The 450,317-nt window shown below is 71.1% G+C and carries 416 protein-coding genes, 2 tRNA genes and 2 pseudogenes (1 of these 420 cut by a window edge); 191 read left to right on the forward strand and 229 right to left on the reverse strand.

Going from position 1 to position 450,317, the window contains the following annotated elements; translation table 11 throughout:
* Nucleotides 1-27: 27 nt before the first annotated feature.
* Together otnC and FF100_RS07630 are read right to left on the reverse strand one after the other, a co-directional pair.
* Entirely contained in the window at nt 28-690 is a 663-nt protein-coding gene (otnC, locus tag FF100_RS07625; protein WP_139035609.1) for a 3-oxo-tetronate 4-phosphate decarboxylase, read from the reverse strand.
* Nucleotides 691-704: 14 nt separating this feature from the next.
* Nucleotides 705-1,736, reverse strand: coding sequence for a LacI family DNA-binding transcriptional regulator (locus FF100_RS07630; protein WP_139035610.1), 1,032 nt, complete (start codon nt 1,734-1,736; stop codon nt 705-707).
* A gap of 141 nt (nt 1,737-1,877) precedes the next feature.
* Here FF100_RS07630 and ltnD point away from each other — a divergent pair, with 141 nt between their 5' ends.
* From ltnD to otnK, 3 genes are all read left to right on the forward strand, one after another.
* A complete protein-coding gene (gene ltnD, locus FF100_RS07635; RefSeq protein WP_342778986.1) occupies nt 1,878-2,906 on the forward strand; it encodes an L-threonate dehydrogenase in 1,029 nt (342 codons plus the stop codon).
* Between the two features lie 427 nt (nt 2,907-3,333).
* Nucleotides 3,334-4,116 (forward strand): 2-oxo-tetronate isomerase, encoded by a 783-nt coding sequence (otnI, locus tag FF100_RS07640; RefSeq protein ID WP_139034970.1) that lies wholly within the window; start codon nt 3,334-3,336, stop codon nt 4,114-4,116.
* Nucleotides 4,113-5,381, forward strand: coding sequence for a 3-oxo-tetronate kinase (otnK, locus tag FF100_RS07645; protein ID WP_139034971.1), 1,269 nt, complete (start codon nt 4,113-4,115; stop codon nt 5,379-5,381). The genes otnI and otnK overlap by 4 nt, the downstream gene beginning before the upstream one ends.
* A gap of 307 nt (nt 5,382-5,688) precedes the next feature.
* Here otnK and FF100_RS37730 read toward each other — a convergent pair whose 3' ends face one another.
* Together FF100_RS37730 and FF100_RS07655 are read right to left on the reverse strand one after the other, a co-directional pair.
* The gene (locus FF100_RS37730; protein ID WP_246101962.1) at nt 5,689-7,539 is read right to left on the reverse strand and encodes a hypothetical protein; all 1,851 of its coding nucleotides are present in this window, start codon (nt 7,537-7,539) and stop codon (nt 5,689-5,691) included.
* 51 nt (nt 7,540-7,590) lie between these two features.
* Complete coding sequence (locus FF100_RS07655; protein ID WP_139034972.1) at nt 7,591-9,864, reverse strand: ComEC/Rec2 family competence protein; 2,274 nt, start codon at nt 9,862-9,864, stop codon at nt 7,591-7,593.
* A 204-nt stretch (nt 9,865-10,068) separates the two neighbouring features.
* Between FF100_RS07655 and gltX the strand changes: the two genes are divergently transcribed.
* Nucleotides 10,069-11,487 (forward strand): glutamate--tRNA ligase, encoded by a 1,419-nt coding sequence (gltX, locus tag FF100_RS07660; protein ID WP_139034973.1) that lies wholly within the window; start codon nt 10,069-10,071, stop codon nt 11,485-11,487.
* A gap of 279 nt (nt 11,488-11,766) precedes the next feature.
* Entirely contained in the window at nt 11,767-13,059 is a 1,293-nt protein-coding gene (gltA, locus tag FF100_RS07665) for a citrate synthase (RefSeq protein ID WP_139034974.1), read from the forward strand.
* A 314-nt stretch (nt 13,060-13,373) separates the two neighbouring features.
* Here the strand turns inward: gltA and denD are convergent, their stop codons facing one another.
* From denD to FF100_RS07690, 5 genes are all read right to left on the reverse strand, one after another.
* Nucleotides 13,374-14,357, reverse strand: coding sequence for a D-erythronate dehydrogenase (gene denD, locus FF100_RS07670; RefSeq protein ID WP_139034975.1), 984 nt, complete (start codon nt 14,355-14,357; stop codon nt 13,374-13,376).
* Nucleotides 14,358-14,373: 16 nt separating this feature from the next.
* On the reverse strand, nt 14,374-15,120 hold the full coding sequence (locus tag FF100_RS07675; protein ID WP_139034976.1) for an SDR family oxidoreductase: 747 nt from the start codon (nt 15,118-15,120) through the stop codon (nt 14,374-14,376).
* A gap of 60 nt (nt 15,121-15,180) precedes the next feature.
* The gene (locus tag FF100_RS07680; RefSeq protein ID WP_139034977.1) at nt 15,181-16,341 is read right to left on the reverse strand and encodes a GNAT family N-acetyltransferase; all 1,161 of its coding nucleotides are present in this window, start codon (nt 16,339-16,341) and stop codon (nt 15,181-15,183) included.
* A complete protein-coding gene (locus FF100_RS07685; RefSeq protein WP_139034978.1) occupies nt 16,338-17,189 on the reverse strand; it encodes an isocitrate lyase/PEP mutase family protein in 852 nt (283 codons plus the stop codon). The genes FF100_RS07680 and FF100_RS07685 overlap by 4 nt, the downstream gene beginning before the upstream one ends.
* A 113-nt stretch (nt 17,190-17,302) precedes the next feature.
* Nucleotides 17,303-19,114 carry an IlvD/Edd family dehydratase gene (locus FF100_RS07690; RefSeq protein ID WP_139034979.1) on the reverse strand — a complete coding sequence of 604 codons (1,812 nt, stop codon included), beginning with the start codon at nt 19,112-19,114 and terminating at the stop codon, nt 17,303-17,305.
* 224 nt (nt 19,115-19,338) lie between these two features.
* Between FF100_RS07690 and FF100_RS07695 the strand changes: the two genes are divergently transcribed.
* Complete coding sequence (locus FF100_RS07695; RefSeq protein WP_139034980.1) at nt 19,339-19,551, forward strand: hypothetical protein; 213 nt, start codon at nt 19,339-19,341, stop codon at nt 19,549-19,551.
* Between the two features lie 99 nt (nt 19,552-19,650).
* Nucleotides 19,651-20,829 (forward strand): pyridoxal phosphate-dependent aminotransferase, encoded by a 1,179-nt coding sequence (locus FF100_RS07700; protein WP_139034981.1) that lies wholly within the window; start codon nt 19,651-19,653, stop codon nt 20,827-20,829.
* Nucleotides 20,830-21,039: 210 nt separating this feature from the next.
* Here FF100_RS07700 and FF100_RS38320 read toward each other — a convergent pair whose 3' ends face one another.
* Nucleotides 21,040-21,174, reverse strand: coding sequence for a DUF3237 family protein (locus FF100_RS38320; RefSeq protein ID WP_281287267.1), 135 nt, complete (start codon nt 21,172-21,174; stop codon nt 21,040-21,042).
* A 33-nt stretch (nt 21,175-21,207) separates the two neighbouring features.
* Here FF100_RS38320 and FF100_RS07710 point away from each other — a divergent pair, with 33 nt between their 5' ends.
* Nucleotides 21,208-21,510 carry a type II toxin-antitoxin system ParD family antitoxin gene (locus FF100_RS07710; protein ID WP_246101963.1) on the forward strand — a complete coding sequence of 101 codons (303 nt, stop codon included), beginning with the start codon at nt 21,208-21,210 and terminating at the stop codon, nt 21,508-21,510.
* Between the two features lie 20 nt (nt 21,511-21,530).
* The gene (locus tag FF100_RS07715; protein ID WP_246101964.1) at nt 21,531-21,800 is read left to right on the forward strand and encodes a type II toxin-antitoxin system RelE/ParE family toxin; all 270 of its coding nucleotides are present in this window, start codon (nt 21,531-21,533) and stop codon (nt 21,798-21,800) included.
* 37 nt (nt 21,801-21,837) lie between these two features.
* On the opposite strand, the gene FF100_RS07720 is transcribed toward FF100_RS07715, so the two are convergent.
* The 3 genes from FF100_RS07720 to FF100_RS07730 are packed head-to-tail and all read right to left on the reverse strand — an operon-like array spanning nt 21,838 to nt 23,736.
* The gene (locus FF100_RS07720) at nt 21,838-22,308 is read right to left on the reverse strand and encodes a DUF3237 domain-containing protein (RefSeq protein WP_139034983.1); all 471 of its coding nucleotides are present in this window, start codon (nt 22,306-22,308) and stop codon (nt 21,838-21,840) included.
* A gap of 20 nt (nt 22,309-22,328) precedes the next feature.
* Nucleotides 22,329-23,171, reverse strand: coding sequence for a DUF1206 domain-containing protein (locus tag FF100_RS07725; RefSeq protein WP_139034984.1), 843 nt, complete (start codon nt 23,169-23,171; stop codon nt 22,329-22,331).
* A 13-nt stretch (nt 23,172-23,184) separates the two neighbouring features.
* The gene (locus FF100_RS07730) at nt 23,185-23,736 is read right to left on the reverse strand and encodes a tellurite resistance TerB family protein (RefSeq protein ID WP_139034985.1); all 552 of its coding nucleotides are present in this window, start codon (nt 23,734-23,736) and stop codon (nt 23,185-23,187) included.
* Between the two features lie 141 nt (nt 23,737-23,877).
* Here FF100_RS07730 and FF100_RS07735 point away from each other — a divergent pair, with 141 nt between their 5' ends.
* Nucleotides 23,878-24,675: a DUF3750 domain-containing protein gene (locus tag FF100_RS07735; RefSeq protein ID WP_139034986.1), complete on the forward strand. Its 798-nt coding sequence runs from the start codon at nt 23,878-23,880 to the stop codon at nt 24,673-24,675.
* A 101-nt stretch (nt 24,676-24,776) separates the two neighbouring features.
* Nucleotides 24,777-24,992, forward strand: coding sequence for a hypothetical protein (locus tag FF100_RS07740; RefSeq protein ID WP_139034987.1), 216 nt, complete (start codon nt 24,777-24,779; stop codon nt 24,990-24,992).
* A 4-nt stretch (nt 24,993-24,996) separates the two neighbouring features.
* Here the strand turns inward: FF100_RS07740 and FF100_RS07745 are convergent, their stop codons facing one another.
* Nucleotides 24,997-25,995 (reverse strand): LacI family DNA-binding transcriptional regulator, encoded by a 999-nt coding sequence (locus tag FF100_RS07745; RefSeq protein WP_139035613.1) that lies wholly within the window; start codon nt 25,993-25,995, stop codon nt 24,997-24,999.
* A 48-nt stretch (nt 25,996-26,043) separates the two neighbouring features.
* Entirely contained in the window at nt 26,044-27,084 is a 1,041-nt protein-coding gene (locus FF100_RS07750) for an L-idonate 5-dehydrogenase (protein ID WP_139034988.1), read from the reverse strand.
* 163 nt (nt 27,085-27,247) lie between these two features.
* On the opposite strand from FF100_RS07750, the gene FF100_RS07755 reads away from it, so the two are divergent.
* Nucleotides 27,248-28,015, forward strand: coding sequence for an SDR family oxidoreductase (locus FF100_RS07755; protein ID WP_171070087.1), 768 nt, complete (start codon nt 27,248-27,250; stop codon nt 28,013-28,015).
* 241 nt (nt 28,016-28,256) lie between these two features.
* On the opposite strand, the gene FF100_RS07760 is transcribed toward FF100_RS07755, so the two are convergent.
* Nucleotides 28,257-28,964, reverse strand: a complete 708-nt coding sequence (locus tag FF100_RS07760; RefSeq protein WP_139034990.1) for a DNA-binding protein — start codon at nt 28,962-28,964, stop codon at nt 28,257-28,259.
* 150 nt (nt 28,965-29,114) lie between these two features.
* On the opposite strand from FF100_RS07760, the gene FF100_RS07765 reads away from it, so the two are divergent.
* The gene (locus FF100_RS07765) at nt 29,115-29,783 is read left to right on the forward strand and encodes a response regulator transcription factor (protein WP_139034991.1); all 669 of its coding nucleotides are present in this window, start codon (nt 29,115-29,117) and stop codon (nt 29,781-29,783) included.
* Nucleotides 29,780-31,099, forward strand: a complete 1,320-nt coding sequence (locus tag FF100_RS07770; protein ID WP_139034992.1) for a sensor histidine kinase — start codon at nt 29,780-29,782, stop codon at nt 31,097-31,099. The genes FF100_RS07765 and FF100_RS07770 overlap by 4 nt, the downstream gene beginning before the upstream one ends.
* A 183-nt stretch (nt 31,100-31,282) precedes the next feature.
* Here the strand turns inward: FF100_RS07770 and FF100_RS07775 are convergent, their stop codons facing one another.
* The 12 genes from FF100_RS07775 to argE all read right to left on the reverse strand — a co-directional run bounded on the left by FF100_RS07775 (nt 31,283) and on the right by argE (nt 43,398).
* On the reverse strand, nt 31,283-32,029 hold the full coding sequence (locus FF100_RS07775) for a YebC/PmpR family DNA-binding transcriptional regulator (protein ID WP_139034993.1): 747 nt from the start codon (nt 32,027-32,029) through the stop codon (nt 31,283-31,285).
* 192 nt (nt 32,030-32,221) lie between these two features.
* Entirely contained in the window at nt 32,222-33,091 is an 870-nt protein-coding gene (phnE, locus tag FF100_RS37555; RefSeq protein ID WP_246101965.1) for a phosphonate ABC transporter, permease protein PhnE, read from the reverse strand.
* Nucleotides 33,088-33,972 carry a phosphonate ABC transporter, permease protein PhnE gene (gene phnE, locus FF100_RS37560; protein ID WP_205824787.1) on the reverse strand — a complete coding sequence of 295 codons (885 nt, stop codon included), beginning with the start codon at nt 33,970-33,972 and terminating at the stop codon, nt 33,088-33,090. The genes phnE (FF100_RS37555) and phnE (FF100_RS37560) overlap by 4 nt, the downstream gene beginning before the upstream one ends.
* Before the next feature lie 119 nt (nt 33,973-34,091).
* Nucleotides 34,092-35,033 carry a phosphonate ABC transporter substrate-binding protein gene (gene phnD / locus FF100_RS07785; protein ID WP_139034994.1) on the reverse strand — a complete coding sequence of 314 codons (942 nt, stop codon included), beginning with the start codon at nt 35,031-35,033 and terminating at the stop codon, nt 34,092-34,094.
* Between the two features lie 29 nt (nt 35,034-35,062).
* Entirely contained in the window at nt 35,063-35,884 is an 822-nt protein-coding gene (phnC, locus tag FF100_RS07790; protein WP_139034995.1) for a phosphonate ABC transporter ATP-binding protein, read from the reverse strand.
* A 75-nt stretch (nt 35,885-35,959) separates the two neighbouring features.
* Nucleotides 35,960-36,577 carry a DapH/DapD/GlmU-related protein gene (locus tag FF100_RS07795; RefSeq protein WP_139034996.1) on the reverse strand — a complete coding sequence of 206 codons (618 nt, stop codon included), beginning with the start codon at nt 36,575-36,577 and terminating at the stop codon, nt 35,960-35,962.
* Nucleotides 36,578-36,582: 5 nt separating this feature from the next.
* Nucleotides 36,583-37,260, reverse strand: a complete 678-nt coding sequence (locus FF100_RS07800; RefSeq protein WP_139034997.1) for a DUF1045 domain-containing protein — start codon at nt 37,258-37,260, stop codon at nt 36,583-36,585.
* A 125-nt stretch (nt 37,261-37,385) separates the two neighbouring features.
* Nucleotides 37,386-38,897 (reverse strand): fumarate hydratase, encoded by a 1,512-nt coding sequence (locus tag FF100_RS07805; protein WP_139034998.1) that lies wholly within the window; start codon nt 38,895-38,897, stop codon nt 37,386-37,388.
* A 232-nt stretch (nt 38,898-39,129) separates the two neighbouring features.
* Nucleotides 39,130-40,284, reverse strand: a complete 1,155-nt coding sequence (locus FF100_RS07810) for a CaiB/BaiF CoA transferase family protein (protein WP_139034999.1) — start codon at nt 40,282-40,284, stop codon at nt 39,130-39,132.
* A 5-nt stretch (nt 40,285-40,289) separates the two neighbouring features.
* Nucleotides 40,290-41,726, reverse strand: a complete 1,437-nt coding sequence (locus FF100_RS07815; protein WP_139035000.1) for an aldehyde dehydrogenase family protein — start codon at nt 41,724-41,726, stop codon at nt 40,290-40,292.
* A gap of 149 nt (nt 41,727-41,875) precedes the next feature.
* Nucleotides 41,876-42,160 carry a hypothetical protein gene (locus FF100_RS07820; RefSeq protein ID WP_139035001.1) on the reverse strand — a complete coding sequence of 95 codons (285 nt, stop codon included), beginning with the start codon at nt 42,158-42,160 and terminating at the stop codon, nt 41,876-41,878.
* Between the two features lie 95 nt (nt 42,161-42,255).
* The gene (gene argE / locus FF100_RS07825; RefSeq protein WP_139035002.1) at nt 42,256-43,398 is read right to left on the reverse strand and encodes an acetylornithine deacetylase; all 1,143 of its coding nucleotides are present in this window, start codon (nt 43,396-43,398) and stop codon (nt 42,256-42,258) included.
* 347 nt (nt 43,399-43,745) lie between these two features.
* On the opposite strand from argE, the gene FF100_RS07830 reads away from it, so the two are divergent.
* The 6 genes from FF100_RS07830 to FF100_RS07855 all read left to right on the forward strand — a co-directional run bounded on the left by FF100_RS07830 (nt 43,746) and on the right by FF100_RS07855 (nt 51,956).
* Entirely contained in the window at nt 43,746-45,335 is a 1,590-nt protein-coding gene (locus FF100_RS07830) for an ABC transporter substrate-binding protein (RefSeq protein WP_205824797.1), read from the forward strand.
* A gap of 225 nt (nt 45,336-45,560) precedes the next feature.
* Nucleotides 45,561-46,517, forward strand: a complete 957-nt coding sequence (locus tag FF100_RS07835) for an ABC transporter permease (RefSeq protein ID WP_139035004.1) — start codon at nt 45,561-45,563, stop codon at nt 46,515-46,517.
* Nucleotides 46,514-47,368, forward strand: a complete 855-nt coding sequence (locus tag FF100_RS07840) for an ABC transporter permease (protein WP_139035005.1) — start codon at nt 46,514-46,516, stop codon at nt 47,366-47,368. The genes FF100_RS07835 and FF100_RS07840 overlap by 4 nt, the downstream gene beginning before the upstream one ends.
* A 2-nt stretch (nt 47,369-47,370) precedes the next feature.
* Nucleotides 47,371-49,032 carry an ABC transporter ATP-binding protein gene (locus FF100_RS07845; protein ID WP_139035006.1) on the forward strand — a complete coding sequence of 554 codons (1,662 nt, stop codon included), beginning with the start codon at nt 47,371-47,373 and terminating at the stop codon, nt 49,030-49,032.
* 445 nt (nt 49,033-49,477) lie between these two features.
* Complete coding sequence (locus FF100_RS07850; RefSeq protein ID WP_139035007.1) at nt 49,478-50,857, forward strand: aspartate aminotransferase family protein; 1,380 nt, start codon at nt 49,478-49,480, stop codon at nt 50,855-50,857.
* A 13-nt stretch (nt 50,858-50,870) separates the two neighbouring features.
* Nucleotides 50,871-51,956 carry a tartrate dehydrogenase gene (locus FF100_RS07855; protein ID WP_139035008.1) on the forward strand — a complete coding sequence of 362 codons (1,086 nt, stop codon included), beginning with the start codon at nt 50,871-50,873 and terminating at the stop codon, nt 51,954-51,956.
* A gap of 44 nt (nt 51,957-52,000) precedes the next feature.
* Here FF100_RS07855 and FF100_RS07860 read toward each other — a convergent pair whose 3' ends face one another.
* The gene (locus FF100_RS07860) at nt 52,001-52,399 is read right to left on the reverse strand and encodes a rhodanese-like domain-containing protein (protein WP_139035009.1); all 399 of its coding nucleotides are present in this window, start codon (nt 52,397-52,399) and stop codon (nt 52,001-52,003) included.
* Nucleotides 52,400-52,466: 67 nt separating this feature from the next.
* On the opposite strand from FF100_RS07860, the gene ftrA reads away from it, so the two are divergent.
* Complete coding sequence (gene ftrA, locus FF100_RS07865; RefSeq protein ID WP_139035615.1) at nt 52,467-53,480, forward strand: transcriptional regulator FtrA; 1,014 nt, start codon at nt 52,467-52,469, stop codon at nt 53,478-53,480.
* 3 nt (nt 53,481-53,483) lie between these two features.
* Here ftrA and FF100_RS07870 read toward each other — a convergent pair whose 3' ends face one another.
* On the reverse strand, nt 53,484-55,964 hold the full coding sequence (locus FF100_RS07870) for a PAS domain S-box protein (RefSeq protein WP_139035010.1): 2,481 nt from the start codon (nt 55,962-55,964) through the stop codon (nt 53,484-53,486).
* Nucleotides 55,965-56,163: 199 nt separating this feature from the next.
* On the opposite strand from FF100_RS07870, the gene FF100_RS07875 reads away from it, so the two are divergent.
* Nucleotides 56,164-56,700: a MarR family winged helix-turn-helix transcriptional regulator gene (locus tag FF100_RS07875; protein ID WP_246101966.1), complete on the forward strand. Its 537-nt coding sequence runs from the start codon at nt 56,164-56,166 to the stop codon at nt 56,698-56,700.
* 172 nt (nt 56,701-56,872) lie between these two features.
* Here the strand turns inward: FF100_RS07875 and FF100_RS07880 are convergent, their stop codons facing one another.
* Nucleotides 56,873-57,811 carry a LysR family transcriptional regulator gene (locus FF100_RS07880; RefSeq protein ID WP_139035012.1) on the reverse strand — a complete coding sequence of 313 codons (939 nt, stop codon included), beginning with the start codon at nt 57,809-57,811 and terminating at the stop codon, nt 56,873-56,875.
* Nucleotides 57,812-57,944: 133 nt separating this feature from the next.
* On the opposite strand from FF100_RS07880, the gene FF100_RS07885 reads away from it, so the two are divergent.
* Genes FF100_RS07885 through FF100_RS07895 form a run of 3 tightly spaced genes read left to right on the forward strand, consistent with a single transcriptional unit; the run spans nt 57,945 to nt 61,809 of the window.
* Complete coding sequence (locus FF100_RS07885) at nt 57,945-58,844, forward strand: NAD(P)-dependent oxidoreductase (protein WP_281287271.1); 900 nt, start codon at nt 57,945-57,947, stop codon at nt 58,842-58,844.
* A 16-nt stretch (nt 58,845-58,860) separates the two neighbouring features.
* Nucleotides 58,861-60,390 (forward strand): aldehyde dehydrogenase family protein, encoded by a 1,530-nt coding sequence (locus FF100_RS07890; RefSeq protein ID WP_139035014.1) that lies wholly within the window; start codon nt 58,861-58,863, stop codon nt 60,388-60,390.
* Nucleotides 60,391-60,447: 57 nt separating this feature from the next.
* Nucleotides 60,448-61,809: a DUF3100 domain-containing protein gene (locus tag FF100_RS07895; RefSeq protein WP_139035015.1), complete on the forward strand. Its 1,362-nt coding sequence runs from the start codon at nt 60,448-60,450 to the stop codon at nt 61,807-61,809.
* A 70-nt stretch (nt 61,810-61,879) separates the two neighbouring features.
* Here the strand turns inward: FF100_RS07895 and FF100_RS07900 are convergent, their stop codons facing one another.
* Nucleotides 61,880-62,524 (reverse strand): L,D-transpeptidase, encoded by a 645-nt coding sequence (locus FF100_RS07900; RefSeq protein ID WP_139035016.1) that lies wholly within the window; start codon nt 62,522-62,524, stop codon nt 61,880-61,882.
* Nucleotides 62,525-62,621: 97 nt separating this feature from the next.
* A complete protein-coding gene (locus FF100_RS07905; protein WP_139035017.1) occupies nt 62,622-64,172 on the reverse strand; it encodes an acetolactate synthase large subunit in 1,551 nt (516 codons plus the stop codon).
* Between the two features lie 582 nt (nt 64,173-64,754).
* Here FF100_RS07905 and FF100_RS38600 point away from each other — a divergent pair.
* From FF100_RS38600 to FF100_RS07935, 6 genes are all read left to right on the forward strand, one after another.
* On the forward strand, nt 64,755-65,441 hold the full coding sequence (locus FF100_RS38600) for a C39 family peptidase (protein WP_425463293.1): 687 nt from the start codon (nt 64,755-64,757) through the stop codon (nt 65,439-65,441).
* Nucleotides 65,398-66,030, forward strand: coding sequence for a hypothetical protein (locus FF100_RS07915; protein ID WP_171070085.1), 633 nt, complete (start codon nt 65,398-65,400; stop codon nt 66,028-66,030). Before FF100_RS38600 ends, FF100_RS07915 begins: the two co-directional genes overlap by 44 nt.
* Nucleotides 66,027-66,482, forward strand: a complete 456-nt coding sequence (locus tag FF100_RS07920) for a hypothetical protein (protein ID WP_139035020.1) — start codon at nt 66,027-66,029, stop codon at nt 66,480-66,482. Before FF100_RS07915 ends, FF100_RS07920 begins: the two co-directional genes overlap by 4 nt.
* A 408-nt stretch (nt 66,483-66,890) precedes the next feature.
* On the forward strand, nt 66,891-67,952 hold the full coding sequence (locus FF100_RS07925; protein ID WP_139035021.1) for a zinc-binding metallopeptidase family protein: 1,062 nt from the start codon (nt 66,891-66,893) through the stop codon (nt 67,950-67,952).
* Nucleotides 67,953-68,111: 159 nt separating this feature from the next.
* Nucleotides 68,112-69,110 (forward strand): fumarylacetoacetate hydrolase family protein, encoded by a 999-nt coding sequence (locus FF100_RS07930; RefSeq protein ID WP_139035022.1) that lies wholly within the window; start codon nt 68,112-68,114, stop codon nt 69,108-69,110.
* A 249-nt stretch (nt 69,111-69,359) separates the two neighbouring features.
* Entirely contained in the window at nt 69,360-70,637 is a 1,278-nt protein-coding gene (locus FF100_RS07935; protein ID WP_171070089.1) for a pilus assembly protein TadG-related protein, read from the forward strand.
* A gap of 18 nt (nt 70,638-70,655) precedes the next feature.
* Here FF100_RS07935 and FF100_RS07940 read toward each other — a convergent pair whose 3' ends face one another.
* Entirely contained in the window at nt 70,656-72,020 is a 1,365-nt protein-coding gene (locus FF100_RS07940; RefSeq protein ID WP_139035024.1) for an aminotransferase-like domain-containing protein, read from the reverse strand.
* 104 nt (nt 72,021-72,124) lie between these two features.
* On the opposite strand from FF100_RS07940, the gene FF100_RS07945 reads away from it, so the two are divergent.
* Both FF100_RS07945 and FF100_RS07950 read left to right on the forward strand, forming a co-directional pair.
* Nucleotides 72,125-72,322, forward strand: a complete 198-nt coding sequence (locus FF100_RS07945) for a DUF1127 domain-containing protein (RefSeq protein WP_139035025.1) — start codon at nt 72,125-72,127, stop codon at nt 72,320-72,322.
* A gap of 81 nt (nt 72,323-72,403) precedes the next feature.
* Nucleotides 72,404-72,847, forward strand: coding sequence for a VOC family protein (locus tag FF100_RS07950; RefSeq protein WP_139035026.1), 444 nt, complete (start codon nt 72,404-72,406; stop codon nt 72,845-72,847).
* Nucleotides 72,848-73,212: 365 nt separating this feature from the next.
* On the opposite strand, the gene FF100_RS07955 is transcribed toward FF100_RS07950, so the two are convergent.
* The 5 genes from FF100_RS07955 to FF100_RS07975 form a co-directional block, all read right to left on the reverse strand.
* On the reverse strand, nt 73,213-73,821 hold the full coding sequence (locus tag FF100_RS07955; RefSeq protein ID WP_139035027.1) for a nucleotidyltransferase domain-containing protein: 609 nt from the start codon (nt 73,819-73,821) through the stop codon (nt 73,213-73,215).
* A gap of 253 nt (nt 73,822-74,074) precedes the next feature.
* Complete coding sequence (locus tag FF100_RS07960; protein ID WP_139035028.1) at nt 74,075-74,836, reverse strand: SDR family NAD(P)-dependent oxidoreductase; 762 nt, start codon at nt 74,834-74,836, stop codon at nt 74,075-74,077.
* A gap of 65 nt (nt 74,837-74,901) precedes the next feature.
* Nucleotides 74,902-75,348 carry a Crp/Fnr family transcriptional regulator gene (locus FF100_RS07965; RefSeq protein WP_139035029.1) on the reverse strand — a complete coding sequence of 149 codons (447 nt, stop codon included), beginning with the start codon at nt 75,346-75,348 and terminating at the stop codon, nt 74,902-74,904.
* On the reverse strand, nt 75,345-78,296 hold the full coding sequence (locus FF100_RS07970; RefSeq protein WP_246101968.1) for an ABC transporter transmembrane domain-containing protein: 2,952 nt from the start codon (nt 78,294-78,296) through the stop codon (nt 75,345-75,347). The genes FF100_RS07965 and FF100_RS07970 overlap by 4 nt, the downstream gene beginning before the upstream one ends.
* A 231-nt stretch (nt 78,297-78,527) precedes the next feature.
* A complete protein-coding gene (locus FF100_RS07975) occupies nt 78,528-78,746 on the reverse strand; it encodes a hypothetical protein (protein ID WP_139035031.1) in 219 nt (72 codons plus the stop codon).
* A 324-nt stretch (nt 78,747-79,070) separates the two neighbouring features.
* Here FF100_RS07975 and FF100_RS07980 point away from each other — a divergent pair, with 324 nt between their 5' ends.
* Nucleotides 79,071-79,265: a con-10 family general stress protein gene (locus FF100_RS07980; protein ID WP_048467100.1), complete on the forward strand. Its 195-nt coding sequence runs from the start codon at nt 79,071-79,073 to the stop codon at nt 79,263-79,265.
* 206 nt (nt 79,266-79,471) lie between these two features.
* Here the strand turns inward: FF100_RS07980 and FF100_RS07985 are convergent, their stop codons facing one another.
* From FF100_RS07985 to FF100_RS07995, 3 genes are all read right to left on the reverse strand, one after another.
* On the reverse strand, nt 79,472-79,678 hold the full coding sequence (locus FF100_RS07985; RefSeq protein WP_139035032.1) for a hypothetical protein: 207 nt from the start codon (nt 79,676-79,678) through the stop codon (nt 79,472-79,474).
* 37 nt (nt 79,679-79,715) lie between these two features.
* Entirely contained in the window at nt 79,716-80,222 is a 507-nt protein-coding gene (locus tag FF100_RS07990) for a hypothetical protein (RefSeq protein ID WP_139035033.1), read from the reverse strand.
* A 791-nt stretch (nt 80,223-81,013) separates the two neighbouring features.
* Nucleotides 81,014-81,817, reverse strand: coding sequence for a response regulator (locus FF100_RS07995; protein WP_139035034.1), 804 nt, complete (start codon nt 81,815-81,817; stop codon nt 81,014-81,016).
* Between the two features lie 192 nt (nt 81,818-82,009).
* Here FF100_RS07995 and FF100_RS08000 point away from each other — a divergent pair, with 192 nt between their 5' ends.
* Nucleotides 82,010-82,270, forward strand: a complete 261-nt coding sequence (locus FF100_RS08000) for a NepR family anti-sigma factor (RefSeq protein ID WP_139035035.1) — start codon at nt 82,010-82,012, stop codon at nt 82,268-82,270.
* 91 nt (nt 82,271-82,361) lie between these two features.
* On the opposite strand, the gene FF100_RS08005 is transcribed toward FF100_RS08000, so the two are convergent.
* Nucleotides 82,362-82,538 carry a DUF1328 domain-containing protein gene (locus tag FF100_RS08005; protein ID WP_048429091.1) on the reverse strand — a complete coding sequence of 59 codons (177 nt, stop codon included), beginning with the start codon at nt 82,536-82,538 and terminating at the stop codon, nt 82,362-82,364.
* Nucleotides 82,539-82,740: 202 nt separating this feature from the next.
* Here FF100_RS08005 and FF100_RS08010 point away from each other — a divergent pair, with 202 nt between their 5' ends.
* Nucleotides 82,741-82,935 (forward strand): hypothetical protein, encoded by a 195-nt coding sequence (locus tag FF100_RS08010; RefSeq protein WP_139035036.1) that lies wholly within the window; start codon nt 82,741-82,743, stop codon nt 82,933-82,935.
* 187 nt (nt 82,936-83,122) lie between these two features.
* Here FF100_RS08010 and FF100_RS08015 read toward each other — a convergent pair whose 3' ends face one another.
* From FF100_RS08015 to FF100_RS08080, 14 genes are all read right to left on the reverse strand, one after another.
* Complete coding sequence (locus FF100_RS08015; RefSeq protein WP_246101969.1) at nt 83,123-83,278, reverse strand: hypothetical protein; 156 nt, start codon at nt 83,276-83,278, stop codon at nt 83,123-83,125.
* A 254-nt stretch (nt 83,279-83,532) separates the two neighbouring features.
* Complete coding sequence (gene recN, locus FF100_RS08020; RefSeq protein ID WP_139035038.1) at nt 83,533-85,206, reverse strand: DNA repair protein RecN; 1,674 nt, start codon at nt 85,204-85,206, stop codon at nt 83,533-83,535.
* Between the two features lie 110 nt (nt 85,207-85,316).
* Complete coding sequence (locus FF100_RS08025) at nt 85,317-86,219, reverse strand: outer membrane protein assembly factor BamD (RefSeq protein ID WP_139035039.1); 903 nt, start codon at nt 86,217-86,219, stop codon at nt 85,317-85,319.
* Nucleotides 86,220-86,468: 249 nt separating this feature from the next.
* Nucleotides 86,469-87,416, reverse strand: a complete 948-nt coding sequence (gene lpxC / locus FF100_RS08030; RefSeq protein ID WP_139035040.1) for a UDP-3-O-acyl-N-acetylglucosamine deacetylase — start codon at nt 87,414-87,416, stop codon at nt 86,469-86,471.
* A 402-nt stretch (nt 87,417-87,818) separates the two neighbouring features.
* Complete coding sequence (gene ftsZ / locus FF100_RS08035; RefSeq protein ID WP_139035041.1) at nt 87,819-89,684, reverse strand: cell division protein FtsZ; 1,866 nt, start codon at nt 89,682-89,684, stop codon at nt 87,819-87,821.
* A 114-nt stretch (nt 89,685-89,798) separates the two neighbouring features.
* A complete protein-coding gene (ftsA, locus tag FF100_RS08040; protein WP_139035042.1) occupies nt 89,799-91,124 on the reverse strand; it encodes a cell division protein FtsA in 1,326 nt (441 codons plus the stop codon).
* An 85-nt stretch (nt 91,125-91,209) separates the two neighbouring features.
* Nucleotides 91,210-92,214 carry a cell division protein FtsQ/DivIB gene (locus FF100_RS08045; protein ID WP_139035043.1) on the reverse strand — a complete coding sequence of 335 codons (1,005 nt, stop codon included), beginning with the start codon at nt 92,212-92,214 and terminating at the stop codon, nt 91,210-91,212.
* A 561-nt stretch (nt 92,215-92,775) separates the two neighbouring features.
* Nucleotides 92,776-93,693, reverse strand: a complete 918-nt coding sequence (murB, locus tag FF100_RS08050) for a UDP-N-acetylmuramate dehydrogenase (RefSeq protein WP_139035044.1) — start codon at nt 93,691-93,693, stop codon at nt 92,776-92,778.
* Nucleotides 93,690-94,205, reverse strand: a complete 516-nt coding sequence (locus tag FF100_RS08055; RefSeq protein ID WP_139035045.1) for an endonuclease domain-containing protein — start codon at nt 94,203-94,205, stop codon at nt 93,690-93,692. Before FF100_RS08055 ends, murB begins: the two co-directional genes overlap by 4 nt.
* A gap of 15 nt (nt 94,206-94,220) precedes the next feature.
* The gene (gene murC, locus FF100_RS08060) at nt 94,221-95,636 is read right to left on the reverse strand and encodes a UDP-N-acetylmuramate--L-alanine ligase (RefSeq protein ID WP_139035046.1); all 1,416 of its coding nucleotides are present in this window, start codon (nt 95,634-95,636) and stop codon (nt 94,221-94,223) included.
* A 168-nt stretch (nt 95,637-95,804) separates the two neighbouring features.
* Nucleotides 95,805-96,920, reverse strand: a complete 1,116-nt coding sequence (locus FF100_RS08065; RefSeq protein WP_139035047.1) for a UDP-N-acetylglucosamine--N-acetylmuramyl-(pentapeptide) pyrophosphoryl-undecaprenol N-acetylglucosamine transferase — start codon at nt 96,918-96,920, stop codon at nt 95,805-95,807.
* A gap of 127 nt (nt 96,921-97,047) precedes the next feature.
* A complete protein-coding gene (locus FF100_RS08070) occupies nt 97,048-98,187 on the reverse strand; it encodes an FtsW/RodA/SpoVE family cell cycle protein (protein ID WP_139035048.1) in 1,140 nt (379 codons plus the stop codon).
* Between the two features lie 126 nt (nt 98,188-98,313).
* On the reverse strand, nt 98,314-98,556 hold the full coding sequence (locus FF100_RS08075) for a hypothetical protein (RefSeq protein ID WP_139035049.1): 243 nt from the start codon (nt 98,554-98,556) through the stop codon (nt 98,314-98,316).
* Between the two features lie 233 nt (nt 98,557-98,789).
* Nucleotides 98,790-99,410: a ParB-like protein gene (locus tag FF100_RS08080; RefSeq protein ID WP_139035050.1), complete on the reverse strand. Its 621-nt coding sequence runs from the start codon at nt 99,408-99,410 to the stop codon at nt 98,790-98,792.
* Between the two features lie 536 nt (nt 99,411-99,946).
* Here FF100_RS08080 and FF100_RS08085 point away from each other — a divergent pair.
* The 3 genes from FF100_RS08085 to FF100_RS08095 are packed head-to-tail and all read left to right on the forward strand — an operon-like array spanning nt 99,947 to nt 106,168.
* Nucleotides 99,947-101,272 carry an efflux RND transporter periplasmic adaptor subunit gene (locus FF100_RS08085; RefSeq protein WP_139035051.1) on the forward strand — a complete coding sequence of 442 codons (1,326 nt, stop codon included), beginning with the start codon at nt 99,947-99,949 and terminating at the stop codon, nt 101,270-101,272.
* A gap of 28 nt (nt 101,273-101,300) precedes the next feature.
* Complete coding sequence (locus tag FF100_RS08090) at nt 101,301-104,438, forward strand: efflux RND transporter permease subunit (RefSeq protein WP_139035052.1); 3,138 nt, start codon at nt 101,301-101,303, stop codon at nt 104,436-104,438.
* Entirely contained in the window at nt 104,435-106,168 is a 1,734-nt protein-coding gene (locus FF100_RS08095; protein WP_246101970.1) for an efflux transporter outer membrane subunit, read from the forward strand. Before FF100_RS08090 ends, FF100_RS08095 begins: the two co-directional genes overlap by 4 nt.
* Nucleotides 106,169-106,376: 208 nt before the next feature.
* On the opposite strand, the gene FF100_RS08100 is transcribed toward FF100_RS08095, so the two are convergent.
* Nucleotides 106,377-107,045: a haloacid dehalogenase type II gene (locus FF100_RS08100; RefSeq protein ID WP_139035053.1), complete on the reverse strand. Its 669-nt coding sequence runs from the start codon at nt 107,043-107,045 to the stop codon at nt 106,377-106,379.
* A gap of 259 nt (nt 107,046-107,304) precedes the next feature.
* On the opposite strand from FF100_RS08100, the gene pbpC reads away from it, so the two are divergent.
* From pbpC to FF100_RS08120, 4 genes are all read left to right on the forward strand, one after another.
* A complete protein-coding gene (gene pbpC, locus FF100_RS08105; protein WP_171070090.1) occupies nt 107,305-109,374 on the forward strand; it encodes a penicillin-binding protein 1C in 2,070 nt (689 codons plus the stop codon).
* 124 nt (nt 109,375-109,498) lie between these two features.
* Nucleotides 109,499-111,556, forward strand: coding sequence for an AI-2E family transporter (locus FF100_RS08110; RefSeq protein WP_139035055.1), 2,058 nt, complete (start codon nt 109,499-109,501; stop codon nt 111,554-111,556).
* An 87-nt stretch (nt 111,557-111,643) separates the two neighbouring features.
* A complete protein-coding gene (gene hisN / locus FF100_RS08115; RefSeq protein ID WP_139035056.1) occupies nt 111,644-112,438 on the forward strand; it encodes a histidinol-phosphatase in 795 nt (264 codons plus the stop codon).
* Nucleotides 112,439-112,859: 421 nt separating this feature from the next.
* Nucleotides 112,860-113,822 carry a helix-turn-helix domain-containing protein gene (locus tag FF100_RS08120; protein WP_139035057.1) on the forward strand — a complete coding sequence of 321 codons (963 nt, stop codon included), beginning with the start codon at nt 112,860-112,862 and terminating at the stop codon, nt 113,820-113,822.
* A 224-nt stretch (nt 113,823-114,046) separates the two neighbouring features.
* Here the strand turns inward: FF100_RS08120 and FF100_RS08125 are convergent, their stop codons facing one another.
* The 3 genes from FF100_RS08125 to FF100_RS08135 all read right to left on the reverse strand — a co-directional run bounded on the left by FF100_RS08125 (nt 114,047) and on the right by FF100_RS08135 (nt 117,208).
* Complete coding sequence (locus tag FF100_RS08125) at nt 114,047-114,817, reverse strand: HD-GYP domain-containing protein (RefSeq protein WP_171070091.1); 771 nt, start codon at nt 114,815-114,817, stop codon at nt 114,047-114,049.
* Nucleotides 114,818-115,217: 400 nt separating this feature from the next.
* Nucleotides 115,218-115,610 (reverse strand): Ros/MucR family transcriptional regulator, encoded by a 393-nt coding sequence (locus tag FF100_RS08130; protein ID WP_139035059.1) that lies wholly within the window; start codon nt 115,608-115,610, stop codon nt 115,218-115,220.
* Between the two features lie 581 nt (nt 115,611-116,191).
* Nucleotides 116,192-117,208: an alpha/beta fold hydrolase gene (locus FF100_RS08135; protein ID WP_425463294.1), complete on the reverse strand. Its 1,017-nt coding sequence runs from the start codon at nt 117,206-117,208 to the stop codon at nt 116,192-116,194.
* A 227-nt stretch (nt 117,209-117,435) separates the two neighbouring features.
* Between FF100_RS08135 and FF100_RS08140 the strand changes: the two genes are divergently transcribed.
* Entirely contained in the window at nt 117,436-117,900 is a 465-nt protein-coding gene (locus tag FF100_RS08140; protein WP_139035061.1) for an Hsp20 family protein, read from the forward strand.
* Nucleotides 117,901-117,967: 67 nt separating this feature from the next.
* On the opposite strand, the gene FF100_RS08145 is transcribed toward FF100_RS08140, so the two are convergent.
* Together FF100_RS08145 and FF100_RS08150 are read right to left on the reverse strand one after the other, a co-directional pair.
* A complete protein-coding gene (locus FF100_RS08145) occupies nt 117,968-118,270 on the reverse strand; it encodes a carboxymuconolactone decarboxylase family protein (protein ID WP_139035617.1) in 303 nt (100 codons plus the stop codon).
* Between the two features lie 238 nt (nt 118,271-118,508).
* Entirely contained in the window at nt 118,509-118,979 is a 471-nt protein-coding gene (locus tag FF100_RS08150) for an RNA polymerase sigma factor sigma-70 region 4 domain-containing protein (protein WP_139035062.1), read from the reverse strand.
* 275 nt (nt 118,980-119,254) lie between these two features.
* Here FF100_RS08150 and FF100_RS08155 point away from each other — a divergent pair, with 275 nt between their 5' ends.
* From FF100_RS08155 to hemC, 3 genes are all read left to right on the forward strand, one after another.
* On the forward strand, nt 119,255-119,554 hold the full coding sequence (locus FF100_RS08155; protein WP_139035063.1) for an antibiotic biosynthesis monooxygenase family protein: 300 nt from the start codon (nt 119,255-119,257) through the stop codon (nt 119,552-119,554).
* 48 nt (nt 119,555-119,602) lie between these two features.
* On the forward strand, nt 119,603-119,791 hold the full coding sequence (locus FF100_RS08160; protein ID WP_139035064.1) for a hypothetical protein: 189 nt from the start codon (nt 119,603-119,605) through the stop codon (nt 119,789-119,791).
* Nucleotides 119,792-119,860: 69 nt separating this feature from the next.
* Nucleotides 119,861-120,808 carry a hydroxymethylbilane synthase gene (gene hemC, locus FF100_RS08165; RefSeq protein WP_171070094.1) on the forward strand — a complete coding sequence of 316 codons (948 nt, stop codon included), beginning with the start codon at nt 119,861-119,863 and terminating at the stop codon, nt 120,806-120,808.
* A 158-nt stretch (nt 120,809-120,966) separates the two neighbouring features.
* On the opposite strand, the gene FF100_RS08170 is transcribed toward hemC, so the two are convergent.
* The 3 genes from FF100_RS08170 to FF100_RS08180 form a co-directional block, all read right to left on the reverse strand.
* Nucleotides 120,967-122,100, reverse strand: a complete 1,134-nt coding sequence (locus FF100_RS08170) for a GGDEF domain-containing protein (RefSeq protein ID WP_139035065.1) — start codon at nt 122,098-122,100, stop codon at nt 120,967-120,969.
* A 157-nt stretch (nt 122,101-122,257) separates the two neighbouring features.
* Nucleotides 122,258-123,550: a nicotinate phosphoribosyltransferase gene (gene pncB, locus FF100_RS08175; RefSeq protein WP_139035066.1), complete on the reverse strand. Its 1,293-nt coding sequence runs from the start codon at nt 123,548-123,550 to the stop codon at nt 122,258-122,260.
* Nucleotides 123,551-123,719: 169 nt separating this feature from the next.
* Complete coding sequence (locus FF100_RS08180; protein WP_139035067.1) at nt 123,720-124,229, reverse strand: pyridoxamine 5'-phosphate oxidase family protein; 510 nt, start codon at nt 124,227-124,229, stop codon at nt 123,720-123,722.
* A 218-nt stretch (nt 124,230-124,447) separates the two neighbouring features.
* Here FF100_RS08180 and FF100_RS08185 point away from each other — a divergent pair, with 218 nt between their 5' ends.
* From FF100_RS08185 to FF100_RS08205, 5 genes are read left to right on the forward strand one after another with little or no spacing between them, the layout of a single operon-like run.
* Nucleotides 124,448-124,657 (forward strand): TOBE domain-containing protein, encoded by a 210-nt coding sequence (locus FF100_RS08185; RefSeq protein WP_139035068.1) that lies wholly within the window; start codon nt 124,448-124,450, stop codon nt 124,655-124,657.
* Between the two features lie 12 nt (nt 124,658-124,669).
* A complete protein-coding gene (locus FF100_RS08190; RefSeq protein WP_139035069.1) occupies nt 124,670-125,701 on the forward strand; it encodes an ABC transporter substrate-binding protein in 1,032 nt (343 codons plus the stop codon).
* Between the two features lie 5 nt (nt 125,702-125,706).
* A complete protein-coding gene (locus FF100_RS08195; protein WP_425463298.1) occupies nt 125,707-126,747 on the forward strand; it encodes a FecCD family ABC transporter permease in 1,041 nt (346 codons plus the stop codon).
* Entirely contained in the window at nt 126,744-127,526 is a 783-nt protein-coding gene (locus FF100_RS08200; protein ID WP_139035071.1) for an ABC transporter ATP-binding protein, read from the forward strand. Before FF100_RS08195 ends, FF100_RS08200 begins: the two co-directional genes overlap by 4 nt.
* 33 nt (nt 127,527-127,559) lie before the next feature.
* Entirely contained in the window at nt 127,560-128,252 is a 693-nt protein-coding gene (locus FF100_RS08205; protein ID WP_139035072.1) for an HAD-IA family hydrolase, read from the forward strand.
* Between the two features lie 7 nt (nt 128,253-128,259).
* Here FF100_RS08205 and FF100_RS08210 read toward each other — a convergent pair whose 3' ends face one another.
* Both FF100_RS08210 and FF100_RS08215 read right to left on the reverse strand, forming a co-directional pair.
* Complete coding sequence (locus FF100_RS08210; protein WP_171070095.1) at nt 128,260-130,263, reverse strand: vWA domain-containing protein; 2,004 nt, start codon at nt 130,261-130,263, stop codon at nt 128,260-128,262.
* Nucleotides 130,253-130,867, reverse strand: a complete 615-nt coding sequence (locus FF100_RS08215; RefSeq protein WP_139035073.1) for an RNA polymerase sigma factor — start codon at nt 130,865-130,867, stop codon at nt 130,253-130,255. The genes FF100_RS08210 and FF100_RS08215 overlap by 11 nt, the downstream gene beginning before the upstream one ends.
* A gap of 256 nt (nt 130,868-131,123) precedes the next feature.
* On the opposite strand from FF100_RS08215, the gene FF100_RS08220 reads away from it, so the two are divergent.
* Nucleotides 131,124-132,266 (forward strand): Mrp/NBP35 family ATP-binding protein, encoded by a 1,143-nt coding sequence (locus tag FF100_RS08220; RefSeq protein WP_139035074.1) that lies wholly within the window; start codon nt 131,124-131,126, stop codon nt 132,264-132,266.
* A complete protein-coding gene (gene mobA, locus FF100_RS08225) occupies nt 132,263-132,901 on the forward strand; it encodes a molybdenum cofactor guanylyltransferase MobA (protein ID WP_139035075.1) in 639 nt (212 codons plus the stop codon). The genes FF100_RS08220 and mobA overlap by 4 nt, the downstream gene beginning before the upstream one ends.
* 27 nt (nt 132,902-132,928) lie before the next feature.
* On the opposite strand, the gene tyrS is transcribed toward mobA, so the two are convergent.
* From tyrS to FF100_RS08255, 6 genes are all read right to left on the reverse strand, one after another.
* Nucleotides 132,929-134,182, reverse strand: a complete 1,254-nt coding sequence (gene tyrS, locus FF100_RS08230) for a tyrosine--tRNA ligase (RefSeq protein WP_139035076.1) — start codon at nt 134,180-134,182, stop codon at nt 132,929-132,931.
* Between the two features lie 369 nt (nt 134,183-134,551).
* Nucleotides 134,552-135,007 (reverse strand): peptidylprolyl isomerase, encoded by a 456-nt coding sequence (locus FF100_RS08235; RefSeq protein WP_139035077.1) that lies wholly within the window; start codon nt 135,005-135,007, stop codon nt 134,552-134,554.
* On the reverse strand, nt 135,004-135,450 hold the full coding sequence (locus FF100_RS08240) for a hypothetical protein (RefSeq protein WP_425463299.1): 447 nt from the start codon (nt 135,448-135,450) through the stop codon (nt 135,004-135,006). Before FF100_RS08240 ends, FF100_RS08235 begins: the two co-directional genes overlap by 4 nt.
* Before the next feature lie 45 nt (nt 135,451-135,495).
* The gene (locus FF100_RS08245; RefSeq protein ID WP_139035078.1) at nt 135,496-136,044 is read right to left on the reverse strand and encodes a peptidylprolyl isomerase; all 549 of its coding nucleotides are present in this window, start codon (nt 136,042-136,044) and stop codon (nt 135,496-135,498) included.
* Between the two features lie 32 nt (nt 136,045-136,076).
* Complete coding sequence (gene coaD / locus FF100_RS08250) at nt 136,077-136,580, reverse strand: pantetheine-phosphate adenylyltransferase (RefSeq protein ID WP_139035079.1); 504 nt, start codon at nt 136,578-136,580, stop codon at nt 136,077-136,079.
* Nucleotides 136,581-136,647: 67 nt separating this feature from the next.
* Nucleotides 136,648-137,424, reverse strand: coding sequence for a phosphodiester glycosidase family protein (locus tag FF100_RS08255; protein ID WP_139035080.1), 777 nt, complete (start codon nt 137,422-137,424; stop codon nt 136,648-136,650).
* Nucleotides 137,425-137,629: 205 nt separating this feature from the next.
* On the opposite strand from FF100_RS08255, the gene FF100_RS08260 reads away from it, so the two are divergent.
* A complete protein-coding gene (locus FF100_RS08260; protein ID WP_139035081.1) occupies nt 137,630-138,175 on the forward strand; it encodes a hypothetical protein in 546 nt (181 codons plus the stop codon).
* Nucleotides 138,176-138,241: 66 nt separating this feature from the next.
* Here FF100_RS08260 and FF100_RS08265 read toward each other — a convergent pair whose 3' ends face one another.
* A complete protein-coding gene (locus FF100_RS08265; RefSeq protein ID WP_139035082.1) occupies nt 138,242-138,664 on the reverse strand; it encodes a DUF4174 domain-containing protein in 423 nt (140 codons plus the stop codon).
* Between the two features lie 177 nt (nt 138,665-138,841).
* Here FF100_RS08265 and FF100_RS08270 point away from each other — a divergent pair, with 177 nt between their 5' ends.
* Nucleotides 138,842-139,855: an NADP-dependent oxidoreductase gene (locus tag FF100_RS08270; protein ID WP_139035083.1), complete on the forward strand. Its 1,014-nt coding sequence runs from the start codon at nt 138,842-138,844 to the stop codon at nt 139,853-139,855.
* Between the two features lie 188 nt (nt 139,856-140,043).
* Here the strand turns inward: FF100_RS08270 and FF100_RS08275 are convergent, their stop codons facing one another.
* Nucleotides 140,044-140,787, reverse strand: a complete 744-nt coding sequence (locus FF100_RS08275; protein WP_139035084.1) for an RNA methyltransferase — start codon at nt 140,785-140,787, stop codon at nt 140,044-140,046.
* A gap of 293 nt (nt 140,788-141,080) precedes the next feature.
* On the opposite strand from FF100_RS08275, the gene FF100_RS08280 reads away from it, so the two are divergent.
* Nucleotides 141,081-142,295 (forward strand): NADP-dependent isocitrate dehydrogenase, encoded by a 1,215-nt coding sequence (locus FF100_RS08280; protein WP_139035085.1) that lies wholly within the window; start codon nt 141,081-141,083, stop codon nt 142,293-142,295.
* Nucleotides 142,296-142,391: 96 nt separating this feature from the next.
* On the opposite strand, the gene FF100_RS08285 is transcribed toward FF100_RS08280, so the two are convergent.
* The 5 genes from FF100_RS08285 to glgX all read right to left on the reverse strand — a co-directional run bounded on the left by FF100_RS08285 (nt 142,392) and on the right by glgX (nt 150,122).
* Nucleotides 142,392-143,048 carry an intradiol ring-cleavage dioxygenase gene (locus FF100_RS08285; protein WP_139035086.1) on the reverse strand — a complete coding sequence of 219 codons (657 nt, stop codon included), beginning with the start codon at nt 143,046-143,048 and terminating at the stop codon, nt 142,392-142,394.
* Nucleotides 143,049-143,093: 45 nt separating this feature from the next.
* Complete coding sequence (locus tag FF100_RS08290; RefSeq protein ID WP_139035087.1) at nt 143,094-144,710, reverse strand: hybrid sensor histidine kinase/response regulator; 1,617 nt, start codon at nt 144,708-144,710, stop codon at nt 143,094-143,096.
* Between the two features lie 531 nt (nt 144,711-145,241).
* Nucleotides 145,242-147,161 carry an AI-2E family transporter gene (locus FF100_RS08295; RefSeq protein WP_139035088.1) on the reverse strand — a complete coding sequence of 640 codons (1,920 nt, stop codon included), beginning with the start codon at nt 147,159-147,161 and terminating at the stop codon, nt 145,242-145,244.
* A gap of 139 nt (nt 147,162-147,300) precedes the next feature.
* Nucleotides 147,301-147,678 (reverse strand): response regulator, encoded by a 378-nt coding sequence (locus FF100_RS08300; RefSeq protein WP_048447205.1) that lies wholly within the window; start codon nt 147,676-147,678, stop codon nt 147,301-147,303.
* 164 nt (nt 147,679-147,842) lie between these two features.
* Complete coding sequence (glgX, locus tag FF100_RS08305; RefSeq protein WP_139035621.1) at nt 147,843-150,122, reverse strand: glycogen debranching protein GlgX; 2,280 nt, start codon at nt 150,120-150,122, stop codon at nt 147,843-147,845.
* A 201-nt stretch (nt 150,123-150,323) separates the two neighbouring features.
* Between glgX and FF100_RS08310 the strand changes: the two genes are divergently transcribed.
* On the forward strand, nt 150,324-150,752 hold the full coding sequence (locus tag FF100_RS08310; RefSeq protein WP_205824806.1) for a CBS domain-containing protein: 429 nt from the start codon (nt 150,324-150,326) through the stop codon (nt 150,750-150,752).
* Between the two features lie 18 nt (nt 150,753-150,770).
* Here the strand turns inward: FF100_RS08310 and FF100_RS08315 are convergent, their stop codons facing one another.
* The 3 genes from FF100_RS08315 to cobD all read right to left on the reverse strand — a co-directional run bounded on the left by FF100_RS08315 (nt 150,771) and on the right by cobD (nt 153,687).
* Nucleotides 150,771-151,055 carry a hypothetical protein gene (locus FF100_RS08315; RefSeq protein ID WP_139035089.1) on the reverse strand — a complete coding sequence of 95 codons (285 nt, stop codon included), beginning with the start codon at nt 151,053-151,055 and terminating at the stop codon, nt 150,771-150,773.
* Nucleotides 151,056-151,281: 226 nt separating this feature from the next.
* Nucleotides 151,282-152,577, reverse strand: coding sequence for a KpsE/RkpR family capsule polysaccharide export protein (locus FF100_RS08320; protein WP_139035090.1), 1,296 nt, complete (start codon nt 152,575-152,577; stop codon nt 151,282-151,284).
* Between the two features lie 111 nt (nt 152,578-152,688).
* Nucleotides 152,689-153,687 carry a threonine-phosphate decarboxylase CobD gene (gene cobD, locus FF100_RS08325; protein ID WP_139035091.1) on the reverse strand — a complete coding sequence of 333 codons (999 nt, stop codon included), beginning with the start codon at nt 153,685-153,687 and terminating at the stop codon, nt 152,689-152,691.
* A 14-nt stretch (nt 153,688-153,701) separates the two neighbouring features.
* On the opposite strand from cobD, the gene cbiB reads away from it, so the two are divergent.
* Together cbiB and FF100_RS08335 are read left to right on the forward strand one after the other, a co-directional pair.
* Nucleotides 153,702-154,694 carry an adenosylcobinamide-phosphate synthase CbiB gene (gene cbiB, locus FF100_RS08330; RefSeq protein WP_139035092.1) on the forward strand — a complete coding sequence of 331 codons (993 nt, stop codon included), beginning with the start codon at nt 153,702-153,704 and terminating at the stop codon, nt 154,692-154,694.
* Between the two features lie 1,157 nt (nt 154,695-155,851).
* Nucleotides 155,852-157,009, forward strand: coding sequence for a radical SAM protein (locus tag FF100_RS08335; RefSeq protein WP_171070096.1), 1,158 nt, complete (start codon nt 155,852-155,854; stop codon nt 157,007-157,009).
* A gap of 313 nt (nt 157,010-157,322) precedes the next feature.
* Here the strand turns inward: FF100_RS08335 and FF100_RS08340 are convergent, their stop codons facing one another.
* The 6 genes from FF100_RS08340 to FF100_RS08365 all read right to left on the reverse strand — a co-directional run bounded on the left by FF100_RS08340 (nt 157,323) and on the right by FF100_RS08365 (nt 161,891).
* A complete protein-coding gene (locus FF100_RS08340; protein ID WP_139035094.1) occupies nt 157,323-158,291 on the reverse strand; it encodes an efflux RND transporter periplasmic adaptor subunit in 969 nt (322 codons plus the stop codon).
* A gap of 27 nt (nt 158,292-158,318) precedes the next feature.
* Entirely contained in the window at nt 158,319-158,522 is a 204-nt protein-coding gene (locus FF100_RS08345) for a DUF1656 domain-containing protein (protein WP_139035095.1), read from the reverse strand.
* On the reverse strand, nt 158,522-160,546 hold the full coding sequence (locus FF100_RS08350) for an FUSC family protein (protein ID WP_139035096.1): 2,025 nt from the start codon (nt 160,544-160,546) through the stop codon (nt 158,522-158,524). Before FF100_RS08350 ends, FF100_RS08345 begins: the two co-directional genes overlap by 1 nt.
* Nucleotides 160,546-161,043 carry a MarR family winged helix-turn-helix transcriptional regulator gene (locus FF100_RS08355; protein ID WP_139035097.1) on the reverse strand — a complete coding sequence of 166 codons (498 nt, stop codon included), beginning with the start codon at nt 161,041-161,043 and terminating at the stop codon, nt 160,546-160,548. The genes FF100_RS08350 and FF100_RS08355 overlap by 1 nt, the downstream gene beginning before the upstream one ends.
* A gap of 194 nt (nt 161,044-161,237) precedes the next feature.
* Complete coding sequence (locus FF100_RS08360) at nt 161,238-161,576, reverse strand: hypothetical protein (protein WP_139035098.1); 339 nt, start codon at nt 161,574-161,576, stop codon at nt 161,238-161,240.
* Nucleotides 161,577-161,654: 78 nt separating this feature from the next.
* Entirely contained in the window at nt 161,655-161,891 is a 237-nt protein-coding gene (locus FF100_RS08365; protein ID WP_139035099.1) for a hypothetical protein, read from the reverse strand.
* 431 nt (nt 161,892-162,322) lie between these two features.
* Here FF100_RS08365 and FF100_RS08370 point away from each other — a divergent pair, with 431 nt between their 5' ends.
* The 5 genes from FF100_RS08370 to FF100_RS08390 all read left to right on the forward strand — a co-directional run bounded on the left by FF100_RS08370 (nt 162,323) and on the right by FF100_RS08390 (nt 167,543).
* Nucleotides 162,323-163,258 carry a sugar kinase gene (locus FF100_RS08370; RefSeq protein WP_139035100.1) on the forward strand — a complete coding sequence of 312 codons (936 nt, stop codon included), beginning with the start codon at nt 162,323-162,325 and terminating at the stop codon, nt 163,256-163,258.
* Nucleotides 163,255-163,899, forward strand: coding sequence for a bifunctional 4-hydroxy-2-oxoglutarate aldolase/2-dehydro-3-deoxy-phosphogluconate aldolase (gene eda / locus FF100_RS08375; RefSeq protein ID WP_139035101.1), 645 nt, complete (start codon nt 163,255-163,257; stop codon nt 163,897-163,899). The genes FF100_RS08370 and eda overlap by 4 nt, the downstream gene beginning before the upstream one ends.
* Before the next feature lie 204 nt (nt 163,900-164,103).
* A complete protein-coding gene (locus FF100_RS08380; protein WP_139035102.1) occupies nt 164,104-164,742 on the forward strand; it encodes a L,D-transpeptidase in 639 nt (212 codons plus the stop codon).
* Nucleotides 164,743-165,010: 268 nt separating this feature from the next.
* The gene (locus tag FF100_RS08385; RefSeq protein WP_139035103.1) at nt 165,011-166,330 is read left to right on the forward strand and encodes a tetratricopeptide repeat protein; all 1,320 of its coding nucleotides are present in this window, start codon (nt 165,011-165,013) and stop codon (nt 166,328-166,330) included.
* Nucleotides 166,331-166,340: 10 nt separating this feature from the next.
* Nucleotides 166,341-167,543, forward strand: coding sequence for an MFS transporter (locus FF100_RS08390; protein WP_139035104.1), 1,203 nt, complete (start codon nt 166,341-166,343; stop codon nt 167,541-167,543).
* A gap of 4 nt (nt 167,544-167,547) precedes the next feature.
* Here FF100_RS08390 and FF100_RS08395 read toward each other — a convergent pair whose 3' ends face one another.
* A complete protein-coding gene (locus FF100_RS08395) occupies nt 167,548-167,940 on the reverse strand; it encodes a gamma-butyrobetaine hydroxylase family protein (RefSeq protein ID WP_425463295.1) in 393 nt (130 codons plus the stop codon).
* 108 nt (nt 167,941-168,048) lie between these two features.
* On the opposite strand from FF100_RS08395, the gene moaA reads away from it, so the two are divergent.
* Nucleotides 168,049-169,098, forward strand: a complete 1,050-nt coding sequence (gene moaA, locus FF100_RS08400; RefSeq protein WP_139035105.1) for a GTP 3',8-cyclase MoaA — start codon at nt 168,049-168,051, stop codon at nt 169,096-169,098.
* Between the two features lie 94 nt (nt 169,099-169,192).
* Here moaA and FF100_RS08405 read toward each other — a convergent pair whose 3' ends face one another.
* Entirely contained in the window at nt 169,193-170,920 is a 1,728-nt protein-coding gene (locus FF100_RS08405) for a methyl-accepting chemotaxis domain-containing protein (protein ID WP_139035106.1), read from the reverse strand.
* A 175-nt stretch (nt 170,921-171,095) separates the two neighbouring features.
* On the opposite strand from FF100_RS08405, the gene FF100_RS08410 reads away from it, so the two are divergent.
* The gene (locus FF100_RS08410) at nt 171,096-171,881 is read left to right on the forward strand and encodes an ABC transporter substrate-binding protein (RefSeq protein ID WP_139035107.1); all 786 of its coding nucleotides are present in this window, start codon (nt 171,096-171,098) and stop codon (nt 171,879-171,881) included.
* A gap of 123 nt (nt 171,882-172,004) precedes the next feature.
* Nucleotides 172,005-172,871, forward strand: a complete 867-nt coding sequence (locus FF100_RS08415; protein WP_139035108.1) for an NAD(P)-dependent oxidoreductase — start codon at nt 172,005-172,007, stop codon at nt 172,869-172,871.
* A gap of 130 nt (nt 172,872-173,001) precedes the next feature.
* On the opposite strand, the gene glpK is transcribed toward FF100_RS08415, so the two are convergent.
* The 9 genes from glpK to FF100_RS08460 form a co-directional block, all read right to left on the reverse strand.
* On the reverse strand, nt 173,002-174,495 hold the full coding sequence (glpK, locus tag FF100_RS08420) for a glycerol kinase GlpK (protein WP_139035109.1): 1,494 nt from the start codon (nt 174,493-174,495) through the stop codon (nt 173,002-173,004).
* Between the two features lie 147 nt (nt 174,496-174,642).
* Nucleotides 174,643-176,388, reverse strand: coding sequence for an ABC transporter substrate-binding protein (locus tag FF100_RS08425; RefSeq protein ID WP_139035110.1), 1,746 nt, complete (start codon nt 176,386-176,388; stop codon nt 174,643-174,645).
* A gap of 74 nt (nt 176,389-176,462) precedes the next feature.
* Nucleotides 176,463-176,759, reverse strand: coding sequence for a DUF2160 domain-containing protein (locus FF100_RS08430; RefSeq protein ID WP_139035111.1), 297 nt, complete (start codon nt 176,757-176,759; stop codon nt 176,463-176,465).
* Between the two features lie 14 nt (nt 176,760-176,773).
* Entirely contained in the window at nt 176,774-177,571 is a 798-nt protein-coding gene (locus tag FF100_RS08435; RefSeq protein ID WP_048433526.1) for a carbohydrate ABC transporter permease, read from the reverse strand.
* Nucleotides 177,571-178,542 (reverse strand): carbohydrate ABC transporter permease, encoded by a 972-nt coding sequence (locus FF100_RS08440; protein ID WP_139035112.1) that lies wholly within the window; start codon nt 178,540-178,542, stop codon nt 177,571-177,573. The genes FF100_RS08435 and FF100_RS08440 overlap by 1 nt, the downstream gene beginning before the upstream one ends.
* Nucleotides 178,539-179,624 (reverse strand): ABC transporter ATP-binding protein, encoded by a 1,086-nt coding sequence (locus FF100_RS08445; protein ID WP_139035113.1) that lies wholly within the window; start codon nt 179,622-179,624, stop codon nt 178,539-178,541. Before FF100_RS08445 ends, FF100_RS08440 begins: the two co-directional genes overlap by 4 nt.
* Before the next feature lie 16 nt (nt 179,625-179,640).
* Nucleotides 179,641-180,726, reverse strand: a complete 1,086-nt coding sequence (locus FF100_RS08450) for an ABC transporter ATP-binding protein (protein WP_139035114.1) — start codon at nt 180,724-180,726, stop codon at nt 179,641-179,643.
* A 23-nt stretch (nt 180,727-180,749) separates the two neighbouring features.
* Nucleotides 180,750-182,297, reverse strand: a complete 1,548-nt coding sequence (glpD, locus tag FF100_RS08455) for a glycerol-3-phosphate dehydrogenase (RefSeq protein ID WP_139035115.1) — start codon at nt 182,295-182,297, stop codon at nt 180,750-180,752.
* Between the two features lie 133 nt (nt 182,298-182,430).
* Complete coding sequence (locus FF100_RS08460; protein ID WP_205824808.1) at nt 182,431-183,240, reverse strand: DeoR/GlpR family DNA-binding transcription regulator; 810 nt, start codon at nt 183,238-183,240, stop codon at nt 182,431-182,433.
* 159 nt (nt 183,241-183,399) lie between these two features.
* On the opposite strand from FF100_RS08460, the gene FF100_RS08465 reads away from it, so the two are divergent.
* Entirely contained in the window at nt 183,400-183,645 is a 246-nt protein-coding gene (locus FF100_RS08465) for a type II toxin-antitoxin system ParD family antitoxin (protein ID WP_139035116.1), read from the forward strand.
* Between the two features lie 66 nt (nt 183,646-183,711).
* A pseudogene (locus FF100_RS08470) lies at nt 183,712-183,936 on the forward strand (type II toxin-antitoxin system RelE/ParE family toxin); the annotation flags it as partial.
* A 28-nt stretch (nt 183,937-183,964) separates the two neighbouring features.
* Here FF100_RS08470 and FF100_RS08475 read toward each other — a convergent pair.
* Nucleotides 183,965-185,044, reverse strand: coding sequence for an RHE_PE00001 family protein (locus FF100_RS08475; protein ID WP_139035117.1), 1,080 nt, complete (start codon nt 185,042-185,044; stop codon nt 183,965-183,967).
* Nucleotides 185,045-185,276: 232 nt separating this feature from the next.
* Here FF100_RS08475 and FF100_RS08480 point away from each other — a divergent pair, with 232 nt between their 5' ends.
* The 6 genes from FF100_RS08480 (at nt 185,277) to FF100_RS08505 (ending at nt 192,051) form a co-directional block, all read left to right on the forward strand.
* The gene (locus FF100_RS08480) at nt 185,277-186,254 is read left to right on the forward strand and encodes a glycosyltransferase family protein (protein WP_342778987.1); all 978 of its coding nucleotides are present in this window, start codon (nt 185,277-185,279) and stop codon (nt 186,252-186,254) included.
* Nucleotides 186,251-187,210: a glycosyltransferase family 2 protein gene (locus FF100_RS08485; RefSeq protein WP_139035118.1), complete on the forward strand. Its 960-nt coding sequence runs from the start codon at nt 186,251-186,253 to the stop codon at nt 187,208-187,210. Before FF100_RS08480 ends, FF100_RS08485 begins: the two co-directional genes overlap by 4 nt.
* Nucleotides 187,211-187,327: 117 nt before the next feature.
* Nucleotides 187,328-188,098, forward strand: coding sequence for a glycosyltransferase family 2 protein (locus tag FF100_RS08490; RefSeq protein WP_139035119.1), 771 nt, complete (start codon nt 187,328-187,330; stop codon nt 188,096-188,098).
* The gene (locus tag FF100_RS08495) at nt 188,095-188,805 is read left to right on the forward strand and encodes a TVP38/TMEM64 family protein (RefSeq protein ID WP_139035120.1); all 711 of its coding nucleotides are present in this window, start codon (nt 188,095-188,097) and stop codon (nt 188,803-188,805) included. Before FF100_RS08490 ends, FF100_RS08495 begins: the two co-directional genes overlap by 4 nt.
* Complete coding sequence (locus tag FF100_RS08500) at nt 188,802-190,190, forward strand: DUF2142 domain-containing protein (RefSeq protein ID WP_139035121.1); 1,389 nt, start codon at nt 188,802-188,804, stop codon at nt 190,188-190,190. Before FF100_RS08495 ends, FF100_RS08500 begins: the two co-directional genes overlap by 4 nt.
* Before the next feature lie 94 nt (nt 190,191-190,284).
* Complete coding sequence (locus FF100_RS08505) at nt 190,285-192,051, forward strand: ABC transporter ATP-binding protein (RefSeq protein ID WP_139035122.1); 1,767 nt, start codon at nt 190,285-190,287, stop codon at nt 192,049-192,051.
* A gap of 404 nt (nt 192,052-192,455) precedes the next feature.
* On the opposite strand, the gene FF100_RS08515 is transcribed toward FF100_RS08505, so the two are convergent.
* Nucleotides 192,456-193,424 (reverse strand): C45 family autoproteolytic acyltransferase/hydrolase, encoded by a 969-nt coding sequence (locus FF100_RS08515; protein ID WP_139035123.1) that lies wholly within the window; start codon nt 193,422-193,424, stop codon nt 192,456-192,458.
* Between the two features lie 200 nt (nt 193,425-193,624).
* Nucleotides 193,625-194,518: a transcriptional regulator GcvA gene (gcvA, locus tag FF100_RS08520; protein ID WP_139035124.1), complete on the reverse strand. Its 894-nt coding sequence runs from the start codon at nt 194,516-194,518 to the stop codon at nt 193,625-193,627.
* A 147-nt stretch (nt 194,519-194,665) separates the two neighbouring features.
* On the opposite strand from gcvA, the gene FF100_RS08525 reads away from it, so the two are divergent.
* A complete protein-coding gene (locus tag FF100_RS08525; RefSeq protein ID WP_205824811.1) occupies nt 194,666-195,493 on the forward strand; it encodes an EamA family transporter in 828 nt (275 codons plus the stop codon).
* Nucleotides 195,494-195,497: 4 nt separating this feature from the next.
* On the opposite strand, the gene FF100_RS08530 is transcribed toward FF100_RS08525, so the two are convergent.
* A complete protein-coding gene (locus FF100_RS08530) occupies nt 195,498-196,118 on the reverse strand; it encodes a pyridoxamine 5'-phosphate oxidase family protein (protein WP_139035125.1) in 621 nt (206 codons plus the stop codon).
* A 280-nt stretch (nt 196,119-196,398) separates the two neighbouring features.
* Here FF100_RS08530 and repA point away from each other — a divergent pair, with 280 nt between their 5' ends.
* The 6 genes from repA to FF100_RS08560 all read left to right on the forward strand — a co-directional run bounded on the left by repA (nt 196,399) and on the right by FF100_RS08560 (nt 207,868).
* Nucleotides 196,399-197,619, forward strand: a complete 1,221-nt coding sequence (gene repA, locus FF100_RS08535) for a plasmid partitioning protein RepA (RefSeq protein ID WP_139035126.1) — start codon at nt 196,399-196,401, stop codon at nt 197,617-197,619.
* A complete protein-coding gene (repB, locus tag FF100_RS08540; protein ID WP_139035127.1) occupies nt 197,616-198,647 on the forward strand; it encodes a plasmid partitioning protein RepB in 1,032 nt (343 codons plus the stop codon). Before repA ends, repB begins: the two co-directional genes overlap by 4 nt.
* A 302-nt stretch (nt 198,648-198,949) precedes the next feature.
* A complete protein-coding gene (locus FF100_RS08545; RefSeq protein WP_246101972.1) occupies nt 198,950-200,041 on the forward strand; it encodes a replication protein RepA in 1,092 nt (363 codons plus the stop codon).
* 2,141 nt (nt 200,042-202,182) lie between these two features.
* The gene (locus FF100_RS08550; RefSeq protein WP_139035128.1) at nt 202,183-202,923 is read left to right on the forward strand and encodes an ImuA family protein; all 741 of its coding nucleotides are present in this window, start codon (nt 202,183-202,185) and stop codon (nt 202,921-202,923) included.
* The gene (locus FF100_RS08555) at nt 202,841-204,343 is read left to right on the forward strand and encodes a DUF6504 family protein (protein ID WP_139035129.1); all 1,503 of its coding nucleotides are present in this window, start codon (nt 202,841-202,843) and stop codon (nt 204,341-204,343) included. Before FF100_RS08550 ends, FF100_RS08555 begins: the two co-directional genes overlap by 83 nt.
* 306 nt (nt 204,344-204,649) lie before the next feature.
* Entirely contained in the window at nt 204,650-207,868 is a 3,219-nt protein-coding gene (locus FF100_RS08560; RefSeq protein WP_139035130.1) for an error-prone DNA polymerase, read from the forward strand.
* Nucleotides 207,869-208,313: 445 nt separating this feature from the next.
* Here FF100_RS08560 and ssuD read toward each other — a convergent pair whose 3' ends face one another.
* The 5 genes from ssuD to msuE are packed head-to-tail and all read right to left on the reverse strand — an operon-like array spanning nt 208,314 to nt 212,702.
* Nucleotides 208,314-209,477: an FMNH2-dependent alkanesulfonate monooxygenase gene (ssuD, locus tag FF100_RS08565; RefSeq protein ID WP_139035131.1), complete on the reverse strand. Its 1,164-nt coding sequence runs from the start codon at nt 209,475-209,477 to the stop codon at nt 208,314-208,316.
* A 26-nt stretch (nt 209,478-209,503) separates the two neighbouring features.
* A complete protein-coding gene (locus tag FF100_RS08570) occupies nt 209,504-210,343 on the reverse strand; it encodes an ATP-binding cassette domain-containing protein (protein WP_139035132.1) in 840 nt (279 codons plus the stop codon).
* A gap of 32 nt (nt 210,344-210,375) precedes the next feature.
* Complete coding sequence (gene ssuC, locus FF100_RS08575) at nt 210,376-211,167, reverse strand: aliphatic sulfonate ABC transporter permease SsuC (protein ID WP_139035133.1); 792 nt, start codon at nt 211,165-211,167, stop codon at nt 210,376-210,378.
* 6 nt (nt 211,168-211,173) lie between these two features.
* Nucleotides 211,174-212,121, reverse strand: coding sequence for an aliphatic sulfonate ABC transporter substrate-binding protein (locus FF100_RS08580; protein ID WP_139035134.1), 948 nt, complete (start codon nt 212,119-212,121; stop codon nt 211,174-211,176).
* On the reverse strand, nt 212,118-212,702 hold the full coding sequence (gene msuE, locus FF100_RS08585) for an FMN reductase (protein WP_139035135.1): 585 nt from the start codon (nt 212,700-212,702) through the stop codon (nt 212,118-212,120). The genes FF100_RS08580 and msuE overlap by 4 nt, the downstream gene beginning before the upstream one ends.
* 596 nt (nt 212,703-213,298) lie before the next feature.
* On the opposite strand from msuE, the gene FF100_RS08590 reads away from it, so the two are divergent.
* Nucleotides 213,299-213,709 (forward strand): tellurite resistance TerB family protein, encoded by a 411-nt coding sequence (locus tag FF100_RS08590; RefSeq protein WP_246101973.1) that lies wholly within the window; start codon nt 213,299-213,301, stop codon nt 213,707-213,709.
* A 358-nt stretch (nt 213,710-214,067) separates the two neighbouring features.
* Here FF100_RS08590 and FF100_RS08595 read toward each other — a convergent pair whose 3' ends face one another.
* Both FF100_RS08595 and FF100_RS08600 read right to left on the reverse strand, forming a co-directional pair.
* Nucleotides 214,068-215,033 (reverse strand): D-2-hydroxyacid dehydrogenase, encoded by a 966-nt coding sequence (locus tag FF100_RS08595; protein WP_139035137.1) that lies wholly within the window; start codon nt 215,031-215,033, stop codon nt 214,068-214,070.
* Between the two features lie 185 nt (nt 215,034-215,218).
* Entirely contained in the window at nt 215,219-215,488 is a 270-nt protein-coding gene (locus tag FF100_RS08600) for a hypothetical protein (RefSeq protein ID WP_139035138.1), read from the reverse strand.
* A gap of 173 nt (nt 215,489-215,661) precedes the next feature.
* Here FF100_RS08600 and FF100_RS08605 point away from each other — a divergent pair, with 173 nt between their 5' ends.
* From FF100_RS08605 to FF100_RS08615, 3 genes are read left to right on the forward strand one after another with little or no spacing between them, the layout of a single operon-like run.
* On the forward strand, nt 215,662-216,180 hold the full coding sequence (locus FF100_RS08605) for a (2Fe-2S)-binding protein (protein ID WP_139035139.1): 519 nt from the start codon (nt 215,662-215,664) through the stop codon (nt 216,178-216,180).
* Nucleotides 216,177-217,232, forward strand: a complete 1,056-nt coding sequence (locus FF100_RS08610) for an FAD binding domain-containing protein (protein WP_139035140.1) — start codon at nt 216,177-216,179, stop codon at nt 217,230-217,232. The genes FF100_RS08605 and FF100_RS08610 overlap by 4 nt, the downstream gene beginning before the upstream one ends.
* Nucleotides 217,225-219,477, forward strand: a complete 2,253-nt coding sequence (locus tag FF100_RS08615; RefSeq protein WP_246101974.1) for a xanthine dehydrogenase family protein molybdopterin-binding subunit — start codon at nt 217,225-217,227, stop codon at nt 219,475-219,477. Before FF100_RS08610 ends, FF100_RS08615 begins: the two co-directional genes overlap by 8 nt.
* A gap of 239 nt (nt 219,478-219,716) precedes the next feature.
* On the opposite strand, the gene FF100_RS08620 is transcribed toward FF100_RS08615, so the two are convergent.
* The 3 genes from FF100_RS08620 to FF100_RS08630 form a co-directional block, all read right to left on the reverse strand.
* Nucleotides 219,717-221,690, reverse strand: coding sequence for a PhoX family protein (locus FF100_RS08620; RefSeq protein ID WP_139035141.1), 1,974 nt, complete (start codon nt 221,688-221,690; stop codon nt 219,717-219,719).
* Nucleotides 221,691-221,764: 74 nt separating this feature from the next.
* Nucleotides 221,765-222,013, reverse strand: coding sequence for a hypothetical protein (locus tag FF100_RS08625; protein WP_139035142.1), 249 nt, complete (start codon nt 222,011-222,013; stop codon nt 221,765-221,767).
* 155 nt (nt 222,014-222,168) lie between these two features.
* Nucleotides 222,169-222,492: a hypothetical protein gene (locus tag FF100_RS08630; RefSeq protein WP_139035143.1), complete on the reverse strand. Its 324-nt coding sequence runs from the start codon at nt 222,490-222,492 to the stop codon at nt 222,169-222,171.
* A gap of 379 nt (nt 222,493-222,871) precedes the next feature.
* Here FF100_RS08630 and FF100_RS08635 point away from each other — a divergent pair, with 379 nt between their 5' ends.
* The gene (locus FF100_RS08635; RefSeq protein ID WP_139035144.1) at nt 222,872-224,308 is read left to right on the forward strand and encodes a pyridoxal phosphate-dependent decarboxylase family protein; all 1,437 of its coding nucleotides are present in this window, start codon (nt 222,872-222,874) and stop codon (nt 224,306-224,308) included.
* Nucleotides 224,309-224,632: 324 nt separating this feature from the next.
* On the forward strand, nt 224,633-226,321 hold the full coding sequence (locus tag FF100_RS08640) for a methyl-accepting chemotaxis protein (protein WP_171070098.1): 1,689 nt from the start codon (nt 224,633-224,635) through the stop codon (nt 226,319-226,321).
* A 94-nt stretch (nt 226,322-226,415) separates the two neighbouring features.
* Here the strand turns inward: FF100_RS08640 and FF100_RS08645 are convergent, their stop codons facing one another.
* From FF100_RS08645 to larC, 5 genes are all read right to left on the reverse strand, one after another.
* Nucleotides 226,416-226,625 (reverse strand): hypothetical protein, encoded by a 210-nt coding sequence (locus FF100_RS08645; RefSeq protein WP_139035146.1) that lies wholly within the window; start codon nt 226,623-226,625, stop codon nt 226,416-226,418.
* Nucleotides 226,626-226,704: 79 nt separating this feature from the next.
* A complete protein-coding gene (locus tag FF100_RS08650) occupies nt 226,705-227,820 on the reverse strand; it encodes an aldo/keto reductase (RefSeq protein ID WP_139035147.1) in 1,116 nt (371 codons plus the stop codon).
* A 22-nt stretch (nt 227,821-227,842) separates the two neighbouring features.
* Nucleotides 227,843-228,520, reverse strand: coding sequence for a nickel pincer cofactor biosynthesis protein LarB (larB, locus tag FF100_RS08655; protein WP_139035148.1), 678 nt, complete (start codon nt 228,518-228,520; stop codon nt 227,843-227,845).
* On the reverse strand, nt 228,517-229,341 hold the full coding sequence (gene larE / locus FF100_RS08660) for an ATP-dependent sacrificial sulfur transferase LarE (protein ID WP_139035149.1): 825 nt from the start codon (nt 229,339-229,341) through the stop codon (nt 228,517-228,519). The genes larB and larE overlap by 4 nt, the downstream gene beginning before the upstream one ends.
* Complete coding sequence (gene larC, locus FF100_RS08665) at nt 229,338-230,633, reverse strand: nickel pincer cofactor biosynthesis protein LarC (protein ID WP_139035150.1); 1,296 nt, start codon at nt 230,631-230,633, stop codon at nt 229,338-229,340. Before larC ends, larE begins: the two co-directional genes overlap by 4 nt.
* 205 nt (nt 230,634-230,838) lie before the next feature.
* On the opposite strand from larC, the gene FF100_RS08670 reads away from it, so the two are divergent.
* The 11 genes from FF100_RS08670 (at nt 230,839) to atpC (ending at nt 243,698) form a co-directional block, all read left to right on the forward strand.
* Nucleotides 230,839-232,422 (forward strand): aldehyde dehydrogenase (NADP(+)), encoded by a 1,584-nt coding sequence (locus FF100_RS08670; protein WP_139035151.1) that lies wholly within the window; start codon nt 230,839-230,841, stop codon nt 232,420-232,422.
* Between the two features lie 95 nt (nt 232,423-232,517).
* Nucleotides 232,518-232,751 carry a DUF2171 domain-containing protein gene (locus tag FF100_RS08675; protein WP_139035152.1) on the forward strand — a complete coding sequence of 78 codons (234 nt, stop codon included), beginning with the start codon at nt 232,518-232,520 and terminating at the stop codon, nt 232,749-232,751.
* Nucleotides 232,752-233,376: 625 nt separating this feature from the next.
* Nucleotides 233,377-234,576, forward strand: coding sequence for a Zn-dependent hydrolase (locus FF100_RS08680; RefSeq protein WP_139035153.1), 1,200 nt, complete (start codon nt 233,377-233,379; stop codon nt 234,574-234,576).
* 282 nt (nt 234,577-234,858) lie between these two features.
* Complete coding sequence (locus FF100_RS08685) at nt 234,859-236,922, forward strand: TonB-dependent siderophore receptor (RefSeq protein ID WP_246101975.1); 2,064 nt, start codon at nt 234,859-234,861, stop codon at nt 236,920-236,922.
* Between the two features lie 77 nt (nt 236,923-236,999).
* Complete coding sequence (locus FF100_RS08690) at nt 237,000-237,491, forward strand: glutathione peroxidase (protein WP_139035154.1); 492 nt, start codon at nt 237,000-237,002, stop codon at nt 237,489-237,491.
* Nucleotides 237,492-237,564: 73 nt separating this feature from the next.
* Nucleotides 237,565-238,266 (forward strand): DsbA family protein, encoded by a 702-nt coding sequence (locus tag FF100_RS08695; protein WP_139035155.1) that lies wholly within the window; start codon nt 237,565-237,567, stop codon nt 238,264-238,266.
* Between the two features lie 384 nt (nt 238,267-238,650).
* Nucleotides 238,651-239,223: a F0F1 ATP synthase subunit delta gene (locus FF100_RS08700; RefSeq protein WP_139035156.1), complete on the forward strand. Its 573-nt coding sequence runs from the start codon at nt 238,651-238,653 to the stop codon at nt 239,221-239,223.
* A gap of 64 nt (nt 239,224-239,287) precedes the next feature.
* Entirely contained in the window at nt 239,288-240,817 is a 1,530-nt protein-coding gene (atpA, locus tag FF100_RS08705) for a F0F1 ATP synthase subunit alpha (protein WP_139035161.1), read from the forward strand.
* A gap of 31 nt (nt 240,818-240,848) precedes the next feature.
* The gene (locus FF100_RS08710) at nt 240,849-241,733 is read left to right on the forward strand and encodes a F0F1 ATP synthase subunit gamma (RefSeq protein ID WP_139035163.1); all 885 of its coding nucleotides are present in this window, start codon (nt 240,849-240,851) and stop codon (nt 241,731-241,733) included.
* Nucleotides 241,734-241,758: 25 nt separating this feature from the next.
* Nucleotides 241,759-243,216, forward strand: coding sequence for a F0F1 ATP synthase subunit beta (gene atpD, locus FF100_RS08715; RefSeq protein ID WP_139035165.1), 1,458 nt, complete (start codon nt 241,759-241,761; stop codon nt 243,214-243,216).
* Between the two features lie 80 nt (nt 243,217-243,296).
* On the forward strand, nt 243,297-243,698 hold the full coding sequence (gene atpC / locus FF100_RS08720) for an ATP synthase F1 subunit epsilon (RefSeq protein ID WP_109957752.1): 402 nt from the start codon (nt 243,297-243,299) through the stop codon (nt 243,696-243,698).
* Between the two features lie 521 nt (nt 243,699-244,219).
* On the opposite strand, the gene FF100_RS08725 is transcribed toward atpC, so the two are convergent.
* Nucleotides 244,220-245,848, reverse strand: coding sequence for an AMP-binding protein (locus FF100_RS08725; RefSeq protein ID WP_139035168.1), 1,629 nt, complete (start codon nt 245,846-245,848; stop codon nt 244,220-244,222).
* Nucleotides 245,845-246,447, reverse strand: coding sequence for a nitroreductase family protein (locus FF100_RS08730; protein WP_139035170.1), 603 nt, complete (start codon nt 246,445-246,447; stop codon nt 245,845-245,847). Before FF100_RS08730 ends, FF100_RS08725 begins: the two co-directional genes overlap by 4 nt.
* Before the next feature lie 161 nt (nt 246,448-246,608).
* On the opposite strand from FF100_RS08730, the gene FF100_RS08735 reads away from it, so the two are divergent.
* The 5 genes from FF100_RS08735 (at nt 246,609) to FF100_RS08755 (ending at nt 248,330) form a co-directional block, all read left to right on the forward strand.
* Nucleotides 246,609-246,953: a hypothetical protein gene (locus FF100_RS08735; protein WP_139035173.1), complete on the forward strand. Its 345-nt coding sequence runs from the start codon at nt 246,609-246,611 to the stop codon at nt 246,951-246,953.
* Nucleotides 246,954-246,957: 4 nt separating this feature from the next.
* Nucleotides 246,958-247,251: a hypothetical protein gene (locus FF100_RS08740; RefSeq protein ID WP_139035175.1), complete on the forward strand. Its 294-nt coding sequence runs from the start codon at nt 246,958-246,960 to the stop codon at nt 247,249-247,251.
* Nucleotides 247,252-247,261: 10 nt separating this feature from the next.
* Complete coding sequence (locus FF100_RS08745) at nt 247,262-247,447, forward strand: hypothetical protein (RefSeq protein WP_139035176.1); 186 nt, start codon at nt 247,262-247,264, stop codon at nt 247,445-247,447.
* Between the two features lie 73 nt (nt 247,448-247,520).
* Complete coding sequence (locus tag FF100_RS08750; RefSeq protein ID WP_171070099.1) at nt 247,521-247,922, forward strand: SpoIIAA family protein; 402 nt, start codon at nt 247,521-247,523, stop codon at nt 247,920-247,922.
* A 57-nt stretch (nt 247,923-247,979) separates the two neighbouring features.
* On the forward strand, nt 247,980-248,330 hold the full coding sequence (locus tag FF100_RS08755) for a hypothetical protein (protein WP_139035180.1): 351 nt from the start codon (nt 247,980-247,982) through the stop codon (nt 248,328-248,330).
* Between the two features lie 126 nt (nt 248,331-248,456).
* Here the strand turns inward: FF100_RS08755 and FF100_RS38485 are convergent, their stop codons facing one another.
* Nucleotides 248,457-249,101, reverse strand: coding sequence for a type II toxin-antitoxin system VapB family antitoxin (locus FF100_RS38485; protein WP_139035182.1), 645 nt, complete (start codon nt 249,099-249,101; stop codon nt 248,457-248,459).
* 177 nt (nt 249,102-249,278) lie between these two features.
* Here FF100_RS38485 and FF100_RS08765 point away from each other — a divergent pair, with 177 nt between their 5' ends.
* The 5 genes from FF100_RS08765 (at nt 249,279) to FF100_RS08785 (ending at nt 253,227) form a co-directional block, all read left to right on the forward strand.
* A complete protein-coding gene (locus FF100_RS08765) occupies nt 249,279-249,521 on the forward strand; it encodes a hypothetical protein (protein ID WP_139035630.1) in 243 nt (80 codons plus the stop codon).
* Nucleotides 249,522-249,578: 57 nt separating this feature from the next.
* Nucleotides 249,579-251,000 carry a DEAD/DEAH box helicase family protein gene (locus FF100_RS08770; protein ID WP_139035183.1) on the forward strand — a complete coding sequence of 474 codons (1,422 nt, stop codon included), beginning with the start codon at nt 249,579-249,581 and terminating at the stop codon, nt 250,998-251,000.
* A gap of 110 nt (nt 251,001-251,110) precedes the next feature.
* The gene (locus FF100_RS08775; RefSeq protein ID WP_139035185.1) at nt 251,111-251,716 is read left to right on the forward strand and encodes a sulfite oxidase-like oxidoreductase; all 606 of its coding nucleotides are present in this window, start codon (nt 251,111-251,113) and stop codon (nt 251,714-251,716) included.
* A gap of 3 nt (nt 251,717-251,719) precedes the next feature.
* Complete coding sequence (locus tag FF100_RS08780) at nt 251,720-252,424, forward strand: FAD-binding oxidoreductase (protein ID WP_139035187.1); 705 nt, start codon at nt 251,720-251,722, stop codon at nt 252,422-252,424.
* A 5-nt stretch (nt 252,425-252,429) separates the two neighbouring features.
* A complete protein-coding gene (locus tag FF100_RS08785; RefSeq protein WP_139035189.1) occupies nt 252,430-253,227 on the forward strand; it encodes a shikimate dehydrogenase family protein in 798 nt (265 codons plus the stop codon).
* Between the two features lie 9 nt (nt 253,228-253,236).
* On the opposite strand, the gene FF100_RS08790 is transcribed toward FF100_RS08785, so the two are convergent.
* Nucleotides 253,237-254,691 (reverse strand): S8/S53 family peptidase, encoded by a 1,455-nt coding sequence (locus FF100_RS08790; protein WP_139035191.1) that lies wholly within the window; start codon nt 254,689-254,691, stop codon nt 253,237-253,239.
* Nucleotides 254,692-254,985: 294 nt separating this feature from the next.
* On the opposite strand from FF100_RS08790, the gene FF100_RS08795 reads away from it, so the two are divergent.
* From FF100_RS08795 to FF100_RS37760, 4 genes are all read left to right on the forward strand, one after another.
* Complete coding sequence (locus FF100_RS08795) at nt 254,986-256,395, forward strand: FAD-binding oxidoreductase (RefSeq protein ID WP_139035193.1); 1,410 nt, start codon at nt 254,986-254,988, stop codon at nt 256,393-256,395.
* Between the two features lie 92 nt (nt 256,396-256,487).
* Nucleotides 256,488-258,083: a GMC family oxidoreductase gene (locus FF100_RS08800; RefSeq protein WP_139035194.1), complete on the forward strand. Its 1,596-nt coding sequence runs from the start codon at nt 256,488-256,490 to the stop codon at nt 258,081-258,083.
* Nucleotides 258,084-258,106: 23 nt separating this feature from the next.
* Nucleotides 258,107-258,253 (forward strand): ureidoglycolate lyase, encoded by a 147-nt coding sequence (locus FF100_RS37755; RefSeq protein WP_246101976.1) that lies wholly within the window; start codon nt 258,107-258,109, stop codon nt 258,251-258,253.
* 8 nt (nt 258,254-258,261) lie between these two features.
* The gene (locus FF100_RS37760; RefSeq protein ID WP_342778993.1) at nt 258,262-258,585 is read left to right on the forward strand and encodes an ureidoglycolate lyase; all 324 of its coding nucleotides are present in this window, start codon (nt 258,262-258,264) and stop codon (nt 258,583-258,585) included.
* Between the two features lie 6 nt (nt 258,586-258,591).
* On the opposite strand, the gene FF100_RS08810 is transcribed toward FF100_RS37760, so the two are convergent.
* The 5 genes from FF100_RS08810 to FF100_RS08830 form a co-directional block, all read right to left on the reverse strand.
* Entirely contained in the window at nt 258,592-259,365 is a 774-nt protein-coding gene (locus tag FF100_RS08810) for a DUF4198 domain-containing protein (RefSeq protein WP_139035198.1), read from the reverse strand.
* A 161-nt stretch (nt 259,366-259,526) separates the two neighbouring features.
* On the reverse strand, nt 259,527-260,819 hold the full coding sequence (locus tag FF100_RS08815; RefSeq protein ID WP_139035200.1) for a CCA tRNA nucleotidyltransferase: 1,293 nt from the start codon (nt 260,817-260,819) through the stop codon (nt 259,527-259,529).
* Entirely contained in the window at nt 260,816-261,073 is a 258-nt protein-coding gene (locus tag FF100_RS08820) for a DUF6111 family protein (RefSeq protein ID WP_139035202.1), read from the reverse strand. The genes FF100_RS08815 and FF100_RS08820 overlap by 4 nt, the downstream gene beginning before the upstream one ends.
* A gap of 126 nt (nt 261,074-261,199) precedes the next feature.
* Entirely contained in the window at nt 261,200-261,874 is a 675-nt protein-coding gene (locus FF100_RS08825; RefSeq protein WP_171070100.1) for a CoA pyrophosphatase, read from the reverse strand.
* Nucleotides 261,871-262,470 carry a DUF1285 domain-containing protein gene (locus tag FF100_RS08830; protein WP_139035204.1) on the reverse strand — a complete coding sequence of 200 codons (600 nt, stop codon included), beginning with the start codon at nt 262,468-262,470 and terminating at the stop codon, nt 261,871-261,873. The genes FF100_RS08825 and FF100_RS08830 overlap by 4 nt, the downstream gene beginning before the upstream one ends.
* A gap of 507 nt (nt 262,471-262,977) precedes the next feature.
* Here FF100_RS08830 and FF100_RS08835 point away from each other — a divergent pair.
* Nucleotides 262,978-264,450 carry a pilus assembly protein TadG-related protein gene (locus tag FF100_RS08835; protein WP_171070101.1) on the forward strand — a complete coding sequence of 491 codons (1,473 nt, stop codon included), beginning with the start codon at nt 262,978-262,980 and terminating at the stop codon, nt 264,448-264,450.
* 13 nt (nt 264,451-264,463) lie between these two features.
* On the opposite strand, the gene FF100_RS08840 is transcribed toward FF100_RS08835, so the two are convergent.
* Nucleotides 264,464-264,895: a PaaI family thioesterase gene (locus tag FF100_RS08840; protein ID WP_139035208.1), complete on the reverse strand. Its 432-nt coding sequence runs from the start codon at nt 264,893-264,895 to the stop codon at nt 264,464-264,466.
* A 93-nt stretch (nt 264,896-264,988) separates the two neighbouring features.
* Between FF100_RS08840 and FF100_RS08845 the strand changes: the two genes are divergently transcribed.
* Complete coding sequence (locus tag FF100_RS08845; protein ID WP_342778991.1) at nt 264,989-265,462, forward strand: PaaI family thioesterase; 474 nt, start codon at nt 264,989-264,991, stop codon at nt 265,460-265,462.
* A gap of 38 nt (nt 265,463-265,500) precedes the next feature.
* Here FF100_RS08845 and FF100_RS08850 read toward each other — a convergent pair whose 3' ends face one another.
* Nucleotides 265,501-265,857 carry a c-type cytochrome gene (locus FF100_RS08850; protein WP_139035210.1) on the reverse strand — a complete coding sequence of 119 codons (357 nt, stop codon included), beginning with the start codon at nt 265,855-265,857 and terminating at the stop codon, nt 265,501-265,503.
* 255 nt (nt 265,858-266,112) lie between these two features.
* On the opposite strand from FF100_RS08850, the gene FF100_RS08855 reads away from it, so the two are divergent.
* Nucleotides 266,113-267,546, forward strand: coding sequence for an FAD-linked oxidase C-terminal domain-containing protein (locus FF100_RS08855; protein WP_139035212.1), 1,434 nt, complete (start codon nt 266,113-266,115; stop codon nt 267,544-267,546).
* Nucleotides 267,547-267,672: 126 nt separating this feature from the next.
* Here the strand turns inward: FF100_RS08855 and FF100_RS36970 are convergent, their stop codons facing one another.
* Nucleotides 267,673-267,882 carry a LytTR family transcriptional regulator DNA-binding domain-containing protein gene (locus tag FF100_RS36970; RefSeq protein WP_246102007.1) on the reverse strand — a complete coding sequence of 70 codons (210 nt, stop codon included), beginning with the start codon at nt 267,880-267,882 and terminating at the stop codon, nt 267,673-267,675.
* Nucleotides 267,882-268,220, reverse strand: coding sequence for a hypothetical protein (locus FF100_RS36975; protein ID WP_171070103.1), 339 nt, complete (start codon nt 268,218-268,220; stop codon nt 267,882-267,884). The genes FF100_RS36970 and FF100_RS36975 overlap by 1 nt, the downstream gene beginning before the upstream one ends.
* Before the next feature lie 93 nt (nt 268,221-268,313).
* Here FF100_RS36975 and FF100_RS08865 point away from each other — a divergent pair, with 93 nt between their 5' ends.
* Nucleotides 268,314-268,628: an alpha/beta hydrolase gene (locus tag FF100_RS08865; RefSeq protein WP_139035216.1), complete on the forward strand. Its 315-nt coding sequence runs from the start codon at nt 268,314-268,316 to the stop codon at nt 268,626-268,628.
* On the opposite strand, the gene FF100_RS08870 is transcribed toward FF100_RS08865, so the two are convergent.
* Nucleotides 268,586-269,431 (reverse strand): 23S rRNA (adenine(2030)-N(6))-methyltransferase RlmJ, encoded by an 846-nt coding sequence (locus tag FF100_RS08870; protein ID WP_139035218.1) that lies wholly within the window; start codon nt 269,429-269,431, stop codon nt 268,586-268,588. The genes FF100_RS08865 and FF100_RS08870 overlap by 43 nt on opposite strands.
* Before the next feature lie 65 nt (nt 269,432-269,496).
* Here FF100_RS08870 and FF100_RS08875 point away from each other — a divergent pair, with 65 nt between their 5' ends.
* Together FF100_RS08875 and FF100_RS38605 are read left to right on the forward strand one after the other, a co-directional pair.
* Nucleotides 269,497-269,793, forward strand: coding sequence for a nucleotidyltransferase family protein (locus FF100_RS08875; protein ID WP_139035220.1), 297 nt, complete (start codon nt 269,497-269,499; stop codon nt 269,791-269,793).
* 129 nt (nt 269,794-269,922) lie between these two features.
* On the forward strand, nt 269,923-270,216 hold the full coding sequence (locus FF100_RS38605; protein WP_139035222.1) for a HepT-like ribonuclease domain-containing protein: 294 nt from the start codon (nt 269,923-269,925) through the stop codon (nt 270,214-270,216).
* Here FF100_RS38605 and FF100_RS08885 read toward each other — a convergent pair.
* A complete protein-coding gene (locus tag FF100_RS08885; RefSeq protein ID WP_139035224.1) occupies nt 270,146-270,814 on the reverse strand; it encodes a ribonuclease T2 family protein in 669 nt (222 codons plus the stop codon). The genes FF100_RS38605 and FF100_RS08885 overlap by 71 nt on opposite strands.
* Entirely contained in the window at nt 270,814-271,284 is a 471-nt protein-coding gene (locus tag FF100_RS08890; protein ID WP_139035226.1) for a hypothetical protein, read from the reverse strand. The genes FF100_RS08885 and FF100_RS08890 overlap by 1 nt, the downstream gene beginning before the upstream one ends.
* A 277-nt stretch (nt 271,285-271,561) precedes the next feature.
* Here FF100_RS08890 and polA point away from each other — a divergent pair, with 277 nt between their 5' ends.
* Complete coding sequence (polA, locus tag FF100_RS08895; protein WP_139035228.1) at nt 271,562-274,624, forward strand: DNA polymerase I; 3,063 nt, start codon at nt 271,562-271,564, stop codon at nt 274,622-274,624.
* Nucleotides 274,625-274,649: 25 nt separating this feature from the next.
* On the opposite strand, the gene FF100_RS37570 is transcribed toward polA, so the two are convergent.
* From FF100_RS37570 to FF100_RS08935, 8 genes are all read right to left on the reverse strand, one after another.
* Nucleotides 274,650-276,731, reverse strand: a complete 2,082-nt coding sequence (locus FF100_RS37570) for a methyl-accepting chemotaxis protein (protein ID WP_246101977.1) — start codon at nt 276,729-276,731, stop codon at nt 274,650-274,652.
* A 329-nt stretch (nt 276,732-277,060) separates the two neighbouring features.
* Nucleotides 277,061-277,924, reverse strand: coding sequence for a carboxylating nicotinate-nucleotide diphosphorylase (nadC, locus tag FF100_RS08905; RefSeq protein ID WP_139035230.1), 864 nt, complete (start codon nt 277,922-277,924; stop codon nt 277,061-277,063).
* Entirely contained in the window at nt 277,921-279,441 is a 1,521-nt protein-coding gene (locus FF100_RS08910; protein ID WP_139035231.1) for an L-aspartate oxidase, read from the reverse strand. The genes nadC and FF100_RS08910 overlap by 4 nt, the downstream gene beginning before the upstream one ends.
* Nucleotides 279,438-280,439 (reverse strand): quinolinate synthase NadA, encoded by a 1,002-nt coding sequence (gene nadA / locus FF100_RS08915; RefSeq protein ID WP_139035233.1) that lies wholly within the window; start codon nt 280,437-280,439, stop codon nt 279,438-279,440. Before nadA ends, FF100_RS08910 begins: the two co-directional genes overlap by 4 nt.
* 134 nt (nt 280,440-280,573) lie before the next feature.
* The gene (locus FF100_RS08920; RefSeq protein ID WP_139035235.1) at nt 280,574-281,521 is read right to left on the reverse strand and encodes an NUDIX hydrolase; all 948 of its coding nucleotides are present in this window, start codon (nt 281,519-281,521) and stop codon (nt 280,574-280,576) included.
* A 98-nt stretch (nt 281,522-281,619) separates the two neighbouring features.
* Nucleotides 281,620-282,990: an ATP-binding protein gene (locus tag FF100_RS08925; RefSeq protein ID WP_139035237.1), complete on the reverse strand. Its 1,371-nt coding sequence runs from the start codon at nt 282,988-282,990 to the stop codon at nt 281,620-281,622.
* 4 nt (nt 282,991-282,994) lie between these two features.
* Entirely contained in the window at nt 282,995-283,726 is a 732-nt protein-coding gene (locus tag FF100_RS08930; RefSeq protein WP_139035239.1) for a response regulator, read from the reverse strand.
* Nucleotides 283,723-284,220, reverse strand: coding sequence for a MarR family winged helix-turn-helix transcriptional regulator (locus FF100_RS08935; RefSeq protein ID WP_171070117.1), 498 nt, complete (start codon nt 284,218-284,220; stop codon nt 283,723-283,725). Before FF100_RS08935 ends, FF100_RS08930 begins: the two co-directional genes overlap by 4 nt.
* 280 nt (nt 284,221-284,500) lie before the next feature.
* Here FF100_RS08935 and FF100_RS08940 point away from each other — a divergent pair, with 280 nt between their 5' ends.
* The 3 genes from FF100_RS08940 (at nt 284,501) to FF100_RS08950 (ending at nt 286,234) form a co-directional block, all read left to right on the forward strand.
* The gene (locus tag FF100_RS08940) at nt 284,501-285,388 is read left to right on the forward strand and encodes a branched-chain amino acid aminotransferase (RefSeq protein WP_139035243.1); all 888 of its coding nucleotides are present in this window, start codon (nt 284,501-284,503) and stop codon (nt 285,386-285,388) included.
* A 194-nt stretch (nt 285,389-285,582) separates the two neighbouring features.
* Nucleotides 285,583-285,855, forward strand: a complete 273-nt coding sequence (locus tag FF100_RS08945) for a DUF3072 domain-containing protein (RefSeq protein WP_139035245.1) — start codon at nt 285,583-285,585, stop codon at nt 285,853-285,855.
* A 184-nt stretch (nt 285,856-286,039) separates the two neighbouring features.
* A complete protein-coding gene (locus FF100_RS08950) occupies nt 286,040-286,234 on the forward strand; it encodes a Flp family type IVb pilin (RefSeq protein WP_246101978.1) in 195 nt (64 codons plus the stop codon).
* A gap of 12 nt (nt 286,235-286,246) precedes the next feature.
* Here the strand turns inward: FF100_RS08950 and FF100_RS08955 are convergent, their stop codons facing one another.
* Complete coding sequence (locus FF100_RS08955; protein WP_139035249.1) at nt 286,247-287,119, reverse strand: LysR substrate-binding domain-containing protein; 873 nt, start codon at nt 287,117-287,119, stop codon at nt 286,247-286,249.
* Between the two features lie 145 nt (nt 287,120-287,264).
* Between FF100_RS08955 and FF100_RS08960 the strand changes: the two genes are divergently transcribed.
* Nucleotides 287,265-287,591, forward strand: a complete 327-nt coding sequence (locus FF100_RS08960) for a DUF1127 domain-containing protein (RefSeq protein ID WP_139035251.1) — start codon at nt 287,265-287,267, stop codon at nt 287,589-287,591.
* 85 nt (nt 287,592-287,676) lie between these two features.
* Here FF100_RS08960 and FF100_RS08965 read toward each other — a convergent pair whose 3' ends face one another.
* Nucleotides 287,677-288,210 carry a TetR/AcrR family transcriptional regulator gene (locus FF100_RS08965; protein ID WP_246101979.1) on the reverse strand — a complete coding sequence of 178 codons (534 nt, stop codon included), beginning with the start codon at nt 288,208-288,210 and terminating at the stop codon, nt 287,677-287,679.
* A 137-nt stretch (nt 288,211-288,347) separates the two neighbouring features.
* Between FF100_RS08965 and FF100_RS08970 the strand changes: the two genes are divergently transcribed.
* Nucleotides 288,348-289,046 (forward strand): glutathione S-transferase family protein, encoded by a 699-nt coding sequence (locus tag FF100_RS08970; protein WP_139035255.1) that lies wholly within the window; start codon nt 288,348-288,350, stop codon nt 289,044-289,046.
* Between the two features lie 47 nt (nt 289,047-289,093).
* Here FF100_RS08970 and FF100_RS08975 read toward each other — a convergent pair whose 3' ends face one another.
* The 3 genes from FF100_RS08975 to FF100_RS08985 form a co-directional block, all read right to left on the reverse strand.
* Nucleotides 289,094-290,383, reverse strand: a complete 1,290-nt coding sequence (locus FF100_RS08975) for a cytochrome P450 (protein ID WP_139035257.1) — start codon at nt 290,381-290,383, stop codon at nt 289,094-289,096.
* A gap of 253 nt (nt 290,384-290,636) precedes the next feature.
* Nucleotides 290,637-292,097, reverse strand: a complete 1,461-nt coding sequence (locus FF100_RS08980) for an MATE family efflux transporter (protein ID WP_139035259.1) — start codon at nt 292,095-292,097, stop codon at nt 290,637-290,639.
* Nucleotides 292,090-293,949, reverse strand: coding sequence for a monovalent cation:proton antiporter-2 (CPA2) family protein (locus tag FF100_RS08985; protein WP_139035261.1), 1,860 nt, complete (start codon nt 293,947-293,949; stop codon nt 292,090-292,092). The genes FF100_RS08980 and FF100_RS08985 overlap by 8 nt, the downstream gene beginning before the upstream one ends.
* Nucleotides 293,950-294,156: 207 nt before the next feature.
* Between FF100_RS08985 and ispH the strand changes: the two genes are divergently transcribed.
* Nucleotides 294,157-295,158: a 4-hydroxy-3-methylbut-2-enyl diphosphate reductase gene (gene ispH / locus FF100_RS08990; RefSeq protein WP_139035263.1), complete on the forward strand. Its 1,002-nt coding sequence runs from the start codon at nt 294,157-294,159 to the stop codon at nt 295,156-295,158.
* Between the two features lie 138 nt (nt 295,159-295,296).
* Entirely contained in the window at nt 295,297-296,271 is a 975-nt protein-coding gene (locus FF100_RS08995; RefSeq protein ID WP_139035265.1) for a homoserine kinase, read from the forward strand.
* Between the two features lie 297 nt (nt 296,272-296,568).
* Here the strand turns inward: FF100_RS08995 and FF100_RS09000 are convergent, their stop codons facing one another.
* From FF100_RS09000 to FF100_RS09020, 5 genes are all read right to left on the reverse strand, one after another.
* On the reverse strand, nt 296,569-297,351 hold the full coding sequence (locus tag FF100_RS09000) for an SHOCT domain-containing protein (protein WP_139035267.1): 783 nt from the start codon (nt 297,349-297,351) through the stop codon (nt 296,569-296,571).
* A 64-nt stretch (nt 297,352-297,415) separates the two neighbouring features.
* The gene (locus FF100_RS09005) at nt 297,416-298,582 is read right to left on the reverse strand and encodes a glycosyltransferase family 61 protein (protein WP_139035268.1); all 1,167 of its coding nucleotides are present in this window, start codon (nt 298,580-298,582) and stop codon (nt 297,416-297,418) included.
* Nucleotides 298,583-298,618: 36 nt separating this feature from the next.
* A complete protein-coding gene (locus FF100_RS09010) occupies nt 298,619-300,121 on the reverse strand; it encodes a sensor histidine kinase (protein WP_246101980.1) in 1,503 nt (500 codons plus the stop codon).
* A complete protein-coding gene (locus FF100_RS09015; RefSeq protein WP_109970532.1) occupies nt 300,118-300,795 on the reverse strand; it encodes a response regulator transcription factor in 678 nt (225 codons plus the stop codon). Before FF100_RS09015 ends, FF100_RS09010 begins: the two co-directional genes overlap by 4 nt.
* 85 nt (nt 300,796-300,880) lie before the next feature.
* A complete protein-coding gene (locus FF100_RS09020; RefSeq protein ID WP_139035270.1) occupies nt 300,881-301,258 on the reverse strand; it encodes a PepSY domain-containing protein in 378 nt (125 codons plus the stop codon).
* A gap of 221 nt (nt 301,259-301,479) precedes the next feature.
* On the opposite strand from FF100_RS09020, the gene FF100_RS09025 reads away from it, so the two are divergent.
* The 9 genes from FF100_RS09025 to FF100_RS09065 all read left to right on the forward strand — a co-directional run bounded on the left by FF100_RS09025 (nt 301,480) and on the right by FF100_RS09065 (nt 310,172).
* The gene (locus FF100_RS09025; RefSeq protein WP_139035272.1) at nt 301,480-301,881 is read left to right on the forward strand and encodes a hypothetical protein; all 402 of its coding nucleotides are present in this window, start codon (nt 301,480-301,482) and stop codon (nt 301,879-301,881) included.
* Between the two features lie 103 nt (nt 301,882-301,984).
* Nucleotides 301,985-302,602 (forward strand): HAD family hydrolase, encoded by a 618-nt coding sequence (locus FF100_RS09030; RefSeq protein ID WP_139035274.1) that lies wholly within the window; start codon nt 301,985-301,987, stop codon nt 302,600-302,602.
* Between the two features lie 214 nt (nt 302,603-302,816).
* Nucleotides 302,817-303,821 carry a DUF2332 domain-containing protein gene (locus FF100_RS09035; RefSeq protein WP_139035276.1) on the forward strand — a complete coding sequence of 335 codons (1,005 nt, stop codon included), beginning with the start codon at nt 302,817-302,819 and terminating at the stop codon, nt 303,819-303,821.
* Between the two features lie 170 nt (nt 303,822-303,991).
* The gene (locus FF100_RS09040) at nt 303,992-304,750 is read left to right on the forward strand and encodes a S1 family peptidase (RefSeq protein WP_139035278.1); all 759 of its coding nucleotides are present in this window, start codon (nt 303,992-303,994) and stop codon (nt 304,748-304,750) included.
* 122 nt (nt 304,751-304,872) lie between these two features.
* Nucleotides 304,873-305,742 (forward strand): S1 family peptidase, encoded by an 870-nt coding sequence (locus tag FF100_RS09045; protein ID WP_139035280.1) that lies wholly within the window; start codon nt 304,873-304,875, stop codon nt 305,740-305,742.
* A gap of 93 nt (nt 305,743-305,835) precedes the next feature.
* Entirely contained in the window at nt 305,836-306,225 is a 390-nt protein-coding gene (locus FF100_RS09050) for a DoxX family protein (protein WP_139035282.1), read from the forward strand.
* A 103-nt stretch (nt 306,226-306,328) separates the two neighbouring features.
* Nucleotides 306,329-307,327 (forward strand): sensor histidine kinase, encoded by a 999-nt coding sequence (locus tag FF100_RS09055; protein ID WP_139035284.1) that lies wholly within the window; start codon nt 306,329-306,331, stop codon nt 307,325-307,327.
* Nucleotides 307,328-307,486: 159 nt separating this feature from the next.
* Nucleotides 307,487-307,915, forward strand: coding sequence for a SufE family protein (locus FF100_RS09060; protein WP_139035286.1), 429 nt, complete (start codon nt 307,487-307,489; stop codon nt 307,913-307,915).
* A gap of 112 nt (nt 307,916-308,027) precedes the next feature.
* Nucleotides 308,028-310,172 (forward strand): S9 family peptidase, encoded by a 2,145-nt coding sequence (locus tag FF100_RS09065; protein ID WP_139035287.1) that lies wholly within the window; start codon nt 308,028-308,030, stop codon nt 310,170-310,172.
* A gap of 212 nt (nt 310,173-310,384) precedes the next feature.
* On the opposite strand, the gene FF100_RS09070 is transcribed toward FF100_RS09065, so the two are convergent.
* Complete coding sequence (locus FF100_RS09070) at nt 310,385-311,047, reverse strand: HdeD family acid-resistance protein (RefSeq protein ID WP_139035289.1); 663 nt, start codon at nt 311,045-311,047, stop codon at nt 310,385-310,387.
* 237 nt (nt 311,048-311,284) lie between these two features.
* Between FF100_RS09070 and FF100_RS09075 the strand changes: the two genes are divergently transcribed.
* The 3 genes from FF100_RS09075 to FF100_RS09085 all read left to right on the forward strand — a co-directional run bounded on the left by FF100_RS09075 (nt 311,285) and on the right by FF100_RS09085 (nt 315,320).
* A complete protein-coding gene (locus tag FF100_RS09075) occupies nt 311,285-312,535 on the forward strand; it encodes an HlyD family secretion protein (protein WP_139035291.1) in 1,251 nt (416 codons plus the stop codon).
* A gap of 10 nt (nt 312,536-312,545) precedes the next feature.
* Complete coding sequence (locus FF100_RS09080) at nt 312,546-314,141, forward strand: DHA2 family efflux MFS transporter permease subunit (protein WP_425463296.1); 1,596 nt, start codon at nt 312,546-312,548, stop codon at nt 314,139-314,141.
* A 231-nt stretch (nt 314,142-314,372) separates the two neighbouring features.
* Complete coding sequence (locus FF100_RS09085) at nt 314,373-315,320, forward strand: cation diffusion facilitator family transporter (protein ID WP_139035293.1); 948 nt, start codon at nt 314,373-314,375, stop codon at nt 315,318-315,320.
* Between the two features lie 118 nt (nt 315,321-315,438).
* Here FF100_RS09085 and FF100_RS37765 read toward each other — a convergent pair whose 3' ends face one another.
* A complete protein-coding gene (locus FF100_RS37765; RefSeq protein WP_246101981.1) occupies nt 315,439-316,674 on the reverse strand; it encodes a transglycosylase SLT domain-containing protein in 1,236 nt (411 codons plus the stop codon).
* A 363-nt stretch (nt 316,675-317,037) separates the two neighbouring features.
* Here FF100_RS37765 and FF100_RS09095 point away from each other — a divergent pair, with 363 nt between their 5' ends.
* The 11 genes from FF100_RS09095 to FF100_RS09145 all read left to right on the forward strand — a co-directional run bounded on the left by FF100_RS09095 (nt 317,038) and on the right by FF100_RS09145 (nt 329,345).
* Entirely contained in the window at nt 317,038-318,228 is a 1,191-nt protein-coding gene (locus FF100_RS09095; protein ID WP_139035295.1) for an inositol-3-phosphate synthase, read from the forward strand.
* Between the two features lie 2 nt (nt 318,229-318,230).
* Nucleotides 318,231-319,172 carry an HD domain-containing protein gene (locus FF100_RS09100; protein WP_139035297.1) on the forward strand — a complete coding sequence of 314 codons (942 nt, stop codon included), beginning with the start codon at nt 318,231-318,233 and terminating at the stop codon, nt 319,170-319,172.
* A 127-nt stretch (nt 319,173-319,299) separates the two neighbouring features.
* Nucleotides 319,300-320,472: a class I SAM-dependent methyltransferase gene (locus FF100_RS09105; RefSeq protein WP_139035299.1), complete on the forward strand. Its 1,173-nt coding sequence runs from the start codon at nt 319,300-319,302 to the stop codon at nt 320,470-320,472.
* Complete coding sequence (locus tag FF100_RS09110) at nt 320,472-321,527, forward strand: Gfo/Idh/MocA family protein (protein WP_139035301.1); 1,056 nt, start codon at nt 320,472-320,474, stop codon at nt 321,525-321,527. Before FF100_RS09105 ends, FF100_RS09110 begins: the two co-directional genes overlap by 1 nt.
* A 24-nt stretch (nt 321,528-321,551) precedes the next feature.
* Complete coding sequence (locus tag FF100_RS09115) at nt 321,552-323,108, forward strand: YcaO-like family protein (RefSeq protein WP_246101982.1); 1,557 nt, start codon at nt 321,552-321,554, stop codon at nt 323,106-323,108.
* Nucleotides 323,105-323,929 (forward strand): sugar phosphate isomerase/epimerase family protein, encoded by an 825-nt coding sequence (locus FF100_RS09120; RefSeq protein ID WP_139035305.1) that lies wholly within the window; start codon nt 323,105-323,107, stop codon nt 323,927-323,929. Before FF100_RS09115 ends, FF100_RS09120 begins: the two co-directional genes overlap by 4 nt.
* Nucleotides 323,926-325,161: a glycosyltransferase family 4 protein gene (locus tag FF100_RS09125; protein WP_139035307.1), complete on the forward strand. Its 1,236-nt coding sequence runs from the start codon at nt 323,926-323,928 to the stop codon at nt 325,159-325,161. Before FF100_RS09120 ends, FF100_RS09125 begins: the two co-directional genes overlap by 4 nt.
* A gap of 67 nt (nt 325,162-325,228) precedes the next feature.
* The gene (locus FF100_RS09130) at nt 325,229-325,978 is read left to right on the forward strand and encodes a PIG-L deacetylase family protein (RefSeq protein WP_139035309.1); all 750 of its coding nucleotides are present in this window, start codon (nt 325,229-325,231) and stop codon (nt 325,976-325,978) included.
* Nucleotides 325,975-326,619, forward strand: coding sequence for a uracil-DNA glycosylase (locus tag FF100_RS09135; RefSeq protein ID WP_139035311.1), 645 nt, complete (start codon nt 325,975-325,977; stop codon nt 326,617-326,619). The genes FF100_RS09130 and FF100_RS09135 overlap by 4 nt, the downstream gene beginning before the upstream one ends.
* Nucleotides 326,620-326,788: 169 nt before the next feature.
* Entirely contained in the window at nt 326,789-327,946 is a 1,158-nt protein-coding gene (locus FF100_RS09140) for a lysylphosphatidylglycerol synthase domain-containing protein (RefSeq protein WP_139035313.1), read from the forward strand.
* The gene (locus FF100_RS09145; protein WP_246101983.1) at nt 327,915-329,345 is read left to right on the forward strand and encodes an ATP-binding protein; all 1,431 of its coding nucleotides are present in this window, start codon (nt 327,915-327,917) and stop codon (nt 329,343-329,345) included. The genes FF100_RS09140 and FF100_RS09145 overlap by 32 nt, the downstream gene beginning before the upstream one ends.
* Here the strand turns inward: FF100_RS09145 and FF100_RS09150 are convergent.
* Nucleotides 329,312-329,950 (reverse strand): DUF1007 family protein, encoded by a 639-nt coding sequence (locus FF100_RS09150; RefSeq protein WP_246101984.1) that lies wholly within the window; start codon nt 329,948-329,950, stop codon nt 329,312-329,314. The genes FF100_RS09145 and FF100_RS09150 overlap by 34 nt on opposite strands.
* A 135-nt stretch (nt 329,951-330,085) precedes the next feature.
* Here FF100_RS09150 and FF100_RS09155 point away from each other — a divergent pair, with 135 nt between their 5' ends.
* On the forward strand, nt 330,086-332,527 hold the full coding sequence (locus FF100_RS09155; RefSeq protein WP_139035316.1) for a heavy metal translocating P-type ATPase: 2,442 nt from the start codon (nt 330,086-330,088) through the stop codon (nt 332,525-332,527).
* Nucleotides 332,528-332,539: 12 nt separating this feature from the next.
* Here FF100_RS09155 and FF100_RS09160 read toward each other — a convergent pair whose 3' ends face one another.
* Nucleotides 332,540-333,751 carry an ABC transporter substrate-binding protein gene (locus tag FF100_RS09160; protein ID WP_139035318.1) on the reverse strand — a complete coding sequence of 404 codons (1,212 nt, stop codon included), beginning with the start codon at nt 333,749-333,751 and terminating at the stop codon, nt 332,540-332,542.
* A 92-nt stretch (nt 333,752-333,843) separates the two neighbouring features.
* Complete coding sequence (locus FF100_RS09165) at nt 333,844-334,932, reverse strand: mandelate racemase/muconate lactonizing enzyme family protein (protein ID WP_139035320.1); 1,089 nt, start codon at nt 334,930-334,932, stop codon at nt 333,844-333,846.
* Between the two features lie 315 nt (nt 334,933-335,247).
* Here FF100_RS09165 and FF100_RS09170 point away from each other — a divergent pair, with 315 nt between their 5' ends.
* From FF100_RS09170 to FF100_RS09185, 4 genes are all read left to right on the forward strand, one after another.
* Nucleotides 335,248-336,627 carry an ABC transporter substrate-binding protein gene (locus tag FF100_RS09170; protein WP_139035322.1) on the forward strand — a complete coding sequence of 460 codons (1,380 nt, stop codon included), beginning with the start codon at nt 335,248-335,250 and terminating at the stop codon, nt 336,625-336,627.
* A 382-nt stretch (nt 336,628-337,009) separates the two neighbouring features.
* Nucleotides 337,010-337,879 carry a carbohydrate ABC transporter permease gene (locus tag FF100_RS09175; RefSeq protein WP_139035324.1) on the forward strand — a complete coding sequence of 290 codons (870 nt, stop codon included), beginning with the start codon at nt 337,010-337,012 and terminating at the stop codon, nt 337,877-337,879.
* Nucleotides 337,876-338,790 carry a carbohydrate ABC transporter permease gene (locus FF100_RS09180; RefSeq protein ID WP_246101985.1) on the forward strand — a complete coding sequence of 305 codons (915 nt, stop codon included), beginning with the start codon at nt 337,876-337,878 and terminating at the stop codon, nt 338,788-338,790. Before FF100_RS09175 ends, FF100_RS09180 begins: the two co-directional genes overlap by 4 nt.
* An 890-nt stretch (nt 338,791-339,680) precedes the next feature.
* Nucleotides 339,681-340,868, forward strand: a complete 1,188-nt coding sequence (locus FF100_RS09185) for a reverse transcriptase domain-containing protein (RefSeq protein WP_139035326.1) — start codon at nt 339,681-339,683, stop codon at nt 340,866-340,868.
* 326 nt (nt 340,869-341,194) lie between these two features.
* Here FF100_RS09185 and FF100_RS09190 read toward each other — a convergent pair whose 3' ends face one another.
* The 5 genes from FF100_RS09190 to FF100_RS09210 all read right to left on the reverse strand — a co-directional run bounded on the left by FF100_RS09190 (nt 341,195) and on the right by FF100_RS09210 (nt 347,029).
* Nucleotides 341,195-342,241: an ABC transporter ATP-binding protein gene (locus FF100_RS09190; RefSeq protein ID WP_139035328.1), complete on the reverse strand. Its 1,047-nt coding sequence runs from the start codon at nt 342,239-342,241 to the stop codon at nt 341,195-341,197.
* On the reverse strand, nt 342,238-343,221 hold the full coding sequence (locus tag FF100_RS09195) for an ABC transporter ATP-binding protein (RefSeq protein ID WP_139035330.1): 984 nt from the start codon (nt 343,219-343,221) through the stop codon (nt 342,238-342,240). The genes FF100_RS09190 and FF100_RS09195 overlap by 4 nt, the downstream gene beginning before the upstream one ends.
* 5 nt (nt 343,222-343,226) lie before the next feature.
* Nucleotides 343,227-344,183: an ABC transporter permease gene (locus tag FF100_RS09200; RefSeq protein ID WP_139035332.1), complete on the reverse strand. Its 957-nt coding sequence runs from the start codon at nt 344,181-344,183 to the stop codon at nt 343,227-343,229.
* A 15-nt stretch (nt 344,184-344,198) separates the two neighbouring features.
* A complete protein-coding gene (locus FF100_RS09205; RefSeq protein ID WP_139035334.1) occupies nt 344,199-345,179 on the reverse strand; it encodes an ABC transporter permease in 981 nt (326 codons plus the stop codon).
* A 239-nt stretch (nt 345,180-345,418) separates the two neighbouring features.
* The gene (locus FF100_RS09210) at nt 345,419-347,029 is read right to left on the reverse strand and encodes an ABC transporter substrate-binding protein (RefSeq protein WP_139035335.1); all 1,611 of its coding nucleotides are present in this window, start codon (nt 347,027-347,029) and stop codon (nt 345,419-345,421) included.
* 289 nt (nt 347,030-347,318) lie between these two features.
* Here FF100_RS09210 and FF100_RS09215 point away from each other — a divergent pair, with 289 nt between their 5' ends.
* Both FF100_RS09215 and FF100_RS09220 read left to right on the forward strand, forming a co-directional pair.
* On the forward strand, nt 347,319-348,488 hold the full coding sequence (locus FF100_RS09215) for a M20 aminoacylase family protein (protein WP_139035337.1): 1,170 nt from the start codon (nt 347,319-347,321) through the stop codon (nt 348,486-348,488).
* A 135-nt stretch (nt 348,489-348,623) separates the two neighbouring features.
* The gene (locus FF100_RS09220) at nt 348,624-349,994 is read left to right on the forward strand and encodes a hypothetical protein (protein WP_246101986.1); all 1,371 of its coding nucleotides are present in this window, start codon (nt 348,624-348,626) and stop codon (nt 349,992-349,994) included.
* A gap of 19 nt (nt 349,995-350,013) precedes the next feature.
* Here FF100_RS09220 and amaB read toward each other — a convergent pair whose 3' ends face one another.
* On the reverse strand, nt 350,014-351,543 hold the full coding sequence (amaB, locus tag FF100_RS09225; protein WP_139035339.1) for an L-piperidine-6-carboxylate dehydrogenase: 1,530 nt from the start codon (nt 351,541-351,543) through the stop codon (nt 350,014-350,016).
* A gap of 104 nt (nt 351,544-351,647) precedes the next feature.
* On the reverse strand, nt 351,648-352,682 hold the full coding sequence (locus FF100_RS09230; RefSeq protein WP_139035341.1) for an aspartate-semialdehyde dehydrogenase: 1,035 nt from the start codon (nt 352,680-352,682) through the stop codon (nt 351,648-351,650).
* 426 nt (nt 352,683-353,108) lie between these two features.
* Between FF100_RS09230 and FF100_RS09235 the strand changes: the two genes are divergently transcribed.
* Together FF100_RS09235 and FF100_RS09240 are read left to right on the forward strand one after the other, a co-directional pair.
* The gene (locus tag FF100_RS09235; protein WP_139035343.1) at nt 353,109-353,969 is read left to right on the forward strand and encodes a hypothetical protein; all 861 of its coding nucleotides are present in this window, start codon (nt 353,109-353,111) and stop codon (nt 353,967-353,969) included.
* Nucleotides 353,970-354,084: 115 nt separating this feature from the next.
* Nucleotides 354,085-354,498 carry a hypothetical protein gene (locus FF100_RS09240; RefSeq protein WP_139035345.1) on the forward strand — a complete coding sequence of 138 codons (414 nt, stop codon included), beginning with the start codon at nt 354,085-354,087 and terminating at the stop codon, nt 354,496-354,498.
* A 140-nt stretch (nt 354,499-354,638) separates the two neighbouring features.
* On the opposite strand, the gene FF100_RS09245 is transcribed toward FF100_RS09240, so the two are convergent.
* The 3 genes from FF100_RS09245 to FF100_RS09255 all read right to left on the reverse strand — a co-directional run bounded on the left by FF100_RS09245 (nt 354,639) and on the right by FF100_RS09255 (nt 357,594).
* Nucleotides 354,639-355,217, reverse strand: coding sequence for an LOG family protein (locus FF100_RS09245; protein WP_139035347.1), 579 nt, complete (start codon nt 355,215-355,217; stop codon nt 354,639-354,641).
* Nucleotides 355,218-355,475: 258 nt separating this feature from the next.
* The gene (leuB, locus tag FF100_RS09250; protein WP_139035349.1) at nt 355,476-356,582 is read right to left on the reverse strand and encodes a 3-isopropylmalate dehydrogenase; all 1,107 of its coding nucleotides are present in this window, start codon (nt 356,580-356,582) and stop codon (nt 355,476-355,478) included.
* 70 nt (nt 356,583-356,652) lie between these two features.
* Nucleotides 356,653-357,594 (reverse strand): polyprenyl synthetase family protein, encoded by a 942-nt coding sequence (locus tag FF100_RS09255; protein WP_139035351.1) that lies wholly within the window; start codon nt 357,592-357,594, stop codon nt 356,653-356,655.
* 134 nt (nt 357,595-357,728) lie between these two features.
* On the opposite strand from FF100_RS09255, the gene mtgA reads away from it, so the two are divergent.
* Both mtgA and FF100_RS09265 read left to right on the forward strand, forming a co-directional pair.
* Nucleotides 357,729-358,448, forward strand: a complete 720-nt coding sequence (gene mtgA, locus FF100_RS09260) for a monofunctional biosynthetic peptidoglycan transglycosylase (RefSeq protein ID WP_425463297.1) — start codon at nt 357,729-357,731, stop codon at nt 358,446-358,448.
* Nucleotides 358,449-358,579: 131 nt separating this feature from the next.
* The gene (locus FF100_RS09265; RefSeq protein ID WP_139035353.1) at nt 358,580-358,921 is read left to right on the forward strand and encodes a hypothetical protein; all 342 of its coding nucleotides are present in this window, start codon (nt 358,580-358,582) and stop codon (nt 358,919-358,921) included.
* Between the two features lie 86 nt (nt 358,922-359,007).
* On the opposite strand, the gene FF100_RS09270 is transcribed toward FF100_RS09265, so the two are convergent.
* Nucleotides 359,008-360,249, reverse strand: a complete 1,242-nt coding sequence (locus FF100_RS09270; RefSeq protein WP_139035355.1) for an argininosuccinate synthase — start codon at nt 360,247-360,249, stop codon at nt 359,008-359,010.
* Nucleotides 360,250-360,435: 186 nt separating this feature from the next.
* Here FF100_RS09270 and FF100_RS09275 point away from each other — a divergent pair, with 186 nt between their 5' ends.
* Nucleotides 360,436-361,062 (forward strand): 2-hydroxychromene-2-carboxylate isomerase, encoded by a 627-nt coding sequence (locus tag FF100_RS09275; RefSeq protein WP_139035356.1) that lies wholly within the window; start codon nt 360,436-360,438, stop codon nt 361,060-361,062.
* A gap of 4 nt (nt 361,063-361,066) precedes the next feature.
* Here FF100_RS09275 and FF100_RS09280 read toward each other — a convergent pair whose 3' ends face one another.
* Together FF100_RS09280 and FF100_RS09285 are read right to left on the reverse strand one after the other, a co-directional pair.
* Nucleotides 361,067-361,507 carry a DUF421 domain-containing protein gene (locus FF100_RS09280; RefSeq protein ID WP_139035358.1) on the reverse strand — a complete coding sequence of 147 codons (441 nt, stop codon included), beginning with the start codon at nt 361,505-361,507 and terminating at the stop codon, nt 361,067-361,069.
* Nucleotides 361,508-362,029: a hypothetical protein gene (locus FF100_RS09285; protein WP_139035360.1), complete on the reverse strand. Its 522-nt coding sequence runs from the start codon at nt 362,027-362,029 to the stop codon at nt 361,508-361,510.
* A gap of 145 nt (nt 362,030-362,174) precedes the next feature.
* Between FF100_RS09285 and FF100_RS09290 the strand changes: the two genes are divergently transcribed.
* Together FF100_RS09290 and FF100_RS09295 are read left to right on the forward strand one after the other, a co-directional pair.
* Nucleotides 362,175-363,353: an acyltransferase family protein gene (locus FF100_RS09290; protein ID WP_139035362.1), complete on the forward strand. Its 1,179-nt coding sequence runs from the start codon at nt 362,175-362,177 to the stop codon at nt 363,351-363,353.
* A 200-nt stretch (nt 363,354-363,553) separates the two neighbouring features.
* On the forward strand, nt 363,554-364,099 hold the full coding sequence (locus FF100_RS09295; RefSeq protein WP_139035364.1) for a DUF2087 domain-containing protein: 546 nt from the start codon (nt 363,554-363,556) through the stop codon (nt 364,097-364,099).
* Nucleotides 364,100-364,158: 59 nt separating this feature from the next.
* On the opposite strand, the gene FF100_RS09300 is transcribed toward FF100_RS09295, so the two are convergent.
* The 3 genes from FF100_RS09300 to FF100_RS09310 form a co-directional block, all read right to left on the reverse strand.
* A complete protein-coding gene (locus FF100_RS09300) occupies nt 364,159-365,526 on the reverse strand; it encodes an MFS transporter (protein ID WP_205824815.1) in 1,368 nt (455 codons plus the stop codon).
* Nucleotides 365,527-365,681: 155 nt separating this feature from the next.
* Nucleotides 365,682-366,653, reverse strand: coding sequence for a PDR/VanB family oxidoreductase (locus tag FF100_RS09305; RefSeq protein WP_139035366.1), 972 nt, complete (start codon nt 366,651-366,653; stop codon nt 365,682-365,684).
* 5 nt (nt 366,654-366,658) lie between these two features.
* Nucleotides 366,659-367,777: an aromatic ring-hydroxylating dioxygenase subunit alpha gene (locus FF100_RS09310; RefSeq protein WP_139035368.1), complete on the reverse strand. Its 1,119-nt coding sequence runs from the start codon at nt 367,775-367,777 to the stop codon at nt 366,659-366,661.
* A gap of 295 nt (nt 367,778-368,072) precedes the next feature.
* Here FF100_RS09310 and FF100_RS09315 point away from each other — a divergent pair, with 295 nt between their 5' ends.
* Nucleotides 368,073-368,975 (forward strand): helix-turn-helix domain-containing protein, encoded by a 903-nt coding sequence (locus tag FF100_RS09315; protein WP_139035369.1) that lies wholly within the window; start codon nt 368,073-368,075, stop codon nt 368,973-368,975.
* A gap of 68 nt (nt 368,976-369,043) precedes the next feature.
* On the opposite strand, the gene FF100_RS09320 is transcribed toward FF100_RS09315, so the two are convergent.
* A tRNA-Asn gene (locus FF100_RS09320) sits at nt 369,044-369,119 on the reverse strand.
* A gap of 104 nt (nt 369,120-369,223) precedes the next feature.
* Entirely contained in the window at nt 369,224-369,661 is a 438-nt protein-coding gene (locus tag FF100_RS09325) for a hypothetical protein (RefSeq protein WP_139035371.1), read from the reverse strand.
* A 297-nt stretch (nt 369,662-369,958) separates the two neighbouring features.
* Between FF100_RS09325 and FF100_RS09330 the strand changes: the two genes are divergently transcribed.
* Nucleotides 369,959-370,318, forward strand: a complete 360-nt coding sequence (locus FF100_RS09330; RefSeq protein WP_139035373.1) for a hypothetical protein — start codon at nt 369,959-369,961, stop codon at nt 370,316-370,318.
* Between the two features lie 3 nt (nt 370,319-370,321).
* The gene (locus FF100_RS09335; protein WP_139035376.1) at nt 370,322-372,865 is read left to right on the forward strand and encodes a PBP1A family penicillin-binding protein; all 2,544 of its coding nucleotides are present in this window, start codon (nt 370,322-370,324) and stop codon (nt 372,863-372,865) included.
* Nucleotides 372,866-373,444: 579 nt separating this feature from the next.
* Here the strand turns inward: FF100_RS09335 and FF100_RS38325 are convergent.
* Both FF100_RS38325 and FF100_RS09340 read right to left on the reverse strand, forming a co-directional pair.
* Nucleotides 373,445-373,579 (reverse strand): hypothetical protein, encoded by a 135-nt coding sequence (locus tag FF100_RS38325; protein WP_281287269.1) that lies wholly within the window; start codon nt 373,577-373,579, stop codon nt 373,445-373,447.
* Nucleotides 373,580-373,688: 109 nt separating this feature from the next.
* On the reverse strand, nt 373,689-373,919 hold the full coding sequence (locus tag FF100_RS09340) for a hypothetical protein (protein ID WP_139035378.1): 231 nt from the start codon (nt 373,917-373,919) through the stop codon (nt 373,689-373,691).
* Nucleotides 373,920-374,166: 247 nt separating this feature from the next.
* Here FF100_RS09340 and FF100_RS09345 point away from each other — a divergent pair, with 247 nt between their 5' ends.
* Nucleotides 374,167-374,385, forward strand: a complete 219-nt coding sequence (locus FF100_RS09345) for a DUF6894 family protein (protein WP_139035380.1) — start codon at nt 374,167-374,169, stop codon at nt 374,383-374,385.
* Nucleotides 374,386-374,814: 429 nt separating this feature from the next.
* On the opposite strand, the gene glyS is transcribed toward FF100_RS09345, so the two are convergent.
* Together glyS and FF100_RS09355 are read right to left on the reverse strand one after the other, a co-directional pair.
* Nucleotides 374,815-376,929 (reverse strand): glycine--tRNA ligase subunit beta, encoded by a 2,115-nt coding sequence (gene glyS, locus FF100_RS09350; RefSeq protein ID WP_139035382.1) that lies wholly within the window; start codon nt 376,927-376,929, stop codon nt 374,815-374,817.
* An 87-nt stretch (nt 376,930-377,016) separates the two neighbouring features.
* Entirely contained in the window at nt 377,017-377,973 is a 957-nt protein-coding gene (locus FF100_RS09355) for a glycine--tRNA ligase subunit alpha (RefSeq protein WP_139035384.1), read from the reverse strand.
* A 207-nt stretch (nt 377,974-378,180) separates the two neighbouring features.
* On the opposite strand from FF100_RS09355, the gene FF100_RS09360 reads away from it, so the two are divergent.
* Complete coding sequence (locus FF100_RS09360) at nt 378,181-378,390, forward strand: hypothetical protein (protein WP_139035386.1); 210 nt, start codon at nt 378,181-378,183, stop codon at nt 378,388-378,390.
* Between the two features lie 120 nt (nt 378,391-378,510).
* On the opposite strand, the gene FF100_RS09365 is transcribed toward FF100_RS09360, so the two are convergent.
* The 3 genes from FF100_RS09365 to FF100_RS09375 form a co-directional block, all read right to left on the reverse strand.
* Nucleotides 378,511-379,395: an SDR family oxidoreductase gene (locus FF100_RS09365; RefSeq protein ID WP_139035387.1), complete on the reverse strand. Its 885-nt coding sequence runs from the start codon at nt 379,393-379,395 to the stop codon at nt 378,511-378,513.
* 101 nt (nt 379,396-379,496) lie between these two features.
* Entirely contained in the window at nt 379,497-379,694 is a 198-nt protein-coding gene (yacG, locus tag FF100_RS09370) for a DNA gyrase inhibitor YacG (RefSeq protein WP_139035389.1), read from the reverse strand.
* An 18-nt stretch (nt 379,695-379,712) separates the two neighbouring features.
* Entirely contained in the window at nt 379,713-380,360 is a 648-nt protein-coding gene (locus FF100_RS09375) for a Maf-like protein (RefSeq protein ID WP_139035391.1), read from the reverse strand.
* Nucleotides 380,361-380,680: 320 nt separating this feature from the next.
* Between FF100_RS09375 and FF100_RS09380 the strand changes: the two genes are divergently transcribed.
* A complete protein-coding gene (locus FF100_RS09380; protein WP_139035393.1) occupies nt 380,681-381,580 on the forward strand; it encodes a GGDEF domain-containing protein in 900 nt (299 codons plus the stop codon).
* 170 nt (nt 381,581-381,750) lie between these two features.
* Here the strand turns inward: FF100_RS09380 and FF100_RS09385 are convergent, their stop codons facing one another.
* The 3 genes from FF100_RS09385 to FF100_RS09395 form a co-directional block, all read right to left on the reverse strand.
* On the reverse strand, nt 381,751-383,133 hold the full coding sequence (locus FF100_RS09385) for an MFS transporter (RefSeq protein WP_139035395.1): 1,383 nt from the start codon (nt 383,131-383,133) through the stop codon (nt 381,751-381,753).
* A 211-nt stretch (nt 383,134-383,344) separates the two neighbouring features.
* Nucleotides 383,345-384,202, reverse strand: coding sequence for a shikimate dehydrogenase (locus tag FF100_RS09390; protein ID WP_139035397.1), 858 nt, complete (start codon nt 384,200-384,202; stop codon nt 383,345-383,347).
* A 117-nt stretch (nt 384,203-384,319) separates the two neighbouring features.
* Nucleotides 384,320-385,240 (reverse strand): LysR family transcriptional regulator, encoded by a 921-nt coding sequence (locus FF100_RS09395; protein WP_139035399.1) that lies wholly within the window; start codon nt 385,238-385,240, stop codon nt 384,320-384,322.
* Between the two features lie 223 nt (nt 385,241-385,463).
* Here FF100_RS09395 and FF100_RS09400 point away from each other — a divergent pair, with 223 nt between their 5' ends.
* Nucleotides 385,464-386,693, forward strand: a complete 1,230-nt coding sequence (locus tag FF100_RS09400) for a glycosyltransferase family 4 protein (protein ID WP_139035401.1) — start codon at nt 385,464-385,466, stop codon at nt 386,691-386,693.
* Nucleotides 386,694-386,832: 139 nt separating this feature from the next.
* The gene (locus tag FF100_RS09405) at nt 386,833-388,221 is read left to right on the forward strand and encodes an HD-GYP domain-containing protein (RefSeq protein ID WP_139035403.1); all 1,389 of its coding nucleotides are present in this window, start codon (nt 386,833-386,835) and stop codon (nt 388,219-388,221) included.
* Between the two features lie 122 nt (nt 388,222-388,343).
* Here FF100_RS09405 and FF100_RS09410 read toward each other — a convergent pair whose 3' ends face one another.
* On the reverse strand, nt 388,344-388,706 hold the full coding sequence (locus FF100_RS09410; protein ID WP_139035405.1) for a hypothetical protein: 363 nt from the start codon (nt 388,704-388,706) through the stop codon (nt 388,344-388,346).
* Between the two features lie 94 nt (nt 388,707-388,800).
* Here FF100_RS09410 and FF100_RS09415 point away from each other — a divergent pair, with 94 nt between their 5' ends.
* Together FF100_RS09415 and FF100_RS09420 are read left to right on the forward strand one after the other, a co-directional pair.
* The gene (locus tag FF100_RS09415; RefSeq protein WP_139035407.1) at nt 388,801-389,727 is read left to right on the forward strand and encodes a LysR family transcriptional regulator; all 927 of its coding nucleotides are present in this window, start codon (nt 388,801-388,803) and stop codon (nt 389,725-389,727) included.
* Between the two features lie 103 nt (nt 389,728-389,830).
* Nucleotides 389,831-390,994 carry a dimethylmenaquinone methyltransferase gene (locus FF100_RS09420; protein WP_139035409.1) on the forward strand — a complete coding sequence of 388 codons (1,164 nt, stop codon included), beginning with the start codon at nt 389,831-389,833 and terminating at the stop codon, nt 390,992-390,994.
* A gap of 131 nt (nt 390,995-391,125) precedes the next feature.
* Here FF100_RS09420 and FF100_RS09425 read toward each other — a convergent pair whose 3' ends face one another.
* The 3 genes from FF100_RS09425 to FF100_RS09435 all read right to left on the reverse strand — a co-directional run bounded on the left by FF100_RS09425 (nt 391,126) and on the right by FF100_RS09435 (nt 392,831).
* Complete coding sequence (locus tag FF100_RS09425; protein WP_139035411.1) at nt 391,126-391,962, reverse strand: alpha/beta fold hydrolase; 837 nt, start codon at nt 391,960-391,962, stop codon at nt 391,126-391,128.
* Between the two features lie 96 nt (nt 391,963-392,058).
* Nucleotides 392,059-392,304 carry a hypothetical protein gene (locus tag FF100_RS09430; protein ID WP_139035413.1) on the reverse strand — a complete coding sequence of 82 codons (246 nt, stop codon included), beginning with the start codon at nt 392,302-392,304 and terminating at the stop codon, nt 392,059-392,061.
* 323 nt (nt 392,305-392,627) lie between these two features.
* Nucleotides 392,628-392,831, reverse strand: a complete 204-nt coding sequence (locus tag FF100_RS09435) for a hypothetical protein (protein ID WP_048432688.1) — start codon at nt 392,829-392,831, stop codon at nt 392,628-392,630.
* Nucleotides 392,832-393,130: 299 nt separating this feature from the next.
* On the opposite strand from FF100_RS09435, the gene FF100_RS09440 reads away from it, so the two are divergent.
* The 3 genes from FF100_RS09440 (at nt 393,131) to FF100_RS09450 (ending at nt 395,409) form a co-directional block, all read left to right on the forward strand.
* The gene (locus FF100_RS09440; RefSeq protein WP_139035415.1) at nt 393,131-393,850 is read left to right on the forward strand and encodes a spermidine synthase; all 720 of its coding nucleotides are present in this window, start codon (nt 393,131-393,133) and stop codon (nt 393,848-393,850) included.
* Between the two features lie 136 nt (nt 393,851-393,986).
* Nucleotides 393,987-395,030, forward strand: coding sequence for a helix-turn-helix domain-containing protein (locus FF100_RS09445; protein WP_139035417.1), 1,044 nt, complete (start codon nt 393,987-393,989; stop codon nt 395,028-395,030).
* 97 nt (nt 395,031-395,127) lie between these two features.
* A complete protein-coding gene (locus FF100_RS09450; RefSeq protein WP_139035419.1) occupies nt 395,128-395,409 on the forward strand; it encodes a hypothetical protein in 282 nt (93 codons plus the stop codon).
* Nucleotides 395,410-395,430: 21 nt separating this feature from the next.
* On the opposite strand, the gene FF100_RS09455 is transcribed toward FF100_RS09450, so the two are convergent.
* Nucleotides 395,431-400,737: an alpha-2-macroglobulin family protein gene (locus tag FF100_RS09455; RefSeq protein ID WP_139035421.1), complete on the reverse strand. Its 5,307-nt coding sequence runs from the start codon at nt 400,735-400,737 to the stop codon at nt 395,431-395,433.
* Between the two features lie 224 nt (nt 400,738-400,961).
* On the opposite strand from FF100_RS09455, the gene FF100_RS09460 reads away from it, so the two are divergent.
* Nucleotides 400,962-402,392: a peptidoglycan-binding protein gene (locus FF100_RS09460; RefSeq protein WP_139035423.1), complete on the forward strand. Its 1,431-nt coding sequence runs from the start codon at nt 400,962-400,964 to the stop codon at nt 402,390-402,392.
* 182 nt (nt 402,393-402,574) lie between these two features.
* Here the strand turns inward: FF100_RS09460 and FF100_RS09465 are convergent, their stop codons facing one another.
* The 3 genes from FF100_RS09465 to FF100_RS09475 form a co-directional block, all read right to left on the reverse strand.
* A complete protein-coding gene (locus tag FF100_RS09465) occupies nt 402,575-403,210 on the reverse strand; it encodes a hypothetical protein (protein ID WP_205824816.1) in 636 nt (211 codons plus the stop codon).
* A gap of 91 nt (nt 403,211-403,301) precedes the next feature.
* Complete coding sequence (locus FF100_RS09470; protein WP_139035426.1) at nt 403,302-403,544, reverse strand: hypothetical protein; 243 nt, start codon at nt 403,542-403,544, stop codon at nt 403,302-403,304.
* 219 nt (nt 403,545-403,763) lie between these two features.
* A tRNA-Arg gene (locus FF100_RS09475) sits at nt 403,764-403,840 on the reverse strand.
* Between the two features lie 287 nt (nt 403,841-404,127).
* Between FF100_RS09475 and FF100_RS09480 the strand changes: the two genes are divergently transcribed.
* Nucleotides 404,128-406,401: a CRISPR-associated endonuclease Cas3'' gene (locus FF100_RS09480; protein ID WP_139035428.1), complete on the forward strand. Its 2,274-nt coding sequence runs from the start codon at nt 404,128-404,130 to the stop codon at nt 406,399-406,401.
* Nucleotides 406,402-406,781: 380 nt separating this feature from the next.
* Here FF100_RS09480 and cas2 read toward each other — a convergent pair whose 3' ends face one another.
* From cas2 to FF100_RS09525, 9 genes are all read right to left on the reverse strand, one after another.
* A complete protein-coding gene (gene cas2 / locus FF100_RS09485; protein ID WP_139035430.1) occupies nt 406,782-407,072 on the reverse strand; it encodes a CRISPR-associated endonuclease Cas2 in 291 nt (96 codons plus the stop codon).
* A 9-nt stretch (nt 407,073-407,081) separates the two neighbouring features.
* Entirely contained in the window at nt 407,082-408,122 is a 1,041-nt protein-coding gene (cas1c, locus tag FF100_RS09490) for a type I-C CRISPR-associated endonuclease Cas1c (protein WP_139035432.1), read from the reverse strand.
* 11 nt (nt 408,123-408,133) lie between these two features.
* Complete coding sequence (gene cas4 / locus FF100_RS09495) at nt 408,134-408,775, reverse strand: CRISPR-associated protein Cas4 (RefSeq protein WP_139035434.1); 642 nt, start codon at nt 408,773-408,775, stop codon at nt 408,134-408,136.
* Nucleotides 408,776-408,789: 14 nt separating this feature from the next.
* On the reverse strand, nt 408,790-409,725 hold the full coding sequence (gene cas7c / locus FF100_RS09500) for a type I-C CRISPR-associated protein Cas7/Csd2 (protein WP_139035436.1): 936 nt from the start codon (nt 409,723-409,725) through the stop codon (nt 408,790-408,792).
* Nucleotides 409,715-411,532 carry a type I-C CRISPR-associated protein Cas8c/Csd1 gene (gene cas8c / locus FF100_RS09505; RefSeq protein WP_139035438.1) on the reverse strand — a complete coding sequence of 606 codons (1,818 nt, stop codon included), beginning with the start codon at nt 411,530-411,532 and terminating at the stop codon, nt 409,715-409,717. Before cas8c ends, cas7c begins: the two co-directional genes overlap by 11 nt.
* Nucleotides 411,529-412,203, reverse strand: a complete 675-nt coding sequence (gene cas5c / locus FF100_RS09510; protein ID WP_139035440.1) for a type I-C CRISPR-associated protein Cas5c — start codon at nt 412,201-412,203, stop codon at nt 411,529-411,531. The genes cas8c and cas5c overlap by 4 nt, the downstream gene beginning before the upstream one ends.
* Nucleotides 412,204-412,485: 282 nt before the next feature.
* Nucleotides 412,486-413,217: a DsbA family oxidoreductase gene (locus FF100_RS09515; protein WP_246101987.1), complete on the reverse strand. Its 732-nt coding sequence runs from the start codon at nt 413,215-413,217 to the stop codon at nt 412,486-412,488.
* 284 nt (nt 413,218-413,501) lie between these two features.
* Nucleotides 413,502-413,951, reverse strand: a complete 450-nt coding sequence (locus tag FF100_RS09520) for a nuclear transport factor 2 family protein (protein ID WP_246101988.1) — start codon at nt 413,949-413,951, stop codon at nt 413,502-413,504.
* A gap of 183 nt (nt 413,952-414,134) precedes the next feature.
* On the reverse strand, nt 414,135-414,890 hold the full coding sequence (locus tag FF100_RS09525) for an SDR family NAD(P)-dependent oxidoreductase (protein WP_139035443.1): 756 nt from the start codon (nt 414,888-414,890) through the stop codon (nt 414,135-414,137).
* A gap of 111 nt (nt 414,891-415,001) precedes the next feature.
* Here FF100_RS09525 and FF100_RS09530 point away from each other — a divergent pair, with 111 nt between their 5' ends.
* Entirely contained in the window at nt 415,002-415,895 is an 894-nt protein-coding gene (locus FF100_RS09530; protein WP_139035445.1) for a LysR substrate-binding domain-containing protein, read from the forward strand.
* Nucleotides 415,896-416,124: 229 nt separating this feature from the next.
* Here the strand turns inward: FF100_RS09530 and FF100_RS09535 are convergent, their stop codons facing one another.
* Nucleotides 416,125-417,129 (reverse strand): LysR family transcriptional regulator, encoded by a 1,005-nt coding sequence (locus FF100_RS09535; protein ID WP_205824827.1) that lies wholly within the window; start codon nt 417,127-417,129, stop codon nt 416,125-416,127.
* Between the two features lie 103 nt (nt 417,130-417,232).
* Here FF100_RS09535 and FF100_RS09540 point away from each other — a divergent pair, with 103 nt between their 5' ends.
* The 3 genes from FF100_RS09540 to FF100_RS09550 all read left to right on the forward strand — a co-directional run bounded on the left by FF100_RS09540 (nt 417,233) and on the right by FF100_RS09550 (nt 419,212).
* Nucleotides 417,233-417,955, forward strand: coding sequence for an SDR family oxidoreductase (locus FF100_RS09540; protein ID WP_139035447.1), 723 nt, complete (start codon nt 417,233-417,235; stop codon nt 417,953-417,955).
* A gap of 54 nt (nt 417,956-418,009) precedes the next feature.
* Nucleotides 418,010-418,744, forward strand: a complete 735-nt coding sequence (locus tag FF100_RS09545) for a 3-oxoacyl-ACP reductase family protein (protein WP_139035449.1) — start codon at nt 418,010-418,012, stop codon at nt 418,742-418,744.
* 66 nt (nt 418,745-418,810) lie between these two features.
* Nucleotides 418,811-419,212, forward strand: a complete 402-nt coding sequence (locus FF100_RS09550; RefSeq protein ID WP_139035451.1) for a nuclear transport factor 2 family protein — start codon at nt 418,811-418,813, stop codon at nt 419,210-419,212.
* 101 nt (nt 419,213-419,313) lie between these two features.
* Here the strand turns inward: FF100_RS09550 and FF100_RS09555 are convergent, their stop codons facing one another.
* The 5 genes from FF100_RS09555 to FF100_RS09575 form a co-directional block, all read right to left on the reverse strand.
* Nucleotides 419,314-419,646: a DHCW motif cupin fold protein gene (locus FF100_RS09555; protein ID WP_139035452.1), complete on the reverse strand. Its 333-nt coding sequence runs from the start codon at nt 419,644-419,646 to the stop codon at nt 419,314-419,316.
* Nucleotides 419,647-419,754: 108 nt separating this feature from the next.
* Complete coding sequence (locus FF100_RS09560; protein WP_139035454.1) at nt 419,755-420,903, reverse strand: FAD-dependent oxidoreductase; 1,149 nt, start codon at nt 420,901-420,903, stop codon at nt 419,755-419,757.
* Nucleotides 420,904-421,189: 286 nt separating this feature from the next.
* Nucleotides 421,190-421,897, reverse strand: a complete 708-nt coding sequence (locus FF100_RS09565; protein WP_139035456.1) for a helix-turn-helix transcriptional regulator — start codon at nt 421,895-421,897, stop codon at nt 421,190-421,192.
* A 25-nt stretch (nt 421,898-421,922) separates the two neighbouring features.
* Complete coding sequence (locus tag FF100_RS09570; protein ID WP_139035458.1) at nt 421,923-422,339, reverse strand: DUF1761 domain-containing protein; 417 nt, start codon at nt 422,337-422,339, stop codon at nt 421,923-421,925.
* Nucleotides 422,340-423,246: 907 nt separating this feature from the next.
* Nucleotides 423,247-423,492: a hypothetical protein gene (locus tag FF100_RS09575; protein WP_171070106.1), complete on the reverse strand. Its 246-nt coding sequence runs from the start codon at nt 423,490-423,492 to the stop codon at nt 423,247-423,249.
* Between the two features lie 271 nt (nt 423,493-423,763).
* On the opposite strand from FF100_RS09575, the gene FF100_RS09580 reads away from it, so the two are divergent.
* Nucleotides 423,764-425,089, forward strand: coding sequence for an MFS transporter (locus FF100_RS09580; protein ID WP_139035459.1), 1,326 nt, complete (start codon nt 423,764-423,766; stop codon nt 425,087-425,089).
* 169 nt (nt 425,090-425,258) lie between these two features.
* On the opposite strand, the gene FF100_RS09585 is transcribed toward FF100_RS09580, so the two are convergent.
* The gene (locus FF100_RS09585) at nt 425,259-426,212 is read right to left on the reverse strand and encodes a LysR family transcriptional regulator (protein WP_139035461.1); all 954 of its coding nucleotides are present in this window, start codon (nt 426,210-426,212) and stop codon (nt 425,259-425,261) included.
* A gap of 124 nt (nt 426,213-426,336) precedes the next feature.
* Here FF100_RS09585 and FF100_RS09590 point away from each other — a divergent pair, with 124 nt between their 5' ends.
* The 4 genes from FF100_RS09590 to FF100_RS09605 all read left to right on the forward strand — a co-directional run bounded on the left by FF100_RS09590 (nt 426,337) and on the right by FF100_RS09605 (nt 429,434).
* Complete coding sequence (locus tag FF100_RS09590) at nt 426,337-426,954, forward strand: YceI family protein (protein WP_246101990.1); 618 nt, start codon at nt 426,337-426,339, stop codon at nt 426,952-426,954.
* Nucleotides 426,955-426,979: 25 nt separating this feature from the next.
* Complete coding sequence (locus tag FF100_RS09595) at nt 426,980-427,585, forward strand: cytochrome b (protein ID WP_139035464.1); 606 nt, start codon at nt 426,980-426,982, stop codon at nt 427,583-427,585.
* A complete protein-coding gene (locus FF100_RS09600; protein WP_139035466.1) occupies nt 427,582-428,151 on the forward strand; it encodes a YceI family protein in 570 nt (189 codons plus the stop codon). The genes FF100_RS09595 and FF100_RS09600 overlap by 4 nt, the downstream gene beginning before the upstream one ends.
* A gap of 365 nt (nt 428,152-428,516) precedes the next feature.
* On the forward strand, nt 428,517-429,434 hold the full coding sequence (locus FF100_RS09605; protein ID WP_139035468.1) for a bestrophin family protein: 918 nt from the start codon (nt 428,517-428,519) through the stop codon (nt 429,432-429,434).
* A 9-nt stretch (nt 429,435-429,443) separates the two neighbouring features.
* Here the strand turns inward: FF100_RS09605 and map are convergent, their stop codons facing one another.
* The 15 genes and pseudogenes from map to FF100_RS09675 form a co-directional block, all read right to left on the reverse strand.
* Nucleotides 429,444-430,199, reverse strand: coding sequence for a type I methionyl aminopeptidase (gene map, locus FF100_RS09610; protein ID WP_139035470.1), 756 nt, complete (start codon nt 430,197-430,199; stop codon nt 429,444-429,446).
* Between the two features lie 365 nt (nt 430,200-430,564).
* Nucleotides 430,565-431,422: an alpha/beta hydrolase gene (locus tag FF100_RS09615; protein ID WP_246101991.1), complete on the reverse strand. Its 858-nt coding sequence runs from the start codon at nt 431,420-431,422 to the stop codon at nt 430,565-430,567.
* Nucleotides 431,422-431,859: a RidA family protein gene (locus FF100_RS09620; protein WP_139035472.1), complete on the reverse strand. Its 438-nt coding sequence runs from the start codon at nt 431,857-431,859 to the stop codon at nt 431,422-431,424. Before FF100_RS09620 ends, FF100_RS09615 begins: the two co-directional genes overlap by 1 nt.
* Complete coding sequence (locus FF100_RS09625; RefSeq protein WP_246102011.1) at nt 431,856-433,442, reverse strand: AMP-binding protein; 1,587 nt, start codon at nt 433,440-433,442, stop codon at nt 431,856-431,858. The genes FF100_RS09620 and FF100_RS09625 overlap by 4 nt, the downstream gene beginning before the upstream one ends.
* Nucleotides 433,443-433,620: 178 nt before the next feature.
* The gene (locus tag FF100_RS09630; RefSeq protein ID WP_139035475.1) at nt 433,621-434,766 is read right to left on the reverse strand and encodes an acyl-CoA dehydrogenase family protein; all 1,146 of its coding nucleotides are present in this window, start codon (nt 434,764-434,766) and stop codon (nt 433,621-433,623) included.
* A 1-nt stretch (nt 434,767) separates the two neighbouring features.
* Nucleotides 434,768-435,601, reverse strand: a complete 834-nt coding sequence (locus FF100_RS36980; RefSeq protein ID WP_171070118.1) for an enoyl-CoA hydratase family protein — start codon at nt 435,599-435,601, stop codon at nt 434,768-434,770.
* Between the two features lie 207 nt (nt 435,602-435,808).
* Nucleotides 435,809-436,162, reverse strand: a pseudogene (locus tag FF100_RS36985) (MarR family transcriptional regulator); the annotation flags it as partial.
* Nucleotides 436,093-436,854 carry an SDR family NAD(P)-dependent oxidoreductase gene (locus FF100_RS09640; protein WP_139035478.1) on the reverse strand — a complete coding sequence of 254 codons (762 nt, stop codon included), beginning with the start codon at nt 436,852-436,854 and terminating at the stop codon, nt 436,093-436,095. The pseudogene FF100_RS36985 and the gene FF100_RS09640, both read right to left, overlap by 70 nt.
* A 308-nt stretch (nt 436,855-437,162) precedes the next feature.
* Nucleotides 437,163-438,419: a flavin-dependent oxidoreductase gene (locus FF100_RS09645; protein WP_139035480.1), complete on the reverse strand. Its 1,257-nt coding sequence runs from the start codon at nt 438,417-438,419 to the stop codon at nt 437,163-437,165.
* A 4-nt stretch (nt 438,420-438,423) separates the two neighbouring features.
* A complete protein-coding gene (locus tag FF100_RS09650) occupies nt 438,424-438,882 on the reverse strand; it encodes a cupin domain-containing protein (RefSeq protein WP_139035482.1) in 459 nt (152 codons plus the stop codon).
* Nucleotides 438,883-438,908: 26 nt separating this feature from the next.
* Nucleotides 438,909-439,604 carry an ABC transporter ATP-binding protein gene (locus tag FF100_RS09655; RefSeq protein WP_139035484.1) on the reverse strand — a complete coding sequence of 232 codons (696 nt, stop codon included), beginning with the start codon at nt 439,602-439,604 and terminating at the stop codon, nt 438,909-438,911.
* A complete protein-coding gene (locus FF100_RS09660; protein WP_139035486.1) occupies nt 439,604-440,359 on the reverse strand; it encodes an ABC transporter ATP-binding protein in 756 nt (251 codons plus the stop codon). The genes FF100_RS09655 and FF100_RS09660 overlap by 1 nt, the downstream gene beginning before the upstream one ends.
* Nucleotides 440,356-441,345 (reverse strand): branched-chain amino acid ABC transporter permease, encoded by a 990-nt coding sequence (locus FF100_RS09665; protein ID WP_139035488.1) that lies wholly within the window; start codon nt 441,343-441,345, stop codon nt 440,356-440,358. Before FF100_RS09665 ends, FF100_RS09660 begins: the two co-directional genes overlap by 4 nt.
* Nucleotides 441,342-442,265, reverse strand: coding sequence for a branched-chain amino acid ABC transporter permease (locus FF100_RS09670; RefSeq protein WP_139035490.1), 924 nt, complete (start codon nt 442,263-442,265; stop codon nt 441,342-441,344). Before FF100_RS09670 ends, FF100_RS09665 begins: the two co-directional genes overlap by 4 nt.
* A gap of 25 nt (nt 442,266-442,290) precedes the next feature.
* On the reverse strand, nt 442,291-443,487 hold the full coding sequence (locus FF100_RS09675; protein ID WP_139035491.1) for an ABC transporter substrate-binding protein: 1,197 nt from the start codon (nt 443,485-443,487) through the stop codon (nt 442,291-442,293).
* Between the two features lie 398 nt (nt 443,488-443,885).
* Between FF100_RS09675 and FF100_RS09680 the strand changes: the two genes are divergently transcribed.
* Complete coding sequence (locus FF100_RS09680; RefSeq protein ID WP_139035493.1) at nt 443,886-446,261, forward strand: oxidoreductase; 2,376 nt, start codon at nt 443,886-443,888, stop codon at nt 446,259-446,261.
* Between the two features lie 166 nt (nt 446,262-446,427).
* On the forward strand, nt 446,428-448,113 hold the full coding sequence (locus FF100_RS09685; protein ID WP_139035495.1) for a methyl-accepting chemotaxis protein: 1,686 nt from the start codon (nt 446,428-446,430) through the stop codon (nt 448,111-448,113).
* Between the two features lie 261 nt (nt 448,114-448,374).
* Here FF100_RS09685 and argC read toward each other — a convergent pair whose 3' ends face one another.
* The 3 genes from argC to FF100_RS09700 all read right to left on the reverse strand — a co-directional run.
* Nucleotides 448,375-449,352 carry an N-acetyl-gamma-glutamyl-phosphate reductase gene (gene argC / locus FF100_RS09690; protein ID WP_139035497.1) on the reverse strand — a complete coding sequence of 326 codons (978 nt, stop codon included), beginning with the start codon at nt 449,350-449,352 and terminating at the stop codon, nt 448,375-448,377.
* Between the two features lie 312 nt (nt 449,353-449,664).
* Complete coding sequence (locus FF100_RS09695; RefSeq protein WP_139035499.1) at nt 449,665-449,850, reverse strand: hypothetical protein; 186 nt, start codon at nt 449,848-449,850, stop codon at nt 449,665-449,667.
* A gap of 18 nt (nt 449,851-449,868) precedes the next feature.
* Nucleotides 449,869-450,317, reverse strand: the 3' portion of a protein-coding gene (locus tag FF100_RS09700) for an alpha/beta fold hydrolase (protein WP_139035501.1). Its footprint extends 181 nt past the window's final position; only the last 449 of its 630 coding nucleotides appear in the window; the start codon falls outside the window, past its right edge; it ends in the stop codon at nt 449,869-449,871.

Genomic DNA, 450,317 nt, shown 5'->3' on the forward strand with positions numbered 1-450,317 from the left:
CGGCGTGGTGCCGCGCCGTGCCGGCCCTCAATGCTCGTGCCCGTGCTCCGGCAGCGTCAGCCCGAAATGGCTCACCAGGTCCTGCACCTGCGCCGGGGTCAGGTGGCGCGGGTTGAGGTTGCGCAGCAGCAGGTACAGCTTGGCCGTCTCCTCCAGCTCCTCGGTGGCGAACACTGCCGCCTCGAGAGTGTCGCCGGCCACCACCGGGCCGTGATTGGCAAGCAGCACCGAGGAATACTGGCCGGCGAGCCCCCGGATCGCGTCGGCCACCGCCGGGTCGCCGGGGCGGTAATACGGCACCAGGGCCACCGCGCCGGCCCGCATCAGGCTGTAGGGGGTGAGCGGCGGCAGCACCGCGCGGGGATCGATCTCCGGCAGCATCGAGACCGCGACGGCATGGGTCGAGTGGAGGTGGACGATCGCACGGGCCGAGGCCCGGCTGTCGTAGAGGGCGCCGTGGAGCGGGATCTCCTTCGTGGGCTTGTCGCCCGACACGAGCCGCCCGTCCCGGTCGAGGCGGGAGATCCGGGCCGGATCGAGGAAGCCGAGCGAGGCGTTGGTCGGCGTCACCAGCCAGCCGCCGTCGTCGAGGCGCAGCGAGATGTTGCCCGACGAGCCGGGGGTCAGGCCACGCTCGAACAGCGAGCGGCCGAAGCGGCAGATCGCCTCGCGCAGGGCATTCTCGCTCAGGGTCGATACATCCGTCACGCGGTCGCTCCCTCGATCAGCTCGAAGCCGAGATCCACCACCGTCGCCGGGCCGCCGGCACAGAGGAGCCGGGCCGCCGTGGCGCCGGCCTCGACCCGCGGGGTGCGGATGGTGGCGAGCGGCTGCGGCATCAGCCGGCCGACATCGAGGCCGTTATAGCCGAACAACGCGAGCCGTCCCGGCACCGGGTGCCCGTGGGCGAGGCAGTGGAAATAGCCGCCGAGCGCCATGTCGTCGTTCGAGAAATAGGCCGCGTCGAGATCCGGGACACGGGCGAGCAGCGCCTCCAGCCCGTGCCGGCCGGCCTCGACCGAGGACGGGCTCGCCACCCTTTCCTCGCCGGCGAGGGCCAGCCCGGCTTGGCCCAGGCCCTCGCGAAAGCCGGCGTAGCGCTTGGCGGCGCGCCGGTCCTTGGAGAGGTCGTGGCCGATATAGCCGATGCGGCGATAGCCGCGGCCGGCGAGGTGCCGGGCGCTCGCCGCGCCGGCGGCGCGGTTGGAATAGCCGACCACGATGTCGAGCCCCGGCCCGTCGGTATCGAGGAGCTCGGCCACCCGCACGCCGCTCGCCACCAGCCGGCGCTGCGTGCCCGGATTGTGCTCGAGCCCGGTGACGATCAGCCCGGCCGGGCGCCAGCTGAGGAGCGAGCCGACCACCGCCTCCTCGCGGTCCTGGTCGTAATCGGTGACGGCGATCACCGACTGGAAGCCTTCCTGCTCCAGGGCGGCGGTAGCGCCGCGCAGGAGATCCGGGAAAACGATGTTGGTGAGCGACGGGATGACGATGCCGATCAGCCGCGAGCCGGTCGAGGCGAGCGTCCCGGCGATGCGGTTCGGCACGTAGCCGAGGCGCGCCACCGCCGCCTCGACCCGGGCCCGGGTCTTCTCCGAGAACGATCCGTGGCTGCGCAGCACCCGCGACACCGTGCTCTCGCCGACCCGCGCCTCGCGGGCGACATCCGCGAGCGTGATCGGGCGCCGGACGGCACCGTCGCGAAACGCCTCGTCCTGGACGGTCTCGTCGCGCATGCTCGCCTCTCGGGCCGCGAAGGCCTCGTTGCCCTCCTCGTCCATGCGTCCTCCCGGTCCCTCCCGGCACCTTGTCACGGACGCTCGGGACCGCCACGATGTCATGGTTCCCCGGCCGGCTCAACGGACCCATGGTCCGGATTGGCAGCGCTGCCAATTGTTGCTAGAGCCTGGGACGACGGCGCGGCGTCAGATCGCGCGAGACGCGGACCGCGCACGGTCCGCACGGGTCGTGACGACCCGCAAGGAGGAAACGGCATGAGCGACACACCCGCCCGCGTCGCGGTGATCGGTCTCGGCTCGATGGGCTACGGCATGGCGCAGGCCCTGCGCCGGGGCGGCCTCGACGTCGCCGGCAGCGACGTCTCCGCCGACAGCGTCGCGCGCTTCTCCGCCGAGGGTGGACGCGGCGCAGGCAGCCCGGCCGAGGCCGCGGCGGATGCGGCGATCGTGGTCTGCGTCGTCGTCAACGCCGCCCAGACCGAGGCGGTCCTGTTCGGTCCGGACGGCGTCGCCGCGGCGATGCCGGAAGGCGCGGTGTTCGTCTCCTGCGCCACCATGGACCCGGAGATCGCCCGTCGCCTCGCCGCCCGGCTCGAGGCCACCGGCCGGCACTACCTCGACGCGCCGATCAGCGGCGGCGCCCAGCGCGCGGCGCAAGGCGAGCTGACGATCCTGGCCTCGGGCAGCGCGGCGGCCTTCGCGGCGGCCAAGCCCGCCCTCGATGCCATGGCGGCCAAGCTCTACGAGCTCGGCGACGCCGCCGGCCAGGGCGCGGCGTTCAAGATGATCAACCAGCTGCTCGCCGGCGTGCACATCGCCGCGGCGAGCGAGGCGATGACCTTCGCGGCCCGCCAGGGCCTCGACCTGCGCAAGGTCTACGAGGTGATCACGGCCTCCGCCGGCAATTCCTGGATGTTCGAGAACCGGATGCCGCACGTGCTCGACGGCGATTACGCGCCGCGCAGCGCGGTCGACATCTTCGTCAAGGATCTCGGCATCGTGCAGGACATGGCGCGCAGCCAGAAATTCCCGGTGCCGGTGGCGGCGGCGGCGTTGCAGATGTTCCTGATGGCGGCCGGCGCCGGCATGGGCCGCGACGACGATGCGTCGGTGGCGCGGATCTACGCCCAGGTGACGGGCACCGCCCTGCCGGGCGGGACGGGCTGAGACGATCGGAAAACGATCGGCCGAACCGACACCCGCTCGGTCATTCCGGGGGCTGCCCGGGAATGGAGTGGCGCCGGTTTCCCCTCTTCCCGCGGGCGGGGAGAGGGCTGTGCGTCCGTTCAGGAGGCGCAGCAAGCCCGCAGGGCGAGGGTGAGGGGGCGTTCCCGAAGGAGCCTCCCTCGTCGAGACCCCCTCGCCCTCGCTCCGGCGCCGCCTGCGCTTGCCGTTTGCACGACAAGGTGCAAACGGCCCTCTCCCCGCCCGCGGGAGGAGGAGAAAATCCGCGCCCCTCATGTCCCTGACCAGCCCTGCGGGATGACGTGGAGAGGCGGCAACGTTGAGTGCCTGGTCGACCGGCTCCGGCAGTCCGACAGGTTCAAGCCCGCCCGGGCACGGGCGCTACCCACGCCCTCAAGGGAGGACATTTATGCCGCGCTTCGCCGCGAACCTGACCCTGATGTTCACCGAAGTCCCGTTCCTCGATCGCTTCGCGCAGGCCGCGGAAGCCGGGTTCGAGGCGGTCGAGTTCCTGTTTCCCTACGAGCACCCGCCCGAGGCGGTCGGCGAGAGGCTGAAGGCCCACGGCCTGACCCAGGCCCTGTTCAACCTGCCGCCCGGCGATTGGGTGGCGGGCGAGCGCGGCCTCGCCGCGCTCCCCGACCGGTTCGAGGAGCTGAAAGGCGGCGTCGAGACGGCTCTCGCCTACGCCCGCGCCACCGGCGTGAGCCGCCTGCACCTGATGGCCGGCATGGCCGACCGGAGCGACGCGCGGGCTCAGGACTCGTATCGCCGCGCCGTCGCCTGGACGGCGGAGCGCTTGGGACGGGAAGGGCTCGACCTCGTCCTCGAGCCGATCAACGCCCGCAACATGCCGGGCTACTTCCTCAACGATTTCGGATACGCCGCCGACCTGATCCGCGAGCTGGCGCTGCCGAACCTCAAGCTGCAATTCGACCTCTACCATTGCCAGATCCTGCACGGCGACGTGACCATGCGGCTGCGCGCCCTGATGCCGATCATCGGCCACGTCCAGACCGCGAGCGTGCCGGAGCGGCACGAGCCCGGCAGCGGCGAGATGAACGACGCCGTCCTGTTCGCCGAGCTCGACCGCCTCGGCTATGACGGCTTCATCGGCTGCGAGTACAATCCGCGGGCCGGCACGCGCGAGGGGCTCGGCTGGTTCACCCCCTACAAGGGAGCACGGGCATGACCCTGGCGCTGGGCTGCATCGCCGACGACTATACCGGCGCCTCCGACCTCGCCAACACCCTGACCAAGGCGGGCCTGCGCACGGTCCAGACCATCGGGGTGCCGGCGGACGACCTCGCGCTCCCCGAGGTCGATGCCGTCGTCGTCTCGTTGAAGAGCCGGTCGATCCCGGCCGAGGAGGCGGTGGCGCGCTCGCGCGAGGCCGCGGCTTGGCTGAACGCACGGGGCGCCGGCCACCTGCTGTTCAAGGTCTGCTCGACCTTCGATTCGACCGATGCCGGCAATATCGGCCCGGTCACCGACGCGTTGCGCGAGGATGCCGGCGTGGGAATCGCGCTCGTCACCCCGGCCTTCCCGGAGACGGCGCGCACGGTCTATCTCGGCCATCTCTTCGTCGGCGCGGTGCCGCTCGCCGAGAGCCCGCTGAAGGACCATCCCCTCAACCCGATGCGGGACTCGAACCTGGTGCGGGTGCTGGCGCGCCAGAGCCGGGCGGAGGTCGGGCTGATCGACCTCGCCACGGTCGCGCAGGGCGCCGAGGCCGTGAGCGCGCGGCTCGACGCGCTGGCGAAGGACGGCAAGGGCGCCGCCATCGCCGACGCGGTGCTCGACCGCGACCTCGCGGTGCTCGGTGCCGCAGCCCTCACCCGAAAAGTCTCGACCGGCGCCTCGGGCCTCGGCCTCGGCCTCGCCCGCGCCCTGGTGGCGGCGGGCCGCGTCGCCCCCGCGGCGGCGCAGGCCGATCTCGGCCCCGCCATCGGCGGCCCGGCGGCCTGCCTCGCCGGCAGCTGCTCGCAGGCGACCCTCGGGCAGATCGCGAGGGCAGAAGCCGTCATGCCGGTACGCCGCCTCGATCCGGCGCGGCTGCTCGCCGGCGAGGACGAGGCCGGCGCGGCGCTCGCCTGGGCGATGGAGCGGATCGGGCACGGTCCGGTGCTGATCGCCAGCAGCGCCGGCCCGGAGGATGTGGCGGCGGTCCAGGCCAAGTACGGCCGCGACGCCGCCGGCCACGCGATCGAGGCGGCGATGGCGCGGATCGCCGAGGGGCTGGTGAATGGGGGCGTGCGCCGTCTGGTGGTGGCCGGCGGCGAGACCTCCGGCGCCGTGGTCGACCGCCTCGGCCTGCCGGCCTTCCGCGTCGGCCCCGAGATCGCCGCCGGCGTGCCGGTCCTGCGCACCACCGACCGGGACATGTGGCTGGCGCTCAAGTCGGGCAATTTCGGCGGGCCGGACTTCTTCGCCGATGCGCTGCGGCTGATGCCCTGAGCGGCTTCGCCCGGGGCTGCCTTGAACGTCTGGCCAGCTTGAAATCCTCCATCGTCACCCCGGGGCCGCGTCGCCGAACCCGGGATCCATAATCACTGACTTCGCAAGACGAGGCGGACAGCGATCCGCTTCGTCTTGCATCGTCGGCCGCGATCGACCCCGGGCTCTCGCCGTCGGCGAGACTCAGGATGACGGCAGGAGACGCCGGCACCTGCCGCCAGGCGACCGGCGTGATACGTCAGACGGGCTTCCGGACGCCGCACGATCGTGCGATGGCCCGTCCGGACGAAATCCTCCGGACAGGCACTCAGCGCGACGTCCGCAGCCAGACCTCGTAGCACGGCGTCGCGTCGGCCCGCGTGAACTCGCGATCGAGCACGGCGGAGAACGAGGTGGCGATCAGGTCCCGGAGCGGCTCCTTGTCCGGGCAACGCTGCACGAAGACGGCGTCGGCCTTCTCCAGATAGGCGCGGGCCTCCTCGACCGTCGGCCGGCCGACCGTGCGCAGCGGATCGAGCCAGAGGCGGGTGCCGGGCGTGGGAAGGGCTCCGAGCAGGCGGCCGAAGGGTTCGACGAAGCCGAGCGTGGTCACGTGCATCGTCGACTGGACGAGGTGGCGCCGCCGGACGAGGTTGGCCATCGCGGCGACCTCGCGGGCCCAGGCGAGGCTCATCGCGGGCTCGGTCGGGTTCAGGCCGCCTGAGAACGCGGCTTCGCCGTCCCGGACGATGGTCCGGATCGGCTCGGGGCCGTGCCAGAAAGCCGTGTAGAGATCAGCCGTCCGACTCATCTGGCCCGCCACGAGCGCCCGCCCGACGACCCCGTCGACCGCCGTTTCGCGCCTCATGGAGGCGACATGATGGACCGCCATCGTGGTCGCGCGGCGCAAAACCGACTCGGCGTAGGGGTAGGCCGCCGTCACCACCAGAGCGCCGGCGAGCGCGACCGCCACGGGATCGCCGCCGGATGATCCCCGCGCCTTGTCTTGGACCTTGGCGACGAGGTCGCCGAGCGGCCCGAACATCAGGACGATGACCGGAAACAGCCCCAGATTGCCCGTCCCCTGGCTCTCGGTCGCCAGGACGGCCAGGACGGTCGCGGCGATCCAGAGCGGGCGGCGATAGCCACGCAGCAGGGCGAGCGGGCGCGTCAGGATTATCCGTCGCGGGGGGGTCGCGGCCCGTCCGCGCTGGGAGACGAGCCAGAACACGGCGAGCGCGGCGCAGATCAGCGCCGGCAGGTTCCGGATCGCCAGGGCGCTGAGGAAGTAGACACTGCCGCCGCGGTTGATCCGCGCCATTTCGGCGATGTCGCGGCCGTAGGCCCGCACGATTCCGGACGTGGCCAGATCGAGCAAGACCAGGAATGCGGCCAGCCGGACGAAAGCCGCCATGGCGATGCGGCGCGCGACCGGGGAGACGAGGCCCGCCAGGCCGAGCAGCCCCAGCATGACGACGGCGTGCGAGATCTTCCAGCTGACGGCCAGCAGCAGCAGCCACGTCACCAAAGCTGCGTCATGCCGGGCCTTCCTGGACGTGAAGATCCAGGCGAGAAGCAGGAACAGGGCGGCCGACGCGGTGCGATTGTAGACGGCATTGTAGTTGAAGTCGGAGATTGGCTCCCACTCGACGACGTAAGGGACGAGCGCCATCAGCCCAACGATGGCCAGGAGCGCGACGGCGCGCCGGACCGAATGCTGCCGGATCGCCAGCGGCAGGGCCGCGGGCAGGAGCAGGAACCAGGACGAGACTTGGAGGAGCGCGAAAGGCGGCGCGAAAGCATTGAGCTTCAGGGCGATCCACGCCTGCACGAGGACCAGCCCTCCGAAGGGCACCATGAAGTCGCGATGCGGCCACTGGCCGTGGTCGATCCGGTAGGCGCCATCGAGCAGCGCCGTGAAATCCTGCGCATAGCGACCGCTCGGAAAGCCGGGCAGCAGCGCGACGGCAAGGACGAGTGCCAGGGACCATCCACCTATCAGGGCCGAGATCGCATATCCCGCCCGATACCCCTCTCTTACCCTAGCGTTAGTTCTTACAAAAGTCTTACACATAAGCAATTCCTTAGATATCGCTGAATGATTCAATAATAAATATATTCCGTTAAAATACCTTTTCCGCAGAATGTCCTGCAACCTTCGACTCAGGATCAGCGCCACTGAAAGTCGTGTATTGACGCATACTTGCACAAAAATCTGCGACGGCGGCCGTCACGGCTCACCCTGGCTCTCCGACTCGTCCCCCTCCCGTTGAGGCGCCGGCCCCGGTGCCGGTCCCAGCCCCGGCGCGACCGGTGTCGCCGGGGCCGGCACCGTCACGACCGGCGCAGGCCGCCACGGCCGCGCCTCGCCCGGCCGCTTCGCCGTCTCGACCACGACGCCGTCCGCCGTGAACCGCAGGGTCGTCGACCCGTGCGCCGCCAGGAACGTCCTGTCGAGCACATGCTTCGCCGTGCAACCCGGCGGCGCCTCCAGCCGGGTGACCACCACGGTCGCCCGCGCGCAATCCTCCGGGAAGGCGCGCTTGTCGCGCACCAGCGCCACGCTGACGCCGTGCGGCCCGTGACCGACGCAGCCGAGCCTGTCGCAGCGGGCACCCGTGGTCAGCCCGGGATCGTCGCGGGAACGGCCGTCGCCGTCGGCCTTCAGCCATTGCTCCAGCACGAAGGCGGGGGGCTTCCCCAGCACCACGAGGCGGCCGTCGGCCCCGCGCAGGGCCGCCCCGCCGCCTTCGCGATCCACGTAGAGGTCGGGCCGCTGGGGCGACGCCGCGAGGGCGAGGCCGACGAGGCCGGGGGCGAGGCCGAGCCAGCGCAGGCCCGAGACCGGCAGCACCAGCAGCAGCAGGGCCACGGTCATCAGCCCCAGCGCGCCGGCGCCGAAGGCCGGCACCACCAGGGTCGCCCGGTCGAAGCTCTCGATCCAGGCCGAGATGTCGAGCATGCCGCGCACGGCGAGCCCCATCGTCCACCAGACCGGCCGGTCGAGGGCGAAGGGATGGGCCAGGATGCCGAGCACGGCCGCCGGCATCACCACCAGAGAGACCAGCGGCAGGGTCAGCGCGTTGCCGACGACGCCGAAGGGCTGCACGGTCTGGAAATGGTAGGTGGCGAAGGGCGCGGTGGCGACCTGCGCCACCAAGGTGGTGGCGAGGGTGCCGATGATGGTGGCCAGCAGCCAGGCGAGCCCGCGGGTGACCGGCCCAGCCCCTTCCGGGTTCCACAGCCGCCCCTCGATCAGCCGCGCGCAGGCGACGAGCCCCGCCACCGCGCCGAACGACATCTGGAAGCTCGGGCCGAGCAGCCCTTCCGGCTCGCGGGCGAGCGCGATCAGGGCGGCAAGCGCCAGGTTGCGCAGGCTGAGCGCCGGCCGGTCGACCAGGATCGCCCCGAGCATCACCAGGGTCATCACCAGCGAGCGCTCGGCGGCGAGGTCCCAGCCCGAGAAGGCGCAGTATCCCGTGACCGCGAACATCGCCAGGACCGCGGCGATCTTCTTGATCAGCCAGCCGAGCGCCAGTCCCGGGACCAGGGCGAGGACAGCCCGCACGAGCCAGAACACGACGCCTGCGGCCAGCACCATGTGGAGGCCGGAGATGGACACGACGTGATAGATTCCCGCCGCCCGGAGCGTGTCGTTGGTGTCCTGGTCGATGAGGCCGCGCTTGCCGGTGACGAGGGCCGCCGCCACCGCGCCGGCCTGGGTGATGCCGCCCGCGCCGCCATTCGATTCGGCGATGCGGCGGGTCAGCGCGTTGCGGGCCTCGTCGAGGCCGGCGGCGAGGCGCAGGGACAAGGGCGCCGGTTCGGGCGGGGGCGTGATCGCGGCGGAGCCGAGGAGCGAGCCGACGGCGCCGATGCCGCGGAAGTAGGCGTCGCGGGAGAAGTCGTAGCCGCCCGGGCGCGCCGGTTCCGGCGGCGGCAGCAGGCGGGCCTTGGCCTCGATGTAGGCGCCGGGCCTGAGGCCGTCGGCGCGGCGATACGAGACCCGCACCCGGGCCGGGCGCTCCGACACCGGCATCTCGCCGAGCGCCAGGACCCGCACCACCAGACGCGCGCCCTCCTCGCGCTCCTCCAACGCCTCGACGAAGCCGCGGAGCGGCGCGATCACCGTGCGGGCGAGGACCGGCGCGGCGACGCTGGCGGTGCGGTACGCGGCGGCGGCAAAGCCCAGGAATCCGAACGAGGCCGCCAGCAGCAGGGCCGGTGCCACCGCCCGGGCCCGGAGCGCGACCGCCCCGCCCGCGAGCGCGAGGCCGGTGCCGACCGGCGCGGCGAGGAGGACGGTCCCATCCGCCAGCGTGAGGAACACGAGCGCGCCGGCCCCGAAGGCGACGGCGAGCCAGGGGAACAGCCGGCGCTGCGCGGCCTCCGCGGCGAGGCTGCCGGAGACCCAGCCCCCGAGGGCCGGCAGCAGCAGCACGGGCGCCGGCAGCGCGCGCCAGCCGCGCGCCACGACACCCGTTCCTGCCCGCGGCCCCGCCATCCCCCGCGCCCTGATGCCAAGATCCCGGCGACAAACCCGCGCGCATCCCGGGCCCGCGGCGAACGACCGGCCCCGGAGACGGTTTCTTAACGGCTCGTCTCGCGCATGCTACAGGACCGGGCGCCGGCGGGTCGACTCAGCCGACCCTGCCCTAACGGCCCCGGCCACACCGTTTTTTCCGCTCTCACCCGGTTCTCGTCGCGCATGTCCTCCGTCGTCACCCGCTTTGCCCCGTCGCCCACGGGCTTCCTCCACATCGGCGGGGGTCGCACGGCGTTGTTCAATTGGCTCTATGCGCGCCGGCACGGCGGGCGGATGCTGCTGCGCATCGAGGACACCGACCGCGAGCGCTCGACGCAAGGCGCCATCGACGCGATCCTCGACGGGCTGAACTGGCTCGGCCTCGATTGGGACGGCGACGTGGTCTACCAGTTCGCCCGCGCAAGCAGGCACCGCGAGGTGGCGGAGGGCCTGCTCGCCGCCGGCCGGGCCTATCACTGCTACGCCACGCCCGAGGAGCTGACCGAGATGCGCGAGGCCGCCCGGCGCGAGGGCCGGCCGATCCGCTACGACGGCCGCTGGCGCGACCGCGACCCGTCCGAGGCTCCGGCCGGCGTCAAGCCGGTCATCCGCCTGCGCGCGCCGACCGACGGCGAGACCGTGGTCGAGGACGCGGTGCAGGGCCGCGTCGTGTGGCAGAACAAGGACCTCGACGACCTCGTCCTGCTGCGCTCGGACGGCACCCCGACCTACATGCTGGCGGTGGTGGTCGACGACCACGACATGGGCGTGACCCACATCATCCGCGGCGACGACCACCTGACCAACGGCGCGCGCCAGACCCAGATCTACCAGGCGCTGGGCTGGGACGTGCCGAACATGTCGCACATCCCGCTGATCCACGGGCCGGACGGGGCCAAGCTGTCGAAGCGCCACGGCGCGCTCGGGGTCGATGCCTATCGCGACCTCGGCTACCTGCCGGCGGCGCTCCGCAACTACCTCGTGCGCCTCGGCTGGAGCCACGGCGACCAGGAGATCTTCTCCACCGACGAGATGATCGCCGCCTTCGACCTCGCCCAGGTCGGCCGCTCGCCGGCCCGGTTCGATTTCGCCAAGCTCGAGAACCTGAACGGCCACTACATCCGCTCGTCCTCGAACGAGGATCTGCTCGCGGCGATCGAGGCGATCCTGCCGACGCAAGGGCAGCGCTGGGGCCTCTCGGCGCCGCTCGCTCCGGCGCTGCGCGACACGTTCATCGCCGCGATGCCGGGCCTGAAGGAGCGGGCCAAGACCCTGATTGAGCTCGTCGACAGCGCCTATTATCTCTACGCCAGCCCGGTCGTCCTCGACGAGAAGGCGACCGGCCTCCTCGGCAATGGCGGCCGCGAGCGGCTGGCCGGCGCCCTGCCCCATCTCGAGGCGCTGACCGAATGGTCCGCCGCCTCGACCGAGGGCGCGGTGCGGCATTTTGCCGAGAGCGCCGGCGTCAAGCTCGGGCAGGTGGCCCAGCCCCTGCGTGCGGCGCTCACCGGCCGGACGACCTCGCCGCCGCTCTTCGACGTGATGGCGGTGCTCGGCCGCGACGAGAGCCTGACGCGGCTGCGGGCGCAGGCGACCGCCTGAGGCGGGAGCACGCTTCTGCCCAAAGCAGAGGCAGGCCTCGGCGGCAGGCACAACCCTTCCGCGCACCCCCGCGAATCCGCTTCGCGGGGGTGATCCGACCACCCCTGAACAGAATCTGAATTCTGTCACCCGGGCCGGGGCCCGTAGTTGATGCCGGTGCGTCGATCCGCTAACCCGGACGGCGAGTGAGCACCCGCAGCAAAGTTCGCCGCCCTGCCCCGGGGGCCGCGGTCGAGGCGACGACGCTCAGTCTCGTTGATGGAAAGGGTCCGCAACCCCATGAGCCTCCCCACCAGCACCCTCACGGTGAACGGCCGCGCGATCGAGATGCCTACCAAGACCGGCACGATCGGTCCGAGCGTCATCGACATCAGCAAGCTCTACGCGCAGACCGGCCAGTTCACCTACGATCCGGGCTTCACCTCGACGGCGTCCTGCGAATCGAAGATCACCTATATCGACGGTGACGAGGGCGTGCTGCTGTATCGCGGCTACCCGATCGAGCAGCTGGCCGAGCACGGCGACTTCCTCGAGACCTGCTACCTGCTGCTGTACGGCGAGCTGCCGACCGCGGCCCAGAAGGCCGATTTCGACTACCGCGTCACGCGCCACACCATGGTGCATGACCAGATGAACCGGTTCTTCCAGGGCTTCCGCCGCGACGCCCACCCGATGGCCGTCATGGTCGCCTCGGTCGGCGCGCTCTCGGCCTTCTATCACGACTCGACCGACATTACGGACGAGAAGCAGCGCATGGTCGCCTCCATGCGCATGATCGCCAAGATGCCGACGCTCGCGGCCATGGCGTACAAGTACACGATCGGCCAACCCTTCGTGTACCCGAAGAACGACCTCGACTACACCTCGAACTTCCTGCGGATGTGCTTCGCGGTGCCGTGCGAGGAGTACCAGCCGAACCCCGTCCTGTCGCGGGCGCTCGACCGGATCTTCATCCTGCACGCCGACCACGAGCAGAACGCCTCGACCTCGACGGTGCGTCTGGCCGGCTCCTCGGGCGCCAACCCCTTCGCCTGCATCGCCGCCGGCATCGCCTGCCTGTGGGGGCCCGCGCATGGCGGCGCCAACGAGGCGGCGCTGAAGATGCTGGCCGAGATCGGCACCCCCGAGCGCGTCGGCGAGTACGTCGCCAAGGCCAAGGACAAGAACGATCCGTTCCGCCTGATGGGCTTCGGTCACCGGGTCTACAAGAACTACGACCCGCGCGCCCGCATCATGCAGAAGACCACCCACGAGGTGCTGAGCGAGCTCGGCATCAAGGACGATCCGCTGCTCGACGTCGCGATGGAGCTGGAGCAGATCGCCCTCAAGGACGAGTACTTCATCGAGAAGAAGCTGTACCCGAACATCGATTTCTACTCGGGCATCACCCTGAAGGCGATGGGCTTCCCGACCTCGATGTTCACGGTGCTGTTCGCCCTCGCCCGCACCGTCGGCTGGATCAGCCAGTGGGCCGAGATGATCGAGGACCCGTCCCAGAAGATCGGCCGTCCGCGCCAGCTCTATACCGGCGCCCCGAAGCGGGATTACGTGACGGTGGCTCAGCGCGGCTGAGGCTATCTGGTGGTGAAATGAGAACGGGCGGCACTGGCGTGCCGCCCGTTTCTTTTTGTGCGACGGCATCCGAAACAAAACCGCTCCCTTTCCCGGACGACTGAAGCGTCAGTGGAAGGAGATCCTGGATCCAGCACGAAAAGTCGCGAAGCGTCTGCCCGTCTGCAACGGTGCAACAAGCAGAATCGCGTCGCGGCGAATCTTACGGCTGGATCCCGGATCTCCTTCCACTTCGTTGCAGTCGTCCGGGAAAGGGAGCGGCGAGATCAAAATCCCGGCGGGTATTACACGCTCGCCGGGACTGGCTTCAATCCTTACGCCGGCACCTTGCCGCCCAGCTCGTCCTCGATATGCGCCCGCACGATCGCATCGAAGTCCGGCTCGGCCTGGAAGCCCAGTTCCAGCGCCCGCCGGGCGTCGAAGGTGCGCGGCCAGCCGGCGACGATGCGCTCGATCGTCGGATCGGGCTCGCGGCGGATGCGGGCGACGGCCGCATCGCCGGCAGCGCGGCGCAGGGCCTCGATCTGCTCGGCCACCGTGGCGCCGACGCCCGGCATGGTCAAATTGCGGCGGTCGCCGAGGCGCTGGGTGTCGATCGTCGCGGCGTGGATCAGGAAGCCGACCGCCGAGCGCGGCGAGGCGTGCCAGTGGCGGACCTGGTCGGAGACCGGCAGCACGGCGTCCTGGCCGGCCAGGGGCTCGCGGATGATGCCGGAGAAGAAGCCCGACGCCGCCTTGTTGGGCTTGCCGGGCCGCACGCAGATCGTCGGCAGGCGGATGCCGACGCCGTCGAAGATGCCGCGGCGCGAATAGTCGGAGAGCAGGAGCTCGCCGATCGCCTTCTGGGTGCCGTAGCTGGTGAGCGGCGCCGTCAGGTACTCGTCCGGGATCGGATCGGGCATCGGCGCGCCAAAGACGGCCACCGACGAGGTGAAGACGAAGCGGGGCTTGTAGCCCTCGCCGATCGCCCGCACCGCGTCGTAGAGGCGGCGCGTGCCGTCGAGGTTGATCCGGTAGCCCTTGTCGAAATCGGCCTCGGCCTCGCCCGACACGATGGCGGCGAGGTGGAAGATCACGTCGGGGCGATCCGCCACCAGGCGCTCGGCCTCGCCGGGCTCGGAGAAGTCTGAGGCGGACGCGGAGACCGGGATCGTCGTGCCGGCCGGTGCCTCGGGCGGCACGACGTCGTGCAGGGTCAGGCGCGAGATGGTCTCGCCGCCTAAGCGACCGTCCTTGACCAGCCGGTCGAGGAGCTTGCGGCCGACCATGCCGGCGGCGCCGAGGATGAGGATATGCATCGTCGTGTCTCCGTCCTCAGAGCGTGAAGCCGCCATCGGCGACGTGGGTCTGGCCGGTGGTGAAGCGCGATTCGTCCGAGGCGAGGTAGACGGCGAGCGCGGCCATCTCCTCCGGGGTGCCGAGCCGGCCCATCGGCTGACGGTCGATGAAGGCCTGGCGGGCGGCCTCGACCGAGGTCTTGTTCATCTCAGCCAGGGCCGCGATGCGATCGTCGAGCGACGGCGACTGGATCGTGCCGGGGCAGATCGCGTTCGCCCGCACGCCGCTGCGGATGAAGTCCCGCGCCACCGCCTTGGTGAGGCCGACCACCGCCGCCTTCGAGGCGCCGTAGACGTAGCGGTTCGGTGCGGTGGCGTCGGCGCCGACTGCCGAGGCGATGTTGACGATCGAGCCGTTGCCGCGCTCCAGCATGCCGGGCAGGAAGGCCCGGATGGTGCGGTGCATCGAGCGCACGTTGAGATCGAAGGCGAGATCCCACTCGGCGTCGGTGCAGTCGAGGATGGTGCCGTGATGGACGAAGCCGGCGGCATTCACCAGCACGTCGACCGGCCCGGCCTGCCTGGCGAAGGCCGCGATGGCCTCCTCCGAGCGCACGTCGAGGGAGAAGGCCTTCGCGCCCTTCAGGCCCTCGAGCTTGCCGGCATCGAGGTCGGTCGCCAGCACCTCGGCGCCCTCAGCCAGGAACGCCGCCGCGATGGCGCGGCCGATCCCCTGCCCCGCCGCCGTCACGACCGCGCGCTTGCCCGTCAGCCGTCCCGCCATGTCCATTCCTCCCGTGATGTCCCGCCCTGCTCGCTGGCGGGCTTGTCGTGTGTCGCCGCGTCAGGCGAGGCGCTTGTGCATATGCACTAGGCGCCGGTCCGGCAGATCCTCGACCCGCGCGGTGGCGTAGCCCCGCCGCGCGTACCAGTCGATGTTCCGCACGAGCTTGTCCCCGGTGTAGAGGCGAAGCTCCGACAGGTCGAGGTCCCGCGCCCGGTCCTCGGCCGCCGCCAGCAGGGCATTGCCGAGGCCGGTCCCCTGGTGCGCCGGATCGACCGCGACGCTCCAGATCATCAGATGGTCGGGCGCCGGATCGAGCGCCAGGGCGCCGGCGAGCGCCCCGTCGGCCTCCGCCAGCCAGACCTCGTAGCGCGCCAGCACCTCGGCGGCAGGCGTGAGGAGCGGCACCGGCTCGACGCCGAGGATCGGGCGATTCCGCGCGTAGGCGGCCTCCTGCAACGCCGCGAGGGCGGCGTCGTCCGCGGTGGTCGCCCGCCGCATGGTGCTCCCCGAGATCGTCGGCCGGTTGAGCGCGCCGAGACGCAAGGACTGGCCGCCGTCGAGATTGGCCGGGTCGAGCCAGCGGTCGAAACCCTGCCGGATCTGCGGCCACTCGCCGTCGAGCATCGAGAACCAGGTCGTGTCGCGGTTGCGGCCCTTCACGATCACGGCCTGGCGGAACAGCCCCTCGTAGGAGAAGCCGAGGCGCTGCGCCGCGCTGCGCGAGGGCGCGTTGAGGGCGTTGCACTTCCACTCGTAGCGGCGATAGCCGAGGTCGAAGACGTAACCGGCGAGGAGCCGCATCGCCTCGGTGGCGCCGGGTTTGCGCTGGAGCGCCGGCGTGTAGAGGATGTTGCCGACCTCGATCACCCGGTTGGCGCGGTCGATCCGCATCAGCGCGGCGTGGCCGACCGCCTTGCCGGTCCGCGCATCCAGGATGGCGTAGAACAGCGGATCGGCGGACGCCGCGCAGGCTTCGAGATGGGCCTGGAAGCTCTCGCGATCAGGGAAGGGCCCGGCCGGCATGTATTGCCACAAGGCCTCCTTGCCCGGCCCGACCGCCCCCTCGGCGAGGTCGGCCCCGTGCGCCGCGGCATCGAGCGGGACGATCGAGACGTGGCGCCCGTCGAGGCGGATCCGCTCCGGACCGTGGGCAGGGCCGGCGAGCGTGACGGGATGGCCGATCGGCAGGCCGGTGATGGGGTCGCGGTCGGGGCTCATGCGGGATCCCGGTCCTTGAGGTCCTTGCGGAAGAAGCCGTTCAGCTCCGAGAAGCTGACCGAGCCGTCGAAGCCGCCGAAGCTGCCCTCGTCGTGGATGCGCCGCGCCGCCCGGATGAACCCGGTCCAGGCTGCCCGCGCCAGCGACGAGCCGACGCTGATCCGGCGCACGCCGAGGTCTTCGAGGTCGGCGACCTTGAGGCCCGGATTGGTGCTCATCAGGATGTTGACCGGCACCGGCGCCAGCGCCGCGACCAGGGTGCGGATCTCCTCGCGCCGCTTCGGGCCCGGGGCGTAGACCACGTCGGCGCCGGCCTCGGCATAGGCCTGGAGCCGGCGGATCGCCTCGGGCAGCGGATCGGCGTGTCCTGTGAGATAGCATTCGGCCCGGCCGGTCAGCACCACGTCGGCGCCGGAGGCATCGATCGCGGCCTTCGCGGCGCGGATGCGCTCGGCGCCGTCCCGGATGTCGTAGAGCGGCCGGGCGGGATCGCCGGTGGCGTCCTCGATCGACAATCCGGCGACGCCGGTGGCGACGCAGGCCGCAACGTTGCGGGCGACGCCCTCGGGGTCATGGGCATAGCCCGATTCGAAGTCGGCGTTCACCGGCAGGTCGGTGGCGGCGGCGATCTCGGCGATGTGGGCGAGCATCGCATCGAGCGGCACCGCCCAGTCGGTGTCCGGCAGGGCGCGGGCGAAGGCGAAGCCGGAACTGGTGGTGGCGAGCGCCGGGAATCCCATCGCGGCGAGGTAGCGGCTGGTGCCGATATCCCAGGGATTCGGCATCACGAAGCAGCCGGCTTCGTGCAGCCGCCGGAAGGCGGCGCGGCGTGCGGCGAGATCGGTCATCGGGATTCCCCTCCGGGTTCCGGATCCTTCCTCACACGCCGCGAGCGCGGCTGTAAACCGGGCTCCGCGCGGAGCCCGGCCGAAGAATTACCGCACGCGGTGACCCAGGGGGATCAATGGTTGTCCCGCGGTACGCCGTGAACTTGCGCGATGCGCTGGAAGGCCTCGGAGCCCTTGAGGATCATGCCCTCGGAGAGCTGGTCGACCATCGCGCGCTGGATCGCCTGCCAGGGGGTCTGGCTCGCCGGGTAGGGGTAGCCGCCCCGGGCGGTCAGGTCGTCGCGGCGGCGCCGGATCTCCTCCTCGGGGAGCAGGATGTCGGCGGTGCGCTTGTTGAGGTCGATCCGGACCCGGTCGCCGTTCTGGAGCAGGGCCAGGCCGCCGCCGGCCGCGGCTTCCGGCGAGGCGTTGAGGATCGAGGGCGTGCCCGAGGTGCCGGACTGGCGCCCGTCGCCGATGCAGGGCAGCGACAGCACGCCCTTGCGGATCAGCTCGCCCGGGGGCTGCATGTTCACGACCTCGGCCGCGCCCGGATAGCCGATCGGTCCGGCGCCGCGCATGATCAGGATCGTGTGCGCGTCGATCTCCAGCGCCGGATCGTCGATGCGGTGGTGGTAATCCTCCGGCCCGTCGAACACCACGACCCTGCCCTCGAAGGCGTAGGGGTCTTCCGGGTTGGCGAGGTAGCGGTCGTAGAACTCGCGGCTGATCACGCTGGTCTTCATGATCGCGGAATCGAACAGCGAGCCCTTGAGGTTGAGGAACCCGGCGCGCTCGCGCATCGGCTCGCCGTAGGGCTTGATGACGTCGCGGTCCCAGGTCTGGGCGTTCGCGCAGTTCTCCGCGATGGTCTTGCCGTTGCAGGTCAGCGCCTCGCCATGGAGCTTGCCGGCCTCGAGCAGCTCCGACATCACCGCCGGCAGGCCGCCGGCCCGGTAGTATTCCTCGCCGAGATACTGGCCGGCGGGCTGCATGTTGACGAGGAGCGGGATGTCGTAGCCGACGCGCTCCCAGTCGTCGCAGGAGAGCGGCACGCCGATCAGCTTGGCGATGGCGTTGATGTGGATCGGCGCGTTGGTCGATCCGCCGATCGCCGTGTTGGCGACGATGGCGTTCTCGAATGCCTCGCGGGTGAGGATGTCGGAGGGCTTCAGGTCCTCCCACACCATGTCGACGATGCGCTGGCCGGTGGCGTAGGCCGCCTGGCCGCGCTCGCGATAGGGCGCGGGGATCGCCGCCGAGCCCGGCAGCGACATGCCCAGCGCCTCGGCGAGCGCGTTCATGGTCGAGGCGGTGCCCATCGTGTTGCAGTGCCCGTCCGAGGGCGCCGAGGAGGCCACGATGTCGAGGAACTGCTGGTAGTCGATGTCGCCGGCGGCGTGGCGCTCGCGGGCCTTCCACACGATGGTGCCGGAGCCCGTGCGCTCGCCGCGGCTCCAGCCGTTCAGCATCGGGCCGACATTGAGCGAGATCGTCGGGATGTTGACGGTGGCCGCCGCCATCAGGCAGGCCGGCATGGTCTTGTCGCAGCCGGTGAGCAGCACGACGCCGTCGAGGGGGTAGCCGTACAGCACCTCGACCAGCGACAGGTAGGCGAGGTTGCGGTCGAGCGAGGCGGTCGGCCGCTTGCCGGTCTCCTGGATCGGGTGGCACGGGAACTCGAACGCCACGCCGCCGGCCGCCGTGATGCCCTCGCGCACGCGCTTCGCCAGCTCGAGGTGGTGGCGGTTGCACGGCGACAGGTCGGAGCCGGTCTGGGCGATGCCGATGAGCGGCTTGCCGCCACGCAATTCGCCGACGGTGAGGCCGAAATTCAGGTAGCGCTCGAGGTAGAGCGCGGTCATGCCCGGGTTATCCGGATTGTCGAACCAGAGGCGCGAACGCAGGCGGCTGGCGTCGATGCGGGGGCGCGGCGTCTGGGCCATGGCGGAGTCGTCCTTCCCGAGATCGTTCTTGTCGAGAATCGTTCGCAGGAACCTATGGACCCGGCCGGTGCAGGAAGGCAACACCGCGTGGCGCATGCCCGACACCCCGCCGGATGCGACTCCGACGGGCCATAAGTTTATCATGCGGGCGCTGTCGCTCCACCGGGGAGCGGTGCTATGAGGCCGGCTGAACCATATCGCTCGACAAATCCGGGGAGCCGCCGATGAGCCAAGACAAGCCGTCCAACCCGCTGGTGCCGATCGCCGCCGTGGTGTCGATCCCGGTCCTCGTCTGCCTGATCATCATGCTGACCGACCAGGGCATCGAGCGCTCGCTGCTCTGGGCCGCGATCAAGACCGGCATCATCCTGATCGTCATCGGCGGCGCGATCTCGTTCGGCGTCAGCCGGCTCGCCGAGCGCAACACCCCGCGCTGAGCGATCCGTCCCGGCGGCACCGGAGGGCCGCGGGGCGAACAGCGACGGCGGGGCTCATCGACGCCCTGCCTCGATCCTACGAGGAAACGAGAGACCGCCATGCCCGTCGTCGTCCCCGCCTTCTCGCGCATCGGGGAGGAGAACGCCTTCGCGGTCCTCGCCCGCGCCACGGCTCTGGCCCAGGCCGGCCGTGACGTGATCAATCTCGGCATCGGCCAGCCCGACATGCCGACCCCGCCCCACGTGGTCGAGGCGGCGGTGAAGGCGCTGCAGGACGGCCATCACGGCTACACCCCGGCGACCGGCATCCTGCCGTTGCGCGAGGCGGTGGCCCGCGACCTCGACCGGCGCCTCGGCGTCCAGGTCTCGCCCGACAGCGTGATGATCGTGCCGGGCGGCAAGGTCACCATGTTCATGGCGATCCTGATGTTCGGCGAGCCGGGCGCGGAGATCCTGTATCCGGATCCGGGCTTCCCGATCTACCGCTCGATGATCGAGTTCACCGGCGCGACGCCGGTGCCGGTGCCGATCCGCGAGGAGAACGGCTTCGCCTTCTCGGCCGAGGAGACGCTGGCGCTGATCACCCCGCGCACCCGCCTGCTGATCCTCAACTCCCCCGCCAACCCGACCGGCGGCGTGACCCCGAAGGCCGAGATCGACAAGCTGGTCGCCGGCCTCGCGGCCCATCCCGACGTGACCATCATGTCGGACGAGATCTACGGCACGATGACCTATGACGGCGAGCGCCACCACACGCTGCTCGCCTATCCGGAGATCCGCGACCGGCTGATCTACCTCGACGGCGCCTCGAAGACCTACGCGATGACCGGCTGGCGCCTCGGCTGGTCGGTCTGGCCGGCGCCGCTCTACGATGCCGCCCGCAAGCTCGCGGTGAACTCGTTCTCCTGCGTCAACGCCGCGACGCAATGGGCCGGCATCGCCGCCCTCGACGGGCCGCAGGATTGCGTCGCCGCGATGATGGCCGAGTTCGATCGCCGCCGCCTGCTGGTGGTCGAGGGGCTGAACAAGCTGCCGGGCGTCTCCTGCATCACCCCGAAGGGCGCCTTCTACGCCTTCCCGAACATCTCGGAGACCGGCTGGAAGGCCAAGGCGCTCGCCTCGGCGCTGCTGGAGGAAGCCGGCGTCGCGACGATCGGCGGGCCGGATTTCGGCATCCACGGCGAGGGCTACCTGCGCCTGTCCTACGCCAACTCGGCGGAGAACATCGCCCGGGCGCTGGAGCGGATCGGGAGCTTCCTGGAGGGGAACCGGCGCTGACGCGCGGGTGAGGCGAGCTTTGCCAGCCACGGATGCCTCGATCGCCATCGTCATCCCGGGGCCGCGAAAGCGGATCCCGGGATCCTTGACCGCCGACGCGTTCGAACGAAGCGGACCGCGCTTCGCCCCCTCCTGGATTGTCGGCGGTCATGGATCCCGGGCTCTCGACTTCGTCGAGCCCGAGATGACACTGCGCGTGCCAGGACCGCCTCACATCACCCCATACACATCGTAGACCGGCCCCTCCGGCAGCCTTTGCCCCACCCCCACGGCGAGGACCCTGGTGAGCCAGGCGAGGTCCGGCGCCCCTCCCTCGGACGCGCATCGTTCGACAGTGATTTTCACTGCGTGCTACGATCGCGGTAGGAGGGCCAGACCATGGCGACACCCAGCGGTCAGATGACCGTGACGCTGACGCGCGAACTCGAGCAGTATGTGCGCGACAAGGTGCGCGAGGGCGCGTTTGCCACGCCCAGCGAGTATATCCGCAATCTGGTGCGGGATCGCTATCTGGCCGAGCGCGATCAAGCAGCGAAGCTGAAGGCGTTGGACGCCGCTCTGGCCCGCGGGATCGCTGATGCCGACGCCGGCCGCGTTGTCCCGGTTGCAGAAGCCTTCGCCCGCATCCGCGCTCAGCTCGCGGACGATGACACCGGGCCGCAGGAACGAGAGTCGTCCTGACCGAGCAGGCGATCGGAAATTTGCTGCATATCGCCCGCTATATCCGTCAGGACAATCCTGCTCGGGCCGAGACGTTCGTTGCCGAACTCGAGGAACGGTGCGCTCGACTGGCAACGACCCCTTATGCCTACCCGCTCATTCCCGGCCGGGAACATAGTGGAATAAGGCGCCGCCTGCATAGAGACTACCTTATATTCTATCGCGTCCGTCCGGAGACCGACTTGATTGAAGTGCTCTATATCATCAATGGGGCACAGGATTACGAGGAAATCCTTTTTCCGGAGGATTGAGCCCCTTTGCGCGACCGAGGCGGTAAACGGCCTTGCCTCACATCACCCCATACACATCGTAGACCGGCCCCTCCGGCAGCCTTTGCCCCACCCCCACGGCGAGGACCCTGGTGAGCCAGGCGAGGTCCGGCGCCCCGGTCTCGAAGCGCAACGCCGTGCGGAAGTAATACTCCTCCGGCGACACCGCCTCGCCGCGGCCGAGGCGGGCCAGCACCTCCGGCGGGCCGGCGCGCAGGCCGGCATACTGGCAATAGACGAGACCGCCTCCGGACGCCCGGATCGTCAGGCGCACGTCGAGATGGGTGGTGCCGTCGGGCTCGATCCGGAGCCAGTCGCCGGCAGGACCGGCCAGAACCTCGCCGGCGAGGCGCGGGCCGGCGACAGTGCCGCCGGTGACCGGCACGACCCGCAACTCGGTGCCGCGGGACGAACCGACGGCCTGCGGCGCCCCGACCGTGAGGCTCATGCGGAACAGGAACTCGGTGCCGAGCGGCAGCGGCGCATCCATGGTGTCTCCTCCCCTAATCGTCATCGCGCCAAATCCTTCACCGCCCGGCGCGCGGCATCGAGGTCCGGCGGGTCGATGCGGCGGTAGCGGGCCTGAACGAGGCCGAACACCCCGAAGGCGGCGAGGCCCGCGGCGGTGAGGCCGAGCAGGATCCAGCCATACGGCTCGCTGCGCAAGGCTTGCAGGGCGCCGCCGAGGCCCTTGACCTCGCTCGACCGGCTGGCGATCGCCGCCGCGATCAGGAAGCCGCCGATCAGCCCGAAGGTCAGCGCCCGGGCCGCGTAGCCGAAGCGGCCGACATGGCGGACCCAGTCGCGGGCATCGTGCGGCACCGACAGGCGCTTGCACACGTCGCCCTTCCAGGCCTTCCACGCGAAGGCGAGGCCGGCGCCGATGACGATCAGCCCGACGGCGCCGACGAGCCACTGGCCGAAGGGCTGCTGCAACAGCCAGGCGGTCCAGTCGCGGGCGCCCTGGTCCTCGGCGGTGCGGGCGGTTCCGCGCCCGAGCGCCGCCGTCAGCATCGAGAGGCCGAGGCCGCCATAGGTCACGCCGCTGACGAGGTGGCCGGCCCGGGTCGCCAGACCCTTGGCCGAGCGGCCGTAGCCGTCGGCGTCGGTGACCGCCTCGACCACCCGCCACAGCGCGAAGGCGGCGAGGCCGAACGCCACCAGGCCGAGCAGGATCCAGCCGAAGGGCCGCTCCAGCAGGATCAGGAGAGCGCTGCGGCTGCCGCCGGTCTGGCCGCCGACGCCGATCGCCGCCAGCACGGCGAGGCCGCCGACGAGGCAGTAGGTGACGCCGCGGGCGCCGTAGCCGAGGCGGGCGAGCAGTTCGAGGGGATGCCGGCCGGCGGCTTGCATCGGATGTCCCCGGTCAGGCCGCGAGGCCGGTCTCGACCCGGGCGACCGCGTCCTCGTCGAGGTCGAGGGCCTCGGCGAGCATCCGCAGGAAGGTGCGCTCCTGCATCGTGTCGGGATCGATGGCGAGGCGGGCCGCGGCGTAGACCCGGGCGCCGGTCTCGGGGGTCTGCACCCGGTCGGCGATCTCGTCGATCGTCGCCGGGTCCTCGAGCTCGCGGGCGAGCCATTGCCGGCCGGCGAGATCGAGGCCCGATTCCGCCACCGCCGCATCGAGGCGCTCGCGCTCGCGGGAATCGATCACCCCGTCCGCGGCCGAGGCCGAGACCATGATGCGCAGGCAGAGCGTCGCGTCGTCGTCGCTGAGGGCGCCGGCCTCGAACGGGGTGGCGCCCGGCTTCGCGGCGGATGCGCCGCCCGCCGGGGCCTCGCCGGACGGCGCCCCTTCCTGCGTCGCCCGCAGGGCCAGCCCGGTGAGCAGCGCCAGGCCGCCGAGGGCGGCGGAAGCCGCGAGCCCGCCACGACGGCTCCGCACCAGGGCATCCAGCACCCGTTTCACCTCGGCCATCGCGCTCTCCCTACCCATCCGCTGTATCGATCTTTGCCGACAACGGTCTCGTGCGGCTCCGGTTCGCGGGGGACGGCGGCAAGATCGCGGCGGATTGGCCCGTCCGTTGCACGGCCGCGCTCCGTCAACCATCTTATGATCATGCTTCTCGCCCTGGCCTGGCTCGCGCGGACCGTCGTGCTCGCGCTCGTCCTCCTGTTCCTGCTGCCCCTCGCCACCCATGCCCTGTGGTGGTGGAGCCGCGACGACCTCGCCCCCGACTGGTCGACCGCCGACTGGTCGAGCGCCCGGCTGCTGCCCGCCGCCGCGGCCGCGCCGGAGGCGACGGTCCGGATCTATGCCGCCCGGGTCGGGCGCTGGCGGGGCATCTTCGCCCATCACACCTGGATCGTCGTCAAGGAGGCGGGCGCGCCGCGCTACACCCGCTACGACGTGGTCGGATGGGGCCTGCCGGTGCGCACCGACGCCTACGCGGCGGATGCGCGCTGGTTCGGCAACCCGCCGCAGGTGGTGCTCGCCCTCGACGGGGAGGCGGCGGCCCGCGCCGTGCCGCGGATCTGCGAGGCGGTGGCGGCCTACCCCTACCGGAAGGCCGGCACGTACAACGCCTGGCCGGGGCCGAACTCCAACACCTTCGTCGCCCACGTCCTGCGCGCGGTGCCGGAGCTCGCCGTGGCGTTGCCGCCGACGGCGCTGGGCAAGGACTTCTCGGAGCGCCCGGTCGACTGGACGCCGAGCCGCACCGGGGTGCAGCTCTCGGGCCGCGGCTATGTCGGCCTTACCCTCGGCTGGGTCGAGGGGATCGAGGTCAACGTACTTGGCGCGGTGGCGGGGCTCGACCTGCGCCGCCCGGCCCTGAAGCTGCCGGGCTGGGGCCGCATCGGCATGGACCCGGCCGGGGCGACCGAGACGCTGATCGCGCCGACGGCGCGCAGCTGACGATCGCCCCCGCACGCCGATTCGTAAGATCGATCCGGGCGGATCGTGAACCAAATCATGATGCAGTGCGTTGACGATCGCCCCGAGGTTCGCACCACTCCATGTCCAGCTCCCGATTCGTCAAGGCCGACACCACTCCCTCCCCGCTCGCCGGGCCCTACGCTGCCGTACTGACCGGCGTGTCGCGCGGGTTGCAGGACCTCTTCCCGCCGGTCGAGGCGCCCTGTGCGGCGCACAAACCCCCGCATGACGACGAGCGGGACGCCATCGCCCCGGTGCTGCGGACCCGCCTGCCGTCGGAGCCGCGGCCGAGCTGACCTTTCAGGCGCGCGTCGTCTCCCGCAGGAGCAGCCGGATCCCGAGGTCGATAATGGCCGCCCCCCCCTCCTCGCCGTCGAGGAGCCGGATCAGCAGGTCTCCCGTGCGCCGGCCGATCTCCACCGGATCGACCGCGATGGTCGAGATCCGCGGCACGCATTGGCGGCCGATCTCGAAATCGCCGAAGCCGAGGAGCTGGACGTCCTGCGGCACCCGGATAGAGCGGCGCCGGCATTCCATCAGCGCGCCGAAGACCGAGATGTCGGAGACGAGGAACACCGCCTCCGCCCCGCCGCGCTCGATCAGCGCGGTCATCGCCTCGGCCCCGTGCGCGAAGGCGCCCGCCACCCGCCCGTGATGCAGGATCAGGTCGTCGGCGAGCCCTGCCTCACGCAGGCCGTCGCGCAGCCCCCGCAGGCGCTCCTCGCCGCGGAAGTCCCGGGCCTCGCCGGTGCGCTCCGGCCCGAGCCCGGCGATCCGGGTCGCGCCCCGCGCCACCAGGGTCCGGGCGGCGAGACGGCCGACCGCGTAGTTCGAGAACCCGACCGCCCGGTCGATCGGCGTCTCCGGCCGGTCCCAGATCTCCACCACCGGCACCCCGGCACGGGCGAGGAGGTCGCGGGCGGCCTGGGAGCGGTGCATCCCCGAGACCACGATCGCGTCCGGGCGGCGCGACAGCATCGCGCGCAGGACCACCTCCTCCTCGGCGACGGAATAGCCGGTGACGCCGATGAGGGGCTGGTAGCCGCGCGGCCGCATCGCCGCGGTGAGGCCGGTTGCGGTATCGGCGAAGTTCGGGTTGATCAGACTGGGGACGATCAGGGCGACGAAGCCGGTGCGCCGCGACGACAGGCCCCCCGCCCCGCGATCCGGCACGTAGCCGAGCTGCTCGACCGCCGCCAGCACCCGGGCCCGCGTCTCCTGCGAGACGAGGCCGGGATCGGCCAGCGTGCGCGACACCGTCATCGGCGAGACCCCGGCGAGGCGCGACACGTCGCGCATCGTCGGCGCCCGGCGGGCCGGGGGCCGCGGGTCGGACACGGGCGGCGCCTAGAAGGTGAGGTGGACCTTGATCGCGCGGGCGCGGTCGCCGGCGAGCGCGAAGGCCTCGTCGGCCCGGGACATCGGCAGCTCGGCCGACAGGATCGGCGCGACGTCGATGCGGCCGGCGGCGAGAAGCGCCACCGCCGTGCGGTACTCCTCGTGGAAGCGGAAGGCGCCGACGAAGTCGATCTCGCGGGCCATCAGGAGGTTGGCCGGCACCGGCACGTCGCCGGGCGGCATCATGCCGAGCTGCACCACCCGGCCGCCGGGCCGCACCACCCGGAACAGCGAGGCCAAAGCCGCCGGCGCGCCGGTCGCCTCGAGCGCCACGTCGAACGTGCCCTTGTCGGCCTCGTAGGCGGCCAGCCGCTCCGGCTCGGCGGCGACGTTGATGGTCTCGGTCGCGCCGATCTCGCGGGCGATGGCGAGGGGCGCGTCCGACAGGTCGGTGCAGACGATCCGGCGGGCACCGGCGAGCCTCGCCGCCATCAGGCAGAGCAGGCCGATCGGCCCGGCCCCGGCGATGAGGACGTGGCGGCCCAGAAGCTCGCCGGCCCGGCGGATGCCGTGGAGCGCCACCGCCAGCGGCTCGCCGCAGGCCGCGACCCGCATCGACATGGTGTCGGGGATCGGCACGCACTGGTCGGCGCGGGCGAGGAACTGCTCGCTGAAACCGCCCTGGACGTGCGGGAAGATCGCCGCCGAGCCGAAGAAGCGCATGTTGCGGCACAGGTTCGAGCGGCCGGCGCGGCAATAGTCGCAGGACAGGCACAGCCGGCTCGGATCGACCGCGACCCGGTCGCCGGGCTTGACGCTGGTGACGGCGCGTCCGACCCGGGCCACCGTGCCGGCGACCTCGTGGCCGAGCACCATCGGCTCGCGGAGCGAGAAGTCGCCGACCCGGCCCTTGCCGTAATAGGACAGGTCCGAGCCGCAGATGCCGCCGGCGCCGAGCGCCACCACGACCTCGTCCGGCTCCGGCTCGCGCAAGGCGATCGCCTCGATCCGCAGGTCCTTGGCGGCGTGGATGCGCGCGGCGAGCGTCATGGGCGTCGTCTCCCTCCCGGTCCGGCTCCTCGGGCCCAGGCGGTTGCGCCGGCGCCGGGATGCCGCTTGCTTTGGTATCGGTACCATGCTTCCTTCGGGGCAGAAGCGCAACCGCGGGAGCGGCCCTCGCGGCCCCCGTAGCGCCGAGGGAGAGGAAGCGCCTGTGTCGACCGCCTTGTTCGATCTGTCGGGCCGTCGCGCCCTGGTGACCGGCTCCAGCCAGGGCATCGGCCTGTCGCTGGCGCTCGGCCTCGGCCGTGCCGGAGCGGCGATCGTGCTCAACGGCCGCGATCCGGTCAAGCTCGACGCGGCGGTGGCGGAGCTGAAGGCCGAGGGCCTGACGGTCGAGGCCGCCGCCTTCGACGTGTCGGATGCGGCCGCCGTGAAGGCGGGCGTCGACCGGATCGAGGCCGAGATCGGCCCCGTCGACATCCTGGTCAACAATGCCGGCATCCAGCGCCGGGCGCCGCTCGAGGAGTATCCGGTCGAGACCTGGCACGAGCTGATGCGGGTCAACCTCGACAGCGTGTTCTATGTCGGCCAGGCGGTGGCCCGGCACATGATCGGCCGCAAGCGCGGCAAGATCATCAACATCGCCAGCCTGCAGAGCGAGGCGGCGCGCTACTCGATCGCCCCCTACACCGCCTCGAAGGGCGCGGTGAAGAACCTGACCAAGGGCATGTGCACCGACTGGGCCCGCCACGGCCTCCAGGTGAACGGCATCGGCCCGGGCTACTTCGCGACGCCGTTGAACCAGGCGCTGATCGAGAACCCGGACTTCGACGCCTGGCTCAAGAACCGGACGCCTGCGGGGCGCTGGGGCCGCGTCGAGGAATTGCAGGGCGCGGCGATCTTCCTCGCCTCGGCGGCGTCGGACTTCGTCAACGGGCAGATCCTGTACGTGGATGGGGGCGTGCTCGCGACGTTGTGAGGGGGTTTGCCCTTGCACCTCGATCGGCGCAGCAAGTCCTCCCGACCCTGAAGCCAGACGATCTCCCCGTCATACCGGGGCCGCGCAGCGGAGCCCGGGATTCAGATCGTTCAGGTGGAAGCGAGGAGCGTTCCGCTTGATCCTGAATCATCAGCTGTTCTGGATCCCGGGCTCCGCTGGCGCGGCCCCGGGATGACCAGGAGGATGTCAGGACACACTGCGCCTGCACCCTCGCGATGCCTCAGAACACCCGCTTCTCCCGGATCTGCCCGTCGAAACCGACATGCAGCATCCGCTCCTTGCCGTCCTGACCCTTCGCCGCGACCTCGAGGTGGCGCGGCCCGCGCCCGGCGACGCGCACGTCGGTGTAGCCGGCGGCCGTCACCGCGCTGGTGAGGGCCTGGACATCGACGTTCGGCCCGAGCCCGACCTTGTCCTTGGCCCAGTCGAGGCCGCCGGGGGGCGGGCCGGCCGGGCGCAGCGCCTCGATCCTGCCGTCGGCCCGGGTCAGCGCGCTGGCATGCAGGAAGCCGTTCTCGAACCGCCCCTGCACCGTCACGCTCTCGCCCTTGGCGACCAGGGTGCCGCCCTCCCCGGCCTTGCCGGTCTCGACCAGCGCCCGGCCGGTGCCGTCCTGGAGGATGAACTTGTTGCCGAAGATCTCGGCGACCTCGCCCTTGGCGGCGGTGGCGCCGGAGGCCTGGAGCGCGTTGACGGCGACCGGGGCGACGGGGGTCAGCGCGGTCTGGGCCGGCTGGGCCAGGGAGAACCCGACGGCGCCGAGCGCCAGCGGCAGCGCGACGGCGCCGACGAGGAGGCCGCGGCGGGGCCGGGGGCGCGGGGCGGCGGCGGCCGGGGTCTCGATGGCTTGGGTCTCGATGGCTTGGGTCTCGGCGGCGTTGGTCCCGATCGCGGTGGCCTCGCCCTCGATGGTGGTACGGTCGGTCATCGGTGGTGTTCCTCTGTGTGCTGGGCCCTTCCGGGTTGGCGCTCTTCTACGTCAGGCCCCGGGAACCGGGCCTGAACCCGCCCGTTCAGGTTCGGTTAAACCGCCGGGACTACGGCGGAATCCGCTTTTGACACTCGGGCCCGGCCACTCATGAAGCTCCTGCTCGTCGAGGACGACGCGGCCCTCGCGGCCGAGATCCTGCGGGTCTTGCGCGCCGAGAACTGCGCCGTCGATCATGCCCGCAACGGCGAGGACGGCGCGCATCTCGGCGATACCGAGACCTACGACGCCGCGGTGCTCGATCTCGGCCTGCCGAAGCGCGACGGGATCGCGGTGCTGCAGGGCTGGCGCGCCGCGGGCCGCACCCTGCCGGTGCTGATCCTCACCGCGCGGGACGCCTGGAGCGACAAGGTGGCGGGCTTCAAGGCCGGCGCCGACGACTATCTGGTGAAGCCGTTCCGGGTCGAGGAGCTGGTGATCCGCCTGCGGGCGCTGGTGCGCCGCGCCGCCGCCCACGGGGCGACCACCGTCGCGTGCGGGCCGGTCAGCTTCGATCCCGGCCTCGGCGCCTTCACCCGCGACGGGCTGCCCCTGAAGCTCACGGCGCTCGAATGGCGGGTCCTGTCCTGCCTGATCCTGCGCCGCGACGGCGTGGTGCCGCGGGGCGAATTGCTGGAGCGGGTCTACGAGGGCGACGCCGAGGTCGATTCGAACTCGGTCGAGGTCATCATCACGCGGTTGCGCCGCAAGATCGCGCCTGCCCGGATCGAGACCGTGCGCGGCCACGGCTACCGGCTGACCGCCGGGGCGGCGGCGTGATCGGCCAGATCGGCTCCCTGCGCCGGCGCCTGCTCCTCGCGGCCCTGGCGCTGATCGCGACCGCGCTCGTGGTGGCGGGCCTCGCCATCGGGCTGATCCTCGCCCGCTTCGTGCGCGGGCAGATCGAGTCCCGGCTCGACGCGCAGATCGTGTCCCTGGTCTCGGGGCTGGAGCCGGGCGAGCCCTTGCGCCTCTCCCGCGACCTCGACCCACCGCCCTTCGACCGGCCGGGCTCGGGCTGGACCTGGCAGATCCGGCGGGGCGAGGCGGTCCTGCGCTCGACGTCTCTCGGAGAGCGCGACCTCGCCGTACCGTCGCGGCCCGCTGAAACCGAGGACCACCCCCATCCGGCGGACGGCACCGGCCCGCGCGGCGAAGCGCTGATCCTCCGCGTGCTGTCCATGCCCGACGGCACCGTGGTGGTGGCGAGCGCGCCGCGGGCCGCCCTCTACGGCCCGCTGCGCGAGGCGGGTGTGGCGCTGGCCGCGAGCCTCGGGATCCTGGGCCTGTGTCTCGCCGCCGGCGCTGTGGCGCAGGTGCGCTTAGGCTTGAGGCCCCTCGACCGGCTGCGCCAGGAGCTGGAAGCCGTGCGGGCGGGCCGGCGCGAGCGGGTGCCCGAGCCCCAGCCCACCGAGATCCGCCCGCTCGCCGGCGAGATCAACGCTCTCCTCGACCAGAACGCGGCACAACTCGCCCAGGCCCGCACCCACGTGGCGAACCTCGCCCATGGCCTGAAGACGCCGCTCGCGACCCTGAGCCTCGCCCTGTCGGAGCCCGGGCGCGACCCGGACGGGCGCTTGGGCCATCTCGTCGGCAGCCTCGACCGCGGGGTCCGCCACCACCTGCGCCGGGCCCGCAGCGCGGCGCTGACCGGCGCGACGCGACTGCGCACGGAGCTGGCCGGGCCGGTCTCCGACCTCGCGGGCGCCCTCGAACGGCTCCACGCCGAGAAGGGCGTGCGGGTGACCTGCACCGTTCCCGCCGGTCTCGCCGCGGCCTGCGACCCGCAGGATCTCGACGAGATGCTGGGCAACCTGATCGACAATGCCTGCACGTGGTGCGCGGGCGCGGTGCGGGTCTCGGCGGAAGCCGCGGGAAGCGACGTGGTGGTGACGATCGAGGATGACGGCCCGGGCCTCGGCCCGGAGGCGCTGGCGGCGGTGGCCCAGCGCGGCCGGCGCCTCGACGAGACCGTGCCGGGCCACGGCTTCGGCCTCGCCATCACCACGGAGCTGGCGGAGCTCTACGGCGGCGGGCTGGCGCTCGACCGGTCGGGGATGGGGGGCTTGCGGGCGCGGCTGCGGATCCCGGCGTGAGCGGGGGCAAGGTCGCGCGGTGCAAGGAGCGACGGCCGCCGCGCGAGACCCCTCCCCCCTCTGCGGGGGAGGGGTCAGGCGAGGTGGCTGTCGCTCCTGCAGCCTTTCGTGTCGTGCACCGTGGACGGGGTGGATCCTCGGGAATCAGGATCCGCACGTGTGCAGGCGCACGCGTACCGGACCTTACCCCTGCATCTTCGCCATCATCGCGTCCGACACCGCGAAGTTGACGAACACGTTCTGCACGTCGTCCTGGTCCTCGATCGTCTCGACGAGGCGGATGAGCTTCTCGGCGGTCTCGTCGTCGACGTCGACGGTGTTCTGGGCGCGCCAGATCAGGGCGGTGCGGCGCGGCTCGCCGAAGCGGGCCTCGAGGGTCTTCGAGACCTCGCCCATCGCCCCCTGCTCGCAGATGACCTCGTGGCCGGTCTCGTCGGACTTCACGTCGTCGGCGCCGGCCTCGATGGCGGCTTCCAGCATCGTGTCGGCGTCGGCCACCTTGGCGTCGAAGGCGACGAGGCCGACATGGTCGAACATGAACGACACCGCGCCGGTCTCGGCGAGGCTGCCGCCGGACTTGGTGAAGGCCGAGCGCACGTCGGAGGCGGTGCGGTTGCGGTTGTCGGTCTGCGCCTCGACGATCAGGGCGGCGCCGCCGGGGCCGTAGCCCTCGTAGCGGACCTCCTCGTAGTTCTCCGCGTCGCCGCCGGCCGCCTTCTTGATGGCGCGCTCGATGTTGTCCTTGGGCATGTTCTCGGCCCGGGCCGCCAGGATGGCGGCGCGCAGGCGCGGGTTCATCGACGGGTCCGGCGTGCCGAGCTTGGCCGCGACCGTGATCTCTCGGGCAAGCTTGGAGAACACCTTCGAGCGGACCGCGTCGACGCGGCCCTTGCGGTGCATGATGTTCTTGAACTGTGAATGCCCGGCCATGCTGCTCCCCGGCGGAATGATCGTCCTTGCGCGCGGAGAGCGCCCGGCGGGGCTCTCGACGCCGCGAGGGACGCGTGAGACAGCCGGCTTATAGGCGCCCGCCCCGGGGGAAGACAATCGCGCCGCGCGAGGTTTTCGCTGGCCTTCGCAGGCGCGAAAGCGTGGTGGAATCAGGGGCCTAACCGCGCGGGGTCAGGGCGCCGCGCCCCCGATGATCGCCCGGCGCAGGCGGCCCGAGACGAGGTCGATCAGCGCCACGGTGACGAGGATCATCAGCACCAGGACGGCGACCTGCTGCATCTCCAGCACCCGGATCAGCTCGGTCAGGTACTGGCCGATGCCGCCGGCCCCGACGATGCCGATGATGGTGGCCGAGCGGGTGTTCGATTCGAAGAAGTACAGCACCTGGCTCGCCAGCACCGGCAGCACCGCCGGCACCAGGCCGAACCGGACCCGGTGCAGCCGCCCGCCGCCCGACGCGGTCACGCCCTCCTGCGCCTTGCGGTCGGCGGTCTCGATCGCCTCGGAGAACAGCTTGCCGAAGGCGCCGAAATCCGAGCACGCGATGGCGAGCGCACCGGCGAACGGCCCGAGGCCGACGACGTTGATCCAGATCAGGGCCCAGATCAGCACGTCGACCGAGCGGATCACGTCGAAGCCGCGGCGCACCCCGAAGCGCAGGAACGGGTTCGGCACCACGTTGCGGGCGGCGAGGAACGCCACCGGGAAGGCGAGGCAGGCCGCCGTCAGCGTGCCCAGGAAGGCGATCGCCAGGGTCTCCCCGAGGGCGGTCAGGAACAGGAAGAAGCGCCCGTCGGCCGAGGGCGGCAGCATCATGCCGGCGAACTCGCCCAACCGATGCAGGCCGTGGAGGATGCGCAGCAGCGAGAAATCGAGCCGCAGCATCGCGACCACCGCGAGGCCGATGACGAGAGCGAGGGTGCCGAGCATCGCGGCGCGGCGCGACCACGACGGCCGGAAGACCTTCGGGTGGCGGCTTCGCAGGCCGTCGAGGTCGGCGAGGGCGGCCTGCCGGAGGGCGGACGGCGGACGGGGTCTCACGCGTGGGCCTCCCGGCCGAGGAGGTGGTGGCGCAGCCGCTCGGTGGCGAGGTCGATCGTCACCACGGTGAGGATGATGAGGAGCAGGATCGCGCTCACGTCCGAATAGTAGAAGTTGCGGATCGCGACCAGGAATTCCTGGCCGATGCCGCCGGCCCCGACGAAGCCCATCACGCCCGCGCCGCGCACGTTGATCTCGAAGCGCAGCAGCGCGTAGGAGGCGAAGTTGGAGAGCACCTGCGGCACCACCGCGAAGCGCACGGTCTGGACGAAGCCGGCGCCGGTGCCGGTCAGGCCCTCGACCGGCTTCATGTCGATGTTCTCGACGACTTCCGAGAACAGCTTGCCGAGCGCGCCGGTGGTGTGGATCGCGATGGCGAGCACGCCGACCATCGGCCCGAGCCCGAAGGCGATCACGAAGATCAGCGCGAACACCACCTCGGGCACCGTGCGGCACAGTTCCAGGAAGCGCCGGGTGGCGAAGCGCAAGGGTGCGGAGCGCACCAGGTTCGCCGAGGCGAGGAAGCACAGGCCGAACGCCGCGATGCCGCCGAGCAGCGTGCCGAGATAGGCCATCAGCAGCGTCTCGGCGAGGAGCCCGAGCCATTTCGGCAGGCCCCAGTACCAGGACGCCACGTCCGCCGGCAGGTTCGCCAGGGTCAGCGGCGGCAGGATCTGGGCGATATAGGCGGTGAAGTTCTGGATGTTGTCGAGAAAGGTGAGCGGCCGCACCTCCGCCATCCAGCCGGCGAGCCAGTACAACGCCACGATCGCGACGAACACCGCCAGGGTGCGCCGGCGCGAGGCGGCGACGGCGCCGGCGTAAGTCGCGAGCAGTGTTCGCTCGCGGTCGGGGGGGAGTTTGTCGATGCGGACGGTCACGGGGTGTCGGATCTCCGGTGCCGAACAAGCGCCCTGGCGTTCGGGATGCCATTCCAGGGAGACGGTCGAGCGCAGGTTTCTCCTCTCCCCGCGGGCGGGGAGAGGAGATGACCCGCGCGTCACGACCGCTTGCGCTGCTCGTCGTTGTGGCGGAGCATCTCGATGATCGGCTGATAGTCCTTCAGCGTCACCGGGGTGAGATCGAGATCCTTGCCGTCGGAGAGCTTGTCGAAGGCAGCCTTGTCCTTTTTCGGCAGGTCGACGAAGGCCTGGCGGATCGTCTGCTTGAGATCGTCCGGCAGGTTGGCGAGGACGGCGAACGGGCCCTCGGGCAGGAACTCGGACTTGAAGACGATGCGGAAATCCGACTGCGTCATCGGCGAGCCGTCGGCCTTCTTCAGCATGCCCTTGGTCAGCATCCGGGACAGGTTGCTGTCGGTGTCGGAGTTCCAGAAGTTGGCGGCGGCATCCGCGGTGCCCTGGGCGAGCGCCAGCACGGCGTTCTCGTGGCTGCCGGCGTAGAAGGTCTTGCCGAAGAACTTGTCGACGTCGTGGCCGGCCTTGTGCAGGAAGAAGCGCGGCGCCTGGTTGCCGGACGTCGAGTTCGGATCGACGAGGGCGAGGCTCTTGCCCTTCAGGTCCTCGATCGTCTTGTACGGGCTGTCGGCACGCACGTAGATCACCGAGTAGTAGCCCGAGACGCCGGTCTCGTGCTTCTGGTTGACCAGTGGCTCGATCTTCACGCCGGTGATGACCGCGCGGGCGAAGGAGGCCGGGCCGTAGAATCCGATCTGGATGTTGCCGGCGCGCTGGCCCTCGATCACCGCCGCGTAGTCGTTGGCGACCCGCAGCTTCACCGGGACGCCGAGTTCCTTGGTGAGATAGGCGGTCAGCGGCGTCCAGCGGTCGACGGTGCCGGAGGCGTTCTCGGCCGGGATCACGCCCAGCGTCAGCTCCGGGTACTTCGCCTTCCAGTCCTGGCCCGAGGAATTTTGCGCGACGGCGGGGCCGGCGGCGAGCAGCAGGGCGGCGGCGCCCACGAGGGTACGACGGTTCAGCATCGATCGAATCCTTCTGGAAACGGGAAAATCTAGGCGCTCAGCGCCTCGGCGTGGCGGAGCGGGGCCCGCACCGGCCGCGGCGGCGTCTCGGGCTCGCCCCGGTCCATCACCTCGCCGGCCTCGAGGCCGTAGAGGGTGCGGGCGACGTCCTCGGTGAGGTCGAAGCCGCGGCCGTCGAACACCACCCGGCCCTCCGAGAGGCCGATCAGCCGGTCGCAATAGGCGCGGGCGAGGTCGAGGGAGTGCAGGTTGCAGAGCACCGTGATACCGTAGCGCCGGTTGGCGTCGGCGAGCGCATCCATCACCAGGCGGGTGTTGCGCGGGTCGAGGGAGGCCACCGGCTCGTCGGCCAGGATGATCTCCGGCTCCTGCACCAGGGCGCGGGCGATGGCGACCCGCTGCTGCTGGCCGCCCGACAGCTGGTCGGCCCGGTTGGCGGCGAACCCGCCCATGTCGAAATTCTCGAGCGCGGCGAGGGCCAGCGCCCGGTCCTCCTCGCTCCACAATTTGAGCAGCGAGCGGTGGGTCGGCACCTGGTTGAGCCGGCCCATCAGCACGTTCGTCATCACGTCGAGCCGGCCGACGAGGTTGAACTGCTGGAAGATCATCGCGCAGCGGGCGCGCCAGGCCCGCAACTCGCGGCCGCGTAACCGCGTCACGTCGGTGCCGTCGTAGAGGATGCGACCGCCGGTCGGATCGGCGAGGCGGTTGAGCATCCGCAGCAGGGTCGACTTGCCGGCGCCCGAGCGCCCGATCACGCCGACGAAGCTGCCGCGCGCGATGGAGAGGCTGACGCCGTCCACGGCACGGCGCGCCCCGTATTGGCGCGTGAGGTTCTCGACAACCAGCATCCGCTCGCCCGTCTCCACTGTTCGAGCGGACGTAAACGCCGGTTCAACGACAGGAGGATGACAACTCGTTCGTGTTTAGCCGGCGTATTTATTCAGGAAGGCGTCGATCGGCAGGGCGCGGAAGTCGGGAAGCGCGTGACGCAGGCGGTCGTGGTCCCAGTCCCACCAGCCCAAGGCCAGCAGGCGCGCGGCTTCGGCCTCGTCGAAGCGGCGGCGCACCGGCCGCGCCGGGTTGCCGACCACGATGGTGTAGGGTTCGACATCCCGGGTGACGATGGCACCCGCCCCGACGACCGCGCCGGTGCCGATGCTGCGCCCGGGCAGCACCACGACCCCGTGGCCGATCCAGACGTCGTGGCCGATCGTCACCGGGCTCGCCCTCCGGCGATCGAAGAAGTCCGCCTCGTTCGATTCGTCGGGCCAGTACGAGGCGGCGCGGTAGGTGAAGTGGCTCTGCGAGGCCCGCTCCATCGGGTGGTTGCCCGGGTTGATCCGCACCATCGCGGCAATCGAGCAGAACTTGCCGATCGTGGTGTAGATCACCTCGCCGTCGTTGCCGATGTAGGAATAGTCGTCGAGCACCGTCTCGGTGAGCCGGGTGCGGGGGCCGATCTCGGTGTAGCGGCCGAGCCGGCACTCCCGCACCGAGGCGGTCGGATCGATGGCGGGTTCGAGGCCCAGTTGTCCGGCCATGGCGGTCAGCCTCCGAATGCGACGCGATGCAGCACCCGGAACGGTCCGGCGCCGTCCTGGCGCAGCACCGACAGGGCGTCGAGGGTCAGCGGTGTGCCCGCGCCGTAGGCCTTCTCCAGACGCTCGCGCCAGGACGCCCGCGCCTCCTCCGGCAGGGCGTCGGTCAGGGTCATGTGGAAGCGGAAGTCCTCGAAGACGTGGGGGTAGCCCCAGCGCGCCAGGAGCGCCCGGCCGCGGGGGCTCAGGCGCTCGGGCTTGCGGCGCGCGGTCTCGGCCTCGGTCAGGGGGGCGCGGAACGGCTCGAAGGCGGCGACGCATTCGGCCGCGAACAGACCGAGCTCCGGCGGCGCGGCCTGCGGGATCAGCGCCGTGAACGCGCCGAGCGTCGCGACCCGCAACGGGCCGACCGGCACGGGCGGGTGATCCGCCGCCACCATCTCGGCTGCGGCGAGAAGGTCGGCCTCGGTCGCCTCGGGCCTCAGGCGCATCGGCGCCTTCAGGGTGGCATGGAAGCCGTAGAGCCGGGGGGAATCGGTCACGCCCGCGAGGTCGGCCATCCCGTCGGGACGGGGGACCTCGGCGCCGGTATGGTTGTCAGTGCCGAGGACGGCGTTGCCGAACCGGGCGAGGTCCGAGCCGGGCGGCGGCGTGAAGTAGAGGGCGTAGCGCGTCGTGCCGGTCACGCGTGTCTCCTTGGGCCGCCCGATTCAGCACGCGCGCGTGACTGAACGGTGACAGTGGAGGACAGACGCGAGGATGCCGGGGATTAACCCTCCCCCGCAGAGGGGGGAGGGAGAAACCCGCGCCCTTATGCCGGCGCCATCTCCCGCACCGGCCGGCGCCAGCGGGCCGGGCCGTCGCGGTGGACCGAGGTGCCGGCGGCGTCGACCGCGACCGTCACCGGCATGTCCTCGACGACGAATTCGTGGATCGCCTCCATGCCGAGATCGGCGAAGGCGAGCACCCGGGCCGACTTGATCGCCTTCGAGACGAGGTAGGCCGCGCCCCCGACCGCGATCAGGTAGGCGGCGCCGTGGCGGGCGATGGTCTCGACGGCGGCCGGCCCCCGCTCGGCCTTGCCGACCATGACAAGGAGGCCGGTCCGCGACAGGATCGGCTCCAGGAACTTGTCCATTCTCGTCGCGGTGGTGGGGCCGGCGGGACCGACCGCCTCGTCGCCGACCGCATCCACCGGGCCGACATAGTAGATCGCCCGGTCGCGCAGATCGACCGGCAGCGGCTCGCCGGCCTCCAGCATCCGGGTCAGGCGCAGATGCGCCGCGTCGCGCCCGGTGAGCAGGCGGCCCGACAGCAGCAGGGTCTCGCCGGCGCGCCAGGTCGCCACCTCCTCGCGGGTCAGCCGGTCGAGATCGACCCGCCGCCCGGCCGCCGCGGCGACGCTGATGTCCTGCGGCCAGAGGTCGAGGGAAGGCGGGGTGAACACGGCCGGGCCGCTGCCGTCGAGGGTGAAATGGGCGTGCCGGTCGGCGGCGCATTGCGGGATCAGGCCGACCGGAAGCGAGGCGGCATGGACCGGGAAGGTCTTGAGCTTCACATCCAACACGGTGGTGAGGCCGCCGAGCCCCTGCGCGCCGATGCCGAGCGCGTTGACCCGCTCGAAGATCTCGAGCCGCAGTTCCTCCTCCTTGGACGCGGGGCCGCGGGTGCGGATCTGCGGCAGGTCGATCGGATCGAGGAGTGAGAGCTTGGCCAGCGTCATCGCCTTCTCGGGCGAGCCGCCGACGCCGATGCCGAGCATGCCGGGCGGGCACCAGCCGGCGCCGAGCGTCTCGACGGTGCGCACGACCCAGTCGGCGACGGAATCGCTCGGGTTGAGGGCGGCGAATTTCGCCTTGTTCTCCGAGCCGCCGCCCTTGGCCGCGACGTGGACCTCGACGGTATCGCCGGCCACCATCTCGACGTGGAGCATGGCGGGAGCGTTGTCGCCGGTGTTGCGGCGACCGAACAACGGCTCGGAGACGACCGAGGCGCGCAACGGGTTGCGCTCCTCGCGCCAGGCGCGGCGCACGCCCTCGTCGACGATGGCCTGGAGCGAGCGGTTCGAGACGATGCGGGCGCCGAGCCCGACCTTCATGAAGACCTGCGCCGTGCCGGTATCCTGGCAGATCGGCCGCCGGCCGAAGGCGGCCATGCGCGAATTGACCAGGATCTGCGCCATCGCATCCCGGGCCGCCGGGCTGTCTTCGCGCCGCCAGGCCTCGGCGAGGTTCTCGATGTAATCCGCCGGGTGGTAGTACGAGATGAATTGCAGGGCGTCGGCGATGGAGGCGACCAGGTCTTCTTCGCGGATGGTGGCCATGGTTGTCCTCCCGGGGGTTCGTTATGAAGTTCGTCTGATCTGTACCGCTTCAACATGCACTGCGTCATCCCGGGGCCGCGCAGCGGAGCCCGGGATCCAGAAGCTCAGGCCGTTCAGAAAGAAGCGGAGGGCATTCCGCCTGATCCTGTACCATCCGCGGCTCTGGATCCCGGGCTCCGCTGCGCGGCCCCGGGATGACCCTGAGAGGTTGAGAGGGCTCAGCCCTGACCGTCTACGCCGCAAACTCCCGCCGGATCGCCTCGCTGTGCTCGCCGATTCCCGGCACCCGGCCCATGAGCGGCGCCTGCCCGTTGCGGAGCGCCGGCGGCGCGACGATCGAGGCCGGGCCGGCGTCGGTCTCGACGGTCACCCGCCGGAGCGCCGGGTGCGAGACGAGGTCGGCCAGGCCGTTGACGAAGCCGTAGGCCGTGCCTGCGGCTCTGAGCCGGTCGGCCGCCTCGTCGCGGCCGAGCTCCGCGAAGACCCGCGCCACCACCGCATCGACCTCGGGCCGGTTCGCCACCCGGGCGTTGTTGCTCTCGAAGCCGATGCGCGAGGGCAGGTCGGGCTGGCGCAGGAACGCGGTGCAGAACCGGGCCCATTCGCGCTCGTTCTGGATCGAGATCAGCACCAGGGCCCCGTCCCGGGTCGGGAAGGCGCCGTAGGGGCAGATCGACGGGTGGGCGAGCCCCACCCGCTGCGGCGCCCGGCCGGTGCCCTCGAAGTAGAGCAGCGGCACGTTCATCCAGTCGGCCATGCCGTCGAACAGGCTGACCTCGAGCTTCGCACCCTCGCCGGTGATGCCGCGGGCGATCAGCGCCTCCAGCACCGCCGCATGGGCCGCCATGCCGCAGGCGATGTCGCAGACCGACACCCCGACCCGGCCGGGGCCGGCAGGATGACCGGTGATCTCGGCCAAGCCGCTCTCCGCCTGGACCAGCAGGTCGTAGGCCTTCATGTCCGAATACGCGTGCCCGGAACCGTAGCCGGTGACGTCGACGGTGATGAGCCGCGGATAGCGGGCCCGCAGCGCGTCCGAGCCGAACCCGGCCCGGGCCGCGGCGCCGGGCGCGAGGTTCTGGATGAACACGTCGGCCTGGGCGAGGACGGCGTGGAGGAGCCGGGCATCGCCCGGATCCTTGATGTCGGCGACCAGGCTTTCCTTGCCGCGGTTGAGCCAGACGAAGTAGCTCGCCAGGCCGTTGACCGCAGCATCGTAGCCGCGGGCGAAATCGCCCTCCGGCCGCTCGATCTTGATGACGCGGGCGCCCGCATCGGCGAGGCGCGAGGAGCAGTAGGGGGCTGCCACCGCCTGCTCGAGCGCCACCACGGTCAGGCCGCTGAGCGGCCGGACCCCGTTCCCCGCTGCCAAAGTCCCCGCTGCCATGATCGTCAGACCCCGTGCTTGATCGCGATCATCTTCATGGCGCCGAAGCCGTAGAGCGCCTCGAAGCCCTTCTCCCGGCCGTGGCCCGAGCCCTTCACGCCGCCGAAGGGCAGCTCGACGCCGCCGCCCGCGCCGTAATTGTTGACGAAGACCTGGCCCGACTTGATGCCCTTCGACAGGCGCAAGGCCTTGCCGAGATCCTGGGTCCAGATGCCGGCGGCGAGCCCGTACTCGGTGCCGTTCGCCACCTTCAGCGCCTCGGCCTCGTCGCGCACCCGGATCGCCACCAGGACCGGCCCGAAGATCTCTTCCTGCGCCAGGCGGTGGTCCGGCGGCACGTCGCCGATCAGGGTCGGGCGGACGTAGTAGCCGTCGCCCGGAACGTTGGTGCCGAGTTCGCCCTCGGCCAGGATGGTCAGGCCGTCGCGGCGGGCGAGATCGATGTAGCTCTGCACCCGCTCGCACTGCTTGGCGTTGACCACGGGGCCGAGGTCGAGGTCCTGCTCGCCCGAGCCGACCCGCAGGTCCTTGAAGCGCTTCGCGAGGTCGGCGGTGAAGCTGTCGTAGATCTTATCCTCGATCACCACCCGCGAGCCCGCCGAGCAGGTCTGGCCGGCATTCTGGGTGATCGCCTTCACGATGACGGTGCCGGCCTCCGACAGGTCGGCGTCGGCGAAGACCACCTGGGGCGACTTGCCGCCGAGTTCGAGCGTCACCGGAATGGTGTTCTTGGCCGCCGCAGACTGGATCAGCACCCCGACCTCGCGCGAGCCGGTGAAGCTGATGTGGTGGATGCCCGTGTGCGAGGCGAGCGCCGCGCCCGCCTCCTCGCCGAGGCCCGTCACCACGTTGAGGCTGCCGGCCGGGAAGCCGGCCTCGGCCGCGAGCGTGGCCAGGTGCAAAGCCGAGAGCGAGGTGTCCTCGGCGGGCTTGAGCACCACGGCGTTGCCCATGGCGAGCGCCGGGGCGACCGAGCGGCCGGTCATCTGGAGGGGGTAGTTCCACGGCACGATCACGCCGACGACGCCGTGCGGCTCGTAGACGGTCATGACGGTGAAGCCGTTCTGGAACGGGATCGTGTCGCCGTGGACCTTGTCGGCGGCGCCGCCGTAATACTCGAAGTAGCGGGCGCAGACCTGGGCGTCGTTGCGGGCGAGGGTCATCGGCTTGCCGACATCCTCGCTCTCCATCTTGGCCAGGATCTCGGCGTCGCGGCGGATCAGCTCGGCGAGCTTCAGCATCAGCCGGCCGCGGGAGGCGGCGTCGAGCCGGCCCCACTCGCCGTCCATGGCGGCGTGGCCGGCCTTGACGGCGTCGTCGATCTCCTTGGCGCCGCCGCGGGCGATGCGGGCCATCTCCTGGCCGTGCGACGGGTTGAGGACCGGCAGGGTCGCCTCGCCGCCGACCCAGGTGCCGCCGATGAAGTGCTGATGGGCGTTCATGCGTGTCCCTCCCGTGGCGGCCGGCCGCCGGTGTCGCGGCAGCCGGCCTGCTGTTGAGCGCGGTGTTACCGCGCCCGGAGGAGGGATTCCAATATCATCGACGGACGGGCGCGATAGAATCCGGATATGGCGCCGGTCCGTCGGCGCCGTTACCGGCTGCCGCTGCCGCTGCTGCCCTGCGGCACCGCGCGGGAGGGCTGGCCGGCATTGCCGCCCGCCGCCGAGCTGCCGGTGACCGTCGAGGCCCCGGTGGGCCCGGGCGCCACCACGCCGCCGGCGCCGCCGCCGGTGTTGTTCGGCGTCGGCGCGACGGTGCCGGTGGCGGCGGGGCCGGTGCGCATGGTGCCGGGAGCCGTGGACGGGGCGGCTGTCTGGGCCGAGGCCGCACCGGCGACGAGAAGGCCGGCGGCGAGTCCTGTGAGAATCGAACGCATGTTGCTCTCCTGTCGGATCCCAGGTTGGTTAGATCCTGACCTCGACAACGCGCGCCCGCTGGTCCGGTTCGTCTGTGTTTGACTGGGTTTTGTGCTCAAGCCTGATCGGCGATCACCCGGCGCAGCATGGCGCAGCAGGCCTCCAGATCGGCGAGACCGATCGATTCGTCGGGCCGATGCGCCTCGGCGATGCGACCCGGGCCGCAGATGATCGACGGGATGCCGGCCGCCTGGAACAGGCCGGCCTCGGTGCCGTAGCTCACCGCCCCGAGGGCGGCGTGGCCGGACCAGGCCTCGGCCAGGCCGCGCAAGGGGGCGTCGTCGGCCAGATCGAGGGCGGGGTAGAGCGACAGGATCTCGCTCTCGACGGCGACCGCCCGCCCGGCGGCCTGGAGCGGCGCCACGAGGTCCGCGATGCCGGCCTGGAGCGCGTCGTGGACCGTCATCGGGTCGGTGCCCGGCACCGCGCGGGCCTCCCACTCGACCCGGCAGGTATCCGGCACGACGTTGACCCCGGTGCCCCCGGCGATCACCCCCACCTGGAGGGTCGAGGAGGCCGGCTCGAACAGCGGGTGGAACGGCCCCTCGCGCAGGAAGCGCTCGTGCGTCGCCCGCACCAGCCCGACGATGTCGGCGGCCAGATGCACGGCGTTGTCGGCGAGGTCGGGCCGCGAGGAATGGCCGGCCCGGCCGCGCACGGTCAGGCGCCCGGCGACCTTGCCCTTGTGGCGCAGGACCGGCCGCATCTCCGAAGGCTCGCCGACGATGCAGCCGAGCGGGGTCGCGCAGAGCTCGGGCAGCCGGGCGATCATGTGGCGGACGCCGACGCAGCCGACCTCCTCGTCGTAGGAGAGAGCCAGATGGATCGGCCGGCGCAACGGGGCCGCCACCATCTCGGGCACCAGGGCGAGCATGCAGGCGACGAAGCCCTTCATGTCGACGGCACCGCGGCCGACCAGACGGTCGCCCATCCGCCGCAGGGCGAAGGGGTCGCCGGTCCAGCCCTCGCCGGCCGGCACCACGTCGAGATGGCCCGACAGCACGATTCCCGGCACGTCGCGCGGGCCGATCGTGGCGAACAGGTTGGCGCGGTCGCCCTCCGGCCCCGGCAGCACGGCCGCCTCGACGCCATGGCGGGCGAGGTGGTCGCGCACCAGCGCGACGATCCCGCCATTCGGGGTGCGGCAGACCGAGGGGATCGCGACGAGGTCGGACAGGAGGGCGGCGGCGTCGGTCATCGGGGGCTCTCGCGGTGGCTCGGATCCGCAGACTCATAGCCCGGACCGGCGGCCGCGCCGTCACGATGCCGGGCGTCCGGATGGCAGAACCTGCCGCAGGAGCCGCCCGGCACGGCAGGAAGACGCGGCCGCCGGCGCGGCGGATGCCAAGATCCGTCCAAGTTGGCGGAGGTGTATTCTGATTGTTGACAATCCTACGAAGATGGTGCTGATTGTTTGTGCCGGACGGAACATGCCCAAAAATTCGGCGGTGCAGCATCGGACGATCGCACCGCACCAGGGACGGCACCACCAGGCTCGCCGAGGGGAAGACGATGTCGCAACGGGATGCAGACGCCTTTGAGACCATGAGCCCGGCCGATCGCGGCCGCGTCCTCGACGGCCTGCGCCGGGGCGCGTCGCGGCGCGACATCCTGGGCCTGCTCGGGACCGCCGGCATGGGCCTGATGGCCGGCGGCGCGGTGTTCGGCAGCGCCACGCAGGCGCTGGCCCAGACCCCGAAGCGCGGCGGCAGCATCCGCGTCTGCACCTATACCAGCTCGACGGCCGACACCCTCGACCCGGCCAAGCAGACGAACGCGAGCGACTACGTCCGCTGCAACTTCTTCTACAACAAGCTTGTCCACATCGACGCGACCGGCGCCCCGACCCCGGAGCTGGCCGAGAGCTTCGACAGCCGGGACGCCCAGACCTGGACCTTCAAGATCCGCAAGGGCGTGACCTTCCACGACGGCAAGTCGCTGACGGCCGAGGACGTGGTCTACTCGCTCAAGCGCCACCTCGACCCGGCGGTCGGCTCCAAGGCCAACACGCTGGCCAAGCAAATGACCTCGATCGAGGCCCCGAGCCCGAACGAGGTCACCATCGTGCTCTCGGGCGCCAATGCCGACTGGCCGGTCATCCTCGGCACCGCGCATTTCCACATCGTCCAGTCCGGGACGACGGACTTCTCGAAGGGCATCGGCACCGGCCCGTTCACCTGCAAGGAGTTCATCCCGGGCGTCCGCACCATCGCGCTGCGCAACGCGAATTACTGGCGCCAGCCCGGCCCGTTCCTCGACAGCATCGAGTTCTTCGGCCTGCCCGACGAGCAGGCGCGGCTGAACGCCCTCCTGTCCGGCGACGTGCAGATCGCCGCGGTGATCAACCCGCGCTCGCTGCGGGTGATCGAGGGCGCCGGCGGCTTCGGCGTGCTCGAGACCAAGGCCGGGCTCTACACCGACCTGATCGCCCGCCTCGACGAGGGCCCGGGCGCCAACCCGGACTTCGTGCTCGGCATGAAGTACCTGCTCAACCGCGCCCAGATGAAGACCGCGATCTTCCGCGGCTACGCCGAGGTCGCCAACGACCACCCGATCCCGTCCTCGAACCGCTACTACGCCGCCGACATCCCGCAGCGGCCCTTCGACCCCGAGAAGGCGAAGTTCCACTTCAACAAGGCCGGGGTGCTCGGCTCGACCATCCCGCTCGTCGCCTCGCCGGCGGCCGACGCCTCGGTCGAGATGGCGGTGCTGCTGCAGCAGGAAGCCAAGAAGCTCGGCCTCAATATCGACGTCCAGCGGGTGCCGTCCGACGGCTACTGGTCGAACTACTGGATGAAGAGCCCGTTCTGCTTCGGTAACATCAACCCGCGGCCGACCGCCGACCTGCTGTTCAGCCTGTTCTTCAAGTCCGACGCGAACTGGAACGAGTCGCGCTGGAAGAACCCGACCTTCGACCAGCTGATCGTCGCCGCCCGGGCCGAGCGCGACGAGGCCAAGCGCAAGCAGATGTACCACGACGCGCAGGTGCTGGTGCATGACGGCGCCGGCATCGGCATCCCGGCCTTCATCAGCAACCTCGACTGCTATTCCAGCAAGATCAAGGGCCTACGCCCGATGCCGACCGGCGGCCTGATGGGCTACACCTTCGGCGAGTATGTCTGGCTCGACGCGTAAACCCGTCGACCAAGGATCGGAGGGAGCGTCGCGTCTCCCTCCCCTTGCGTCGTCCCGGGACGAGCCGTGGCGAGAACCCGGGACGACACGGCGGGCCGTCCATCCGCCGCATTCATATCGAGCGGATCACCCGGCCTCGCCCAGAGGCACCCCACTTGCACCCTTGGACTTAGCACCACCACGCCCGCCCGTGAGGGCCGGCCACCTCAGGATCAGGGAGGGCGCATGAGCCGCCGCATGGTGAAGCTGATCGCGGGCCGCGTGCTCGTCGCCCTCGCGACGCTGCTCTTCGTCTCGGCGGTCGTGTTCGGGGCGACCCAGCTCCTGCCGGGCGACGTCGCCCAGGCGATCCTCGGCCAGAGCGCGACGCCGGAGGCGGTGGCGGGCCTGCGCCACGCGCTGGGCCTCGACGTGCCGGCGCTGCAGCGCTTCGTGTCCTGGCTCGGCGGGCTCCTCACCGGGGATGCCGGCCTCTCCCTCGTCAACCGCCAGCCGGTCGGCGACCTGATCTGGGCCCGGCTGTCGAACTCGCTCATCCTGGCGGGCATCGTGGCGGCGATCTCGGTGCCGCTCGCCCTGACGCTGGGCATCACCGCGGCGGTCTGGCGCGGCTCGCTCTACGACCGGGCGGTCGGCGTGGTGACGATCTCGGCGGTGTCGATCCCCGAATTCCTGGTCGCCACCCTGGCGGTGCTGATCTTCGCCGTGCACCTGCAATGGCTGCCGGCCCTGTCCTTCATGCCGCGCTCGGCGACGCCGCTGCAATTCCTGCGCGCCGTGGCGATGCCGGTGATGACCCTGTCCTTCGTCGTCATCACCCAGATGGTGCGGATGACCCGCGCGGCGGTGATCGAGGCGCTGAAGTCGCCTTACGTCGAGATGGCGGCCCTCAAGGGCGCGAGCCCGGCGCGGGTGGTCCTGCGCCACGTCCTGCCGAACACCGTCGGGGCCATCGCCAACGCGGTCGCGCTGAGCCTGTCGTACCTGCTCGGCGGCGTCATCATCGTCGAGACGATCTTCAACTATCCGGGCATCGCCAAGCTGATGGTCGACAGCGTGTCGATGCGCGACATGCCGGTCGTGCAGGCCTGCGCCATCGTGTTCTGCGCCGTCTACCTGCTGCTGGTGACCACCGCCGACATCGTCGCGATCCTGTCCAACCCGAGGCTGCGCCACTCATGAGCGAGACCGTGACCGACACCGCCCCGGCCGCGGCCCGGCCGCGCCTGCGTCTCAACCCCGTCGCCGGCCTCGGCGCCGCCATCGTCCTCACCGGCATCGTCCTGGCGGTGTTCGGCCAGGCGCTCAGCCCCTACGATGCCGGCGCGATCGTCGATGTCGACGTGTTCGGGCCGATCAGCCGGGCCTATCCGCTGGGCACCGACTATCTCGGCCGCGACATGCTGAGCCGCATCCTGCTCGGCGCCCGCTACACGGTCGGCATCGCGGCGCTCGCGACGGCTCTGGCCTGCACGATGGGCATCGGGCTCGGGCTGTTCGCGGCCGTCGTCGGCGGCTGGACCGACAGCGCCCTGAGCCGCCTCCTCGACGCCCTGACCTCGATCCCCTCGAAGATGATGGCGCTCGTGCTGATCGCCGGCCTCGGCTCGTCGCTGCCGATCCTGGTGCTGACCATGGCGTTCATCTACGTGCCGGGCTGCTACCGCATCACCCGGGCGCTCGCGGTCAACATCGCGGCGGAGGACTTCGTGCTCGCCGCGCGTGCCCGCGGCGAGGGCCGCCTCCACATCATGCTGCGCGAGGTGATGCCCAACATGGTCGGGCCGCTCGCCACCGATTTCGGCCTGCGCTTCGTCTTCGTGGTGCTGCTCCTGTCGAGCCTGTCGTTCCTCGGCCTCGGCGTGCAGCCGCCTTACGCCGATTGGGGCTCGCTGGTGCGCGAGAACATCGCGGGCTTGAGCTACGGCGCCCCGGCGGTGGTGATGCCGGCGGTCGCCATCGCGATCCTGACCATCGGGGTGAACCTCCTGGTCGACAACCTGCCCGGCCGGGCGCGAGCGGGAGGGCACTGATCATGGCGCACGCGCACAAGAGCGGCACCGTCCGCGTCGACGCCCTCAAGGTCACGGCCAAGGCCGAGGACGGAACCGAGACGACGATCGTCCACGAGGTCGGCTTCGAGATCGCCCGCGGCGAGGTCCTGGCGCTGATCGGCGAATCCGGCTCCGGCAAGACCACCATCGCGCTCGCCATGATGGGCTATGCCCGCCGGGGCTGCGCCATCCGCGGCGGCTCGGTCGACGTGTTCGGCACACAGGTGCTGGCCTGCTCGGCCTCCGAGCTGCGGGGGTTGCGCGGCAACCGCATCGCCTACATCGCGCAAAGTGCCGCGGCCTCGTTCAACCCCGCCCGCACCATCATGGCGCAGGTGATCGAGAGCGCGCTGATCCACGGCTCGCTCTCGGCGCAAGCGGCCACCGCCAAGGCGAAGACGCTGTTTCGCGAGCTCGCCCTGCCGAACCCCGACACGATCGGCGATCGCTATCCCCATCAGGTCTCGGGCGGGCAGCTCCAGCGGCTCCTCGCCGCCATGGCGCTCCTCAACGATCCCGACCTCGTGATCTTCGACGAGCCGACCACGGCCCTCGACGTGACGACGCAGATCGAGGTGCTGGTCTCGTTCAAGGCGGCGATCCGCGAGCGCGGCATCACCGGCATCTATGTCAGCCACGACCTCGCGGTGGTGGCCCAGATCGCCGACCGGATCGCGGTGCTCCGCCACGGGCGCCTCGCCGAGATCGGCGCCGTCGAGCAGATGGTGAGCGCCCCCGCCCACCCCTATACCCGCCAGCTCATCGCGGCGGCCGCCCCGGTCAAACGCAAGGGTCCGGAGCCCCTCTCGGAGTCCGACGAGGCCCCGGTCCTCGCCGCGACCGGCATCACCGCCGGCTACGGCCCGGCCGGCCCCGACGGCCTGCCGCGGATCAAGATCCTGCACGATGTCGGCTTCAGCTTGCGGCGGGGCGAGACCCTCGGGATCATCGGCGAATCGGGCTCGGGCAAGAGCACGCTCGCCCGCGTCGTCGCCGGCATCGTGCCCGCCGCCCGCGGTGCGGTGCGGCTCGACGGGACGGTCCTGCCCCCGTCGCTGGACCGGCGCGACCGCGAGACCCTGCGGCGGATCCAGATCGTGTTCCAGAATGCCGACACGGTGCTGAACCCGGCCCAGAGCATCGCCCAGATCCTGGAGCGGCCGCTCGCCTTCTACCACCGCCTCGGCGCAGGAGCGCGGCGCCAGCGGCTGATGCAGCTCCTCGACCAGGTCCGCCTGCCCCGCAGCGTCGCCGAGCGCAGGCCGAGCGAATTGTCCGGCGGCCAGAAGCAGCGCATCAACCTCGCCCGGGCGCTGGCCGCCGAGCCCGACGTGATCCTGTGCGACGAGGTCACCTCCGCCCTCGACACGGTGGTGGGCGAGGCAGTGCTCGACCTGCTCGTCGAGATCCAGCGCGAGCTGAACGTGGCCTACGTCTTCATCAGCCACGACCTCGGGGTGATCCGCTCGATCAGCGACGCCGTGATGGTGCTCCAGCACGGCCGCGTGGTCGAGGCCGGCCCGACCGAGGCGCTGCTGGCGGATCCCAAGGAGCCGTATACGCGGCTGCTCTTGTCCTCGGTGCCGGAATTGCGGACGGGGTGGCTTGATGAGGTGTGCAAGGGGCGCGGGGTGGCGGCGTAGCGCTCCCAGGTTCCTCCGTTGCACACCTTTGCAGCCTATCGTCTTACGGATCAACGTTTCGTCGTAAGCCCCACCCTTTCCCGGACGACTGCAGCGTCAGCGGAAGGAGATCCGGGATCCAGCACAACAAGTCGCGAAGCGTCTGCCTGTCTGCAACGGTGAAGCATACAGAGCCGCTTCGCGGCACTCCTTGTGCTGGATCCCGGATCTCCTTCCACTTCGTTTCAGTCGTCCGGGAAAGGGGGAGTGGCCTATGAAAGGCCGTCAGATTGTGATGCGCGATTGACCCGCGCCGTCGTGGGCCGGGCCTGCCCCGGGCGTCCCAACGAATCTGCCGCCCCGCCCCCTCCAAACCGCACCCCACGCGGCCTCGCCCGCCCATCTCGGCAAAAAATCCCGCCCATCCCCCGGCATCCTGCAATCCCGCTGCCCGGAGCCCTGACCCATGCGCCCCAATTCCCTGATCGAGCTCGACCGCGACCACCTCATCCACCCGGTGATCTCGTGGAAGGGCCACGAGGCGCGCGGCGCCACGGTGCTGCAATCGGCGAAGGGCGCCACCCTCACGGACGCCGAAGGCCACACCCTGCTCGACGGGTTCTCGGGCCTGTGGTGCGTCAATGTCGGCTACGGCCACGAATCGATCGTCGAGGTGGCGGCCGAGCAGATGCGGCGGCTGCCCTACGCCACCGGCTACTTCCACTTCTCCAGCGAGCCGGCGATCCGGCTCGCCGCCCGCCTGGCCGAGCTGGCGCCGGGCGACCTCAACCACGTCTACTTCACGCTCGGCGGCTCGGACGCGGTCGATTCGGCGGTGCGGTTCATCCGCTACTACTACAACGTCACCGGCCGGCCGACGAAGAAGCACATGATCGCCCTGGAGCGGGGCTATCACGGCTCCTCGACCATCGGCGCCGGCCTCACGGCGATCCAGTCGTTCCATGACGGCTTCGACGCGCCGACCCAGCTCCAGCACCACATCCCGTCGCCCTATCCCTACCGCAACCCGGCCGGCGACAGCGCCGAGGCGGTGATCGCCGCCTCGGTGGCGGCGCTGAAGGCCAAGGTCGAGGAACTGGGCGCGGACAACGTCGCGGCGTTCTTCGCCGAGCCGATCCAGGGCTCGGGCGGCGTGATCGTGCCGCCGGACGGCTGGCTGAAGGCGATGCGCGACACGGCCCGCGAGCTCGACATCCTGTTCGTCGCCGACGAGGTCATCACCGGCTTCGGCCGCACCGGCCCGCTCTTCGGCGTCGAGCATGACGGCGTGGTGCCGGACCTGATGACCACCGCCAAGGGCCTGACCTCGGGCTACAGCCCGATGGGCGCGGTGCTGATGTCGGACCGGATCTACCGCGCCATCGCGGACGGCGCGCCCGCGGGCAAGCCGATCGGCCACGGCTTCACCTACTCGGCCCACCCGGTCAGCGCCGCGGTCGGCCTGGAAGTGCTGCGGCTCTACACCGAGGGCGGCATCCTGGAGAATGGCCGCCGGGCCGGGGCGCGCTTCGCCGCGGGCCTCGCGCGCCTCGCCGATCACCCCCTCGTCGGCGACGTGCGGGTGCGCGGCCTGCTCGCCGGCGTCGAGCTGGTCACGAACAAGGCGAAGCGCACCAAGCCGTCGCCGGATCTCGGCCTCTCCGGCCATCTCGCCCGGTTCGGCTACAAGAACGGCGTGATCTTCCGCGCCTTCGCGGACGACATCGTCGGCTTCGCGCCGCCGCTCTGCTGCACCGACGAGGACATCGATACCCTGCTCGCGCGCTTCGAGCAGACGCTGAACGACGTCCTCGACGTCGCCGACGTGCGCGCCGCGCTGGCGTGAGAAGGCTCTCCCCATGACGACCCAGACCCGCCATTACCGCATCGCGGTCATCCCCGGCGACGGCATCGGCAAGGAGGTGGTGCCGGAGGGTGTCCGCATCCTCGAGGCCGCCGCGGAGAAGTTCGGCTTCCGCCTCGACCTGCAGCACCACGCCTTCGGCTCCTGCGACTACTACGCCGAGCACGGCACGATGCTGCCGGCGAACTGGAAGGCGCTGCTGACGCCCACCGACGCGATCTTCTTCGGTGCCGTCGGCTGGCCGGCCACCGTGCCGGACCACATCTCGCTCTGGGGTTCGCTCCTCCAGTTCCGGCGCGAGTTCGACCAGTACGTCAACCTGCGCCCCGTCCGGCTGATGCCGGGCGTGCCCTGCCCGCTCGCCGGCCGCGAGCCCGGCGACATCGACTTCTACGTCGTGCGCGAGAACACCGAAGGTGAGTACTCGTCCGTCGGCGGCACGATGTATCCGGGCACCGAGCGGGAGATCGTGATCCAGGAGACGGTGATGAGCCGTCACGGCGTCGACCGGATCCTGAAATTCGCCTTCGACCTGGCGCAGTCGCGGCCAAAGAAGCACCTGACCTCGGCCACCAAGTCGAACGGCATCGCCATCACGATGCCGTACTGGGACCAGCGGGTCGAGGCGATGGGCGAGCGCTACCCCGAGGTGCGCCGCGACAAGTACCATATCGACATCCTGACCGCCCATTTCGTGCTGAATCCCGACCGGTTCGACGTGGTGGTCGGCTCGAACCTGTTCGGCGACATCCTGTCGGATCTCGGGCCCGCCTGCACCGGCACGATCGGCATCGCGCCGTCCGCCAACATCAACCCGGAGGGACGCTTCCCCTCGCTGTTCGAGCCCGTCCACGGCTCGGCGCCGGACATCGCGGGTCAAGGCATCGCCAACCCGATCGGCCAGATCTGGACCGCCGCGATGATGCTGGAACACCTCGGCGAGGGGGACGCCGCCAACGCCATCGTGGCGGCGATCGAGACCGCGCTCCGCGATCCGGCGTCGCGCACCCGCGACCTCAAGGGGAGTGCCACGACCCGCGAGGCGGCGGAGGCGGTGCTGCGGGCCTTCGCGGCGGCATAAACCAGCGGGCCGGCCGGATGCCGATGGGCATCCGGCCGGCCCGATCAGGCACCCTCAGTCAGAGAAAACCCCTCATCCACCCACCCGGTGATCCCCCCGATCATCACCTTCACCGGCAGGCCGAGCCCGGCCAGATTCAGGGCGGCCTTGTCGGTGCCGTTGCAATGGGGACCGGCGCAATAGACCACGAACAGCGTGCCGTCCGGCCACTCGGCCATGCACCGGGGCGTCATCTTGCCCCGCGGCAGGTTCAGGGCGCCGGGGATGTGGCCCTTGGCGTAGAGGGCCGGCCCGCGCACGTCGAGAAGCACGAAGCCGGGCTCGCCCGCCGCGATGGCGGCGTGGACGTCGGCGCAGTCGGTCTCAAAGGCCAGGCGACGGGCATAGTGCGCGGCGACCTCGGCGGCGGGGGCGGGCGGAACGGCGGTAACGGGGTTCGACATGACGGCTTCGCTTTCCTCTCGACCGCCGTATCCTGCCCTCTCCCCCGCCGGCCCGAGACCGGGCCGCCTGCCGTTCCGCGTCGAGATCGTGCCAAACCCCTCCGCCTTCCCGAGCCACACCTCCGGCCCGCGCGTCGCGGTGCTGGCCTATGACGGCCTGTGCACCTTCGAGTTCGGCGTCGCCTGCGAGGTGTTCGGACTGCCGCGGCCCGAGGCGGGCCCAGGCTGGTACCGCTACGCCGTCTGTGCGGCGGAGCCCGGGCCGTTGCGGGCGGCCGGTGGCCTCACGGTGGCGGTCGAGGGCGGGCTCGACGTGCTGGACGAGGCCGACCTCGTCGTCGTGCCGGGCTGGCGGGCGATCGACGCGGCCGTCCCGCCCGACCTCGTCAGGGCGCTGATGGCGGCCCATGCGCGGGGCGCCCGGCTGATGTCGCTGTGCTCCGGGCTCGCGGTCCTGGCGGCGACCGGGCTCCTCGACGGGCGACGGGCCACGACGCATTGGCGCTACGCCGACGCCATCGCTACCCGCCACCCCGCCATCGCCCTCGATCCGGGGGTACTCTACATCGACGAGGGCCGGATCCTGACCGCCGCCGGCAGCGCCGCCGGCATCGACCTGTGCCTCCACGTCGTGCGCGGCGATTTCGGGCTGGAGCGCGCGAACGCGGTGGCGCGCCGCCTCGTCGTGCCGCCCCACCGCGAGGGCGGCCAGGCGCAATTCATCGAGGCGCCGGTCCTGCGCGACCACGAGGCGGCGCGCCTCGGCCCGGCGATCGACGCGATGCGGGCGGGTCTCCACGAGGACCGGCCCCTCGCCGCGATGGCACGCCTCGCCGGGATGAGCCTGCGCACCTTCCAGCGCCGCTTCGCCGCCGCCACCGGCCTGCCCCCGGGCGAGTGGATCATCGCCGAGCGGCTGCGCCGCGCCCGGGAGATGCTGGAGCGGCCGGGCGCCGTGTCGCTGGCGCAGGTCGCCGAGGCGAGCGGCTTTCGCAGCCCGGCGGCCTTGCGCCACCATTTCCGGACGCGGCTCGGCACCAGCCCGGCGGCCTATCGCCGGAGCTTTGCCGGGCGTTCCTGAGTCTCAGCCGGCCGGCGTCGGACCGGACCGCCTCTGCCCGATGGCGCTCGCCAGCATGCGCGACAGCTGCTCGGCCGAGTACGGCTTGTGCAGCAGCGGGAAGCCGTGCGAGCCCTCCTGGGCCAGGACGTGGCTGTAGCCGGAGGTGAGCAGCACCGGCAGGCCGGGATGGCGCTGGCGCAGAATCTTGGCGAGCGCGATGCCGCCCATGCCGGGCATCACCACGTCGGAGAAGACCGCGTCCCAGGCGGGATCCTCCCCCAGCACGTCGAGGGCCGCCTCGGCATTGGTGACCCAGGTGGTGACGTAGCCGAGGTCGTTGAGGATCTGCGCCGCGAAGCGGCCGACGCCGACATTGTCCTCGACGAGGAGCACCCGCTGGCCGGCCCGGGCCTGTTCCATGCCCTCGTCGACGGGCGCCGCCGGGCCGGCCTCGGTGGGCGCGGCCACCTCGGGCAGGAAGAGGACGAAGGTCGAGCCCTCTCCCACCCGGCTCGTCACGTCGACGTCGCCGCCCGATTGCTTGGCGAAGCCGAAGACCTGGCTCAAGCCCAGCCCCGTTCCCTTGCCGACCTCCTTGGTGGTGAAGAACGGCTCGAAGATCTTGTCGATCACCGACGGCGTCATGCCGGTGCCGGTATCGGTGAGCGAGATCGCCGCGAACGGGCCCTTGGCGGCGGCGTGGCCGCGGATCTCTGGCTTTGGCGCGCCGCAGGCAACGCTCAGGGTCAGCGTGCCCTCGCCCTCCATCGCGTCGCGGGCGTTGACCGCCATGTTGATCAGCGCGGTCTCGAACTGGCTCAAGTCAGCGCGGACGAAGCACGGCCGGTCGGGCGCCTGCGTCACCACGCGGATCCGCGCACCCGTCACGGTATCGAGCATGTCGGCGACGCCCTGGAGGCGGGCGACGACGTCGAACACCTCCGGCGCCAGGGCCTGGCGGCGGGCGAAGGCGAGGAGCTGGCCGGTGAGCTTGGCGGCCCGGTCGACCGTGTCGGAGACCGCGTCGAGGTAGCGCGCCTTGCGCGCCTCCGGCAGGTCCGGCCGGCGCAGGAAATCCACCGACGAGCGGATGATGGTGAGCAGGTTGTTGAAGTCGTGGGCGACGCCGCCGGTGAGCTGGCCCACCGCCTCCATCTTCTGCGACTGGCGCAAAGCCTCCTCGGCCTGGACCAGGCGCTGGGCCCGATCGCGCTGCACGGTCACGTCGCGGGCGACGCAGTACAGGTTGCCCTCGTACGGCACCGCCCGCCACGACAGGGTGCGGTAGCCCCCGTCCCGGGTGCGGAACCGGTTCTCGAACGACAGGGTCGGCTCGCCGGTGCCGAGGCGCCGGATCTCCTCCCGGGTCCGGTCCTGGTCGTCCGGATGCTCGAGCCAGGCCGAGCTGCGCCCGACCACCTGCTCGGGCGCCCAGCCGAGCGTCGCGGTCCAGGCCGGGTTGACGCTGCGCCAGACGCCGTCGGCATCGGCGACGCCGAGCATGTCGCGGCTCACCTGCCAGATCCGGTCGCGCTCGGCGGTGCGGGCGGCGACCTGGCGCTCCAGGGTCTCGTTGAGGCCGCGCAGGGCGTCTTCCAGCCGGCGCTGGGCGGTGATGTCGTTGAACAGGATCGCGACGTGCCGGGCCTCCGGCGGATCGACCCGGAAGGCGTGGACCTCGTACCAGCGCTCGCCCAGCGACCGGGCCGGCTGGATGAAGCGCATCGGCTCGCCGGTGAGGGCCACCCGGCCGTAGAGGTCGAACCAGTGCTGCTCGTGGTCCGGCGCGAGGTCGCGCATCCAGTGCCCCGCCGCGGCCTCGAGGCCGGTCTGGCGCGCGAAGGCGGGGTTCACCTCGAGGAACTGGTAATCCTCCGGCTTGCCGTCGTCGGAGAAGCGCAGGCCGATGACGCAGAACCCGGCATCGATCGCCTCGAACAGCGTGCGGTAGCGCGCCTCGCTGCGCCGCAGCGCCTCCTCGGCCCGGCGCCGGGCGGTGATGTCGATGATGAACTCGAAGCCGGTGCCGTCGTCGAGGCGGGTGGCCGCGCACAGGCCCCAGAACCGCGAGCCGTCCTTGCGCAGGTACTCGCGCTCGGTCGAATCCGAGCGCCCCTCGGCCTCCAGCTCGGCCATCACGCGCCGCGAGGTCGGCTGCCATTCCGGCGGCACCAGGGTCGCGCTCGTCAGCAGGCCGCGCTCCAGGTCGTCGCGGTCGTAGCCGCTCATCGCCAGGAAGGCGTCGTTGGCCTCGCGCACCCGGCCCGCCGAAGGACCCGCTATGTCGAAGACGATCGCCCCGACGGTCTCGATGCCGAGCGCGGTGCGCAGGCGCGGATCGACGAAGAGGCCGCCCACCGGGGAGGAGCGACCGGCGAGCGCGGCCCGCGCCGCCTCGGCCTCGGCCTCGGCCGCCATCCGCGCGGCGTCCGCTGCCGCCAGGGCGGCGCGCAGCCTTGCATTCTCCGCGACGAGGTCCGGCGCCGGCCCGCGATCCGTCATCCCTCTCCCATCCGTCCAGGCCCCGCTCCCGCGCCTCCCCCGAGGCGTCGGGGGCGGCGGCGGAGACATATAGCGGAGACGGGCGCGCCGTCTCCACCCACCGGCGCGACGATCGGCCGAGGGCTCGTGTTGCGGCGTCCTCCGGATGGTCGCATATCGGGGTCGTCGATCCCGCCGCGGCGGGGCGCGGAGGCGAGCCGTGACGATCCATCCGACCCGTTGCAGCAACGCGGCCCTGCGCCGGGCGACGCGCAGCGTCGGGCAGCTCTACGACGAGGCCCTGGCGCCGAGCGGCCTGCGCACGACCCAGTACGGCCTCCTCGCGACGATCCGCGGCCTCGGCACGCCGACCATGGGTGCCCTCGCCGAGGCGATGGTGATGGACCTCTCGGGGCTCGCCCACACCCTCAAGCCCCTGACCCGCGACGGCTATGTCAGCGTGGTCCCCGATCCCCTGGACCGGAGGGCGCGGCGCATCGCCCTGACGGAGGCCGGCGCCGCCACGCTGGATCGGGCGACGCCGTTGTGGCGGGCCGCACAGGCGCGCTTCGAGGCGGCGTTCGGGCCCGAACGGGCGGGCCTGCTGCGGGAGCTTTTGTACGAGCTGGCGCGGCCGGAGTTCCGGGCGGCGTTCGAGGCGGAGAATGGTCAGTCGGGGCCCGTCGGGCCACCCGTCGACCTGACACCCTCCACGTCATCCTGGGGCTCGGCGCAGCCGGGAACCCGGGATCCATAACCGCTGACGGTCGAGGACGAGGCGGCGTAGGTCCCGCTTCATCCTGAAGCGTCGGCGGTGATGGATCCCGGGTTCCGCTGCGCGGCCCCAGGATGACGAAGAGGGTGGTGGCTCCGCTGCGCGAGAACGCTCCCGGCAACACACCCGCTCGGCCGGCGCAAGTCAGGCTCTCTCACCCCACCCGCCCCCGCCCCTCCGCCGCCATTCCCCGCGCCAGGTGCTGCAGCAGCGTGCCGGCCGCCGGCGAGAGCTGGCGGCCGAGCCGGGTGACGATCCGGGCCTCGACGCCGTCGAGACCGGGATCGGCGAGCGGCAGGGCGACTAGGATCCCGTCGGTCACCTCCTGCGCGGCGCAGAAGGCCGGCAGCAGCGTCACGCCGGTGCCGGAGACGACGAACTGCTTGAGCACGCCGATCGAGCCGGTGATCAGGCTCGGATCGAGGCGCACGCCCTCGGCCCGCTCGGCAGCCGCGATGATCTGCCGGATGCCGTAGGCCGGGTGCATCGTGCCGAGGCGGTGGCCGGCGAGGTCGGCGAGGCGGACCGGGCCCGCCGAGGGAGCGGGGAACTGCGCGGCGAGCGGGTGGTCGGCCCGCACCAGCAGCCGGATCGGGTGCGGCATCGCCAGATGGGTGCGCAGGCGCGGCTCCGGCGGCGGGTTGTAGACGAGGCCGAGATGCGCCTCGTCCTCGACGACGCGGCGCACCACGTCGTTGGTCGCCGCGAGATCGAGGGTCATGGTCAGGTCGGGGTGGCGGGCCCAGAAGCCCTGGAGCAGGCCCGACATCAGGTCGCCGACGAAGCCCTCGCCCAGCACCACGTCGATATGGCCGCGGCGCAGGCCCCTCAGGTCGGTGAGCTTGGCCAGGATGTCCTCGCGGTCGGAGGTCTGGCGGCGGTAATAGTCGAGGAGCAGCGAGCCGGCCGGGGTCGCCCGCACGCCGCGCGGGTGGCGCTCGATCAGCGGCGTGGCGAGCTGGACCTCCATCTGGGCGAGTTGCCGGCTCACCGCCGAGGCATTGACGTTGAGCTTGTCGGCCGCCGCGCGGACCGAGCCGCAGCCGATCGCCTCCGCCAGGTAGCGCAGGCAGCGCTCGTCGAGGCTGTGCATCGGATCGTCCTCCACCCGCCGGGTGCGTTGCCGGCAAGTCAACGCAAAATACCGGCCAGTGTCGTTCCGCTCAACGGCCGACTGACCCATTCTCCCGATCCCAGAAGGCGCCGCGGCCACGATCCCGGCGGCCATCGGGAGACATCAGACCATGCGCACGATCGGCGTCATCGGCCTCGGCAATATGGGCCGGGGCATGGCCCTGTCCCTGCACCGGCGCGGCTTTGCCGTGATTGGCTACGACCCCGCCCCCGGCGCCCGCGAGGCCTCGGCGGCGGACGGCATCGCGGTGGCCGAGGGCCCGCGCGCCCTGTGGCAGGCCTGCGAGGCCGTCGTGCTGTCGCTGCCGACGCCGGAGGTGGTCGAGGCGGTGCTGCTCGGGGCGGACGGGCCGCTCCACGGTGCGAAGGCCGGGGACGCCAAGCCGGGTCTCCTGGTCATCGATACCTCGACCTCCGACCCGGCGGTCACCCGGCGCATCGCCGCGGCGCTTGAGCCGGCCGGCATCGACCTCGTCGACGCGCCGGTGAGCGGCGGGCCGAAGGGCGCGCATGCCGCGACCCTGACCATGGTGATCGGCGGCAGCGACGCGGCCGTCGCCCGGGCCGAGCCGGTGCTGGCGGCGATGAGCGCGACGCGGGTCCATGTCGGCGGCGTCGGCGCCGGGCACGTCACCAAGCTCGCCAACAACCTGCTCTGCGCCGCCCACCTGATCACCGCGGCGGAAGCCGTGCGGATGGCGAAGGACGCCGGCGTTGATCCGGAGCGGCTGCTCGCCGGGATCAATGCCGGATCGGGCCGCAGCGGCGTCACGCAGGTCAACTTCCCGACCTGGGTGCTCACCGGCGCCTTCGATTCCGGCTTCACCATGAAGCTGATGCGCAAGGACGTGCGGCTGGCGGAGAGCCTGATCGGTGCGCTGGCCCTCGACCTGCCGCTCTCAGGCCAAGTCGGGCAGCTGTGGCGCGACAGCGCCGAGGTCGCCCCGGACGACGCCGACTTCAACGCCATCGTCAAGCTCCAGCTCGCCTGACCGGGAGACCAAAGCCATGACCGAGACCCGCCCGCAGGCGCTCGCCGCCGCCTTGCGCCCGTTCTTCCCCGCGATGACCACGATCGGCTCCTGGGTCGGCGGCCGCATCGTCACCGGCACCGGCGAGCCGGTGCGCCTCGTCGATCCCTCGACCGGGATGCTGCTCGCCGAGTACCCGGATGCCGGCCCCGAATTGGTCGCCGAGGCCGCCCGGGCGGCGCGTGCCGGCCAGGCGGCCTGGGCCGCGCTCACCGGGGCCGCCCGCGGCCGGGTGATGCAGGAGATCGCCCGCAGCATCCGGGCCGAGATCGAGCCGCTGGCCCGCCTCGAGGCGCTGAATGCCGGCAAGCCGATCCGCGATTGCCGCGTCGAGGCGACCAAGGTCGCGGAGATGTTCGAGTACTATGCCGGCTGGGCCGACAAGCTGCACGGCGAGGTGATCCCGGTCCCGACCAGCCACCTGAACTACACCCGCCGCGAGCCCCTCGGCGTGGTGCTGCAGATCACGCCCTGGAACGCCCCGGTCTTCACCTGCGGCTGGCAGCTCGCCCCGGCGTTGGCAGCTGGCAACTCGGTGCTGCTCAAGCCCTCGGAACTCACCCCCCTGACCTCGCTCGCCGTGGCGGCCCTCGCCGAGCGGGCCGGGCTGCCGTCCGGCGTCGTCAACGTGCTCGCCGGCTACGGCCACACCACCGGCCAGGCAGCGCTGGCGGACGAGGCGGTGGTGAAGGTGGTGTTCGTCGGCTCGCCGGCCACCGGCGCCCGGATCGCGGAGGCCGCGGCACGGCACCTCAAGCCCTGCGTGCTCGAACTCGGCGGCAAGTCGGCCAACATCGTCTTCGCCGATGCCGACCTGGAGCGGGCGTGCCTGGGCGCGCAGGCCGCGATCTTCGCAGGCGCCGGGCAGTCCTGCGTCGCCGGCTCGCGGCTCCTCGTCGAGCGCCCGGTCTACGACCGCTTCGTCGCGATGCTGGCGGCGGGCGCCGAGCGCATCCGCGTCGGCGATCCCCTCGACCCGCAGACCGAGGTCGGGCCGATCAACAACGCCAACCAGTACCGCCACGTCATGGCGATGATCCGCGGCGGCCTCGAGCAAGGGGCGCAGCTCGCCGCCGGCAGCGACGGCACCGCGCAGGAGGGCGGCTACTACGTGCGGCCGACGGTCCTCGCCCAGGCGAACAACGCGATGGAGTGCGCCCGGACCGAGATCTTCGGGCCGGTGGTGACAGTGATCCCGTTCGACACCGAGGAAGAGGCGGTCGGCATCGCCAACGATTCGGCGTTCGGGCTCGCCGGCGCGGTCTGGACCCGCGACGTCGGCCGCGCCCACCGGGTCGCGGCGGCGGTGCGGGCCGGCACGTTCTGGATCAACGCCTACAAGACCATCCACGTCGCCTCGCCCTTCGGCGGCTCGGGCCGCAGCGGCTACGGCCGCTCGAGTGGCCTCGAGGCCCTGCACGAGTACACGCAGGTCAAGAGCGTGTGGGTCGAGACCGCCGCCGCCCCCGCCGCCTCCTTCGGCTACGCCCCCGGCGTCGGCGCCTGAAACCCCTCCCGGTCCGGGGGCGGCCCCTCCGGACCGCCCCCGCCCCGGAGTTCCCCCATGACGAGCGCCACCCTCGCGACCGGCAGCCCGGCCGTCGCGCCCCCCTCCACCACCGGCCGCGCCGGCATCGTGATCCTGTTCCTTCTCGCCCTCGTGGTGGTGACCCTGGCGGAAGCGATCGGCAACGTCGCTATCCCGCTCGGCCACGGCAAGATCATCCTGCTGCCGCTGCTCTGGGCGTTGCTGATGGGCGGCGGCCTCGGGCTCGCCGCGCCGCGTCTGCCGCCCGCCTTGCGCCTGCCCGTCTCGCTGCAGGTCGCCGCCGGGGCGATCCTGCAGCCGGCCCTGCTGCTCTTCGTCGCCAAGCTCGGGCTCCTGGTCGGCGGCTCGCTGCCGAAGATCCTCGGCGCCGGCTGGGCCCTCGTCTTCCAGGAATTCGGCCACTTCTTCGGCACGATGGTGTTCGGCCTGCCCGTGGCGCTGCTCCTCGGCCTCAAGCGCGAGGCGATCGGCGCCACCTTCTCGGTCGGGCGCGAGCCGAGCCTCGCCATCATCGGCGAGCGCTACGGCATGGATTCCCCGGAAGGGCGCGGCGTGCTCGCCGAGTACCTGACCGGCACGGTGTTCGGGGCGGTGTTCATCGCGGTGCTGGCCGGGCTGATCGCGAGTCTCGGGATCTTCAACCCGCTGGCGCTCGCCATGGGCGCCGGCGTCGGCTCGGGCAGCATGATGGCGGCCGCCGCCGGCGCCATCGCCGCGCAGCAGACACCCGAAATGGCGAAGGAGGTCGCCACCTTCGCGGCAGCGAGCAACCTCGTCACCACCACCATCGGCACGTACTTCACCCTGTTCCTGTCGCTGCCCTTCACGGTCTGGGCCTACGGCGTGCTGGAGCCGATCATCGGCCGCGGCCGCGGCCGGCCCGAGGCGGCGCCCGAGCCGGATACGGCGGTGACGGCGCACGCCGCCCCGTCCTTCGGCCTGCCGGCCCTCGTGCTGGTCTGGCTCGCCACGGCGGCGCTCGGGCTCATCGGCAACTGGCTGACCTACGGCACGAAGCCCGACGGGCAGGTGCTCGTGGGTGCGGCGATCATCGTCGGCGCGGTGGTGGTCGGCGAGGTGCTGTACCGCCTGGCCGGGCGCCGGCTGCCGGCGGTGGTCTGGGTGTCGCTGATCGGCATGGCGCTCACCTATCCGGGCACGCCGTTCTCGGCCGAGATCGCGGCGGCGACGGGCCGGATCAACTTCCTGGCGCTCGCCACCCCGATCCTCGCCTTCGCGGGCCTGTCGCTCGCCAAGGACTTCCCGGCCTTCCGCCGCCTCGGCTGGCGCATCGTGGTGGTGTCGTTCCTGGCCAATGCCGGGACGTTCCTGGGGGCGGCCCTGATCGCCCAGTTCTGGATGCACCCGCCGGTGTGAGGAGGCGCTCCCGAGAGCCCTCCCCCCTCTGCGGGGGAGGGTTCAGGGCGTGGCGCCCGACAATCTCTCCCTACACCCGATACTTCCCGTTCCGCTTCACCATCACGGTCGTGCCCACCGGCACGCGGTTGTAGAGATCGACCACGTCCTCGTTCAGCATCCGCACGCAGCCGGACGACATCTGCTCGCCGATGCTCCAGGGCTCGTTGGTGCCGTGGATGCGGAACAGGATGTCGCGGCCGCCCTGGTAGAGGTAGAGCGCCCGGGCGCCGAGGGGATTGTCGACGCCGCCCTTGCGGGTGCGGGGCAGGTCGGGATTGAGGCTGACCATCTTGGCGGTCGGGCCCCAATCGGGCCAGACGCCCTTGCGGCCGACCGTGGCGGTGCCCTTCCAGGAGAAGCCGAGCTTGCCGACGCCGACGCCGTAGCGCAGGGCCTGGCCCCCGTCCTGGACGAGGTAGAGCATGCGCTCGTCGATATCGACCACGACGGTGCCGGGCTTCTCCAGGCCGGTATAGGCCACGGTCTGGCGCCGGTATTTCGGATCCATCCGGCTGCGGTCGACCAGCGGCACGTCGTAGGGCTGGTCGGGCATCGTGCCGATGTACCAGGCCGCGTCCGGATCGACCGCCGCGACCTGCGCGGGCCCGCGGGCGTTGCAGGCCGCGAGGGGCAACCCGGCGAGGAGGGCGAGGACGAGGCGGCGCGGGAGCATGCGGCGGTAACCTTTCGGCAAGGGATGTCCATGCCTAGCCGCTCCCGCCGCCGCAGGTTGTGTCCTCCCGGCCGCAAGGCCCGGAAAAGGACGACGGCTACGCCAGCGCCACCTCGATCAGGAACGGCCCGCGCCGCGCCAGCGCGCCCGTCAGGGTGTCGACGAGCTGGGCCAGGGTCTCGACCCGGCGCGCCTCGACGCCGTAGCCGCGCGACAGGCTCACCCAGTCGATGGCGGGGTCGTCGAGGGTCAGCATGTCGATCGCCTTGCGGCCCGGATTGGCGCCGACATTGGTCAGCTCGTGGCGCAGGATCGCGTAGGAGCGGTTCGACCAGATCAGCGTCACCACGTCGAGGCGTTCGCGCGCCTGCGTCCAGAGCGCCTGGGCGGTGTAGAGGGCGCTGCCGTCGGCCTGGAGGGAGATGACCTTGCGGTCGGGGCAGGCCACCGCGGCGCCAGTCGCCATCGGGATGCCGAGGCCGATCGCGCCGCCGGTGAGCTGGAGCCAGGTATGGGGCGCCGCCGCGTGGGTGGCGGGGAAGAAGCTGCGCCCGGTCGTGACCGACTCGTCGCAGACGATCGCCCCCTCGGGAATCAGCGCGCCGAGCACCCGGGCGATCGAATCCTGGTCGAGGGACCCGCTCCCCGGCAGGTCCGGGCGGGGGCCGGCGGGCGAAGGCGCCTCGGGCGACGCGCCGACCGCCTCGGCGAGGCGCGCGAGGGCGTCGATCTGGTCCTGCTCCGGGGTCGCGAGGGCGAAGACGTCGCAGGTCGGGCTCGCGAGCGCGCTCGGCTTGCCCGGATAGGCGAAGAACGCCACCGGCAGGGTCGCGCCGACCAGGATGACATGCTTGTAGGGCGCCAGCACCTCGCGGGCCGGATCGACCGGATAGGGCAGGCGCTCGATCGGCACCGTGCCGGCGCCGCGGTCGATGCGGGCATTCGACGTCATGGCGAGCAGCTTGGCGCCGGTCTTCCGGGCGATGCGATCGGCGATGCGCCGCCCCTCGTCGCGCACCGCCCGATCGCCGAGATGCAGCAGCACCGGCTCGCCGCTGCGGAGCGCCGCGACCGCGTGGGCGATCGCCTCGTCGCTCGCCCGCGGCCGCTCGGGGATCGCCGGCAGGGGCGCGATGCCGCTCCCCTCCTCCCAGGCGGTGTCGGCGGGCAGGATCAGGGTGGCGACGCCGCCCGGCGCCGTGCGGGCGGCGACGACCGCGTCGGCACCGTCCGCCGCCACCGCCTTGGCGCTGAGACCCGTGCGCATCCAGGCCGAGACCGGGCCGGCCAGCCCCTCGATGTCGGAGGTGAGCGGCGCGTCGAAGGCGCGGTGATAGGTGGCGTGCTCGCCCACGATGTTGACGACGGGCGAGCGGGCGCGGCGCGCATTGTGCAGGTTCGCGATGCCATTGCCGAGGCCGGGGCCGAGATGCAGCAGGGTCGAGGCCGGCTTGTCGGCCATGCGGGCATAGCCGTCGGCGGCTCCCGTGGCGCCACCCTCGAACAGGCACAGCACCGCCCGCATCCCCTCGACCCGGTCGAGCGCGGCGACGAAGTGCATCTCCGAGGTGCCCGGATTGGTGAAGCACACCTCGACGCCCCCCGCCACCAGGGTGCGCACCAGGCTTTCGGCCCCGTTCATCGCCATCGGCATCTCCTCTCGCGCGGGCATCTGGCGGCCCGGTTCGGGTTGCTGCGTCGGTGATAGGGGATTTCGCGGGCGGGGTGTGAGGGCCTTGGGGGCATGGGTCGCAGTCGCGATCGCCGGGCTGCCGCGCCGATCGGCCCCATCGCCCATCGTCCCTGACGGGACGCCCGTGCGCGAGAGGTCGCCGCGCGAGCGTCGTCGGCGGGGTGATACGGCAGGACCGATGCCGATGCGTCAGCGCCCGTCGACGATCGATCCAGCCAGGTCAGCAAAAAACAATCATTATTTGGTTCGATCGGAACCATCTCTCGATCAAGACCGTGAATTGCAAACATGATACGATTTATTTCCATTGAATAGAGACCCATAAATCGTAACACTACATGTTTAAGCATATTTTCGTCTCTCATTATCACTGATCGGTGATTATTATATTATGTTAGATAAACAATGGGACAATTCCGGAAATATAATTTCCAATCTCATGGCGAAGCCGTTCGTCATCGCCGAGAGGCTGAACCAAGATGCCCTGGGACCCAACCGCATCTTCTATTGCAGCGTCCGAATTTTCTGTGCAATAGTATGGCGATTGGCTGCGTGCGCGAGAGCGCTCAAGGAGCATGCGTAGTGAGTGGATCAGCGAACACTTCATCTGCGACGAGCACGGCGCCAGCAAAGCTTGTATTGCTATTTACTGTTGCCAATCAAAATCAAACCAATTGGTGCTGGTCAGCGGTCGCAACGAGCGTTTCGCACTATTACGATCCGCATTCGATTTGGACACAATGCTCGACGGCGAACGCTGTTCTCGGGCGGCCCGATTGCTGCGTCGCCGCAAATGCATCAGATAAGGCAAAATGCAACCAACAAGCAAGACTTGATATAGCGCTTGTCAAGACACACAATTTGGTTCAACTCATCGATCAACGGAATAGCCCGCTGACGTTCGACGACATCAAAAATGAGATCGACAACAGCAGAGTTGTCGGCACACGCGTCAGATGGAACGGTGGCGGCGGAGGCCACTTTCAGGCGATACATGGTTATGAGATCACCCCTTCCGGATCCGAATACATTTACATATCCGATCCAATATATGGGAACACGCAGATAAAATATTCTCGATTTGCTAGTTACTATACCGGGACCGGGGGTACTTGGACCCATAGTTATCTTACGGATCGCATGTTGATGGTGACTCTCGCAGGAGGACAGATAGATCTCGATGGGCAAGATGTCGTGGATGATGCAGATCTCATGGGAGCATGACATGGCAATCGCAACACCCAAAGATGCACCACTCGATGGCCAGCATGTCGTCAAGGAAGGACTCGACGATCTTTTATTCCGATCAGACGATCTGGCTGGAGGATCTGCCGTCGATATTCAAGATCCCCTTCCTGTTTATGGATTGATGCTCGACGATATCAAAGATAAGACCTTTCTCGATAAAGCCCATTTAGTAGGATGGCGATATATCATAGCCAATTCCGACCATTCCTCGTTCGCGGACGTCCGAACCGAACGAGGGTCCAGCGAATTCGTGAGCCTTGCCAGCTCGGCAGCAGGGTCGAGGCTCATCGATGCTGCCGAACTGGCGAGATCGATAGCAGATAAATTCCCACATGATTGCGAAGCGCGCATCCTCGATATTCCGGCCCTGAAACTTTCAGGGATTTGGCTGACTCTATCCCCCCCAGCGTTCGTGACGTATATTGATGGATGGCGCCCATCCTCGGAACCGTCGACCTTCACTGGCCCTCATTTCATTGATGAGGTCCTTCATCGAGCCGAGCATGTTCGCGCCGAAATGCCGAGCACGACTTACGAGGACCATCAAGGCAGGAGAGCGCAATGAGCGATACCGTACCACCTCCGAAGGTCGCGACGCCAGACAACGATCGCCTCACCATAAAGGAACTCATGGCCGCATTTTTGACTTTTGGAATCGGGATCGTATCGCTTTTTATTTTATTTAGGACATTCTCGTATCTTGACACTGAGAAATTTGACGCAGCCATTTTTAATCAGAAAAAAGATATCATGGCAGTGGCGCTGGGTCTCTTGGGAACGGCAACGGGTTACTATCTCGGGCGTGTCCCCGCCGAGAAGCAGGCCGATGCGTCCCGCCGGGAGGCAAACGCGGCCACGGCTTCGGCCGCGCAAGCCGTTCAGAACAAACAGCAAGTCAAATCCGCCGTAGCGGACGCGCTCAGCCGTGCGCAGGACAGCGATCTCGCCGGCGGAGGCGCACCGGATCGGTCGATCGAAATTCTCCGCGACCTGGAGCGGAGCATCAGGCCTCTTTGAGATGATATTTGAAATTATCCATGGCAATTATTCATGGCGATGCACAACGTGCATCGATATCCCCCCGGCGCCGTCAACCGACAGCCTGTCGCGGCGACGCCGATCATGAATACGAGACGCACCAGCAGCAATATTCGCAGCGCCCATAAAGTGGATCAAACAGTTCCGTTTCGAACGGGTGCCGGGAGCGGCCATGCTCGGCGCGATGGCTGCCAAGGCGCACCACCGGCGATGCCCGACATGTCGCCGACCCGGGCCTTGGGAGGATAGCCCGGCTTGTCCGAGGACCGGCCAGCTTTGGGGCTGCGCTGTCCAGCTGCCGTTCCGGCATCGCTCCGCCGCAACCCACGCCCCCCTAGCACGTTCGTTGCACCGTGCGGCGGGCGGTTGCGCCCGGTGGAGACCCCGATGAAGCTGTTCCAGTGCCAGTCCTGCGGCAACATCCTGTATTTCGAGAACCGGACCTGCCAGCGCTGCGGCCATCGGCTGGCCTACCTGCCGGAGGCCCGTACGCTCTCCGCGCTCACGCCCGCCGGGGGCGAGGACTGGACGCCGCTCGCGGTGCCGGACCGGCCGAGCCGGTTCTGCGCCAATGCGGTGCACGATGCCTGCAACTGGCTGGTGCCGCCGGGCTCGGGCGACGCGTTCTGCCTCGCCTGCCGCCACAACGGCACGATTCCCGATGTCTCGAACCCGGAATACCTCGCCAAGTGGCGCGAGATGGAATTCGCCAAGCACCGCCTGTTCTACAGCCTGCTGCGCTGGAACCTGCCGCTGAAGACCCGGGCCGAGGATCCGGAGCACGGGCTGATCTTCCACTTCCTGGCCGACCCGCCGGAGAACCAGGGCCCGAAGGTGATGACCGGGCACGACAACGGCGTCATCACCATCGCGCTGGTGGAAGCCGATGACGCCGAGCGCGAGAAGCGGCGGCGCGAGATGGGCGAGCCCTACCGCACCCTGCTCGGGCATTTTCGCCATGAGGTCGGCCACCATTACTGGGACCTGCTGGTGCGCGATGCCGGCCGGCTGGAGGCCTGCCGGGCGGTCTTCGGCGACGATTCGCAGGATTACGACGCGGCGCTCCAGCGCCACTACGAGGAGGGCACGCCGGCCAACTGGCAGGAGAGCTTCGTCTCGGCCTACGCCACCACCCATCCGTGGGAAGATTTCGCCGAGACCTGGGCGCATTACCTGCACATCGTCGACACGCTGGAGATGGCGAGCGCCTTCGGCATGCAGGTCCATCCGCTGCTCGACGCGGGCGGCGAGCTCGCCGCGCGGATCGACTTCGACCCCTACGAGGCGCAGAGCATCGAGCAGATCATGGCGGCCTGGCTGCCCTTCGTGTTCGCCCTCAACAGCGTCAACCGGGCGATGGGCCAGGGCGACCTCTACCCCTTCGTGCTGGCCCCGCCGGTGATCGCGAAGCTCGGCTTCATCCACGGCCTCGTCCACGGAACGATCTGATGCGGGCGATCTGACCCCGAGGGAGGCATCCGATCCGCCCCGGCCGTAGCCTCCGCGGCCGGGGCGGTCCATGATGGCGCGACCGCCCGAAGAATCGGGCCGGCACGCCCGCAGGACGGGCACGGTGCCCGCGCGAGCGGGCCGAAGGAGGGACGCCGAATGAAGCTCGCCAGCCTCAAGCACGGCCGCGACGGCCGCCTCGTCGTGGTCTCGCGCGATCTCACCCGCGCCACCGACGCCTTCATCGTGGTGCCGACGCTGCAGCAGGCCCTCGACGACTGGGAGCGCTACGCCCCGGCGCTGGAGGCCCTGGCCGAGCAGCTCGAGCACGGCTCGGTGCCCTCGTTCCGCTTCCACGAGCACGATTGCGCCGCCCCCCTGCCCCGGGCCTATGCCCGCCGCCACGCCGCCGCCTGGCCCGGCTACCCGGCGCTGCTGCGGCAGGCGGCAGGCGCCGAGGCGCCGGCCGGCGGGGGCGCGGCCCTGCGCCACGCCGCCTCCGACGCGTTCCTCGGCCCGCGCGACCCGCTCGTCCACGCCGATCCGGCCGCCTCCCTCGACCTCTCGGCTGGCCTCGCGGTGATCACCGGGGACGTGCCCCAGGGTGCGGAGGCGGGCATGGCCGCGGGTGCCATCCGGCTGGTGACGCTGGTGGCGGAGGTGATCCGCCACGACCGGCTGCGGCCGGACGGGCTCGATCTCGACGGCGCCGACGCGCCGGCGCTCGCCGCGAGCCTCGCCCCCGTCGCGGTCACGCCCGACGAGCTCGGCGAGGCCTGGCGCGACGGCGCCCTGCACCGGACGCTGCGGGTGAGCCGCAACGGCAAGGCGCTCGGCTGCCCCGAGGCCGGGGCCGATCTGGGCAGCAGCCTCGTCGCCCTGGTGGCGGAGGCGGCGCGGCACCGGGCGCTGGGCGCCGGCACGATCGTCAGCGCCGGGCCGGTCTCGAACCGCGGCATCGACGGCGGCCCCGGCCGCGCCGCCGCCGAGGGCGGAGCCGGCTATGCCTGCCTCGCCGAGGCCCGCGCCGCCGAGGCCCTGACCGGCGGCTGGGCCCGCACGCCCTACCTCGCGGCCGGCGACCGCCTGCGGATCGAGATGAAGGATACAGGCGGACACTCGATCTTCGGGGCGATCGAGCACGACGTCACGGCCTGACCCAGAGGGACCCGGCACGGATCAGGCGTTCCGTGCCGGACCGAAGGACGAGCCAGGCAGATTGCGGCGGTCTTGACCGTCAATTGCCGATTTCATCGCGCGGATTAGGTCTTTGGTGAGGCTTCGCGGAGCATAGCAGGACTGTGCTGGGAGCGAGCATCGCGAGACAACAACTCTCGATGGTGTTCGGAAACTATACAACCCGAACTGCCGCCTGCCTCGACGATGAGCCTCCGCTCGGATTTCGCCTTGACCTTCGGCCGCTTCCGGCACTGCCGGCGCGGAACGGTCACGACCCTGCTCGCCCTGCTGCTGCCGATCCTGGCAATGGGGTCGGTCGGCGTCGCCGAGATCTCCGAGGTGATGCTGGCGAAGTCGAAGCTGCAGAGCTACGTCGATGCTGCGGCGCTCCAGGGCGCAGGCGAGTTCGGGGTCGACCAGTCCGACGCGACGACGGAGCGCACCCGCCTCTACGCCGACGACATGGCGGCTCCGTTGCGCCTGCGCTGGTCGGTGACCTCGACCGCCTCGATCAACGCTGCGACACGCGCGATCACGGTGAGCCAGACCGCGCACCGCCGATCGTTCTTCGGCAACCTGCTGCCGCCAGGCGGCTGGAACATCGCCGCCGTTGCGACGGCGGTCCGCACCGCGCGCAAGCCGCTCTGCGTGCTCGGCTCGATGGCCGCCGGCCATCCCGGCCATCCCGGCCATCCCGGCTTGGGCGCCAGCGCCGGCATCCTCGACATCGCGTCGTCCACCATCACGCTGGAGGGCAGTTCGTCGATCACGGCGAGCGATTGCCTCGTCCAGAGCAACGCCAACCTGTATGCCGGACAAGGCACCCTCCTGCGAGCCGGCGAGGCGCGCGCCGTCGGCAGCGCGTCCGGCCCGATCCGCCCCGCCCCGGTGACCGACGCGCCGCTGATGACGGACCCGTTCGCGACCATGAGGATCGATATGCCGCTCCCGGTCTGCGACGTTCCTTCGCTCAACATCGGGACGGGGACCTTCTACCTCAAGCCCGGCGTGCATTGCGGCATCATCACAGTGCACGGATCGGCTAACGTGGTCCTTTCCCCCGGCGAGCACTATTTCGTCGGTCCCCTCCTCAGCATCGGCGGGCGGTCGACGGTCACCGGCACCGACGTCGTCATCGTCATCACGAACGCATCCACGTTGCAGGTGACCGGCACGGCCGTGCTGAACCTCGAGGGTCGCAAGAGCGGCCCCTATGCGGGCTTCGTGATGATCTCGGACCGCAACTTCATTGGCGACGTCCAGATCTCGACCAGCAACGCCCGCAAGCTCGTCGGCACGATCTACCTGCCGAATGCCAGCCTCACAGTGCACGGCATCAACAACAAGGTCGCCGACAGGTCGCCCTGGACGGTGGTGGTGGCGCGCACGATCCGGACGCTGGGAAGCGCCAACCTCGTCATCAATGCGAGCTACAACTCGTCGAGCGTGCCGGTGCCGGCCGGCGTCGGCCCGCCGAAGGACCAGCCGGTGCGTCTGGCGCAGTGACGGGCGGGCGCGCCGCGCCTACTCGACCATCTGGTCGTCCCCCGCCAAGCCGTCCCGCGCCCAATCCTCCCCCGCCAGGGCGAGGTGGCGCAAGGTATCGAGCGCCCGTGCGAGGTCGTCCCGGGAGGGCGTCGCAAGGGCGAGGCGGACGGCGTTCGGGGCGTGGCCGGGGCTGACCGCGAAGGCGGCGGCGGGGATGAGGGCGATGCCGCGCCGCAGGGCCGCGGCGGCGTAGGCCTCGGCGCGCCAGGTTTCGGGCAGCTCGAGCCAGAGGTGATAGGCGGCGTCGTCCCCCGTCACCGTCAGGCCCGCGAGGCGTTCCCGCGCCAGCGCCTGGCGCTCGGCGGCGTCGCGCCGCTTGGCCAGCGCCAGCCGGTCGGCGGAGCCGTCGCCCATCCAGCGCGTGCCGGCGGCGAGCGCCAGCCCTTGCGCGCTCCAGCCGCCCTGGCGTACCGAGGCCGCGAGGCGGTCGACCCAGCGGAGCGGGCTGACGATCATCCCGATGGTCAGGCCCGGCATCACCCGTTTCGACAGGCTGTCGACCAGGATCGCGTGCTCCGGCGCGAGCGCGGCAATCGGGTCGGCGTCGCGCAGGAAGCCGTAGACCGCGTCCTCGACGGCGACGAGCCCGGTCTCAGCGAGCAGGGCGGCGATCTCCGCCCGGCGCTGGGGCCCCATGGTCAGGCCGAGGGGATTCTGCAGCGTCGGCTGCAGGTAGAGGCCGCGCAGCGGCGCGGCGCGGTGGGCTTGGAGGACCGCCTCGGGCCGCACCCCCTCGCGGTCGACGGCGAGCGGCACCAGGGCGATGCCGAGCCGCGCCGCAATGCCCTTGATCACCGGATAGGTCAGCGGCTCGCAGCCGATGCGCTCCCCCGGCGGGGCCAGGGCGGCCAGCGCGGCGGCGAGCCCCTGGCGGCCATTGCCGGTGAACAGGATCCCGCCCGGATCGGGCGCGAAGCCGCGGCGGGCGAGGAAGCGGGCGGCCGTGGCCCGGGCCTGCGGCGTGCCGGCCGGACCGTAGAGCGTCAGCGCCGCCTCGACGGCGTGGCGCCCCAGCCCCGCCAGGGTCTCGGCCAGCAAGGCTTCCTGCTCCGGCAGGCGCGACATGGTGCGCTGGAGATCGAGGGCGCTCGGCGGCGGCTCCGCCTGGATCGGCTCGGCGGCGCCGAGATCGGAGCGGATGTAGGTGCCGCGCCCGACCTCGCCGAGGACGAGGCCGCGCCGAGCCAGCTCGGCATAGACGCGGCTCGCCGTCGAGACCGCGATGCCGCGGGCATAGGCGAAGTCGCGCTGCGGCGGCAGCCTCTCGCCCGGGTGCAGGACCCCGGCGGCGATGTCGGCCGCGACCGCATCGGCGATGCCGCGGTAATCGGTGACAGCCATTATTGCTCCGAGAACAATGTTCCGATTGCTCCGATCATCGTATCGGTACAATGCTGTCGGCGCAATCCCGGCCGGACTGCCCCTCCCCGTTCGGATCGACCACCATGCCCGTCGTCTCGCTGCCCCTGACACACCCCACCACGCGTCCCGCCCCGCCCCGCCCGGCGCTCCTGCACCTCTGGTGGCGCCGCGCCTGCGACCGCCGGGTCTACGCCGCGCTGACGCCCGCGCAGATGCGGGATACCGGTCTCGATCCGGACGTGGTGCGGCAGGAGAGCCGCAAGCGGTTCTGGCAGGCCTGACCGGAACGACGTGCCTCGCATGGGCTGTTCACCGTCGGCCGATCGGCCTTACCTTGAGGGGCGCAACCCCGGAGGCTGTCGATGCCGGACACCGAGACCCTTGCCGAACTCGCGCCCGAGGCGTCGGCGACCGCCGTGCGCCCGGGGATCCACCTCGACCACTGCGTCATCCATGTCTCGGACTGGGAGCGTTCGACCGCCTTCTACCGCGACGTCCTCGACGCCGAGGTGATCCCGGTCGGGCGCGGCTACGCCTACCGTTTCGGCGGCGTGCAGCTGAACTGCCACGGCCCTGGCCAGATCGGCGAGCCGCGGGCTCAGGTTCCGGTGATGCCCGGCAACAGCGACCTGTGCTTCCGCTGGCACGGCCCGATCGAGGCGGCGATCGCCCATCTGGAGCGCCACGGCGTTGCGGTCGAGCTGGGGCCGGTGCCGCGCCACGGCGCCGTGGGCGAGGGGATCAGCGTCTATTTCCGCGATCCGGATGGGTCGTTGATGGAGTTCATCACGTATCCGACGGGATGAGGGCTGCACGGCCGATCGCCGAGGAACGACCGCCGGCGATCGCCCGATCAGCGTGTTTGCGAGGTGGAGACATTCGCTTCGCCCCTGGGGCGGGGGCCGCCTCCCGGGCGCGCTCGGCATGGCAGTGCCGCTCGCTGTCGAGGGTGGGATGCGGAGGCCGACCGGCCGCCGGTACGCGAGCGTTCTCCCAGTGCCGCCACCCGGCCGTTCCTTGTCCTGGATCCAATCCACATAACTGGACGCTACGGCGAGCATGGCGCTTCGCGCATGGCCGCCTCAAGCACGACACATGGACCGGAGCACAACAGCCGCGTACATTACTGCCATATAGACCGGCCAGGGAATATCATCCGGCCGGCACTGAATCATGAGCGGATTTTCAGCTTTTCGAGCCATTCATGCCCTGGATGCAACTCGCTCATCAACTCGATGAATTGCGCCCTGTCTTTATTGGAAAATTTCGTCAGGCAAAGATTGAAATCCTCTCGATCCTTCTCCCTGCGATGCTTGGCCTTGAAGAGCATGACATGGACGGGCGAGAGGTAGGGAATGCCCGTTTCGCTCACGCGAATCGCATCGGAGCGCGCCATCCGTATCGTCTGATCGCGCTTGTAAATCCACAAGTCTGGCGTTCCCGGCTCCATCATCATGTCCACGCGCCAGCAACCTTGCCGCATGTCTCCGCCCCAAAGCTGCCAGACATCGCTCGGCGGGGCTGCGGACGGGGGCAGATACTCGATGATTCCGTCCTTGACCGTGAAAAAATCCAGATCGCGCAAAATAGCGCGAAAGTGGTGTGCGTCATCGCGAATGACGACGAACTCCAGGTCTTCGTGCTGACGTGTTTGCCGGCCATGCCAAACGTCCAGAGCCCATCCGCCGGCGACGTACCACGGCAGGCTTGCCTCCCGGAGGCGCCGGCCGAGTTCATGGGGAGACCATGCATCCCAGGCTTCGTCGTCGAGAGGGCTCATCGTCATATCCGCAGCGACACCGGCGAACGGCGAAACCTTGCAGGCACCGTAGCGCCCTCGATGGAACGCATGTCCCCTTGCGGCAGCATCCACGCGAGGTCCGGAACACTTCCGCGCCGTCGTCCGGTGCCTGCCAAGCAGGCCAAGGGCGGGCCTCCCCCACCCCGGCCAGGGGTGGAGCGCAAACCATCATCCATCGTGTCGAGCTGGTCGGATTTTGAGCGGCCCCGGAAGATCTCCTCCGGGCGCTCCGTCACAACCCCGATACCAGATGCCCGCCATCGACCGGCAGCGTCGCCCCGGTCATCCAGCCCGACGCATCGCCGGCGAGCAGCAGGAAAGCCCCGTCGAGATCCTCCGGGCGGCCGAGGCGGCGCATCGGGATGCGCTTGAGCATGGCCTGGCCGGGCGGCGTCTCGAAGAAGTCGCGGTTGATGTCGGTGCCGATATAGCCGGGGGCGAGCGCGTTGACGCGGATGCCGTAGCGGGCCCATTCGAGGCCGAGCGCCTGGGTCATCTGCACCACGCCGGCCTTCGACACCGTGTAGGGCCCGACCCCGCCGGCGACGCGCAGGCCGAGGATCGACGCGACGTTGACGATGACGCCGCCGCGCCCCGCATCGCGCCAGGCCCGGGCCGCCGTGGTCGAGACCGCCCAGACGCCGCGGAGATTGGTGTCGATCACCCGGTCGAAGGCCGCGAGGTCGAGGTCGATCGCCGCCCCGCCCTCGGCGATGCCGGCATTGTTGACCACCACGTCCGGCAGGGCATGGAGAGCCGCGAAGGCGGCCGAGATCGAATCCGGATCGGCGACGTCGAGAGCGACGGCGTGGGCCTGCCGGGCGCCCGCCGCTCGCAGGTCCTGCACCAGGGCGTCGAGCTTCTCCTTGCGCCGCGCCGCCACCGTGACGGCGGCGCTGCACCCGGCGCAGAGCCGGGCGAAATGGGCGCCGAGGCCGCTCGACGCCCCGGTGACGAGGACGTGGCGGCCCTCCAGGCCGGCTGCGAGATCCATTGGCATCTCCCCCCTTGTCGCGGGCGCGCCTCGTTCCGGGCACGCCTCGTTCGTCGGCCTGCGCGTCAGCCCGTCCGCATCTGCGCGAGCTGCTGGTTCGTCATCTCGAGGCGGTGGGCCAGCTCGCGCATCACCGCGATGGCGATCTGCGGGAACTGGCTCAACAATTCCAGGAAGACCCGGCGGTCGATGCGGAGCGCCGTCGTCGGCGTCACGGCGGTGACGGTGGCGGAGCGGGGCTGGTCGGCCAGGATGCCCATCTCGCCGACGAGGGCGTTGGCGCCGAGCAGCGCCAGGCGGATCGGCCCCTGCGGCCCGTCCAGGGTGACGGCCGCCTCCCCTTCCAGGATGAGGTAGGCGGCATCCGCCGCGTCGCCGCGGTCGAAGAAGCGCTGGCCGTCGGCGAAATGCACCCGCTCGCTGGTGAAGGCGAGCAGCTTCAGGCGGGCCGGATCCACCTCGCGGAACATCGGCACTTGGCGCAGCGACTGCACCTCGGTCTCAAGCGTCATGCCTTCACATCCTGCTCGACGCGCGCCGGCCCCGGCCCCGTCTTGTCATCCCCGGCGCGCCCGGAGACTGCCGCAGCCGGGCCCGCAACGCCAGCCCCTGGGCCTGCGTCTTCGGGGGACGCCGCGGGCGCCTGTTCGGGGGAGGTCGCGGGCGCTGGCTCAGGGGACGCCGCGGGCGTCTGTTCGGAGGCTGCCGCAGGTGCTTGCGGCCGCTCCGGCCCGTGGATCCGGGTGCCGGCCGCCCGCAGCACCCACTCGAACCGGTCGGCGACGCGGTCGTTCGGCAGTACCGCCACCAGGCTGTTCTCGCGGCCGTAGCGTTCGAGCAGCAGGCCCAGCACCGTGCGGGCACGGTTCTCGCCCATCGGCGACAGGGCGCCGTCGAGGACGAGGATGTCAGGCCGGCGGATCAGGGCCCGCACCAGGCTCACCACCGCCCGCTGGGTGCTCGACAGGAAGCGCCCCTCGGGGCCGACCTGATGGTCGAGCCCGACCCGGGTGATGGCGGGGGCGAGCTGCATTTCCTGGACGAGGGCGGTGCCGGTCGCCGTGACGGTCTCGACGGCATCGGCGACCGACTGGTTGATGCGGCCGAACAGCAGGTTGTCGCGCAAGGGCGCGGCGGCGCAGACCTGGTCGGGGTCGTAGAAATCGACGCCGCCGAGCCCGGCCTCGTCGAGGGCGGTGCGCAGCTCGGCCCGCGCCGCGACCAGCCGCTCGCGGAAGGCGTCGTCGATCAGGCCGAGGCGGTGGCGCGGCTCGATATAGGCGAGCGGCAGGGCGATGAGCCGGGTCGCGTCGGCCGAGCCGTAGCGGCCGAGCCCGATCCAGCGCCGCCGGATCCGGTTGAGCGTGCCGCCGCCATGGCGCTCGGCGGAGGCCTCGGTGGCGGTGCGGCGGGCGAGGATCGCCTCGTATTCCGGCAATTCGTCGGCGGCCAGGAACGAGAACTGCTCGAACAGCGGATGCCCGCTCGGCAGGCCGCGGAAGATCTCCAGCATGGTGGCGGCGATACGCTCGCCCATGGTGACGAGGTCGTCGGCGAGCCCGGTCCGGTCGAGGACGCGGCGCACCACCGGGTGCTCGACGAGCGCCCGGCCGGTGAGCGCCGTGGTCGTCGGCACGCCGAACAGCAGGTTCTCGGCCACCGTCGCCTGGCGGTTGTAGCGGGCGGGGTCGAACGGCTCGACGAGATGGGCGCGCCCCTCCGCCGCCAGCCGCTCGCGGAACGCGATCCGCGCCTCGATCAGCCGGGCGGCAAGGTCGGGGTGGCGCTCGGGATCGACCTGGCCGAGGAGGCCGAAGCGGTAGACCTCCTCGCCCATGCCGATGCGGGTGAGCCAGTCGAGGATCAGGGTGTCGAGTTCGGCAGCGTCCGTAACGCCGGCCTGGGCATAGTCGGTCCAGTCGGCCGGGAACGGCTCAACCGGGTTGCCGGTGCGATGGGCCTCGGCGAGGACCTTGGGGTCGACGGTGCCCGCATCGGGCGGCCGGCGGTGGAGGCCGTACACGATGTTGTCGCGCAGCGACCCCGGGAACAGGATCGGGTCGACGCCCGCATAGGCGATGCGTCGGGAGAGCGCCGCGCCCGACCATTCGGAGAGGTCGTGCCCCGCGAGGGTGACCCGGCCTGACGTCGGGGTGACCCGCCGCGCCAGCACCCGGGCGAAGGTCGAGGCGGCGGGACCGCCGTCGCTGACGATGCCGACCACCGCCGGAAGCGTCAGGGACAGCGAGACGTTGGTGAGGACCGGCCCGTGCGGCTCCTGGACGCCGACGCCCTCGGCGGCGAGGCGCCCGCACAGCGATTCGTCGCGGCCGGGCGCGTCGAGCCCGATCAGCCGGTCGGGCAGGAATTGCTGCAGCACCTGCTCGTACTTCACCTGCACGTCGAGGCGCTGCTGGTCCCAGTCGATCAGCTCCTTCAGCGGCGGCGGCAGGTCGCGATAGGCGGCGATGACGGCGACGAGCTGACCGATGCTGAGCTGGCCCTTAAGGGCGAAATAGCCGCCGATGCAGTAGAACAGGAACGGCGTCATCTGCGCGAGCAGGTTGTTCAGGAACTTGACCATGAACTTGCGCCGGTAGATGCGCAGGCGCAGGTCGAACAATGCGCCGAGGCGGTGGCCGATCTCGGCCCGCTCCCAGGCCTCGGCCCCGTTGGAATGGACCGCCGCGATGCCGTCCACCACCTCGCCGACCCGGCCGGCGAGGCGGCGGGAGGCGAGCTGGCGCTGGCGCCCCAGGCGCAGCAACTCGCGCCGCAGCCGCGGGATCACCACGAACTGCACTCCCACCACACCGGCGGCGAGGAGCCCGAGCCAGACGTTCTGGAGCAGGATGAACGTCATCGCGGTGGCCGCCTGGGTGCCCAGGAAGGCCGGCAGGATGTAGGCGTCGCCGATGAAGCCGCCGATCGGCTCGACCTCGTCGCGGATGATGGTGGCGACCTCGGAGGCCTTGGTCTGGCGCAGCGCGTCCGGCGAGAACCGCATGATCAGCGAGAACAGCTGGAACCGCAGGCGCCGCAGCATGCGCTCACCGAGCGCTCCCTTGGCCACGTTGATCCAGTACTTGAAGGCGCCGTTGATCAGAACCAGCAGCAGGAACATCGAGGACAGGCCGAACAGCAGCTCGAACCGGTCGACGTCGAAGCCGTCGAACAGCGAGACGTCGTGGCCGAACCAATCCGGCATCTGGAGGCGCAGGACCAGGAACTTGGCGGTCTCGTTGCCCTTCTCGAAGGCGTGGCCCTGGATCGCCTCGTTGACGATGCGGCGGGGCAGGTCGAGGGAGGCGAAGTAGAGCGGCAGCGAGGCGAGCACGACGGCGCAGATCAGGATCTGGTCGCGCTTCGAGTGGCGCCAGATGTAGCGGAACAGGCTGCGGTCGAGGCCGCCGGAGGCGTCGGCCGCCTCCGGATCGTTGCCGGCTCCGGCGGAAGCCAAGTTCCTGCTCGATTTGTTCCTGTCCGCCTGGTTCCGGTCCGCCTCCTGGTCCGCGGCGCGGTCGCCGCGACCGGCTGCCGGCACCTCGCCCGCGACCTGCGCAATCTCGCCGCCCGCCCGCTCCGCCGCTCCCGCCCCGCCGCTCATGGTCCCGCCGCCCCAGATCCCGCCTGCCTGTGTAGAGGGCCGAAGCGGGACTGCAAACCGCCGCAGCGTCAGGGCGTGCCGGCTTCAATCCCGGCGCGTGTACTCCTTGCGGGTCGTCAGCCCGCCGATCGGCTCGTCGCCGAACTGCCGGTTCGGCTGGGGCGAGTCGCCCGGTTCCTCGGTGGTGGTCGGGCGCGGGCTGCCCTCCTCGGCCGGCATCGGCGGCGTCGGGCTGCGATTTGGCGCCGGCGCGGTCTCGGGATGGGCGGCGGCCTCGGGGCTCACCATGGTCTTGTTGGTCATCGGGGCTGCTCCGCAACGATCGGGGGCGGTGGATGGGTGCGGGGCCGGCCCGGCCCGCACGGAGCATCCGCCGCGGGATCAGGGTCGAACGCCGGCCCACACGGCCGGTTCCGGCGCTTACGGCCAAGTTTCCGTCCGCGCGAAGGGCCAAGTTTTGCGCTGCCGAGGGTGTTAGGCCAAGTCACCGGGTCGGCAGAGTGTCGCAGGGGCTGGCCTGTACTGCCCCGATTCGGGAATGTCGGGGCGGCGACCCGCATGCGTGGCAGGAACCATCATTTCCGCTGAAGGTTGTCCGGACTGAGAACACCGGCCAAGGAGGCAATCATGGCTACCGGAAATTCGACTTCGAAGCGCGGCTTCGCGTCCATGGACCTGGAGCGCCAGCGCGAGATCGCCAGCAAGGGCGGCCGCAGCGTGCCGGCCGAGAAGCGGTCCTTCTCCCAGGATCGCGAGCTGGCCTCGTCGGCCGGCCGGAAGGGCGGCCAGGCCTCGGGCAGCGGGCGCACCACCGACGAGTGAAGCGGGGAATCGCTCCACGTGACCGGGCACACGCCCGGCCAGCCGAGCGTCGCCTGACTGAACCCACCGAAGACTTACTCTCATGCGCCGGAGGGAGCCCGTCTCGCCTCCGGCGCATCAGCGTGAGCCGTCGCCGCAGCAACGAGACGCGACGAAGCATCCCGGGCGCCGCTGCGCCCGGGATGCTTCGGTTCGAGGAAGACCCTTCAGGCCGCGAGCGGCCGCGCCGTGACCACGAGGTTGCGCCGGGCGAGGGCGGCGCAGATCACATCGTCGACGGGCCGCACCGCTGTGACGCCGGCGAGCAGGCTCGCCAACCGGTCGACATCCGGTTCGATATGGGCGTCGCGATGGGCCCGCTCGGGGGGCAGCGGCTGAGGCGACGGCGCCTCGTGGTCGCGCAGATCGATCATGGGACGATCCTCGGTGACGGAGTTTCCGCGCAGCGGCTCACAGCGTCGCGACGCGGGTCGGGAGGATGGCGCCGGCATCGGCCAGGCACCGGCTCGGCAGCAGACGGCGGGCCTCGTGGCCGGCGAGCCCGCTGATCGCACCCTCGCAGCCTTCCAGCATCCGCCGTCCGGTCTGGCCGGCGGCGGTGGGCTCGCGCTGCGCCACCGGGCTACCCGCACGTTCGCGCACCGTGACATGCGGCAGGGCAGTGTCGCGAGCGACCAGGGTGGTGTTGCGGGTCGTATCGGCCTGATACACGACGTCGCCGGCGGCGTTGCGCAGCGTGACCTTGGCGGCGCCGAGGCCGGTGATCTCCACCGCGACCGGAACCTGCGCCTTGGCCGCCGGGCGAACCGGGGCCAGACGGTCGCCCTTGATCGCCGCCTGCTCGACGCCGACCGGACGGGCGAGCGCCTCGACCGAGTGCTCGATCAGCGGCTGACCGACCAGAGCCAGGAGCGCGGCCGGAACCGTAATGCCGAAGAAGAAATGCGGGCGGAGCATACGCGTGGCCCTCGCGGCGAAGCTTGAGATTGCTTCCTTAACGCGTATTCACACCAAGTCGTTCCCACGATCGTGCAAGGGCGGGACAGTTCATGCCGCGAATGCCGTGCACCCCGTCAACCTCTCGTTAACCGGCAATGATCCGAGCCAGGACCGGCCGAAGCGGTGCAATTCCGCCACAGGCAACGAAATACGGTCGCTCCAACGGCGGCGTGGAACCAATCTCGTGGGATTCCCGTTGATATGGCAACCCGGCCACCTGGTCCTCCCCGCATTCCCCTTGTGCATTGGCCGGAAACTCTTTCAACGGGCCGGATCCCGATCCGGCCCGTTCTTTTGTATTGAGTGCCTCTTTTTGGGGTGGGCCAAGTCGAGCCGATGTTGTCGGCGGAAAGCGCTGCGCGATCGGCCGACCGGCGGAATACGCCGCGCCACGTCCTTCAGGGCGATTTGCCCCCGGCGGCCAACCGCCTTGGTTGCCGAGAGCCGCCCTCGCGGTGATGGGCTTAACGATCGACGGGCCGAACGATGTGACGCTGTCCAGGATGCGAGGGCGTGGCGCTTTCGGCGGCTCATGCGCGAGCCGGGGCCGTCAGGGCGAAGGACGCCGCCTCCCCCCTTGCGACGATGTCGGACATCAACTCCCGATCGGAGCCTTCCTCGATCCGGGTCGCCTTCCGCTGGCGCAAGACGGCAGGTCGAACCCCGGAACGACGAAATCCCGGCACCCGCCTGTCAGCGGGCCCGGGATTGCGTGTCATCCTCGGCTCACGCTCCGAGGCGGCGCCACCTCAGGCGGTGGCGCGGGCCTCGCGACGGCGCGCGCTCTGCTGGAAGAACAGAGCCTGGCTGATCACCGCCGAGACGTTGGCGGGCTGGAACGGCTTGGCGATCAGGAAGGCCGGCTCGGGCCGCTCGCCGGTGAGAAAGCGCTCCGGGTAGGCGGTGATGAAGATCACCGGCACCTCGAACGACTTCAGCAGGTCGTTGACCGCGTCGAGGCCCGAGGAGCCGTCGGCGAGCTGGATGTCGGCAAGGATCAGGCCGGGGCGCTTGGTCGATGCGAGCTTGACCGCCTCGGTCCGCGTGCGTGCGACGCCCGTGACGTTGTGCCCCAACCCCTCGACCAGAGCCTCGAGGTCCATGGCGATCAACGGCTCGTCCTCGATGATGAGGATCTCGGTCGCCATATCGGCGGCAAGCTCGCGGCCGGCCTCGTCGACGAGGTCGCGGACTTCCGACACGTCGACGCCCAGGATGGTCGCGGCGTCCTCCTCGGAGAAGCCCTCGAGACAGGAGAGCAGGAAGGCCTGGCGCGGCAGCGGGGTGATCTGACCCAGCCGCACCTCAGCCGGGAGATCGTGCTGCGCCTGCTCGGTCTGGCCGTTGACGGAGAGCGAGTTCCAGATCCGGGTGAAGACGCGGAACAGATCGGCCTTGACGTTGGTGCTGCGCCCGAGGGTCTCGGGTTCGTTCACGAGCGTCTCGAGCGTCGCGGCCACGTAGGCATCGCCCGCCACCTGGCTGCCCGTGAGGGCGCGCGCGTAGCGACGCAGGTACGGCAGGTGCTGCACTACGAGTTGTGCTGTCGACATTCAGGTCCCCTTGGTGTTGTCGTTCGCGCGCGGCGGCCCTCATGCCTCTAACGCCCCCCGGACGCATTCGTTCCGGCCCGGCGCGGAACTGACCGCGCCGGTACGCGTTGTCGCCGCAAGCGCGCGACCCGGCATACCGGGCGCCATGGCACCGCCCTGTCCGCATGTCCAGGACGGGCGTAGGGGAATGGCATGAACGATGGCAAGGGGATGCGGGGCCCGGGCGGACAGGGGCCGCAGGCCTCCGGCGAAGAGGACGATCCGGCCGCCGGACCCGGGCAGCCCGCACTCGACCGCAACGTTCAGGGGCGGATCGGCTCGCATCTGCGCGCCATGTATGACGGCCTGATGCAGCAACCCATTCCCGATCGGTTCATCGACCTGCTCGCTGAACTCGAGCGCGGCGCGGCCCCTCCTCCTCCGCCGGCGACACCGGCGACGGACGAAGAGTGACGCACCTCTTCGACACGATGATGACGCCGCTCCTCCCGGAGAGGAGCGGCGCGAAGGCGTCTCGGATCCCGGCGGGAAGCGGCGCCCGCCGTCAGAGCGTCGGCGAGCGGCCCCGCATCAGCCCGACCACGGCCGAGATCGCGAACAGCACGACGGCGACGAAGAAGATGAGCTTGGCCGCTTCGACGGCCGTGCCGGCGATGCCGCCGAACCCGAACAGCGCGGCCACCAGGGCCACGACGAGGAAAGTGACAGCCCAACCCAGCATGGCGTGACCCTCTGATCTGATCTCTCGGCCCGCGGCCGATCATGGTCAGACAACGTCAAGCCTGACTTTGGGTTCCGCTTTGTCGCAGGTGGCGCAACCGGGTTGGACACCCCACATCCCGGTCATGGCCGGTGATGGGGGCCGCGCGGAACTCCGGTTTCGCGCCATACGTTCTCACCGGCGTCTGGATGGAGGGTAAGAGATGATCCGTTCCAATGCCCCGCGTGCCGGCCTCGTGCTGCTCGCCCTGCTGGCGGGTCTTCTCACGGCCTCTCCGATGGTCGTCGCGGGGATCATCGCGGCGCTCGGCCTCGCCGGCGCCCTCGCCGTGGCGGGGTCGCGGGCGCAGGTCCCGGCCCTTGTTCCGGTGCGGGTGCGGGACCGCCGGCGGCGCTGAGCACCGCCCTCCCCTGCCGGCGTCCCTCATCGGAATCCGGCGGGGTGCGGGATCGGCAATCCTGCTTCCGACGCGGCTCGCTCCGCCGCTGCGACGGGATACTTGACAGTCCATATCTGGTCGGACGCCGCTGTGGCGCCGCCTCTGGTCGGCCGAGGCGGGCGCCTGGAGCGCCCGCGCCGGCCGATCAGCGCTGACGCTGCATCTCGCGCTCGCGGTGACGCAGACGTAGCAGCAGATCGACCTGATCGAGAGGGATGGGTTGCCCGTCCACCGTGCGCTCGTAGAGCGAGCGCAGCGTCCGTCCCAGCCGATGCTGCGCCTCGACGCAGATCGCCGGCATGGTCGGATCCTGGAGGGAATCCCGGGACGCACTCACTTCCTGCTTCATCGGACCGCTGGCCCCGTGCCATCGCGCGGATCCGAGGGAAGGTCGATCCGCGCCTTAGACGAACAGTCTCGCGGGATATGGTAAAGAAAGAGTTAAAATTTTCTCTTTGTTCACCATGTCGATGATGGACAAGTCCGTCGTCCGAATCGCCGGTCAAGCTTAACCATACAGAAACGCGTGTCGAGAGCCGTGACGCGCGACAGCGCTCAGGCCTCGGCCGCCTGGAGCAGACGGGCGGCGGCGGCGCGGGCCTCCTCGGTCACCGTGGCGCCGGCGAGCATGCGGGCGATCTCCTCCTGGCGCGGCATCGCGGCGAGGGGCTTGACCCGGGTGGCGACCCGGTCCGAGCCCTTCACGGCCTCCTTGGCGATCAGGAAGTGGGTCGAGGCGCGGGCCGCGACCTGGGGCGCGTGGGTGACCGCGACGGTCTGGACCCGGGCCGACAGCCGGGCGAGGCGGGCGCCGATCGCGTCCGCCACCGCGCCGCCGACGCCGGTATCGATCTCGTCGAAGATCAGCGTCGGGGCCGAGCCCTTGTCGGCCAGCACCACCTTGAGGGCCAGCATGAACCGCGACAGCTCGCCGCCGGACGCCACCTTCATCATCGGGCCGGGCCGGGTGCCCGGGTTGGTCTGGGCCCAGAACTCGACCCGGTCGAGGCCGGCCGGATCGCGGGCCTCCGGATCGGTGACGATCTCGGTGATGAAGCGGGCGCGCTCCAGCTTCAGCGGCGGCAATTCGGCCTGGACCGCCTTGTCGAGGGCCGCCGCCGCCTTGCGCCGGCCCTTGCTCAGGGCCTCCGCCTTCTCGAGATAGGCCGCATCGGCCTTGGCGAGGTCGGTCTCGAGGCGGCCGAGGGCCTCCTCGCCGGCATCGATCACCGCGACGTCGCCCTCGTAGCGCTGGCGGAGCGCCGCCAGGTCGTCGACCGCGACGTTGTACTTCCGGGCCGCCGCGCGCAGGCCGAACAGCCGCTCCTCGACCCGCTCCAGCTCGCGCGGATCGAACTCGGCCGCCTGGAGCGCATCCTCCAGGCTGGTGCGGGCCTCGTCGAGGGCGACGAGAGCGTTGTCGAGGGCGTTGATGCTCGGCTCGACCAAAGCCGGGGCCTGGGCGGCGCGGCGCTCGAGCTTGCGCAAAGCCGCCGAGAGATGGGCGGTCGGCGAGCCCTGGCCGGCGACGGCGTCGAGGGCCTCGTTGAGCTCGCGGGCGACCTTCTCGCCCTGCTGCATCGCCGTGCGGCGCTCGGCGAGCTCGGTTTCCTCGCCCGGCTTCGGATCGAGGGCGGCGAGCTCCTCGACGGCGTGGCGCAGGAAGTCGACCTCCTTGCGGGCGGCCTCGACCCGGGCACGGTGCTCGGTGAGGGCGCTGCGGGCCTGGCGCACCCGGCGCGCGGACTCCGCCACCGCCACCTGGCGGGCGCCGAGGCCCCCGAACGCGTCGAGGATCGCCCGGTGGGTGGTGGAATCGGACAAGGCCCGGTCGTCGTGCTGCCCGTGGATCTCGACGAGCGCCGCCCCGATGGCGCGCAGGACCTGCACGCCGACCGCCTGGTCGTTGACGAAGGCGCGGGTGCGCCCGTCCGCGACCTGAATGCGGCGCAGGATCAGGTCGCCCTCGGTGTCGATGTCGGCGGCCGACGCAAGCACCCGGGCCGGATGGTCGGCGGGCACGTCGAACACCGCGGTGACCTGGCCCTGCGCCTCGCCCTGGCGCACCAGGCGGCCGTCGCCGCGGCCGCCGAGCGCCAGCGTGAAGGCATCGAGGAGGATCGACTTGCCGGCGCCGGTCTCCCCGGTCAGGACGCTCAGGCCTTCGCGAAAGTTCAGCTCGAGCTTATCGATCAGGACGATGTCGCGGATCGCGAGCTGAACCAGCATGCCACCCTTGCCGGGACGTGAAGGAGGAGATCGGGCGGGTATCTACAGCCGAACGGGCCGCGGCGCGAGTGCGCGCCACGGCCGCATGTCTCGGCGGAGCCGCGAGGCTCTTACTGCGCCTCGGCGGTGCGGGTGTCCATCCCGATCACGCCGCGGAACGCGCGGCTGATCCACGATCCCTTCTCCTCGCGCGGCTGCAGGCCGCCGCTCTGGAGCAGGTTGAACGCGTCCTTGTACCAGGGCGAATCGGGGAAGTTGTGGCCGAGCACCGCCGCGGCGGTCTGGGCCTCGCCGGTGATGCCGAGCGCCATGTAGGCCTCGGCCAGGCGCTCCAGCGCTTCCTCGACGTGGCGGGTCGTCTGGTACTTGCTCACCACGTCGCGAAACCGGTTGATCGCCGCCGGGAAGTTGCGCCGCTCGAGGTAGTAGCGGCCGATCTCCATCTCCTTGCCGGCGAGCTGGTCGCGGGTGATCTGGATCTTGGCCTTGGCGTCCGAGGCGTATTCCGAGGTCGGGTACTTCTGCACCAGCTCGGTGAGCGCCACGAGGGCCTTCTCGGAGCGGTCCTGGTCGCGGGTCACGTCCGGGATCTGCTTGTAGTGCGACATCGCCAGCAGGTACTGGGCGTAGGCCGCATCCTTCGAGCCCGGATGGCGCTGCAGGTAGCGCTTCGAGGCGGTGATCGCATCCTCGTAGCGGCCGCCCTCGTAGTTCGAGTAGGCGGTCATCAGCACCGCCTTTCGCGACCAGTCGGAATAGGCGTACTGCTTGTCGAGATCCTCGAACCGCTTCGTCGCGCCCTCGTAGTCGCGGTCCTCGAGCTTGGCGAGGCCCTGGCTGTAGAGCTTGTCGGCCGGGGTGTCGGCCACGACCTCAGGCTTGTACTTCTCGGAGGCGAACGGGTTGATGGAGTCGATCGCGTCGCAGCCGGCGAGCCCGAGGCCGCACGCCGCCAGCAGCACGGTCCGCAGGACGGTCACCTTCGCGTCGCGAAGCGGGTGGGCGAACGGCATTCGGGTTCTTCCCCAAGCAGGCGGCCCTGCACGGCCGCTGATCCACGAGCCCCTTAGCGCAGGCCGGCGCGGCGCGCCAAGCCCGTGACGGCCACGAGCCCGGGAGAGCGGGCGGCCATCGGTCAGGAACCTCTTAACCCTGCGGGGCGAATAGGGCGCCAAAGCGGCGCGAAGAGGCTGACGTTCCACCGCGGCGCGGCGAAAGCGGCCGGCCGTTGCGCGATGGCAACAGCCTGCGGCCACACGATCTCAGAGCTCGGGCGCGTAGACCGCGGCGCCGAGACCGACGCCGAACTCGGCGAAGACCGGCTCGCGGCGGGCGGCGGCGCCCTCGACGATGGCGTAGTTCGACCGGTCGGCGAAGAGGGCGGTCAGCACAGCGACATTGAGGCCGTGGCCACCGCAATAGGACTGGTAGGCGCCGAGGATCGGCAGGCCGGCCAGCGCCAGGTCGCCGACCGCGTCGAGGAGCTTGTGGCGGACGAACTCGTCCGGGTAGCGCAGGCCTTCCGGGTTGACGACGCCGCCGTCGCCGACCGCGACGGTGTTCTCGAGCGAGGCGCCGAGCGCGAAGCCGGCCTTCCAGTAGCGCTCGACGTCGCGCATCATCCCGAAGGTGCGGGCGCGGGCGATCTCGCGGCGATAGGCGGCGGGGGTCAGGGTCATCGCCTTGCGGCTGCGGCCGATCACCGGGCTCTCGAAGTCGATCTCGACGTCGAGGTGGAAGCCGCGCTCGAACGGGCGCAGCTCGGAATAGGCGCGGCCCTTCTCGATCCGGACGGTCTTCAGCACCTTGATGAAGCGGCGGGGCGTGCCGCAGGAGGTGGTGCCGACCGCCTCGATCGCCGCCACGAAGGGGGCGGCGCTGCCGTCGAGGATCGGCATCTCGGGCCCGTCGATCTCGACGAGGCAATTGTCGATGCCGAGCCCGTAGAGGGCGGACATCAGGTGCTCGATGGTGGCGACGGCGCCGGTCTCGCGGTTGCCGATGACGGTGCAGAGCTCGGTGGCGCTGACCTGGGCGTGGTGGGCCTGGATGAGCCGGTCGCGGCCGTTCGGGAGGCCGGTGCGCAGGAAGGCGATGCCGTGATGCGCCTCCGCGGGATGAAGAGTGATCGAGACGGGGTTACCGGAATGGACGCCGATGCCTGAAAGGCCCGCGGCCGAGCGTAGGGTCGTCTGCTGACTTGTTCTCATTACCTCAGCCCTCGGCCGCGACTCACCAGCGTGTCCCGTTGCCGGGCCCACGTTCGAGGCGATCCGTCCGTTGCTTGAAGCCCCTGTGGGTGTCAGTGCCGGCGGGTGGCGCGGCCTTCGCCCTTGTGCGTAGGACAGCTATAGTCGCGCTCTCAAGCACGGCCAAATCACGGATTCTTACGCTCTGTAACAGTCCGGCGGCCCGCCTCCAGCCGCAAAAAACCGTTCTGCATCAAAAGCTTGAACAACGCGTAAACCCCGAGGCCGGGCGGCCTCGGGGTGTGTCTTTTGGGCGGCACCGGGCGCCCCTGTGGCGGCATCGTGGCGGCGTGCGCGCCACCCCGACCCCAGCCGTCCCCGTGGGGTCCGCCGTTCGGGCGAACCCTGCCGGGACGGTCGGCCTCAGTTCGCCTGGCGACGGAGGAAGGCCGGGATCTCGAGCTGGTCGTCGTCCATCATGCGTGTGCCGGCCGGGACCGCGCGGCCCTGGGCGTCGAGGTTGCCCTGCGCCGGGCGGTAGCCCTGGGGCTGGGGCGCGTAGCCCTGCGGGGCATAGGCCTGCGGGGCGGTCTGGCGCGGGGCCGGGGCGGCGTGGTGCTGCATCGGAGCCTGCGGCACCGGAGCCTGATGGAGAGGCGCCTGGGGCATCGGCCGCGGCGCCGGCTGCGGAGCGTGCGCCGCCGGGGCGTGAGCCGGAGCCTGGGCCGGGTGGCCGGCCTCGTCCTCGCGCCGCCCGCCGAAGCCGACGGTGGCGAGGCGGCGCAGCAGCGAGGTGCGCTTGGCGTCCGGGGTCACCTGCTGCACCGGCTCCTCGCCGCGGCTGGCCCGGATCTGGTTCTGGGCCGGCATCGGCAGGTCCTGGACCCGGGGCATGCGCGGCGCGCGCACCACCGCCGGGGACGGCGGGATGAACGGGCCGGAGGCCATCGGCATCTGCGGCTCGGGCGCCGGCGCCGGGGCCGGCTCGTAGACCGGGGCCTGACGCGGCTGGGTCGGGGTGATCTGCACCTCGTCGCGCATCAGGCTGGCGGCCTGGTGAGCGGTCGGCAGCTCCATCCGGACGGGCTCGGGCGCCGCGGTCTGAGCGTGCAGCGGGGCATGCATCGGGGCATGCGCCACCGGCTCCGGCGCCGGGGCCCGCGCTACCGGGGCCTCGGCGGGACGAAAGGAGGCGGTGGAGGGGGGCGCCGACGGGGCGGCGGCCCGGGCCCGCGCCTCGGCGCGCAGGCGCTCGGCGACCTCGGCGATGCGCTGCTCGGTCTGGGCGATCTCCGGCGAGCCGATCGCGTTGGCGTTGATCAGGGCCGGCTCGATGCCGGTCGCGACCACCGAGACCCGGATGATGCCGTCGAGGCTCTCGTCGAAGGTGGCGCCCAGGATGATGTTGGCGTCGGAATCGACCTCCTCGCGGATGCGGGTGGCAGCCTCGTCGAGCTCGTAGAGGGTCAGGTCGTTGCCGCCGGTGATCGAGATCAGGAGGCCGCGGGCGCCCTTCATCGAGACGTCGTCGAGGAGCGGGTTGGCGATCGCGGCTTCCGCGGCGCGGTTGGCGCGCTTCTCGCCCGAGGCCTCGCCGGTGCCCATCATCGCCTTGCCCATGCCGCGCATGATCGCCCGCACGTCGGCGAAGTCGAGGTTGATGAGACCCTCCTTCACCATCAGGTCGGTGATGCAGGCGACGCCCGAGTAGAGCACCTGGTCGGCCATCGCGAAGGCGTCGGCGAAGGTGGTCTTCTCGTTGGCGACCCGGAACAGGTTCTGGTTCGGGATCACGATCAGGGTGTCGACGGCCTGCTGCAGCTCGTTGATGCCCGATTCGGCGGTGCGCATGCGGCGCACGCCCTCGAACTGGAACGGCTTGGTGACGACGCCGACCGTCAGGATGCCCATGTCGCGGGCGGTGCGGGCGATGACCGGGGCCGCGCCGGTGCCGGTGCCGCCGCCCATGCCGGCCGTGATGAAGCACATGTGGGCGCCCGAGAGCTGGTCGCGGATCTCGTCGATCACCTCCTCGGCGGCGGCGCGGCCGACATCGGGCTGCGAGCCGGCGCCGAGCCCCTGCGTCACCCCGATGCCCATCTGGATCACGCGCTCGGCCTTCGACGAGGTCAGCGCCTGGGCATCGGTGTTGGCGACCACGAACTCGCAGCCCAGCAGGCCCGACTCGATCATGTTGTTGACGGCGTTGCCGCCGGCGCCGCCGACGCCGAACACGGTGATGCGGGGCTTCAGTTCGCGGATGTCCGGAGCTTGCAGGGAGATGGCCATGATGCGCGAGCCTCTGATGATCGTTACGTTTCTGATGGCGCCTGACGGCGCCGTTTGCCGTCCCGCCCGCCCGGTGCGGCCCGTTTCCGGGGCCCGCGCCGGGGGGCGATTCCGTTAGAAGCTCTCCCGGATCCAGCGTCCGACCTTGGAGAGGTAGGTGTCCGAGCCGAGACCCGCATGCCCGGTCTGGCCGCGGGGCTCGAAATGCTCGACATGCGAGACCTGGGGGTAGACCAGGAGGCCGACCGCGGCCGAGAAGGCCGGGCCCTTGGCGGCCTCGGGCAGCCCCTTGATGCCGAGCGGCCGGCCGATCCGGACCTGGCCCTGCAGGATGCGGCGGGCGACCTCCGGCAGGCCGACGAGCTGGCTCGCGCCGCCGGTCAGCACCACCCGGCGCCCGGCCTGGGCGGCGAAGCCCGCGTTGCGCAGGCGGTCGCGCACCAGCTCCAGCACCTCCTCGACCCGCGGGCGGATGATCCGCACGAGGTGCGATTTCGGGATGTGGTGCGGCAGGTCGCGCTCGTCCTCGTCGACGCCGTGGACCGCGATCATGTCGCGCTCGTCCGACGCCGTCGCCATCGCGGCGCCGTAGAGGGTCTTCAGCCGCTCGGCCGCCGCCACCCGGGTCGAGAGGCCGCGGGCGATGTCCATGGTGACGTGGTGGCCGCCGACCGCGAGCGCGTCGCAATGGACGAGGTGGCCGCCGGAGAACACCCCGACGCTCGTCGTGCCGCCGCCCATGTCGACCACCGCCACGCCCATCTCCGCCTCGTCGTCGACGAGGGCCGAGAGGCCCGAGGCGTAGGGGGTGGCGATCACCGCCTCGACCCGCAGGTGGGTGTTCTCGACCGCCAGCATCAGGTTGCGGGCGGCGGCGATCTCGGCGGTGACGACGTGCAGGTCGACGCCGAGCCGCTCGCCGAGCATGCCCGAGGGATCGACCACCGCGCTCTGCTGGTCGAGGGAATAGCCGGTCGGCAGGGCGTGCAGCACCGCCCGGCCGGGGCTGATGCTGTGGGTGCTGGCAGCTTCGAGCACCCGCTGCACGTCCGCGCCGGTGACGGCGCCGGTGCGCACCGGGACCTTGGCGTCGAAATGCTGCGAGCCGAGGCGCCCGCCCGACAGGCTGACGATGACCGACTGCACCTCGACCCGGGCCATGCGCTCGGCGGCGTGGACCGCCTGGCGGATCGCGGTCTCGGCCGCCTCGAGATCGACCACGGCGCCGCCCTTGAGGCCGAGCGAGCGCTGGTGGCCGATGCCGATGATGCGGGCGAGGTGGGTGCGGCCGCGCAGGGTCGCGAGCGTCTCGACCGGCTGCAGCTCGGCGACGAGGCAGACGATCTTGCTGGTGCCGATGTCGAGCACCGACAGGGTCGCGCTGCGACGCGCCGAGAGCGGCTTTAAGCGCGGCGTGAGACCGTGCTGGAGGAGACTCATGACGCGACGCTCACGGACAGGAACAGGGAATCGAGGGGGCGGGCGGAACCGGGAAGACCGGCGGGCGTCACGTCTCGCGCGCGGGTCATGTCTCGGTTCCCTTCGGCTTCTTCTGCTTCTTCTGGGCCTCCAGGCGCGCCGCGGCGCCCTCCTCGGTCAGCCGCACCACCACCCGGTCGGGCAGCCGCAGGTCGACCGCGATGATGTCCTTCTCGAGCAGGTTCGACTCGGCCTCGAGCTTGACGAGGCGGGCGACCGCGTCGCGGGCGCCGGCCTCGGGCAGGCGCACGTCGATGCCGTCGAGCTTCAGGGTCCAGCGCCGGCCGGACACCAGGGTGCCGGCCCGGATGCGGGCCTTGAGCGGGCCCGCGGCGTCGAGGAGCGCCAGGTAGTCCTTGGTGCGCAGGTTCGCCTCCTCGCCCACCACCAGCGGCAGGTCGGAGAAGCGGCCGTCGCGCATCTGGTCGATCACCGTGCCGTCGGCGGCGATCACGGCGATCTCGCCGTTGCGCTGCCACAGGGCGCTCGGCTCGCGCTCGGTGAGGGTGATCAGCAGCTCGCGCGGGTAGATCTTGCGCACCGAGACCGCGCCGATCAGCGGCACGGTGGACAGGCGGTCGCGCACGTCGACCACGCTGAGGAAGGGCAGCGAGTTGCGCTGGTCGAGGCCGGCGGCCTTCAGGATCTCGGCCGAGCGCAGCTGCACCAGCCCGGTGATCGTGACCTTGTCGAGGCCGAAGCCGAGGCTGCGCGCCGCCATGTCGGCGGGCGTGCCGTAGCGGGCCGAGATCTCGGCGTAGCCGCCGCCGGACACGAAGCCGGCCGCGGCGACCAGGCCGAAGAACCCGAAGGCCAGGCCCATCCCGAGATGCCGCGGCATCCGCCGCTCGATCGGCACCGCCACCGAGGCACGGCGCGGGCGCAGGAACCGCGGCAGGAAGCGCGCCAGCACGACCCCGCTCGAGCGCGGATCGCGCGAGGGAGCGCCCCAGGCCGGCGCCGTCCCCGGCTGGGGAGCGGGCGTGCCGGCCTCTCCGCCGGCATAGCCGGCGTCGGTCAGCGGCTCAGGGAAGCGTCCACCACCATCCATCGGACGAATTCACCGAAAACGATACCCGGCACGGGCTGCGATCTCCGGCGCGACAAGCGTCCCTCGGTCGTCCGGGCCCGCGCCCCGTGTCGCCCCCGGTGCCGCCGGCGCCCGGTCGGGAGACCGGAGCGTCGTCGGCGAGGGTCGGCACGGCTCACGCCCGGCATCCAAGTGCTTGATGCGCCGTTAACGCCAACTCTCGAACTCGCTGGTAAATATCCGGTAAAGTTTTCGGTCCGCGCACAGGGATCGCGCCCCGGCCTGGGCCCGGTGCGGCCCCGCGGCCTCCCCCGGCGGGGCTCGGCGGCGGGGCCCTCCGGAGGGCCCTGGCCGACCGGGGCCCGGTCCGGTTCCTGGCTGGAAGTTCTTGCTCTGACAGGAGCTTGCGAGCCGTGGCATCGGCTGCCGCCGGGGCAGACCGGGGCCGCGCGCGTCGCGGGGTCATCCGGTTCCCGGGGCCGGCGTGGCGGCATTGCCTCGGTTAAGGCCGGTCATCCCGTCGCAGGGCCGGCGGGCCGCCGAAGCCCGCCCGGGTGGTTAATGCCTCGGGCGATTCGCGACTCAGCGGGCGGGCACGCCGACCCGCTTGATCTCCCAGTGCAGGTCGATCCCGGAGGTCTCGCGCACCCGCGCCCGCACCTCCTCGCCGAGGCCCTCGATGTCGGCCGCCGTGGCGCCGCCGCGGTTGATCAGGAAGTTGCAGTGCATCTCCGACACCTGGGCGCCGCCGCGGGTGAGGCCGCGGCAGCCGGCGGCATCGACGAGCTGCCAGGCCTTGCCCCCGTCCGGGTTCTTGAAGGTCGAGCCGCCGGTGCGCTCGCGGATCGGCTGCGCCGCCTCGCGGGCCGCCGTCACCCGGTCCATCTCGGCCTCGATCAGGGCCCGGTCGCCGGGCCGGCCGCGATAGGTCGCCTGGGTGAAGATCAGGTCGGCGGGCGCCGCGCAGTGGCGATAGGCGAAGCCCATGTCGGCGTGGCTCAGCACGTGCAGGGTCCCCGCGCGGTCGACGGCCCGGGCCTCGACCAGCACGTCGGTGGTCTCGCCGCCATGCGCGCCGGCATTCATCCTGAGCGCCCCCCCGATCGAGCCCGGGATGCCGCGGTAGAAGGCGAGGCCGTCGAGCCCGGCCTCGGCGGAAGCGCGGGCGAGCTTCATGTCGGGCACCGCGGTGCCGGCCCGGATCGTGTCGCCCTCGATGGCGATCGACCCGAAGGCCTTGCCGCCGAGGCGGATCACCAGCCCCGGCACGCCGCCGTCGCGCACGATCAGGTTCGAGCCGAGCCCGATCACCGTCACGGGCACCTCGCGGGGCAGGGCCGCGAGCGCAGCGGCGAGGTCGTCCTCGTCGGCGGGCGTGAACAGCACGTCGGCCGGCCCCCCGACCCGGAACCAGGTCAGGTCGGCGAGGGGATGGTCGGGCAGGAGGCGTCCGCGCAAGCGGGCGGGCTCCAGGGCGGCGAGGATGGCGGCGGAGGTCATGGTTCCGTTCGGGATGATGCAGGATGCCCCTCCCCGCCTGCGGCAGGGCTGTCCGGGGACAAGAAAAGATGCGGGTTTCCCCTCTCCCCGCCCGCGGGGAGAGGGGAAACCCGCGCCCTTTCTTTCCCCGAACAGCCCTGCCGCACGTGGGGAGAGGAGGAGGGGCGGCGTTCCACGATGGAGGCCAGGATGGTCTCGAGGACACCGGTCATGTTGCGGGCGACATCGCCGCTCCAGAAGCCGAGCACGCGCCAGCCCTGCGAGGCGAGCCAAGCCTCGCGTTCACGGTCATAGCCGCTCTCCGCATGCTGGCTCCCATCGCGCTCGACGACGAGCTTGGCTTCGCGGCAGGCGAAGTCCGCGAAGTCGCGGCCGATCGACCGCTGGCGCACGAACTTGGCCTCCGCCAGGCGCCGGTCGGGCAACCGCGACCAGAGCGCCCGTTCGGAATCGGTCTGCGTCCGCCGGAGAGTGCGGGCCCGCGCCGTACCGGGATCGTCGGGGCCGCGCATCGGGGTGTCAGCGCCTCACGCCGCCTTCTCGCCGATCGAGGCGAGCTCGCCCGGCAGCGCATAGGCCCATTGCGTGATGTTGCCGGCGCCGAGGCACACGACGTAGTCGCCCGGCCCCGCGAGCCCGGCGACGATGCCGGCCAGGTCCTCGGTGCGCTCCAGCGCCACGGCGTTGCGGTGGCCGCGGGAGGTGAGGCCCGCCACCAGGGCGTCGCGGTCGATGCCCTCGATCGGCGCCTCGCCGGCGGCATAGACGGGAGCGACGATCACCGTGTCGGCGTCGTTGAAGCAGGTGCAGAAATCGTCGAACAGCGAGGCGAGGCGCGAGTAGCGGTGCGGCTGCACCACCGCGACGACGCGGCCGTCGGTGGAGGCGCGGGCGGCCTTCAGCACCGCCCGGATCTCGACCGGGTGGTGGCCGTAATCGTCGAAGATCTGGCAGCCGTTCCACTCGCCGGTGCGGGTGAAGCGGCGCTTCACGCCGCCGAAATTCGCCAGCGCCTTGCGGATCGCGTCGGGCGACACGCCGAGCTCGTGGGCCACCGCGAGCGCCGCGGTGGCGTTGAGCGCGTTGTGCTTGCCCGGCATCGGCAGGACCAGGTCCTCCATCTCCATCCGGAAGCCGGGGCGGCGGTCGCGGATCATCACCCGGAACCGGCTCTGGCCGCCCTTCAGGTCGACGTCGATCAGGCGAACGTCGGCCTGCGGGTTCTCGCCGTAGGTGATGATGCGCCGGTCCTCGATGCGCCCGACGAGGTCCTGCACCGTCGGGTGGTCGATGCACATCACCGCGAAACCGTAGAACGGGATGTTGTCGATGAAGGCCCGGAACGCGTCCTTGATCGCGTCGAACGAGCCGAAATGGTCGAGGTGCTCGGGGTCGATGTTGGTGACGATGGCGATGTCGGCCGGCAGCTTCAGGAAGGTGCCGTCGGATTCGTCGGCCTCGACCACCATCCAGTCGCCCTCGCCCATGCGGGCGTTGGTGCCGTAGGCGTTGATGATGCCGCCGTTGATGACCGTGGGGTCGAGCTCGCCGGCGTCGAGCAGGGTGGCGACGAGCGAGGTGGTGGTGGTCTTGCCGTGGGTGCCGGCCACCGCCACGCAGGACTTGAAGCGCATCAGCTCGGCCAGCATCTCGGCCCGGCGCACCACCGGCAGGCGGCGCTCGCGGGCGGAGACCAGTTCCGGGTTGTCGCGGCGGATGGCCGTCGAGACCACCACCAGGGCGGCGTCGGCGAGGTTCTCGGCCCGGTGGCCGACGAAGGTGCGGATGCCCTTCTCGGTCAGGCGGCGCACGTTGGCGTTGTCGGACGCGTCCGAGCCCTGCACCGTGTAGCCGAGATTGTGCATCACCTCGGCGATGCCGGACATGCCGATGCCGCCGATGCCGATGAAGTGGATGGGTCCGAGCTGGTTCGGCAGCTTCATGGAGTCGGGGTCCTCTTGGTCTTCTTGTTCGGTGGCCGGCCGCGCGGGCCGGCATGATCGGTGAACGGCCAGAGAGCTTCACGATCGCGCTGGAATCGCGAAGCTCTCTGATTCTTTTTTTGCCGCATTTTCTTCGACGAACCGGTATCCACTTCGTCGGAAAATGCTCTAGCGGGCCGCGAGAGCGGTCTCGACCACCAGGGCGGCGAGGCGCTCGGCGGCGTCGGGCAGGCCGGCGCCCCTGGCGGCGGCGGCCGCCTTGGCGAGCCGGTCGGGGTCGCCGAGCAGCCCGCCGAGATCGGCGGCCAGCCGCTCAGGGGTGAAGTCGGTTTGTGGTTTGGGAAAGGCGGCGCCGATCCGCTCCAGCACCGCGGCATTGGCGGCCTGGTCCTGGTCGAGGGCGCCGGGCAGCGGCACCAGGATCGACGGCCGGCCGATCACCGCCAACTCGGCCACCGTCGAGGCGCCGGAGCGGGCGACGACGAGGTGGGAGGTCGCCATCTTGGCCGGCAGGTCCTTGAAGAACGGCGCCGCCGTGAAGGCGGCGAGCCCCGCGCCCTCGTAGAGCGCCTGCACCCGGGCGAGGTCTTCCGCCCTCGCCTGCTGGATCACGGTGAGGCGGGCGCGCAACGCCGCCGGAAGCCGCACCACGGCCTCGGGCACCACGTCGCTCATCACCCGGGCGCCCTGGCTGCCGCCGAAGGCGAGGAGCTGGAGCGGCGCATCCGGACCGACGCCCGGATAGGGCATCGCCGCCGCCGCCAGTACCGCCGGGCGGACCGGGTTGCCGGTATGGACGCGGCGCGCCCGCGCCTTCACGGGGACGCCCCGCACCTCGGGAAAGCCGGTGGCGATCACCGTGGCGCCGCGGGCCAGGAACCCGTTGGCCCGGCCCATCACGGCGTTCTGCTCGTGCAGGAGCGTCGGCACCCGCAGCATCTGGGCGGCGAGCAGCGGTGGGACCGTCGGGTAGCCGCCGAAGCCGACGACCACCGCAGGGTTGAGGCGGCGAACCTCGCGGATCGCCGCCGCGAAGCCACGCCCGAGGGTCGCGAAGGCGGAGACGCGGCGCAACGGGGAGCGCCCGCTCGACGGGGTGGCGGAGGGGACCGCCACGATCTCCGAGGCCGGGAACTCGCCCGACAACGCCGCGACCCGGCTGTCGGTGGCGAGCACGACCCGGATGCCGCGCTCGCGCAGGCGCAAGGCCAGGGCCTCGGCCGGAAACAGGTGGCCGCCGGTGCCGCCCGCGGCGAGCAGGACGAGGGGCTGGGCGACGGTCATCGGGCGGCCGGGGCGGGGCGGGGCATGGACAGGCGGTCTCCGGTCAGGATCGGCGGCCCCATGTGTCACGATGGGACCGCCAGGTCACCCCTTTGGGTTCTTCACGCCGCGAGGGCCGGCGGGCGGCTCAGTGCGCCCGGCCCTCGTCGCGGTTGAGGAGGGTCGTGCGCGGCCGGCGCCGGGTGAGGGCGACGAGGAAGCCCATCCCGAGGGCGAGCGAGATCAGCGACGAGCCGCCATAGGAGATGAACGGCAGGGTCATGCCCTTGGCCGGCATCAGCCGGGTGTTCACCGCCATGTTGATGCAGGCCTGGAGGCCGAACAGCGCCGTGAGGCCGGTGATGGCGAGCCGGCAGAAGATGTCGTCGCTGCGCCGGGCCAGGATCAGGCCGCGCATCACGATGAAGGCGAAGAGCAGCACGATGCCGATGCAGATGATGACGCCGAACTCCTCGCCCGCCACCGAGAAGATGAAGTCGGTATGGGCGTCGGGCAGGTGGCGCTTGGCGACGCCCTCGCCCGGGCCGGTGCCGAGCCAGCCGCCGGAATTGAACGATTCCTGCGACCAGAAGGTCTGGAAGTTGTCGCCCGAATCCTTGTCCATGAAGCGCTGGATGCGCGCCCGCACGTGGGGCAGGAACTCGTAGGCCGCCGCCACGCCGACGAGGCCGGCGCCTCCGAGCCCGCCGACCCAGAACCAGTGCAGGCCGGCGACGAACACCATCGCGCACCACACCATGGTCACCAGCATGGTCTGGCCGAAATCCGGCTGCAGGATCAGCGGCACGATCGTCATCGGCAGGAGCAGCACGGCCAGCGTGCCGCCCGGCATGTCGCGCCGGCGCGCGCCCTCGGCGAAGGCCCAGGCGGCCAGGATCACGAAGGCGGGCTTCACGAACTCGGAGGGCTGCACGCCGATCGAGCCGAACTGGATCCAGCGATGCGCGCCCTTGATCTCGGGCCCGTACTTCGTCGCCGCGATGCACAGCACGATGCCGAGGGCGTAGGTGACCAGCGCCATGCGGCGGATGTGGCGCAGGGACAGGAACGACACCGCCAGGATCAGGGCGATCGTCGGCAGCAGGTACATCACCTGCCGGTTGAGGAAGTGGAAGGTCGGCAAGCCGAGGCGCTCGGCCACCGGCGGACCGCCGGCCATCAGGAAGACCAGCCCGGCCGTCATCAGGACGCCGAGGCCGGCGAGCAGCGCCCGGTCGACCGTCCACCACCAGTCGCCGAGATGCGAGCGTTCCGCGCGGGACATCATGGCTTGCGTAGGACCCTCGTTCACCAGCCCCGACCATCGGACGGAATGGTAAACCGAGTGTTGCCGCGCCGCCGCGGCGGCGCGGATCCCGCCCGCGCCGTCAGGCCTTGCCGGTCGGGCCTCGGGTCAGCCCTGGAACATCCCGTGCGGCGCCAGCTCGAAATGCCGGGCGTATTCCTCCTCCAGGGTCTCCCACGGCATCAGCATCACGCCGTGCAGCGGCGCGGCGCCCGCCGTCAGGGCGCCGAAGCGCCGCAGGATCAGGGCGAGCTCGTAGGCGGTGATGTCGGGCTTGGGATCGAACCGGTAGAAATGGGTCTCGTTGTCGACCGGCTCGGCGCCGATACCCTTCAGGAGCGACTCGAACATCAGGCGGTCCCCCGTTCCGGCGCGATCCCCGTCGCGCCGCGATGCAAGGTTAGGCCTGAGGGTGAGGCTGCGGCAAATAAACTTGCCGGGAGGGTGCGCTCCGCCTTCCGGCACGGCGTCAGCAGGAAGGCGCTGAGGAGGTGCGGCTCGAAGGGGGCTCGCCGCTCCCACACGGTCCGCGGCGGTCGGGGCGCGATCGTCGTGCAAGATCGGCCCCGCCTCGCGCCGCGCGTTCAATCCCCGTGCGGCCCGCACCACCCCGGCAGGTACGCCGCCTCCTTGGTGCAGGCGAGGACCAGGGCCTCCTTCAGGGCGTCGGTGAAATCGTCCTTGATGACCTTGCGCTTGATGTTCCGGCGCAGGAAATCGGCCCACAGGAACTCGCTGAACGGCGCGTTGTCCTTGGCGAAGCCGCCGGCGCGGCGCAATTCGCCGGCGAGGCTGCGGAAGGGGTCGTCGGCGAGGCCCGCGATGCTCTTGGGCAGGTCGCCGACGTCCCGGCGCACGCCCTCCGTGTCGTAGGGGTGGGTCCAGGCGCGGTGGTCGGCCACGACCCAGAACGCGTCCTTCTCGAGGTGGTGCAGGTCGGCCACCACGGTGGTGAACACGCTCTCGACGCCCTCCTGGTGGAGGGCGAGGGCGAGGTGGTGGTGGTCGATGACGTAGCGGCGGTTCTTCGGCCCGAGCAGCACCGGGATCATGTGCGAGCCGAGAAACGCCTCCCGTTCCTTGTCGTCGCCGATCTCGCGCCAGCGCTTGCGCTTCGCCTCCACTTCCCGGTAGCCGACCGTCATCTGGGTCGGGCGCAGCTCGGCGATCGGAACGCTGTGGAGAATCGGGTCGCGGACGGACATTCGGCTCATCGGGTCTGTTGCGCGCGGGAAGCCCGCGCCGGACCCGGAAAGCTCGGGCACGCCATCCGCAAGGTCAAGGCGGCGGACCGATGCCTCACGGTCTAACGAGCCGCTCGAACCTCGTCCGAACGGCTTAATCCCGGTGCGGCAAAAGATTTTTGCGCCGTGAGCAAGTGCTGACAAAAACACGCTTTTCCCCGGTGCATCGGCCGCTGCGGCAGGGTCGGGCGCGGCCGGCTCGCGCGGGGCGGATGCGCGGCCGGGCATCCTTGACTTGGCTTCGGTTTGCTCGCCAAGAGACGGTCACGAGGTGCCGTCCGCGAGGTGCGGCGCCCCGGCCCGGATCCTGCACCGTCGTCCGTCCCGTCATGGAACTGACGTAGGGACACGGCAGGACACCCGGCAGGTTTCGGCAATGAGGCACAGACAGGGGCCGATCGGCCGGCCCGGGACCGAAGCGGACGCCCCGTCGACGGGGTCGGCCGCATGCGGGGCCCCCGGGATCCGACCGCACCCCGGCGGATGATCGGCGCGCGATGGACACCAACAACCCCCTGACTCAGGGTTCCCTGACCAAGGATTCCCCGGGCAAGCAATCGCCGCCGCGGCGTCGCGGCCTCGCCTGGATCGTCGCGATCCTGCTCGTCGCGGGAAGCGGCCTGGCGATCTGGTTCGTGCCCGCCCTGGCGCCGGTGCGCGAGCGCCTGGAAGCTTTGCTGGTGCGCGGCGAAGGGGCCGAGGGCCAGGCGTCGGAAGCCCGCGTGACCGGCGTGGAGCCGACCTTCCGGCCCTCGAAGCAGCAGCTCGCGAGCTTCGGCATCGAGACCGTGCAGGCGAGGGAGTTCCGGCCCGAGGGCTTCGCGGAAGGGCGGATCGGCGTCAACGAGGACGACAACGTCCCGGTCTACTCACCCTATGCCGGCCGGGTGACCAAGGTGATGGTCAGGGCCGGCGACCGGGTGAAGGCCAACCAGGTGCTGTTCACCCTGGAGGCCGCCGACATGGTCTCCGCCCTCAACGATTACCAGGCGGCACAGAACGCGCTCGCCAAGAACTCCGCGCTGCTCAAGCTCAACCAGACCGTCGCGGCCCGGCTCCAGGAGCTGTTCCAGGCCAAGGCGGTGGCGCTGAAGGACTGGCAGCAGGCGCAGAACGACGTGATCGCCGCCCAGAGCGACCAGCGCTCGGCGGAATCGGCCCTCCAGGCGGTGCGTAACCGCTTGCGCATCCTCGGCAAGTCGGATGCGGAGATCGACGCCTTCGCGCGGAGCGGCGTGATGAGCCCGGAGACCGAGATCCGCGCGCCGATCGCCGGCACCATCGTGCAGCGCAAGGTGGGTCTCGGCCAGTATCTCGGCTCGGGCAGCGACCCGGCCTTCGTCATCGGCGACCTCTCGACGGTCTGGCTCGTCGCCAACGTGCGCGAGACCGAGGTGCCGCGGATCAGGCTCGGCCAGGAGCTGGAGGCCAGCGTGATCGGCTTCCCCGACCGGGTGTTCAAGGCGCGCATCAGCTACATGGCGGCCTCCCTCGACCCGGCGACGCGGCGCCTGCCGGTGCGGGCCGAGATCGATAACGCCGAGGGCCTGCTCCGGCCCGAGATGTTCGCGACCTTCACGATCCTCACCGGCCGCGACGAGAGCGCCCCGGCGATCCCGGCCTCGGCGATCGTCTACGAGGGCGCCCGCGCGCGGGTCTGGGTCGAGCGGCCGGACGGCACGATCGTGTCGCGCAAGGTCGTCCTCGGCCTCACCGGCGGCGGCCTCGTCCAGGTGGTCGATGGGCTGAAGGTCGGCGAGCGCGTGGTGACCCGCGGCAGCCTGTTCATCGACCGGGCCGCCTCCGGCGACAAAGCCTCCTGATCGCCGGCTTCCCGGAGACTGCGCCCGCATGAACCGCCTGATCGACTTCGCCCTGCGCCAACGGGTGCTGGTGCTGCTGCTGTTCCTGGCGATGCTCGGGATCGGCTATGCCAGCTTCCAGCAGCTCAACATCGAGGCCTATCCGGATCCGGTGCCGCCGCTCGTCGACGTCATCACCCAGAATCCCGGCCAGTCGGCCGAGGAGATCGAGCGCTACATCACCATCCCGCTCGAGGTGCAGCTCGCCGGCATCCCCAACGCGACGGTGACGCGGACGATCTCGCTGTTCGGCCTGTCGGACGTGAAGATCCAGTTCACCTACGACTTCACCTACCAGGAGGCGCTGCAGCGGGTGCTCAACCGGCTGTCGCAGCTCCAGCCCCTGCCGAACAACGCCCAGCCGCAGATCTCGCCGACGAGCCCGATCGGCGAGATCATGCGCTACCAGGTGATGGGCCCGCCGGGCTTCTCCTCGACCGACCTGAAGACCCTGCAGGACTGGGTCTTGCAGCGCCGCTTCAAGGCGATCCCCGGCGTCGTCGACGTCTCGGCCTTCGGCGGCAGGACCAAGGAGTTCGAGGTCGCGGTCGACCTGCACAAGCTCCAGGCGCAGGGCCTGACCCTGGTCCAGCTCGTCTCTGCGCTGAACAATTCCAGCACCAACGTGGGCGGCCAGACGCTGAACGTCGGCGAGCAATCGGCGGTGGTGCGCGGCGTCGGCCTGATCCGCGACATGGACGACATCCGCAACACCATGATCAGCCAGATCAACGGCGTGCCGGTGCTGGTGCGTGACGTGGCGGAGGTCCAGGTCAGCAACGCGCCGCGCCTCGGCATCGTCGGCCACGAGAACAACGGCGACATCGTCGAGGGCATCGTGCTGCTGAGCCGCGGCGGCAAGAGCCTGCCGACCATCCAGCGGGTCGAGGCCGAGATCGAGAAGATCAACGGCTCGGGCATCCTGCCGCCGGGCGTGAAGGTGGTGCCGCTCTACGACCGCAGCGCGCTGATCCACACCACGACCCACACGGTGATGCACAACCTCGTCTTCGGCGTGGTGCTGGTGTTCCTGGTGCAGTGGCTGTTCCTCGGCAGCCTCAAGAGCGCGATCATCGTCGCCGCCACGATCCCGTTCGCGCTGGGTTTCGCCATCGCCATCATGGTGGCGCGGGGCGAATCGGCCAACCTCCTGTCGCTGGGCGCGATCGATTTCGGCCTCATCGTCGACGCGACGGTGATCATGGTCGAGAACATCTTCCGCCACCTCGCCGAGCACAAGGGGCCGGCGAAAGCCGGCAGCGGGCTCAAGATCGGGCTGATCGCCTCGGCCGCCCGCGAGGTGAACCGCGCGATCTTCTTCTCGGCCTCGATCATCATCGTCGGCTTCCTGCCGCTCTTCACCCTGACCGGCGTCGAGGGCCACATCTTCGGGCCGATGGCGAAGACCTACGCCTACGCGCTGGTCGGTGGCCTCATCGCCACCTACACGGTGTCGCCGGCGCTCTCGGCGCTGATCCTGCCGAACCACGTCGAGGAGCGCGACACCATCGTGGTGAAGGTGCTGCGCGCCCTGTTCCGGCCGCTCCAGGGCTTCACCCTGAACAACCGGATCCTGACGATCCTGGTGACGGTGGCGATGCTCGGCTGCACGGGCCTCGCGATGCGCACGCTCGGCCTCGAATTCCTGCCGACGCTGGAGGAGGGCAACCTCTACATCCGCGGCACGATGCCGGCCTCGATCTCGCTGGAGGCGGGCAACCCCTACGTCGAGCGGATGCGCAAGCTGATCGGCTCCTACCCGGAGGTGACCACGGTCGTCTCGCACCAGGGCCGGCCCGACGACGGCACCGACGCCACCGGGTTCTTCAACGTCGAGATCTTCGCGCCGCTGAAGCCCGCCGACCAGTGGCGGCCGGGCGTCACCAAGGAGACGCTGATCGAGGAGATCTCGGGCCGCCTGCGCGAGGAATTGCCCGGCATCGAATTCAACTTCTCGCAATATATCCAGGACAACGTCCAGGAGGCAGCCTCGGGGGTGAAGGGCGAGAACTCGGTCAAGGTCTACGGCACCGACCTCGAGCAGATCACCCGCACCGCCAACGAGGTGAAGGCGGCGCTCGCCACCGTGCCGGGGGTGACCGACCTCGCGGTGTTCACCTCGCTCGGCCAGCCGACGGTGCGCATCGACATCGACCGGGCCCGGGCCGCCCGCTACGGCCTGGCGCCCGGCGACATCGCCACCACGATCTCGGCGGCGATCGGCGGCCAGACCGCCGGCGACCTCTACGAATACGGCAGCGACCGCCACTTCCCGATGCGGGTGCGGCTGGCGCCGGACTACCGCCGCTCGCTCGAGACCATCCGCAACATCACGGTCGGCGTGACGCCGGCGAGCGGCGGCGTGATCCAGGTGCCGCTCTCGGAGATCGCCCAGGTCCAGCTCGTCTCCGGCGCGGCCTTCATCTACCGCGAGAACCAGGAGCGCTACATCCCGGTCAAGTTCAGCGTGCGCGGGCGCGACCTCGGCGGCGCGGTGATCGAGGCGCAGCGGCGCGTCGCCGAGCAGGTCGAGCTGCCGGCCGGCTACCACCTCGAATGGGTCGGCGAGTTCAGCAACCTGCAGGGCGCCATCGCCCGGCTGAAGCTGGTGGTGCCGCTGACGATCGGGCTGATCGCGCTGCTGCTCTACGTCAACTTCGCCTCGCTCACCGACACCCTGCTCACCTTGAGCGTGATCCCGATGGCGCTGATCGGCGGCATCTTCGCCCTTGTCTTCACCGGCACGCCGTTCTCGGTCTCGGCGGCGATCGGCTTCATCGCGCTGTTCGGCATCTCGACCATGGAGGGCGTGATCCTGCTCTCCTACTGCAACCAGCTGATGGACGAGGGCTGGGCGCGGGCGGAGGCGATCCACCAGGCCGCCGACGTGCGGATGCGCCCGGTGATGATGACCTGCGTGGCGGCCTGCGTCGGCCTTTTACCCGCCGCGATCTCGACCGGCATCGGCTCGCAGGTGCAGAAGCCCCTGGCGCTGGTGGTGGTGGGCGGCATCCTGCTCGCGCCGATCCTGATCCTGGTGGTGCTGCCGGTGCTGATCGCGGCGTTCTCGCGCCACCGTCCGCGCGTGCCTGTGGCCGCCGCGCGACAGCCGGAGCCGGCGGAATGAGCGAGATGCAGGTCGGATTCGCCGTGCCCTCCCCCGACGTGAAGCTGCCCCTGTCCATGCGCGCCCGCCTGCGCCTCCCGACCGCCATCCTGGTGCCGCCGCGCATCGCCGTGCCGCCTTCCGGCCAGGCGCCGGAGGACGGGCACGCGGGTGACGCGGCATCGGGCCAGGGTGATCGGGGTCAGGACGCGCGGGACCGTGCCGCGCCGCGCCCCTCCGCCCGCACCGCCGCCCGCATCCTGGCGGCGGCGCTCGCCGCCGGCTCGGCCTCGGCCTGCATGGTCGGGCCCGACTTCCAGGGCGCGACGCCGCCGCCGGTCGCCGCCTACACCCGCGAGGGCCTGCGCAACCCGGCCCTGACCGAGCAGGACCGGAAGAACGGCGGCATCGGCCAGACCTTCGCGCAGGGGCGCGACGTGCCGGGCGAGTGGTGGACGCTGTTCCGCTCCCGCGCCCTCGACAGCCTGGTGGCGGAGGCGCTCGCCCGCAACCCGACCCTCGACGCCGCCCAGGCCACCTTGCGCGCCGCGCGGGCGACGACCGAGGCGCAGCGCGGCGCCCTGTTCCCGCAGGTCGCCTTCGGGGCGCAATCCTCCTACAACAAGGCGCCGGGCGGCGACCTGCAATCGCCCCTCAACGACAATTCGCTGCTCTACAGCCTCGTCACCCCGCAGGTGACGGTGAGCTTCGTGCCGGACGTGTTCGGCGGCACCCGCCGGGCGCTGGAATCGCAGGCGGCGCAGGCGGAAGGCCAGCTCTGGCAGCTCGAGGCGGCGTATCTGACGCTGACCACGAACGTCGTCGCGGCCGCGATCCAGGAGGCGTCGCTGCGTGCCCAGATCGCCGCGACCGAGAAGGTGATCCAGGCCCAGACCGAACTCCTCAACCTGATCACCAAGCAGTCGAATGCCGGCCAGGTCGCCGGCGCCGACGTGGTGCAGCAGACCGCACTGCTTGCCCAGTCGCAGCAATTGCTGCCGCCGCTGCAGCGGGCGCTGGCGCAGCAGCGCAACCTGCTGACGGCGCTCGCCGGCCGCTTCCCGAGCGAGGAGGTGAGCCAGACCTTCACCCTCGCCTCGCTGCACCTGCCCCGCTCGCTGCCGGTGAGCCTGCCCTCGCGGCTGATCGAGCAGCGGCCGGACGTGAAGGCGGCGGAGGCGGCGGTGCACGCGGCGAGCGCCCAGGTCGGCGTCGCGATGGCGAACCGCCTGCCGCAATTCACCATCTCGGGCGCGGTCGGCGCCAGCGCGACCAATTTCGCCGCCCTGCTCAACCCGGCGGCGAGCCTCTGGACCATCGCCGGCGCGGTGGCCCAGCCGCTCTTCGACGGCGGCACGCTGTTCAAGCGCCAGCAGGCGGCGGAGGAGACCCTGGTCGCGGCCCAGGCGCAGTACCGCGCCACCGTCATCACCGCCTACCAGAACGTCGCCGATGCGCTCCGCGCCCTCCAGGCCGACGGCCGTGCGGTGGCCGCCGCCAACGCCGCCGTCTCGGCGAGCCGGCAGAGCGTGGAGCTGGTGCGCAAGCAGTTCGGCCTCGGCGCGGTCAGCAGCGCCTCGCTGCTCATCACCCAGTCGGCCTACCTGCAGGCGGTGGTGACCCAGGCGCAGGCCCAGGCCAACCAGTACGCCGACACCGCGGCCCTGTTCCAGGCGCTCGGCGGCGGCTGGTGGAACCGGCGCGACGTGAAGCCGGCGCGCGACCCGAAGGATCCGGCGCCGTTCCTGTAGGGGACTGCCTCGGTGCCCGCTCGATTCTGGGCCTGGGCGCGTCTTGGCGTCGGCGCCAGACCACAGGCACGATGCGTCGAGCAAGGCCCTCATGCCCTCGCGCCTTGGCATCGACGCGTCGATGCCAAGGCGTCCGGCGCATCGGCGCCGGCACCCATTCGGGCCTGCCTCGCGCCGTCGCACGGGGCCGTTCGACGGCGCGGCGGGATCAGAGGCCCAGCAGCCCCGGCAGGCCGCCGATATCCTTGATCTGGTGGGTGGCGTAGCCGCTGCACAACGGCTCGTGGTTGCGGTCGACGTGGACGCGGGCGCCGAAATCCATGTCGGCGGCGGTCATCAGGTCGTAGCGGAACGACGAGGAGACGTGCATCACCTCCTCCGCCTTCACCCCGAGCGTGTCGAGCATGACCTCGAAGCCGCGCATGTGCGGCTTGTAGGCGCCGGTCTCCTCGGCGGTGATGACGGTGTGGAACGGGGCCTTCAGGCTCCGGATGCCGGGCGGGATCAGGTCGATCATCGAGTTGGTGAGCCCGACGAGGGGGAATTCCTGGGCCACCCGCATCAGCGGCGCGACCACGTCCGGGTGCGGGCCCCAGCTCGGGATCGCGGCGTAGATCGTGTCGGCGTCGCTGTCGCGGTATTCGATCCCATTGCGCTTGCAGGTGCGGATGAGGGCGTTGGCGACCACGTCCTTGTAGGGCTTGAAGTCGTGCAGCACCTCGTCGAGCCGGTATTGCGAGAAGTCCCGGACGAAGCGGTCCATCGCCGCGGGGCGGACGCGGTCGGCGTAGAGGGCGCGGGCCGCGGGCGCCATCTCGAAGTAGATGAGCGTGCCGTAGCAATCGAAGGTGATGAACTTGGGCTTGAAGGCGGCCATCGACGTGTGTCCCGGGATGTGAGGCAGGGCGCTGACGGAGATCGACGATAAGGGCCGGGATGACGGAGCACGCGCCTTTGTCGCCCGGCTTCGTGGCACGCCGCTGCCGTCGCGGGTGCGGAACGCAGCAGGTTCTGCCGCCCCGCCAGCGGACCACCCCACCCGACCTCGGACCGCCGCCCGCACCCGCCCCATCGCCGGAGAGCCCGAAATGCGGCAGGATCGCCCCGGGAAGAATGCGGGCGGAGGAACGGCAGCCATGGGAGCGCGCACGACACCGACGGCCCGGTGGCGCCGCGCCGCCCTGGCCCTCGCCACCCTCGCGGCGCCCGCCCTCGCCGCCGCCTGGCTCTGGTCGTCCCTCCCTCCCCTCGACCTCACCGCCGCCGAATCCCGCTCCACGGTCGTCCTCGACCGGACCGGCACGCTCCTGCGTCCCTTCGCGACGGCCGACGGCCGCTGGCGGCTGCCGCTCGACCCGGCTTCGGTCGATCCGCGCTTCCTCGCCCTGCTGACCGCCTATGAGGACCGCCGCTTCCGCGCCCATCCGGGCGTCGATCCGCTGGCGCTCATGCGCGCCGCCGGGCAGTGGCTCGCCGCCGGGCGGATCGTGTCGGGAGCCTCGACCCTGTCGATGCAGGTGGCGCGCCTCGTCGAGCCGCGGGGCGCGCGCTCGCTCTCGGCCAAGCTGCGCCAGATCGCCCGGGCGGTCGACCTGGAGCGGCGCCTCGGCAAGGACGGGGTGTTGCGGCTCTACCTGGCGCTGGCGCCCTATGGCGGGCCGGTCGAGGGCCTGAGGGCCGCGAGCCTCGCCTATGTCGGGCACGAGCCGGCCCGGCTCACGCTGGCCGAGGCCGCCCTGCTGGTGGCGCTCCCCCAGGCGCCGGAGGCGCGGCGGCCCGACCGCTTCCCTGAGGCCGCCCGCCGGGCCCGCGACCGGGTGCTCGACCTCGCGGCCGCAAGCGGCGTGGTGCCGGCGGCGGAGGCCGAGGCGGCCAAGGCCGAGCCGGTGCCGCATTCCCGAAAAGCCTTCCCGATGCTCGCGGCCCACGCCGCAGAGGGGGCCGTGGCGCAGGAGCCGGGCCGGGCCGTCCATCGTCTCACCCTCGAGGCCCGCTGGCAGGCGCGGCTCGAACCCCTGGTGGCGGAACGCGCCGCATCCGTCGGCCCCGGCCTGTCGGCGGCGCTCCTCGTCATCGACAACGCCACCGGCGAGGTGCGGGCCCAGGTCGGCAGCGCCGGCTACCTCGATTCCACCCGCTCGGGCGCCATCGACATGACCGGGGCGGTGCGCTCGCCGGGCTCGGCCCTCAAGCCCTTCATCTACGCCATGGCGTTCGAGGCGGGCCTCGCCCATCCCGAGACCCTGATCGAGGACCGCCCGTCGCGCTTCGGCGCATCCTACGCGCCGGAGAACTTCGACCTCACCTTCCAGGGCACGGTGACCGCGCGGCGTGCGCTGCAGCTCTCCCTCAACGTGCCGGCGGTGGAGCTGATGGAGGCGGTGGGGCCGGCCCGCTTCATCGCCCGCCTGCGCAGCGCCGGGGCCGGTATCGTCCTGCCGAAGGAGGCCGCGCCCGGCCTGCCGGTGGCGCTCGGAGGCCTCGGCATCACGCTCGCCGACCTCGCCCGGCTCTATGCGGGCATCGCCCGCGGCGGCACCGTGCCGGTGCTGAGGCGCCGCCTCGACGCCCCGGCGGATGCGGCGATCCTGCCGCGCATCGCCGAGCCGGTGGCGGCCTGGTACGTCGCCGACACCTTGCGGGGGACCCCGCCGCCGGAGAGCGCCCTGCCGAACCGGATCGCCTACAAGACCGGCACCTCCTACGGCTACCGCGACGCCTGGGCGGTGGGCTTCGACCGGCGGTACACCGTGGCGGCCTGGCTCGGGCGGCCGGACGGGGCCGGGGTGCCGGGGCTCGTCGGGCGGGTCGCGGCGGCACCGCTGCTGTTCGACGCCTTCGCGCGGCTCGGCGGGGAGCCCGAGCCGGTGCCGCGCCCCCGCGACGCCCTGGTGGCCACGACCGCCGCCCTCCCCCCTCCCCTGCGCGCCTTGCGCCGCGAGGCCGGCCCGACCGACCGCCTGCGCATCGCCTACCCGCCGGACGGGGCGCGGATCGATCTTGGCGCACAGGAGGGGGTGCCAGCCGGCCTCGCCCTCAAGGCGCTCGGCGGGACCCTGCCGCTGACCTGGCTCGTCGGCGGAATACCGGTGGCCGAATCGGACCGGCGCCAGGCCGAGTGGCAGCCCGACGGCGCCGGCTTCGTGCGCATCTCGGTGCTCGACGCGGGCGGCGCGAGCGACAGCGTGATGGTGCGGATCGAGTAGGGTCGCACACGTTTTCGCGAGGATGGCGCTGCGTCAGCGGCGGATCGTTTCGCGCTCGTCCCCGTTCCTCCCCCGTGGAAGCGTGGCGCGATGACGCGCCGGGCATGAGCCGAGTGTGCGTCGCATGGCGGATGGGCGAGACGATCGTGGGCGGGCCCTGCCGATGAAGCCGGCCCGGGTCCAGGCCGCCGAGACCCCCGGCGATGGGCTGGCGGCGCCGCTGGTCATCGCCGCGGTGATCGTGGCGGCCCTGTATTTCGGCCGCGAGATCCTGATCCCGATCGCCATCGCGGTGCTGCTCAGCTTCGTCATCGGGCCGCTGGTGGCGCTGCTGCGCAAGCTCCGGCTCGGGCGGATCCCCTCGGTCGGCGTCGCGGTGCTGCTGCTCCTCGCCGTGGTGGCGGGATTGGGCGGCCTCATCGGCATGCAGGTCGCCGACCTCTCGACCGGCCTGCCGCGCTACCAGCGCACCATCGCCCAGAAGGCCGAGAACCTGAAGGCCGGGCCGCTCGGCGACCTCGCCGGCTACCTGCGCAGCATCAACCACCAGATCCAGCAGGCCGGGGCCCCGGAGCAGAAGCCCCAGGAGCAGAAGCCGGAGCAGAAGCCCGCGCCCGGCAAGCCCGCCCCGCCGCCCGCGGTGCAGAACCCCGACAAGCCGGTGCTCGTCGAGGTGCGCGACCGCGACCCGAGCCCGGTCGAGCTCGCCGAGAAGGTGCTGTCGCCGGTCCTCTCGCCGCTCGCGACGCTCGGCATCGTCTTCGTGGTGCTGATCTTCATCCTGGTCCAGCGCGAGGACCTGCGCGACCGGATGATCCGCCTCGTCGGCTCCAGCGACCTGCACCGCACCACCGTGGCGATGGACGACGCGGCGCGGCGCCTGAGCCGGTTCTTCCTGGTCCAGCTCGCGCTGAATGCCGGGTTCGGCCTCGTCATCGGCACCGGGCTGTGGCTGATCGGCGTGCCGAACCCGATCCTGTGGGGCATCTTCACCGCGCTGATGCGCTTCGTGCCCTATATCGGCGCCTTCCTGTCGGCCGTACTGCCGCTGGCGCTCGCCGCCGCGGTCGATCCGGGCTGGAACATGGTGCTGGCGACCGCCGCCCTGTTCATCGTGCTCGAACCGCTGGTCGGCCAGTTCATCGAGCCGCTGCTCTACGGCCACTCGACCGGGCTGTCGCCCTTCGCGGTTCTGGTCTCGGCCCTGTTCTGGACCTGGCTGTGGGGACCGGTCGGGCTCCTGCTCTCGACGCCGCTCACCGTCTGCCTCGTGGTGCTCGGCCGCCACGTCGACAAGCTCGAATTCCTCGACGTGCTGTTCGGCGACCGGCCGGCGCTCACTCCGGTCGAGAACTTCTACCAGCGCATGCTCGCCGACGACCCGGACGAGGCGCAGGAGCTGGCGGAAGCCATCCTCGCCCAGTGCTCGCTCTCCTCCTACTACGACGAGGTGGCGCTGAAAGGCCTCCAGCTCGCCGCCACCGATGCCCGCCGCGGGGTGCTGACCGAGAGCCAGCTCGACCGCATCCGCGTCGGCATCGCCCAGCTGATCGAGGATCTGTCCGATCGCGGCGATGCGGCCCCCGACACGAAGCCGACGCTCGCCGGCCGCCTCCTGTCGGGCCGCCAGGACGAGGGGGCGCCGTGCGAGGCCGCCCCGGCGGTGCCCGACGCGCCCGCCCCCGACCAGCTGCCCGAGGCGTGGCGGCGCGAGGGCGCGATCCTGTGCGTCGCCGGCCGCGGCCCCCTCGACGAGGCGGCCTCGATGATGCTGGCCCAGCTCCTCGGCAAGCACGGCTTCGGCACCCGGGTGGTGCCGTTCGAGGACGTCACCCGCTCCGGCATCGCCGCCCTCGACGCGGCGGGGGCCCGGATGATCTGCATCTCCTACCTCGAGATCAGCGGCACGCCGGCCCATCTGCGCTACCTCGTGCAGCGCTTGCGGCGGCGGGCGCCGGAGGCGCAGGTGCTGGTGGGCCTGTGGCCGGCGGACGACGCAGTGCTGACCGATCCCGACGCCCGCGCCACCCTGGGCGCCGACCATTACGCGGTCTCCCTGCGCGAGGGCGTCGAGGCCTGCCTGGAGGCGGTGCGGGACGCGCCGGCGGGCCGCCCCGCCCCGGTCTCCGCCGCGCCGCCCGAGCCCCGCCCGGAACGGGCGCCGGAACGGGCCGAGGTCTGACGCCGGGGCTTGACGCCGGAGCCGCGCCGTCCTTTCGATCGGGCAAGAGCGGGCCGCGGGCCCGCCGAGCGGTTGAGCGGGGACAGCATGAGCGTGGTGGATTTCGCGCGGTTCGTGGACGAGCTCGCCACCCAGTCGGGTCAGGCCATCCTGCCGTTCTTCCGCGCCTCCTTCGCCACCGAGGACAAGGCCGCCGGCACCGCCGCGTTCGATCCGGTCACCGAGGCCGACCGGGCCGGCGAGGCGGTGATGCGCCAGCTGATCAAGCGCAGCTTCCCCGACCACGGCATCCTCGGCGAGGAATTCGGCTCCGAGCACGCGGACGCGGAATACGTCTGGGTGCTCGATCCCATCGACGGGACCCGCGGCTTCATCGCCGGCCTGCCGATCTGGGGCACCCTGATCGGGCTCACCCGCGGCGGCGTGCCCTGCTACGGCCTGATGAACCAGCCCTTCACCGGGGAGCGGTTCTTCGGCGACGGCGAAGCCGCCCATTACCAGGGCCCGCACGGCACCCGCCGCCTGCGCACCCGCCGCAAGGCCGATCTCGCGGACGCCATCCTGCACACCACCGATCCGCGCCTGTTCGGCGTGGGCACCGCGGACCGGCGGGCCTACGAGCGGGTCGAGACGGCCACCCGCCTCGCCCGCTACGGCGCCGATTGCTACGCCTACGCGATGCTCGCCGCCGGCCATATCGACCTCGTGGTCGAGGCCGCGCTGAAGCCCTACGACATCGTGGCGATGATCCCGGTGATCGAGGGCGCCGGCGGCGTCGTGACGACCTGGGAGGGGGATTCCGCCGCCAAGGGCGGGCGGATCGTGGCAGCCGGCGACAAGCGGCTGCACGAGGCGGCCCTGGCGCTCCTGAACGCCGATTGATCGCTCGGCGATCGCTCCCGCAACGCGATTCCGGAGCGCGATTCCGGACAGTACCGTCCGGAATCGCGTCGGAGGCCCGCACTCGTCCGGGACAGGGTGGATTGGCGGGGGCAGACCGCATGCGGGAGCGGAACGCCCCTGCGACGATGACGCACGCCGCCATGTTTTCCCCGTCGAGCGGTGTCCGGTCGATCACACCGCATTCCGGCTCGACTTGGTCGCCCTGATCGTCCGCCGCCCTCTGCTGGATCGGAATTCAAGTCGTCGCTGACGATGCAGCATCTCTATATTTGTCATTATCAGGAATAAAATCCAAGTTTCCGGCCAGGCAGTTGCGCGCCCCACTGGTCGTCGCGGCGACGAACTGGTAGCCGGATGCTGCATCTGATTTGCGAGTACCTCGCACGCGGCCTAGGCCTTGATGAAGACGCTGTTCTCTACCGACGATCTGAAGTCCAGGAAGAAATTCCAGACCTATCTCGACATCGTGCAGGACCGCTTCGTCCCGAGCGTGTGCCGGACGATCGGCGACGGCGTCTTCCGCACGCATCTCGAAGGCGCGGAGATCGGCGGCATGCTGGTCACGCGGACGACCTTCAACGGGCAGGCCGTCGACATGACGCCGCAGACGATCCGCCGCCACACCAAGCAGGATACGCTCGCCATCATCCTGCGATTGTCCGGCTCGGCGCGAAGCCGCCAGTACGACCGGACGGTGGTGCAGCAGCCCGGCGACATCACGGTCTTCGACCGCAACAAGCCGCTCTCCTACGAGTTTCCCGACCCGACGAGCTCCCTGCTGATCGAGCTTCCGCGCGAGCGGCTGGAGAGCGTGCTCGGCGGGGCCGCGCTCTATGCGGGCCTGACCGTCGGGGGCAGCCTGCCCGGCGCGTCCCTGGTGCGCACGTTCTTCGAGGACCTGATCCGCGTGCACGAGCAGATGAGCCCGGACATGGCCGAGCGCATGGCGCGGATCGGCATCGACCTCGTCGTCGCCAGCCTCGCCGAGCGGATGGCGCGGGAGACCCCGCGCCCGCTCCAGGGCACGGTGATCGTGCAGCGGGCGAAAGCCTACATGGAGGCCAATCTCGGTGATCCGACCCTCGACCCGCCGCAGCTCGCGGCGGCCGTGGGGGTGTCGCTGCGCCACCTGCAGCAGCTGTTCCACGAGCGCGGCCATCTCGTCGCGGACTGGCTGTGGCACCGCCGGCTGGAGGCCGCCGCCCGGCGGCTCGCCGATCCCGGCCACGCGCATCTGTCGATCGGAGCGCTGGCCTATGGCTGCGGCTTCGTCAGCCAGGCGCATTTCTCCCGCCGCTTCAAGGACCGCTTCGACGTCACCCCGAGCGAGTACCGGCGGATGGCGCTCGCCTCCGCGGCGTGAACCGGCGATCGTTCCGGGGCCGCGCCCGATCGCGCTGCAACACGGGATACGACAGGGCCGGACGCGGCGCCGACGCCCCCATGATCCGTCTTGCACCGGTCGCCCATCGGCGGCGCGGCCTCCCGCGTCGTGGTCCGTGGCGGGACCGCCGGGCGCGGCGCGCGATCCGTCGGTGGTGCCGCATCCTCCGCGACGGGCCGGGCTCCGCCTCGTCGGGACACGCTCTAAAGCGGGCCGCCGTCGCACAGGGCCCGGCGCACGACCGGCGGGGAGAGGCGGACCGTGCGCGCCGTCTCCCGCGCGAAGGACGCGTCGAGGGAGGCCTCGAAGGCCTGCACCAGGACCGGGTCGAGCCGGGTGGGGGCCATCTCCCGCAGGATCGCCAGGGCGTCGGCGCGGGTCATCCACGTGCGGTACGGCCGCAGCTCGGTCAGTGCCGCGTAGATGTCGCACACCGTCGTGAGCCGGACGAGCTCCCGGATGGCGCCGCCGGCGCGCCGGTCCGGATAGCCCGACCCGTCGAGCATCTCGTGGTGGTGGCGCGCCACCGCCAGCACGATCGGGTCCCGCATCCCGGATTCGAGCAGGATCTCATGGCCGATGGCGGCGTGGGTCCGCATCAGGGCCATCTCCGCCGCGGTCAGCGCGCCCGGCTTGTCGAGGATCGCCCGCGGGATGCGGGCCTTGCCGATGTCGTGCAGCAGGCCGGCACGGACCAAGGTGACGCAATCGCGGTCGGACAGGCCGAGATGGTGGGCGAAGTTGGCCGCCAGGCCGGCGACGTGCAGCGAGTGCTGCACGACGTCCTGGCTCTTGTGGGCGTGGACCAGGACGAGCCAGCCCTGCACGCCGCCCTCCCGCAACGCCCCCATCAGCGGGTGCACGATGCCCTCGACGACCCGCATGTCGATGCCGCCGACGGCCGCATCGTCGAACAGGCGCGACAGGGCGGCCCGGGCGCGCTCGACGATGCGCTCGCCCAGCAACACAGTCATGCCTCGTCTCCTTAAAAGGGTACCGAAACGGCCATGCAACATTGCCGGAGCGTTCTCCGGCGAAGCGGATTCCGGTTTGATGCTGGAAATGCGCCAGGACCGAGGATCGAGAGCAGCGCGCGACGGCTACGCGGATCGGGCACGGCTCTCGCTGCGACACGGGGACGAGCGGCCGGGGGTCACCAGACAAGATGGCCCCACGCCCTCCCGGGGAAGGCGGATGCATCTGTCCATGCGTCCTCCGACCTCGGGACGACGCATGGACAAACACATGGACAAACACATGGACGACAGGGGCGGTCGACCGGACCACCCGAACCGATCTCGCCTCGATGCAGGACCGGGCGGCCGGAGACGCTGCTCGCTCGCGTCACCGGCCGGCCTCGGGGGCCGGACGGATCTACGGCGTCGGCCGCCTGGCCGGTCCGTCCTCATCCCGGGCGAGCGACCGGTCGTAGGTCGGCGCCACCATCGGATAGGTCTGCGGCAGCCCGAAGCGTGCCCGGTACTGATCCGGCGTGAGGCCGTGGGCCGCGAGCTGCCATTTCAGCGACTTGTACGGCTTGCCGTCGATGAAGCTGATGATCCGGTTGCGCTTCACCGAGGCGGCGATCTGGGCCTCGCTCGGCTGACACTGGACCGGCCCCCGTGCCCGCCGGGCCGCCACGGCGATCAGGGCGGCATGGATGCGGGCGATGACGCCCGGCACCTCGGTCAGGGACACGTGATTCCTCGACACGTAAGCCGATGCGATAACCGACGTCATCTTCAGAATATCCGAATGTCTCGTCATTGAATGTATTTTCCCGGCGCTCGCCTTGACGTGCTACATCGGGATATATTCATTCAATGACATGTGGCAGAGCGAAATACCGCAGACTACGTAGACCCGATTCCGTCCAGCATCGCCACCCCCTGACCCGCCTTGAACTTGAGAGGACATTATCTCATCGGCCGATGCCGCGCTTGCCTGGGCGCGCACACTGTTTTGTCCGGAAGCGCAAATCGTCAGGCTGTGCTGTGTCGACCCGTCAGGAAACGTGTCTCTTCATGAGAGAGGCGACCCGATGCTTCATGACTTAGAATAGTCGGTGTTTTACGACTGAAAAGCAGCATGGTCATGCGGAATTCACGACAATCCTCGCCGTCATCGGTATTGTTCAGGACGTTCGTGCGACTTCTTCCAGCCGAGACCAGAACCGGCTTCACCTCTGTCCCCCGACGACGGACGCAGCGGAGGACGTGGCGGCGGGCCGTCTCGTCCAGGTGCTGGACGAAGGGTGCCCGCCCCTCCCCGGCCTCCACCTCCATCCCCCGATCCGTCAGGCGACGCCAGCGCTCATCGATCGCCTGCGCTGGCGAGGGTGAGCGCCCTCACGCCACCGCGGCCCGCTCCTCCCCCGCCACCGGGGTCGCGGAGCCCGGCACGAACGCATCGAACGCCGCCCAGAACTGCTCGCGGACGGCCTCGCGCTCCATCAGGATCTCGTGGCGGGCACCACGCAGGGTGATGGTGTGGCCGGCGGCGAGCCTTGCCGCGAAGCGCTCCACCGCCGGGGTGCTGCAGACCGGATCGGCGCCGGCGGCGACCACCAGCACCGGCACGCGGATGCTGAGGGGGTAGCGCGGATCCTCGAAGCGGCGCATCGCCCGGAAGGCGGCGGCGAGCCAGCCGATGGTCGGATCGCCGACGGCGCCGGCGCCCACCGCCAGGGCCGCGGCGGCGTTGCGGGCGTAGCGGACGGGATCGGCGGTCAGGCGGTTGTTCGGGAACGGCTTGGTGGCGATCGAGACCGCGGAGCCGCCCGGCACGTAGCGGCGGCCCAAGCCCAAGGCCCGCAGGAAGGCCGCGAGCCGCATCGCCGCCTTCGGCCGGCGGATCATGCAGATCGCCACCATCGGGGCCAGCACGACGAGGCGGCTGAACGGCAGCCAGCCCTCCCGGGCGGCGGTGAGGCAGACCGCGCCGCCCATCGAATGGGCGAGGCCGAAGAACGGCCGCGGCAGCCGCCCCTCCATCACCTGCGCCTCCACTGCCGCGAGGTCGAGGCGGTACTCGGAGAAGTCGTCGACATGGCCCTTGTGCGGGTCCTCGACGGTGCGGTCCGACCCGCCCTGGCCGCGCCAGTCGAAGGCGACGACGTGGAAGCCGCGGCCGCGCAGGTCGGCCACGGTCTCGAAGTACTTCTCGATGAACTCCGCCCGGCCCTGCACCAGGCAGACCGTGCCCTGGACCACCCGCGCCGTCGGCGCCCAGGTGGCGACGCGCAAGGACAGGCCATCGGCGGTGCGCACCGTCTGGAGCACGGCCCCCGGCGGGATCGGGTTGTCGGGCGTGGCGAGCAGCGGAACGGTCACGGCAGGCTCCCCGAATTCAGGCATCCGCCGCATCCTCGCACGGCACACCCTAACAAGTGGAGCGGGATCCGCGCCCGTCCCGTCCCTCCCCCGACCGCCTCGAAAAAAATTCGCACGACCCGGTCGGCGGCGGTCTTGATCAGTCGAGAACCCACGCCAATATGCGAGGGGCGCCGGCCGATACGGCGGCGCGCAAGACCGGGCCCGGCCCCAGCGGCGGACCCACAAGACTACATATTGCTTCAGACGGAGAATATGTCATGCGTCAGTTCGATCTCGCCCCCCTGTACCGTTCGACCGTCGGCTTCGACCGCCTGTTTTCGGCTCTCGACCAGTTCGTGACCTCGGATGCGGCGCCGACCTACCCACCCTACAACATCGAGCGCACGGCCGAGAACGCCTACCGCATCACCCTCGCGGTGGCCGGCTTCACCGACCAGGACCTGTCGATCGAGACCCGCGAGAACGCGCTCACCGTGAAGGGCGAGCGCAAGGCCGAGGCCAAGCAGGCCGAGTTCCTGCATCAGGGCATCGCGGCCCGCGGCTTCGAGCGGCGCTTCCAGCTCGCCGACCACGTCCAGGTGACCGGTGCGGTGCTGGAGAACGGCCTGCTCCACGTCGATCTCGTCCGCGAGATCCCGGAGGCCAAGAAGCCCCGCCAGATCCAGATCGCCTCGGGCTCCCGCCCGCACTCGATCGAGGGCAGCGTCCAGCAGGCCGCGTAAGCGCCGGTTCGGACGTACTCGTCAGGGGGGAGCGCCCCGGCCTCGCGGCCGGGGCGTTTCTTCGTGGTCAGGGCAGCAGGTGGGTGCCGTGGGTGAGCGCCGCGCCGGCCCGCAGGGCCACCGCCACGAACACGGTCTCGGCCAGTTCCTGCTCGGTGGCGCCGGCCTTCTTCGCCGCCTCGCGATGCACCTCGAGGCAGTAGGGGCATTGCGTGGTCAGGGCGACCGCGAGCGCCATCAGCTCCTTGTACTTGCGCGGGATCGCACCGTCGGCGAGCGCCGCCTTGTCGAGGGCCTCGAAGGCCGCCATCGCCTCGGGGGCGAGGCCCTTCAGGGCGGGCAGCTTCGCGAGGTTGGCGGCGTCGTACATCGCGTGATCGGACATGGCGTGGTCCTCCCGGATCGGTCCGGCCTGTGACCGGCCGCCCGTCGATCGGGGCGGCTTCGGCCCCTCACGGTTAGACCATCTCGGGCCGATGCCCAATGCGACTGAGGACATGGGGTCCGACGACCGGAGGCGCGCGTCCTGTCGTTACGGGCTCCGCGTCGGCGGCCCCGGACCGGCAGGGAGGGGGTTGGCGCCGCCGGCCGGCCGAGCGAGCCGCCGCTCAGAGATCCCCGAAGGCGAGCTGCGCCGTCGCCGGCTGCCTCTGCGGCTTGCCGGCCTTGTCCTTCGCCGCCCCGCTCCTCGCCCCGCTCTTCTGGCCCCCCTTGGCCGCCGCCTTGCGCGGCCGCTTCGGCTCGGCGCCCTGGATGCGCGCCTTGCCCTTGTCACGGGCCACGGCCTCCGGGGCGGTCTGGTCGCCCGAGAGCCACTTGCCCCGCTTGATCACCTCGTTCACCCGGCCCTGGTTGACGCCGAGCTTGAACGCGATCTCCTGCTGGGTCATCTCCGTCGAGCCGTGCAGCTCGAGGATCTGGCGGGCCAGTTCCGGGGTCATCTTCTTGCCGACGATGCGACGGCCTGGCTTGACCACCCGGGTGGCGCGGTCGCGCTCGCGCAGCCGCTCGAGGATCGCGAGGGCCATCAGCATGCCGTTCTCGCGCAGGGCTTCCTCGAATTCCTTCAGCGTCGCCATGGGGACCGAACTCCGCTGTCACGCTCCGGCAAGGAAACGGCGCCGGCCGGGGCCGGTTGCCCCCATGCACAGGTCATCCACGGTTTGTGCGCGTCCTGTTCCGGGTTGGCAACCGCCCGCCGGACTCATCCACCGCTTCCCTGCACCGCTTCCCTGCACCGCTTCCCTGCACCGCTTCCCTGCACCGCTTCCCTGCACCGCTTCCCTGCCGCGCGTCCCGCGTGGACAAGGCCGGCGGCTTCGCGCATGGATCTGGCTGAAGACGGGAGGGTCGCATGGTTCTGGAGATCGCGCAGATCGAGGTGAAGGCCGGGCACGAGGCGGCCTTCGAGGCCGGTGTCGCCCAGGCCGCGGCGCTGTTCCGCCGCGCCCAGGGCTGCCGCGGCATGGAGTTGCAGCGCTCGGTCGAGGTCCCGACCCGCTACCGGCTGATGGTCCAGTGGGAGACCCTGGAGAACCACACCGTCGATTTCCGCGAATCGGCGGATTTCCCGGCTTGGCGCGCCCTGGTCTCCGAGCATTTCGCCGCCCCGCCGCAGGTCGAGCACACAGTGCTGGCGGTCCAGGGTTTCTGAACTGGCTGTCGGCCCGGCCGTTGCCCTCGGGACGACCGGAGGACAGCCATGACCGACCACCGCACACCGGACCCCGATCCCAAGCCCGGCGAGGGCCTGGCCAACGACAGCCTCGGGGCGAGCCGCCGTCCCGCGGGCGCGACCCCGACGGGCGAGACGAAGCCCGCCGCCGGCACGCCGCAGGGCGGCCGGCCCGCCGACGAGCAGGTGCCGCGCGAGACGCCCCCGCGGGAGTAGCCGCGTGACACGGGGCGCCCGGTTCGCTACTCGCGAGTCCGAAGGCTCCTCGATCTCACGGCCCCCGTCATGTCGCGACCTCTGCCCCGACGTCCCCTGCGCATCGGCACCCGCGGCAGCCCGATGGCGCTCGCCCAGACCGGGATGGTGCGCGACCGCATCGCGGCGGCCCATCCCGACCTCGCCGAGCCCGGCGCGATGGAGCTGGTCGTCGTCACCACGGTGGCCGACAAGGTGCTCGACCGGCCGCTCTCCGAGATCGGCGGCAAGGGCCTGTTCACCAAGGAGCTGGAGCAGGCGCTCCTCGCCGATCAGGTCGACATCGCCGTCCACTCGATGAAGGACGTCGAGACCTGGCTGCCGGACGGCCTCGTCATCGCCTGCATCCTCGAGCGCGACGATCCCCGCGACGCCTTCCTGTCGCCGCGGGCGGCGAGCCTCGCCACCCTGCCGCCGGGCGGCCGGGTCGGCACCTCGTCGTTGCGCCGCGGCGCCCAGGTGCTGATGCACCGGCCTGACCTCCGGATCGTGCCCCTGCGCGGCAACGCCAACACCCGGATGAAGCGCCTGGAGGAGGGCACCTGCGACGCCACGCTGCTCGCCATCGCGGGCCTCGAACGCCTCGGCCTCGCCGACCGCGCCCAGGAGATCCTGCCGGTGAGCACGATGCTGCCGGCGGTGGCACAGGGAGCGCTGGGCATCGAGTGCCGGGCCGGCGATGCCGAGCTGATCGCCCTCCTGCAGGCCGTCGCCTGCCCGACGACCACGATCGCGGTCGGCGCCGAGCGGGCGCTGCTCGAGGAGCTCGACGGCTCCTGCCGCACCCCGATCGCGGCGCTCGCCCAGATCGACGGCGACCGCCTCACCCTCGACGGGATCCTGTTCCTGCCCGACGGCAGCGCCCACTGGGCCACCCACCGCACCGGCCGGACCGCCGACGCGCAGGCGATCGGACGCGGTGCGGGGGCGGAGCTGAAGGCAAAGGCCGGCGAGACCTACCGGGCGAAGCTGCAGTGATACCGCCGCGCCTTCGAACGGATCCGTTCGAGGGCGCAAGGCACGCCCGAACGGGCGTCGGCGCTGATGCGCCGGACGCCTTGGCATCGCCGTGTCGATGCCAAGGCGCGAGGGTATGGCACGCCTCCGACGGGCCGTCGGGCCGTCGGGCCGTCGTCTCACGCCACCTCCGCCACGGCCAGCAATGCCCCCGTCTCTCCTGCGGCTGCCCCCACGGCGACGCCGCCGCCGCGCCGCTTGACCGCGTAGGAGGCCGCGTCGGCCCGCCGGAGCAGGTCGTCGAGATTCGCCGACGCCGACGGCGCGGAGGCGTAGCCCAAGCTTAGCCCGACGCTGACGGTCTGCCCCGCGAGCTGGTAGGGCGCCTCGAGGGTGTGGGCGATGCGGCGCGCGAGGATCTCCGCCTCCCTGGGATGCTGGACCGAGGGCTGGAGCACCACGAACTCGTCGCCGCCCACCCGCGCCACCACCGCCGGCGCAACGACGAGGCGTTGCAGGCGTGCCCCGAGCTCCTGCAGCAGGGCGTCGCCGACCGCGTGGCCGTAGCGGTCGTTGACGAGCTTGAAACCGTCGAGATCGAAGCAATGGACCGCCACCGCCGCGCCGTCCGTCGCGGGCAGGCTGCCGAACGCCCGGCGAAGGCCGAGCCGGTTGGCGAGCCCGGTCAAGGCGTCGCTGCGGGCGAGCGCCGCCATGTCGAGGCGCAGCCGGATCTGCCGGATCGCGGTCCGGTAGGCGGACAGGACACTCTGCAGCGCCCCGACGAGGAAGAGGGCGAACATCGCCGCCAGGATGTGGTGCGGCCTGCCTTCGGACCACGCGGCCGCCCCGATCGGCGGAAGGGTGGCCAGCAGCAGGGCGGCCGCCGCCATGCGGGGCCGGATGGAGAGGTGGGTGACGACGCCGGAGCAGTAGCCGAACAGCAATCCCGTCGCGAGCATCTGCATCTGCAGGTCCGCCTGCGCGAAGAGCCGGCCGGTGAGCACGCCGACCGAGGCCGCGATGACCGCGGTCGTCAGGATGTGGCCGCGCTCCCAGCGGACGGCCTCGTGGCGCGCAAGCGGTCCTTGCGCATTCCGCCTCAGGTGCCGGACGATGAGGCCGAGCTTGCCCGCCGAGGCCAGACCGCCGACCAGCGTCGCGGCGAGAAGGACCGTATCGCCGAGGGCATGAGCCGCGAACAGGCCCACCCCGACCAGGGTGACGCCCATGATGCCGTTCGGCAGGCCGATCCGCGCGAGCTCGCCGACGAGCGCGACGTGGATATCGTCCGATTCATTTCGCAGGGGCATGCGCCACGGTTCCGATCCCGACTCAGGCTGCACGGAACCACGGAATTGATGACGAATCCGACAATGTCGGTGCAGGCGAGCAGGATTGCTCCCGCTCTGCCCGTCATCCCTGCGTCAGAGGAGGCGAGGCGTGGGAAAAGCTTGGGATACCGATGCTCTATACCAGCACTGGCAAAGCCTGTTGCGCGCCGACGCCGAACACCCGCTTGTAGCGCTCCACCTCCTCCTCGGGACCGAGCGCCTTGGTCGGGTTGTCGGAGAGCTTCACGGTCGGATGGCCGTTGGCGGAGATCACCTTGCAGACGATCGAGATCGGATCGAGACGGCGGTCCGGCGCCAGGCCTCGGAAATCGTTGGTGAGCAGCGTGCCCCAGCCGTAGCCGATGCGCAGACGGCCGTGGAAATGGCGGTGGATCCGCTCGATAACCTCGACATCGAGCCCGTCGGAGAAGATCGCCAGCTTCTCCCGCGGGTTGCGGCCGTGCTTGGTCCACCAGCGAATGGCCTCCTCGCCGCCCTCGATCGGGTCCTTCGAATCGATGCGGATGCCGGTCCAGTCGGCCATCCAGGCCGGGCCGTTCTCGAGGAAGCCGGTGGTGCCGTAGGTGTCGGGCAGGATCACCAGGAGATTTCCGGCATAGTCCCGCTGCCAGTCGGCGAGCACGAGGTAGGGCGCGCGGGCCAGCTCCTCCTCACCCTCGGCGAGCGCCGAATAGACCATCGGCAGCTCGTGCGCGTTGGTGCCCACCGCCTCGATGTCGTGGCGCAAGGCGATCAGGCAGTTCGAGGTGCCGAGGAAGCCGCTACCCAGCCCCTCGATCATCGCCTCGACGCACCAGTCCTGCCAGAGGAAGCCGTGGCGCCGCCGCGTGCCGAAATCGGCGATCGACAGGCCCGGCAGGGTCTTCAGGCGCTCGATCTTCTCCCAGATCCGCGTCATCGCCCGGGCATAGAGCACCTGGAGCTCGAACTTGCCCATGCCCTTGAGCACGCCGCGCGAGCGCAGCTCGTTGAGGATGGCCAGGGCCGGCACCTCCCACATCGTGGTCTCGATCCACGGGCCGTGGAAGGTCAGCACGTACTGGCCGTCCTGCTTCTCCAGGAGGTAGTCGGGGAAGCGGAAGTTCTCGAGCCAGTCCATGAAGTCCGGCGAGAACATCTGGCGCCGGCCGTAGAAGGTGTTGCCGCGCAGCCAGGTCGATTCGCCCCGCGTCAGCCGCAGCGAGCGGCAATGGTCGAGCTGCTCGCGCAGCTCGCCGGGATCGATCAGGTCGGCGAGCCGGACCCGGCTGGTGCGGTTCTGGATCCCGAAGGTGACCGAGACGTTCCGGTGACGCCGGAAGATCGTCTGGGCCATCAGAAGCTTGTAGAAATCCGTGTCCAGCACGGAGCGGATGATCGGGTCGATCTTCCAGGTGTGGTTGTAGACCCTGGTCGCGAGATCGAGCATCGCCCGTGCCTGCCTGATTCAGGACCGCCTCCTGCGGGCGGCCGGACCATCGCCCCTCGGGCGGGGCGACGGAGGGTGCGAAGCCGGCACGGTTCGGGCCGCCGAGTCAAGCGCCGGCCCGGTCTTGTCCGCATTCCTCGACGGAATTTCGCCTCGGCGGGGCTCCGGCTCAGCGGGCGCCGAGGTCGACGGCCTTCTTCTCGGTCTTCGGCGACTCGCCGGTCACCGCGGCCTTCACGTAGCCGTAGAGATGCAGCATCGTCGAGTTCGGGCTGTCCCAGTACTCGCCCTTCTCGGGGTGGACGCGGATCAGCGCGATCGACGGGTCGTCCTTGCCGCCCGGGAACCAGGTCTTCAGGCTCTCGCTCCACTTGGCCTCGATCTGCGCCTTGTCGCGCACGATCTCGGCCTTGCCCGACACCGAGACGTAGTTCTGGCTCGACGGGTCGGAATAGGACAGGTTGACCTGGTTGTCGCGGCCGATCTCGTTGGTCACCGGCGCGTCCTGCTTGACGAAGAACCAGAGGTCGCCGGCCTCGTCCGCGTCCTGGTTCCACATCGGGCGGCTGCGCAGCTGCCCGTCGGAATCGGCCGTGGTCATCATCGCGACCTTCACGTCCTTGATCATCGCGAAGAGCTTCTTTGCGCCCTCGTGGTCGCGGTGGCTGCCCTGGTGCATCGTCGTCGGTCTCCCTCGAACCAGTCGCGAGCGGGCGGGCCCGCTCGAAGCTGCACGTCAACGGGCGATGCCGGCTTTGGTTTCGGTTCCCCGCCGCCGAAACCCGGCCGTGATTTCGGGTGCCGACCGCTCGCCGGGCGGGGGGCTTCGCCTATCTGTGCTGGGACGGTGGCCGCGCGGCGGGACGCCGGAGAGTTCGACGCGAGAGTGAGCCCGAGATGAAGATCAGCGCGCGCAACCAGCTCGGCGGCAAGGTCCTCGAGGTCAAGAAGGGCGCCACCACCGCCCATATCCGCGTCGAGCTCGCCGGCGGGCAGGTCGTCACCGCGGCGATCACTAACGAATCCGCCGACGAGCTGGGCCTCGCCCCCGGCAAGACCGTGACGGCGGTGATCAAGTCCAGCGACGTGATGATCGCCACCGACTGATCCTCCCGATCGATGCGGCTCGACCGGCGTGCCCTGCTCTTCGGCGCGGCCTCCCTCGCGGCGGCCGGCGCGCCGGCCCGTGCCGCCGATCCCGTGCGGGACGATGCCGGCCGGGCCCTCGATGGCTTGCGCCCTCCCGTCGCCCGGGTGTTTCCCGCCGGGCCCCCGGCGGCGATCCTGCTCTACACCCTGGCGCCCGAGCTGCTGCTCGGCTGGCCGCGGGCGATCCGCCCGGCGGAGAGACCCTACCTGCAGCCTCGATCGGCCGACCTGCCGGAGGTCGGGCGGCTGACGGGCCGCGGCAACACCGCCAACCTCGAATCGGTGCTGGCGCTCAAGCCCGACCTGATCCTCGACGTCGGCTCGACCGCCGAGACCTACCGGTCGCTGGCCGACCGGGTACAGGGCCAGACCGGCATCCCCTATGCCCTTCTCGACGGGCGCCTGGCGGCGGCACCCGCGACCTATCGCAGCCTCGGCCGCCTCCTCGGGCGCGAAACCGCCGCCGAAAACCTGGCCGCCCTCGCCGGGCGCCTCCTGGCGACGATGCACGAGCGCGTCGCGGCGGTGCCGGAGGGCCAGCGCCCCCGGGTCTACCTCGCCCGCGGGCCCCGCGGCCTCGAGACGGCGCGGGCGGGGTCGATCAACGTCGAGGCGCTGGCGCTGATGGGCGCCGTCAACGTCGCCGGCCCCGGCGGCAGCCTGGCGCAGGTGTCGCCCGAGGACGTGGTGGCATGGGCGCCCGAGGTGATCATCGCCCTCGATCCCGCCTTCGCGGCCGCGGCGCGACAGGATCCGCTCTGGCAGGCGACGCCGGCCCTGGCCCGGAACCGCCTGCACGTCAGCCCGACGCTCCCCTTCGGCTGGGTCGATGCCCCGCCCTCGGTCAACCGTCTCGTCGGCCTGTGGTGGCTCGGCAAGATCCTCTACCCGGCGCAGTTTCCGGAAGACGTCCGCGGAATCGCCCGCGACCTCTACGGCCGGCTCTACCACGTGACGCCGGACGATCCCGCCCTCGACCGCGTGCTGGCGGGAGCCCTGTGAGCGGCATCGCTCATGCCGCCGCCTCGGCCGGCGCCCGGGCCATCCGGCTCGGCGGACCCTGGCTCGCCCTCCTCGCCCTGGTGCTCGCCGCCGCCCTCGCCTTCGGGGTCGGTCGCTATCCCGTCTCGCTCCTCGACGTCGCCCGGGTGCTTCTCGGCCGGCTGACCGGCCACGCCCCCGACGTGGCGCCGGCGGTCGAGGCGGTGGTCCTGCAGATCCGCGGGCCGCGCATCGCCGCCGCGATCCTGATCGGCGCGGCGCTCTCGGTCGCCGGCACCGCCTTCCAGGGCCTCTTTCGCAATCCCCTGGTCTCGCCCGACATCCTCGGCGCCTCCTCGGGGGCGGCACTCGGTGCCGTCCTGGGCATCTGGCTCTCCCTTGGTGTGCTGGCGATCGAGGGGCTGGCCTTCGCCGGCGGGCTGCTGGCGGTCGCCTGCGTCTACGGTCTCGGGGCCGCCCTGTCGGGGCGCGATCCCGTCCTGGTGCTGGTGCTCGCGGGCGTCGTCATCGGCTCGCTCCTCGGCGCCGGGGTCGGGCTGATCAAGTACCTGGCCGATCCCTACAACCAGCTCCCGGCGATGACCTTCTGGCTGCTCGGCAGCCTGTCGGGGACGCACCCCTCCGACCTCGTGCCGCTGGCCGGGCCGGTGGTCCTCGGCACCGGTCTCCTGCTCCTGTTGCGCTGGCGCCTCGACGTGCTGTCCCTGCCGGACGAGGAGGCGCGCTCGCTCGGCCTCGCCACCGGTCCCCTCCGGATCACCGTCGTGGCCGCCGCCACCCTGGTCACGGCGGCGAGCGTCGCGGCGGCGGGCATCGTCGGCTGGGTCGGGCTGGTGGTGCCGCATCTCGCCCGATTCCTGGTCGGCCCCGGCTTCGGCCGGCTGATCCCGACCGCGGCGCTGCTGGGCGCCGGGACGCTGCTGACCATCGACACCCTCGCCCGCACGGTGGCGCCGGTCGAGGTGCCGCTCGGCATCCTCACCGCCGTCGTCGGCACGCCGGTCTTCCTGTGGCTGCTCGCCCGGGCGGAGCGCGACTGGTCGTGACCCTGCTCGACGCCGCCGACCTCGCCTTCGGCTATCCCGGCCGGGAGATCGGCCGCGATCTCTCGGTGCATCTGGCCGCCGGCGAGGCGCTGGCGCTGCTCGGGCCGAATGGCGGCGGCAAGACCACGCTCCTGAAGACCTTGCTCGGCCTGCTGCCGGCGCTCGCCGGCACGATCCGGGTCGAGGGCCGGCCGCTCGCCGATCTCACCGCCCGGGAGCGGGCGCGGGCGATGGCCTACGTGCCGCAGGCGGGTGCCAGCGCCTTCGCGTTCACGGCGCGGGCCGTGGTGCTGATGGGGCGGACCAGCCGCACCGGCCTGCTCTCCGCCCCGTCCCGGGCCGACCACGCGGCGGCGGAGGCGGCGCTCGCCCGAATGGGCATCGCCCACCTCGCCGAGCGGCCGGTGACGCGGCTCTCCGGCGGCGAGCGGCAATTGGTGCTGGTCGCCCGGGCGCTGGCGCAGGACCCCCGGATCGTGGTGCTCGACGAGCCGACCGCCAGCCTCGATTTCGGCAACCAGGGCCGGGTGATGGCCGAGATCCTGCGCCTGCGCGCCGACGGGCTCGGCCTCATCTTCACCACCCACGACCCCAACCAGGCCGCCCGCTACGCCGACCGGGCGCTGCTCCTGCGCGGCGGCTCGGCCCTCGCCGCCGGGCCGGTGGCCGCGGTGCTGGACGCCCCGACCCTCGGCCGGCTCTACGGCGCGCCGGTCGAGGAGGTGCGGGATACGGGCACGGGCGCGCGGGCCTTCCTGCCACAAGGGAATTCCCGATAAGGGAGCGGATCCGCACCCGCGACCGGGCCCCTGATGCGCATCACCGCCGGAACGACGATGGCCGCCGAGGCCCTGCTCTTCGACATGGACGGGACGCTGGTCGATTCGACCCGCGTCATCACCGGTCTGTGGCGCGGCTGGTGCGACCGGCACGGCATCGACGCCGCGTCGCTGCTGCGGGTCTCGCATGGACGGCGCACGATCGACACCGTCCGGCTTTTCGCCCCACCGGATCTCGATCCCGAAGCGGAGGCGGCCGCCCTCACCGCGGCGGCGGCGACCGCGCGCGAGGGCCTCGTGGCGGTTCCCGGCGCCGCCGGCCTGCTGCGCACCCTCCCTGGCTCGCGCTGGGCGGTCGTCACCTCGGCCGACCGGGCCATCGCCCGGTCGTGGCTCGGGGAGGCCGGCCTGCCCTTGCCGGAGGTACTGGTCGCGGCGGAGGATGTCGCGGCCGGCAAGCCCGACCCGGCGGGCTATCTCCAGGCCGCCCGGCGCCTGGGCTGCCCGATCGAGCGGGCCGTGGTGTTCGAGGACGCGCCGGCCGGCCTCGCGGCGGGCCGGGCCTCCGGCGCCCGGGTGGTGGCCCTCGCCACGACGCTCGGGGCCGAGGCCCTGCACGATCACGACTGGGTGCAGAATCTCTCCGGGGTCGCCTACACCCCGGAGAAGGGCGGGCGGCTGACCTTCTCGGAGGCGAACCCTTCCTTCTCGGAGGCGAACCCTTGAGGCCGCCTCAGCGCGGCGCCGGTGCCAAAGCCGCGGCACTCTCCGCGGCGCGGGCGAGGCCGACGAACTCCGCCCGGTAGCCGAACGGGTCCTCCCCCCTCGCTCCGGCGGCGAGCCGCGCGACGTCGCCGTAGCCGAAACGGCCGGTATGGGCGCCGCCGCGCAGGATCTCGCCGAAGGCGGCCACGGCGGCGGCGAAGCGGGCCTCCTGCGGCGCCTCGGCGAAGGTCTTCACCTCCTGGCCCGGGTCGATCACCGCCTCGATCAGCCGGCTCGTCTCCGCGTCCGGCCGCTTGTAGCGGATCGCCACATGCGCGTAGTCGCTCGGCGCGGCCGCCGCCGCCGGGGCTGTCGCGCCATAGCGCAGATCCGGCATCGTCCGCGGGCCGCCGACCGGCACCACCTCGTAGAGCGCCGTCACGCTCTGGCCCGAGCCGACCTCGCCGGCATCGACTTTGTCGTTGGCGAAGTCGTCGCGGCGCAAGGCGCGGGTCTCGTAGCCGATCAGCCGGTACTCGGCGATCTGGCTTGGGTTGAACTCGACCTGGATCTTCACGTCCTTGGCGATCGGCACCAGCGTCGAGGTCGCCTCCTCCACCAGCACCTTGCGGGCCTCGTTCAGGGTGTCGATGTAGGCGGCAGCGCCGTTGCCGGTCTGGGCCAGCGCCTGCATCAGCGCGTCGTTGTGGTTGCCCATGCCGAAGCCGAGCACCGACAGGAAGATGCCGGTCGCGCGCTTGCGGGCGATGAAGCCCTTCAGCTCGTCCCGGTCCGTGATGCCGAGGTTGAAATCGCCGTCGGTGGTGAGCACCACCCGGTTGACCGCCTTGGCCTCGAAGCCCTGCTCGGCCAGCGCATAGGCCTGGCGCAGGCCCTCGCCGCCGGCCGTGCCGCCGCCGGCGCCGAGGCCGTCGATCGCGGCCAGAATCTTCTGGCGCTCGCTCGCCGGGGTGGGGGGCAGCACCGTGCCGGCCTCGCCGGCATAGGCCACGATCGCGACCCGGTCGCGGGCGTCGAGCTTCGTGAGCAGCAGGCCGAGCGCCTGCTTGACGAGGGGCAGCCGGTTCGGTCCGGCCATCGAGCCGGAGGTGTCGACCAGGAAGACCAGGTTGGCCGGGGGCCGGGTCTCCGGCGCCACGGCGTAGCCCTTGATGCCGACCTGCACCAGCTTGCGCCCCTCGGCCCAGGGGCTCGGGAAGACCGAGGTGGTGATCCGGAACGGCTCCTCCGGGCTCGTCGGCGCCGGGTAGGCGTAGGGGAAGTAGTTGATCAGCTCCTCGACGCGCACGGCGTCCGGCGGCGGCAGGACGTTGCGGTTCAGGCTCGCCCGCACGAAGGCGTAGGACGCCGTGTCGACGTCGATCGAGAAGGTCGAGACCGGCGCCTGCGCTACCGCCTGGAAGCCGCTTGGCTGCGCCTGCGGGAAGCGGTCGCGGCCCGTGGGCTCGGCGGGAGCCGGGCGCGCGTCCGCGGCCGGGGCGGCGGGCCTCGTTATCAGCCCACGGGAAGCCGGCGCTTCGCGGTTCCGGTTCCTGGCGAAATCCTGATGGTCGTGGGCGGCTTCGGGGAGCGTCCATTGAGCCAGCGGGGCCGTCACGGCAAGCGGCGCGGCGTGCCACGCGGGCGCCGGGGCGGCGGGCGGTGGTGGCGCGGCAGGCCGCGCGGATCCCGCGGCGACGGGAGCCGGGGCGGCGGGCGGGGGCGGTACCACCGCCTCCGGTGCCGGGGGCGCTGTCTCGCGCTCGCGCAGCAGGATGGTCCAGGCGGCGGGAGCCGCGAGGGCGGCGACCAGGGTGGCGGCGACGAGGGGACGGGTGCGGAGCATCAGCGGGCCTCCCACAGGGGATCGACGCTCCGTGCGACGCGCCGGCCCGGCGGAAGCTTGGGCGGTGGCCCGATCATTGTCGCCCTGCGCGGCATCGAACCGGGCGAGGGCGGCGGCGAGCGCCCGCTCGCGGGCCTCGGCGTCGGGGGCCGGCGCAGGGGGCAGGACATCGGTGTCAGGCGCCATGGCGCTCCTCCGGATCGGTCGTGAGCGGATCGCCCTTGAGACGGCGGCGGGCCTCGTGCAGGCGCCAGGACACCGTGGCCTCGGCGACGCCGAGCGCCCGGCCGGCCTCGGCATGGGTCAGGCCCTCGCCTGCCACCAGCACCACGGTCTCGCGCAAGGCGGGATCGAGGCGGGCGAGCGCTCCGGCGAGCCAGGCGCGGCGGTAGAGGTCGCGTCCGTCGGGGGCGGGCCCGAGGCGCAGCAGCGTGCCGAGGCCCTCCTTCATCCGCGCCAGGGTGGTGCGGCGGCGGTGATGGTCGCGGCAGGCATTGACCACGATGCCGAACAGCCAGGTCGAGACCCGGGCCTCGCCGCGAAAGCCCGCGATCCGCTCCACCAGGGCGCAGCACACCTCCTGCACCACGTCCTCGGCGTCGTGGCGCGAGCCGGTCATGCGCCAGGCGACGCGGTGCATGCGGTCGTAGTGCCGCCGCAGCAGCGCCTCGAAGGCCGCGCGGTCGCCCCGCGCCGCCCGGGCCGCGAGGTCGGCATCGGGGTCCGGCGCCGCCGTTCCGCGGAGCGGCCCGTCCCCGGTCTCGTCTATCTGTGTCGCGAGAGGCTGCATGCCCGAGGTTTCGCCCCATTGCGCGGCCCACCGGCCCCGCTCCGATCCTTCGGACGCGGCAGGAAGCGGCGTCCTTGGCGGGATGATCGACTATTTTCGGCCGGACTCGCAGCGGGCACGCCACCCGTGAAACTCGCCCGCGGAGCCAGGGCCCCACGCCGCCCCCCACCGATGGCCGCTGCCGCCGCGCTGGTGTTTCCCCGCGCAGGGGTTACATGACCGGGAGCGGACGCGCGGCGAACAGGAGCGAGACGACGTGGCGATCACCCGGGATGACGTGCTGAAGGCGCTCGCGGGCGTGACGGTCGATGCGGCGGGGACCAGCCTGCCGGCCTCCGGCCGCCTGTCGGAGATCGTCATCGACCCCTCCGGCCGCGTCGTCTTCTCGATCGGCATCGCGCCGCCGGAGGCCAAGACCTTCGAGGCGGTGCGGCAGGCGGCCGAGATCGCGGTGCTGAAACTTCCCGGCGTCAAGGCGGCGCTGGCGAGCCTCACCGCCGAGCGCGGGCCGAGCTCGTCTGGATCGGGCGCCGCCCCCCGCCCCGCCGCTCCGGGCGGCGCCCCCCAGGGCGGGCCCCGGCCCGGCCCGGCCGTGCCGGGTGTGCGCCACATCGTGGCGGTGGCCTCGGGCAAGGGCGGCGTCGGCAAGTCGACCACCGCCTGCAACCTCGCCCTGGCGCTGCGGGCGCAAGGTCTCAAGGTCGGCCTGCTCGATGCCGACATCTACGGCCCCTCGGTCCCCAAGCTCTTCGGCCTCGACCGCAAGCCCGAGACGGTCAACACGCCGCAGGGGCAGCGCATCGTGCCGCTCAACGGCTACGGCCTCGCCGTGATGTCGATCGGCTTCCTGATCTCCGCCGACACGGCGATGATCTGGCGCGGCCCGATGGTGCAATCGGCCCTGACCCAGCTCCTGCGCGAGGTCGCCTGGGGCGAGCTCGACGTGCTGATCGTCGACATGCCCCCCGGCACCGGCGACGCGCAGCTGACGCTCGCCCAGGCGACGCCGCTCGCCGGCGCGGTGATCGTCTCGACGCCGCAGGACCTGGCGCTGATCGACGCCCGCCGCGCCGTCACGATGTTCCGCCGGGTCGAGGTGCCGATCCTCGGCGTGGTCGAGAACATGGCGACCTTCGTCTGCCCGCATTGCGGCGGCACCTCGCACATCTTCGGCCATGGCGGCGCCCGCCACGAGGCCGAGACGATGGGTGTGCCGTTCCTCGGCGAGGTGCCGCTCAACATGACGATCCGTGAATCGTCCGACGCCGGCCGGCCGGTGGTGGCGGTCGATCCCGACGGGCCGCAGGCCGCCGCCTACCGGGCGATCGCTTCGGCGCTCTGGGCCAATCTCAGCGGCGGCGCCGGCCCGCGCCCGGCACCGCGGATCGTGATCGAGTGAGCGTGCCCCCGACCCTTGGGGTGATCCTGGCCGGCGGGCTCGCCCGCCGGATGGGCGGCGGCGACAAGCCGCTGCTGCGGCTCGGCGACAGGACCCTGCTCGAACGGGTCACCGATCGGTTGCGCCCGCAATGCGCCGCCGGGCTGATCCTCAACGCCAACGGCGATCCGGCACGGTTTCGCGCCTTCACGGGCTTCGTGGTGCCGGATTCGCTTCCCGACGCGCCCGGGCCGCTCGCCGGCGTGCTCGCCGCCCTCGATTTCTGCGCCGCGCACCATCCGGACGTGGCTTACGTGGCGAGCGTCGCCGGCGACACGCCGTTCCTGCCGCACGACTTCGTCGCCCGCCTGCATGCGGCGCGGGCCCGCGACGGCGTCGAGATGGCGGTCGCGGCCTCCGGGGGGCAACTGCATTTCGTGAACGGGGTCTGGGCGGTGTCCCTGCGCCACGACCTGCGGACGGCTTTGGTCGAGCGGGGCCTACGGCGGGTCGGGATGTGGATCGCCCGGCACAACGCCGCGGAGGCGGCGTGGGAGACGGAGCCGGTGGACCCGTTCCTGAACCTCAACACGCCGGAGGATTTCTTCTCGGCGGAGCGGCTGGTCGCGGGCGAGGCGCCTCCGCCACTCCCTTGAAGGACGCTCCGCCCCACTCCCCCTCGATCACCCGTCAATGCGGACGACGACGTGCCGCTTGCGACCGTAGCTCACCTTCATCCCCGCTGCCCCGACATCGGCGATTGTCACGACGGCGTCCCCGTTGCTGACCATTGCATCATTGAGCCGGGCTCCCCGTCCGGCGATCAGGCGGCGGGCTTCACTCTTCGAGCCGACAAGACCGGCCGCGACGAGCAGGTCCACGACGCTGATCCCCCGGGTTATCGCGTCACGCTCCACGACGATGGTCGGCAGGCCGTCCAGAGCCGCGCCCCCCGAAAAGGCCTCCCGAGCCGCTCCTGCCGCCGCGAGGGCCGCGGCTTCGCCGTGGGCGAGCTTCGTTGCCTCGTGCGCCAGCACCGCCTTGGCCGCATTGATCTCGGTCCCCTCCAGGGCCTCCAGCCGCGCGATCTCGTCGAGCGGCAGGTCGGTGAACAGGCGCAGGAACCGCCCGACATCCGCATCCTCGGTGTTGCGCCAGAACTGCCAGAACCCGTAGGGCGCGAGGCGATCCGCGTTGAGCCAGACCGCACCGCCTGCCGTCTTGCCCATCTTCGTCCCTGATGCGGTGGTGAGCAGCGGCGTCGTCAGCCCGAAGAGCTGGCGCTGGTCGACCCGGCGACCAAGCTCCAGGCCGTTGACGATGTTGCCCCATTGGTCCGAGCCGCCCATCTGCAGGATGCAGCCGTGACGGCGCGACAGTTCGAGGAAGTCGAAGGCCTGGAGGATCATGTAGTTGAACTCCAGCAGCGTCAGCGGCTCCTCACGGTCGAGGCGCGTCCGGACGCTGTCGAAGCTCAGCATGCGGTTGACCGTGAAGTGTCGTCCGACATCCCGGAGAAAGGGGATGAGGTGCAGCGCATCGAGCCAATCGGCATTGTTGACGAGCACCGCGTCGGTCGCGCCGTCGCCGAAGGTCAGGTAGCGGCCGAAGACCTGGCGCAGGCCCATCACGTTCGCCGCGATCTGCGCCTCGTCGAGGAGCGGACGGCTGCTGTCGCGGAAGCTCGGATCCCCGATGCGGGTGGTGCCGCCGCCGATCACGACGATCGGCTTGTGGCCGCAGCGTTGCAGCCAGCGCAGCGGCATCACTTGCATGAGGTGGCCGGTGTGCAGGCTGTCGGCGGTGGCGTCGAAACCGATATAGGCCGCGCGAGGCGGTCCGCTCAGAGCGACGTCGAGACCGTCGAGGTCAGTGCATTGATGGATGAAGCCGCGCTCGGCGAGGGCGCGGACGAAGTCGGATCGGTGGGCCGGCATGGCGGCGTCTCCTGGCGGGTGGACGTGCCGCCCCCGGAGACTGGCCTTGGACATGAAAGCGCCGCCGGGATGCGGCGGCTTGGTATGATCGTCGGTCGCAGCCGAACGTTGCCGCCCTATGGAAGGGGCGGGCGATAGCTCACGGTATTGCAGGCGCGAATGATCATCGAAGCAGGCTAGGCCTTTGGATACTCGAAGGTCAAGGCCACACCTGCGATCTATCGACGGGCGCTCTCTGGATCAGCGTCGCGCTGCCCTCTCGGCGGGACTTCGTCCCGCCGCGCCTACTCCGTCGGCCACCCTCCCCCCGCAGAGGGGGGAGGGTTCACCCGCGCGTCTCGACAGACGACAGCCCGCCGAAGCGAAGGCTTACGCCTCGACGCGCATCGACGTGATGGTGTCGGGATCGCGCACGGGCTCGCCGCGCTTGATCTGGTCGATCACGTCCATGCCCTCAACGACCTTGCCCCACACCGTGTACTGCTTGTCGAGGAAGCGGGCATCGGAAAAGCAGATGAAGAACTGCGAGTTGGCCGAATGCGGGAAGTTGGTGCGGGCCATCGAGCAGGTGCCGCGCACGTGCGGCTCGGCGTTGAACTCGGCCTTCAGGTCCGGCAGCTCCGAGCCGCCGGTGCCGGTGCCGGTCGGGTCGCCGGTCTGGGCCATGAAGCCGTCGATCACGCGGTGGAACGGCACGCCGTCGTAGAAGCCCTGCTGCGAGAGAGTCGTGATCCGCTCGACGTGGTTGGGGGCGAGATCCGGACGCAGCGCGATGACCACGCGGCCCTTGCTGGTCTCCATCACGAGTCGGTTGCTGTCGGTCATGGTCGGTCTCCTTGATTCGGACCAGGGTAGACGAAACGCAGGGCGATGGGACGCCCCGCGACGGCACCGCCGAGTCCCGCCGTCAGCCGCGCCGGCGTGCAGCGGGCCAGCGACGCCAGGGTCTCGGCGACGAGCGCGTCCCGCCACCGGGGCGGAACGCGCGTGAAGGTGATCCTCGGGGTGCCCTGGAGGCTTCCGTCCCGCCGCAGCGCGAAGCGCGCGGTGATCGCGGCAGCCTCGAGATCGGCCGGCGGCCGCCAGCAGGCGGCGAGACGCGGGGCGAGCCCCGCCAGGGTGTCGGCCGGTCCCTCCGGCATCGTCACCGGCACCCGCAGGGTCGCCCGGAAGGTGGCCGGCAGCGAGAGCACCGAGGGATTGTCATAGACGTCGAACTGCGCGGCGGCGGGCGAGGCCGCGCGAGCCAGCACAAGGCCGGCCAAGATGCCTCTGGCCAAGATGCCGTTCAGCGAGCGCCCGCCGCGCAAGGCTTATTGGCCGTCCTGCGCCAGGCTCATCCGGACGATCTTGTCCGGGCTCTGCACGGTGCCGTTCTGGGCCGAGGAGCCCTTCTTGATCTTGTCGACCACATCCATGCCGGACGTCACCTCGCCCACCACCGTGTACTGGTTGTTGAGGAACGAGGCGTCGCCGAAGCAGATGAAGAACTGGGAATTCGCCGAGTTCGGGTCCTGCGAGCGGGCCATGCCGACGGTGCCGCGCTTGAACGGCGCCTTGGAGAACTCCGCCGGGATGTTCGGCAGGTCGGACTTGCCCATGCCGGTGCCGGTCGGGTCGCCGGTCTGGGCCATGAAGCCGTCGATGACGCGGTGGAAGACGATGCCGTTGTAGAAGCCGCGCTTCGTCAGAGTCTTGATCTGCTGGACGTGCTTGGGCGCGAGGTCGGGGCGAAGCTGGATGGTGATGCGGCCGTCCTTAGTGTCGAGGTAGACGGTGTTCTGGTCGGGCGCGGCGCTCGCCGGGGCATTGAGGCTCAGGGCGGCGACGGACAGCACCAGGGCTGCGAGCCAGCGGATCATGGGGGTCTCCTGGGTGAAAGGAACGGGCCGCGTCAGGCGGACGGGGCGAAGCGGGCGCTCAGGCGGTCGGCCACCGCCGCGGGCACGAAGGGCCGCACGTCGCCGCCCATGGCGGCGATCTGGCGGACCAGGGTGGCGGTGATCGGCCGCACGCCGGTCGAGGCCGGCAGGAACACGGTCTGCACCTCCGGCGCCATGGCGCCGTTCATGCCGGCGAGCTGCATCTCGTAGTCGAGATCGGTGCCGTCGCGCAAACCGCGGATGAACAGGCTGGCACCGTGCCGGCGCGCCGCCGCCACCGCGAGGTCGGCGAAGGTGACGACCTCGAGGCTCGTCCCGGCCTCGGCGGCGAGGGGGCCGCAGGTGACCCGGATCAGCTCCGCCCGCTCCTCGGCGGTGAAGAGCGGGGTCTTGCCCGGATGCACGCCGATCGCCACCACGAGGCGGCCGACCAGGCGGCAGGCCTGGCGCACCACGTCGAGATGGCCGTTGGTCACCGGATCGAAGGAGCCGGCATAGAGCGCGGTGCGGTTCATCGTGGTCCCACCTAGTGCATTTCCCGGCCGAACGGAACCGCCCGCCCCCGCGGCGTCGCCTGCTCGATCACCTGGCCACCGCGCCGACGAGCGGCCCGAGCGGCCGGCTCAGGTCCTGGCGGCCCATCGACGGGGCGTAGAGGCTCGACACGCTGCCGTCGAGGAACAGCGCGTTGGGGCAGCCGAGCGCGTCGCGGAACAGCCGTGCGAAGGCGCCGAAGCTCACCGGCGCCTCCGAGATCGCGAACACCGCAATGTGCCCGTCCGGTCGCACGCCGACGCCGTTGCGGATTTTTTGCGAGGGGCCGTCCTCGGAGATCTTGGGATGGATGCGGTTGTTGATCACCAGCATCGGGCCGGACTGGGTCGCGAACTCGGCCCGGGGATGGGCCTTCAGGTAGCGCCCGGTCTCGAGCACCCCGGCCCGCTCCCCGGCGACGTAGAACACGCCGTTCGGCTTGAGGTGGAAGTTGCCCGGGCCGTTGGCGGTGTTGGCCGCCTTCAGCTCGCGCCCGTCCTCGACGTAGAGCCCGACGGGCGCGAGGCCGGTATCGTACATCCCGGCATTCATCGCGAAGGCGAGGGCCGTGCCCTGCTGGCCGGCGAGCCGCGACAGCGAGCCGTAGGGCAGCCCGTCGGGCCCGCGCCAGAACAGCTTCACCCGGGCGCGCCGCAGGTCGACGGTGCAGACGGCATAGGCCTGGCCCTCGTGGCTCTGCGGCCGGCACAGGGCCGCCGGGGCTGATGCAGCCGCAGGGGAAGGACCGGACGCCGCAGGAGCAGGGCCGGCCGCGAGCCACGAGACGCCCGCCCCGAGCAGCAACGCCCCGATTGTTCTCGCCATTCCCGCCACCATTCCCGCCACCATTCCCGCCATGTGCCTCTCCGTTCTTGTTCCCGCTCCGGCGCGGGCGCGCGCCCGCGCCGTGCGACCGGCTTTGGGCGTACCGGTATAGAGCGATCGTGACGTTTTGCAGCACGAACCAACCTTCGCGCCGCGACGTTCTGTGGGCCTGGGGGCTTACACTTCTCGATCAGGAGATCGGAACATGAAAGGCATGTTGGCGGCGTCGGCGGCCCTCGCGGGCGCCCTGCTGGTCGTGCCGGCCACCGCCGAGGCGCGCGGCGGCTTCGGTGGAGGTGGGTTCCATGGCGGCGGCGGCTTCGGCGGCTTCCATGGCGGTGGGTTCCGGGGCGGCTTCGGCGGCGGCGGCTTCGGCCGGGGCTTCGGCGGCGGCTATCGGGGCGTCGGGTTCGGCGGCTACCGGGGCGGCTTCGGCGGCTACCGCGGCGTGGGCTTCGGCGGCTATCGCGGCGGCTACGGCGGCTGGCGCGGCGGGTACGGCTATCGCCGCGGCTTCGGCTACGGCGCGGCAGGCCTCGGGATCGGCCTCGGTCTCGGTCTCGCGGCGGCCTCCGCCTATCCGTATTACGGCGGCTACGGCTACGGCGGGTACGGCTATGGCGGCTACGCCCCGGTCGGCTATTACGGCGGGGGCTACGATTACGGCTATGGCGGCGGCTGCTACGAGGTGCCCCGCGTCCGCTGGACGCCCTACGGCTACCGCCGCGTCCTCGTGACCCGCTGCTACTGAGCCGCGGACGGGCCACGATCGGAAGGGGCCGCCCGGCAAGGGCGGCCTTTTCTCGTCATGGGTCGGTCAGTTCCGCCGGCCTGCCGCCTCCTCGCGCCTCATCGGCATCGCGTCGATGGTCGAGAACAGGGTCTCCGCCGGAATCGGCTCGGCGGCGTCGAGCTTCGCCCCGCCATCCTTGCCGACCAGCACCGCCCGGAACCCCGTCGCCGGCAGGCCGAGGCGGCGGCGCAACGCGGCGGCCTCCCTCCCCTCCCCGATCGCCCGCACCACCACGAGGTCGCGCTCGCGCATCCCGCGCCCGGCCGCCGCGGCGATCGCCTCCTGTGCCGCCGCGCGGGGATCCCCGGCCTCGGCGGCGATCACCAGGAGGCGGGACTTCCAGCGGTAGCGGTCGAGGTCGGAGACGGCCGCCTCGGCCGGAACGGAGACGGCGAGCAGGAGGGCGCCGGCCAGGACGGCGCCGGCGAGGAGCGAGGACGGGAGCATGCCGAACCCTTTCGCGGATCGCACCGGACCAGCCGTCCGGCGCCTCCCATCGAGCTAAAGCTCTGACACTTGGCTTCCAGCGCGGCGTTGACGCGCGGGGCCGACCGTCCCAGTTGCGATCCGGCCGAGCGCGGCCCGATATCCCGGCCCCGCCGATCCCCGCAGGGAGGACCCCGCATGTCCGACGTGAACCGCCGCATCGTCCTGGCGTCCCGGCCCCACGGCGAGCCGACACCGGCCCATTTCCGCCTCGAGCGCGGGACGGTGCCGGTGGCGCACGAGGGCGAGGTGCTGCTGCGCAACCGCTATCTCTCCCTCGATCCCTACATGCGCGGCCGGATGAGCGCGGCGAAATCCTACGCCAAGCCGGTCGAGATCAACGACGTGATGGTCGGCGGCACGGTGTCGGAGGTGGTGGCCTCGCACCATCCGGGCTTCGCGGTCGGCGACACGGTGCTGGCCTATGGCGGCTGGCAGGACTTTTCGGTGTCGAACGGCCAGGGCCTGCGCAAGCTCGATCCTGCCGCCGCCCCCGTCACCACGGCGCTCGGCGTGCTCGGCATGCCGGGCATGACCGCCTATACCGGGCTGCTCACCATCGGGGCGCCGAAGCCCGGCGAGACCGTGGTGGTGGCCGCCGCCACCGGGCCGGTCGGCTCGCTGGTCGGCCAGATCGCCAAACTCAAAGGGGCCCGCACGGTCGGCATCGCCGGCGGAGCCGACAAGTGCCGCCACCTCACGGAGGAACTCGGCTTCGACGCGGCGATCGACCACCGCGGCGGCGACCTGCCGGGGGCGCTGGCGGCGGCCTGCCCGGACGGCATCGACGTCTATTTCGAGAATGTCGGCGGCGCGGTGTTCGACGCGGTGCTGCCGCTCCTGAACGACTTCGCCCGCATCCCGGTCTGCGGCCTCGTCGCCAACTACAACATGACCGAGCTGCCCCCCGGGCCCGACCGGGTGCCGGCGCTGATGCGCGCGGTGCTGAGCAAGCGCCTGACGTTTCGCGGCTTCATCGTCTGGGACTTCGCCGACCAGGAGCAGGCCTTCCTGTCCGATGTCGGCCAGTGGCTGCGCGAGGGCCGGATCCACTACCGCGAGGATGTCGTCGAGGGGCTGGAGAGCGCGCCGGAAGCCTTCATCGGCCTGCTCAAGGGCCGCAACTTCGGGAAGTTGGTGGTGAAGCTCTAGGGCATTGTCCGACCAAGCGGCCGCCGGCCCGTCGGAGAAAACGCGGCAAGAATCAAAGGCCTCGAGCATCGTCCGATGGCAACGCGATCAGGCGATGCTCCAGGCTTCATACCCACGCGCCTCGGCGCCGACGCCCGTTCGGGCTTGCCTTGCGCCTTCGAGCCGATCCGTTCGAAGGCGCGGCGGCATCACTCCTCCGGCAGCCGCCGCGCCAGCGCCCGCAGCGCCCCGCGGAAGGTGCGCACGTCCTGCTCGGTCATCGCCATGCGGTGGAACATGTCGCGCATGTTGCGGATCATCCCGTCGCGCTTCGCCGGCGGGTAGTAGCCGGCGGCGTCGAGATCGGCCTCCAGGCTCTCGAACAGCGAGATCAGCGCTTCCCGGGGCGCGGGACCTGACCGCATCGTGCCGGAGAACGGCAGCACCGCCCGCCCCGCCGCCCGGCGCCACTCGTAGCCGACGAGGAGCACGCTCTGGGCGAGGTTGAGCGAGGCGTAGTCCGGATCGACCGGGAAGGTGACGATGGCGTCGGCCAGCGACACCTCGTCGTTCGACAGCCCGACCCGCTCGCGCCCGAACAGGATGCCGACCCCCTCCCCCGCCGCGAGCCGGCCTGCCGCCTCCCCCATCCCCTCGTCGGGCCCGAAGACCCGCTTCATCTGGCCGCGCTCCCGCGCCGTGGTGGCGAGCACGTAGTGGAGATCGGCCAGGGCCTCGGCGACGGTCGGGAAGATCCGGGCCCCGTCGAGGACATGGGTGGCGTTCGAGGCGGTCTCGCGCACCCCCTTCATCGGCCAGCCGCCCTTCGGGTTGACGAGGCGCAGCGCATCGAGCCCGAAATTCCCCATCGCCCGGGCGGTCATGCCGATATTCTCGGCGAGCTGCGGCTCGACCAGGATGATGACGGGGCGGGGCGGTGTGGCGTCGGTCATGGCATGTCGATCGGCAGAGCAGGATGGGCCGGCACATAAGGCCTTGCGTCTCCCACGCGAAGGGGCGTCGTGCTGTCCGGGAACCCACCCGCCCCGAATGGCGTTCTCACAACAGACCTCCTTCACAGCCCCGGCGCCCCGCGCCGGGGCTTTTTTCGTGACAGCCGGCGAAAGCCGTTCCACCCCGGCGCTTCCCCCTGTTTGTGCAGCGCGCTATGACCGCGCCACGGCCGGCCGCGCGCCTCACGCGGGCATGAGGGCGGCCCCCGGGATCACGGAAGGCTGGATCAGACATGGCGAAGATCAAGGTGGCGAACCCCGTCGTCGAGCTCGACGGCGACGAGATGACCCGGATCATCTGGCAGTCCATCAAGGACAAGCTGATCCATCCCTACCTCGACGTCCCGCTCGAATACTACGACCTCGGGGTCGAGCATCGCGACGCCACCAACGACAAGGTGACGATCGAGGCCGCCGAGGCGATCAAGAAGCACGGCGTCGGCGTGAAGTGCGCCACCATCACCCCGGACGAGGCCCGGGTGAAGGAGTTCAACCTCAAGGAGATGTGGAAGTCGCCCAACGGCACGATCCGCAACATCCTCGGCGGCGTGATCTTCCGCGAGCCGATCATCTGCCGCAACGTGCCGCGCCTGGTGCCGGGCTGGACCCAGCCGATCGTGGTGGGCCGCCACGCCTACGGCGACCAGTACCGCGCCACCGACTTCAAGGTGCCGGGCAAGGGCCGCCTCACCATCAAGTTCGAGGGCGAGGACGGCACCGTCATCGAGCGCGAGGTGTTCAAGTTCCCGGGCGCCGGCGTCTCGCTGTCGATGTACAACCTCGACGACTCGATCCGCGACTTCGCCCGCGCGTCGATGAACTACGGCCTGTCCCGCAAGTTCCCGGTCTACCTGTCGACCAAGAACACCATCCTCAAGGCCTATGACGGCCGGTTCAAGGACATCTTCGAGGAGGTGTACGAGGCCGAGTTCAAGTCGCGGTTCCAGTCGGCCGGCATCACCTACGAGCACCGCCTGATCGACGACATGGTCGCCTCGGCCCTGAAGTGGTCCGGCGGCTACGTCTGGGCGTGCAAGAACTACGACGGCGACGTGCAGTCGGACACCGTGGCGCAGGGCTTCGGCTCGCTCGGCCTGATGACCTCGGTGCTGCTCACCCCCGACGGCCAGACCGTCGAGGCCGAGGCCGCCCACGGCACGGTGACCCGCCACTACCGCGAGCACCAGAAGGGCAAGGAGACCTCGACCAACTCGATCGCGTCGATCTTCGCCTGGACCCGCGGCCTGTCGCACCGCGCCAAGCTCGACTCGAACGCCGATCTGGCGAAGTTCGCCGAGACCCTGGAGAAGGTCTGCGTAGACACCGTCGAGGCCGGCTTCATGACCAAGGACCTGGCGCTGCTGGTCGGCCCCGACCAGAAGTGGCTCTCGACCATCGGCTTCCTCGACAAGGTCGACGAGAACCTGAAGACCGCGATGGCGGTGTGAGGTGCAGGGCGGCCGGGCTCCCGGTCGCCCTTGGGGTCGCCCTTGGGCAAGCCTCTCGAGATCGGTTCCCCGCGGCCGCAAGGCCGCGGGAAGCCCTCACGTCCCCTTGACCACGAGCGTCAGCGCCGCCTCGTAGCCCTCGCCCAGCGGGCGCACGGTCGCGATGCCGCGGCCCTCGGGGTCGTCCTGGCGCAGCAGAAGATCGCGGGCATTGCCGATCCGGCCGCGCCGGGGGCGGTCCGCGTAGGCCGGTCCTGCATAGACCGCCTCGCTCACCGCGTCCGGGAAATAGATCTGTCCCGTGAGCGCCGTGCGTCCGCTCACGATCACCTTCACGTGCAGGTGAGGCGTGCGCCCCGGATACCAGCCCGGATAGATCGTCCGGAAGGCCACGCGGCCGGCGCGGTCGGCGACCTGCGTGCCGCGCAGGAAGGTCCGGCCGATGGTGGAGACGCCCCGGTCGCCCTGGTCGGAATAGCCCGAGTAGCGCCCTCGCGCATCCGCGTGCCAGAGATCGACCCGGGCCTCCGGCAGCACGACGCAGTCGCGGAGCGTCACGACCTGGAGGCGCACCGCGAGCGGCGTGCCGTCCCGGTCCTCGCGGAGGTCCGACCGCATCAGGCGGGGATCGAGGTAGAACGGGCCCTCGACCGCCTGCGGGGTCAGGAGGCAGGTCGCCTGCGCCGGCCGGGGCATCAGGAGACCGGCCGCGAGGGTGCCGAGCATCACGCGGCGGGTCGGGCGGTCCGGCATCGGATCCTCCTTGTCTCCCGCCGGAGAGGGCGAGACCTCTGAGCCTCAGGTCACACCGGTGGGGCCATCCAGCACGGCGCGCACCCGGCGCGCCAGCTCCATCCGCCGATACGGCTTGTTGATGATCTCGAACTCGGTGCCACCGGCATCGGTGCGCTCCAGCGAGGCCTCGGCGTAGCCGGTGGTCAGCAGCACCTTGAGCCGGGGCTGGCGGCGGCGCGCCTCGCGGGCCAGCATCACGCCGTTCATGCCGCCGGGCATGATCAGGTCGGAGAACAAGAGGTCGACCTTGTCGCCGCCGTCGAGGAGCTCAAGAGCCTGGCGGCCGTCGGTGGCCATCAGCGTGGTGTAGCCGAAATCGCGCAGGATCGCCCGGGCGAGCTCGGCGACGTCGCGGCGGTCGTCGACGACCAGGATCGTCTCGGTGCCGGCGCGCTGGTCGGCGCGCTTGCCGGGGCCGGGGGCCGGGCGCTCGTCGCTGTCGCTCATCGGGAAGTAGAGCCGCACGGTGGTGCCGTGGCCGGCCCGGGACTCGATCACGACGGTGCCGCCGGATTGCCGGGCAAAGCCGTACACCATGGCGAGGCCCAGCCCCGTGCCGCGCCCCTCCTCCTTGGTGGTGAAGAACGGCTCCATCACCCGGGCCAGGATCTCCGGCGGCATGCCGTTGCCGGTATCGGTCACCGCGACCGAGACGTAGCGCCCGGGCTGCGGCAAGCCCGAGGGCAATTCGTCGACGTCGAAGGCGTGGTTCTCGGTCCGGACCGTCACGGTGCCGCCGTCCGGCATCGCGTCGCGGGCGTTGATGAGGATGTTGAGCAGCGCGACCTCGGTCTGGGTCGAGTCGAGGCGGGCGTTCCACAGGCCCTCGGCGAGCTCCGCCCGGACGGCGATTCCCTCGCCGAGGGTACGGCCGGTGAGGTCGTGCATCCCCTCGACCAGGTTGTTGAGGTTCACCGCCCGCCCGTCGAGGCGCTGCTTGCGGGCGAAGGCGAGCAGCTGCTGGGTCAGGGTGGTGGCACGCTCGGCGGCGTTGCGGATGTTGTCGACCGCCCGCATCATCCGGCGCGGATCGGCCGCCGGGTCCTCGAGGCCGGATTGCAGGATGTCGACGTAGCCGACGACCACCTGGAGCAGGTTGTTGAAGTCGTGCGCGATGCCGCCGGTGAGCTGCCCCAAGGCCTCCATCTTCTGCGACTGGCGCAGGGCCTCCTCGGCGTCGCGGCGGCGCGACACGTCGAGCTGCGAGCCGAAGAAATACACCAGCTCGCCGTTGGAATCGTAGACCGGCGAGATGAACAGCGCGTTCCAGAACGTCGAGCCGTTCTTGCGGTAGTTCAGGATCTCGGTGGCGATCTCCTTGCGCTCGGCGATGGCGCGGCGCACCTCCGCCACCGTCTCGCGGTCGGTGTCGGGCCCCTGGAGGAAGCGGCAGTTGCGGCCGACCAGCTCCTCGGGGGTATAGCCGGTCATAGCCCGGAAGGCCTGGTTGGCGAAGATGATCGGATTGTCCGGCTGGCGCGGATCGGTGACGATCATCGGCATCCGCGTCATCTCGACGGCGGCGAAGAAGATGTCGCTGTGGTGGTCCGAGACGTCGGTCGGCACGTCCGCCACGGTCGGCCGGTCGCCCACTTCAATCGGCGTTCGCTTCACACTCATCGTCGCTCCGGTGGCCGCCTGGCGCACGGCCCGCTCGCGCCGTGTTCGGGCCATGCTCCGGGTCCTTGGTCGTGACGCGTATCCCGCGACGAACCGGCACCCCTGTCGTCGGAAAACGCGTTCGCCCAATCCCGTGCCCGCATGAGATCCTACACTCGGTCTCCCCGCACAACCGGGAATGTCGCCGGTTGGAACCGCGACCGGGCGTCGCTCCAGGAATCCGGATAGAGCAGGCGACGCAAGGTTGCAATCGCGGTTCGCACCCCTGAACCGGCCCGCAGGCCGCCGCCGGGCCGAACAACCGCCGCGGCAACTGAATTTCCCCGTCCATCCGGGGCAAATGGACTTCGCGGCAGCTCCACCGGGGCCGGATCGGGCAGGCGGCGCGCCTGGCCTATGTTCTTACAGATGGCGGATCATCCACCCGATGCTTGCATCCGAGGCTGGGGCGAGGCGAGCGGCGGGCGGGCGGGACGGCCCAGGATCGGCCGACAGTCGGTCCTGGGCCGTCCTGCGATCCGCGACGCCGGATCAGGCGGCCCGGCGCGGGGCCTCGCGGGTCTCGCTCGCGCCCGAGAGCGAGAGGGCAGCGTCGAGGGCATCGGTGATGGTGGTGACGAGGATATCGGCGGAGGTCGCCCGTCGCAGGCGGTCGCGGCCGCCCGGGTCGCGCTCGCGCCACACCGCCACCATCACCCGCACGCCCGGGATCGCCCGCCGGGCGAGGCGCGCAGCCAGCCGGATATGCGAGGTGCTGATCGGCTCGATGTAGGACAGGCAGACCAGCGCGACGCCGTCGGTGCCCGGCCGGTCGCCCTTGTTGAGGGCATCCTGGGAGGTGGTGCGGGCGTTGAGGCCGTGGCGCCCGAGCACCTGGGCCAGCATCCCGGCGGCGGCGGCGTCGAACGGCCCGCGGGCCGCCACCACCAGCACCGGGGCCGGCCCGCGCCAGGCCGGCGCGAGATCCTCCTTGCGGCGCACGATCGTGGTGGCGGCGCGGTCCGGCCCCAGGGCCGCCACCGCCGCCTCGGTCTCGGCGCTGCGCACGGCGGCGGCCCCCTTCGGCACCGGCATCGAGCCGAGCGTCGCCACCACGGTCTCGATCGCGGTGCCGACCGCCTGCTGGCGGTCCGCCGCCAGCGCACCGCTCGCCCGGTCGTTCTGGGCGAGCCGCAGGCCGCCGAGCGCGATCTCGTCGTAATAGGTCGCGAGCTCGCGCTCCTTGAGCACCTGGCGCGCCTTCTCGATCGCCTCGAGGGGATCGCCCGCCAGCATGCGCTGGTAGAAGATCTCGGAGGGCGCCAGCGCCGGCCGGTCGCCCAGCATCACGTCGAGGAAGCCGAGGCGCTCGACGTGGCGCCCGAGCACCACCAGGCAGACGGTGATCGGGGTGGCGAGCACCAGGCCGACCGGCCCCCACAGGAAGGTCCACAGGGTGGCTGCCAGGATCACCGCCACCGGCGACAGGCCGGTCGAGTGGCCGTAGAGCAGCGGCTCGATGACGTGGCCGGCGATCGGCTCGACGACCGCGAACAGCACCACCGTGGCGATCAGCATCGACCAGCCCGGATCGACCGCCGCCGCGACCAGGAGCGGAAATGCCATGCCGATGACCGCGCCGATATAGGGCACGAAGCGCAGGATCCCGGCGAGCACGCCCCACAGGATCGGGCTCGGCACGCCGATCAGCCACAGGCCGAGCGCCACCACCACCCCGAAGGCGAGGTTGAGGCCGGCCTGGGCGAGGAAGAACCGCGACAGGCGCGCCACCGCGTCGTCCATCGCCGCCGTGGTGGCGCGCAGGTCGCCGGAGCCGGCGAGCCGGATCGCGCGGTTGCGCAGGTCCTCGCGCTGGGCGAGGAAGAACAGCGTGAAGAGCAGGATCAGACCGACGGTGGCGAGCGGATGCAGCACCGGCGCGACCACGCTGCCGAGGGTCGAGAGCAGGCCGGCCTTCGGCTCGCGCACCTCGACCAGCATCGGCTTCTCGACATCGGCCGGGCCGCCCCGGGCCTTGCCCGCCTCCGGCGGCTGCAGGTCCTGGCTCAGGTCCTGCACCGCCTGGAACAGGCGCTCCAGGGTGGCGCCGCCGCCAGCCTGGGCGCGCAGGGCCCCGATCTTCTCGCGCATCGTCACGGTGTAGCGCGGCAGATCCGCGGCGAGCTGCGACGCCTCGTTGGCGATCATCAGGCCGATGCCGCCGAGACCCGCGAAGGTCGCCAGCACCACGACCAGCACCGCGAGCGAGCGCGGCAGGCGGCGGCGCTGCAGCCCCCGCACCGCCGGCGCCAGGACGAAGCTCAGCAGCACCGCGAGCGTGATCGGCATCAGCACGTCCCGCCCGAGGGACAGGATCGCCCCGATCGCCAGGACCAGCAGGCAGGTTGCCAGCGCCGTGAACACCGGCATCGCGTCGCGCAGGCGGCGCGCCGTCACGGGATCGTCGATCATCGGCCTCTCATACGATTGAGCCTGCGCATCGACCCGCCGATGCGCAGGCGTCCGGCACCGTCACGCCGACGCCAGTTCGGACCCGGCCGCCCGTCGAACGCGAGCGTTCGGCGGGGCGGCGGGATCGCCCGCAGGGCTCTCAGGGAGACGGCGGCGTGCCGAGGGCGGCGCCGATCTGGGTCAGGAGCTTCGAGAAATCGACCGGCTTCGGGTGGTAGTCGTCGCAGCCGGCCTGGATCACCTTCTCGCGGTCGCCCGACATGGCGTGGGCGGTGAGCGCGATGATCGGGATCCGGGCGGTCTCGGCGTCGGATTTGAGCGCGCGGGCCGCCGACCAGCCGTCGAGCACCGGCAGGTTCATGTCGAGCAGGATGATGTCCGGCCGGCTGGTGCGAGCCTTCAGCACGCCCTCCTCGCCGTCATGGGCGAGCACGACCTCGTAGCCGCGCCGCTTGAGCCGCCGGGAGAGGAAATCCCAGATTTCCTCATGGTCCTCGACGAGAAGGATCTTTGCCACCGCCCCCACTCCACGCTCGCACGGCACCAGGGCGGGACGGCCGGTCCGGCCGTCCTCTGGCACCGCGCATCATCGAAAGACCCCGATCCGCGCTCCCTCACCGCTGACGCAGTGGAGGAGCGAATACCCCGGGTCAGACTCAAGTGGGCAGGCCCGCCCGATTGTCACCCCTCATGCGGCAAGCCGAACGCCACGCACTCGGATTCCGCCCGCTCGAAGGCCTGGATCACGTGCTGGTAGGAGCGCCAGGTCTCGCTGGCATGGTCCACGTCGGTCGGGCGCAGCACGAACATCAGCATCGAGCGGCCGGTCACCGCGTAGGTGCTGCCGATGGCGAACCGGGCGAGGTCCTGGGTGTCGGGCAGGTTGGTGTCGAGCACCCGCATCCAGGCATCGCCCCCCACCACCTCCGGCAGGGTGAACTCCACCACGTCGTGATAGGCGTTGAACATCAGCATCAGGGTCGCCTCGCCCCCGCGCCGGTGGATGCCGCTCGATTGCGCCCGCCCGTCGAGGACGACGGTGAGCGAGCGGGCGCCGCCGTCGTTCCAGTTCTCCGGGTTCATCTCGGTCCCGGACGGGGTGAGCCAGCTCACGTCCTTGACGCCGAGATCGGCGTCGTAGGCGCCGGTGAGGAACCGCCCGCGGCTCAGCATCGGCAGGGACTTGCGCAGGATCAGCAGGCGCTGGGTGAACTCGGCGAGGTCCCGCTCCTCCTCGCCGATCTTCTCCCATTCGATCCAGGAGATCTCGTTGTCCTGGCAATAGGCATTGTTGTTGCCCTTCTGGCTGCGGGCGAACTCGTCGCCGGCGAGCAGCATCGGCGTTCCGCGCGACAGGAGCAGGGTCGCGAGCAGGTTGCGCATCTGGCGCATCCGCACCGCGCGGATCTCGGGATCGTCGGTCGGTCCCTCGGCGCCGTAATTGTAGGACAGGTTGTGCGAGTGCCCGTCGCGGTTGTCCTCGCCGTTCGCCGCATTGTGCTTCTCGTTGTACGAGACGGTGTCGGCGAGGGTGAAGCCGTCATGCGCGGTGATGAAGTTCACCGAGGCCCAGGGGCGCCGGCCGCGCTTGTTGAACTTGTCGGCCGAGCCGGTCAGGCGGGAGGCCAGCGCCGGCAGCAGGCCCTCGTCGCCCTTCCAGTAGCCGCGCACCTCGTCGCGGAAGCGGTCGTTCCACTCGGCCCAGCCGGGCGGGAAGCCGCCGACCTGGTAGCCGCCCGGGCCGCAATCCCACGGCTCGGCGATCAGCTTGACCGAGGACAGGACCGGGTCCTGGCGGCAGGAATCGAGGAAGCCGCCGCCCTCGTCGAAGCCGTAGGGCTCGCGGCCGAGGATCGTCGCGAGATCGAAGCGGAAGCCGTCGACCCGCATCTCGGTCGCCCAGTAGCGGAGCGAATCGGTCACCATCTGCAGCACCCGCGGGTGCGAGAGGTTGACGGTGTTCCCGGTGCCGGTGTCGTTGATGTAGTAGCGCTTCTGGTCCGGCAGCAGCCGGTAGTACGAGGCGTTGTCGATGCCCTTGAACGACAGCGTCGGGCCCTTCTCGTTGCCCTCGGCGGTGTGGTTGTAGACCACGTCGAGGATCACCTCGAGGCCGGCCCCGTGCATGCGGGCGACCATCTCCTTGAACTCGGAGAAGGCGAAGTCCGGCACGGCGGCGTAGCGGCGGGCGGGGGCGAAGAACGAGAGGGTGTTGTACCCCCAGTAATTCACCAGGTCCTTCTCGAGCAGGTAGCTGTCGTTGACGAAGGAATGGACCGGCAGCAGCTCGACCGAGGTGACGCCGAGGCTGCGGATATAGGCCAGCACCTCAGGGGTGCCGAGGCCCGCATAGGTGCCGCGCAGGCGCTCGGGCACCGCCGGGTGCAGCTTGGTGAAGCCCTTGACGTGGGTCTCGTAGAAGACGGTCTTGTCCCACGGCACGTTCGGCTTCTGGTCGCGGCCCCAGGTGAAGGCGGGGTCGATCACCCGGCACTTGCGGGTGAAGGGCGCGCTGTCGCGGGTGTCGAAGGTGGTGTCGTCGCCGCTCTCCATCACGTAGCCGAACAGGGCCGGGTTCCAGGTCACGGAACCGACCAGCGCCTTGGCGTAGGGATCGAGCAGCAGCTTGTTGGGATTGAAGCGGTGGCCGGCCTCCGGCTCGTAGGGGCCGTGGACGCGGTAGCCGTAGATCGTGCCCGGGCGGGCGTCGGGCAGGTAACCGTGCCAGACCTCGTCGGTGTATTCGGGCAGCTCGATCCGCTCGATCTCGGTCTCGCCGGAATCGTCGAACAGGCACAGCTCGACCTTGGTGGCATGGGCGGAGAACAGCGCGAAGTTGACGCCGAGGCCGTCCCAGGTGGCGCCCAGGGGGAAAGGCTGGCCCTCGCTGATGCGCGTGGCGCGCCGGGCGAGAGGCGAAGCCGCCGGGGTCTCCGGGGCGGGCTTGGACGTGAGTTCCATGTTCATGGGGGCGTTCGACGATCCCGGAGGCGAGAAGCCTGACTGTGGGCTGAACGCGCCGGCCCTCGCCCAAGCTCCCGCGCCGTCGTCAAAATTTCACGGCCGTGGATTCCGTGCGGAAATCCGGCCGCGATCGGGAGCCGCGGCGATCCTCGCGGGTTGCCGAGGGCCGCGCACGGCACGGGGATACAGGTGAGCAGCATGAGCGCGACGGTCGCGGACGTGATGAGCAGGGATGTCGAGTTCATCGCCGGCGAGGCCCCGGTGCAGGAGGCGGCGGTGCTGATGGGCGAGCTCGACGTCGGCGCCCTGCCGGTCGGGACGCCGGACGCCCTCGACGGGGTCGTGACCGACCGCGACATCCTCTACCGGGTCGTCGCCAAGGGGCTCGACCCGCGGAACGTCCGGGTGGGCGAGGTGCTGTCGCGCCCGGTCGTGTCCTGCGCCGAGGCCGATCCGCTCCGCACCGCCCTCGACCTGATGGCGGCCCACCACGTCCGGCGCCTGCCGGTGCGCGACGCGGGCGGGCGCGTCACCGGCTGGGTCACCCTGGCGGACCTGTCCCGGGCGCTGCTGCTCGGCGGCGACGCGCTCCAGACCTCGCTCAAGCGCCTGACGGAAGACGCGTAGGCGACGGGCCGGCGGAGGCTATGGGTCGGCCGCGGCCGCCGCGGCGTTGGCCGCCTCGTTGGCGCGCTCGGCCGCCAGGATGGTCTGGCGGGCGGCGTAGCGGGTGACCAGCGCCTCGACGTCGCGGATGGTCTCCTCGACGAGGTGGGCCTGGAGCAGGGCGCGGGGATCGTCGGGCGGCAGGTCCTCGCGCTCCTGGAGACGGCGCATGGCCTGCTTGACCACCCGGTACACGGCCTCGCGCTCCTCGCGGTTCATCGCCGGGGAGACCGCCCGGGCGACCAGGTCGGTGAAATCGGACATCGTTGTGAGGCTCGTTCCTGATGGCGCGGGCGCCCGTACGGCGTCCCGGCCCGCTTCTTCGCACGGCGGGCGCCCGGACCGAAGGCCCCCGCACCGTCTTCGGCGCCTTGTACCCTCGCGCCTTGGCCTCGACACGTCGATGCCAAGGCGTCCGGCGCATCGGCGCCGGCGCCCGTTCGGGCTTGCCTTGCGCCGTCGAACCGATCCGTTCGACGGCACGGCGGTATCACATGTTGTGGTCCTTGACGCCGGCGATGAGCAGGCTGCTGCAGCCCCAGACCACCAGGAAGGCGAAGAACGCCACGAACAGGGCGTGCCCACGCATCGGCACGGTGGAGAGCTCGGGCCGGGTCGGCGGCACGAAGACCGCGAGGTAGACGTGCTGGCGGTTCGCCGCCACCCGGGCACGGTCGAGCATCATGGTGGCGGAATCGTTCAGCTTCTCGGCGATGGTGCGCTCGACCATCAGCCCCTCGTATTCCAGGATCGCCTCGGCGACGTTCTTGCCGCCGACAGCCATCCCGTCGTTGGTCAAGGTGTCCTCGATCTGCTTGATCTGTTGGTTGGTGGCGTTGAGGCTCGCCACGATGGTCTGGATCGAGCGCGACTTCTCGTCGAGGCCGGAACTCCGCAGCACCTGGAGGTCGTTCTCCGACTTGATCTTGTCCTTCCGTAGCGACAGCAGGGTGGTCATCGCCGCCTCCGCCGACTTCGCCGGATCGATGATGCCCCAGCGGTTGCGGAACTCGCGCAAGGCGACATGGGCCTTGCGCAGGCGCTCCTCGCTCGTCGCCAGGTCGTCCTTGCTGTGCCGCAGCATGTCCTGCTGCGCCCGGGACGAGATCGCGTTGATTAGCCCCTCGGCGCGGGCGACGACGTGGCGGCCGATCGCCAGGGCGTCGTCGGGCGTGAACGCCTGCACCGTCAGGGTCATCACGCCCGAGACCAGGTCGATATGCACCTGGACGCGCTTGCGCCAGTACTTCAGCAGCTCCTCGACCGGCTTGTCACCGGAGTAGCGGGTCCAGAAATCGCCTTCGTCGCGGGTGAACATCCGGACGACGTCGAGCTCCTTCTGGGCGCTCTCCAGCATCGGCTGGCTCTCGATGTATTCCTTGACGATATAGCTGTCCTGGCTGTTATTCTTCTGGATCAGCGAGGAGAACTCGCCGAGCGCGACGTTGCCCATCGGCTCGACCTCGCCGCGGACGGCGAAGCGGGCCTCGACCACGTACTGGTCGGCGGCGAAGGCGAACAGGTAGATCCCGATGGCCGCCGTCGGCAGCAGCACGAAGAGGCCGATGTTGCGCAGGAGCCGGGACAGGACCCGGCTCTGGGTGCCGGCGGCCGGCAGGAGCGGCACGCGGCTCCAGCGCAGCGGGTTGAGCAGGGCTGGCAGCCGGCTCCCGGGGGAAATCGGCTCGACCGTCTCGGCATTGCGGCGCAGCTCGGGCACGGTGCGCCGCGCGAACGCGATCATGCTGCCGAGCCTGTCTCGCCGTTTGACCTCGTCCGCGTCCATTTTGACTTGATTCCCCGCGCCGGCGCCGGCCGGCTTAGCGACCTCGACGGCCGATCATCGATTGCTTCGGTTTTCGGCCTTTTTAATGGCGCCGGCCCCTTCGCCGGGCCCTCACGGCTCGCCGAGGACCGCCGCGAGGCGGGACCAGGCCGCCGCGTCGGGGGGCAGCCCGAGGCGCAGGCGCGCCGGCGCCGCCTCGAACCGGCGCACGAAGAGCCCGGCCCGGCCGAGGCGCCCGAACAGGCCGGGGCCGTCGGGGAAGTCGGCGGTGCGAAACAGCCGCGTGCCGCCGACGATCCGGCCGCCGGCGGCCTCGATCAGGGCGTCGAGCCGCGCCGCGTCGCGGCCCCGCCCGACGGCGGCCTCCCGCCGCCAGGCCTCGTCGGCGAGCGCGCGGCGCCCGACCGCGATCGCCGGCCCCGACACCGCCCAGGGCCCGAGCGCGCGGCGCAAGGTCCCGATCAGCGGCTCGCCCGCCACCGCGAAGCCGAGCCGCAGGCCGGCGAGGCCGTAGGTCTTGCCGAAGGAACGCAGCACCAGGCAGCCCGGGGGCGGCGCGGCGCACAGGCTCTCGACGGGCTCCAGATCGGCGAAGGCCTCGTCGACCACGAGCCAGCCGCCGCGCCCGGCAAGCCCGGCCGCCGCCGCCGCGAGGTCGCGCCGCGCCATGATCCGCCCGTCAGGGTTGTTCGGGTTGACGACCACCACGATGTCGGCCTGCGTCGTGAGGGTCGGCACGGTCGCGACGGCGTGCCCCGCCCGGGCCCAGGCGGCGGCGTGCTCGGCATAGGTCGGGCCGACCACCGCGACCCGGCCGGGGGGCCGCAGCCGCGGGACCAGGTCGATCAGCGCCTGGGTGCCGGGCGCGGCGACGACCTGCTCCGGCCGTGCGCCGTAGGCCCGCGCCGCCACATCCTCGAGGGAGGCGAGGTCGGACGCCGCCGGCAGCCGCGTGAAGGCGCTGGCCTCCAGCGCCGGCCACGGATAGGGGATCGGGTTGATCCCCGTCGACAGGTCGATCCAGGGCTCGGGGGCCTGCGGGAAGAGCCGGGCCGCCTCGCCGAGGTCGCCCCCGTGTCGGATCGGTCCGTTCCGCCCCTCGCTCGCCATTCCGTCCACGTCCGATGACCGCCCTGCTGCACCCGCCCGACAGCCTCGTCCTGCTCGTCCTCGCCCTCGCGGTCGAGGCCGTGCTCGGCTATCCGGACCGCCTCTACAGGCTGGCCGGCCACCCTGTCACCTGGATCGGCGCGCTGATCGCCGCCCTCGACCGGCGCCTCAACCGCGAGGCCGACCCGGCCGGGCGCCGCCGCGCCGCCGGAGTGCTGGCCCTCGTCCTCGTCCTCGCCGCGACCGGCCTTTCGGCCTCGGCCCTCGCGCTGGCCTGCGGCGCGCTCGGGCTCCCGGGCCTCATCCTGTGCGCCGTCCTCGCCGCGAGCCTGCCGGCCCAGCGCAGCCTGCACGACCACGTCGCCCGGGTGGCGGACGACTTGCGCCGCGACGGCCTTTCCGGCGGGCGCCGGGCGGTGGCGATGATCGTCGGCCGCAATCCCGAGAGCCTCGACGAGGCCGCGCTCTGCCGCGCCGCGATCGAGAGCCTGGCCGAGAATTTTTCGGACGGCATCGTGGCGCCGGCCGTCTGGATCGGTCTCGGCGGGCTTCCCGGGGGGGCGCTCTACAAGGCGGTCAACACTGCCGACAGCATGATCGGCCACCGCACGCCGCGCCACGAGGCCTTCGGCTGGGCCGCCGCCCGCCTCGACGATCTCGTCAACCTGCCGGCCTCGCGCCTCACCGCCGGGCTCGTCGTCGCGGCCGCCGCCCTGACCCCGGGGGCCTCGGCGCGCGGCGCGATCCAGGCGGTGCGGCGCGATGCCGGCCGCCACCGCTCGCCCAATGCCGGCTGGCCCGAAGCCGCGATGGCCGGGGCGCTGGGGCTCCGCCTCGCCGGCCCGCGGGTCTACGGCGCGACGCGGGTCGAGGATGCCTGGATGGGCTCGGGCCGGGCCGCGGCCACGGCCGACGACATCGCGCGGGCGCTGACGCTGTACCGGCGGGCCTGCGGGCTGCTGTGGGGGTTGGCGGCGGGGCTGGCGGGGCTCGCGCTGGCGGCGTGACGGTTTTCTCGGGGCCTCTTGACGTGCAAGACGGTGCGAGCATCCGCCCCGTCAATCCGGGGCCGCGCCGCGGAGACCGGAGTGCGGAAGGCACGCCCAGACCTGCAAGAGGTCCAGGATAGAGCAGACCCGAGATCGCCTCGTCCGGTGCTACCGGAGCTTCTGGATTCCGGGCTCCGCTCCGCGGCCCTGGATTGATCCGAAAGGCGACAAGTCTGCGGGATTCCATCAAGCAGGCTGCAGTAAGAAAAGGGAAAAGCCTTTTTAACCTTTCTACCCTCCCCGCTCTCGCGTCTGGTCTCGGACCTGCGCTTTCCGTCCATTTTTTAAAAACCGGGTTTTAACGCTCGAAAAGAGCGGAGGGAGGCTTGCCGGCTGGCACGGGCCAGGCTGGATCGCCAGCGAAGGTGTTTCGCGTCGCGTCCAGCGAAGCAAACGTGCGCCCCCTTTCCAACGTTTTTGTCCGCAACAATACTTTTATTATTGCGGATCATATCAAAAAAATATCATAAATATTTCATGAATAAGGATCATATGAGCAGATTATAGTTTTATATTCGGGTTATCTCTCTGATTCATTTGTGGTCTCGTCAACGAATTCGAGACCCGACTTGAGGTCGGATGCGCAACCTGGCTTGGTGCTTCACTACCCCTGTCATCCCTCAGACTTTCCTCTCTGAGCACCCTGCGTCAAGCTTCATTTTGAGTATTGACTTTTGGACTTTTTATGGATTTTAATTGGTGCGGAAGATGTCTTCCGGCTTGCAGGCGAAGGGTAGAGACCATGAAAAGAACGAAAAACAAGGTTGCTACGGTATTTGCTTCAGTTGTAGCAACCACTGCAGCAACGGGAGCGGTCGAGGCAAAGACCAGCCCCGCGGATGTTCATGGCATTGTCGTAGGCCAGCAGCTTGGCGATGCGTCGAAGGCAGCGCTCGATAACATCGCCAAGCGCGGTGTCGTTCGGGAAGCCAGACGGAAGCCCTTCGCCAGAGAAAGTGGACCAAGCTGGGTGCAAAGATAGCGACTTGCATCCTATTGTATCTATTTTTTATCTAGTGTCTTGTTGAGTTGACAAATCAAAATAATCACAATTGGGCCGGTCGCGATTATGGACCCGGCTTAACATCGGCCGGCCCTTTTTCGGGAGAATTATGATGGCGAGAAAAAGCCTTCAATACGTTGTCAAATTATCAAAATATTGTAATTTGAGATGCTCTTATTGCTATGAATTTGAAAGTCTGGGCGATAAGAAGCGCATGTCGCCAGAGTTGCTCGAAGCTATTTTCACACATGCTCGCGATTTCGCGCGTGACGAGGAATTGGCGCGGATACGTTTCAGCTGGCATGGCGGCGAACCTTTCATGGTTCCAGTCGAACAGTACCGTCAGATCGGGGCACTCCAGCGACGCGTGTTCGATGGAAAGATCCCTATCCAGAATGTCGCGCAGACCAACCTGACGATCTTACCTGAAAAACTCTTGGATTTTTTGAAGCATGGCGATTTCTTTCAGGGGATAGGGATTTCTTTCGACGTTCAGGGTGACCAGCGCATCGATCGGCAGGGCCTGCCTTCCGCGCAGAAAACACTCGATAATCTTCAAACCATCATCGATCATGAAATCGATTTTGGCGCGATCACGGTACTTGCCAGAAACACGATATCTCACGTCGAAGCTATTTTCAATTTTTACGACCGCCTCGGCATTCCATTCCGGCTTCTTCCATTTTATCTGAGCGCCTATGACGAGCAGATCGAACAACATGCGATCACACAGGGTGAGCTCGTCGAGGCCATGAAGCTGACCTTCGACCTTTGGATGATGAGCGATAACCCACTCTCGATCGATCCTTTAGATGACTACATCGATCATGCAGTTGATTTTCTGACAGGCAACAAACAATTCATCTATAACAAAGACGCCGATGAGATAGTTTTCATCATTGATATCGATGGTTCCGTATCGGGCATGGCCGATACTTACGATCCCGTGAGGACATACGGCAATCTCGGTACCATGACCATGCACGACATCATCGTCTCGCCTGGACGACGGATCGCGCTCGACGAATGCCAGTCGCGGATGGCTCGCCATTGCAACAACTGTCCCTATTATGGCTACTGTCCCGGGCATTTCGTCGCCGAGGCCACACCGGCGCAGCGTCCCGCAATGGTCGTTCATGGATGCCCGGCCCGCGCCGTCATCGATCATATCGTCGAACGGCTTTCCGGCTTCGACGACTTGAGCGCCATCCTTCCGGCCGTTCGGCGATGCCGGACGGCGGATGCGTCCCAACATCGTCCGGTCTATTGAGATTTGTCACAATCCGGCGAAGCCTAAGTCCCGCACCTCGAGAGGAGGTCACGGGCTGGAAGGCCAGGAGCCTTGGCGGCATCGTGAGCCGCCCTGTCGTGTCCCGCGATCTGGCACCGTTCCGAACCCACGAGCCATACCGCCGCGCCTGCGAACGGATCCGTTCGCAGGCGCAAGGCGAGCCCGAACGGGCGTCGGCGCTGATCCCACAGGCATCATCCCTTCCAGGAGCGATGCCGGTCTCGAGACGAACACGCTCGGCGCTTCCCGATCCGGCGCCGGCCGGGACGGCCGCGATCACACCCCGATTCTGTCAGCTCTTCATCGCCGGGAGCGCGGCCTTCAGGGCCTCCCAGCCGTCGCGCAGCCCGAGATGGCGCAACCCCTCGAACGGCCGGATCTCCGGCCGCGCGCCGCCGGGATGCACCACCACGGTGGCGGTGCGCCCGACGGTCAGCCGGTCGCGGTCGACGGATTTGTCGAGGGCGACGCGCACCGGCACGCGCTGGGCGAGGCGCACCCAGGCGAAGGTCGGGTTGACGTTGGCGAGCAGGGTGGAGCTGGCGCTGCGCTCGCGGTCCTCGATGCCGGCGGCGACGCTCTCGACCGTCCCCGTCACGTCGCGGTCCTCGCCCATCAGCCGGACGCTGACCGGATCGCCGGGATGGATGCGGTCGAGCTTCGTCTCCTCGAAATAGCCCTGAACGTGCAGGGTGTCGCTGTCGACGAGCGCCATCACCGCCTTGCCGACCGCCACGTAGGCGCCGGGGCGCAGCTCGAGGTTGCTGATGCGGCCGTTGACCGAGGCACGCACCTCGGAGCGGTCGAGGTTGAGCCTGGCGAGGTCGCGGTCGGCCACCGCCTGGTCGTAGGCGGCGCGGGCGCTCTGCTCGGCGGCGAGCGTCGCTTCGAGCTTCTGCTGCGACACGACGTTGTCGCTGAGCTGGCGGTAGCGGGTCAGGTCCGCCTCGGCCTGGACCAGGTTGGCCTTGCGGCCGGCCACCACGGCGTCGGCCTGCCGCAAGGCGAGGCCGAAGCGGTCGGGATCGATGCGGAACAGCACGTCGCCGCGCTTGACGCGCTGGTTGTCGCGCACCTCGACGTCGCGCACGAGGCCCGACACGTCGGGGGCGACGCCGACCACCTCGGCCCGCACCCGTCCGTCGCGGGTCCAGGGAGCCTCGAGGTAGTAGTCCCACAACGCCGTCCCGACGACGACGGCGAGGGCCAGCATGGCGGCGGTGACGGCGAAGCGGCCGAGGAAGGCGAGCGCGCGGGTCATGGTCCGAGGATCTTCGTTCAAGAATTGTCAGGTCAGGCGGCTGGCGAGGGACACGACGCCGCCGAGGCAGACGAGGTAGAGGCAGAGGTCGAACAGCGCCCGGTGCCAGACCAGGCGGTAGAGCCCGAGCGCGCCGATCAGCCGGCGCACGCCGAGGTTCAGCACGAAGGCGGCGACCGCCCAGACCAGCAGGGCCGGCACGAACACGCCGTAGAGGTCGATATCGGCCATCAGGCGGCCTCCCTCGCGAGCAGGGGGGCGCCGGCGGGCGGCGCCTCGGGGAACAGGGCGCGGCGCAGGCCCGCCAACCCGAGGAGCGCGTCGCGCCGGCCGGCCGCGCCGGATTCCGCGCCGACCTCCGCCAAGGCCGCATCGATGCGGGCGAGCAGGACCGGCGAGGCCGGGCCGCGCGGCCCCTCGTAATGCTGCGCCACCGCATCGAGGGCGGCGTCGAGGACCGCGACCTCGCTGGCCGGCAGGCCGTGGCGGGCGCGGCGCAAGGACACGAGGTTCATGCCGACCCGCAGGGCCGCCAGGGCGTCGATGCGGGCGAGATCGCTGTCCGGTCCGGCGGCGGCGAGCCGCGGCACCAGGAGGCCGAGGCGGTCGAGCATCAGGTGGGCGAAGGCGGCCCGGTCGCCGCGCCCGCGCCGGCGCGCCGCCCGGGCCAGGTCGGCCCGGCTCGCCGCGACCAGCCGGCGAGCGCCGTGCTCGGCCCCGACCGAGCGGACCAGCCGGGTCACCAGGGCGGCGATCCAGATGCCGCCGACGAGCGCGAGGCCGGAATTGACGTAGGCGCCGAATTCGGAGGTGTAGCGGTCCTGGATCGCCAGCAGCGCGTTGCCGTTGACGCCGAGCGCGAGACCGACCGGCAGGGTCTTCGGCGACGTCATCAGCAGGCCGCACAGGACCAGGACCGGGGCCAGGACCAGGGCGAGGCTGACGAAGTCGTGGACGAGCGGCATCACGCCGAACAGCAGCACGCCGATCGCCGCGGCCGCGATCCCGGTCCAGGTGGCGAAGCTCAGGATCGCCGGGACCGGGTCGTCCTGGGTCGCGAACAGGCAGGAGAGCACCGCACCCATCATCGCCGCGGTGGCGCCGTCGGGCCAGGCGGTGGCGATCCAGACCGCCACGCAGGCGACCATGCCGAGGAACGCGCTGAGCGCGGAGCGGAACGCCATGCCGTGGTCGCGGTGGCGCGGGGCGCGGCCGCCGAACTCGCCCGCGAAGGCGAGCGGCGCGCGCAAGGAGCCGCTGCCGCGGGTGATGCCCTCCTGCAGCTCCCGGCAGTCGCGGCCGATGGCGACGAGCTCGCGCAGGCGGTCGAGGAGGCTCGCCCGGACGAGGGCGGTCCAGGCGGCGTGCGGCGGCAGCGGCCGGTCGGCAGCCTCGATCCGGGCCATGAGCGCATCGGCCTCCCCGGCGGGGGCGCCGGCGGCCGACCACGCCTCGACCGCGGCGAGCAGGCTCCGCAGCTCCGGCGTCATCCCGGACAGGCCGCGGAGCGCCGCGATCCGGTCGGCGAGGGAGGAGAGGACCGGCAGCAGCATCAGCATCCGGCCGCGCAGGAGCTGCACCAGTGGGACCGCCCGGCTCTGGGCCGAGGTGTCGTAGGCGAGATGGGCCGAGAGCGCGTCGATCTCGGCGGCCTCGGCGGCGAGCCGCAGGCGGCGTGCCCGCAGGGCCGGCGGCTCGCCGGCATCGGAGAGCACGTCGCCGGTCCAGCGGCCGGCCTCGCCGAGCCAGGCGCCGATGCGGGAGGCCAGGACCGGTCCGACCGGCTCCGGAAACACGATGCTCGCCACCAGCGAGGCGCAGAGGATGCCGAGCGTGATCTCCTCGGCCCGCGACACCGCGGTGTCGAAGATCGTCTCGGGCGCCGTCACCGCCGGGAAGCCGATCAGCGCCGCGGTATAGCCGGCAAGCATGAACAGGTAGGCCCGCGGCGTGCGGTCGAGGAGCGAGAGGTAGAGGCAGCCGGCGGTCCAGAGCGCCAGCGCCAGGGTCAGCATCTCGGGCGAGGCGACCAGCGGCGGCACCATCACGACCGCGGCCGAGACGCCGATCAGCGTGCCGACCACCCGGTAGAGCGCCTTCGAGCGGGTGGCGCCGGAGAGCGGCTGCATGGTGATGTAGACGGTCGCCATCGCCCAGTACGGGCGCGGCAGGTCGACCCACAGCGCGATGCCGAGGGCGAGGAGCGCCGCCCCGCTGATCTTGACGGCGAACAGCCACTGGCGCCAGCCGGGCATCAGGCGCGTCCTTCCATGGCCGGAGGCGGCGGGTTCGCGCCCTCGCCGGGCCCGCAACGGCTCGCACCCTTCGGGGCGTCGGCCTGGAGCGTGCGCAGGACGTTTAAGGCCGCCCGCAGGTCGTCGTCGCCGACATGGGTGAAGACCGCCTCGCGCAACGCATCGAACCGCGCCTCGATGGCGGCGGCGCGCGCCTGCCCCTCTTGTGTCAGGTGCAGCACCTTGGCGCGGCGGTCGGTCGGGTCCTCCCGACGGGTGACGAGGCCGGCCTCGCAGAGCTGGTCGAGCAGGCGCACCAGGCTCGGCCCCTCGACGCCGAGGGCGTCGGCGAGCGTCGTCTGGCGCAGGTCGCCGCCGAGCCGTCCGATCAGCAGCAGCGGCAAGGCGGTCGCCTCGGTCAGGCCGTAGGCGGTCACGACCTCGTCGGCGGCCCGGCGCCAGACGCGCCCGGCCTGGAGCAGGGTGAGGGTGAGGGATTGCAGGAGGTCGCGTCGCATCGCCGTCGCGTTCGGCCGAGCCGATGATTGATCGCCCTCATAGATAGGATGCTAACGATTTGGCCGGAAGCGCGGGCGGCGCGGGTCGGCCATGCGCGGCGCAGGCGCTGCCCACCCCGTCATCTGCGGGACCGCCCGACGGCGCCGGGCCCGACGATGGCGGCTTCAATCCTGTCGGTTCGTCGACCCGCGCCTCACTGCATCGCCGCCGCGTCCCGGTCCGGCGTCCAGTCCAGTTCCACCACGGTCGCGCCGTCGTCGCGGTTGTAGCGGAGGGCGGTCTGGCGCATCGCCCGGAGCGCCTTCGCATCCTCGGCCCGGGGGCACTGGACGGGATCGTGGATGCGGTGGGTGCGGTCGAGCATGCGGGCGAAGGCGGCGTCGAGGGACGGCATCGCGGCGACGGTCGAGAACGGGGCCGACAGGTAGAAGGTGCGGGCGGGCCCGCGGGCGAGGCAGTAGCGCCAGTCGGCGGCGGCCGGGGCGGCGGCCAGCACGGTTCCGGCCAGGGCGCCGAGGACAAGCACTTTCATCGGATCGGGCAGCTCGAAACAGCCTTCGGGGCCGCCCCGATGCGCGGCACTTGCGGCGTCAGCAAGGCATGACGCGGCTCAGACCCAGGCGCCCTGCACCTCGTCATTGTCCTGCGCGTCGAGGCTCAGGCTCCAGACGCGGGCGCCGTCCTCGGTGACGAGCCAGGCCTCGCCGGTCCGGTCGCCGAACATCGCATCGGCCTGCCCGAGGATGCGGGCGGCGGCGTGGCGCACCGTCGGCGCCTCGATCGGCAGGTCCTGGACGGCGGGGGTCTCGCGATCGTGGAAGCGGGATCGCAATCGGTAGAGCGGCATGACGGGCGAACTCCGGAAGACGGGTGGGCTCTCGCGAACCCGGATGCCGGGCGTGAGCGGCGGCAGCCTCGTGATCTCGAACCGTTCCTCCCGCCCGTCCCCGGCTGCGGCAGGAGACGGGATCGGGCTCGTCCCCGCGGCGGATCGGAGCCGTCGCGGGTTCGTCGTCACGCTCGCCCGACCGGGCGACGCTGGGGCGCCTCTTCTACCGTGTCGCTCCCGCCGTTCAAGACTTGACGCAGGATAAAGTTCACGGCCGAGGCGGGACAGGCGCGGGCCGCGGGCGGGACGTTGACACCGCCCCTCTCCGTCCCCCCTGTGGGGGAAGCCGGAGGCGAGCGGCTCCGGACGGGGCGCCGTAGTCTTTTCGCGGCGCGCCCCCACCTCCGCCCCCCGGAAGGGGGAAGGGAGCGAGGCAGGAGAGGGACACGATGACGACGAGGGTCGCCTGCATCGGCGAGTGCATGATGGAGCTGTCGGAGCGGCCGGACGGCAGCCTGCTGCGCGGCTATGGCGGCGATACGCTGAACACTGCCCTCTACCTCGCCCGGCTCGGCGTCGCGGTCGATTACGTGACGGCGCTCGGCGACGATCCGTGGAGCGACGAGATGCTCGCGGCCTGGGCCGCCGAGGGCGTCGGGACCGGCGAGGTGCGGCGCCTGCCCGGGCGGATGCCGGGGCTCTACATCATCCGCACCGACGGATCCGGCGAGCGCAGCTTCCACTACTGGCGCGACAGCGCCGCCGCCCGCGACCTGTTCTCCGGCCCCGGCGCCGCCGAGACGCAGAGAGCGCTCGCCGGCTACGACCTCGTCTACGCCTCCGGCATCAGCCTGTCGCTCTACGGCGAGGCCGGGCGCGCGGCGCTCGCCGAGACCTGCCGGGCCGTGCAGTCGAAGGGCGGGCGCGTTGCCTTCGACACCAATTACCGCCCCCGCGGCTGGCCCGACAAGGCGAAGGCGCAAGCCGCCTTCCGCGACGCGATGGCGGCGGCCGACCTGATCTTCGCCTCCGCGGAAGACCTCGACTGGCTGTACGGGCCGGACGGCGAGGAGGAGGTGCTGCGCCATCACGGCCGCTGCGAGATCGTGCTGAAGGGCGGCGGCTCGCCGCCGAGCGTGCGGGTGCTTACGGGCACCGACGACGTCACGGTGCCGGCCTCGCCCATCGAGACGGTCGTCGACACCACCGCGGCGGGGGACAGCTTCGCGGCGGCCTACATGGCGGCCCGCCTCGCCGGCCGCTCGCCCGCCGAGGCCGCCGCGTGCGGCCACCGCCTCGCCGGCACCGTCATCGGGCATCGTGGCGCCGTGATCCCCCGGGCGGCGATGCCCGACCTCACCCTCGATTCGGGAAACCAACCATGACCACCGATACCCGTGCCCAACGCCTCGACGCGCTGCTGGCCGCCTCGCCGGTGATTCCGGTCATCACGGTGCCGGAACTGGCCCACGCGGTCCCGCTCGCCCGCGCCCTGGTGGCGGGCGGCATCACCACCCTCGAGATCACCCTGCGCACGCCGGTGGCGCGGGACGCCGCGAAGGCGATCATGGACGCGGTGCCGGAGGCGGTGGTGGGCCTCGGCACGGTGCTCACCCCGGCCGATCTCGAGACCGCGCACGCGCTGGGCGCCCGCTTCGCGCTGAGCCCCGGGGCGACGCCGGACCTGCTGCGGGCGGCGGCCGCCAGCGACATGGTGTTCATGCCCGGCATCGCCACCCCCTCCGACCTGATGCAGGTGCTCGCCGCCGGCTTCACGACCGCGAAGTTCTTCCCCGCGGTGCCGGCGGGCGGCATGGCGGCGCTGAAGGCGCTCGGCGGCCCGTTCCCGCAGGCCCGCTTCTGCCCGACCGGGGGCATCGGCGAGGCCGACGCCAAGGCCTGGCTCGCCCTGCCGAACGTCGCGGCGGTGGGCGGCTCGTGGCTGGCACCCGAGGCCGAGATCCGCGCCGGGAACTTTTCCGCCATCACCGAGCGGGCCCGCCGCACCCTCGCGGCGCTCCAGTAACGGAGCAGAAACGTGTCTGCGCCGCCACGGTGTGGCGTGGACACAACGACGATCTCGCAACCGCGACGCTTCGCCGGATTTAAGCTTGGCTTTGGGACGTGGGCGTTTACGGCTTGGCCATTGGTTCCGCCGTACGGTGCCGGTGGCGTTCGCACCGTCCTTGCCCCGCGCTTCCCTTTCCGAGCTTTTTGCCAAGAGGCTTCCATGCGCCGCTTCGTCCCCGCCCTGGCCGGGCTGGCCTGCGCCGTCGCCGCCTGGGCGGCGCCTGCCGCCGCCTACGAGATCGACCCGCTCACCCGCCAGCCCCTGGAGCAGGCCCTCACCGTGACGGTGCGGGCTCCCGCCGCCGCCGCGGTGTCGGCGCCCGTCGATCCCCTCGACGCCACGGTGCCGAAGCTGAGCCCGATCCCGCGCGAGACGGTGGCCTATTCCGGCCCCTACGGCGCCGGCACCATCGTGGTCTCGACCGCCGAGCGCCGGCTGTACTACGTGCTCGGCAACGGCCAGGCCCTGCGCTACGGCGTCGGCGTCGGCCGTCCGGGCTTCACCTGGAACGGCGTGCAGACCATCTCGATGAAGCGCGAGTGGCCCGATTGGCGCCCCCCGGCCCAGATGATCCGCCGCCGGCCCGACCTGCCGCGCTACATGAAGGGCGGCCCGGAGAACCCGCTCGGCGCCCGCGCGATGTATCTCGGCGGCTCGCTCTACCGCATCCACGGCTCCAACGAGCCCGAGACCATCGGCACCGCCGTCTCCTCCGGCTGCATCCGGATGACCAACGACGACGTGACCGACCTCTACACCCGCGCCAAGGTCGGCACGAAGGTGATCGTGCAGCGCTGATCGGGCGGGCACGGATCAGAGATGCGAAGAGGCCGGCCCTGTGCCGGCCTTTTTCGTTTCATGCTGCCCGCGCGGTCCCGATGGCCGGAAACGCCGCTCCGTCCGGCCTCTCGATCATCTCCCGCGGCAGGTGCCCCCTCGCTCGGCAGGACATCGGCACCGACGGACGCCTGGTCGAGACACGAACAGCCGGCGTCGCTCCAGGCAGGAGAAGCACTTGCTGAAGCCTCTTGCTGACGTGAGGCCGCCGTCGGAGAACAGGACCATCATGGCCCATCCCGACCGCCGCGGCCTGCCCGTCTCGACCCGCTCCAGCATCGCCGCCGCGCATTACCGCGAGGGCGTCGACCTCATGCTCGCCGCCTGGCCGGGCGCCGCGGAGGCGCTCGACGCGGCGATTGCGGCCGATCCGGATTTCGCCCTGGCGCAGGCCGCCCGGGCCCGCCTGCACGCGATGCGCACCGAGCCGGCGGCGGCGCGGGCCCGCATCACCGCCGCCGCCGCGTGCGTGGCGCGAGGGGGGACCGAGCGTGAGCGCAGCCACGTCGCGGTGTTGTCGCTCGCGATCGAGGGGCGATCGGCGCCGGCGCTCGCCCGGGCGCTCGCGCATCTCGAGGCCTGGCCGCGGGACGCCCTGATCCTGTCGCTGCCGCTCGGTGCCTTCGGGCTCCTCGCCTTCTCCGGCCGGCCCGACCACGACCAGGCCCGGGCCGATCTCTGCGAGCGCCACGCCTCCGCCTACGAGGCCGACGATTGGTGGTTCGCGGTCTCCCGCGGCTGGGCCCTCACCGAGAACGGCGCGGTGGCCCGCGGACGGGCGCTCACCGAGCGGGGCTTCTCGTTGCGGCGCGACAACGCCAACGGCGCCCACGCCCTGTCGCACGCCCTGTTCGAGGACGGCGCCGGGACCGAGGCCGAGGCGCTGATCGCCGGCTGGCTGCCGGGATACGACCGCGCCGGCATCCTGCACGGCCACATCGCCTGGCACGCCGCCCTCTCGGCCCTGGAGCGCGGCGATCCCGATGGAGCGCTGGCGATCTACGGCGAGCACGTGCGGCCTGGCGCGACGGCGGGATTGCCGCTCAACGTGATCACCGACGGGGTGTCGCTGCTCTGGCGCCTCGGCGCCTACGGTCACGTGGTCCCGGCCGGGCTGTGGGACGAGGTCCGGGCCTATGCGGAGCCGTATTTCGCGCAGGCCGGCTTCGGCTTCGCCGACGCGCATATGGGCCTGCTCGCCGCCGCGACCGGCGACCGGGCGGCGGCCGAGTCGCGCATCGCCGCGCTCACCGCCCTCGTCGAGGCCGGCACGCTGGCGGCCGGGCCGGTGGTGCCGGCGATCTGCCGGGCGGCGCTCGCCTTCGCCGACGAGGATTACGCAGCGTGCGCCCGGATCCTCGAACCGGCCGCCGCGGAAGTCGTGCGGATCGGCGGCAGCGGCGCCCAGCGCGAGATGATCGAGGACACCCTCCTCGTCGCCCTGATGAAGGCCGGCGAGGTGGGCAAGGCCCGGATTCTCCTCGACACCCGACTCCACCGCCGCCCCTCGCCGCGCGACGCGCGCTGGCAAGCCCGGCTCACCGCCTGAGAAGCCGCCGATGTCGAAGCCCGCCGCCCTCCCCACCGCGACCGGCACCGGCACCGTGCTGCGCCTCGCGACCGCCCAGGCGCTGGCCGGCGCCAACTCGGTCGTGGTCTACGCCACCGGCGCGGTGATCGGCAGCCGGCTGGCGCCGGATCCGGCGCTCGCCACCTTGCCGATCTCGATCTTCGTCGTCGGCATGGCCGCCTGCACCCTGCCGGCCGGGCGGATCGCCCGGGCCTACGGCCGCCGCACGGCGTTCCTGGCCGGCACCGGGAGCGGCGTGCTGGTCGGGCTCCTGGCGGCGCTCGCCGTCGTGCTGTCGTCGTTCTGGCTGCTCTGCCTGGCGACCTTCTTCGGCGGCGCCTACGCCGCCGTCGTGCTGTCGTTCCGCTTCGCCGCCGCCGATTGCGTCGCGCCGGCGCTTCGGCCGCGGGCCCTCTCGGCGGTCATGGCCGGCGGTGTCTTCGCCGGGATCATCGGGCCGCAACTCGTCAGCCACACGATGGATCTGTGGCCCGCGCACGCCTTCGCCGCGACCTTCTTGGCCCAGGCCGGGGTGGCGGTGCTGTCGGGCGTCGTGCTGATGGGCGTGCGGCTCCCGGCGCCGACCGGGGCCGAGATCTCCGGCGGGCGCCCGCTGGGCACGATCGCGCGGCAGCCCCGCTTCGTCACCGCGGTCCTGTGCGGGGTCGTGTCCTACCTCCTGATGAACTTCCTGATGACCGCGGCGCCGCTGGCGATGCACCTGTGCGGCCACACGCAGGACGACGCCAATCTCGGCCTGCAATGGCACGTGATCGCGATGTACGCCCCGAGCTTCGTCACCGGGCGGCTGATCGCGCGGTTCGGGGCGCCGGGCGTGGTGGCGGCGGGGCTCGCGCTCACCGCGGTCGCGGCCCTCGTCGGGCTGTCGGGCCTGGATCTGGCCCATTTCTGGGCCTTCCTGGTCCTGCTGGGACTTGGCTGGAACTTCGGCTTCGTCGGCGCCTCCGCCATGGTGCTCGACTGTCACCGCCCGGAGGAGCGGACCCGGGTGCAGTCGCTCAACGACTTCGTGGTGTTCGGCACGATGGCGTTCGGCTCGTTCTCCTCCGGCGGCCTGCTCGCCCGCTACGGCTGGGACGTGGTGCTGTGGGTGTCGTTCGGCCCGCTCGCCGTGGCGGTCGCAGCGCTCACCATCGCGGCGGCGGCGCGGCCCGCCCCGGCGGCCGGCTGACGGTTCAGCGCCGCCGTGCCGGCTCCCGGCTCAGATTCCGGGCCGCCAGCTCCTCCTCGTAGCGGGTGAATCGCATCGCCTGCTCCTCGCCGAGGCGGCGCAGGAAGTCGAAGGCGTAGATTCCGGTATCGTGCATGTCGTCGAAGGTCAGCTTGACGGCGTAGTTGCCGACCGGGGCCACCGACAGGATCTGGACCTCGCGCTTGCCCGGAAGCCATTTCCGCTCGGAGGGTGCGTGGCCCTGGACCTCGGCCGAGGGGCTCTCGACCCGCAGGTACTCCGCCGGCAGGGCATAGGCCGCGCCGCCGGCATAGGCGACGTGGAGCGTGCGCTTGTCGCGCGACAGCCGGATCTCGGTCGGCCAGTCCGCATCGTCGATCATGGAGGTGCCGGTCATGGGTGCGTCTCCCTGCGCCTGAAGGCACAACTTGCCCGTAATCCCTGAAGCGCTCATATGCAGGCTGACATTCGGCCGCCAGAGCCGCGTCCCGAGGAAGTTGAGCGCATGTGGGGTCCCCGTACCGACGATCCGATGCCGGCCTTGCCCGTGCCGGCCCGGCCGGCGCCGCTGATCGACCCGTTCCAGCGGGCGATCACCTACCTGCGCGTCTCGGTGACCGACCGCTGCGACCTGCGCTGCGTCTACTGCATGTCCGAGGACATGGCGTTCCTGCCCAAGCGCGACCTGCTCACGCTGGAGGAGCTGGACCGGGTCTGCTCGGTCTTCATCGCCCGCGGCGTGCGCAAGCTGCGCATCACCGGCGGCGAGCCGCTGGTGCGGCGGGACATCATGCGGCTGTTCCGCAACCTCTCGCGCCACCTCGAATCCGGGGCGCTGGAGGAGATGACGCTGACCACCAACGGCACGCGCCTGCGCCAGCACGCCGCCGAGCTGGCGGCTCTCGGCATGCGCCGGATCAACGTCTCGCTCGACACCCTCGACCCGCAGAAATTCCGGGCGATCACCCGGCGCGGCGACCTCGACACGGTGCTCGACGGCATCGCGGCGGCGCGCGAGGCCGGGATGAAGGTCAAGATCAACGCCGTGGCGCTCAAGGGCGTCAACGAGGACGAGATTCCGGCGATGCTCGACTGGGCCCACGGGCTCGGCATGGAGATGACGCTGATCGAGGTGATGCCGCTCGGCGACATCGAGCCCGACCGGGTCGACCAGTTCCTGCCGCTCTCGGTGGTGCGCGAGCGCCTGTCCGAGCGCTACACCCTCACCCCGCTCCCCGACCGCACCGGCGGGCCCGCCCGCTACGTGCGCCTGGAGGAGACCGGCGGGCGGCTCGGCTTCATCACGCCGCTCACCCACAATTTCTGCGAGAGCTGCAACCGGGTGCGCCTGACCTGCACCGGCCAGCTCTACATGTGCCTCGGCCAGGAGGACGCCGCCGACCTGCGGGCGGCGCTCCGCGCCTCCCCCGACGATGCCGTGGTGGCCGAGGCGATCCGGGAGGCGATCACCCGCAAGCCGAAGGGCCACGACTTCGTCATCGCCCGGGCCGCGAAGCCGGCGGTGCCGCGGCACATGAGCACGACGGGGGGGTGACCCCGGTTCATACCCCTCCCCACCCTTTCCCGGACGACGGCAGCGCCAGCGAAAGGAGATCCGGGAAAGGGGCGGGTGATTGCAATGATTATCGCTATATCCGGAACCCCATCCGCAGCGCCCCCCAGTGCCGGCCATGCACCCGGATCGGCGCCGCCACCTCGCGCAGGGGCGGGCGTCCGGCTTCGTCCTGCGGGCAGGCCTGGACCAGGAAGGCCCGGGTCGAGCGGGCGGCGGCGAGGCCGATGCGGTCGTCGTAGAGCCGGCGCTGGCGGGCGTGCAGGGCGTTCCAGGCCGGGTCGCCGGTCCGCGGCGCCTGGGCCTGGGCGCGGTTGTGGACCGGAGCGTAGCCGTTGCGGTCGACGGGAAAGCAGAAGGCGGTGCGCGGATCGGCCAGCAGCAGCGGCTCGAGGAGCGGCGGCAGGATGTCCTCCAGGGCCGGCACCGCGGCGGTGAGGTAATGCGGCGGCTCGATCCCGGCGACCGGGCGGTAGCTGGTGTCGAACAGGGCGTGGCGCGGGAGCCGGCCCTCGGCCAGGGCCTGCTCCAGGGCCGCCCCGACCGCCGCCGCACCGCCCTGCACGCTTGCGATCAGCGGCCGGTTCTCCTCCTCGACCACCACCAGGGCGTCGCGCATCCGCGATCCGGACGCCGGATCGACGAGGGCGCAATGCAGGCCGCGCGGGCTTGAGCCCACGACCTGCACCTGCAACCGCCCGATGCCGCGCACGTCGAGGGAGAGCCTGGCCCCGGCCGGGGCGCTGCAGCCTTCCGGCGGGGTCAGGAGCAGGCCGCCCCGGCTCAGGTCGAGCACCCGCCCGAGGCCCCAATTGCCGACCCGCACCGCGAGGTCGACGGGATAGCGGTCGTGGACCCGCCGGTCGCCGATCTCGGCCTGGCGCAAGGACGCGACCGTGCGCAGGGCGAGCCCGCCGGCGAGGCCCGCCACACCGGCGCCGACCGATTCGGCGGCCTCCATGCGCCGGGCGGCTTCGCCGGCCGCCGTCGCGGCGGCGGCGGCGTCCCGGCCGAACGCCTCGGTGGACTCCGCGAGGTCGCAGGCGTCGTCGGCGAGGTGCCGGGCGGCGACGGCCTGGGCCCCGGCCGCCGCGCCGGTGGTCGCGAAGGCCGGGCGCAGGCAGGCGAGGGAGGTCGCGACGCTGCCCATCGCCACCGCGCCGGGGCCGGAGAGGCGGCGGCTCAGGGCCCGCACCTCCTCGACCGCCCGGGTCGCATCGGCCGACAGGAGCTTGAATTCCTCCGCCATCCGCCAGAGCGCCTCGCCGCCGGTGCCGGCCCGCGCCGCCTCGACGGTGGCGTTGAGGGCGAGGCGGTTGGCCTGCCGGGCCAGGGTGGCGGCGGCCTCGACGACGCGGGCGGCGTCCTGCGCGGCGCCCGTCATCTCGGCCTCGAGCACGCGGCTCTGCGCGTCGGTGCGGTCGAGGTGGCGGCCGGCCTGGACCAGGACACCGGCGAGCCCCTCCGATTCGGTCGCGAGCGTCTCGGCGGAGACGCCGAGCGCCCGGCCGCGCACCCCTGCCTCGTCGGCGCGGCCGCCCAGGGCCTCGAGGCCGCGGGCGAGGGCGAGGGTGTCGGCGGCGACGGCGGCGGTCTCGGCGCAGCCGTCCCGGGCAGCGACCCCGACGGCGCGGGCGGCCCGCACCAGCTCCGCCTCGACCCGGTCGACGGCGTCGCGCCCGGCCCGGCCCGCATCTCGGTCGGGTCCCTCGACCACCGGAACCGCGACGGGGAGCGGCGGCAGGATCTCGACCGTATCGGCACGGTCGCGGGGCGGTTGGGGCGGGCGGAAGCTCAGACGCATGGCGAGATGAGACCGCGCCACGCTTAAAACCCGGTTAACCCTGACGCAAGGTTACCTCCGCCCGGCACTCGGGTACCGCATGGGACGACGCGCGAGTTGCGCCGGCAGGCGCGGCCGTGGCAGGGTCCGTCCACCGATCGCCGACTTCCCCCACCTCATGAGAGACCGCCGCCGGATGAGCCGCCTGCTCTCCCGCCTCCTGCTCCTGTCGCTGCTGGCCGCCGGGCCCGCCCTGGCCGAGGAGACTCCACCCTTCCCCCTCCCCTCGCCCGTGCGCATCGCCACCGAGGGCGGCCACCCGCCGTTCAACTACGTCGAGGACGGCAAGCCGGCGGGGTTCGAGGTCGAGCTGGCCCAGGCCCTGTGCGCCGAGGCCCGGCTCACCTGCACGATCGTGCTCCACCAGTGGGACGGCATCATCAAGGGCCTGGAGGCCGGCGAGTACGACGCCATCATGGCGGCGATGGCGATCACCCCGAAGCGGGCCGCCCGCATCGCCTTCACCAAGCCCTACCTGCGGATTCCCTTCGCCTACGTGGCGCGGCGCGATACCTCGCTGCCGAATCCCTCCCCCGCCACCCTGCGGGGGCGGCGGATCGGCGTGGCGGCGCACGGGCCGCAGGTCGCCTACCTGGAGCAGCGGGTGCCGGGCGCCGAGATCCGCACCTTCGACAGCCTCGCCGACGCGACCCTCGACCTCCGGGCGGGCCGGGTCGACCTCGTGCTGGGCGACAAGCTCGACCTCGCGAATTTCCTTGCCAAGCCCGAAGGCGAGGCCTGCTGCCGCCTCGTCGGCGACGTGCCGCCCGGCGAGCTGCTGCTCGGCGAAGGCGTCGGCATCGGCCTGCGCAAGAGTGACGGCGCGTTGCGCGCGGCCTTCGAGCGGGCGCTCGCCGCGCTGATCGCCGACGGGCGCTACGGCCGCATCCGGGCGAAGTTCATTCCGTTCGACACACAATGACGCCTCCTCCTCCACGAGCGAGATCGGCCGTGGAGGAGAGGCGAGCCCGTTTGACGGGCGCGGGGGCAGCTCACTACACCGGGGGCCGGCCGCCGCGGATAACGGCGTGGGAGGAGCGAGCGCATGGCTAAGGTCGCGTTTCTGGGTCTCGGCGTGATGGGGGGGCCGATGGCCCGTCACCTCGCCGCCAAGGGCCACGACGTCACGGTCTACAACCGCACCAAGGCCAAGGCCGATGCCTGGGTGAGCGCTCACGGCGGCAAGGCCGCGGCAACGCCGCGCGAGGCGGCCGAGGGCCAGGAGATCGTCTTCGCCTGCGTCGGCAACGACGACGACCTGCGCCAGGTCACGACCGGGCCGGACGGTGCCTTTGCGGCGATGGGCAAGGGAACGGTCTTCGTCGACCACACCACCGCCTCGGCGGAGGTGGCCCGCGAGCTGGCGGCCGCCGCAGGGCAGGCCGGGTTCGGCTTCATCGACGCGCCGGTCTCCGGCGGCCAGGCCGGCGCCGAGAACGGCGTGCTGACGGTCATGTGCGGCGGCGACGCGCAGACCTTCGCGCGGGTCGAGCCGGTGATCGGGGCCTACGCCCGCGCCTGCCGGCTGCTCGGCCCGGCCGGCGCCGGCCAGCTCGCCAAGATGATGAACCAGATCTGCATCGCCGGCCTGGTTCAGGGGCTGTCGGAGGCGGTGCATTTCGGCAAGCAGGCCGGGCTCGACATCGAGGCGGTGCTCGACGTGATCTCCAAGGGCGCCGCCGGCTCCTGGCAGATGGAGAACCGCGGCAAGACCATGAACGAGGGCAAGTTCGATTTCGGCTTCGCCGTCGACTGGATGCGCAAGGACCTGTCGATCGTCCTGTCGGAGGCCCGCCGCAACAAGGCCAAGCTGCCGGTGACGGCCCTGGTCGACCAGTTCTACGCCGAGGTGCAGAGCCTGGGCGGCGGGCGCTGGGACACGTCGAGCCTGATCGCGCGACTGGAGAAGTGAGACGCGCACGTCTCGAATCTCAAGACAACAAGATGATGCACCCTCCCCTCTCCCACACGGGAGAGGGGATCCCGCGTAATCTGGTTGTGGTTCAGCGGCAGCGGATTCCAGGCACCATCATTCTTCGCTGCTACCTCCCCACCAGGCAGCTCACCGCCTTGCGCCAGCCGGCGAGCCGGCGCTCGCGCAAGGTCGGCTCCATCGCCGGGGTGAAGCGGTGCTCCAGGCGCCAATGGTCGGCGAAGTGCTCGGGCTCGGGGTAGAGGCCGCAGGCAAGGCCGGCGAGATAGGCCGCCCCCAACGCCGTGGTTTCCTTCACCGCGGGCCGGTCGACCGGCGCGGCGAGGAGGTCGGCGAGGCGCTGCATCGTCCAGTCGGAGGCGACCATGCCGCCATCGACCCGCAAAACCGTGGCGCTGCCATCGGCATCCGACCAGTCGGCCCGCATGGCGTCGAGGAGGTCGGCGGTCTGGAAGCAGACGCTCTCGAGCGCCGCGCGGGCGAGCTCGGCCGGTCCCGTGCCGCGGGTGAGGCCGAACAGGGCGCCGCGGGCGTCGGGCTCCCAGTGCGGCGCGCCGAGGCCGACGAAGGCGGGCACCAGATAGACGTCCTGCGCCGGATCGGCCCGCTCGGCGAGCGCGCCCGTCTCGGCCGCCGAATCGATCACGCCGAGGCCGTCGCGCAGCCACTGCACCGCGGCACCGGCGACGAAGATCGAGCCCTCCAGCGCGTAGATGCGCCGGCCGTTGAGCTGGTAGGCGATGGTGGTGAGAAGCTTGTTCTTCGAGGCGACCGGCTGCGACCCGGTGTTGAGCAGGGCGAAGCACCCGGTGCCGTAGGTCGACTTGACCATGCCGGGCCGGAAGCAGGCCTGGCCGACCACCGCCGCCTGCTGGTCGCCGGCCACGCCCCGGATCGGGATCGACGTACCGAACAGCGCCGGATCGGTCTCGCCGAAATCGCCCGACGAATCGCGCACCTCCGGCAGCATCGAGGCCGGCACGCCGAGGAGCCGCATCAGCTCCTCGTCCCAGACGCCGCGATGGATGTCGAAGAGCAGGGTGCGCGAGGCGTTGGTGGCGTCGGTGACGTGGAGCCGGCCGCCGGTGAGGCGCCAGAGGAGATACGAATCGACGGTGCCGAAGGCGAGTTCGCCGGCCTCGGCCCGGGCGCGGGCGCCCGGCACGTTGTCGAGGATCCAGGCGATCTTGGTGCCGGAGAAATAGGGGTCGAGGATCAGGCCGGTCCTCGCCGTCACCAGCGGCTCGTGGCCCGCCTCCTTCAGCCGGGCGCAGATCCCGGCCGAGCGCCGGTCCTGCCAGACGATGGCGCGGTGCACCGCCTCGCCGGTGCGCTTGTCCCAGACCAGCGTCGTCTCGCGCTGGTTGGTGATGCCGATCGCCGCCACGTCCCGCGCCGTCACGCCGGCCTGCTGCATCGCCGCCCGGCAGGTCTCGAGCGTGGTGCGCCAGAGATCCTCCGGCTCGTGCTCGACCCAGCCCGAGGCCGGAAAGTGCTGCGGGAACTCGGCCTGGGCGAGGCCCGCGATCGAGGTGTCGGGCCGGAACAGAAGGGCGCGCGAGGAGGTGGTGCCCTGGTCGATGGCGAGGATGAGGGAGGACATCGTTTCGGGGCCCGTCAGAGAGGTCGCAGTTCCGTCGTGTCATAGGCCATGACGGTTCCCCCTCGCGACGAGCGCGGCGGTCGCCGCCATCATGCGGTTGATCCCGGAAAAGGAGAGCCGGGGCGCGCCGCCCCGGCTCCCTCGGCGTCAGCCGCGCTTTGGCGGCGAGGCCGGCCAGCTCTTGATCAGGGTGTCGTAGTCGATCGTCTCACCCTTCGGCTTCTCGTCGGCGAGCTTGCGCTGGGGGGCCAGCGTGCCGTCCTTCTTGGCCTGCTCGTACCAGTGCTCGGCCGAGGTCTTGGGGTTCAGCTTCGGGCCGCACTCGCCCTGCACCTTCGAGCGCTCCAGGCGCGCCATCACGTCGTCCTGGGCGTTGGCGAGGGCGTCCATCGCCGCCTGCGGGGTCTTGGCGCCCGAGGAGGCGTCGCCGATGTTCTGCCACCACAGCTGGGCGAGCTTGGGATAGTCCGGCACGTTCACGCCGGTCGGGGTCCACTGCACGCGGGCCGGCGAGCGATAGAACTCGACCAGGCCGCCGAGCTTCGGCGCCCGCTCGGTGAAGGACTTGTCCCAGATGTCGCTCTCACGGATGAAGGTGAGGCCGACATGGCTCTTCTTCAGGCTGACCGTCTTCGAGACGATGAACTGCTGGTAGAGCCAGGCCGCCTTGCGGCGCTCGAGGGGCGTCGACTTCAGGAGGGTGAGCGAGCCGGCATCCTGGTAGCCGAGCTTCATGCCCTCCTTCCAGTACGGGCCCTTGGGCGAGGGGGCCATGCGCCATTTCGGCGTGCCGTCCTGGTTCATCACCGGGAGACCGGGCTTGACCATGTCGGCGGTGAAGGCGGTGTACCAGAACATCTGCTGGGCGACGTTGCCCTGCGACGGGACCGGGCCCGATTCCGAGAAGGTCATGCCGGCGGCCTGCGGCGGGGCGAACTTCTTCAGCCACTCGACGTACTTGGTGACCGAGTAGACCGCCGCCGGGCCGTTGGTGTCGCCGCCGCGCTCGATCGAGGAGCCGACCGGGCGGCAGCCCTCCATGCGGATGCCCCATTCATCGACCGGCTTGCCGTTCGGGATGCCCTTGTCGCCGTTGCCGGCCATCGACAGCCACGCATCGGTGAAGCGCCAGCCGAGGGACGGGTCCTTCTTGCCGTAGTCCATGTGGCCGTAGACCTTGACGCCATCGACTTCCTTCACGTCGTTGGTGAAGAAATCGGCGATGTCCTCGTAGGCCGACCAGTTGACCGGCACGCCGAGCTCGTAGCCGTACTTGGCCTTGAACTTCTGCTTGAAGTCGGGACGGGTGAACCAGTCGTAGCGGAACCAGTACAGGTTGGCGAATTGCTGGTCGGGCAGCTGGTAGAGCTTGCCGTCCGGGCCGGTGCCGAAGGACTTGCCGATGAAGTCGGCGAGGTCGAGGGTCGGCGAGGTGACGTCCTTGCCCTCACCCTGCATGAAGTCCGACAGGGCGACGGTCTGGCCGTAGCGGAAATGGGTGCCGACGAGGTCGGAATCGTTGATCCAGCCGTCGTAGATGTTCTTGCCCGACTGCATCTGGGTCTGGATCTTCTCGACCACGTCGCCCTCCTGCAGGAGGTCGTGGCGGAGCTTGATCCCGGTGATTTCCGAGAAGGCCTTGGCGAGGGTCCGGGCCTCGTATTCGTGCGTGGTGATGGTCTCGGAGACGAAGTTGATCTCCATGCCGGCGAAGGGCTTCGCCGCATCGACGAACCACTGCATCTCCTTGAGCTGCTCCTCCTTCGACAGGGTCGAGGGCTGGAACTCGCTGTCGACCCAGCGCTTGGCCTCCTCCATGCCGGCGAAGGCGTGGCCGGCGGCGAGGCAGAGCGTAACCGCGCTCGCGGCGGTGAGCAGACGATGGCGTTTCATCCTGGTCTTCCTCCCTTTGGTGGTATCGGAACCCGCCTGATGCCGGCTCGGGCCGGACGTGGCGGCGGGGCCTCTCAAGCGAAGCGGAACATCACCGCCCCGTAAACGAGCGAGAGCGCGAGCGCCCATTCCAGGCTCGGGCCGACGAGGCCGAGCCAGGCGAGATTGATGAAGGCGGCACCGACCAAGGTCAGGAACAGCCGGTCGCCGCGGGTCGTCGGGATGCGCAGGATCCCGACCTGCTCGGTCTCCGGGCGCCACACGGCGAGCGCGGTCATCAGGGCGAGCAGGCCGGCGATGACCACGAAGAAGATCGCGGTCTGCCAGGTCCAGGCCATCCAGGCGAAATCGGGCCAAGAAAACGCAGGCATGGGATGTCTCCCGGTCAGACGCGGCCGAGGGCGAAGCCCTTGGCGATGTAGTTGCGCACGAACCAGATCACGAGGGCGCCCGGCACGATGGTGAGGACACCGGCGGCGGCCAAGAGGCCCCAATCCATGCCGGCGGCCGAGACCGTGCGGGTCATGGTGGCGGCGATGGGCTTGGCGTCGACCGAGGTCAGGGTGCGGGCGAGCAGCAGCTCGACCCAGCTGAACATGAAGCAGAAGAAGGCGGCGACGCCGATGCCCGACGCGATCAGCGGCATGAAGATCTTCACGAAGAAGCGCGGGAAGGAATAGCCGTCGATCGCCGCGGTCTCGTCGATCTCGCGCGGCACGCCGGACATGAAGCCTTCGAGAATCCACACCGCCAGCGGCACGTTGAACAGGCAGTGGGCGAGCGCCACGGCCCAGGGCGTGTCGAACAGGCCGACCGCCGAGTACAGGTTGAAGAAGGGCAGCGCGAACACCGCCGGCGGCGCCATCCGGTTCGACAGGAGCCAGAAGAACAGGTGCTTGTCGCCGATGAAGCTGTAGCGCGAGAACGCGTAGGCCGCCGGCAGCGCCAGCCCGATCGACAAGACCGTGTTGATCGCCACGTAGGACAGCGAATTCAGGTAGCCGCCGTACCAGCTCGGATCGGTGAAGATCCGGATGTAGTTGTCGAACGTGATGGCATGAGGCCAGAGCGTCATGCTGGTGTTGATCTCCTGGTTGGTCTTCAGGCTCATGTTCACGAGCCAGTAGATCGGGACCATCAGGAACAGCAGGTAGAGCGTCATCACGACGTGGCGCGGGCGCATCAGGCGGCCCTCCGGTCGAGCGGGATGGTGGTGGCCTGGGGCAGGCTGGCGGTGGCCGTGTCGGCCGGGTCGCTGTCGGCCAGCACCGTGCGGTTGCCGGCATCGACGTTGGTCATCACGGTGTAGAACACCCAGCACACGCTCAGGATGATCAGGTTGTAGACCAGCGACATCGCCGCCGCCCGGCCGAGATCGAACTGACCGAGCGCCAGCTTGACGAGGTCGATCGACAGGAAGGTCGTGGCGTTGCCGGGCCCGCCGCCGGTGAGCACGAAGGGCTCGGTGTAGATCATGAACGAGTCCATGAACCGCAGCAGCACGGCGATCAGCAGGACCCGGCGCATCTTCGGCAGCTGGATGGTGCGGAAGATCGCCCATTGGCTCGCCCCGTCGATGCGGGCGGCCTGGTAATAGGCATCGGGGATCGACTTCAGACCCGCATAGCACAGGAGCGCGACGAGGCTGGTCCAGTGCCAGACGTCCATGGTCACGATGGTGACCCAGGCGGCGAGCGCGGAGCCGGCGTAATTGTAGTCGATGCCGATCCGGTTGAGGAACGAGCCGAGCAGGCCGATATCGGTGCGGGCGAAGACCTGCCAGATCGTGCCGACGACGTTCCACGGAATCAGCAGCGGCAGCGCCATCAGCACGAGGCAGAAGGCGACCGAGCGGCCTTCCCGCGGCATCGACAGCGCCACCGCGATGCCGAGCGGCACCTCGATCGCCAGGATGATCGCGGAGAACAGGAGGTTGCGCCACAGCGAATCGAAGAAGCGCTCGCCGAACTGGCTCGACGGGTCGAGCAGCTCCTGGAACCAGCCGAGGCCGTTCCAGAAGAACTGGTTGTTCCCGAACGTGTCCTGGACCGAGTAGTTGACCACCGTCATCAGCGGCAGCACCGCCGAGAAGGCGACGACGGCGAAGACCGGCAGGACGAGGAGCCAGGCCTTCTGGTTGACGGTCTTGGTCATGCGGCCTCCCCGGGCACCAGGGCGCCGTCGGCGTAGATGTGGATCTGGCGCGGATCGAGGGTCAGCGCCGCGTCGGTTCCATCGAGGCTCTGGCCCTCCGCCACCGTGGCGACGAGGGGCCGGCCACCCAATTCGACCCGGGCGAGGCGCTGGCGGCCGATATCGTCGATGCGCTTGACCTGGACGGGGAGGCCGAGGCCCTTCGGCGCCAGGTGCACGTATTCGGGCCGGACACCCAGTTCGATGCGCTTGCCCTCCGGCAGGTCCGGATAGTGCCGGGCGAGCGGGATGGCGTGGCCCTCGATGGTCGCGGTCGCGCCCTGCACGTGCGCCGGCAGCAGGTTCATGCCCGGCGAGCCGATGAAGTGGCCGACGAAGGTGTGGGCCGGGCGCTCGAACAACTCGTCCGGCGTGCCGGTCTGCACCACCGCGCCGTCATGCATCACCACCACCGTGTCGGCGAAGGTCAGCGCCTCGGTCTGGTCGTGGGTGACGTAGATCATCGTCAGGTCGAGCTTGCGGTGCAGCTCCTTGAGGGTCGAGCGCAGCTGCCATTTCAGGTGCGGGTCGATGACGGTGAGCGGCTCGTCGAACAGGATCGCCGCCACGTCCGGGCGCACGAGGCCCCGGCCGAGCGAGATCTTCTGCTTCATGTCCGCCGTCAGGTTGTTGGCGCGGCGGTCGAGGACCCGGGTGAGATCGAGGAGCCCGGCGATCTCCTCCACCCGCGACCGGATGGTGGCGGGGGCGACGCGGCGGTTCTTGAGCGGGAAGGCCAGGTTCTCCCGCACCGTCATGGTGTCGTAGACGACCGGGAACTGGAACACCTGGGCGATGTTGCGCCCCTCGGTCGGCACCGTGGTGACGTCGCGGTCGTCGAACAGGATGCGGCCGCGGGTCGGGACCACCAGACCCGAGATGATGTTGAGCAAGGTGGACTTGCCGCAGCCCGACGGCCCGAGCAGCGCGTAGGCGCCGCCCTGGCGCCAGACGTGGTCGATCTCCTTCAGCGCGTAGTCCTGCGGGCCTTGCGGGTCCGGGCCGTAGGCGTGGGCGAGATGGTCGAGGGTGATGCGGGCCATGGATCCCCTCCGTGTCCTAAGCGGCCGCCGGCAGGTCGAGGGCGGCGGTGCGGCCGCTCTCGTCGAAGACCAGGGCGTGGCGGGGGTCGAGATAGGCGGTGACGCCTGCGCCGGGCTCGAGCCGGCGCACGCCGGGGACGAGGGCGATCAGGCGGCTCTCGCCGGCATCGACGTGAACGTAGCTCTCCGAGCCGGTGATCTCGGCGACCGAGACGGTGGCGGGCAAAGCGATCGCGTCGCCCGGCAGCGGGTCGAGGGCGAGGTGGTGGGCGCGAAAGCCGATCGTGTAGGTCGCGTCCGGGATGGTCGCTAGCGTGCCGGACGCCCGCACCTGGCCGCCGGTCGGCAGGGTGACCCGGCCGCCGGCCTTCGTCACGCTGAGCGTATTGAGCGGCGGGTCGGAGAAGACCTTCGCGGTGATCAGGTCGTGGGGCCGGCGGTAGACGTCCGGCGTCGGGCCGACCTGGGTCACCCGGCCCTGGTGCAGGGTGGCGGTGCGCCCGCCGAGCATCAAGGCCTCGGCCGGCTCGGTGGTGGCGTAGACGAAGATCGCGCCCGTCGCGGCAAAGATCCGCGGCAGCTCTTCCCGCAATTCCTCGCGCAGCTTGTAATCGAGGTTCGCCAGCGGCTCGTCCATCAGCACGAGGTCGGCGCGCTTGCAGAGCGCCCGGGCGATGGCGGTGCGCTGCTGCTGGCCGCCCGAGAGCTCGAGCGGCTTGCGCTTGAGGTAGGGTGTGAGCCTGAGAAGCCCCGCGGCCTCCTGCACCCGCGCCTCGATCTCACCTTTCGCTACACCGGCGACCCGCATCGGCGAGGCGATGTTCTCGTACACCGACAGCGACGGGTAGTTGATGAACTGCTGGTAGACCATCGCGACGTTGCGGCGTTGCACCGGCAAGCCGGTCACGTCCTTTCCGTCGGCGATGATCCGGCCCTCGCTCGGCGCCTCAAGCCCGGCCATCAGGCGCATCAGCGTGGTCTTGCCGGCCAAGGTCTGGCCGAGCAGCACGTTGAGCGAGCCCTTGGGCAGGGCGAGGCTGACGTCGCGGATATGCGTCTCGGGCCCGACCCGCTTGGTGACGTTCTCCAGGATCAGGGTCATGGCGCCCTCCCGTCTCTTCTTGTTCAGGCCGCGTTGGGGGCGGCGGCAGTGCGGCGCATGTAATCGTCGAGGGCGGCGGCCTCGGCGGGCGTGACCCTAAGGCCGAGCTTCGAGCGGCGCCAGAGCACGTCGTCGGCGTCCATGGCCCATTCGCGGCGCATCAGGTGGCTCACCTCGCGCTCGGTCAGGTCGGCGCCGAACACCCGGCCGAGATCGGCCATGGCGCGGGCGCCGCTCAGGATGTCCTTCGCGTCGGTGCCGTAGGCCCGCACCAGCCGGGCGACCAGCGCCTCCGGCACGCCCGGATGCTGGCGCGCGAGCCCGGCCACGACCTCGTCGTAGCTTTCCTTCGGGAAATGGCCGCCCGGCAGGACGGCGCCCGCGGTCCAGGGGCTTTGGCGGGCCGCCGGCAGGTGATCCTTCAGGCGCTCCAGCGCCGATTCGGCAAGGCGGCGATAGGTGGTGATCTTGCCGCCGAACACCGAGAGCATCGCCGGCTGGCCGTCCGGCGCGTCGAGGGTCAGGACGTAGTCGCGGGTGGCCTCCTGGGCCTTCGAGGCGCCGTCGTCGTAGAGCGGGCGCACGCCGGAATAGGTCCACACCACCTCGTCGCGGGTGACCGGATCGCGGAAATACTCGCTCGCGGCGGCGCAGAGGTAGGTGATCTCCTCCTCGCTCGCCTGCACGTCGGCGGGGTCGCCCTTGTAGTCGCGGTCGGTGGTGCCGATCAGCGTGAAGTCGCGCTCGTAGGGAATCGCGAAGATGATGCGCTGGTCGGCGTTCTGGAAGATGTAGGCGCGGTCGTGCTGGAACAGGCGCCGCACCACGATGTGGCTGCCCTGGACCAGCCGCACGCCCTCGGACGAGTTCGCCCGCGCCACGCCGGTGAGCACGTTGGCGACCCAGGGGCCGGCGGCGTTGACGAGGGTGCGGGCCCGCACGGTGTCGCGGGCGCCGGTCTGGCGGTCCTCGACCGTCAGTTCCCACAGGCCGTCGGTGCGGGCCGCGGTGACGACCCGGGTGCGCGGGCGGATCACCGCGCCGCGCTCGGCGGCGTCGCGGGCGTTCAGCACCACGAGGCGCGAATCCTCGACCCAGCAATCCGAATACTCGAACGCCCGGCGAAAGCCGGGTTTCAGCGGCGCGCCGGCGGGGTCGCGGGTGAGGTCGAGGGTGCGGGTGCCGGGCAGGCGCTTGCGGCCGCCGAGGTTGTCGTAGAGCAGGAGCCCGAGGCGCAGGAGCCAGCCGGGCCTGAGGCCGGAATGGTGCGGCAGCACGAAGCGCAACGGCCAGACGATGTGGGGCGCCATGCCCCACAACACCTCGCGCTCCATCAGGGCCTCGCGGACCAGGCGGAACTCGTAATGTTCGAGGTAGCGCAGGCCGCCGTGGATCAGCTTGGTCGAGGTCGAGGAGGTACCGCTGGCAAGGTCGTTCTGCTCGAACAGCACCACCGAGGCGCCGCGGCCGACCGCATCGCGGGCGATGCCGCAGCCATTGATGCCGCCGCCGATCACCGCGAGGTCGAACACCCCGCGCTCGTCGCCGGGCTGCTGGCGCCTGGGGGCCAAAGCCACCTCCCTGTCGAAGCCTTTCGGCTCTTTCGTTTGCATCCTGCCGCGAATCTAGCTGCGGCGAAGGGCTGACGCAAGCGAAACCGAAAACGGGAAGGCGCGAACGAAAGTCGAAGATTTTCGGTTTCAGCTACTCGGCGGCGTCGGAGGTCTCGTGCGCGCCCAGTCCGGCCTCGACCAGCTCGACGCGGTTCACCGCGCACATCTCCCGCAGGGCCGCCGAGGGCATCGCGTCGGTGACGAAGTAGTCGAGTTCGCGCAGGTGGCCGACCCGGATCGGCGCCGAACGGTCGAGCTTCAGCTTGTCGGCGACCAGAATCACCCGGCGGGCATTCTCGATGATGGCGCGGGCGACCCGCACCTCGCGGTAGTCGAAATCGAGCAGCGTCCCGTCCTCGTCGATCGCCGAGGCACCGATCACCGCATAATCGACCTTGAACTGGTTGATGAAATCGACCGCCGCCGAACCGATCACCGCCCCGTCGGCCCGCCTCACCGGCCCGCCGGCGACGATCAGGCTCATCTTCGGGTGGCGGTAGAGCAGGGTTGCCACGTTGAGGTTGTTGGTGATGACGAGCAGGTCCTCGTGGTCGCCGAGGGCACGGGCCACCTCCTCGGTGGTGGTGCCGATATTGATGAACAGCGAGGCGCTGTTGGGGATCAGCCGTGCCGCCGCCTCGCCGATCGCCCGCTTCTCGCCGTGGGCGACGAGGCGGCGCGCCTCGTAGGACACGTTCTCGACGCCCGACGCCACCACGGCGCCGCCATGGATGCGCGACAGGAGCCGGCTGTCGCACAATTCGTTCAGGTCCTTGCGGATCGTCTGCGGCGTCACCTCGAACCGCGCCGCCAGCTCCTCGACGCTGACCCGCCCGTGCAGGCGGGCGAGAGCGAGGATGTCCTGCTGGCGTTGGGAAACCTGGTCGATCACGACGCGCATGCCTGTTCTTGCCCGCGCGAGGCCGCGGGGACGGGCATTGTCGGGGCAAGCGGGGGCAGGCGCAATCGGGGGTGGGGGGGATGGTGCGAGCGCGCGCAGGACCAAGCCACCCACTGGTCGGGTACCAAATTTTGGTATATGGCGCCGGCGGAGGTCGCTATGGCTCGCAACACGTCGGTTTCGCTCGGTGAGCACTTCACGCAATTCATCGATCGGCAGGTCGAAGGCGGTCGATACGGCTCAGCCAGTGATGTCGTCCGCGCCGGATTGCGCCTTCTCGAAGAGCGGGAGGCGAAGCTCGAAGCCTTGCGATCCGCTCTGATCGAGGGTGAAGCCAGCGGTGACGTCCAGGATTTCGACACCGACACGTTCCTGGCATCCATGCGCCGCTCCGGCGGGCAATAAGTGCGCATTCGCCTTTCCGCTGCCGCTCGCCGCGACTTATCCGGCATCTGAACCTATTCGGCCGAGCGCTGGGACGAAGCGCAGGCTGACCGCTATGTTCAGACCATCGCAGATGGTTTCGACCGCTTGGCCAGCGGCACGGCGCGAGGCCGCAGGGTCGACGATGTCCGCCCTGGATACGTCAAGCTCGTGGTTGGTTCACACGTCATCTTCTATCGAAGCCGTACCGGCGACGTGATCGAGATCGTGCGTATCCTGCATCAGCGGATGGATTTCGATCGCCATTTGTGAGGTGGCTGCGTCTCAAGCCGCAAATACCTCACACGATCCCCCACGCCCGGTACCGCCGCCGCTCCGTCAACTCCCGCGGCCGGGCGGATCCGAGCTCCGCCAGCATCCCCTCCACCGCCTGCGGGGTGACCGCGAGCGCCCGGGCGGCGCTCGCAACCGTCACGAGGGGCGTGGCGACGAACAGGTCGACGAGTTGCGGCAGCCGGGAGGTCCGGCGCTTGGCCGCGCAGGCGCGCAGCATCACCGTCCGGGCGAGCGTCAGGCGGTCGAGGTCGCGCCCGGCGGCGCGGGCCGAGGTCTCGACCACCCCGAGGAGGGCGACCAGCCGGTCGGCGAGCGGCAGCGCCCGCGACCAGCGCGCCCGGCTCTCGCGCAGGCCCAGCGACAGCGCCGGCAGATGGGCCTGGGCCTTGCCCCGGGACCGCAGCAGGGCCGCCGCCGCGAGGGGGCCGCGATGGCCCTGGCGCGGGGCCGGATCGAGCACCAGCCAGGCATCGAGGGCCACGGCGGCGGCGAGCACGGCCGGCAGATCGCGCGTGTCGTCGAGGACCCGCCGCCAGGTCGTGACCGGGCAACCCGCGACCGGATCCCCGGGCGCCGGGTGCGAGGCCGGCCCGCCCGCCTCGACGCGGGCGAGGGTGCGGCTGGTGCGCAGGAGCAGCCGGTCGATGGCCGCGAAGGCCGGGTCGGCCGCTTCCGCCAGCTCATACCGGTCCTCCTCGTCCTCGGGCTCGGGCGCCTCGGGTTCGGGCCCGGCCAGCAGCGACCAGCCGGCGGCGGAGAAGGCCCAGCCCGGGGCCGCGGCGGCGAGGCGGCGGCGGTCGGCGAGCACGGCGACGGCGCGCCCCAGCGCCAGGGTCGGGCGGCGCACGTCCATCGCCGCCTCGTGCAGCACCAGATCCTCCAGGGCGACGAGCTCGCCGTCGAGATGCAGGGCGGCCTGGGCGTCGAACAGGTGCGCCCGCGCCCGGACCCCGTCGGCCAGCACCGGCTCGGCCCGGGCGAGGCGTTCGTCGAGGCGGACCAGCGCGTCGGAGGCGGATTCCAGGGGGACGGCGAGGCGCCGCCATGCGGCGGGCGGATGGAGCGTGTCGAGATCGTAAACCATTGCGGCGGCACGATACGGAAACTCATCCTCAAGGGAAGAGCCGCTTCGCTTGGTTTATCCAGGATCCGCATAGTGGCCACAGGTCCGTCGATGCCGGCTTGACGTGGGCAAGAGTCCCACGTAGCCCGGATCACGGCCGATCGTCCTCCCGGCCGGACGGTGCCGCCACAATGTCGCTGCCCGGCCGGCGCATTGACCCGCCCCGACGGCCCACACTGCGACGAGGCCCCCCGTGACCCATCCCGACGCCGCGCCGGACGCGGGCGCGCGCCGGCCCTCGGCCGAGACATCCTGCGAGACGCCCCTGCCGCCCTCTCCCGCCCCCGCGCCAGTCGCCATCGGCATCACGGTGTTCCGGCCGACGCCGGAGCAGGTCGCGACCTTGCGCGCCCGGGTCGCGGCGGAGGCGCGTCCGACGATCGTGTTCGACAATGGCGGCCTGCCGGCGTCAGTCGCCGCCCACCTCACGGCATGCGGCGCCCGGGTCCTGTCGGCGGGCGACAATATCGGGGTCGGCGGCGCCCTCGACGCCATCGCCCGGGCGGCCACCGCGGCGGGAGCCGCACAGGTGCTGCTCCTCGACCAGGACGCCGTGTTCACGCCGGCCCAGGTCTCGGAGCTGGAAGCGGCGATGGCGCGCCTGCGGGCCCTGAGCCAGCCTCCGGCCGTGGTCGGCCCCCGGCCGGAGGCGGCGCCCGGCCGCAAGGCGCCGGCCTATCCGCGTCGGCCGGAGATCCCGGATTTCGGCTCCCTCGTACCGGTGGCGTTCCTGGCCACCTCCGGCTCGCTCATCGACCTTCAGGCCTATGCCCGCATCGGCCCGTTCCGGAGCGACTTCTTCATCGACGGCGTCGACCTCGAATGGTGCTTCCGCGCCTGGGCGAAGGGCTATGGCTGCTGGATGGAGACGCGGACCGCCCTCCCCCACCATGTCGGGGGCGGGGTGATCCGCTGGCAGCTGCTCGGCATCGAGATGCCGCGCCAGCCGCCCTTCCGGATGGCGGCCTACCTGCGCAACAGCGTCTATGCCTGGCGGCTGCCGCACGTGCCCCGGGCCTGGCGTCTCCGCCAGGCTGCCTACCTGCCGCTCCAGGCCCTGCTCTACTGGGCCGATTCCGGCTATCGCCCCCGCGTGCTCGCCCAGCTCGCCGGCGCCGTGCTCGACGGCCTGCGCGGCCGGCTCGGGCGGCCGAAAGGATTGCCGCGATGACCGACACCTCCCCCGCCCTCGACGTGGTGATCGTCAACTGGAACGGCGGCGCCCTGCTGCGGGCCTGCCTCGCCAGCCTGGCGGCGGCGGAAGACCGCCTCGGCGAAACCTTGAGCGTGCGGGTCGTCGTGGTCGACAACGCCTCGACCGACGGCTCGCTTGCGGAGCTTCCGCGCCTGCGACATGGCCCGGAGGTGATCGCCAACCCGGACAACCAGGGCTTCGGCCGGGCCTGCAATGCCGGCGCGGCGCGGGGGCAGGCTCCGGCGATCCTGTTCCTCAACCCCGACGCGCGGGTGACCGCCGCGAGCCTCGCCGGCGCCCATGCGGCGCTGATGGCGGATCCGGCCGCCGGCATCGTCGGGGCGCAGCTCCTCGACGAGGCCGGCGCGGTGCAGCGTTCCTGCGCCCGGCGGCCGAGTGCCGGCTCGCTCATCGGCCAGGCGCTGCTCCTCGACCGGGCGCGGCTGGTGCCCTCGCACTTCATGACCGAGTGGGACCACGCCGAGGACCGGGCGGTCGATCAGGTGATGGGCGCCTTCCTGATGATCCGCCGGTCGCTGTTTACGGATCTCGGCGGCTTCGACGCGCGCTTCTTCGTCTATTACGAGGATGTCGATCTCTGCGCCCGGGCCCAGGATGCGGGCTTCTCGGTGCGGCATCTGGCCGGCATCACCGTGCGGCACGAGGGCCAGGGCACGACGCGGGCGGCCAAGGCCCATCGCCTGGCCTGCTTTCTCGAGAGCCAGATCCGCTACGCCGCCAAGCATCACGGCCGGGCGACGGCGCTCGCCCTGGTGGCGACGGCCTTCGGCGCGCAGGTCCCCCTGCGCCTCGTCCAGGCGCTGGTGCGGCGCTCGGGCACCGAGGCCGGCGAGGTGCTGCGCGGGGCGGGCCTGCTCGCCCGGGCGCTGCCCGGCCTGTTGCGGACGATCGGCGCGCCGGCGCCGCGCTGACCGCCCTTCCCTACGGTTTTTCGGACACAGCCCGCGGCTCATCGCGCCTCCGGACAGTCCGGGGGCTGGCGACCTTGCGCAAGGTTGCCTAGAGGAGGAAAAAACCTCGGACTCTCCATGCTGCACGGGAAGAAGATCGCCGTCGTCCTGCCGGCCTACAATGCTGCGGCGACCCTACGGCGCACCTATGCCGAAATTCCCCTCGACGTCGTCGACGACGTCATCCTGGTCGACGATGCCAGCCGCGACGACACCGTGGCGGTGGCGGACGAGCTCGGCCTGACGACGATCCGGCACGCCCGCAATTGCGGCTACGGCGGCAACCAGAAGACCTGCTACCGCACGGCGCTCGCCCGCGGCGCCGATATCGTGGTGATGCTCCACCCCGACTACCAGTACGCGCCGCGCCTCGTCACCGCGATGGCCTCGATGATCGTCTCGGGCGAGTACGACGCGGTCTTGGCCTCGCGCATCCTCGGCAAGGGGGCGCTTGCCGGCGGCATGCCGCTCTACAAGTACGTCGCCAATCGGGGCCTCACCTTCGTGCAGAACCTGCTGATGGGCCAGAAGCTGTCGGAGTATCACAGCGGCTACCGCGCCTGGAGCCGCACGGTGCTGGAGGCTCTTCCCCTCGACAGCTGCTCGGACGACTTCGTGTTCGACAACCAGATGCTGGCCCAGGCGATGGACGCCGAGTTCCGCATCGGCGAGATCTCCTGCCCGACCCGCTACTTCCCCGAGGCCTCCTCGATCAACTTCCGCCGCAGCGTCGTCTACGGCCTCGGCGTGCTCAAGACCGCGCTCGTGTACCGGCTGCACCGCTGGGGCCTGCGGACCGACCCGCTCTTCGCCGCGCCCGCGGCGGGCGCCGTGCGGGTGCAGCCGTGAGGCGCCGCTTCGCCCTCGCCGCCGGCCTCGCGCTCCTCGCGGCCCTGCCCTTCGGGCTCGGCCTCGTCGCCCCCGGCACTCCGGCGGACATGATCGCCTGGCTCTCCGGCTTGTGCGAGCGCCAGGGCGCCGCCGGGCCGGCCCTGCTGGTCGCGGCCCAGACCCTGATCGCCGCGAGCGGCGTGCTGCCGGCCTCGCTGCTCGGCATCGCCGCCGGCACGCTGCTCGGTGCCGGCCCGGGCTTCGCCGCGGCCGCCGCCGGCACGATGGCGGGCGCGCTCCTGAGCTTCTGGATCGGCCGGGCCCTGCTGCGCGGGCGCCGGTCCGGTGCCCTGCCTGGCGGGCGCTGGGCCACCGCCCTCGACCGCTCGGTGGCGGCGGAGGGCTGGCGCCTCGTCGGCCTGATGCGGCTCTCGCCGGTGATGCCCTTCGCTCCGACGAGCTACGCGCTCAGCCTCAGCAGCGTGCGCCTCTCCGACTACCTCATCGGCACGCTGGCGGCCCTGCCGGCGCTGCTCGCCTACGTGATGCTGGGCGCGCTCGGGCGCACCGCGCTCGCCGGCGAGGCCGAGTGGCTGCGCGGCGGCGTCCTCGTGCTCGGCCTGGGCGCGACCCTGCTGCTGCTGCGCAAGCTGAAGCGGCTCGCCGGGACGCTCACCCCTGATGCGCCGACGCCCGCGGTGGCGCCCCGGGGCGAGCGTCCGTGACCGTCCGCGACGGGCCCCGGCCCTGGCTCGCCGCCTTCGCGCTCTTCGGCCTGCCGCTCTGCCTGATCCTGGCCTTCCTCGTGCCGCTCGGCGAGGTGGCGGACGAATCCGCCCATCTGCTGCGGACGGTGGCGCTCGGCGACGGCCAGATGGTCGGCCACCGCGAGACCGTGACCTATTCCGACGGCGTCGCCCGCCCGGCGGCCGGCGTCACCGTCGATCCGGCCTGGGAGGTCGTGAGCCGCAGCCGGCCGCCGGCGCCCGACATGATCCCGGTGCCGGACCCGATGCCGGCGCCCGGCCGTCCGGCCTTCCTGCCGCTCTACACCATCGGCACCTACTTCCCGGGCTTCTACGTCCCGGCGGCGCTCGGCATCGGTGCCGGCGAGGCCCTGGGCTCGAGCCATTCCACCGCGGCCCTCCTCGGGCGGCTCGCCAACGCGGCGGCCTACGGCGCCCTCGGGCTCGCGGCCCTGGCCCTGGCGCGGCGGGGCCGGGCGCTGCTGTTCGGGGTGCTGGTGCTGCCGATGAGCCTGTCGCTGGCGGCGTCCTTCAACCAGGACGCCCTGATGATCGCCGCCTGCGCGCTGGCCGCCGCGCTCCTCACCGACGATGCGGCCTGGCGCCGGCGCCTCGCCGCCCTCCTCGTCGCCCTGGTGGTGCTGGCCAAGCCGCCCTACGCGGCGATCGCCGCGATGCTGCTCGTGCCGCTGCCGCCGCGCTTCTGGGCGAATCCGATCGTCTGGCGCCGGGTCGCGGTCGCGGTGCTGGCGGTGCTGCCGGGCGCGCTCTGGATCGCCTATGCGACCGCCACGATCGCCACGCCGGTGCCGCGCCTCGCCTACGAGGCCGGCCCGCTCTGGCCCGGCCCGAGCCCGGCGCCGTTCCTCGGCACCGACACGGGCGCGCAGGTCCGGGTGCTCCTCGCCCATCCGAGCCTGATCCTCACCCTGCCGGCGCAGTGTCTGTTCGGCCTCAAGCGCGCCCTGACGCTCGCCCAAGGCGCCATCGGGACCTTCGGCTGGAACGACAGGCCGCTGCCGGCCGCCGTCTACGCCGCCTGGGGTGCGGGCCTCATCGCGCTCGTGCTCATGTGCCGGCGGGGCCTGCGGGTGCGCTGGGCCGACATGGCGCTGCTCGGCGTCGCGGCCCTCGTCACCGCCTGGCTCGTCGCCCTGTCGCAGTACCTGTCCTGGACCCATGTCGGCGAGGCGCGGATCGACGGTCCGCAGGGGCGCTATTTCCTGCCGCTGATCCCGATGTTCGTCCTCGCCGTGGTGCCGCGCCCGGCCGCGCCCGGGTTGCGCTGGGCCCTCGTCATCGGTACCGCGGTGGCGGCCCTCGACCTGGTGGTGGTGCCGCTCGCAACCGCGCGAATGTTCTGAGGCGGGGTGGGCAGCCCTTGCCGGGACAAGGGCTGGCCGGTTTTCACGCACCGGATGGGGCGCATGCCCCCTCCCCTCCCCCGACGAGCCCCCGATGCGCGCCCTGATCGACCTTCTCCGCGCCATGACCCCGCGCGAGCGCCGCCGCGCCGGGCTGATCGGGGCCGGGCTCGCCCTCGCGGCCCTGCTCGAGGTGGTCGGCGTCGCCTCGGTGGTGCCGTTCCTGACGCTGGTCGGCGATCCGGGGGCGGCCTCGCGCATCCCGGCGCTCGGCGCCCTCCGCGACGGGCTCGGGCTCGCCGACGACCGCAGCTTCCTGATCGTGGTCGGGCTCGGCGCGCTGCTCGCCATCCTCACCACCTCCTGCGTCAATGCCGGGCTCACCTACGCCCAGCTGCGCTTCAGCCACGCGGTCGGCTACGGCTTCGCCCGCCGGCTCTTGTTCCGCACCATCGACCGCGAGCGGCTGTTCTTCACCACGGCCAACAGCGCCGAACTCGCCAAGACGATCCTGAGCGAGACGGACCGCCTCGTCGTCGGCGTGCTGACGCCGGCCACCGTCATCGCCTCGCGGGCGAACTCGGCGCTCGCCGTGATCGCGTTCCTGCTCGTCGTCTCGCCGCGCCTGGCGCTGATCCTCGGCGCCGGCTTCGGCGGGCTCTATGTCGGCATCTTCCTGGTGGTGCGGGCGCGGCTCGCCCGCATCGGCGCTCGCGCCGTGGCCGGCAACGAGGCCCGGTTCCGGGTGGTGCACGAGACGATCGGCGGCCTCACCGAGCTCAAGCTCTACGGCCGGGCGCAAGGCTTCGCGCGCCGGTTCGAGGCCCCGGCCCGCGCCTACGCGCAGGCCAGCGCCGAGAGCCTGCTCACCGGCCAGTTGCCGCGCTTCGTCATCGAGGCGCTGGCCTTCGGCGGCGTCATCGTGGTGGTGCTGTTCGCCCTCTCGCAGGGGCTCGACACCGCCGGCATCCTGCCGCTGCTGGGCCTGTTCGCCTTCGCCGGCTACCGCATGCTGCCGGCGTTCCAGAACGTGTTCAACGCGCTCGCGCTGCTGCGCTTCTACCTGCCGGCGGTGCGGCTCGTCGTCGACGGGCTTCAGGGCGAGCGCCCGGCCGCCCCCCGCAGTCCCGAGCGGCTGCCGTTCCGGGACGCGATCCGCCTGGAGAACGTCGGCTTCGACTACGAGCCCGGCCGCCCGGCCCTCGACGGCATCACGCTGACGATCCCGGCCCACACCACAATCGGCCTCGTCGGCCGGACCGGTTCAGGGAAATCGACCCTGATCGGGCTGATCCTCGGCTTCCTCCAGCCCACGAGAGGCCGGATCGCGGTCGACGGCACGACCCTCGATCCCGCCACCCTGCCAGCCTGGCAGAACCGCATCGGCTACGTGCCGCAGGACATTTTCCTGATCGACGGCACCATCGCCGAGAACATCGCCTTCGGCCTCGACGCGATCGACGACGCAGGCGTGGAGCGGGCGGCGCGGCTCGCCGGCGCGCACGACTTCGTCGCCGCCCTGCCGGAGCGCTACGCCACCCGGGTCGGCGAGCGCGGCGCCCGGCTCTCCGGCGGCCAGCGCCAGCGCATCGGCATCGCCCGGGCGCTCTACCACGACCCCGACGTGATCGTGTTCGACGAAGCGACGTCCGCCCTCGACGACGAGACCGAGGGCGTGGTGATGCGGGCAGTGCAAGGGCTCTCCGGCACCCGCACGCTGATCATGATCGCCCACCGCCTGACCAGCCTCGCCGGGGCCGATACCGTGCACGTGCTGGAGGGGGGCAGGATCGTAGCCTCGGGCCCGCCGGAGCAGGTGCTGCCGCAGACGGCGCGGGCGGGGGAGCAGGATCAGGGGTAGGTGCGACTTCGCGCCAGGCCGCCACCGAAATCCGCCGGTGCCTCGGGTGCAGGCTCCGGGAGGGCAGTAGCGATCCGAGGCGACGGACGACCGTCCCGCCTTCACCGGCCCCTTGCCTCCAGCCGCGTCAGACAGGCGTCGAGCATGTCGGCCACCCCCTCGGCACAAGCCTCGACCGCCGGCCCGTCCAAGCTCAGCTCCGAGATTCTCCCCCCACTGCGTCGAGCGTCATCGCGATCGTCTCGCCGGCGATCCGGCCCTTCGCATCGGCGAAGCCGGGAACGTCCTCGGCCACAGCCCCGACGACCTCGCCCGGGTCCGCGACCCGGCTTCCGGCTACCCGTCGGTGCCGTTCGGCAAGGACGTGGAACTCTCCGTCCGCCTCGGCGGAAGACCGGGCACGCTCAGGACGATTCCAGTTCACCATAATCGTGGGTGTAGGAGCCCTCCTCGAACCGGTCGAAGCTCTGGCTCCAGCGCCGGCCGGGCCAGAGGTAATCGACGCGGCCGGCGGCCGGCCGGTACATCGCGGTGTAGGCGGTCGTGAAGGCAGCCTTGCGCGAGTAGAGCGGGGGCGCGAAGAAGCGCGCCGTCAGCGTCTCCAGCGTCGCCGACGGGTCGGACAGCGCCTCATCGAGCACGCGCTGGCGCAGGGTCGAGCGGGAGGCGGGCGAGGCCCGCTCCTGATGGTTGGTGCAGGTCCGGTGATGCGTCACCGCCGCCGCGCGCCGGGGCCCGAGGAACACCGTCGCGTGCGCGCCCGTCCGGTCGAGGAGCGTGACGTTGTGAAGCTGCACCGCCGGCAGGCCGCGCAACGCCTCGGCCGCCTCCGCCACCGTGCCGCAGGTCTCCAGCACGTAGCGCAGCATCATGATGATGGCGAAACCCTCGCCCCGCCGGGCGATGCCGCCGAGCGTGCAGCTCGCCACCAGCCCGTCGTCGTTCATCCCGTCGAGGCACCCGCCCCAGGGCCGCTGCCCCATGCCGATCACCCGCCGGCGCGACCACGCGGTCAGCTCGATGCGGCCGGTGATGACGGGAAGCGGGTAATCGTAGTTGCGGACCAGCGCCGGGCCGTCCTCGCCGAGCCAGACGGCCTGGCTGCATCCCTGCCGGTGGGGGGCCGGACGGTAATGGCTGAGGATGCGGTGGGCGAGGTCGTCGTCGCCGACCATGCCGCACACCGCATCGTAATGCGGGACGAGCTCGGGCATATGGCGCGTGAGGGCGGCCCGGCACTCGGCGGCCGTCGGGGTCTCCGGCGCCCCCTCGCCGAGATACCAGCGCGCGGCCTCGTCCCGGCCATCGCGGAAGCGGGCGAGCCAGGCCGGGCCGGGCCGGTCCTCGCGCGCGGCGGTGAAGGTCTTCTGCATCCGGAGGGTTGTAGCGGCAACGCGCCCTCCCCGGCCATCGCTCCCCCGGCGGTGCGTGGTCGCGGATACGACATGCCCGCCTTGCGGGCGATCTCACTCCCCGCCCGGTCAGTCCGGGGCCGCGCCGCGGAGCCCGGACTGACGGTGGAGCATGTGCGCTCCGTCGCGACGATCGATGGAAGCGGCCGGGCCGACATCTGTCACCGTGCCCCGACCGGCTCTCCCTGCTCCAGGAGCCAAGCCAGGAACGAGGCGACCGGCTCGTCCACCGCCTTCCCCTCCCGCACATACGCGCAATAGGCCCGGGCCGGCAGGCGCGGTCCCGGGAACGGTGCGACGAGGCGGCCCTGCGCGAGGTCGTCGGCGATGAGCGCCGTCGGGCCCATGGCAAGGCCGATCCCGTCGAGGGCGGCCTGGAGCGTGAGATAGAAGTGGTCGAGGGTCAGGGCCGCCGCGGGCTGGAGGCCCGGGATCCCGGCCGCAGCGAGCCAGTCGTCCCAGAGCCGCGGCAGGCTCGCGCTGTGCAGCAGGGTGTGGCGGCCCAGGTCCTCCGGGCAGCGCACAGGCACCCGGTCGAGGAGGCCCGGGCTGCAGACCGGCAGCCGCTCCTCGGACAGGAACGGCCGCGCCGCGACGCCGTAAAAGCGATCCGGGCCGCCGCGGATGACGATGTCGTACGGGGCGGCCAGGGCTTCGAGCGGCTGGTTCGAGGTCTCGAGCCGGACTTGCGTTCCCGGATGCCGCGTGCGGAACGCCGCCAGCCGCGGCACCAGCCAGCGCAGGGCGAAGCTCGCCGGCGCATTGATGCGGAGCACGGCGCCCTCGTCGTGCCCGTAACACGCGGTCGCGGCGGCGATCCGGTCGAGGGCCGGGCCGATCTCCGCCAGATAGGCCCGGGCCGCCGGCGTGAGCACCACGCGCCGGTTGTGCCGCTCGAACGCCTTCGTCCGCAGCCAGTCCTCGAGCAGGCGCACCTGCTGGCTGACCGCGCCGTGGGTCACCCCGAGCTCATTGGCAGCCGCCTTGAAGCTGCCCAGCCGCGCGGCGGCCTCGAAGGCGCGAAGGGCGTTCAGGGGAGGCAGCGCGCGCCGCATGGAAACAGCGATCCCGGTCGGGTGAGTTTTCCTGGCAAGTCCGGTCCGAACAAATGGTTTGTCGGCGCATCTGGCAAGAGGCACCCTGACTCCAGATCCCTTCATCGAGGCGGCCGTCATGTCCCCATCCCCTCCCCGGGCCGCCCCGTGACGCCCGTCCTCCTCGCGGCCGTCACCGGTGCGGCGATCCTGCATGCGGGCTGGAACGCGGTCCTGCGCGGGGGCAGCGACCGGCTGTGGTCGATGACCCTGATGATGGTGGCGGTCGCCCTCGTCACGGCGCCGGCGTCCCTGGTCCTGCCCTGGCCGAACGCCGCGAGCTGGCCCTACGTGATCGCCTCGGCGCTGATCCATGCTGGCTACAACCTGTCGCTGGTGCGGACCTACCGCACCGGCGATCTCGGCCAGACCTATCCGATCTCCCGCGGCTCCTCTCCGGTCCTGGTGGCCCTGGGCGCGATGGTCTTCGCGCACGAGGCGGTCACCCTCCTGTCCGGCCTCGGCATCGCGCTGGTCTCCGGCGGGATCGTGTCGCTGGCCTTCCAGGGCCGGCATCTCCGGACCGGCACCCTGCCGGCGGCGCTGACCACCGGCGTGCTGATCGGCGCCTATACGGTGGTGGACGGGATCGGGGTCCGGCTCGCGGGCGACAGCCTCGCCTATGCCAACGCCATGTTCCTCCTCTGGAGCCTGACGATGCCGCCGCTCTTCCTGGCGATGCGCGGCCGGCCGCCGGCCTATACCAGGGCGGAGACCGCGATGGCGCTGGCCGGCGGCCTCGTCTCGATCCTCGCCTACGGCATCGTCATCGGGGCGATGCAATTCGGCGCGATGGGCGTGGTCTCCGCCCTGCGCGAGACCAGCGTGGTCTATGCCGCGATCATCGGTCGGGTTTTCCTCAAGGAACAGCTGACGATCGCCCGGATCGCCTCCTGCCTGGCGATCGCCGCCGGCGCGGCCTGCCTCACCGCGTGAACGGTCACCACATCGTCTGCTTTGCCCGCTCGGCCCAGGCCGCGTCGTAGGTCTCGCCGCCGACGCGGCCCTCGCTCAACTCGGCCAGAATCTGCCCGGGGGTCGGCAGCGTCTTCGGATCGACCTGGGCGTCGGCCCGCCACAGGCCGGAACGGATCAGCGCCCGGGCGCACTGGAAATAGACCTCACCGACCCGGATCACCATCACGGTGCGCGGCGCCTTGCCGTCGACGGCGAAGGACGCACAGAGATCCGGGTCGTCGTCGATCGCCGCCCGGCCGTTGACCCGCAGCGCATTGCCGATGCCGGGGATCAGGAACATCAGCCCGACCCGCGGATCGCGCAGGACGTTGCGCAGGCTGTCGATCCGGTTGTTGCCCCGCCGATCGGGCAGGAGCAGCGTGCGCGGATCGGCGAGGCGGACGAAGCCCGGGCGGTCGCCGCGCGGCGAGCAATCGAGACCCTCCGGGCCGGATGTCGCCAGGGCGAGGAACGGGGCCGCTTCGAGGAAGCGGCGGTAATGCGGCGTGATGTGGTCGGCGACCTTCACGGTCGAGGCTTCGCCCACCGCACCGAACGCGCCGTAGATGCGCTCGAGATCCGCCTCGCTCTCCAGGACCGCCATCGTATCGTCTCCGCAACCGGGATGGCGAAGGCGTTAAGCGATCGGTCCGGCGGTGACCATCGAGAAGATCGCACCCGTTCGTGAGATCCGCTCACGCCGCGAGCCTGGCTCGCTCCGGTTGCCAGATGGCAACTGGCTCTGCTTCGTGCGGGGTTGCCACCTGGCAACCGCGAACCGCGCAATCATGGTTAATGCCCGTAAACCAAAAACCGTTTGCCTCCCTACGGCCACGCTGGCATCGTCTTACGGAATTTTTCCGTGATGCGCTGTGGAACCGTAAATGCCCGACCAGCCGCAGGAGCAGGCGAGAGCCGCGATCTCCGACCGCCCCTCGATCACCCGGATCATCGCCGATGATGGCGGTGCGCTGTCGAACGAGCTGAACGCGCTCCGGCGCACGCTCTTCCCGCCGGCCTCGCACAAGCTGCTACGCTCGTTCTCCTCCGGCGAGGCGGCGAAGCTGATCGGGGTGGCGGATGGCTACCTGCGTCAGCTCTCGTTGGCGAGCAAGGGCCCGCAGCCGGAGATCGGCCCCGGCGGCCGGCGCTCCTACACGCTCGGCCAGATCAACGAGCTGCGCCAGCTGCTCGACGACGGTCCGAAAGCGAAGGGCTACGTGCCGCACCGCTCCGGCGATGAGCATTGCCAGGTGCTGGCGGTGGTGAACTTCAAGGGCGGCTCGGGCAAGACCACCACGGCGGCGCATCTCGCGCAGTACCTGGCGCTCCGCGGCTACCGCGTGCTCGCCGTCGATCTCGACCCGCAGGCCTCCCTCACCGCGTTGCACGGCTACCAGCCGGAATTCGACGTCGGCCCCAACCAGACCCTCTACGCCGCGATCCGCCACGACGACGAGCAGAAGCCGCTCGCCGAGGTGGTGCGCAAGACCTACTTCCCGGGCCTCGACCTCGTGCCGGGCAACCTCGAACTGATGGAGTTCGAGCACGACACCCCGCGGGTCCTGGCCGACCGCAACGCCGAGCCGTTCTTCGGACGCATCGCGACCGCGCTCGGCAGCGTCGCCGACGATTACGACGTGATGATCCTCGACTGCCCGCCGCAGCTCGGCTTCCTCACCCTCGGCGCGCTCTGCGCGGCCACCGCGATGCTGGTGACGGTGCATCCGCAGATGCTCGACGTGATGTCGATGTGCCAGTTCCTGCTGATGGCCTCCGACCTGCTCGGCGTGGTGCAGGAGGCCGGGGCCGACCTCGATTACGATTTCCTGCGCTACGTCGTGACCCGCTACGAACCCTCCGACGCACCGCAGACCCAGATGGTCGGCTTTATGCGCTCGCTGTTCCGCGAGCGGGTGCTGACCCACCTGATGCTGAAATCGACCGCCGTGTCGGATGCCGGCCTGTCGAAGCAGACCCTCTACGAGATCGGCCGCGAGAGCTTTACCCGCGCCACCTACGACCGGGCGATCGAAGCGCTCGACGGGGTGAACGGGGAGATCGAAGGCCTGATGCACCGCGCCTGGGGACGCGTGCCGGCATGAAGCGTAAGGATGCCCTCCGCGCCGCTCTCGGCGCCCGCTCCCAGGAGCCGCCGCCCGAGTTGCCAGTTGGCAACCCGGTCGAGCCGGTGGAAACCCCGCCCGAGGCACCGCGCCCGCTGGTACGGTCCGGCGCCGTCGGCGCGATGGGGCGCAGCCTCGGCCGCATCGCCAGCGCGGCGGCGGAGGCCCGCGCCATGGTCGCTTCCGGCGACCGGGTGGTCGAGCTCGATCCGGCGCTGATCGACGGCTCGTTCGTCAAGGACCGCCTGTCGGGCGATCCGGAGGAGCACGCCGCCTTCGTGGCCCTGATCCGCGAGCGCGGCCAGCAGGTGCCGATCCTGGTGCGGCCACACCCGAGCGCGGACGGACGTTACCAGGTCGCCTACGGCCACCGCCGCCTGCGCGCCGCGGCCGAGCTCGGCCGGCCGGTGCGGGCGGTGGTCAAGCCGCTCACCGACGAGGACCTCGTCGTCGCGCAGGGCCAGGAGAACTCGGCCCGGGCCGATCTTAGCTACATCGAGCGGGCCCTGTTCGCGATCGCGCTCGAGGATCGCGGCTTCGACCGCGCCACCATCATGGCGGCGCTCGCGGTCGAGAAGACCCAGCTGTCGCGGCTGATCGGCATCGGCCGGGCGGTGCCGCCGCAGGTCGTGGCGGCCGTCGGCCCGGCGCCGAAGGCCGGGCGGCCGCGCTGGACCGCGCTCGCCGACGCCTTGGCCCGGGACGGGGCAGGGGAGGTGGTGACCCGCCTCTTGGCGGCACCGGATTTTTCGGAGCTGTCCTCCGACGACCGCTTCGCCCGGCTGTTGAGCGGCCTCACCGCGCCAGCGCCGCGACCGGTGCCGGCCCCCGCGGTCTGGACCAATCTCGGCGGCCGGCCGATGGTGCGGATCGACCGCGATGCGAAGCGGACCCAGCTCACCATCGACGACACGGTCGAGCCGGACTTCGCCGCCTACCTGATCCAGAGTCTTCCCCAGCTCTACGCCGCCTTCGCCGAGTCGAAGGGCCGCGACGAGACCGATTAAGGTTCGACCCCGTTGCAAGCCGGTGGGACGAAGACTCACCGGTTAGACACACAGATTCACAGGAATCTGCCGCTCTGCTTCGGAATCGGCCGGACTCGACTCTGCCGATTCGGGTTTCACGCGTTAGGACTCGGTCAAACAGAGTCACGATGCGCGCCTGATCGGTCCGCGCATCCCCGTGCGGAGCCGCTTTGGTGGAGATGACAAACCCGCCGCAACGAGCCCAAGAGGCCGTAGGCCAAAAGCCATTGGGCCAAGAGGCCATCAGCCAGGAGGCCGTAAGCCAGGAGGCCGTCGAGGGCGTGCGCGATGCCGACCTCGTCGAGATCGTCGAGAAGGCGCGGGGCAGCGTCGCCTACAAGGCGACGCTCGCCTTCGTGCGTGCCAGCCAGGCCAAGCGCGACGCCGAGCTGGAAGCGCGCGAGAAGCTCGTCGTGCTCAAGGCCGAGGCCGAGGCCGAGCGCGCCCGGCTGCCGCGCAACGCCCGCCGCCGCGACATGGTCCGCGAGGTGATCGAGAACGAGCCGGCCGCACCCGAGAACATCCAGCACATCCACTCGGTGCTGGCGCTCTGCGGCCTGCCGTATCGCGAGCCGAAGGGTGTCACCAACGTCTCGCGCGAATACGGCCGCAATACGCTCGCCATCAATGCCGGCCGGCTCATCAACCCGGCGACCGGCGAGATGGAGATGCAGGGGCTGCCCTACGGCCCGAAGGCGCGGCTGCTGCTGCTGCATCTCTGCACCGAGGCGGTGCGCCAGCGCAGCCCCAAGGTCGAGGTGGCGCAGAGCATGTCGGGCTTCATCCGCGACATGGGATTTCCGGTCACCGGCGGCGAGCGCGGCACGCTCAAGCAGTTCAAGGAGCAGCTCAACCGGCTCGCCGCCTGCTCGATGCAGATCGGCCTGTGGGACGGCACCCGCGCCTCGACCCTCAACGTGCCGCCGTTCCGGCAGATGGACGTCTGGCTGCCGCTGCACAACCATCCCGATCAGGGCCTGCTGTGGTCCTCGACCATCACCTTCCACCGCGAATTCTACGACAACCTGATCCAGCACGCCCTGCCGGTCGACATCCGCGCCGCCCGCGCCTTTGCCGGCTCGGCGCGCAAGCTCGACCTGCTGTTCTGGGTCGGCTACCGGCTCTCGCGCCTGGAGCGGCCGCTGCGGCTCACCTGGGACAACCTCTACAAGCAGTTCGGCAGCGAGAACGGCTCGATCCGCTCGTTCCGCCAGGAATTCCGCAAGGACGTCGCCCACCTCACCGAGGTGTTCCCGCGCCTGCGCCTGACCCTCGACGACGGGGGCATGCAGCTGCTGCCATCCGATCCGAAGGACCTGCTGGTGCCCCCCAAGGCGGCGCTTGCGAATAAGCGAGCCCGGGCAAGGGCTTGATTCCGCCGAGTTCCCTACGACGGGGGAGGGGCGTCCGCCGGTGGGCGGCGGCGTGAGCGCGTCACGGCGCCGGCGCTGTGTTTGGCGTGACTGTATATAGGATTATTTTCTTTCATTTGGATGCATCCCTGCGATGGGGGATGTTCCCTACACCCCTCGCGAACCGTGGGCGGCGTTCTGAGGTCGCTCGATCTCGAACCGCCCATGCTTCGGAGCGTGTTCGATCGGGCAGGCTGGCCTGAACCCTTCCATCGTCATCCCGGGGCCGCACAGCGGAACCCGGGATCCAGGACCGCCGACAGTCCAGGGGCGAGCGGTCTCCTGGTTGCCGGATCCGGGAGCGTCAGCGGTCATGGATCCCGGGCTCTCGCCTGCGGCGCGCTCCGGCATGACGTCGAGAGGCGTCGGCGCCGGATCGAGGCTACGACGGTCATCCCCTCGCGCCTTGGCATCGACACGGCGATGCCAAGGCGTCCGGCGCATCAGCGCCGGCGCCCGTTCGGGCTTGCCTTGCGCCGTCGAACCGATCCGTTCGACGGCGCGGCGGTATCAGGCAGCGCTCGATCCGCCGGTCCTCTGCCGCGCTCCCCAGCATCCCGGGCTCCGCGTCACGGCCCGGAAATGGCCAGGAGGATGTGTCACTGGTCGATGTAAATGGATGATCGCTCATACCAAGATAAACGGGCTCTAAAGGCGAAAAATATCAAAATTATGCTGCTCACATCGTGGGCAAAGCTGGCCCGGCGAGGCCTGCGAGTCGACCCGGACTCGGCTCATCAAGCGAAGATCATCCCGAAGCTTCCGTCCGACGGCATCGCAGCAACCGACCGCCACCGCCTTCCCACGCCGAGTTGCCTACGCGTCGCCGCCGCCGGGACCGTGCCCGACCACGCTGAATCGCCTACGCGCGGCAACGGCTCCGTGGAATTCGGAATCGACCGCCTCGCCGTTGAGATTCCACGCCTTTTGCCGGCTTGCGGCCACGCAGACCTGCCTACGGGAGGTGAACGACTCCACGCTGACTTGCCTACGCTCTGCCGCGACCGGTCAGCCTCTCGGTAACCCTCCGGGCCGCGCTGACCGCGAGTCGCCGCCAAGTATTGCCGGGCTCCGGTCGGCGCCGCAGAGTCGAGGATGAGTCCCGGATCGGGACGGCGAATCATCAGCCCACGTACAGGCGAGCCGGTTCCACCGGCTCAAGCCTTGGCTCGACTCTTCCCCGGGGAAACGACTCCGGCTGATCTGGCCTTTGTCGAGGGAGGACTCAGGCTCGCGGAGTCTCCGACTCACGCCTTGGGGACCCAAGACTCTCGCGAGACTCCGGGGAGAGGGGAGGGGGCTCCCGCCTCGCCCGGTCGAAGGCCTGAGGGTCCCGCTGACGCGCCGCTTCCCCGGAAAGCCCCTAAATCTCGATCCTCAAAAGCCTTTTTATGAGAGATTCAGAATCTAGATTCCGAGTCTGAATCCGTAGAGCTATATGGGTATTATATGGGGTCGCGATTTCACGAGCCCTGACAAGGATTTAGCACCTGTTCGCGTAGGCAGGTCTGCGCATCCGCGTAGGCAAGTCGGCGCGGTCGCGTAGGCAGGTCTGCGCACAATCGGGGGGTCGGCGAAGGCGACTCAGCGTGAGAGCGTAGGTTACTCAGCGCAGGCCCCCGATTAACAGCTTGGAAAGCTGTGTGAATCGCGGATGGCGTCGCGTAGGCAACTCGGCGTGCCGCGGGAGGCCGCGAGACACCCCCGGACGGCGCCGGATTCGCAGGCCCGGAAGCCGGGCCGACAGGAGACGCGCCGGCAACCGCGGATTCTCCATCAGGAGGCCCGTGGAGGCCCGTTGCGCCCCACGACCGTTGTACGGCACCTGCCGGCCTCGAATCCAGCTCAGCGGCGATCCTGGCGGCTCGAGCAGGGTTGTCCCACGGCTGTGCCCGGTCGCGGCCCGCACCCCGTCCCCGCCCGATCCCCTTGGGCCACAGGGCTTTCCGGGCCGCGCCGGCCCCGCTATCCCCGCTGCCGTCAACAGGGCCCCGGTTTCCGCAGGCTCTGACAGTGATCCCATCCACAGCCCCGATTGACACTCCCGTGAAACCGAACAAAACAAGAACGAGTTGTTGCTTCGGTTCGGTGATGGGCATGAGATGCGGCAGGCCGAGCGGGAACGGCAGCTCGCGGCGTTGCGCGAGCGGATCGGCGGGCTGGCGCCCGAGGGGGCGGGCCGTCCGGTCCTGCCCTTCGGCGTCGCTCCCCTCGACGCGCACCTGCCGGGCGGGGGCCTGCGCCTCGGCGCGGTGCACGAGGTGCTGGCGGCGGGGCCGGTCGACGGGGAGGGCGCGCTGGCGGCCCTGTTCGTCGCCGCGATCCTCGCCCGGCTCACCGGCCCGGTCCTGTGGTGCCTGCCCGGGCGCGACCTGTTCGCCCCCGGCCTCGCCGCGGTCGGGCTCCATCCCGACCGGGTGCTCTACGCCGAGACCCGGCGCGAGACCGAGGTCCTGCCCACCATGGAGGAGGGGTTGCGCCATCGCGGCCTCGCGGCGGTGGTCGGCGAGGCCGCCCGGTTCGGGCTCACCCCGTCGCGCCGGCTCCAGCTCGCCGCCGAGGGCAGCGGCAGCCTCGCCCTGGTGATCCGCCGCCGGTCCGCCGCCGTGCCGGAGCCGAACGCCGCCGCGACCCGCTGGGGCGTCACCGCGGCGCCCTCCGCCGCTCTTCCCGTACCGGGCCTGTCGCGGGCCCGCTGGACCGTGGCGCTCCTGCGCGCCCGGGGCGCCGAGCCCCGCACCTGGCTCCTCGAGGCTCCCGATGCGAAGGGTCGTCTGCGTGTTCCTGCCGACCTGGCCGACCGATCTGTGGCGGCGCCGGCACGGCGGGAAGCCGCCGGATGAGCCGGTGGCGGCGGTGGCGCAGGAGGGCCCGCGCCGGGTGCTCACGGCCGTCGACCGCGCCGCCCGCGGTTTACGCCTGCGCCCCGGGCTGCCGCTGACCCAGGCGCAGGCCATGGTGCCGGGCTTGCACCTGATCGACGCCGATCCGGAAGGCGACGCGGCGGCGCTTCACCGCCTCGCGGCCTGGTGCCTGCGTTACGCGCCCCTCGTCGCCCCCGACCCGCCGGACGGGATCTGGATCGACGTTGCCGGGGCCACGCACCTGCATGGCGGCGAGGCGGCCCTGCTGGCGTCCTTGCGCCGCCGCCTCGGCCGGGCCGGCTACCGGGCCCGCGTCGCCCTCGCCGATACCCCCGGCGCCGCCTGGGCCGCCGCCCGCTGCCTGCCCCCGGAGACCGTGCTGCCGCCGGGCGGGCAGCGCGCCGTCCTGCTCGACCTGCCGCTCTGGGCGCTCCGCCTCGACCGGGAGACCGTCTCGTCCTTGAGCCAGCTCGGCCTGACCCGGATCGCCCATCTCGCCGAGCAGCCCCGGGGCCCGTTGCGCCTGCGCTTCGGCGGAGAGCCCGCCCGCCGTCTCGACCAGGCGCTCGGCCTCGCCCCCGAACCGCTCGCCACTCTGGCGCCGCCGGTGGCGCACGTCGTGCGGCTCGCCTTCGCGGAGCCGATCGGCGCGCCCGAGACGCTGGCCCGGGTGACCGGGCGGCTGACCGCGATGCTGGCCGAGGACCTGACCCGGCACGGGCTCGGGGCGCGCCGGCTCGATTTGGTGTTCCGCCGCGTCGACGGGCTCGACCAGTCGGTCAGCATCGGCACCGCCCGGCCGAGCCGCGATCCCCGCCACCTCGCCCGCCTGCTCTCGGAGCGGTTGGGCCACATCGATCCCGGCCACGGCCTCGACGAGGCACGGCTTGCCGCGCCGCAGGTGGAGCGGCTGGAGGCGCGCCAGCTCGCCGCCCCCGGCGAGGAGCCGGATGCGGACGCGATGGCCGAGCTTGTGGACCGGCTGGTGCTGCGCCTCGGGCCCGGCCGGGTGTTTCGCCGGGCCCCGGTCGAGAGCGAGTGGCCCGAGCGGGCGGTGCGCCGGGTCGCGCCCTTGAGCCCCGCCACCGGCGTGACCTGGCCCGCCGACCTGCCGCGGCCCGGCCGGCTGCTGCCGGTCCCCGAGCCGGTGGCGGTGCTGGCCGCGCTCCCCGATGCGCCGCCCAGCGTCTTCACCTGGCGCGGCACCCGCCGCCGGGTGGCGCGGGCCGACGGGCCGGAGCGGATCTTCGGCGAGTGGTGGCTCGCGGACGACGAGGTCGCGGCCACCCGTGACTATTACCGGGTCGAGGACGAGACCGGCGCCCGCTACTGGCTGTTTCGCGATGCCCTGACGCAAGAGGGCGCGCGCTGGTGGCTGCACGGGCTGGGGGAGGCGTGATGCGATTTACGCCTGATCTATTTCGAAAATCAGTCAATCGCGGGATCCCCTCTCCAGGCGATGCCGGGCTTGCCCGGTATCGCTGCAAGGTGTGGGAGAGGGGTAGGGGCGATCGAAGATCGCGCGAGGGTGACACGGTTCTGGGCCCAGCATCCAGCGTCAAGCTGCCAGCCCGACGGTCAGTGCTTTGCTGAGGAATCGTGTCACCCTCACCCCCGACCCCTCTCCCACACGGGAGAGCGGAGACGCGCTTTACTTTTACTCGAATGGATCAAGTGAAATCCTTATGATGCGCTCGGTCTCGTCATGACTGTCGAGCTCCAGGTCACCACCCATTACTCGTTCCTGCGCGGGGCCTCCTCGCCGGAGGAGCTGTTTTCCGCAGCCGCCCTCCTCGGCATCCGGGCGCTCGCCGTCACCGACCGCAACTCGCTCGCCGGGATGGTGCGGGCCCACGCCGCCGCGCGTACGACGGGCTGCCGCCTGATCGTCGGCTGCCGCCTCGACCTGACCGAGGGCTGGAGCCTGCTGGTCTATCCGACCGATCGGGCCGCCTATGGCCGGCTCTGCCGGCTCCTGACGATCGGCCGCTCGCGCGAGCGGGCGCCGCATGGCGGTTGCCACCTGGCAATCACCGACGTCGCGGAATGGAGCCGGGGCCTCATCGCGGTGCTGCCGGCCGACCGGCCGGACGAGGTCCTGGCGGAGCGCCTGCGCGCCCTGAAGGCGATCTTCGGAAAGAACCTCTCCTGCGGCCTGTCGCGCCGCTTCGGCGTCAACGACCACCTGCGGCTCGACGGCATCGCGAGCCTCGCCCGGGCCGCCCGGGTGCCGAGCGTGGCTTTGGGCGACGTGCTCTACCACGTGCCCGAGCGGCGGATGATGCAGGACGTGGTCACCTGCATCCGCCTCAAGACCACCATCGCGGCGGCGGGGTTTGCCCGCGAGCGCCATGCCGGGCGCCACCTGCACGACCCGGACGAGACCGCGCGGCTGTTCGGCCGCCACCCGGAGGCGCTCGCCCGCGCCGCCGCGATCGCCGAGTCCTGCCGCTTCTCCCTCGACGAATTGACCTACACCTACCCGGACGAGGCCGGGGCCGATGGGCGACCGGCGCAAGGACGGCTCGAGGCGATGACCTGGGAGGGGGCGGCCTGGCGCTACCCCGCCGGCGTCCCGGACGCGGTCCGCACGCAGCTCGGGAAGGAGCTCGATCTCGTCGCCCTGAAGAAATACGCGCCGTACTTCCTCACCGTCGAGGCGATCGTCCGCTACGCCCGCTCGCAGGGCATCCTGTGCCAGGGCCGCGGCTCGGCGGCGAATTCGGCGATCTGCTACTGCCTCGGCATCACCGCCATCGACCCGGTGGAGCAGGGGCTGCTCTTCGCCCGCTTCATCAACGAGACCCGCGACGAACCGCCCGACATCGACGTCGATTTCGAGCACGAGCGTCGGGAGGAGGTGATCCAGTGGATCTACGCCACCTACGGCCGCGAGCGCGCCGCGCTCACCGCCACGGTGATCCGCTACGGCGCCCGCGGCGCGGTGCGGGAGGTCGGCAAGGTGCTGGGCGTGCCCGAGGACATCACCGGCGGGCTCGCCCGCCTGGTCTGGGGCTGGTCGCGCGACGGCGTCGGCGAGCGCGAGGCCACGGCGCTCGGCCTCGACCTGTCCGAGCGGTCGTTGCGCCTCACCCTGGAGATCGGCCGGGCGCTGATCGGCACGCCGCGCCATTTCGGCCAGCATCCGGGCGGCTTCGTCCTGACGCTCGACCGGCTCGACCTGCTCTGCCCGGTGGTCCCGGCCCGGATGGAGAACCGCCAGATCATCGAGTGGGACAAGGACGACATCGAGGTCCTGCGGTTCATGAAGGTCGACGTGCTCGGGCTCGGCATGCTCGGCTGCCTGCGCCGGGCCTTCGCGCTGCTCGCCGAGCATCGGCCGGAGACGAACCCGCCGCGGGAGATCGCCGACATCGAGCCGGGTGACGAACCCACTTACGCGATGATCCGGCGCGCCGACACGATCGGGGTGTTCCAGATCGAGAGCCGGGCGCAGATGGCGATGCTGCCGCGGATGAAGCCGGAAAACCTCTACGACCTCACCATCGAGGTCGCGATCGTGCGGCCGGGCCCGATCCAGGGCGACATGGTCCACCCCTACCTGCGCCGGCGCCGCGGGCTCGACGAGGTCACCTACCCGACCAAGGAACTGGAGGCGGTGCTGAAACGGACCCTCGGCGTGCCGCTGTTCCAGGAACAGGCGATGCAGGTCGCGATCGTCGCCGCCGGCTTCAGTCCCGCCGAGGCTGACGGCCTGCGCCGCGCCATGGGCACCTTCAAGGGCGACGGCACGATCAAGCTCTACGAGGAGAAGCTGATCGGCGGGATGATCGCCAACGGCTACGACCCGGATTTCGCCGCCCGCACCTTCCGCCAGCTCGAAGGCTTCGGCTCCTACGGCTTCCCGGAGAGCCACGCCGCCTCCTTCGCCCTCATCGCCTACGCCTCGTCCTGGCTGAAATGCAATCATCCCGAGGTGTTCTGTTGCGCGCTCCTCAACGCCCAGCCGATGGGCTTCTACGCCCCGGCCCAGATCGTGCGCGACGCCCGCGCGCACGGGGTCGAGGTGCGGCCGATCAGCCTCAACGCCTCGCGCTGGGACTGCACCCTGGAGCCCATCGGAGACGGGCGCTTGGCGGTGCGCTTGGGGCTACGGCTGGTGCGCGGGTTGCCCAACCAGGACGGCGCCCGGATCGCCACGGTCCGCGAAGCCGACCTGTTCCGCTCGGTCGAGGATCTGTGGCGCCGGGCCGGGCTCTCGCTGAGGGGCCTGCGAAGCCTCGCCGCTGCCGATGCCTTCGCCTGCCTCGGCCTGGAGCGGCGCGAGGCCCTGTGGGCGATCCGCGGCCTCGCCCCCGAGCCGCTGCCGCTCTTCGCCGCCGCCGACCGCCGCGAGGCCGCGCCGGCCCCCGAACTCAGCGAGCCGCCGGTGCGTCTCGCGCCGCTCGGGGAGGGGGCCGCCGTGGTGGCCGATTACCGCGCCGCGGGCCTCAGCCTCGGCCGCCACCCGCTCGCCTTCCTGCGGGCGGACCTCGCGCGCGACGGCGTCTCGGCCTGCGCCACCTTGCGCCGCCTGCGCGACGGCGCCCGGGTGACGGTGGCGGGTCTGGTGCTGGTGCGCCAGAAGCCGGGCTCGGCCAAGGGTGTGATGTTCATCACGCTCGAGGACGAGACCGAGACCGCCAACCTCGTCATCTGGCCCTCGCTGTTCACCCGCCAGCGCACCCTGATCCTCCAGGCCGGCCTGATGGCCGCCCGCGGCCGGGTGCAGCGCGAGGGCGAGGTGATCCACCTCGTCGCCGAGCACCTGATCGACCGCTCGGACCTGCTGGCGCGGGTGGCGGGGGATGCGGGCGAGCCGCTGGCGGTCGATGGCGGGCGGGGGGACGAGGCCCGGCGCGGGGGGGCGGATGCGCGGGGGGCGGCGCGGCCGTTGCGGGTCGGGAGCCGGGATTTCCGGTGAGCGGCGGCCCTGCCCGGGTCTCGGCCGGTCGTGCCGGGTCGCCGAGACAGAGGGCGCTTGCGCCAACTCGCTCGAAGCACCGTCGCTCGAAGCACCGTCGATGCGAAGGCTGTAACCAGGAAGCCGCCATGCTGGCGCCCGAGCTCACGGCGGGCGGGACCTCGGTCTGCCTCGGCTGCCGGGGGAGGCGGCTGCGCGTCGCCGCGATGCCCTGCGCGATCCTGTATGAGCAACTGCAGATCCGCACGCCCTTGTCCGGACGACCGAAGCGGCAGCGGAAGGAGATCCGGAACCCAGGGGAGAAGTGCTGCGAAGCGGCACTGCCGTTGCACCGTTGCAGACAGACGGACGCTTCGCAACTTTTTGTGCTGGATCCCGGATCTCCTTCCACTTCGTTACAATCGCCCGGGAAAGGGGTGAGGCGGTTTCAGGGTGCTGTACTCTCTCAATGCGCCGCCACGCCCCGCGTCGGCACGATGTCGTTGGCGATCACCTCGCCGAACGGGCCGTCGTTGCGGGCGTTCGTCGCCGCCGTGCCGGTGGTGCTGCGCAAGGGGAGCTTGGGGAAGACCAGCTCGGCGAAGCGGTAGGCCTCCTCCAGGTGCGGGTAGCCGGAGAGGATGAAGCGGTCGATGCCGAGATCGATGTACTCCTTCATCCGGTCGGCGACCTGGTCGGGGGAGCCGACGAGGGCGGTGCCGGCGCCGCCCCGCACCAGGCCGACGCCGGCCCAGAGGTTCGGTGACACCACCAGCTTGTCGCGCCGGCCGCCATGGAGCTGCATCATCCGGCTCTGGCCGACGGAATCCTGGCGCGCCAGGGTCGCCTGCGCCTTGGCGATGGTGGCGTCGTCGAGGCGCGAGATCAGCGACTCGGCCGCCTCCCAGGCCGCCGACTCGGTCTCGCGCACGATGACGTGCAGGCGGATGCCGTACGAGAAGGTCTTGCCGCGCTTGTCGGCCGCCTCGCGGGCCCGGGCGATCTTCTCCGCCACGCCGGCCGGGGGCTCGCCCCAGGTCAGGTAGACGTCGCAATGGTCGGCCGCGACCTCGATCCCGGCCGGCGACGAGCCGCCGAAATAGAGCGGCGGGTAGGGCCGCTGCACCGGCGGGAAGATCAGCCGCCCGTCCTCGACCTGCAGGTGCTCGCCCTTGTAGGTCACGGTCTCGCCGGCGAGCAGGCTGCGCCAGACGGTCAGGAACTCGTCGGTCACCGCGTAGCGCTCATCGTGGCCTAAGAACACGCCGTCGCCGCGCAGCTCCACCGGGTCGCCGCCGGTCACCACGTTGATGAGCAGGCGCCCGTCCGAGATCCGGTCGAGGGTCGCGGCCATGCGGGCGGCGGTGGAGGGCAGTTGCAGGCCGGGCCGCACCGCCACCAGGAAGCGCAGGCGCTTGGTCAGGGGGGCGAGCGCCGAGGCGACGACCCAGGAATCCTCGCAGGAGCGCCCGGTCGGCAGCAGCACGCCGAAATAGCCGAGCTCGTCCGCGGCCTGGGCGATCTGGCGCAGGTAGGGCAGGGTCACGGCCCGGGCGCCGTCCTGGGCGCCGAGGTAGCGGCCGTCGCCGTGGGTGGGCAGGAACCAGAGGACGTCGGTCTGGCCGGTCATGGAAACACTCCGGTGAGAGGGCGCGGTCAGGCGCGCCCGTCGAGCAGGTGATCGAGAATACGCCCTTCCAGGGCGGCGAGATCCGGGTCGCCGCGCCGGCGCGGGCGCGGCACCGTGACCGGCACGTCGAGGGCGATGCGGCCGGCCTCGACCACCAGGATGCGGTCGGCGAGCGCCACCGCCTCGGCGACGTCGTGGGTGACCAGGAGGGCGGTGAAGCCTTGCGCGCGCCAGATCCGCTCGATCATCGCCTGCATGTCGATCCGGGTCAGCGCGTCGAGCGCCCCGAGGGGCTCGTCGAGGGCGAGCAGCCCCGGATGGCTGACGAGCGCCCGGGCGAGCGCCACCCGCTGGCGCTGGCCGCCCGACAGGGTGGCGGGCCATTGTCCCGCCTTCTCGGCGAGGCCGACCTCCGCCAGTGCCTCGGCCGCGCGCGCGCGCCGCTGCGCCTTGCGGCCGTCGCGGGTGAGCCCCACCGCGACGTTGTCGAGGACCCGCGCCCAGGGCAGCAGCCGCGGCTCCTGGAACATGATCCGGCGCGGCGCCTCGCCGCCCTCGATGGCGATGCGGCCGGCGGTCGGCGTCTCGAGACCGAGGATCAGGCGCAGCAGGGTGGACTTGCCGCAACCCGAGCGCCCGACCACGGCGACGAACTGGCCGGCCGGGATGTGCAGATCGAGCCCGTCGATGACCGGCGCCCCGCCGTCGAAGGACTTGGACAGGCCGCGCAGCGTGATGCCGAGGCCGGTGGCCGTGCGGTCGCGGGTGATATCGCGGGTGGCCTCACGGTCGAGGACGTCGCGGCGCAGGTTCGCGCGGGAGGTCGGTGCAAAGCCCTCGAACCGGCGGAGGGTGCTGGCGATCATGGTGACGGACCCTGGAAGCGAGGAGATGGAGATCAGGCCGAGCGGTAGGCCGGGTTCCAGGCGAGGCAGGCGCGCTCCAGCCGGCGGGTCAGCAGGTCGGCGACCTTGCCGAGCAGCGCGTAGATCAGGATCGCCAGCACCACGACGTCGACCAGCATGAACTCGCGCGCCTGCATCGCCATGTAGCCGAGGCCGGAAGACGCCGAGATCGTCTCGGCGACGATGAGCGTCAGCCACATGATGCCCAGCGCATAGCGCAGGCCCACGAAGATCGACGGCAGGGCGCCCGGCAGCACCACGCGCCAGAACAGCTCAGGTCTCGACATGCCGTAGATCCGGCCCATCTCGACGAGCTGCGGATCGACCGAGCGGATGCCGTGCAGGGTGTTGGCGTAGATCGGGAAGAACACGCCGAGCGCGACCAGGAAGAGCTTGGCCTCCTCGCCGATGCCGAACCACAGGATCACCAGCGGGATCAGCGACAGGTGCGGGATGTTGCGGATCATCTGCACGGTGGTGTCGGTGAGCCGGTCCGACAGCCGCGACAGGCCGTTGGCGAGCCCGAGGGCGAAGCCGATGCCGCCGCCGATCAGGAAGCCGCTCGCCGCCCGCAGGAAGCTGACGCCGAGATTGGTCCACAGCTCGCCGGTCTCGGCCATGCGCCAGCCGGCGGCGGCCACGTCGAGGGGGGCGGGCATCAGCCGGGTCGAGACCAGACCGGCCGAGCCGGCGATCTGCCAGCCGACGAGGATCACGGCCGGCAGGAGCCAGGGGGCCAGGCGCCGCGCGGCGGCCTCGGGGGAGGGGAGGGCGAGAGCAGGCATGGGTGTTCAGCCGTTCTGGGAGACGGGCGTGCGCAAGGCGTCGGCGATCCGGATCGGACGGGGGATCAGCCCGAGGGCGTGGAAGCGGTCGGCGACGCGCTGCTGTTCGGCCACCGCGCTCGCGGTCATCGGGCCGATGACGAAGTCGGTGCGGTCCACCGCCCGGCGGGTCGCGGGCAGCGGTACGCCGGTGCCCTTCGCGAGGAGCGCCGCCACCTCGCCCCGGTTGGCCTCGCACCAGCGCGCCACGCCACTGAGCGCGTCGAGCGCCGCGTCGAGCACAGGGGCGCGTTCCGTGGCGAGGGTCCGGTGGGCGAGGAGGAAGCTGTTCGGCTTGGCGATGTCGTTGGCGAGCGTCAGCACCCGGGTGCCCGGCTGCATCTCCGCGATGGCGAAGTACGGGTCCCAGATCGTCCAGGCATCGACGCTGCCGCGGGCGAAGGCCGCCGCGGCGTCGGCCGGCGCCAGGGTCACCGGCTCGATGTCGCGGTAGGTCAGGCCGGCCTTCTCCAGGGCCGCGATGGTGAAGTTGTGCGCGCTCGACGCCTTGGCGAAGGCGACGCGCTTAGCCCTAAGATCCGCCAGGGCGCGGATGGGAGAATCCTTCTGCACCAGGATCGCGGCGCCCGAGCCCGCGGCCTCCTGCGCTGCCACGTAGACGATCGGTCCGCCCGCGGCCTGCGCGAAGATCGGCGGCGCGTCGCCGGTCGGGCCGAGATCGATGGCGCCGAGGCTGATCGCCTCGAGCAGCGGCGGGCCGAACGAGAACTCGACCCAGCTCACCGTGACGCCGAGGGGCTTCAGCCGCGCCTCGAGCGCGCCCTGCTGCTTGGCGACGACGAGGGTGCCGTTCTTCTGGTAGCCGATGCGGAGCGTATCGCCGCCCGCGGCCCGGGCCGGCAGGGCGGCGGCGCCCGCGAGCGCCGCCGCGAGAAGGCTGCGGCGGTCGATCACCGGGCGCCCCCGGCGGCCCGGGCGAGGGGAGCGGCGGCGGCCGTGGCGCGGGCGCCCGCGAGGGTCGCGAGCTGATCCCCGGCCTCGGCCACCCGCTGGCGGATCGCCGCGGAATCGAGGCCGCCCTCGCGAAAATCGGGGTCGGAGGCGTAGACCGCGGTCGGTACCGTGAGTGCGGTGAAGAAGCCGAAGAGCGGCCGCAGGGCGTGCTCGACCACGAGCGCGTGGCGCGGCCCGCCGCCGGTGGCGGCCAGCGCCACCGGCTTGCCGGCGAGCGCCTCCGGCGAGACGAGGTCGAACAGGTGCTTGAACAGGCCCGTATAGGCGCCCTTGTAGACCGGGGTGCCGACCACGAGGGCGTCGGCCTCCTCCACCGCCTCGACGAGGCGCCGGGCCGGCAGGGAGAGCTGGTCGCGGGTGAGCGCGGCCCCGAGGCCGGGCCCGGCATCGACGAGGTCGAAGATCCGCACCTCGACCGGCAGCCGCACGGCGGCCTCGGCGGCGATCGCCTCGACCAGGGTGCGGGTCTTCGAGGGCCGCTGGATGTTGGCGGAGAAGCCGACGAGGCGCAGTCGCGTCATGGAGGGTCCGATCCGGAGAGGGGAGAAGCGGCAAAGCCGGGGCGTCGCGACCTCCTTCGTCGCCGCGAACCCCGTGCTCCGATGTCGTTACGATGCGGCCGGTTCTAAGATCAGTCAATGAAATGAGATTTCAAATGATCGTATAGCGGGAGTTCGTCGTCCTCTCGTGCCGGCATTCGGGAGAAGATATCACTTCGTTCCCACCGATATTTGGGAAATATCGTGAATGGCCCAGGGACTATGTTGCATGTTTCGAACCGGCGCCGTGCGACGGCGGCGCTCCGCCGGCTTCGGTCGGCGCCGAGAAGCGCTCGCCCGGCCCGCCACCCGTGAGACTGCCGGCGCCCCGCTTTTTGAAGTATCGCGCGGGGATTAAATCCGCGTGACAAACGTAAACAAGATAATGCCGGCCGTATATGGGGTCGTCTGCCGCCGAATGGAAGGCCGATCGTTTGAAAAATACTCTCTCTCGGCCGGTCTCCGGGCGATCGACATCACCATAGCTTTACGGTAATCGACCGGCTGCGCTGATGGACCGCTTCAGCGCCTTGCCAGAGCATTTGGCCATTTGCCAGGGGCCCCCGACGATGTTCAACATGTTCAAGTCGCAGACCTCGCTCGACCTGACGCCGCGGACCTGCCTCGCGGTCTCGCTGATCTACTGCATGGGCGCCGACGGCGAGATCGACCCGGAGGAGATCGGCCACCTGATGTCCGTGCTCGGCCGCAACGCGACGCGCCAGAGCCTCGATTCCGCCGTGCGCTACGTCCGCGCCACCCAGCCGGCCCAGTTCCTGACTGACGCGGCGCCGCGCCTGCGCCCGGACCAGCGGCTCTGCATCATCCTCAACATGATCGACAGCGCCATGGCCGACGGCGAGGCGGAACCAGGCGAGCAGCAGCTCATCATGCAGTTCGCCCAGGCCTTCGGCCTGTCGGAGAACGACCTGACCCCGTACTTCAAGGCGCTGGTGGCGAAGAACGATCGGGCGGTGCTGGATCGGTGAGGGTGTCGGCGGGCGTGAACTGACCCGCCCGCTTCGGGAAACGGCGCCGACTCCCTCCTCTCCCCATGGGCGGGGGGAGGGTCGTGTCTCCGTTCAGGAGACGCGACGGGCGCAGGCGCAGCCGGAGCGAGGGGGGTGTTTCCGGAGGAGCCACACCCGGCGCCTCCCTTTCCCCTGCGCCCTGCGGGCTCCCCTGAGCCCCGTCGCAGCTCAGGCCTCTCCCCGCCCGCGGGGAGAGGACGAACCCGCCTCTCGTCTTTCCCGGGCAAGTCTTGCTTCCCCGGACAGTCTTGCTTTCCCGGACAGTCTTGCGCCCGCGGGGAGGAGAACGCGCACGAGATCGGGCCGGGACGCCCCCTCACACCACCGGGTTCACCAGCTCCTCCCCCCGCCGCAGCCGCCCGAGATTCTCGACGAGCAGGTCGATCACCCGGCCCTCGTAGAGGCTCGTCTCCCCGGCGCTGTGCGGCGTGACGATCACGTTTGGCATCCCCCAGAACGGCGCGTCGGCCGGCAGCGGCTCCTCGCGGAAGCAGTCGAGGCCGGCGCCGGCGATCCGGCCCTCCGTGAGGGCTCGCGCCAGGGCGTCCTGGTCGACCACCCGGCCGCGGGCGACGTTGATCAGCAGCGCCCCCGGCCGCATCGCCGCGAGCGCCGCCGCGTCGATCAGCCCCTCCGTCTCCGGCGTCAGCGGACAGGCGAGCGCCACCACGTCGGCTTGGCCCAAGGCCTCGTGCAGCCGGTCGGGGGAGAACACCGCCTCGACCGGGTCGCCGGGCTCCAGCGGGCGCCGCCGCAGGCCGATCACCCGCATGTCGAAGGCCTGGCCCAGCCGGGCGATGCGGGTGCCGATGCGCCCGAGACCGATCACCAGCAGCGTCCGCCCGCCCAGCTCCTGCTCCCGCGCCGCCGGGTCGGCGATCATCGGCCGCCAGGTCGCGGCGGCCTGGTGGCGCAGGGCCTGCGGCAGGTGGCGGGTGAGGCCGAGCATCAGCGCCAGGGCATGCTCGGCCACGGCGCGCTCGTTGCCGCCCTGCGCGCTGGCGAGCCGGATGCCGCGCTCGCGCAACGCGTCCTTCGGGAACTGGTCGGTGCCGGCGCTGACCGACTGGATGAAACGCAGGCGCGGCGCCCGTTCCAGCAGGGCATGGCGCCAGAGCCCCGAGACCACCAGCACCTCGGCCTCGGCGACCGCGCCTTCCAGCGCCGCGAGGTCGCGCACCTCGACGAAGGGCTGGCCCACGCCCTTCGCCGCACAGGCGTCGCCGAGGCGGTAGGCGGCGTGGGCGAGGACGATGGGACCGGAGAGGGGCGGGGCAGTCATCGGCGGGCGGCTCCGGGGCTTGCGGAAGCGGGGCCGCTTGAGTTCACACCGAGGTCAGGCCGGTGGCAAGCCATCATGCCCTGACACCCCATAAACGGAAGCCCGCCCCCGCTTGCGCAGGGACGGGCTTCGCCGGCTCGCGAGAGACGGGGTCCCGAACGGGGCGGAACGGGACCCCTGCTCGATCAGCGGCCGTAGACGTAAGGCGCGGTCGGGGCGTAGCCCGGGGGCACCTCGCGGACCATCATGCCGCGCGAGTCGCGCGGGTAGACGACGACGCTGCCGGTGCTGTCGACGGCCGGAGCGCCGCCCGGGGCGCCATAGGCGCGCTCCGCCCCAGCCAGCGGGCCGCCGGCCTGCGAACCCGAGCGGTTGTAGGGCGAGCCGCCCTGGGCGAAGGCGGGCGCGGCAGCGACGGTCAGCAGGGCTGCGGCGAGGGCAAGGCGAGTCTTCATCACGGTACCTATGAGTTCGGGGGGACCGCTGAGCGGTTTCGTAGCGTCAATCGCTGTGCCGGCGAAAGGTTCGCCTTGACATGTGCGCTGCCGCACGTGGCCGCACGTCGCCGCACCTGGGCGCTCCGGGAGGCTGGATTAGTTTGGACATGGTCTAGCCTGGAGGAAGCCGCATGAGCGTCGACATCGTCCTGACGGTGAACGGCACGAGGCGCACGATTCCGATTCCGGACCCGCGCATCACCCTGCTCGACCTCCTGCGCGAGGGTCTGCACCTCACCGGCGCCAAGAAGGGCTGCGACCGCGGCCAGTGCGGCGCCTGCACGGTGCTGGTCGACGGCCGGCGCATCAATGCGTGCCTGGCACTGGCGATCAGCCTCGACGGTGCCGAGGTTCTCACCATCGAAGGCCTGGCCGAGGGCGACCGCCTGCATCCGGTGCAGGAGGCGTTCATCGCCCATGACGGGTTCCAGTGCGGCTTCTGCACCCCGGGCCAGATCATGAGCGCCGTCGGGCTGATCCGCGAGGCCCAGGCCGGCCTCGATCCCGAACGGGTGCGCGAGGCGATGAGCGGCAACCTGTGCCGCTGCGGCGCCTATGCCGGCATCACCGAAGCGGTGCTGGAGGCGCAGGGCGCCATGAACCAGCACCAGAAACAAGGTCCCGCGACCCGGCAGGGAGAGGCGGCATGATCCCGTTCGAATATCTCCGCGCCACCGACCTCGCCGGGGCGGTCGCGGCGGGGGCGGCGCCCGGTGCCGCCTATCTCGCCGCCGGCACCAACCTCCTCGACCTGATGAAGGGCGGCGTCAGCCGTCCGGCCCGCCTCGTCGACATCACCCGCCTGCCCGGCCTCGCCGCTGTCGAGCGGCGGGACGACGGCAGCTTGCGCATCGGCGCGCTCGCCCGCAACAGCGACCTCGCCCACGATCCCGCTTTCGCCAGGGCGTATCCGGCCGTGGCCGAGGCCCTGCTGTCGGGCGCCTCGGCGCAGCTGCGCAACGCCGCGACGGCCGCCGGCAACGTGATGCAGCGTACCCGCTGCCCCTACTTCACCGACACCGCCAGCGCCTGCAACAAGCGCGAGCCCGGCAGCGGCTGCGACGCCATCGGCGGCGAGACCCGGCTGCATGCGATTCTCGGCTGGAGCGAGGCCTGCATCGCCACCCACCCGTCGGATTTCTGCGTGCCGCTGGTGGCCTTGGATGCGGGCGTCGAGATCGCGGGTCCCGCCGGCACCCGCAGCATCGCGCTCGAAGCCTTCCACCGCCTGCCCGGCGACGCGCCGGAGCGCGAGACGGTGCTGGAGCCGGGCGAGCTGATCACCGCCCTGGTGCTGCCGCCGGAGGCCGCGGGTTTCGCCGGCCACAGCCGCTACCTCAAGGTCCGCGACCGCACCTCCTACGCCTTCGCGGTGGTCTCGGCCGCGGCGGGTCTGCGGCTCGAGGGCGGGCGCATCGCCGAGGCGCGGCTGGCGCTCGGCGGCGTCGCCCTGAAACCCTGGCGGGCGCGGGAGGCGGAAGCGGTCCTTGCCGGCCGCGCGCCCGACGAGGCGGCCTTCCGGGCGGCGGCCGATGCCGCCCTCGCGGGGGCCAAGCCCTCCGGCGACAACGCCTTCAAGATCGAGCTTGCCCGGCGTCTCGTGGTGCGGGCGCTCCAGCGCGCCGCTGCCGGCACGCCGGAGCGACTGCCGGCGCTGCCGGGCTCCGTCCTCGCCCCCGCCCCGGAGGCCGCTCATGTCTAACCGTGCCTTGCCCGAGACCGCTCCCCGCCAGACCCGCCACGGCTCCAATCTCGGCCAGCCGCTCACCCGCCGGGACGGGATCCTGAAGGTGACCGGCGGCGCCCGTTATGCCGCCGACCATCACCCGCCCGGACTGCTCTACGCCGTGATGGCGGTGAGCCGCATCGCCCGCGGCCGGGTCACCCGCCTCGACGTCGCGGCGGCGAAGAGCCATCCCGGCGTCGTCGCCGTGATGACGCCGGACAACAAGCCGGCGCTGGCCCAGCACCCGGACGAGAAGCATGACGGCTTCACCTTCCGGCTCGACCTCCTGCAGGACGACCGGGTGCGCTACGCCAACCAGCCGGTCGCGGTGGTGATCGCCGAGACGCTGGAGGCCGCGACCGAGGGGGCGGCCCTGCTGAACCCCACCTACGAGGAAGAGGCGCCGGCCGTCGGGCTCGATGCGGCCGAGCCCTTCACCCCGCCGGCGATCGGCGTCGGCGATCCGGCCGACCTGGAGACGGGCGACGTCGCAGCCGGCCTCGCCGCGGCGGCGCGCCGGATCGAGGCGACCTACGAGACCCCGGCGCAGTATCACAACGCCATGGAGCCGCACGCGGTCGTGGCGACCTGGGACGGCGATCAGCTCGACCTCGACATGCCCTCGCAGGGGCTGGCGATGGCGCAGGGCCGCATCGCCGGCCTGTTCGGCATCGCTCCGTCGGACATCCACATCCGCAGCCCGTTCCTCGGCGGCGGCTTCGGCTCGAAGGGGATGATCGCCGGTCCCCAGGTGCTCGGCATCATGGCGGCCCGCCTCGTCGGCCGGCCGGTGAAGCTCGTCATGACCCGGCCGCAGATGTTCGGCCCGGTCGGCCACCGCGCCCCGACCCGCCAGACCCTGCGCCTCGGCGCGGGCGAGGACGGCGCTCTCACCGCCCTCGACCACGAGACGCTGACGGCGACGAGCACCTTCGACGACTTCATCGAGCCGAGCGGCGGCGTCTCGCACACGCTCTACGCCGCGCCGGCCTTGGCCACCCGGCACCGGGCGGTGCGGCTCGATACCGGCACGCCGCTCTTCATGCGGGCGCCCGGCGAGGCCTCGGGCAGCGCGGCGCTCGAGGGCGCGATCGACGAGATGGCCGAGGCCTGCGGCATGGACCCGCTGGACTTCCGCCTGCGCAACTACGCCGAGACCGAGCCGGCCTCCGGCAAGCCGTTCTCCTCGAAGGCCCTGCGCGCGTGCTACGCGCAGGGCGCCAAGGCATTCGGCTGGGAGGGACGCCCGCTCGCGCCGCGGCAGATGCGCAATGCCGACGGGCTTTTGGTCGGCTGGGGCGTCGGCACCGCGACCTTCCCGGCCCTGATGTTCCAGGCCGAGGCGCGGGCGGTGCTGAAGGCCTCCGGCGAGGCGGCGGTCGCGATCGGCGCCATCGACATGGGGCAGGGCGCCTGGACCGCGCTCGCCCAGATCGCCGCCGAGGAACTCGGCCTCGACATCGACGCGATCGACTTCCGCATCGGCACCTCGGACCTGCCGAATGGCGGCATCGCCGGTGGCTCGGCCCATACCGCCACCGCCGGCACGGCGATCAAGGGGGCGGCCGCCGACGCGATCGCGCAACTGGCGGCGCTGGCGACGCAGGATTCCCGCTCAGCCCTCTACGGCGCCGGCAATGCCGGGGTGATCGCCCGCGGCGGGCGCCTGGTGCGGCGCGACGACGAGACCCGGTCCGAGGCCTTCGCCGAGATCCTGGAGAGGGCCGGCCGCGAGTCGGTCGAGGGCAAGGGGGCGGCCGGGCCGGACGCGGCGCGGGACTCTTACGCCATGCACGCCCATGGCGCGGTCTTCGCCGAGGTGACGGTCGATCCCGATCTCGGCCAGATCCGGGCGACCCGCCTCGTCGGCGCCTTCGCGGCCGGACGGATCATCAACCCGCGGCTGGTGCGCAGCCAGTATTACGGCGGGATGATCTGGGGCGTCTCCTTCGCCCTGCACGAGCAGGCGGTGATGGACCCGCGCTCCGGCCGGCCGATGAACGCCAACCTCGCCGAGTACCACGTGCCGGTGAACGCCGACGTGCCCTCCCTGGAGGCGATCCTGGTCGAGGAGGAGGACCCGCACGTCAACCCGCTCGGCATCAAGGGGGTGGGCGAGATCGGCGTGACCGGGAGCGCCGGGGCGATCGTGAATGCGATCTGGCACGCGACCGGCAAGCGGGTGCGCACGTTGCCGGTGACGTTGGACAAGGTGCTGTAGGAAGAAGCACGCTGGCCTGAACCCTCCCCCCTCGGCGGGGGAGGGGGCCCCGCGGCGAGTGCGAAGCACTCGTGCCGGGGCGGGAGAGGGGACGACGCTTCCGAACAAGGCGGCACCGTTCTGAAGGGCGCATTCTGGACGAGCGTCGCGCTGCCCCTCTCCCGGCCTGCTCCGCAGGCCACCCTCCCCCGCAGAGGGGGGAGAGGTTTTTTCCCGCGCGTCGGTCTTCGAGAGGGGGCTTACGCCCCCACCTTCCCCCCACCCCGCTTCGTGATCGCCACCACGGCCGGGCGCGGCGGCAGGGCGGGGTCGAAGTCGGGCCAGCGGGTCGCCGGGTTCTCGAAGGTCGCCGGCGTCGCGGTCGGATCCTCCTCGTCGGCCTCCCCGGGATGCTGCACGGCGACGAAGAAGGTGGTGTCGTCGGGGGTGAAGTAGGGGCCGCACATCTCGGCCCCCAGCGGCACCTGGAAGAAGTGCTTGGCCGTGCCGCGGCCGGGCCCCTGCGTCTCCATCGCCCAGATGCCGTCGGCACGGCCGGTTCTGCTGGGGGAGTTGCCGTCGGTCGCGACCCAGAGGCGGCCCTGGCCGTCGACGGCGCAATTGTCCGGCATGCCGAACCAGCCGTCCTTCGTCGTCGCCGACGAGAAGGTGGCGCCGACCGCCGCGATCGCGGGATCGCCGCAGCGCACCAGCACCTCCCAGGCGAAATCCTTGGCGGCGAAGTCGCCGCCCTCGGGCGAGAGCTCGACGATGTGGCCGAAGCGGTTGTCCGGCCGCGGGTTGGCGGCGTCGACCTGGTCGGCCTTGCGGCGCCCGTTGTTGGTCAGCATGACGTAGACCTTGCCGGTCTTCGGGTTGGCCTCGACGTCCTCCGGCCGGTCCATCTTGGTGGCGCCGAGGAGATCGGCGGCCCGGCGGGTCTCGATCAGCACGTCGGCCTGGTCGCGAAAGCCGTTCTCCGGCGTCAGCGGGCCCTGCCCGAACACGACCGGCAGCCAGGTGCCGCGCCCGTCGGCGTCGAACCGGGCGACCGACAAGGTGCCGGAATCGAGGATGTCGCGGTTCGCCGCCTTGTACTGCCTATTCACCGCATCCCGGGTGACGAAGCGGTAGACGTAGTCGAAGCGCTCGTCGTCACCCTGGAACACGACGTAGCGGCCGTCACGGGCCATCGCGCCCGCCGCGCCCTCGTGCTTGAAGCGGCCCATCGCGGTGCGCTTCACCGGCACGCTCGTCGGGTCGAACGGGTCGATCTCGACCACCCAGCCGAAGCGGTTCGGCTCGTTCGGCTCCTTGGCCAGATCGAAGCGCGCGTGGAAGCGGGCCCAGCCGTAGAGGTTGCCCGGCATGCCGAGGCGCTTGTGGTTCTTCGCTTCCGCCGAGCCCTCAGGCAGGCGGCCCTGGAAGTAGTAGTTGATGTTCTCCTCACAGGTCAGCCACGTGCCCCAGGGCGTGACGCCGCCGGCGCAGTTGTTGAGCATGCCGAGCACCGTCCGGCCCTCCGGGTCGGCGCTGGTGCGCAGGCGGTCCGAGCCGGCGGCGGGGCCGGCGAGCCGCATCGGGGTCGTGGCGGTGATGCGGCGGGCGAAGGCCGACTCCGGTACCACGCGCCAGCGCCCGCCCTCACGCTCGACCTCGATCACCGAGCCGCCATGGGCCGCCATCTCGATGTCGACGAGGTCGCGGCTCATGCCGGCGAAGGCGGCCTTGCCGTCCTGCCGGCCGAGGCCGGGGAACATCAGCTCCTCGTTCGTGTATTCGTGGTTGACGACGAGGAGGCCGTGGCCGGCCGGATCGCTCGCGCCCGGCAGCGGGAAGAACCCGAGGAAGTCGTTGTTGTAGCCGAATTGCTGCGCCTGCGCGGCCGGCGTCTGCCTGTGCGGGTCGAAGGCCGGGGCGCCGGGCAGGACCGGATCGCCCCAGCGGATCAGCACCTCGGCGGCGTGGCCCTCGGCGACGTGGTGTCGCTCGTCGGCGCCGGCCGGCAGCTCGGGGAACGGGAAGGTCTCAGGCGGGGGCTCCGCCGCCGCGACGGCCCGGGGCGCCAGGGTCGCCGAGATCGCCAGGCCCCCGGCCAGACCTCCGCGCAGGATCTCGCGCCGGTCGAACCGCTGGGCCACGACCTCGCCGAGGGTCGGGTTCGAGCTCGGATTCGAGCCGGCATCCTCGGCCGCCTCGGCCTGCTGCGATCGGTTCAGCGACGGCTGTGTCATCGGGTCCCCTCGATGCTCCCGGTGTGGCGATAAACCGGCAGCTTACCTTGGGGACCATGGCGGCGGGATGACGGTCAGCGCCGGGTCCGCGGCCGGGCCGGAACGGCGCGCAGCGAGCCGGTCGTCTCCGGCGCGAAAAACGGTGCCGGGCGGTCGAGCGGGCGGGCCTCGGCGGGGGAGCGGCTCGTGGCATAGGGGTTGGTGACGTAGCTGCTCATGAAGGCGCCGCCGGCCGGCTCGCGGTCGCCGCCATTGGCGTGGGCGGCGGAGAGGGGCAGGACGGCGAGGGCGGCCGCGACGGCGGCTCTGGCGAGAGGGGACATGGTTCGAACCTCCAGCCGCATCCGATCCGGCGTCTCACGCGGGCGCGGCGGCATCGAGCGGCATGGAGGGGATATGGGGCCGGGCGGTCCGGAACCCTGTGCGCGGGCGCACCTGCCGCCCCCGCGCTCCCGTCGCGCCGGACCTGCGCCAAGCCTCACGGCAGCAGGTGCGCGTCCAGCCAGGGCCGGGGGAGCGGGGCCGGCAGGTGGCCGGCGATCCAGTCGGTCCCGGCATCCGGCGTGTCGAAGAGCGGAGGGCGGGCAAGGCCCTCGCAGGGGCCGTAGGTCTCCGTCACGCACCACTTGTGCCGGTGCTCCGGCGCGTGCGGCGTCCCCGGCTCCAGGCGGACCAGCACCGAGACGAGCTCGTCACCGAGGTAGATCAGGCAGCCATCCTGCTCCGCCCCGCCACGATTCACCTGAACGTGGCGCTGGGTCAGTCTGTCCGCCGGTATCGTCTGGGTGCGCAGCCCGAACATCGTGCTCCTCGTGGGTCGTCTTCATGGTCTAACGCGCAAGGTTTAAAGAGCGTTGAAATGCGACCGAACAATTCGACGGAGTGCCGGGCATTCCTGTTATGCTTCGTGTTTCCCCGTGCGGGCGAGATCTTTCCGCCAGATTATGCAACCTGAAATTGGTTAAACAACCGTAAATAGCGGTGACTTGATTGATCGTGACAGGTTTCCTCCGCGTGCTCAAGACTGGGTGCCCGCGAGCTTGACTGTCGGACGTGGCGCAGCATGGCTCGCCGTTCCCGCCACGACTGGCCGCGCGGATCCCTGGACGGGGAGGCGGGCCCGCCAAAACCTGCTAAACATCCGCCCGGGCACCGGAATGCCGGGCCGGCGGGAGGGGCGGATGGACGACGAGACGTTTCGGGCCTGGGCGCACCGGGCCGCCGACTGGTCGGTGGATTACCTCGCGGGCGTCGGCGAGCGGCCGGTGCGGGCGCAGGTGGCGCCGGGCGAGATCTTCCGCCAGCTCCCCGCGAGCCCCCCGGCCGCCGGCGAGGCGATGGAGGCGATCTTCGCCGATCTCGATCGGGTGGTGATGCCGGGCATGACCCATTGGCAGCACCCGCGCTTCTTCGCCTATTTCCCGGCCAATGCCAGCCCGCCCTCCCTGGTGGCGGAGTTCGTCACCGCGGCGCTCGCCGCGCAATGCATGCTCTGGCAGACCTCGCCGGCGGCGACCGAGCTCGAGACCCGGGTGATGGACTGGCTGCGCCAGATGATCGGCCTGCCCGAGGGCTTCTCCGGCGTGATCCAGGATTCCGCCTCGGGTGCGACCCTCGCGGCCCTGCTGACCGCCCGCGAGCGGGCGCTCGGCTTCACCGGCAACGCGAAGGGGCTGGCCGGCGGGCCGGTGTTGCGGGTCTACGCCTCGGCCCAGGTCCATTCCTCGGTCGACAAGGCGGTGCGCATCGCCGGCTTCGGCGATGCCAACCTGGTACGGATCCCGGTGACGGGCCCCCTCCACGGCATGGACCCGGATGCCCTCGACGCGGCGATCCGGGCCGACGGCGAGGCGGGGCTGAAGCCGGCCGCGATCGTCGCCTGCCTCGGCGGCACCAGCATCGGCGCCTGCGATCCGATCGAGGCCGTCGCCGCGGTGGCGCGGCGGCACGGCGTCTTCCTCCACGTCGACGCCGCCTGGGCCGGCAGCGCGATGATCTGCCCCGAATTCCGCGACCTGATGCGCGGGGCCGAGCACGCCGACAGCCTGGTGTTCAACCCGCACAAGTGGCTGTTCACCCATTTCGACTGCTCGGCGCATTTCGTGCGCGACCCGAAGGCCCTGACGGACACGCTCGGCATCCGCCCGCCCTTCCTGCGCACGCTCGGCCAGGATGGCTTCGTCGACTACAACGAGTGGTCGATCCCCCTCGGCCGCCGCTTCCGGGCGCTGAAGCTGTGGTTCGTGATCCGCTCCTACGGCGTCGAGGCGCTGCGGGGCATGATCCGCGACCACGTCGCCTGGGCGCGGGAGCTGGCGGAGATCATCGACGCCGATCCCGACTTCGAGCTGACGACCACCCCGATCCTGTCGCTGTTCACCTTCCGGTACGCGCCCGCCGGTGCAGGCACCGGTTCCGGGGCCGACGATCTCGACGCGCTGAACGCCCGCCTCGTCGAGCGCATCAACGACGACGGCCGCACCTACCTGACCCAGACCCGCCACGAGGACCGGTTCGTGATCCGCTTCCAAGTCGGCCAGACCACCACGACGCGGGCGGACGTGATGATGGCGTGGGATGCGGTCAGGGAGATCGCGGCGGGGGTGAGGGCGGGGTGAGGTGGGTGGACGGGGGGCGGCCGGCTCGGCCAGGGCCGCGTGCCGAAGCGCCGTGCCGGCCCATTCGAGCACCCGTCGGGAAGCGTCTCCCTGAATAAAAATCCGTACCCGATCTTTTCTCTTTCGTATTCCGTGCCGCTACCGCCCTGTCGCGGCAGAACAGAAAATCGCCAGATGAACTGTGAGTTGTGGCGGATGCTTCATCGAAAGCTCGCGACGATGGCAGTATCCGGGGAGTGGCTTGTTAACGGTTCTCGTGCAAATCTTGAATCCGGGCGCCGCCATCATGCCCGGAGTGACGGCTGCCCCCTCATGAGGTCGGCCGTGTCGCTTCAATCCTTGTCCATCCGCAGCAAACTGATCGCTGCCTTCTCGATCCTGCTTTTGTTCCTCGGTGGGTTGAGCACGGCAGGATTGTGGAGCGCCGCCGCGATCAACGGCCGCCTCGTCGAGGTCGAAACCAACTGGCTGCCGAGCCTGCGGGCGGCGGCCGAACTCGATGCCCTCATCGGCCGGTACAACACCAGCCTCCTCCGCCATATCCTGACGCAGGAGGCGACGATGCTGGCCACCGTCGGCGACGACCTCGCCAAGCGCGGACAGACGATCACGGCGGTCGCCAGGACCGTCGAAGGCCACACCACCTCCCCCGAGGAACGTGCGCTCTTCGAGACGTTCTCCACGGAATGGCGCGCCTTCACCGACGTCGTCGACGCGATCGTCGGCCTGTCGCGCGGGGGCGAGAAGGCGCAGGCCCTCACCCTCTACGAGACGAAAGCCATGCAGCCGCGGCGACGCGCTTCGGTCGCGCTTGAGAAGATCATTACCCTTAACCGGGAGGGCGCTCGCCAGGCCGAGATCGACAGCCAGGCGACCTACGCCCGGACGCGCCTGACGCTGATCGGGACCGGCCTCGCCGCCGCCGTGCTGGCGGTCACGCTCGCCGCCTCGATCATCCTCGGCATCTCCCGGGGCATCGGTTCGGTCGTGCGCCCGATGCAGGCCCTCGCCGCGGGCGACCTCACGGCCGTTGTGCCGCATCGGGGCGACCGGACCGAGATCGGCACGATCGCGGACGCCGTGCAGGTGTTCAAGGCCGGCCTGATCCGCATGAAGGCCCTGGAAGAGGAGACGGCGCAGGCCCGTCTCGCCGCCGAGGAGCAGCGCAAGGTCGGCATGCGCCAGATGGCCGACGGCTTCGAAGCGGCGGTCGGCGGCATCGTCGGCATGGTGTCGTCCTCCGCCACCGAATTGCAGGCCACCGCCCAGCAGCTGACCGCGACCGCGACCGGGACGGCCACGCAATCGTCCACCGTGGCCGCCGCCGCCGAGGAGGCCGCCGCCAACGTCACGACCGTGGCCGCCGCTGCCGAGGAACTCGGCGCCTCCGTGCGGGAGATCGGCCGGCAGGTGCAGGGCTCGGCCCGGCTCGCGCAGGTCGCCGTGGGCGAGGCCGGCCAGACGGCCGCCCTGGTCCAGGCCCTGAGCCAGAACGCGGCCCGCATCGGCGACATGGTCGGCATGATCTCCTCGATCGCCAGCCAGACCAACCTGCTGGCGCTCAACGCGACGATCGAGGCGGCGCGGGCCGGCGCCGCGGGGCGCGGCTTCGCCGTGGTGGCGGCCGAGGTCAAGGCGCTGGCCGAGCAGACCACCAGGACGACCGAGGAGATCAGCCGCCAGATCGGCGAGGTGCAGGGCGTGACCGGTCAGGCGGTGACGGCGATCAGCGGCATCACCGGCCGGATCCGCGAGATCGACGTCGTGGCGACCTCGATCGCGGCGGCGGTGGAGCAGCAGGGCGTGTCGACGCAGGAGATCGTCCGCAACGTCTCCCAGGCCGCGACCGGCACGTCCGAGGTCACGGGCACCATCACCGGCATGGCGCGGGCCTCGGAGGAGACCGGGGCGGCGGCGAGCCAGGTGCTCGCCTCGGCCTCCGAATTGTCGCGCCAGTCCGAGCATCTCCGGGCGGAGGTCGCCCGCTTCCTCGCGACGGTTCGGGCGGCCTGAGGCGATCCGGCCGCCGGCGCGGCTCCGCCGGGAGATGCGCGCTCGTCCCTTGTCCCGGACGGCGCCGCGCGGATACCGGCGCGGCGGCCTCCGCTCACCCCCGCCCTGCCCGGGTCGGCGGGCAGCGCAACACCGCCTCCACCTCCTCGCGGGACTTGCCCCGCACCGCGTAGCCCATCGCCTCGAAGCGGTCGATCAGCGCCGGGCTGTCCTCGGCCGTGCAGGCGGCCCAGGCGGCCAGGCGCTCGTTCATCGTCTGCAACTCGGCGGACGGGTCGCGGTGGGGGGCGGACGTGTCGCTCATGGGGCGGTCTCGTGCCGGCGTGAAGACATCAGTCAACGCGCCGGCCGCCGTCATGGTTGTGTCACGGTGTCGGCCGCCCTCACTCCATGGTGGGGGCCAGCTTCTTCACCCCCGGCACGTCCTCGCCGAGCCAGGCGGCGTTCTTGGCGGTGCCGTCGAAGGTCGCGCTGGTCTTGAACAGCTCGTACTTGCCCTCGAGCGCGTAGGGGCGGCTGCGGGACAGCAGTTCCGCCACCGTCGCCTTGTCCATCGGCGCGAAGGTCTTCACCGCCTCGAAGGCCTGGTCGAGGTCGCGCTGGTTCTGGATGCCGGTGATGACCACCGACGTCGGCAGGTTGAGCGAGAAGTGCAGGTACTCGATCGGCTTGATCGGCGCGTCGCTCTTCAGGATCACCCCGTCGCCGAAGGTCTTCATCGCCAGCGGCGCGATGCCGTTCTGCACGAGGTAGGGCAGGACGAGGTGGCCGAAGCTGCGGAAATGCGCGTCCATCACGTTGAGCGGCATCTGCACCGCGTCGAAATGGAAGCCGCGCTCGGCCGCCACCTCGAGCATCTGCAGGTGGATGCGCGGGTCCTTGTGGCCGGTGAAGCCGATATAGCGCAGCTTGCCGGCCTTCTTCGCCTCCGCGAACGCCTCCATGGCGCCGCCCTCGGCGAAGACCCGGTCGGGATCGTCGTAGCGCAGGATCTCGTGGTGCTGCACGAGATCGATCCGGTCGGTGCGCAGGCGGCGCAGCGACTGGTCGATCTGCTTCATCGCCTCCTGCTTGGTCCGCCCGTCCATCTTGGACATCAGGAAGACCTTGTTGCGATATCCGTTCTGCTCGAGGGCGATGCCCATCCGCTCCTCGGAGCGGCCCTCGTTGTAGTCCCAGCAATTGTCCATGAAGGTGATGCCGCGGTCGACGCCTTCGTGGATCAGCCGCGTCGCCTCGGCATCGGTCACGGCGCTCTTGCCGAGGTGGAAGCCGCCCATGCCGATGGCCGAGATTGTCTCCCCCGTGCGCCCGAACGGGCGGTACAGCATCTCGCCCCGGCGCTCGCCGGGATCGGTGACGAGCGGCAGGTCGGCGGGGTCGGCGGGCCGGGTGCCGGGGAGCGGGGCGGGCGGGGCGTTCACCGCCGCCCCCGCGCTGCCCGAGACGGCGAGGCCGGCGCCGAGGGCCGCGCCCTGCAGGAAGCTGCGACGTTCCATGGCGTTTCTCCTGGGATGAGGATCATCGGGGTGCCTCCGTCAGGCGGTGGGCCGTGTGGAGCAGGCGCAGGGCCGCGCAGGCGGCGCCGTAGCCGTTGTCGATGTTGACGACAGCGATGCCGGGGGCGCAGCTCGCCAGCACCGCATCGAGGGCGGCGCGCCCGCCCTCGGCGACGCCGTAGCCGACCGAGGTCGGCACCGCGATCACCGCCCCGGCGACGAGGCCGCCGAGCACGCTGGGCAGCGCCGCATCCATGCCGGCGGCGCAGATGACGATCGGATGGGCCCGGATCTCCTCGATCCGCCGGGTCAGCCGCCATAAGCCGGCGACGCCGACATCGGCGACGAGCGTCGTGGCGTGGCCCTGATAGGCCAGCGTCCGCTCGGCCTCGCGGGCCACCGGCACGTCCGAGGTGCCGGCCGCCACGATGGCGATGCGCGCCGGTCCCGCGACCGGCCTGGCCGCGCCGAAGAACGCGGTGCGCGAGACCGGGCAGTAATCGAGCCGATCTCGGTAGGTGAGGGCGGCGTGGCGCTCCGGATCGAGCCGGGTGACGAGGAAGCGGGCGCCGCGTTCCTCGGCCGCCGCCAGGATGGCGTCGATCTGCGCCGGCGACTTGCCGGCGGCGAACACCGCCTCTTCGAGGCCGATCCGCTCCGTGCGGGCGAAGTCGAGGGTGAATTCGTCCTGGATGCTCACCGGGGCGATCCTCCGGTCAGGAAGGCGCTGCCGGTGCGGTAGGGCGCGAACGAGACCGGCGCGTCGGTGAGCCGGGCTGGGGCGTGGGCGGCGATGCGGCGGCCGAGATCGGCCTGCGCCGCCTCGGGCAGGCTCGCGAGGCTCTGCGGATCCAGCTCGACCACGATGCCGGAGGCCCGCACCCGGCAGCGCACGGCGCGTTTGGGTCCCGTCTCGGCCAGCCCGTCGCCCACCAGCCGCTCGACGGCATGGATGAAGGCCAGGGTCTCGGGCTCGATGCGGATGCCGGTCTCGACCCGGCTCGACAGGCAGGGGGCTGCCGGCAGCTCCGCCACGGCCCCGAGGCCGAGGTCGCGGGCGAGCGCCCGCACCATCGCCTTGCTGAACTCGGCCTCGACGAAGGGATGGCGCACCCCGTGCTCGCGGGCGGCATCGAGGCCCGGGCGGTACTCGCCGAGATCGTCGAGGTTGGCGCCCGAGACGATCTGCCGGCCGGTCACGCGCCGGATCGCCCCGTAGAGGTTGGTCTTGCAGAAGAAGCAGCGGTTGACCGGGTTCTCGCGATAGGCCGGGTCGGCGAACTCGCCGGCCTCGATCACCCGGAGCTGCCAGCCCTCGCGGGCGGCCTCGGCCCGCACCCGCGCGGTGGCCTCGCCCGGCACGGCCGGGGAGACGGCGTGGACCATCAGGGGAGGTTCCTGCAGGGGCGGCTCCGCGCTCGCGCGATGCGCGATCGTCGCGAGAGTCAGGCTGTCGACCCCGCCGCTCACCGCGACGGCGATCGGGCCGAGCCCGGCCAGGACGGCGTCGAGGGCGCTCATCGTCCGTCCTCCGGCAGATCGAGGGCCAGGCGCTCGGCCTCGCGGCGCAGCCTCTGGCGGGCGGCGTGGCCCTCGGTGGTCAATGCGTCGTCGGATTCCGCCTTGGCGGTGCGCCCGCCCGGCCGGTCGACGCTCTTCACCCGGACCGCTTGGCCCGCCACCTCCACGGTGTCGAGGCGCCGCTTGAGCGCCGCGCCCGAGACGGTGTGGTGGCGCAGGCCGATCGTCGTGGTCTCGCGAAAGCAGGCCTCGATCGCCTCCTCGATCGCGTCGGCCCGGGCGAGTGCCCGGACATGGGTCATCATCCGGCCCTTCTTGCCGAAGACCGGCATCTGCACGACGTCGAAGATCTTGGGGTGCGCCCGCAGGCGGTCGAGCCCGGCGGCGAGGTCCTCGGCCGACTGGTCGTCGACCTCGAACTCGACGATGCCGAGCTCGCGATGGCCGGGCGATCCGGTCTCGCCCGGCTCCTCGAAGGCGAGCACCCGCAGCACGTTGCTCAGGCCCGGCAGCACCTTGGTGCCGAAGCCGAGGCCGCTGCGCAGGAGGCGGCGCGGGCCGCTCTTCTTGGCCTGGCCGCCGCAGAGATGGCGCAGGATCGCCGCCCCGGTCGGGGTCACCCGCTCGCCCGGCACGCCGTCGTCGAGGGTGAGGAAGCCTTCGAGCAGGAGCGCGGTGGCGGGCGCCGGCACCGGCAGGGGGCCGTGCTGGGTCCGCACCCGGCCGGAGCCGAGCGGCAGGGCCGAGACCGACCAGCCGGTCGCCCCGATCGCATCGACGAGGTGGGCCGCCGCCACGATGTCGGCGATCGAATCCCAGGCGCCGACCTCGTGGAACGCCACCTCGGCGACCGGGATGCCGTGGACCCGCGCCTCGGCCTCGGCCAGGTGCCCGAAGATCGCCAGCGCATGGGCGAGGACCGTGGGGGAGAGCCCGCTCGCCTCGAGGTCGCGCCGGATGCCCGACCAGTGCCGGTGCGCGTGCCCGCCGCCGTGATGGTGGTGGCCGTGATGATCGTGGTGGTGATCGCCGTGGTGATGGTGATGGCCGTGATGGGGGCCGTGCTCCTGCACCGGTCGCTCCGGCGCCTCGCCCTCCGGCCCCGTCACGGCGAAGCGCCGGCCCTGGAGCACGCCGTCGCCGTGGGCGAGGAGGGCGCAGGCGGTGCGGCCGCGGCTCGCCCGCGCCACGCTCTCGCGCACGCCCGCCTCGTGCTCCGGAAAGGCGTCGAGGAGCGCCGCCACGAACATGTCGCCGGCCACCCCGCCGACGGCGTCGAGATGAATCTGCATCGGATCCTTCGTCACGGCGTTGGCCTCGCGCCGGTCGGGGGCACATCGGCCGGCAGGGGCTCACGGCAAGCGCCTCGGGACAGACGGTCGCAGCGGCGACGCCGGTTTCGTGCCGGCGGATTTTTCGCCCTGCCCCGGTGGATCCCCCGGGGCCCGCCGGGGCATAAGGCCGCTCAACACCGGCACACAGGAGAGGACGCGACCCATGCCCATCACCGGAGAGAACCTGATCGGTGCCACCGCCCGCCGCGGCGAGGGCGAGAGCTTCCGCGCCGTCGAAGCCGCCACCGGCCAGAGCCTGGAGCCGGCCTTCGCCTCGGCGACGCCCGCCGACGTCGAGCGCGCCTGCACGCTCGCCGCCGAGGCCTTCGACACCTATCGCGAGACGGCCCTCGAGAACCGCGCCCGCTTCCTGGAGGCGGTGGCCGACGCGATCGCGGCAATCGGCGACGAGCTGATCGTGCGCTGCATGGCCGAGAGCGGCCTGCCGCGGGCCCGCCTCGAGGGCGAGCGCGGCCGCACGATCGGCCAGCTGAAGATGTTCGCCGGCGTGGTGCGCGACGGCGGCTTCCTCGAAGCCCGGATCGACCCGGCCCAGCCCGAGCGCAAGCCGCTGCCGCGCCCCGACCTGCGCCTGCGCCAGATCGCCGTCGGCCCGGTGGCGGTGTTCGGCGCCTCGAACTTCCCGCTCGCCTTCTCGGTCGCCGGCGGCGACACCGCCTCGGCGCTCGCCGCCGGCTGCCCGGTGGTGGCCAAGGCGCATCCGGCCCATCCCGGCACCTCGGAGCTGGTCGGCCGCGCGGTGCAGGCGGCGGTCAAGCAATGCGGCCTGCCCGAGGGCGTGTTCTCGCTGCTCATGGATGCCGGCATCGGCGTCGGCCAGGCGCTGGTGGCCGATCCGCGCATCGCGGCGGTCGGCTTCACCGGCTCGCGCCGCGGCGGCGTGGCGCTGATGCAGGCCGCCGCGTCCCGACCGGTGCCGATCCCGGTCTATGCCGAGATGAGCAGCATCAACCCGGTCGTCCTGCTGCCGGCGGCTTTGGAGGCCCGCGGCCGCGACATCGGCCGCGCCTTCGTCGGCTCGCTCACCCTCGGCTCGGGCCAGTTCTGCACCAATCCCGGCCTGATCCTGGCGGTCGAGGGCGCGGGCCTCGACGGCTTCGTCGAGGCGGCGAGCGCCGCCCTCACGGAGACCCAGGCCGCCACGATGCTGACGCCCGGCATCCACAAGGCCTATTGCGCCGGCGTCGCGGCGCTGGAGGCCAACCCCGCCGTGACCACGCTCGCCCGCGGTCTCGCCGGCGGCACCCACCAGGGCCAGGCGGCCCTGTTCTCCACCAGCGCAGAGGCGTTCCTCGCCGACCATACCCTCGCCGAGGAGGTGTTCGGCGCCGCCTCGCTGGTGGTGCGCTGCCCCGACCTCGCGACGGTGCGCGCCGTGCTGGAGCGGCTGGAGGGCCAGCTGACCGCGGCTCTCCATCTCGACGAGGCCGACCATGACGCCGCCCGGGCGCTGCTGCCGGTGCTGGAGCGCCGGGTCGGGCGCATCCTGGTCAACGGCTTCGGCACCGGCGTCGAGGTCGGCCACGCCATGGTGCATGGCGGGCCCTACCCGGCGACCTCGGACGGGCGCACCACCTCGGTCGGCAGCCTGGCGATCCACCGCTTCCTGCGCCCGGTGAGCTACCAGGACCTGCCCGAGTCCCTGCTGCCGGCCGCCCTGAAGGACGGCAACCCGCTCAAGCTGTGGCGGCGCGAGGACGGGAAGGCCGTGGCGCCGGGGGCCTGATCGCGTCCCGCCCCGGGAGGCCTCGCCGCCTCCCGGGGCGCTCGGAACTCACCCCCCGTATCGCCGTTGGTCGCCGCATCACGAAGGAGCGCACCATGGTCGATACCAGCCGCATCAAGGAGCACATGCCGGTCGTCGGCTCCGACGGCGGCCATGTCGGCACCATCGATCATCTCGACGGGCAGCGGATCAAGCTGACCAAGACCGATCCGGAGGCCGGCGGCCATCACCACTTCATCCACGTCGACTCCATCGCCAGCGTCGAGGGCGGGCAGGTGCGCCTCAACCGCACGACCGCCGAGGCCAAGGACGAGTGGGCGACGGCCTGAAGCGCCACCGGCCGACAGGGCGAGCGGAGCGAGGCGATGAGCCTCTCCGGGTCGATCATGGCGAGGATCGTCGGGGGACCGACCGCGGCCCGAGCGTCTGCACAAGCGTCCGCGCCCGGCGCCGCCGCGACGCCGACCGTCACCGTCGGCGGCGGCACCGGGCTCGGCGGCCCGTCTCATGCGCAAGCGCGCCGAGAATGGCGGCAGGATCCCGGACGATCTGCGCCACGCGTGACCAGCGCACCTTTCGGATGAAGGCAGGTTGCCAATCGATGATGCAACCGAAGGCGCGGATTTGCATTAAGTTAACAATCCTGGACGGAAAAAAGGGCCGCCCTGGAACAGGCGGCCCGAGTCTAGGGAGGAAACGCCCGAGGAGGGCGCGAGCAGCGCGGCGGCATCGCCACCGCCCTGCACAGGACAAACCCGGTCGGCTCCCACGTGGTTCCCGGGCCTGAACTGAGACCAAGGTCCGCCTCGGCGGACCTTCTTTTTGCCGCGATCCAGTGAAGCCATCGCGCGCCCGGCGTCCTGGTACGGTTCATGCTGCCGAGGCTCGGACCGCGGGCTCCCGGATAGTCCCGCGGCCGATCTGTTAGCTCTTGAGCCGGTAAGCCCCGAACCCATGCCCGAGATCGACACCCAGGCCTTCCTGCGCGACCTGCACGAGCTGCGCGCGATCGGCCGATACCGCACCGGCGTGCACCGCCCGACCTATTCCCCGCAGGACATGGAATCCCGCCGGTGGCTGATGCAGCGCCTGGAGGAATGCGGCCTTGCGCCCACGATCGACGGGGTCGGCACCGTGTTCGGCCGCCATCCCGGCGAGGGCCCGCACCTCCTCGTCGGCAGCCACATCGAGAGCCAGAACGAGGCCGGCTGGCTCGACGGGGCGCTCGGCGTCGTGGCCGGCATCGCGCTCGCCCGGGCCGGGCTGCCGGTCGATGTCTGCGCCTTCGCGGACGAGGAAGGGCATTTCGACGTCGGCTTCCTCGGCAGCCGGTCGGCCATCGGCGAGGTCACCGAGGCCGAGATGGACGCCAGCCGCAACCGCACCGACGGCACCCCCTTGCGCGAGGCGATCGCGGCGGCGGGTCTTGCCGGCCTGCCGCGGATGCGGCTCGACAGCGGGCGCTACCGCGGCTTCCTCGAGATGCATATCGAGCAGGGCACCGTGCTCGAGGAGGCTGGCCTGCGTCTCGGCATCGTCACCGGCATCGTGGCGATCTGGCAGTGGCGGATCGTGATCGAGGGCCAGCAGGACCATGCCGGCGGCACCACCATGGCCGAACGCCGCGACGCGGGCCTCGCCGCCGTGCGTCTGCTCGCCGCCATCGACGAGGCTTTCCCGAAGGTCTGCGGCGAGCGCAGCACCTGGACCACCGGGCGCATCGCCCTTGATCCCGGCGCGCCGAGCATCATCCCGGGCCGGGCCGAGATCCTGTTCCAGTTCCGCGACGTGTCGGTACCGGTGCTGGAACGGATGGAGGCGACCCTGCGGGCCTTGATCCGCGAGAGCAACCGGCGCGAGCGCTGCAAGGCGACCCTCGAGGCCATCTCCTGCGCCACCCCGGCCCTGTGCGACCCGGGCCTGATGGGCGCCCTCTCGGGGGCGGCCGAAACCCTGTGCCCCGGCGGCTGGCAGACGATGCCCTCCGGCGCCGGCCACGACGCCCAGAACGTCGCCAAGATCATGCCCGCCGCGATGCTGTTCGTGCCCTCGATCGGCGGCATCAGCCACCACTGGACCGAGGATACCAAGGAGGAGGACCTGGCGCTCGGCGTGCGGGTGCTCGGAGCGGCGGCGGAGCGGGCGCTGGCCTGAGCGGCGTTCTCGCCTCCCCTCGTGGCCGGGCTGCCAGTCCGGCCACGGATGTTGTTTTTAGTTATTAAAATAAAGACTTGTTTCTCCACACGTCGCATTTTCTCCGCAACGTGTCTGCATGTTGACGGTCGGTGCCGCGTGCCGTAGGGCGAGGCCAAGCGTAACCGTTCGTGTAGATCTGTAGCCGTGACTGTGAAAACTTTCCGGGGTGGCGCCGCGATGGCGGCGGCCCTGTCGATGACCTGTGCGTTGCCGGGACTTGGTCTGAAACCGCAGGGAGCGATGGCGCAGGCCGCCGCCGACGTCGCGCCGGAGATCCAGCTCGACGAGATCTCGGTCGCCGGGAGCGGCCGCGGCGACCCGCTGAAGACCGAGGGCTACCTCGCCCGCAACACCGTGAGCGCGACCCGCACCGACACGCCCTTGCGCGAGGTGCCCCAGACCGTGGTGCCGGTGCCGCGCCAGGTGCTTGAGGACGCGGCGGCGACGCGGATCGACACCGCGCTCGATCTCGCCGGCGTCGGCCGGGCGAACAATTTCGGCGGCCTCGGCCTCACCGAGTTCACCATCCGGGGCTTCGCCACCGGCGAGTATTACCGCAACGGCTTTCCGATCAACCGCGGCTATCCGAACTCGCCCGACATCGTGTCGATCGAGCGGATCGAGGTGCTGAAGGGGCCGTCCGCCTTCCTGTACGGGCGCGGCGATCCGGGCGGCACCTTCAACATCGTGACGAAGCAGCCGAGCGCGGAGCGGTCCTTCGCGATCGGCACCCAATACGGCAGCTACAATTCGAAGCGCAGCACCTTCGACGCCACCGGCGCCCTCGACGAGGGCGGCACGGTGCTCGCCCGCCTGACCGGCGCGGTCGAGGACAACGGCAGCTTCCGGGACTTCGTCCGCGGCGACCGCTATTACCTCGCCCCCGTCATCGCCTGGAAGCCGAACGCCGACACCACGGTGACGCTCGAGGGCGAATTCATCAGCGCCGGCCAGATCTTCGACCGCGGCATCGTGCCGTTCCGCGGCGACCTGCGGGCGGTGCCGCGCCGCCGCTACATCGGCGAGCCCGGTCTGCCGCCGTTCCGCAACGACAACGCGCTCGGCCAGTTGCGCGTCGAGCACCGGATCAACTCCGATTGGGTCATCAATGCCGGCGCGCAGGTGCTGGCCGGCAACCTCGCCGGACAAGCGGTCCAGACCGTCGGGACCGTCGGCAGCGACAGCGTGCTCCGGCGCACCTACGACCGGCGCGAGCTGACCTGGTCCGATCTCGACCTGCAGATCAACCTCGCGGGCAAGTTCGAGACCGGCGCCTTCCGCCACACCCTCCTCGTCGGCCTCGAGCGCGACTCCTTGCGCTACCGCGAGGACATCCCCCTCATCTCGAACCGCAACGCCAATCCCTTCGCCCTCGACCTGTTCGCGCCGGTCTACGGCCAGCCGCTCCCTCCGCTCACGGTGCCGTTCAGCAACGTCCTGCAGAACACCACCAGCTATGCCGGCTTCGTCCAGGACCAGATCGACCTGACGCCGAAGCTCCACGCCCTCGTCGGCGTGCGGGTCGAAGACATCACCCTCGACACCGCCAACTACATCACCAATACGAATACCCGGCTCCAGGGCATGGCCGCGACGCCGCGCTTCGGCCTCGTCTACGACGTGACCGAGATCGCCTCGATCTACGGCAGCTACGCCCAGTCGTTCCGGCCCAATCCCGGCACCGACCGCTTCGGCCGGCCGTTCCCGTTCCAGCAAGCCGAGAGCTATGAGACCGGCGTCAAGCTCAGCCTGCTCGACGGGCGGCTCGATGCGACCGCGGCCTTCTTCGACATCCGGCGCACCAACCAGCTCGTCACCGATCCGGTCAACCAGAACTTCCAGGCCGCGGCCGGCGCGGCGCAGAGCCGGGGCTTCGACATGAGCGTGGCCGGCTTCCTCGCCCCGGGCTGGCGGGTGATCGGCACCTACGCCTTCGTCAACGCCGCGCTCACCCAGGCCACCACGGCCCCGGTCGGCGCCCGGCTCGCCAACGTCCCGCAGAACAGCGTCGCGGTGCAGACCGTCTACGAATTCCAGGACGGCGCCTTGCGCGGCCTCGGCCTCGGCGGCGGCATCACCTATGTCGGCTCCCGCTTCGCCGGGGAGACCCGGCCGACCTTCAAGCTGCCGGAATATACCCTCGCCAACCTGATCTCGTACTACAAGATCACGCCCGACGTGCGGATCTACCTGAACGTCGACAACCTGTTCGACGAGCGCTACTTCGACCGTTCGTGGCAGAACCGCTACGCGACGCCGGGCCTGCCGCGCACGATCATGGGCGGGGTCGCGGCCCGCTTCTAAAGCTCCGGGCAGGAGACGACAGGACCGGGCTGGGGCATAAGGCGGCCATGAGCACGGCCTTAATGAGCACGGCCCCGATGAGCACGGTCCACGATTTCGCCCCCGCCGCCGCGGACGGTGCGCCGCACCCGCTCGCGCAGTATCGCGGGCGGGTGCTGCTCGTCGTCAACACCGCCTCGGCCTGCGGCTTCACGCCCCAATATGCCGGGCTGGAGGCCCTGTGGCGCCGCCACCGCGACGCCGGCCTCGTGGTTCTGGGCTTTCCCTGCAACCAGTTCGGCGCCCAGGAGCCGGGCGACGCGGCCACGATCGCCCGGTTCTGCACGCTCACCTACGACGTGACCTTCCCGGTCCTCGCCAAGGTCGCGGTGAACGGGGCGAAGGCCGAGCCGCTCTTCGCCCATCTCGAACAGGCGAAGCCGGGGCTGTTCGGCACCCGGGCGATCAAGTGGAACTTCACCAAGTTCCTGGTCGGACGGGATGGGCGGGTGATCGCGCGCTTTCCCCCGCGGGTGAAGCCGCAGGCCTTGGAGAAAGCCGTGGTGGCGGCACTGGCCGAGTCGCTGTGAGGCCATCATCCGGCCAAAATGGCCGAGCTAGTCCCGGGGGCCGACGAGGTCCCGTCGCCCCGGAAGTCCGCCCATGTCCCTGTCCCGCCGCACCCTGCTCGCCGCCTCCCTGGCAGCACTCCCCGCCCTCGCCACGCAGGCCCGGGCGCAGGCGGAGGGCCAGTGGCGCGCGGTCACCGGCGACAACGGCCAGCCGATTCCCAACACCCGCCTGCCGGGCGAGCTCGCCTCCGAGATCGGGCGCCTGCGCGGCGTGACCTGGCTCGGGCCGCGGGAGGCCTCGGTCACGCTCTACGAGTTCTTCGACTACAATTGCCCGTGGTGCCGGGCGGCGGCGCGCGACCTCGACGCCCTCGTCAAGGCCAACCCGGACCTGCGCATCGGCCTCGTCAACAACCCGATCCTGTCGGTGCAGTCGGCCCAGGCCGCCAAGGTGGCGATGGCCGTGCAGCGCGCCGGCGGCTCGGCGGCGACCGCGAAGCTCTATGCGGCCCTCCTCGGCCCCGGCACGTCGGGGCGGATCGACGGGCCCCGCGCCCTCGAGGCCGCGGCGGCCCTCGGCCACGACCGGGCGGGAATCGAGCAGGCGGCGGATTCCGACGAGGTGCGCGAGGCGCTCAAGCAGCAGATGCGGCTCGCCGCCAATCTCGGCCTGCACGCCACCCCGTCCTACGTCGTCGGCACCTCGGCCTTGCTCGGCTATCCGGGCCCGAAGAGCCTCGCCCGGGTGCTCTCGAACGTCGCCGAGTGCGACGAGATCGCCTGCGCGAGCTGACCGCAAGTCACCCTGCAAGTCACCCGCGCGTCACCGCCCGGACATCGTTCGGAAACCGCTGCGAAATTTGCGCGCGTCCGTGGCGCCCGGGCGAATCCGGGAGGCGGAGGCCGCGTCCCGGCGCAATCCGACCATGGTCGAAGGGGTGGCGCCGGACGCCGCCGGATCGGATTAAACTCAGGGCCCGCCTTGCGATTGGCGCGCTCGCGCTCGCCTTGCGCCCCCCGAAAACCCATGCTAGGCCGGCGCCGCGCCGGGGGAGGGGGCTGTCTTCTCGCGCCGGAGCCTTTCCCATCATCGACGGGCCGCGCGCCACCGCCGCTCAACTCGAGACCGGCGCGATCGGCCGGACCCGTCGGGCCAGGACATGAAGAGAGAGCGCTGGTGGCTCAGAACGCATCGGAATCGGGTTCCCCCCTGGCGGGCGTCGCCGGGCGGTACGCCTCGGCGTTGTTCGAGCTCGCCCGCGACGAGCGGGCCGTCGACGCGGTGGCGGAGGGGCTCGACCGGTTCGACGCCCTGCTGACCGAGAGCGCCGACCTGCGGCGCCTCGTGCGCAGCCCGGCCTTCTCGGCCGAGGATCAGGTCAAGGCGATCGAGGCGGTGCTGGCCAAGACCGGCATCGGGGGCCTGGCCGGCAACTTCATCCGCCTGTCGGCCGCCAACCGCCGCCTGTTCGCCCTGCCGGACATGATCCGCGCCTATCGCGAGCTGGTGCGCACGTCGAAGGGCATCGTCCGCGCCGAGGTGCGTCTCGCCGAGAAGCCCTCCGACGCGGTGCTCCAGGACATCAAGGCGTCCCTCAAGGACGTCGCGAAGGCCGAGGTCGACCTCGACCTCCGCATCGACCCGAGCCTGATCGGCGGCATCGTCGTGAAGCTCGGCAGCCGCATGGTCGACGCGTCCCTGCGCACCAAGCTCAACAGCATTCGCCTGGCGATGCAGGGCGCCCGCTAAGGGCCCCGACGCACCCGCCGCTCCCAGAACAACGCCCGATACGAACGAACGAGGGAAGGTCCAGATGGACATCCGTGCCGCCGAGATCTCCGCCATCCTCAAGGAGCAGATCAAGAACTTCGGCCAGGAGGCCGAGGTCACCGAGGTCGGTCAGGTGCTGTCGGTCGGCGACGGCATCGCCCGCGTCTACGGCCTCGACAACGTCCAGGCCGGTGAGATGGTCGAGTTCGAGTCGGGCGTGCGCGGCATGGCCCTGAACCTCGAGCAGGACAATGTCGGCGTCGTGATCTTCGGCTCCGACCGCGAGATCAAGGAAGGCCAGACCGTCAAGCGCACCGGCGCCATCGTGGACGTGCCGGTCGGCAAGGGCCTGCTCGGCCGCGTCGTCGACGCGCTCGGCAACCCGATCGACGGCAAGGGCCCGATCGTCGCCGAGAAGCGCAGCCGGGTCGACGTGAAGGCCCCGGGCATCATCCCGCGCAAGTCGGTGCACGAGCCGATGGCGACCGGCCTCAAGGCGATCGACGCCCTGATCCCGATCGGCCGCGGCCAGCGCGAGCTGATCATCGGCGACCGCCAGACCGGCAAGACCGCCGTCGCGCTCGACACCATCCTGAACCAGAAGCCGGCCCATTCCGGCACCGACGAGAAGGCCAAGCTGTACTGCGTCTACGTCGCGGTCGGCCAGAAGCGCTCCACCGTCGCCCAGTTCGTGAAGGTGCTCGAGGATAACGGCGCGATGGAGTACTCCATCGTCATCGCCGCCACCGCCTCGGACGCGGCCCCGATGCAGTTCCTGGCGCCCTTCGCCGGCTGCGCCATGGGCGAGTACTTCCGCGACAACGGCATGCACGCCGTGATCGTGTACGACGACCTGTCGAAGCAGGCCGTGGCCTACCGCCAGATGTCGCTGCTGCTGCGCCGCCCGCCGGGCCGCGAGGCGTATCCGGGCGACGTGTTCTACCTGCACTCCCGCCTGCTCGAGCGCGCCGCCAAGATGGGCGACGCCGCCGGCAACGGCTCGCTGACCGCGCTCCCGGTCATCGAGACCCAGGCCAACGACGTCTCGGCCTACATCCCGACCAACGTGATCTCGATCACCGACGGCCAGATCTTCCTCGAGACCGACCTGTTCTACCAGGGCGTGCGCCCGGCGGTGAACGTCGGCCTCTCGGTGTCGCGCGTCGGCTCCGCCGCCCAGACCAAGGCGATGAAGTCGGTCGCCGGCAAGATCAAGGGCGAGCTGGCGCAGTACCGCGAGATGGCGGCCTTCGCGCAGTTCGGCTCGGACCTCGACGCCTCGACCCAGAAGCTGCTCAACCGCGGCGCCCGCCTGACCGAGCTCCTGAAGCAGCCGCAATTCTCGCCGCTGAAGATGGAAGAGCAGGTCGCGGTGATCTACGCCGGCGTCAACGGCTACCTCGACACGATCCCGGTCAACCGGGTCCGTGCCTTCGAGGACGGGCTGCTCTCGACCCTGCGCACCAAGCACGCCGACCTGCTGGAGACGATCCGCTCCTCGAAGGAGCTGTCGGCCGACAGCGGCGCCAAGCTGAAGGGCGTGGTCGAGTCCTTCGCCAAGTCGTTCCAGTAAGCTTTAGGCTCGACAGCTAAGGAACTCTCCGATGCCGAGTCTGAAGGACCTGCGCAATCGCATCACCTCGGTGAAGGCGACCCAGAAGATCACCAAGGCGATGCAGATGGTCGCCGCCGCCAAGCTGCGCCGGGCGCAGACGGCGGCGGAGAGCGCTCGGCCCTACGCCGAGCGCATGGCCCAGGTGCTCGGCAATCTCGCCGCCAACCTGACCCCCGGGGCGGAAACGCCCCGGCTGCTCTCCGGAACGGGCCAGGACCGCACCCACCTGCTCCTCGTCTGCACGGCGGAGCGCGGCCTGTGCGGCGCGTTCAACTCCTCGATCTCGCGGCTTGCCCGTGACCATGCCCGCCGCCTGATGGCGGAGGGCAAGACGGTCAAGATCATCTGCGTCGGCAAGAAGGGCTACGACGTCCTGCGTCGCGAGTTCCGCGACCAGATCGTCGAGCTGATCGAGCTGCGCGGCGTCCGCCAGCTCGGCTTCGAGAACGCGGAAGGGATCGCCCGCAACCTGCTCGGCCGCTACGACGCGGGCGAGTTCGACGTGGCGACCCTGTTCTACTCGCGCTTCCGCTCGGTGATCGCCCAGATCCCGACGGCGCAGCAGATCATCCCGGCGGAGATCGCCCCGACCCAGGCCGCCACCGGCGCCTCGGCCGACGCGGTCTACGATTACGAGCCCGGCGAGGGCGAGATCCTCGCCGCCCTTCTCCCGAAGAACCTCACCGTTCAGATCCTCCGGGCGCTCCTGGAAAACGCCGCCTCCGAGCAGGGCGCGCGCATGGGCGCCATGGACAGCGCCACGCGCAACGCCGGCGAGATGATCAAGAAGCAGACCTTGATCTACAACCGGACGCGCCAGGCGATGATCACCAAGGAGCTGATCGAGATCATCTCGGGCGCCGAGGCGCTCTGACCGCACGCAATCAGGGATTAGCATCATGGCGAACACTGCCTCCCCCGTCGCCGGCGCGACCAAGTCCGGCCACATCACCCAGGTCATCGGCGCGGTCGTCGACGTGCAGTTCGAGGGCCACCTGCCCGAGATCCTGAACGCCCTCGAGACCAAGAACAACGGCAACCGCCTCGTCCTCGAGGTCGCCATGCAGCTCGGCGAGAACACCGTGCGCTGCATCGCCATGGACACCTCCGAGGGCCTGGTCCGCGGCCAGGAGGTCACCGACACCGGCTCGCCGATCCGCGTGCCCGTCGGCGCCAACACGCTCGGCCGCATCATGAACGTCATCGGCGAGCCGATCGACGAGGCCGGCGAGATCAAGACCGAGTCGCTGCGCGCCATCCACCAGCCGGCTCCGTCCTACGCCGAGCAGTCGACCGAGGCGCAGATCCTCGTCACCGGCATCAAGGTGGTGGACCTGCTCGCCCCCTACGCCAAGGGCGGCAAGATCGGCCTGTTCGGCGGCGCCGGCGTCGGCAAGACCGTGCTGATCATGGAGCTCATCAACAACATCGCGAAGGCCCACTCGGGCTACTCGGTGTTCGCGGGCGTCGGTGAGCGGACCCGCGAGGGCAACGATCTCTACCACGAGATGATCGAGTCCAAGGTGAACATGGACCCCAAGGAGCACGGCTCCGCGGAAGGCTCCAAGTGCGCCCTGGTCTACGGCCAGATGAACGAGCCCCCGGGCGCCCGCGCCCGCGTCGCGCTGACCGGCCTCACCGTCGCGGAGCACTTCCGTGACGAGGGCCAGGACGTGCTGTTCTTCGTCGACAACATCTTCCGCTTCACCCAGGCGGGTTCGGAAGTGTCGGCGCTGCTCGGCCGCATCCCGTCGGCGGTGGGCTATCAGCCGACGCTCGCCACCGACATGGGCGCCCTGCAGGAGCGCATCACCACCACCACCAAGGGCTCGATCACCTCGGTGCAGGCGATCTACGTGCCGGCCGACGACCTGACCGACCCGGCGCCCGCCGCCTCGTTCGCCCACCTCGACGCCACGACCGTGCTGTCGCGCTCGATCGCCGAGAAGGGCATCTACCCGGCGGTGGACCCGCTCGACTCGACCTCGCGCATGCTGTCGCCGGCGATCCTCGGCGAGGAGCACTACAATGTCGCCCGCCGCGTGCAGCAGGTGCTGCAGCGCTACAAGGCGCTCCAGGACATCATCGCGATCCTGGGCATGGACGAGCTGTCCGAGGAGGACAAGCTCACCGTGGCCCGCGCCCGCAAGATCGAGCGCTTCCTGAGCCAGCCGTTCCACGTCGCCGAGATCTTCACCGGCTCGCCCGGCAAGCTCGTGGCGCTCGAGGACACCATCAAGGGCTTCAAGGGCCTGGTGGACGGCGAGTACGACAACCTCCCCGAGGCCGCCTTCTACATGGTCGGCTCGATCGAGGAGGCCAAGGAGAAGGCCCAGCGCCTCGCCGCCGCGGCCTGATCGGGCAGCGACCTAAAACGGGCCCGGTCTCACGACCGGGCCCTTTCGCCGCCTGACCAAACCGGAATCGACCTGACCCCATGGCCACCTTCCAGTTCGACCTCGTCGGCCCCGAGCGGATCCTGTATTCCGGCGCGGTCGATGCCGTGCAGCTGCCGGGTTCCGAGGGCGAGATGACGGTGCTGCCCGGGCACGCGCCCGTGCTCACCACCCTCAAGACCGGCATGCTGGTCATCACCGAGAGCCCGCAGCACGGCAAGCGGGTGCTGGTGCGCGGCGGCTTCGCCGAGATCAACGCCACCTCGCTGACCGTGATCGCCGAGCGCGCGACCCCGCTCGAGGAGCTGACGCCGGCGATCATCGACGCCGACATCGCGGCGGCGGAACTCCTCTACGACGCCACTGACGATTACGACCGCAAGCTCGAGCTCGAGGGCCAGATCGCGCAGCTGCGCGAGGCCAAGGTGGCGCTGAGCTTCTGATCCTCGCAGATAGGCGAGAGACGATCGAAGAAGGCGGCGGAGCCATGCTCCGCCGCCTTCTTTTTATTGACGATCGGCCTTCCAGACTACCATAGCCTTACGTCATCTGCCTCGAAGGCCCGACGCTCCTGAACCGTGGCCTCGTTGAGCCATCGGCGAGGATTGCCGCACATCCAGCAAGAGCAGGGAGTCGGTGTGCGAGACCAGGAGGAGAGAACAGCCTGGGGTGAAACCCCCCGGCCAGTCGCGCCACCATGATAGTCCTTGCGGGCCTTCATCAGCCGCGCGCGGTGGTGCCGACGCACACCACGATGGTACCTATCCACGAGATGTCCTGATGCGGGCTCCGATCCCAAGCGCCCATGCGCTCTATTCGTGGGGACCGGAGCCGACGCATCGGGCTCTCTGCTCGTCGACCCGGGCTGCAAAACATGCCGTCATCCTATTGCGGCTCGGCCTGCACGCCATTCCAGAATCACTTCGATTCTTGAAGACAGGGGCAAGCAGATCGAGGTCTCACCTCACGCCTCGTCGCGCAGCACCCGCCGGATGATCTTGCCGGTGGTGGTGAGCGGCAGGCTCGACCGGAAGGCGATCTCGCGCGGATATTCGTGGGCCGAGAGCCGGGTGCGCACGAAGGCCTGGATCTCGGTGGCGAGCGCCTCGGAGGCCGCGTGGCCGGGGCGCAGGACCACGAAGGCCTTGACGATCTCGGTGCGGACGGGGTCGGGCTTGCCGACCGCCGCGGCGAGCGCCACCGCCGGATGGCGCAAGAGGCAATCCTCGATCTCGCCCGGCCCGATCCGGTAGCCCGACGAGGTGATGACGTCGTCGTCGCGCCCGACGAAATGGACATAGCCGTCTGCGTCCATCCGGCCCTGATCGCCGGTGGTCATCCAATCGCCCAGGAACTTGCGCTCCGTCGCTTCGGGGTCGTTCCAGTAGCGCAGGAACATCACCGGGTCGGGCCGGGCGACGGCGATCTGGCCGGTCTCGTCGATCGCGGCCGGGCTGCCGTCGGGGCGGATCACCGCGACTTGGTGGCCCGGCACCGGGCGCCCGGTCGAGCCCGCCCGCGCCACGCCCAAGGCGGCGCAGGAGGCGAGCACCAGGTTGCACTCGGTCTGCCCGTAGGCCTCGTTGATGGTGAGCCCCAGCGCGTCGCCCGCCCAGTGGAAGGTCTCGGGGCCGAGCATCTCGCCGGCCGAGGCCAGGGTGCGTAGAGCCCGCAGGTCGAAGCGCCCGCGCGGATCCGCGATCGTCCGCAGCATCCGCAACGCCGTCGGCGGCACGAAGGCGTTGGCGACCGCGAGGTCGGCCATCAGCCGGAACGCCTCCTCGGGCTCGAACTTCTCGGCCTTGCGCGCCACCACGGCGACGCCGTGGTGCAGGCTCGGCAGCAGCGCATTGAGCAGGCCGCCGGCCCAGGCCCAGTCGGCCGGCGTCCACATCCGGTCGCCGGGCTTCGGCATGATGTCGTGCATCATGGCAAAGCCCGGCAGGTGGCCGAGCAGCACCCGGTGGCCGTGCAGCGCCCCTTTCGGCGGGCCGGTGGTGCCGGAGGTGTAGATCATCAGGGCCGGGTCGTCGGCCCGCGTGTCGACGGGGGCGAGGTCGGGCGAGGCCGCCGCCATCAGGTCGGCATAGCCGAGCGCACGATCGCAGGCGCCGTCGGTCGAGACGACGAGGGCGAGGTCGGGCAGCGCGTCGCGCAGGGACGCGAGCTTGGCGACGCCGCCGGCATGGGTGACCACGGCTCTCGCGCCGGCATCGGACAGCCGGTGGAGCAGGCCTTCCGGCCCGAACACCACGGCGAGCGGCAGGGCGACGGCGCCGAGCTTGTAGATCGCGAGATGGGCCACGACCACGGCGGGCGATTGCGGCAGCAGCACCGCCACCCGGTCGCCGGCCCGCACGCCGTGCGCCCGCAGGGCGTTGGCGAAGCGGTTCGAGGCCTCGCGCAGGGCCGAGAAGCTCCAGGTCTCGACCCGGCCGCCCGGGGTCACGTCGAGGATCGCCGGGCGTTCCGGGTCGGCGGCGGCCCAGCGGTCGCAGACGTCGACCGCGATGTTGTAGCGCTCCGGGATCCGCCAGCGGAACCCGGAGCGCCAATCGTCGTAGGAGGCCGTGTCGTGGGAGGTGAGGCTCACGCCTCGCGCGGCGGGAACCCGCCCTCGAACACGAAGTCGGACAGGGGGTGGCGGCCGTTCGGGGTCTCGCGGGCGCGGGTCTCCTCCGGCAGGGTCGCGGGATCCGCCTTGCGGCCGACCGCGAAGGCGGCCTCGACCCGGTGATGGGGCGGCAGGTTCAGCGCCGTGGGGGCCCGCTCGTGGTCGAAGCCGGTCATGCCGTGGGCGTGCCAGCCCAGCTTCACCGCCTGGATCTGGAACAGCGCCGAGGCGGTGCCGGCATCGAAGGAGGCGCTGTAGGACGGCTTCAGACCGTCCGGGGTCTTCATCATCCCGTTCGACGCCAGGAACACCAGCGCCCCGGCATTCTTCACCCAGCCCTGGTTGAACGGCACCAGGAGCCCGAACAGCGTCTCCCAGGCGGGGGTGTCGCGCAGGGCGTAGACGAAGCGCCAGGGCTGCGAGTTGTAGCCCGAGGGCGCCCAGCGCGCCGCCTCGATCATCGTCATCAGCTCGGGCAGCGGCACCGCCTCGCCGGTGAAGGCGCGGGGCGACCAGCGCTCGAGGAACTGCGCGTCGATCGGATGGTCGGCGGTACGGGAATTGGCGGATGTGGTCACGGGCGGACGGTCTCCGTGGATGTCGCGCCGTCCTGCCAGCAAGCGCGACGGTTGTCACGGGGCCGGTGACCGGGTCCTTGGGCGGAGCTGACCCGCGGAAACCTCATACCGCCGCCGGTGTTGTCCTCGACACGCAGGAAACGGCCGCGACGGAGAGCAAGATGGCAAAGACGGATCAGGCGCGGCCCTCGCTGCGCGATTTCGACCCCTATACCGACCGTAACGGCCAGGACATGGGCCAGGATTCCCCCCTCGATGTCGGCGTGCCGGCACGGACGCAGGGAGACATGGCCCACGATCCGGCCGGTCCGGCCCGCGACGCCCGGGTGGCGTCGGACTTCAACCGCCTCGACGCGATCGGCGCGACCGACGGCAGCCAGGCCACCGAGGACGAGACGCCGCCGGAGAACCTGCGCCGGATCAGCGACCCCTCGACCGGCAACCCGGCCGCGAAAGAGGCGATCGACCGGGCGACCGCCGCGGTCGGCAAGGACGAGGGGGAGTGAGACGATGACGCGCAAGCCCGACGACGTAGTGGGCAGCCGGGGCGGGCCGGCCGCCGGCGGCGGCCACCAGACCCCCGAGCAGGAAGCGATCACCCGCCAGGAGGGGGGCGGCCGCGACGAGGCCGAGCTGAAGCGCGAATGGTCCTCGGCCGGCACCCCCGGCCGGCCGCCGGTCTCGATCGGCGGCAGCTCCGGCGGCCATTCCGATCAGGTCGCCGCGCAGGGCCCCCGCGAGGGGGAGAAGGTCGCGGACGGCGAGTACCGGACCGAGAAGACCCAGGGCAAGACCGATTGGTGAGGAGGGCGGCATGGCGGAGCGCATGGACGCGGACAAGACCGATCGCGGTGGCAAACCCAACACCGACGACAAGATCACCGCCGAGGACCTGAAGGGCGTCGCCGCGGTGCCGAAGGACGGCGACGGCACGGACAACAAGTCCGGCGCCCATGCCGGGGACCGTCAGGGCGACGAGGTCGATCCGGGCGCCGGGTGAGGGCGTTCCGGACGTGAACGTCAGACCGAGCGATGCGCCGTTTCCGACGGCGACCACCAGAGGAGAGGCCCGCATGACCCCGTCACCTGATCGGTCGATCGTCCAGCGCGAGACGCCGCGGGCCGACCTCGTCGCCTTCGAGATCAAGGACAAGATCACGCGGGCGGATATCGAATGGATGTCGTCGATCGCCGACGCCGCCATGAAGGCCCACGACAAGATCGACATGCTGCTCATCATGTCGCACTACGAGGGGTCTGAACTCGGGGCACGGTTCGACGGCTACGCCAACGGGGTCATGGCCCGCTCGGTCGCGCATATCCGGCACTACGTCGTGGTCGGCGCGCCGCTGCTTGCCCGTGCGATGATCACGCTGTCGGGCGCGATCCTGCCGGTCGAGACCAAGACCTTCGACCTCGCCGACGAGCCGGCGGCCTGGGCCTACCTCGCCGAGGCCGGTCCGGCAAAGGGCTGACGGCGCGGGCCGCCTGGCTTATGCGGGGGCCGGACGCGGTCGGATGGCGAGGTGGTCATGGACTGGGGAGCGGCTGCCTACCGGACGCGCCGGCTGGTCGAGGCCCGTGCGCGGATGGTTCCGGAATCCCTCTCCCTCGCGTTGATCGACTTCTTCGCCGAGCGCCAGGCCGTCACCGCCGCCGAGATGCAGCAATACGGACCGGCCGACGCCGTCGCCGCCATCCTGCGCCTCGTGACGACGGCGGTCCACGGACGGGGCCACGTGCCGGCGATCAACGGCTGGTACCGGCGCGAGGAGGGCGGGACGGGCTACGTCATCGAGCCCGGTTTTGCCATCGCCTGGAAGGCCGCGAGAGCGTGTGACGCGCGCCTGCCGCCGGTCTCGCATGCCAGTGGCGGAGGGTGACAGCGCCGGGTCTTCACGGTGTCAGCTCTCGGGCGCCGAATCGGCATCGGCGTCTGCCGGACCGAGAACCATCCCCGCCGATGGGGGAGAGGTCCGGCGTGTGGGAAGTGGCTCGCGCCCGTCAGGCTAGAGAGCGGTCTTCAGGTCGGCGTGGCCGAAGTCCCGTCCCTTGAACAGAATGGTGTCGCGGTCGGCACGAGCGCAGGCGTAAGAGAGGCAGTCGGCGAGGTTGAGTTGCGCCGGGTGCCCTCGGCCTTTCCCGTAAAGCTGGAACGCCTCGACGGCGATGCGGCCGATGCTGTCGCTGATCGGTACGATGGTGATCCCGGCCTCGGCCAGGAACTCGTCGAAATCAGCCTGAACATCGAGTGGATCGCGATCGAGGCGGCTCGCCAGGACCGTGCAGGCTTCCAGGCGAACCATCGGCGACGTGGACCGGCGCTGCGCCCGCTCGATGCACGTCGCGAAGATCCCGGCTTCGGGCTCCTTGCAGAAGATGGCCACGAAGGCGGACGTGTCGATGAACATCAGCGCGTCCACATCTCGTCGCGATCCGTCTCGGTGACGGGCCGGGAGTTGGGACCGGCCTTCGAAGGCACGATCCGCGAGAGCTGCGAGGCGCAGAGCGAGAGGAGTCGAGGAGCGCTCGCGTTCCAGCTCGTGTTCGAGGGCCTGGATCACGGCCTCGGTGATGCCGATGTTGCGCCGCTGCGCGATTTCGCTGGTAAGCGCATGGGCGCGGGGGTTTCGCACGTTTAGAACAGTCGTCATCGAAACCTCTCTTTACGAAAACGCAAAGCCGTAATGCAGATCTTGCTAATCAAGCGAGATGGCATGGCGCCGATCCTCGCGAGCGCGCCGAACGAACCGGCCCACGCACAACGATGGGACCGCCAGCTTGGAATCGCGTTGTCGGGCAGGCTGATCGGCAGCCCTGAAAGGACGACGATGGCGAAGCTCTTCATCGCAAAGGTGCGCGGATCGGCCGGGGACCGCCCGCTGGTCACGGTGCGCGCCGCGGCCGAGGGCGAGGCGAGGCTGTTCCTCGAGGCGGCCTATCCGGAGGACGAGGTGGTCGAGGTCGCCGAGCCCGCCGACTGGGTCAGCACCGCCGATACCGGCACGAAGGCCGGCGACGTGCGCGAGCATCCGGGCGTCGATTGGCAGGCGCCGACGGCGGGTCCTGGTTGAGCCTCGCTGCCGTCTCGCGGGCTTGAGCCCCGGCCCGCCCGCATTCATACGGGCGGCATGTCGGCCCTTCCCGAAATCCCCCGCCTGATCCCCCGCCCGCATCAGGTCGAGGCGATCCGCGCCATCCGGGCGGCGCGGGCGGCGGGTCGGCCGGGCTTCCTCCTCGGCGACATGACCGGGCTCGGCAAGACGCTGTCGGTCTGGGGGGCGGTGGCGGCGATGCCCGAGAACGCGGTGCTGATCGTCTGCCCCAAGGGGGCGATGCCGCAATGGCGACGCACGATCCGCGATTCCGGGCTGGCGGCCAAGGACGTGACGCTCCTCAACTACGAGCGCACCAAGTCCCTCCTCGCCCTGCCGGCGGCGAGCAGCCGCCGCTCGGTGCGGGCCAAGAACAACGAGCTCGCCAAGCTCGGGCAGCCGAAGCGGGTCTGGCCGATCGTGGTGTTCGACGAGGCCCACCGCCTGCGCAACCCGAACTCGCAGCAGGGCCAGGCCTGCCGGCGGGTGGCCGAGGCGGCAGCCTTCACGGTCTATGCCAGCGCCACCGCCGGCCAGGCGCCGCATGAATTGTCCTATCTCGGCGCGCTCCTCGGCCATGCCCTCGGCCGTCCGGTCGAGACCACCGCCGATTTCCGCGCCCTGATGCAGCACCTGAGGATCGGCCGGGCCAAGGGGCGCTGGCAGAACTGGTCGTGGGAGCCGAACGCCCGCGACCAGGCGGTGATGGCCGACCTGCTCTATCGCGGGCCTAACGCGATCGGGCTGCGGCGCCGGCCAGCCGACATCGCCGGCTGGCCGGAGGTACAGCGGGAGCTGGCGCCCACCGCCCTCGCTCCCGCCGAGAAGCGTCTCTACGACGCGACCTGGCGCGAGTTCCGCCGCGAATGGGGCCTCGCCGGCGGCTCGAACCGCCGCGCCGCCGGCTGGGCGGCGGATCTGCGCTTTCGCCAGAAGGCGAGCCTGATCCGCGTCGCCGGCACGCTCGACCTCGCCGAGGATCTTCTGGCGGCCGGCGAGCAGGTCGCGGTCTCGGTGGCCTTCCTGGAGACCGGCGCGGCCCTGGCGCAGGGCTTCACCGGCCGCGGCTGGCGCGCCGGCACCATCGACGGCACGCAGACGCCCGAGGCCAACGAGGCGGTGCGGGTGGCCTTCCAGCGCGGCGAGCTCGACGCGGTGGTGTTCACCGTCACCGAATCGATCTCGCTCCACCGCAACGAGCTGCCCGGGGGCGAGCGGCCGCGCAGCCTGATCGTCCACGACATGCGCCACAGCGCGATCCAGCTCAGCCAGATCGAGGGCCGCTGCCACCGCGACGGCGAGCGCGCCGCGATCCTGTTCGCCTATGCGGAGGGGACCGTCGAGGAGCGGGTCGCCGCGACCGTGATCGCCCGCATGGCCGGGATGGACAGGATGGCCGGCGAGGATACCTCCCTCCTCGACGCCATCGGCCGGATCATCGATGGTGAGGCGGACTGACGCCTCGGCCGACCAGGACCGAGGCGAGCCCGATCGGGCGCCGGCGCCGAGGCGTCGGGCGTCCCGCCATCGACGCGTCGAGGGTCGGACACCAGGAACAGGAGGCTTCGATGGTCACGCGAGGGTTCACGGGGCGCCGGCCGCCGCAGCCGGAGGCCGAGCGCCTGCCGCCCGGCCAGTACCTGACCGAGGATTTCCCGGTGCTGCAGCTCGGGCCGACGCCGAAGATCGACCTCGCGCGCTGGCGCTTCACCCTGCGGGAGGGATCGAAGCCGCTGAAGAGCTGGACCTGGGCGGAGTTCGAGGCGCTGCCGCGCACCCGCTGGAAGGGCGACATCCACTGCGTCACCAAGTGGTCGAAGTTCGACACCGCCTGGGAGGGCGTGACCATCGACGACCTCATGACGGCGGCCGGGATCGCGGCCCCGACCCCCTACCTGCTCGCCGAGGGCTACGACGACTACACCACCAACGTGCCGGTGGCCGATCTCACCGGGGCCAAGGCGATGGTGGCGACCCGCTATGCCGGCGAGCCGATCCCGCCCGACCATGGCGGGCCGGCGCGCCTGCTGGTGCCGCACCTCTACTTCTGGAAGAGCGCCAAGTGGGTGAAGGGCCTGCGCTTCACGCAAAAGGACGAGGCCGGGTTCTGGGAGCTGCGCGGGTACCACATGTATGGTGATCCGTGGCGCGAGCAGCGCTTCACCGGTGATTGAGCGGTGCCGACCTGGCAGGACGCGACCATCACCGCCGTCGCCCCCGAGACCAAGCGGGTGCGCCGCCTCACCCTGGCGGTCGGCTGGTCGCGGCCGTTCCGGGCCGGCCAGCATGTCGATGTGCGGTTGACCGCGCCGGACGGCTACCAGGCCCAGCGCAGCTACTCCATCGCCTCCTCGCCGACGACCCTCGGGACGATCGACCTCCTGATCGAGCGGCTCGACGACGGCGAGGTCTCGGGCTTCTTCTCCGACGTGGCCGAGCCCGGCGATACGATCGAGCTGCGCGGGCCGATCGGCGGCGCCTTCGTGTGGGATCCGGCGATGGGCGGGCCGCTGCTCCTCGTCGGCGGCGGCTCCGGGGTCGTGCCACTCCTCAGCATGCTGCGCCACCGGGCCGAGGCGGCGCCCGGCGTGCCGGCGCTGCTGCTCTCCTCCGCCGGCACCTTCGAGGACGTGATCGCCCGCGACGAGCTGATCCGCCGGGACGCCGAGGAGCCGGGCTTCCGCCTGATGCTGAACCTCACCCGGGCCCCGGGCGGGCGGCGGATCGATGCCGGCCGGATCGGGGAGGCGCTCGCCGGCCTCGGGGTCCCGGCCCACACCTTCGTGTGCGGCGGAAACCCGTTCGTCTCGGCGGTCTCCGACCTCCTGGTCGAGGCCGGCATTCCCCCCCGCACGATCCGCACCGAGCGCTTCGGAGGTTAGCAGCGATGCCCGAGATCACCGGCCGGACCCGCGTCTTCGCGATCCTCGCCGACCCGATCGCCCAGGTGAAGACGCCGCAGGGGCTCAACCGCATCATGGCCGAGCGCGGGGTGGACGGGGTGATGGTGCCGCTCCACGTCGCCGCCGCCGACCTCGCGACGGTGCTGGCCGGGCTGCGGGCGGTGCGGAGCTTCGGCGGCGCGATCGTCACGGTGCCGCACAAGACCGCGATCGTGCCGCTCCTCGACGCCGTGAGCGACGCGGCACGGCTGGTCGGCGCCGTCAACGCCGTGCGGCGCGAGCCCGACGGACGCCTCGTCGGCGAGATCCTGGACGGGGCCGGCTTCGTCGCCGGCCTGAGGGCGGCGGGCCACGATCCCCGGGGCCGCAGCGCCTATCTCGCCGGGGCGGGCGGGGCGGCGAACGCCATCGCCTTCGCGCTGGCCGAAGCCGGGGTGGCGCGGCTCACCGTCCACAACCGCACGGCGGCCCGGGTGGAGGACCTGTTCGCGCGCCTGCGCCGCCTCGTCCCTGGCCTTCTGCTCGCCTCGGGAAGTCCCGATCCGGCCGGGCACGACCTCGTGGTCAACGCCACCTCGCTGGGCCTGAGGCCTGAGGATCCGCTTCCCCTCGACGCCGCCCGGCTGGAACCCGGCCAGCTCGTGGCCGAGATCATCATGCAGCCGGCCGAGACCGCGCTGCTCGAGCACGCGGCGGCGCGGGGCTGCCGCATCCATCCGGGCCTGCCGATGCTGGAGGGGCAGCTCGCCCTGATGGCGGATTTCCTGAGGATGCGGCCCTGACCCCCCGGGTTACAGGCCCAGCCGCATGGCGGTGCGCAACGGCGCCATCACGCCGTAGCCAAGACCGGGATTCCAGCGCGACGGGCCGCGGCGGCGGGCATCGGTGCGCAGGGCCACGGTGAGATCGCGGGGGCCGAGGGCGGCGTGCGGCAGCCGCGTCCGGAGCGCGGCGACGCAGCCGGCGGCGACCGGGCAGGCGGCGGCGGTGCCGGCATCGGGCGCGCCGGGGCCGCCCGCCTCCGAGCCGAGGAAGCCGGCATAGCTTGCGAGGTCCGGCTTGGCGTAGACCATGCCGGGGATGCCGGGCCCCTGCGCGGCTCCGCCGGTCCGCCGTCCGCGCAAGCTCACCCCGGTCACCGTGAGGACGTCCGGATGGGCGGCGGCCCCGACGATGGCGGGGCGGGACGCGCCCTGCCTGAACGGATCGGGCCGGGCCGGAAGCGCGTTGCCGGCCGCGAACAGGATGTCGACGCCGTAGCGGCTGAGCGCCCCGACGATCAGGTTGAAGGGGTGGCCCGGATTGTCGATGTAGCGGCCCGGGTGACCGGCCGGGAAGTCCGCCTCGTGCGCCGACAGGCCCCAGGAATTGCTGACGACGATCGCCTTGAAGCGCGACCGGTCCGCCCGCACGGCGGCGAGCAGGCGCGCATAGGCCTGGAGCGCATCGCTCAGGAGGCCGCTCCGCCCGGGATACGGGACCGGCCAGGGCGGCAGGACCGTGCGCGGGATCGACGCAGGCAGGGCCGGTGGAGGCAGGATCGGCGAGGGTAGGATCGGCGAGGGCAGGATCGGGAAGTCGAGCAGCGTCGCCCGTGGGGCGGCGATGAGGGCGGCGTAGGCGCACATCGTCCCGGGGCCGACCGGGTGCAGGCCCGGCCCTTCCGGGAGGGGCGGCCAGGTGAGGGTGGTGTCGATCTCCGCCTCGATGCCCCGGGCTTCGAGATGCGCGAGATTGATCCCGGTATCGACCACCGCGATCGCGACGCCGGCCCCGTCGAGCCGGCGCGCGGACAGCCCGGGCACGCCGAGCCGCAGCGCCACCTCCGCCCGCGTGCCGGAGGCGGTGCCCGCCGGCCGCGCGGCACGGCTGGACGCGACATGGGTGGACGCGACATGGCTGGACGCGACATGGCTGGACGCGACATGGCTGGACGCGACATGGGTGATCGGCGGATCGGAAAAGATCGCCGCCCCCTCCGTCGTCAGGGTCGGGATCTCGGCATCGCCGTCGATCGTCGCCCGGATGGCGTAGTACGAGCCGCCATCGGCGCGCGGGACCGCGAAGGGCGACGGGGAATGCATGTCGCCGAGAGGAATCGCGGAAAAGCTCGTGTCGATCGTCGCCCGCGCCGGTCTTCCGGTCAGCCGTCGGGTGATCCGGCTGTCGTTGCTCAGCCTCGTCATGGCGGATTCGTGCAGGGCCTCCTGCGTCGGCAATACGAGGATCACGCGCCGCTCGGTCATCGACGAATCCGCCTGAGCTTCATCCAATGGACTACCAAATTTTATTGAAATGCAAGGTTTTCCGCTGCGCGAGGGGCGCGCGCTCGCGCAAGCCTTCGACGATCGCCGGCGCGCGGCCGCAACGGCGGAACAGATCGTCTCATGCCGTTCGATCATGCCGTTCGGCCGCGGCGCACCGTGCGGCGCGGCCGCGGCGACGATCCCCCGCGCCCCGTGCAGGCTTGACCCCGGCCGTCATCCGGGCGAGGCCGGCGCCACCATGATCCATGCCGTGCGACCCACCGGAGGACGCCGATGACCCTCCCGGCCCCCACGTTTCTTGAGGATGACCTGATCGCCCGCCTCGGGCAGCGCCTCGGCCCCGCCGGCCTCCTGACCGCCGAGGCCGACATGGCGCCCTTCGCGATCGACTGGCGCCGCCTCTTTCCGGGCCGGCCGGCCTGCGTCGTGCGCCCGTCGAGCACCGCCGAGGTGGCCGAGGTGGTGCGGCTGTGCCGCGAGGCCGGCGCCGCCCTGGTGCCGCAGGGCGGCAATACCGGGCTCGCCGGCGGCGCGGTGCCGGATGCCTCGGGCCGGGAAGTGGTGCTGTCGCTCGCTCGCATGAACGCGATCCGGGCGATCGACCCGGTCGGCCTGACGCTGACCGCCGAGGCCGGCTGCATCCTCAAGCTCGCGCAGGACGCGGCCGACTCCGCCGGCCGGCTCCTGCCGGTGAGCTTCGCGGCGGAGGGCTCGGCGCTGGTCGGCGGCGTGATCGCGACCAATGCGGGTGGGATCAACGTGGTGCGCTACGGCATGACCCGCGGCCTCGTGCTGGGCCTCGAGGTGGTGCTCGCCGACGGCAGCATCGTCGACGGGCTGCGCGCCCTGCGCAAGGACAATGCCGGCTACGACTGGAAGCAACTCTTCATCGGCACGGAGGGCACGCTCGGCATCGTCACGGCGGCGGTCCTGCGCCTCGTGCCGAAGCCCCGCCACAGCGCGACGGCCCTCCTGGCGGTGCCCGATCCGGCGGCGGCGCTGCGGCTGTTCACCCTGGCGCAGGAGGAGATCGGCGACAGCATCCAGGCCTTCGAGCTGATCTCCGGCACCTCGCTCGGGCTCGTCGAGGAGCATGCCGGCCTGAAGAGCCCGGTGGGTGCCTCGGGCTGGACCGTGCTGATCGAGGCGGCCTCGTCGCTCTCGGGCTTGCGCGAGGCGATGGAGGGCGTGCTCGGCACCGCTCTGGAGCGCGAGGACGCCACCGACGGGGTGCTGGCCGAATCCGGCCGCCAGGCCGCCGAGCTCTGGGCCCTGCGCGAGCACGTGACCGAGTGCGAGGCCCGCGCCGGCAAGAGCGTGAAGCACGACGTCTCGGTGCCGATCACCGCGATCCCCGCCTTCCTCGACGAGGCCGGCCGGGTGCTGGCCGCGGGCGCGCCCGGCACCCGCGTCAACGCCTTCGGCCATATGGGCGACGGCAACATCCACTACAACGTGCTGATCGGGCCCGACCATTCCTCCGAGGCGATCAACGCCCTCGTGCACGGCGTGGTCGACCGCTACGGCGGCAGCATCTCGGCCGAGCACGGCATCGGCCAGTACCGCGTCGCCGAGCTCGCCCGCCACCGCCACCCGGACGAGATGGCGCTGTCGCGGCGGATCAAGGCGGCGCTCGACCCGGAGGGGTTGCTGAACCCCGGCAAGGTGCTGGCGCGCGGTTAGGAGAGTCGCGCGGGGGTGAACCCTCCCCCCTCTGCGGGGGAGGGTGATGAAGCGGACCACACAACGATAATAACCAAACCCGAGGGAGGACCATGGACGCGTTCGACTTCGTCATCGTCGGCGGCGGCACAGCCGGCTGCGTGCTGGCGAACCGCCTGAGCGAGGACCCTCGCACCCGCGTGCTGCTGATCGAGGCGGGCGGGGAGGGGACGGGGTTCTGGGTCGGCATCCCGGCGGGTTTCCCCAAACTCCTCACCGGCGCCGCGTTCAACTGGCGCTTTGCCACCGAGCCGGAGCCCAACACCCACGAGCGCGCCATCGTGGTGCCCCGCGGCAAGGGCTTGGGCGGCTCGACGCTGATCAACGGCATGATCTTCGTGCGCGGCCAGAAGCAGGATTTCGACACCTGGGCCCAGAGCGGCAACCGCGGCTGGTCCTGGGACGAGGTGCTGCCCTACTTCCGCAAGCTCGAGCATTTCGAGGGCGGCGATCCGGCCCTGCGCGGCCGCGGCGGTCCGCTCCACGTCACCCGGGTCGGGGTCAGGAGCCCGCTCGCCGAAGCCTTCATCCGCGCCGGCACCGAGGCCGGCTACCCGGAGAACCCGGACTATAACGGTGCGTCGCAGGAGGGCTTCGGCACCTACCAGGCCAACCAGCGCAACGGCCGGCGCTGGAGCGCCCGGGACGCCTACCTGCAGCCGGCCCGCGCGCGCCCGAACCTGACGGTGCGCACCCACGCCCACGTCCTGCGCCTCGACCTCGACGGGACCCGCGTGACCGGCGTCACCTACGCCCGCGACGGGCGCGAGGAGCGGGTGAGCGCCCGGGCCGAGGTGATCCTGGCGGCCGGCGCCGTGCAGTCGCCCCACCTCCTCGAGCTTTCCGGCATCGGCCGGCCGGAGGTGCTGGCCGCCGCCGGGATTCCGGTGCGCCACGCCCTGCCGGGGGTCGGCGAGAACTACCGCGACCATTACGCCACCCGGATGAACTGGCGCGTGAAGGTGCCGGTGACCCTCAACGAGCTGACCCGCGGCTGGCGCCTCGGCCTCGCGGTCGGGCAGTATTTCCTGACGCGGCGCGGCATCCTCACCCTCGGCACCGGCCTCGCCCACGGCTTCGTGCGCACCCGGCCGGAGCTGGCCGGGCCCGACGTGCAGTACTTCTTCATGCATGCGAGCTACGCCAACGCCGCCGACCGCACCCTCGACCGCCAGCCCGGCATGACCATCGGCGTGACGCAGCTGCGGCCGGAGTCCCGCGGCACGATCCACGCGGTCTCGGACGATCCGATGCGCCCCCCGGCGATCCGCCCGAACTTCCTCAGCGCCCGCACCGACCAGGATACCCTGATCGCCGGGATGCGCATCGCCCGGGAGGTGATCGCGCAACCCGCCATGAACCCCTACCGCGCCCACGAGCTCACTCCCGGCGACGGCGTCCAGACGGACGAGGCGTGGCTCGACTTCGCCCGCCGCAACGGCCAGACCATCTATCACCCGGTCGGCACCTGCAGCATGGGCCAGGGCCCGGAGGCGGTGGTGGACGAGCGCCTGCGGGTGCGCGGCCTCGAGGGCCTGCGGGTCATCGATGCCAGCGTGATGCCGACCGAGGTCTCGGCCAACACCCAGGCCGCCGTGATGATGATCGCCGAGAAGGGCGCGGACCTGATACGGGAGGAGCGCCGCTGAGGCGCGGCCCGAGAGGATCCGAGATGCGCACCCTTCCGATCGAGCCGATCACCCCGGAGGCCTTCGCGCCCTACGGCACGCTGCTCATCGGCCCCGCCGCCGGCCCGCCGCCGGCCCGCGGCAGGACCGGGCGGCCGAGATCGAGAACGGGCGACCGGGCGCGCCCCTGAACCTCGCCCTGATCCGGAGCGAGCCCTTCGCCGCCGCCCTGCCCCTGCGCCGGCTCGAGCGGCACCCGCTCTCGGCGCAAGCCTTCCTGCCGCTCGCCGTCGGCGATTACCTGGTCGTGGTGGCGCCCGATGCCGGCGGGCGGCCGGACGAGGCGTCCTTGCGCGCCTTCCGGGTGCCGGCCGGGACGGGCATCGTCTACCGCAGCGGCGCCTGGCACGCCCACATGACCACGATGGCGGAGCCCGGCACCTTCGCGATGCTGGTGCACGAGGACGGCAGCCCTGGGGATTGCGTGTTCGCGTCGATCGCCCCGGTCACGCCGGAGGGGTGACGGGCTTCAGTTCACCGACGGCTCGTCCAGCCGGAACGCGAAGGTCGCGGTGTAGACGTCCTCGTCGGCCAGCGTCGGGGTGGCGGAGGGGCTGACCGACTGGGTCACCGTGAGCACCTGGCTGCCGGCCTTGCGGATCGGCACCGTGGCGATGCCCTCCGGGTCGGTGGTGTAGGCCGGCATGCCGACGCGCTCCGGCTCCATGCCGCTGTCGCCGTAATAGAGGTCGGCCCCCGGCAGCGGCGCGCCGCGGAACAGCACCCGCACCCGGATCGCCCCCGCGGTCGGGCCCGGGATCTCGACCGGCACGATCTCGAGGGTGTGGCCGACCACCCGCAGCCACGGCGCGCCGGGCCCGAAGGCGGCCTTGGCGTATTTCACCGACCAGAAGCCGGAGCGGGCCTGGGGCACCAGCCGCCGGCTGGCATTGAGGCGGGTGCCGTCGCGCAGGATCGTCCAGTAGCCGGCATCGAAGGTCGCGGCGACGAGGGTGCGGCCGGGCTTGGTGCCGAGCGGCGCCAGCAGGGCGGGGGGAACCTCCGGCGGTGCCGGCTTGAGCGCGCCGCGCAGGCCGGTCGTCCCGTCCTGCGTCAGGGCGACGAGGTCGACGAGCTGGGGCAGGGCCGGCGCCTCGCGCTTCGAGGCGTGGCCGTAATTGACCCGGACCTGGGGGACGGATTCGACGGTGCTGAGCGTCAGCCACAGCTCCTGGGCACGGCCGGGCCCTGCGGCTCCGAGGACAAGGCCGGCGGCCAGGGCGGTGCGGAGCAGGGGCAGCATCGTGGGTCGAACTCCTCGGGCGATGCCTCGTCCCGCCGGGCCGGGACGGGGATGCCGCGCGTCGACGGAAGCAGGGCCGCGAGGCCGATCCCGGGCGGACCCGCGGCCAGGCAGGATACCCCATCCGGCGCCGAACCGATCCCCTTCGCCACGCGCGATCGTCACGCGGGACCGGTCCCGTGTGAACCGGCGGCGCCGTCGCCGGTTCCGTGCGCCGCGGCGAGGGCCAGGGCCTCGAGGCGCGCCTTCGCCGCCCCGTCGGTCGGGCAGCCCGCGTCGAGCCAGGCCCGGCGCGCCGCCGCGAGGCCCCGGCCGAGACCGCGGCCGGGCTTCGCGCCCGCCGCCACCAGGGCCGCCCCGGCGACGGGGAAGACCGGCACCGGCTCGCGTCCGTCGGCGAAGCGGGCCAGCAGGTCGGCGGCCTCCGGCGTGAGGACCGGCCGCGGCTCGCCCGCCAGCACCAGGGCGGCATCCGCCGCGGGCCCGGCCCCGTGCCCGGCCACGAGGCGCCGGACATCCGTCGGGACCAGGGGGGCGAGCGCCCCGTGCAGGGCCGCCTCGGCGCCGGCATAGGCCGCGAGCCGCGCGTGCTCGGCCTTCGACAGGCGCAGGGATTCGCGCAGCCGCTCGGCATCGGGGCCGGAGCGGACCGCCAGCGCGGCGAGGCGGCGCACGGGGTCCGGCTCGGCCTCGGCGGCGGCGAGGCGCGCGAGCCGGCCGAGATCGCCGACCCCACCGATCAGGCGCCCGAGCAGCCCGGTCGCCTGCATCACCGCCGTGACGGCGGGCGCCCCGGGGGCGGCGAGCAGCTTCAGGAGTTCCCCCCGCACCCGCTCGCGGGAGAGGAGCGCCAGCCCGTCCCGGGCCTCGATCGCGGCTGCCAGACCCTCCGGATCGGGGGCCCCGGCGCCGAAGCGGGCGTGGAAGCGGAAGAAGCGGAGGGTCCGCAGGTAATCCTCGCGGATGCGCTGGCGCGCCTCGCCGATGAAGCGCACCCGGGACGCGGCGAGGTCGGCGAGGCCCCCGACCGTGTCGTGCACGCGGCCCGCCGGATCGATCGAGAGGGCGTTGACGGTGAAGTCGCGCCGCGCCGCATCGCGGGCGAAGTCGCGGCCGAAGCGCACCACGGCGTGGCGCCCGTCGGTCTCGATGTCCTCGCGCAGGGTCGTGACCTCGAACGGCTCCCCCTCGGCCACCACCGTCACGGTGCCGTGGGCGAGGCCGGTCGGCACGGGTTTGAGGCCCGCTTCGGCTGCCCGGCGCACCACCTCCTCGGGGAGCAGGGTGGTGGCGAGGTCGATGTCGGCGACCGGGCGGCCGAGCAGCGCATCCCGCACCGCGCCGCCGACGAGGCGGGTCTCCTCGCCCGGATCCGCCAGGGCGGCGAGCACCCGGGTCAGGCGCGGCTGCGCCAGCACCGCCCGCAGGTTGGGCTCGTCGAGGGGACGGCTCACCGGAACTGTCCGGGCACCACCCGGCCGTTCTCGATATGGGTCGGCACGAAGCCGTCCTGGTGCCGCTCGGCGGTGAGCGCCACCACCACGAAGGAGGCGACGACCAGGGCGGCCCCCGCAAGGGCGAGGCGCAGGGCCTGGTCGCTCCAGGCCGCCCAGCGCAGCGGGTTGCGCCGGCTCAGCACCAGCCAGAGGCCGAAGGCCACGAAGGGCAGCAGGAACAGCAGCATGTCGTCGATCAGCGCGCGGGCCATAGGTCCCTGTCACTCGTCGGTGTCGTAGGAAATCCAACTGGTCGCTTCGCGAAGCGGATCTCGGCTTGGCTCGGGCGCCGCGCGGGCGGACGACGCGAAATCCGGAAGGCTCCTTCCGGATACGTATCACGCGTCCGCGTCGCGGAGCCGGTCGTAGAGGTTGCGCACGATGCCGGCGGTCACTCCCCAGATGTAGCGCTCGCCGAAGGGGATCGCGTAGTAGCGCCGCTGGCGCCCGCGCCATTCCCGGCTGTGCAGGGCGTGGTTCGCGACATCCATCAGGAAGTCGAGCGGCACCTCGAACGCCTCCGCCACCTCGTGCGGGTTGAGGGTGAGGGACGCGTCCGGTGCCACCAGCCCGACCACCGGCGTCACCAGGAAGCCGGTGCCCGACAGGTAGGGGTCGAGGTAGCCGAGCGGCGTCACCGCCGCCGGGTCGAGGCCGATCTCCTCCTGCGCCTCGCGCAAAGCCGCCGCCAGGGGAGAGGGGTCGCCGGGATCGATCTTGCCGCCCGGAAAGGCGATCTGGCCGGAATGGTCGCGCAGGTGCGGCGACCGCAGGGTGAACAGCACCGCAACGCCGTCGTCCCGCGGCACCACCGGCACCAGCACGGCGGCGAGCCGCGGCGGACGCGACAGGGCGGCCTCCAGCACGTCGGGCTCGAGGTCGTGGTCACCCCGCGGGTTCGAGGTCGAGTCGTGCGGGCCCGGCGGCTCGGGCCGCAGGCGGGCCCGGGCGCGGTCGAGGAAGGCATCGAGGGCGGACGAACCCAGGACCTGCGGCGCGGCGAGATCGGTCACGACAGCTCGGACGTTCGGGCGATACGGTGGAAGCGTCCGCCGGCAGCGAGGCCGAACCAGCTCTCGCCCCCCTCCTCGCGCTCCTCGCAGAGTTCCACGAGGTCGTAGGTGAGCGCCCGGGTGACCCGGGCCCAGAGGCCGTGGCGCACGGCGATGTAGGGCTTGAACCCGCCCTCCGGGTCGCGCTCGAACCGCAGCGGGTGGGCGTCGTCGAGGGGGACGACGTCGTCCAGGTTGGTGCGGAAGGCGATGGCGCGGGCCTCGCCCGCGCCCTCCACCGCCAGCTCGACCGCCAGGAAGGCCGCGTCCTCCACCTCGATCCCGACCCGCTCGACCGGCGTGACCAGCACCGTACGCCCGTCGGGGTCGCGGCGCAGGATGGTCGAGAACAGCTTGACCAGGGCCGGCCGCGAGATCGGGCTGCCGTTGTAGTGCCAGGTCCCGTCGGCGGCGATCCGCATCGGGATCTCGCCGCAATAATCCGGATTCCAGCGCTCGACCGGCGGCGGGCCGCGTCGCGAGCCCTCCGCGCCGAGGGCAGCGGTGAGGCGTTCGAGGACCCCGCCGGGCGGGGCGCCGTTCGGATCGTGCGTCATCCCGCTCTACATAGCGGATCGCGGCCGCTTGTGCAGGCGCGTCGTTGGAGCGCTGGCCCAGGCCGGTGCGCCGGATCGGGCGTACCCCTGCTGTGCGGATCGCGGTCGATCCCGGGCGTCGCGTCACACGGGGAGGATGGCGAAGACCCGCGTCCCGATCCATCCGGCACCGGCAGAGAGGATGCATCAAGGGCGCCCCTGCGCGGCCCGGCACGGATCGTGAAGACCGCGAGGTCCCAGGCGCCGGGCGATCACACCAGGTAGTCGGTCCTGTCACGACAACCCTGGATCGACAATAGAAGAAAAGAATCCTACTCACCGAAAGTGATGCAATATTTTTTCTAAGATCTAACTCCTTTGTCATCAATCATTTTTGATCGCGATAACCGTTATATGTGCGGCAAAACGATGAATATATATGGGCGCTGTGCCGGAAGGTTTCACTTTTGGTTCATGGAATGAAGGCATATTGTTCTAATGTTAGACCTGCCGACGATATGCAGACGTGTGTCCGGCCGCAGCAGAGCCTTCATCTGCGGCAGGAGCGGGGGCGCTGCCCTGCTGTTCGCGATCCTGCTCCCGGGCCTGCTGGGCAGTGTCGGATTCGGCGTCGACTACGCGACCTGGCTGGTCCGCCGGCAGAAGCTCCAGGCCATCGCGGACGAGACCGCGCTCGCCATCGTGTCCGACATGCAGGTGGGCGGCTACGACAGGAACCGGGTCCAGGCCGTGGCCGAGAGCCAAGTACGCAGCCTGGCGGCGAACTTGCCCGCCGGGGACCCCATCACGGTCAAGACCCAGCCCGTCCACCGCCGGACGCACGCCAATGCGGACAACTCCTTCGCGCCGGAGCCCGTGGATGACCGCGTCACGTCCCCCACCGGCGTGAGGGTGACCCTCTCGCAGCGCAAGCGCGCGATCATGACCCTGTTCGTCACGCCGCACCTGACCGACATCGTCGTCCAGGCCACCGCCGAGATCGTCGGCACGTCCCGGGTCTGCGTCGTGGCGCTGGACGGATCGTCGGCGGATGCCATCGACCTGCGGGACAGAGCCCGGATCTCCGCGAGCAACTGCTCGGTCTACGCGATGTCCGCATCCGCCGCGGCGATCGACGCACGCGACACCTCGCAACTCGTCGCGCTGAAATCGTGCGCGGTCGGCGGCTATGCCGGCCCGTCTCAGCGCTACCAGCCCGTGCCGATCACCGGCTGCCCGGCCATCAAGGACCCGCTCGCGGGACGGGCTGCCCCGCCGGTGGGAGGCTGCACCTATACCAACAAGGTGATCGGGAATTGGAGCGATACCCTCAATCCCGGAACCTATTGCGGCGGGCTCATCCTCGCGTCGGGCGCGGTCGTCAAGCTCAATCCCGGGATCTACGTCATGAAGGACGGGCCGCTCGTGGTCGGTACCGACAGCCCGAGCCCGATGGCGGGACCCGGAAACGTCCATCCGCACGACGTTGCCCCATGCCTTTGCTATCACAACGACGTTTCACAAACCGACAAGAACAACATGCATTGCCCGAAAGTGTCGACGTCGCTTCCGCCGGCATCGCTGAGCGGCGACGGCGTGGGCTTCTATTTCACCGGCATGGTTCAGCCGGAACCCGATGGCATCGCCCGCCCGATGCAGTTCATGCCGCGCTCGAGCGTTTCGCTCAGCGCGCCAACGGACGACGTGATGGCGGGCCTGCTGTTCTTCGAGGACCGCACCGCCCCGCCTAACCGGAAGTTCGAGGTTCTGAGCGACAACGCACGCCGGCTCGTCGGCACGATCTACCTGTCGCGCGGCACCTTCCTGGTCGCCGCCAATCAGACCGTCGCCGACCGGTCGGAATATACCGCGATCGTCGCCCAGAGGCTGGCGCTGTCGCAGGCGCCGCGCCTCGTCCTCAACGCGAATTACAATGCCACCAAGGTGCCGGTGCCGCAGGGGCTCGGCCTCACCAGCGCCTATCCGACCCTGACCCAGTGAGCCCGCCCCGGCCTCAGCCCGGCCCCGCCTCCGGCCGCCGCCGGAGGATCTTCCACACGCCGGTGGCGGTGGCGACGATGCGCCCGTCGCAGCGGGCGTCGCCGCGCAGGAAGACCAGGCTGTTCGTGCGCTGCACCACCTCGGGCGTCATCGTGATCGTCTCGCCGATCCGGCCGGCCGAGACGAACTGCATCTCGAACTGCACCGTGACGCAGTTCGCCCCGCCGGCGGCCCGCATGGCGGCGTAGCCGAGCGCCCGGTCGGCGAAGGTCATCATCATGCCGCCCTGCACCACGCCGATCAGGTTGGCGTGCTTGGGCTCGGCCCGGAAGGCGACGCTGATCCCGTCGCCTTCCTCGCGCAGCAGGACCGGGCCGACCAGGGAGAGGAAGCCCTCGTCCTCGAAGGGACGCCAGCCGGCCGGATCGGAATCGGGGGTGGTCATGGAAGGCTCGGGGGTGAGAGCTCTGGACAGCGCGGCCGTGGCCGTGCCTCACCATCCCTTACCAAGAATCATCGACAGGGAGGCCCCGCAGCCGTGACGGACCTGATGCAACAGGCGCGCTTGCGCGCCGATCCGGACGAGACGGAGGCGCGCGTGCGCGCCAGCTTCGACAAGCAAGGCCTGATGCGGACCCTCGGGGCGACGCTGGACGCGGTCTCGCCCGGGGCGGTCGCGATCGCGCTCGCGCCCGGGCCGGCGGTGTCGCAGCAGCACGGCTTCGTCCATGCCGGGGCGGTGAGCGCCATCGCCGACAGCGCGGCGGGCTATGCGGCCCTGACCCTGATGCCGCCCGGGGCCGGGGTGCTGACGGCGGAGTTCAAGATCAACCTGCTGGCACCGGCCGCCGGGGCGCGCATCGTGGCGCGGGGGCGGGTGGTGAAGGCCGGGAGAACCCTGACGCTGGCCCAGGCCGAGGTCTTCTCGGAGAGCGATGGGCGCGAGAAGCTGGTGGCGATGCTCACCGCCACCCTGATGGCCGTCCACGGCCGGGACGGCATCGGCGATTGAGGGCGCGGCCCCGGCGCAGGCCGGGGCCGCCCACGGTCCTACTTCTGAGTCTCGAGATAGGCCTCGAGGTCGGCGATCTTCTTGTCGTCCTTCAGGCCGGCATAGATCATCTTGTTGCCGGGCACCTTGGCCTTCGGATCCTTGATGTATTCCATGAAGGTGGCCGAGTCCCAGGTCAGGCCGGAATTCTTCATCGCGGCCGAGTAGTTGTAGCCCTCGTGGGTGCCGGCCTTGCGGCCGATGACGCCCTTGAGATCCGGGCCGACGCCGTTCTTGCCGAAGGCGTGGCAGGCCTTGCAGGCGGTGAACACCTTCTCGCCAGCGGCGGCGTCCTGGGCCTGGGCGGCGAAGGGGAGAAGGGCCGCCAGGGCGGCACCGAGGATGAGCTGACGCATGAGGTTCCCTCCAACGGACGTCGTTCGCGACCGGCCATCGGGATATGGCCCAGCCTGCATTTGGTACAGTTAAAAACGCCGGCGGCTCGCGACGGGTCCCGTGCGGCGAAAAGAAGCTGTGCCGCGGCTCGGCGCAATCGGACGAAGGTGCGGGGGCAGCCGATGGATGGGCGCGGCTCCTCGCCTGAGGTAAGAGGGGCGCGAGCGACCGCCCGACCGGTCGGACAAGAGTCTCAGGGATTCAGAGGACACGCCATGACGATCGCCTTCCCGATGCCGGACCCCGCGATCCTTGCCCGTCGCGACGCGATCGTCGAGGGGCTGCGCGGCCTGGTGGCGCCGGAGGCGCTGGTGACCAGCGAGGACGAGCGCCGCGCGTTCGAGACCGACGGGCTCACCGCCTACCGCAAGATGCCGCTCGCCGTGGTGCTGCCCTCGACCACCCAGGAGGTCGCCGCGGTGATGCGCTACTGCCACGAGGCCGGGGTGAAGGTGGTGCCGCGCGGCGCCGGCACCTCGCTGGCCGGCGGCGCCATCGCCCAGGAGGACGCGGTGATCCTCGGCGTCGCCAAGATGAACCGGGTGCTCGACGTCGATTTTTCCAACCGCACCGCCCGGGTCCAGGCCGGCATCACCAACCTCGCCATCAGCGCCGCGGTGGCGCATGAGGGCTTCTTCTACGCCCCCGACCCGTCGAGCCAGCTCGCCTGCACCATCGCCGGCAACATCGCGATGAATTCGGGCGGGGCGCACTGCCTCAAATACGGCGTGACCACCAACAACTTGATGGGCGTGACCCTGGTGATGGTCGACGGCACGGTGGTGGAGATCGGCGGCGACCACCTCGATTCCGCCGGCTACGATTTGCTCGGCCTCGTCTGCGGCTCGGAAGGCCAGCTCGGCATCGTCACCGAGGCGACCGTGCGGATCCTGCGCGCGGCGGAAGGCGCGCGGCCGGCGCTGATGGGCTTCGGCACGGTCGAGGATGCGGGTGCCTGCACGGCGGCGATCATCGGCGCCGGCATCATCCCGGTGGCGATCGAGTACATGGATCGCGAGGCGATCACGATCTGCGAGGCCTTCGCCCATGCCGGCTACCCGCTCGATGCCGAGGCGATGCTGATCATCGAGGTCGAGGGCTGCCAGGAGGAATGCGACGCGATGCTCGCCCGCATCGTCGAGATCGCCAAGCCCTTCAACCCGACCAGCCTCCGGGTCTCGCAATCGGAGGCCGAGAGCGCCGCGATCTGGAAGGGCCGCAAGTCCGCCTTCGGCGCGACGGGGCGCATCTCCGACTATATCTGCATGGACGGCACCATCCCGACCGGGCAATTGCCGCTGGTGCTGGAGCGGATCGGCGAGATCACGAAGTCCTACGGGCTGCGCTGCGCCAACGTCTTCCATGCCGGCGACGGCAATCTGCACCCGCTGATCCTGTTCGACATCAACACACCCGGCGAGATGGAGAAGGCCGAGGCCGCCGGCGAGGAAATGCTGAAGCTCTGCGTCGAGGTCGGCGGCTGCCTCACCGGCGAGCACGGCGTCGGCATCGAGAAGCGCGACCTGATGACCTACCAGTACAACCCGGAGGACCTGCACCAGCAGATGCGGGTGCGGGCGGTGTTCGATCCGGCCTGGTTGATGAACCCGGCCAAGGTGTTTCCGCTGGAGGGGCGGATCGCGGCGTGAGGGGTGAGCCGGACGGCCTATCCAGCGCGAGGCAGGCTGACTGGTGAGCCGCGCGGATTGATGAGCTGATCGCCGCGCCCATGCGGCGCCATAAGCTCAAGCCGCAGCTGGACGCGTTGCGGGAGGTCAGGCCTCGTCGCCGACGAGGCCGGCCTCTCGCGCCGCGGCAATCCGGGCGCGGGCCACCGGGACCGCGAGCCCGCCCGCCAGGACCAGGCGCAGGTTGCGGCCCTCGCGCCGGCAACCGGTCACGGCATCCCGCGCCACCCACCACGAGCGATGCACCGTGAGGCCCGGCACGTGGTCCACGTTCTGGATCGCCTGGCGCAGGGGCATCAGCACGAGGGTCGATCCGGCGCGGGTATGCCTCGGACGTAGTGGTCCTCCATCTGCAGCGCGACGACGTCGCGGCCAAGCCGGGGCGGCAGCCGGTCGAGCAGGCCGCCTGCGGCCGGGGGCGATGTCGGCGGTGCAGGCGAGCGGGTTCGGTCGAGCCCCGCCAGGGCGATCCGGCCCAGCGCCAGCCCGGACAGGACGAGCAGCGTCTGGCCGTACCATTCCGGCGGCGGAACCCGGGCGATCGGCCCGGGCCACAGCCCGGCTGCGACCAGGCGCGACAGGACGGCAGCCGGCACCGATGTGAGCAGCACGCCGAGGGCCAGGCTGGCGGGCACGGCGCACCGCTCTGCCCATCGATCCACCCATGGCCGCATCGTCATCCGGGTTCCGGCGAGGAGGCCGGCGGAGCCCCACACGCCGACCTCACGATGCCGGTGCAGCTCTGGCGGGCAGGCGACGACGAGATCCTGCCCGCACCGCATTACGTCGAGCCGGTCGCCGCCGCGCTGCCGCATCGGCCCGATCTCCATCTCATCGACGGCGCACGGCATTACGACTTCCTCGCGCCTTGCCCGCCCGACCTGGCACGGAGGATCCCGGAGATCTGCGCCAGCGCGCCCGGCTTCGACCGGGCCGCGTTCCACGCCCGCTTCAACGCCGCGGTCGTCGCCTTCTTCGGCCGTTCCTTGGGACGAGCCGCTCAGGCCGGCGGCCCGAGCGGGGCGCAGCGGAAGGCGCCGTAGCCGCCTTGCGCCAGGCGCTCGGCCAGCGCCGGCAGGACGGTCTCGGCCTCCTCGCGCAGGGTCCAGGGCGGGTTGACCACGATGAGGCCGCTGCCGCTCAGCCGCGTCGGGTCGGGCCGGTGGATCAGCAGGTCGAGGCGCAGGGCCGGGCGGGGGAGGGCGGCGTCGAGGGTCGCGGCGAGGCGGTCGATCGCTGCGGCGTCCTTGATCGGGTACCAGGCGAGATAGGTGCCGGTCGCCCATTTGCCCACCGCCTTCAGGAGGTCGCGGCCGAGGCGGTCGATCTCGCCCGGCACCTCGTAGGGCGGGTCGATGAGCACAAGGCCGCGGCGCTCCTTCGGGGGGATCAGGGCGGGGAGCGCCGTCCAGCCGTCGAGGGCCAGCACCTTGGTGCGCGCATCCTGGTTGTAGCGGGCGTGCAGCACCGCGCCGTCGGCCGGGTGCAGCTCGACGAACACGCCCTGGTCGCCGGGGCGCAGGAACTCGCGGATCAGCGCCGGCGAGCCCGGATAGACCGTGTCGCCGTGGCGCGCCCGGACGGAGGCCACCGCCTGCCGGTAGGGGGCGAGCAAAGCCTCGACCGCGTCGGGGAAGGGCACGTCGAGCCGGCCGATGCCGTCGTGCCACTCGCCGGTGCGCCCGGCTTCGTCGGCGGTCAGGTCGTAGAAGCCGAGACCGGCATGGGTGTCGATCGCCCGGAACGGCGTCGCCTTGCGCTGGAGATGCGCCAGCACCCGGGTCAGCACCCAGTGCTTGAGCACGTCGGCGTGGTTGCCGGCGTGGAAGGCGTGGCGGTAATTCACGGGTCTCAGGTCCTCGTCTCGCCGTCCCGCGTGAGAATCGGCGCGGGATGCCCTATCATCATCGCATGCGCCGCGACGAGGTTCTTGCCCGCCTGAAATCCGCCGAGCCCGCCCTGCGGGCAAGCGGCGTCGCCGCGCTCTTCCTTTTCGGCTCCCACGCCAGGGACGAGGCGCGGGAGGACTCGGACATCGACGTGTTCGTCGATCCGGCGCCCGATGTCGCGTTCGGCTTCCTGCCGTTCATGGCCGCCTACGAGGCGATCGAGGCCGCGGTCGGAGGGCGCGTGGATTATGGCACCCGCAGCGGCCTGCATCCGATCCTGCGTCCGCAGACCGAGCGGGACGTGGTCAGGGTGTTCTGACGGCTGGCCACTCGCCCCGCATCTGGTTGCTCGATATCCGGGGCGAGATTGCCGGTATTCGCGACCTGACCAAGGACGTGGCCTTCGAGGCGTTCGCGGGAAGCTGGGCCATGACGCGGGCCGTGCAGCATGCACTGCCGATCATCGCCGAGGCCGCCAAGCACATCCCGCTCGATCAAGGCGTCGGAACCTTCGGTGCCGTTGCGGCAGATCCGCGGACTCGGCACTCTGCTGCGCCACGAGCATCGCCGGATCGACCCGGTCGTCCTGTGGTCCGTCATCACCGAGCATCTGGAACCCCTCGATGCCGCAGCCGCGGCACTTCTCGATCGGGTCCCGGACGAGTGGGCCTTCAGCGCCCCGCGCCCACCGCCATCTCCCCGGCGCGGCAGTTCTGGCGCGCCACCTCGGGGCAGGGGGTGAAGCCGCGCAGGTCCTTGGTGAAGCAGATCCGCACCTCCTCGAGCTGGCCCGCCTTGCAGGTCACCGACATCATGTCCGGGCGCAGGCCCGGATTGGCGGCGACGAACTGGCGGGCGATGTCGATCGGCGCGGCGCGCAGACCCTCCGCGGGCTTGACCAAAGCGGCCGGGATCGTCACCGCGTCGCGGGCCCTGGCGGTCGCGCGGAAATAGGCCGCCGGGTCGAGGCCCGAGCAGGTGCCGTGCTGGCGCCACTCGTGCCGGGCCAGGCCCTCGCTCGGAAACACCCCCTCGGCCGCTTCCATCGCGGGACGGCTCGGGCTGCGGGGGAAGGCGCCGCACTCGCTCGGGAAGCCGCGGTCGTATTGCGGCCACAGGCCGTGGACGACGAAGCCCGGGTTGCGGCCCGGATCGCATTGCCGGTCGTTGCGGCGCTCGCCGGTCAGCGCGCAGTAGGTCGGCGACCAGGACAGGGCGAGGACGTAGAAGTCGAACACGCCCGGCTCACCGCCCCCGCGCCCCTGCGCGGCGGCGGGACCCGCGAAAAAAGCCCCCGCGAGCGTCGCGAGCGCGAGGACAGCGGCGAGCGGGCGCAGCATCAGGGCCGGGCCTCGCGGCAGGACGAGGCCGAGGCGTAGGCGTAGGCGAGGTTGCGGTCGAGGCCGTGGACGCAGAACTCGACGCCGTAGGTCGCCCCGATGATGCCGAGGCTCTCGCGCACCGAGTAATCCACCCGCCGGCGCACCCCGTCCGAGGTGGTGGCGACCGCGGTGCAGAAGCGGCGGGGATAGAAGTCGAGGCCCCAGGGCCGCCAGGCGGTGCGCTCGATGCTGTCGTAGGCCGCGATCGTCAGCGTCGAGTTCCAGAACTTCGCCTCCTTCTCGGCGAACTGGTAGGTGATCTTCTCCAGGACGCCGGCATCCTGGCAGCCGGGGATCTGGGCGTCGAACGGGAACTCGCGCTCCTCGGCCGGGGCGATCTCCTGGCGGGCCGAGCGGGCTTCTGCCGCCGACAGGCCGACGGCGGTGGCGAGGCCCAGGATCAGGGCGGCGAGGGGTGTCGTGCGCATGGGCCGGTCCTTGGGCCCGGGCGGCGCCGGCCCGAAGGCGGCATCCTGATTCCCGGGCGAATGACGGTTGCTCTCTCAGGCTGACACCAGGCCTCCGCCCGCGCCAAGTCAAGCTTTCGGGCTAGGCCGCAGGCGCTTTCGCGGGCGCCTGGTGTGCCGGGGGCACACCCGCGCGCGTCCATTCCCGGGGGAGCGCGCCCGCGCCGCGGTTTGCCTCGCCCCGGCGACGCACTAAGACGGGTCTCTTAACGCCCGCCCGGAACAGACGTATCCCCGCATGAGCACCGAGACCGCCCCCGAGACGAAGCCCGTCGGCCCCGGCGATCAGGTGCTCCTGGTCGACGGCTCGTCGTTCATCTTCCGGGCCTATTTCCAGTCGATCAACCAGCCCGAGCGCTACAATTTCCGCCCCTCCGACGGGCTGCCGACCGGGGCGGTGCGGCTGTTCTGCGCCAAGCTCGCGCAGTTCGTGCAGGAGGGGGCCGCCGGCGTGGTGCCGACCCATCTCGGCATCGTGTTCGACAAGTCCGAGGGCTCGTTCCGGAAGGAGATCTTCCCGGATTACAAGGGCCACCGGCCCGACGCCCCCGACGACCTCAAGCGCCAGATGCCGCTGATGCGCGACGCGGTACGCGCCTTCGGCCTGCACCCGATCGAATTGCAGCGCTACGAGGCCGACGACCTGATCGCCACCTATGCCCGCCAGGCGGAAGGCCGGGGCGCGGGCGTCATCATCGTCTCGTCCGACAAGGACCTGATGCAGCTCGTCGGCGACCTCGTGCGGTTCTACGATTTCGAATCGGGCCAGAAGGGCAAGCCGGGCTACCGGCCCGAGCGCAACCTCGACCGCGCCGCGATCCTGGAGCGCTGGGAGGGCCTGGGGCCTGAGCAGATCGGCGACGCGCTGGCGCTGATCGGCGACACCTCGGACAACGTGCCGGGCGTGCCGGGCATCGGGCTCAAGACCGCCGCGGCCTTGATCAAGGAGTTCGGCAGCCTGGAGGCGCTCCTGGAGAAGGCCGCCACCATTAAGCAGCCGAAGCGCCGCGAGACGCTGCTCGCCAATATCGACCAGGCCCGGCTGTCGCGCCGCCTCGTCGCCCTCGACGAGCAGGTGCCGGTGCCGGTGCCCCTCGACGATCTCGGCCTGCCGAAGCCCGACCCCGAGCGCCTCGTCGGCTTCCTGAAGGCGATGGAGTTCAACACCCTGACGCGCCGCATCGCCCAGATGCTGCACGTCGATCCGGAAGCGGTGCGGCCCGACCCCTCCCTGTTGCCGGAGGGCGCCGATACCGGCTTCTCGAACGAGAAGGGCGGCAGCGACGTCACGCCGTTCTTCGGCGATGCGCCCGACGGCGCGCCCGCTTCAGCCCCGGCCGAGGTCGATCCCTTCGCCGATCTCGACCTGCCGGATGCGCCGCCGAAGCCCAAGGCGCCCACCGAGGCGACCCCCACCACCCTGGTGGCGGCGCGCGCCGCGGAATCGGTCAAGCCCTTCGATACGGCATCCTACGAGACCGTCACCAGCGTCGAGAGCCTGGATGCCTGGGTGGCCGAGGCGCTCGAGGCCGGGGTGCTGGCGGTCGATACCGAGACGACCGCCCTCGACGCCAACAAGGCCGACCTCGTCGGCGTGTCGCTCGCCACCGCGCCGGGCCGCGCCTGCTACATCCCGCTCAGCCACCGCGGCGGCGAGGACCTGTTCGGCGGCGGCCTGCTGCCGGGGCAGCTCTCCTGGGAAGCCGTGAAGGAGCGGCTGAAGCCGCTGCTCGAGAACCCGGCGGTGCTGAAGGTCGGCCAGAACATCAAGTACGACTGGCTGGTGCTCGCCCGCCACGGCATCGAGGTCCGGCCCTTCGACGACACGATGCTGATCTCCTACGTGCTCGACGCCGGCAAGGGCTCGCACGGCATGGACGAGCTCGCCCGCCGCCATCTCGGCCACCAGCCGATCACCTTCGCGGACGTCGCCGGGACCGGGCGCCAGAAGGTGACGTTCGACCGCGTCGCCCTCGACAAGGCGACGGCCTACGCGGCTGAGGATGCGGACGTGACGTTGCGGCTGTGGCGGCTGATGAAGCCGCGGCTCGCCGCCGAGCGCCGGGCGTCCGTCTACGAGACCCTGGAGCGGCCGCTGGTGCCGGTGCTGGCGCGGATGGAGCGCGAGGGCATCAAGGTCGACCGCGGGATGCTGAGCCGGCTGTCGGGCGATTTCGCCCAGTCGCTGGCGCGGCTCGAGGACGAGATCCAGGAGATGGCGGGGGAGAAGTTCTCCGTCTCGTCGCCCAAGCAGATCGGCGACATCCTGTTCGGCAAGATGGGCCTGCCCGGCGCCAAGAAGACGCCGTCCGGCCAGTGGGCGACGCCCGCGACCCTGCTGGAGGAGCTGGCCGGCCAGGGCCACGACCTGCCGCGCCGGATCTTGGAGTGGCGCCAGCTCTCGAAGCTGAAATCGACCTATACCGACAGCCTGCAGGAGCATGCCGACCGCGGCACCGACCGGGTCCACACCTCGTTCGCGCTCGCCGCCACCACGACCGGGCGGCTGTCGTCGTCGGATCCGAACCTGCAGAACATCCCGGTCCGCACGGAAGAGGGACGGCGTATCCGCCAGGCCTTCGTGGCCGATGCCGGCCACAAGCTGATCTCGGCCGATTACAGCCAGATCGAGCTTCGCCTGCTCGCCCACATCGCCGACATCCCGCAGCTGCGCCAGGCCTTCGAGGACGGCATCGACATCCACGCGGCGACCGCCTCGGCGATGTTCGGCGTGCCGCTCGACCAGATGACCTCGGACCTGCGGCGGCGGGCCAAGACGATCAATTTCGGCATCATCTACGGCATCTCGGCCTTCGGCCTCGCCGACCGGCTCGGCATCCCGCAGGGCGAGGCCTCGGCTTTCATCAAGCAGTATTTCGAGCGCTTCCCCGGCATCCGCGCCTATATCGACGACACCAAGAAGATCTGCCGCGACAAGGGCTACGTCACGACGCTGTTCGGCCGGGTCTGCCACTACCCGCAGATCCGCTCCAACAACCCGCAGGAGCGCGCCTCGGTCGAGCGCCAGGCGATCAATGCGCCGATCCAGGGCACCGCGGCCGACATCATCCGCCGGGCGATGGCCCGGATGGAGGGTGCGCTCGCCGAGGCGGGGCTCTCGACCCGGATGCTGCTCCAGGTCCACGACGAGCTGGTGTTCGAGGCGCCCGACGACGAGGTCGAGCGGGCGCTGCCGATCATCGCCCGGGTGATGGAGGAGGCGCCGCACCCGGCCGTATCCCTGCGGGTGCCGCTCGCCGTCGAAGCCAAGGCGGCCCTGAACTGGCAGGAGGCGCATTGACCTCCGACCCCCTGGCTGCCCGACTTCAGGCGGCCCGTACGGTTCCGAGGAAGCGCTGAACCTCGGCGCCGAGTCGCGTCGCCTCCTGTTGCAGCGCCGAGGCCGAGGCGAGGACGCGGGTCGCGGCCTCTCCCGTCTGTTCCGCGGCGCCGGCCACGCCGGCGATGTTCGTTGTCACCTCGCCGGTGCCGCCGGCGGCCTGGTTCACGTTGCGCACGATCTCCTGGGTCGCTGCGCCCTGCTGCCCCACGGCATCCGTCAAGGCGACCACCACCGCGTCGATCTCGGTGATGCGCCCGGCGATCGCCCCGATGGCGGACACGGCCTGATGGGTCGAGCCCTGGATCCGGCCGATCTGCTGGGTGATCTCCTCCGTCGCTCGGGCGGTCTGGCCGGCGAGCGCCTTGACTTCGGCGGCGACGACCGCGAAGCCGCGGCCGGCCTCGCCGGCCCGGGCCGCCTCGATCGTGGCGTTGAGCGCGAGCAGGTTGGTCTGGCCGGCGATCGACGAGATCAGGCCGACCACGTCGCCGATGCGCGCGTTGGCCGCGCTCAGGTCATGGACCAGGGTGGTCGTCCGCTCCGCCTCGCTCACCGCGGCGTGCGCCAGGCCGGCCGCGCCCTGGACCTGCCGGCCGATTTCCTGCACCGACTGGCCGAGTTCCTCGGCCGCCGCCGCCACGGTGGCGACATTGCACGCCGCCTCCTCGGCCGCGGTCGCCACCGCGAGCGACCGGGTCGCCGTCGCGCCGGCGGTGCCGGACATGGCCCGGGCCGTGGCCTGCAGGTCCGTCGCCGCGCCCGCCACCAGGGCGACGATGCCGCCCACCGCTCCCTCGAAATCATCGGCCATCGTCCGCATCGTGGCCTTCCGCCGCGTCTCCGCGTCGGCCCGGGCCTCGGCGGTCTCGGCCTCCAGGGCCCGGCTGTGGATGAGGTTGTGGCGAAACACCTCGACGCCCCGGGCGACGGCCCCGATCTCGTCGCGGCGTCCGAGATCCGGAATCGCCGCGGCGGCGTCGCCGGCGGCCAAGCGGTTGATCGCGGCGGTCATCCGGTCGAGAGGCTGGGTGACGCCCCGCACGACCACGACGGCGCCGAGCCCGGTCAGCAGGACGATCCCCGCCATCAGGGCCGCATTGACCGCGAAGGCGCGGCTCGCCTCCGTCTCCATCGTCCCGGCGACCAGGGCGAGCTGCATCACCGCCTGGCTCGCGATGGCCTGCAGCGTATCGAGGGCCGGCACCACCACCCGGGCGTAGCCGTCATTGGTCAGGGCCGTCGCGTACTGGCCGGTGACCGCCTCCAGCAACGGGCCCACCATTTCGCCGTGTGCGCCGCCGAAATAGGTCGATCGGGCCGCCGCCGAGACGGCCTTGAGCGCCGCGCCGTCCGGCAGCTGGCGCACGGCATGCTCCACCTGCTGGAACAGCGCCTCCGCCTGGCCGCGCCGGACGAGGATGGCGGTCGCTTCCTGCCGCGTCAGCGGCTGCTGGGCGGCGACGGTCCGGGCGAGCGAACTGGCGGCATTGCCGGCGATGTCGCGGACGATCCAAGCCTTGCGCCGGATCTCGATCAGGTCGGGCAGCCCGCGGTCTCCGGCCCGGATCGGACGCTCGATGGCATCGGCGAGGGTGCCCAGCATGGCCAGCATCGCCGGGATATGGGCCGAGAGGTCCGCGATGAGCCTGGGATCGCGCTCGCCGCGGGGGCGCATCGCCTGGCGGTCGACCTCGCCGCGCAACTCGCGGAGCCTGCCATGGGCCGCCGTCGCCTCACCAAGGTTGAACCGCTCCGGGCCGAGCCGGCGGAGTCGCTCGAAGGCATCGTCGATCCCCCGATCGACCTCGCCGCGCCGTGCCGCCATCTGGGCGACGTTTGTGGGCGCGGCCTGTCCCTCGGCCCTCAGGATCCCGATCGCATAGCTCATTTCGTAGCGCAACGCATTCATGATGTTGAGCACGAGCTCGTCGATCTTCGCCAGACCCGCGATCTCCTCCGATGCCGTCCAGGCCTGGCGCGATTGCAGCAGGTCGTGCGCGAACGCGCCGAGTGAGATGCACGAGAATACCGCCATGATGGCGACCAGCTTGGATTTGAGAGACAAGGAACGAACCCCCGGCGCATCCATGATAAAGTTGTTTATGCAGCGTAGTACTCAAGCTTCGCCTCGGACGCTGCGGGAGCGAGAGTTTGGCAAGCGTGCGGAGGGCGGTCCTGAGAACCTTAGGATTAAGTATGCTCGGCAAGGATTAATGAAATGACGCAGGGGCAGGTCCCCTGCTCGACCGGAGCACGGAATGTCCGGTCGAGGCGGCAAGGGGCGGAATCCGGCCGGGCTCTCGGTCGAGGGCGTCGGCCCGATGTCCGGCGCTGCCGCCGGGAAGGCCGGGGCGCCTGCCGGGGGCAGGCCGGAATCGTCGGGCCATCCCCTCCTCAGGCGACGTCGAGACCCAGGTCGACGATCGGCGCGCTGTGGGTGATCCACCCCGTCGAGATCAGGTCGACCCCCGTCGCCGCGACGGCGCCGACCGTCTCGCGGCTGATCCGGCCCGAGGCCTCGCTGACCGCCCGCCCGTCGATCATCGCCACCGCCCGGCGCAAGGTCTCCGGATTCATGTTGTCGAGGAGGACCGCGTCGGCGCCGACCGCGAGGGCCTCCTCCAGCTGCGCCAGGGTATCGACCTCGACCTCGATCTTGACGAGGTGCCCGACCCCGGCCCGCGCCCGCCGCACCGCCGGGGCGACGCCGCCGGCCACCGCGACGTGGTTGTCCTTGATCAGCACTGCGTCGTCGAGGCCGAAGCGGTGGTTGGCGCCGCCACCCGCCCGGACCGCGTGCTTCTCGAGGATCCGCAGGCCCGGCGTGGTCTTGCGGGTGCAGACGATGCGGGCCTTGCCGTGGGGCCGGGCCGCCTCCACCAGTGCGGCGGTGGCGGTGGCGACGCCCGAGAGGCGGCAGAGCAGGTTGAGGGCGACGCGCTCGGCCGAGAGGATCGCCCGGGCCGGGCCGTCGAGGGCGATCACCGCCTCGCCGGGCGCGATCCGGCTGCCGTCCGGCCGCAGCACCCGGACCGTCACGGCCGGGTCGAGGAGCGCGAAGGCGAGAGAAGCGGCCTCGGTGCCCGCGACCGTGCCGTCCTGTCGGGAGACGATCGCGCCGGAGAACCGCGCCTTGGCTGGCACGATGCTGTCGGTGGTGAGGTCGCCGGCCCGCCCGAGGTCTTCGAGCAGGGCGGCCCGCACGATCGGCTCGACCATCAGGCGGGGCAGGGGAGGAGGAAGGGGTGAGTCGGTCATCGGGCCTCCTGAGGGATGGGGCCGGCGACGGCCTCCGCCGTCGCCAGGGCCTGGGCCAGGGTGATCTCGGTGGACCGGGGCGCGGCCTGACCCGGATGGTCGGCGCGCCAATGGGCGCCGCGGCTCTCCCGACGGTCGAGGGCGGCGACCGCGACCAGCAGCCCCGCCACGGCCTCCGCCGAGCCGGCCCGGGCGAGGGCGGCGAGCCGAGCCACCGCCCGGGCGAGCCCGGCGGCATCGCGCACCAGCCCGACCTCCGCCTCCATCAGGGCGCGGATCTCCGGCAGCGCGTCCAGGGCGGGAACGACATCCGGGGCGCGGCCAGGGCCGGCGGCGCGGGCCTCCCCGCCACGGATGTCCGCCGCGATCCGCTCCGCGAAGGCCATCGCTTCGAGGAGCGAGTTGCTGGCCAGCCGGTTCGCCCCGTGCAGGCCGGTCGCCGCGACCTCGCCGCAGGCCCACAGGCCCGGGAGCGAGGCGCGCCCGCGCCCGTCCACCCGGATCCCGCCCATGTGGTAGTGGGCCGCCGGCCGCACCGGGATCGGCGCCACGGCCGGGTCGAGCCCGGCCGCCCGGCACAGGGTGGCGACCGTCGGGAAGCGGCGGGCGACGTCGAGGCGGCGGGCGTCGAGGAAGACCGCCTCGCCCCGGCCGGTCCGCAGGGCGATCGCCCGGGCGACCACGTCCCGGGGCGCCAGTTCGGCCCCGGCAATCCCGGCCATCACCCGGCCGCCCCCGGCATCGACCAGGACCGCCCCCTCGCCGCGCAGGGCTTCGGTGGCGAGCGGCAGGGGGAGCGGGATGGCCCCCCCGGTGCGCACCGCGATCGCCGTCGGGTGGAACTGCACGAATTCGGGATCGTGCAACACTGCCCCGGCCCGCGCCGCCAGGACGAGTCCGGAGCCGACGGCGCCGGTCGGGTTGGTGGTCGAGCGGTAGAGCCCGCCGAGGCCGCCGGTCGCCAGCACCACCGCCCGGGCCGGCAGGTCGGCCGGGCCCTGCCCGGTGCGGAGGGCGAGGCCGGTCACCCGGCCGTTCCCGTCCTGCATCAGGGCGGTCGCCCGGCCGACCGTCACCGCGATCGACGGGCAGGCGGCGACGATCCGGCCAAGGGTTCTCAGTACCGCCGCGCCGGTCGCGTCGCCCCCGGCCTTCACGATCCGGCGGCGGGAATGGGCGGCCTCCAGGCCGAGCGCGAGAGCGCCCCCGGAATCGCGGTCGAAGGCGAGGCCGAGCCCCGCGAGCCAGTCCACCAGGCCGGGGCCGGCCTCGGCGACGGCGAGCGCCACCCCTGGGTCGCTCAGACCCGCGCCGGCCGCCAGGGTATCGGCGGCGTGGAGGGCCGGGGCGTCGTCGGGCCCGATCGCCGCCGCGATGCCGCCCTGGGCCCAGGCGGTCGCTGTGCCCTCGCCGAGCGGCGCGGCGGTGACGAGCGTGACGGGCAACGGCGCCAGGCGCAGGGCCGTGGCGAGGCCGGCAATGCCGGCCCCGGCCACGACGATTCGATCGGGGCTCACGGCCGCACCGCCAGCATGCGCTCGACGGCGCGCCGCGCCGGAGCGATCAGGTCGTCCGGCACCGTGACCTCGTGGGCCAGCGTCTCCAGGCTGCGCCGGATCTTCCCCAAGCTGATCCGCTTCATATGCGGGCAGAGATTGCACGGCTTGACGAACGCCACGTCCGGATTGCGTAGCGCCAGGTTGTCGGCCATGGCGCATTCGGTGATCATCACCACCTGCGCCGGCCGGCGCGTCTCGACGTAATCCTGCATCGCCGCGGTCGAGCCGGAGAAATCCGCCTCCGCCACCACCGCGGGCGGGCATTCGGGATGGGCCAGCACCGCCACGCCCGGATAGGCTTGCCTCGCCTCGCGGATGTCCTCCGCCGTGAATCGCTCGTGCACCTCGCAATGGCCGGCCCAGGTCAGGATCTCGATGTGGGGCAGGTCGGCCTGGACGTTCTGCGCCAGGTACTCGTCCGGGATCATCAGGACGCGCGGGACGCCGAGCGACTCGACCACCGCCTTGGCATTGCCGGAGGTGCAGCACAGGTCGGATTCCGCCTTCACGGCGGCGGAGGTGTTGACGTAGGTGACCACCGGCACGCCCGGGTGGCGCCGGCGCAGGGCGCGCACATCGGCGGCGGTGATCGACTCCGCCAGCGAGCAGCCCGCCCCGGGATCGGGGATCAGCACGGTCTTGCCGGGATTCAGGATCTTGGCGGTCTCGGCCATGAAGTGGACGCCGGCGAGCACGATCACGTCGGCATCGGTGCGGGCCGCCTCGCGGGCGAGGGCCAGGCTGTCGCCGACGATGTCGGCCACCGTGTGGAAGATTTCCGGCGCCTGATAATTGTGCGCCAGCACCACGGCGTTGCGCGCGCGCTTGAGCGCCTGGATCGCCGCGACGTCCTCGGCGAGAGCGGGCCACTCGATCGCCGGCACGTGGTGGCGCACCCGCTCGTAGAGTTCCGCCGGGGACGGCAGGGCCGTCCGGTCGAGGCATGCCGCGTCCATTCTCGCCTCCCGATATATGCTCACATTGAGCATTTACCCGGCGAGGCTAATCCGCGGAGTCCGGCCTGTCCAGATATGTTGGATCTGAGCATAAGTGCGTCAAGGCGACGCAGATCGCCGCGCCGCTCGCGCCGTCAGCCGGGCCGGCCCGACGGCAATCGGAGACCGGGGACGGGACGCTCCAGCAGCACCTCGCGGCGGAAGCGCATCAGCCGGGCCGGCCGGCCGCCGGTCTCGGCGGTGACGGCCTCGGTCTCCTCGACGAGGCCCTGCTGGGCGACCAGGCGGCGGAAATTCTGCTTGTGCAGCAGCACGCCCGACAGGGCCTCGACCACGCGCTGGAGCTGGCCGAGGGTGAAGGCCGGCGGCATCAGCTCGAACACGACGGGCCGGTACTTGATCTTGCCGCGCAGGCGCCCGAGGGCGGTGGCGAGCATGCGGCGGTGGTCGAAGGCCATCGCCTGCCCGGCGATATGGTCGGAGGCGCCTGCCTCCGGCACGAGGCCGGCCTCGAAGAGCAGCTCGTAGCGCTCCAGCACCCGCTCCTCGTTCCAGCCGCTTCCGGCCGCCCCGAAGGTCAGGCCGATCCGGTCGCTGCGGCGCCGGCCCTGCTCCGGGTCGGTCGCGGCCCCGGCCCAGGCTTCCAGCCGGTCGGTGAGGGCGTCGAGGGCGGGCGGGCGGCCGGCCCGCCGATCCTCGTAGGGGAAGTAGCGGTACCAACTCTGCCAGGTCGCGTCGGCGGCGGGCCGCGCCTCGCGCACCAGGGCCAGGTAGGCGACCGAGAGGGCATGCAGCCCGCCTTCACCCTGGCCGCCCCGCCGGCGGTTGCGGTCGCCGAAGGTGTAGAGCTGCTCGACATAGCCGAGGCTCTGGCCGGTCTGGCGCTCGACCCAGGCCCGCAATCCCCGCTCCAGGGTCGGGTGCGCCGGCTCCAGGGGACCTGCCGGCAGGCCTTCGCCGCGACCATCGGGCTGTCCGGCCACCGGCACGGTCAGCACGCGCGGCTCGTCGAGCGTCGCCGCCAGGATCGCCGCCGCGAGGCCGACCAGGGGGGCCGATACGGTCGGCTCCGGCTCCGTCATCTCCGCTCTCCCGACGATCCGCCCGCGGATTACCACGGTTGCTCACGGTGGGACGACGGGTTGTTAGAGTTCCGTGACGAGATCGTCGGGTGCCGGCGTCAGGCCGGCACCCGCACCGTCGCCCGCAACCCCCCGAGCGGCGAATCGTACAGGGCCACGTCGCCGCCATGCGCCCGGGCGATGTCGAGGGCGATGGCGAGGCCGAGGCCCGAGCCGCCGGCATCCTGGCGGGCGTCGTCGAGGCGCACGAAGGGCTTGAACACCTCCTCGCGCTGCTCGGGGGGAATGCCCGGTCCGTCGTCGTCGATCGAGACGGCCAGCCAGCGCGCCTCCTGGCGGGCGGTGATCGCGATGGTGTCGCCGTAGCGCGCGGCGTTGGCGGCGAGGTTGAACAGGCAGCGCCGGAAGGCGTCGGGCCGGACCGTCACGGTCGACTGGCCCTCCAGCGTCACCTCGGAGACGTGGCCGCCGAGACGCTCCACGTCGGTGCGCACGTCCTCGAGCAGCGCCCGCAGGTCGATGGCCGAGGCCGGCTCGCCGGAATCGCCCTTGGCGAAGGCCAGGTAGGCTTCCAGCATCCGGCTCATCTCGTCGACGTCGCGCTGCAGGTCCTCGATCTCGGGGGTCTGCGGCAGCAGCACCAGGGAGAGCCGGAAGCGGGTGATGATGGTGCGCAGGTCGTGGCTCACCCCGTTGAGCATCGTGGTGCGCTGCTCCATCGCCCGCTCGATGCGCCGCTTCATCTCGATGAAGGCGTGGCCGGCCTTGCGCACCTCGCGGGCGCCGCGGGGACGGAAATCGAGCTCGCGGCCCTTGCCGAAATTCTCGGCCACGTCGGCGAGCCGCAGGATCGGCCGGATCTGGTTGCGCAGGAACAGGATCGCGACGCCGAGCAGCACCAGCGACGAGCCGCCCATCCAGAGCAGGAAGATGTGCGAGTTCGAGGCGTAGGCCTGGCTGCGCCGGGCGATCACCCGCATCACCCCGCCGGGAATCTCGACCCGGATCTCGATCAGGTTGGAGCGCCCGACGGTGTCGATCCAGAACGGCCGGGCGATCTGGCGATGGATCTCGTCGGACAGGGCCTCGTCGAGGAGCGAGAAGAACGGCCGCGGGCCGGGTGCGGGGAGCTTGGCGCCCTCCAGGATGTCGATGTCGAGGTTCAGGCGCTCGCCGGCGATCCGCTCCAGGGTCTCGGAGCCCTTCTCCTGCGGATAGCTCTCGTAGATGTCGATCAGCGCCGCGATGTCCGCGGTCACCGCGGCCGAGAGGCGCCGGGTCACCAGCTGCCAGTGCCGCTCCATGAAGGTGTAGGCGATCACCGATTGCAGCAGCACCATCGGGGCGATGATGATGATGAGCGAGCGGGCGTAGAGCCCCTTCGGCAGCCGGTCGCCGATCACGCGGCCGAGCCGGCGCCAGGCCCGCCGGGGCGTCGGCAGCGTCCCGGCGAGGGTGGGGGTTGGCACCCGTCTAGTCCAGGACCAGCCGGTAGCCGACGCCGCGCACGGTCTGCACGTAGCGCGGGTTGGCCGGGTCGTCCTCGATGCGGCGGCGCAGGCGGTTCATCTGCACGTCGACGGTGCGCTCGTTGGCGGCGCCGTTGGTGCCGGTCAGCGCGTCGCGCTCGACGTTGCCGCCGCGGGCGAGCGCCAGGATGGTCAGGAGCTCGCGCTCGCGCTCGGACAGGCGGATCGCCTCGTCGTCGCGGGTCAGCTCGCCGCGCTCGATGCGGAACTGGAACGGCCCGAAGCGCACCGCGTCGAGGGGGACGGCCGCGCCGTCGGCCGGCCCGCGGGCGTTGCGGCGCAGGATGTTGTTGAGGCGCAGGATCAATTCCCGCGGCTCGAACGGCTTCGGCAGGTAGTCGTCGGCGCCGATCTCGAGCCCGGTGACCCGGTCGTTCGGGTTCGAGCGGGCGGTCAGCATCAGGATCGGCACCTGCGAGGTCAGGCGGATCTGGCGGGCATAGTCGAAGCCGGTCTCGCCCGGCATCATCACGTCGAGCACCACCGCGTCGAAGACGAGGCTGCGGCCCCGCGCCCGCGCCTCGGCGGCGCTCGCCGCCGCCGTGACCCGGTAGCCGTTCTCGCCGAGGAAGCGGGCGAGCAGGTCGCGCAGGCGGCGGTCGTCGTCGACCACCAGGATGTGCGGGGCGTGGTCGGGCAGCTCGGCCCGGGGCGCGACGGCGGGATCGGCGCTCACGGCTTCACCTTCGAGTCGGGGCCACCGCCGGCGATCAGCCGGCTCACCGCCGGGCGCTCCTCCGGCTCGATCATCGCCAGCAGGAACCGGCTCGCCGGGTCGCGCAAGGCCGGGCCCGCCTCGGCGAGCGCCCGGCGCACCCGCTCGCCCTGGACGCCGGCGAGGCGCTGGGCGAGCGCGCGGCCGTCCGGCGTGCAGGTGAGGAGGCGGTGGCGCCGGTCGCTCGTGCCGGTGCGCTGCGCGATGTAGCCCTGCTCGATCAATTCCTTCAGCACCCGGTTCAGGCTCTGCTTGGTGATCCGCAGGATATCCAGGAGTTCGGCGATGGTGAGGCCGGGATGCCGGTCGACGAAGTGCAGCACCCGGTGATGGGCGCGGCCGAAGCCGTACTCGGCCAGGATGCGGTCCGGATCGGCGACGAAGTCGCGATAGGCGAAGAACAGAAGCTCGATCAGGTCGTAGCTCGGCGCCTCGGCGGCATCCCCTTGATCCATCGGCGACGGGGCGTCGCCTGCCTCCCGCAGATCCTCGTTGGCGGCGTCCGGGATGGGGGCCGGACGGGTCCGGGCGGCCTGGGTCACGGGTCGCACCTCTTGGCGGGAGAGGGCCTTCGAGGGCCCTCGTCATTTATGTCAGTCTTGTTGACATATCTCAGCCTCGTTGATAGGCGTCAACCCCGCCGGCGAAACGAACGAACGCCCCGCGTCCCGTTCAAGCACGAACGTTGCGCGAGAACCAGCCAGGCGGAAACGAACGCATACGAGGATCATCGTCATGTCCGTCATTCCCTTCGACCAGCGTGAAGGCCACATCTGGTTCGACGGCCGCATGGTGCCGTGGGCGGACGCGAAGATTCACGTACTCAGCCACGGCCTGCATTACGGCTCCTGCGTGTTCGAGGGCGAGCGGGCCTATGGCGGCGAGATCTTCAAGTGCACCGAGCACTCGGCGCGGCTGCGCCGCTCGGCCGAGCTCCTCGACTTCGAGGTCCCGTACTCGGTGGCCGAGATCGACGCCGCCAAGAAGCTCGTGCTGAAGGAGAGCGGCCTGCAGGAGGCCTATCTCCGTCCGGTTGCCTGGCGCGGCTCGGAGATGATGGGCGTGTCGGCGCAGCACAACACCATCCACCTCGCCATCGCGGCGTGGGAATGGCCGAGCTACTTCGACCCGGCGACCAAGATGAAGGGCATCCGCCTCGACCTGGCCGATTACCGCCGGCCCGATCCGCGCACCGCGCCGTCGGCCTCGAAGGCGGCGGGCCTCTACATGATCTGCACGATCTCCAAGCACCGGGCCGAGAACAAGGGCTATGCCGACGCCCTGATGCTCGACTGGGAGGACAACGTCGCCGAATGCACCGGCGCCAACGTGTTCTTCATCCAGAACGGGGTGATCCACACGCCGGCGGCCGACCGCTTCCTCAACGGCATCACCCGCCAGACCGTGATCGAGCTGGCCAAGCGCCGCGGCTACGAGGTGGTCGAGCGGCGCATCCGCCCCGAGGAGATGGCGGGCTTCTCCGAGTGCTTCATCACCGGCTCGGCCGCCGAGGTCACCCCGGTCTCGGAGATCGCCCAGTACCGCTTCACCCCGGCCGCGATGACCGCGACCCTGATGGACGACTACGCCGCCGAGGTGCGGCCGCGCGCCCAGGCCGCCTGAATGGGGGCCGCCTGACCCGCGCGACGACGACCGCGTGACGCGAAGGCCCCGGGCGGGAGACCGCCCGGGGCCTTCGCGCGTGTGGAACCGCGGTTTTGCGGGGACAAGCCGTCCCTGCGACGGTCGGGCCGGGAACGCGGGCCGGGTCTTCCCCGTTGTCTAGCTGGAACATTAAGAGAACACGGGAAGCCCTGATGACCGCCAAGACCGCCAAGAAGGCCGAGACCCGCGAGGCCGAAGCCCACGAGACCGAGAACCCGAAGCAGGATCCCAAGGACACCTCGAACCGCATCAAGGATCCGAAGGACTGGACCACCGGCTCGGAGCCGATGACCGGAGCGCAGGCCTCCTACCTCAAGACGCTGGCCGAGCAGGCCAAGGACGACGACGCCTTCGACCCCGACCTCGACAAGGCCGAGGCCTCGCAGCGCATCGACGCCCTGCGCAAGGAGACCGGCAAGGCCTGAGGGCGCACGCGATCCGCCCTTGCCGAGTCCCGCAGGGCCGCCGCGTCGCGGCCCTGCGCCGGGCGGTCTTTCGGCAGATTGTGCCCCTGCCGCAGGGGCACGCCGGAAAATTCCGCGGTCGCATTAACGGCTGATGAGGAGGTGCTGCCGCAATGTCCGCCACGGCGGTTCGTGGGGGCTTGGCGTGCAGGGCAGATCGCGGGAAGGGGATGCGCTCCGGCGCTTCCGACGTGACCAGTCCGGCACGACGGCGATCGAGTATGCGCTGATCGCCGGGCTGATCTTCCTCGCCCTGACCACCGCGCTCTCGGCTTACGGAGACACGGCCGGTAGCCTGTACAACAACCTGAGCACGCGCTTCCTCGCCGCGCTGAAGTAAACGGATCGCCCGCTACTCGGCGGCCATCCCGAGATTGTCGAGGCATTGCCGGATCTGCCCGGCCAGGATGTCGGCCAGTGGGTTCGGTTCGCCGGTGCGGTGGCGCATCAGCCCGATGCGGCAGCCCGGCAGGCCCGCGAAGCCGTCCGACGGCCCGAGGACCCGCATGCCGGCGCGGACCGCGCTCTCGGGCAGGACCGAGACCGCCAGCCCGGCCAGCACCGCCGCGCCGACCGCGGTCGAGTTCCAGCTCACGAACAGGATCCGGCTCTGGCGCCCGCCGCGCTCCAGGGTCTCGATCGCGGCCCGGCGCCAGTTGCAATCCGGTCGGCCAAGGGCGAGCGGCACCGGCTCCTCGGTGTGCACCGCATGGCGGCTCGAGGTGACCCAGAGCAGGGCCTCGGTGCGGATCGTCTCGACGTTGCGCCGTCCCTTGGCCTCCGTGACGATGGCGAGGTCGATGTCGCCGTCGGCGATCCGGTCGGCCAGCATGTCGGTCGGCTCGCACACCACCGTGACCTCGGCCCGCGGATGGGTGCGGGCGAAGCGCCCGAGGATCTCCGGCAGGTAGCGGTCGGCGTAGTCGTCCGGCAGGCCGAGACGCACCCGGCCGACGAGGTCGCCCTCGTCGAAGGTCGCCAGACACTCGGTCTGCAGCCGCACGATGCGCCGGGCGTAATCGAGCAGGCGCTCGCCGTCGTCGGTCAGCCGCACCCCGCGGCCGGCCTTGGCGAAGATCTCGCGCCCGAGCCGCTCCTCGAGCCGCTTCATCTGCATCGAGACGGCGGATTGCGTCTTGTGGACGGCCTCCGCCGCGCGGGTGAACGACCCGCTCTCGGCGATCGCCACCAGGGTCCGGAGCTGGTCGCTGTCGAGGGGGTGCACCGGCGCGCTCCATCATCAATCCCTGTGATGTGACACATCTCAAGCATTCGCTCAACGCATCGGCCAAGCGCGGCTATGAGAGGGCCAGCGGAAGAGCGAGGCCGGCGCAGACGAGGTTCGCCGAATGCTCCCGCGGGAGACCACGATGACGATCAGCTACGCCCCCCTGTATGGCGCCCTCTCGCTCGCCTTCGGCTATGGCCGCAAGGCCGCGCAGATCGTGGCCCGGATCGTCACCCTGTGGATCAACCGCCGCGCCGCCTACCGCCTCGCCGAACTCGACGACCGCGCGCTGAAAGACATCGGCCTCACCCGCAGCGACGTGGAGGGCGTGCTCGATCTGCCGTTCCGGCAGGACCCGACCCTTCCCCTGGTGCATCGACGCCGCGCGCGGCGCCAGCCCCCGCCGCCGGCCGTGAGCCTGCGCGTCGCCGCCCGGAACGGGCGGGCGGTGGAGGGGAGGGGGGCGTGAGCCCTCCGCGGGGCTCCTGATCGAGGATCCCGGTCGTCGTCCCCATTCCGTTCGCGGCCCGACCGACGAAGGACCGCGGCCGGACTCACGGGATGAGGCCGCTCGCACGGTAGGCCGCCACGACGTCGTCATAGAGGGCGACGTCGTGGCGGCCATGCGCGATCATCTGCGCGCCCGACACCGCCGCGAACACGGCCGCGGCGCGCGGCCGGAAGTCCGCCGGATCGCCGGTGCCCTGGAGCGCCAGCACCCGGGCGATCCAGCTCTCGTTCATCTCGCCCCACCGGAGGATCTCGGCGCAGATCTCGGCCGGAAGCTCGTTGCGCTCCGCCGACAGCATCCCGGCGAGGCACAGGCGGTTGCCGTTCAGGAGCGTGGCCCGGAACATATCGGTGTAGTGGCGCATCAGGGCGCCGGGTTCGGTGCCCGCCTCCAGCAAACCCTCCAGGAAGGCCGCATAGCGGTCGATGTAGCGGCCGAGGATCGCCTCGCCCAGATCCCCCTTGGTCGGGAAGTAGTAGTGGATGCTCGCGCTCTTGATGCCGACATCCTTGGCCAGCTCGCGGAAGCTCAGGCCGCCATAGCCCAGATCCTGCACCGTGAGCCGCGCGGATTCCATGATCCGCTCCCTGGTGTCGCCGGCCATCCCCGATCCCTCGCTACCTGACGATAGATAGGCTTTGACAGGCGGGGCGTGAAGCCCCTATGTCTCCGCCACCTACCTGACGACAGATAGATGATCACGAGGATGCCCCGATGACGGACAAGCCCCGCCTCTTCACCTCGCCCTCGGCCTTCCCGAATCCGCAGCGCCTGCGCCTGTTCCTGCACGAGAAGGGCATTGCCGACCAATTCGAGGAGCACGTCTACGACATGGCGCCCGGCGGCGAGCAGCGGCAGTGGCGCCACCTCAAGATGAACCCGTGGGGCGAGACGCCGACCCTGCGCCTCGCCGACGGCAGCATCCTGTCCGAGACCGCCGCGATCGTCCGCTACCTCGACCAGAGCGTCCCGGGGCGCCGCATCATGGGCGAGACGCCGATGGAACAGGGCCTCGACGCGATGTGGGACAACCGCATCTGGGTCCACATCCTCTACCGCATCACCACGATGTTCCACGTCATGCACCAGGGCCTCGGGCCGAAGCTCGAACTGACCCACAACCCGGCCTGGGGCGAGCATTGCCGCAAGGAGGCGCTGGCCCATGCCGGGCTCGTCGACCGGCACCTCGCCGACGGTCGCGACTGGCTGCTCGGCGGCGAGCAGCCGACCTTCTCGGACATCACCCTGGCGACGGCGGTGGCGTTCTCGAAGTTCCCGGTGAACGCGACGCCGCTCGACGAGCGGTTCGAGCACATCGATGCGCTCTGGCGGCGCTGGCAGACGCGCCCGGCATTCCAGGCGGCGTATGCCGACCGCAACAGCGGCGTCGCGGAGCTCGACGGCGCGAAGTGAGGGCATCAGCGCCTGTTCGAGCGAGCCGCCGATGACGATGGAGGGTTTCACATCGGCCAGCCCGCTCGCGCAGGCGCCGACCGTTCGGCCTCGGCCGAGCCCTCCCCCCCGGGCCACGACACCGGCAGCTCGTCCACACGGCGGATCGCCGCCGAGCCGCGGACGGTCAGCGGTCGATCCGGGCGCAGGTCGGGGAGCCGGCGCGTGAGCGCACGCAGGCCCTCCTCCAGCTCGATGCGGGCCAGCGCCTCGCCGAGGCAGCGATGCACGCCGCCGCCGAACACCATGTGCCAGCGCGGATGGTCGGTCCGGCGGATGTCGAAGACGTCCGGATCCGCGTAGAGGGCCGGGTCGCGCATCGCCGACAGCGTCGAGAGGGAGAGCAGGGCGCCCGCGGGCAGCACGGCGCCGTCGAGCGGGATGTCGGACAGGGCGAAGCGCGGGAACGACCCGACCGCCGGCTCGAAACGCAGGGCCTCGGCCACCGCGCCCGGGATCAGCCCCTCGTCGCGGCAGACCGCCTCCCATTGCGACCGGTGGGCGAGCAGCAGGCCGGTCTGGATCGCCAGCGCCGCGCGCGTGGTGTCGCTGCCCGCCACGATCAGCGAGACGATCTGCATGCGCGCCTCCGCGGCGGCCTCCGGATCGTCCTCGTCGATCGACGGCAGCAGGGCCGAGATCAGGTCGTCCCGCGGGGCGCGGCGGCGTTCCGCGACGAGATCCTCGACGTAACCGAGGAGCCGGCGCGCCGCCTCGTCGGCCTCGGGGTACTCCGCGGGGGTCCAGGCCGAGGTAAGGGCGCGGGACATCGCGTAGACCCACGCCGTGAAGTCCGGCACGTCGCGCGCGGGCAGGCCGAGGATCAGCGCGATCGCCCGGGCGGGGAGGGGCGCGGCGTAGTCGGCGAGCAGGTCCATCCGGCCACGGGGCTGGTGCTCGGCCAGCAGCGCCTCGGCGAGGTCGCGGATGCGGGGGCGCAAGGACGCCACGACCTGGAACGCGAAGGTCCGGGCGATCGGGGCGCGCCGGCGCCGGTGAACCTCGCCGTTCGACAGGAGCACCGTCTGCCGGAAGAACTCGAACAGCGGCCCCGCCGTGATGCCGCGCAGCCGCGCGAATTCCGTCTCGACCTGCCGCGTGCGCGGATCCGTGACGAGGGCCTGCACGTCACGCGCCCGCAGCACCATGACGGCGCCGTCGTCGGTCCGGATGCACGGCACGGCGGCGCGATGGCGCGCGAGCACGGCGTGGGGGTCGGCCTCCAGCACGGCGCGGGGGACGGTCGCGAGGTCCGTCGGCATCCCCTCCGGGGTGGCAGCCTGGGTGGATGCGGCCATCGTTGCCCTCCGGCATGGATCCGGTCAGCGTCGTCGGCCAGACCGAATCAGACGTCAGTGTGCGATGTCGAGCGATGCGCGTCCGGTGCGAAATGACGCGTGCGGTGCAGGGGAGGGCGTGGGAACCCCGGGGCGCCCGCGCGGCTCGCCGGTCGGGCCGCCGGGATCTCCGTCGGAAAGCCAGCGAGCTGCATGGTGCATCTCTGCTCACGTTCTTGTTTTTCCGTCATCTCCAGTGCCGCAGCGGCGCTCGTCACGGATCGGAGGTCGCGTCCTGCAAGGGCGTGCCGGTCGGCTGTGACGGCGCCCGCCCCTGTCCTTCGCTGGGCGGCTCCGTGTCAGCGTCGGGATTTGTCACTACCTCCCGCCGCTCCAGCACCCCCACGACCCGGAACGCCAGCACCAGCCCCACCACGCCGAACAGGGCCGAGCCGATGCCCATCCCGGCCATCGCTCCTTCCGGTCCGGCGAGGCGCGCGCCGAGCCAGGCCGTCGGCATGGTGCCCAGCGTCGCCCGGCCCCAGTTGAGGGCGCTGGCCGTCAGCGGGAAGCCGAGATTGTTGAACGAGGCGTTCCCCAGGAAGAGGAGCCCGTTGAAGAACCAGATCGCCCCGCCGGCGAGGCAGAAGAAGCCGAGGAGGTCGGCGCCGGCGCCCGAAAGCCCGAACAGGGCGGTGAGCGGACCGCGGCCGAGGAGAAGGGCGAGCCAGACCGCCGCGATGTAGAGGCCGGTGACGAGCGCGGCGTCGCGCAAGGTCGCCCGCATCCGGTCGAAGCAGCCGGCGCCCCAGTTCTGGCCGAGGATCGGCCCGACGGCGCCCGAGAGCGCGAACAGCCCGCCGAAGGCGACCGGCACCATCCGGTCGACCACGGCGTTGCCGGCGACCGTCGCGGTGCCGAACCCCGCCATGACATGGGCGAGGAAGGCGCTCGCCACGGGGGGGGCGAGGTTGGTGAGCACGGTGGGGAGCGCCACGCGCAGGATCGGCCCGGCATCCGCCACGACCGCCGGAAGGCTCGGCCGCGCCACCATCCGGTGGACCCGGACCGCGCCGGAATATCCCACCCAGGCGAAGGCGAGGCGGGCGATGACGATCGTGACGGCCGCCCCCTCGACGCCGAGATGGAGGCCGAAGATCAGCAGCGGATCGAGCAGGGCGGTGACGGCGGCGCCGGCGAGCGTCACGTTCATGGCGCGCCGCGCGTCGCCCACCGCCCGCAGCACGCCCGAGAACCCCATGCCTAGCGCCATCAGCAGGCTCGACGGCAGGGCGATCCACAGGAAGGTCCGGGCCGCCGGCACCGTCTCGGGGCTGGCGCCGATCAGGGTCAGGAACGGCCCCAGCAGCGGCAGCAGGAGCGCCGTCACGAGCGCGGAGGCGGCCACCGCCAGCACCAAGGACGAGGCGGCGAGACGGCGCGCCTCCCCGACATCGCCGCGACCGAGCGCCCGCGAGACCAGGGCCCCGACCGCGATCATCATACCGATATTGATCGAGACCGCGAAGATCTGGACGATGGTGGCGAAGCCCACCGCCGCCGTCAGGACCGGGTCGCCGAGCCGCGCGATGTAGAGCAGCGACAGGAGGTCGACGACGAAGATCGCCATCAGGCCGAGCGAGCCCGTCGCCCCCATCACCACGACGTGGCGCAGCGTCGAGCCGGTGACGAAATGGGCGGGCGGAGCGCCGGCGGAGCGCGGCGCCTCACCCATCGGCGCCGGCCCGCTCGCGGGCGATGATGTCCTCGGTCTCCGGGTTGAGGCCGTGCGAGGCGTGGAGCGGCGCGGTCAGGGGCTCGGGCTTGATCCGCACCAGGCTGCGCAAGGGGTCGGCGCGGTCGAGGGGCTCGCCGGCCTGCTGCAGCACCAGCCGGGCGAGGTCGCGCTTGCGCACGTCGTCGACCGTGCGCGCCGCCTCCTCGGACGAGAGGCCCAGCGCCTCCAGGGTGGCGCGGCCGAAGGCGAGCGCCGATTCGAAGGTCTCGCGGATCTGGTAATCGACGTCGCGGCCCATCGCCTCGATCGCCTGGACCCGGTCGAACACCCGCACGTAGGTGCGGGCGGCCGGGAACTCGGCGTGGACGAGGTCGACGATCTTCAGCGTCGCTTCCGCGTCGTCGATGCAGATGCACACCACCTCGGCCTTGCCGGCGCCCGAGGAGCGCAGCACGTCGAGGCGGGTGCCGTCGCCGTAATAGACCCGGAAGCCGAAGCGGGCGGCGCTGCGGATCTGCTCGACGTCCTTGTCGATCACCGTGACGCTCAGGCCCTGCGCCAGCAGCACCTGGTTGAGGATGTGGCCGAAGCGGCCGAAGCCGATCACCAGCACCCGCGCCTCGGCGCCCTCGATCGCCTCCGGCTCCGGTTCGAGCGGGGCGGTGGTGCGCCGCGCCAGCACGCCGTCGAGGACCTTGGCGCCGATCGGCCCGATCAGCATGGTGATGGCGGCGAGCGCGATGGCGAGCCGCCCCGACGGCCCGTCGACGAGGCCGAGCTCCTGGCCGACCGGCAGCAGCACGAAGGCGAACTCGCCCGCCGGCGCCAGCACGGCGGCGCCGCGCAAGCCGTCGATCCAGGACGAGCCGAACAGCCGGAACAGTCCGGCGACCAGCGCGACCTTGATCAGGATCGCCGCCACGGTCGCGGCGGTGAGGCCGAGCCAGTTCTGCGCCACGAGGCCGAGGTCGATCGACATGCCGACGCTCATGAAGAACAGGCCGAGCAGCATGCCGCGGAACGGCTCGATATCGGCCTCGAGCTGGTGGCGGAAGTTCGATTCGGCGAGCAGCAGCCCGGCGAGGAACGCCCCCATCGCCATCGACAGCCCGACCTCCTCCATGATGAGCGCGGTGCCGAGCACGACGAGGAGCGCCGCTGCCGTCATCACCTCGCGGGCGCCGCTGGCGGCGAGCAGGCGGAAGAACGGGTTGAGGCCGTAGCGGCCGACCAGCACCACCCCGATCACCGCCGCGACCGCCGTGCCGGCCGATTGCAACGCCGCGCCGAGCCAGGCCTCGCCTCCCGCTCCCGTCCCGGTCTGGGCGATCAGCGGCAGGAGCGCCAGGATGCCGACGATCGACAGGTCCTGGAACAGCAGCACCGCGAAGGCCCGCTGGCCGTAAGGCGCCGCGAGGTCGCGCCGTTCCTCGAGGAGCTGCAAGGCGACCGCGGTCGCCGAGAGGGCGAGCGCGATGCCGATCACCGTGGCGGCCCCGCCCGACAGGCCGGTGAGGAAGCCGAGGCCCCCGAGCGCCAGGGCGCAGAGCCCGAGCTGCAGCGTGCCGAGCCCCAGGATGTCGCGCCGGAGCGAGATCAGCCGCGAGATCTCCAGTTCCAGCCCGACGATGAACAACAGGAGCACCACCCCGAGTTCCGAGACGCTGCGGGCGGTCTCCGGCTCGGTGATCAGCGACAGTCCCGACGGGCCGATGACGACGCCGGCCACGAGGTAGCCGAGCACCGCGCTCTGCCCGAGCAGGCGGAAGATCGGCACGCCGATCACCGCGGCGGACAGGAAGGTCAGGACCGGCGGAAGGAAGCTGGCGTGGTCGGCGGCGGTCGCCATCGCGCGGAGATCTCCCGGGTTCGAGGTCGGCTTAAGCCCTCCCTTACCCCGATCGCGGCCATCGGCCTAATGCGGGTTCGCGGCCCGCTCGCGGGTGGGGCACGCATCGGCCGCAGGGGAGCTGTCGCTCGCGCGCGCTTTGGATCGGCGCGATTGCGTGGCACAAGAGGTTGACAGGGACCGCCCCGCCTCGCCACATCCCGGATCATGAGCGCCTCCGTGAACCAGACCGACGCCGGTGCCGCCGCGCCCGCGAAGCCGCCCCTCGAGATCCTCCTCTGCGCGCCGCGCGGCTTCTGCGCCGGCGTGGTGCGGGCCATCGACGTCGTCGAGCGGGCCCTCGCCCTCTATGGGCCACCCGTCTACGTGCGGCACGAGATCGTGCACAACAAGTACGTGGTCGAGAGCCTGAAGCGCAAAGGCGCGGTCTTCGTCGCCGAGCTCGACGAGGTGCCGGACGGCAAGGCCCCGGTGATCTTCTCCGCCCACGGCGTGGCGAAGACCGTGCCGCAGAACGCCGTCGCCCGCGGTCTCACCACCATCGACGCGACCTGCCCGCTGGTGACCAAGGTCCACCGCGAGGCCGAGATCCACCACAAGCGCGGCCGCCACGTGCTGCTCGTCGGCCATTCCGGCCACCCGGAGGTCGTCGGCACCATGGGCCAGCTGCCCAAGGGCTCGATCACCCTGGTGGAGGACATCGAGCAGATCGAGGCCCTGGAGCCCGAGACCCGCGACAACCTCGCCTGGGTGACCCAGACCACCCTCTCGGTCGACGACACCCACCACATCGTCGAGGCGCTGAAGCACAAGTTCCCGAAGATCGTCGGCCCGCACAAGGACGACATCTGCTACGCCACCACCAACCGCCAGGAGGCGGTGAAGCAGGTCGCTCCGCTCGTCGACGCGCTGATCGTCGTCGGCTCGTCGAACTCCTCGAACTCGCAGCGCCTGCGCGAGGTCGCCGAGCGGGTCGGCTGCCCGATCACCCGGCTCGTCAACCGCGCCGAGGACCTGGATTGGGAGGCCTTCTCCAACATCCGGCGGCTCGGCCTCACCGCCGGCGCCTCGGCCCCCGAGGTGCTGGTCGAGGAGATCATCGACGCCTTCGCGACCCGCTACGAGGTCACGGTCGACACCGTCTCGACCACGACCGAGGACATGGTCTTCCCGCTGCCGCGCGAGCTGCGCAGCGAGGCGGCCGAATAAGGTCGGTTCCTTCCGCCGGTCGGTTTGCAGAATGAGGCGCGGTCCCCCCTCCCATCACGGGAGAGGGGGACCGCGCCTTTATTCGGAGCGCCGGCGTCCCGTCATCTCCATCCATTTCCAGAGCGAAGCAGAACGGCCGTGGCGGTCTATACCGAGGTTCCGGACGAGGCGCTGGCCGCCTTTCTCGCCGCCTACGAGATCGGCGATCTCCTGTCCTACAAGGGCATCGCCGAGGGGGTGGAGAACACCAACTTCATCCTCCACACCACGACCGGCTCGTACATCCTGACGCTCTACGAGAAGCGGGTGAAGCTGGACGACCTGCCGTTCTTCCTCGGCCTGATGGAGCATCTGGCCGCGAACGGCCTTGCCTGCCCGCAGCCGATCCGCACCCGCGACGGCACCACCCTCGGCACGCTCTGCGGCCGGCCCGCGGTCATCGTGTCGTTCCTGGAGGGCGTCTCGGTGCGCCGGCCGGAGGTGCGGCATTGCCGGGCGCTCGGCGCGGCCCTCGCCGGCCTGCACGCCGCCGGATCCGATTTCGCGATGCGGCGGCCGAACGCCCTCTCGGTCGCGGGCTGGCGTCCGCTCTTCGAGGCGGCGGAGGCGCAAGCCGACAGCGTCGCCTTGGGCCTTGCCGCCCGCACCCGCCAGGACCTGGCGCTGCTGGAGGAATCCTGGCCGCAGGACCTGCCCGGCGGCGTCATCCACGCCGACCTGTTCACCGACAACGTGTTCTTCCTCGGCGACGAGCTGTCGGGCCTGATCGACTTCTACTTCGCCTGCACCGATTCCTTCGCGTACGACCTGGCGATCTGCCTCAACGCCTGGTGCTTCGAGGCCGATTACGCGTTCAACCGCACCAAGGGCCAGGCGATGATCGCCGCCTACCAGGCGGTGCGTCCGCTCGAACCCCGCGAGGTCGCGGCCCTGCCGCTGCTCGCCCGCGGCGCGGCCCTGCGCTTCATGCTGACCCGCCTCGTCGACTGGCTCAACGTGCCGCCCGGCGCCCTGGTGAAGCCGAAGGACCCGCTCGAATACGACCGCCGGCTCGCCTTCCACCGGAGGGTGGCGGCGGCGGAGGAGTATGGGTGGAGTGCGGTGGCCGGGTGACCGGCTCGTCTCACGTGCTCCGCGGGAGGGGGCGGCCGCAACGGGGGGCATCGGCTGAGAGCTGGCTGCACGACGAGGTCGGGACGACCTTCGATGCAAGGTGAGCGATCCCAACCCTCTCGGTCCTCCCGGGGCTCGGCGTAGCCGAAAGCCCAGGATCCATGCCGCTGAGCTTGGACGATGGGCCGGAGGTCGTCCGCGTGGCCCGTGGACGTCACCGGCGAGGGATCCCGGGTTCCGCAGCGCGGCCCCGGGATGACGCGGGAGCGGTGCCGTCCCGGCGACAGGATCCTTCGCCTACAACCGCGCCAGCAGTTCTGTCTTCTTCGCCGAGAACTCGGCCTCGGTCAGCACACCCTTGCGGTGCAGTTCCGACAGGCGCTCGATCATCCCGACCACGTCCCCGGACGGCGCATCGGCCGGGCGAGCCGGCGATGCCGGAGCAGCGGGCTCGGGCTCCCGCGCGAGCGATGGCGCAGCCGCCTGCGGCGCCGGGCTCGCCTCCTGGCCCGGGGCTCCGACCACCGGCAGCTCGTCCAGCCGCACCGGGCCGTGCTGGCTGGTGAAGCTCAGGGTATAGGACGAACCCTGCTGCTGCGAGACGCCGCCGATTTGATGGTCGCCGGTATCGTAGAGCGTCACCCGGCCGCCGGTCTCGATTGCGAGGCGCCGGGCCTCGGGGAAGAAGGCGTAGCGGGCGTCGTTCTGCGAGCCGGAGGTCGCCGGATGGCCCAGGCCCTCGGGCCACCAGGACCCGCCGAAGCCCTGGCTCGAGAATCCCTGCCCCCAGGATTGCTGCCCCCAGGATTGCTGGCCCGAGGATCCCCGGCTCTCCGCCGGCCGGTCGCCGGCCAGCGGCGCCAGCTCGTCGCAGAGCGCCACGACCCGGGCCTTGAGGCCGGAATTGAACATGTCGCCGATCATCGTCATCCCGCCGGCGCTCCACTGGCCCATGCCGCCGAGGTCGGGATGGTTGAACTGCGCCATCCGGCCATGGCCGCGGGCGAGCGCGTCGAGGAGGTGGCGGACGGCGTCTAGGCCGACGCCGTGGCGGGCGGCGATCGCGTCGAGGTCGGGCATCGGTCTGGTCGCTCCGGAGGAGGGACAGGAATTAGCGCACTCCCTGCCGGAGGGGAACGGCCGTTCAGCCGGTCCCCGGCCGCGTCCCGCGCAGGCGCTCCAGCAGGGCCGGCCATCGCCCGGGCCGGGGCGGCAGGGGCGGGATGGCCGGCGAGAGGTGCCAGGAGCCCGGATCGGCGCGCAGGTCGCCCTCGCGCAAGGAATCGATGCGGGCGATCTTGTCGAGGAGCTCCGCCGCCACCGTCTCGGGCTCCCGCAGCACGAAGTTGACGGTGAAGCCGTCGCCGGCACGGCTGCTCGTCCCGACCGGGTAGTAGTAATGCGCCTGCGTGCCGGTGATGAGGTCGATCAGCCGGTAGGTCGCGCTCAGCTTGAGCCGGTCGGCGATGGCGATCACCCGCCGTCCCGGGGGGGCGAAGAGCAGGGTGTGGAAGGCCGAGCCGTTGGCGCCGAGGACGACCCGGTGGCGGGCGAACAGGCGCACCTGCTCGGGAAAGCTCAAGAGCTCCGGGTGGACGATCCGCACTCCGGCGGCAGCCAGCACGTCCGTCACCGCCTCCTCGTTGGCGAAGCGCCGCACGCCGTTCGTCAGGCGCGTCTTCGACAGGTAGACCGGTTGCGGGTCGGCATCGATCTCCTCGGGGGCGTAGTAGCCGCGCCCGATCTCCCGGCACAGCTCGGCGAGGATCGGGAAGGCGTAATCGTCCTGCTGCAACGCGGCCTGCGGCACGAGGAGGGTGGGGATCCGCATCGGCCGGCCGAACGAGGCGAGGTCCATCACGCCGAGGCCCAGCCGGCCGAGGATTTCCGGGATGAACGGGGTGGCGCTCCAGTCGGCGTCGAGCCCCGGCCCGTGGCAGAGCAGGGTCGGGCGCAGGCCCCCGTCGTGCAGGTCGAGGAGCGGCCAGAACCGCGCCAGGGTATTGATGACGAAGTGGCCGTAATGCGGGTGGATCGCCCCGACATAGAGGGTCGGGCCCTCCGGCGCCTCCTCGGTCACCGGACCCTGGCCCTCCGGCCACGCGATCGTCTGCCAGGTCGGGGTGCGGTCGCCGCTGTGGTGGTCGAGGGATTCCGGCACCATCCGGCCGGCGGCATCGAAGATCACCGGCACCTTGTCGAGGTGGGGCACGCGCGTGAGGTAATGGGCGTTCTCGACCAGGCGCAGGGCCGGCCGGCCGGCCCGCACCTCGGCCCGGCCGTAGAACGCTTCGCTCCGCTGCAGGATCATGCCGGCCTTGACGTTCCCGTTCCTCAGGCGCGGCCGTCAGGCCTGCGCCGCCGGGCTCGCATCCCCCGGTACCTCGATCACTGCCCTTAAGCCGCCGAGGGTGGCCGCGTCGAGGCGCAGGCGTCCGCGATACAGGGCGGCGAGGTCGGAGACGATGGAGAGGCCGAGGCCCGAACCGGGCTTGGTCTCGTCGAGGCGCCGGCCGCGGGCCAGCACGGCGACCCGGGCCTCCGGCGGCAGGCCGGGCCCGTCATCCTCCACCGTGACGATGAGGTGCGGGTACTCGCCCTGGCCGATCACCTCGGCGCGGATCGAGACGCGGCTGTGGGCCCATTTGGCGGCGTTGTCGACGAGGTTGCCGATCATCTCCTCGAAATCCTGCCGCTCGCCGCGGAAGCGCAGGCCCGGCGTGACGCTGGTCTCGAAGGCCAGGTCCTTGTCGTAGAAGATCTTGCCGAAGGTGCGCACCAACGCTGCCACCACCGGCTCGACGTCGGTGAAGGTGCCGAGCGCGCCGGCGAGCGCCGCGGCGCGGGCGCGGTCGAGGTGGTAGTTCACCTGGTCGCGCATCACCGCGGCCTGCTCGCGCACCTTCACGGCGAGCTCGCTGTTGGCGTCCCCCGCCGAGGCCTCGTTGACGATGATGCTCAACGGGGTCTTCAGCGCGTGGGCGAGGTTGCCGACCTGGGTGCGGGCCCGCTCCAGGATCTCCCGGTTGGTCTCGAGGAGCAGGTTCACCTCCCCGGCAAGCGGCGCGATGTCGCGCGGATACTCGCCCGAGATGCGGTCGGCCTCGCCGCGGCGGATGGCGCCGAGGGCCGCCCGCAGCTTGATCAGCGGTGCCAGGCCGAAGCGGATCTGCAGGAGCGTGGTGAGGCCGAGGGACAGGCCGAGCAGCGCGAAGGTGGTGGTGAGCGCCAGGGTGAAGCGGCGCATGTCGGCGTCGATCTCGTCGGAGGGCCCGGCGACGCGGACGATGTAGCGGCCCTCCTCGCCGAGATCGACGGTGCGCTCGATGATGCGCAACGGCCGGTCGTCCTGCGCCTTGCCGTAGCCCTTGCGCAACTGCCCGGCGCCGGCCTCGCCGACCGCGTCGTCCGGGGGCTGGAGCGGCACGCCGACCAGCGAGCGCGAGGTGCGCAGGTCCCGCGGCCGGGCATTCGGCCGGCCGACCTGCCAGTACCAGCCCGACAGGGGCAGGTCGAAGCGCGGGTCGCCGAGCGCCCCGAAGTTGCGCGCCTCGGAATCGGAGGGCGAGACGAGGTTGGTGGCGAGATCGTTGGCGTAGACGAGGAGCCGGCTGTCGAAGGCCCGCTCGGTGGTCTCGCGGTACAGGGTCGAGAGGATCAGGCCGGCGATCAGCAGGATCAGGGCGCTGGAGATCAGCGCCGAGACCGCGAGGCGCACCGCGATCGAGCGCTTGCGCCACGGTCGCCAGCCGGGCCAGCGGCGTGGGGAGGCCGGGGCGACCCCGCCGGCGAGCCCGGTCTCGGCGGCCGGCACCGGCGCGTCGGCCGCCGCCCGGCCGGGGCCGGTCACGGCTGCTTTCCGCCGGCGCCCGCGTCGATCAGGTAGCCGAGGCCGCGCACGGTCTGGATCAGGTCGACCGCGAGCTTCTTGCGCAGGCGCCCGACGAAGACCTCGATGGTGTTCGAGTCGCGGTCGAAATCCTGGTCGTAGAGGTGCTCGGTCAGTTCGGCCCGGGAGACGACCCGGCCGGTATGGTGCATCAGGTAGGAGAGCAGCCGGTACTCGTGCGAGGTGAGCTTGACCGGGCTGCCGTCGACGAAGACGCGGCCGGAGCGGGTGTCGAGCACCACCGGGCCGGCGCTGATCTGGCTCGTCGCGTGGCCGGCGGTGCGGCGCAGGAGCGCGCGGACCCGGGCCAGCAGCTCCTCCATGTGGAACGGCTTCGTCACGTAGTCGTCGGCGCCGGCGTCGAAGCCGTTGACCTTGTCGCTCCAGCGGTCGCGGGCGGTGAGGATGATGACCGGCGTCTTCACCTGCGCCCGGCGCCAGCCCGACAGCACCGACACGCCGTCGGCCTTCGGCAGGCCCATGTCGAGGATGATGCAGTCATAGGGCTCGGTCTCGCCGAGGAACGCGCCCTCCTCGCCGTCGAACGCCTTGTCGACGGCGTAGCCCGCCTCCTCCAGGGCGCTCACGACCTGGCGGTTGAGATCCCGGTCATCCTCGACCACGAGCAGACGCACGACCCGAACCCCTTCATCACCGACCCTGGACCGGTCACCCGAGTCCCCGCATCATCCAAGTCTTCGTATCACCCAAGTGTTCTTGTCACCATTGACCGGCGACCTGTCCCGACCGGGCATCCACCATCACGTGCACGAACTGGCCGTCCTTGCGCAAGGCCGTCAGCATGTAGACGAGCGCCTCGTCCCGGCGGCAGAGATTGGCCCGCACGATGTCGGCCCGCGGCACGGCGGCCCGCGCCGCGCGGATCGCCGCCACCGGCTCGACCACCCGCTTCTCCGCCACCGCCTCGCGCAGGTCGCCGGGGGAGAGGCAGGTCTGGGTGGTCTCTGCGGCCCTGACCGGATGAGGCGTCACCGCCCCGGTGGCGGTCTCGTCCCGCTCCTCCGCGGCCGCGAGCCAGCCCGAAGCGCCGGCGAGGCCGACCAGGGCGGGGAGCAGGAGGAGAACGAGATGACGCATGCCGGGGACCATCGTCGCCGGGCACTGAATGCACCCTGAATGCGAAAGTGCCGGGTTTTTGGGGGCCGATCCGGTCACATCCTCGTGTGCCGTCGGGGCCGCGCCACCCTCGATCGTGGCGCGCACGCCGCGGATGAACCGATCCGGCCCCGGCTCCGTTATGGTTAAGGCTGCGTTCACCGCGCCGTCCGACCCTGCCGGCCGCCACCAGGGAGAGGCTTGTGCGCCCCGTCGCGATCCCGTTCCTCGCCGCCTTGTGCCTCGCCGGTCCTGCTTCCGCGCGGGACGCGACGCCGGAGCCAGTCTCTCTCGCCGCCGCGACGGGCGCTCCCCTGCTGCTGCGCATCCGCCCGCGCGACGAGCCGCCGGAGGATGGCCCGGGCACCGCCTCGGCCGACGCGGCGCGCGAGGCGGAGGCGGCGCGCCTCGCCGCCGCCGCGCGGGCTGCCGCGGCCCGGGAGGCGTTCGAGGCCCGGATCACCGCCCGGGCCAACCGGGCGATCGCCTCGGTCTGCACCGGCTGCCTCGGCCCGGTGCCGCCCTCGGTGGCGCTGGCGCCACCGGACGCCGCGGCCGCGCCGCCGCGGCTGGTTCCGGCTTCGGTCGCGATGACGGAGCCCTGATCGGCGAGCTTGACAGGTGTTGCGAGACCGCGCCCGATACCGTCGGCGAGGTCGGGTGAGCTGCCCTTCCTCACGGTCGCCGGTGCGTGGGGAGCCTGTGAGCATGGTCGACGACATCGAGCTCGTCCTGTTCGACCTCGACAACGTGCTCTACCATTACGACCGTCGCCTGCGCGTCGAACACCTGTCGGGGATCACCGGCATTCCTGCCGACACCATCCACGCCGCGATCTGGGACAGCGGCCTCGAGTGGCTGGGGGATAGCGGGGCCCTTGCGCCGCAGGACTATCTTCGGGCCTTCGGAGACCGGATCGGATATCCGATCAGCCTGACGGAGTGGCTGGACGCGCGCCGCGCCTCGGTCGCGCCGGACGATCGGATGCTCGCATTGGTCGAGCGGCTGCGCGCTTCGAAGGCCGTCGCGATCCTAACGAACAACTCGGAGTTGCTGACCGCGCATATCGACGTCGTCTGCCCGGAGCTCCGTCCTCTGTTCGGGGCGCATATCTATGCATCGGCGTCGTTTCGCGCGGCAAAGCCGGACGTGACCTGCTTCCACCGCTGTCTGGCAGGCCTCGGTGCGAGGCCGTCGGCGGTGCTGTTCGTGGACGATCTCGCCGAGAACGTCGCGGGCGCGCGGGCGGCGGGACTTCAGGCCCATCATTTCACGTCGGCCGACGGGTTGAGGCGGGACCTCGAGGCGCGGGGCATGACTGTGTAGGGTGGCCGGACTCGACCCGGAGCACTCCTTGCAAGGTTCACGTGGGGCCGATCCGCCGTCGAATGCGCTGCAACGGCAAAGACCGGGATCGCACCCAGCCGACTTGACCTTGGGGGGCGCTGAGGGCCGGGGCGGGCCTTCGGCATCGGAGAGTGGTTGCCGTCATGCCCGCCATCGTCACAATCCTGGCGTTCCTCAAGACAACGGGCCCTTCATGTCTCCGGCCAGCCCCGTCCCAGGCAGCCTATCCGAACGGTACACGAGGTTTGCGGACAACGAGGCACGGGGGCGTTCGCCGCTCTACGAGGCCCTGGCCCGGGGCACTGCGCAGGACGCGGAGGTCATCGGCTTCCTGTCGGCGCTCCCACCCGCGAAGCAGCAACCCAATCTGTTATTTGCCGCCGTGCGCTCCCTGGAGGGCGTCCCCGAGGATTTCAGCGACTTCAAGCGCCGCCTGCTCGGCAATGCCGAGGAGATACGCTCTCTCATGCTGTCGCGCTCGACACAGACAAACGAACCTGCGCGCTGCGCGCTGCTCCTGCCGATCCTGGCACAGCTGCCGCAGCCGCTCGCCCTGATCGAAGTCGGCGCCTCGGCTGGCCTGTGCCTGCTGCCGGACTTCTACGGCTACGACTTCGGCACCGGTATCATCCGGCCCGAGGTTGGAGACGGCACCTTCCCGGTATTTCGCTGCGCTGCGAGTCCCGAAACACCTATTCCGACGCGGATGCCGCGGATCGCGTGGCGAGCCGGGCTGGATCTCAATCCATTGGACGCTGCCGATTCGGAGCAATCGTCCTGGCTCGAGACGCTGGTCTGGCCAGAACGGACGGAGCGGCTGGACGGCCTTCGTGGTGCGTTGCGCGTGGCGGCCGCCCGGAAGCCCCGCGTGGTCGCAGGGAGTTTGACCAGCGGGGCCATGGCTGCGCTGTGCCGGGAAGCGCCCGCCGATGCAACGCTGGTCGTGTTTCATACGGCGGTGCTGGCCTACGTCTCGGATCACGACGAGCGGCGAGCCTTCGCGGACACGGTGACGCCTCTCTGCTCATACTGGATCTGCAACGAATCTCCGCGCGTCATGCCTGATCTCTCGACGGGGATCGACCAGCCGGGATCTCCTGGACGGTTTCTCATGTCGGTGAATCGGAATCCTGTCGCCTGGACTGAACCGCACGGCGCGGCCATCGAATGGATCGCGCCGGAGGCGACGAGGCCGTAAACCGAGCGCCCGGCTGGGGCGGCAGCGGACGGTGACTTCGGGGTGTCGACCAACGCCGGACGATCGTCGGGCCGCGCAGATCCACCGGGCATCGCGGCTCGTCGCCCTGGACCTCCCGCGCCGGATCGGGCAGGGCAGGGGCATTCCGGCCCCGCTTCCCCGAGAGCGACGTGATCCGCCCCGCCATCCCTCTCCTCGCCGCCCTCCTCGCCCTCGCCACCCCCGCGCGGGCGGTCGTCGGCGGGTCCGAGGCGCCCGATGCGGCGCTCGCCCGCTCCAGCGTGATGGTGCTGTCGTCCCGCGGCGGGGTCTGCACCGGCATCGTGCTCGCCCGCGACGTGGTGCTCACCGCCGCCCATTGCGCCGCCCCCGGAGCCGAGCACCGGGTGCATTACCGCGACGAGGCCGGGGCGCCGGTGCTCCTCGGGGTCGCCGCCCGGGCGGTGCATCCGGGCTACGATGCCGGGGCCATCGCCGGGCGGCGGCGCTCGATCGACCTCGCGCTCCTGCGCACCGAGACGGCCCTGCCGGCCCGCTTCGTCCCGGCGGCGCTCACCGAGGCCCAGGTCGGCGCCGGCACGCCGCTGACGCTGGGCGGCTACGGCGTGGCGCGGCCGGGCGACCACCGCAGCACCGGCACCTTCCGTACCGCGACCCTGCCGCTGGTCGAGCCCTACGGCCCGAGCCGCATCCTGGTCTGGCTCAAGGGGCCCGGGATGTCGGGATCCGCGGCCTCCGGCGCCTGCGAGGGCGATTCGGGCGGGCCGATCGTCGGCGCGGCCGGTGCCGTCCTGGCGGTGACCACCTGGGCGAGCGGGGCCGGCAAGACTCCGTGCGGCGGCATCTCGCAGGGCGTGCTGGTCGGGCCGCAGCGGGCCTGGATCGCCCGCACGACCGCGGAATGGGGCGCTCCGGCGCGCTGGGAGTGAGCCGCCTTCGGTCCCGGCGCTCACGGCTTCGTTCCCGGTCCGGCGACCTACCGGTGCGGAACCGCACCCATGGCGCGAGACTTCACTTGTCGAGCGTGGCCGCACGCTTCTAGGGTGGTCTCATGCGCGTCTCCCTGTCCCGCCTCCGTTCCGCCCTGGCCGCCCTCGCGGTGGCCGCGCCCCTCGGCCTGTGGAGCGGCACCGCCGGCGCCGTGGTGCGCGGCGAGGTGACCCGCGATCCCGACGGCTTGCGCAGCTCGGTGGTGCGGATCGAGAGCACCACCGGCGAGATGTGCTCCGGCTCGCTCATCGCCCCCGACCTCGTGCTGACCGCCGCCCATTGCGTGATGCGCAAGGCCGGGTACTGGGTCGTGGTCGTCGACCGCGGCTTCCGCCAGCGCCGCCTGCAGGCGATCGCAGCGTCGATGCACCCGGATTTCGTGCCCGGAACCACGCCGGAGAACCAGCCCGGCACCGACCTCGCCATCCTGAAGCTCAGCGAGCGCCTCGGCCCCGATTTCCGCCCCCTGGACCTGCGCGACGGCGGCGAGATCCCGCAGGGCGACAGCGTGGCGATCGCCGGCTACGGCGTGGTGGCGGAGAACCGCCGCGGCAGCGCCCGGGTGCTGCGCCAGGCCCGCCTCGTCTCGCTGGGCGAATTGCAGGTCGCCAACACCGTCACGGTGGTGGCCGACCGGAACACCCTCGCCGAGACCGCCGGTGCCGGCGCCTGCCTCGGCGATTCCGGCGGGCCGATCCTGCGCGTCACCCCCGGCGGCTACCAGCTCGTCGGCGTGGTGAGCTGGTCGAGCGGCGCGGCCCAGCAGGGCCGGGTCCGCACCGCCTGCGGCGGCTTCACCGCCGTGACCCCGGTCGGGCTGCATTCCAGCTGGATCAACGCCCGCGCCGCCGAGCTCGCCCGCTTCCAGCCCGGCGAGGCGATGCCGGCGGGGGCCCGTCCGCATCCGGCGGACTGGACCGGGGGACGCTGACGTTCCGGGTGGTGGCGATCGGGCACTAACACCAAGCTTGACTGTTCTGCGGCCAAGCCGTCCAACGGGCTCCGTTCAACCCCGGAGGTCCCGATGAGCCAAGCCGTGTTCAGTGTTGCCCGCCTCCTCGTCGTGGTCCTGTTCTGCGTCTCCGGCGCCCAGAAGCTGATGAACCCGGCCGCCGTCGTGAGCACGGTGGCGGGCAAGGGCCTGCCCTACCCGCAGGTGCTGGCCTCTCTCACCATCGCGGCCGAGCTGGGCCTCGGCCTCCTGATCGCGCTGGGCTTCTACGCCCGCGCCGCGTCCGTGCTGCTCGCCGGCTTCACCCTCGCGACGATCGTCTTCTTCCACAATTTCTGGTCGATGTCGGGTGACGCCGCACGGCTGAACCAGATCCAGGCGATGAAGAACCTCTCGATCGTGGGCGGCCTCCTGATGATCGCCGCCGTCGGTCCCGGCCGCTTCGCCCTCAACCGGCGCTGAACGCGAGACTTTTTTCCTTTGACGGCCTCCGGAACGGCGCCCCTCCCGGCACGTTGACCGGCCCTGATGGGGTGTGATCGGCGACGGGGAGCAGGTAAGAATCATGGCCGCGGACACAGCATTGCCGGACGCGGCGTTCCGCAGCTTCGCCGAGGGCGCCGGGTTGATGATCTGGCGCGCCGACGCGCAGGCACGCGTGATCTACGTCAACCCGGCCTGGATGGCGTTCCGCGGCCGTGCCGCGGAGGACGAGCTGGGACACGGCTGGAAGGACGGGCTCCACCCGGACGACCGGGCCACCCACGAGGCCGCCGTGGCGGCGGCCTACGCGACGCGCGAGCCGCACAGCGGCGAGTACCGCCTGCGCCGCCACGACGGCGCCTTCCGGTGGGTCCACGGCCACGCCTATCCGCTGCACGAGGGCGAGGATTTCACGGGCTTCGCCGGCTCGTGCTTCGACATCACCGAGCGCAAGGAGGCCGAGGAGCAGGCCGCCCGGGCGCTGGCCGAGCAGGAGGCGCTGCTCGCCGAGATCTACCACCGGGTGCGCAACAACCTGCAGGTCACGGTCAGCCTGATCGGGCTCTATGGCCGCGCCGCGGCCTCCGCCTGCCGCCCGGCCTTCGACGCGCTCGGGCAAAGGGTGCGGGCGATCGCCCTGGTGCAGCAGCACCTGCACGAGGCGCCGCAGATCGCCAGCGTCGATCTCGCCGACTACCTCACGCGCCTCGCCGAGGGCCTGAGCCAGCTGCGGCGGACCGGGCGGATCGCCGTCACGGTCGAGGCCGGCCGCTCCGTGCTGCTCGAGCCACGCACCGTCAACGCGCTCGGCATGATCCTGGCCGAGATCGTCGCCGAATGCCTCGACAGCACCGGCGAGGGCACCGCCTGCGTCACCCGGGTCGAGGTGCCGGCGGGCGAGCCCGACGAGCCGGTCCGGGTGCGGATCACCTCGGGCGGCGTCGCCGGCGAGCCGGCCGCCGGCGTGCCGCGACTGGGGCCGCGCCTGATCGCGGCCTATGCCGGCCAGGCCGAGATCGCGGTCTCGGGCACCGGCACGCCGGATGCCCCCCTCGACCTGACGCTGCCGGCGAGGAGCTGAGGCGAGACGGTCGAGGAGACAGGGCCGGGGAGACAGGGTCGGGGAGACGGGGCCGGGGAGACGGGCCTAAGACGGGAGAGCGATGCCCGCGCGGTGGCGGGCGAGGCCCGCCCCGCCTATATGCCGGGTCTCATCCCCCTCACCGCGCCGTCAGGTCCCATGCTGCCGCCCATCGACGAGATCGTCTCCAACTTCGAGTTCCTGGACGATTGGGACGACCGCCACCAATACCTGATGGAGCTCGGCCGCAAGCTGCCGCCCCTGCCCGAGGAGGCCCACAACGAGGCCAACCGGGTGCGCGGCTGCGTCAGCCAGGTCTGGCTCGAGACCCAGGTCGACCGCTCCGGTCCCGAGCCCCGGCTGCACTTCCTCGGCGACAGCGACGCCCACATCACCAAGGGCGTGGTGGCGGTGCTGATCGCGTTCTTCGACGGGCGCACCGCCTCGGACGCGGCGCGGGCCGACGCTCTCGGCCTGTTCCAGACCCTCGGCCTCTCCGAGCACCTGACGGCGCAGCGCTCGAACGGCGCCCGCGCGATGATGGACCGCATCCGGGCCGATGCCGAGGGCGTGGCCAAGGCGGCATGATCGAGGCGGCGTGATCGAGGCGGCGTAACACCTCATCCGCCCTCGTCGGCCCCTTGCGGCGGCCCCTCCGGGACGGCACATCCATGCCGGACGCCACCTTCCGGGGAGCCGCATGACCCTTCGCCTGAGCCCGCCCGCCGCCGCGCCGACGGCGCCAGCCCGGCCCGTCACCGTCACGGTCCATGGCCGCGCGGTGACCGATCCCTATGCCTGGCTCAAGGCGGAGAACTGGAAGGACGTGCTGAAGGACCCCGCCGCCCTGCCGGCGGAGATCCGGACCCTGCTCGAGGCCGAGAACGCCTACTCCGAGGCCGCGCTCGCCGGCACCACGGCCGTGCGCGAGACGCTGGTCGCCGAGATGCGCGGGCGCATCCGCGAGGATGACGGCAGCGTCCCGGACCTCGACGGGCCCTTCGCCTACTACACCCGCTATCGCGAGGGCGGGCAGCACCCGCTGGTCTGCCGCCGCCCGGCCGACACGGTCGCCCCCGGCCTCGTCGGGGACCTCGCCGGCGAGGGCGAGCAGATCCTGATCGACGGCGACCGGGAAGGGGAGGGGCACGCCTTCTTCAGCCTGGAGGACGCCTCCCATTCCGACGACCACGCCCTCGTCGCCTGGAGCGCCGACACCAAGGGCTCCGAACTCTACACGATCCGGGTCCGCGACCTCGCGACGGGGCGCGATCTGGAGGACCAGGTGCTCGCCACCACCGGCGACGTGGTGTGGAGCGCCGACAGCCGTGCCTTCTGGTACGTCGCGGTCGACGAGAACCACCGCCCCGCCACCGTGATGCTGCACCGCCTCGGCACGCCGCAGAGCGACGACGCGACGGTCTACGAGGAGGACGATGCGGGCTTCTTCGTCGGCATCGGCGAGACCCAGTCCGGCACCTACCTGGTGGTGACGGCCAACGACCACGAGACCTCGGAAGTCCACCTCGCCGAGCGCGCCACGCCCTTCTCGGCCCTGCGGGTCGTGGCGCCGCGCGAGCCCAAGCTGATCTACTCGGTCGAGCACCGCGGCGACGAGCTGTTCGTGCTCACCAACGCCGACGGCGCCGAGGACTTCAAGATCGCGGTGGCGCCGGTCTCCGACCCGGCCCGGGCCAACTGGCGCGACCTGATTCCGCACCGCGCCGGGGTGATGATCCGCTTCCAGCACGTGCTCGCCCGCCATCTCGTGCGGCTGGAGCTGGAGAATGCCCGGCCGCGCCTGATCGTCCGCGATGCCGAGAGCGGCGCCGAGCACACGGTCTCCTTCGCCGAGGAGGCCTATTCCCTCGGCCTGTCGCCGGGCCACGCCTTCGACACCGACCTCGTCCGCTTCAGCTACTCCTCGATGACGACGCCGGCCGAGACCTACGACTACCACGCGACCACCCGCGACCGGACCTTGCGCAAGCGCCAGGACATCCCGAGCGGTTACGACCCGGCGGCCTACGTCACCCGGCGGCTGTTCGCGACCGCGCCGGATGGCGAGCAGGTGCCGATCTCGCTGCTGCACCGGCGCGACACGCCCCTCGACGGCACCGCGCCGCTGCTCCTCTACGGCTACGGCTCCTACGGCTCGCTGATGTCGGCGGCCTTCCGCACCAACCCGCTGTCGCTGGTCGATCGCGGTTTCGTCTACGCCATCGCGCATGTCCGCGGCGGCACCGAGAAGGGCTGGCGCTGGTACCTCGACGGCAAGCGCGAGAGGAAGCCCAACACCTTCTCGGATTTCGTCGCCTGCGCCCGCGCCCTGATCGAGGCCCGCTACACCGGGGCCGGCCGTATCGTCGCCCATGGCGGCAGCGCCGGCGGGATGCTGATGGGGGCGGTGGCGAACCTGGCGCCGGAGCTGTTCGCCGGCATCGTCGCCGACGTGCCCTTCGTCGACGTGCTCAACACCATGCTCGACGGCGAGCTGCCGCTGACCCCGCCCGAATGGCCCGAATGGGGCAACCCGGGCGCCGACATCCAGGCCTTCGAGACCATCCTGTCCTATTCGCCCTACGACAACGTCGCGGCGAAGGCCTATCCGGCGATCCTGGCGCTCGGCGGCCTCACCGACCCGCGGGTGACCTATTGGGAGCCGGCGAAGTGGGTCGCGCGCCTGCGCGCCACCATGACGGGGGGCGGGCCGGTGCTGCTGCGCACCAACATGGAGGCCGGGCATGGCGGCGCCGCGGGCCGCTTCGACCGGCTGGAGGAGGTGGCGCTGATCTACGCCTTCGCGCTGGCGGCGGTGGGGGCGGAGGTGAGCCCCCGTCCCTGAACGCGAAAACCCTCCCCCTCTGCGGGGGAGGGTGCCCTGCGAAGCAGAGCGGGAGAGGGGATGCCGCTTCCGGAGAAGACCGAGCCGTTGTGAAGGGTAACCCCTGGATCAGCGTCGCGCTGCCCCTCCCGGCGGGACTTTCGTCCCGCTGCGCTCACTCCGTTCGCTACCCTCCCCCGCAGAGGGGGGAGGGTTCAGGGGCGTCGCACCTGTCAGACCGGCCGCATCGTCCCGCCCGGCGCCGAGGTGGTGCCCACATGCCGGCTGCGCAGCCGGAAGGCCAGGACCAGCATGAACGCCCCGAAGGCGATGGCGTAGCCGCCCATCCAGTAGGTCAGCACCAGAAGCGACAGGACCGGGCTCGCGATCAGCGCCACCGCGAACAGCACCGACAGGGCGCCGCCGATCCCCAGCCACCAGCGGCCGTGATCGAGGTGGAGCTTGAAGGCGGCGGCGATCATCAGGGCGCCGGTCACCAGCGCCCAGGCGGCGATGAGATAGATGAACGCGACGAGGGTGCTGCCCGGCATCAGGAAGGCGAGCACGCCGACCAGGATGTTGAGGAGGCCGGCGGCCAGGAGGTAGCCCCAGCGCTCGTGCCGCTCCGCCGCCCGGACCGCGGCGACGATCTCGGCGATGCCGTCGACCAGCATGTAAGCCGAGAAGAAGATCACCAGCGTCAGGAGCGTGGCGCCCGGTGCGATCAGCGCCACGACGCCGAACAGGATCGCGAAGACGCCGCGCAGCGCGATCAGCCACCAGTTGCGAGCCAGCACCGCGCTCATCGCGTTGAGGCGGGCGAGCGGATCGACCGCGCTGCCGTAGGGAGAGGCGCCGCCGCGCGGCGTATTGGGGAGCGGTGAAGCTGTACTCATGCGATCATCCTCCGGGACGAGGTCCGCCAAGGTCCGGCCTGCCTCAGGTGAACGTCGGTCGAGCGCGGCCGTTCCGCCCGTGTGAGCACGTAGGACGATTCACGATCGGACTTCATCCCGGACCCCGGCCGACTTTTTTGCCGCAATGCGGAACCCGCACCTCTGCCCCTGCGTCTTCCAAGCCGAGGCGGGCGCCTTGCCCGGCCCCGATCGGGGCCGTCGCGTGGAATTCACGACATGCTGGACGATCAGTCGCGGGCGGAGGCCCCGGTGGGACGGGACGCGCCGGCGCCCGTCGTGACGCGAACGGATGCGGCGCGCGACGAGAACACCCGCGCTCTCCGGGAGAATACCCGCGCCCTTCGCGAGCACGAGCCGCAGGACGAGGCCGCGGGCAAGCAGGCCGATGCGGACGGGAAGACGTCCGACGACCAGGGCGACGAGGGCAAGCAGAAGAAGCCGAGCCTGATCCGGCGCCACCCGCTCTGGTTCGTCCTCGGCGCGGTCGCGCTCCTCCTCGTGGCGGCCGGCGGCTACTGGTACTGGTTGACCTACGTCCATCCCTACGAGAGCACCGACGACGCCTTCGTCGATGCGCGGCAATTCGCGGTCGCCCCCAAGGTGTCGGGCTACGTCACCGCCGTGCCGGTGACCGACAACCAGCACGTCGAGGCCGGCGCCGTGCTGTTCCAGATCGACAAGCGCGACTACGAGGTGGCGCTTCAGCAGGCGAGGGCGCAGATCCAGTCGGCCGTGGCGCAGATCCAGGGTTTCGACGCCCAGATCCGGGCGCAAGCCGGCAGCATCCAGGAAGCCCAGGCCCAGGTCGAGCAGGCCAAGGCGGCGCTTCAATTCGCCAAGCAGGACGCGGCCCGCTACCAGGACCTCGCCCAGCGCGGCGCCGGCTCTGTGCAGCAATCGCAGCAATCGACCTCGAACCTGCAGCAGCAGCAGGCGAATGTCGACCGCGCCAACGCCGCCGTGACGGTGGCCCAGCGCCAGATCGGCTCGCTCCAGGCGCAGAAGGCCGGCGCCGAGGCGAGCCTCGCCCAGGCCCGGGCGCAGGAGGCGCAGGCCAACCTCAACCTCGGCTACACGACCGTCACGACGGCGCAAGCCGGCCGGGTGGTGCGCCTCACCGGCGCGGTCGGGCAGTTCGCGCAGGCCGGGCAGGCGCTCAGCATGTTCGTGCCCGACGACATCTGGGTCACGGCGAACTTCAAGGAGACCCAGATCACCGACATGCGCCCGGGCCAGCCGGTCGACGTCGAGATCGACGCCTATCCGGACCACAAGATCACCGGCAAGGTCGCCTCGGTCCAGCCGGGCTCCGGCACCGCCTTCAGCCTGCTGCCGGCCGAGAACGCCACCGGCAACTACGTCAAGGTGGTGCAGCGCATCCCGGTGAAGATCACGGTCGAGAACTGGCCGAAGGACGTGTCGATCGGCCCCGGCATGTCGGTCGTGCCGACGGTGCGGGTCCGCTGAGGGGGCTGCCGTGAGCGGTCAGAGCCCCGCCGACAGCGCCGCCGGCGACCACAATCCCTGGATCATCGCCATGGTGGTGGCGATCGCCACCTTCATGGAGGTGCTCGACACCACCATCGCCAACGTGGCCCTGCGCTACATCGCGGGCGGCCTCGCGGTCGGTCCCGACGAGGCGGCCTGGGTGGTGACGAGCTACCTCGTCGCCAACGCGATCGTGCTCACCGCCTCGAGCTTCCTCGCCAAGCGCTACGGGCGAAAAGCCTTCTTCATGGCGGCGATCGCGCTGTTCACCGTTTCCTCGATCCTCTGCGGCTTCGCCTGGAGCCTCGAATCGCTGCTGTTCTTCCGGGTGCTGCAGGGGCTCGGCGGCGGCGGGATGGCGCCGCTGGCGCAGTCGATCCTGGCCGATTCCTTCCCGCCGGAGAAGCGCGGCCAGGCCTTCGCCCTCTACGGCGTCGCCATCGTGGTCGCGCCGGTGGTCGGCCCGACGCTCGGCGGCTGGCTCTCCGACCAGTATTCCTGGCACTGGTGCTTCCTCATCAACGCCCCGATCGGCGCCGGCGCGCTGTTCCTGATCTGGTGGCTGGTGCAGGATCCGAAATCGGCGGTCGAGGAGAGGAAGCGCCTGCGCCGCGAGGGCGTGCGCTTCGACATCGTCGGCTTCCTCCTGGTGGCGACCTTCCTCAGCTCGCTCGAGGTCGTTCTGGACGAGGGGCAGCGCAAGGACTGGTTCGGCTCGAACCTGATCGTGGTCTTCGCCTGCCTGATGGTGGTGTCGTTCGTCGCGATGATCCCCTGGGAGCTGAACCACAAGAACCCGGTCGTCGACCTGCGGCTGCTCGGCCAGCGCCAGTTCGGCTCGTGCTTCCTGGTGATGCTGGCGACCGGCGCGATCCTGATCGCCACGACGCAGTTCCTGCCGCAACTGCTCCAGGATTATTTCGGCTACACCGCCACCTGGGCCGGCCTCGCGCTGTCTCCCGGCGGCATCGTCACCGCGTTGATGATGTTCGTGATCGGCCGCATCTCGGGTTACGTGCAGCCGAAATACCTGATCGCCACGGGCGCCACGATCATCGCCTTCGCGATGGTGGATCTGACGAATCTCTACGGCGACCTCAATTTCGGATTCTTCGTCTGGTCGCGGGTCTATATCGGCCTCGGCCTGCCGATGATCTTCCTGTCGATCACCGCCGCTTCCTACGAGGGGATCAGCAAGGACCAGACCGACCAGGCCTCGGCGCTGATCAACGTCGCCCGCAACGTCGGCGGCTCGATGGGCGTGTCGCTGGCCCAGAACATCCTGGCCTATCGCCAGCAATTCCACACCAGCCGGCTCGTCGAGCACGTCGTCCCGTCGGAGCCGGCCTACCAGGAGACCCTGCGCGCCGCGACCCAGTTCTTCTCGACCCGCGGCGCCAGCACGGTCGATGCGCAGAACCAGGCGATCGCCTGGATCGGCCAGCAGGTCCAGACCCAGTCCGCGTTCCTGGCCTATATCGACGTGTTCTGGGCGCTGGCGATCGTCTCGGCCTGTGCGGTGCCGCTGGCGATGATCCTCAAGAACGTGAAGCGCGGCGGCGAGGCGCCGGTGGGAGGGCATTGAGCGGCGCGTCTGCCCGATGGCCTTCCACCCTCGAGGTCATTCCGGGACCGCGGAGACGGAGCCCGGATTCCGGATCCGCCCAACGTTCGGGTTGGGGCGGAATGCTCTGCGCACGATCTGGAGCACCGGCGGTTCTGAAGCCTGGGCTCGGCGTACGCGACCCCGGGATGGCGCGAAGCGTTGTCGATGCGAGCGCCGGTCCGGCGCCCGGAAATCCAGGATCGTGACACCTTGGCCCCCAGCGGTTCGAAGCTCGTCGTCTACGCCGCCCTCGCCGGCAACCTCGCCATCGCCGTCACCAAGCTCGCGGCGGCGTCCTATACCGGGTCCGGGGCGATGTTCACGGAAGCCGTGCATTCCTTCGTCGATACCGGCAACCAGGGGCTGCTGCTCTACGGGATGCGCCGTGCCGCCCGGCCGGCGGACGAGAGCCACAATTTCGGGCACGGGCTCGAGCTGTATTTCTGGTCCTTCGTCGTCGCCCTGCTGATCTTCAGCCTCGGCGGCGCCTATGCAGTCTATGAGGGCGTGGAGAAGCTGCGCCATCCCGAGCCGATGACCGCGCCGTGGGTCAATGTCGGGGTCATCGCCCTGTCGGCGGTGTTCGAGGGGCTGTCGTTCCGCACGGCGCGGCGCGAGATGCGGGCCCGCTTCGCCCGCGAATCGCTCTGGACGGCGGTCACCCGCAGCAAGGATCCGAGCACCTTCGCGATCATCCTGGAGGACGGCGCGGCGCTGATCGGCCTCGGGCTCGCCCTCGTCGGCGTGGTCGCCAGCGGCTTCCTCGGCCGCCCCGAAGGCGACGGGGTCGCCTCGGTGGCGATCGGGCTCCTGCTCATCGCCACCGCCGGGGTGCTGTTTCGCGAGACCCGCAGCCTGCTCACCGGCGAGAGCGCATCGCCGCGGCTGATCGCGCAGGCGCGAGAGATCCTGACCGCCGATCCCCGGGTGGTGCGGATCGAGCGGATGCGCAGCCTGCAGCTCGGCCCCGGCACGGTCCTGCTCGCCGTCACCCTCGACCTCGCCCCGGACCTCACCGGCGACGAGCTGCGCCGCGCCGTTGCCTCCTTGCGCGCCGCGATCCGCCACGGCCTGCCGGGCGTCGCCCATCTCTATGTCCAGCTGCCGGTGCGGGAGCACGATGGCGGGCAGGTCGAAAAAGCCGTTAAAAAATCCTGAATGTGCGGGAACCGACCGGCGCATCCTTCGTTGATGCAATGTCCCAGGCATGGATCGTCCGTCCCGTGCGCTGGCCCCGTGGCCGCTTCGCTCAAAATCAGGCCATGGGGGACAGGCGTTACGGCAGCTGGCTCAGGGCCGCAGGCGGCGCCTCGTTCGGCTTGCGGGTGTCGATCTGCTCCGCGATGGCCGCGACCGGCTGGTACAGGTCGAGGCGCTGGTCGATCATGCCGTCGAGACGGTCATAGACCTCGGCGACCGTCAGGCTGCGTGTCTTCCGGCCCTCGCGACGAAAAAACAGCGAGCGATTCGCCTTCGCGGCCGCCCGGAACGACTCTTGGGCCGGCTGGTGCGGCTTCTCGGCCGTCAGCTCCATGAACTTGCCGGCGCTCGCGGCACCCAGGAAATGGGCGAAGTAGCACTCGGTCGGCTTCAGGTCGCGCCCGAGGCGCTGCTCGACGCGGGTGCGGTCGCGCTTCATCATCTCGCCGGCCATCAGGCTCGCCACGTAGGGGTCGCGGCGGAGTGCCAGCACCCGGCGACGGTCGGCTTCCTTTAGCACCACCAGGGTGCCGCCGCGCTTCTCGATCAGCTCGGCCTCGGCCGCGAAGCCGTGCTTGGCGCCGAAGCTGCGGACCAGTTCGAGCCAGGTGCCGGTGAGGAACTGGAACAGCCCCTCGGCCGTCGAGGTCGCGGCCCGGACGCTCGGCTGGAAGCTCGATTCCTTGTCGGCCAGCGCCATCATGTAGACAGGATCGACGTCGGTCTCGCGGGCGGCCCGGACGATGGTCTCGACCAGCGTCCGCGGCACCTTCTTGTCGCCGAACACCACCCGGCCGTCCCCGGTCTCCTCCGGCAAGGCCGCCACCTCGGGCAGGGAGATGTCGTCGGCGAGGTCGGCCTCTTGAGGCAGGGACGCCTCCCGCGGCAGCGCGACCCCGATCGAGGCGGCCTCGCCGCCCAGGATGCCGGTCTCGAAGATCCCCGCATCGGACGTCGCGCGTCCCTGCACCGTCGCCCGCATCTCCTGGCGCAGGCGCTCGAGATCGTCGCGAATCAGCGCCGCGGTGCTCGGAGTCTGCTCGACGAGCGCCGGGCCCGGCCAGTCCGCCGTCATCCCGCGGGACGCCGCAGGGAGACGGGAGGCGGAGAAATCGATCCGGTCATGGGCCTCGGCCGCCGGGGCGACCGCGTCCTGCGGCAGGCAGGCCGCGAAGGCGACGCCGACCGCGAGCGCCGCGGCGGTCTTGCGGGCGAGCGAGGCAGCCAGGGAACCGGTCCGGCCGCGCGCTCTCGAATGGTGGCCTTCGCGGGCGCTCAGCCAGCGGATGGTGTCGGTGCCCGTCTCGGGCACGAGTCGGCCAGCGTCGTCGGCGCGGGGCGCCGGCTCCGGGTAAACCCCCATCTCCAACCTTTTGTCCGTGGCGCCGGACCGGTCCAGTGGCCCCGCGCCGTTGCTTCGCTCGTCCGCACCTCTGGCTGCCGGGTGTGTCCAGAATGGGACGAGGGCGCGGCAGGCCCGGAGGCGATTTTGCGGCGCGTCTCCGGACGGGGCCTGTCAGCTCCTCCGGAAAGACCGGAAGCGCACGAAAAAATCGCGTACGCGCCGGAACCAAATACTCCCCGGGGCATTTCCAGTCGCCACGCGGAGTGAGCGAACGATTGCTCCGGCGCCCCGTCCGGGGTCCGCGGGCCTTGAAGAGGACAATCCCTACCGATGAGCATGCAGTCCGGTCGGCGCGTTGGCGTCGCTTTCGTCGGCATGGGTGGGGCTGTCGCCACCACCGCCATCGCCGGCATCGAGATGATCAAGTCCGGTTCGAATCGTCTCGACGGTCTGCCCCTTGCGGGTCACGCGGTGGCCGGGATGGTCGGGTACAAGGATCTGGTCTTCGGCGGCTGGGATCTCAACGGTGACGACCTGGGCGCCGCGGCGGCCGGGCATGGCGTCCTCACCAAGCAGGACATCGAGAACGGCGCCCAGGTGCTCAACGGCATGAAGCCGTGGCCGGCGGTCGGCAGCGCCAAGTTCTGCAAGAACATCGACGGCGGCAACCGCATCGTCGCCAAGGATCACCGCGAGGCGGTCGATTGCATCGCCGACGACCTGAAGCGGTTCCGGGAGGAATCGGGCGTCGACGACGTCGTGGTGGTGAACCTCGCCTCGACCGAGCGCTGGCCCGACCTCGACGACCCGACGCTGAACTCGGCCGCGGCCTTCGAGCGCGGCCTCGATGCGAGCGACGAGGCGATCAGCCCGGCGATGCTCTACGCCTATGCGGCGATCAAGAACGGCATCCCCTACGCCAACTTCACCCCGTCGGTCGCCGCCGACGTGCCGGCGCTCGTCGATCTCGCCAGGCAGATGAATGTCCCGGTTGCCGGCAAGGACGGCAAGACCGGCCAGACGATGATGAAGACGGTGCTGGCCCCGGCGCTCAAGTCGCGGGCGCTCCATGTCGACGGTTGGTTCTCGACCAACATCCTCGGCAACCGCGACGGCCTGGCCCTCAACGACAAGGACTCGCTCCAGTCCAAGCTCAACACCAAGGGCACGGTGCTGGATTCGATCCTCGGCTATCCGGTCGAGGATCACCTGGTCCACATCCACTATTACCGCCCGCGCGGCGACGACAAGGAAGCCTGGGACAACATCGACGTCACCGGCTTTCTTGGTCAGCGGATGCAGATCAAGGTCAACTTCCTCTGCAAGGATTCGATCCTGGCCGCCCCGCTGGTGATCGAGATCGCCCGTGTCCTGGATCTCGCCAAGAAGCGCGGCGATGGCGGCGTGCAGGAGCAGCTGTCGCTGTTCTTCAAGGCGCCGATGGTCAAGAACGGCCACAACCCCGAGCACGCCTTCGGCGCACAGGAGCGCATGCTGTTCGACTGGCTCGGCGTCCACTAGGAATGGCCGCCAGCCAGATTTCCGGCACACCCGTCGCGGCGGGCGGGGCTCACGCCCCGCTCGCCCAGCGCGACCTCCTGGTCGAGCTCAACGATATCAAGCGCGTCCGGTCCGCCGGGCGCGACGGCTCGATCGCCGAGAGGCTGTTTCTCCAGGCCTGGTCGGCCCTGACCGGCGGGGCCGACCCGGCGGTGCTCGCCCTCGACATCACCGCCAAGGCACTGGCCGCCTCCCGCCTCGGCGACCTCGACGCAGCCTTCCTCAGCGTCGCGGGCCTCTCGCCGGAACAGGCCTCGGCCGTGCTGGTGCGGAGCTTCGACGAGGTGGCGGAGCCGCTCGATCCGGCCCTGGCGGCCCGTCTGCGCGCCTGCCTCGCCGCGCCGCGGGACTGGACCCCCGGCCCGGTGCCGCACTTCGCGCTGTTGCAGGCCGATCAGCCGCGGGCCGGCGTCACCTGCCCGGGCAAGCCCCGCATCCTGCTCGAACCGCCGGAGAACCACGCCGAGCATTGCCTGACGGTGGCGGTCTACGGGGTGGCGCTCAGCCCGTTCTACGGCGCCGACCCGACCACGGTGTTCGTCGCGGGCCTCGCCCATCACCTGCACAACGCGCTCATGCCGGATGCCGGCTTCACCGGCGAGATCCTGCTCGGGGACCACCTCGACGCGGTCATCTCCACCTTGAGCGAGCGGGCCCTGTCGGAACTGGATCAGCCGCTGCGCAGTCTCGTCGCCTCGGCGCGAAGGATCCTGGCGGATGATCGCACGGCGGAGGGCCGGGCCTTCCATGCCGCCGACGTGATCGACCGGGTGCTGCAGATCGCCCAGCACCTGCGCGCAGCCTCGCTCACCATGGATACGGTGCTGGGCGAGATGGCGCTCGTGCATGACGGCCCGGTGAAGGGCTTTCACGATCGGGTGCTCGCCGACATGCGGATGCTGTAAGGCGTATCGCGGACGCCCTCGGGTGTCCGCATGTCCTTGGGGGCCCGCACGTCCTTGGGCGTTCGCATCCGCGCTCTATCTCAAGTCAGAGCCTGCCGCAGGGCGGGCACCGCGAGGAAACGCAACCGTGATCCCGTTCGGGCTCCTCTCGCCGGTGACCGGCGAGGCGCTGCACCACGACACGCCCCATTCCCTGCGCGAGGGCAAGCGCGGCCCGCGCTGGCCGGTGGTCGACGGCATCCCCTACCTGCGGGTCGGGCGCGACGACCTGAAGGCCGAGGTTCTGGGCCATCTCGACAGGGGCGCGCCGGGCCACGCTCTCGAGCTTCTCCTCGCCGACCAGGACGATTGGTGGACCGGCCCGCCGGCCGATCCCGCGACCCTACGCGACCTCGTGCGCGAGATGAAGTACGTCAACTTGCGCGAGGCCTGCGCCCGGCTCGGCTGGGGCCGGGTCGGCGACTACTTCGTCCATCGCTGGAGCGACCCGACCTACCTCGCCGGCCTCGCCCTTCTGGAGGCGCATTGGAACGCTCCGCTCTGCGCCTTCGAGCTCGCCTGCGGCATCGGCCACTACCTGCGCGAGTTGCAGGGGCGCGGCGTGCGGGTGTCGGGCGGAGACGTGGTCTTCGCCAAGCTCTGGGTCGCCCGCCACTGGGTCGCCGGGCAGCGGCCGCAACTCGTCTGCTTCGACGCGGCCTCGCCGCACTGGCCGATCGACCAGGCTCCGGTCGACCTCGTGATGTGCCACGACGCGTTCTACTTCCTGCCTGAGAAGGCCCGCATCCTCGATTGCCTGCGCAAGACCGCCGGCGAGGAGGGGTGGCTGGCCCTGAGCCACATCCACAACAGCGCCCGTCCCGGATTCTCCGCCGGCCACGCGGTCTCCGGAGCCGAGATCGAGGAGCTGTTTCCCGACGGGCTCGTCTACGACGACGACGAGCTGACCCGGGCGCTGGTCGAGGCCCGCGCGCCGGTGCCGGCGGCGCCGGCCGCCCTCGACCACGTCGAGGCCTTCTCGGTGGTCTGCGGCCCCGGCATGCGTCCGGCGCCCCGGCCCCTGGTCGACGGCCTGACCCTGCCGCGGGAGGGGGCGCATCTGCGCCTCAACCCGCTCTATCGGCCCGATCCCGCCAGCGGCTTCGCCGTCGCATGGCCGTCCGAGCGCTACCGCGACGAGTACGCGCCCCGCGCCACCTACCCGCTGCATTCCGGGGGCCCCGAGACCCTGGAGGCGACGCCAGAGACCATCGACCGGGCCCGCATCCGCGAGTTCGTCGACCTGCCGGAGCGCTGGTGATGGGAGAGCCGATCGGCTGGGGCATCGTCGGGTTCGGCTGGGTCGCCAGGGACTTCATGGCGCCGGCGATCCGGGCCGCCGGTCACCGCCTCGTGGCGGTCTGCGATCCGGGCGCCGACGCCCGGGCGGCGGCCGCCGATCTCGGCGCGCGGGCCCACGCCGACCTCGCCGGGCTCATGGCCGAGCCGGAGGTCGAGGCGGTCTACGTCGCGACGCCGAACCATCTGCATCGCGGCGCCGTCGAGGCCCTGGCCGAATCGGGCAAGGCGATCCTGTGCGAGAAGCCGATGGCGGCGGCGCTCGAAGACGCCGAGGCGATGGAGGCGGCGGTGTCCCGCACCGGGGTGCTCTACGGCACCGCCTTCGACCAGCGCCATCACCCGGCCCACCGGCTGCTGCGCGACGAGATCCGCGCCGGCCGGGTCGGCACCGTCACGGCAATCCGGATCGTCTATGCCTGCTGGCTCGACCGGGGCTGGACGGCGATTCCCGGGCAGCAGAACTGGCGCATCGACCAGGCCCAGGCCGGCGGCGGCGCGTTGATGGACCTCGCCCCCCACGGCCTCGACCTGACGGATTTCCTCCTCGACGAGCCGATCCTCGACGTCACGGCCCTGACCCAGGCCCGGGCGCAGGATTACGCCGTCGATGACGGGGCGCTGCTGATCGGCCGGACCGGGTCGGGTGTGCTGGCGAGCCTGCACGTCGCCTATAACTGCCCCGACGCGCTGCCGCGCCGCCGCCTCGAGATCGCCGGCACCAAGGGCCTGCTCGTCGCCCAGAACACCATGGGGCAGGAGGCGGGCGGGACCGTCTCCTTCATCGATGGCGCAACGGGCGGGGCCGCCTCGCTTCCCTTCGACACCGAGGCCTCGCCGTTCCTGGAGCAGGTGCGGGCCTTCGGGCGCTCGCTCCGCGACCCGGCGGGGCGCGACGCCTGGTCGGCCGGGCGCGACCTGCACACGATGCGGCTGCTCGCCCGCGCCTACGCCGCCTCGCCCGCCCACCATCCTGGGTATCGCCCCGCCCGATCCCCCGTCGCGCCGGCCGCCTGAGGCCCGCGGAGGAGCTTTTTCATCGTGGACAGACCCGCCGCCCCCCGCCCCTACGCCTACGGCCAGACGCGCGTCATCGAGGGCCTGCCGGAGCGCCTGCCCGACGCCGTCCGGGCCTATCTCGACGTGCTGCCGCCGGGCCGGATCGTCGGCTTCCCGCTCGCGCCCCTCGACCGCACCGGGGTGCCGTGCTGGTTCGTGTCGCTGTTCCTCGACGATCCGTATTTCGTCGGCGCGATGCCGAGCGGCATCGGCTACGGCGCCACGGACGACGAGGCGATCATCGGCTCGGTGGCCGAGATCGCCGAGAACCTGATGCCGAGCCTGGCGCTGATCCCGCGCAAGAAGGAGCGCGGCAGCTACCACGACCTCGTGCGGGTGTTCGGCGCGGGCTCGGTCGCCGATCCGCTCACCCTCGGCCTGCCGGCGGGCAGCCCGGTCGACCGCGACACCGTGCTCGAATGGACCGGTACGGTCCGCGCGCGGACCGGCGAGACGGTGCTGATGCCGCTCGACCTCGCGGCGACCGACTATTTCGAGCTGTCGCCGGGCTACCAGCCCTTCACCAACCTCATCACCAACGGCCTCGGCGCCGGGCCGGACGTGGAGTTCGCCCTCGGGCACGGGCTGCTCGAACTGCTCCAGCGCGACGGCAACGGCCTCCTGTTCCGCGCCCTCGACCAGGGCGTGATGCTCGACACCTCCGAGGGCTTGGGGCCGGAGACGAGGGGCATGCTCGACCGGCTGGAGGCTCTCGGCATCCGCGCGATGCCGAAATTCGCCACCGACCAGTTCGGCTTCACCAACGTCTACTGCGTCGGCTACGACGTCGACGCCTCGCGCACGCCCGCCCCGATCGCCCTCTCGGCCTGCGGCGAGGCCTGCGATCCCGATCGCGAGCGGGCCCTGCGCAAGGCGATCCTGGAATTCCAGGCGGCGCGGGTGCGCAAGGCCTTCGGCCACGGGCCGCTGGATCTCGCCCGCTCGATCACCCCGCCGGGCTATGTCGACGCCTTCATCGAGAAGGCGCTGCCGAGCCTCGATCTTGAGGAGGGCCGGGCGCTCGCCGCGATGCTCGACTGGATCGACAAGCCGGCCGAGACCCTGCGGGGCTTCCTCGGCGAGACCGTCTATTCCGAGCGCGCCACCAAGCGCTTCACCGACCTGCCGACGCAAGCGGCCCCGACCGGCCAGGACCGCGGCCGCATCGCCCGCGAGCGGCTGGAGGCCGAAGGCTTCGACGTGCTCTACGTCGATGCCTCGCCGCCGGGCGGCGGCGTCGGCATCGTCAAGGCGATCGTGCCGGGGCTCGAAGTCGAGACCATGAGCTACTACCGCATCGGCGAGCGCAACACCCGCAAGCTCATCGAGCGCGACCACCCGCTGATCCGCTTCGGGACGCCGAGCGAGAGCTTGCGCCCGGTGCGCCTGACCCCGGAGGCGCTGGAGCGCTTCGGCGGCCAGCCGCTCTTCGACGTCGGCCTGGCCGACGAGATCGTCGGCCCGCTCTACCCGCTCTACCGCGAGCCGGAATCGCACCACGCGCCGTTCCGTCTGGAGCGCCGGGGGAGGGCGGCATGAGCCTGCGCTTCGCCTACAACACCAACGGGGCGGCCAATCACCGCCTCGACGACGCGCTCGGCCTCATCGCCGATGCCGGCTACGACGGCGTCGCGCTCACCCTCGACATCCATCACCTCGACCCCTTCGCGGAGGGGTGGGCGCAGGAGGCCGAGCGGGTGCGCGGCCGGCTCTATTCCCTCGGCCTCGGTTCGGTCGTCGAGACCGGGGCCCGCTTCCTCCTCGATCCGCGGGCCAAGCACGAGCCGACCCTGGTGACCGCGGATGCGGCCGGCCGCGCCCGCCGGATCGCCTTCCTGCACCGCGCCATCGACGTCGCGGCGATCCTCGGCTCGGAGGCGGTGTCGTTCTGGGCCGGCGTGCCGAAGCCGGGCGTCGACCCCGCCGACGCGCGGGGCTGGCTGCGGGACGGCCTGGAGCAGGTCGTCGCCTACGCCGCCGAGCGCCGGGTGGTCGCAGCCCTCGAGCCCGAGCCCGGGATGCTGGTCGAGACCCTGGATGATTACGCCGGTCTCGACATCCCGGGCCTGCGTCTGGCGCTCGATACCGGCCACTGCCTGGTGACGCAGGAGCGCGAGCCCGCCGCCGCGATCAAGGAATTCGCCGACCGGCTCGGCACCGTGGCGATCGAGGACATGGCGCGCGGGGTCCACATCCATCTGCCCTTCGGCGAGGGCGACATGGACATCTCCGGGGTGCTCGACGCGCTCGACGCGATCGCCTTCGACAAGCTCGTCTGCGTCGAGCTGTCCCGCGAGAGCCACCGGGCCGACCGGATGATCCCGGAGTCGCTCCGATACCTCCGGGAGTGCCGCCGATGAGGATTTGTTTCGTCAGCCGGCGCTACTTCCCGGCGATTTCCGGCATGAGCGTCTACGCGCAGAACCTGCTGCGCGAGCTGGTCGGTGCCGGCCACGACGTCACGATGGTGAGCCAGTACCGCGGCGACGCCTTCGGCACCAAGGTCTATGGCGGCGGCCCGCCGCCGGCGGTGCCGGGCGTGCGGGTGATCGGCCTCGAACAGGTGGGCGAGCAGGAGAGCGGCGATTTCGAGCGCGACATCGCCACGATGGTCGAGACGATCGCGGCGGAGCACAAGAAGAACCCCTTCGACGTGCTGCACGCGCAGTACGGCTATCCGACCGGCTTCGCGACGCTGATCGCCTCGAAAGCCCTGGGCGTGCCGAACGTGGTCTCGATCCAGGGCGGCGACGGCCATTGGGTCGGATCGTGCTGCGAGACCCACCACCTCGCCATGGTGCGGGTGCTGGCCCACGCCAACGCGCTCCTGATCGGCGGGCGCTCCTTCGTGGCCGAGGTCTGCGACCGGCTCGGCAGCGATCCCGCGCGCTTCACCATCGTGCCGGGCGCCGTCGACACCGCGCGCTTCCGCCCGCCCGCGGGCTGGCAGCCGGGCGACGCAGCTGACCCGGTGCGGCTGTTCTATCACGGCCGGGTCGACCGCCGGAAAGGCGTGCTCGACTTCCTCGACGCGTTGAGCCTGCTGCGCCTGCGCGGCACGCCGTTTGCCGCGATCATCTCGGGCATCGGCCCCGACGTGGAGCCGGCCCGCGCCTTGGCCGCCGATCTCGGCTTCTCGGACGAGCAGGTGCGCTTCACCGGCTACGCCGCGTACGACGCGGTCCCGGGCCTCTACGCGATGGGCGACGTCTTCGTCTCGCCGACCTACGCGGAAGGGTTCTCCAACACCATCCTGGAGGCGATGGCGGCGGGGCAGGCGGTGGTCTCGACCCACTCGGTCGGCGTCTCGGACTGCCTGCGCGACGGCGAGAACGGATTGATGGTCCAGCCCGGCGACGTGACGGCCCTGGCGGACGCCCTGCACCGGGTCATCACCGACCGCCCCTTGCGTGCCCGCCTCGCGGCGTCGGCGCTCGAGGAGTGCCGCCGGGTCTATTCCTGGCAGGCGGTGGGGCGGCAGATCATGGAGGTCTACGCGGCGGTGAAGGACCAGCGGCCGGATTCAGGGTTCGACCCCGACCTGCCGCACGATCCCGGCTGCCGCTTCCGCGCCGAGCCGCACCTGTTGTGAGGGCATCTCCCCTCTCCCTCCCGGGAGCGGGGATCCCGCGCCTTGTTCGTTTGCCTTCGAGTCCTCGATGCCCACAGCTCTCGCCCTCTCGCCCCATCTCGACGACGCCGCCTTCTCCTGCGGCGGCACCCTGGCGCAGCTCGCGAACGGGGGGTGGCGGGTGGTGATGGTGACCCTGCTCACCGCCAGCGTGCCCGATCCGACCGGCTTCGCCCTGGCCTGCCAGCTCGACAAGGGGCTCGGGCCGGAGGTCGACTACATGGCGCTGCGCCGCGACGAGGACTGGGCGGCGGCGGCGGCGCTCGGCCTCGCCCCGCCGGTCCACGTCGCCCTGTGGGAGGCGCCGCATCGCGGCTACGCCGCGGCGCCGGAGCTCTTCGCCGAGATCCGGCCCGACGACCGTCTCGCCGACGACCTCGTCCCGGTGCTCGACCGGCTGATGGCGGACGCGGCGCCCGACCTGCTGCTCGCGCCGCAGGGGGTGGGTGGCCACGTCGATCACGTCCAGCTGGTCCGCGCGCTCACCGCCCGCGCGCCGGCCTGCCCGATCCTGTGGTGGCGCGACTTTCCCTACACCGTGCGCCACCCCGACCCGAAGGAGCCGTTCCGCGAGACCTTCGCGGATCTCCCCGTCGTTACCGTGCGGCTCTCCGCGGACGAGGAGGCGGCCAAGCACGCGGCCTGCGCCGCTTACGCGAGCCAGATCGGCTTCCAGTTCGGCGGCCCGGACGGCCTCGCCGAGCGTCTGGGTGCCGAGGGGGCGCGCGAGCATTTCCGCCTCGCCGGTGCGCGGCCGGACGGGCTGACCCTGGCGTGAGCGACGGGCCGGCCGCGCCCGCCATTTCCGGCCCGAAGTGCCTGGCCGATCCCGGCGCCGTCGCGGCGCGCCACGCCCTCGTCGCGGTGAGCCCCCACCTCGCCCCCTTGCGCCGCCTCGCCGGGCGGATCCGGGCCGAGCAGGATCGTCCGGTGCCGGAGGCCGATCCCCTGGACGGCGGCGTCGCGGCCCGCCTGCTGCTGCTCCTCGAAACCCCGGGGCCGGCCACCGGCCGCACCGCCTTCGTCTCCCGCGACAACCCGACCGGCACCGCCGCCAACCTGTTCCGCTTCCTGGCCGGTGCCGCCATCCCGCGGGCCGACACCCTGATCTGGAACGCCGTGCCCTGGGTGATCCATGCCCCCGGTGCCCGCAACCGCCCGCCCCGCACCGGCGAGATCCGGGCGGCGCGGGCCTACCTGCCGCCGCTGCTGGCCCTGATGCCGGACCTCGCGGTCGTGGTCCTGTCCGGCCGGGTCGCGCAAGGGCTGGCGCCCGCCCTCCAGGAGGCGCGCCCCGGACTGGCGCTGGTGGCGATCCCGCATCCGAGCCCGACCTATGTCTGCACCAGCCCGGAGGTGCCCCGGCGCATCGCCGCGGGTCTCGGCGAAGCGGCCCGCCATCTCGGCCTCCCCGGGTGATTCGGGGCCTGCCGCATGGTCCGGCTGGTCATTCGCCGGCGGAGGGCCTACATGCCCCCTCATGCGAGCGGGGCTCGGTCGGAGTGCCGCCGGGCACCTTTGTGCGCGAGCCTGGCCGCGATCGGCCGCGGGCTCGCGCCGGCGACCAGCGGGGTCGGACGCCGACGCGATGAATTTCGCCAGCCAGGACAAGAACCTCGCGCGGGCCGAGCCTCTGCGCGACGCGGGCGACGGACCGCCCCGCGACGAGGATCCGGCCGGACAGGATCCGGGACGCGACCCCGCCCAAGCGCCTGCGGCCAGTGACGCGCCCGCGGCCAGTCATGCGCCCGCGGAGCGTCACGCCCGCCACCGCCGCCGCTACGCCTGGCTCGGCACGCTGGCGAGCGTGGTGCTGTTCGTCATCTCCCTCGCGGTGCTGGGCAAGCTCGTCTCGACCGTCACCTGGGCCGACCTCCGCACCGCCTTCCTGGCGGCGACGCCCGAGCAGATCGGGCTCGCCATCGCGCTCGTCGTGGTGAGCTACCTGTTCCTCACCTGCTACGACGCCCTGGCCCTGCGCCAGCTCAAGCTGAAGGTGCCCTACCGCACCACCGCGCTCGCCTCCTTCACCAGCTACGCGGTGAGCTTCAACCTCGGCTTCCCGCTGCTCACCGCCGGCACGGTGCGCTACTGGATCTATTCCGGCCAGGGTCTCAGCCCCGGGCGCATCGCGGCGCTCACCATCGTGGCCGGCTTCACCTTCTGGCTCGGCATGGGGGCGGTGCTCGGCATCAGCCTGATCCGCGAGGCCGAGCCGCTCTCGCACCTCACCTATACCAGCGTCCTCTTCAACCAGGGGCTCGGGGTCGCGACGCTGGCGGGCGTGCTCGCCTACCTCGCCTGGGTCACCGTCAGGCGGCGCAGCGTCAAGGTGCGGGGCTGGCGGCTGGAGCTGCCGGGCCTGAGGCTGAGCTTGAGCCAGATGCTCGTCGGCGCCGGCGACGTCTGCGCGGCGGCCGGCGTGCTCTACGTGCTGCTGCCGGCGGGCCACGGCGTCAGCTTCGAGGCCTTCGTGGCGATCTACGTGCTGGCCGCGATGCTCGGCATCGCCAGCCATGCGCCCGGCGGACTCGGGGTGTTCGAGGCGACGGTGCTGCTGGCCCTCTCCGGCCTGCCGCGGGAATCGGTGCTCGGCGCGCTGCTGCTGTTCCGGGTCTGCTACTATCTGGTGCCGTTCGTGGTGGCGCTCGCGGCGCTCGGCGCCTACGAGATCGCCAAGCGGGCGCGACTCACCCCGCGGGAAGCGCCGGACGATGATGCCGCCGAGAGCGACGAGAAGTCCTGACGCCGAGGAGGGGCCGGAGGACGGGCCCGCCGAGGCCGCCCCGCCGCCCTTCCTGCCGAGCGCCGCCGGAACCCTCTCGGCCGCCCGCCGGGCCGCCTGGCGCGGCGCCCTCGGCGCCGCCCTGGCGTTCCTCGTCGGCATCGCCTGGCATCGCGGCCTCGATCTCGGCACTGGGCTCGTGGCGCTCCTCGCCATCCTGATCGGCGGGCTCGCCGCCGCGCCGCGTCGGGGCGAGCCGGTGCCGCGCTCCGACGCCCAGGCCAGCCGTGGCCGCCACGGCCTCGCCGAGGCGCTGCTCGCCAACATCCCGGACCCGGTCATCCTGATCGACCGCCGGTCCCTCGTCATCGAGACCAACGCCGCCGCCCGCGCCCTGCTGCCGTCCTTGCGCCCGCGCCACCCGCTCTCCTTCGCCTTGCGCGATCCCGACGTGCTCGACGGCATCGAGACGGTGCTCCGCACCGGCGAGCCGCTGAAGACCGTCTACTCCCCCCGGGTGCCGACCGAGCGCACCTTCGAGGTGCAGATCGGCGCCATGCAGGGCGGCGAGGCCGGACGGGCCGGGCCGAACGTGGTGCTGTTCCTGCGCGATCTCACCTCGGCCCAGCGCCTGGAGACGATGCGGGTCGATTTCGTCGCCAATGCCAGCCACGAGCTGCGCACGCCGCTCGCCTCGCTGCTCGGCTTCATCGAGACCCTGCAGGGCCCGGCCCGGGAGGACGCCAAGGCGCGCGAGCGCTTCCTCGGCATCATGCGCGTCCAGGCCCTGCGGATGACCCGGCTGATCGACGACCTGCTGTCGCTCTCCCGCATCGAGCTGCGCGCCCACGTGCCGCCGACGCAAGGCGTCGATGTCGCGCCGCTCGCCCGCCAGATCGTCGATGCCCTCGGGGTCATCGCCCGCGAGCGCGGCGTCGCCATCGCCCTCGACGCGGCCCCGGGGCCCCTGCCCGTGCTGGGCGACCGCGACGAGATCCTGCGGGTGATCGAGAACCTGGTCGAGAACGCCGTGAAGTATGGCGGCGAAGGCGGCCGGGTCGAGGTCTCGGTGGGCATCCGGCCGGCGGAGGAGAGCCGCCCGCCCCAGATCGAGATTGCGGTGCGCGACGAGGGACCGGGCATCGCCCCCGAGCACCTGCCGCGCCTGACCGAGCGGTTCTACCGGGTCGACGCCGCGTCGAGCCGCCAGCAGGGCGGCACGGGGCTCGGGCTCGCCATCGTCAAGCACATCCTCAACCGTCATCGCGGCCGGCTGGTGATCGAGAGCGCCCCGGGGGAGGGGGCGACCTTCCGCGCCCTCATCCCCGCCCTGATCCCGGCCCACGCTGAGGCCAGGGGCGACGCCAAGTCGGTGGCAGCCCCCGATCAGGGGCAGGCGACGAGCAGGCGCCCGATATAGTCGGCCGCCGCGGCGGCCGCCGCGCCCGGGGTGTCGGTCGCCTCCGCGTCGGGGATCAGCTGCTCGCCCTCCTTGGCCTGCCGCGCCGGGCGGTTGAGCTTCAGCACGCAATCCGGGCTGCCGGACAGCTTGACCGGCTCCCCCGGCGGCAGCCCGAAGGCGACGTAGAAATCCGGGTCGTCGAAGCTCACCACCAGGGTCCGCACCGGGACGGCGGGGCCCTGCGGCACCAGGGTGAAATCCAGGGTCAGGCGCCCTTGCGAGAAGCTCGCCTTGGGCGAGGGGCCGGCCTTGAGGGCCAGCGGGCGTCCGTTGAGCTTAGCCTGCGTGAAGAACGCGGTCTCGGCCATCGCCTCCAGGCGTTCGACCGCCATCGCGTCGAGCTTGCCCGGATCCGGCACGCCGTCGCGCTTCGAATCGAGGTTCAGCACCGCGAAGGCGGAATATTCCGGATCGAAGGTCCAGGATTCCCGGATCGCCACCAGGTTGCGCTTGGCGTCGAGCACCAGCTCGGCCCGGGCCTGCACCCAGACGTGGGGATGCGCCAAAGCCGTCCCCGCCCCGCCGCACAGCATCGCCAAAGCCGCCAGAACCCGCCCGATCATCATCCGCTCCCGCTTCGCTCGGCGCTCTGGCGCCCGAGCACGGCGAAACCATGTTCGTGACGCAAGGGGCGCCGCCGATCTCTGCCGTACCGCCTGGCCGCGCAGCACCCCACATTGCGCGTGGGAGACCGCACCATGACCGCACCCGCCCGCCGCCTCACCCTGCCTGTCGAGGGCATGACCTGCGCGTCCTGCACCGGCCGGGTCGAGCGGGTGCTGCAGCGGGTGCCGGGCGTGCAGGCCGTCGCGGTCAATCTCGCCACCGGCCGTGCCACCATCGATCTCACCCCCGACAACGACCCGACCGCTCTGGCCGCGGCGGTGGCGGATGCCGGCTACGCGGTGCCCGAAGCGGTGAGCGAGCTCGCCGTCGAGGGCATGACCTGCGCGTCCTGCACCGGCCGGGTCGAGCGGGTGCTCGAGGCCGTGCCCGGCGTGCGCGAGGCGAGCGCCAACCTCGCCACCGGCCGGGTCACCGTGCGCCACCCCGCCGGCCTCGTCTCGCCCGACGCCCTGGCGGAGGCGGTGCGGGACGCCGGCTATGAACCCCGCCCGGTGACGGCGCAGGCCGACGCCCCGGTGGCCCCGCGCGAGGCCGACACGCTCGCCCGTGACCTGATCCTCGCCGCCCTGCTGTCGCTGCCCGTCGTGGTGCTCGACATGGGAAGCCACCTGGGAGGCCATGGAATCCTGCCGGAGGTCTGGAACGCCGGCATCCAGGCCGTGCTCGCCACCCTGGTCCTGGCCGGGCCCGGCCGGCGCTTCTTCGTCCGCGGCCTGCCCGGCCTGGTGCGCGGCCACCCGGACATGAACGCGCTCGTGGCGCTCGGCGCCGGTGCCGCCTACCTGTTCTCCCTGGTCGCGACCCTGGGCCCCGGCCTGCTGCCGGCGGGCGCGGCCCACATCTATTTCGAGGCGTCCGTCCTCATCGTCACCCTCATCCTGCTCGGCCGTACCCTGGAGGCGCGGGCCCGCGGCCGCACCGGCGCGGCGATCGCCCGCCTCGTCGGCCTCGCGCCGAAGACCGCGCTCGTCCTACGCGACGGCGCCGAGACCGAGGTGCCGGCGGCCGATCTCCAGGTCGGCGACCGCGTCCGGGTCCGCCCCGGCGAACGCCTGCCGGCGGATGGCCGCGTGGTCGAGGGCACCTCGCGCATCGACGAGAGCATGCTGACCGGCGAGCCGGTGCCGGTCGCCAAGGGCCCGGGCGACACGGTCACCGGCGGCACCGTCAACGGCACCGGCGCGCTCGACATCGCGGTCGAGCGAATCGGCGCCGATACGGCGCTCGCGCAGATCGTCCGCATGGTCGAGGCGGCACAGGGCGCGAAGCTCCCGATCCAGGCCGTCGCCGACCGGGTCACCGCCCGGTTCGTGCCGGCGGTGCTGGCGCTCGCCCTCCTGACCTTCCTGGCCTGGCTCGCCGTCGCGCCGGCGCCGTCCCTCGGCGAGGCCCTGGTCCACGCCGTCGCGGTGCTGATCATCGCCTGCCCCTGCGCCATGGGTCTCGCCACCCCGACCTCGATCATGGTCGGCACCGGCCGGGCGGCGGAGCGGGGGGTGCTGTTCCGCAGCGGCGCGGCCCTGCAGGCCCTGGAGGACGTGCGCGTCGTCGCCTTCGACAAGACCGGCACCCTGACCGAGGGCCGCCCGCGCCTCACCGACCTGATCCCGGCCCCAGAACGCCCGGGCACAGCACGCCCGGACACAGGTTTCGACCCCGACACGGTGCTGGCCGCCGCCGCGGCGCTCGAATCCCGCTCCGAGCACCCGATCGCGCGCGCCGTCGTGGCCGCGGCCGCCGAGAAGGGTCTCGGCTTGCCGGCGGTGAGCGACTTCGCGGCGGTGCCGGGCCACGGCGTCACCGGGCGGGCCGGCGGCCGGGCCGTCGCGATCGGCGCCGCCCGCCACCTCGCCGGCCTCGACCTGTCAGGCCTCGCGCCCCATGCCGAGCGCCTGGCCGGGCAGGGCCGCTCCCCGGTCTTCGTCGCCCTCGACGGCGTGCCGGCGGCGGTTCTCGCCGTCTCCGACCCGGTCAAGCCCGGCGCCGCCGAGGCCGTGCGGGCCCTCGCCGGCCAGGGCCTCGCGGTCGCCCTCGTCACCGGCGACGACCGCCGCACCGCCGAGGGCGTCGCCCGCGATCTCGGCATCGCGACCGTGCTCGCCGAGGTGCTGCCCGCGGGCAAGCGCGACGCCGTTCGGGCCTTGCGCGAGCGGCACGGCGCGGTCGCCTTCGTCGGCGACGGCATCAACGACGCCCCGGCCCTGGCCGAGGCCGAGATCGGGCTCGCCATCGGCACCGGCACCGACGTGGCGGTGGAGAGCGCCGACGTGGTCCTGATGGCCGGCGACCCCGCCGCCGTCGCCGAGGCGTTGCGGCTGTCGCGGGCGGTGATGCGCAACATCCGCCAGAACCTGTTCTGGGCCTTCGCCTACAACGTGGCGCTGATCCCGGTGGCGGCGGGGGTGCTGCGGGTGGTCGGCGGCCCGTCGCTGTCGCCGATCCTGGCGGCGGGCGCCATGGCCCTGTCGAGCGTGTTCGTGGTCGGCAACGCGCTGCGGCTCAGGCGGGCGTGAGGGCCGGGCCCCTCACCGCCCCGTCCCCTCCTTCGCCAGCGCCGGGCAGTTCCCCTGGTCGAGCGGCCGGAACGCCTGCTCACCGGGGATCGTCGCCAACTTCTCGTAGAAGTCCCAGTCCCCCCTCGAGGCACCCGGGGCCTTGACCTGGAAGACGTAGAAGTCGTGCACCATCCGCCCGTCCGGGCGCAGGCGCGCGTTGCGCACCACCTCGTCGGCGATCGGCAGCGCGTGCATCTTCGCCATCACGGCGCCGGCCTCGTCCGTGCCCGCGGCCGCGGCGGCCTTCAGTGCGTGGCGCACCGCCGAGTAGATCCCGGCATGGATCGCCGAGGGCACCGTGCCGTGCAGCGCCCGGAACCGGGCCGAGAACGCCCGGGTGCCCGGATCGAGGTCCCAGTAGAACCCTTCCGTCAGCACCGTCCCCTGCGCGGTCGGCAGCCCGATGCTCTTCACGTCCATCACGGTCAGGAAGAACGCCGCGAGGCGCTGGCCGCTGCCGAGGAGCCCGAAGTCGCGCGCCGCCTTGACGCCCGTGACCGTGTCGCCGCCGGCATTGGCGAGCGCCACGATGTCGGCGCCCGAGCCCTGCGCGGTGACGATCTGCGACGACAGGTCGGCAGCCGGGAAGGGGTGGCGCACCGAGCCGAGGACCCGGCCGCCCTTGCGGGCGACGAGCGCCCGCGTATCGGCCTCGAGCTGGTTGCCGAGCGCGTAATCGGCGGTGACGAGCTGCCAGGTCGTGCCGGGCTTCGTCAGCGTGGTCGAGACGCCGGCCACCTGGACGTAGGTGTCCCACATCCACTGCACGATGTGGCTCGGCAGGCAGGCGTCGCCGGTGAGCCGCGCCGTGCCGCCCGGGAACAGGCCGAGGCGGTTCTTGGCCTTGAGCAGCGGCGGCACGGCGAGCTGGATCGAGGCGTTCGACATGTCGGTCAGCATGTCGACGCCCTGGCGGTCGATCCATTCGCGGGCGATGCTCGAGGCCACATCCGCCTTGTTCTGGTGGTCGGCCGAGACGACCTCGATCGTCATCCCCCGGCACTCGGCCGCGAGGCACTCGTCGACGGCCATCTGGGTCGCGACCACCGAGCCCTTGCCGGTGATGTCCGCGTAGACCCCCGACATGTCGGTGAGGACGCCGATCCTGACCTTGCCGTCGGAAAAGTCGGCGGCGGCCGGGCCTGCGATCAGCAGGGCAGCGGCGAGAAGGGCGCCTCGCATCGGACCGGGCATCGATTTCCCCCTGGCGGCCCTTCGTGCGAGAGCCTGCCCGGCCGACTATGCCGGAATCGACGCCCGGGCAAGACAGGCCCTCAGGCCCGGATCGCGTCGAGGCCCCGCCAGTCGAACGCGATGCCGTGGCCCGGCCTGTCCGGCGCCACCGCGAACCCGTCCTCGATCGCCAGCGGCTCGGCGAGGTAGGCGTCGAGCCCGAAGCCGTGCGCCTCCAGGTAGGAGCGGTTCGGGCAGGCCGCGAGCAGGTGCACCGTGACGTCGTGGGCGCCGTGCGACGTGACCGGCAGGTTGAAGGCTTCCGCGAGGTGCGCGATCTTCATGAACGGGGTGACGCCGCCGCAATTGGTGACGTCGGGCTCCGGATAGGTGACCCCGCCGGCCGCGATCAGCTGCTTGAAGTCCCACAGGCTGCGCAGGTTCTCGCCCGCCGCGATCGGCAGCCCGCCCTCGCGCACCACCCGGGCCTGGCCGGCGACGTCGTCCGGGATCACCGGCTCCTCGAGCCAGACGAGATCGAACGGCTGGAACGCCCGTGCGGCGCGGATCGCCTCGTCGGCGCTCCAGCGCATGTTGGCGTCGACCATCAGCGGGACGCCGTCGCCGAGATGCTCCCGCATCGCCCGCACCCGCTCGACATCCTCGGAGAGCCTAGGGCGACCCACCTTCATCTTGATGGCGCGGAACCCCTTCTTGAGATTGTCGTCGGTCTGCCGCAGCAATTGGTCGAGCGGCAGGTGGAGGTCGATGCCGCCGGCGTAGACCTGCACCCGCGGATCGTGGCCGCCGAGCAGGGTCCAGAGCGGCTGGCCGAGGCGCTTCGCCTTCAGGTCCCACAACGCCATGTCGATCGCCGACTGGGCGAGGACCGCCGCCCCGCCGCGGCCGCCGTAATGCTGGCCCCACCAGATCCGCTGCCACAGCTGCTCGATCCGGTCGGCCTCCTGGCCGAGGATCTGCTCGGGGATGTCGCGCCGCAGGATCGCGTCGATCGCCGCGCCGTTGCGGCCGCAGGTATAGGTGTAGCCGACGCCCTCGGCGCCGTCCGCATCGCGCAGGCGGACGGTGTTCAGCTCGAAGGCCGGCATGTCGCCGTGGGTGCTGTCGCTGAGGGTGACGGCCAGCGGCACCCGATAGTAACCGGAATCCAGCGTCGCGATGCGGGGCATGGCGTTCCTCCCTGTCGGCGGCCTTGTTGCGCCGCTCCCGGACCGATTCGTCCGTTGTTAGAGCGATGGGGTATGGACGGTCCGATAGAACGTCAAGCCGTGACTGTCGCGGTTCAGGTATGACCGCGCCTGTGTTGGTGACGCGAGGTTTCCGGACTAGGACGAAACCTGAAGCGCTGGCCAATCTATGGGACGCAATAGGATTTTGCGGGCCCATACTTTGTGTTGACTGACGCCGAATTGCCTCCCGCGCCGTCCCGTGCTGATATGCGGGAAAGCCGCCCGACCAACGGGGCGCCTGGAAGGAATCGATCGATGAAGCGGGTGATCGCGGGAGCGGTGTCTTTGGGCGCCCTGGTGATGGCAGCGCTGCCGGCCGTCGCGCAGGACAACAAGACGCTCACCGTCTGGTTCAGCAAGGGCTTCTACCGGTCCGAGGACGAGTCGCTCTGGGCGACGATCAAGAAGTTCGAGCAGAAGACCGGGATCAAGGTCGAGCTGTCGCAATACGCGATCCAGGACATGATCCCGAAGACCGTGGCGGCGCTCGATTCCGGCTCGCCGCCCGATGTCGGCTATTCCGACACCTACAACAACCAGGCCGCCGGCAAGTGGGCCTTCGAGGGCAAGCTCGAGGACCTGACCGACGTCCTGCAGCCGATGATGCCGCGCTTCGCAGCCCAGACCGTCGAGCACGTGCTGCTGATGAACGGCCAGACCGGCAAGAAGGCCTATTACGGCTTCCCGCTCAAGCGCCAGACGCTGCACACCGAGATCTGGGGCGACATGCTGGAGAAGGCCGGCTTCAAGCAGGCCGACATCCCGACCAAGTGGTCGGATTACTGGGCGTTCTGGTGCGACAAGGTCCAGCCCGGCTACCGCAAGGCCTCGGGCACCCGCACCTACGGCATCGGCGCGCCGATGGGCGTCGAATCGACCGACAGCTTCCAGTCGTTCTACGCCTTCATGGACGCCTACGACGCCAAGCTCGTCGATGCCGACGGCAAGCTGACCGTCGACGACCCGAAGACCCGCGAGGGCGTGGTCAAGGCGCTGAAGGACTACACCGACCCCTACATCAAGGGCTGCGTGCCGCCCTCGGCCACGACCTGGAAGGACCCCGACAACAACGTCGCCTTCCACAACCGCACCACGGTGATGACGCACAACTTCACCATCTCGATCGCCGCGAAATGGTACGAGGACAGCGTCAACCCGAACAACACGCCCGAGCAGCGCGAGGCCTCGAAGAAGGCCTACGAGGAGACGATCATCACCGCGCCGTTCCCGAACCGGCCGGACGGCAAGCCGATGACCTACCGCGCCGACGTCAAGCAGGGCGTGGTCTTCTCGGGCGCCAAGAACAAGGCGGCGGCCAAGGAGTTCGTGAAGTTCATCATGGAGGAGGACAACCTCCGTCCCTACGTCGAGGGTGCGATCGGCCGCTGGTTCCCGGTGACGAAGGCCTCGATCGAGAGCCCGTTCTGGCAGGCCGACAAGCACCGCAAGGCGGTCTACAACCAGTTCACCTCGGGCACCGAGCCGTTCGACTACGTGAAGAACTACAAGTTCACGCTGGTCAACAACGAGAACGTGTTCGCCAAGGCGATGAACCGGGTGGTGAGCGAGAAGGTCCCGGTCGAGAAGGCCGCCGACGAGATGCTGGCCCGCATCAAGCAGATCGCCGGGCAGTAGCCGCCGGGGAGACGTCGGAACAAGCAGGGCTGTTCGAGGACGGACACGGCGCAGGTCCCCCCTCTCCCGTGTGGGAGAGGGGCCGGGGGTGAGGGTGGCTCGGCTTCCGCAATAATCCTGAACTGTCGAGCTGCGCAGCGGAACGGTTCAGTCTTCTTGCGGCACCGTCTCCACCCTCACCCCTACCCCTCTCCCACACGGGAGAGGGGATCCCGCGCCTTTTCCTTTGAAAGGATCGTCTTCGGGCAGCCCTGCGGACCAAGAGGGGAGGCGGACGTGCCTCATTCGACATCGCCCGGAGCGGGGTCCGATCGCAGGATGATCGGGGCCCGCTCTCGGTTTTCAAACACCCCGCTTCACGGCCTCATCGAGGAGACCGACCATGTCCGCAACGGTCGCTGAGGCAGCGCCGGTCGCCGCGGCCCAGCCCTTCCGCCTGACCTCGTGGCAGGCCTGGGGGCTGATCCTGATCGCGCCCTACCTGCTGATCTTCCTGTTCTTCGTCATCTACCCGATCGGCTACGGCCTCTGGCTGGCGCGCAGCCCCGCGAGCTACGTGCATCTGGCCGAGGATCCGATCTTCGCCCGCGCCGTCGTCAACACGCTGATCTTCCTGATCGTCGGCATCAACGTGAAGATGGCGATCGCGCTGATGCTGTCGGGCTTCTTCACCAACGAGCGGAAGTGGATCCGCTGGCTGTCGGTGCTGTTCATCCTGCCCTGGGCGGTGCCGTCGATCCCGACGATCCTGTCGGTGCGGTTCATGCTGAACCCCGAATGGGGCGTGGTGAACTCGCTGATCTTCCGCTTCACCGGCGAGGACGGCCCGAACTGGCTCAACGACCCGTCACTGGCCCTCACGCTCGCCATCGGCGTCCATATCTGGAAGTCGCTGCCGTTCTGGACGCTGATCCTGCTCGCCGGGCGGCTCGCCATCTCGGCCGACATGTACGAGGCGGCGTCGGTCGACGGCGCCACCAAGTGGCAGAAGTTCCTGCACGTCACCTGGCCGTCGATGCGGACGCTCTACGTGACCTGCACGATCCTGTCGATGATCTGGACGCTGGGCGACTTCAACTCGGTCTACCTGCTCACCGGCGGCGGTCCCGCCGACCTCACCCACGTGCTGGCGACGCTCGGCATCCGGTACCTGCGCCTCGACCAGGTCGACGCCTCGATGGCGGCGGTGGTCTGCGCGATGCCGTTCGTGCTGCCGCTGGTCTACGTGCTGATGAAGAGGCTCTCGAAATGAGCACGACCACCACGGCCCGCGCGTCCCTCGCGACGCCTTCGGCGGAGGAGCGCTCCGCCGCCCGGACCAACTGGCTGCGCGCGGCCGGCACCGAGGCGAAGCTCCTCCTCATCGGCATCCCGGTCCTGCTCTGGACCGTGATCCCGATCTACCACCTCATCCTGTTCGCGATCTCGCCGAAGCAGGACGCGATGTCGGGGGCGCTGTTCCCGGCCCACCCGACGCTGCAGAACTTCAAGGTGGTGTTCGGGCAGCAGCACTACTTCCTGTCGAATTTCTGGCAGCAATTCTGGAACTCGGCCGTCATCGCCTTCGCGACCGGCGTGCTGACGCTGGTCGTCGCCACCGCGGCGGCCTTCGCGATCAGCCGCCTGAAGGTGAAGGGCGGCCGGACCGTGATGAACATGGCGCTCTTCACCTACTTCATCCCGGCCGCGTTCCTGGCCGTGCCGATGTACAAGACGATGGGGGCCTACGGGCTGCTCAACTCGAAATGGGCCCTGATCCTCGCGATGGTGACGATCGCCAGCCCCTACGCGATCTGGGTGCTGAAGCAGGCCTCCGACAAGCTGCCGGTGGAACTGGACGAAGCCGCGATCATGGACGGCGCCTCGCCGCCCCAGCTCTTCCGCTTCGTCTACCTGCCGCTGATGGTCCCGTCGCTGGTCGCGATCGGCGTCTACGCGCTGCTGCTCGCCTGGAACGAGTACCTGTTCGCCTTCCTGCTCCTCTCGCGTGATACCGACGTGACCCTGCCGGTGGCCTTGGGGAGCTTCCTGGCGGCGGATGACTCGCCGTGGGAGCTGCTGATGACCACTGGGTTGATCTACGCCCTGCCGCCGGCCGCGATCTATTATGTGTTCAAGCGGTATATGGTGGGTGGGTTGACGGCGGGCGCTGTGAAGAGCTGATTTCTGGCGACCTATTAGTATGACATTTGAGGTCGGCCATGGGCGTCAGTGCTCGTGGCCGGCTTTTTATTTCCCAACACTTCCTCGCTATAAAGACTGGCGTGCTGTGTATTCTAGCAAGACAAACCTCCCATAACGTCGATTATTTGCATGTCATAACTTGAAACGACTGATGGTCGTCCATGGTGATATCTCAGTCTTTGCGGGGGTGTGAAAAAATCATTGCAAGCTCCTTGCCTGCAAAAAATGTTGCGCTAGTGCCTGTGAAAATCTTCAGCTTGGCTCTTGCCTACCTCTCGCGGCCAAGCTTACAAACTCATCATGCTATTTCGCATCCTTTGCGACGGGGGTCGGCTCAGCCGGTGGCCTAGAGTGGTGGAGCAGCGGCGAGGTCGAGGCGCGAGCCATGACCGACACCGTTCGGATAGGGCCGAAAGGTACCTCTGGTGATGGCAGACCTGTCCTGTCCGATCAGAAACTAGCCGCAACCTTTTCTCTCAAGGGGACCTGTTGGGCGGCTGGACGAATTTATTTAGCGGGTGGGGCGGGGTCGCGCGGGCATCAGCCGCTTGTGCGCCGGCCAAAAACGGTAGGCTTGCAGGAGGTCGGAAGTGATGTTCAAGGCGGAAAGCAAAAACGTGCCACCCGCAAGGCGGCGCGACCTGGTGCGGGGCGCCTCACAGCGTTCCTAACTGGGGTCTCTTTCGCTCTCATCGCGACGGGGGTCGGCTCAGCCGGTGGCCTAGAGTGGTGGAGCAGCGGCGAGGTCGAGGCGCGAGCCATGACCGACACCGTTCGGATAGGGCCGAAAGGTACCTCCGGTGAGGGCAGAGCCTGGTCGGACGGGTATGGGTGAACCAGCAGGACCCCAGGACTAGAGGTTGCATACTATGGTTGGGTCACTGCTGCTGAAACAAGTCCGCAGTCGTCCCAACCTTGAGCGAGCATGGCGGGTAGTTGAAGATAATAGCCGATTTTCTGGGTCTGAGACGATAAGATTGGAAGTAGATATTTTTCGTGAAAAGTATTCAACAAACATCCGAACCATCAGCGATCAACTAAGAGAAGGTAGATATAAATTCCAGCCCGCTCGAGGTGTACCGATTGCGAAAGCGGGGAATAAAAAATCTTCCGATTTCCGGCCTCTTGTCGTGGCATCTGTCGGATCTCGCATCGTTCAGCGATCAATTCTGGACGTATTGACGAGCATCGATGATCTTAAGCCGTATTTTCAGAATTCAAATAGCTTTGGTGGTATAAAAAAAGCCAAAGGACAACATCTAGCCGCAGTTCCTGCCGCTATTCGGGAGGTTTTGTCAGCCATAGGAGATGGCGCAACTCATGTAGTATGCGCCGATATTAGTGGATTTTTTACAAAAATTTCTAAATCAGCAGTTGTTTCTATTATTGAAAAAGTTGTGACAGATCGAGAATTTATCGATTTGCTAAACTTGGCTATAAAAGTTGAGCTTAGCAACATGGCTGAATTGCGTGAGCGTGCAGACAGATTTCCGATTTATGATATCGGCGTTGCTCAGGGTAGTTCTCTATCTCCGCTGTTGGGAAATATAATTTTATCTGATTTCGATAAAAAAATGAACGAAGGTGATTGCCGATGCATTCGCTATATAGATGATTTCATTATCCTCGCCCCAACAAAGAAGGCCGCAGCTGCGCGCATGCGTATCGCCTCTGCTCATCTTGCTGCGCTTGAAATGAGCCTTTCCAAGGAAAAGACACACGTTGAGCCGCGCAGTATTCTGGACGGGTTTGATTTTCTCGGGATCGAGTTGAAAAACGGCCTCATCCGACCCTCAAATAAGGCCCAGAAGAGAATTATCAAATCGATCGAAGATTCTTTTAAAGAAAGCAGCTCCGCTTTTAAGGCGAGGCGAGGAGGTGCGGAGCTTCACAAAAGTCAATCTTTACTTGGAACTCTCCGCCGAGTCGATGGTGTTATTCAAGGTTGGGGTAAGCATTGCAGCTTTTGTAATGATGAAGCTGCGTTCGCCACGCTAGATGCGGCGATATCTAATATGCTTAGAAGATATATTGGAATTTATTCCGCAGAAATTTAATTGACCTGTCATCTGGGAAGGCGTTCTTTGCTGGGAGTAGAATCCCTGTCTGTTATGCAAAGATCGCCATTTGCGTGGCCCGTCAAACGAAATAATAGGCGACTGGCTATTAAAGCTGAGGTCGTTTCTATTGAAAAATCTGCATCGACAGAAAACTTGATCCATAATACAAATATCGTGATGCAAGATAGTGAAATGGTATCTGCGGTCTCGGAAATTAATGCCCAAAATTGATTTAGACATCGCAATAAGAACATTAATATGAAGACGCAGTACACATCGGGCGACTGTGCCGCAGTCTCAAGCGACCGCGGCACGCGTGATCATTACGCCACCGCCGCCACACCCCCCGGCATCAACCGTCCCTCCTCCACCGCATGACACGCCACCCCATCCCGGAACACCGGCACCTCCGCCTTGCACCGCTCATTCGCGAACGGGCAGCGTGGGTGAAACGTGCACCCTGACGGCGGGTTGATCGGGTTCGGGATCTCGCCCTGCACCGGCACGCGCTGCCGGCCGACATGGGCGAGGTCGGGCACCGCGTCGAGGAGCATGCGGGTGTAGGGGTGTTTCGGGGCGGTGAAGAGCTCGCGGCCGCCGCCGATCTCGACGATGCGGCCGAGATACATCACGCCGATGCGGTTCGCCATGTGGCGCACCACGGCGAGGTTGTGGCTGATGAACAGGTAGGTCAGGCCGAGCCGGTCCTGCAGGTCGCGCATCAGGTTCAGGATCTGGGCCTGGACCGAGACGTCGAGGGCCGAGGTCGGCTCGTCGGCGACCAGGAACTCGGCCTCGGAGGCGAGCGCCCGGGCGATGGCAATGCGCTGGCGCTGGCCGCCCGAGAAGGCGTGGGGGTAGCGCTTGCCGTCGTCGGGGTGCAGGCCGACCAGGGTCAGGAGCTCGCCGACGCGGGCCTGGATCTCGCGCTCGCCGTTGAGGATCCCGAAGGCGCGGATCGGCTCGGAGACGATCCGGTCGACCCGCCAACGCGGGTTCATCGAGGCGTAGGGGTCCTGGAAGATCATCTGGATGCGCCGGCGCAGCTGCCGCCGCTCGGCGGCCTGGCGCGGGTCGGTCATCGAGATGCCGGCAATCGAGACCTCGCCGTCGGAGGGCGGCATCAGGCCGACCACCATGCGGGCCACCGTCGACTTGCCGGAGCCGGATTCGCCGACGATCGCCAGGGTCTCGCCCTTGGCGACCGAGAACGAGACGTGGTCCACCGCGCGCAGGTACTGGCGCGGCTGGCGCTCGATCACCCGGTTGAGCCAGGGGCGCGAGACGTCGAACAGGCGGCGCAGGTCGCGGACCTGCACGTAGTCGGGCTGGGGCGTGATCACGGGCTTCAAGGCGATATGGGGCTTCATGCGGCGGCCTGTCCGGACGCGTCGTAGAGGTGGCAGGCGACCCGGTGCGCGCCGACGACCAGGGGCTCGGGCCGGTCGACCGTGCAGCGGGCAAACACCTTGGGGCAGCGCGGGTTGAAGGCGCAGCCGGGCGGGATCGCCGAGAGCCGCGGCATCGCGCCGGGGATCTGGGCCAGGCGGTCGGCCTCGTGCGACAGGGACGGGATCGCCCCCATCAGGCCCTTGGCGTAGGGGTGGAGTGGGTTGCCGACGAGGGCCGCCACCGGGCCGATCTCGGCGACGCGGCCGGCATACATCACCGCCACCCGGTCGGCGGCCTCCGCGATCACCCCCATGTCGTGGGTGATCAGCATCACGGCGGTGCCGTGGTCGCGCCCGAGGCGCTTCAGGAGCGTAATGATCTGGGCCTGGACCGAGACGTCGAGCGCCGTCGTCGGCTCATCCGCAATGATCAGCTCCGGCTCGGCGGCGAGCGCCAGCGCGATGACGACGCGCTGCCGCATGCCGCCCGAGAATTCGTGCGGGAAGCCGTCGATCCGCCGCTCCGGCGCCGGGATGCCGACCTCGGCGAGAAGGTCGATCGCCCGCTGGCGGGCGGCCTTGGCGGAGAGGTCGGTGTGGGTGCGGATCGTCTCCACGATCTGCCGGCCGACCCGGTAGAGCGGGTTGAGGCTGGTCAGCGGGTCCTGGAAGATCATGCCGATGCGCTTGCCGCGGACCTTGCGCATCGCGTCGGGCGTCAGGTTGTCGATGCGCTCGCCGGCGAGGCGGATCTCGCCGCCGGCGATGCGGCCGGGCGGGTCGATCAGGCCGATCACCGCCGAGCCGGTCACCGACTTGCCGGCGCCGGACTCGCCGACGACGCCGAGCACCTCGCCGCGGTTGATCTCGAAGGAGACGCCGTCGAGCGCGGTCAGCACGCCGCGGCGGGTGGCGAACTCGACCCGCAGGTCGCGCACCGAGAGGACGGGTTGGGACATGTCGGTCATTGCAGCTTGGGGTTCAGGGCGTCGCGCAGCCAGTCGCCGAGCAGGTTGATCGCCAGCACCAGGCCGGCGAGCGCCAGGCCCGGGAAGGCGACGATCCACCACTCGCCCGAGAACAGGAAGCGGTTGCCGGTGCGGATCAGGGTGCCGAGCGACGGCATCGTCTCCGGCAGGCCGGTGCCGAGGAAGGACAGCGTCGCCTCGGTGATGATGGCGAGCGCCAGGTTGATGGTGGCGATGACGAAGACCGGGCCGGTGACGTTCGGCAGGATGTGGCGGGTGAGGATCACCGGCGCCGACAGGCCGATGAGCCGGCCGGCCTGGACGTAGTCCTTGTTCTTCTCGACCATCACCGAGCCGCGCACGGTGCGGGCGTACTGGACCCAGAACGACAGGCCGATCGCCACGACGATCAGCGCGATCTGCGCGTTCGCCTCCATGTGGCCGCCGGCCACCGCCTTGGCGACGCCGTCGACGATCAGCGCGATCAGGATCGCCGGGAAGGTCAGCTGCACGTCGGCGACGCGCATGATCACCGTGTCGACCCAGCCGCCGGCGTAACCGGCGATCAGCCCGAGGCCGATGCCGATGAAGCCCGACAGCAGCACGCCGAGCACGCCGACGAGGAGCGACAGGCGCATGCCGTAGAACACCGCCGAGAGCACGTCGCGGCCCTGGTCGTCGGTGCCGATCAGGAACGGCGCCTGGCCGTCGGCGTACCAGAGCGGCGGCAGGCTGGCATTGATCAGCTCGAGCTGCGCCGGGTCGTAGGGGTTCTGCGGCGAGATGATGGGGGCGAAAAGCGCCAGGGCGACGAACAGCACCGTGGCGGCAAACGCCGCCATGGCGAGCTTCGAGCGCTTGAAGCTGGCGAAGAGATCCGAATCGAGGAAGCGCGCGAGGCGCGAGGGCGGCGCGTCCGCGGTCAGGACCGGTGCGGGGGCGGGGGAGGCCATGGTTCTAAAAAATCCTCACGCCGCCCGCCGCACCGAGAGGCGCAGGCGCGGATCGACGATGGTGTAGAGGAGATCGACCACGAGGTTGATCGTCACGAAGATGAGGGCGACCAGCAGCAGGTAGGCGGCCATGATCGGCACGTCGACGTTCTGCACCGCCTGCACGAACAGGAGGCCCATGCCGGGCCACTGGAACACCGTCTCGGTGATGATCGAGAAAGCGATGATCGAGCCGAGCTGGAGGCCGGCGACCGTGATGACCGGGACCAGCGTGTTCTTCAGCGCGTGGCCGAAATGGATGGAGCGCGTGGTGAGGCCCCTCGCCCGGGCGAAGCGGATGTAGTCGGTGCGCAAAACCTCCAGCATCTCGGCCCGGACGAGGCGCATGATCAGCGTCATCTGGAACAGGCCCAGCGTGATCGAGGGCAGGATCAGGGCCTTCCAGCCCGACGCCGTCAGGAAGCCGGTGGTCCACCAGCCGATCCGGACCGTCTCGCCGCGGCCGTAGGAGGGCAGCCAGCCGAGCGTCACCGAGAACAGGAAGATGAGCAGGATGCCGATCAGGAAGGTCGGCAGCGAGACGCCGACGAGGGAGATCGCCTGGACGAGCTTGGCGCCGGCGCTGTCGCGGTGGAGCGCCGAGTAGACCCCCATCAGGATGCCGGCGGTGAGCGCGAACAGGGTGGCGCAGAGCGCGAGCTCCAGGGTCGCGGGCATGCGCTCGGCGAGCAGCGTCGAGACCGGCTGGCGGAACTGGTACGAGTTGCCGAACTGGCCGCGCACGGCGTTGCCGGCGTAGCGGGCGAATTGCAGCAGCACCGGATCGTCGAGGCCGAGGCTCTGGCGGATCTGCAACCGCTCGGCATAGGGCGTGTCCGGCGCGACCAGCTGGTTCACCGGATCGCCGGCGAAGCGGAACATCGCGAAGGCGATCAGCCCGACCGCCAGCAGCACCCCGACGGATTGCAGCAGGCGGCGGAGAATGAAGGCGAGCATGGGGGTTTTTCTTGGGTTCTCTGATTATGACACGTGAAGCGCGGGATCCCCTCTCCCGAGTGGGAGAGGGGTAGGGGTGAGGGTGCTACGGTTCCGCAGGAGACGCCGACTGTCTCGCTACCAGCACGAAGCTGTCAGCGTTACACTGAAGCGCGTCACCCTCACCCCCGGCCCCTCTCCCACACGGGAGAGGGGAGACCCGCGCCTTTCCTTTCACTCGGAACAGTGGGGGCGGCGCCTTACGGCTCCTTCGAGACCCAGAACAGCATCATCTGGTTGTCGGCGCGGGGCACCAGCTTCACCTTCTTCGACACGCCCCAGGCGAGCGCCTGCTGGTGCAGCGGGATGTAGCCCCAGTCGCCCATGACGGTCTCGTAGGCCTGCTTGATCAGCAGGTTGCGGGCCTCCTGGTCGGTCTCGCGCTCGATCTTGTCGGCGAGCGCATCGACCTTCGGGTTGCAATAGTTCCCGAGGTTGGTGGTGCCGCGCGGCGAGGACTTGTCGTTCCGGCAGCCGGCGATCTCGAACAGGATGTTGTGCGAGTCCATCGACGACGGCGTCCACCCCAGCATGTAGAACGAGGTGTCGAAGGCGGGCTTCAGGATCTTGGCGAAGTACTTCGCCTTGGGCTGGGCGATCAGGTTCACCTTGACGCCGACGCGGGCGAGCATCGAGGTCACGGCCTGACAGATCGCCTCGTCGTTGACGTAGCGGTCGTTCGGGCAGTCGAGCGGTACCTCGAAGCCGTTGGGGTAGCCGGCCTCCGTCAGCAGCGCCTTGGCCTTGTTCGGGTCGTAGGCCGGGCGCTTGAACTCGCCCGCGAGCGGGAAGAGCGGCGGGGCGATCAAGAGGGCCGCCGGGGTCGCCTGACCGCGCATCACGCGCTTGACGATCGCGTCCTCGTCGATCGCCCGGAAGAACGCCTCGCGCACCCGCGGGTCCTTGAACGGGTTCTTGCCCTTGACGTTGGAGCCGCGCAGCTCGTCGCTGCTCTGGTCCATGCCGAGATAGATCGTGCGCAGCTCGGGCGCGTTCACCACCACGGCGTTGGCGCTGGAACTGACGCGGCTCTGGTCCTGGAGCGGCACCGGATCGACCCAGTCGACCTCGCCCGAGAGGAGCGCGGCGACGCGGGTGGCGTCGTTGCTGATGGTGGTGAAGATCGCCTCGTCGAGGTTCGACTCGACCTTGCCCCAGTAGCCGTCGAACTTCTTGAACACCGTGCGCACGCCGGGCTGGTGCTCGGTGATGGTGAACGGGCCGGTGCCGTTCTCGTGGAGCGCCGCGTAGCTCGGGGCCGAGGCGGCGACCGGGGTCGGCTTCGTCGCGTCGTGCTTCTCGGCCCAGGCCTTCGACATGATGTACCAGCCGCCGAACTGGTACAGGGCGATGGGGTTGGGGTTCTTCAGCACCATGTCGACGGTGTGGTCGTCCACCTTCACGAAGGTGGCGTCCGCCGGCACGTTGGTCTGGAAGTTCGAGCCCGGCGCCCGCACGCGCTCGGCGGAGAAGATCACGTCGTCGGCGGTGAAGGGCGTGCCGTCGTGGAACTTGACGTTCTTGCGAAGCTTGAAGCGGTAGCGGGTCGGCTCCGGGGTCTCCCAGGACTCGGCGAGGCCGGGGACCAGCTTCAGGTCCTTGTCGCGGGTGACGAGCGACTCGTAGACCGCGCCGTGGGCGGCGATCGTGAAGGTTTCCTTCAGGGTGTACGGGTCGAGGGACTTGAGGTCGCCCTGGAAGGCGAACCGGAAGGTGTTGGCGGCCGAAGCCGGCGCCGCACCGGCGACGGCCACGAGGGCGGTGGCGGCGGCGAGGCAGGCCAGCAGCGGACGGAACTTCACAGGCGACATCGACGAGGACACTCCGCGGGGGGTCTAAGCGCGTTAGAGCATCTTCCGGCGCCATAGGCGACGCCAGAATGATGAAAAAAGATGCATCATCCCCGTCCATCCCGCCAGCAGGCGGGAGGTGCGGGCCGATCGTGCCGCTCTAACAAGTCCCGGGCCAACCGGCTTCCGGGCCATGCGCCCGGCGCCGGACCCGCTTCGGTCGCGGGCCGCGCGCGGGAGTTGACCGCGGGCCGGTCTGCCTGTTGCATCCTGCGCGTCCGTCCCCGTCCCGACACGAGCGTTTTGTCACATGCCCGTCATCAACCGCGTCGCCGCCCTCTCCGACGAGATCACGGCCTGGCGCCGCGACTTCCATCAGCATCCCGAGCTGCTGTTCGCCCTCGACCGCACCTCCGGCCTGGTGGCCGAGCGGCTGCGCGCCTTCGGCTGCGACGAGGTGGTGACGGGGTTGGGGAAGACCGGCGTCGTCGGCGTGATCCGTGGCCGCGATACCGGGTCGGGCAAGGTGATCGGCCTGCGCGCCGACATGGACGCCCTGCCGATCGAGGAGACGAGCGGCGTGCCGCACCGCTCGACGGTGCCCGGCAAGATGCACGCCTGCGGGCATGACGGCCACACCGCGATGCTGCTCGGGGCCGCCAAGTACCTGGCCGAGACCCGCAACTTCGACGGCACGGCGATCGTGATCTTCCAGCCGGCGGAAGAAGGCGGCGGCGGTGCCGACGTGATGCTGAAGGACGGCCTGATGGAGCGCTTCGGCATCCAGGAGGTCTACGGCCTGCACAACATGCCGGGCCTGCCGCTCGGGAATTTCGCGATCCGCCCCGGCGCGATCATGGCGGCGGCCGACCGGATCACCATCCGGGTCGGCGGCAAGGGCGGCCACGCGGCGGCCCCGCACGATTGCATCGATCCGGTCCTCGTCGCCTCCCACATCGTCACCGCCCTGCAATCGATCGTCTCGCGCACCCTCGACCCGGTGCAATCGGCGGTGATCTCGATCACACAGGTCAAGGCCGGCGACGCCTTCAACGTGATCCCGGAATTCGCGATCCTCAACGGCACGGTGCGCACCCTCTCCGAGAGCGTCCGCGACACCTGCGAGGCGCGCATCGCGCAGGTGGCGTCCAACGTCGCGGCGGCCTTCGGCGCCACCGCGGCCGTCGATTACGGCCGCGGTTACCCGGTGACCGCCAACGACCCCGCCCGGGCGAGCTTCATGGCCGACATCGCGGCGGAAGTCTCGGGCGAGGGCGCGGTGGAGCGCGCGGTCCAGCCGATGATGGGCGCCGAGGATTTCTCCTACATGCTGAACGCGCGGCCGGGCGCCTACATCTTCCTCGGCACCGGCCCCGGCGCCGGGCTGCACCACCCGGCCTACGACTTCAACGACGAGGCCGCGCCCTACGGCGTCTCGCTGTTCGCCCGGGTGATCGAGCGGGCGATGCCGGCGGCATGAGGGGGGAGCGGAACATCTGACAGTTCGGTTGGGCGAGCTTGCGAGCTCTCACCGCCGTTCGCCTCGGGCCTGCGCGGTGTCCATATGGGGACGGGCGCGACTGTCCGGCGCCACCGCCGCGAGCCCGAGGACCTGATGATCCGCCTGTTACCGACACTTGCACTCGCCCTGGTGACCGCGCTCGGGTGGCCATGCGCACCAGCGCTTGCCCTCGACGACTCCCGAGCCGGACACCCGGGCGGGCCCGACCTCGGGCGGCTTGACGTCGGCGGCGTCGTCAGCCTACCGGCGACTGGGGCGCTCGACTTAGCGTTCGCCGGGATCGTGAACCCCAACGCGATCAAGCTTGGGCCCGGCAACCGCGTGTCGTTCTGCCCGGCCCTGTCGTGCATCCGCGGATCGAGGGATGACACGAGCGATCCGGCGTTCTTCGACCACCAGCGCGCCTCGCTCCTGATTTCTGGTCGATCGCAACTCGACGGCGTGGCGCAGGAGCAGACCTTCGCGGTCACCACGACGATCGGGACCGGTTACGCGAAGCCCTATGCCGCCTCGACCGCCTACGCCGTCGGCGACAACATCAATGTCGGAAACGCGACCTATCGCGCGGAACGAGCCGGCACCACGGGCGCCAACTCGGCCCCACCCGGATCCCGGCCGGCGAAGGCGCCGTTCATCGCCAGCGACGGCACCGTGCGCTGGCAGTGGATCAACGATGCCATGATCAATGCCAAGGTCGGAAGCTACTTCGAGACCGAGGTCGTCGACGGCGCCGGCGCGGCCTGGGGTGCGGCATTCAACTACCACATCAGGACGAAGCCGAGAGCGGGGCAGTTCTTCCCCGGCGTGGAGTTCGATTACGCCAACGACAGCGGTGCGGATTGCGCGCTCGGCGTCACTGATTGTACAGCGATCCGGGTGGGCCTTGCGGGCAACGCGCAAGTCACGCACGGCCTGCAGATCACCGGTGACGGCTCCGAAACGACCGGCTACTCCGCGATCTGGGCGCTTCGCATCAACGGTGAGAAGGTGGCGCAGCAATCCTCGATCGAGGTCGATTCGATGTCGGCGGTCGGGCTTGGATTCGGAATCTCCGGCATCGGTACCTCGGCTCACGGGGTGGCAGCCATCCGCGATGTCTCGACGAGCCCGCGGTCGATCCAGATCGCGGGCGTGAAATCATCGTCTGCCATCGAGGACACCTCGACGACGCCCACCTTCGCGAATATCGGTGGGACCAAGTCGCTCGCCGGTCTCCGCGAGGCATCGACCACGCCCACCGGTATCCTGCTTCAGGGCCGATACGCGGCAGCGCAGATCAGCGGCACTGGCTGGAGCGTGAACCCGGCCGGAATCCTTACCGCCTCGCGCCTCAACTCGCCCCTCGCGACGCCTGCATCCTCGAAGGCTCCCTGCCAGGCCGGCGACTGGGCGCACGACGCGAACTTCGTCTATACCTGCATCGCCGCCAACACCTGGAAGCGGGCCGCCCTCTCGTCGTGGTGAGGGCGACCGATCCGGTTCGCTACACCTCGAACGTCACCCCCTGCGCCAGCGGCAGGGTCTTGCCGTAATTGATGGTGTTGGTGGCGCGCCGCATATAGGCCTTCCAGGCATCCGAGCCCGCCTCGCGGCCGCCGCCGGTCTCCTTCTCGCCGCCGAAGGCGCCGCCGATCTCGGCGCCGGACGGGCCGATATTGACGTTGGCGATGCCGCAATCGGAGCCTGAGGCCGACAGGAAGGTCTCGGCCTCCGACAGGTCCCTGGTGAAGATCGAGGAGGACAGGCCGGCCGCCGCTGCGTTCTGGGCGTGGATCGCCTCCTCCAGCTCGGAGTAGCGGGTCACGTAGAGGATCGGCGCGAAGGTCTCGCGGCGCATCGGGCCGGCCTGCTCGGGCATCTCGACGAGAGCCGGGCGGATATAGGCCGCGGCTTCGCCGCGGATGTCGCGCAGGCGCTCGCCGCCATGCACCGTGCCGCCGATGGCGCGTGCCTCGTCGAGGGCGCGCGCCATGCCGTCCGCCGCCGCGACGTCGATCAGCGGGCCGATCAGGGTGGCGGGGTCGCGCGGATCGCCGATCCGCACCGAGCCGTAGGCCGCCTTCAGCCGCGGCACCAGGGCATCGTAGACGCTGTCATGCACGAACAGCCGCCGCAGGGTGGTGCAGCGCTGGCCGGCGGTGCCCATCGCCGCGAAGGCGATGGCACGCAGCGCCAGGTCGAGGTCGGCGGAGGGCGCGACGATGGCGGCGTTGTTGCCGCCGAGCTCCAGGATCGCCCGGGCGAAGCGGGCGGCGAGCTTCGGCGCCACCTGCCGGCCCATCGCGGTCGAGCCGGTGGCGGAGACGAGCGCGACCCGCTCATCCTCGACCAGGCGCTCGCCGAGCTCGCGGCCGCCGATCAGCAGGCCGAGCAGGCCGTCCGGCGCCTCCGCGCCAAAGCGCCTCACCGCCTTCGTGGCAAGGGCATGGACGGCGAGCGCGGTGAGCGGCGTCTTCTCCGACGGCTTCCAGATCACCGGGTCGCCGCAGACCAGCGCCAAAGCCGCGTTCCACGACCAGACCGCGACGGGGAAGTTGAAGGCCGTGATCACGCCGCACACCCCGAGAGGGTGCCAGACCTCCATCATCCGGTGGTCCGGGCGCTCGGTCGCGATGGTGAGCCCGTGCAGCTGCCGCGACAGGCCGACGGCGAAGTCGCAGATGTCGATCATCTCCTGGACCTCGCCGAGGCCCTCCGAGAGGATCTTGCCGGCTTCGAGCGTCACGAGCCGGCCGAGATCGTCCTTGTGGGCGCGCAACTCCTCGCCGAGCAGCCGCACCAGCTCGCCGCGGCGCGGGCCGGGCACCCGGCGCCACGCGAGGAAGGCCTGCGCGGCGTGCGCGACCACCGCCTCGGCCTCGTCGGCGCCGGTCTGGCGCAACTCGGCCACCACGCCGCCATCGACCGGCGAGCGCGCCGGGAGCCCACCCTCCGCGAAGGCCTGGGCCGGGACGCCGAGGCGCTCCAGCAGCGCCACGGTATCGTCGCGCACGGACAGGACGGTCGGGGCCATGGCAAAGTTCTCCGGGTCTGACGAAACACGGCCCGCCTCCGAGGGAGGCGGGCCGTCCGATCGCATCGCGATCCTACGACATCGCGGCGGATGTCAAAGCCGCGTCAGGCGGCCTTCTGCTTCGGCTGGATCAGCTTGCGGTTGACCAGCACCTCGGCGATCTGGACCGTGTTGAGGGCCGCGCCCTTGCGCAGGTTGTCCGACACGCACCAGAACGACAGACCGTTCTCGACCGTGATGTCCTCACGGATGCGCGAGACGTAGGTGGCGTCCTCGCCCGCCGCCTCGTGCGGGGTGATGTAGCCGCCGGGCTCGCGCTTGTCGTCGACCAGGATGCCGGGCGCCGAGCGCAGGATCTGGGTCGCCTCCTCGGCCGAGAGCGGGCGCTCGAACTCGACGTTCACCGCCTCCGAGTGGCCGATGAACACCGGCACGCGCACGCAGGTCGCGGTCAGCTTGATCTTGGGGTCGAGCATCTTCTTCGTCTCGGCCACCATCTTCCACTCTTCCTTGGTGGAGCCGTCCTCCATGAAGACGTCGATGTGCGGGATGACGTTGAAGGCGATCCGCTTGGTGAACTTCTGCACCTTGACCTCGCCGGCGGTGAACACCGCGCGGGTCTGGTTGAACAGCTCGTCCATGGCGTCCTTGCCGGCGCCGGAGACCGACTGGTAGGTCGCCACGACGACGCGCTTGATGGTGGCGGCCTCGTGCAGCGGCTTCAGCGCCACGACGAGCTGCGCGGTCGAGCAGTTCGGGTTGGCGATGATGTTCTTCTTGGTGAAGCCCACGACCGCGTCGGCATTCACCTCCGGCACGATCAGCGGCACGTCCGAATCGTAGCGGAAGGCCGACGAGTTGTCGATGACGACGCAGCCCTGCTGGCCGATGCGGGGCGACCACTCCTTCGAGGTCTCGCCGCCGGCCGACATCAGGCAGATGTCGGTGTCGGAGAAGTCGTACTGGTCGAGGGCCTGGACCTTCAGCGTCTTGTCGCCGAAGGACACCTCCTGGCCGAGGCTGCGGCGGGAGGCGAGCGCCACCACGGTGTCGGCCGGGAAGGCGCGCTCGGCCAGGATGTCGAGCATCTCGCGGCCCACATTGCCGGTGGCTCCGACGACGGCAACCTTGTAACCCATCTCAATCGCTCCAGTTCGGAATGCTCCTCCCCGGACGATCTCAGGCGGGCTCTTGGAGCCCGGCCTCCGTCCGCCACGGACGGGGAGGGATCCGAGGACGACGTAAGGCTTCAGCCGGCGGCGGTAATCGCCGTCGTGGCTTTGCGTTTCGTCGTGGTCGACACAGGCCGCATGGCGCGGTCAGTCCTCGGAAAGGCGACACCCGAGATGGGGTGCGCGAGCGCGGGAAGCAACAGCCCGAACGCGCCCGCCTGTCAAGGGCCCGACTCTCGTGCCGGCGACAGATTTCGCGTGCCGTCACCTGTTAGGGTCTCGTTGACTCTGCGGCCGGCCGGCCGGGGACAAGTCGAGGCGGATCAACGAAATCGCTAAAATGCGAGGGGATCCTGGTTTCGCGACCATGCGCAACCGTGAAGGAGCGATCCCGTGCGGCAGAGGCCGGACTTCGACGACGCCGCCCTGGCGCGGGCGGCGCACGCCCTTTCGCAGGATCTCGGCCCGGTCGAGCCGCTGCTGCCGCGGCCGTTGCCCCGCGCGGTGCCGCGCCGGTCCCGGCTCCGGCCGGCGGTCGGGCGCACCCTCGCCGCCGCAGCGGTGATCGCATTGCTCAGCGTGCTGGCGAGCGAGCGGCGCCAGTCGGATCCGCCGCTCTCCGCGGAGGCCGCCTTCGTGCCGCGCTACGCCGCCCCCGCGGTGGCGCCTCCGGTCTGGAGCGACGCCGCGCCCGACCGCTATCGCCTCGGCGATGCGACCGGCCGTGCCCGGGCGCAGGCCGGGTTGCGTGAGGACACCCTGACCGCCGGCGCTTTCGGGGTGCACGAGGAACCGTTCCTGCGCCTTGTCGCCGTCGAGGCGGCGGAGCCGGACGGGGAGGGGAGCCTGTTCGTCACCCTGGCCCGCCGGGCCGCGGAGGCCGGCGGCCTCTCAGTGGCGCGCACCGGGGAGCACGGACGGCTGGCAACCCGGTTCGGGGCGCTCGATACCGTCGACGCGATGCTGGCCGACCCGGAGGGGCGGCGCGCCTGCACGGCGTTCCGGCTCACTGCGGCGTTGCGGCTCGAGGGCTGGCTATGCGCACCGCTGGGGCAGCTCCCCGAGCCGCGGGCGGTGGCCTGCACCGTCGAGCGGCTGGCCGCCCTGCCGGGGGCCCCGCTCTCTCCGGCGGTGGCCGCGATGCTGGCGGAGCCGCGGAGCACCACCTGCCCCCCGGAGGAGCCGGCCACCACCGCGGCTCTGCCGGCGCCCCGCAAGGCGGCCCGCAAGAATGCGGCGAGAGTGCGGCATTAGGGGCCAGCCTTACCGTCCGGGGGAACCTCGGCCGCGCTCGCACGTCTTTTTCCACAAAGGCGTCGTTTCTTAACGAGTGCGGCGCTACCCTGGCGATGTTCATCAAAGGTGCGTCATGCGCTTCCAGACTCTCGCCCTGACCGGGCTCCTTTCCCTCGCGACCCTGGGCGCCGGCACCGCTGCCTCGCAGGCACAGGACAGCTACGTCATCCGCAGCACCCGGGACGGCCAGGGCCTCGCGATCCGCGTGCGGCCGCGCAGCTGGCTCGATGCCGGCAACGTGGTCGAGGCCAATTCCGGCGCGACCGGCAACCCGGCCACCAACCCCCACTTCATCACCGCGTCCTACCTGAACTCGCCGCCCTACATCGCGAACCGCGAGCGCTTCGGCGGCGCCGGCATCCTGCCCGATCCGATCACCAACGGTCCGTTCATCGGCGCCCGCCGCAGCGCCGTCACCGTCGACCTGTCGGCGATTGACTACCTCGACCCGACCTCACCGCTGTCGCGGGCGCGCTACGGGTACTGAGTGGATTAGCAGCCGCTGGACGTGCGACGGGCCCCGAGAGGGGCCCGTTTTCGTTCGAGAGGTCTTCGGAGTGGTTCCCCTTTCCCGGATCTCCTCCCGCCATCGCTCCCGTCGTGCGGGAACGGGGGAGAGCCCGGAGACTACCGCTCCTCAGCCTTCACCCACTTGATCACCCGCGGCGGCTCGTAGGCCCGGATCCGCGCGACGAGGTCCGCCGGCTCGGTGCCGACGATCAGCATCGCCCGGTGCGGTTCGCGCACGAAGCCCTCGGCCACGACATTGTCGAGGAAGCCAAGCAGCCCGTCGAAGAAGCCGCCGGCATTGAGCACCGCGAGCGGCTTCCTGTGATAGCCGAGCTGGGCCCAGGTCCAGACCTCGAACATCTCCTCGAAGGTGCCGAGGCCCCCCGGCAGCGCCACGAATCCCTCGGCGAGGTCGGCCATCATCGCCTTGCGCTCGTGCATCGAGGCGACGACGCGCAGGTCGGTGAGGCCGCGATGCGCGGTCTCCTTCTCGACCAGGGCTTGCGGGATGATGCCGGTCACCCGGCCGCCGGCGGCGAGCACCCCGTCGGCGACCGCGCCCATCAGCCCGACCTTGCCGCCGCCATAGACCAGCTCGATCCCGCTTTCGGCGAAGTGGCGCCCGAGCGCGGTCGCCGCCTCGCGGTAGAGCGGGCGGGCGCCATCGCTGGAGCCGCAGAACACGCACAGGCGCATGGTATTTCTCCCGGCCTCTCAGCCTGTTCGATCGCAGGGGCAAACCCGAATTCGCCCCCGCCTCCACAGCGCTCGACGTCATGCCGGGGCTGGCCGCAGGCGAGGACACGGGATTCATGAAGTGGGCGATGCCGAGCGACGCGGACAGCGTTCCGCTTCATCCTCGACCGTCAGCGATCATGAATCCCGGGTTCCGCTGCGCGGCCCCGGGATGACGCGGAGGGTTTCACCTCCACCGAGCCCCCGTCAACCGGACCTTCAGCCCGCCTGCGCCTGCAGCTCGCGCACGATCGCATCGCCCATCTCGGTCGTGCCGACCGCGTTGGTGCCCGGCCCGGCGATGTCGCGGGTGCGGGTGCCGCTGGCGAGCGTGCGGGTGATGGCGCTCTCGAGCTGGTCGGCGGCCTCGAGGAGGCCGAAGGAGTAGCGCAAAGCCATCGCCAGCGAGCCGATCATGGCGATCGGGTTGGCGAGGTTCTGGCCGGCGATGTCGGGGGCCGAGCCGTGGACCGGCTCGTAGAGGGCGCGCCGGGTGCCGTTCTCGACCGCGCCGAGCGAGGCCGAGGGCAGCATCCCGAGCGAGCCGGTCAGCATCGCCGCCACGTCGGACAGGATGTCGCCGAACAGGTTGTCGGTGACCAGCACATCGTACTGCTTGGGGTTGCGCACCAGCTGCATCGCGCAATTGTCGGCCAGCACGTGCTCCAGGCCGACATCGGCATACTGCTCGGCGTGGAGCCGGGTCACGGTCTCCTTCCACAGCACGCCGGTCTTCATCACGTTGTGCTTCTCGGCCGAGGCGACCTTGTTGCGGCGCTTGCGGGCGAGGTCGAAGGCGACCGCTGCGATGCGCTCGATCTCGCCGGTGGTGTAGACCTGCGTGTCGACCGCGCGCTTCTGGCCGTCCTCCAGCGTCACGATCTCCTTCGGCTCGCCGAAATAGACGCCGCCGGTCAGCTCGCGCACGATGACGATGTCGAGGCCCTCGACCAGCTCGCGCTTGAGGGCCGAGGCCTCGGCGAGCGCCGGGTAGCAGATCGCCGGGCGCAGGTTGGCGAACAGGCCGAGATCCTTGCGCAGGCGCAGGAGGCCCGCCTCGGGGCGCTTGGCGTAACCGACGCCGGCCCATTTCGGCCCGCCGACGGCGCCGAACAGCACCGCGTCGGCGGCCTTGGCCCGGTCCATCGCGGCTTCCGACAGCGGCACGCCGTGGGCGTCGATCGCCGCGCCGCCGACGAGGTCGGTCTCGGTCTCGAACTGCGCGATGCCGGCGCGGGTGAACCAGGCCAGAACCTTGGAGACTTCCGCCGCCACCTCGGGGCCGATGCCGTCACCGGGCAGGAGCAGGATCTTGTGCGTGGCCATGGCGTGACCTTCTGAAAGAGGGGAGGGGAGGGGAGGGGGCGGGGGCGGCCCCCCGCCGGGATCCGGGTCGTTACGACTTGCGCGCGACGGTGAAGCGGGCGGCCTCGCACAGGGTCGCGGCAGCCGCGCCCCAGGGCTTGAGGGCGGTCTCGCACTCGGCCACCAGGCGCTCGCACTCGGCACGCGCCCCGTCGAGGCCGAGGCGGTCGACCAAGGTCGCCTTGCCGGCGTCCTTGTCCTTGCCGGTGCGCTTGCCCATCGCCTCCGAGGAGGCCTCGCGGTCGAGGATGTCGTCGGCGACCTGGAACGCTTGGCCGAGCGCGCGGCCGTAAGCGAGGAGGGCGCGGCGCTCCTCGGGCGAGGCGCCGCCGACCAGCGCGCCGGCATCGACCGAGAAGGCCAGGATCGCGCCGGTCTTCATCGCCTGGAGCTGGAGCGTCGCGTCGACGTCGAGATTGGCCGGTCCGAAGCGCCCCTCGGCCCCGAGATCGAGGAGCTGGCCGCCGACCATGCCGCCGAGGCCGGAGGCCCGGGCGAGGCCGAGCACCAGCTCGGAGCGGATCAGCGGATCGGCCTGCCAGGCCGGATCGGCGACGATCTCGAAGGCGAGGGTCTGGAGGGCGTCGCCGACCAGGATCGCGGTCGCCTCGTCGTACTTCTTGTGCACCGTCGGCTGGCCGCGGCGCAGGTCGTCGTCGTCCATCGCCGGCAGGTCGTCGTGGACGAGCGAGTAGCAATGGACCAGCTCGACGCCGGCGCCCGCGGCCATCGCACCCTCGAACGGGCCGCCGAGCATCCGGGCGGTCTCGATGGCGAGGAACGGGCGCAGGCGCTTGCCGCCGTTGAGCACGGCGTGGCGCATCGCCTCCATCAGCCGGGGCGGCCGGGCGATCTCGCCCGGCTGCACCGCGTCGCCGAGGCGCTCGGCGAGGAAGCCTTCGACGCTCTTCGCCACGGCCGAGAGCCGCGCCGTGAAATCGCCTGCCTGCGGGTATCCTGTGGTGCCGGCCATCGTATTTTCCTGGGGACGGCCCGGCGTCGTGTCCTGCGGGGCCCGCGTTGACGTCATGGTAGCCTCGCAGACGGGCACGCCGAGAGGAGGGTCGGATTCAGGAGCCGCGGGTCACGGCGGACAGCCGGGGAGGCGTGCCGCAGCCGCTGCGGGGCTTGGTCCCGGCGGGGGCGCCACCGGACCGGGCCCGGGGGCGGCGGCTGTTGCGCGCCGTGCTCCTGGTGCCCGTGACCGTCGTCGCCCTCGTCCTGGTCCTGGCGCTCGTCTATCGCGCGCTGACCCCGCCCTCAACCCTGATGCTCGGCCGCTGGGCCACGCTCCAGCCGGTGACCCGCGAGGTGGTGCCGCTGGAGGCGATCGCCCCGGCCCTGGTTCAGGGCGTCGTCGCCTCCGAGGATCAGCGCTTCTGCCTGCATGGCGGGGTCGACTGGGACGCCCTGTGGAGCGTCGTCGACGACGAGGACGGCCCGAGCCGCGGCGCCTCGACGGTGACGATGCAGACGGTGAAGAACGTCTTCCTGTGGCCGGGCCGCTCCTACCTGCGCAAGGCGCTCGAGATCCCGCTGGCGCTGCTGGCCGATCTGGTCTGGGGCAAGCGCCGGACGATGGAGATCTACCTCAACGTCGCCGAATGGGGCGAGGGGATCTTCGGGGCCGAGGCCGCCGCCCGGCACTGGTTCGGCAAGTCGGCCCGCGACCTCACCCGGGGCGAGGCGGCGCTGCTCGTCGCCGCCCTGCCGAACCCGATCCTGCGCAACCCGCGCCGGCCGAGCCGGGCCCTGCGGGCGCTCGCCGGGCGGATCCAGGGGCGGACGGCCGGGATCGGCGGATTGAGCCAGTGCGTGCGGCCGTAAGCCGGCGAACGTTTCGCGCCCCCGCGACTTTCCCTTGAGGCCGTCCGGAACGGGGCTGGCGCGGCGGCCTTTCCCCCCGTAACACCGGCCCCGCCCGCCCTTCGTGGCGTGGCCCTTACAAGGGAAGCACGATGTTCACTCTCGAGATCGACGGCACGCCCGTCGCCATCATCCGGTCGAACGAGGAGCGGGCCCGGGAGCTTCTCGAGGTCGAGGGCTTCAAGGACGACCTGCGCACCATGAAGAGCGACGGCCGCCCGCTGTGGACGGGCAAGGTCGAGTCGCTGAAGCTGCGCCCCGCCACCGAGGACGAGGTCGAGACCTTCGAGGACTCGATGGACGAGGAGGATTTCGAGGACGAGGACGAGCCCAAGGCCGCCAATGACAGCCAGGGCGAGACCGACGACGAGGACGAGGAGGACGACGTCGACATCCTGTTCCTGGTCGACATCGACGACGAGGACGAGGAGTAGGACGAAGGTCCGCGGCCGGCGTCGCGCCGGCCGCATCGTCGGCTCACGAGGCCCGCTCCGTCGCCGGAGCGGGCCTTTTTCTTGGGTTACGCGCCCAGCTTGCGCTTGCGCTGGCCCAGCGTGCGCAGGCGCAGGGCGTTGAGCTTGATGAAGCCCGCCGCGTCGCGGTGGTCGTAGGCGACGGCGCCTTCCTCGAAGGTGACGAGGTCCTGGTCGTAGAGCGAGTTCGGGCTCTCGCGGCCGATGACGTGGACGCCGCCCTTGTAGAGCTTCAGCCGCACCGTGCCGGTGACCATCTCCTGGCTCTTGTCGATCAGCGCCTGGAGCATCTCGCGCTCCGGCGAGAACCAGAAGCCGTTATAGATCAGCTCGGCGTAGCGCGGCATCAGCTCGTCCTTGAGATGGGCCGCGCCGCGGTCGAGGGTGATCGACTCGATCGCCCGGTGGGCCGGCAGCAGGATGGTGCCGCCGGGGGTCTCGTACATGCCGCGGCTCTTCATGCCGACGAAGCGGTTCTCGACGAGGTCGAGGCGGCCGATGCCGTTGGCGCGGCCCAGCTCGTTGAGCTTGGCGAGCAGGGTGGCCGGGGACAGCGCCTCGCCGTCGATCGAGACCGCGTCGCCGCGCTCGAAGCCGATGGTGATGACGGTCGGCGTGTCGGGCGCCTCCTCGGGCGACAGGGTGCGCGAGTAGACGTAGTCCGGCACCACCTCGGCCGGATCCTCCAGCACCTTACCCTCGGAGGAGGCGTGCAGGAGGTTGGCGTCGACCGAGAACGGCGCGTCGCCGCGCTTGTCCTTGGCGATCGGGATCTGGTGGGCCTCGGCGAAGGCGATCAGCGACTCGCGGGAGCGGAAATCCCACTCGCGCCAGGGGGCGATCACCGTCACGTCGGGCTTCAGCGCGTAGTAGCCGAGCTCGAACCGGACCTGGTCGTTGCCCTTCCCGGTGGCGCCGTGGGACACCGCATCGGCCCCGACGCGCTCGGCGATCTCGATCTGCTTCTTGGCGATCAGCGGACGGGCGATCGACGTGCCGAGCAGATAGATGCCCTCGTACTGGGCGTTGGCCCGGAACATCGGGAAGACGTAGTCGCGGACGAATTCCTCGCGCAGGTCCTCGATGAAGATGTTCTCGGGCTTGATGCCGAGCAGCTCCGCCTTGCGGCGGGCCGGCTCCAGCTCCTCGCCCTGGCCGAGATCGGCGGTGAACGTCACCACCTCGCAGCCATAGGTGGTCTGGAGCCACTTGAGGATGATCGAGGTGTCGAGGCCGCCCGAGTAGGCGAGCACGACCTTCTTCACGCGCTTCTGGGGCTGGTCGGACATGCGGGGCGAGCCTCGGATCGATGCAGAACGGATGAACCGGCGCGGGCTTACCAGCCCGCCTGGGCCACGTGCAACCGCGCTGCCGAAGTTCCCTCGACGGCCCGTGGCGAAGCGACGCCCGCGGCGACGCTTGTGGGCGGGGCGCGCGGACGCGAAGGTGCGCGATCAGTCCAACGGAGGGGTGCGATGCCGCGCCGGCCCACGCTCGAATTCTGGTTCGAGTTCGCATCCACCTATTCCTATCTCGCCGCGACGCGGATCGAGGCCCTGGCGGAGGCCGCCGGGGTGTCCTTGCGCTGGCGCCCGTTCCTGCTCGGCCCGGTCTTCGCCGCGCAAGGCTGGACCTCGTCGCCGTTCAACCTCTACCCGGCCAAGGGCCGCCACATGTGGCGGGACCTCGCCCGCGAGGCCGCGCATCTCGGCCTGCCGCCCCTGGTGCGGCCCGAGAGCTTCCCCCAGAACAGCCTGGCGGCGACCCGGGTCGCCGTGCACGGTGCCGAGGAGCCGTGGATCGGCGCCTATGTCCGGGCGGTCTACGCGGCCGAGTTCGCGCAAGGCGCCTCGATCGCCGAGCCCGCGGCGATCTCCGCCCTCCTCAACGGCCTCGACCTCGACGGTCCGGCCCTGATCCGCGCCTCGACCCAGGAAGCGGTGAAGAGCCGCCTGCGCTCGATCGGCGAGGAGGCGAAGTCCCGCGGCCTGTTCGGCGCCCCGAGCTTCCTGACCGAGGACGGCGAATTGTTCTGGGGCAACGACCGGCTGGAGCAGGCGCTCGCCTGGGCGGTGGGGGAGCGGCCGGCGGGGTTGCGCTGAAGCCCTATTTCTTCTCCAGGATCGACACGGTGCCGTCGCGCTCGACGATGGCCGCGGCGACCTGGTCGAGGTCGTCGAGCTTCTCCTGGCGGGCGGCGGTGCGGATGTCGGCCTGCTGCATGCGCAGGCGGCGCATCGCGGTCTCGTTCCAGCGGCCGTCGCGAAACACCACGATCGGCGTGCCGTCGACGATGCGCTCGAACCAGACGAAGCGCAGCTTCAGCCACGACACCGCGACGTGCATCAGGCCGACGGTGAACAGGGCGCTCATCGCGCCGACGAAGGAGCGGTCGTCGCCCAGCACGGCGCTGACCGAGAGGCCGCCGAACAGGAACAGCACCACCATGTCGATCGGCGCCTGCTGGCTCGCGGTACGGCGCCCGATCAGCCGGATGACGAACAGCACGATGATGTAGGCCGCCGCGGCCTTGAGGACGGTGTTCATCTACGGCACCGCGAATTGCGACCAGGACAGGGTCTCGCCCTCGTCGAGGCGAGCGGTGAGATTGACGCCGCCACGGAAGCTCGGCGAGCCGGTAAAGCGGATCACCGCGTGCGTCTCGCCCTTGAGCACCGGGAAGACGAGGCGGATGTTGCTCCCCGCCACCTGCCAGGTCTGCGGCCGCGGCGTGATGCTCTCGAGGCCGAACAGGTCGACCAGCTCCTTGGCGATCGTCACCGCGACCTGATCGCCGCCCGGCGGCACCCTGGTGTCGAGGCGCACGATGGTCGGCGCGCCGAAGCGCGTCACCGGCTCGTAGTGGATGACGATCGACCCGTCGCTGTTGGCGCGGGTATGCTCGCTGAACGGACCCCGCCCGAGGAGCCCGAGGGCGCAGACGACCACGAAGGCCAGCATCAGCCCGCGCCCGATCATCTCGGCCCGGCGCCAGCGATCCTCGAAGGCGGGATAGAAACCGGCCGCGATCTCCTCGCGCATCGGCGGATCGTCGTGGATGATCTTCACGGGACTCCCTCGTCGCGGGAGGCCCGCCGCAGGGTTCCGCAGAGGACGACATAGCGCCGCGACATCGGAAGGCGATGCCCGCGCGGCCGCTGGAACCCGGCCGGGGCCGCGCCTACAAGGGAACGCTGCGTCAGCCGGTCCCGCGATGGTGCAAGACCCTCACCGATCCTCCCCGGCCGCGGCGGCCGGGCGCCTCGTCGCCCTCGACCGGATGCGGGGATTCGTCGTCGGCCTCGTCGTCCTGCATCATGCGGTGCTGGCCTATTGCACCTTCGGGCATATCGACCGGGTCCATTACCCCCTGTCGACGGCGCCGATCGTCGATGTGCGGCGCTGGATCGGGTTCGATCTCGCGGTGCTGCTCAATGACGGCTTCTTCATGCCGCTGCTGTTCGGGCTCTCGGGGCTGTTCGTCCGGGACGGCCTCGTGCGCAAGGGGGCGGGCGCTTATCTGAGGGCGCGGTTCGGCCGCCTCCTCGTGCCTTTCGTCGTCGCCGAGCTGACGCTCGTGCCGCTCGCCTACTATCCCTCTTTCCTCCAAGCCGGCGGCGCACCGGGTTTCGCGGCCTTCTGGCTCGCCACGGTCACCACCGGGCCGTGGCCGAGCGGGCCGCCCTGGTTCATCGGCGTCCTGCTGCTGTTCGATGCCGCCGCCGCGCTGATGCTCGTGCTCGCGCCGCGCGGGTGGCCGGCCCCACCCGGGGAGACGCCGCGCCCGGGCCGGGGCTTCGTCGGGCTCCTCGCCGTCACCTCCCTGGTCTTCCTGCCGCTGCTCCTCGCGGTCGGCCCGAGCCGCTGGTTCGCGGTGGGACCGCTCGCGATCCAGGGCAGTCGCGTCGGCCTCTACGCAGCCTATTTCGCCGCCGGGGCCTGGCTCGGCCGGGGCGGCAGGCCGATGGTCGCCGGGTTCGGGCGGGCGCTCGCCCGCCGCTGCGGGCTCTGGGTCGCGCTCGCGGTGGCGGCCGGGATGGCTTTCGTCGCGGCGCACCGGCTCGGCGCGGCGCTCCACATGCCGGCCCGGTCGGCGCTCGCCCTCGTCGGCGCGGCGCAGGCCGTCTTCTGCGCCGCCGCCTGCTTCGCGCTGCCGGCCCTGTTCCTGCGCGCGGCGGAGGGCCGTCGCCCGGCCTGGGACAGCCTCGCGGCGAACAGCTTCGCGATCTACCTGCTGCACTATCCCGTCGTGACCTGGACGCAGTTCGGGTTGCTCGGGTGGAAGGCCGGGGCCGTCGCGAAGGGCCTTGCCACTTTTGCCGTCGCGCTCGGCGCGAGCTGGGCCGGCGCCGCGCTGCTGCGGCGGTGGCCCGTGGTCGGACGGTGGCTGTGAGGAAGGGCCGGGACGCATTCCGCTTGCGGCCGGCACGAAACCGGCTAGGTTCTCGCGTGGGTCGGCAGTCACCCAGGCGTCACCGCCCCGCGAGGGGAGCTAAACCTGTCCATTCCCCTTCGGCATCGCTCATTCCCGTGCCGCGTCGAAAGCCGGTGGCCCTCGACACCTGATTGAAGGTCGGCACACGGAGAATGACCGTGCCGAGAGACCCGATTCCCTTCACGACCGGCGACGTGTCGGCCCTCGCCAAGTCCCTGCGCGCCCAATGGACGGCGCGGGCGACACAGAGCCAGGTGCCCAGCCACGTCGAGATGCTGAACATGCTGGCCCGCGCCGCCGGCCACCGCAACTTCCAGCAGTTCCGCGCCCGAGGCGACCATCGCCCGCCGGAGGACCGGCCCGAGCCCGCCGAGGCCGATCCTGCCGCCGTAATGCGCGCCGCCCGCCACTTCGATCCGCAGGGGCGGTTGCAGCGCTGGCCGGCCCAAAGGTCGATCCAGGATCTCTGCCTCTGGGGGCTGTGGGCGAGGATCCCGGCGGGGCGCGCGTTCGACGAGCGGCAGATCAGCGACGTGCTGACCGCGCTCCATCGGTTCGGCGATCCCGCCATCCTTCGGCGCACCCTGTGCCATATCGGGCTGATGACCCGGAGCCTCGACGGGCGGGACTATCGCCGGATCGAGCGGGCGCCGTCGCCCGAGGGCGCGGCGTTGATCCGCCACCTGCGCCGGACCGGGCACTGACCGAAAAGCCCGGCCGCGACGGCCGGTGCGGGCCGTCGCGGCCGATCGGCGCCGGGGCTTCAGCCCCGCACCGGTGACACCGCGCCCGGCACCGTCCGCGCGGTCTCCGCCGGCTCGCCGGCCGCGACCCAGCGCAGGCACAGGACGGCGGCGAGCATCGGCAGTGCCAATGCCAGGCAGTAATCCGGCCGCTCCCAGCCCGCCGCCATCAGCATCCCGGCGAGCGACGGCCCGGCGACGGCGCCGAGGCGGCCGACGCTCATGGCGAGCCCGGTGCCGGTGGTCCGCACCGGGGCCGGGAAGATCGGCGGCACCACCGCGTACATCGCGTTGATCGAGCCGTAGAGGCAGAAGCCGATGGCGAGCGTGGCGGCCAGGAGCGCGGCCGGCGTCGCCGGCACGTGGCCGAACACCGTGGCGGCGAGGAACAGCCCGACCATGAAGGCGGCGGCGAGCCGGCGCGTCCCGGCCCGGCGGGCAAAGAACCCGAACAGCAGGCAGCCGGCCGCACCGCCGAGATTCATCAGCATCGCCCCCGAGATGCCGCCGCTGACGCTGAGGCCCAGTTCCGTCAGCACCTTCGGGGTCCAGCTCAGGAAGAAGTAGCAGGTCGTCATCACGCAGAAATACGCCGCGCAGGCCGCGAGCGTGCGGGTGCGATAGGGCGGGCGGGCGACGGCCGCGAGGCTGGCGCCGGCCTCGGCCTCGGCGCGCGAGGGCGCCGGCAGGGCGGCCAGCGCCGGGCGGTTCAGGCGGGCGAGCACCCGGTTGACCTTGGCGAGCGCCCCGGCGGGCCGGCGGGCGATGAGGTAGTCGAGCGATTCCGGCAGGAAGGCCAGCACCGCCGGCACCAGGGCCAAAGCCACGAGGCCGCCGAAGACGTAGACCGAGCGCCAGCCATAGGCCGCGATGAGGGTGACCGAGAACGCGCCCCCGAGGGTCGCACCGAGGGGATAGCCGAGCGACATCAGCGAGATCGACAGGTTGCGCCAGCGGTCGGTGGCGTATTCCGCCACCACGATGTTGACGGTGGCGAGCCCGCCGCCGATGCCGAGTCCGGTGAACAGCCGCACCAGGGCGAGCTCGGTCAGGGTGCTCACCGCGGCGGCCGCCAGCATCCCCAGGCACAGGATGGCGAGGCACAGGAGCAGCGTGGTGCGCCGGCCGAAGCGGTCGCTCAGCGGTGCGATCAGAAGGGCGCCGAGGCCCATCCCGGCGAGGCCGGCGCTGAACAGCAGGCCGAGATCGGTCGGCTTGAGGGCAAAGTCCTTGGCGATCGAGGCGGCCGTGAAGGCGACCACCAGCACGTCGAATCCGTCCAGCGCGCAGATCAGCACGCAGACCGCCACGGCGGCGACCTGGAACGGGGTCATGGCGCCCCCGCGGATGGCGGCGCGGGGGTCGGAAGTATCCTGTGCGATGGACATGTGTCCTCCCGTCGATGTCATCGTTGTTTTTGGTTCAACAGGCGATCCCGCCACCCTCCGCGTCATCCCGGGCTCCTGCCTGTGGCGAGCCCCGGGATGACGTTGGCGCTTGATGAGGAGCGTCGGTTCGACGGGCTCGGCCGAACCGCGTCGCCTCACCCCGCCCGGTCCGCCGTATCGATCGTGATCCCGCCGCCCACCACCCGCGACACGCAGGTGCAGAGCTGGGCGTTCGCCGCCTTCTGGGCCTCGCTGAAGAACACGTCGCGGTGATCGACCGTGCCGTCGGTTTCCAGGATCTTCACCGTGCACAGGCCGCACTCGCCGCGCCGGCAATCGTGGATCATCCCGACGCCGGCCGCCTCCAGCGCCTCCAGCATGGTCTGGTGGCGCGGGACGACGATCTCCCGGGACAGCCGCGGGATGCGCACGGTGAACGCCTCGGTGGCGTGGCGGCCGCCGGTGCCGAAGGTCTCGAAGCGCAAGGCCTGCACCGGCCGGCCGGAGGCCGACCAGGCCCGGCGGGCCGCCTCCATCATCCGGTAGGGCCCGCAGACATACGCCTCGCCGCCGGGGGCGAGGTCCGCGATCGCCGCGTCGAGATCGATCCGCCCGCCCTCGTCATCGGTGACGGTCTCGAGCCGGTCGCCGATCCGCGCCTTCAGGCCATCGGCGAGCGCCAGGTCCTGCCGGGTCCGCGCCGCGTAGAGCAGGCGGAACCGGGCACCGGACCGATGCAGGGCCAGCGCCATGGCGTGGAGCGGCGTGATGCCGATGCCGCCGGCGACGAGCAGGTAGCCGGGGCGGCCGAGGGTGAGGCCGAAATGGTTGCGCGGGCCGGAGATGCTGAGGCGTGCGCCGGGCTCCAGCCCGTGCATGTAGGCCGAGCCGCCGCGGCTGTCGGGCAGCCGCTTCACGGCGATGCGATAGAGCCCGTCGGCGCCGGAATCGATGAGCGAGTAGGAGCGGGTATCCGGCCGCTCGCCGATCATCACCGCCACCCCGAGATGGCTGCCGGGTGCGGCGAGCGCCCCGGGGGATTCCGGCTCGATCTCCAGCAGGCGGATGTCGGGCGTCAGCGCCCAGGCGGCGCGCAGGCGCGCGGGGAGCCAGTCGGTCGGAGCCATGGCGGCTACTCCGCCGCGATGCCGACGGACGGGGCCGCCTTGGCCGCACCCCCCTTGGCCGGGTCATTCTGAGTGGGGCCCCGGCCCTCCTTCGCCATCATGCCGTCGATCAGGCGGTGGGCCCAGAGCGAGCCGGCATCGATGTTGAGGTTGTAGAACGGCTGGCGCGGCTGGCGGTCGATCGCCCGCTGCTGGGCTTCCAGCACGTCGTGGTCCTGGTCGTAGACGCCCTTGCCGTCGTTGACGTGGGCCCGGTTGAGGGCCTTGGTCAAGTCCTCGTCGTCGGTGCGCCAGTTGCGCACGAAGTTCCAGAAATAGTGGCAGCTCGTCGCGGTCTCCGGGGTGATCGCCGCCAGGAAGAAGCCGTTGACGCCTTGCGACCGGTCGCCCTGCCGCGCCCCGGTGCCGGCGAGCGCCACCCCGACATCGCCCGCCACCACCGTCGGGGCCTCGAACCGGATGATCTGCCAGCGGTCGACATGGCCGGGCTTGCCGAGGTTCCTCGCCCAGAACGGCGGCGGCTCGATGTTCTCCATCCAGCGCTCCACCGTGACGCACCGGTCGGTATGGGTCACGTCGAACGGGTTGCGGGTGATCGCGTCGTCGCCGATGCTGCCGGCATGCACGTAGGTCTCGTGGGTCAGGTCCATCAGGTTGTCGATGACCAGCCGGTAATTGCACTTGAGGCCGTAGAAGGTGCCGCCCTCGCCGACCCACGGCGCGTCGCTGTTCCAGTGGAAGTCGGGCACGAGGTCGGGATCGGCGAGCGCGGGATCGCCCATCCAGAGCCAGACCAAGCGGTAGCGCTCGACCGCCGGGAAGGCGCGCACGCAGGCCGAAGGGTTGATGGTCTCCTGCGCCGGCATGAAGGTGCAGCGGCCGGACGCGTCGAAGACGAGGCCGTGATAGCCGCACATCACCTGGTCGCCCTTGAGGTGGCCGAGCGACAGCGGCAGCAGCCGATGCCAGCAGGCATCCTCCAGCGCCGCGACGGCGCCGTCGGTGCGGCGGTAGAGCACGACGTCCTTGTCGCAGATCCGGCGTGGCGTCAGCGCGCGGCCGATCTCGTGATCCCAGGCGGCGGCGTACCAGGCATTCAGGGGGAAGCCCTTCGGGTCCGTCATCGTTCTCTCCCTCGTCATCGCCCCGCGGGTCTGCGCCTCGCTGAAGGGTCGGTGGTGCGGCGCCGAGGCTTGGCCTTATCGGGTCGCCGGGCGTCAGGGCCCGAAAGCTCCCGCCGGCGAGACGGCCGGTGCTGCACCGCACACAGGTTTCATGCGCCGGATCAGCAGGTTGGAACTGGTCCGGTTCGATGTCCGGACGCTAGCCGCCGGGCGCCCGGCCGGCCATGGACGCGCCCCGGAATTTCTTGGACGGATCCGGCGCCCGGCATTAGCCTCAAGCCGGGAGGAGACGGCGATGCAGATGCGGCGGGAGCGGCCGATCCCGGTGTTTCGCCTCTACGGCGAGACCGCCGCGGCGACGGTGCCGAGCTTCGTCCATGCCGAGCGGATCGGCACCAGCGCGGCCCTGCACGATTGGGAGATCGCGCCCCACCGCCACGGCGCGCTGACCCAGGGGCTCGTCGTCACGCGCGGCCACGGCGCCCTGTCGCTCGACGCGAACCGGGAGGAATTCTCCGCGCCCTGGCTGGTCTGGGTCCCGTCCGGCGTGGTGCACGCCTTCTCGTTCCGGCCCGGCACCGACGGGGTCGTGCTGTCGCTCGCCGACGACTTCCTCGCCGCCGTGCTCGATCCCGATCCGGACGCGGCGCGCCTGCGCAGCGCCGCCGAGGCGACGTTCAGCGGACGACCCGGCTCGCCGGAGGAGATCGACCTCGACCTCGCGGCTCTCGTCGAGACCCTGATGCGGGAGGCCGCCGGCGCCCTGCCGGGGGCGGCGAGCGCGGTCGCCGCGCTGGTGAAGCTCCTCGTCGTCGGCGTGCTGCGCACCCGCGCCGCCCGCTCGATCACCGAGCCCGCGGCCCAGGCCCGCGCCGACCTGCACCGCCGCTTCCGCCGGCTGGTCGAGGCGCATCTGCGCGAGGGCTGGCCGCTCGCCCGCTTCGCGGAGGCGCTCGGCGTCAGCCCGGATCGGTTGCACGCCGCCTGCACGGAGGCGGTGCGGCGCTCGCCGCAAGGCATCCTGCACGATCGCCTGATGCTCGAGGCCAAGCGCAGCCTCCTCTACACCACGCTGCCGGTCTCGAAGATCGCCTTCGATCTCGGCTTCAACGATCCGGCGTATTTCTCGCGCTTCTTCGCGGCGCGCGCGGGGGCGAGCCCGGCGGCGTTCCGGCGAATGAACCAGGGAGAGGGGTGACGGCCTGACAATCCACCGGCCGCCAAAGCGTTGCCGGTGAGAAGAGACACGGTCAGGAGAAGGAGAAGTGGCTCCCCGAGTAGGACTCGAACCTACGACAAGGCGATTAACAGTCGCCTGCTCTACCAACTGAGCTATCGGGGAATGCCGGCCGGTGCTCGCTGCGAGCGCCGACGGGGGCTTACTAGCCATTCCACCCGCCGGGCGCAAGCCCGGTTTTCAGCATCCGGGGCGCGGGGTTCGCGCCGTCAGAACCGGGGCGGGCAGGCCGCGCCGAACGGGCCGACCGTCAGGTCGCCCTGGCGCGGGGCATTGAGCACGAAGGGCTCGGTGCCGCCCTGGCCGAAGCGCATCAGGCCGAGATCGTAGTAGCAGCGGTCGATGATCGCCGTGAACGTGTAGCTGTCCTGTGCCACCGGCGGCCCGACCGGCACGAGCCGCCCGCGCGGGCCCCGCGCGGCGCAATACGCCGCGATCTCCACCTTGCCCGGCGCCATCATGCGGATCGAGCGCGAGGAATGCGGCGGGATGCCGACGCTGGGACCGTCGTTGCGGCTCGCCACCGCGAAATAGGGCGAGCGGTTGACGACGCGCCGGACGCAGCCGGCCTCCGCCGCGCTGATGCCGCCGGCGAGCAGCGCCGCCGCCGCGATCCACCGATAGAGCCGCTTCACGCCCGGCCGCATGGCATATCTCTCCTCAAAGCACCGTCCGACCAGCGGATGCCGGTTCGTCGCAGAAAACGCGGCCACGACAAAGACCTAGCGCGGCGCCCGGGTGCCGTGCGATCGGGCGTCGCGCCAGGCGCGAAGGACCGCGTGACCCTCACAACTTATCGCGTCCCCGCGCAACTGCCAGGCTTGGCGTGCGCATGCCGCCCGCGGGAACGGAACGGCAGAGCTTGGCGTTGAGTTCCGGTCTTCGTGGGGCGGCGGCATTCCGGTGCCGCACCGCGCCGCCCGCACTCACTGCCCGGAGCCCCGATGCGCATTCGTACCCTGCTGCTGGCCCTGTTCCTGCTCACCGGCCTCGGCGGTCTCGCCGGCGCTTCGCCGCTGATGCCGAGCGCCGCCGTCACCACCGCCCTCGACCAGCCCTCCACCGTCGAGACCGTGCGCTGGCGCCGCCACCGGCACTGGCACCGGCGGCACTGGCATCGCCGCCACTGGCACCATCGCCGCCACTACCGCCGGCACTGGCATTACCGGCGCCATTGGCACCACCGCCGGCATTACGGCCGCCGTCACATCCGCGGCCGCCATCACGCCCGCCGGCTGCATTTCAGCCGCCCGGCCGCCGCCCGGCCGGTGCGCTGGATCGAGCCCCGCCAGGTCGGACGCTGAGCCTTGAGCGAGCGGCCGCCCGAACCCGGCTCCGAGGGACGCCCCCGCGACTGGCTCGATCTCGGGGGGGCTCGGCCCGCCGCCGGGGCGCCGGCCGCTCCACCCGATGCCGCACCACCTGATGCCGCGCCCGGCGAGGCCCGGTTCGCCGGGTTTCGCCGCGCGGCGTCCGGGTTCGGCGCCCGCCTCGGTCCTGCCGCCCGCGAGAGCGTCCTGCATGCGCGGGCGACATTGGGTCGCCTCGCGGATCATCCCGCCACCCGGCGCGCCGCGGCCGCGACGGCGACCGCCTGGCGGCCGGCCGCGGCCTTCGCCCGGCGGGTGCCGTGGCTGCGGCTGGCCGGCGCGGCGGCGGCCCTCGTCGTCGGCCTCGTCCTCGCCTACACCGTCTACGCGCTCGCGACCCTGCCGGTGAATGGCGGGCTGACGGTCGAGTCCACCGCGTCCGCCCTGGTGGTGCGGGCCGCCGACGGCCAGGCCTTCGCCACCCGCGGCGTCATCAAGGGGGCGAAGCTCTCCCCGAAGGAGGTGCCGCCGGTCCTCGCCAAGGCCATCGTGGCGATCGAGGACCGACGCTTCTACGAGCATCACGGCATCGACCTGCGCGGCCTCGTCCGCGCCGCGTTCCGCAACGCCGCCGCCGGCGGCACCCGCGAGGGCGGCTCGACCCTGACCCAGCAGCTCGTCCGCATGAGCTACCTGTCTCAGGACCGCACCTTGAAGCGGAAGGTGCAGGAGGCGGTGCTGGCCCTGTGGCTCGAGGCGCAGCTGCCGAAGGACGAGATCCTCACCCGCTACCTCAACGCCGCCTATTTCGGTGCCGGCGTGTACGGCGCCGACGCGGCGGCGCAGCGCTACTTCGGCAAGCCGGCCAAGGACCTGGCCTTGAGCGAGGCCGCCATGCTGGCGGGCCTCGTGCGGGCCCCCTCGCAGCTCGCGCCCCACCGCAACCTCGACGGGGCGCGGGGCCGCGCCGCCCAGGTGCTCGAGGCGATGGTGGAGACCGGCGCGATCGCCAAGGCCGAGGCCGATGCGGCGAGGCGCGCCCCCGCCACCGTCCGGGTGCCGACGGAGACGCCGGTCGGCACCAACTACTTCGTCGACAGCGTCGCCGATTCGGTCCGGACCCTGATCGGCGCCGGGCCGGCCGACGCGACGGTCCGCACCACCCTCGACCTGACGCTCCAGAACATCGCCGAGAGCGTGATCGCCCGCCGCCTCGACCAGGACGGCGACCGGCGCAAGGTCTCGCAGGGCGCCCTGGTGGCGATGGCCCCCGACGGCGCGATCCTGGCGATGGTCGGCGGACGCGACTACGCCGACAGCCAGTTCAACCGCGTCACCCAGGCCAAGCGCCAGCCGGGCTCGCTGTTCAAGCTGTTCGTCTACCTGACGGCCCTGCGCGACGGCTACCGGCCGGATTCGACGATGATGGACCGTCCGACCCAGGTGGGCGAGTGGGAGCCGGAGAATTATGGCGGGCGCTACCGCGGCGCCGTCACCCTGCGCACCGCCTTCGCCCACTCGATCAACACCGTGGCGGTGCAGCTCGCCGAGGCGGTGGGGATCCCGGCGGTGATCGAGACCGCGCGCGGCCTCGGCGTCACCTCGGACCTGCCGAACCTCCCGAGCCTCGCCCTCGGCTCGGCCGAGACCACGCTCCTCGAGATCACCCGGGCCTATGCGGCGGTGGCGGCGGGTGCCGAGAGCGTCGAGCCCTACAGCGTGCGCCAGATCCTCGCCCGCGAGCAGGCGCTCTACACCCGGCCGCAGACGGCGCCGGTTCCCGCCCGCGACCAGGCCGCCCGCACCGGGATGCTCGACTTGCTGAGCGCCGTGATCCGCGAGGGCTCGGGCAAGAACGCCCGGGTCTCGGTGCCGGCCGGGGGCAAGACCGGCACCACCCAGGACAGCCGCGACGCCTGGTTCGTGGGCTTCGCCGGCGACCTCGTCGTCGGCGTCTGGCTCGGCAACGACGACAACAGCCCGATGGCCGGCGTCACCGGCGGCGACCTGCCTGCCCGGATCTGGCACGATTTCGTCAGCCAGGCGCTGGCCGCCCGGGCCAAGGCCGGCAGGACCGATGCGGCCCGGCCGGAGGTCGGCAAGGCAGAGATGGGCAAGCCGGAGGCCGCCCGTCAGGCCCCGGCGCCACAGCCGGAGGTGGCGAGCGTCGCCGAGCCCGATGCCGATCCGCGCGGGCGGGATCTCGCGAACCGCGACCCGACCGGACGCCCGGTCCTGCGTGGCACCCCGGCGGTGGTCGATACCGGCACCCTCGATTTCGACGGCCGCACGGTGCGGCTCGTCGGGGTCGACGGGCTGTCCGGCCGCAACGCCCGCGAGCTCGGCCGCTATCTGCGCCGGCGCGACGTCGCCTGCGCGCCGGCGGATGGCGGCGCCTATCGCTGCTCCCTCGACGGGCAGGACCTGTCCGAGCTGATCCTGTTCAACGGCGGCGGCCGCGCCAGCGCCGACGCCACGCCGGACCTGCTCGCGGCCGAGGAGCAGGCGCGGTCGAACCGGATCTGGATCTGGCGGCGGTGAGGGGGCGTCGACGCGGTGCCGGGTCGGACATCGCGTTCCCCGTCCCGTCCCCGGACGAGTGCCGCGTCGGCGGATGGAGGTCCGGCGCCGGGGGCAGGTTTCAGGGCCGTGGCGGGGCGTTGTCCGGTGCGCAGATGCGATCCGACACGGTATTCGCAGGAGGGAGCGTGCGCGACGGACACGATGCCGACACGTAAGGGCCTCGTCGCCCACGTCGTATCCAGGTGAGGGATGCAGCCTTTGTCGGCCGGATCGGCGATCTCGTCGGCTCCGCCGCCGACAGCGGGGCGACACCGGACCGTGCCTCGAAAGATGCCGCGGACGACGATGTCGGGACCTGCGTTCGGATCGGCAGAGCACCGGAACGGAGCCGACCGGAATCCGTCGATGGCTTGCCGTCTCGCGGCTGAATTGTCGGCGCGGGCCGGTGCCGCTGTCGCGCGGCACGGACCCGCGCCGGGGTCAGTCTCCGCGTCGTCCCGAACCCCGCTTTCGCGGATCCGGGGTCGACGTCGAGAGGTCGACCGGCTGATCGGGGCGGTCACGCTCGCAACCGGTCGGACCACCCGCTCGCACCGCTCAGAATACCATCGCGTTGATCGCGACCGTGAGAGCGGCGCCGACGACGGCGAAGCCGAGCAGCGTGACGCTGCTGACCTGATCGACGCGGTCGATGTCGTGGCCGGTGCGGTGCTCGGGGGAATTGGCGCTCATCGGGATCGTCTCCTGTTCGGGTCTCCCCACCAACGCCCCCGCCGCCAGGGAGGATCACCCGTCCCCATGTCCACTTCGCCGCAGGGTCGCGCCGGATCCGCGCGATCGATCAGGCGGCGTGGGACGCGTCGTGGCCGTGGCTGGTGCCGATGACGCAGAGCGCGAGGCCGGCGATGCCGCCCAGCGTGCCGATCGGGGTCTGGAAGCGCCAGGAGGCATAGTAGCCGGCGCTGCCGATCACCACGCCGAGGGTGGTGAGCACCAGCCCGCGGGCCGAGACCCGGGGCTTGTCCGGGACCGGCCGCGTCGCGTGGGTCGGTCGGGCTGTGTCCTGAAGCATCGTCGGCCTGTCTCTGCCGCGCCGTGTTCCGCCGATCACCCGGGGCCGGGCCGTGGGAGCAGGGGGGCGGCCGCCCTCTCCCTTCGGAGGAACGCGGCAGGCGCGGAATCGCTCACGCCCGCGACCAACTCGCCTTTTCCCTGACATGCCAGGGCGGAACCCGGCTGGTAACGTCGGACGGTCTCGACGCTCCACCGACCGGGCCGGTCGTCGATGCCGGTCCCGTTCCCCGATCGTGGTCAGCCTCATGCCGCAGCGCTACTTCTTCAACCTGGTCGGTCCTGCTCGCGCGATCGAGGACCCGACGGGCGTCGAGGCCGACACTCCGGACCAGGCTGAGGCCGAGGCGCGGGCGGTGATCGCCGAGATGCGGGCGAGCGGCGACCTCCCGCTCCTGGGACCGGGCTGGCAGCTCGAGATCCGCGACGGCGCCGGCCGGCTCGTACGCTCAATTCCCCTCGGTTGAGGGGCGAGGGGCAGATTGCTGACGCACCTGCCGCAGGACCTGCTGCACATGGGCGCGCACCTGCCTGCGCACCGATTCGTCCCGCTGCGCGCTGCCCGGCGCGGACGCCGCCGATGTCCGGGGGTCTGCCTGCTCCGTGGGTCGGGCCTTGCCGCCGAGCGCCATCGTGCCTGTCTCCTGCTTGGATCCCCGGTTCGGCCCCGAATCCCGAGAGGGGCCGCGGGCCTGACGCCCCACCTCGCAGTGGCGTGCGGCACGGCCCGTCCCTCCTCGCCGAGATTCGGCGCCGACCACGTCCTGTTGATGAGAATCGAACCGGTTCAGGTTGTACCGGTTCTCGCCGGCGACGAACAATGAAAATGTCGTTAACTCGTTCCCTGGTTCAGTACTGAGGCTCCGGTGCAACGCAACTTATGTTAGCTTCCGAACTCAGCGGCCCTCGCCGCCGATGCGCGAGAACTCGGCCACTTCCCGCGTGGCCGCCCGGAGCGCATTGAGCAGGGCGAGGCGGTTGGCGCGCAAGCCAGCATCCTCGGCATTCACCGTCACCTGGTCGAAGAAGGCGTCGACCGGCGCGCGCAGGGTCGAGAGCGCCCGCATCGCGCCTTCGAAATCCTCCGCCGCGACCGCCTTGGCCGCCGCGGTGCCGGCGCGGTCGAGCGCCTCGGCGAGCGCCGATTCCTCGGGCAGGCTCATCAGGGCCCGGTCCGGCGCGGCATCGTAGGCGCGGCCATCCTTCTTCTCCTCGATGCGCAGGATGTTGGCGGCCCGGCGATAGCCGGCGAGCAGGTTCTTGCCGTCCTCGGTGTCGAGGAAGCGGCCGAGCGCCTCGACCCGGCGCACCACCATCAGCAGGTCGTCCTGGCCGGGGAGGGCGAAGACGGCGTCGATCAGGTCGTGACGGGCGCCCTGGTCGCGCAGGTAGACCTTCAGCCGGTCGGCGAAGAAGGCGAGGAGGTCGTCCGCGAAGGCGTCCGCCTCCCGGCCGTGCCCGGAGGCCGCGGTGGCGATCCGCGCCCGCAGGGAGAGCCGCGCCTCGCTGGCGAGAACCAGGCGGATGACCCCGAGCGCCGCCCGCCGCAGGGCATAAGGGTCCTTGCTTCCCGTCGGCTTCTCGTCGATCGCCCAGAAGCCGACCAGGGTGTCGAGCTTGTCGGCGAGCGCCACCGCCACCGAGACCGGCTCGGACGGCACGCGGTCGCTGGGGCCGAGCGGCTTGTAATGCTCCTCGATCGCGGCGGCGACCGCCGGGGCCTCGCCCTGCTCGGCGGCGTAGTAGCGGCCCATCAGGCCCTGCAACTCGGGGAACTCGCCGACCATCTCGGTGACGAGGTCGGCCTTGGCGAGGCGGGCGGCGCGCTCGGCGAGGTCCGCATCGGCCCCGACCACGGGCGCGAGCGCCCGGGCGAGACCGGCGATCCGCGCGACGCGTGCGGCCTGTGTCCCGAGCTTCTCGTGGAACACGATGTTCTCGAGCTTCGCCAACCGGTCTTCCAGCCGGACCTTGCGGTCGGTCTCCCAGAAGAACGCCGCGTCGGAGAGGCGCGCGCGCACCACCCGCTCGTTGCCGGCGACGATCGCCGCGCCGCCGTCGGAGGCGACGAGGTTCGAGACCAGGATGAAGGCGTTGGCCAGGCGCTCGCGCCCGTCGGGGCCGGGCTTCCCGCGCAGCACGAAGCATTTCTGGTTCGCCCGGATCGTGGCGCGGATCACCTCCGGGGGAATCGCGAGGAAGCGCTCGTCGAAGGCGCCCATCAGGGTCACCGGCCATTCGACGAGGCCCGCCACCTCCTCCAGCAGGCCCTCGTCCTCGACGAGGTCGAGGCCGCGGGCGAAGGCGAGGTCGCGGGCGTCGTGCAGGATGATGTCCTTGCGCCGCTCCGTATCGAGCACCACGAAGGCCCGCTCCAGGGCCGGCAGGTAATCGGCGAAGCGGCGCACCTCGATCGGCTGCGGCGCCAGGAAGCGGTGCCCGCGGGTGGTGAATCCCACCTCGACCCCGTCGATGGAGAACGGCACCACCTCGGGCGTCTCGGTCTCGGGGCCGAAGCTCGCGACGATCGAGTGCAGCGGCCGCACCCAGCGCAAGGAGCCCGGCTCGCGCGAGGCCGCGCCCCAGCGCATCGATTTCGGCCAGGGGAAGCTCTTGACGATGGCCGGGATGATCTCGGCCAGGACCTCGATCGTCTCGCGGCCGGGCCGCTCGATCACCGCGACGTAGAACTCGCCCTTCTTCGGGTCGGAGACGATCGTCGCCTCGTCGAGGCTGGCGAGCCCGGCGCTCTTCAGGAAGCCCTGCACCGCGCCCTCGGGGGCGCCGACGCGGGGGCCCTTGCGCTCCTCGCGCACGTCCTGGCCGCGGGGCGGCAGCCCGGCGACGTGGAGGGCGAGGCGGCGGGGCGTCGCGAAGGCCTTGGCGCCCTCGTACAGGAAGCCGCGCTCGACCAGCGCGTCGGTGACGAGCTTGCGCAGGTCCTCGGCCGCGCGCCGCTGCATGCGGGCGGGGATTTCCTCGGAGAAGAGTTCGAGCAGCAGGTCGGGCATCGGGCGGCCTCAAGGCTCTCCGTCAGGAGGGCCCGGAATCGAGAAAGGGCAGGTTGATGGGCGGTGTAGCGCCGGGCGGCGCGGATGTCAGGCGGCGGGCGCCTCGCCGGCGAGACCGCCCGCATCGGTGCGCCGCCAGGCCTCCCCGCAGGCCTTCGCCAGCTCGCGCACCCGCAGGATGTAGCTCTGCCGCTCGGTGACCGAGATCACCCCGCGCGCGTCGAGCAGGTTGAAGACGTGGCTGGCCTTGATGCACTGGTCGTAGGCCGGCTGTGCCATGCGGTGGCGCGGATCGTTGCTGTCAGGCCCCGGCTCGCCGGCCTTGAGGTAGGCGCGGCAGGCGGTTTCCGCATCGCGGAACTGCCGGAACAGCATCTCGGTGTCGGCGGCCTCGAAGTTGTGGCGCGAATATTCCTGCTCGGCCTGCAGGAAGACGTCGCCGTACGTCACCTTCTCGTCGCCGTCGCGACCGTTGAAGTTGAGGTCGTAGACGTTCTCGACGCCCTGGACGTACATCGCCAGGCGCTCGAGGCCGTAGGTCAGCTCGCCGGCGACCGGTGCGCATTCGAAGCCGGCGACCTGCTGGAAGTAGGTGAACTGGCTCACCTCCATCCCGTCGCACCAGCATTCCCAGCCCAGCCCCCAGGCGCCGAGCGTCGGGCTCTCCCAGTCGTCCTCGACGAAGCGGATGTCGTGCAGCCCAAGATCGACGCCGATCGCCCGCAGCGAATCGAGGTAGAGGTCCTGGAGGTTCGGCGGGTTCGGCTTCAGGATCACCTGGAACTGGTAATAGTGCTGGAGCCGGTTCGGGTTCTCGCCGTAGCGCCCGTCCTTCGGCCGGCGCGAGGGCTGGACGTAGGCCGCCTTCCAGGGCTTCGGCCCCAGCGCCCGCAGGGTGGTGGCCGGATGGAACGTGCCCGCCCCGACCTCCATGTCGTAGGGCTGGAGGATCACGCAGCCTTGCGCGGCCCAGAACCGCTGGAGCGTCAGGATCAGCCCCTGGAACGAGCGGGTCGGCTGGAGGTCGGCGTCGGTGGCGGTCATGGTCTCGCGGGTTCGGCTCGGGCGCTTCTCGTGGCGGGGAGCCTTAGAACCGGCAGCCCCCGAGTCAAGCACGCGTGCGCCCCCGCACGATCCCGTGGGGGCTCGGGAACCGGAGAACGGTCAAGCTCGTTGACAGTACAGATCAGATGAGGGCGCCGCCGCCTGCGGCGCAAGACTTCCCATCCCAAGAACTGAGGGAGACCGTCCGTGACCCAGCGCCTGACCGTGGTTGCCGCCGCCGCGCTCGTGTCCCTGATCGCGACCCCGCTGGTGGTGCGGGCCGGTGCCGACGCTCGGAAGAGCGAGCCGGTCGCCGTTGCGGCCGGGACGCCGGTCGCCGCCGAGGCGCCGGCCCCGGCCTGCCGGACGGTGCGGGTGGTGTATGCCGGGTACGGGGCGCCGGCCTGCGGCCGGTGAGAGACTGGTCCCCACAGACGTGAAACCTGCCGGCATCCCGGGTTCCGCTGCGCGGCCCCGGGATGACCGTGTGTCTTGGATCGGTATGCGTGCCTTGACGTGCGCAGGCGGCGTGGCGCCTCACAGCACCGGCATCGCCCCCGCCACCGTGACCAGCGCCCCCGACGTGTAGCTGCTCTCGTCCGACGCCAGCATGACGTAGGCCGAAGCGAGTTCCGCCGGCTGGCCCGGGCGGCCGAACGGGACCTGGCTGCCGAAGGACTTGACGGAATCCTCCTCCATCCCGGACGGGATGAACGGGGTCCAGATCGGGCCCGGCAGCACGCCGTTCACCCGCACGCCCTTCTCGGCGAGCAGCTGCGCGAGGCTCAGAACCAGGTTGCTGAGCGCCCCCTTCGTGGCGCTGTAGGCAAGAAGCGACGGCATCGGGTGCTTCGAGTTCACTGACGAGGTGAAGATCACCGAGGCCCCGGGCTTCAGATGCGCCATCGCCGCCTTCGTCACGTAGAACGATCCGAAGACGTTGGTGCGGAAATGGTCCTCGAAGATCTGGTCGTCGATCGCGTCGAGGCCGTGGTTCGGCTGCTGGAAGGCGCCGTTGTTCACCACCACGTCGAGCCGGCCGAAGGCCTCGACGGTGCGGGCGACGATCTCGGGGCCGTAAGCACGCTCCTTGAGGTCGCCCGGCAGCAGCAGGGCGCGGCGCCCGGCCTTCTCGATCCAGCCCGCCACCGCCTCGGCATCGCCCTGCTCGGAGGGCAGGTAGGAGATCGCGACGTCGGCGCCCTCGCGGGCATACGCGATGGCGACGGCCCGGCCGATGCCGGAATCACCCCCGGTGATCAGCGCCGCCCGACCGGTCAGCTTGCCGGAGCCCTTGTAGCTTCCCTCGCCGTGGTCGGGCTCGGGCTTCATCCGGCCGGTCAGGCCGGGAAAGCTCTGCGGCTGGCCCTCGAAGGGCGGGCGGGGATACTTGGTGAGCGGGTTGGGGAAATCGGACGACATGAGGGACGGCCTCCGGCTGTCGGTGGGTCACAGGCCGCCGTCAACCGGGAAGCTCCCCCGCCGTTCCCTGCTCTCCGGCAGTATCCCGCACCGGTCGGTCCTCAGTCGTCGCTGGGCTCGTCCTCCTGGCTCAGGGCGTCGTCCTCCCGGCCCGGAATGGCGTAGCGCCCGCTGAGCCAGCGCTGCAGGTCGACGTCGGCGCAGCGCTTGGAGCAGAACGGCTTGAAGGCCGCGGCCGCCGGCTTGCCGCAGATCGGGCAGGGGGCGGCGGCCGGCAGGGTCTCGTCGGGGGTCGTCATCGCGCCTCCTCCCGGGGCTCAGGTCGCGTCGCGCCAGGCGCCGCGGACCGGGAACCCCTCGCCCTCGAGCAGCCCGACCGTCTCGTAGAGCGGCAGGCCGACCACGGCGCTGTAGGAGCCGACGAGCTTGACGACGAAGGAGCCGGCGAGCCCCTGGATCGCGTAGCCGCCGGCCTTGCCGCGCCACTCGCCGCTGGCGAGGTAGCTGTCGATCTCGCGGGTCGAGAGGCGCTTGAACCGCACCCGGGTCTCGACCAGCCGCTCCCGCGGCCGGTCCTTGGGGCCGATGACGCAGATGGCCGTGTAGACCCGGTGGGCCCGGCCGGAGAGCAGCCGCAGGCAGGCCGCCGCCTCGTCGGTCACCTCGGCCTTCGGCAGGATGCGCCGGCCCACCGCCACCACGGTGTCGGCCGCCACGACGTAGCCCTGGCGCAACTCCTCGCTGCTGCGGGCCGCCGCCACCGCCACGTCGAGCTTCGCCCGGGCGAGCCGGCGCACCAGGTCGCGCGGCTTCTCGGATTTCAGCGGCGCCTCGTCGAGGTCGGCCGGCAGCAGGGCGTCCGGCTCCAGCCCCGCCTGCTGCAGCAGCGCGAGGCGCCGCGGCGAGGCCGAGGCGAGGACGAGCTTCGGGCGCGCGGCCTGCGGGATCGGGGTAGTCTCGGTCATGAGGCGCCGTGTCTCGAAGGGGATGCTACGCCCGATGCCCTATCTGGCCGGCGAAATCCAGACATCGCGGCCCGCCGCACCGCGCCCGCGCCGGCGGGACCCGCGCCGGCACCGAGGCAGGCGCCCGGCTTGGCGCCGGCACGTGTCATGCTCCGACGTCGTGGCCGAGGTCGATAGACCGTGAATGAAACAAAAAATATCATTTTGCATAAGGAAGCGGCGATCGTTCAACGATCATTCACATCCTCGGCCGTACAGGTGAGCGTAGATTTGTCATCGAGGCCGGGCGCGAGCGCGGCCGCGTCCCCTTGCACGGTCCGATGCGCGTCGTCCTCGTCGAACCCGGTTCAGTCCTCCGCAAGGCCGTCGCCCGCCTCGTCGAGGAGGGCGGGCACCGGGTCGACGCGTTCTCCGACTCGGAGCAGGCGCTCGCCCACGTCGCGGCGCAGGAGGATGTGGCCTGCGTCCTCACCAGCCTCGAGGTCGCACCGCTCTGCGGCCTCGAACTGTGCTGGTCCCTGCGGGCGCTCGCCGGGACGACGCGGCCGCTCGCGGTGATCGCGATGTCGGCCGACCGGGCCGGCCGCGGCCTCGGCGAGGTGCTCGACAGCGGCGCCGACGACTTCATCTCGAAGCCCCCGGAACCGATCGAGCTGCACGCCCGACTGCGGGTGGTCGAGCGCGCCTTGAGCCTGCAGCGCCAGCTGCTCCGCGACGCCGACACCGACCCGCTGACCCAGCTCCTCAACCGCGGCGGCTTCCTGCGCCGGGCGCATGATTGCCTGGCGGCGTGCGAATCCGGCGACGACCTGCTCTGCGCCCTGATGATCGACATCGACCGCTTCAAGGCGATCAACGACCGGCATGGCCATGACGGCGGCGACCGGGTGATCCGTGCCGTCGCCGACCTGCTCAAGGAGACCGGGGCGCTCGCCGGACGGCTCGGCGGCGAGGAATTCGCCGTGCTGATGCCCGGCCACGGCCTCGGCAGCGCCGGGGTGGTGGCGGAGCGGATCCGCGGGGCCTGCGCCCGCCTGCGGGTGCCGGGGCGCCGCGGCCCGATCCCGGTCACCTGCAGCCTCGGCCTCTCCGCCTTCGTCGCGGGCGACACCGTCGAGACCCTGCTCGCCCGCGCCGATGGGGCGCTCTACGCGGCCAAGGCCGGCGGGCGCAACCAGGTGGTGGCGGAGACGAGGAGGCAGCACGACCGGGTGAGCTGAGGCTCGGACACGGACACGTGGTCGATCGTGAGCCGGCCGGAAGCGCGTCCGCACGGCCCCGTACCAGGCCGGTCGCGAGACCAAACGGAACGGGCCGGACGCGATCGCGCCCGGCCCGTAACGAACCGTCTCTCTGGCCGGCCCGGGCTCGGCCCGGGCCGGTCGCGCGGTTACGCCAATGCCTGGCTGCGCAGCCGGTCGTACTCGGCCTGCGGCAGCGGCACCGCGCGGGGCTGGCCGAGATCCTTCATCGGGATGCGGTAGGTCTCGCGGGCGCTGAAGGCTGCGACCGCCGCGATCGCGGTGATGGCGAGCGCGATCGACCCGATGGTGAGCGGGATGTTGGCCGAGCCGGGGGGCGCCACGGTGGCGAACAGGGCCGGCAGCATCGCGGTGATCGCGGTGCCGACATTCTGCGAGATCGCCATCGCGGAGACCCGGGTGCGGGTCGGGAACAGCTCGGGGTAGAAGCTCGGGAAGACCGCATTGTAGCCCTGGTAGACGATGCCCCACATCAGCAGCGACATCACGATCGCCAGCGGCACGTTGGCGATGCTGATCGCGTAGAGGTATCCGAAGGACAGGAGGCCCGAACCGAGCGCCCCGACGATGATCGGCGGGCGACGGCCGATCTTGTCCGACAGGTTGCCGACGAACGGGATTACGATCACCGCCAGGATGTTCCCGAGCACCGGGATCCAGAGGTAGACGTCCTTGTGGAAGCCGATGCCGTAGGCGGCCTGGACGGCGTAGGCGGCGCCGAAGATGGTGGTGACCACCGGGATGACGTTCATCAGCGCCATGCACACCACCCGCAGCATGTCGGGCCAGGAGGTGGCGAAGGCCTCGACGACCGGCGCGCGGGCGATCTCGCCCTGCTTCTCCTCGGCGGCGAAGGCCGGGGTCTCGTCGACCTCGCGGCGGATGATGTAGCCGACGATGATGACGATGAAGCTGAGCAGGAACGGGATGCGCCAGCCCCAGGCGTTGAACGCCTCGGTCGGCATGAAGGCGGCGAGCGGCAGGAACACCGCGGCGGCGAGGATCTGGCCGGCCTGCACGCCCTGCAGGGTGAAGCTGGCGAAGAAGCCGCGGCGGCCGAACGGCGCGTGCTCCAGGGTCATCGAGCTGGCGCCCGAGATCTCGCCGGCGACGGCGAAGCCCTGGATCAGCCGCAGGATCACGAGCAGGACCGGTGCGAGGATGCCGACCTGGCTGTAGGTGGGCAACAGGCCGACCGCGATGGTCGAGAAGCCCATCAGGAACATGCACAGGACCAGCACCTGCTTGCGCCCGTGGGTGTCGCCCCAGTGGCCGAGCACGAAGGCGCCGATCGGCCGGCTGACATAGCCGACGCCGTAGGTCGCGAGCGAGGCCACGATCGCCACGGTCGGGTTGTTGGACGGGAAGAACAGCTGCGGGAAGATCAGCGAGGCCGCCGTCGCGTAGATGAAGAAGTCGTAGTATTCGAGCGCCGAGCCGATCCAGGCGCTCGCGGCGGCCTTCTTCGATTGCTGGCGGTCGGGTGTGTGTCCTGCCGGTGCGGCACTCATCGGGGGTTCCTCCTTGGGTCGATTGGCTCGGTGCCGCCTTCGGGAGTTGGGCGGCATTGGGTCATGATCGGGTCAGCTTGGTCTTGTCGTCACGGTGTCGAGGCAATGGCGTAAAGTAAATTTCAATCAAAATCCGATATGCGCAATTTCATATCCGGCCCCCAAACGCAAGGGTTTGGCCGAGCTTGGGCCGCGGGCCGGAAGCCGGGGGTCAGGCGGCGAGCGGCGCTACCGCGCGGTCGAAGGCCCGCTCCATGGCCGAGGGCGGCGCCTCGCGGCCGGTGAACAGCGCGAAGGCGTCGAGCGCCTGGTGGATGGCGAGCGCGCGTCCGGTCATGGTGCGGGCGCCGATCCGGGCCGCCGCGGTCAGGAGCGGCGTCCAGAGCGGCGAATAGACCGCATCCGCCACCCACATCCCGGGGCGGAGCAGGGCCAGGGGCACGGGGGTGCCGCGATCCGGCAGCATGCCGACCGGCGTGCCGTTGACGATGCCCCTGGCGCCGTCCACCGCCTCCTCGACGGTCCGGCACACCCGCAGGTGCCCGTGGCCCGCGAGCGCGGCTGCCACCGCCGCAGCCTTGGCCGGGTCGGCATCGACCATCCGGATCTCGAGCCCGGGGACGCCGGCGAGCGCCACCGCGACCGCCTTGCCGACGCCGCCGGCGCCGATCAGCGCCACCGGGCCCTCGGGGGGCGGCCCGAAGGCCTGCGTCAGCGCGCGGGAAAAGCCCGTCATGTCGGTGTTGTGGCCGGTGAGCCGGCCGTCGCGGACGACGATCGTGTTGACGGCGCCGACCGCGCGAGCGCCCGGCGACAGGTCGTCGAGGAGCGGCAGCACCGCTTCCTTGTAGGGATACGTGACGTTGACGCCCGAGAAGCCGATCGGGCCCAAGGAGGACAGCAGGGTGCGCAACCGGGCCTCGTCCGCCCCGGGCACGTCGATGAGCTGGTAATGGGCGCGGAGCCCGACCGCCTCGGCGGCGGCCTCGTGCATCGCCGGCGAGGCGGAATGGGCGATCGGCGACCCGATCAGCCCGAGCAGGATCGGTCTGGCCTGTCCGTGAGCCATGGTGCGACGGCCCTTGTGTGTCGCGCCCGCCCGCGGCGGGCTCTCCCTCGGACCGGACATTACCCGGGTGCGGCTCGCATCCCGAGTACCAAGTTGTACGATGATCGTAACATCATGTTACGGTCCGGGAGCGCCCGCTGGGCTCACCTGCCCCGGCCGCGCCATCTCCTCGCGCAGGAAGCGCACGAAGCTCGCCGCGAACATGCTGAGCGCGGTCCCGGCCTTCATGGCGATCCAGGTCTCGAAGACCGGCGCCTCGTCGATCGGCAGCACCCGGACCCCCGGGAAGGCGTCGTACGCAATGGTGAACTGGTCGATCACCGCGATCCCGAGGCCCGCCCGCACCAGCGAGCACACCGTCGAGCCGAACCGCGCCCGGATCGTGATGCCGTAGGACAGGCCGCGCTCGCGGAAGATGTCGGACATGATCCGGCCGTAGGGATCGTTCGGGTCGATGCCGATCAGCGGATGGCGCACGATCTCGGCGGCCGAGATCGAGGTCCGGCCCGCGAGCGGGTGGTCGAGCGGCACGATGCAGAACAGGCCGCCGCGGGCCAGCGGCGCGAAGGTCAGGGCCGGATGCTCGAGGCGGTAGCTCATCGCCACCACCTCGCCCTTGCCGAGCAGCAGGTAGTCGATCGCCTCCTCGAGCTTGAGGATGTTGATGTCGATGACGAGGTGGGGATACGCCGCCCGCACCCGCTCGATCGCGCGGGGCACCATCACGTGCGAGATCGACGGCACCGAGCCGATCAGCAGGTCCTGGCCCGCCCCGCCTTGCGTCCGCTCCAGCACGAAGCGCAGGTCCTCGACCTTGTCGAACACCGCGTTGATCTGCGCGAAGACGTGGCGCGCCTGCTCGCTCGGCACCAGCCGACCGGCGCGCCGGTCGAACAGCCGGAAGCCGAGCGAGGCCTCGGTGTACTTCATCAGCCGGCTGATCCCCGGCGCCGAGACGTTGAGGAGCCGTGCCGCGCCGGCGATCGTCCCCGTCACCATCACGGCGCGGGCGACCTCGATCTGGCGCAGGGTCAGCATGGGTGGTCTCCGGGGAGAGGGGCTGGTGCGGGCATTCGAGTGGCCCCGACGGCCGTCATTCCCACCGCGTCATCCCGGGCTCCGCCTTCTGGGCCCCGGGACGACGCGGAGGGTGTCATGGCTGCCAGGGTGAGCATACGGGCGGCGCGACGGCCACCACATTCCAACCCCCGTCCCGCCGGTGCTAGACTCGGATCGCGCCCGCCCCGAGGACCCACCCCCGATGCGCGTCCTCTTCGTCCACCAGAATTTCCCGGGCCAGTACCGCCACGTCGCCCCGGCGCTGGCCGCGCGGCCCGGCACCGAGGTGGTGGCGCTCGGCATCAATCCCGCGCCCGCCCTGCCGGGCATGCGCCACGTCCGCTACGCGGTGCCCGGCCGCTCCACCCCGGGGATCCATCCCCTCGCGGCGAATTTCGAGACCGCGACCCTGCGCAGCGAGGCGGCGGCGCGGGCAGGTCTGGCACTCAAGGCCGAGGGCTTCGCGCCCGACGTGATCTGCGGCCATTCCAGCTGGGGCGAGACCCTGTTCCTCAAGGATGTCTGGCCGCGGGCCCGGCTCCTCACCTTCGCGGAATTCTACTACGGCGCCACCGGCGCCGATTCCGGCTTCGACCCGGAATTCCCGGCCCCCGAGGGCGACGCCCTCCGCACCCGCGCCCGCAATACCGGGCAGCTCGTCGCGTTCGAGGCCTCCGACCGGCTGGTCAGCCCGACCGCCTGGCAGGCGAGCCGGATCCCGGCCGTGTTCCGCGACCGCCTCAGCGTCATCCACGACGGCATCGACACCGATTTCCTGCGGCTCGATCCCGCGGCGCGCGTCACGCTCGGCCGCGACCGCCTGTCCCTCGGCGCCGGCGACGAGGTCGTCACCTTCGTCAACCGCAACCTCGAACCCTATCGCGGCTATCACAGCTTCATGCGGGCGCTGCCGGAGATCCTGCGCCGCCGGCCGCGGGCCCGGGCGGTGATCGTCGGCGGCAGCGACACCAGCTACGGCGCCAAGCCCCCCGCCGGCCGCACCTGGCGCGAGATCTTCCTCGACGAGATGAAGGCGGATCTCGACCTGTCCCGCGTCCACTTCGTCGGACAGATCCCCTATCGCGACTACGTCGACCTCATGCGGGTCTCGGCGGTCCACGTCTACCTGACCTATCCGTTCGTCCTGTCCTGGTCGATGCTGGAGGCGATGGCGCTCGGCGCCTGCCTCGTCGGCTCGGCGACCCCGCCGGTCGAGGAGGTGATCCGTGATCGCGAGAACGGGCTCCTGGTCGATTTCTTCTCGCCCGCCGCGATTGCCCGGGCGGTGTGCGGGGTGCTGGCCGATCCCGGCGCCGTTGCCCCCTTGCGGGCGGCGGCGCGGCGGAGCGCGCTCGCCTACGACCTGAAGCGGGTCTGCCTGCCGGCGCATCTACGCCTGATCGACGAGGTCGCCGCCGGGCGCGGTGCCTGAATTGACCTTGCGGTCGCGGCCCGCATCACGGCATAATCCACAGCGCGCAACGCGATGGCGGGCCGTTTTCTCGTCCGCTCAGCGAATCGTTAGGTCATGGCGCGCTATCCCGTCTGGACGACGAGGGGAGGGGGTCACGATGCCGCCGAGCGTGCATGCCGTTAGGGAGGCGCCGGCCGAGGGCATTCCCCTGTCCGAACTGCTGGGGGCCCTCAGCCATGCCCTCGACCTCACCGAGGGCCAGCCGCCGGGCCATTGCGTCCGCGCCACCTGGATCGGGATGCATGTCGGCCGCGAGATGGGCCTGGATCCCGACCGGCTGTGGGAACTCTACTACACGGTGATGCTGAAGGATCTCGGCTGCTCCAGCAACGCGGCGCGGATCTGTGAATTATACCTGTCCGACGATATCGGCTTCAAGCGCGACTTCAAGACGGTGAGCGACAGCCTGCCCCAGGTGCTGGGCTTCGTCTTCTCGCATACCGGGCTCAAGGCGGGCCTCGCCGAGCGGTTCCGGGCGGTGCTCAACATCCTGCAGAACGGCGGCGAGATCGTCGACGACCTGATCCAGACGCGCTGCCAGCGCGGCGCCGAGATCGCCGCCCGCTTACGCTTCCCGCCCAGCGTCTGCACGGCGATCCACGCCCTCGACGAGCACTGGAACGGCAAGGGCCGGCCCGACCGTCGCGCCGGGGCCGACATCCCTCTCTACGCCCGCATCGCGCTGCTGGCCCAGGTCGTCGACGTGTTCCACACCAGCGCCGGCCCGTCGGCGGCACTGGCCGAGGCGCAGGCCCGGGCCGGCACCTGGTTCGACCCCGACGCGGTCGCGGCCCTCGACCGGGCGGCGCGGAGCCCCGGCTTCTGGGACATCCTGGCCTCGGAGACGGTGACCGACGCGGTGGCGGCCCTGGAGCCGGCGCGGGCCGGCCTCGTCGTCGACGAGGATTACCTCGACGACATCGCCCGCGCCTTCGCCCAGGTGATCGACGCCAAGAGCCCGTTCACCTCCGGCCATTCCGAGCGCGTCGCGGTCTATGCCGACCTGATCGCCGCGGAACTCGGCTACGCGCCGGAGCGCCGGCGCTGGCTGCGCCGGGCGGCGCTCCTGCACGACGTCGGCAAGCTCGGAGTGTCGAACGCGATCCTCGACAAGAACGGCAAGCTCGACGATGCCGAGTGGCGCGACATGCGCAACCACGCTCTCCTGTCGGAGACGATCCTCGCCCGCGTCGCCGCCTTCCACGCCATCGCGCGGATCGGCGGCGCGCATCACGAGCGCCTCGACGGCAAGGGCTATCCCCGCGGCCTCGCGGGCGACGCCATCGCGCCTGAGACCCGGATCGTCTCCGTCGCCGACGTGTTCGACGCGCTCACCGCCGACCGTCCCTACCGCGCCGCGATGCCGGTGCCGAAGGCCCTCGGCATCATGCGCGGCGATGTCGGCACCGCCTTCGATCCGGATTGCTTCGCGGCCTTGGAGCGGGCGATCGCCGGCCTCGACGGCGACCTGTCCCGGGCGGCCTGACGGGCCGCCCGCCCTTCCCATCGATCGAGGCTGTCGCCTCGAGCGCGGCCTGACGGGCCGCCCGCCCTTCCCATCGATCGAGGCTGTCGCCTCGAGCGCGGCCTGACGGCCGCCCAGCCCGGTTACTCGATCGCGGCGGTCGCCTCGGCGGTCTGCCGCACCCGCACCGGCGTCACCGAGACCGCGTCGCCGTCGCGGCTGATGGTGACCGCGCGCGCCGCGGCGCCGGCCTCGCGCGGCGTCGAGACCGTGACGCTCTGACCGGGAGCCAGCACCGCCTCGAACCGGGAGGCGGGGGCGGCGGCCCGGGGTGCCAGGGTCACGACCACCCGGTAGCCGGCGGGCTCGGCCGCGTAGTAGGCCACCCCGGCGAGCGGGCCGAGATCGAGGCTCGCCGCACCGGCAGGCCGGATCTCGCCGGCACTGGCGGCGGTAGCGGCGGCCGTGGCGGCGATCGTCAGGAGACATGTGCGAAAGAGGGTCATCGTCGTTCCCGTTCGTGGCTGAGCCCGCTGGCCCCGCATCCATGACCGAACTATGCGCTGCGGTGCAGCATGGATCAAACAGATCGTATCGATAATGACTATTGATCATATCGATCTCGCGCGGGTCGATCTCAACCTCCTCGTCGCCCTCGACGCGCTCCTCGCCGAACGCAGCGTGACCCGGGCGGCGTCCCGCATCGGCATCGGCCAATCGGCGATGAGCTCGGCGCTGGCGAGGCTGAGGGTCCTGTTCGAGGACGAGCTGCTGACCCGCGCCCCCGAGGGGATGCGGCCGACGCCCCGCGCCCTGGCGCTGGCCGAGCCGGTGCGGGCGCTCCTTCGGCAGGTTCAGGTGCTGGTGCGCCGCGACGAGGCCTTCGATCCGCGCAGTGTGGTGCGGACCTTCACGATCAGCCTGCCCGACAGCACCGAGGTGCTCCTGGGGCCGCGGCTGCTGGCCTATCTGCGGCAAGAGGCGCCCGGCATCAGCCTGCTCCTGCGCTCCGTCGACCGCGACCACATCCTGCAGGAGATCGATGCCGATCGGGTCGACCTCGCCATCGGCCTGTCGTTCCGCGGCCAGATGCACCACAAGCAGCGCCTGCTCTACCTCGACAGCTACGTCTGCCTGTTCAACGCCGCCCTGTTGGGGCTGGCGCCGCCGATCTCGCTCGACGACTACCTGCGCTTCCCCCATGTGCTGACGAGCCTGCGCGAGACCGCCCACGGGGTGGTCGATGACGCGCTCGCCCGGCTCGGCCTCAGCCGCACCCTCGCGGTCACCTCGCCGCGCTTCCTGGCGGTGCCGTTCCTGGTGCGCAGCGCGCCGGTGCTCACCACCATGCAGGCCCGCCTCGCCCATCTCTTCGCCGCGACCCTGGGGCTGACGGTGAGCCCCGCCCCGGTCGACCTCGACGAGGTGGCGGTGGCGATGCTCTGGCACGCCTCCTACGACGACGACCCGGCCCATCGCTGGCTGCGCGACCTGCTGCGGCGCCTGGCGGACGAGGGGCCCGCGTGAGGCCGGCGTTTTCCCGACCCGCGGGCCTGCCGGTGCCGCGGCAAAGCCGCTATGCTGGCCGGAGACTCACCGCCGATCCGAACCGACCCTGGACCCTTATCCCGTGCGCCTGACCCAGATCACCCACCACGACCTCGACGGCTACGGCGCCGCGACCCTCGTCGCCGCCTATGCCGAGCCGGCCCGGATCGTGCACGTGCCGCGCTACGGCGATGTCGGTCCGGTGGTCGACGACGAATTGAAGCGCTTGGGCAAGACCAAGGCGGCCGAGATGGTGCTGATCACCGATCTCGGCATCGAGGAGCCGACGATCGCCTTCCTGCGCCGCTTCGCCGCCATGAACCGCAAGCGCGACCCGGAGACGCCGCACCGGCTGATCGTGCTGGACCACCACACCTCCTCGATCGACCAGATGCGCCGCCAGGGGCTGGAGCCGAAGGCCGACGCGGAGAACCCGCGCCTGTCGCGGTTCGATCTCGGCGATCCGTCGGTCACCGTGATGGTCGACGAGGGGTCGAGCGCCACGAAGATGGCCGCGGCCCACCATGGCCTGTTCGCGACCCGCGAGCCCGATCCGGCCCGGGCCGAGGATCTGGCGCTGTTCGTCGCGTCCGTCGACGCCCTCGACCTCTGGCGCAAGGACGATCCCCGCTTCCCCGGCGGCTTCGCCCTCGACGAGATCTTCTGGGACAATGTCGGCACCCTGGTGCCGGTCGGGCACCCGGCGCACGATCCGTTCGTCGCCCGCCTGCTGCTCGAGGCGACCGCGAAGCTTCGTTCCGGCGCCACCCCGGCCGAGCTGGAGCGCGCCGTCCCGGCGATCCGCGGGGCGATCGTCGACGACCTGATGCGCGACGCGCCCGACGACGACCCGGCGATGACGACGCGCCAGCGCATGGCCCGGGCGCTCGCCCGCTCCGACGCGCTGTTCCACGCGCTGCCGGACGGCACGCTCCTCTCCTTCGCCCTCGATGCCGGCACCTTCCAGCGGGTCTCGGACCTGGTGATGGCGAGCGGCCGCGCCAAGCGCCTCGTCAACGTCCAGCGCGCCGGCACCCTGTCGTTCCGCTCGATCGACGGCACCGCCCTCGACGGCGCCCGCCTGTTCCGCGGCGGCGGCCATCAGGACGCTGCCGGCGGCAAGCTGCCGAGCGGCACCGCCTTCTCCCTCGCCGATGCGGTCGCGCAGGTCGAGCCGGTGCTGAGCCCGCAAAAGGGCGCCGCGGCCGACAGCCCGTTCGCGGCGCTGAAGAACTGGAAGGGGTAGGGATCGGGAGGGGCACCGCTCCTCGACGGCGGTACCATCCTCCGATGGGATCCCGGGGCCGCGCCGCGGAGCCCGGGATCCATCGCCGCCGGCGTTTCAGGCTCGGTCGGGGCGCATTCTCCTCGCGCCGGTCAGGCCTTCACGAAGGCGAGCAGGTCGGCGTTCAGCACCTCGGCATTCACCGTCAGCATGCCGTGGCTGTAGCCCGGATAGGTCTTGAGCGTGCCGCGGCGCAGGAGCTTGGCCGACAGCCGGCCGCTGGCGTCGATCGGGACGATCTGGTCGTCCTCGCCGTGGAGCACGAGGGTCGGCACCGCGATGGCCCGCAGGTCCTCGGTCTGGTCGGTCTCGGAGAAGGCCTTGATGCCGTCGTAATGCGCCTTGGCGCCGCCCATCATGCCCTGGCGCCACCAGTTGCGGACCACACCCTCGGAGACCGCGGCACCCGGCCGGTTGAAGCCGTAGAACGGGCCGGTCGGGACATCGAGGAAGAACTGGGCCCGGTTGGCCGCGAGCGCCTGGCGGAAGCCGTCGAAGACCTCGATCGGCAGGCCGCCGGGATTGGCCTCGGTCTTCAGCATCAGGGGCGGCACGGCGCTGACCAGCACCGCCTTGGCGACCCGGCCCTGCGGCCCCCCGTGGCGGGCGACGTAGCGGGCGACCTCGCCGCCCCCGGTCGAGTGCCCGACATGGATCACGTTCATCAGGCCGAGCTGGTTCACCACGGAGGCCGCGTCGGCGGCGTACTGATCCATGGTGTGGCCGTCTCCGACCTGCGACGAGCGGCCGTGGCCGCGCCGGTCATGCGCCACGACCCGGTAGCCGGCCGCCGCGAAGAACAGCATCTGGGCGTCCCAGTCGTCCGACGAGAGCGGCCAGCCATGATGGAACATGATGGCCTGCGCGTTCCGCGGGCCCCAATCCTTGTAGAAGATCTGCACGCCGTCGCCGGTGGTCACGAAGCTCATCGGATGTCTCCTGCCGGGGGGGCCAGCGCGCGTCGCGCTGGCAGGCAAGATCTAACATGCCGGAGCCGTCCGTAATCCGGGAGAGGAATGCTGTCCTCAGCTCTCCTCGTCCGCCGCGCTCTCCGGCGTGGCGTCCGCCTCCGTCTCCGGACCATCCTCCACCGCGTCCTCCGGGGCGCGCTTCAGCGGGCCCTGCGAGAAGGCGGGCTTCGACGGCCGGTTCTTGCGCGCATTCGCCGGGGCGGCAGTGTGGGCCGGCATCTCGGCCAGCCGGGCGATGCGCGCCTTGAACTCCTCGGTCGAGGGGCCGCGGGCCGAGCCCGTGATGAACATCTTGGCCATGACCTATCCTTCGACGTGCCGAACCACGGAGCCACCCGCAGGCGCGCCACCCGTCGCCGGACTGACCTGGCGATCATGCAGGGAGGAAGTGTCAGAGCCGGCGCCCAGAATCTCGGGCTACACGATCCAAAAAAGCCAGCCACATATCGACCGTTCGATTATCGACGGTTTTCACGGCAAGGGCAAGGCGGGTTATTGTTGATATTTGATGGATGTCGGAAGAACGCCGACACGATCAAGGGTGATTCGTCCGATCGGCGTTCGGTCGGACGAGAGATGGGGGGCCCGGTGCGACGACCGGATGAGGCCGCGGCGGCGTCGCGTCAGCGGCGGCGCGGATCGGCCGGGCGGAAGGCGCGCTCCACGGCCTGGGTCGCGCTGGCATAGGCGCGTTCCTCGCTGTCATGCGGCCGGTCCGACCGCTCCAGCAGCTTGCCGTGCTTGCGGATCGCCCAGCCGAATTTTCCTTTCGGGCTGTTCAGCGGGGCCACCTCGATGGAGAACGGATAGAATTCGTTGTCGCTCATTCGCGGATTTATGGCACGGAACTCACGCCGAGGACAGACCTCAGCCGGCGCGCGGCGACGGGCCTGGTCCCGGCCGCTCGACGGGGCAGGCCGGCGCGTGCGATAGCCGCCGCAGCGCCGGACTCAAGCCCGTCCGACGGCCGGCGGGGCGCCGGCATCCCGTCCCCGACGGGCGCGACCCCGCCGGCTCCGTCCGTTCCCGCGTCCGTCCCTGCGTCCCTGCCCGCGTCTTCGATCGCCGCGTCCTGCCGCACCCGCCGGCGGGTCGCGACGATGATCTGCCCGATGGAGTTCGGCCCTTGATCCCCTGGGTTCACCTCGATACCAGCGCCATCCCCGGCGAGACCGCCTGCTTGCGGCTGATGCAGCGCGGCGACGAGTTCGCGATCGTGGTCGACTCGATCGAGCTGATGAACAGCCGCCGCAGCGGCTCGGAGCGGGCGCTCGCCACCCTGGCCTGCGCGCGCCTGCGCGACCGGCCGCGGCCGCGGATGCTGATCGGCGGGCTCGGCATGGGCTTCACCCTGCGGGCGGCGCTCGCCGAGCTCGGCCCGGAGGCCGAGGTGGTCGTCGCCGAGCTGGTGCCGGCGGTGGCCGCCTGGGCGCGCGGGCCGCTGGCGCATCTCTTCGCCGGCAGCCTCGACGATCCGAGGGTCACCCTGCACGAGACCGACGTCCACCACCTCGTCGCGGCCTCGCCCGGGGCCTACGACGCCATCCTGCTCGATGTCGACAACGGCCCCGAGGGGCTGGTGCAGCAGACCAACGACCGGCTCTACGACGTCGCGGGATTGGGCCGCGCCCACCGGGCCTTGCGGCCGGGCGGGCTGCTCGGGGTGTGGTCGGAGAGCCCCGACCGCAAGTTCAAGTCCCGGCTCCAGCGCGGCGGCTTCGCGGTCAAGGAGCACAAGGTCCGCTCCGCCGGGAGCGGCGGGCGGCACGTGGTCTGGATCGGCGAGAAGACGGCCCCGGCGGCCCCGCGCGCCGGCGCCCCGCCGGCCCGGCGCCTGCCGCGCTGATCGGGCGTCGGGCGGCGCCGGGAACACGCGGGCCGGGCGACGGTTTGATTTGCACAAGCTCGACCTTTGTGCGAGCACTCTGCAACCACAGGGCGGCAGACCGCACGCGGTTCGAGCCCGCCATGACAGTCCGGCCATGACCGTCCGCGGCCCCAACCTCCGCCTGGAAGGCTCGACCTTTGGCCCGCGCAAGATCTCGGCCTGGCGCGAGGCGGTGGCGCCGTTCTGGGACGTCGAGATCCGCACGGAGGACACCCCGGAGTTCCGCGGCCGGTCGGACGTCTATCACCTGGGCAACGCGATCGTCGGCCTCACCGCGGCGTCGGAACTGCGCAACGAGCGCTCGCGCGGCCTCGTCGCCCGCATGGGCGTCGATCACGTCGCGGCGCAGATTCGGCTGGAGGGGCTGGCCACGGTCGAGATCGCCGGGCGCGAGGTGCCGATGGCCCCCGGGGACATCTCGCTGCTCGATCTCGCGCAGCCCCTGTCCATGCGCTCGACCGCGTATCGCGCCATGACGGTCATCATCCCGCGCGCCCTGTTCCCGGAGGGCGGCGGCCGCCTCGGCGCGGCGCACGGGACGGTCCTGCGCGCGGCGACCCCGTACGGGGCGCTGGTCAACGACCACCTGCGCGCGCTCGCCGCCCATGCCCCGCATTTCGCCCCGGACGAGGCGCGGGCCGCCGGGCAGGCGACGGCGATCCTGATGTCCGGAGCGGCGGGCCCCGCCGCCGAGGGCGCCGCCGAACGGCCACTGCAGCGCGCCCCGGTCTTCCTGGCGATCCGCAGCTACATCGACGCCGAGATCGCCTCCCCGGATCTCGGGGTGGAGCAGATCTGCCGCCGCTTCGGCGTCTCGCGCAGCGGTCTCTACCGCCTCTTCGCGCCCCTGGGCGGCGTCGCCGAGCATATCCGCCGCCGCCGGCTCGCCCGCGCCTGCCGCGACCTCGTCGAGGGCGGGGACCGCGCCGCGCGGATCTCCGAGATCGCCTTTCGCTACGGCTACGGCAGCCCGGCGAGCTTCACCACGGCCTTCCGCGCCGAGTTCGGCCTGAGCCCCGCCGATGTCAGGGCCGGGGCGCGGCCGGCGGGTGCCAGGGCGGCGCGGCGCCCGCCGGCCGACTTGCCGGGCGGCGGCTGGGACGATTTCTACGAATGGGTCCTGACGCTCGACGCCTGAGATTGGGACGCTGGCGGAAGACATTGGGACGGACGGTGCTCGTCCCGATCCGCCCCCTACACGAGATGTCCCCGTCCTGACGGAGGGGAGTCTCACGGTGCGGCGTAGGAATGGGTGGAGCGGGATCGGGCGGCGGCGTCACGCCGCCGGCCCGCCCTGGATCGGAGGCAGGAACGACCCGCTCGTCCGGCGCTGGATCGGCGCCCGGCGCCGGCGCGTCGCCCGGGCCAGCCCGGGCACGGACGGCGCCGGTGCCGAGATCATCACCCTGACCTGGGCGCAGACCTTCGGGCGCGAGGCGGACCCCGGCCACCGCCCGCCGGGCCCGGGGGCCGAGCGGCGGGTCGTCGATCTCGGCGAGGGCCGGCCGGGGGCGTGACGGCCCGGCCGGACCGTCCCCCTAGCGCGGCGCCCCCACCTCCAGCACCCCGAACGCCGTCCGGCCGTACCGCTCCGGCCGGTACATGTCCTCGATCGTCGCCGCCGGGTGGACGTAGCGGCCGGGCGTCACCGCCCGCACGGTATAGGCGACGGTGAAGAACGCCGACTGGCCCGGATCGCGGTCATAGGCCGCCACGAAGCGGTCGTCGCGGAACTCGGTATGGACGGGGGTCACCTCCGACTTCGCCCAGGCGAGACCGGCGGTGGCGTCGGCGTCGAGGAGCTTCGGGTTGTCGATCTCGAGGCCGGCGGGCAGGCGGTCGACGAGGAGCAGGCGGCCGGCGCTGGCCTTCGCCTCCGTGACCTTCAGCACCACCACCAGGCGGTCGTTCTGGCGGACATTGGCGAGATCGGCCGGGCTGCCGTCGAGGCGGTGGTAGCGGCGCTCGATCGCGTAGCCCTTCGCCTCGGCGGGCTCCGGCACCGCCGGGTTGCCGGTGATGCCGAGGGCGAGCTGCACCGGGACGCCGCCGCGATTCGCCACCGTCACCGGCCGCGCCTCCAGGGCGGCGCCCGGGACGGTGCGGTACAGCGCGCCCGAGACCGGCGCGCCGTCGACGGTGAGCGCCGACGCCTCCTTCCCGGATTCCTTGGCGAGCTCCGCCGCCGCCAGCACCAGCCAGGCCTGTTCCTGGGTGCTGGTCGGGCGGGCGCCGCGCTCCTCGGCCACCACGGTGCCGAGGGCGGCGAGGGACTCGCGGGCGATCCCGGTCTCGGCGGCGAGCGCGATCAGCCCGGCGCCGTCGCGCAGGCGCGAGCCGTAATCGGCCCGGTAGGCGCCGCCGTCGCGCTCGGCCCGGAGCGCGCCCAGGGCGGCCTCGAAGGCGGTGCGGGCCCGGGCCCGGTCGCCGAGCAGCGCCAGGGCCGCGGCGATCTGGCCGCGGGCCAGCGGCGTGGCGAAGGCGGCGAGCTTGGTGTCGGCGAGGTAGCGCAGGTCGCCCATCACCGGCCGGCCGTTGCGGGCGAGCACGTAGGCGGCGTAGGCGAGGTCGAGCCCGCCATCGCTGACCTCGGTGGCGTTGGCGACGGTGTTGCGCAGCCGGTCGAGGGCGAGCGCCAGCGCCTGGGGCGGCACGGCGAAGCCGCGCTCCCGCGCCCGGGTCAGGAAGTCGGTGGCGTAGGCCGTGAGCCACAGGTCCTCGGCGTTGCCCGCCGACCACAGCCCGAAGGCGCCGCTCGAATCCTGGCGCGACAGCACCCGGTCGATCGCCCCGCGCACCCGCTCGTCGGCGCTGCCGTCGAGGCCGAGCTGCGACAGGGCCGCGAGGCGGTTGACCGAGAGCAGCGGCAGCGCCCGGCTCACCACCTGCTCGGTGCAGCCGTACGGGTAGCGGTCCAGCGCCTGGAGCAGGGCCGGCACGTCGATGCCGCCCAGGGGCGAGGCCGCCAGGGTGACGGCGCCGGTGCCGGGGATCACCTCGGCGAGGAGGTCGCCCGACAGGGTGAGGCTGGCGCCGGGCGCCAGCGTGCGGACCTCGCGGCGCAACAGCGTCCCGGTGCCGGGCTGGATGCCCAAGCCGAAGCTCTGGCCGGCGGGCTCCGACAGGCCGGGCCCGGTCAGCCGCAGGTCGACCCGGGCGAGGCCGGGGCCGGCGGCGGTGAGCGGGATCTCGACGCTGCCGCGCCCGCCGGGATCGAGGTGCAGCGAGCGGGTGAGCGCGCCCGCCGGCACCACCACGGGTCCGGCGAGGTCGACATCGACCGCGTAGTCGCCAGCGGGACCCTCGACGTTGTCGAGGGCGACGTGGAGGCGCGAGCGGTCGCCGATGGCGAGGAAGCGGGGCAGGGTGCCGCTCGCCACCACGGGGTCGCGGATCACCACCTCGGCGGAGGCCGCCCCGACGCGGCCTGCGCTCCAGGCCGTCACCATCACCCGGGCGGTGCCGTTGAAGGCCGGCAGGGGAAAGCTCACCTCGGCCCGGCCGTCCGGCCCGACCGTGACGACGCCCGAGTAGCGCGCCAGCGGCGCCTGCGCCGGCGGTGCGCCGTCCAGCTCCGCCCCGCCGGCATCGCCGCCGGAGCGGATCGCCCCGAGCGTGCCCTGCATCCCGTCGATGAGGTAGCCGTAGAGGTCGCGGATCTCCGAGGACAGCGCCTTCTGGCCGAAGAAGAACCCGAACGGGTCCGGGTTGGCGTAGCGGGTGAGGGCCAGGATGCCGACATCGACCGCCGCCACCGTGACCCGGGCCTCCTCGCCGGGTTTCAGCCCGGCCAGGCGGATCGGCAGGCGCAGCTCGCCCCGGGGCCGGACCTTGGCGGGCGCCTCGACCGTGACGCCGAGGGCGCGGGCCTCCCGGTCGATCCCGAACCAGGCGAGGCCGAGCGCCCGGCCCGGCAACCGCCGCGCCGCCTGGTCGAGGGGCCGGTAGGCGGTGGCGACGAGGTAGGCGCCCGCGCCCCAATCCGGCTTCACCGGGATCTCCACGGTGGTGCCGCCCGCCGGCAGGTCGAGGGTGCGGATCTCGTGCACCCGATCGCTCACCACCGCGACGGTGGCGGTGCCGGCGAAGCGCGGCCGCAGGCGGGCCCGCAGGGTCTCGCCCGAGGCGTAGGCTTCGCGGTCGAGGGCGAGGTCGAGGAGGTCGGGCGCATCGGCGCTCTCGGCCCCGCTCCAGCCGACCTCGAAGGACAGGCTCGCCGCCTCGACGCCCGGCCCGCGCACCTCCAGCCGGTAGCTGCCGAGATCGACCGGCATCGCCAGCCGGGCCGGCGCCCCGGCCTCGAGCGCGAGGCGGCCATCGGCGACCTTGGCGGTGGTCTTGACCGGCTCGAAGGACCAGCGCCCGTCGGCCCGGTACCATTGATAGCGCCGCTCGACCCGCAGCAGGGTCCAGGTCGCGTCGCCCGCGAGACGTGTGCCGTCCGGCCGGGCGGCCGCCACCTCGAACGTGGCGGTCGCGCCCTCGCGCAGGGCGCCGAAGGTCTTCCTGATGCCGAGCACCGGGCCGGCGGGCAGGATCGGCAGGGTCAGGCTGCGCTGCACCGCCCGGCCGCCGGGCTCGCCGACCTGGAGCGAGACCCTGGCCTCGAACGGCCGCGGCCCACTCGGACTCGGCACCGGCGCCCGCACCGTCGCGCGGCCCTGCCCGTCGGTGGTGGCGGGGGTTTCCAGCTCCGCCGTCACCGGCTCGACGCGCTCGTCGTCGAGGCCGGTGGCGAACTCCTCGAAGCCCGCGATGCCGGAGCGGGCCGCCGGCTGCACCGCCACCGTGCCGCCGACGCTCAATCCGGCGCCCGGGGCGCCGTAGAGGTAGCGCGCCGCGATCCCCACCGTCGCCGGCTCGCCCGGGCGCAAGGCCGCCTCGGCGGGAGTCAGGGTCACGTCGAGGCGCTCGGGGACGTAATCCTCGACGAGGAAGCTCGCCTCGCCGACCGGCGGCCCCTTCGGGTCGGTATAGGCGGCGACCCGCCAGGTGCCGGCCTGCGCGCCGGGCAGCAGCGGCAGCGACAGGGCCCGGCCGCCGAGGCCGCCATCCGGCACCTGCACCCGGCGGTACTCGACCCCGTCCGGGCGCTTCGTCACCAGGGTCAGGGGCAGGTTCGGGATCGCCGCGCCCTTCGCGTCGCGCAGGAGCGCGGTCAGCTGCACCGTCTCGCCGGAGCGGTAGACCCCGCGCTCGGGGAACAGGTAGGCCTCCGCCGCCCCGGGGGCCGGCCGGCCCTTCACGCCGCGATCGGCGAGGTCGAAGGCGCTGAGCGACAGATCGAGGAAGCCGTAATCGTCGCCGAGGCGCGCCACGACCAAGCTCGGGGCCGCCCCGCCCTCGCCGCGGGACAGGCCGGGATCGAAGGCGGCGTGGCCTTGCGCGTCGGTGCTGCGGGTCGCCAGCACCTCGTTGTTGCGGGCGACGAGGCGGATCTCGGCGTCCCGCACCACCGCCGCCGAGGCCAGCGAGCGGGCGAGCACGTGGATCCCGTCGCGGCCCTTCAGGGCGGTGAGCCCGAGATCCGAGACCACGAACCACTGCGTCGCCTCGCTCTCGTAGCCGCCCTCCTCGTCGTCGGCGAGGGCGGCGCTGCCGCTCGGCCGCGCCGTCATCACGTAGAGCCCGGGTTCGACCTTGCCGACCGCCTGGAGCACCGGGAAGGCGGTCACCGCCTCGCGGTTGACCTCCGCCGGCACGGTGTCGAGGGTGCCCTTCCACACCGGGACGCCGCGCTCGCGGGCGATGCCGCGCAGGCCGGCGCCCGAGAGCTGCGACAGGAACGCGTCGCTGCGCAGGGCCGGCAGCAGGCCGCGATCGCCGATGCGCACCACCTCGACGTCGAGCTTCGGCGCATTGACCGAGACCACCGGCACCCCGGCCTGGCCGGTGCGCGGCAGCACGTAGTTGCGGCCGGTGAAGCGCACCTGCGGGCTGCGGTCGCGGACATAGAGGTCGTAATCGGCCGCCTTGCGGAGGCTCTCGCCGACGCTGGACGGCAGGCCCTGGCGCAGCACCACCCCGTAGCGCTCGCCGTGGCGCAGGCCGTCGACGCAGACCTGCTGGCCCTGCGCCGTCACGGCGGCGTCGCTCGCCCCGGACACCGCCACGTAGGGCGCGATCTCCGCCTTCGGGTCGACGGTCTCGGACAGGGTGAAGCAGGCCCGCGGGGCGGCGGCGTCGGAATCGACCTTGTAGTCGAGCACCCGGAAGCCGTGGGCGTCGCGCAAGGCTTCGTAGGTCTTGGCGGTCTCCGGGTTGCCCGCGAGCGCCAGGCTCGCCGCGTAGGCCTCGAGCGCCGGGCGCCAGCTCTCCTGCTTGGCCAGGGCGCCGCCGAGAAGCGCCAGGGCCTTCGCCTCGTCGGCCGGGGCGGCGGCGCGCTGGTAGGCCAGGTAGGCCCCGGCCCGGGCCTCGGCCTTCAGCTTCTGGTCGACCTCGTACTCGTCGCTCTCGGCGCCACCGGCGGCTTCCGCCAGGGCGTACCAGCCCCGCCAATCGGCCGGCTCGGCCGCCGCGGCGCGGCGGAAGGCGGCGAGCGCTGCGTCGGTCTCGTCCCTGGCGCGCAGGGCCTCGGCCTCCCGGCGCCATTGGGCCGCGGACTTGGCGGCGCCGGGTTTGCCGTCGGCGGCGCCCTCGTCCTTGACGCGGGCCTCGAGCCGCACCGCCTCGCTGGCGAGCGTCGGGCGGACGAAGCTCTTGAGGCGGGGCGCCGGCTGCACCAGGGCGGCGCGGCGGGGGGCCGGGTTCGCCGGCTGCTGAGCCGCGGCCGGGAGGCCCGCCAGCGCCGTGAGAAGGCCGGCCAGACCGCAGGCGGCCCGCCGGGCCCGGATGATGATCGACATGACCGGCCTCGCGGCGATTCCCTGCCCGACCCGGAGCCTAAGCAGCGCCCGATCCCGGTGCAATCCGCCGCCGCGCCGGGCCGGTCGATTTCGCGTGATCCGGCTGCCGGCCTTCCGGGATCGGACCCTGGAAGTCCGGCGGCGGCTGTTGCAAGCTCGGCCGGCCTTCGACGTCCGCCAGATCCGGCGCCCTTCTTCCGGCGCCCGTCTCCGGGGAGAGCCCGATGCCGCGTCCCACCCGCCTGCTCGCCGCCGGCCTTCTGCCGTTCCTCGCCTGCGGCCTCGCCGCGGGCGGGGCCGCCGCCCAGGGAACCGCTCCGGCCGGACCGCCCGGCACGAGGCCGGCAGGCCCGCGGCCGGCCGGTCCGACCGCGCCGGACCCGGCCTTCGAGGCGGCGCGGGCCGCCTTCGAGGCCCGGCCGGAGGCGGAGCGACGGGCGGTGCAGGACGCCCTGGTCTGGGCGGGCAGCTACAACAGCGTCGTCACCGGGGCCTTCGGCCGGCGCACCTACGAGGCGATCGGCGCCTGGCAGGCCCGGGATGCCGGGATCAAGGCCACCGGCATTCTGGACGAGCCCGCCCGCGCCGCCCTGCTGGCGGCCGGGGAGGCGGCGCGCCGGGCGGCCCGGTTCACGATCGCGGCCGATCCCGCCACCGGCCTGGTCATCGGCATCCCCGAGCGGCTGCTGCCGAAGCGCACCCGCCTGCCCGCCGGCAGCCGCTGGCAGAGCCCGGACGGGCGCATCACCCTCGACACGCGGGCCTTCGCCCCCGGCAGCATCGATCTCGACGGCCTGTTCGCGCAGAGCGCCGCGGCGACGCCGGAGCGCAAGGTGACCTACACCCTCAAGCGTCCCGACTTCACGGTCGTCACCGGCGAGACCCCGGCGGGCAAGTTCTACATCCGCGACGCCGCTGGTCCCTCGGGCCTGCGCGGCTTCAGCCTGTCCTACGACAAGGCCTCCTCCCGGGAGATGGACCGGCTGGTGATCGCCATCGCCAACAGCTTCGTGCCCTTCCCGGACGAGACCCCGACGCCGCCGCCGCGCCCGGCCGTGGCGGCGGCGGTCCCGGCATCCCCGGTCATCGGCCCGCCCGCCGGCGAGCCGGTGGGCGGCACCGGCCTCGCCGTCGGCCCCCGCCGGATCGTCGCGGTGCTGCCCGCCGCCTGCCCGGGCCCGCTGGCCGGCGGCGCGCCGGCCCGGATCCTGCGGCGCGACGAGGCCAGCGGCCTCGCGCTCCTCGACGCCGCCACCCCCCCGGGGATTCCGCCCGTCCTCGCGCCTGCCCCCAGCCCCGGCGAGGCCGTCCTCGTGCTCGCGGTGGGCGCGGACGGCCCGAGCGTGACGCCCGGCGACCTCGCCCCGGGCGGCGTGCTCGCCCCGCTCCAGCCCGGCGCCGCCGGCGCCCCCATCCTCGACCGCTCCGGCCGCCTCGTCGGCCTCGTCGCCCGCCTGCCCGCGAAACCCCGCCTCGTCGCCGGCGTGCTGCCGCCGCTCATCCACCCGCTCGTCGGCGCGGACGCGCTCCGCGCCGTCCTGGGCGCAGACGCCCCGACGGCATCGGCCGGTGGCACCTCGCCGCTCAGCGCAGGGGTGATTGCCGGGCGGTTCGGCAAGGCTGTGGTCGGGGTGCGGTGTGGGGGGGCTGGATGAGCGGCAGGGACGCCGCAATGCGGGTCGGGCGGTGGCCGCCGGGCGACATGGGGTGGTTGGAACCGGCGGACGCTGAAACCTCACGTATTCGCCGGCCGAGCGCAGGCGATCAGCGGCTGTCCGCTCGGACACGGTGCCGCGTCATGCTGGAGCGCAGGGTGGCACGCCTTGCGGGCCAACGCCTACTTTTCCGGCCAGCCCAGCGTGATCGACGACACGTATGGCTTCACGGCCCTGACGACAGGATCGGACGAGCCGAACTCCTTGTCGCCCGAGGCCCTGTCGAGCGCTTTCCCTGTCACGGCAGGATCCGGATTGAAGCGAACCGAGAGGCTGCATCCCCCCGTCGGATGATCGAGCCTGCCGCCCTTCCAGCCCATTCCGTAGCCGCCGTAGTCCCAGCCGAAACCATTGAGCTGAAACGGCTTCTCGTTTGCCTTCTCGACGAGGTCGAGGCTTGCCCGCAGCCCGAGCGTCGACTGCGCCGTGCCGGGCGTGCGCACCAGCCACTCCGACTTGCCCTTCACCGTGATGTCGGCAAGGCCTCGTCGCTTGGCGGTGTCCCACCAGCTGATCTCGAGGCGGCGAGCGGGATCCCTCGGATAGACGATGGTGCCCGGTACGGTCTCACCCTCGGCGCCGTCGAGCTTGCCACGGACGACGTTCTCCTTGCCGAAGCGCTTCGCCAGCGCAGCCTCGTCCGTCGTTCTCGAAAACTCGGTGCAGTCGAGCACCGGACGTTCTGCCGGTCCGGCCTGGGAAAGGGCGGCACCGGTGGTCGAAATGAGGAAGACAAACGCGAAGGACGCCATTCTCATGACAGAAAGTCCTTGCCTTGCGGTGCTCCGCCCGCGCGCCGGATTGCCGGTACGCATCCGACTCGTAGCCTAGGACTGTCCGTCGGTCTATCTAGCCGCCCGGCGTCCAGTCGATCTTCGGCTTCTGCGACAGGATCCGGTCGAAATAGTCGGCTACGGCCTGCGCGCCGCTCGCATGCATCATCGCGACCGGATGGGCGAGGTAGGCGCGGGCCAGATCGAGGGGGATCTCGCCGGCCTGGAGCGCGCCGAGCACCGCGTCGATGAAGGCGTCGTTGGCCTCGTTGAAGTCGGACGAAAGCTTCTTGCGGTCGTTGAGCGCCTTGATCGGCATGGTAGGCAGATCCGTGGTTCGCGAGGGGAGGGGCCGGTAGCGGAGCGCTGCGGGCCCCTGTCACGTCGGCAGCTGCGGAAGGTGCTCGACGATTCGTGCTTCGCCATCCAGGTGGCAGCAACTTCTCGGAGCGTGTGCCGGTTCGCGGATCTGGTGACACCGTGGTGACACCCACTCACCCCGAGGGTGACGCTGAACCAGCTAAGTCATTGGAAAAATTGGCGCACCCGACACGATTCGAACGTGTGACCTTTGCCTTCGGAGGGCAACGCTCTATCCAGCTGAGCTACGGGTGCTGACCGCGAAGCCTCTGTAGCCCGGCTCCGCCCGGAGCGCAACAGGGAAAGGGATCGCGCGTCCGCTCAAGGGGATCCGGGCGAAGGCTCCTGCGGCAAAGGTCACGCGGTCGAAGCGTGTCGGGTGCGCCGGGGGAGGGGAGGCCGAGCTGGTGGGAAGCTGGGATTGCGCCTCGGATGCGGACGGCGTGCGGCGCGGCTGACGCCGCGTGCCGCTGGTGCGCCGGTCGTGCCTGTGCTGGTCTGGCGTCGCTTTCGTAGTGGTCCGCGAGGTGTGAGGAGCAGGCATGAACGGGGTCTACGCTCACTCGGTGCCGGGCCATGCGATCACGCAATGGGAGCCTCTGGCCGATCATCTCGCCCAGGTGGGCGACGCCGCTGCACGCTTCGCCGATGCCTTCGGCTGGGGTGAGTTGGCGCGGCTGGCCGGCACGCTCCACGATGTTGGCAAGGCCTCGGAGACGTTCCAGTCCTACCTGCACGGCCTTGCCTCAAGCTGCGACCACTCGACGGCGGGCGCCCGCGTGGCGGTGGCCGAGTATCCCGGCGCGGTCGGGCGGATGCTCGCCGTCATCGTCGCGGGTCATCATGCGGGTCTCGACGACGGCGACGGCATCGATCGGCGGCTCGATCCGCGCCAGACCAGCATCCCCGGCTTCGAGGGCTGGCAGAGCCACGCCGCGGCACTTCCGCCGATGGGGAGGCTGGGACCGAAGCGACGCTTCGCTCGGAGCGCGCTGCCTGGCTTCACCGACGCGTTCCTCACGCGGATGCTTTTCTCCTGCTTGGTCGATGCCGACTTCCTGGAGACCGAGCGCTTCTACGCCGGCGCTCGGCCGGTCCCCCGCGGAGGCTGCCCCGGGATCGCCGTTCTCCAGGCACGACTTCGCACCCATATGGACGAGCTGTCGGCGAAGGCCCGCCCCGGTCTGGTAAACTCGGTGCGGGCCAAGGTGCTCGCGTCCGTGCGCGAGCGGGCCGCCTTGGCCCCAGGCCTCTTCACCCTCACGGTCCCGACGGGCGGCGGCAAGACGCTGGCCTCCCTCTCCTTTGCCCTCGACCACGCCGCGCGGCACGGCCTGCGCCGGATCGTCCACGTGGCACCGTTCACCGCGATCATCGAGCAGACCGCCGCGGTGTTCCGCACCGCTCTCGGGGACGACGCCGGAATCCTCGAGCACCACGCCACCTTCGACTGGCAGGCCGCCGCGGCCCGGGCCGTTGACGACGGGATCGGCCTCGACCCGGTCTCCCGGCTGCGCCGCGCCGCCGAGAACTGGGACGCGCCCGTCGTCGTGACCACGGCGGTGCAGCTCTTCGAGAGCCTGTTCGCGAACCGCACGTCTCGTTGCCGCAAGCTGCACAACCTCGCCGACAGTGTCATCGTCCTCGATGAAGCGCAGGCGATGCCCCTGCCGCTGCTGAGGCCCTGCCTGGCCGCGATCGAGGAGCTGACCCGCAACTACGGCGCCAGCGTCGTGCTCTGCACGGCCACGCAGCCCGCCCTGCGCCAGGTCGACGGCTTCGAGGGCGGGCTGCCGGTCGACGACGCCCGCGAGCTCGCCCCCGATCCGCCCCAGCTCTACCGGGCGCTGCGGCGTGTCGCGGTCGAGCGGCGCGACGGCCCGACTACCGACGAGACGGTGGCGCAGCGCTTCGCCGAGGCGCCGCGGATGCTCTGCATCGTCAACAGCCGTCGACACGCCAAGGCCCTCTTCGACCGGATCGCGCACCTGCCGGGTGCCGTCCACCTCAGCACTCTCATGTGCCCGCACCACCGCAGAACCGTGCTCGATGCCGCCCGGGCGGGACTGCGCGACGGAGCATCCGTGCGGATCGTCAGCACCTCGCTGATCGAAGCGGGCGTCGACATCGACCTGCCGGAGGTCTGGCGCGCCACTACCGGCCTCGACGCGGTGGCGCAGGCCGCGGGCCGGTGCAACCGCGAAGGCGCTCTGCCGGGCGCCGGACGCGTCGTGGTGTTCGAGCCGGCCGACGCACCGCCGCCCCGCGCGCTCGAGGCGTTCCGTCGCGCCGCCGAAGAGGTCTTGCGGACACGACGCGATCCGCTTGCCCCGGACGCCATCCGGGCATACTTCGGAGAACTCTACTGGCGAAAGGGCGAGCACGCCTTCGACGCCCCCCGGCTCGACAATGAGACCTGGCCGATCCTTCCCGCCATTGCCGAGCGGGCGAAGACGCACGCGTTCCCCTTCGCGCGCATCGCCCGGGCGTTCCGCTTCATCGACGACACGATGGAGCCCGTCATCGTTCCGTGGCGGGCCGAGCCTGACGACGGCCGGGCGGAGGCGCTGCTCGCGCGGATCACCGCGATGGACCGCCCCCTCGGCGACGACCTACGCCGCCTTCAAGGCTACGTCGTGCCCGTTCCTCCGACGCTGCGCGCGAGATGGCTGGCTCTCGGACGCCTGCGGCCCGTCCACCCCATGCTCGAGGGCGCGCTGCTGCGCCTCGACGACATGGCGTTTTACGATCCGCAGACCGGTCTGAGGCTGGAGGACGACGCCTACCGCGCTCCGGAGGACAACATCATCGCGTAACGCCGCACCTGTGCGTCTGTGGGTGCGGCGATATCGTTTCGATCCGCGCCCCGTGAGAGGGCGACCCGTCGGGCACATCGGCCATGATGAGGTCGATGTTGTTTCGATCCGCGCCCCCGTGAGAGGGCGACCTGCCGATCGCGTCCGGCACGACGTGGTCGACCTGTTTCGATCCGCGCCCCCGTGAGAGGGCGACGGCCGCATCCTAACCACTTGCACAAAAAACGACATATAACGCGCTTGCGCGAACGTCCGCGGCTGCAGTCCTTCCAGGACCCGTTGGGATTCGGCACTGCATCGAAAAGCGTATCACCGCAACGGGTTGTGCATCGCGCGAACGCCTGAAGGGAATGCCGTCCGCTCGAGGTTCGCGCATGCCGCTAGAAGAGCAGCGGTCTGTCCAGATCGAGGACCGCCTTGGCCCCGACATGCTCGATCCGGCCGCGCGCGTCGGAACCCAGGCGGTAGAAGCGGAGCGAGTCTTGCTGCGGATCGATCTCGGCGATGAGGCGAGCGCGCAAAGCCGTCCACTGGGCAGGCTCGACCTCGCACTCGAACACCGAGTTCTGCACCCGCTGGCCGTGATCGAGACAGGCTCGAGCGACGCGGCGCAGCCGCCGACGGCCTGTGGCGGATTCCGTATTCACGTCGTAGGCCACAAGCATCAGCATGGCGCAGCCTTACTTCCAGACGAAGGCCGGGTAGCCGTCGAGATCGCCGCGCAGGTGACGGGCCAGCATCTGCGCCTGGGCGTGGCAGACGAGGCCGAGCGGCATCGTCTCATCGAGGAAGGGGTGACGCAACTCCTCGCGCTTGCGCTCCTGCCAGGCGACGAGGACGCGCTTGCGGCCTGCGTCGGTGAGGCGCACGCCGCCCGCCTCCTCGACGGTGAAATCCTCCGCGCCAAGCTGCCGCCGGTTGACGAGGCTAAGGGCGAGCCGGTCGGCCTGGACCGGGCGCAGCTCCTCCATCAGGTCGAGGGCGAGGCTGGCGCGGCCGGGGCGGTCGGCGTGCAGGTATCCGACCTGCGGGTCGAGGCCGTGCGCCTCCAGTGCCGACCGGCAATCGTGGCCGAGCAGCGCGTAGAGGAACGACAAGAGGGCGTTGACCCGGTCGAGGGGCGGCCGCCGGGAGCGCCCGCCGAACACGAAGGCCGCGTCCTCGACGCGAATCAGGTGCCGGAAGACGCCGAAATAGTGGGCGGCCGCCTCGCCCTCGAGGCCGCGCAGGCCCTCGACGTCGCCCACTACGAGCGAACGACGCGCAATGTCGGTCAGGCGGGCCTCCGCCACCGACAGGCTCGCGACGGCCTCCGGACCCAGGCGCTCGCCATGGTCGCGCAGGGCCCGCCTCAGCACGGCCCGTTGATTCGCGGTCTTGGCGGTGACGATGCCGCGCACGATGACGACCGCGCGTGGCGCATCGTCGGCGACGCGATACTGCGCGCGGCGCAGCAGCACGTTGCCGCTGCGCGGGCCTTCGACCCGGGCGAGGAAGCGGCCGTTCGGGTCGAGATGCGAGACCGTGATCCCCGCCTCGGCGCAGGCCGCCAGCAGGGACGGCGAGGCACCGGCCCGCCCGAAGCTCACGACTCCGTCGATCATGTGCAGCGGGGCGCGTCCGCGTTCGTGGCCCTCGACCTCCACGACGATGTTGGCGCCGTCCTTGCGCAGCCAGGCATCCTCGCTCGTGACGTAGATCGTGTTGCGCATCCGGCGCATGATGGACGTCCTCAGTCGGCGATCTGGGCCGCCAGCCACCGGGCGATCCTGGGCGGCTTCTCCAGGCGGTCCGGTTTGCACAGCGACTCGAGCGAGCAGCGCCGGCAGGCGGCTTTGCGCGCCGGTGCCGGAGTCATCCCGCCGGCGATCATCGCGCGGGCCGCGGCCGCGACCTCGGCGGTGAGCGCGCGCAACCCCTCGTCGAACGCGACGCGCACGCGACGCCGCGTCTGGCCGTAGAACAGAGCGCCCTCGGGGATCGTCGTATCGAACATCTCCTCCAGGCAGATCGCCTGGGCGCAGAGCTGAACCTCGTCGGCCCGGTGCGCCTTGGGCTTGCCGCGCTTGTATTCCACCGGGACCGGACGGGCCGGCCGCCCCCGGAACTCCACCGCGTCGGCCCGGCCGGACACGCCAAGCGCGAAGGAGCGCAGCGCGAGGCCGCGCGCGATGCGCAACCCCGGCCGGCCCTCGCCCTCGCCGGAATCGACGCGTTCGTGCAGGAGGCGCCCCTCCGCCGTCGCTGCATCCTCGGCCCAGAGCTGCTCGACGTGGATGAGCGCGTTCTGGCGTGGGCAGAACAGGTGGTGCTGGAGCGCCGAGAGCGGGATCAGCCCGTCCTCGGCGGCAGCGGAAAGCAGTCGGGCCGTCATTCCGGACCTGCGCGCTACGGCTCGATCACCTCAACCCCCGCCGGCAGCCCCTCCCGGTCCACCGTGATGCGGTAATCCGAGAAGCTGCGGGCGGGAGGCCAGTTGTCGGTGGCGTCCGCCCCGATCTCGTGCGCCTCGCCCTTGTGCACCCGCAGGGTCCGCACCCGGTCGAACAGGGCGTGGGCGGGCGCGTTGCCGAGCGCCGTGGCATGGCGGAAGATCACGAGCTTGCGGGTCGCCATCTCGCCGCGGGCGGCCGAGCGGTCGTGGTCGAACATCTGCCCGAGCGCCTCGAACAGCAGCGCGAGGTCGTCGTCCGAGAACCCGGTGCCCTTCACCGGATGCGAGGCCAGCGGCGCCGAGACGAAGCCGTGGGCGCGGTAGAGGCCGTAGGGCACGATGTGCTTGCGGCCCATCGTGCGCCCGCCCTTAGCCTCCGCGTCGGCCTCCGTGGTGGCGGCGAGCCGGGTGATGGCGATTTCGAGCGGCAGGACCGGCTCGACCGAGCGCGCGAAGGCGAGCTGCACCGGCCCGCGCACCTGGCCGGCATTGACGCCGGTGGTCATCACCGCCCCGAAAGCCCGGATGTCCCAGAAGTTGGCGCACATCCAGCGCGTCAGCTCGCGCGCCTTGGCCTCCTTCGGCAGCTTCTTCTGGTCCTCGGGCTTGGCCTCCGGCATCACGGCGGTCCAGGCCCGCCGGTGCTCTGTGTTCAGGGTCGCGCCGTCGCGCATGTAGATCTCGTGGCCCGGCGCGTCGGGGCGGGCGAGCGCGACGTAGTTGCGGATCTTGCGCTTGAGGGCGACGTCGGAGACGAGGCCCTGGTTGGTCTCGGGATCGAGCCGCGGCAGGTTGCCAGCATCGGGGTCCCCGTTCGGGTTGCCGTTCTGCACGTCGAAGAACAGCACGAACTCGTGGCGGCGAGTCACGCCGGCGGCCTCAGACGTCATCCTGGCTGTCCTCGATCGTGCTATCCTGGGTGTCCTCGGCTGCGGCGAGGGCCGGCCGGCCGGCGAACTGCGCCTGGCGCTGGTGGTAGTAGCCGATGGCGAAGCGCCCCTGCGCCTCCAGGCGCAGCGCGCGGGGCAGCGCGGAGGGCAGCCGCTCGACGATCTCGCTGATCTCGCGCTCGATCCAGTAATCCTTGCGGTCCTTGCGCAGCCGCCCGACGTGGTTCTGCGCGCCCCGCAGGAGCAGCGGGAAGACGCTGGCCGGCGTCGCCGAGGCCGCGCCGAAATAGCGGTCGCGGATGGTCGCGTTGATCCCCCGGCCGAGGGCGAGGCGCTGCGCGGCTTCGAGCGCCGCGAAGAGGCGCCCGAGCTGGTAGGCGGGGCTGGGATCGTCCTTGTCGAGGCTCACCGGAATGTCTCCTCGGTCTCGGTTGAGGCGCAGGTCGCGCGTCAGGCAGGCGCGGATGGCGGCGGCGTGCCAGCCGGTCGCGGGGTCGTCGCCCGCCCGCAGCCGCACCAGGACGGCGGCGAGCCAGCTGCGCGGGTAGCGGGTGCCGGCGAGCACCGCCCGGGCGACCTCGCCGGCGAGCAGGGGCGGGATGGTGTCGAACTTCTCCTGGAGCGCCGTCGTCTTCACGAGCAGGCGCCCGATGGCGGGCGGCCGGCCCCAGCCGCGGGGGCGGGGCGCGAGCGCGAGGTCGGCGTGGTGATGCGCGAGGCGCCGCGCGAAGGTCTCGAAGGAATCCTCCAGCCAGAACCGCACCGAGAGGCGCGCGGCGTTGGGCGCAAGCCCGAGGACATGGAAGCGGGTGCCGGGCGCGACCGTTGGCGCCACCGCCTCGACCGGGCGGCCTGCGGCCAAGGTCTCCAGGGCGTCGCGAATCAGCGCGGCCTCGGCGGCGTCCTGGTCGGGGGCCGGGCCGGGGGCAGGATCAAACCACGCCGCGAAGGTGTCCTCCGCAGCCGTCGCCGCCGCCTCGTCGACCGTGGCCGAGGTATCGGCCCAGAACACCACCGTGGCATCGCCGAGCGGACGGCGCAGGCGGTTGCGGCTTGCGCGGTCGAGCATCCGGTTGAGGGCCGCGCCGTAGCGGAAGCCCGCTTCCGCCGAGACTGGCGCGTTGTCGCCCTGCACCTTGCCATAGGACGTGAAGGCATTCTGGTTGAACGAGACGAGCGAGGCGCCGGAGGATTGCGCGCCCTCCACGCCCTTGATGGTCGGATGGAGCCGCAAGGGAGCCGCGGGCCGCCCTGTGACGAGGCAGATCGAGCCGGTCGCGTCCGCAGACGGGCCCGCCGTCACGATGCGATGGGCCGCGGGTCGATCGTGGATGTAGCCGTGCTCGCCGGCCAGCCGGAAGACCAAGTTGGCGTCGAGCATCTCCGGCTCGAATGGAGCGCCATCGAAGGTGGCTGGGTCCCAGGATTCGAGGAAGCGGGCGAGCGCCCGAAGGCCCGGGTCGTTCGCTCCAGCCAGCAGATCGCGGTGCAGCGCCTTGAAGGCGGCGTGCTCCTGGGCCGTCCGGCGGCCCGGGCCGGCGGTGCGGCCGAGGACGTAGGCGGTTTTGTCCCACAGCCGGTTCGGCAGGATGTTCGAAGCCCGCTTGACCGCTGCCGGAACGTCGAGGAGTCGGGGCTGGCGCTTGCGGCCGACCGTCTCGCGCAGGTCCATCACCTCGGCGACCGCGCCGTCCGGCGTGAGCACCAGGCAGAAGCCGATCTTCTCGCGCGAGAAGCCCGGCGCCTCCGCTTCGCCTCGCGCCGCCATGCGGTCGTAGTAACGGTCGAGAGCCTGCAGGACGGTCACGTCGCCGTTCCCTCCGCGAGGCACGCCTGCACGTCCAGCACCCCGCCCGCGAGGCGGGCGCGGAAGAACTGCGACGCCCGCTCCGGCCCGACGATGTCGTGGAGCATCCAGCCGAGGTCGCGGTCGCGCTGCTCGGCGGGCAGCGTGCTCGCCGGCAGCGCGGCGTCGTCGGCGATCAAGGCGAAGTCGGCCGGGAACTCGCGCGTGCCGAGGCAGGGCCGGTGGAAGCACTGGCCCGCCGCCGCACGGCGGTTGAACATGCTCGCATACTTGGCCGGCGTGTCGTCGCGGCCGGCCTTGTCGGTGAGCGCGAACCGCGCCTCGATGACGTAGGCGACGTTCGTGAGCAGGGTCGCGGCCCGCTGCTGGCGCTTCTCCTCGACGACGAGGCCGAGCCCCGCCGTCGAAACCGCCTGCATGGCGCGTTCGGCGAGGGCCGACGACATCTTGTCCTCGACCTCGTTCCGCCGCAGCGACTGGAAGCGGATCGGCCTGAGCACGTGGATGCGGTCGACGATCCAGCGCATCTGCGGCTTCCAGAGAATGGATTCGAGGATGCCGCGGGCGGCGGACGGCGTCATGACGTCGTAGGAGACGCGCTCCACCTTCATTTCCGGTCGCGTGAAGCAGGCGCGATCCCCCCAGACGTGAAGCTTGATGCCGTATCCCACGCACGGTCTCCGATGACCCTGACGGTGCGGCTCGATGACGAGATCCAGCCGCTCGCTCAAGACGTTATGAATTGCTGTCGGGATATAATTGATGACAGCCGTCGACCGGGCGCAGAACGACAGAGCGGTCCATGTCTATCGTCGTTGGCTTCACCTCGCTGCGAGCGCCACAAAGGCTAGGGCTAAACGCGACCGAAGGATAGTCCCTCGTCGCGAGCGGACGCACTGATCGTAGGGGGCGTGCCGAAGTTACAACTCCGACGGAAGGCGTCGCGGCAAAATCTAAGCGGCCGCGAGGGCGGCGAGCCACTGCGCGGTCGGCTGCGCGCCCGAGACCGCCCACTTGCGGTCGACGATGAAGAACAGCACGCCCGCGACCTGCATCTCAGCGGCCTGCCGCTCGACGGCCTCGACGAGCTGTCTTGGCTGCTCGTTGCCGGCCGCATCGTCGACGACGGCTCGATCGAGCCCTGCGGCGACGCCGATCTCGCGCAGGATGTCGGGATCGCCGACGTCCCGGCCCTCCTCGAAATAGGCGCGGAACAGGGCGTCCACGACCGGGTCGGCCCGTCCGTGCTGCGAGGCGGCCGCGATCAGCATGTGGGCGCGCCGCGTGCTCGGCGTGCGCGTCATCCTGTCGAAGGCGAAGTCGATACCCTCATGGCGCCCGAACTCGGCCATCTGCGCATCGAGCTGGGCGCTGCGCTCGGGCCCGAACTTGCGGGCGCGGTAGTCGGCGCGCTCCATGCCGCCCGCCGGCATGTCGGGGTTCAGCTCGAACGGCAGCCACTCGATCGCGGTGCTCTCGCGCACCGTAGCGCTACGGGCGGCGAAGTGGACGAAGCCCTCGCGAAACCCCGCATTGGCGCCGATCACCACCTGCCGGCGCAGGCGGTGGGTCCAGGACTGGGCGACGAGCGGGTGGATCCGGCAGGGCGAGTCGCCGCGGATCAGCGCGACCGGGTCGGCGAAGAGCGGCGGCACCATGGGGGCGGCGTCAAGCGCCTGCTTCACCTCGGCGCGGGCCTGCCGCAGCGCCTCGCCGTCGGGCGAGGCGTCGGAGACGACGGCGTCCGGCCCGTCCGCCCGCGCGCAGCAGGAGCGCCAGGGCCGGTGAGGCGTCGCCGCTGCTGGAGCGGCGCGGGGCGTTCACCAGGCTCACGGCCTCGCGCAGGGACTTCACCTCTAGCACCAGAGTATGCCGGCAGGTGCGACCGTCACCTGCCGGCACGCGATCATTAAGCGATCCGGAATCGAAGGCTCTCACATGGCTGGATTAGACACCAGAGGCGATCTATTCAGCGCTTGAGCGCAGCCTCAAGGTTCCCAAGAACGCCCAGCTGCTGAAGGATAACTGACGGAAGATTGTAGCAGTGGAAGGATGTGATCTTGCCATCCTTCAGGTGGAACACGTCACAGCACGGCGCATCCATCCGCCGACCGGTCGGGGTCAGCACGCCGCCGGCCATGGGAAAGTCGCCCTTGTGGGTGCCCTGCAGGGCGAGTTCGACGATGACAACATCGTCCTTGACGTAGAACGTGTAGAGCTCGCGATGTATATCAGGGAACGCTGAAGCCATAACATCGACGGGCAGTCCTATATCATTCCCATGATACTTCTGCCCGCCGGGGACGTCGTAGAAGTAGCCATCGTCGGCGAACAGGGAGACAAATTTTTTGGTATCCTTGGACTTTGCCTCCGCAAACGCATAGAGCTCGCGAATGATTTCTTCATTGTTCGACATCATTGAATATCCTGGTCATGACGCGTGAAGCATCGTCGCTGCCTATCCAAGCGCGACTTCTGAGATATTTGCACGCGCATTGATTGCCTCAGGTCTCCCGAGGGTCGTAAGCGCAGAGACCGCTCGTGGAGCAGACAGTCAGCCCCGGGCCCATCACGCTTCGGCGCTGACTTCGGCGTCTCCTCTTCAGATCTGGGCTTGACCGCCGTCAACGAAGAACTCGACACCGTTGACGAAGCTCGCCTCGTCCGACGCGAGGAAGAGCGCCGCCTTAGCGATCTCCTCGGGCTCACCCACCCGCCCGAGAGGAATGCGCGAGCCCAAGTAGTCGAGGAGACCCTGCTGCTTCTGTGCATCCTCGCCAGCCAGCCCAACGAGGCCCGGGGTGCGCGTCGCACCCGGGCTGACGACGTTGACGCGGATGCGGCGCTCCTTCAGGTCCAGGATCCAGGTGCGTGCGAAGTTGCGCACCGCCGCCTTGCTGGCGGAGTAGACGCTGAAGGCCGGCGTCCCTTCACTGCCGGCGGTCGAGCCCGTCAGCAAGACCGCACCACCATCTTTCAGAAGCGGGAGAGCCTTCTGGACGGTGAACAGCGTGCCCTTCACGTTGGTGTCGAAGGTCGTGTCGAAGTGCTCCTCAGTGATGGCGCCGAGCGGCGCGAACTCGCCGCCGCCGGCATTCGCGACGACGACGTCGATCTGACCGTGCTTCTGCTGGACGGCATCGTAGAGGCGGTCGATGTCGGCGAGCCGCGCCATGTCAGCCTGGATGCCGATGACGCGCCCGCCGATGCGCTTTGCGGCGGCGTCGAGCGCCTCCTGCCGGCGACCGGTGATGAACACGGATGCGCCTTCCCGCGAGAAGGCCTCGGCTATGGCCAGACCGATGCCGCTGGTGGCACCGGTCACCACCACCACCTTGTTCTCGAACCGCTTCGTCATCGTCGTTCTCCATAGTTCGGCTGCGTGTGAGCCGCTGCCGAGAGAGATGCATTCGGGACGATGATGCGAACAGGCTGAGAAAGTGGCACGTAGCGTTCTAATTGGAGAACGATGATGCGCCCAGACCTCAACGACTACGTCACTTTCGCCGAGGTGGTCGCCCATGGCGGTTTCACCGCTGCAGGTCGAGCGCTTCGCGAACCGAAATCGAAGCTGAGCCGTCGTGTCTCGGCGCTGGAGGCTCGGCTCGGGGTGCGGCTCATCGAGCGCTCTAGCCGGCGCTTCCGGGTCACCGAGGTTGGGCAGACCTTCTACGAGCGCTGCCGCGCCATGATGCTGGAGGCGGAGCGGGCCGAGGCGCTGATCGCGGAAGCTCAAGCCGAACCACACGGGCGCATCCGCATGAGTTGCCCGCGGAACCTCGTGAAGGCGGTATCCCCTATCATGCGCAAGTTCCTCGACCACTTCCCGAAGGTCCAGCTCCAACTTGTCGTGACGGATCGAGCCGTCGATCTGATCGAGGAGCGGATCGACGTCGCGCTCCGCGTCCGCCACGAGCTGACGAGCGATGCGTCTCTCACGATGCGGTCGCTCGGACGCTCCCGCTGGATCCTCGTCGCCAGCCCGCAGGTCGCGAGCGGCCTCAGCGCCGACCCTGCCGACCTTGCCTCCGTCCCGACCATGGGCACGAGCGACGATGCAGGCGAAACCACCTGGATGCTGGAGCGCGAGAACGGGACGGCGCAGGTGCTGCGTCACGAGCCGCGGCTGACCTGCGCCGACTACGCCGTTCTCTGCGATGCCGCCGCAGACGGTCTCGGTGTTGCCTTCCTGCCCGATCACGTTTGTGCTATGCACATCAGCTCCGGAAAGCTTGTTCGCGTCTTCCGGGACTGGCGGAGCCGGGACGGCATCGTCCATCTCGTGTTCACGACCCGCCGTGGCCTACCGCCCTCCGTCCGCGCCCTCATCGACCATCTGGCCAGAGAGTTTCCGGATCTTTGAGGGTCGGAATTCCTGCGGTTGATGCTCGCCTTCTCGAGTGTGATGAAATTCAGATCGTCGATGGGTAGCGGCTTCGAGAGGTGCCGATGCCAATCGTTGCGAACGGTATGGGTCGGAGCGAGAAGGTCCGCTTCCCGGTAGAGGGGCGGAGTTCTCCGCTTTCGGACAACAGACTGATCTCCTTGACGGTCTGCTCCAAGACGGAAGGCGGACGCCGTTTAGGCGACCATCACGTCCGCTTGCCGTGACTCGCCATGGGCCTCACCCTCATGGAGCTGGCGTCCCGCTCGTCTCCAACGCTTGCGGAGAGCAGCCTGTCCCAGGGCGCGGGGGATGGAAACACTTCCTCGAGGAAAGCCAGGAAGGCTTTCACGTTCGGGTTACCGCGCCGGCTTTCCGGCCACAGTGCCGTGATAACGGAACGCTCAACGGCGAATTTCTGAAGGATCGGCACCAACACGCCCCGCTCAACGTAGGGAGCCGCGATGTAGACTGGCGAGATGCCGATACCGCCGCCGGCCACCAGGATTGCCGCCACGGCGTCGCTGAAATCCGTGACGATGCCGGCGTTCGGCGTGAGTTCGACCGTGCGCTCGCCGATCCGGAACGGCCAGCGCAGGGCCTGGCCCGTGCTCTGGAAGCGGAAGTTCACGCAGTCGTGGTGGGCCAGATCATCCGGATGCCGCGGCGTTCCGCGACGCTCCAGGTAGGCCGGCGAGGCGAAGGCGCAGAGCCAGTGCGGTGCGAGGCGCCGGGAGATCAGGCGGGAGTCGGCGAGTTCGCCCACGCGGATCGCGACATCGATGCCCTCCTCGATGATATCGGCGAAGCGGTCGCCCAGGCGTAGGTCGACAGACAGACGCGGGTAGCGCTCGCGGAACCGCGGCAGGGCCGGGGCAAGCAGGTGCATGCCGATGGGGAGCGGCGCCGTCACCTTCACGGTGCCGGCAGGCTCGGAGCGCGCCGCCACCGCAGCCTGCTCGATCTCCTCGGCCTCGCGTAGGAGGCGCAGCGCACGCTCATGCAGGTCGCGACCTTCCGGCGTCAGGGTCAGCGAGCGCGTGGTGCGGGTGAACAGGCTCAGGCCCAGCCGCTCCTCCAGCCGCTGCACGCTCTTGCTGACCGCGGACGGCGAGATGCCGAGGGAGCGCGCGGCGGCCGTGTAGCTGCCGAGCGAGGCGGAGCGCGCGAAGGCGATGATGCCGGTGAGGCGGTCGAGGCCGATCTGTTCCATGGCGGCATGATTGAAACGCAAACAAGCCTGATTATCAAGCGCTGGGAGTCCGGCCATTCTTCTTCCCACGGGCGCCGTAGTGCGGCCGGGAAGGATCATCGTCATGAGCAGCAACCTCCAGGACCGCACCGTCGTCATCTTCGGCGGCACCTCAGGCATCGGCCTCGCTGCCGCCCGGCAAGCCAAGGCAGCGGGCGCTCAGGTCATCGTGGTCGGCTTCAACGCCGAGGGCGCCGAGCGGGTCGCGGCGGAGAACGGCTTCACTGGCTGGCGCGCCGCGGACGTGACCCGGCCCGAGACCATCGCGGCGGCGCTGACCGACATTCCCCACGTCGACCACCTCGTGCTGCTCGCCGGCACCTTCGTGGCCGGCAAGGTCCTGGAGGCGGAGGTCGACTACCTGAAACGGGCCTTCGACGAGCGCATCTGGGCCGCCGTCCACACCCTGCGCGCTCTCGGCGACCGCATGGCGAAGGACGGATCGATCACCTTCATTTCGGGTGCCCTGGCTGATCGCCCCAGCGCCCAGGGCACTGCGGTGCTCGCCGCCGCTTCGGCCGCGATGGAGGCCTTCGCCCGCGGTCTCGCCCTGGAGATGGCGCCGGTGCGGGTCAACACCCTGTCGCCCGGCACGACCGACACGCCGCTTCTCGCCCGCACGCTGGGCGCCCACCGGGACGCCTACGTCGCCGCGCTGACCGAGAAGCTGCCCCAGCGACGCCTCGGCACAGCCGACGAAGCGGGAGCGGCGGTCGTCTTCCTGATGAGCAATGGCTTCATGAACGGCGAGACCCTGCACGTCGATGGCGGCGCCCGCCTCGTCTGATCGCCTGCGCCCGGCGAAGCCCGTCTTGCGATACGAGCCTACGAGGAATTCCCCATGTCGCCGTCTCTCACCGGTAAAGTCGCCCTGGTCACGGGTGGGTCTCGAGGCATAGGGGCCGCCATCGTGCGCCGCCTGAGCCGGGAAGGCGCCACCGTCGCCTTCACCTACTCAGCCTCGACGGATCGCGCCGAGGCCCTCGCCGCGGACCTCGCGTCTTCGGGAGCCTCGGTTGCCGCCCTGAAGGCGGACAGCGCCGACCCGGTCGCCGTCCGCGAGGCCGTGCAGGCCACCGTCGAGCGGTTCGGCCGGCTCGACATCCTCGTCAACAATGCCGGCATCCTCGTTCCCGGCGCGATCGAAGATATCGAACTGGCCGACTTCGACCGTCAGGTCGCGGTCAACATTCGGGCCGTGTTCGTCGCCGCCCGGGAGGCCGCGCGCCACATGCGGGAGGGCGGCCGGATCATCTCAGTCGGCAGCGTCGGGGCCGAGCGCAGCGGCTTTCCGGGCACGACCGTCTACAGCATGACCAAGGCGGCTGTGGCTTCCCTGACCCGCGGCTTGGCTCGCGACCTCGGTCCCCGCGGCATCACCGTCAACACCATTCAGCCCGGTCCGGTCGCGAGCGAGATGTCGGCCGGCATGGAGACCATGCTCATCCCGCTGATCGCGCTCGGGCGCATGGGGCAGGACACCGAAATCGCGGCGCTTGCGGCTTTTCTGAGCGGTCCAGAAGCTGGCTTCATCACCGGGGCCGCCTTGACCGCCGACGGCGGCTACCTGGCTTGACGAAGGACGCTGGACCGACCCTTTCTCGGTCCCGATGCGAGCCACCTGCGCCGAAGGAGATGAGCCGTGTCCGAACTCACGCATGCCGCGCGACAAGCGCCGGAACCCGACTACGACCGCTTACTGCGGGCCAACCTCGAACGCATCTTCAACGAGCGAGACGCCAGAAAGCGGGCCGCTGCCCTGGACGAGCTCTACGTGGCCGAGCCGGTCATGTTCGAACCAACCAACGTTGTTGAGGGGCGGTCCGCCATCTCCATGGTCGCCGGCAACCTGCTGGAGCAGTTCGGACCGACCTTCCGGTTCACACCCGTCGGCACCGCCGTAGGGCATCACGGACTGGGTTCGCTGCAGTGGAAGGCGGGTCCGGACGGCGGACCCGTCGCAGTCACTGGAGCGGACGTGGCCGAGGTCGTGGATGGCAGGATCGCGCGCCTCTGGGTGCTGCTCAATCGGCCGGTAGCCTGAGACCGATACGGGACGGAAAGCCACGGGTTCAGGATGCCGTGGCCGCCAAACAGCCCATCGAGGACCAGCGGCAGCCGTCGGCCCTTCTCGGACTCCAATCCCTAGTCCACGATGAAGAGCCGGGCACCATCCTTCGTCCACGATCGATGCGCCGCGTCGCCAAAGTCCGACACCGTGTAGCCCATGCCCGGTTTCATGATGAAGCTGCGGCCGTCTTTCAGTTCACTCGTCACCTCCCCCTCAAGCACGTAGACGATGTGCCCACGATCGCACCAATGATCGGCCAGATAACCCGGTGAGAGTTCGACCACGCGCATTCTCACGTCACCGTTGTTGAGCGTCCGCCACAGGGCCGTTCCAGTTTCTCCTTGATGCTCGGTTGCGGGTAAGGCGTCCCAATGAACAGGTGTATAAGGTAGAGAGGGAAGCTTCATGGGGTGATCCTGGTTGTCGCTGCTGCAAGGGGTCGATCGTGGAATTTCTTTTTGCCGGGTGCTCAGGCTGTCAATTGGTCTTAACACCCTATGCGATGCGTCTGCTTTTCACCCATTGCCGACGCTCGTAGAAGCTTTGGGTGCGAGCATCGAGACCACGCTGTAGGGTGCGTCAGCGCCGAAGAATTGCACGAGATTTTGCGCAGACGCATCGGCGATCTCGGCGCTGCGGGGGAACAACTCGCGTTCGTATGCGGCGAGTGCCGTGCCGATGTCGTCGGGCGCCGCGACGATCGCCCTGGCGAGTTCCGCCCCATCATAGAGGGCGAGGTTCGCCCCCTCACCTGCAAACGGGGACATCAGGTGCGCGGCGTCGCCCAGCAAGGTCAGGCCGGGTCTACGATCCCAGCGGTGACCGACCGGCAGCGCGTGGATGGGGCGAAGGACGGGATCTGCGTCGCTCGTCGTGATGAGAGCGGTGAGGTGCGATGCCCATCCCGCGAATTCCGCCGCGACGCGGGTCAGGGCGGCCTTCGCGTCACGGAAGTCGATGGCGTCGAACCAGGGCTCCGGCCTCGCCAGTGCCGTGTATGTTTGCAGCCGTCCGTCCGCGTGCCTGTGAGTCAGGATGCCCTGGCCCGGTGCCACGGCCATCAGCGTGCCTTCCCCGATCGCATCCGCGCTATCCTCGAGGCGCGCGTCGCCGTCGCGGATGGTCGTCTCGACGAGCGAGATACCCGTATAGGCAGGCGTCGCCCGCGAGAGCATGGGGCGGACTTTCGACCACGCTCCGTCTGCGCCTACGAGCAGATCGGCTGTGATCGTCACGCCGTTCGTGAAAGCGACCGCGTGCCGCCCATCCCCGCACCCGGTGACCGTGATGGCCCTGTGGCCCCAACGGATGGTGTCCGCGGGGAGCGCGGCGATGAGCATTCGCCGCAGGTCGCCGCGATCGACTTCGGGCCGGTGGCCCGCGTGGTTGCCGGGCTGGTCGAACAGGATGCCGCCGCCCTGATCCACGACGCGCTTAGCATCTTCCCCAGGGCGCACGAGGCGGAGGAAGTCGTCGTGGAGCCCCGCAGCCCTCAAGGCGATCTGTCCGGTATGCTCGTGGATGTCGAGCAGGCCGCCCTGCGCTCTCGCATCGACCGATGGCTCGGCCTCGTAGATCGAAGCCGTGATTCCGTGGAGATGGAGGATGCGGGCCAGCACGAGGCCGCCGAGGCCCGCGCCGAGGATCGTAATCGATTGTCGCATGTTTGCGCTCCTGCGACCGGATGCAATCAGCCCGTCTGAGCGCTGATCACTACGGTTGCCCGACGATGTCGGGCTGTTGCTTCGGAGACGCTGGTCGAGCCACGCGAGGTGCGTGGGTGACGTGTATTCGACGAGCCCAGAGGGGGCTGTCGTTTTTCGCGACAGGGCGAAGTTACAGTCGATCATTGAGTTCGGCAACCACCCGTCTCACAGCGAGATCGACCTGCCGCTACCACCCGTTGCCGACCTTCGATCGACGGGTGCTCTCGCCTTCTCGACCTAGCCATTAGCCAGCGGGTTGAACGACGGCGTGCCTCTCGCTCATCGTCGCCAGCCAGCGGCGGCGCAGGGCAACGGAACGCTCAGGGTAATGCTGGTCGAGGAACTCGATCGCCGTCAGGCGGTCGGTGCGGAAGATCCGGAAATCCTGCCGCAACTCGCACCAGGCCACGACGACGCGAGCGGTTGCGACGTAGCCGATCATGAAGGGTCTCACGATCCGTTCGCTGGCGGAGCCGGTCTCGTCGACGTAGCCGATGGCAAGCTTCCGCCCCTCGCGGCACCACTTCCTGAGGCGTGCGACATCGATCTGGCCGTCATCACGATCGCGCGCAGGCGGGGTTCCAACCACGGGATCGTCGATCACCGGGCGCAGCTCCTCGGGCACGATCGCGGCGATCTTGGCGAGCACGCTGTGCGCGGCGCGCGCCAGCGCCGTATCGGCGTTCGCGAGCACCCACTGCGCACCGAGCGCGACCGCTTCCACCTCGTCCACGGTGAGCATCAGCGGCGGCAGATCGAAGCCCCGATCGAGAACGTAGCCGACGCCAGCCTCACCCCTGATCGGCACCCGCTGGGCAACGAGCGCATCGATGTCGCGGTAGACCGTGCGCTTGCTCGTCTCCAGTTCAGCGGCGATCCGGTCGGCGGTCAACGGGCCGGAGGCGCGGCGCAGCACCTGGATGATCTCGAAGAGGCGGTCGGCGCGGCGCATGGCCCGGCTCCGATAGCGGAAGGCTCTATGACAGTGCCACCAGGATCGCGCACGACATCAGGCTGCCAGCGACGAAGAACGGCGCGTTGAGGAGCGCGTAGGCGAAGGGCCGCGGGAAGAGCGGATTGATCGCGATGGTGACGGTCATCGGCACGAGATAGCCGACACCAACGAGCGCGCCCAGGGCGAGCGCGTCGCTGTAGGTCGTGATGCCGAGCGCGCGCAGGAGGGTCGCGGTAGTCGTGATGGTAATCGCACCGCACACAAACGGACCGGCAAGGAACAACGGTCCGGGCTTCTGCCGCGGCTGATCGGCGATGCCGAGCGCGGCGGCGTAGTGGTCGCTCACGAGCGCGGCGAACCAGATGCCGCCCAGGATGAAATGGGCGGCACTCGCGACCAGGACGGCGAGCCAGTTCACGTGAGAGAGGGCGTTGATCATGAATCCTGCATCCTCGCTTCGGAATGTCGAGGACCCACCGGTAGGGGAGCGCTGCTACCACCGTGCTGTCAGCAGCAGCGGCACGTCGAGCGGGATTTCCACAGTGGTCGATCAAGGCGGCATTGGCCTTTATGGCATGACGCGAAAGACGGCGTTCTACCCCGAACGGCCCTTCGAGCGGTCAAGCTGATTGGGATCATGACCGTGCCGGAGCTTCTATGCGCCCCTCGCAGGGGCCGGGCCGCCAAGGGTCGCACCCGCCAAGGGCTGGGCCAGGAGCGTCATGAGCACATAAGGCACCCCTCACGATGAGGGTCGGATTTTCTCGGACTTCGTGTTCCGTGCTGCCGAGTGCGCTCAAGCGCGAAATCGGCTCGGTTGGGCTCCGTCGATGGCTCGAACGGCTGCGAGCTCGAGCTCTGAGTGCCGGGATCGGTCTTCGCGGCCCGATGCGGCCCATTTGTGCCGCGGGCGCGCTTCCAAAAGCTCAAGCAGAGCTTACGAAATGCTAAGTCCTTCAAGGATCATGAAGTCGATCTAGCACCGGCTCTACTCGTCCTCCACCTTCGGAGGGCAACGCTCTATCTAGCTGAGCTACGGGTGCTAACCGCGAAGCTTCTGTGGCCCGGCTCAGGGCGGAGCGCAACAGGGAAAGGAAGCGGTCGTAAGCGGAGGGGGCACCGTGCGCACGCCATCGGGCGCCTGATTCACCAAGGCCCGACCCGCGTCGGGCCAGGCGCTCTCGCCGCGCCCGATCACCCGCACCCGCGCCGGCCCCCGGGGCGTCTGCGCCAAGGTCCGGGCGAGAACGGCGCCGGCCGAGAGGCCGACGGCGTCGTCGTGGACAGGACCATGGGGGTGCTGGCGCCGAACCGTGCCAGTGTCCCCAGGAAGCCGGCCGGGGCGGTCACGACCGCGTTTCGGCCCGGAGGCTGGCGATGAAGCGGCGGGCGATCTCGCGCACGGCCTCGTCGTCACGGTTCGGACCGCCGCCCGGGTCGCCGAGATGCGCGACGCTGTCGTCGAGGATGTCGGTCAGCTCCGGATGCCGCGCGGTGAGGAAGCGGAGGGTGGTGAAGAGCAGGTGCTCGGCGACGATCTCGCGCCGGCGGGCCTGGATCGTCGCGTCGGACGGGGTCTGGGACTCGGTCATGGCGGGGCAACACGCGAGGGGGCCGGCGGTTCTCGGCCCGGGCGACGCGTACCCTGCCTGCGCGGCGCAAAGGTCCGCTCCCCGTGCTCCCCGCCTTGTGCCGGGCGCCGTGGCGCGCCCTGGGGCGGGTCGCAAACCCCTTTCTCGCGGACGGCGCGGCACGACCCCGAGGTTCAGGTCCTCGCGCGATTGCATCGCAATCGGCTGATGCTCTAGACAGCATCCGGAGCCGCGGCTTCGCACAGCAATAACCCAAGGGCAGGAAACAATCGTGGACGAGATCGAAACCAGGACGATCCGCAAGGTCATGTGGCGGCTGATGCCGTTCCTCGTCGTGTGCTACTTCGTGGCCTACCTCGACCGGGTCAATGTCGGCTTCGCCAAGCTGCAGATGAACGCGGCGCTCGGGCTGTCGGAAGCGGCCTACGGGTTCGGGGCCGGGCTGTTCTTCATCGCCTACTTCCTGCTCGAGGTGCCGTCGAACCTCGCCCTCGACAAGTTCGGCGCGCGGCTCTGGATCGCCCGCATCATGTTCAGCTGGGGCCTCATCTCCGGCCTGTTCGCCTTCATCCAGCCGATCTCGCGGGCGACCGGGATCTCGAACGAGTATGTGTTCTTCATCCTGCGCTTCCTGCTCGGCATCGCCGAGGCCGGCTTCTTCCCGGGCATCATCTTCTATCTCACGCTCTGGTTCCCGTCGGTCTACCGGGCCCGGGTCGTGGCGTTGTTCATGCTGGCGATCCCGTTCTCCTCGATCGTCGGCGCGCCGGTCTCGGGCGCCCTCCTGAACATCACCGGCGGCGGCCTCGACGGCTGGCAGTGGCTGTTCATCCTCGAGGCGCTGCCGTCGATCGTGATGGCCTTCGTGGTCGTGTTCTATCTCACCGACCGGCCGGTCCAGGCGAAGTGGCTGCGCGACGACGAGAAGTCGTGGCTTGAGGCGCGCCTCGAGGCCGAGCGCAAGCAGAAGGTCGCGGTCGAGCACCTGAGCATCGGCAAGGCTCTGTCCGACCCGCGGGTGCTGGCCTGCTCGTTCGTGTATTTCTGCCTCAACGCCGCGAGCTACGGCGTCGCGTTCTTCCTGCCGACCATCGTCAAGGGCTTCGGCGTCAGCAACTTCCAGACCGGCCTGCTCGCGGCGCTGCCGTTCGTGTTCGGGGCGATCGGGATGGTGCTGCTCGGCCGCAGCTCCGACCGCACCCTGAAGCGCCGGGAGCACGTCTGCTTCGCGATGGTCATCGCGGCGGTCGGCGTCGCCGGCGCGGGCCTGGTGTCGAGCCCGGTGCTGATCCTCGGCCTGCTCTGCCTGAGCCAGATCGGCGTCTCGGCGACCCCGCCGCTGCTGTGGCCGATCCCGAGCGCCTTCCTGACCGGCACCTCGGCCGCGGCCGGGATCGCGGCGATCAACTCGATCGGCAACCTGTCGGGCTTTGCCGGCCCCTACGTCATGGGCTACCTCAAGGACGCAACCGGCACCTTCACCGCCGGCCTGCTGGTCCTCGGCGCCACCACGCTGGCGGGCGGCATCGTGGCGATGACCCTGAAGGTCAGCCGCGACCTGGAGCGCACGGCCACCAAGGCGGCCGCGGCGGAGTGAGCAAACCCCGCGCCGTCGAACGGGCGCGTTCGACGGCGCGGGACCGATCGCGAGGGCGGCCGGGGCGTCGGCCACCGCGGGCCCGCAGGGCGCGGACCGGCCGCAAGGGCGCGCCACCGGCTCGGTATCTCGATGGGATCGCGGGCCGCCTCCGCGGGACGCGGTGCCGTCAGCCCGAGCCTGCGTCCCGGCCTGCCTCCTCCCGCATCGCCGCGAGCCCGAGGCGGACGTGATCGCGGAACAGCCGCACCCGGGCCGGCAGCTCGCGGCCGGCGAGGCTGACGGCGCGCAGCACGCCGCCGCGGCTCGCCCAGTCCGGCAGCACCGGCACCAGGGCGCCCTCCTTGAGCGCCCGCGCCGCCACCAGGCTCGGGATGTGGCCGATGCCGGCGCCGGCCCGGGTCAGGCGCAGCACCGTGGCGTAGTCGGTGGCGCGGAGCGCCGGGCGGGCGGTGATCTGGCCCTCGCGGCCCTCTCCGTCGGAGAGCCGCACCGGCGCGAATCCGAGGCGTTCGCGCGACAGGATCAGGTCGTGGTCGCCGAGGGCCTCGAGCGATGCCGGGGCGCCGCGCGCGGCGAGATAGGCCGGCGCGGCGTAGAGGCCGATCACGAGATTCGCCAGGACCGGCGCGCGATAGCCGCCATCCTGGCCCTCACCGCTGCCGAGGCGCAGCGCCAGGTCGATGCGGTTGGCGGCGAGGTCGAGCCGCGTGTCGGTGATGAGGAGGTCGATCGTGACCTGGGGGTGGCGGGCCCGGAAGGTCGCGACGAGGTCGGGCATCACCTCGATGCCGAAATCGATCGAGGTGGTGACCCGCAGGTGGCCGCGGGGCAGGGTGCGGGCGTCCCGCGCCGTCTCCAGCGCCCCGTCGAGGAGGGCGAGGCTCTCCTGCGCCTTGGCGTGGAAGGCCAGCCCCTCGACCGTCGGCGAGACCGCCCGCGGCGTGCGGGCGAGCAGGGTCACGCCGAGCTCCTGCTCCAGCCGCGAGACGCGGCGGCTGATGCTCCCCTTGGTTTCCCCGAGAATTTCCGCTGCCTGGGTCACGGTTCCGTGATCGACGACAGCACAAAAGGCCCTCACATCCGAGAGCGCACCCCGAAAGGTTTCCGAACCAGCAACCATGTGTCCCGGTTTAGCTGTCTTACGCTCACGACGGAACCGGCTTAATCCGATCTCCGCAAGCCGGGTGCGGTGCGGGAGACTTGTCCTCCAGGCCCGCCCGGCCCCGACGTTACGGAGTGTTCTCGTGAAGCTGTCCGTCCTCGCCCTCGGCCTCGCCGCCGGTCTCGCCTTCGCCGCCCCGGCGAGCGCCCAAGGCGCCGCGACCCGCGACCCCGCCCAGATCCCGGCCGGCACCTACGTGGTCGATCCCGGCCACACCCAGGCGATGTTCACGGTCAACCATTTCGGCTTCTCGCCCTATACCGGCATCTTCTCGGACGTCGCCGGCACCCTGGACCTGCAGCCGACCAAGCCCGCCGACAGCCGCCTGAAGATCACCATTCCGGTGAAGTCGCTCTACGCCCCGAGCCAGCACCTCGTCGACTCGCTGAAGAGCGACAAGTGGCTCGACGCCACCCAGTTCCCCGAGATGACCTTCACCTCGACGAAGGTCACCCCCGAGGGCAAGGACAAGGCCAAGGTCGTCGGCGACCTGACCCTGCACGGCGTGACCAAGCCCGTGACCCTCGAGGTGACGCTGGTCGGCGCCGGCGCCAACCCGATGAACAAGAAGCAGACCGTCGGCTTCGAGGCCAAGGGCACGCTCAAGCGCTCGGATTTCGGCGTGAAGACCTTCGTGCCGGCGGTCAGCGACGAGGTCCAGCTGACCCTGCACGGCGCCTTCGAGCGCAAGGACCAGTAGGCCGAGAGCCGAAGGGTCGATCCTCATGCGCACGGTCGCGACGCCCCGTCGCTACACCCTCGTCGCGATCGTGCTGCACTGGCTGATCGCCCTCGGAATCCTGGCCCTTCTGGCCCTGGGCCTCGCGATGACGCGGGGCTCCCTGCCGCCGATGGACCGCTTCGCGTTCTATCAATGGCACAAGTCCATCGGCCTCACGGTGCTGGTGCTGATGGTCCTGCGTGTCGCCTGGCGGCTGTTCCACGCCCCCCCGCCGCTGCCGGACGCCATGCCGAAGGCCGAGAAACGGGCGGCGGCGGCGGCGCATCTCGCGCTCTACGGCCTGCTTCTCGCCATGCCGCTCGTCGGCTGGGCGATGGTGTCCGCCTCGCCCTACAACATCCCGACGGTGCTCTACGGGGTGATCCCGTGGCCGCACCTGCCGGTCCTGCCCGAATTGCCGAACAAGGCGGCGGTCGAGGGCGTGCTGAAGCTCGTCCACAGCTACGGCGCCTGGCTGCTGATCGCCCTGCTCCTCCTGCATGTCGGCGCGGCCCTGCGCCACCACCTCGCGCTGCGCGACGACACCCTGTGGCGGATGCTGCCCCTGGTGCCGCGCCCCGGCGCGAAACCCGAGGTCCCCTCGCGATGAACGCACTCCGCCTCGCCCTCGCCCTCGGCCTGCTCGCCATCGGGTCCGGGGCCGCTCATGCCGCCGACTGGACGGTGGATCCGGCCAAGAGCCGCATCGGCTTCTCCGGCACCCAGGTCGGCGCCCCGTTCAAGGGCCGCTTCACCCGCTACGACGCGCAGATCAGCTTCGATCCGGCGAAGCCGGAGGCCGGCAAGGCCGTGGTGCTGATCGATCTGACCAGTGCCGAGACCGGCGACAAGCAGCGCGACGAGGCCCTGCCGCAGGCCGACTGGTTCAACGCCAGCAAGGACAAGCAGGCCCGCTTCGAGGCGACCCGCTTCGTGTCGAAGGGGGGCGACGCCTACGACGCAATCGGCACCCTGACGATCCGCGGGATGCGCAAGGACGTGACCCTGCCGTTCACGCTCAACCTCTCGGGCGGCACCGCCCACGCGGTCGGCCATCTCGACCTCGTGCGCACCGATTACGGCGTCGGCCAGGGGCCTTGGTCGAACGATTCGATGGTCGCCCTGAAGGTCGGGGTGGATATCGACCTGACGGCGAGCGCGAAGACGGGCGGGTGAGCGGCCGGTCGACGCGCCGACGCCCGTCGATCGATCCCCGCTTCCGCCATCCTCGTTGTCGTCCCGGGGCTCGCCGCAGGCGAGAGCCCGGGATCCATGACCGCTGACGGCCGAGACCTGAGCGGTCGGCGGTCCGCGTCATCCCGCATCCTGGGTGGTCACGGATCCCGGGTTCCGCTGCGCGGCCCCGGGACGGCGCGGACGGCTCAAGGTCCCTCGGAGAGGCTGGAGGGCGTCGGGGACCGCCGGACCTCGACCCCCGGCCCATGCCGAACCGGCACCCGGGTCCTGTCCGGCTCCGGCTTGACCCCGGCCGCCCGGGGGCGGATCACCGCGCCCCGTCCCCGGCCTCACGTGCGCAATCCATGATCGTCCGTCCCCGTCCCGGCGCCCTCGCGATCCTGTTCGCGTTGCGCGGCTCGATCCTGCCGCAGATCGCCCCGCAGGTGATCGGGATCACGGCGGTCGCCTGCCTGGTGGTGGCGACGGAGCAGGGCTGGGGCCGCACGCTCCCGCTCCATGCCGGCATCGGGCCGTTCACCCTGATCGGCCTCGCCCTGTCGATCTTCCTCAGCTTCCGCAACAACGCCTGCTACGACCGCTGGTGGGAGGCCCGGAAGGTCTGGGGCGCCCTGATCGTCGAGGCGCGCGGCCTCGCCCGCCTGCTCGCGGCACTGTTGCCGGAGGAGGACGAGACTCGGCGCAAACGCTGCCTGAACCGGCTCGCGGGCTTCACCCACGCGCTCCATGCCCGCCTGCGCGGCACGGACGCGGCTGTCGCGGCCGCCGCCTTCCTGCCGGAGGCCGAGCGCGGGCGCCTCCCGGCCTGCGCCAGCCCCGCCGACGCGGCGCTCACCGGCCTCGCGGTCGATCTCGGCGGTGCCGTGCGGGAGGGCCGCTTGAGCGACGTGTCGTTCGGGCTGATCGAGCAGAAGCTCGCCGGGCTCTCGGGGGTGCAGGCGGCTTGCGAGCGGATCCAGGGCACGCCGCTCCCCTTCGCCTACACGCTGCTCCTCTACCGCACCACCTGGCTCTATTGCCTGCTGCTGCCCTTCGGGCTCTCGGAATCGCTCGGCTGGGGCACGCCGGTGGCGACGGCGCTCGTCGCCTACACGTTCTTCGGCCTCGACGCGCTCGGCGACGAACTCGAGGAGCCGTTCGGCTCGGCCGCCAACGATTTGCCCCTCGACGCGCTGCTGCGCGTGGTCGACGGGGTGGTGCAGGACGCGCTCGGCGAGCCGGTGCCGCCGCCCCTCGATCCCGAGCGCTACTGGCTTCGCTGAGCCGAGGCCCTACTGGCTCGGCATGGTGAGGACGAGCGGCCCGTTGCGGGTCGCCACCACCGTGTGCTCGTACTGCACCGTCAGCGCCCGGGGCCGGCTGTAGAGGGTCCATGGATCGTCGTCGGCGTTCTCGGCGAAATCGGCACCGAGCGACAGGAACGGCTCGACGGTGAAGACCAGCCCCTCGGCCATGATCCGGCGCTCGGAGGCGTCGGGCCAGGTCGCGATCTCGGTCGGCTCCTCGTGCAGCGAGGCGCCGACGCCGTGGCTCGCGAGGTTGCGCACCAGGGTGTAGCCGTTCTTGTGCGCGAAGGCCCCGACCGCCCGGCCGATGCCGGCAAGCGGCTTGCCGGCCCCGACCTGGCGCAGGCCGGTCCACATCGCCCGGCGCCCGTCCCGGCACAGCCGCTCGACCGCCCGGGTCACCGGCGGCACCGCGAAGGAGGCGCCGGTATCCGAGAACCAGCCGTCCTTCTCGGCCGAGACGTCGATGTTGACGAGGTCGCCCGCCGCGATCCGGCGGTTCCCCGGGATGCCGTGGGCGATCTCCTCGTTGACGCTGATGCAGGTCGCGCCGGGAAAGCCGTAGACCGTCTCGGGCGCCGAGCGGGCGCCCTCCCGCTCCAGGTGGTCCCGTCCGATCCGGTCGAGCTCCGCCGTGGTCATGCCGGGCTCGATCGCCTTGCCCATGATCTCCAGCGCGTCGGCGACGATGCGGCCGATCCGCCGCAGGCTCTCCAACTCGTCGTCGCTCGACACCGTCATCTGGTCATTCCTCGTGCGGGCGGGCCGCCGGCTCCCTCGTTCGCGCTTGTGCCATTCCGAAGGGGGGCGAGCAAAGCTCTTGAGGAGGGGGATTTCGTATGGTCTGCCCTACGGCAAGTAAAGCACATCGCCCCTCTCCCATGTGGGAGAGGGGGTGAGGGTGACACGCTTCAGTCCAAAACTGAGAGTTCCGTGCTGGTCGCAGGACGGTCGAAGTTTCCTGTGGAACCGTAGCACCCTCGCGCGATCTTCGATCGCCCCTACCCCGCTCCCACTCCTTGCAGCGATACCGGGCAAGCCCGGCATCGCCTGGAGAGGGGATCCCGCGCCTCGCATCGATTGGGGGTGATCGATCGAATACGGCGTCAGCCGCCCACCAGCGCCCGCGTCAGCCCACCCTCCGGGTCGCTCAATCCCTCGATGACGCTGAAATGATGCAGTCCCGCGATCTCGAACGCTGCCGTTTCCGCCCCGAGCCCATGCCAGATCGTCGGCAGCAGCAGGTTCTGGCGCCGGAATTCCGGCAGTTCATCCCCGCCCGCCACCGCGACCAGCCGGGCGCCGGGGCGGGGCGCGTGCAGGGCGGGGCTCTCGGCCCGGGCCTCCCCGGCGTCGAGGCGCAAGGTCTCGTTCATCGGCGTGCCGAGGAGCGGGCGCAGGTCGTGGACGCCGCTGATCGACACCACCCGCCCGATCCGCCCGGCACAGGCGAGGTCGATGTCAGTGCACAGCATCCGGCTCACGAGATGGCCGCCGGCGGAATGACCCGACAGGTGGATCGGCCCCGCCACCTCGGCGCTGGCCCGGTCGAGGAAGGCGGCGATCTCGGCGGTGATGCCGGCGATCCGCGCCTCGGGGCAGAGCGTGTAGCTCGGCAGCGCGACGGCGAAGCCGTGGGCGAGCGGGCCAGCGGCGAGGTGCGACCAGACCGAGCGGTCGAACGCCTTCCAGTAGCCGCCATGGACGAACACCGCGAGGCCGGCGGGCGTGCCCTCCGGCAGGAACAGGTCGTAGGCGTGGCGCGGGCCGGCGCCGTAGGGCAGGCCGAGGCGGGCACGGCCCTGGCGAGAGAGATCATCGCGGAACGAGGCGGCGGCCTCGCTCCAGCGCGCCGGGTAGCGCTTCGCATCGGGGATCGCCCCGACATTGTCGTAGGCGCGGTCGAGGTCCCCGAGCGCGCCTCCGGTCATCCAGGTCGGGGCCTGCATCGTCGGGGCCTGCATCAGGCGGCGTCCGGCACGATCGCGGTCGCCTCGATCTCGACGAGCGCCCCGGGCTCGACGAGGTCGGCGACGCCGACCAGCGCCATGGCGGGGAAGTGGCGGCCCATCACCCGGCGGTAGACCGGCCCGAGCTCGGGCAGCGCGGCGCGGTAGGTGTCGACGCTGCGCACGTACCAGGTCAGCCGGGCGACGTGTTCCGGCCCGGCGCCGGCCTCGGCCAGCACCGCCAGGATGTTGTGCAGGGTTTGCTCGACCTGGGGCAGGAAGCCCTCGGCCAGCACCTCGTTCGCGTCCCAGCCGATCAGGCCGCCGGTCATCACCACCGTGCCACGGCCGGCCATGCCGTTGGCGTAGCCCTTCGGCTTCTTCCAGCCCGCGGGCTGGAGCGTCGACAGGGCTGGGCTCTCGGGACGGAGCGGGATCGGGCTGGCGGTCATGCGGTCTCTCCCTGGACGGTGGCGGCTTGCGCCTCGGCCTGCCGGCGCAGGGCGAAGCGTTGCAGCTTGCCGGATTCGGTCTTGGGCAGGGCCGGCACGTAATGCACCGCCCGCGGGTACTTGTAGGGCGCGAGATCGGCCTTGACGTGGTCCTGCAAGGCCTTCGTCAATGCCTCATCGCCGGTGACGCCGGGGTTCAGCACCACGTAGGCCGCCACGATGCGGCCGCGCTCGGGGCAGGGCGCCGCGACGACGCCGACCTCCGCCACCGCCGGATGGGCGAGCAGGCTCGCCTCCACCTCCGGCCCGGCGATGTTGTAGCCGGCCGAGACGATCATGTCGTCGTTGCGGGCCTGGAACCAGAAATAGCCGTCCTCATCTTGGACGTAGGTGTCACCGGTGACGTTCCAGCCGTCCTGCACGTAAACCGTCTGGCGCTCGTCGGCGAGGTAGCGGCAGCCGATCGGCCCGCGCACCGCGAGCCGCCCCGGCACCCCGGGCGGGCAGGGCCGGCCGGCCTCGTCGATCACCCGCGCCTCGTAGCCCGGCACCGGCCTCCCCGTCGCGCCGGGCCGGATCTGGTCCTCGGGCGAGGCGATGAAGATGTGCAGCATCTCGGTCGCACCGATGCCGTCCATGAGCTTCAGGCCCGTCGCCTTCAACCAGGCGTGCCAGGTCGGTGCCGGCAGGGTCTCGCCGGCCGAGACGCACTTTCGCAGGGACGACAGGTCGTGCTGGCCGATCAGCCCGAGCATCGCCCGGTAGGCGGTGGGGGCCGTGAACAGCACCGTGGCGCGATGGCGGGCGATGGCGGCGGCGAGGTCGGCCGGGCCCGCCTTCTCGAGCAGCACCGCCCGGGCGCCGACCCGGAACGGGAACAGCACCAGCCCGCCGAGGCCGAAGGTGAAGGCGAGCGGCGGCGAGCCGATGAACACGTCGTCCTCGGTCGCCCGCAGCACCTCGCGGGCGTAACAGTCGCAGATCACCAGCAGGTCGCGCTGGTAATGGATCGTCGCCTTCGGCAGGCCGGTGGTGCCGGAGGTGAAGCCGAGGAGGCACGGATCGTCGGCCCGGGTCGGGGGCGGCTCGAACCGGTCTGAGGCCTGGCTGAGGAGATCCCCGAGTTCGCCTCCGGCGGTGCCGCGCCACGTCACGACCCGCACCGGATCGGCGCGCCCTTCCGCGGCCTTCGCCATCTCGTCGATCAGGCCGGCATCGCAGAGGGCCAGCGGGATGCGGGCCTTGTCGAGGATCTGGGTCAGTTCGCGTGCCCGCAGCAGCGGCATCGTCGCGACCACGATCCCGCCCGCCTTGATGATGGCGAGGTAGAGCGCGACCTTGGTCGGGTTGTTGGCCGAGCGCAGCAGCACCCGCCCGCCCGGAACGAGGCCGAGGTCGTCGACGAGGACGTTCGCCATCCGGTCGATCTGCCGCTTCAGCTCGGCATAGGTCCAGGTGACCGCGTCGCCCACCAAAGCCACCCGGTCGCCGCGCCCCTCGGCGACGTGGCGGTCGACCAGCTCGACGGTGGCGTTCAGGTGCTCGGGGTATCCGAGCCGGTCGAGGTTGACGAAGTCCGGCATCCGGTCCGGCGGGGGCAGGTTGTCCCGCACGAAGGTGTCGGGCCGCCGCGCCCACGGGCTCGTCCCGGAGCGGGGCTCGGTCCCGGCGGGATGCGCGACGGCCGGGATCTCCGGCATCGGGGCGTTGGGCACGGCAGCCTCCATCGGACACTCCTCTCCTCGGTCGCGACTGTCGCCCTCAGGCGAGAATCTGGCGGGCGATGACGAGCTTCTGGACCTCGGTGGCGCCCTCGTAGATCCGGAGCGCCCGGATCTCGCGGTAGAGCGTCTCCGGCACCGAGCCGGAGCGGACGCCCTCGCCGCCATGGAGCTGCACCGCCCGGTCGATCACCTCCTGCGCGGCTTCCGTCGCCACCATCTTGGCCATCGCGGCCTCGCGGGTGATGCGGGGCGCGCCGGAATCCCGGGTCCAGGCGGCGCGGTAGACGTGGAGCGCCGCGGTATCGATCGCCGTCGCCATCTCGGCGAGGCTGGTCTGGGTCAGCTGCATCGCGGCGAGCGGCGCGCCGAAGAGCGTGCGGGTTTGTGCGCGCTGCAAGGACGCGTCGAGGGCGCGGCGGGCAAAGCCGAGCGCCGCGGCGCCGACGGTGGAGCGGAACACGTCGAGCGTCGCCATCGCGACCTTGAACCCGGCCCCGGCTTCGCCGATGCGGTTCTCGGCCGGGACGCGGCACCCCTCGAAGCGCAGCCGCGCAAGCGGATGGGGCGCGATGGTGTCGAGCCGTTCCACGATTCCCAGGCCGGGCGTGTCCGCCGGCACGAGATAGGCCGAGAGGCCGCGCGCGCCCGGCGCCTCGCCGCTGCGGGCGAAGACGACGTAGGTGTCGGCGATGCCGCCATTCGAGATCCAGGTCTTCTCGCCGTCGAGCCGCACCGTGCCGTCGGGCATCGGCGTGGCCGCGAGCGCGATCTGGGCGACGTCGGAGCCGGCCTCCGGCTCGGTCAGCGCGAAGGCGGCGATGCGGCGCCCGGCCCGCACGCCCGGCAGCACCGCCTCGCGCTGCGCATCCGTGCCGGCGAGCGTCAGCGCCCCGGTGCCGAGGCCTTGCATGGCGAAGGCAAAATCGGCGAGCCCGTCGTGGCGCGCGAAGGTCTCGCGCAGCAGGCACAACGCCCGCACGTCGAAGCGCCCGTCCTCCGGGGCGGCGAAGTCGAGGAAACCCGCCTCGCCGAGGGCCGCGACGAGGCGCCGGCACGAGCTGTCGACGTCGTGATGGTCGACGAGGGCGGGGACCGTGCGGGCGGCCCAGTCGTCGGCTGCCGCCGCGAGATCGCGGTGGTGCGGCTCGAAGAACGGCCAGTCGAGGAAGCTGCGGTCCGGCATGTCAGTTGCCCTCGAAGACCGGCTTGGTCTTGCCCGCGAAAGCCTCGAAGGCGCGGCGGAAATCCTGGGTCTTCATGCAGAGCGCCTGGGCCATCGCCTCGGCGTCGATGGCGGCATCGACCCCCATCGCCCATTCCATGTGCAGCATCCGCTTGGTCAGGCCGTTGGCGTAGGCCGGGCCCCGCACCAGCGCGCGGGCGGTCTCGCGCGCCGCGCCCAGGGCCTCGCCCGCCGGGACCAGGCGGTTGAAGAAGCCCCAGCGCTCGCCCTCCTCGGCGCTCATGAAGCGGCCGGTATAGAGAAGCTCGGAGGCCCGGCCCTGGCCGATGATCCGGGGCAGGATCGCGCAGGCGCCCATGTCGCAGCCGGCGAGGCCCACCCGGTTGAACAGGAACGCCACCTTGGCGCCGGCCCCCGCCACCCGCAGGTCGGAGGCCATGGCGATGATCGCGCCCGCTCCCGCGCAGACGCCCTCGACCGCCGCCACCACCGGCTGCGGGCAGGCCCGCATTTCCTTGACGAGGTCGCCGGTCATCGTCGTGAAGGCGTGGAGGTCAGCCGCCCCCATGGTGGTCAGCGGCTCGATGATCTCGAACACGTCGCCGCCGCTGGAGAAATTGCCGCCGGCCCCGGTGATGACGACCGCCGTCACGCTCTCCTCGAAGCGCAGGGCCCGGAAGGTGTCGCGCAGTTCCGCGTAGCTCTCGAAGGTCAGCGGGTTCTTCTTCTCCGGCCGATCGAGGGTCACGGTCGCGATGCCGTCCTCGATCGCGAAGCCGAAATGCTGCGGCGTGAAGCCCGCGAGCGGGGCCGCGATGGCGTTCTGGCGCCTCATGGTGCCTCCCTGGCGTTTTGGTTTTGGCTTGGTCGGGCCGCCCGGCCGCACCGAGGCCTTGAGGGCGGAGAGCTGGGTCGAGAGGGCTTCCTGCTCGGCCGTGTCGAGGGCGCCGACCAGTTCGGCGATCCAGTCGGCATGCGCCCGGGCCATCTCGGCGAAGACCGCGCGGCCTTGAGCCGTCAGGCGCACCTGCACCGCCCGGCGGTCGGTCTCCGAGACCTGGCGGTCGATCAGTTCTTCCTGCGCCAGCCGCTCGACGAGGCCGGTGACGTTGCCGTTCGAGACCATCATCCGGCGCGACAACTCGCCGAGCTGGATGCCGTCCGGCGCGCGTTCGAGCTGCGCCATCAGGTCGAAGCGGGGCAGGGTGGTGTTGAAGCGGTCGCGCAGGCGGCGGCGGATCTCCGCCTCGATGGTGTTGGCGGTGGTGAGCAGGCGCAGCCACAGCCGCAGCTCGGTGCGGTGGGTGGGAAATTCAGCAGGTGCGTTCACAGCTCGCCTCCCGCGACCGCGACCGCCTGGCCGGTGACGGCGCCGGCTTGAGCGCCCGCGAGCCACAGCACCGCATCGGCGACCTCCTCCGGGCGGATCAGCCGGCCCATCGGGTTGTGGCGGGTGAACTCGGTCAGGAGGTCGTCGCGGTCGCGGCCGGTCTTCGCCGTCAGCCCGTCGATGGCGCTCCCGACGAGGTCGGTGTCGGTGAAGCCGGGGCAGACCGCGTTGACGGTGATGCCGGTGGTGGCGAGTTCCAGCGCCAGCGCCCGGGTCAGCCCGACCACCGCGTGCTTGGCGGCGCAGTAGGCGCTCACGTACGCGTAGCCTTTCAGCCCGGCGGTGGAGGCGACCGAGACGATCCGCCCCCCGCCCTGCGCCTTCATGCCCGGCACCACGGCGCGGGCGGCGACCAGCACCGGTTCGAGGTTGAGCGCCATCATCCGCCGCAGGGTGTCGACGCCGCTGCGGGCGAGCGGCGCGGTCTCGGCGCCGCCGGCATTGTTGACCAGCACCGCGATCGGGCCGGCCTGCGCGGCGGCTTGCGTCAGGGCGCGCTCCAGGGCCGCCGCATCGGTCACGTCGGCGGCGACGGCGTGGGCGGCGCCGAGTTCGCTCCTCGCCCGCGCGGCGCTCTCCGGCGTCCGGCCGAGCACCGTCACCCGCTCTCCCGCCGCCACGAATCCCGCGGCGATCGCCCGCCCGATGCCGCGGGCGGCGCCGGTGACCAGGACGTGGCGGGGAGAGAGGTCGGTCATGGATATTTCAACCTTAAAGGAATTGGGCGCGGCTAATCCGCGAGGTCGGTGAGTCCCCAGTACCGCCCCTTTCCCGGACGACTGAAGCGTCAGCGGAAGGAGATCCGGGATCCAGCACAAAAAGTCGCGAAGCGTCTGCCTGTCTGCAACATTGCAACATAGAGAGCCGCTTCGCGGCATTTTTTCTGCTGGGTCCCGGATCTCCTTCCACTTCGTTTCAGTCGTCCGGGAAAGGGGAGGATGTTTTTGCCGCTACTCCCTGTCTTCGGAACCATGCATTCTCCCCCGACCGAGAGGACAGGCATGCACTACACCGCCACCCTGAGCGGGCTCACCTTGCCGGCCACCGCGAACCCGGCCTTGCCGGCATAGCCCCCGACGATCGCCTGGCGCTCGGCGTGGCTCAGCACGTCCTCGATCCGGGTGAATCCCGCCGGGGCCCGCTTCTCGACCTCGTCGATCACCCGCTCCGGCCCGCCCTTGCGGTTGAGGAGCACGATCTCGGCGGTCTTCGGCCGGCGCTCGGCCTCGTAGGTGTGAAGCGCCTGCATCGGATGCTCGGCGCTCGCCAGCGCATCGCCGAGCGCCCGCGCGTCGAGGATCGCCTGCGAGGCGCCGTTCGAGCCGACCGGGTACATCGGGTGGGCGGCGTCGCCCAAGAGCGTCACCCGGCCATGGGTCCAGCGCGGCAGCGGATCGCGGTCGCACATCGGGTATTCGAAGATCTGCGGCGTCGCCTCGACCAGGGCCGCGAGGTCGAAATCCGGCAGGGCGAAGCGCCTGGCGTAGGGCAGCACCTGCGAGCGGTGGGCGGGGCGCGACCAGCTCTCCTTCGGCGGCGGCGACACCGTGCCGTCCGCCATCTTCACGAACACCACCCAGTTCATCAGCTGGCGCCCGTTCCCGGCCTCGGCAATCGGGTAGAGGACGCATTTCGCCCCCATGCCGCCGCCGATCGCCATGGTGCGGCCGTCGCTCCACGGCGCCCATTCGGTGGCGCCGCGCCACATCAGCACCCCGTCCCAGCGCGGTGGCCCCTCGTCGGGGAAGAAGCGGCGGCGCACCACCGAGTGGATGCCGTCGCAGGCGATCAGCACGTCGCCCCGCACCGTGCGGCCGGCATCGCCCCGGAGCGAGTCGGTGAAGTGGGCGGTGACCCCGCCCTCGTCCTCGAGGAAGCCGGACAGCGCCAGGCCGGTCCTGACCGCATCGGGACCAAGCCGCTCCCGCACCGCATCGTGGAGCACGGCCTGGAGGCGCCCGCGATGGATCGAGAATTGCGGCACCGGATGGCCGGCATCGATCCCGCGTGGCTCGCGCCAGACCTCCTGGCCCTGGCGGTTGAAATAGGCCAGCTCCTTCGTCCGGATCGCCACCCGGTCGAGGGCCGGCAGCAGGTCGAGCTCGGCCAGTTCCCGGATCGCGTGCGGCAGGGTGTTGATGCCGACCCCGACCTCGCGCACCTCCGCTGCCTGCTCGTAGAGCGTGGCACGGATGCCGCGCCGGTGGAGCATCAGGGCGGTGGCGAGCCCGCCGATCCCGGCGCCGACGATGATGACGCGCATCGCTTCACTCCGCGTCCGGGGGCGGCAGGAAGTCGACCTCGTGCTTGGCCGAGATCGCCACGACGTCGGCCGGGTTGGCCTGCGGGCCGAGATTGTGCAGGGCCCAGAACAGGTCGTAGAGGCGGCGCGCCGGAGAGACCCAGAACAGGCACTTCACGTCGGCATCCGAGCGGTTGAACAGCCCGTGCGGCTGGCCCCGCGGCAGCCGGATCGTGTCGCCGGGCTCGGCCACGCTCTCCTGCCCGTCGAGCACCGCGGTGAGCCGCCCTTGCAGGATGTACAGGAACTCGTCCTGCATCGGGTGGATGTGCGGCGGCACGAAGGTGCCCGGCGGGAAGGTGGCGTGCCAGGACAGCGAGCTCTCGGAGAGCTGCTTGGGGACGTAGATCTGCCCGAGGATGTTCCAGCGGACGCCCTCGATGCCCTCACCGGCGCGGGTGATGCCTGCGGTCATGGGGGTCATGCGATTACTCCTTCGCGACAGATGTTTCACACATGAAGGAAACGGTCCTTCACCTCCGGCGCCTCGCGCAGCGCAGCGCTGGTGCCGGTCCAGACCACGCGGCCCTTCTCGATCACCACGTGGCGGTCGGCGAAGCGGGCCAAGGCATCGACGTTCTTGTCGATCACCAGGATCGCCTCGCCCTCGCCCTTGATCGCCCGCAGGCAGGCCCAGATCTCCTCGCGGATCAGCGGCGCCAGCCCCTCCGTCGCCTCGTCGAGGACGACGAGGCGCGGGTTGGTCATCAAGGCGCGTCCGATCGCCAGCATCTGCTGCTCGCCGCCCGAGAGCTGGTCGCCGCCGTTGCGCCGCCGCTCCTTCAGGCGCGGGAACAGGCGGTAGACCGCATCGAGGCTCCATTTGGCAGCCCGCCCGCCGCGATGGGTGGCGATCAGGTTCTCCTCGACCGAGAGGGTCGGGAAGACCTGGCGCCCCTCCGGCACCAGCCCGAGGCCGCGGCGCGCGACGAGGTGGGACGGACGCCCGGCCATGTCCTCGCCGTCGATCAGGATCCGCCCGGCCCGGGGCTTGAGCAGGCCGAAGATCGACTTCACGGTTGTGGTCTTGCCCATGCCGTTGCGGCCGAGCAGCGTCACCACCTCGCCCTTGGCGACGGAGAGGTCGATCCCGAACAGGATGCGGGAATCGCCGTAGGCGCTCTCCAGACCCTCGACGGTGAGCATCAGGCCGCCTCCTCCTCGCCGAGATAGGCGGCGCGCACCGCCGGATCGGAGCGGACCGTGTCCGGCGCGCCGCTCGCGATGACGCGGCCGTAGACCAGCACGCTCATCCGGTCGGCGAGCGCGAACACCGCGTCCATGTCGTGCTCGATCAGCACGATGGTGTGGGTGGCCTTCAATGCGCGCATCAGCCCGACCAGGATCGCCGATTCCTCCGGGCCGGTGCCGGCCAAAGGCTCGTCGAGAAGCAGCAGGCGGGCATTCGTCGCGAGCGCCACCGCCAGTTCGAGCTGGCGCTTCTCGCCGTGCGACAGGCTGCCGGCCCGCCGCCCGGCCCGGTCGGCGAGGCCGACGCGGTCGAGCGCCGTCATCGCCTCGGCATTGAGCGCCGTCTCGCCGGCAGAGGGGCGGAAGAAGCGGAAGCTCGAGTCGGAGCGGGCCTGGACCGCGAGCGCGACGTTCTCCAGCACCGAGAACCCGTCGAGGATCGAGGTGATCTGGAACGAGCGGGCGAGTCCCCGGCGGACCCGCGCCACCATCGACAGAGGGGTGACGTCCTCGCCCGCGAGATGCACCGTACCGGAATCGCTCGGCAGACTCCCCGAAAGCTGGTGGATCAGCGTGGTCTTGCCGGCGCCGTTCGGGCCGATGATCGCGTGCAGCTCGCCCGACGCCACGTCGAGGCTGACGTCGTCGGTGACCTTGAGCGCCCCGTAGGACTTGCGCAAATTGCGAACGGACAGGAGCGGGGTCGTCACGCGCGCCTCCCGATCTTCGCCGCCAGTCCCGCGAGGCCGCCGCGGGAGAGCAGCACGACCGCGACCAGCATCACCCCGAGGCCGAGGCGCCAATGGTCTGAATAATGCGCCAGCACCTCTTCGAGCGCGATGAGCGCCGCCGCCCCGACGACCGGTCCGACCAGCGTGCCCATGCCGCCGAGCACCACCATGACGATCAGCTCGCCCGAGCGCTGCCAGCTCATATAGGCCGGCGAGACGAACTCGGCCTGGTTCGCCAGCAGCACGCCGGCGAGCCCGGCGATGGCGCCGGCGATGACGTAGGCGGTGAGCCGGTAGGGCAGGGGGGAGAAGCCGATCGCCTGCATCCGCACGGCGTTGTCGCGGCTGCCGCGCAGCACCCGGCCGAAGCGCGAGGCGACGACACGGCGGAGAGCCAGGAGCGCGACCGCCAGCACCGCCAGCACCAGGTAGAACAGCGCCGGGTCGCCCTCGATCAGCCGCATTCCGAACAGGGTCGAGCGGCCCGACAGCGGCAACCCGTCGTCGCCGCCATAAGCCGCGAGCGACACCATGAAGAAATACGCCATCTGCCCGAAGGCCAGCGTGATCATGATGAAGTAGACGCCGCGGGTGCGCAACGAGATCGCCCCGGTGACCAGCGCGAAGAGGGCGCAGGTCACGGCTGCCGCCGGCGCCTGCACCGCGAGGTCGCGGATGCCGTGGGCGTCGAGGATGCCGACCGCGTAGGCCCCGAGGCCGATGAAGGCGGCGTGGCCGAACGACACCATCGCGCCGTAGCCGAGCACGAGGTCGAGGGAGAGGGCCGCGAGCCCGAAGATCATCATCCGGGTCGCGGTGACGACCAGGAACGGCAGGCCTGCCGCCTCCGCCGCGAGCGGCAGGGCGGCGAGCGCGGCGAGGACCAGCCCGGCGAGCGCCGTGCCGGAGAGCGCGGCCCGGCGCCGGGGCGGCTCGGCACTGATGCGGGCGACCAGGGTGCTCATCGCGACCCCCGCGCCGGGAACAGCCCGGAGGGCCGGAAGAACAGCACGGCGGCCATCAGGATGTAGATCAGCATCGGGGCCAGCGTCCGCCCGGTCTGCGAGGCGGCCGACGCGTCCATCACGCTGCGCAGCAGGATCGGCCCGAAGGTGCGCCCGAGCTGGTCGGCGAGGCCGACGAGGAGCCCCGCCACGAAGGCGCCCCGCACCGAGCCGACGCCGCCGATGACGATGACCACGAAGGTCAGGATCAGCACCGAATCGCCCATGCCGGGATCGACCGACAGGATCGGCGCCACCATCGCGCCGGCGAATCCCGCCAGCATGGCGCCGAGCCCGAACACCACCAGGAACAGCCGGCGGATGTCGACGCCGAGCGCCGCCACCATCGGCCCGTTGCTCGCCCCGGCGCGCAGCCGCATGCCGAGACGGGTGTGGTTGACGAGAAGGTGCAGCCCGAGCGCCGTGGCGAGGCCGGCGGCGATGATCGCCACCCGGTAGAGCGGGTAATGCAGGGTGCCGACGAGATGCACCGAGCCCGACAGGGCGTCCGGCACCGGCACGCTCATTGGCGCGGCGCCCCAGACGATGCGCACGCCCTCGTTGAGGATCAGGATCAGCCCGAAGGTCGCGAGCACCTGGTCGAGGTGGTCGCGCCCGTAGAGGTGGCGCACCACCAGGACCTCGAGGGCGAGGCCGAAGGCCAGCGTCGCCGGCAGCGCCAGCAGCAGCCCGAGGCCGAAGCTGCCGGTGGCGGCGGTGAGCGTCGCCGCGAGATAGGCGCCGATCATGTAGAGCGCGCCGTGGGCGAGGTTGATGAGGTCCATCACCCCGAAGATCAGGGTCAGCCCCGCCGCCACCAGGAACAGCAGGATGCCGAGCTGGACGCCGTTCAGCGCCTGGATCAGGAACAGGTTGAGCATCAGCCCAGCACCCTCTGTGCGTCGATCACTTCATCTTGCACTCGGCCGCATAGTTGTCCTGATAATTCGAAAAGATTTTTTCCGCGATCTGGGTCTCGTACTTCCCGTCCGACCGCTTGGCGGCCTTGACCAGGTAGAAGTCCTGGATCGGATAGTGGTTGTTGCCGATCTTGAAGCTGCCGCGCAGGGATTGGAACTCGGCGGCCTTCAGCCCGGCGCGGATCGCGTCCTTGTCCTTGAGGTCGCCCTTGGCGCGCTTGATCGCGGCGTCGATCATCAGGGCGGCGTCGTAGGCCTGCATGGCGTAGGTGCCCGGCACGCTGCCGTACTTCTTCTCGTAGGCCGCCACGAAGGCCTTGGATTGCGGGTTGTCGAGGTCCGGCGCCCAGTTGGCGCCGCCGTAATACCCGACCGCCGCGTCCTTCTGGGCCGGCAGGGTGCTCTCGTCGACCGTGAAGGCGGAGAGGAACGGGATCGTGCTCAGGCCCGCCTGGCGGTACTGGCGCACCAGGTTGACGCCCATGCCGCCGGGCATGAAGGCGAAGACCGCGTCGGGCTGCGCCGCCGAGATCTGCGCCAGCTCGGCCGAGAAGTCGAGCTGGCCGAGCGGCGTGAACATCTCGTTCACCACCTCGCCCTTGTAGGAACGCTTGAAGCCGGCGAGCGAGTCCTTGCCGGCCTGGTAGTTCGGCGCCAGCAGGACGAGGCGCTTGTAGCCCTTGTTCTGCGCGTACTTGCCGAGGACCTCGTGGACCTGATCGTTCTGGTAGGAGGAGACGAACAGGTTCGGGTTGCACTCGGCCCCGGCATAGTTCGACGTGCCGGCATTGGGCGAGATCAGGAAGGCGCCGCCCTCGGTCACCGGGCGCACCACGGCGCGCAGCACGTTCGAGAAGGTCGGCCCGACCACGAACTCGACCCGGTCGCGCTTGACCAGTTCCCGCGCCTTGTTGGTGGCCACGTCCGGCTTCAGCTCGTCGTCGACCGTCACCACCTCGGCGTCGAGGCCGCCGAGCTTCTTGCCGAGGGTGTCGAGGGCGAGGAGAAACCCGTCGCGGCCCTGCTCGCCGAGCACCGCCGAAGGTCCCGACAGGGTGAACATCAGCCCGACCCGGACCTTTCCAGATCCTTCCCCTTGGCCTTGCGCGGCGGCGGGGCCGGCCAGCAGCGTGGCGCCCAAGAGAGCGGTCGCGAGACGGCTGGCGTTCCGGATCGGCGTCATCCCGTATGTCCCCTTCGTGTCGAGAGTATCGTCGGCACTTGTCCGGTGCGACGCAGCCGAAGTCGAGTCGCTGCGGGAGGCGAAAGCGGCGCGTCTTTCGTCGGATCCCGACCCGCCCCGCCGGAATACTTTACGCATGAAATATCCCCTGGCAACCGCCCCCGGCGACTTTTTCGCCCTGCCGCATCACTGTGCAATGCAGCGAGCATTATGCTGAAAAACAAAGCTTATTCATCACGGCAACGCAGCATTCGGGGCGCGTCTTCGACCGGAGGCCAGATCGTCGCCTGCCCGGTCGAGTGCCCTCCCGGACTCGTCCCGGTGCCCTCTTGCGCCGCGATATTTCAAGTATAAAGTTTCTCTGTCGGCGGACCCGCCGCCCCACGAAGGAGCCCTCCATGCGCGTCACGGTGATCGGCGGCGGCCCCGGCGGGCTCTATTGCGCGCTCCTGACCAAGAAGCGCCGGCCCGGCTGGCGGGTCGAGGTCTATGAGCAGAACCGGGCCGACGACACGTTCGGCTTCGGCGTCGTGTTCTCCGACGAGACCTTGCACGAGTTCCTGTCGCGCGATCCCCGCTCCTTCGCCCGCATCCGCGATGCGTTCTCGTACTGGGACGACGTCGCGATCCACAAGGAGGGACGCGTCATGCGCTGCGGCGGCAACGGCTTTGCCGGGGTGAGCCGGATGCGCCTGCTGCGGATCCTCCAGGAACGCTGTCGCGAGGAGGGGGTGGACCTCCATTTCGGCGAGAGCATCCCCCCGGACCAGCTCGCCGCCCGCTTCCCCGATTCCGACGTCATCGTCGCCTGCGACGGCATCAACTCGCGCATCCGCGAGCACTTTCGCGATGCGTTCGAGCCGGAGGTCGAGATCAAGTCCAACCGCTTCTGCTGGATGGGCTCGACCCGGCCGATGGACGAATTCAACTACTTCTTCCGCGAGACGCCGCACGGCATCGTCTGTGCCCATACCTACCAGTACGAGCCCGGCCGTTCGACCTGGGTGTTCGAGATGGACGAGGCCTGCTGGCAGGGCCACGGCTTCACCGAGACCGACGAGGACGGCTCGCGCCGGGTCCTCGAGGCGCTCTACGCCGAGGAATTGCAGGGCCACGGCCTGCTCCTCAACCGCTCGACCTGGCGCCGCTTCCCGCGGATCTTCTGCCACGCTTGGTCGCACCGCAACATCGTGCTGCTCGGCGACGCCAAGGCCTCGGCGCATTTCTCGATCGGCTCGGGCACCAAGCTGGCGATGGAATGCGCCATCGCGCTCTCGGACGCCCTCGTCGACAAGGCGGAGGACGACGTCCAGGCGGCCTTCGCGGCCTATGACCGGGCGCGGCGCACCCCCTGCCAGGTGGTGCAGCACAATGCCGACGTCTCGCTGGCCTGGTTCGAGCACATGAACCGCTCCTGGGACATGGACCCCGAGCAGTTCTCGATGGTGGTGATGTGCCGGGCGAAGTCCGTCACCTACGACAACCTGGTGGTGCGCGATCCGGCTTACGTCGCGGCGGTGGACGATGCGTTCTACGCCCGCCTCCACGCCGAGACCGGCGAGGATTACCGGGAGAGCCGGCCGACGCCGATGTTCACCGGGCTCAGTCTGCGCGGGATGCGGATCCCCAACCGGGTCGCGATGGCGCCGATGGCGCAGTACTCGGCCGATGCGGAGGGCAACCTCACCGACTGGCACTTCGTGCATTACACCTCGCACGCGCTCGGCGGTCCCGGCCTGCTCTTCACCGAGATGACCTGTCCCTCGGCGGAGGCCCGCATCACCCCGGGCTGCCCGGGTTTGTGGACCGATGCCCACGAGGCGCAATGGGCCCGGATCGTCGACTTCGTCCATTCCCATAGCGAGACGAAGATCGTGATGCAGCTGGGCCATGCCGGCCGCAAGGGCTCGACCCAGCTCGGCTGGGAGCGGATGGACCGGCCGCTGCCCGAGGGCAACTGGCCGATCGTCTCGGCCTCCCCCATCCCCTACCTCGACGGGGTGAGCCAGGTGCCGAGAGGACTCGACCGCGCCGGGATGGACCGGGTGCGCGACGAGTTCGTTCAGGCGACCGAGCGGGCGGCGCGGGCGGGCTTCGACATGCTCGAGCTGCACTGCGCCCACGGCTACCTGATGGCGTCGTTCCTCTCGCCGCTCACCAACACCCGCACCGACGCCTATGGCGGGTCGATCGAGAACCGCCTGCGCTTCCCGCTCGAGGTCTTCTCCGCCATGCGGGCGGCCTGGCCGGCGGAGCGCCCGATGTCGGTGCGCATCTCGGCCACCGACTGGGCCGAGGGCGGCATGACCGAGGCCGACACGGTGGCGGTGGCCGAGGCCCTGCACGAGGCCGGGTGCGACCTCGTCGACGTGTCGGCCGGCCAGACCGTCGCCGACCAGCGCCCGGTCTATGGCCGGATGTTCCAGGTCCAGTTCGCCGACGCGATCCGCAACCGCTCCCGCAACCGCGCCCCCATGGCGGTGATGGCGGTGGGCGCGATCACCGAGGCGGGACAGGTCAACACCATCCTGCATACCCGCCGGGCCGACATCGTGGCGCTCGGCCGGCCGCATCTGTGGAACCCGAACTTCTGCCGCCAGGCCGCGGCCTGGTACGACGCCCGCACGCAAGCGTGGCCGAAGCCCTACCTGCCCGGCCGCGACCAGGCCCATCGCGAGCTGCCCAAAGCGCGCGAGCAGGAGATCGCCTTGCGCCGCAAGGCCCGGCCGCGGCCGCACCAGGCGGGGCAGGGGACGGGGCAGGCGGCGGAATAGGACGGTGACCGCGCCTGCCCGGTCGGCCGGCATCCTGCCGATCGTCGCGGCGGGGTGGCGTTTCTCGCGCCAGACAGGAATTTCTTCACTAAGATATAACGAAGCATCTTTTATGAAGTGACTGCCTTTCTTTCAGGGCCCAAAGGTCGAGCCGGACGGTCGCGCGATGAAGTTGTCGATCAAGCATGTCCTCGTCGGGACAATCATGACGCTGATGGTGTTCAGCGTGGCACAGGGTGGCAACGGCATCTTGCGGCTGGTGACGCTGCGGGACGATATCGTCGAGATCGCCAGGACGCGGATCCCGGCGTCGAACCTGATCAACCAGATCTACGCCGAAACCCAGAGGTACCGGATCAACCTCTACCGCTTCGTCGTGACCTCGAACGACGATGCCGCCTACGACCGCAACGAGCAGGCCCTGACCGACAGCCGCAAGGTGCTGGTCGATCTCCAGGCGCAGTACGCGCCGCTGATCTCCGGTCCCGAGGAGCGGGCGGCGTTCGGGCGCTTCGTCGCCCGGTGGAGCGACTACCTCGAAGGCCAGAAGAAGGTGACCGGTGCGATGGCGGCCGGCGACCAGGCCTCGGCGCTCGCAGCCCTGACCGGCCCCGAGATGACCGCCACCAACGCCGACGCGACCGGCGCCCTGCGGGCGATCGTGACGATGAATGCCGATGCCGCCCTGGCGAGCGCCGAGCACAGCAGCGCCAGCGCCGGCACCGGCATCCTGGCGGCGGCGGTGATGACGGCCCTGGCGCTCGCGGCGGCGATCGGCGCGGTGATCTTCAGCCTCCTGGGCATCGCCCGCCCGATCGCCCGCATGACCGCCGCGATGGGCCGGCTCGCCCGCCACGACCTCGCGACCGAGATCCCGGGGGCCGTGCGGCGCGACGAGATCGGCGCCATGGCCGCCGCCGTGCAGGTGTTCAAGGACGGCCTGATCCACGCGAAGGCCCTGGAGGAGGAGACGGTGCTCGCCCGCGCCTCGGCCGAGGAGCAGCGCCGCGCCGGGATGCGGCAGATGGCCGATGCCTTCGAGCGGGCCATCGGCGGCATCGTCGGCCGGGTCTCGGCCTCGGCGACCGAGCTGCAGGTCACCGCCGAGCAGATGACCGCGACCGCCACGGAGACCGCCACGCAATCCTCCACCGCGGCGGCCGCCGCCGAGCAGGCCTCGTCGAATGTCGGCACCGTGGCGGCCGCCGCGGAGGAGCTCGGCGCCTCGGTCCAGGAGATCGGCCGCCAGGTCGACGGCTCGGCCCGGCTGGCGCAGGCCGCCGTGGCCGAGGCCGGGCAGACCGCGCATCAGGTGCGGGCGCTGACCGAGGCGACCGCCCGGATCGGCGACGTGGTCGGGCTGATCTCGTCGATCGCGGCCCAGACCAACCTGCTGGCGCTGAACGCCACCATCGAGGCGGCGCGGGCCGGCGCCGCCGGCCGCGGCTTCGCGGTGGTCGCCGCCGAGGTCAAGGAGCTGGCCGGCCAGACGGCCCGCGCCACCGAGGAGATCACCAGCCAGATCGCGGCGATCCAGGCCTCGACGGGTCAGGCGGCCGGCGCGATCGGCCAGATCACCGCGCGGATCGAGGAGATCTCCGGTGTGGCGACCTCGATCGCCGCGGCGGTCGAGGAGCAGGGCGCGGCGACCCAGGAGATCGTCCGCAACGTCAGCCAAGCGGCCATCGGCACCGGCGAGGTCACGGGCAACATCGCCGGCGTCGCGGGCGCGGCCGAGGAGACGGGTGCTGCGGCGAGCCAGGTTCTGGTCTCGGCCTCGGAACTGTCGCGCCAGTCCGAGCACCTGTCGGCGGAGGTGGCGCGCTTCCTGGATACCGTGCGGGCGGCGTGAGGACCATCGGCGTGAGGACCATCGGCGTGCGGCTCACGGGGCCCGGCGCGCCAACGACCGCCGCTCGGCTCGATCGCGTTTCATGGTTGCGGTCGTGGTCACTCCGTCGCCAGCGGCGGTGATGTCCGAGACAGGACGAGGCGCGGGGTCCGCCCCTCCCCGCGGGCGGGGAGAGGAGGAGCCCGCGCCGTTGCTTGTTCCGCCTGCGCCCTCGGCCCGGCCCCGCGCCCGCATGGGGGGAGCGCGAATCGCCTCTCGATCTCACGGCCAGACCGGGGCACCGTCGACCCCCGTGCTCTCCGGCAGGCCGCAGATCAGGTTGGCGTTCTGCACCGCCTGGCCGGCCGCGCCCTTGCCGAGATTGTCGATCGCGCCCATCGCGATCACCAGGTCGCGCTCCGGATCGGCCGCGTAGCTGACGAAGGCGAGGTTCGAGCCGGTCGCCCACTTGGTCTGCGGCGGCGCGTCGGTCACGCGGACGAAGGCCCGCCCCGCATAGAAGCGCCGGGCGGCGTCGAGGCACTCGGCCGTGGTGGCGCGGCCGCGGCAGACGATGGTGGCGAGGAGACCGCGGGTCATCGGCACCAGATGGGGCGTGAAGACCAGCCCGGCGGCGCTGCCGCCGCTCAACTGCGCGATCGTCGTCGCGATCTCCGGCATGTGGACGTGCTGGAGCAGGCCGTAGGGCACCAGGTTCTCGTTGCTCTCGGCATAGCCGAACCGGCTGTCGCCGCCGCCCCGGCCGGCGCCGGAGATGCCGGTCTTGGCATCGATCACGATGTGGCCGGGCTCGATCAGCCCGGCCGAGAGGAGCGGCGCCAGGGCGGTCAGCGTCGCGGCGGGGAAGCAGCCGGGATTGGCGACGCGGCTGCGGCCGGCGATCCGGTCCGGCCAGATGTCGGCCAGGCCGTAGGCCCATCCCTCGGCGTAGCGGTGGTCGCCGCCGATATCGACGATCTTCACGCTCGCGGGCACGCGCGCCAGCGCCTCGGCCGAGCGGCCGGTCGGCAGCGACGCGAACAGCACGTCGAGCGCCGGCAGGGAGGCGGGGTCCCACGGCTCGATCACCAGATCGGCGAGCCGGGCCGGCACGCCGGGAAAGCGGTCGACCAGGCGGAGGCCGGCGCTGCTCTCGCCCGCGGCGTAGACGAGGTCGAAGGACGGATGGCCGGCGATCAGGCGCAAGGCCTCGCCGCCGCCGAAGCCGCTGATTCCGACGATACCGACGCGGAGGGTCATGGACGTGTCTTCCTGGGTTCAGGGCAAAAGAAAACCCCCGGAGCCGGGGGCTGCGGGGGTTCTCGGGATTGCGGGCCGGGTCGCCTGGAGCGGGCGGGACTACCGTGAGGCCGTCACCGCGCGGACAGGACGCTGATCGACGCGCAGCCGGAAGGCCGCCGCTTCGAGGCGGCGTCGGCGTCGATCGCACAGGGTCCGAGTCCCGATCATCGGGCGGGACAGTGTCGCCGGTCCCCTCCCGCGTCAAGCGGAATGTCGGCCGCCCTCCGCACGGTCTGGCGGGCTCCCAGGTCGGCGGCTGCGCGGGGACGCCTATTCCGGTCCCAGCCGGAGATCCGGGTCGGTGAACCGGGAGGAAACCTGCGCGCAGGCGCCGTAGCGCTCGTTGGCGAACCTCGCCGGCTCGGTCAGGGTGGGAAACCGCGCCATTCCGTCCCGTCGTCCGACCGCCATGCGGCAGGTGCGGGCGCCGATGCCGACCGATCGGAACTCGATCATGTCCCGAAGCGCGCGGGGTCAGCCCGGCTGGGCGGCGGACGGGATCCAGGCCGACAGGATCTCCAGCACCGCCTGCACCGTGCCGGGATGATCCATCAGGAACGTGTGGTGACCCGGGACCGTGCGCCAGGTCTCGCCGGCGCCGAGCCGGGCGCGCTCCAGGCTGACCAGGCCGTCATGCGGCCTCGCGATCCAGGGGTGGAAGAACGGGATGAGCGCCCGCGTGCCCGCCACCACCGCCATCGGGCAGGCCGGCACCGGGATTGCCGCGGCGGCCCCTGTCCGTAGGTCGAGGAGGGCGGGGCCGAGCACCGCCCGCCCGAGCCGGAAGCGCGAGACGAGGTCCGCCGCCTCGCTGCCGCGGTTCGGCGTGCCCAGCATGACGAGGCCGGCGGCAGGATCGGCGGCGGCGAGGTGGCGGGCGACGAGCCCGCCCATCGAATGGCCGATGAGGACGATCGGGCCCT

This window comes from Methylobacterium terricola (assembly GCF_006151805.1).
Taxonomy (GTDB): Bacteria; Pseudomonadota; Alphaproteobacteria; order Rhizobiales; family Beijerinckiaceae; genus Methylobacterium; species Methylobacterium terricola.

Excerpts from the sequence above, each read along its gene's own strand:
- FF100_RS07630 (WP_139035610.1), bottom strand. The coding sequence starts at position 1,736 with ATGCGCGACGAGACCGTCCAGGACGAGGCGTTTCGCGACGGTGCCGTC.
- otnI (WP_139034970.1), top strand. The coding sequence starts at position 3,334 with ATGCCGCGCTTCGCCGCGAACCTGACCCTGATGTTCACCGAAGTCCCG.
- otnK (WP_139034971.1), top strand. The coding sequence starts at position 4,113 with ATGACCCTGGCGCTGGGCTGCATCGCCGACGACTATACCGGCGCCTCC.
- FF100_RS07655 (WP_139034972.1), bottom strand. The coding sequence starts at position 9,864 with ATGGCGGGGCCGCGGGCAGGAACGGGTGTCGTGGCGCGCGGCTGGCGC.
- gltX (WP_139034973.1), top strand. The coding sequence starts at position 10,069 with ATGTCCTCCGTCGTCACCCGCTTTGCCCCGTCGCCCACGGGCTTCCTC.
- gltA (WP_139034974.1), top strand. The coding sequence starts at position 11,767 with ATGAGCCTCCCCACCAGCACCCTCACGGTGAACGGCCGCGCGATCGAG.
- denD (WP_139034975.1), bottom strand. The coding sequence starts at position 14,357 with ATGCATATCCTCATCCTCGGCGCCGCCGGCATGGTCGGCCGCAAGCTC.
- FF100_RS07675 (WP_139034976.1), bottom strand. The coding sequence starts at position 15,120 with ATGGCGGGACGGCTGACGGGCAAGCGCGCGGTCGTGACGGCGGCGGGG.
- FF100_RS07680 (WP_139034977.1), bottom strand. The coding sequence starts at position 16,341 with ATGAGCCCCGACCGCGACCCCATCACCGGCCTGCCGATCGGCCATCCC.
- FF100_RS07685 (WP_139034978.1), bottom strand. The coding sequence starts at position 17,189 with ATGACCGATCTCGCCGCACGCCGCGCCGCCTTCCGGCGGCTGCACGAA.
- FF100_RS07690 (WP_139034979.1), bottom strand. The coding sequence starts at position 19,114 with ATGGCCCAGACGCCGCGCCCCCGCATCGACGCCAGCCGCCTGCGTTCG.
- FF100_RS07695 (WP_139034980.1), top strand. The coding sequence starts at position 19,339 with ATGAGCCAAGACAAGCCGTCCAACCCGCTGGTGCCGATCGCCGCCGTG.
- FF100_RS07700 (WP_139034981.1), top strand. The coding sequence starts at position 19,651 with ATGCCCGTCGTCGTCCCCGCCTTCTCGCGCATCGGGGAGGAGAACGCC.
- FF100_RS07710 (WP_246101963.1), top strand. The coding sequence starts at position 21,208 with ATGGCGACACCCAGCGGTCAGATGACCGTGACGCTGACGCGCGAACTC.
- FF100_RS07720 (WP_139034983.1), bottom strand. The coding sequence starts at position 22,308 with ATGGATGCGCCGCTGCCGCTCGGCACCGAGTTCCTGTTCCGCATGAGC.
- FF100_RS07725 (WP_139034984.1), bottom strand. The coding sequence starts at position 23,171 with ATGCAAGCCGCCGGCCGGCATCCCCTCGAACTGCTCGCCCGCCTCGGC.
- FF100_RS07730 (WP_139034985.1), bottom strand. The coding sequence starts at position 23,736 with ATGGCCGAGGTGAAACGGGTGCTGGATGCCCTGGTGCGGAGCCGTCGT.
- FF100_RS07735 (WP_139034986.1), top strand. The coding sequence starts at position 23,878 with ATGCTTCTCGCCCTGGCCTGGCTCGCGCGGACCGTCGTGCTCGCGCTC.
- FF100_RS07740 (WP_139034987.1), top strand. The coding sequence starts at position 24,777 with ATGTCCAGCTCCCGATTCGTCAAGGCCGACACCACTCCCTCCCCGCTC.
- FF100_RS07745 (WP_139035613.1), bottom strand. The coding sequence starts at position 25,995 with ATGCGCGACGTGTCGCGCCTCGCCGGGGTCTCGCCGATGACGGTGTCG.
- FF100_RS07750 (WP_139034988.1), bottom strand. The coding sequence starts at position 27,084 with ATGACGCTCGCCGCGCGCATCCACGCCGCCAAGGACCTGCGGATCGAG.
- FF100_RS07760 (WP_139034990.1), bottom strand. The coding sequence starts at position 28,964 with ATGACCGACCGTACCACCATCGAGGGCGAGGCCACCGCGATCGGGACC.
- FF100_RS07765 (WP_139034991.1), top strand. The coding sequence starts at position 29,115 with ATGAAGCTCCTGCTCGTCGAGGACGACGCGGCCCTCGCGGCCGAGATC.
- FF100_RS07775 (WP_139034993.1), bottom strand. The coding sequence starts at position 32,029 with ATGGCCGGGCATTCACAGTTCAAGAACATCATGCACCGCAAGGGCCGC.
- phnD (WP_139034994.1), bottom strand. The coding sequence starts at position 35,033 with ATGCTGAACCGTCGTACCCTCGTGGGCGCCGCCGCCCTGCTGCTCGCC.
- phnC (WP_139034995.1), bottom strand. The coding sequence starts at position 35,884 with ATGCTGGTTGTCGAGAACCTCACGCGCCAATACGGGGCGCGCCGTGCC.
- FF100_RS07795 (WP_139034996.1), bottom strand. The coding sequence starts at position 36,577 with ATGGCCGGACAACTGGGCCTCGAACCCGCCATCGATCCGACCGCCTCG.
- FF100_RS07805 (WP_139034998.1), bottom strand. The coding sequence starts at position 38,897 with ATGGCCACCATCCGCGAAGAAGACCTGGTCGCCTCCATCGCCGACGCC.
- FF100_RS07810 (WP_139034999.1), bottom strand. The coding sequence starts at position 40,284 with ATGGCAGCGGGGACTTTGGCAGCGGGGAACGGGGTCCGGCCGCTCAGC.
- FF100_RS07815 (WP_139035000.1), bottom strand. The coding sequence starts at position 41,726 with ATGAACGCCCATCAGCACTTCATCGGCGGCACCTGGGTCGGCGGCGAG.
- FF100_RS07820 (WP_139035001.1), bottom strand. The coding sequence starts at position 42,160 with ATGCGTTCGATTCTCACAGGACTCGCCGCCGGCCTTCTCGTCGCCGGT.
- argE (WP_139035002.1), bottom strand. The coding sequence starts at position 43,398 with ATGACCGACGCCGCCGCCCTCCTGTCCGACCTCGTCGCGATCCCCTCG.
- FF100_RS07830 (WP_205824797.1), top strand. The coding sequence starts at position 43,746 with ATGAGCCCGGCCGATCGCGGCCGCGTCCTCGACGGCCTGCGCCGGGGC.
- FF100_RS07835 (WP_139035004.1), top strand. The coding sequence starts at position 45,561 with ATGAGCCGCCGCATGGTGAAGCTGATCGCGGGCCGCGTGCTCGTCGCC.
- FF100_RS07840 (WP_139035005.1), top strand. The coding sequence starts at position 46,514 with ATGAGCGAGACCGTGACCGACACCGCCCCGGCCGCGGCCCGGCCGCGC.
- FF100_RS07845 (WP_139035006.1), top strand. The coding sequence starts at position 47,371 with ATGGCGCACGCGCACAAGAGCGGCACCGTCCGCGTCGACGCCCTCAAG.
- FF100_RS07850 (WP_139035007.1), top strand. The coding sequence starts at position 49,478 with ATGCGCCCCAATTCCCTGATCGAGCTCGACCGCGACCACCTCATCCAC.
- FF100_RS07855 (WP_139035008.1), top strand. The coding sequence starts at position 50,871 with ATGACGACCCAGACCCGCCATTACCGCATCGCGGTCATCCCCGGCGAC.
- FF100_RS07860 (WP_139035009.1), bottom strand. The coding sequence starts at position 52,399 with ATGTCGAACCCCGTTACCGCCGTTCCGCCCGCCCCCGCCGCCGAGGTC.
- FF100_RS07870 (WP_139035010.1), bottom strand. The coding sequence starts at position 55,964 with ATGACGGATCGCGGGCCGGCGCCGGACCTCGTCGCGGAGAATGCAAGG.
- FF100_RS07880 (WP_139035012.1), bottom strand. The coding sequence starts at position 57,811 with ATGCACAGCCTCGACGAGCGCTGCCTGCGCTACCTGGCGGAGGCGATC.
- FF100_RS07890 (WP_139035014.1), top strand. The coding sequence starts at position 58,861 with ATGACCGAGACCCGCCCGCAGGCGCTCGCCGCCGCCTTGCGCCCGTTC.
- FF100_RS07895 (WP_139035015.1), top strand. The coding sequence starts at position 60,448 with ATGACGAGCGCCACCCTCGCGACCGGCAGCCCGGCCGTCGCGCCCCCC.
- FF100_RS07900 (WP_139035016.1), bottom strand. The coding sequence starts at position 62,524 with ATGCTCCCGCGCCGCCTCGTCCTCGCCCTCCTCGCCGGGTTGCCCCTC.
- FF100_RS07905 (WP_139035017.1), bottom strand. The coding sequence starts at position 64,172 with ATGGCGATGAACGGGGCCGAAAGCCTGGTGCGCACCCTGGTGGCGGGG.
- FF100_RS38600 (WP_425463293.1), top strand. The coding sequence starts at position 64,755 with ATGGCGATTGGCTGCGTGCGCGAGAGCGCTCAAGGAGCATGCGTAGTG.
- FF100_RS07915 (WP_171070085.1), top strand. The coding sequence starts at position 65,398 with ATGGGCAAGATGTCGTGGATGATGCAGATCTCATGGGAGCATGACATG.
- FF100_RS07920 (WP_139035020.1), top strand. The coding sequence starts at position 66,027 with ATGAGCGATACCGTACCACCTCCGAAGGTCGCGACGCCAGACAACGAT.
- FF100_RS07925 (WP_139035021.1), top strand. The coding sequence starts at position 66,891 with ATGAAGCTGTTCCAGTGCCAGTCCTGCGGCAACATCCTGTATTTCGAG.
- FF100_RS07930 (WP_139035022.1), top strand. The coding sequence starts at position 68,112 with ATGAAGCTCGCCAGCCTCAAGCACGGCCGCGACGGCCGCCTCGTCGTG.
- FF100_RS07940 (WP_139035024.1), bottom strand. The coding sequence starts at position 72,020 with ATGGCTGTCACCGATTACCGCGGCATCGCCGATGCGGTCGCGGCCGAC.
- FF100_RS07945 (WP_139035025.1), top strand. The coding sequence starts at position 72,125 with ATGCCCGTCGTCTCGCTGCCCCTGACACACCCCACCACGCGTCCCGCC.
- FF100_RS07950 (WP_139035026.1), top strand. The coding sequence starts at position 72,404 with ATGCCGGACACCGAGACCCTTGCCGAACTCGCGCCCGAGGCGTCGGCG.
- FF100_RS07955 (WP_139035027.1), bottom strand. The coding sequence starts at position 73,821 with ATGAGCCCTCTCGACGACGAAGCCTGGGATGCATGGTCTCCCCATGAA.
- FF100_RS07960 (WP_139035028.1), bottom strand. The coding sequence starts at position 74,836 with ATGGATCTCGCAGCCGGCCTGGAGGGCCGCCACGTCCTCGTCACCGGG.
- FF100_RS07965 (WP_139035029.1), bottom strand. The coding sequence starts at position 75,348 with ATGACGCTTGAGACCGAGGTGCAGTCGCTGCGCCAAGTGCCGATGTTC.
- FF100_RS07975 (WP_139035031.1), bottom strand. The coding sequence starts at position 78,746 with ATGACCAACAAGACCATGGTGAGCCCCGAGGCCGCCGCCCATCCCGAG.
- FF100_RS07980 (WP_048467100.1), top strand. The coding sequence starts at position 79,071 with ATGGCTACCGGAAATTCGACTTCGAAGCGCGGCTTCGCGTCCATGGAC.
- FF100_RS07985 (WP_139035032.1), bottom strand. The coding sequence starts at position 79,678 with ATGATCGATCTGCGCGACCACGAGGCGCCGTCGCCTCAGCCGCTGCCC.
- FF100_RS07990 (WP_139035033.1), bottom strand. The coding sequence starts at position 80,222 with ATGCTCCGCCCGCATTTCTTCTTCGGCATTACGGTTCCGGCCGCGCTC.
- FF100_RS07995 (WP_139035034.1), bottom strand. The coding sequence starts at position 81,817 with ATGTCGACAGCACAACTCGTAGTGCAGCACCTGCCGTACCTGCGTCGC.
- FF100_RS08000 (WP_139035035.1), top strand. The coding sequence starts at position 82,010 with ATGAACGATGGCAAGGGGATGCGGGGCCCGGGCGGACAGGGGCCGCAG.
- FF100_RS08005 (WP_048429091.1), bottom strand. The coding sequence starts at position 82,538 with ATGCTGGGTTGGGCTGTCACTTTCCTCGTCGTGGCCCTGGTGGCCGCG.
- FF100_RS08010 (WP_139035036.1), top strand. The coding sequence starts at position 82,741 with ATGATCCGTTCCAATGCCCCGCGTGCCGGCCTCGTGCTGCTCGCCCTG.
- FF100_RS08015 (WP_246101969.1), bottom strand. The coding sequence starts at position 83,278 with ATGCCGGCGATCTGCGTCGAGGCGCAGCATCGGCTGGGACGGACGCTG.
- recN (WP_139035038.1), bottom strand. The coding sequence starts at position 85,206 with ATGCTGGTTCAGCTCGCGATCCGCGACATCGTCCTGATCGATAAGCTC.
- FF100_RS08025 (WP_139035039.1), bottom strand. The coding sequence starts at position 86,219 with ATGCCGTTCGCCCACCCGCTTCGCGACGCGAAGGTGACCGTCCTGCGG.
- lpxC (WP_139035040.1), bottom strand. The coding sequence starts at position 87,416 with ATGAGAACAAGTCAGCAGACGACCCTACGCTCGGCCGCGGGCCTTTCA.
- ftsZ (WP_139035041.1), bottom strand. The coding sequence starts at position 89,684 with ATGGCCATCTCCCTGCAAGCTCCGGACATCCGCGAACTGAAGCCCCGC.
- ftsA (WP_139035042.1), bottom strand. The coding sequence starts at position 91,124 with ATGAGTCTCCTCCAGCACGGTCTCACGCCGCGCTTAAAGCCGCTCTCG.
- FF100_RS08045 (WP_139035043.1), bottom strand. The coding sequence starts at position 92,214 with ATGGATGGTGGTGGACGCTTCCCTGAGCCGCTGACCGACGCCGGCTAT.
- murB (WP_139035044.1), bottom strand. The coding sequence starts at position 93,693 with ATGACCTCCGCCGCCATCCTCGCCGCCCTGGAGCCCGCCCGCTTGCGC.
- FF100_RS08055 (WP_139035045.1), bottom strand. The coding sequence starts at position 94,205 with ATGCGCGGCCCCGACGATCCCGGTACGGCGCGGGCCCGCACTCTCCGG.
- murC (WP_139035046.1), bottom strand. The coding sequence starts at position 95,636 with ATGAAGCTGCCGAACCAGCTCGGACCCATCCACTTCATCGGCATCGGC.
- FF100_RS08065 (WP_139035047.1), bottom strand. The coding sequence starts at position 96,920 with ATGACCGTCGCCCAGCCCCTCGTCCTGCTCGCCGCGGGCGGCACCGGC.
- FF100_RS08070 (WP_139035048.1), bottom strand. The coding sequence starts at position 98,187 with ATGATGTCCCGCGCGGAACGCTCGCATCTCGGCGACTGGTGGTGGACG.
- FF100_RS08075 (WP_139035049.1), bottom strand. The coding sequence starts at position 98,556 with ATGTTCGAGTCGCTCCTGAAGGGTATCGGCGCCGAGCCGGTCGACAAC.
- FF100_RS08080 (WP_139035050.1), bottom strand. The coding sequence starts at position 99,410 with ATGTCCGTCCGCGACCCGATTCTCCACAGCGTTCCGATCGCCGAGCTG.
- FF100_RS08085 (WP_139035051.1), top strand. The coding sequence starts at position 99,947 with ATGGACACCAACAACCCCCTGACTCAGGGTTCCCTGACCAAGGATTCC.
- FF100_RS08090 (WP_139035052.1), top strand. The coding sequence starts at position 101,301 with ATGAACCGCCTGATCGACTTCGCCCTGCGCCAACGGGTGCTGGTGCTG.
- FF100_RS08095 (WP_246101970.1), top strand. The coding sequence starts at position 104,435 with ATGAGCGAGATGCAGGTCGGATTCGCCGTGCCCTCCCCCGACGTGAAG.
- FF100_RS08100 (WP_139035053.1), bottom strand. The coding sequence starts at position 107,045 with ATGGCCGCCTTCAAGCCCAAGTTCATCACCTTCGATTGCTACGGCACG.
- pbpC (WP_171070090.1), top strand. The coding sequence starts at position 107,305 with ATGGGAGCGCGCACGACACCGACGGCCCGGTGGCGCCGCGCCGCCCTG.
- FF100_RS08110 (WP_139035055.1), top strand. The coding sequence starts at position 109,499 with ATGGCGGATGGGCGAGACGATCGTGGGCGGGCCCTGCCGATGAAGCCG.
- hisN (WP_139035056.1), top strand. The coding sequence starts at position 111,644 with ATGAGCGTGGTGGATTTCGCGCGGTTCGTGGACGAGCTCGCCACCCAG.
- FF100_RS08120 (WP_139035057.1), top strand. The coding sequence starts at position 112,860 with ATGAAGACGCTGTTCTCTACCGACGATCTGAAGTCCAGGAAGAAATTC.
- FF100_RS08125 (WP_171070091.1), bottom strand. The coding sequence starts at position 114,817 with ATGACTGTGTTGCTGGGCGAGCGCATCGTCGAGCGCGCCCGGGCCGCC.
- FF100_RS08130 (WP_139035059.1), bottom strand. The coding sequence starts at position 115,610 with ATGACGAGACATTCGGATATTCTGAAGATGACGTCGGTTATCGCATCG.
- FF100_RS08135 (WP_425463294.1), bottom strand. The coding sequence starts at position 117,208 with ATGCGGCGGATGCCTGAATTCGGGGAGCCTGCCGTGACCGTTCCGCTG.
- FF100_RS08140 (WP_139035061.1), top strand. The coding sequence starts at position 117,436 with ATGCGTCAGTTCGATCTCGCCCCCCTGTACCGTTCGACCGTCGGCTTC.
- FF100_RS08145 (WP_139035617.1), bottom strand. The coding sequence starts at position 118,270 with ATGTACGACGCCGCCAACCTCGCGAAGCTGCCCGCCCTGAAGGGCCTC.
- FF100_RS08150 (WP_139035062.1), bottom strand. The coding sequence starts at position 118,979 with ATGGCGACGCTGAAGGAATTCGAGGAAGCCCTGCGCGAGAACGGCATG.
- FF100_RS08155 (WP_139035063.1), top strand. The coding sequence starts at position 119,255 with ATGGTTCTGGAGATCGCGCAGATCGAGGTGAAGGCCGGGCACGAGGCG.
- FF100_RS08160 (WP_139035064.1), top strand. The coding sequence starts at position 119,603 with ATGACCGACCACCGCACACCGGACCCCGATCCCAAGCCCGGCGAGGGC.
- hemC (WP_171070094.1), top strand. The coding sequence starts at position 119,861 with ATGTCGCGACCTCTGCCCCGACGTCCCCTGCGCATCGGCACCCGCGGC.
- FF100_RS08170 (WP_139035065.1), bottom strand. The coding sequence starts at position 122,100 with ATGCCCCTGCGAAATGAATCGGACGATATCCACGTCGCGCTCGTCGGC.
- pncB (WP_139035066.1), bottom strand. The coding sequence starts at position 123,550 with ATGCTCGATCTCGCGACCAGGGTCTACAACCACACCTGGAAGATCGAC.
- FF100_RS08180 (WP_139035067.1), bottom strand. The coding sequence starts at position 124,229 with ATGCACCAGGGCAGCCACCGCGACCACGAGGGCGCAAAGAAGCTCTTC.
- FF100_RS08185 (WP_139035068.1), top strand. The coding sequence starts at position 124,448 with ATGAAGATCAGCGCGCGCAACCAGCTCGGCGGCAAGGTCCTCGAGGTC.
- FF100_RS08190 (WP_139035069.1), top strand. The coding sequence starts at position 124,670 with ATGCGGCTCGACCGGCGTGCCCTGCTCTTCGGCGCGGCCTCCCTCGCG.
- FF100_RS08205 (WP_139035072.1), top strand. The coding sequence starts at position 127,560 with ATGCGCATCACCGCCGGAACGACGATGGCCGCCGAGGCCCTGCTCTTC.
- FF100_RS08210 (WP_171070095.1), bottom strand. The coding sequence starts at position 130,263 with ATGGCGCCTGACACCGATGTCCTGCCCCCTGCGCCGGCCCCCGACGCC.
- FF100_RS08215 (WP_139035073.1), bottom strand. The coding sequence starts at position 130,867 with ATGCAGCCTCTCGCGACACAGATAGACGAGACCGGGGACGGGCCGCTC.
- tyrS (WP_139035076.1), bottom strand. The coding sequence starts at position 134,182 with ATGCCGGCCCACCGATCCGACTTCGTCCGCGCCCTCGCCGAGCGCGGC.
- FF100_RS08235 (WP_139035077.1), bottom strand. The coding sequence starts at position 135,007 with ATGACCGACAGCAACCGACTCGTGATGGAGACCAGCAAGGGCCGCGTG.
- FF100_RS08245 (WP_139035078.1), bottom strand. The coding sequence starts at position 136,044 with ATGATCCGCTGGCTCGCAGCCCTGGTGCTGTCCGTCGCCGCCCTGAGC.
- coaD (WP_139035079.1), bottom strand. The coding sequence starts at position 136,580 with ATGAACCGCACCGCGCTCTATGCCGGCTCCTTCGATCCGGTGACCAAC.
- FF100_RS08255 (WP_139035080.1), bottom strand. The coding sequence starts at position 137,424 with ATGGCGAGAACAATCGGGGCGTTGCTGCTCGGGGCGGGCGTCTCGTGG.
- FF100_RS08260 (WP_139035081.1), top strand. The coding sequence starts at position 137,630 with ATGAAAGGCATGTTGGCGGCGTCGGCGGCCCTCGCGGGCGCCCTGCTG.
- FF100_RS08265 (WP_139035082.1), bottom strand. The coding sequence starts at position 138,664 with ATGCTCCCGTCCTCGCTCCTCGCCGGCGCCGTCCTGGCCGGCGCCCTC.
- FF100_RS08270 (WP_139035083.1), top strand. The coding sequence starts at position 138,842 with ATGTCCGACGTGAACCGCCGCATCGTCCTGGCGTCCCGGCCCCACGGC.
- FF100_RS08275 (WP_139035084.1), bottom strand. The coding sequence starts at position 140,787 with ATGACCGACGCCACACCGCCCCGCCCCGTCATCATCCTGGTCGAGCCG.
- FF100_RS08280 (WP_139035085.1), top strand. The coding sequence starts at position 141,081 with ATGGCGAAGATCAAGGTGGCGAACCCCGTCGTCGAGCTCGACGGCGAC.
- FF100_RS08285 (WP_139035086.1), bottom strand. The coding sequence starts at position 143,048 with ATGCCGGACCGCCCGACCCGCCGCGTGATGCTCGGCACCCTCGCGGCC.
- FF100_RS08290 (WP_139035087.1), bottom strand. The coding sequence starts at position 144,710 with ATGAGTGTGAAGCGAACGCCGATTGAAGTGGGCGACCGGCCGACCGTG.
- FF100_RS08295 (WP_139035088.1), bottom strand. The coding sequence starts at position 147,161 with ATGATCGACGATCCCGTGACGGCGCGCCGCCTGCGCGACGCGATGCCG.
- glgX (WP_139035621.1), bottom strand. The coding sequence starts at position 150,122 with ATGGAACTCACGTCCAAGCCCGCCCCGGAGACCCCGGCGGCTTCGCCT.
- FF100_RS08310 (WP_205824806.1), top strand. The coding sequence starts at position 150,324 with ATGAGCGCGACGGTCGCGGACGTGATGAGCAGGGATGTCGAGTTCATC.
- FF100_RS08315 (WP_139035089.1), bottom strand. The coding sequence starts at position 151,055 with ATGTCCGATTTCACCGACCTGGTCGCCCGGGCGGTCTCCCCGGCGATG.
- FF100_RS08320 (WP_139035090.1), bottom strand. The coding sequence starts at position 152,577 with ATGGACGCGGACGAGGTCAAACGGCGAGACAGGCTCGGCAGCATGATC.
- cobD (WP_139035091.1), bottom strand. The coding sequence starts at position 153,687 with ATGGCGAGCGAGGGGCGGAACGGACCGATCCGACACGGGGGCGACCTC.
- cbiB (WP_139035092.1), top strand. The coding sequence starts at position 153,702 with ATGACCGCCCTGCTGCACCCGCCCGACAGCCTCGTCCTGCTCGTCCTC.
- FF100_RS08335 (WP_171070096.1), top strand. The coding sequence starts at position 155,852 with ATGGCGAGAAAAAGCCTTCAATACGTTGTCAAATTATCAAAATATTGT.
- FF100_RS08340 (WP_139035094.1), bottom strand. The coding sequence starts at position 158,291 with ATGACCCGCGCGCTCGCCTTCCTCGGCCGCTTCGCCGTCACCGCCGCC.
- FF100_RS08345 (WP_139035095.1), bottom strand. The coding sequence starts at position 158,522 with ATGGCCGATATCGACCTCTACGGCGTGTTCGTGCCGGCCCTGCTGGTC.
- FF100_RS08350 (WP_139035096.1), bottom strand. The coding sequence starts at position 160,546 with ATGCCCGGCTGGCGCCAGTGGCTGTTCGCCGTCAAGATCAGCGGGGCG.
- FF100_RS08355 (WP_139035097.1), bottom strand. The coding sequence starts at position 161,043 with ATGCGACGCGACCTCCTGCAATCCCTCACCCTCACCCTGCTCCAGGCC.
- FF100_RS08360 (WP_139035098.1), bottom strand. The coding sequence starts at position 161,576 with ATGAAAGTGCTTGTCCTCGGCGCCCTGGCCGGAACCGTGCTGGCCGCC.
- FF100_RS08365 (WP_139035099.1), bottom strand. The coding sequence starts at position 161,891 with ATGCCGCTCTACCGATTGCGATCCCGCTTCCACGATCGCGAGACCCCC.
- FF100_RS08370 (WP_139035100.1), top strand. The coding sequence starts at position 162,323 with ATGACGACGAGGGTCGCCTGCATCGGCGAGTGCATGATGGAGCTGTCG.
- eda (WP_139035101.1), top strand. The coding sequence starts at position 163,255 with ATGACCACCGATACCCGTGCCCAACGCCTCGACGCGCTGCTGGCCGCC.
- FF100_RS08380 (WP_139035102.1), top strand. The coding sequence starts at position 164,104 with ATGCGCCGCTTCGTCCCCGCCCTGGCCGGGCTGGCCTGCGCCGTCGCC.
- FF100_RS08385 (WP_139035103.1), top strand. The coding sequence starts at position 165,011 with ATGGCCCATCCCGACCGCCGCGGCCTGCCCGTCTCGACCCGCTCCAGC.
- FF100_RS08390 (WP_139035104.1), top strand. The coding sequence starts at position 166,341 with ATGTCGAAGCCCGCCGCCCTCCCCACCGCGACCGGCACCGGCACCGTG.
- FF100_RS08395 (WP_425463295.1), bottom strand. The coding sequence starts at position 167,940 with ATGACCGGCACCTCCATGATCGACGATGCGGACTGGCCGACCGAGATC.
- moaA (WP_139035105.1), top strand. The coding sequence starts at position 168,049 with ATGTGGGGTCCCCGTACCGACGATCCGATGCCGGCCTTGCCCGTGCCG.
- FF100_RS08405 (WP_139035106.1), bottom strand. The coding sequence starts at position 170,920 with ATGCGTCTGAGCTTCCGCCCGCCCCAACCGCCCCGCGACCGTGCCGAT.
- FF100_RS08410 (WP_139035107.1), top strand. The coding sequence starts at position 171,096 with ATGAGCCGCCTGCTCTCCCGCCTCCTGCTCCTGTCGCTGCTGGCCGCC.
- FF100_RS08415 (WP_139035108.1), top strand. The coding sequence starts at position 172,005 with ATGGCTAAGGTCGCGTTTCTGGGTCTCGGCGTGATGGGGGGGCCGATG.
- glpK (WP_139035109.1), bottom strand. The coding sequence starts at position 174,495 with ATGTCCTCCCTCATCCTCGCCATCGACCAGGGCACCACCTCCTCGCGC.
- FF100_RS08425 (WP_139035110.1), bottom strand. The coding sequence starts at position 176,388 with ATGAAACGCCATCGTCTGCTCACCGCCGCGAGCGCGGTTACGCTCTGC.
- FF100_RS08430 (WP_139035111.1), bottom strand. The coding sequence starts at position 176,759 with ATGCCTGCGTTTTCTTGGCCCGATTTCGCCTGGATGGCCTGGACCTGG.
- FF100_RS08435 (WP_048433526.1), bottom strand. The coding sequence starts at position 177,571 with ATGCGCCCGCGCCACGTCGTGATGACGCTCTACCTGCTGTTCCTGATG.
- FF100_RS08440 (WP_139035112.1), bottom strand. The coding sequence starts at position 178,542 with ATGACCAAGACCGTCAACCAGAAGGCCTGGCTCCTCGTCCTGCCGGTC.
- FF100_RS08445 (WP_139035113.1), bottom strand. The coding sequence starts at position 179,624 with ATGGCCCGCATCACCCTCGACCATCTCGCCCACGCCTACGGCCCGGAC.
- FF100_RS08450 (WP_139035114.1), bottom strand. The coding sequence starts at position 180,726 with ATGACCCTGATCCTGGAGAACGTCACCAAGCGGGTCGGGCCCGAGACG.
- FF100_RS08460 (WP_205824808.1), bottom strand. The coding sequence starts at position 183,240 with ATGCGCGTCGTGATCGACCAGGTTTCCCAACGCCAGCAGGACATCCTC.
- FF100_RS08465 (WP_139035116.1), top strand. The coding sequence starts at position 183,400 with ATGGCTCGCAACACGTCGGTTTCGCTCGGTGAGCACTTCACGCAATTC.
- FF100_RS08475 (WP_139035117.1), bottom strand. The coding sequence starts at position 185,044 with ATGGTTTACGATCTCGACACGCTCCATCCGCCCGCCGCATGGCGGCGC.
- FF100_RS08485 (WP_139035118.1), top strand. The coding sequence starts at position 186,251 with ATGACCGACACCTCCCCCGCCCTCGACGTGGTGATCGTCAACTGGAAC.
- FF100_RS08490 (WP_139035119.1), top strand. The coding sequence starts at position 187,328 with ATGCTGCACGGGAAGAAGATCGCCGTCGTCCTGCCGGCCTACAATGCT.
- FF100_RS08505 (WP_139035122.1), top strand. The coding sequence starts at position 190,285 with ATGCGCGCCCTGATCGACCTTCTCCGCGCCATGACCCCGCGCGAGCGC.
- FF100_RS08515 (WP_139035123.1), bottom strand. The coding sequence starts at position 193,424 with ATGCAGAAGACCTTCACCGCCGCGCGCGAGGACCGGCCCGGCCCGGCC.
- gcvA (WP_139035124.1), bottom strand. The coding sequence starts at position 194,518 with ATGCGGCGCGCGCTGCCTCCCCTGAACGCCCTTCGCGCCTTCGAGGCC.
- FF100_RS08530 (WP_139035125.1), bottom strand. The coding sequence starts at position 196,118 with ATGGCGGTCCTGGAGAGCGAGGCGGATCTCGAGCGCATCTACGGCGCG.
- repA (WP_139035126.1), top strand. The coding sequence starts at position 196,399 with ATGCCCGACCAGCCGCAGGAGCAGGCGAGAGCCGCGATCTCCGACCGC.
- repB (WP_139035127.1), top strand. The coding sequence starts at position 197,616 with ATGAAGCGTAAGGATGCCCTCCGCGCCGCTCTCGGCGCCCGCTCCCAG.
- FF100_RS08550 (WP_139035128.1), top strand. The coding sequence starts at position 202,183 with ATGCGGCAGGCCGAGCGGGAACGGCAGCTCGCGGCGTTGCGCGAGCGG.
- FF100_RS08555 (WP_139035129.1), top strand. The coding sequence starts at position 202,841 with ATGCGAAGGGTCGTCTGCGTGTTCCTGCCGACCTGGCCGACCGATCTG.
- FF100_RS08560 (WP_139035130.1), top strand. The coding sequence starts at position 204,650 with ATGACTGTCGAGCTCCAGGTCACCACCCATTACTCGTTCCTGCGCGGG.
- ssuD (WP_139035131.1), bottom strand. The coding sequence starts at position 209,477 with ATGACCGGCCAGACCGACGTCCTCTGGTTCCTGCCCACCCACGGCGAC.
- FF100_RS08570 (WP_139035132.1), bottom strand. The coding sequence starts at position 210,343 with ATGATCGCCAGCACCCTCCGCCGGTTCGAGGGCTTTGCACCGACCTCC.
- ssuC (WP_139035133.1), bottom strand. The coding sequence starts at position 211,167 with ATGCCTGCTCTCGCCCTCCCCTCCCCCGAGGCCGCCGCGCGGCGCCTG.
- msuE (WP_139035135.1), bottom strand. The coding sequence starts at position 212,702 with ATGACGCGACTGCGCCTCGTCGGCTTCTCCGCCAACATCCAGCGGCCC.
- FF100_RS08590 (WP_246101973.1), top strand. The coding sequence starts at position 213,299 with ATGTTCAAGTCGCAGACCTCGCTCGACCTGACGCCGCGGACCTGCCTC.
- FF100_RS08595 (WP_139035137.1), bottom strand. The coding sequence starts at position 215,033 with ATGACTGCCCCGCCCCTCTCCGGTCCCATCGTCCTCGCCCACGCCGCC.
- FF100_RS08600 (WP_139035138.1), bottom strand. The coding sequence starts at position 215,488 with ATGAAGACTCGCCTTGCCCTCGCCGCAGCCCTGCTGACCGTCGCTGCC.
- FF100_RS08605 (WP_139035139.1), top strand. The coding sequence starts at position 215,662 with ATGAGCGTCGACATCGTCCTGACGGTGAACGGCACGAGGCGCACGATT.
- FF100_RS08610 (WP_139035140.1), top strand. The coding sequence starts at position 216,177 with ATGATCCCGTTCGAATATCTCCGCGCCACCGACCTCGCCGGGGCGGTC.
- FF100_RS08615 (WP_246101974.1), top strand. The coding sequence starts at position 217,225 with ATGTCTAACCGTGCCTTGCCCGAGACCGCTCCCCGCCAGACCCGCCAC.
- FF100_RS08620 (WP_139035141.1), bottom strand. The coding sequence starts at position 221,690 with ATGACACAGCCGTCGCTGAACCGATCGCAGCAGGCCGAGGCGGCCGAG.
- FF100_RS08625 (WP_139035142.1), bottom strand. The coding sequence starts at position 222,013 with ATGTCCCCTCTCGCCAGAGCCGCCGTCGCGGCCGCCCTCGCCGTCCTG.
- FF100_RS08630 (WP_139035143.1), bottom strand. The coding sequence starts at position 222,492 with ATGTTCGGGCTGCGCACCCAGACGATACCGGCGGACAGACTGACCCAG.
- FF100_RS08635 (WP_139035144.1), top strand. The coding sequence starts at position 222,872 with ATGGACGACGAGACGTTTCGGGCCTGGGCGCACCGGGCCGCCGACTGG.
- FF100_RS08645 (WP_139035146.1), bottom strand. The coding sequence starts at position 226,625 with ATGAGCGACACGTCCGCCCCCCACCGCGACCCGTCCGCCGAGTTGCAG.
- FF100_RS08650 (WP_139035147.1), bottom strand. The coding sequence starts at position 227,820 with ATGGAACGTCGCAGCTTCCTGCAGGGCGCGGCCCTCGGCGCCGGCCTC.
- larE (WP_139035149.1), bottom strand. The coding sequence starts at position 229,341 with ATGAGCGCCCTCGACGCCGTCCTGGCCGGGCTCGGCCCGATCGCCGTC.
- larC (WP_139035150.1), bottom strand. The coding sequence starts at position 230,633 with ATGCAGATTCATCTCGACGCCGTCGGCGGGGTGGCCGGCGACATGTTC.
- FF100_RS08670 (WP_139035151.1), top strand. The coding sequence starts at position 230,839 with ATGCCCATCACCGGAGAGAACCTGATCGGTGCCACCGCCCGCCGCGGC.
- FF100_RS08675 (WP_139035152.1), top strand. The coding sequence starts at position 232,518 with ATGGTCGATACCAGCCGCATCAAGGAGCACATGCCGGTCGTCGGCTCC.
- FF100_RS08680 (WP_139035153.1), top strand. The coding sequence starts at position 233,377 with ATGCCCGAGATCGACACCCAGGCCTTCCTGCGCGACCTGCACGAGCTG.
- FF100_RS08685 (WP_246101975.1), top strand. The coding sequence starts at position 234,859 with ATGGCGCAGGCCGCCGCCGACGTCGCGCCGGAGATCCAGCTCGACGAG.
- FF100_RS08690 (WP_139035154.1), top strand. The coding sequence starts at position 237,000 with ATGAGCACGGTCCACGATTTCGCCCCCGCCGCCGCGGACGGTGCGCCG.
- FF100_RS08695 (WP_139035155.1), top strand. The coding sequence starts at position 237,565 with ATGTCCCTGTCCCGCCGCACCCTGCTCGCCGCCTCCCTGGCAGCACTC.
- atpA (WP_139035161.1), top strand. The coding sequence starts at position 239,288 with ATGGACATCCGTGCCGCCGAGATCTCCGCCATCCTCAAGGAGCAGATC.
- FF100_RS08710 (WP_139035163.1), top strand. The coding sequence starts at position 240,849 with ATGCCGAGTCTGAAGGACCTGCGCAATCGCATCACCTCGGTGAAGGCG.
- atpD (WP_139035165.1), top strand. The coding sequence starts at position 241,759 with ATGGCGAACACTGCCTCCCCCGTCGCCGGCGCGACCAAGTCCGGCCAC.
- atpC (WP_109957752.1), top strand. The coding sequence starts at position 243,297 with ATGGCCACCTTCCAGTTCGACCTCGTCGGCCCCGAGCGGATCCTGTAT.
- FF100_RS08735 (WP_139035173.1), top strand. The coding sequence starts at position 246,609 with ATGGCAAAGACGGATCAGGCGCGGCCCTCGCTGCGCGATTTCGACCCC.
- FF100_RS08740 (WP_139035175.1), top strand. The coding sequence starts at position 246,958 with ATGACGCGCAAGCCCGACGACGTAGTGGGCAGCCGGGGCGGGCCGGCC.
- FF100_RS08745 (WP_139035176.1), top strand. The coding sequence starts at position 247,262 with ATGGCGGAGCGCATGGACGCGGACAAGACCGATCGCGGTGGCAAACCC.
- FF100_RS08750 (WP_171070099.1), top strand. The coding sequence starts at position 247,521 with ATGACCCCGTCACCTGATCGGTCGATCGTCCAGCGCGAGACGCCGCGG.
- FF100_RS08755 (WP_139035180.1), top strand. The coding sequence starts at position 247,980 with ATGGACTGGGGAGCGGCTGCCTACCGGACGCGCCGGCTGGTCGAGGCC.
- FF100_RS38485 (WP_139035182.1), bottom strand. The coding sequence starts at position 249,101 with ATGACGACTGTTCTAAACGTGCGAAACCCCCGCGCCCATGCGCTTACC.
- FF100_RS08765 (WP_139035630.1), top strand. The coding sequence starts at position 249,279 with ATGGCGAAGCTCTTCATCGCAAAGGTGCGCGGATCGGCCGGGGACCGC.
- FF100_RS08770 (WP_139035183.1), top strand. The coding sequence starts at position 249,579 with ATGTCGGCCCTTCCCGAAATCCCCCGCCTGATCCCCCGCCCGCATCAG.
- FF100_RS08775 (WP_139035185.1), top strand. The coding sequence starts at position 251,111 with ATGGTCACGCGAGGGTTCACGGGGCGCCGGCCGCCGCAGCCGGAGGCC.
- FF100_RS08785 (WP_139035189.1), top strand. The coding sequence starts at position 252,430 with ATGCCCGAGATCACCGGCCGGACCCGCGTCTTCGCGATCCTCGCCGAC.
- FF100_RS08790 (WP_139035191.1), bottom strand. The coding sequence starts at position 254,691 with ATGACCGAGCGGCGCGTGATCCTCGTATTGCCGACGCAGGAGGCCCTG.
- FF100_RS08795 (WP_139035193.1), top strand. The coding sequence starts at position 254,986 with ATGACCCTCCCGGCCCCCACGTTTCTTGAGGATGACCTGATCGCCCGC.
- FF100_RS08800 (WP_139035194.1), top strand. The coding sequence starts at position 256,488 with ATGGACGCGTTCGACTTCGTCATCGTCGGCGGCGGCACAGCCGGCTGC.
- FF100_RS37755 (WP_246101976.1), top strand. The coding sequence starts at position 258,107 with ATGCGCACCCTTCCGATCGAGCCGATCACCCCGGAGGCCTTCGCGCCC.
- FF100_RS08810 (WP_139035198.1), bottom strand. The coding sequence starts at position 259,365 with ATGCTGCCCCTGCTCCGCACCGCCCTGGCCGCCGGCCTTGTCCTCGGA.
- FF100_RS08820 (WP_139035202.1), bottom strand. The coding sequence starts at position 261,073 with ATGGCCCGCGCGCTGATCGACGACATGCTGCTGTTCCTGCTGCCCTTC.
- FF100_RS08830 (WP_139035204.1), bottom strand. The coding sequence starts at position 262,470 with ATGACGCACGATCCGAACGGCGCCCCGCCCGGCGGGGTCCTCGAACGC.
- FF100_RS08840 (WP_139035208.1), bottom strand. The coding sequence starts at position 264,895 with ATGACCACCCCCGATTCCGATCCGGCCGGCTGGCGTCCCTTCGAGGAC.
- FF100_RS08850 (WP_139035210.1), bottom strand. The coding sequence starts at position 265,857 with ATGCGTCAGCTCATCCTCGGTGCCGCCCTGGCGGCCCTTCTCCCCTTC.
- FF100_RS08855 (WP_139035212.1), top strand. The coding sequence starts at position 266,113 with ATGACGATCGCCTTCCCGATGCCGGACCCCGCGATCCTTGCCCGTCGC.
- FF100_RS36970 (WP_246102007.1), bottom strand. The coding sequence starts at position 267,882 with ATGCCCCTGCGCCAGGCGATCCAGAACGTGGACCACGTGCCGGGCCTC.
- FF100_RS08865 (WP_139035216.1), top strand. The coding sequence starts at position 268,314 with ATGCCGGTGCAGCTCTGGCGGGCAGGCGACGACGAGATCCTGCCCGCA.
- FF100_RS08875 (WP_139035220.1), top strand. The coding sequence starts at position 269,497 with ATGCGCCGCGACGAGGTTCTTGCCCGCCTGAAATCCGCCGAGCCCGCC.
- FF100_RS38605 (WP_139035222.1), top strand. The coding sequence starts at position 269,923 with ATGCACTGCCGATCATCGCCGAGGCCGCCAAGCACATCCCGCTCGATC.
- FF100_RS08885 (WP_139035224.1), bottom strand. The coding sequence starts at position 270,814 with ATGCTGCGCCCGCTCGCCGCTGTCCTCGCGCTCGCGACGCTCGCGGGG.
- FF100_RS08890 (WP_139035226.1), bottom strand. The coding sequence starts at position 271,284 with ATGCGCACGACACCCCTCGCCGCCCTGATCCTGGGCCTCGCCACCGCC.
- polA (WP_139035228.1), top strand. The coding sequence starts at position 271,562 with ATGAGCACCGAGACCGCCCCCGAGACGAAGCCCGTCGGCCCCGGCGAT.
- nadC (WP_139035230.1), bottom strand. The coding sequence starts at position 277,924 with ATGACCGACTCACCCCTTCCTCCTCCCCTGCCCCGCCTGATGGTCGAG.
- nadA (WP_139035233.1), bottom strand. The coding sequence starts at position 280,439 with ATGGACGCGGCATGCCTCGACCGGACGGCCCTGCCGTCCCCGGCGGAA.
- FF100_RS08920 (WP_139035235.1), bottom strand. The coding sequence starts at position 281,521 with ATGACGGAGCCGGAGCCGACCGTATCGGCCCCCCTGGTCGGCCTCGCG.
- FF100_RS08935 (WP_171070117.1), bottom strand. The coding sequence starts at position 284,220 with ATGGATCAAGGGGATGCCGCCGAGGCGCCGAGCTACGACCTGATCGAG.
- FF100_RS08940 (WP_139035243.1), top strand. The coding sequence starts at position 284,501 with ATGTCCGTCATTCCCTTCGACCAGCGTGAAGGCCACATCTGGTTCGAC.
- FF100_RS08945 (WP_139035245.1), top strand. The coding sequence starts at position 285,583 with ATGACCGCCAAGACCGCCAAGAAGGCCGAGACCCGCGAGGCCGAAGCC.
- FF100_RS08960 (WP_139035251.1), top strand. The coding sequence starts at position 287,265 with ATGACGATCAGCTACGCCCCCCTGTATGGCGCCCTCTCGCTCGCCTTC.
- FF100_RS08965 (WP_246101979.1), bottom strand. The coding sequence starts at position 288,210 with ATGGAATCCGCGCGGCTCACGGTGCAGGATCTGGGCTATGGCGGCCTG.
- FF100_RS08970 (WP_139035255.1), top strand. The coding sequence starts at position 288,348 with ATGACGGACAAGCCCCGCCTCTTCACCTCGCCCTCGGCCTTCCCGAAT.
- FF100_RS08975 (WP_139035257.1), bottom strand. The coding sequence starts at position 290,383 with ATGGCCGCATCCACCCAGGCTGCCACCCCGGAGGGGATGCCGACGGAC.
- FF100_RS08980 (WP_139035259.1), bottom strand. The coding sequence starts at position 292,097 with ATGGGTGAGGCGCCGCGCTCCGCCGGCGCTCCGCCCGCCCATTTCGTC.
- FF100_RS08985 (WP_139035261.1), bottom strand. The coding sequence starts at position 293,949 with ATGGCGACCGCCGCCGACCACGCCAGCTTCCTTCCGCCGGTCCTGACC.
- ispH (WP_139035263.1), top strand. The coding sequence starts at position 294,157 with ATGAGCGCCTCCGTGAACCAGACCGACGCCGGTGCCGCCGCGCCCGCG.
- FF100_RS09000 (WP_139035267.1), bottom strand. The coding sequence starts at position 297,351 with ATGCCCGACCTCGACGCGATCGCCGCCCGCCACGGCGTCGGCCTAGAC.
- FF100_RS09005 (WP_139035268.1), bottom strand. The coding sequence starts at position 298,582 with ATGATCCTGCAGCGGAGCGAAGCGTTCTACGGCCGGGCCGAGGTGCGG.
- FF100_RS09020 (WP_139035270.1), bottom strand. The coding sequence starts at position 301,258 with ATGCGTCATCTCGTTCTCCTCCTGCTCCCCGCCCTGGTCGGCCTCGCC.
- FF100_RS09030 (WP_139035274.1), top strand. The coding sequence starts at position 301,985 with ATGGTCGACGACATCGAGCTCGTCCTGTTCGACCTCGACAACGTGCTC.
- FF100_RS09035 (WP_139035276.1), top strand. The coding sequence starts at position 302,817 with ATGTCTCCGGCCAGCCCCGTCCCAGGCAGCCTATCCGAACGGTACACG.
- FF100_RS09045 (WP_139035280.1), top strand. The coding sequence starts at position 304,873 with ATGCGCGTCTCCCTGTCCCGCCTCCGTTCCGCCCTGGCCGCCCTCGCG.
- FF100_RS09050 (WP_139035282.1), top strand. The coding sequence starts at position 305,836 with ATGAGCCAAGCCGTGTTCAGTGTTGCCCGCCTCCTCGTCGTGGTCCTG.
- FF100_RS09055 (WP_139035284.1), top strand. The coding sequence starts at position 306,329 with ATGGCCGCGGACACAGCATTGCCGGACGCGGCGTTCCGCAGCTTCGCC.
- FF100_RS09060 (WP_139035286.1), top strand. The coding sequence starts at position 307,487 with ATGCTGCCGCCCATCGACGAGATCGTCTCCAACTTCGAGTTCCTGGAC.
- FF100_RS09065 (WP_139035287.1), top strand. The coding sequence starts at position 308,028 with ATGACCCTTCGCCTGAGCCCGCCCGCCGCCGCGCCGACGGCGCCAGCC.
- FF100_RS09070 (WP_139035289.1), bottom strand. The coding sequence starts at position 311,047 with ATGAGTACAGCTTCACCGCTCCCCAATACGCCGCGCGGCGGCGCCTCT.
- FF100_RS09075 (WP_139035291.1), top strand. The coding sequence starts at position 311,285 with ATGCTGGACGATCAGTCGCGGGCGGAGGCCCCGGTGGGACGGGACGCG.
- FF100_RS09095 (WP_139035295.1), top strand. The coding sequence starts at position 317,038 with ATGAGCATGCAGTCCGGTCGGCGCGTTGGCGTCGCTTTCGTCGGCATG.
- FF100_RS09100 (WP_139035297.1), top strand. The coding sequence starts at position 318,231 with ATGGCCGCCAGCCAGATTTCCGGCACACCCGTCGCGGCGGGCGGGGCT.
- FF100_RS09110 (WP_139035301.1), top strand. The coding sequence starts at position 320,472 with ATGGGAGAGCCGATCGGCTGGGGCATCGTCGGGTTCGGCTGGGTCGCC.
- FF100_RS09120 (WP_139035305.1), top strand. The coding sequence starts at position 323,105 with ATGAGCCTGCGCTTCGCCTACAACACCAACGGGGCGGCCAATCACCGC.
- FF100_RS09125 (WP_139035307.1), top strand. The coding sequence starts at position 323,926 with ATGAGGATTTGTTTCGTCAGCCGGCGCTACTTCCCGGCGATTTCCGGC.
- FF100_RS09130 (WP_139035309.1), top strand. The coding sequence starts at position 325,229 with ATGCCCACAGCTCTCGCCCTCTCGCCCCATCTCGACGACGCCGCCTTC.
- FF100_RS09140 (WP_139035313.1), top strand. The coding sequence starts at position 326,789 with ATGAATTTCGCCAGCCAGGACAAGAACCTCGCGCGGGCCGAGCCTCTG.
- FF100_RS09145 (WP_246101983.1), top strand. The coding sequence starts at position 327,915 with ATGATGCCGCCGAGAGCGACGAGAAGTCCTGACGCCGAGGAGGGGCCG.
- FF100_RS09150 (WP_246101984.1), bottom strand. The coding sequence starts at position 329,950 with ATGATCGGGCGGGTTCTGGCGGCTTTGGCGATGCTGTGCGGCGGGGCG.
- FF100_RS09155 (WP_139035316.1), top strand. The coding sequence starts at position 330,086 with ATGACCGCACCCGCCCGCCGCCTCACCCTGCCTGTCGAGGGCATGACC.
- FF100_RS09160 (WP_139035318.1), bottom strand. The coding sequence starts at position 333,751 with ATGCGAGGCGCCCTTCTCGCCGCTGCCCTGCTGATCGCAGGCCCGGCC.
- FF100_RS09165 (WP_139035320.1), bottom strand. The coding sequence starts at position 334,932 with ATGCCCCGCATCGCGACGCTGGATTCCGGTTACTATCGGGTGCCGCTG.
- FF100_RS09170 (WP_139035322.1), top strand. The coding sequence starts at position 335,248 with ATGAAGCGGGTGATCGCGGGAGCGGTGTCTTTGGGCGCCCTGGTGATG.
- FF100_RS09175 (WP_139035324.1), top strand. The coding sequence starts at position 337,010 with ATGTCCGCAACGGTCGCTGAGGCAGCGCCGGTCGCCGCGGCCCAGCCC.
- FF100_RS09180 (WP_246101985.1), top strand. The coding sequence starts at position 337,876 with ATGAGCACGACCACCACGGCCCGCGCGTCCCTCGCGACGCCTTCGGCG.
- FF100_RS09185 (WP_139035326.1), top strand. The coding sequence starts at position 339,681 with ATGGTTGGGTCACTGCTGCTGAAACAAGTCCGCAGTCGTCCCAACCTT.
- FF100_RS09190 (WP_139035328.1), bottom strand. The coding sequence starts at position 342,241 with ATGAAGCCCCATATCGCCTTGAAGCCCGTGATCACGCCCCAGCCCGAC.
- FF100_RS09195 (WP_139035330.1), bottom strand. The coding sequence starts at position 343,221 with ATGTCCCAACCCGTCCTCTCGGTGCGCGACCTGCGGGTCGAGTTCGCC.
- FF100_RS09200 (WP_139035332.1), bottom strand. The coding sequence starts at position 344,183 with ATGGCCTCCCCCGCCCCCGCACCGGTCCTGACCGCGGACGCGCCGCCC.
- FF100_RS09205 (WP_139035334.1), bottom strand. The coding sequence starts at position 345,179 with ATGCTCGCCTTCATTCTCCGCCGCCTGCTGCAATCCGTCGGGGTGCTG.
- FF100_RS09210 (WP_139035335.1), bottom strand. The coding sequence starts at position 347,029 with ATGTCGCCTGTGAAGTTCCGTCCGCTGCTGGCCTGCCTCGCCGCCGCC.
- FF100_RS09215 (WP_139035337.1), top strand. The coding sequence starts at position 347,319 with ATGCCCGTCATCAACCGCGTCGCCGCCCTCTCCGACGAGATCACGGCC.
- FF100_RS09220 (WP_246101986.1), top strand. The coding sequence starts at position 348,624 with ATGATCCGCCTGTTACCGACACTTGCACTCGCCCTGGTGACCGCGCTC.
- amaB (WP_139035339.1), bottom strand. The coding sequence starts at position 351,543 with ATGGCCCCGACCGTCCTGTCCGTGCGCGACGATACCGTGGCGCTGCTG.
- FF100_RS09230 (WP_139035341.1), bottom strand. The coding sequence starts at position 352,682 with ATGGGTTACAAGGTTGCCGTCGTCGGAGCCACCGGCAATGTGGGCCGC.
- FF100_RS09240 (WP_139035345.1), top strand. The coding sequence starts at position 354,085 with ATGCGCTTCCAGACTCTCGCCCTGACCGGGCTCCTTTCCCTCGCGACC.
- FF100_RS09245 (WP_139035347.1), bottom strand. The coding sequence starts at position 355,217 with ATGCGCCTGTGCGTGTTCTGCGGCTCCAGCGATGGCGCCCGCCCGCTC.
- leuB (WP_139035349.1), bottom strand. The coding sequence starts at position 356,582 with ATGGCCACGCACAAGATCCTGCTCCTGCCCGGTGACGGCATCGGCCCC.
- FF100_RS09255 (WP_139035351.1), bottom strand. The coding sequence starts at position 357,594 with ATGGCCGGCACCACAGGATACCCGCAGGCAGGCGATTTCACGGCGCGG.
- FF100_RS09265 (WP_139035353.1), top strand. The coding sequence starts at position 358,580 with ATGTTCACTCTCGAGATCGACGGCACGCCCGTCGCCATCATCCGGTCG.
- FF100_RS09270 (WP_139035355.1), bottom strand. The coding sequence starts at position 360,249 with ATGTCCGACCAGCCCCAGAAGCGCGTGAAGAAGGTCGTGCTCGCCTAC.
- FF100_RS09275 (WP_139035356.1), top strand. The coding sequence starts at position 360,436 with ATGCCGCGCCGGCCCACGCTCGAATTCTGGTTCGAGTTCGCATCCACC.
- FF100_RS09280 (WP_139035358.1), bottom strand. The coding sequence starts at position 361,507 with ATGAACACCGTCCTCAAGGCCGCGGCGGCCTACATCATCGTGCTGTTC.
- FF100_RS09290 (WP_139035362.1), top strand. The coding sequence starts at position 362,175 with ATGGTGCAAGACCCTCACCGATCCTCCCCGGCCGCGGCGGCCGGGCGC.
- FF100_RS09300 (WP_205824815.1), bottom strand. The coding sequence starts at position 365,526 with ATGTCCATCGCACAGGATACTTCCGACCCCCGCGCCGCCATCCGCGGG.
- FF100_RS09305 (WP_139035366.1), bottom strand. The coding sequence starts at position 366,653 with ATGGCTCCGACCGACTGGCTCCCCGCGCGCCTGCGCGCCGCCTGGGCG.
- FF100_RS09310 (WP_139035368.1), bottom strand. The coding sequence starts at position 367,777 with ATGACGGACCCGAAGGGCTTCCCCCTGAATGCCTGGTACGCCGCCGCC.
- FF100_RS09315 (WP_139035369.1), top strand. The coding sequence starts at position 368,073 with ATGCAGATGCGGCGGGAGCGGCCGATCCCGGTGTTTCGCCTCTACGGC.
- FF100_RS09325 (WP_139035371.1), bottom strand. The coding sequence starts at position 369,661 with ATGCGGCCGGGCGTGAAGCGGCTCTATCGGTGGATCGCGGCGGCGGCG.
- FF100_RS09330 (WP_139035373.1), top strand. The coding sequence starts at position 369,959 with ATGCGCATTCGTACCCTGCTGCTGGCCCTGTTCCTGCTCACCGGCCTC.
- FF100_RS38325 (WP_281287269.1), bottom strand. The coding sequence starts at position 373,579 with ATGAGCGCCAATTCCCCCGAGCACCGCACCGGCCACGACATCGACCGC.
- FF100_RS09340 (WP_139035378.1), bottom strand. The coding sequence starts at position 373,919 with ATGCTTCAGGACACAGCCCGACCGACCCACGCGACGCGGCCGGTCCCG.
- FF100_RS09345 (WP_139035380.1), top strand. The coding sequence starts at position 374,167 with ATGCCGCAGCGCTACTTCTTCAACCTGGTCGGTCCTGCTCGCGCGATC.
- glyS (WP_139035382.1), bottom strand. The coding sequence starts at position 376,929 with ATGCCCGACCTGCTGCTCGAACTCTTCTCCGAGGAAATCCCCGCCCGC.
- FF100_RS09355 (WP_139035384.1), bottom strand. The coding sequence starts at position 377,973 with ATGACCGCCACCGACGCCGACCTCCAGCCGACCCGCTCGTTCCAGGGG.
- FF100_RS09365 (WP_139035387.1), bottom strand. The coding sequence starts at position 379,395 with ATGTCGTCCGATTTCCCCAACCCGCTCACCAAGTATCCCCGCCCGCCC.
- yacG (WP_139035389.1), bottom strand. The coding sequence starts at position 379,694 with ATGACGACCCCCGACGAGACCCTGCCGGCCGCCGCCCCCTGCCCGATC.
- FF100_RS09375 (WP_139035391.1), bottom strand. The coding sequence starts at position 380,360 with ATGACCGAGACTACCCCGATCCCGCAGGCCGCGCGCCCGAAGCTCGTC.
- FF100_RS09380 (WP_139035393.1), top strand. The coding sequence starts at position 380,681 with ATGCGCGTCGTCCTCGTCGAACCCGGTTCAGTCCTCCGCAAGGCCGTC.
- FF100_RS09385 (WP_139035395.1), bottom strand. The coding sequence starts at position 383,133 with ATGAGTGCCGCACCGGCAGGACACACACCCGACCGCCAGCAATCGAAG.
- FF100_RS09390 (WP_139035397.1), bottom strand. The coding sequence starts at position 384,202 with ATGGCTCACGGACAGGCCAGACCGATCCTGCTCGGGCTGATCGGGTCG.
- FF100_RS09395 (WP_139035399.1), bottom strand. The coding sequence starts at position 385,240 with ATGCTGACCCTGCGCCAGATCGAGGTCGCCCGCGCCGTGATGGTGACG.
- FF100_RS09400 (WP_139035401.1), top strand. The coding sequence starts at position 385,464 with ATGCGCGTCCTCTTCGTCCACCAGAATTTCCCGGGCCAGTACCGCCAC.
- FF100_RS09405 (WP_139035403.1), top strand. The coding sequence starts at position 386,833 with ATGCCGCCGAGCGTGCATGCCGTTAGGGAGGCGCCGGCCGAGGGCATT.
- FF100_RS09410 (WP_139035405.1), bottom strand. The coding sequence starts at position 388,706 with ATGACCCTCTTTCGCACATGTCTCCTGACGATCGCCGCCACGGCCGCC.
- FF100_RS09415 (WP_139035407.1), top strand. The coding sequence starts at position 388,801 with ATGACTATTGATCATATCGATCTCGCGCGGGTCGATCTCAACCTCCTC.
- FF100_RS09425 (WP_139035411.1), bottom strand. The coding sequence starts at position 391,962 with ATGAGCTTCGTGACCACCGGCGACGGCGTGCAGATCTTCTACAAGGAT.
- FF100_RS09430 (WP_139035413.1), bottom strand. The coding sequence starts at position 392,304 with ATGGCCAAGATGTTCATCACGGGCTCGGCCCGCGGCCCCTCGACCGAG.
- FF100_RS09435 (WP_048432688.1), bottom strand. The coding sequence starts at position 392,831 with ATGAGCGACAACGAATTCTATCCGTTCTCCATCGAGGTGGCCCCGCTG.
- FF100_RS09445 (WP_139035417.1), top strand. The coding sequence starts at position 393,987 with ATGACCGTCCGCGGCCCCAACCTCCGCCTGGAAGGCTCGACCTTTGGC.
- FF100_RS09455 (WP_139035421.1), bottom strand. The coding sequence starts at position 400,737 with ATGTCGATCATCATCCGGGCCCGGCGGGCCGCCTGCGGTCTGGCCGGC.
- FF100_RS09460 (WP_139035423.1), top strand. The coding sequence starts at position 400,962 with ATGCCGCGTCCCACCCGCCTGCTCGCCGCCGGCCTTCTGCCGTTCCTC.
- FF100_RS09465 (WP_205824816.1), bottom strand. The coding sequence starts at position 403,210 with ATGAGAATGGCGTCCTTCGCGTTTGTCTTCCTCATTTCGACCACCGGT.
- FF100_RS09470 (WP_139035426.1), bottom strand. The coding sequence starts at position 403,544 with ATGCCGATCAAGGCGCTCAACGACCGCAAGAAGCTTTCGTCCGACTTC.
- FF100_RS09480 (WP_139035428.1), top strand. The coding sequence starts at position 404,128 with ATGAACGGGGTCTACGCTCACTCGGTGCCGGGCCATGCGATCACGCAA.
- cas2 (WP_139035430.1), bottom strand. The coding sequence starts at position 407,072 with ATGCTGATGCTTGTGGCCTACGACGTGAATACGGAATCCGCCACAGGC.
- cas1c (WP_139035432.1), bottom strand. The coding sequence starts at position 408,122 with ATGCGCCGGATGCGCAACACGATCTACGTCACGAGCGAGGATGCCTGG.
- cas4 (WP_139035434.1), bottom strand. The coding sequence starts at position 408,775 with ATGACGGCCCGACTGCTTTCCGCTGCCGCCGAGGACGGGCTGATCCCG.
- cas7c (WP_139035436.1), bottom strand. The coding sequence starts at position 409,725 with ATGACGTCTGAGGCCGCCGGCGTGACTCGCCGCCACGAGTTCGTGCTG.
- FF100_RS09520 (WP_246101988.1), bottom strand. The coding sequence starts at position 413,951 with ATGATGTCGAACAATGAAGAAATCATTCGCGAGCTCTATGCGTTTGCG.
- FF100_RS09525 (WP_139035443.1), bottom strand. The coding sequence starts at position 414,890 with ATGACGAAGCGGTTCGAGAACAAGGTGGTGGTGGTGACCGGTGCCACC.
- FF100_RS09530 (WP_139035445.1), top strand. The coding sequence starts at position 415,002 with ATGATGCGCCCAGACCTCAACGACTACGTCACTTTCGCCGAGGTGGTC.
- FF100_RS09535 (WP_205824827.1), bottom strand. The coding sequence starts at position 417,129 with ATGGAACAGATCGGCCTCGACCGCCTCACCGGCATCATCGCCTTCGCG.
- FF100_RS09540 (WP_139035447.1), top strand. The coding sequence starts at position 417,233 with ATGAGCAGCAACCTCCAGGACCGCACCGTCGTCATCTTCGGCGGCACC.
- FF100_RS09545 (WP_139035449.1), top strand. The coding sequence starts at position 418,010 with ATGTCGCCGTCTCTCACCGGTAAAGTCGCCCTGGTCACGGGTGGGTCT.
- FF100_RS09555 (WP_139035452.1), bottom strand. The coding sequence starts at position 419,646 with ATGAAGCTTCCCTCTCTACCTTATACACCTGTTCATTGGGACGCCTTA.
- FF100_RS09560 (WP_139035454.1), bottom strand. The coding sequence starts at position 420,903 with ATGCGACAATCGATTACGATCCTCGGCGCGGGCCTCGGCGGCCTCGTG.
- FF100_RS09565 (WP_139035456.1), bottom strand. The coding sequence starts at position 421,897 with ATGCGCCGCGCCGACCGCCTCTTCGAGATCATCCAGGTGCTGCGCCGC.
- FF100_RS09570 (WP_139035458.1), bottom strand. The coding sequence starts at position 422,339 with ATGATCAACGCCCTCTCTCACGTGAACTGGCTCGCCGTCCTGGTCGCG.
- FF100_RS09575 (WP_171070106.1), bottom strand. The coding sequence starts at position 423,492 with ATGACCGAGTCCCAGACCCCGTCCGACGCGACGATCCAGGCCCGCCGG.
- FF100_RS09585 (WP_139035461.1), bottom strand. The coding sequence starts at position 426,212 with ATGGTTGCTGGTTCGGAAACCTTTCGGGGTGCGCTCTCGGATGTGAGG.
- FF100_RS09595 (WP_139035464.1), top strand. The coding sequence starts at position 426,980 with ATGCGCACGGTCGCGACGCCCCGTCGCTACACCCTCGTCGCGATCGTG.
- FF100_RS09600 (WP_139035466.1), top strand. The coding sequence starts at position 427,582 with ATGAACGCACTCCGCCTCGCCCTCGCCCTCGGCCTGCTCGCCATCGGG.
- FF100_RS09605 (WP_139035468.1), top strand. The coding sequence starts at position 428,517 with ATGATCGTCCGTCCCCGTCCCGGCGCCCTCGCGATCCTGTTCGCGTTG.
- map (WP_139035470.1), bottom strand. The coding sequence starts at position 430,199 with ATGACGGTGTCGAGCGACGACGAGTTGGAGAGCCTGCGGCGGATCGGC.
- FF100_RS09615 (WP_246101991.1), bottom strand. The coding sequence starts at position 431,422 with ATGCAGGCCCCGACGATGCAGGCCCCGACCTGGATGACCGGAGGCGCG.
- FF100_RS09620 (WP_139035472.1), bottom strand. The coding sequence starts at position 431,859 with ATGACCGCCAGCCCGATCCCGCTCCGTCCCGAGAGCCCAGCCCTGTCG.
- FF100_RS09625 (WP_246102011.1), bottom strand. The coding sequence starts at position 433,442 with ATGCCGGACTTCGTCAACCTCGACCGGCTCGGATACCCCGAGCACCTG.
- FF100_RS09630 (WP_139035475.1), bottom strand. The coding sequence starts at position 434,766 with ATGCCGGACCGCAGCTTCCTCGACTGGCCGTTCTTCGAGCCGCACCAC.
- FF100_RS36980 (WP_171070118.1), bottom strand. The coding sequence starts at position 435,601 with ATGAGGCGCCAGAACGCCATCGCGGCCCCGCTCGCGGGCTTCACGCCG.
- FF100_RS09640 (WP_139035478.1), bottom strand. The coding sequence starts at position 436,854 with ATGACCGACCTCTCTCCCCGCCACGTCCTGGTCACCGGCGCCGCCCGC.
- FF100_RS09645 (WP_139035480.1), bottom strand. The coding sequence starts at position 438,419 with ATGCGCGTCATCATCGTCGGCGCCGGGATCGGCGGGCTCGCCACCGCC.
- FF100_RS09650 (WP_139035482.1), bottom strand. The coding sequence starts at position 438,882 with ATGACCCCCATGACCGCAGGCATCACCCGCGCCGGTGAGGGCATCGAG.
- FF100_RS09655 (WP_139035484.1), bottom strand. The coding sequence starts at position 439,604 with ATGCTCACCGTCGAGGGTCTGGAGAGCGCCTACGGCGATTCCCGCATC.
- FF100_RS09665 (WP_139035488.1), bottom strand. The coding sequence starts at position 441,345 with ATGAGCACCCTGGTCGCCCGCATCAGTGCCGAGCCGCCCCGGCGCCGG.
- FF100_RS09670 (WP_139035490.1), bottom strand. The coding sequence starts at position 442,265 with ATGCTCAACCTGTTCCTGATCCAGGCGCTGAACGGCGTCCAGCTCGGC.
- FF100_RS09675 (WP_139035491.1), bottom strand. The coding sequence starts at position 443,487 with ATGACGCCGATCCGGAACGCCAGCCGTCTCGCGACCGCTCTCTTGGGC.
- FF100_RS09680 (WP_139035493.1), top strand. The coding sequence starts at position 443,886 with ATGCGCGTCACGGTGATCGGCGGCGGCCCCGGCGGGCTCTATTGCGCG.
- FF100_RS09685 (WP_139035495.1), top strand. The coding sequence starts at position 446,428 with ATGAAGTTGTCGATCAAGCATGTCCTCGTCGGGACAATCATGACGCTG.
- argC (WP_139035497.1), bottom strand. The coding sequence starts at position 449,352 with ATGACCCTCCGCGTCGGTATCGTCGGAATCAGCGGCTTCGGCGGCGGC.
- FF100_RS09695 (WP_139035499.1), bottom strand. The coding sequence starts at position 449,850 with ATGATCGAGTTCCGATCGGTCGGCATCGGCGCCCGCACCTGCCGCATG.